Origin of the sequence: Dongia rigui (assembly GCF_034044635.1) — a bacterium.
Classification (GTDB): domain Bacteria; phylum Pseudomonadota; class Alphaproteobacteria; order Dongiales; family Dongiaceae; genus Dongia; species Dongia rigui.
In genome coordinates this window covers 1-461,373 of the sequence record NZ_JAXCLX010000003.1, presented here as the reverse complement: position 1 = coordinate 461,373, position 461,373 = coordinate 1, and the positions used below count along the sequence as shown (strand labels likewise).

Here is a 461,373-nt window from a genome sequence, read left to right as displayed (position 1 = left end):
GCGCAACTACACCTTCACCGATGCCAGCCTGCGCAACACCGAAGTGATCCAGGCCATGGGCATGTTGCCCGCTTTCCTGCGCCGCTGGAGCGACAGCCGCTACGAAATGCTGCGCCAGCAGACGCGCGCGAGTGAGCTTGGTGCCTATCTCCAGGGCATGATCCGTTTTTTCCGTCTGGGCCTGCAAAGCGCCATTATCGGTCTTGGCGCTTGGATGACGATCAATGGCGAAGTTACCGCCGGTGTCATCTACGCGGCAGCCATTTTGCTGGCCCGCACCTTGTCACCGATCGAGCAATTGGTCGGCGGCTGGCGCTCCTTCGTCGGCGCCCGAGCTGCCGCGCGACGCATCGACGAATTCCTCACCCTCCCGCCGCCTGCCGACGCGATCCAGTTGCCGACCCCGCAAGGGCTGCTGTCGGTCGAAGGCGTCACCTATTTCGCGCCGGGTGTCGTCAAGCCCATCCTGCATGGCGTCAGCTTCACCCTGCGGCCGGGCGAACGCCTCGCGGTGATCGGCCCGAGCGGTGCCGGCAAATCCACCTTGGCACGGCTGATCGTCGGCGTGTGGCAGGCGCGTCAAGGCACGGTCCGCCTCGACAGCGCCGATGTCTATAGCTGGGACCGGGCCGATTTCGGGCGCCATGTCGGCTACCTGCCGCAGGAAGTCGAACTGTTCGAGGGCAGCATCAAGGACAATATCGGCCGCTTCGGCGATGCGACACCAGAGCAGATCATCGCCGCCGCGATGCGGGCCGGCGTCCACGACATGATCCTGCGCATGCCGGATGGCTATGAGACGGAAGTGGGTTCCGGCGGTGCCGTGCTTTCCGGCGGCACCCGGCAGCGCATCGGCCTTGCGCGTGCCTTGCTCGGCAACCCGCGCCTGCTGGTGCTGGATGAGCCGAACTCCAATCTCGATTCGGACGGCGAGCGTGCCCTGATGGCGGTCCTCAACGACGCACCGGCGCAAGGGATGACGAGCATCGTCATTTCCCACCGCGCTGGGGTTCTGGCGGCCGTCGATACCATCCTGTTCCTGCGCGACGGTGTCGTGGAGAAGCTGGCGCCGCGTGCCGAATTCCTGGCACCGCAGCCAGCCAGCCCGATGCGCATCGCCAGCACCAATCCGGGAGCGGCGTGATGAGCAGTGAGGCTTTGGCACCGGCCGATAAGACGCCGTGGCGCAAGCCCGTGGGGCAGCCTTTGCCGACCAGCCCCTGGCCGGTCATCGCAGTCGGCCTCGTCTTCCTGGGTCTCTTCTTCGGCGGACTTGGTGGATGGGCGGCCCTTGCGCCGCTTGCCAGTGCCGTCAACGCCTATGGCACATTGCAGGCCTCGGGGCAGAACAAGGTCGTGCAGCATCTTGATGGTGGCATCATCAAGGAATTGCTGGTCAAGAATGGCGACACCGTCACCAATGGCCAGGTGCTCATCCGTCTCGACCAGACCCAGGCACAGGCCAGCGTCAATCTCATTCGGTCGCAATATCTGTCGCTGTTGGCGATCCGCGCGCGGCTGGTGGCCGAGCGTGACGGCGCCGACAAGATCGCCTTCCCGACGGAATTGACAGCGGCTGCCGCCGATCCCGGCGTCAAGGAAGTCATGGATGGGCAGGCCAGCGTGTTTGCCGAGCGACGCAACATGCTGGAAGGCCAGGTCTCACTGCTCGAAAAGCGCGTCAAGCAGCTGCAGCAGCAGAAGAACGGCGCCAAGGTCCAGCAGAACGCCCAGGCCGAGCAGCTGGCCTTGATCCAGGACGAGCTCAAAAGCGCGCGCATCCTCTATGAAAAGGGCTATGTGCCGAAGACGCGCATCCTGCTGCTCGAACGCCAGGCGGCGGCCTTGAGCGGCGAGGGCGGCGAATACAGCAGCAGCGGCGCCGGCATCGAGCAGGCGATCGGCGAGGCGGAACTGCAGATGCTTCAGCTGCGCAAGGAGCGCCTGTCCGAAGTTTCGCAGAATCTAAGCGACGTCCAGGACAAGCTCAACGCCATGGAAGAGCGCTTGAACGCCGCCCAGGATGTGCTGACACGCACTGTCATCACCGCCCCTACCGCCGGCATCGTGCTGGGCATGAACGCCAACACCGTGGGCGGCGTCATCGATCGCGGCGTGCCGATCATGGAGATCGTGCCAAGCGATGAAAAGCTGGTGATCAAGGCGGCGGTACGGCCGGAGGATATCGCCGACGTGCAGATCGGTATGCCGACCGAGGTGCGCCTTACCGCCTATGACCAGCGCAAGACCGGCATCCTCCACGGCAGGATCGATGCCGTTTCGGCTGACCGCATCGTCACCCAGAGCGATCCGATCGGGCATTTCGAGATCAAGGTTGCGATCACCGACGACCTTGCCACCATCCCGGATATCGACGTCGTGCCCGGTATGCCGGCGATGGTGCTCATTCCCACCAAACAACGCACGGTGCTGGAATATGTGGTGGGGCCGCTGACCGATTACTTCTCTGCCGGCATGCGCGAGAAATAGCCGCTCCTCAAGGATCGCCCTTCAGGAGCGGCCATAGGTATCGTCATAACGGACGATGTCGTCTTCCTCGAGATAGGATCCGGTCTGGACCTCGATGACATTGAGTTCCATCTTGCCTGGATTCTCCAGGCGATGCTTGGTGCCGGCCGGGATGTAGATCGACTCATTTTCCTGCACGAGTCTCTTGTCCTCGCCATGGGTCACCAGCGCGGTGCCGTTGACGACGACCCAATGCTCGGCCCGGTGCAGATGCATCTGCAATGAAATGCGGGCCCCGGGGGCGATCGTGAGGCGCTTGACCTGGAACCGCTCGCCGCGATGCAGCGACTGGAAGAACCCCCAGGGCCGACTGACGCGGGTGGGCTCGATCGCCTCGCGACGGTGTAGCGTCTTTAGCCGCTCGGTGATCTTGCGCACCGACTGCGCGTGCTCGATGCCGGCGACCAGGACCGCATCATCGGTCGCGACGACGATTGTATCGGTGAGGCCAACCGCTGCCACCAGCTTGTCGGCGCCGTTGATGTAGCAGCGCGTGACATTTTCGGCCAGAACATCGCCAAGCAGGACATTGGCCGCCGCATCCTTGGGCAGGATGTTCCAGATCTCCGACCACGAGCCGATATCCGACCATCCCGCATCGAGCGGAACGACGGCCGCGGCACCGGTCTTCTCCATGACGGCATAGTCGATCGAGATATCGGGCGAGGCGGCAAAGGCCTTGGCGCCGATGCGAATGAAATCGTGGTCGGTTGCCTGCGTATCGCAAGCGGCCTGCGCCGCATCGTGTACCTCGGGCGCCAGCCGCTTCAGTTCGGCGAGGTAGAAGGACGCCTTGAAGACGAAGATGCCGCAGTTCCAATAATAGCCGCCCTTGTCGAGATAGCCTTGGGCGACGTCGCGCGACGGCTTTTCCGTGAAGGATGCCACCCGGTAGCCATGGCCACCTTCGATCGCGGCGCCCTGCCGGATATAGCCGAAGCCCGTCTCCGGCCGCGTGGGCGTCGCGCCGAACGTGACCAGGAGGTTCTGGCGCGCGAGCGTCACGGCCCGCTCCACCGCGATGAGGAAGGCCGACCCGTCGGCGATCATGTGATCGGACGGCATGACGAGAAGCGTCGCCTCGGCGTTCTCCCGCGCGGCCTGAAACGCCGCGACGGCGATCGCCGCGGCGGTGTTGCGCCCCACGGGCTCCAGGACGATGCTGGCTGCACAATCGGCAAGGCGCAGCTGTTCCGCGACGGCAAAGCGCAGCGCTTCATTGGTGAGGATGATGGGGCGGCCAAAGGCCGCGTTGCTGCCGATCCGTCGGATGGTGCTCTGCAACAAACTGTGCTCGCCCATCAAGGGGCTGAGCTGCTTGGGAAAGGTCTCTCGCGACAGCGGCCACAGCCGCATGCCGCTGCCGCCAGCCAGAACAACCGGCCGGACCTCACGCGACGCTTCAGGAGCCAAACCCATCCGTCGACCACTCCAGAGAGAATCAGGCACCCAGACTATCCGAATCCGGGTCGGATTTTACGATAAATCGGCGCCGCGGCCGACCCCTTCAGGGGACCGCGATCGGCAGGGCCTGATCGACGAGCGTCGCACCGTCGCGCAGCAGGCGGATCACCCCCTGATAGGACCCCGACGGCCAACCGCCCAGTGGCTTCTTCTTGCCGACGAAGGAGAAGAATTGTGCCTTGGACTTGGGTGCCACCTCGTCGATGGCGGCAATGACGGTGCCGTCCGGCCCGATGAGCTGCTGGACCAGCCGGTCATTGGCACGCAGGCCAAAGAGGTCGACCCAGAAAACCAGGGCGTCGCTCTCGGCGCCCGGGGCAACCTGCCCATAGGCGCCGTGGCGCGCGGCCTCCGGATCCGGCTTGGCCGTCGCGAGGCCGAGGCTGAGCACGCCGCCCGCCTGGTACGAGAGGGCCGGTTGCCATAGCGCCCGCTTCGCGACATCGCAGCCGGCGCCCATCTCCTCATCCGTGAAGGGGTCGACCGGCTTGTCGCCATGGCGGATCTCGAAATGGAGATGCGGAAATTCCGTGTTGCCGGAAAGCCCGACCTGTCCCAGCTTGTCGCCAGCGGCGATCTTCTGCCCGGGCGTCACCGCGATGCTGCCCTTCTTCATATGGGCATATTGCGTGACCCAGCCGTCCCCATGGTCGACGATCACCGAATTCCCGGCCATCCGATCCTTGATGGCCGCCACGCCGATCTCCCTTACATTGACGTCATCCATGCCGTCGCGCAGACGCAACACCGTGCCCGCTGCCGCCGCCAGCACATCGACGCCTTCCGCCATGGCGACATAGTCTTTGAGGCGGATATCGGTACCCTTGTGGCCGTCATAGGTCAGCCCACCGCAGGTGAAATCGGCCGCACCGGGCCCGGCATCCGTATCGACATAGTTCTGCACGAAGCAATCCGTCCCGAGCGTGCAGGCGAGCGGCAGCGAAAACACAGGGTCGGCAAAAGCCGGCCGTACCGCCGCCATCACCAGGATGGCGGCAGCCAGGGTAGACGGTCTCAAAAAGGTCATGGGCGTCTCGCGTCGTCAGAACGAGAAATTATCACCGTCGGACAGCGTATGCAGGCCGACCAGCTTGATCACCGCATCATTGGTACCGAGTGTTGCCGCCGCCGATTTGTCGACGAGGACATAGGTGTTGCCCTGATACTGGAAGGTGACGACGGTCGAAAGAGTGTGTCCGTCTCCCGCCGCCGCCAGGTTGAGCGCATCCTTCAGCGTGGCCGGGTTGGCAAGGTCGATATAGCCGCTGATATCCAGCGAATGTGTCGGTGTGCCATTGGTAAGGGCAGAGATGTCGATGACATCTCCATTGGTTGCGCCATCGTTGAAATGGTTGATTGCCAGTGCGTGGGCGAGGATCGTGCTGTCGTTGGTGATGGTCGTGACCTTGTACGCGCTGGCGAAAGCGATGGTGTCGGTTTCGCCGTTGGCGGTGAGCTCGACCGTGACACCGCCTTGGCCTGCACCGACCGTGAACAGGGTGCCGCTGCTGGGCGTCGAGGTTTCGATCGTCTCGATGCTGCTGAGTGTCGTGCTGCTGAGGTCGATGGTGTTGCCATCGACGATCAGCGTGTCGTCGCCGTTGCTGCCGATGACCGAGCCACCGGCGGCGAGGTCGGACTGGTCGACCGTGAAGGTGGTGTCGGTAGAAACGCTCGATCTGAGGATCTCGATGCTGGTGAGCGTTGTGCTGGTCAGGTCGACGCTGGCGCTCTGGGTGGTCAGCGTATCGCTGCCACTGGTATGGCCAACCACGCTGCCGCCGGACAGCAGGTCGCCGGCATCGACCGTGAAGGTCGTCCCCAAAGAACTGTCGGTCTGCAGCACCTCGATACTGGTGAGGGTCGTGCTGCTGAGATTGAGGTTGTTGCCATGGATGACCAGCGTATCGGTGCCGCTGGTATGGCCGGCAACCGTGCCACCCGAAAGAAGATCGCCGGCATCGACCGTGAAGGTGGTGCCAGACGAACTGCCGGCCTTCAATATCTCGATGCTGCTGAGCGCGGTGCTGGTGAGATTGAGGGCCGCCCCGGATATGGTCAGTGTATCGTTGCCACTGGTATGGCCAACGACGCTGCCGCCGGTCGCCAAGTCGCCCTGGTCCACGGTGAAGGTCGTGCCGGCGGCACTGCCGGCCTTCAGGATCTCGATGCTGGTGAGCGCGGTGCTGGTCAGGGTAAGCGCTGCCCCCGTGACCAGCAGCGTGTCATTGTTGCTGCTGCCCATGACGGCACCGCCGGTCCCGCTGGTGGCGAGATCAGCTTGATCGACCGTGAAGGTCGTCGCCGCCGACTTGCCGGCCCTCAGCGTCTCGATGCTGCTGAGGGTCGTGGCACTGAGATCGAGGCTGGTCCCGGCGATGATCAGAATATCGGCGCCGCTGCTATGCCCGGAAACCGTGCCCCCGGACGCGAGATCCGCCTGGTCGAGCGTGAACGTAGTCCCGCTCGACAACCCAGCGGATAGCCGTTCGATATCGACCAGGGCCGTGCTGCTGAGATCGAGCGTGACCCCGTTGGCAATCACCTCATCGACGCCGCTGCTGCCCTGTACCGTGCCACTGGCCACCAGATCGGCCTGGTCCAGGGTGAAGACCGTGGCGACACCCGTTGCCGCTTTCAGCGTCTCGACGCCATCGATCGTCGTGCTGGAGAGATCGAAGACGGTGCCGTTGACGATCAAGGTGTCGCTGCCATTGCTGCCTTTCACCGTGACACCGCCGGCGTCGGCAAGGTCCAGGGTGAAGGTGGTGGCTGTGGACAACCCGGCCTTCACGATGTCGATGCTGGAAAGCGTCGTGCTGCTGAGATCGAGGCTGGCGCCGTTGACGGCTAGGGTGTCGCTGCCGCTGCTATGTCCGGCGACGGTTCCACCGGATTTGAGATCGGCCTGATCGACGGTGAAGGTTGTCCCGGTCAAGAGGCTGGCGGCCAGGATTTCGATGCTGCTGAGGGTGGTGCTGCCCAGGTTGAGGCTGTTGCCGACTGACAGCAAGGTGTCGTTGCCGGAACTGCCGACAACCGAGCCGCCGGCCAGCAGATCGGCCTGGTTGACCGTGAAGGTCGTGGGCTGGTTGTTGCCCGCCGCCAGAATCTCGACGCTGGTCAGCGTGGTGTTGGACAGATCAAGGCTGGTGCCATGGGCCGCCAGCTGATCGGCACCGCTGCTGCCGACGACCGTGCCGCCGGCCGCCAGATCGGCCTGGTCGACAATGAAGGTCGTGGCGGTGGCTAGACCTGCCTTCAGGATCTCGATGCTGGACAGTATGGTGCCGGTAAGATCCAGGCTGGCAGCGTTTGCGACCAGCGTGTCGGTCGCGCTGGTATGACCCTCGATACTGCCGCTGGCGGCGAGGTCGGTTTGATCGACGGTGAAGGTCGTGCCGGTGGATTTCCCTGCGCGCAACACCTCGACGGAGCTCAGCGTCGTGCTGGCAAGGTTGAGGATGGTGCCATTGATCACCAGCACATCGCTGCCACTGCTATGGCCAGCGACGGTGCCGTTTGCCGCGAGATCCGCCTGATCGACCGTGAAAGTCGTGCCGCTCGAACTGCCGGCCTTCAGAGTCTCCACGCTGGTCAGCACGGTATTGGTCAGGTTGAGGGCAGCACCCGCGGCGGTCAGGACATCGCTGCCGCTGCTATGACCGACGACACTGCCACCCGACGCCAGATCGCCTGCATCGACGGTAAAGGTTGTGCCAGCGCCACTCGCCGCCTTCAGGATCTCGATGCTGCTGAGTGTGGTACTGGCGAGGTTGAGCGATGCGCCATTGATCGTCAACGTGTCATTGCCGCTGCTGCCGAAAACGGAGCCACCCGCCAGCAGATCGGCTTGATCGACCGTGAAGGTCGTGGCGACCGCCTTCCCGGCCTTCAGCCACTCGATGCTGGTCAAACTCGAGCTGGTGAGGTCGATGGCAGTGCTATTCACCGTCAGGGTGTCGGTCCCGCTGCTGTGACCCGCGACCGTGCCACCCGAGACCAGATCCGCTTGATCCACCTTGAACGTCGTGCCTGTCGACAGGCTGCTGGCGATGATCTCGACGCTGCTCAGCGTCGTGCTGGTGAGGTCCAGGGCATTCGCGGCAGCGGCCACGGTGTCATCATTGCCGGTACCAATGATTGTCCCGTTCGACGCCAGATCGGCCTGGTCGACGGTGAAAATGGTGGCGTTGGTGCCGGTACTGCCGGCCTTCAGGATCTCGACGCTGGTGAGCGCGGTGCTCGACAGATCGAAATCGCTGCTGTTGCTGATGAGCGTGTCGCTGCCGGTCGAGCCGACAATGCCGGCAAACGCGGTGGGATCGTCGACGGTTAAAGTGGTGGCTGCCGCAAGGCCGGCACGCAGTGTTTCGATACCGCTGATGGCAATGCCGCCAAGATCGATGGCCGCATTCGTCACCGCCAGGCTGTCCGCCGCCCCGGTGCTGCCCGTGATCGATCCGAAGCCGGCCAGATCATTGACGTCGAGGATGAATTTCGTACCCGCATTGTGTGTACTGCTCAGTTTCTCAATGCTGGAGAGCGTCGTGCTGGTCAGATCCAGGTTACTGCCCGCTGCCGCCAGGATGTCGTCGCCGGAGCTGCCATTGAGGGCGCCGCCCGCGGCGAGGTCGCCCTGGTCGAGGGTAAAGGTCGTCGCCAGCGAATTCCCCGCCTGCAGGGTCTCAATGCTGTTCAATGCCGTGCTGGACAGGTTGAGGATGGTGCCGGTACCGATCAAGGTGTCGGTGCCGGTGCTGCCAATGACCGAGCCGCCGCTTGCGAGGTCGGCCTGGTCGACCGTGAAGGTCGTGGCGATGTTGAGGCCGGCCTTCAAGGTCTCGACGCCGGTCACGGCTTTGCCGCTGAGATCGATCACCGAACTCAGCACGACCAATGCGTCGCCGGTCCCGGTACTGCCGGTGATGGTACCAAGACTGCCCAGATCCGTGACGTCCAGGGTAAAGGTGGTACCTGTCGAATGGACGCTCGACAGGATCTCGACGCTGGATAAGGTGGTGCTGGTCAGATTGAGAGCCGTACCGTTTGCCGCCAGCGTGTCGTTCCCGCTGCTGCCGATGACGGTGCCGTTGGCCGCGAGGTCCGCCTGGTCGACAGTGAAGGTCGTGGCGGCGTTTGTCCCCGCCTGCAGCCGCTCGATGCTGGTCAGCGTCGTGCTGCTGAGGTTGAGAGACGCGCCGGCAATTTGCAGCGTGTCGATGCTGCTGCTGCCGATAACCGACCCACCGGCGGCAAGGTCGGCCTGGTTGACCGTGAACAGCGTGCTGTTGCTGGTCGCAGCGACGAGTTTTTCGATACTGGTGAGAGCCGTGCTGGCGAGGTTGAACGCCGTTCCGGCAATCGACAGCGTATCCGTGCCGGTATTGCCGATGACCGAGCCGCCACTGGCAAGATCGGCGGCATCGACTTTGAAGGTCGTGGCGCTGGCCGTGGCGGCACCCAGCTTTTCGATACTGGTCAGCGTCCTGCTGGTCAGATCAAACAAGGCGCTGGCCATCTGCAGCGTGTCATTGCCGCTGCTGCCGGAAATGGCCAAGGCATTGAGCTGGGCCTGATTGACGGTCAGCACCGTGTCGCTGATGGTCCCGGCCGTCAACTGCTCGATGCTGGTCAGCGTCGTGCTGCTGAGATTGAGCGTCGTGCCGCCGGCAAGTATGACGTCCGTGGCGCTGCTGTGGCCGATGATCGAACCGCCGGCAGCCAGGTCGTTCTGATTGAGCGTGAATGTCGTTGCATTGGTGGTGGCCGCCGTCAGTTTCTCGATGCTGGTGAGCGCCGTGCTGCTGAGGTCGAAATCCGTGCCGAGGATGATCAGGCTATCGGCACCGGAACTGCCGATCACCGACCCGCCAGTCGCCAGGTCGGCGCCCTGCAGCGTGAAGGTCGTGGCGGCCGCAAGGCCCGCTTTCAAAATCTCGATGCTGGTCAGTGTGGTGCTGGTGAGGTCGATAGCGGTGCTTTTGACGACCAGGGTGTCATTGGCGCTGCTGTGGCCGGCGACCGTGCCGCCAGCCGCCAGGTCATTGGCATTGACGGTGAATGTCGTTCCCAGCGACGTTCCGGCTGCCAGTATCTCGATGCTGTTAAGCGTGGTGCTGCTGATATCGAGCGCGCTGCCCGCGGCCCGCAGCGTGTCGTCATCGCTGGTGCCGCTGACCGTGCCGCCGCTCGCGAGATCCGCCTGATTGACGGTGAAAATGGTGGCGTCCGTGGCGCCGGCCAACAGTTTTTCGATGCTGGAAAGGCTGGTGCTGCTGACGTCGAAGGCGTTGCCGACAATGGTCAGGCTGTCGATGCCGCCGCCGCCGATGACCGATCCGCCGGCGAGGAGGTCGCCGGCATCCACCTCGATGCTTGTTGCCACGGCGAGGCCGGCCTTCAGGATCTCGATGCTGCTGAGCGTCGTGCTGCTGAGGTCGAACAGGGTCGAATTGATGATCAGCGAATCACTGTTGGTGTTGCCGACAACCGATCCGCCGGCCGCGAGGTCGAGGAGGTTGATCGTGAAGGTCGTGGCCTTGGTCGTGCCGGCTTTCAGAATTTCGACGCTGTCGAGGCTCGTGCTGGTCAGATTGAAGCTGGTGCCGGTTACCGTCAGCGTGTCGTCTTGGGCCGTCCCATGCACGGTGCCGCCGTTGGCGAGATCGAGCTGGTCGAGGGTGAAGGTGGTGGCGTCGGTCAAGCCCGCCGTCAGATGCTCGATGCTGGCAATCGTCGTGCTACTGAGATCGAAGGCGGTATCCTCTAGGATCAGCGTGTCGGATCCGCTGCTGCCGCTGATCGACCGGATCAGGGCAAAGTCGGCCGGATCGAGTGTAAAGGTCGTTGCCGTCGCCAAACCGGCCTTCAGTGCCTCGATGCTGGTCAGGGTGACGCTGCTGAGGTCGGCATTGCCGTTGACGACCAAGGTGTCGGTGCCACTGCTGCCGGTAATGCTGGCGAGGCCCGCCAGGTCGCTGCTGTCGATGGTGAAAGTGGTGGCCGTCGATTTCCCCGCGATCAGCCCCTCAATGTCATCCAAGGTCGTGCTGATGAGGTTGAGGCTGGTGCCGTTGATGGTGATCGTATCGCCGGTCGTGCTGCTGCCGATGACCGTGCCGCCACTGGCGAGATCGGCCTGGTCGAGGGTGAAGGCCGTGGCGCTGCTCGATCCGGCCTGCAGGATCTCGATGCTCGTCAATGTGGTGCTGGTCAGATTGAACGTCGTCCCGACGATCGCCAGCGTGTCGTGGCCGCTGCTGCCGATCACGGACCCGCCTGCCAACAGGTCGGTCGGCGCCGTCGTATTGACGGTGAAGGTCGTTGCGCTGCTCGTGCCGGCCTTGAGGATCTCGATGCTGACCAGCGTGGTCGACGTCAAATCGGCATCTGTCTGGGTGAAGCGCAAGGTGTCCTGGCCGGTCAGGCCGTCGATGGCCGTGTCGCCCGTGACGAAGGTCAACGTGTCGTTGTTGTTGGTACCGGTCTGCGTGGTCATCGACTTCCCCCAAAATGGCTCGGCAATGCCAGCGACGCGGTTCGCCCTTGGCCTTACACGCAAAAATACATAAAGGGAAAAGTATACTAATTCGCTAACGTGGGGCCATCGTTATCCGGGGAATCTGCCAGCAATTACCCCGGCTTAGCCTCTACCCCCTCCAGATCGCGGAGAGCGATCCGGAAGGGGCAGGGTTTGTGGGACCGGCGTTACGGGACGATGACGTAATCCGGATTGGCGACGGCAAAGACGGCGTCGCGGTCAGCCATGGGCGGGTAGATCCATTTGGTGTTGATCTCGCGCTTGATCGCCTTGCCCTCGTCGCGGGTGAATTTCACCTGGCGATCCCAGCCTTCGCTGAAAATGGCACCCCAGGGACCAAGGTCCAGGCAGGTGACATATTTGGGCTGGCTATAGGGGTGGAGCTTCAGGCCCACCAGCTCGGCCGCCGCATTGTGGCCCGCCACCCGGCCAAGGCTGAGGGCATGCTGGCACGACATCGCCGCATTGTTGCCAAGGTTGTCGGTCGCCGCCAGGGCAACATCGCCGGTGACGAAGATGTCCTTCGCCTTCTTGGCATGAAGATAGGGATCGGCGTCCACCCGGCCGAAGCGGTCGTGATCGCCGGGGATCTGCGCCGCCAGCTTGTTGGCGCGGGCGCCGGCGGTCCACACCACCGTATGGGTCGCGATCACCTCGCCGGTGCCCAGTGTCACGCTATCGCCCGTAATGGCGGCGACGCCGGTCCCGGTGATGATCTCGATCCCTTCTTGGGCCAAGGCTTCTTCGATGAAGGGGCGGGGACCCGGGCCAAGGTCGGGGCCGATCTCCGGCGCCTGCTCGACGACGACGACGCGGAACTCAACCTCCGCACCGAAGATCTCGCGCAGGCGCTGCGGCATTTCCGCCACCGTCTCGATGCCGGTGAAGCCACCGCCGGCAACGACGACGGTATTGCGCGCAGGCGATGGCGGGCGACCAGGCAGCGCTTTGAGATGCTGGTCAAGAACCTTGGCCGTCGCCAATTGATCGACATTGAAGACATGTTCGCGCAGGCCCGGCACGGGCGGCTGGAACAGCCTGCTGCCGGCGGCCAGAATGAATTTGTCGTAAGCGAACTTCTTGCGCTCGCCATTCGGCAGCTGCACTTCGACCTGGTGCCAATCGGAATGGATGTTCTCCACGGTGCCAGCCACATGCTTGACACCGACGGCGGCGAACAGCTTGCCCACATCCGGGTCCATGTTTTCGATCACCGCTTCGTAAAGGCGGGGACGGATGTGAAGGCTGGGTTCCGGCGAGATCACGGTGATCTCGATCGATTCTGCCTTGCCGGCAAGCGCCACGGCGCGGGCGGCGGACAGGGCGGACCAGGTGCCGGCAAAACCCGAACCGGCGATGATGATGTGCTTGGTCATGTGCGTTTCTCCTCACTGCAAGCCGGGCGCAGTTCGTCGTTCTCGCTTGCAGGTCGCGCAAGCGAGCTTTCCCGGCGGCCGGCAAAGACCGAGAAAGGGGATCGGTTAGATGTTCAGGGAATGGTGGGGACGATTAGCCGGGCGGGCCGGGATTCTTCGGCGTGCGGCCCGGTTTGCGGCCCTTCACACGATCGTCGATCCAGTTGCCGACATCGGTCCCGAAACTCTCCGGCGCCTTGCGCATGAAAGCGGTGCCGACATCGGCGAGTGATTTTTTGGCCAGTGCGTCGCGCATCGCCTTTTCGGCCTGCAGCATCACGCCATGCACGCCGCAGACACCCTCGCAGGCCCAATTGGGTGCTTCACCGTCGAACACGGCGCAGCGCGTGCGGATATTCTGGCATTCGAACAGCGGCTTTTCGCCCTCGATCGCATCGACGACATCGAGAAAGGTAATCTCCGCCGCCGGCTTGGCGAGGCGATAGCCACCGCGCACACCTTCGCTCGCCACCACGATGCCGGCCTTTTCCAGCTTGGGGAAGATCTTGGCGAGGAAGCTCGGCGAGACGCCCTGCAACTCGGCCAAGTCCCGGCTGCTCAAGGCGACCCCGGCCGAACCGGACAGCCAAAGCAGGCAGTGGATGCCGTATTCAACGCTGCTGGTGATGTGTGCCATGGGTCAACTCGCTGCCTGTTCGATAACGCAGACTATAGTCATCCGCGTTTATCCTGGCAAGCAAAAAACGACGACAAAGGAAGTCCGCGTTATTGTCTTTGGCGGCGACAGGCCGGTGATCGAATATTATTTAATTATATCAGACTGTTATTGGCAGTGACACGCCGGATTCGTCAAAGACATAGAGGTCTTCGGCCTCCGCCGTGAGCCGCAGTTGCGCCCCGCGCTTGACCGCCAGCCCGCCCGGCAGCTTGGCAACCAGTGGCGGCGCGCCGGCACCGATATCGATATAGGCCAGCTGCACTTCACCCAATTGCTCGATGTAATCGAGCCGACCTTCCACCAAGGTGCGGTCATCACCCTCGCCGGCAATCCGCAAATCTTCCGGGCGCACGCCCAATCTAACGCTGGCTCCGGCGGCGGTATCGACCGGCAGCGGCAGTTCGACGGTCGCGCCATCGATCAGCCGAATGGCGGACCGGCCGCCATCGCGTTCGATCGTGCCGGGCAGGATGTTCATGGCGGGCGAGCCGATGAATTGCGCGACGAAGAGATTGGCCGGTTTTTTATAAAGCTCCATCGGCGTCCCGACCTGCTCGATGCGACCGTCCTTCAGCACGACGATGCGGTCTGCCAGCGTCATTGCCTCGACCTGGTCATGGGTCACATAGATCATCGTCGTGTTGGGCAGCGTGTCTTTGAGCTTGGCAATCTCGATGCGGGTTGCAACGCGCAAGGCGGCATCGAGATTGGAGAGCGGCTCGTCGAACAGGAAGACGCGCGGGTTGCGCACGATGGCGCGGCCGATCGCAACGCGCTGCCGCTGGCCGCCGGACAGCGCCTTGGGGACCCGGTCAAGATATTTGGTCAGCTGCAAAATCTCGGCGGCCTGCCGCACGCGGCGATCGATCTCGGCCTTGCTCTCGCCGGCGATCTTCATGCCGAAGGCCATGTTCTCATAGACCGTCATATGCGGGTAAAGCGCATATGACTGGAAGACCATGGCGATGCCGCGCTGCGACGGCGGCACATCGTTGACGATCTCACCGGCGATGCCGATCTCACCACCGCTCGGTTCCTCCAGCCCGGCGATGAGGCGCAGCAAGGTGGATTTGCCGCAGCCAGACGGGCCGACAAAGACGACGAACTCGCCCGATTTGATGTCGAGATCGACACCATGCAGGATGGTGAGGTTGCCGAAGGATTTCCGGACCTGCCGCAGGGAAAGATCAGCCATGACGGCTCCTTGTGCTCATGACTCATCGGTCCTCTTCTGGCGGCTGCCCGGCGTGAAACTTGCCAGCAGATTGGTCAAAGGGCCTGCGCTTTCATTGCGGATCTCGGCATCGTTCTTGCGGCGGATCGCCGCCCGCACCAGCCGCGCGCCAAGATAGCGGATCGGTTCCGGCGGCAAGGTGCTGCGGCGCGCAAGGCCGACCAGGCCGCTCTCGCTCCAGCGGTCGTGTTTTTCGAGGACGAGGCTGGCGAGAATACGGCCGCCGATCGGAGTCTGCGCGATGCCGGTACCATTGAATCCCAGCCCAAAGAAGATGTTCGGATGACTTTCGAGATGATCGAAGACCGGGACATGTTCCGGCACGCAATCGATCGGCCCTGACCAGTCATATTCAACCGCGACATCGCGCAAGGCCGGGTAGACCCGCTGCATTTCGCGCCGGTTGTCGCGGCCCCGGGCAGGACTGCGGTTGAAACTGGCCCCGAAATCGTCGCGGAAGGCGATCTCGCCGCTGCCGCGGCCGAAGATCACGCGGCCCTGCGGCGTGCGCTGGTAATAAAGCACCTGCTGCTGTGAATCGCAGATGGAGAGGCCGTCTCGCCAGCCCAACTCGTTGAGCCGATCGGGAATCGCGGCCGTGGCGATCACCTGGCTCGCCACCACATACATGCGGCGGCGCAATTCGGGGATGGCCGCAAGCCAGGCATTGGCCGCCAGCACGATCTTTTCCGCCTGGATCGACCCTTGCGCGCTGCGAACCGTGCAAATGCCACCCGGCACGATATCGAGGACCGGGCTCTGCTCGCAAATGACGATGCCGCGCGCCAGGGCAAGGCGGCGCAGGCCCATGGCAAGCTTGGCTGGATGAACCGTGCCGGCATGGCGCTCGACGATGCCGGCATAGGACGCGGCAGAGCCGGTGCGGCGCAGGATGTCTGCTCCCGACAGCGGTTCGAAGCGATCCGCACCGACCGCCTCGCACATGGCAAAGGCCTTGTTCCAAGCCCCTTCCTGCGCCTTGGAACTCGCCGTCCACATCCAGCCGTCGAGGCGCAGCTCCATGTCGACGACACCGTCCCGCTGCAGCTGATCGAGTTCGACGATCGCGTCGACCGTCTCGGCGCAGAGCTGCCGGCCTTCAGCCTTTCCCACCACGGCGCTGATCTGGTCGATCTCCGCAAACCAGGAATGCACCTGCCCGCCATTGCGGCCCGAAGCGCCGGACCCGCAGAAATCCGCTTCCAGGATGGTGATGCGCATCTCCGGGGCCTGTTCGCGCAGGCGCAAGGCGGTCCACAGTCCGGTGAAGCCGCCGCCCACGATGACGACGTCGGCGCGCTGGGCGCCTTGCAGCGGCGGCGTGACGGCGCCGGCCCCGACGTCCTGCAGCCAGAATGAACGATCCTTCTCCCGGGCGATAACCGGTTGGCGGAGGGTGAGGGTCATCGTCAGCGCGCCTCTGCCGGTGCGATATAGCTGGCATATTTCGCGAGCAGCCAGTCCGGGATCTTGCGTGGCTGCTGCGGAAAGCCACCGAGATGCGTGCAGGTCTCGCTGGCGGCACTGGCGGCTTTCCGCAAGGCCTCCGGCGGCGCCAACCCTTCGCCCCGCGTTGCCGACAGAAACGTGGCGATGAAGCTGTCGCCGGCACCGCAGGTATCGAAGACGCGGACCGGATCGGCCGCGGCGTGGTAGCGCGCCTTGCCGTCATCCATATAGGCGCCACGGCTGCCGCAGGTGACGACGACCTGGCTGCCGCCCGCCGCCTTGATGGTGTCAAAGATCGGCGCGACGGATGCCCGCACATCGTCCGGGCCGGAGGCAAAGACCAGCGGCACACCCTTAAGCGGCAATGCCAGATGGGCGGTCGAGACATCAAGGCTGAACGGCGCCCGGTCCGCCACCAGGCGGCGAACGAGATCCGGATTTGCATTGGTGCCGAGATGCACCCAATCCGCCGTGCAGATGATGCGGTAATGTGCCTCGCTCGGCATGAAATTCTCGCCGACGCCGAAGGATTCCAGCAGGAACTGGCGGTCGCCCGCCTCCTCGCGCAACAGCGTCACGGCCGTGTCGCCGGGCTTGAAGTCGACGTCGCTGGGGGCGAGGCCGATTTTCTCGATCTCCTCCAGCAGGGCCTCGCCCTCGGCATCATTGCCGACGGCACCGAAATAGCGTGACTGCCAGCCGTTCCGGCACCATTGCGCGGCGACGTTCAAGGCATTGCCGCCCACCGTCATCAGGCCCTTGGTGAGGAAGACATCGAGACAGTTGTCGCCCACCGCGACGAAGTTGAGAGACGACGGATTGGTCACGGGTCGATCCTTGTCATTTGCCCATGCCGTCGGAAAGGCCGCGGATGAAATAGCGCTGGGCGGCAAAGAACACGATGACGATCGGCAGTGCCGAAATGGTCATCGCGGCGAAGACCACGGCATAATTGGTGCCATGCTTGGACATGATCGACATCAGGCCGATGGGCAGCGTCTGCACGCCGGCACTGTTGGCAAAGATCATGGCAAAGAGATACTCGTTCCAGGCAAAGAGCACATGCAGGATGACGCAGGAAACGATGATCGGCCGGCAAAGCGGCAGGGTGATGCGCCAGAAGATCTGCCCCTCGCTGGCGCCGTCCATGGTAGCCGCTTCGTCGAGATCGCGCGACAGGCCCAGCATGTAAGCGCGGATGAGGAAGGTGCTGAACGGCACGCGGAACGCGGTATAGAGAATGATGAGTGCCCAATAGGTGTTATAGAGGCCCAGGCCCTGCATCATCTTGACCAGTGGGATGAGCGCCACAGTCGGGCTCAGCATCAACCCGCCCAGCACGAAGCCAACCACGATGGGCTTGCCCGGCATCTTCGTTCGCGTCAGGCCATAGGCCGCCCAGGCGCTGATCAGCACGGTCGAGATGCCGGAGGCGACGGTAACGAGGAGGCTGATCGTCACGAAGTCGCGCACGCCGCGGTTCCAGGCCTGCACATAATTGTCCCACGACCAGCTGACCGGCAGCGCAAAGGGATCGCCGAAAATCTGCGCGTTGTTCTTGAAGCCGTTCAATGCCATCCACAGCAGCGGATAGAGGACGACGACGCCGAGGCTCACCAGCAGCGCATAGAGAAACGCCTTGGCGACGATGTTCCAGGCACCCGCTCGGTTGCGGGGGCGGCGCTGAACAAGTGTCGTCATAGCTGCACCCGCCGCCGGCGCGTATAGATGAGCTGTGCCACACCCGTCACCATGGTGACGGCGAAGATCACGGCGGCGATGGCCGCGCCATAGCCGAAATTGTTTTCCGTGAAGCCCTGCTGGAACAGCCAGGTGCCAAGGACCTGGCTGCTGTTGTTGGGGCCGCCAGCCGTCATCACCATCACTTCGTTGAAGACCTGGAACGCGCCCGTGACGGTGATGATGATCATCAGGCCCGTCATCTCGCGGGTCATGGGAAAGGTGACGTTCCAGAGGCGCCGGGCGGCACCGGCGCCATCCATGATCGCCGCGTCATAGAGCTCGCGCGGAATCTTCTGGATGGCGATGGCAAAGAGAAGGGTCGAATAGCCAAAGCCCTGCCACTGGCTCATGGCGATGATGGCATAGATGGCCCAGTGTTCGTCACCCAGCCACGGCCTGGCGAAAGCCGCAAGGCCGATGGATTTCAACACTGCGTCAATGAGGCCGATATCGGGCTGGTAGAGGAAATAGAACAGCAGGCCAGCCACCGTGATCGAGATGGCCGAGGGCACGAAATAGACCGCGCGCCAGAACCGGCGCCAGCGCTCGGAAGCGAGGCCTTCGATCAGCGCCGCCAGCAGGAAGGCGCCGAAGACCTGGAAGATGACCGAGATGATGGCGTAGAGGCAGTTGTTCCACAGCGACGACCAGACGATCGGATCGTCGAGCAGCCGCCGATAATTGCCGAGGCCCACATAGGTCACCTCGCCGGTGAAGATGTCCTCATCCGTGGTGCTGACGATGAAATTGTCGACGATGGGAAAATAGACGAACCAGCCGACCAATATGGTGGCGATGGCGGCCCAGCGGAACGAGAGGATGCCCCGCAGGCGGAACGATAAGCGTCCGCCTGGGGTACGGTCCTTGGTACTTTCCGCTGGGCCGGCCATCATCAGCTCACTTGGCGTCGGCCGCAGCCGCGTCCTTCACCTTGGCCATGACCTCTTCCGGCGTCATCGAGCCGCCGACCAGGGCTTGAAGGTTGGAAAGCCAGGCCGCCGCCACACGCGGCGAGTTGGCGGTATCCAGCCAGGGCATCAGATAGGACGCCGATTTGAGCGCGGCCAGGCCATTCACCACCGACGGGCTCATGGTCGCTTCCGACGCACCGCCCACCGTGGCGCTCGGCTGGCCATAGGGCGGGGCCGACAGGATCTGGCCATGTTCCGCCGAGGTTGCGAACTTCATGAAGTCGATGGCGAGCGGGATGTTCTTCGAGGCCGCGCTGATCATGTAGCCTTCCGGGGCGCCTTCGACGGCTTTGGCGTCACCCTTGGCGCCTTCCGGCACCGGCAGCACGAAGAAGCCGAACTCTTCCGGCTTCAGCGTCGTTTCTTTCGACGCCGCCTGATCGAACTCGATGATCTCCTGGTAGTACATCGCCGACTTGCCGTTGCTCAGCTGCTGCAAGGCCGACGCATAGGACGTGCCGTTGACTGAGGCACCATCGGTGCAGCGATCGATCAACGCCTTGAACTGCTGCAGCGAGGCGACATAGCCCGGATCGTCATAGGTCGCCTGCTTCGGGTCGAAATCCTTTTCCAGCGTGGCACGCGGGACGTTGAAGGCCAGCAGCTGGCCGGCATAATGCACGGCGGGCCAGGCTTCCTTGTTGCCGAAGGAGATCGGTGTCACACCTTTCGCCTTGATCTTGTCGCAACCGGCGAGTAGCGCTTCGAAGCTCGCCGGCGCCTCGACGCCGGCCTCGGCGAAGATCTTCTTGTTGTAGCCCATGAACTTGGCATCGAGATAAAGCGGGATGCCGAAATACTTGCCGTTATATTGAAAGGCTTGGACCGCCGCCGGCACCAGCGTCTTGCCCCAGTCGGTGTCCGGACCGATCACGGGGGTGAGATCCACGGCGCGGTTGCCACGGACGAAATTGCCACCCCAACTGCCAGTCCAGGAGAAATAGATGTCGGGGAGGGAGTTCGAGGCGACCAGGGTCTTGGTCTTGCCCTTGACGCTGTCATCGCTCTCCTGGATGAGCTCGATCTTCACATCCGGATGCAGCTTCTGATAGTCCGCCGCCAGATTGACGAAATAGGGCGACAATTGCTCAAGGCCGAATTTGGTGAGGATCTGCAGCGTGCCGCTGTACTCCACCTGGGCATTGGGATCGGCGGCAATCGTTTCGGCGCGGGCACCAGCCGCGGTTAGAGTCAGTGCCGATGCAGCCGCGAGCGAGACGGCCATCGCATGGGTGAGACGTTTCATAAGCAACTCCCTCCTTCTGTTTGTTTAATATTCGACGCGTTTGTAGTAGCGGCGTGTGGTCAGCGGGTGATTGCGCAGGACTTCGAGATGCGCGCTGAGGCGCTCGAGCAGGGTGGCGAGCAGGACCGGCGAGATGAGGGCGCGCACCTGCGGCGAAATGCCGGGCAGGGCAACGCTCGCCGCATCCAGCACGCGAACGCGGTCGGAATAGCGCCGGGCGAAATTCTCGACCCGGTCGCCCAAGGGTCGTGTCGCATCCTCGCCCTTGAAGATGAAGACGCTGACGCCAGGCTCGACCAGTTCCAGCGTGCCGTGGAAGAAGTCGGCGGCATGCACGGGGCGCGTGCGGATCCACTGCATCTCCTCGAGGATGCACATGCCGTAGTAATAGGCCTCGGGCCAGACCGAACCGGCGCCGGTGAAGATGTGATAGGTCTCGTCCTTGATGGCGGCGGCCAGCTCGGCAGCGGGCTTCTCGAACGCCGCCTTGGCATCGACGAGCAGGCCCGGCAGGCGCTGCAACTGCGCCACCGTACCATCGAAATCGGCGTATTCGCCGCGCTCGGCCAGCAGGGCAAGGACAATCAGCAAGGTCTGCAGGTAAAAGGATTCCGAGGACGTGTCGTCCTCGGCGAAATTGGTGAAGTTGTAATCGGCGTCGCGGCCGAGCGGCGTGTCCTTATGGCCGGTGAGCGAAATCGTCTTCACCCCGCGTGCCTTCAGGAAGCCCAGCAATTGCACGCTTTCCTTCGTCGTGCCGGAGAGCGACGGCAGGATCACGATGGCGTTTTCATCGAGACCGGCCGGCGGGTCGATCACCACCTGGGCCGGAAACTGCGCGCTGACAGGGAAGGTCGAATGGCGCTGCGCCAGTTCGATCGCTGGCAGGGTCAGCAATTGGACACCGCCGGTGCCCATGAAGAACATCCGCTCGGCGCCTTCCGACAGCAGCTTCTTCATCAGCGCGCGAACGTCGCCGGCGATGGCAACCGCGCCGCTCTGGATTTTTACGAAGCGGTCCTTGTCGAAATTAAGCATGCGATCCTTCCTCATCCTTCATCACGCGCCAAAGCCTGCGGTCCCGCATGTCCCGCCAGCTGCGCCTCGATTCCTGCTCATATATGAGATCGATCTCATATAAAGTGTGAGATCGATCTCAGAAGCCAAGGTTACGCAAGGTTGCCAGGCCTTGGCAAGCCGATTCCAAAAAGATTTTCGTTAACGCTTTTTCGGCTTCGCGACCGAACCGCGGACGATCAGGCGGGTGGGAAAGCGAACTTCGCGCGCTGCGCCCTTCTTGCCGTCGAGGCGTTCCAGCAGCAGCCGCGCCGCCAACGGGCCGATTTCCGAAATCGGCTGCGCCACCACGGTGATCTGTGGATCGGTGAAGGTCGCCAGGTTGAAATCGTCGAAGCCCACCAGCGACACGTCGTTCGGAATGGATAGTCCCATGGAGCGCAGCGCCAGCAGCGCGCCTTGCGTCATCAGGCTGTCGACCGTGAAGAGGGCGGTCGGGCGGTTTGGCTGGTTGAAGAGGCGGATGGTCGCCTCGATCGCCTGCTCGACAGTGGAGCGCGAAACGCTGATCAGCGTTTCGTCCAGCGCGATGCCATGCGCTTGCAGCGAATTCTGATAACCGAACAGGCGTTCCTGCGCCGTGAAGATGCGGGAATCGTCACGCAGCAGACCGATGCGCCGATGACCGTTGGCGACCAGATAGTCGATCGCCTCGTGGGCGCCACCTTCATTGTCGACCACGACGCTGTCGCAGCGCACGTTCTTGGCGACGCGGTCGATGAGGACCGTGGGAATCTCACGCGCTAGGCTGACGATATGCCGGTTGTCGGTGGCCGAGGTCGGCGCCAGGATCAAGCCGCGGATGCTCAGCGAACGCAGGCTCTCCAGCAACTCCTTTTCCTGTGCCACATCCTCCTCGCTGCTGGCGATGAGCAGGTTGTGCTTTTCCTTGCGCAACTCGGTCTCGAGGTCATGCGCGATGCGGGCAAAGAACGGGTTCTGTATGTCGCCCGGCACATAGCCGATCAGCGGCAATTGTCCGCTGCGCAGGGCCTGGGCCACGCGGTTGGCGCGATAGCCCAGCGATTCGGCCACCTCCTGCACGCGCTGCGCGGTCTCGTCGCCGACATAGCCATAGCTGTTGAGAGCGCGCGCGGCGGTGGCGCGGGAGACGTTCGCGGCGGCGGCGACGTCTTTGAGCGTGACGCCCTTCCTGGTCAAGGTTGCTGCCTGTCTGTCACCTGGGCGTCCTCATTATTACGCCATTGGGATCGTTCATCCGCTCTTTCCCTGCCTTGTGCCATATATCGCCGCCTTTTCAAACCGCTAAGACCCCAAGACCGGATGCCAACGCCACCGGCTGCGTCTCATGCCAGCAAATTGCGCGCTGGACCCGCGCCGATCCAGCTCACAGGAGGGGCGAGATTTTCTCGTTTGACCGTCGTCACGATTGGTCTTTGCTGAAGGCTAATCAAGACGTGGGTGCAAAGGAGCAGCGGGTCATGAACATCGTTACACCAAGGGAGAAGGAGGTGCCCGCCATCGATCCGCCCGCAAAAGACCCCCCGGCCTGGCAACTGGCCGAGATCGTCCATGCCCTGCGGCAATCGCGTGAGGTCTCGAACAAAATCCGTTACCGCGGCCATGTGCGCGAATTGCCGTCGCGCGCGGCGTTGCGTGACATCCTCGACGGTCTTGCCGCGGCCCTGTTCCCGACGCATTACGGCGACCACATCCTCACCGACGAAAGCATCGACTTCTTTGTCGGCAGCACGCTGGGCAATGCGTTGAGCTCCTTGAACGAACAGGTGCGCCGTGGTTTGCGCTTCAACAAGGAAGACGCCGGGCGCGACGCCGACGAGCTTGCGGCCCGCGCCGCAGCCATCACGCGCCGCTTTGCAGGCGATCTGCCGCGTATTCGCGCCAAGCTGGTGAGCGATCTCCACGCTGCCTATCAGGGTGACCCCGCCGCCAGTTCCATCTCCGAGATTCTTCTCTGCTATCCCGGTATTTCGGCCATCATTCACTATCGCCTCGCGCATGCGCTTCACCAGCTGGGTGTGCCGCTCATTGCCCGGTTGATCTCCGGCATCGCCCATTCCGAGACCGGGATCGACATTCATCCAGGCGCCGAGATCGGCCCCGGCTTCTTCATCGATCACGGCACCGGCGTCGTCATCGGCGAGACGGCGGTGCTGGGCGAGAACGTTCGCCTCTATCAGGCCGTGACCTTGGGCGCGAAGAAGTTCGAGACCGGCGAGGATGGCTCGCTGGTGAAGGGCACAGCGCGCCACCCGATCATCGAGGACAATGTCGTCATCTATGCCGGCGCCACCATCCTGGGGCGCGTGACCATTGGGCGCGGTGCCGTCATCGGCGGCAATGTCTGGCTGACGGAGGATGTGGCACCGGGCAGCGTCGTCACCCAGGCGCGCATGCGGCAAACGCGGTCCGACGAAGCTGCGATCGTGCGGGGGTGATGGCCCGCTGCGGGAAACGTCGCGTGCCATCGACACCGAACCTGCATCCCTCGGGGTTATGTTCCCATAATGTTCTTGACAAGCGACTAGGAATTTGATACTAGTTGAGATGTGCACACGAATTCTCCCCGGTGCCCATCCGGGACCGCTCGGTTGTCGATCGGCGCAAGCCTTGCCACGGCGCAGGCCGTACATATCGGCTCCCCTTTATTGTGGGGGCGGCCCCGGCCGGTGGCTTCAAACCGGCCTCCCGGATCGGACGGATGAGCGATCCCCCGAGCGCCATGGGGTGACAAGGGCGTCCATCAGGGCCACGGTGGAAACGAGGGCCCCCGCCGGATCCGATGCGGTGACCGGATTCCCCTTCCGGATTGCAGGCAGCAATCCGCGTCACGGCCGACACGCACGGCCGGCTCACCTGTCCGAGCGGCGCCGCATGGGGATCTGAAGAGAGAAGCGTTAGTGAAGCCCCCTCTCCCTAACCCTCCCCCACGTTGGGGGGAGGGAACTCTAGCCAGCTTGAACGCGATCAGCGCAGCGAACACGGCGGAACTCCCTCCCCCCTACGTGGGGGAGGGTAGGGGAGAGGGGGTAAGTGACGGCTCTATCCGGCTACACAATCCCCGCCGACTGCCGCGCCGTGGCCGGCCGTTCGTTCTGCTTGTGGCGCCGGTACCCCGACCAGCGATAGAGGCCGACCGGGTCAATGGCGCCGCCCTTCCTGTGCCGCGCCATGGCAAGGATCGGCGCCACATCGGTGTTGAAGGCCGCCTTCAAGGTCTCCAGCGCCATCAACGCGTCGTTCTCCGCCTGCGCCTGCTCCAGGCGCGCGCGGTCGATCAGCATCGCCTGGGCATAGCGGCGCTGCAATTCGATGGCGCTCGACATCAGGCTCTCGATCGGGTCGGTGACGTTGTGCGACTGATCGAGCATATAGGCCGGCGCCACATCGAAGGCGCCGCGATCGGCCGCATCGACCAGTTCGTTGAAGATGAGGAACAGCTGGAACGGGTTGACCGAACCGCTGTCGAGATCGTCATCGCCATATTTGCTGTCGTTGAAATGAAAGCCGCCCAGCTTGCCGAACTGGATGAGCCGCGCGACGATCATCTCGATATTGGTGTTGGGCGCATGATGGCCGAGATCGACCAGACAGCGCGCCTTCGGCCCCAATTGCGTGGCAGCGAGGTAATTGGTGCCCCAATCGGCGATCACCGTCGAATAGAAGGCCGGCTCATAGAGCTTGTGCTCGATATACATGTGCCAATCGGCGGGGAGGGCGGCATAGATCGCCTTAGCGCTCTCGAGATATCGTTCCAGCGCGCGGGTGAAATGCTGCTGCCCCGCAAAGTTGGAGCCGTCGCCGATCCAGACGGTGAGCGCCTTCGAGCCCAGCGCCTTGCCGAGTTCGATGCACTCGATGTTGTGTTCGACCGCCTGCGCGCGGGTTGCCGCATCGGTGTGGCTGAGGCTGCCATATTTGTAGGAGAGCTTCTGCCCGGCGGCGTCCTGGAAGGTGTTGGAATTGACGGCATCGAAGCCGAGGCCCAGTTCCTCGGCAAACTGCCGCGTCGCCTTGATGTCGCTGGGCTTGTCCCAGGGAAAATGCAGCGACACGGTCGGCGTCGCCCGCGTCAGCTTGTTGATGACGGCGCAGTCTTCGAGCTTGTCGAAGATGTGGCGCGGTTCGCCGACACCTGGATAGCGGGCAAAGCGTGTGCCGCCGGTGCCCACACCCCAGCTCGGCAGCGCGACGCCGAAGGCAGCCACGGCGCTGGTGATCGTCTCGATATCGCTGCCGTTGCGCGAAAGACGCCGGCGCAAGGCATCATAGTCTTCCTGCAACGCCGGCAGCGCTTTGGCATTCTGGGTCGCGATATCGGCTTCCTGGATGCGATAGGTCTCGGTCATGGGATATCTCCCTAATCTTCAGCGCGTGAACGCCACGGCGTTGCCGGCGTCCACATTGAGGATGTTGCCGGTCGATTTCGGCGCGTCGGTGCAGAAGAAGCGGACGGCCGCCGCGATATCCTCGGGATAGACCGAAAGTTTCAGCAAGCTACGCTGGCGGTAATGTTCTTCCAGCTGGTCGGTCTCGATCTTATAGGCCTCGGCGCGCTCCTGCAGCCAATTGCCGCTCCAGATGTTGGAGCCGCGCAGGACCGCATCCGGATTGACGACATTGACCCTTATGCCAAGCGGTGCGCCTTCCAAGGCTAGGCACCGCGCCAGATGCACTTCCGCGGCCTTCGCCGTGCAATAGGCCGAGGCGTTGACCGAGGCGGCCATCGCATTCTTCGAGGCGATGAACACCATGCTGCCGCCGGCATTCTGCGCCTTCATCAGGCGGAAGGCTTCGCGGCTCACCAGGAAATAGCCGGTCGCCAGTACCGAGATGTTCTTGTTCCAGAGTTCAAGGCTCGTCTCCTCGATGGGCGAGGCCGAGGCGATGCCGGCATTGGAGACCAGAATGTCGATGCCGCCGAATTGCCGCGCCGTCGCCGCGAAGGCGCCGATGACGGCGTTCTCCGACGTCACATCCAGCGTCGTGCCCCAGACCCGGTCCTTGCCATGCTTGCCGCCCAGTTCGGTGACAGTCTGCTCAAGGCGCCCGGCATCGATATCAGCGAGCGCCACGCAGGCACCTTCGGCCAGCAGCGCCTCGGCCGTGGCGCGCCCGATGCCGCCGGCACCGCCGGTGATGAAGGCGATCTGCCCAGCGAGGGCCTTGGCCTTGGGCATGCGCTGCAGCTTTGCTTCCTCCAGCAGCCAGTATTCGATGTCGAAGGCTTCCTGCTCATCAAGGCCGACATAGGTGTCGACTGCGCTTGCACCGCGCATGACGTTGATGGCGTTCACATAGAACTCGCCGGCGATGCGCGCGGTGGCCTTGTCGGCGGCAAACGTCACCATGCCGATGCCGGGGATGAGGTAGACGATCGGATTGGCATCGCGCTGTGCCGGACTGTTGGCGCGCTTGCAGCGGTCGTAATAGGCGCCATATTCCGCCCGGTACGCTTGCAGTGCTTTGTCCAGGCTGGCAATCGTCTTTTCGATATTGCCGTCGAAATCGAGCACCAACGGCCGGATCTTGGTGCGCAGGAAATGATCCGGGCAAGAGGTACCCAGTTCGGCCAGGGCTTTGAGATCCTTGGCGCAGACGAATTCCAGCACCGCGGGCGAATCGTTGAAATGGCCGACCTTGGGCTTGCCGCTGGCGATGCGGCCGCGAATGGCCGGCATCAATTGCGCGGCAATCTCGCGCCGCTTGGCGGGGTCGAGCGCCGACATCGCAGCGCCGCCGAAGACCGCGGCTTGCGCCGTCCGCTCCTTCAGCCACGCATCGGCGATGCGGATCACGCGCAGCGTGTTGTCGTAACAGGCCTTCGACGTATCGCCCCAGGTGAAAAGCCCATGGCCCGCCAGCACGATGCCCTTGAGCTGCGGATTCTTGGTCGCCATCTCACCCAGCTTCAAGCCGAGGTCGAAGCCCGGACGCTGCCAGGGCAGCCAGCCGATCTCCGGCCCGAAGACCTCCGCCGTCAGCTCTTTGCTGCGCGATGCCGCAGCGATGGCGATCACCGCATCGGGGTGCATGTGGTCGACATGTGTGTAAGGGATGAAGGCATGGAGCGGCGTGTCGATGCTGGCTGCCCGCGGATTCATGTCGAAGGTGCAATGCGGCAGATAGCCCACCATCTCGTCTTCCGCCGCAAGCCCGCGATAGAGCCGCTTCAGGCCTTCGAGCTTCTCAAGATAGAGCGTCGAAAAGCCGTCGAGCTTCATCGAGCCGAGATCGCCGCCCGATCCCTTGACCCACAGCACGGTGACGCTCTCACCCGTCAGCGGATCCTTGGCCGCGACCTTGGCCGAGGTGTTGCCGCCGCCGTAATTGGTGATGCGGAGATCGGCGCCGAGCAGATTGGAGCGGTAGAGCAGCAGCTCCGGTTCGCTCATCGACTTGGCCTTGGCCTCGTCCCAGAGCGAGGGGATGACATCGTCAGAAGTCGGCGTCTTTGAGGTCACGGGCGGGCTCCGTTCCGAAATCGTCAAAATCGCTCATCCTGTGCCAATGAGCGCGCAACCAGGGTTGAAATAGGCCGCAAACTGCCCAGTCGTCAAATGAATCTCTCATTTTGCGTCGCAATATCGGTATTTTGCGATGCAAAATGATTAATGCATGAGCGAATTTGATTATTTCCGTTTGACGCGGCCGGCGGAATCCAGCTATTGCCAATGACCAGTGCGACAGAGGCGGCGGAAGATGATCCAGAAGCAGCGCCATCACCTGATCTGCGAGATCGTGGCAAGCGACGGCTTTGCCTCGGTGCCGGATCTGATGGCGCGCCTCGATGCCTCCCGCGCCACCATCGCCCGCGATATCCAGGACCTCGCCATGGCCGGCCGCCTCAGGCGCGTACGCGGCGGTGCCGAGGCGATGCACGGTGCCCCCGCCTTGGCGGAACCGAAATTCGATGCCAACCAGCTGCGCCACCGCCAAACCAAGCGCGCCATCGCGCGGGCGGCGGCCGAGCTGTGCCATGCCGGCGATTCCATCATCATCGACGGCGGCACCACGACCTATGCGATGACCGAATTCTTGGGTGGGCGCGATCTGCAGGTGCTCACCAATTCGTTCCCGATCGCCGAATATCTCATCAAGCGCGGCCAGGCCCGCGTCATCCTGCCGGGCGGCGAGATCTTCCGCGAGCAGGGCTTGATCCTCAGCCCCTTCGAAGACGATGCGATCGAGCGCTTCGTCGCCTCAAAAGTCTTTCTGGGTGCCCGCGCCATCACGCAGCACGGCCTGATGCAGACCGATCCCTTGCTTATTCGCGCCGAGCAGAAGCTCATTCGCCAGGCGGAGAAGGTCATCGTCCTGGTCGACAGCAGCAAGTTCCGCAACCGCGGCAGCCTCATTCTCTGCCCGCTGGAGCGCATCAATACCTTGATTACCGACGACGGTATCGAATCCGGCACGCGAAAGATGCTGGAAGATGCCGGTATTGAGGTCATCGTCACACATGCCCTGAAGGCCGCCTCGGTCGCCTGACCGAAGCGTCTCCATCCTGCTGTGACCCTGGCCTGAATTCGACAGGGGAGGCCACCATGAAGACTTTTCAAGACGTCGCCCGTCAAAGGGCGAGCGCGGATTTCGATCGAGACGCCGGCCGACATTGCAGGCGCTGAAGGTCAGCGCCGCCATGGCCATCGTCGTCTTTGACATCGGCAAGACCAACATCAAGCTGTCGCTGGTCGAGAACGGCGAGATACGGCAGACCGTATCGACGCCTGACCGCGCCGTTCAAGGCGCACCCTATCCGCATATCGATGTCGAGGGCATCTGGTCGTTCCTGCTGCGCGGCCTGCGCGATCTGACCCAGGTGGCGGCGATCAGCGATATCGTCGTCGTGGCCCATGGCGCCGCCGGGGCGCTGGTGGACGCAGCCGGTGATCTCGCCTTGCCGGTGCTCGATTACGAGATGCCGATCGAGGGAACGGCCTATGATGAATTGGCGGCGCCTTTCAGCGAGACCTTCTCGCCGCCGATGGCGGGCGGGCTCAATCTGGGGCGCCAGATCCACTGGCAGGCCACCCATTTCCCGGCCGAGTTCGCGCGTGTTCGCTACATCCTCCCTTATGCGCAGTATTGGAGCTATCGCCTCAGCGGCGTTGCCAGCAGCGAGGTGACGTCGCTCGGCTGTCATACCGGCCTGTGGCAGCCGGCCGCGGGCGATTTCAGCAGCTTCGTCGATCGCATGGGCTGGCGGCATCTCTTTGCATCCTTGCGCAAGGCCGAAGACGTGCTGGGACCGGTCCTGCCGGAGATTTGCGCGCTGACGGGATTGCCGGCCGATTGCCGTGTCCGCGTCGGCATCCATGACAGCAGCGCCTCGTTCCTGCGCCATCGCCTGTCGCGACCGGCACCCTTTGCCGTCGCGTCGACGGGGACCTGGGTCGTGTGCATGGCGGCGGGCGCTTCTGTCGACGGCCTGCCGGCGGAAAGCTGCCTTGCCAATGTCGACGTGCTGGGCCAGCCGGTGCCGGTCTGCACTTTCATGGGCGGTCGGGAATATGCCGGCCTCACGAATGGCGCCGCCAGCTTGCAGCCGGCAGCGCAGGATGCAGCAAGCGTCATCGCCGCGGGCGACATGCTGGTGCCGCCGGTCGGCCAATTCGGCGGACCGTTCGGCGGCAAGGAGCGCGGCCCGGACGTGCCGCCCCGCAACCCGGCGGAGAATGCCGCGCGCGCCAGTCTCTATCTCGCTCTCATGACAGATTACTGTCTCGATCTCATCAAGGCGAAAGGTCCCGTCGTGATCGAGGGCAGCCTGGTCGGCAACGCGCTCTATCTCGGCGCGCTCGCCACCTTGCGCGCACCCGCCGATCTGCTGGTGTCGGAAGATGCCACCGGCACGATCAGCGGTGCGGCACAGCTCGCCGGGCAGAAACTGGCGCCCTTGAGCCGCCGGGTGGCTGCGCTCGACCTGCCGCTGGGGCAATATCGTCAAAAATGGCGGGAGGCCTTGCCGGCATGACCGCCATCATCGAACTCAGCCATGTCTCGAAATCCTTTGGCAATCTGAAGGTGCTCAAAGATGTCAGCTTCGATGTGCAGCCGGGTGAGGTCCATGCCTTGCTGGGCGAGAACGGCGCCGGCAAATCGACGCTGATCAAGATCATATCCGGCGTCCTCCATCCTGATGAAGGTGAGCTGCGCATTGCCGGCGAAACGGCACGCCTCACATCGCCGCGTGACGCGCGGGCGCGTGGCATCGCCACCGTCTATCAGGAATTGCTGCTTTTTCCCGAACTGAGTGTGGCCGAGAACATCTATCTGGGCCATGCGCCGCGCACGCGCTGGGGCGCCATCGACTGGCCAGAGATGCGGGCCGGCGCGCGCCGCTTGCTCGATTCCCTCGACAGCCACGACCTCCATGTCGACACCAAGGTTGGACTTCTGTCGGTTGCCAACCGGCAGCGGGTCGAGATCGCCAAGGCGCTGTCGCAGGAAGCGCGCCTCCTGATCATGGACGAACCGACGGCAGCCTTGGCCGATGCCGATGCCAGGAAGCTGCTCGTCATCGTGCGCCGCCTGCGCGAGCGCGGTGTCGGCATCATCTATGTCAGCCACCGCATGCAGGAAATCTTTGCGCTCGCCGACCGGGTCACGGTCCTGCGCGACGGTGCCTTCATCGCCACCAAGCCGATCGGCGAGGTGACGGAAAGCGCGTTGGTCTCGATGATGGTGGGGCGTTCGATCGACCAGCTGTTCCCGAAGGTCGACACCCAGCCCGGGGCGACGGTGCTGGAGCTGCGACATGTCAGCCACCGCGATGTCGTGCGCAATGTCAGCCTGACCTTGCGGGCAGGCGAAATCTTAGGCATTGCCGGGCTGATCGGTTCGGGCCGCACGGAAACGGCGCTCACCATCTTTGGCATCACGCCGGCGACGTCGGGCGAGATCCTGATGGACGGCAAACCGGTCACAATCGAGAGCCCAGCCGCCGCCCGTGCGCTGGGCATTGCCTATGTGCCGGAGGATCGCGGGTTGCAGGGATTGGTGAAGCCGCAGACCATCCGCGAGAATGTGTCGCTGGCAATCATCGACCGGCTGGCGAAATTTCTGCTCATTGATCGGCGCCGTGAAGGGCAGCTGGCGCGGGAATCGATTACGCGCTTCGGCGTCCGCGCGCGCGGGCCGGAACAGGCCGTGCGGCAATTGTCCGGCGGCAACCAGCAGAAAGTGGTGCTGGCGAAATGGATCGCCACAAAGCCGCGCGTGCTGATCATGGATGAACCGACGCGCGGCATCGATGTCGGCGCCAAGGCGGAAATCCATGCCCTGATGAGCAGGCTGGCCGGGGAAGGCCTGGCGGTGCTGATGATATCGAGCGAACTCCCGGAGGTGCTGGGCATGAGCGACCGGGTGCTGGTGATGCGGGGTGGCGAAATCGTTGCCGCCTTCGACCGCGCCGATGCGACGCCCGATGCGGTGGGTGCTGCCATGACAGCTGCCGGCCAGTCTGCCTTGGTGGGTGCGGCATGAGCATTGAAGCCGTGCCATCCCGCCCGTCATGGGCGCGCCGCCTGGGCGGCTTAATCGAAGCCAATGGCCAGGAAGCGATCATCCTTGCCGCCATCATTCTGCTCTTCATCGTGGTGGGTGCCGTCAACCCGCGTTACTTGGGCAGTTCCAACCTCACCAGCATCTTTTCCGGCAACGCCTATATCGCCGTTGCCGCCATCGGCATGTCGCTGGTCATCATCTCCGGCAATATCGACGTCTCGGTCGGCTCGTTGATTGGTGTTTTGGCGACGATTGCCGGGACGCTCGCGGTCAACGGCTATCCGATCATTGTCTGCTGGCTGGGGCCGCTGGTGGTCGGTGTCGCGGTCAATGCCTTCGTCGGCATCCTCGTCGCCTATGTCCGCATCCCCTCCATCGTGGTGACGCTGGGCATGCTGTCGGTCTTGAAAGGCGGCCTGATCAGCGTGACGGCCGGTGCCTGGATCAACAATCTGCCGCCGGCATTCATGCTGGCCCAGTTCCGCGTGCTCGGCATTCCGTCGCCGGTCTATTTCATGGTGGTGCTGACCGTCCTTGCCGCCCTGTGGATGCGCTACAGCGCCTTCGGCCGCACCATCTATGCCATCGGGGGCAATCCGGATGCGGCGCGGGTGACCGGCATTCGGATCGAACGGGCGACGGTCAGCGTCTTCATGATCCACGGCTTTTTTGCCGGCATCGCCGCGGTGCTGTTCGCCACGCAATTGCAGGTCATCCAGTCGACCGTGCCGCCCAATCTGGAACTGACCGTCATCACGGCCGCCGTCGTGGGCGGTGTCAGCATTCTGGGCGGCACGGGCACTGTCATCGGCGCGACATTGGCTGCCATCCTTTTTGCCGCGATTGGCTCCGCGCTCATCTTCACCAGCGTCTCAGCCTATTGGCTGCGCGCGGTGCAGGGCCTCCTCATTCTGGCGACGGTGCTGGCCGACATGGCCCGGCGCAACCGGCTGCGCTGAGGGGGAACGCCATGACCATCCGCTCCTTCCTGCGCCATGAGATGATCCTGCTGCTGTTGCTGGTCGTGGCGCTGATCGTCCTTGCCCAGCAATCCGACCGGTTCTTCACCACCGACAATCTCCTCAACCAGGCGCGCCTGATGGCGGAGGTGGGGCTCCTTGCCTTGCCGATGACCTTCGTCATCGTGACGGGCGGCATCGATCTGTCGGTGGGGTCGATCTTCGGCCTCGCCGCCATCCTGCTCGGTGTTTTCTGGCAAGGGCTGGGTTTGCCGCTGCCGCTCGCCATGGTGCTGGCGGTGGTGGTGGGCGGTGTTGCGGGGCTTGGCAACGGGCTCATCATAACGCGGTTCAATGTGCCGCCGCTGATTGCGACGCTGGCGACACTGGCGCTCTATCGGGGGCTTGCCGAGGGCATCAGCCAGGCGCGCTCGGTGCGCGGCTATCCCGACTGGTTCTTTGTGCTGGGGCAGGGCGAGGTCATGGGCCTGCCGACACAGCTGTGGTTCTTGCTGGCAATCGCCCTTCTGGCGGCTGTCTTGCTCGGGCTTACCACGTTTGGCCGCACGACCTATGCGATCGGCGCCAATGAGGTGGCGGCACGCTTCTCCGGCCTCAATGTCGCCCGCACCAAGCTCCTGATCTATACCGGCTCGGGCCTCATTGCGGGATTGGCCGCCGTCATCTTCGTCTCACGCGTCTCGACGACGCGCTCCGACATGGGAACGGGGCTGGAGCTTGATGTCATTACCGCCGTGGTGCTGGGGGGCACGTCGATTTTCGGCGGCAAGGGCACCATCATCGGCACCATCCTGGGCCTCATCCTGATGCAGGCATTGAAGAACGGCCTCGCCTTGGGCGGGGTCAAGGGGGATGGCACCATTGTCGTGATCGGCGTCGTGCTGATCGCGGCCATTCTGTTGGGAAATCTACTGAGCCGAAACGGCGACGGCTGAGACCGGGAGGAAAAGGCATGGTTCTCGCCGTCGAGAAAACCGCCATGCCAAGACAAGGAGAAGCCAACATGTACAAGACCATGATACTGGCGTTGGGACTCGCCGTGGGGAGCGGTGGCGTGGCGATGGCGCAATCGGCCTGGACCGGCGGCGACGATCTGCCGACCAGTCCCTTGGCGTGCGATGGGGCGGCGGCTGCCGCCGCCTCGGTGCCCTATGACGGCGGTCAGCCGACCGGTGCGCCGGACCTTAAGGGCAAGAAGATCACCGTCGTCGATGTGCCGAAATTGATCGGCATCGGCTATTTCAACGCGACCTCGAAGGGGATCGCGGATGCGGCGGCCGAACTGGGTACGGTCGATGCCAAGACAGATGGCCCGACCAAGGCCAATATCGACGAACAGATCACCTTCCTCGACAACTCCATCACCAGCGGCGTCAATGGCATCCTCTTTGCCGCCAATGACCCGGTGGCGATCGCGCCGGTGTTGAAGAAGGCGCTCTCCAAGGGCATCCATGTCGTGGGCTATGACGCCAATTCGACGCCGGATGCCCGCGAATGGTTCGTCAACCAGGCGCAGTTCAATGGCATCGCCAAGTCGATGATCGACAACATGGCCAAGGAAGCGGGCGAGGAAGCGGCCTTTGCCATCGTCACCTCGACCTTCACCACGCCGAACCAGGCGCGCTGGATCGCCGAGATGGCCGCCTATCAGGCCAAATGCCACCCGAAGATGAAATGGCTGGAGACGGTCGAGGCGCAGGAAGACAACGTCCTTTCCTTCAACCAGGCGACGACGCTCATTAACAAATATGGCGATGAGCTCAAGGGCATCTTCGGCATGACCAGTGTCGCGACCCCGGCCTCGGCCGAAGCCGTCAGCCAAGGCGGCAAATGCGGCAGCATCGCGGTGGTGGGTCTTGCCACACCCAATGCGATGAAGCCCTATGTCGAGAAGGATTGCGTGAAATCGGTCGTGTTGTGGAACCCGGTCGATCTCGGCTATGCCGCCATGTATGTGCTGCGCGCCGCGATCGATGGCGATTTGAAGCCCGGTGCCACCTCGGTCAAGGCCGGCAAGCTCGGCGAGCTGCAGGTCATCAACGGCAGCGAGGTGCTGCTCGGCCAGCCCTATACCTTCACCAAGGAAAACATCAACAACTTCGACTTCTAAGTTTACCTCAGCCCTGCCCTCGGGCCCGGGATCGGCGACGATCCCGGGCCTTCTTTTATCCGTCGATCGACGATAGTCTCGGGCCTTCCATGGGCGGGGGTGCAACATGACGTCTTCCGAAACGCTTTGGCTGGAGATCGACCGGTTTCTGGCGACCCTCGATCCCGCACATGCGGGTGTCGCCAGTGTGCGGGCACGCATGAGGGAGATGACCGACATCCGCAGCCGCTCGCTGCTGCGACCCGCCAACGCGCCGCTTTGCGGCTATCTTGAGGAAGCGTTGGCGGCGATCGAGACAGAGCGTGCCATCCCGCTGCAGCAGGCGCTCCGCCATGCCCCGCTCCATTGGGAGAGCTACCGGGGCTATGTCGCCGACACGATCGGCCCGCATTTTCCCAAACGCCATGCCTATGCGAGTCTCATGGTGGGCGCCGATCCGGATTGGGCGTGCGATTTCGATCTGGGTTTATTCCTCATCACGCCGGGGACGCTCTACCGCGATCATCATCATCTGGCACCGGAACTCTATGTGCCGCTGACCGGCCCCAGCAAATGGCGCTTCGGTGCCGGCAAGGATTGGGCCGAAAAGCCGGCCGGGGCCATTGTCTGGAATCCACCCAACCAGGTCCATGCGACCCTGGTCGGAACCGTGCCGTTCTTGTGCCTCTATGCCTGGACCGAGGCGGTGCATGTGCCGGCCAAGGTCGACTTTTCAGAAGATTGGAACGCGCTGGAGGCAGTGGGCTGACATTTGGCGCGCCAGGCCGCGCTGGTCGAAGTGGGTCGCCTGTGCAGACGGAGATCGCGGCAGTTGCCGGGCGGCACGCGGGGCGCTATGTGAAGGCAGCGGACGATCCGGCGCTGCGCGACCCTTTCCAGCCCGCGATCGGCCGCCGCATCCATCCGTCGTCCTTTAAGACACCGTCCCGCCAAGTAAGAAGGTCTCGACTTCATGCATATTCTCATCATCGGTGCCGCTGGCATGGTCGGCCGCAAATTGACCGATCGATTGGTTGCCAGCGGCATCGGCGGCAAGGCGGTTGAAACGCTGACGCTGGTCGATGTGGTGCCGCCAACGGCACCCGCGGGTTTCAAGGGCAGCGCCCACACGCTGACCGCCGACCTGTCGCAGCCGGGTCAATCGGAAAAGCTGGTCGGCGCCCGCCCGGACATCATCTTTCATCTGGCGGCCATTGTCTCGGGCGAGGCGGAAGCCGATTTCGACAAAGGCTATCGCATCAATCTTGACGGCACGCGGTTTCTCTTCGAGGCGATCCGGCAGGAAGGCCTACGGTCACCCTACAAGCCCCGCCTCGTCTTCACCTCGTCGATCGCGGTCTTCGGCGCCCCCTTCGCCGACAAGATCGAGGATACCTTCCTCAGCGCACCGCTCACCTCCTATGGCACGCAGAAGGCGATCGGCGAGCTGTTGCTCTCCGATTATTCGCGCAAAGGATTCTTCGACGGCATCGGCATTCGCCTGCCCACCATCTGCATCCGGCCGGGGAAGCCGAACAAGGCGGCCTCCGGTTTCTTCTCCAACATCCTGCGCGAGCCGCTCGCTGGCGCGGAGGCGGTGCTGCCGGTCGATGAAAGTGTGCGCCATTGGCATGCGAGCCCACGCGCGGCGGTGGGATTCCTGCTGCATGCGGCGACCCTGGACCTGGAGAAGGTCGGGCCTCGCCGCAATCTGAGCCTCCCCGGTCTCTCGGCGACGGTCGGCGAGCAGATCGAGGCGTTGCGCCGCGTCGCCGGCGAGAAGGCGGTGAAGCTCATCCGCCGCGAGCCGGATGCGATCATCCAGAAGATCGTCGCCGGCTGGCCCAGCGATTTCAACCCCGCCCGCGCCGTGGCGCTTGGCTTCCGCGCCGAAAGCTCGTTTGATGATATCATCCGCGTCCATATCGAGGATGAACTCGGCGGCAAAATCGGCTGACATCCAGACCTAAAGAGGATCGTTATGACCATCAAGACGGCAATCGTCACCGGCGCCGGCACAGGTGTCGGCAAGGCCATCGTCAAGGCGCTGCTCGGGCAAGGCTTCAAGGTCGCCATGGTCGGCCGCCGGCAGGAGGTGCTCGACGCTGCTGCCAAGGAACTGGATGCGACCGGTAGCGATACCCTGGTCCTGCCGGCAGATATCGGCGATCCGGCAGCGGTTGCCGGCGTGTTCGATCAGGTCAAAGCGCGCTGGGGGCGGCTCGATCTCCTGGTCAACAATGCCGGCATCGGCGCCCCCGCGATCCCGCTCGAGGAATTGTCGGCCGAGCAATGGCTGGGGGTGGTGGCGGCCAATCTCAACGGTGCCTTTTTCTGCACGCAGCAGGCCTTCAAGATCATGAAGGCGCAATCGCCGCGCGGTGGCCGCATCATCAACAATGGCTCGATCTCGGCCACCACGCCGCGCCCGCATTCCGCACCTTACACGGCGACCAAGCATGCCATCACGGGGCTGACCAAATCGACGGCGCTCGACGGGCGGCCGTTTGATATCGCCTGCGGCCAGATCGACATCGGCAATGCGGCGACCGAGATGACGCGCAAGATGGCAACCGGCGTGCTGCAGGCCAATGGCTCGACGGCGGTAGAAGCCACGATGGACGCCAAGCATGTCGGCGATGCCGTTGCCTATATGGCAAGCCTGCCGCTCGATGCCAATGTCCTTACCATGACCGTGATGGCGACGCAGATGCCCTTCGTCGGGCGCGGCTAGAGCTTCTCACGCCAGGCAAGGCCGGCGAGCGTTCCAGCCGCCGGCCGGTATTCGCAGCCGACAAAACCGGTATAGCCCAGGGCATCGAGTTCCTGGAGCACGCGGATGTCGTCAAGCTCGCCGCTGCCGGGTTCGGCCCGCGCCGGGACGCTGGCGATCTGGACGTGAGCGATGAGTGGCAGCAGGGTCTTCAGCCCCGTCAGCACATCGCCCCGAATGATCTGGCGGTGATAGATGTCGAATTGCAGCTTGAGGTTGGGCAAGCCCAGTTCAGTGATCAGATCCACGGCCAAGTCGAAATCGTTCATGAAATAGCCGGGCATGTCGCGCCCGTTGATGGGCTCGATGAGGATCTCGATGCCAGCGGGTCCCGCCTGGTCGCAGGCAAAGCGCAGGGCGTCGGCATAGGCGGCGCGGGCGGCCTTGTCATCGCTGGCGCCGTGGCCGCTCATCACGTGGAGGCGCTTGACGCCGGTTGCCGCAGCATAGCGGAGGGCGGTGGCGACACCGGTCCGGAATTCATCGCGGCGGGCAGGCTGTGTGGCCAGCCCCCGCTCGCCCGCCGCCCAATCCCCCGGCGGCAGGTTGAACAGTGCCTGGGTGAGATCGTTGTCTTGCAAAGCCGCACCCATGGCCTCGGCCGGATGTTCATAGGGGAAAAGATACTCGACTGCCGTGAAGCCAGCTTCCTTCGCCGCCTTGAAGCGTTCCAGGAAGGGCCATTCGTGGAACATCATGGAGAGATTGGCGGCAAGGCGCGGCATGAAGAATAGGCCTCTGACGTAAACAAAAGTCGCGTGTTGTCCACACTATAGCGATGCCCCCAGCCGATGCGCAGAGCAAAAAATCTGCCCCGCCGACGATGTTCCGTGGTGCGCGATAATCACCCTATCGCAGGCGGGAAATCCGACGCTAAGATCGGGTCATGCTGATCGAAACCAAATTGCGGCCGCCGGAATTGAAGCGCGATCTCGTGGCACGGGCGCGACTGCTGCGGCAGCTCGATGGTGCGCTGGCGGCGCGGCTCGTCGTGCTGTCGGCGCCGCCGGGTTTCGGCAAGAGCACCTTGCTGGGGCAATGGATCGCCAGCCTGAAGGCGCGGGACGCCGCCGTCGGCTGGCTGGCGCTCGACCGTGACGATGACGAGATCGGCCGGTTCCTGAGTTATCTGGTGGCGGCGTTGCAGCGGGCCGATCCGCAGGTCGCGCCCCATGTGCCGGCGCTGTTGCAATCGAGCCCGGTGCTGCCGGTCGATTCCGTGCTGACCTCGATCGTCAACGATCTCAGCCACCGCACGCAGCCGCTGTTCCTGATCCTGGATGATTGCCAGTTTCTGTCTTCGCCGGAGATCTGCCGCTTCCTCGACGCGCTGCTGGCCTATGCGCCGGCCAGCCTGCATCTGGTCGTCGCCACGCGGGGGCCCTTGCCCTTTGGCCTGGCGCATATGCGGGTGCGGGGTCAGCTGATCAATCTCGACGACATGCAATTGCGCTTCTCGCTGGAGGAAACGGAAAGCCTGTTTCAGGCGGCGGAACTGCGTGACCTTCCCTTAAGCGACGTGGTGACGCTGCAGCACCGGACCGAAGGCTGGGTCGCCGGGCTGCAGCTGGCGTCGCTCTCATTGGAAGAGCCGGCGGGCCGGGCTGCCTTCATCCGCAATTTTTCCGGCAGCCATCGTGATGTCGCCGAGTTCCTGACCCAGGATGTGCTGGCGCGCCAATCGCCGGACCTCCGGGACTTCCTCATCAAGACCTCGATCTTGAGCCGGATCTCGGCACCGCTGGCCGACGCCGTGCTGGGGCGCGATGACAGTGCCGCCATGCTGCAGGCGATCGAGGCGGCCAATCTCTTTCTCATTCCTCTCGACCGGGAGCGACACTGGTTCCGCTATCATCATCTCTTTGCCGAATTCCTGCAGGCGCAATTGCAGGAGGTGGGGCGGGGCGAGATCGCCAAGCTCCATGGCCGGGCGGCCGACTGGCTTTCCGCCAACGGTCTGACATCGGAGGCCGTGGCCCACGCGCTGGCAGCGGGCGATGCCGACCGGGCGGCGGCGCTGGTCGAGGATTGCGCGATGCCGCTCATCATGGCGAGCCATCTCAACACCGTGCGTGCCTGGCTCGGGCAGTTGCCGCCGGACCTCATCGCGCGTCGGCCGCGCTTGCAATTGGCCGAGGTCTGGATCCAGTTCCATATGAGCCGCCCGCAGGAAGCGGCACGCACGCTGAAATCGGCCAAGCAATCGATCGTCGCGGCGCAGGCTGCCGGCAAGCTCGACCGTGAGACGCAGGCGGCGCTGCAGGCAGAACTGTGCACGCTCACCGTCGGTGTCGTCTCCGCCGCCGACCGATCGCGGACGGCGGCACGCCTCGCCGACAGCTGGGCAGATGCCATCCCCGAGAACAGGCCCTTCTTCAAGGGGACACTCGGCAACATCAACGCCTTCTGCCATTTCTCGCTGGGCGATCTCGATGGCGCGCGCATCTTGAGCCTCAAGGCGCGCGACAGTCATGGTGCCGCGCAATCGGTCTTCGGTGTCGTTTATTCGGACCTCATCCTGGGTCTGGTCGAGAAGGCCGCCGGAAACCTCACCGGTGCTGCGCAGTTTTTCGCGCGCGCCATCGCCGCGGCCCGGCGCGAGCTTGGTGCCGGCTCCTATGCCGAAGCGATGGTGGCGATCTTCGAGGTCGAGCTGCTCTATGAATGGTGCGATCTCGCCGGGGCCGAGCGCCTGTTGCATACGCACCGCCAGATCATCGAGGAATGCGGCCTGGTTGTGCATGAAATGGCGTGCAAGCTGCATCTTGCCCGCATCGCCGCGGCCCGTGGTCGGCATGACGAGGCGATGGCGGTGCTGGAACGGGCCGAGCGGCTCGGTATCGAGAAGCGCTATCACCGCCTGACCGCCAGCGCTCTCAATGACCGCGTGCGCCTGCTGCTGCAGCGGGGCGACGTGCAGGCGGCACGCTTCGCCTTGCCGGCGCGGGGTGTCGGTGGGGAGGGGAAGAAGAATGCGGGCCTCGCTGCGCTGACGCCGGCGACGGAACCGGAATTCATGGCGCAGGCACGTGTGTTGATTGCCTCGGCCAAGCCCGAGGCGGCGCTGAAGCTGCTCGACCGGGTGGCGGACAATGTGCGGCGTGACGGTCGCTTGCGGCGCCTCTCCCAGGTGCGCGCGCTGGCGGCGATCGCGTCCTATCAGGCCGGCGACGCACTGTCGGCGCTGGCGGCGGCGGTCGATGCGGTTTCCATTTGCGCGCCGCAAAAGGCGCTGCGGACGCTGGTCGATGAAGGTCAGGCCCTGCGCGAGGTGATCGACTTTTCAAGGAAACGCATGCCGAGTTGGTCGGGGGATACGCCGACGGGTCAGTTTCTCGACCGGCTGATGGACGAATTCGGCAAGCCCGAGCGCGGCCCAACCCAGTCAGCGCATTTGCGCAAAGGCGATCCGGGCTTCAGCCCACGCGAGATCGATGTGGTGCAGCTGCTGGGCATCGGCCACAGCAACCGCGACATGGCCCAGGCGCTCGGCATGGCGCCGGACACGGTTAAATGGCACCTCAAAAACATCTTCGGTAAGCTGGGGGTGGCCAACCGGACCCAGGCGGTGCTGCGCCTGCAGGACATCGGCCTGACATTGCCGCAGCAACCCGGTCCCTGAAGCCACCACCCGTTCGGGTGGGTGCAAAATCCCCCACCTTACCCGTCCGGGGCGGGACAAGAAGCCGATCATCCGCCACAAATATGTCAACGAGCCCGTCGAACCGTAAGGCAGGGCCGGCGTAATGAGGCATTTGGGGGCAGATCAATGGCGACGGGTTTCGTCTTCCACGAACTTTACATGTGGCACAACACCTGGAACTACGCCCAGGTGTTCCAGCCGAGCCTGCATGTGCAGCCCGGTGAACATGCCGAGAACCCGGAGACCAAGCGGCGCCTGCGCAACCTCCTCGAAGTGAGCGGCCTGCTCGATCATCTGACGCCGATCAGGGCGCGCTATGCGACCGAGGATGAGATCGCGCGTTTCCATACGCGTGCCTATATCGAGCGTATCAAGAAATTGAGTGCCGAGAATGGCGGCGAGGCGAGTCCTTTGACCCCCTTCGGCAAGGGCAGCTTCGAGATCGCGCAGCTTTCCGCCGGTGGCACGATGGCGGCACTCGATGCCATCCTCGATGGCACGGTGAAGAATGCCTATGTGCTGTGCCGCCCGCCGGGACATCACGCCGAAGCCGATGTCGGCATGGGTTTCTGCCTGTTCGGCAATGTCGCCATCGCCATCATGCATGCCCAGGCAACGCGTGGCCTCGGTCGTGTCGCCACCGTCGATTGGGACGTGCATCACGGCAACGGCACGCAGGCGGCGTTTTATAACAGCAAGGATGTGCTGACCATTTCGCTGCACCAGGACGGCCTCTATCCGCCCAATTCGGGCCATGTGACCGAACGCGGGACTGGGGCTGGCCTCAACTACAATCTCAACATCCCGCTGCCGCCGGGCTGCGGCAATGGCGCCTATCTTGCTGCCTTCGAGCATGTCGTGCTGCCGGCGCTGCGCCGCTACAAGCCCGAGATGATCGTGGTGCCGTCGGGCTTCGATGCCTCGGGCGTCGATCCGCTGGGCCGCATGATGGTGAGCGCCGAAGGCTATCGCCAGATGACCCGCCTGCTGATGCAGGCCGCCGACGAATTGTGCGGTGGCCGTTTGCTGATGTCGCATGAGGGCGGTTATTCGCCGATGTATGTGCCTTATTGCGGCCTCGCCGTGATGGAGGAACTGACCGGTATCAAGACGCCGATCCGGGATCCCTGGGCCGAGCCGATGGCCACCTGGGGGCAGCAGGATCTGCAGCCGCATCAGTGGACAGCGATCCAGGCAGCGGCCACTCTGGTGGGCGATATTCACTGAAGAAACAGGTCTGCGCCGGGGAAGCCGCGCCGGCAGCGACCGATCAAGCACAAGGCGGCTGTTTAGGGAGAGCTCCGGATATGTCTGAAGAGATTAAGAAGCCCAATGTCATCCCCAGCCGTCGCAATTTCCTGAAAGGTGCTGCGGCACTGGGCACCGGTGCCGCCGTGCTGGCCGGCATCAATGACGGCGCCCGCGCCGATGGCGATCCCATTCCGGTCGGGCAGGCAGCACCCTTGACCGATTTCGCCGCCGCCGATGGCGTCGAATTCAAGAACGGCCTGACGCTTGCCTGCGAAGAAATCAACGCGCTGGGCGGAATCCTCGGCCGTCCGCTGGAGCCCTATTTTGAAGACACCAAGCAGATGGGCGACCCGACCAATGTGCAGGCGGCACAGCGTCTCATCGACCGGCATTCGGTTCACGCGCTGATCAACGGCTACAATATCGGCTCGGGTGCGGCCATCCAGGACCCGGTTGCCGATGCCGGCATCATCTATGTCCATTACGACACGACGATCGGCCACAACAACCTGATCAAGTCGAACCCCGATCGCTATTTCGGGTCGTTTCAGGGCGATCCGGCGGAATATTGGTACGGCCCGGGCTTCTTGAAATTCCTGCAGCAGCTGGAGGAGAACGGCCAGTTCAAGCGCTCGAACAACAAGATGGCGGTGATCCTGTCGGCCGGCGTCTATGCCGCCAACATCGCCAATGCGATCAAGGAAAAGGGTGCCGAGTATGGCTGGGAGATCAGCCTGTTCGAGACCGTGAACGTGCCGATCTCGGAATGGGGTCCGACGCTCGCCAAGATCCGCCAGGATCCCCCGGCCGTCATCGCGGTGACGCACTTCCTGCCGGCCGATCTCGCGCAGTTCATGGTGCAGTTCGTGCCCAACCCGACGCAGAGCCTTGTCTACATGCAATACGGCCCGTCGATCCCGGCCTTCCGCGACATCGCCAAGGAGGCCTCGGTGGGCGTCCTCTATGCAACGGTCGTCGGTGCCTTGCAGGACGAAATCGGTTCCGCTTTCGAAAAGCGCTACAAGGCGAAGTTCGGCGAGAATGCCGGCCATAATTCCGGCGCGCAGCCTTATGACGGCGCCTATGTCTGGGCGACCGCGGCGGCTCTTGCCGGCGGCACGGGCGAGCCGGGGAATGAAGAGCAGAACCGCAAGGTGGCGGCGCGCATGCGCAGCCTGATCTATCGTGGTGTTACCGGCACCACGCGCTTCATGGCGGATGAGCAGGCGGCCTATAGCTATCCGACCCAGGTCAATGATTCCTCCCTTGGCATGCCGCATCAGTTCCTGCAGATTCAGGACCAGACCAAGAGCGGTGGGCTGATTGCACCGGCGCCCTATGGCACGCAAGGCTTCAAGCTGCCGCCTTGGATCAAGGCTTGATCCGGGCAGAACCGCTGAGGGATTGATTGAATGGGGACGGCCGCCACGGAACCTTTGCTTGTCTGCCGCGAGGTGACCAAGCAATTCGGCGCGCTGACGGCCGTCAACAAGATGAGCTTCACGCTGATGCCGGGCGAGGTGCTCGGCATCGGCGGGCCCAACGGCGCCGGCAAGACAACCCTGTTTGAGGCCATTTCGGGCCTCAACCCGGCAACGTCCGGTGAAATCATCTTTCAGGGGCGCAACATCACCGGCCTGCCGCCGGAAGCCCTGTGCCATGCCGGCATCGCGCGCACCTTCCAGCTCAATGCCGGTTTCGACAGCCTCACTGTGCGCGGCAATGTCGAGATCGCGGCCTATTTCGGCCGCCAGAACCGCTTGATCCCCGGCCTGCGCATCGGCCGCGATGTGGCGCGGCATGTGGACGAGGCGCTGGCTGCCGTCGGTCTCACCGGAAAAGACGACGAGATTGTCGGTCGCCTGCCGGTACTCGACCGCAAGCTGCTGATGCTGGCGGGTGCCTTGGCCAGCAACCCAACCTTGCTGCTGATGGATGAGCCGGTGGGTGGCCTCAACCCAAAGGAAATCGATCATGTGATGGCGGTGGTGCGCAAGATCGCCGCGCGCGGCATCACCATCATCCTCATCGAACACGTGATGCGCTTTCTGGTGCAGCTTTCCAGCCGTGTCCTCATCATGCATCACGGCGAGAAGATCTATGAAGGCAAGCCGCAGGGCCTCATCGAGGACCGCAACGTCGTCGACGTCTATCTCGGCGAGGGTGCCTCGCAGCGGCTTGGCAATCTGATGAAAGAGCAGGCCTCGGCATGAGCGTGCTCCTCAGCCTTGAGAATGTCACGACCGGTTATGGCGCGCAGAACGTCCTCCATGGCGTGTCGCTGGAGATAGCCGAGGGTGGCCTGACCGCCATCATCGGGCCCAATGGCCACGGCAAGACGACATTGCTGCGGGCGATATCGGGGCTGATGCCGCTGCGCTCGGGGAGCATTTCGCTCGGCGGAAGATCGCTGGCGGGCTTGCGGCCGGATGAGATCGTGGCAGCCGGCATCGTGCATGTGCCGCAGGGTGACATGCTGTTCCCCGAGATGACGGTCATCGAGAATCTGCTGATGGGTGCCTATCTGCCGGCAGCAGCGGCGGAAGCGCCGCGGCGCCTGGAGCGGGTCTTTGCCCTGTTGCCCAAGCTTAAGGACCGTCGCGGCCAGATCGCCAGCACGCTTTCCGGCGGTGAGCGGCGCATGGTGGGGATCGGGCGCGGGCTGATGGCCGGCGGGCGGCTGCTCATGCTCGACGAGCCGTCGCTGGGTCTCGCCCCCATCGTGATCGATCAGATCTATGAGGTGGTCGCCGAACTTGCGGGGGCCGGGCAGAGCATTCTGGTGGTCGAGGAGAACGCAGCGCGTGTGGCCGACAAGGCGGCACTCATCGCGCTTCTCGACAATGGCGAACTGGTCTGGTCGGGTGCGGGTGCTGAACTGATGGCGCGTCCCGAAATCCTCGAAACCTATCTCGGAGCCTGAAGCCGCCCATGGATGTCGTCGTTCAGATCCTCGCCTCCGGCCTCACCATGGGGGCGATGTATGCCATATCGACCATTGGTCTCGCACTGGTCTATGGCTCGCTCAATATGCTCAATATGTCCCACGGCGCGCTGTTGGCGCTGGGTGGCTATGTCTGTTATTTCGCGATGAGCCATCTGGGATTGCATCCGGTCTTGGGGCTCGCCGCCGCCATGCTGGTCTGCGGCCTCGTCGGGCTTGGCATCTATTACGCCGCAGCCGCGCCGATGCTGAAATCGGCCGGTTTCGAGACGCGCATCTTCATCGCCACCATCGGCATCGGTGCCATCATCGAAAACGTCATCCTGCGCCTCTTTGGGCCGCAGCCGACGCCGCAGCCGCTCAATCTCTCCGGTGCCGTCGTCATCGGCACCGTGCATATTCCAAATCAGAACCTGCTGATCCTCGGTGTCGCGCTGCTCCTCATGGCGGCCCTTGCCTATCTCCTCCAGAAGACGCGGCTTGGCCGGGCCATTCGCGCCACGGCGCAGAATCGCGAGGCGGCGCAGTTGATGGGGGTGCGTGTCGGCATCGTCTATGCGCAGGTCCTGGCGCTGTCGGGGGCGCTTGCGGCCATCTCCGGCGTGATGGTGAGCTCGCTCTCCAGCCTGCTCCCCAATATGGGCGGCGACCCGATGTTGAAGGCCTTCATCATCTGCGTCGTGGCGGGTCTCGGCAATGTCTATGGCGCCGTCGCTGCCGCCATCGTGCTTGGTATCCTCGAGGCACTCGCTGCCTATGTCTTGGGTGTCCGCTACAGCTTTGCCATCCTGTTGCTGCTGGTAATCGCGGTCCTGATCTGGCGGCCCTCTGGCCTGTTCGGTCGCCGCCAGGTGGTGCGCCTGTGATGAATATGCGCCGCGACTTCATCATCGGCCTGGTGCTGATTGCGCTCTGTGCGACCCTGCCGCTGTTCATCGGCATGCGCTATTTCATCACCCAGGCGACGCTGTTCTTCATCTGGGGCATCGTCGTCCTGCAGTGGAACCTGGTGCTGGGTGTGGGCGGCATCTTCTCGCTGGCGCAGATGGCCCTCTTTGCGGTGGGCGCCTATGCGACCGCGATGTTCGGCTATTACTTCGAGATGCCGATGATCCTTGCCATGCCCTTGGCCGCCTTGCTCACCGTGGTGGTGAGCACGCTGGTGGGTCTTGCTTGTCTGCGCCTCAAGGGCCCCTATGTCGCCTTGCTGACTTTGGCGGTGGCGCAGGTGCTCTATCTCCTCATCGTCAACGACACCGAATGCTTCACCAATCCGCCCTCGGGCTGCATGCCGCTGTTCGGCGGCGTGCGCGGCTTCACGCGGTTTGGCGATCTCGGCTTTCGCGACCTGTTCGGGTCGAAATGGTACATCGCCGATTATTACCTGGGGTTGGGCCTGCTGGCGCTGGCAGCGGCCTTCTCGGTTGCCATCATTCGGGGGCCCATGGGATTGGCGTTCCAGGCCCTGCGCGACAATCCGGGCTGCGCCATGGCGCGCGGTGTCAGCCGCTTCAAATACCAGCTTTGGGTCTTCGCCCTTTCCGCCTTCTTCACGGGGCTTGCCGGTTCGTTCTATGCGGTCCACTTCGCGGCTGTCGGTCCCACCGCCTTCTCGTTCTCGACCCTCCTGTTCCTCCTCTCCATGATCGTGGTCGGCGGCATGGGGACCATGTGGGGGCCGCTCTTGGGCGCCTTGCTCTTGATGAGCGCCGACGAGGCGATGCGCGAATTCGGCGATTGGCGCGATATCGGCTTAGGGCTGCTGCTGGCCGGCTTCGTCATCCTGTTGCCCAAGGGCGTGCTGGGCAGCCTGCAGGCGCTGGTGCAGCGCTTCCGCGCGAAGGCCTAGCCCCGGCTCAGCATGCGCTGGCGAAACACGGGTGCCGTCGTCGTCTGCTGCCGGTCGGAACTGGGGCTCAAGCCGAAATAGCGCCGATAGGTGCGCGAGAAACTCTCCAATGAGCCGAAGCCGCAGGTGACGGCAATCTCGGTCACCGGCAGTTCCGTCTGCTGCAGCAGCTTGTGCGCCTTGGCCAGGCGATAGGAGAGATACTGCCGGGCGATACTGACACCCAGATGCCGCTGGAAATGCCGCTGCAGCTGGCGTTGCGACAGATCGATCCGATCGGCGATCTCGCGGCAGGAAAGCGGCTCTTCCAGCGTCTCCTGCATGATCTTCAGGGCCGCTTCGACCTTCTGGTTGGCGGCGGCATGTGAATCCTGCGCCGGCTCGTTCTGCCCTTCGCTGGGCGGGCGCAGGCGCGGCATCAGGAAGTGCTGCGCGACCTCGGCCGCAAGGTCGGCGTCGACCATCTCGCCGATCCAGCGCAGCGTCATGTCGAGTGTGGCGGTAGCACCGGCACAGGTCATGCGATCCCGCGTGATGGTATAGAGCTGTCGGCTGGCCTCGACATGGGGATAGCGTTCGCTGAATCCGTCGAGATTGTCCCAATGCACGGCCGCCGGCTGATTGTCGAGCAGGCGGGCCGCCGCCAGAATCTCGCTCCCCGTCTCGATGGCGCCGATGGTGGCGCCGAAGCGCGCCATCTTGCGCAGCCAGTTGAGGAGGCGCTGATCGCCGGCATGAATCTTGGCGTCGAAGCTGGCGATGACGATGACGGTCTGGTAGCTACCGGCCTCACCCAGGGCACCATCGACGGGGAGATGCTGGCCATTGCTGGCCCGCACCGACAGGCCGTCGAGCGACAGCGTCGACCAGCGGAAGAGCTGCCTCTGCGCCAGCCAATTGGCGACGAAGAGCGGTTCGATCGCGAGTGCCAGACCCATATGCGAGAATTCCGGCAGCACGACGAATGCGATGTGGTGTGGGCTGGTGTTCAAGGCTTAAGCTCCGTGGGGCGGGCTCATTCCATCCGAACAGGCAATCTGGAGCCAGCACATAATGGACGAAGAATGTCCAAAAAAGTCAATTTGATGGCGCGACGCTTTGCGTCCCCACAAGTGATTTCTGGAATAATATTTATATATCAGTAACTTGAGGATTAACCATACTCGCAACAAAGCGACAGTCGCGCGACCGTTTCCATCGGATGGGCGGGCCACAAGATTTGCACCATCAGGCATCACGATTTGACGCCCAGGAGTTCTCCATGCCGAGCCAAGTGATGCCGTGGGATCACAGCGACCCGACCACGGGCCATTCCATGCCCGCCGCTTACTTCTACGACGCGCAGGTGTTCGAGGATGAGAAGCAGAACATCTTCATGAAGTGCTGGCATGTCGTCGGCCATGTGAACGAGTTCAAGGGGCCGGGCTCCTACATCGTGCAGGAGATCTTCGAGCAGAGCGTGCTCGTCATGTCGCATACGGACGGCCAGATCCGCGCCTTCCACAATGCCTGCCGGCATCGCGGCAATCGCTTGCTGACCGAGCGCCGCGGCAGGATTCCGGCGGTCTTGCGCTGCGGCTATCATTCCTGGTGCTATGGCCCGGACGGCGCGCTGCGCTCGGCGCCGCGCACCGAATGCCTCAAGGATTTCGACAAGGCGCTTTACGGGCTAAAACCCGTGCGGCTCGAGATCTTTGCCGGCTTCGTCTATGTGACGCTGGACGACAACGCCAAGTCGGTGGCCGAGATGGCGCCGGGGGCGGAAGGAGAGATGCGCCGCTTCCTGCCCGATCTCGACAACGTGCGCCTGGTCGAGGAAGTGGACGTCGTCGTCCACGCGAACTGGAAGGTGATCCAGGAGAACTCGATCGAGGGTTATCACTTCGATCTTTCCGGCCCGGTGCATAAGCATCTCGCCTCGCTGATCGATTTCAGCCAGTACCGCCTCACGCCCCATGGCGAATGGTGGACCTATATGGCGCCGCCCAATGGCGGTGCCAACAAGGCCTATGGCCTGCCGATCGAGGGGGCGACCTGGCAGACCGATTGGTTCTTCAATATCGGCCTGTGGCCGAACACGACGTTCTATTGCTTCCCCTTCACCGACATGATCGGCACCTTCGTGATGATCCCGCTGGAGCCGGAGAAGTCGCTGCTGCGTTTCGGTTATTACGCACCGATCGGGCGCGAGACGCCGGCACTCACCAAAGCAGCGATCGCCTGGATGAATGAGGAATTGGGGCCTGAGGATATCGCGCTTAATGTCAGCAACCAGAAGGGCCTGCATTCGCAAGGCTATATCCAGGGGCGCTATATCATCGACACCGAGCACCCCAATCAGAGCGAGCATCTGGTGCATCATTTCCACAAGCTGTGCTACCAGGCCATCCGCAGCTGATGTCCGGCTCATTCGATTACGTCATCATCGGCGCGGGGTCGGCCGGCTGCGTGCTGGCCAACCGCCTGACCGAGGACGCCGCCTGCACGGTGCTGCTGCTGGAAGCAGGGCCGAAGGACAATCACTGGGCGATCCACATGCCCTCCGGCATGGGGCAGCTGCTGTCCTCGACCCGTTTCAACTGGTCCTATGCCGCCGAGCCCGAGCCCTATCTCGATAACCGGCGCCTGACGCATCCGCGCGGCCGTGTCCTCGGTGGCTCGTCTTCGATCAACGGCATGGTTTATATCCGCGGCCATGCGCGCGACTATGACTATTGGTCGCAATCGGGGGCGCGCGGTTGGAGCTATGCGGAACTGCTGCCCTATTTCAAGCGGGCGGAAAGCCATCAGACGGGTGGCGACGCCTATCACGGTGGCGACGGGCCGCTGCATGTGGCGCGGCCGGATCTCGCGCGCGCGCCGTTGACCCAGGCCTTCATCGATGCGGCCGTTGAGGCCGGCTATCCGGCGACCGAGGATGTCAACGGCTGCCAGCAGGAAGGCTTCGGCATCATCGACCGCACGACCCGCGACGGCCGCCGCTGGTCGGCGGCGAAGGGCTATTTGCGACCCGCATTGACCCGCCCCAATCTCACCGTCATTACCGGCGCGCTGGTGCAGAAAATCAATCTGGTGGGCAACCGTGCGCGCAGTATTTCTTACGCGGTCGGGCGTGAGGTCCAGACGGCGGAAGCGACGCGCGAAATCATCCTGTCGGGTGGTGCCATCAACTCGCCGCAGCTGTTGCAGCTGTCTGGCATCGGCGACCCGGAGCATCTTGACGCCATCGGCGTCAAGGCGCTGCATGCCCTGCCCGGTGTGGGTGGCAATCTCAATGATCACCCGGATATCGTCATCCAGCATCGCTGCAAGCAGAAGGCGACCATCTATCCGGTCACCAAGGGCATCCGGAAATATGTGACCGGCCTGCAATGGTTCATGAACGGGACCGGTGCCGCCTCGACCAACCATTTCGAGGCCGGCGGCTTCATCCGCAGCCGCGCTGGGATCGAGCATCCGGACCTGCAGCTGACCTTCATGCCGCTGGCGGTCATTCCGGGCACGGTCGATTCGGTGCCCGATCATGCCTTCCAGGTGCATATCGACCTGATGCGGCCGAAGAGCCTCGGCTATGTGAAGGCGCGCTCAAGCGATCCGAAGGCGCCGCCCGCCATCCTTTTCAACTATCTCAAGGACCCCGCCGACCGTGCCGATCTGCGGGCTTCCGTGAAGCTCACGCGGGAGATTCTGGCGCAGAAGGCCATGGCGCCTTTTGCGGGCGATGAATTGTTTCCCGGCATTGATGTCACATCAGATGACGCGATCGATGCCTGGGTCAGGCGCGCGATCGAGACCTGCTATCACCCGGTCGGCACCTGCAAGATGGGTGCGGCTACCGAGACGCTGGCCGTCGTCGACGATCAGCTGCGGGTGCATGGGATCGAAGCCTTGCGCGTGGTCGATGCCTCGATCATGCCGCGCATCGTCAGCGGCAACACCAACGCGCCCACCATCATGATTGCCGAGAAAGCCAGTGACATGATTCGGGGGCGAACGCCCCTGCCGGCCAGCGATGCGCCGGTCTGGATTCATCCGGATTGGGAAAGGGCACAGCGGTAAGAAAAACCCCTCACCCCAACCCCTCTCCCCAAAGGGGCGAGGGGCTTGGAGATCGCGCTCGGTCGAAACTCCCTCGCCCCACGAAGTGGGGAGAGGGTCGGGGTGAGGGGACTTATCCCTTGCCAGACCGCCCAATCACGCTGCCGAGTACCTCATCGATGCGGTCGCGGGCGCGTTCGCATTCCTTGCGTGTACCGGCGATGAACAGGCGGCCGCTGGCGCCGATCATCTGCACGTCGACGAGGGTGATGCCGGGGGCCACCTTCTCCGCCTCATTGGCGGCGACCGAGGCGAAGAGGGCCGGCTCCAGCTCATAGACCAGTAGGCATTTGCCCGGCAGCAGCATTGATGCTTCGCGCGTGCGGTTGAGGATGATGGCGTGCTGGTCCGACACATTGTCGATGATGTCGGCGTAGAGTGTCCGCGGTTTCAGCTGGTCCTCGGCCTTCTGGCCGATGCCTTTGAGGATCGCGTTGCCGGCGAAGTTCAACTGATCGAGATCGGCGGCGTGCAGTTCCAGGATGCCGTATTGCCGCTCGGTATAAAGCAGGCCCGGTTCCATGTCGGGCGCAGTCTTCAGTGCCAGGTCGCAGATGCGATGGATCGCAAGCGCCGGGGCCACCTCGATGATGAGGGAATGTTCCCCCTGCATCGGCGGGTAGCCACGCGCCCGGGTGGGCGTCGACATATAGGCCGCAAACTGGCGGGCAAGATCCTTCACCAGCAGATAGACGCGAAGTTCGGTCATGGGTGCATGTCAGTCCGAGAATGGCTTCTTCCAGTGGATGCCCGGGTCAAGCGCGGGCATGACGAGAAAGTTTGTAGGTCAATAGACACCGTCATCCCCGGGCTTGACCCGGGGATCCACCATTGCCGACATCTCGCCCTTACTTCCCGCTGGCGGTCGAGAAATGCTTGCCAAGATCGGGATGCGGGCGCGGGATGACGTGGACCGAGACCAGTGTGCCGACGCTGCTGGCAGCTTCGGCACCGGCTTCGGTCGCGGCCTTCACGGCACCGACATCGCCATTGATGATGACGGCGACCAGGCCATCACCCACTTCCTCACGGCCGACCACCGTCACATTGGCGGCCTTTACCATGGCATCGGCCGCGGCCAGGGCCGCGACGAAACCCTTGGTCTCGATCATTCCGATAGCGTTCGACATGGTTCTCTCCTTGCTTCAGATCAGATGGTTGTTATTTGGATTTCGATTTCGTCGTCTCGTCGAGCGAGCCGATGATGAGGGCGTCGATGGGAATCTTGCCGCCGCCCAGCCAGGAGGCGGCGGTGGAGCCGGTGACGATGAGGACGTCCTCGCCCTCGCCGCAACCCAGCACGTCAAAGGCAATCATGCGACCGCCCCCATGGCTCTCCACTTCCAGGAAGGCCCCTGACGGAATGTGCTCGATCTTCTTGGTGGCCCAGTAACGGCCCACGACCCGACCGCGAATCATTGTCCGATCCTTTCGACGCTGATGTTGCGCGCCTTGGCCTTGTCGCGGGCCAAGGGGGTGATGCTGACGCCGGGTGCCAGGATGAGGCGCGAGACGCCCTTGGCGAGCTTGGCGATGACGGTTTCGGTGACGACGCCCTTGTCGACGCGGTGGCTTTGCCCGGTGGCGGCTGCCGGCGACAATGCGGCAGACGGAGTCGTGCCGGCGAGATGGAAGGGATGACGACCTGCTTCGATGGCGGCGCGAATTTGTGGGTCAGCGGCGAGGCGCAGGACATCCTTGGCGAAAGCCGCGAGATCGGCATCGCTGGTGATGCGTACGGCGTGAGGTGCGGCAGCGGGCGATTTCCCGGTCTTCACCGCCTTCACTTCCTCGGCGATGACATCACGGATGAGAGCGCGGATGAGGTCCTTGTCCATGATACTCATCCTTCCAGCGCGGCCAGGGCCGCTTCGGCGCCCATGCGCACATTGGATTCCTCGCCGGAGAGGTAGACGCGGCCGGTGGCACCGAACATGCGATAATCGATTACCTTGATGTCGGCGGTCTTCTCCGCCTCGTTGGTCGCCAGGATGGCGTAGGACGCGGGCTGCATTTCCAGCACGAAGAGCGATTCGCCGGGCAGGATCATGGACCCGGATTTGTTGCGGTTGATCAGGAAGGCATGGCCGTTATCAATCCGGGTCACGATCTTGGAGGCGAGGATCTGCGGCTTCATCGCCTGCTCCCGCCTGGCATCAAGCTCGTCCAGCACGGCATCGGCTGCTGATTTCACCGCGGCGGTCGAGCGCGAGTGAAATTCGAGATAGCCGAATTGCCGCTCGACCACGAGCATGCCGCCGCTGACCTCGGCATGTTTCAAGGCGATGTCGGTCAGAGCTTCAATATCGAGGCCGGGGGCCACTTCGATGATCTGGGCCGCCATCTGCGTGCGCGGCAGGCGGCCACGCATGCCGCTCGCCATATAGCAGAGCGTCTGCGGCTGCAGCTGGTCGATGAAGATGAAGGAACGTAAATCGGCCATGGGTTCAGTTCTTCCTCATGACCGCAACGCGCCACGGAGCTCTTCGAGCACCATGCGGCGGATTTCTTCACGCATGATGTCGATCTCGCTGGTCGTGCCGGCGCTGCTGGACGGCAAGGGCAGGGGATCCTGCGCCGCGTCGGCGCCTTCCTGCAGGCGACCGAGGGAGATTGGCGATTCCAGCCCCAAGGCCAGGGCTGGGCCGCTGGCATTGGCATCGAGGCCGCTGAAATCGCCAAAGGCTTCCTTCGCGTCGTCGTTATAGGCGATGCGCGTCCAGTTCACGAGGTGCTGCGGGCCGACATTCTCGCCGATGGAGGAGGAGCCGAAGAAACCGGTGCCGATGGTGAAGGCAGGCGCCAGATGCGTGCCGTAACCGGCGGCACCCAGGCTGCAGGGCGCGTTCACGGCCACGCGCAGCGCCTTCACAGCGGCACCGTATTTCAGGATCGTCGCGGAATTCTTGCTGTGGATCGCCGCCGAATGACCAGCGCCAGAAAGACGGATGAGCGCGCGGGCCTGGGTGACGCCGGCATCGGCATGCGGGACACGCAAGAAGCCCAGCACGGGGCAGAGCTTTTCCTTGGAGAGTGGCTCGTCGATCCCGACCCGGTCGATCTCAACGAGAATGATCTGGGTATTTGACGGCACGCGGATATTGGCCATGCCGGCGATCTCGGCGGCCGATTTGCCCAGAACCGCGATGTTGAACGTTCCCATGCCGAACAGAAGCTCGCGCAAGGCCGAGACTTCTTCCGGTTTTGCCACATAGGCGCCGGCTGATTTCAATGCCTGCAGCAGCCGGTCGGCGATGCTCTCGACCGCGAGCACAACGCTTTCATTGGTGCAGAGGATCGAATTGTCGAAGCTCTTGGAAGTGACAATGCGCTTGGCGGCCTCATTAAGGTCGGCGCTGTCGTCGACCAAAGCGGGCGCGTTACCAGGCCCCACGCCAACCGCAGGGTTGCCGGAGCTATAGGCCGCGCGCACCATCGGCGTACCGCCGGTCGCGAGAATGACGCCGACGCGCGGGCTTTTCATCACATAGTCGATCAGCGGCAGGTTCGGCTGTTCGATGATCTGGATGATACCGGTCGGTGCACCAGCTTTCTCCGCTGCTTCCGCCATCAGTTTGGCGGCGCGGATAGAGCAGTTCTTCGCCATCGGATGCGGCGAGATGATGATGGCGTTGCGGGTGAAAAGCGCCATCAACACCTTGTAATAGACGCTGCAGACTGGGTTTGTGGAGGGGGTGAGGGCAAAGACGATGCCGGCCGGGCGCGGCAGCTCTACCATCTTCAGCTCGGCCTTGATGCGGGCGGAGCAGTAGTCGTCCTTGGAATAGAGGTCGAACAGGCCGCGCGAAGTCAGCTCGTTCTTGATCTTCTTATGCGCAGCGACGCCGAAGCCGGTTTCCTGGACGGCCGCCTCGGCCAGTTCGCCGGCATGGGCATAGGCGACATCAGCCGCCGCCCGCGCGATCTTCTCGACGCGCGCCCGGTCGAAACGGGTAAAAGCCGCCGCGGCCCATTCCGCCATCTGCAGCATCATATCGGCGGTGCCGGTGGCGCGTTTCTCGCCGGCAAGGATTTCTTCGACGATGGCCGTCATCTTACGTCAACTCCTTCACGCCGCACGCGTGCTGCGCTTGCCGGAACCCATGCATTCGGCATAAGCCAAGCCCACCGCCCGCTCGACGCGCTCCAGCACCTCGGCGCAGAGATCGGCCGTCATCAGCACGCCTGGCTTGAACTGCAGCACCCGGGGGTCGAGGGTCGAGAAGATCGCCCAGACGCCGTTCTCGTAGAGATGCTTCATCACCGGCTTGGCGCCTTCGGGGAAATCGAATTCCAGGCCCATCACCAGCCCGCATTGGCGGATGCCGACGAAGAAGCTGGGATAAAGCCGCATGATCTCGTGAAGGCCGTTGCGGAAAGTCTCGGCGATGTAATTCACCATCGGCTTCATCATCGGCCGCTCGAGGATCTCCAGCGTCTTCATGGCGACCAGGCAGCCGAGTTCGGCGCCACCCATGGTCGACATATGGGCAAAGCCGTCCTGTTTCAGCCAGCCGGCATAGGGTTCGCGCACGACCACGCAGGCGATCGGGTACATGCCGCCGGAGATGCCCTTGCCGGTCACCATGATGTCCGGCTGGATGCCATAGCGCTGGTAGCCCCACATCTCGCCGCAGCGCATCAGACCGGTCTGCACCTCGTCGGCAACATAGAGGGCACCATAGCGCTCGCACAGCTTCTTCACCTCGGCGAGATAGCCGGGAAGGGGCATGGGGAAGCCGTAAGTGGCCGGAATCGTCTCCATGATCAGGCAGGCGACGTCCTTGCCCTTCAAGGCATCTTCCATCGCATTGAGATCATTGAACGGCACATGGACGAAATCGTCGGGCTGGTCCGACAGAAAGATCTTCTTGAAGCGATCGGCACCGGCGGCGACAGCAAGGCCAGTGTGGCCATGATAGGCATTGACGATGGAGACGATCTTGCGCCGCTGCGTCGCATGGCGCGCGGTCTTCAAGGCGATGTCGATCGCCTCGGCGCCACCCGAGGCATACATGGTGTAGTGCATGTCGCCGCCGCAGATGCGCGCCAGGCGTTCAGCCAACGCCGTGCGGCCCATATTCGGGAAATGGTGATTGCCCATATCGAAGCGCTGCATGCCGCGGTTCAGCACTTCAATGAGTTCGGGATGGCGATGGCCGATATTGTAGGTGCCGCCGTTGAGATGCAGGTCGATGAGGCGACGCCCGTCCATGTCCCACAGCAGATAACCTTCGCGCCGGTCGATGACGAGATCGACGCCCATATCCTGCCAGGCCTGGGTCTTGCCGGGATTCCAGAACTGCTTGGATTTCGCGATGAACTCGCGCTTTTCCGGGCTTTGCGTGTGGTCGACCATGTTCAACTCCTGACCCGATCGGGTTCAGCTGTATTGGCTCAAATAGCGTTCGGCGAGGTCGCAGGTACCTGTGCTGTAGCCAGGGCCTTCCGTGCGGGCGAGGTCGGTTTCGGCGTGGCTGCCCATCCAGGCGAACAGCGTCATGCGCCGCAGCAGGATGAAGGTCCACATCTCGTGGTCGTCTTCCTTCGGAAGCTCCCGCTGGCGGCGATAGCCTTCCTTCCAGGCTTCCATCAGTTCCGGCACATCGGCGCGGTCTTCAAAGAAACTCACCGCCGTGGCGCCGTCATAGAGGAACCAGCCCAGGCCGCAATCGTCGAAGTCGATGACGCGCACATCGCCGTTGTGGACCAGCAGATTGGCGAGGCGGAAATCGGCGTGGATGAGGCCGTAGCGGTTGCGCGCGTGGCCGAAGGCCTTCAGGCGCCTTTCCATCAGGTCGACCGCGCGCTGCAGTAGCTTGGCCCGCTCCGGCGTGCAATCCGGTCCCGCCTGCCAGGCGCCCCAATTGGCGGTCTTGCCAAGCGAATGCTCGAAATCCCAGGACAGGCGTTCGAAATAAGGCGGCCGCGTCCAAGTTTCGCTGTGATTGTGGCAGCGTGCGGTTACTTCCCCCAATTGGCGGAAAGGCGGGATGAGGTTGTCCTGTGGCGGCTCGATGCCGTCGATGAATTCGAAAAGGACGCAGTTGCGCGGTGAGCTCAAGGCCGGATGCGTCACGGTCTGGATGTCGGCACCGTCCTTGCCCGGAATGGCCTGCGGTGTCTTCACCTGCGCTTCGGCCTGCAAGGCACGCATCCAGGCCAATTCGCTGCGGATGCCGTCGGTGCTGTGATAGCCGTCGCGGTGCACGCGCAGGATGACGGGCCGCGCGGCCCCTTTCGGCAGCACGCGATAGGTCCAGTTTTCGGAATGGTTGATGAGCTGCAAATCGGCGCCGTCCAGCCCCCAAAGCGGCAGGGCCGCGGCCGCCAATTCGTCGATCGCGCGCAACATTTGTTCCGTCGTGAGCATACCGCTCATGCTTCGTCCTAGCTCCCAGGGCGTGGATAGGCGCTCTTATTCCCCCTTCGTTAACCTGAAGGGGGCCGTGCCGTTGAAAGCGGCCGACGCTTTTCCATCCATGTTCAGGCTAGAACGGGCCGGTCACGGTCGCTTGACCCGTGATGGCGTGATCTTGACAGCTGATCAGCTTTGCCCGCTTGAAGCGAGCTCCGGCCCCGTGCCATCATCGCGCCTTATCTGCAGTCTGGTTCGTGAACTTTGGCTGGGGACGATGATGACGACCGCCACGACCACCCACAGAAATGACGCGCCTGTCGTGCTGGCGGCGGCGGCGACGGGCGTGGTGGATTTCATCTCGGCCCGTGGCGGCGATGTCGATTCCATTTTCGGCAATTCGGGTATCGCCCCAGATATGGCGGGTGCCCCGACCTTGAAGCTGAAGCTTGCCGCCTATTGCCGCCTGTTCGAGCAGGCGGCGCGCCAAATCGCCGGCGACAAGACCAGCCCGGGGAATTTCGGCCTCCATTTCGGCCAGCAGTTCCAGCCGCGCGATCTCGGCATGTGGGGCTATGCAGCGATCTCCTCACCAAATCTGGGATCGGCTCTCGATAATCTGGTGCGGCTGTTTCATTTCCACCAGGAATCCTCGGCGATGCAGCTGGTGAAGGGTGCCGATGGACTGATGCGTCTCGAATACCAGATCTATTCCTCGGAAATCGTCGAGCGGCGCCAGGATGCGGAACTGTCGCTCGGCATGTTCACCAATGTGATCCGTGATTGCTGCGGGTCGAAATGGGCGCCGGTCGAGGTGCATTTCGAGCATCCGCGGCCCGAATTCTGGAAAGAACACGAAGCGGCCTTCGATGCGCCGGTCTATTTCAGCCAGCCGACCAATGCCCTGCTGTTCCGCCCCGAACTGCTGCAGCGCTCGATGCCTGGGCGTGACCTGCAACTCCTCACCATGATGCAGACATGCCTCGAATCCTTAGGCTCGCACCGCCCCGGCGATGACGGGCTGGTGGACCGCGTGAAGACGGCGATCCGCGTCAGCCTGCCCGGCGGCTATCCCAGCCTCGATCAGATTGCCATGTCCTTGCGCGTGCCGGCGGCGGCGATTCAACGCGAATTATCAGTCGCGGGCCTGACCTATAAGGACGCGGTCGAAACCACGCGGCAATCCTTGGCACGCATGTATCTCGACCAGCGGCAATTGCCGCTGACCGAGATCGCGTTGCTGCTGGGCTATTCCGAGCTATCGGCCTTTACCCGCGCCTTCACCCGCTGGACCAGCGTGAGCCCCCGCGCCTATCGCAAGCTCGCGCACTGAATTTCCCGAACATGCCGTCATCCCCGGGCGAGGACCCGGGGATCCACTGATGCCTTGGATAGACTGGATGCCCGGGTCAAGCCCGGGCATGACGGTAGAGATGCATCACATCTGCGACAGCGCGTCCTGGCTTTCGGGCAGGATCTGGCCGCCATCGACGATGATGGTCTGCCCGGTGATATAGCCTGCCTCGCGCGAGGCGAAGAAGAGGGCGGCATGGCCGATGTCCTCGACCTCGCCCAGCTTGCCGAGCGGCACGGCCGCCGCCATGCCCTTCATATAGCCATCGCCGAGCTCGATGAGGCCCTCGGTCTTGATATTGCCGGGCAGCACCGCATTGACCGTGATGCCGTATTTCGCCAGTTCCATGCAGGCGGTGCGCATGAAGCCCAATTGGCCGGCCTTGGTGGCGCCGTAATGGGTCCAGCCGGGGAAGCCGGTGACCGGCCCGGTGATGGAGGAGGTGATGACAATGCGGCCCTCGCCGGATTTCTTCAAATATGGGATGCAGGCCTTGACCGACAGGAAGGTGCCTTTGAGGTTCGTTGCCATCACCTCGTCCCAGGTCTCGGGCGACATATCTTCCATCTTCACCTGCGGGAAGACGCCGGCATTGGCGCAGAGCACATCGACGGTGCCGTAACGCTCGACCGCGGTCTTTGCCATCTTTTCCATGTCGCCGAGCTTGGTGACATCCGCCGAAAAGCCGCTTGCAGTCCCGCCCGCCTGCTCGAATTCCTTGGCCGTCGCTTCGGCCTGTTTAAGATCGCGCCCGACCACCAGGACTTTCGCGCCATGCTGCGCGAAGACCCGCGCGATGCCTTTGCCGATGCCCTTGCTGGCGCCGGTGACGATGACGGATTTCCCCTTGATCGATTGCCCCAACATGGCGCGTTGCCTCCGCTATTTTCCTTGGATGATCAGTTTTCCGACGGTGCGCTGGCGCGGCGCCGGCGCAAGACGAGGATCAGGGCGTAGCCGATGAGGAGCAGGGCGGCTGCTCCCACCGTCGACACCGTGCCGAGGACCGGCACGCCCGGCGTGTAGCCGGCGACCATCTTGGCATAAAGATATTCCGGGATCGTCGTGTCGGCGCCGGTCGTATAGAGCGACAGCGGGAAATTGCCCCAGCTAAGCAGGAAGGCGAAGAGGGCGCCGGAGAAAATGCCAGGGAAGAGAACGGGCAAGGTCACTTCCTTGAACACCTGCCAGCGTGTGGCGCCAAGATCGAAGGCGGCCTCTTCCAAGGCCGGGTCGAAGGAATAGACCTGGATCGAAATGACCAATGTGCAGACCGGAATGATCCAAACGAGATGCGCAAAGACCGCCGTCTGCCAGGACATGGTGAGCCCCAGCGCGTTGAACCACAGCAGCAAGGCAAGGCCCAGAACCGATTGCGGGAAGAAGATCGGCAGCAGCACGATCTTTTGATAGATCGAGCGCCCCTTCCAGTCATAGCGCGCAAAGGCGAGCGCGCCGAAGAGGGCGATGGTCACGGCGATGACTGTGACACAGAGCGCAATGGTGATCGACGTCTTGAAAAGCTGGTGGATTTCCAGCGAGGAGAATGTCTTCTGCCACCAATCGAGGCCCCATTTGGTGATGGGGAAGATGAAATAGCGGCTGGACGTCAGCGAGGCCAGGAGCAGGCACAGGCCCGGCAGATACATGAAGACGACGATGGCGGCCGTCCAGGCCCAGATGAGCGAGGTGCGCCAGCGCGGTGTCAAGCCGTCCATCGCTTACCTCCGCCCCAGAATGGCGTCGAGGTCGAAGCGACGCAGGACGAAGAGGACGAGCGTCCCCACCACCAGCATCAGCAGCACGGCCAACGCCGCCCCCAGCGGCCAGTTCTGGGCATAGGTGAAGGCGATCTCGATATCATGGCTGATCGGGATGATCTGCTGACCGCCCAATACCTTCGCCTCGGCAATGGCCCCCACGGCCAGCACGAAGGAGAGCAGGAAGCCGATCATGATTCCTGGCATGGAGAGCGGCAATTCGACTTCCTTGAACACCTGCCAGCGCGTGGCGCCGAGATCGAAAGCTGCATCGCGTGTCTGGTCCGGCACCATGGAGACGCCGAGCGTCATTGGGAACAGCATGAAGGGGAGATAAACATAGACCATGCCGAAAACGATGATGCCGCTGGTGAAGAGCCAGCTGTCGGGTTCGATGCCGAACCAGGCCTTGAGCGTGCCGAGCAAGACACCGTTCTTGATGAAGAACAACACCCAGCCATAGAGGCGGACGTTTTCGGAAACGAAGAGCGGAATGGTGAAGAGCAGTGTCACCAGCGTCGAATACTTGCCAAAGATGCGTGCCAGGCCGTAGGCGATCGGATAGCAGATGACGGCGAGGATCAGCACCGTGACGGCGGCAAGGCCCAGCGACCACAGGAAGGAGAGGTAGCTGGTCGAATTGAAGATCTCGATATAATTGTCGAGACTCCAGCTTTGCCACAATTCGAAGGTGCGGGCCGGAATGAAGCTGAAGCCGATGACGGCCAGCAGCGGCGCCGCAAAACCAACCAGCAGGAAGAGGATGAGCGGTACCGCATGCCTGGTCCCGGGAGCGAAGATTTTGGCAAGAGTGGTCATGGCGCTGCCAATCAATCCGTCACCAGGATGCTGTCCTTGGCATCCCAGCCGATGAGGACCTGATCGTCGAGGCTACCGCCGAAGGCCTGCTGGCGCAATTTCTCGACGATGAAGACATGTTCGCCGACGCGCACCTGGTATTGGATGCGCGAACCCAGCACATATTCATTGTAGACGCGACCTTCCAAGCAATTCTGCGCCTCGCTGCGGCTGCTGAGGAAACGGAGAGATTCGGGACGCACCACCAGATGCCCCTCCTTGAATCCTGCCGGCACCGGCTGTGTCACGAGATCGACGCCGAATTCTGCGGCATGAACGGTGTTGGCGCCCGTCGCCTGCACCCCGATGACGTTCACGTCGCCGATGAATTCGGACACGAACTTGGTTTCCGGCGCCGAATAGATCTGCTGCGGCGAACCGACCTGCACCAGCTGGCCGCTGCGCATGACGCCGATGCGGTCGCTCATCACCATCGCCTCTTCCAGGCTGTGGGTGATGTAGATGAAAGTCTTGCCGGTCTCGCGGTGGATGTCTTTGAGTTCCTTCTCGAGCGTTTTCCGGAGCTTGTAATCGATCGCCGACAAGGGCTCGTCGAAGAAGAGAATGTCGGGGTCATAGGCCAGGGCGCGGGCCAGGGCCACGCGCTGCCGCTCGCCGCCGGAGCATTTGGTCACACTCTTGTCGTAGTAGTTCTCAGGGAGACGCAGCTGCGCCATCAGCTGCAGGGCGCGTGCCTTCCGCTTCTCTGGCTCCACGCCCTTGATCTTCTGCGAGAACTCGATGTTTTGGCCGACGGTGCGATGCGGGAACAGGGCCAGCGACTGGAACACCATGCAGGTTGGCCGCTTGTTGGCGGGCAGATCGTTGATGCGGCTCCCGCGCAGCAGGATGTCGCCGCTGGTGGCCCCTTCCATCCCCGTCAGCATGCGCAGCAGGGTCGTCTTGCCGCTGCCGGACGGGCCGACGATGGTGAAGAATTCGCCTTCCGAGATATCGAGGCTGATGCCTTTGACGGCGGTGAAGTTGCCGAACGTCTTGGTGAGGTCACGCAATTGGAGAATGGGCGATCGGCCGTTCATGGTCCCTTGGTATCCGGATCGTATGGCAATGGATGGTCTATAAGACAGGATCGCCCGGCGCGCATGAATGCCGGGCGATCCTTGTCCTGATGTGGACGCGCCTGGATCAGCCGCCGGAAGCTTCGCGCTTCGCGGCGGTCATGATGTCGAGGAGCTTGTCGTAATCCGGCACGATGTCATATTCAACCGACCGCGCCATCTCTTCCTCGAGGCTGTCATACTGGATCGCATCCAGCTCTTCCTTGGTGAAGAGGCTGAAGCATTCCGGATTGCCCATCTGGGCCACCGGGTTGAAGGTGCCCTCGGCGAAGGCCACCGTGTGGGCAACCTTGGGATCCTGCACATATTCGAGGAACTGCACGGCGAGCGGCGAGACATCCGGATTGTTGACCACCGAGGTGATTTCGATCCAGGAAATGCCGCCCTTGCCGCCGGCCATCGGGCCCTTGTTCGGGGTGATGGCGCGGATATTGGCGTTGCCATCGGCGCGCGCCGGCGAGGCGGAATAGGTGCCGCCGGTCATGTGGAAGTCGATCTCGCCCGAAACCAGTGCCTGGTTCATGGTGGCGATGTCGCCCACCACCTTGGCGCCCTTGAAGACGCGCTTGGCGGTTTCGGTGAATTTCGCGATCTCTTCCGGCGTGTGCTCGCGGAAGGGATCGAAACCGGCGATGCAGCAGATGTTGAAGACGTTCCAATCGTCGGATTCCAGGACGCCGTATTTCTTGTCATTCTTGGCGTCGTTCCAGAGATCCCAACCCTGATCCTCGGCCGTGGCGCGGCTGACCTTGTCGGTGTTGACGACGAAGCTATAGGGGCCGTAACGCTGCGCCATGCCGATCAGCTGCTCGCCGCTGTCATCCATCGCCCATTTGTAGGGCGGCTTGAAGTCCGGCGCCATCTTCGCGAAATAGGGCTCCATCTTGGCGCGGTCGAGCGGCTGGATGAGCTTTTCCGGGAACATGATCTTGCGCGCCCAGGGATTGTTGACGTTGATCAGATCCCAGACATTGGTTTCACCAGCGCGCAGGCGGTTGATCATGGTGGGGTCGTTGGTGAGCGATTCCGCCTTTACCGTGGCGCCGCTCGACTCACGGAACGGATCCAGGACCTGGGCCGAGTTGTAGCCTTCCCAGCACAGAATATTGAGTTCCTTGGAGCGATCGGCAAAAGCCTGGCGCAGGCCCAGCGTACCGGTCGTGGCGAAAGCCGCGGCCATCAGGGCCGAATTCTGCATGAAATTGCGACGTGATTGCTTAAAGCTGCTCATCTGTCCCTCTCCGTTGGTCCGGATGCTTTTGCCCGGTACCGCTTCCCTGTTGACCAAGCTGCATCGCTCTAGCCGAGCGGATGCACGACGCACCTTCGTTGCTTGCTTGCCGCAAGTCGTTCTGAAAATCGGTCACGTTAAGGACGATAGGGTGCCCCCACCACCCGGTCTTGACATTTAGGCTGTTAATCTTGACAGGCCCGGTGCCCACTAAAGTGGCAGTCCAGCTTGTGTTGTCGCCTATGTTAACGCCAACCAATTCCGCGTGAGCGTATTGCAGGTGCTCACATAGTCCGGAAAATGTAGCGCGAACTGTTGGTCGAGATCGGTCAGCAGTCTTGGCTCATCGCGCGCAAAGTCGGTCCCGAAGACGCGCAGCCAGTCGCGGATGATGTCGATCGTCACCTCGATGTGGAATTGCACGCCATAGGTCTTGGCCCCGATGCGGAACGCCTGAATGGGGCAGGCACCGCCGGTCACCAGCGGCACCGCGCCCGGCGTGTTGCGGGTGGCCTCGTAATGGTTCTCGAATGTCGTGATCGACGGCGTCACGTCGCGAAACAGCGGATCAGCCTGGCCCTCGGGTGTCAGATCGAGTTGGTAGAAACCGGATTCGAGCTTTCCCATGCGATAGATCTCGCCGCCAAAGGCATGGGCGATGATCTGGGCACCCAGGCAAACACCCAGCACCGGGCGGTCCGCCGCGTGAAAGGCGCGGATCAGGGCCATGGTCTCGGTCAGGAACGGAAAGGCATGTTCGTCCTTGGCGCTCATCGGGCCGCCCATGACGATGAGTCCGGCATAATCGCCGGGGCTGCTGGGCAAGCCGGGATATTGCATCGGCGCATGGCTGGCGAACTTCGCCACCGGGAAGACGGCGTCGTAGTGGACGCCCTGCGCGATCAGCGCCTGGCCGAGAATGCCCGGCGGGGCCACCAGCTCCGGCACGATGATGAGGATGCGCTTCATGACAGCTTCAGCATGGCTTTGAGTTCATCGGCCCGCATCACATGGCAATAGATCATGTTGATGATGGCCAGTTCCTGTTCGTGCAGCGCATCGGTGCCGGCGGCGCAGCAATCTTCCACGACGACGACCTGGAAGCTTTCGTCGGCCAGGCTGCGCACGGTCGATGCGACGCATTGATCGGTGAAGATACCGGCGCAGATGACATTCTTGATGCCGAGATTATGGAGGATGAGGCGCAGATTGGTGCCGGTGAGCGCACTGTCCGTCGTCTTGGTGACCGTGATTTCGTCACCTTTGGCGGCGAGCTGTGGCACGATCTGCGAGGCGTGCTCGTCCTTGGGCAGCAGCAGATTGTTCCAGCCCGGCATTTTCTGGCTCAAGGACCGATCGCGGCCATCCTTGGTTTGGCAGGCGATGCGGGCGAAGAGGCATTCGATGCCGTTCCGCCGCGCCCAGGCGAGGAGATCGGCCGTGCGCGGAATGACGATCTTGTTCATCCGGTCATGAAAGGGTGTCCAGGCGTCATAAGCGGCTTGGCCTGCGGCATCGAGTGTTGTGCGGTCGGGCCGCGCCAGATAGGTATTCTGCACGTCGATCACCAGCAGCGCCGTCTCGGAGGGCGCGAAGGCAAGGTCGTCGGGTTCCGGCGCCCCTTGGTAATAGAAGGAACGGTTACGTGTCTTCCAACTCATCGATTTAGAACCTGAAGGTGAATAGGCCGCGCTTTTCATAAACCTCCGCCGCTTCTTCGACGAAGGAAGCCATCTTTGTGGCAGCATAGGTCTCGCGCAAGATCTTTGCTGCCTCTAGGAGATCGGCCTTGCTCTTGGCCCGGCCGGGACGCAGCAGTTCGTAGACCTTGAGCAGGTAATCCTGCGGCACGGCGATCAGTTCGGCGGCGCGTTCGAAATTGCGACCCAATGTCGGCCGCCCGGCAAGCGTTGCGACACGCGCCTGGTCCTGCAACGCCTGGGGCGTGATGCGCAGATCCTCCAGCGTCACCTCGCCAGCCATCACGGCATCCAGTGTCAGGTCGGCGAGGGCCTTGCCGCGCGCGGTTTTGACTAGGCCCGGGCGGTTTTCGGCCAGCGGGTAGTCGGCGACGGTATCGATGCGGGCCATTACGCGGTCTCCAGGAAATCGATCTTGATGTCCTCGGGCTTGGCCCCGTCTTGGGTAAGCGAGGTCTCGATGGCATAGATGAGGGCCACTTGCGCGTGGAAGCGGGCACCCATGGCCTCGCCATTATTGGTCACGACGACGGGTTCCGGCATTTCACCGGCGGCATAGGTGGCGGCATTTTCCCCCAGGCGCCGATAGTGATCGAGGCTGGTGATCGGCGCATTGGAGAAGAGTTCCAGATTGTGGTGCGGCAGGCGGTCGGCCTGGTGAATGACGGCCGTGCCCTTGGCCTGGATGCCGATCCCGATGCCGGAACCGGCGAGGCGCGCGGCACTCAATCCCAGGAAGGAGGTATCAGCCGTGTGCCGCATACGGACAATGCGGGGAATGCCGCCCTTCTCGGCAATGCCCTCGCTCAGTGCCTTGAGGACCGCAGAAAGGGGATGGCCAGCCAAGGTGCGGAACAGCTTCAGGCCGAAAGCGGGGCTGACGCCAATGACGATCTCGTTCTTCGGGCCGGTCGATTTGGCCTCGCCCAGCGCATGATAGCGAATGCGCCTTGTTTCCGGCCCGGCATAGGTCGCCTCGGTGCGCAGCACTTCCTCGCGCGTCAGCACGTCGCGAATGGCGGCGAGTTCGGCACGGCGCTGTTCGTTGAGGCGGTAGCCGGAACCCGGCCCGACATAATCATTGGGGTCATTGACGGCGCTGATGACATGGCCTTGCCGCACCACCGCGGCTGTCTGCAAATAGTCGCCGGAGACGCGCAGGCGCACGACGTTGAGAAGGTTCTGCGCCTCGTCCTTGAAGCCGCGCTTGGCCAGGGCCTTGATCACGTCGAGCACATTGATGCCGCGCGCCTTGATCGCCTCGCTGATGAGGGCCACGTCGCGGGGCAGATAGCTGTCGGTGTCGTTGGAGCCGGAGGCGATGACGACGCTGCGTTTCATGGCGTCGGTCGGCTGCCCGAGACCCAGTTCTTCGAGCACCGCACCCAAAGCATCCGTTGCCCGGCGGCGCAGTTCCAGGGCGCGGCTCTCATTCACTGAGGTCAGGCCGCCATCGGCTTCGAAATCACGCTGCAGGACCAGGAAATCCTCCATCTCCTCGCCATTGAAGGATGAGGGGTTGAAGGAATTGTCGTAAGCGAGGATCGAGCCCATGCCGGAACAGATGAAATCCGACCCGGCGATGAGGTAGGGCAGGATCTTGGCACCAACGCGGATCTCGGATTCCGAATGCCGCGCGTCGTTGCCAGTGGCGCATTCGAGATCGAGCCAGGCGGCGATCAGGTTCTCCGCCAGCAATTCACGCACGCCGCCCGGCATGGTGGAGGCCAGCGGTGCCCCATCGATGCCGCCATTCTGCGTTCCCTGGACACCCATCGCCCGCTGCAGGCACAGGCACCGCGCCTCGAGATAAAGCAGCGATTTCGATTCATGAAAGCCCATCAGCAATTCCGACGCAGCGCCCGATGTGCAGCGCATCTTGATGCCACGGCTGGCATAGGCGGCGGCCAGGAACGCCTTCGACCAGGGCGTGTCGTCGCCATCGGTGAAGGCTTTCTCGGTTCCATAGACCGAGACCGTCTCGGCATAGGAGGTGAAGCCCGCCATGCCGATCTGCAGTTCCTCGGCCTCTTCGCTGGAACATTGAAAAAGGGTCCCCCAGCGGCCGACCGCGGCACCGACCGCGCAGGCCAAGGCATTGGACCAGGCATTGCGGGCAACGCGCATGGTCGTTTCGACCTCGTCGAAGCCGAACGCCACGGCGGTCGCCGCATCGGCCGCAAGCTGCAGCGGATCGTCCTTGGCATTGGTGACATGGCCCTGATTGCCAGGTGTCTTCCTCGTGCGCATCTTGGAAAAGGCGAAGGCCAGTTCCATCGATGAGAGTTGCGCCACAACTTCGGCGAGTTTGGCGGGTGTCAGGCCATGGGCGAGGCGGGTGAGGTCCGTGCGCGGCACGCTGATATCCACCAGCATGCGGGCGATCTGCTGGGACGGCACCGCCATGGCGGTTTCTGCGAGATCGAGATCCAGATGGTGCCGCGCGATATAGGTGTCGATCATATCGAATTCGGCGGCGGGAACCCCGTCCATCACCGCGACCTTGCCTTGCGCGACCGCAAGGCCCGGTTTGGGGTCCTTGGCGCCGTTGAAGGCGGCAAAGCCATTGGCCGGGTCCTCGACGGCGAAGCGATCCAACCGCAAGGGCCGTTCGTCCCAGTCGCTGAAACGGCGCCAGCGATTGGCGCCTGGCTGCGATGGCTCGTTCATCATCGTCTCCCGATCGGCTCCCCAGATGAAATCCTGGGCAGAACTTGGCGAATTTGCCTGCAGATTAATCAGGTCACGCCGGCAGGGCTTGACCGAAAGAGGGATGTGTTTGACAGCGACGGCTTGTTGCCTTGCAGCATGGTCGGCGGCATGCCATCATTCCTGACCCATTCCGATGATCTTCCAAGGCCATGGCGGACGGTGTCGCATGATCCATCCAAGCGGTCGACCCATTTCCCAAAATGACACGGCGCCGGTCGTCCTGTCGGCGGCGGCGTCCGGCCTCGTCGATTTCATTGATGCGCAGGGCGGTGACGTCGATTCAATCTTCGGGAATTGCGGCTTGGCGCCTGAGATGACCGTCGCTCCCGCCTTGCAACTGCGCCTCGCCGCCTATTGCGCGCTGTTCGAGGAAGCGGCGCGCCAGACTCGCCACGACAATTTCGGCCTCTGGTTCGGCCAGCAGTTCAGCCCGCGCGATCTTGGCATGTGGGGTTATGCCTCGCTGTCGTCGCCCACCTTGGGCAGCGCATTGGAGAATCTGGTCGGACTCTTCCGCTATCAGCAAAGCTCCTCGATCATGGCGTTGAAGCGGGACGAGGCCGGCCGCATGCGGCTTGAATATCAGATCCTGTCGCCCTCCATCATTGCGCGCCGCCAGGATGCGGAATTGTCGCTGGGCCAGTTCACCAACATCATCCGCGAATGCTGCGGGCGGCATTGGGCGCCGGACGAGATCCAGTTCGAGCATCCGCGGCCGGCCGATTGGCGCCAGCACGAGATGGCGTTCGGGGCACCGGTCTTTTTCGGCTGTGCCACCAACGCCATCGTCTTTGACGCAGCCCTGCTCAAGCGGCCGATGCCGGGGCGCGATCCAAAGCTCTTGGCCATGATGCAATCCTGCCTCCAGTCGCTGGGTTCGCGCGAACGGCCGGAAAGCCTGGTGGACCGCGTCCGCGGTGCGGTTCGCCTGCGCTTGGCCGACGGGGCGCCTACCTTGGAGCAGGTCGCGCATGCCTTGCGGTTGTCCCCCAACGCCGTCCAGCGTGCCTTGAACGATGCCGGTCTGGGGTTCCGGGAGGCCGTTGAAGCGACGCGGTTCGATCTTTCCCGGCATTATCTGCAGCAGAGCCAATTGCCGCTGAGCGAGATTGCGCTGCTCCTTGGTTATTCCGAGCTTTCCGCCTTTACCCGCGCCTTCACGCGCTGGGCCGGTGTCAGCCCGCGCAACTATCGTCAGACAATATCGCGCCACTGATCCAATCGCTATTGGGCCTTACCAGCCGTCCTTCCGCTCGCTATGTTGCGCGGAGTTTGGCGGTCGTTCTTCGGCCTTAATTGTTTGACGATTGGAACAGATTTCATGGCGACTTGCGGCGAGCTCCTCGTGCATCTCCTCGCGGCCTATGGTGTCGACATGGTGTTCGGCATCCCCGGCGTGCACACGGTCGAGCTCTATCGCGGGCTGCCGCAGACCAGGATCCGGCATATCACGCCGCGGCATGAACAGGGTGCCGGCTTCATGGCCGACGGCTATGCGCGGGTCAGCGGCAAGCCCGGTGTCTGCTTCATCGTCACCGGCCCGGGCATGACCAATATCCTCACCGCCATGGGCCAGGCCTATGCCGATTCCGTGCCCATGCTGGTGATCTCCGCCGTCAACCGGACGGAACAGCTCGGCATGGGCGATGGCCGCCTCCATGAACTGCCATCGCAGCGTAATGTCGTGGCGGGCGTCGCGGCCTTCAGCCACACGCTTCTGACGCCGGATCAACTGCCACAGGTGCTGGCGCGCGCCTTCGCACTCTTCGCCGGCGCCCGGCCGCGCCCGGTCCATATCGAGATCCCGATCGACGTCATCGCCATGGAAGCCGATCCGAAGATTGTTGAAAAGCGCGTGTTGCCCAAGCGCCCGGCACCGCAACCGGCCGATATCGATCTGGCGGCCGCGTGGCTGCGCAATGCCAAGGCGCCCCTGGTGATCCTCGGCGGTGGTGCGGCCGACGCAGCGCCGGCGATCCGGCGCCTAGTGGCGCATCTCGATGCACCGGTGGTCAACACAGTCAATGCCAAGGGCATCCTGCCGCCGGGCCACCCGTTGCGGATCGGCGAGAACATGGCTTTCCCGACCGTCCACCGGGCCATCGCCGAGGCCGACGTCGTGCTGGCCATCGGTACCGAATTCGGCGAGACGGAGATGTATCCGGACCCGCAGCCCCTGAAGTTCCGCGACAAGCTGATCCGCATCGATATCGATCCCGAGCAATTGGTGCGTGGTGTCAGCGCCCATCTACCAATCCTCGCCGATGCGGGCCAGACGGTCGCGGCCCTCAATGCGGCGCTGGGCGTGCCGGAGAAGAAGGCTGCCTCGACAGAGAGTGCCGGTGCCAAGCGTGCGGCCGGCGTGCGCGCGGCGACGCCCACGCATTGGTGGCCCGCGATCAGCCTGCACCAGCGCATCGCCAAAGTGGTGCTCGACGCCTTGCCAGACGCCATCATTGCCGGCGATTCAACCGAGCCGGTCTATGCGCTCAATCAATGCTATGAGGCGCCGGCGCCGCGCTCCTATTTCAATTCCAGCACCGGCTACGGCACGCTGGGCTATGGCCTGCCGGCCGGCATCGGCGCGAAACTGGCGAAGCCCGATCGCCCGGTCGTCGTGCTGATCGGCGACGGCGGCCTGCAATTCACCATCGCGGAACTGGCCTCGGCGGTCGAAGCCGAGATCCCGCTCGCCATCCTGCTGTGGAACAATGACGGCTATGGCGAAATCAAAACATACATGGTCGACCGGCAGATCCACCCGATCGGCGTCGACATCTTCACGCCCGATTTCATGACCATCGGCAAGGGCTTCGGCTGCGAGACAGTGCGACCCGACAGCGTCGCCGATTTGACCGCCGCCCTGCAGCAGGCGGCCCAGGGCAAGCGCCCCACCATCATCGAGATGCGCGCCGATGCGCCTTATATCGAGGCGCTGCGCAAATCTTGATTGCGGGTCATCCCCGGGCTCGACCCGGGGATTCACTGATCACCTGGATTGACTGGCTGCCCGGGTCAAGTCGGGGCATGACGACCTAATTCAGCGTCACCCGCAGCGATGTCGGCGCACGGAATTCCCAGCCGCGGAAGACCGGCATCTGTTCCGGCACCAGATCGATGCGCGTCGTCTGCTCCAGCAAGACGCGGAGTGCCGTGATCACCTGGTCGCGGGCGAACCAGCGGCCGGAGCAGAAATGCTGGCCGAAGCCGAACGCGGCATGCGGCCCTTGGCGACGATGGATGTTGAAGCTGTCGGGATCGCTGAAACGAGTCTCGTCACGGCTGGCGGAAGAGACGAGCGCGCCGACCATGGCGCCGGCTGGGATGGTCACGCCGCCAAGTTCGGTAGCCCTTGTGGTCTGGCGGGTCTGCGTGCCGATGGGTGCCACCCAACGCAGCCCTTCGTCGACGGCCAAAGGCAGCAATCCACCGATGTCTTCCCGCAGGTCGCGCATCTGTTCGGGATGGGTGAGCAGGCCGACCAGCACGGACCCAGCGCCATGCCCAGGCTCTTGCATGCCACCCAGCAGTGTCACCTTGACTGTCGGCAGCAGGAAGTCGCGCGGGCGCGTTTTGCCCGCCGGCATGCCGTCATGGAGCATGTGGGAAAGGGCCGAATCATCCGGGTCACGCTCCAGCCGGGCGAAGATCGCTTCGGCCTTCTCGCTGATCTCGGCACTGACTGCATCGCCGATGGCCTGGCGGGCGGGGTCGTTCTCAAAATTGATGGCGCCCTGGGCAAGGCCATAGAACCAGCGCCGCAGGGTGGCCATGTCGATGTCGTGAAAGCCGAAGGAACGGGCGAGGGACAGCGTCGATATCGGCTCGAAATATTCCGCCATCAGATCGCCGCCGCCGCGCTTCAACAGCGGGCTGAGATATTCTCCTGCGATCGGCCTTACCAGCCCGTCGATATAGGCGGCGACGGGCTTGGGCTTGTATTTGGGGTCGATGCCGGCCCGGAGTTCCTTATGCACCGGCCCATCGGTGGTGAGGATCGTCGGCTTGCCGAAAGTGCGCTCGACCGGCGAGGCGGACACTTTCGCTGTGAACAGCGCCGGCGTCTTGGCAACGAATTCAACATCGGCCCAGCGCGTCACCATCCACAGATTGACGGCCGGCACGAAGCAGACCGGCGCCTCGCGCCGGAGATGGGCATAGAAGGGATAGGGGTCGGCTTCCAGTTCCTCGACGCTGATCCGGTCGGCCAGGGACATGGGGCGCTCCGATCAAGATCCGGAAAAGAAAAGGGGCGGAGGGGCTGTTTGCCGCTCCGCCCTGTCGAGGGGTCGCTATTGGCCGGCGCCGAGTTTGGCGTACCGGGATGCGTTGGATTGCTTCATCTGGAAAGCGACCAGCGCGCCGACCACGCCGGCGATCGGCACCAGGATCGGCAGGCCGATCGCCAGGGCCGGCGAAGCGCCGGTCAGCACGTCGAAATGCGTCACCACCTGATAGGCGATGATGGCGAGCAGCACGCCGGCCACCAGCGGGGCGATCAGGGTTTTCAGCGCATTGGGGGCCAATTGGCTGTTGCGCCGGAAGAACACCACCACCGCGAAGGAGACGATGGCCATCAAGGCGATGACGCTCAAGGTTGCGAGGTTGGTGAGCCAGGCAAACAGGCCCAGCACCGGATCCTGCGCCGTGACGATGAAGATGGCGAGGACGACCACACCCAGCACCGTCTGCAGCACGGAGCCGATATGCGGGCTCTTATGCTCGTCATGGGTCCGCCCCAGGCCCGCCGGCAACAGGCCTTCGCGCCCGAGCACGTAGAAGTAACGGGCAGCCGCATTGTGGAAGGCGAGGAGGGCCGCAAACACACTGGAAATCAGCAGCAGGCTGATGATGGTGGTAAGCCAACTGCCGACATATTGATCGGAGAGAACGAAGATGAAGGTGGTGGGATCGGCCAAGCCGCCCAGGGTTTCCATCAGCTTCGAGGCACCGGTGCCGATCACCATGCACCAGGTCGAGAAGGCGTAGAAGATGCCGATGACGAGGACCGAGAGATAGGTCGCCCGCGGCACGGTCTTTTCCGGATCGCGCGCTTCCTCGGCATAGATCGTGGTGGCTTCGAAGCCCATGAAGGCCGCAAAGCAGAGCAGCATGCCGATGATGGGCTCGCCGGTCGAGAAAGCGGTCGGGGTGAAGCTCACCGTGCTGACACCTTCCGGCCCGCCATTGCCGAGAATGGCAAGGTCGAGCACGACGACGATGATGTATTCGGCGCAGACCAGAACGGCGAGGACCTTGGCGGAGAGATCGATCTTCAGATAACCGAAGATGCCAACCAGCACCCAGGACGCGAGCGACCAGACCCACCAGGGAAGGTCGATCGACCCGCCGCTCAAGGCGGCAACGGTGCCGGCCGCCACGGCCCCGATAAGGCCGTAGAGGCCGATCTGCATGGCGTTATAGGCAAGGACCGCGATATAGGCCGCAGCACCCCCCATGACACCGCCGAGACCACGCGTGGTGAAGGCGTAAAAGGACCCGGCATTGGAAATATGCCGCGCCATGGTGGTGTAGCCCACCGAGAAGACGAGCAGGATTGCCATCACCAGCAGCACGGCCAAGGGCACGCCGACGCCGTTGCCGAGCAGCATGGCGATCGGATAGCCGCCCGCGACGGCCGTCAGCGGTGCCGCGGCCGAGACGACGAAGAACGTGACTGCCGCGACGCCGAGGGCGTCCCGCTGCAGTTTATTGGTGGTATTGGATTCGGTCATGCTTCCCCTCCTGATGACGCCGGCCGACCGAGATCTCTCAGCCAACCCAGACTCCCTTGCGACTTTCGGGTCGTTGCCCGTGGGCCGAACTCAACCGTTTCCGCACAACTTGTGTCATGCGCGACGGCTTTTATTTTTCATTCGATGTCGAACGATAACGCGAATGAAAATCCGTGGCAAGGGAGCAAGAGGCAAAATCGCCGCGCGTCGATTGGGCGCTTAAAGTGCGCACCCAGACGGTGCTATAACGTGGCGCCGACGCATTCCAAACCTGACCGATTGATCGGAGTTGCTGCTTGACCAAAGACCGACGACTGCCAGCCCGTGCTGCTGCATCCGCGAAGGGAGCCGCCGATCCTCAATCAAAATCGCCTGTTGCCTCTGCTGCGCCGCGCAAAGCCCAGGCCAAGCGCCAGGCGAAGCCCTTGGCAGAAGTCTTGGGCGAGAAGCGGGTTGCGGGCCTCCGGGTCAATCTCGAATCGATGGCGCTGGTCTCCAACATCCACCGCGCCTCCGGCTTCATCCGCGATCATTTCGAACGGGCGATCCTGAAAGATGCCGATTTACATTGGTCAGCCTTCGTGACGCTGTGGTGCCTGTGGATCTATGGCGAGCTGGAAACGCGGCGACTCGCGGCCGAAGCGGGTGTCGCCAAAAGCACGCTCTCCTCGATCCTCAACATGCTGGAGGCGCGGAAACTAGTGCGCCGGCGCACCAACGAATTGGAGCGCCGCCTTGTCATCGTCAATCTGACGGCCAGCGGTGCCGAGGTGATCAGCGGTCTCTTTCCGAAATTCAATGCGGAGGAAACGCGCATCGTCGAACGTCTATCGCCGAAGCAGATCCAGGCTGCAACCGAAGCCATTCGCCTGATCCTTGCCACCATCATCGAGCTCGACGGGATCGCCGAAGAAGAATAAGCGACGATCGGTCGCGGCCCGCGCTTGACTCGGCGAGAACGCTTCGCATAATTATTCGACGTCGAACGATTTATGCAGGGAGCCACCGGAATGAGGTCGCTGGTCGAGGGTGTCGAAATCGATGGCCGCCACTGGATCGGCGGTGCTCGCGTCGGCAGCGCCGAGAGCTTCAAGAGCATATCACCGATCGACGAGCAGCCGATTGCCGACGTTTCGGCCGGTGGCGAGGCGGAAGTCGATGCGGCGGTGAACGCTGCCCATAAGGCGTTCCAGACCTGGCGCCGTACCAGCCCGGCCGAACGCGCGGCCTATCTTCATAAGATCGCCGATCTGGTCGAGGCCAGGGTCGAGCAGCTGGCGGTGGTCGAAACCCGCGACAACGGCTCGCTTCTGCGGTCGCATCGGCGCGGGGTCATGCCGCGCGTTGCCATGAATTTCCGCTTCTTTGCCGATTGGCTGCTGCAGCTAGACCATCCGGATTTCGATGTGCGCGGCCACCGCAACCATATCTCTTATGACCCGAGCGGTGTGGCCGGCATCATCACGCCCTGGAATGCCCCTTTGATGCTGGGCACCTGGCGCATCGCGCCGGCCTTGGCCGCGGGCTGCACCGTCGTCTACAAGCCGCCGGAATGGGCCCCGCTCACCGCCTCGCTGTTGGCGGACATCACGGCGGAGGCGGGCCTGCCGGCAGGTGTCTTCAACGTCGTGCAGGGCCTGGGGCGCAATGCCGGCGCCGCGCTGACGCGCCACCCGAAAATCCGGCGGCTGAGCTTTACCGGTTCGGTGCCGACGGCGCGAACGATCGCGGCCGCAGCTGCTCCCAATCTGGTGCCGCTCTCCTTCGAGCTTGGCGGCAAATCACCCTTCATCGTCTTTGCCGATTCCGATTTCGACCTCGCGGTCAGTACGGCGATCGGGCAATACGACAATGCGGGCCAGGTGTGTCTGGCCGGCAGCCGCATCCTGGTCGAAGAAAGCATCCGCGCGAAATTTCAGGAGGCGTTCCTGGAAAAGGCCAAGAACATCAAGCAAGGCGATCCGCGTGACGAGATATTCGATATCGGCCCGCAGATCAGCCGCCCGCATTTCGAGCGCGTCGCCGGCTTCGTCGAGCGCGCCAAGGCATCGGGCCTCAAGCCGCTCATTGGCGGTGGGCCAAACACGGATCTTGGCGGCCTCTATTTCCGCCCCACGCTCTTTGCCGACCCCGCGCATGATGCGGAGATCCTGCGCGAGGAAGTGTTCGGTCCGGTCCTCTGTCTGCAATCCTTCAAGGATGAGGCGCAGGCGATCGCCATGGCCAATGACACCGAATACGGCCTCGCCGCCGTCGTCATGACCGGCGATGAAAAACGCGCCGAGCGGGTGACGCGCGAGGTGAATGCCGGTCTGGTCTGGAACAACTGCTTCTTCGTGCGCGATCTCAGGCAGGCTTTCGGCGGCAACGGCAAATCGGGCATCGGTCGCGAGGGTGGGACGTGGTCGTTCGACTTCTATTGCGACGTCAAAAACGCGGTCTTTGCGCCGCATGGCTGGAGGAAGTGATGGGCGAAGTCGTCGGCTGCGGGCTTATTGCCCATGTGCCCACCATCATGCTGCCGGAAAAGATCCGGCACGAACTCAACGAGGGCAAGGATTTCAGCCTGGTCGAAGGCCTGCATCGCCTGAAGCGCGAGGTCCTGGCGAAGCTCGACTATGACGTGGTCGTCGTGCTGGATTCGCATTGGTTCACGACGGTCGAATTCGTGATCACCAGTGCGGCACGCCGCACCGGCAAATATACGTCGGATGAACTGCCACGCGGCATGAGCCAGGTGCCTTACGATCTGCCGGGCGATCCAGCCTTTGCCGAACTGGTGGCGAGCAAGGCCGCGAAGCACGGCACCTGGATCACGCCGATTGCCGATCCGTGCCTGCCGATCCAATATGCCACGGTCAATGTTGCCCATTACCTGCAGAAGGGTAACGAGGCCTGGCTCTCCATGAGCTGCGCCCAGACCGGCGAGACCGATGACTTCCTGCGCGTCGGCCGGGCGCTGGGCGAGGCGATCGCGGAGAGCGGCAAAAAGGTTTTGCTGCTCGCCTCCGGCGCCATGAGCCACAAATTCTGGCCGCTGCAGAAACTGCGTGCCCATGAGGCGGCTGGTGTTCAGCATATCTTCAGCCCGGAACATGCGGCGGCGGACCTTGCCCGCATCGATTGGTTCAAGGCCGGTGATCACGCACAGGTGCTCAAGACAATGCCGGAATTCCTGAAGTTCAAGCCGGAAGCCAATTTCGGCCATTATGTGATGATGGCGGCGGCAGTGGGCGAAACCGATTTTGCCGCCCCCGGGCGTCTCTTCAGCGACTATGAAAATTCGATCGGCACCGGCCAGGTGCATATCTGGTTCGACCGCCCGAGCGGTGGTTGGACGCGTAAGAACAAGGCCGCCGAGTAAGCGCGGGCGACAGGGGAGAGAAAGATGACCGAATATCGCCGCATCCTGCTGGGTGGTGCCGTGGTCGAGACCGAGCGCCAGGGCGACGAACTGGTGGCGCGCGATGGTCGCCGGGTCGCCATCAAGGACGCAATTCATTTGCCGCCCGTGCAGCCCGGCAAGATCATCGCCGTGCATCTCAACCATGTGAGCCGCGTGCACGAGTTTCAGATCAAGCTGTCGGCGACACCGACTTACTTTCAGAAGCCCACCTCGTCGCTCAATTCGCATTGGGGTGAGATCGTCCGGCCGAAGAACTGCAAATGGCTGAACTATGAGGGCGAGGTTGCCATCGTCATCGGCAAGCGCGCCCGCAACATCAGCCAAGCCGAGGCCGGCGCCTATATCGCCGGCTACACGGTCGCTAATGATTTCGGTCTGCATGACTTCCGCGACACCGACGCTGGATCGATGCTGCGCGTGAAAGGCAGCGACACGCTCTGTCCGCTGGGGCCGGGTTTCGTCACAGGGTGGGATTTCCGCAACAAGTATCTGCGGACCTATGTGAACGGCGTCTTGAAACAGGACGGCAACACGTCGGAGATGACGTGGGATATGAACTACCTTGTGGCCGATATCGCCCGCAATATCACACTGGAGCCGGGCGACGTGCTGCTCTCCGGGACGCCGGCCAATTCGCGCCCCGTGGTGCCCGGCGATCTGGTCGAGGTCGAGGTCGAAGGTCTGGGGCGTCTATCCAACCGCGTCGTCGAAGGCCCGGCCGAGATCCGTACCGAGCTTGGCGCGCAACCGACCGAATCCGAAGAAGTGCTCTCGACAGCACTTGGCGGCGATTGGGAATTCCGCGGCATTCGCGCGCCGAAGAAACCCGGCGCCTGAGGAAAGGGGAAGCAAGGTCATGACCCAGCAAAAAGGCTTCTTCTATCCGCGCTCAGCGACCGGCAGTTCCAGCCTGCTGCCGTCGCCACCTTGGTATTACGCCGGCGATCTCTTGACCGTCGAATACCGCACGGACCCGAAGCTCATCGCTGATATCCTGCCGGCACCGCTGACGCTGGCGGCCGAAGATCCCGGTGCCGTCGCCCTCATCTGGGCCGATTGGCAGTCCTGCGGCGGCAGCCACGAGGAAATGCTCGATCCGGTGCGTGCCCAATATAAGGAAGCCTTCGCCGTCGTCCGCTGCAGTTTCGAAGGCCGCACCTACTCGCGCTGCATCTATATCTGGGTCGACAAGGATTTCGCGATGCTGCGTGGCATCCATCAGGGCTATCCGAAGAAATTCGGCTCGGTCCACATGACGCGCCCGCATCCCTTCGCCCCGGCACCCCAGGTGGCGGCCGGCGGCAAGTTCGGCGCGACCCTGGCGGCCGCCGACCGGCGCCTCGCCGAAGCGGTCATCACCTTGAAGGGCCCCTCTGAGAAGAACGGCTTCGTCAACGGTCATCCGATGGCGCATCACCGCTGGCTGCCCGCCATCGACGGCAAGGGCGATGCGCATGCCGAACTGATCGAATCCTCCGGCGCAAAATTCGAAGGCGGCCAGCCTTTTGCTGCCTCGGTCGATCATTTTGCACTCTTTGACTCACCCACCGAGGAATTGTCGCATCTGAAGCCCAAGGAGATCATCGGCGGCTATTACCGCCAGATCGGCGTGGTGTGGAACGGCGGCAAGTCGCTGGTGCCGGAAATCAAATGACGCCCGAGGAATTCCGCAAGCTGGGTCATCAATTGATCGACTGGGTCGCGGATTACCGGGCCCGGGCGGGCGAACAGCCGATCACGACCCACATTCAGCCGGGTGCCATCAAGGCGGCGTTCCCGGCCGAGCCACCGCAGCAGGCGGAATCGATCGACAATCTGTTGGGCGATGTCGAGCGGCTGATCATGCCCGGCATCACGCATTGGCAGCATCCGCGCTTCTTTGCGTACTTTCCGTCCAACAGCCTGCTCTCCAGCGTGCTGGCGGATTACCTTGCGACCGGCCTTGGTGTGCTGGGCCTCTCTTGGGCGTCGAGCCCGGCCTTGACCGAGGTCGAGGAAGTGGCGACCGATTGGATGCGCCGCATGCTGGGCCTCTCGGATGCCTGGTCCGGTGTCATTCAGGACACGGCGTCGAGCTCCACGCTGGTGGCGCTGCTCTCGGCCCGCGAACGCAGCACGAATTATGGCGCCAATGCGGGCGGCCTGCAGGCGCAAGAGCGGCCGCTGGTGGTTTACGGGTCCGCGCAAAGCCATTCCTCGGTCGACAAGGCGGCGCTTCTTGCCGGATTCGGGCGCGATAACATCCGCCATGTGTCGACCGATGCGGCCTTCGCCATGCATCCGGCGGCCTTGCGTGCGGCGATCGAGGCCGATCTCGCCGCCGGCCGCAAGCCTTGCGCCATTGTGGCGACCGTTGGCACCACGGCAACCACCGCGATCGATCCGGTCAAGGAGATCGCAGCGATCGCGCAGGAATTCGGCTTGTGGCTGCATATCGATGCGGCCATGGCCGGTTCCGCCATGATCCTGCCGGAATGCCGCTGGATGTGGGCGGGTGTCGAGGCGGCGGATTCGATCGTCACCAACCCGCATAAATGGCTGGGTGTCGCCTTCGACTGCTCGCTCTTTTACGTGCGCGATCCGCAGCATCTGGTGCGGGTCATGTCGACCAATCCGTCCTACCTGCGCAGCAGTGCCGATGCCGAGGTGAAGAATTACCGCGATTGGGGCCTGCCCTTGGGCCGGAAGTTCCGCGCCCTCAAGCTCTGGGTCCTCATTCGCGAGCAAGGCGTTGATGGCTTGCAGGCGCGCCTCCGCCGCGATCTGGCGCAGGCGCAATGGCTTAAAGGCGAGATCGAGGCGACGCCCGGCTGGCGCGTTCTCGCCCCCGTACCGCTGCAGACGATCTGCGTGCGCCACGAGCCAGCGGGCTTGAGCGGCGCGGCACTTGATCGCCATACCCTCGATTGGTCCGAAAAAGTCAATCGATCGGGTGAGGCTTATGTCACCCCAGCGCAATTGGATGGACGCTGGATGGTTCGCCTGTCGCTGGGGGCACATCTGACCGAACAACAGGATGTCGAGGCCCTGTGGCGCACAATGCGCAACTGTGCCGAGACCTGAAGAACAAGAAGCCAATTGGGAGTCTAGCGTTCATGACGAGTTTCAAGCCAGTCGATGACGGCCATGCCGATCTCTCCAGTCACGATGCCTTCCTGCACGGCGCGCCGCACAACACGTTCGCGCGCCTGCGCCGCGACGATCCGATGTCCTGGAGCGAAATGCAGGGCGGCAAGGGGTTCTGGTCCATCACCCGCCATGCCGACATCATGGATCTCAACAAGAATTTCGAGTTGTTGAGCTCGGCCCAAGGCATCCGCATGGAAGACCAGACCTATGAGGAATATCTGGCCCGCCGCACCTTCCAGGAAACCGACCCGCCCGAACATTCGCGCACGCGCGTGCTGGTGGCCAAGGCGTTCTCGAAGCCTGTCGTGGCTCAGTTCGATCAGCAGATCAGGGCCATCTGCGACAGTATTCTCGATGACGTGCTGGCGCGGGGTTCCTTCGACGCCACCAAGGATATCGCGCGGCAATTGCCGATGCGCATGCTGGGCCAGATCTTAGGAACACCGGATGAGGATCTCGATTGGCTGGTGGAGAAGGGCGATCAGCTCATCGCCAATACCGACCCGGAATTCACCAGCCTGGTTCTCGACAAGGTCGACACCGACGCCTATCGCCTGATGCCGTTCCGCTCACCGGCCGGTGCGGAGCTTTATGAATATGCCAAGAAGCTGATGCGCGATAAGCAGGCCAAGGGCGACACGACCGGCGTGCTCCATCTCATCCTGCAGCCGGATGCCCATGGCAATGTCATCAGCGAGACGGAGTTCCGCAATTTCTTCTGCCTGCTGGTCGCAGCCGGCAACGACACGACACGCTATTCCATCGCCGCCTCGCTCTATGCTCTGTGCCACCGCCCCCAGTTGATGGAACAATTGAAGGCCGGCGACAGCAATGTCTGGGAGACGGCGCCCGACGAGTTCATCCGCTGGGCGTCACCTACCATGCATTTCCGCCGCACGGCGACGCGGGATTTCGAGCTGCATGGCAAGCAGGTCAAGGCCGGCGACAAGGTGATCATGTGGTTCATCTCGGCCAATCGCGACGACGAGGTCTTCAACAACCCCTTCGAACTCGATCTGTTGCGGACACCCAACCGTCACGTCGCCTTCGGCCAGGGCGGGCCCCATGTCTGCCTCGGCATGTGGCTGGCACGGCTGGAAGTGCGGATTCTGCTGCAGGAATTGGTGAAGCGCGTAAAGTCGATCGAACAGACGGGCGCCCATGAATTCCTGCGCTCGAACTTCATCGGCGGCATCAAGCGCCTGCCGGTTACCATCAAGGCTCATTAAGAACCATTGTAAGCAAGCATCAATCCAAGTCTGGGAGACTTCATCATGGCTGGCGGCGAAAGGCTGCGACTTCTTTTCTGCGATCATCTCAACCTGGCGCGCGGCAAATATCTGCCGGCCGCCAAGATGGTCGACAGTTCGTCACGCTTCTGCATCGGCGTCTATGCGGTGAGCTATGCCAAGGACCTCATCCCGGCGCCGGGTTCCAAGATGCTGGAAGGCCTGCCGGATTATGACGCGGTCTACAAGGCGGCCGATATCCGCGCGGGCTGGGAACCGAACACCAAGGTCGTCATTGCCGATCAGTATGACGGCCAGGGCAACCCGCTGCCACTCTGTGGTCGCGGTGCCTTGAAGCGCGCGATCGCCGATTGGAACAAGCTCGGTTTCAGCCCCAAGGTCGGCATCGAACTTGAAGCCTATGCCTTCGTGCGCAATCCGGAAGGCAAATGGGTTCCCTATGACACGCCGGGTGCCTTCGTCTATTCGACCGGTCCCTTCACCGATCCGCTGCGTTTTACCGATGCGATCTGGGAGAAGGCGACCGCTGCCGGCTTCCGTATCGACTGCTTCACCTCGGAATATGATTCGCCGCAATTCGAATTCACCCTCACCTATGACGAGGCGCTGAAGGCCGTCGATGACATCTTCCTGTTCCGTCTGCTGGCGCGTGAAGTGGCGCTGGAACATGGCGTGCTGTTAACCTTCATGCCCAAGCCGATCCTCAATCTGGCCGGGAACGGCCTGCATGTGAATTTCAGCTTCGCCGACAAGGCCGGCAAGAATGCCGTGGGCGATGCGACGGTCCCGGAACAAATGCCGGCGCTGACGCGCGGTTGCATCGCGGGCCTCATGCATCATCATGCCGCCATGGCCGGATTGATCGCCCCGACGGTGAACTCCTATGACCGCCTGAAACCCGCGAGCCTTTCCGGGTTCTGGCGCAATTGGGGCGTCGACCATCGCGGCGTCACCACGCGCCTCTCGGCCGAAGGTGGTGCCAAATCCCGCATCGAACACCGCATGGCCGATGGTGCCGCCAATCCCTATACGACCGTTGCCACCATCCTGCAGGCGGCCCGCCTGGGCTTTGTGGGGAACTATGACCTGGCGCCGGCCGAAACGGCGGACTGCCTGGAAACCCATGACGCCAAGGACGGGGTTGCGGAAAATCTCGGCGGCGCTCTTGACGCGCTGGAGGCGGACAAGGCACTAGTCGCGGCGGTGGGCGAAGGGCTGGTCGAGAACCATGTCTTCGTGAAACGTCATGAGATCGAGCGCGTGGCGGGGCTCGATGCCGAAGCCTTGCGCGACTATTATATCAACTTCATCTAGGCAGCGAGTGGGGAAGGCTACATGCCCAAAGTCACCTGGATCCTGGCGGATGGGCGCGAAATCAGTGCCCAGGTCGCCATCGGTCACAATCTGATGGAGGCGGCGGTCGCCAACAACGTGCCGAATGTCATCGGCGAGTGCGGCGGCTGCCTGTCCTGTGCCACCTGCCATGTCTATGTCGAACCGGACTGGGTCGCCAAGACCGGCAAGCCCGGCGAGATGGAGGACGACATGCTGGAGATCACCACGGCCGAGCGGAAGGCGACGAGCCGCCTTTCCTGCCAGATCGTGGCGACCGAGGAACTGGACGGCATCGTGCTCCGCGTCCCGCAGATCTAGAAGGGACGCCATTTCCATGCGTGAACCGATCGTCATCGTCGGCGCGGGGCAGGCGAGTGCGTCTTGCGCTGCCAAGCTCCGCTCGCTCGGTTATGACGGTCCGCTCGTCATCATCGGCGCGGAGAAGGCCGCCCCCTACCAGCGGCCTCCGCTTTCCAAGAAATACGTCTCTGGGGAATTGGCGCTGGAGCGGCTCTTCGTGCGCCCGCTCAGCTGGTACGAAGAAGAAAAGATCGATCTGCGTCTGGAGACGCGCGTTGCGGCCCTGCATCCGGCGGCGCATGAGGTGGAACTTGCCGACGGGTCGCGCCTCAAATACCGCGATCTGGTGCTGACCACTGGATCGCGTCCGCGCCGGCTGCCGGCCGCGATCGGCGGTGACCTTGCCGGTGTCTTCACTGTCCGCGATCTGGCCGATGCCGATGCGATTGCGCCGACGCTCAAAGCCGGCGCCAAGTTGCTGGTCATCGGCGGCGGCTATATCGGGCTTGAGGCAGCGGCGGTGGCGGCGCAAAAGGGGCTGCAGGTCACGGTCATCGAGATGGCGGACCGCATCCTGCAGCGCGTGGCTGCGGCACCGACCTCCGATTTTTTCCGTGCGCTGCACCAATCCCACGGCGTCACCATCCGCGAGAAGACCGGGCTTGCCAAGCTGGTGGGCGCGGATGGACGCGTGACTGGCGCCGAGCTTGCCGATGGCAGCCTGCTGCCGGTGGATGTGGCGATCGTCGGTATCGGCATTCTGCCCAACGACGACCTGGCGAAAGAGGCCGGCATCGCGGTGGATGGCGGCATTCTGGTCGACGGGCAGGGCCGCACCAGCGATGCGCATGTCTTCGCCGCTGGCGACTGTGCCAATTTCCTCTGGCGCGGCGAGCGCACGCGGCTCGAATCTGTGCAGAACGCCATCGATCAGGCTGAGCATGTGGCGGCCGTTCTCCTGGGCGAGACCAAGGATTACGATCCGAAGCCCTGGTTCTGGTCGGACCAATACGACATCAAGCTGCAGATTGCCGGTCTCAACCGCGGCTATGACAGCACGGTCCTGCGTCCGGGCAAGCGTCCCGGCACCCAGTCGATCTGGTACTTCAAAGGTGGCCGGCTTGTCGCCATCGATGCCATGAACGACGCCCTGGCCTATGCCCTGGGAAAGAAGGCGCTGGAGGCCGGCATGACCGCCGACCCGCCAGTCCTCGCCGATCCCCAGTCGGATTTGAAGACCATCTTCGGGTAAGGTGATTCTCTGAATTCTTCCCTCCCCCCTTGAGGGGGAGGGCCAGGGAGGGGGGTATCTCTCCGCTGCACGGTGGCGAACCCGGTCGCGCCATTACTCCCCCGCCCGCGCGTACCGCGCGACCTCCCCCTCAAGGGGGGAGGTAAGGATATATGGGCTCTCACCCACACTTTACTCGCCACCGCAGATGCCACATTGTCGCCGCCGACGTAACGAGGTGATTGGGGATTATGGCAGAGCAGTCAGCGCATCCGCAGGGCGGCGGCATTTCAATCGAAGCGTTTTCGGCAGGATTACTCGCGTCCTTCGTCGGCTTTGCGTCGTCTTTCGCCGTCATTATTCAAGGCCTGACAGCTGTCGGCGCCAGCCAGGTCGAAGCGGCATCGGGTCTGATGGCCCTCTCCATCGCCATGGGCCTGTGCGGCATCATCCTTTCCCTGAAGAAGCGCCAGCCCATCAGCATCGCCTGGTCGACGCCGGGTGCTGCCTTGCTCGCCGCCACCGCGGCTCCGGCCGGCGGATTCGCCAGCGCCGTCGGCGCCTTCCTCATATCAAGCCTGCTGATCGTCATTGCCGGCCTGTGGAAGCCATTGGGGCGGGCGGTGGCCGCCATTCCGGCGCCGCTCGCCAATGCGATGCTGGCAGGTGTCCTCCTCGGCCTGTGCCTGGCACCCGTAAAGGCCGTGGCGGCGGCACCGGCTTATGGTCTTGCCATCATCGTCACCTGGGCGTTGGTCGCCAAATGGAAGCGGCTCCTTGCCGTGCCGGCAGCGGTCATCGTGACCGTCGGCATCATTGCGGCGACCGTCGATGTCAGTCATCTCGATATGAATGCGCTGTGGCCGCAGCCGGTCCTCGTCGCGCCGCAATTCGATCTCTCTGCCATGATCGGCATCGCCCTGCCGCTCTTCATCGTCACCATGGCGTCGCAAAATATTCCCGGCATCGCCGTCCTTAACGTCAACGGTTATCGGCCGGATCCAGGGCCGCTGTTCAGCGTCACGGGGTTGTTCAGCCTGCTGTCGGCGCCGTTCGGCGGGCACGCGGTCAATCTTGCCGCCATCACGGCCGCCCTCTGCGCCGGTCCCGATGCGCATCCGGACCAAGCCCGCCGCTACTGGGCGGCGGTCATTTCCGGCATCTTCTATGTGCTCTTTGGCCTCTGTGCCGGTGCTGCCACGGCCTTCATCAGCGCCGCGCCGCCGATCCTCATCCAGGCCGTGGCTGGGCTCGCCTTGCTGGGCGCCTTCGGGTCATCGTTGCTGGGGGCGGTCACGGACGCCAAGGACCGCGAAGCCGCCATCATCACCTTCATCGTGACGGCCTCGGGCCTCACCTTCTTTGGCATCAGCGGTGCTTTCTGGGGACTGTTGGCCGGTGGTGCCATCTATGCGCTGACACGCTGGGGCCGGCCGCATCGCAACTGAAGCCCCGGTTGGCTGAGGTCCCTTCAAAGACACGCCCGCCACTCGGTCAGGTGAGGACTTTCAAGCCCGTCGGCGTTGCGATTTCCGCGCGGTAGCGTGGGAGCGGACCTGGCATGACTATCGGCGGGTGATCGATCGCCAGAGAGAGATAGAGTGCCTGGATGGACGCCGGGTCCGGATGTTCGAGCGTGAGCGACCGCAAGCGCGCGCCCAGGTCCGGAATCTGTGCCATCGACGTGGGATCGCCGCGGTGATCGATGAGGGAGGGGGCGGCACCATCCAGGGGCAGTGAACCATCCGCCGGGATGGCGAAGTCGAAACTTGGGCTGCCGGTCGGCAGCGCAACCTTGTCACCGAAGATCGCAGCGTGGGTCGAAAGGGTCGAGACGATGTCACCCGTGTTCGCGACCCAACCACGCAGGCGCCGGCCGGAATCCCAGTCAGATCTGACCTTTTCCTGATTGTCGAGGCCGAACCAACGCGGCCGGCCGGGCTCAGCGCCGTCCGGGTCCAGGGCCACGATCTCGAGATAGACATTGCCGCCCAGCTGAAGCCGGTGATTGTGGGTGCCCATGTAATCGTGGCGCGTGCCGAACGGGACCTCGATCCACAGGCATTCCTGGACATGCCGTACACCTTCGCGCAACGTCGGGGCGATGACGGTCAGGTGGTCAAGCTTCAGCAAATCCGGAAAACTCCTCTGCCGCCTTAATGCTTACGCGCCTGGACCAGATTGGCGATGATCGTGACCTCGCCCAGGGCCTTGCAGGCCTCCACGCGGTGCAGGCCGCCGACCAGTACATAGCGATCCTTGTCCTGGCGAACCAGGATCGGTTCCTGCTGTCCTTGGTCGGCGATGCTGAGCGCCAACGCCTCAACCTTGGCCGCATCGATCGGCGCCCGCAGGGCGGTTGGAACATAGATGTCGGCAATCTTGACTTTGACGGCTCTCATTCCTGCATCGCTCCTCAATGTGATCTGGGTCAAGTGTGACGCTGCACCATATCGCCAAGTGCTACTGGAAACAAAACGCCATAAACGCGCCCCGCAGTCCGGATGGGAAAGCCGGCGGCGCGTTTTTCGGTGCATATCTTTTCGCGCCGCAGACATATCCGGACATATATCGGGCGCGCTTGAGCGCCGCTTGTGCCGCCGCTGCCGCGCGCCGATTCCAATGAATGCAATCCGTTAGTGACGACTATATTTTTTTGTTTCTGTGGCGCCTGGAAATGCCTGCTAACACGTTGAAATATTGATGGCATGTTTCCTGCGACATGTGCGGGTGGATGTCGGAAGGTGGTGGCGATGGACGCATCGTCACGCCCATGCCGGCATCCATAACCCGAAAGGAGGAGTCACTCCATGATCTCAACCAGCTATGGCGCAGCGGGGTCAAGTACGGCCGCGCTGAGCCAGATGCGCCAACAGCTCTTTGCCAAGTTGGACACCGACGAAAGCGGTGGCATCGACAAGGCGGAGTTCCTGAAGGGTGCCGGGGCCAGCGAAAGCTCAACCGACGCCTCGAAGGAAACGCTGGCAACGCAGCTTTTCGACAGCTTCGACAGCGACAGTGACGGCAAGCTCACGCAAGACGAACTGGAAACTGGTTTCCAGAAGTTGAGCGACGGGATGCGGGCCACGCTGATCCAGCAGCAGGAGGCCTCGCGCCCCCAGCCGCCTTCGCCCGAAGACATGTTTGCCAAGCTCGACAGCAACAGTGACGGCGGCGTCGATGAAGCCGAATTCATCGCCGGCGCCCCACAGGATGGTCGCGGCCCCAGCGAATCCGAGTTGAAGGAGATGTTCGCATCGTTTGATTCCAATGCGGACGGCTCGCTTACCTCGGACGAGTTGGAGACGGGCTTCAAGAGCCACCGGCCGGACGGTCCGCCGCCCAGTGGTGGTCCGGGCGGTGGTCCGGGTGGACCTGGCGGGGCCGGTGGCCCGCCGCCAGCCTCTGCGTCCGATGATGACGATGACGACGAAACCGACGCATTGCTGGCGATGCTGCAAAAGAGCACCGACAGCAGCTCGTCCGGCAACGTCAACAAGGAGGATCTCGCCAGTATCCTGGAGAGCTTCTTGAAGCTGCAACAGGGTCAAGTCAGCCAGAGCTATTCGGCAACGGCCTGACCGTCCCCTGGGGATTGCCGGCGGGTCTTGCCGGTGATCGGGGTCCAGCCCTGACCGGTCGGCTGGGCCCCATTTCCCATCTCGTGCTCCCCCAGTTGTCTTGATTGGGTAATTTCCCGCCATCGGCGACAATCCGCGTCATGACAGCCAGCGTTTGCCATGTCAGGATCGGCGCCGATTTTTGACAATATTCATAGGTCCCCGACGAATGCTCGCCATGACGGCAAACCCGACGCCACAGTCCGCTCACCTGCCGCATCTCCTCATCGTCGACGACGACCGCGATCACCGGCTGCTGCTGGGGCGTCTCTTCGGCGAGCACGGCTTCCGCGTCTCGCTAGCGCCGGACGGCGGCACGATGTTGAAGATGCTGGAAACGGCGGCACCCGATCTGGTCATCCTGGATCTGATGCTGCCGGATGAAGACGGGCTGTCGCTGTGCCGCCGTATCCGGGCCGATTCCGATCTCCCCATCATCATGCTGAGCGCCCTCGGCCGCGGTCCGCACAAGCTGGCCGGCTTCGACATGGGCGCCGACGATTATATCGCCAAGCCCTTCGAATCAGCCGAGCTGGTGGCGCGCACCAAGGCGGTGCTGCGCCGGGCACGCCGCAATGGCGAGGCGGTCGCTGTTGCCACGCCACGTAAGGGTACCAAGCGCGTCTATCGTTTTGACGGTTGGCGGGTCGATGCTGCCAAGCGCGAGGTGCTGTCGCCCGAAAACGTACTCATTACCCTCACCTCCGGCGAGATCGATCTGCTGCTGGCCTTTGTGGAACACGCCCAGACCGTGCTGACCCGCGATCACCTGGTGGAACTGACGCGCAACCGTGGCAGTGACGGCAGCGACCGCAGCGTCGACATCCTGGTCAGCCGTATTCGCCGCAAGATCGAGCGCAACCCAAGGGCGCCGCGCTTCATCAAGACGGTCCGCAGCGGCGGCTACCTGTTTGCGCCGCAAGTGACCCTGGAATAGCGCCATGTCCTGGGCGCACAAGGTGGCCCGATCGAGGCGCCATCTGTGGCCGGATCGGATCGCGACGCGGATTGCCGTCGTCATGGTGGCAGCGATGCTGCTGACCCAGGTCTTCGGCTATCTCATCTTCCTCGGTGAGCGGAACGGCTGGTGGCCCCAATCCAGCCTTGACCCTGTCGTCGAGAGACTGCACGGGCCCATCGAGGCTGCCTTCAAGATGCCCTTCGAGGAACGGGCAGCATTTCTGGCGCACATCTCGGCCGCTCAACTGACGGCGTATCGATCCTTCACGCCCATCGCGCCGATCCGCAGCTTGCCGCCCTTCGACCGGCTGCAGGATCACTTCCTGCGTCGCCTGCCTGGTCTCGTCGATCAGGTGCTGGTCGAAGCGCAGTTGCCGGGTCCGGGACCCGAACGGGGACCCGGACCGGTCTCAGGGTTGATGCCAGGTCCGCCATTGATCGGATTTTCACCGCCGATGCAGGAGCCGGTCACCTTGTGGCTGCGGCTTGCCGATCAGACCTGGCTCAGCGCCAGGATGCCGCTCGGCGAGTTGCTGCCGCCACCGCCTTTCTATCGATGGACGCCCTGGCTGCTTGGTATTTCCACGATCATCCTGATTTCGCTCGTGGCGGCGCGCGGCATCTCCCGTTCGCTCCGACGCCTTGCAGGGGCAGCCGAGCATCTGGGCATCAACATGGCGGCAAAGCCTCTGGCCGAGCGGGGGCCGCATGAGGTCCGTGCCGTGACGCGTTCCTTCAACGAGATGCAGGCGCGGTTGCAGCGTTTCGTCGAAGACCGCACGCGCATGTTGGCAGCCATCTCCCACGATCTGCGGACACCCCTCTCTCGCCTGCGCCTGCGCGCCGAAAACCTGCCTGAAGGTGCCGAACGCGGCAAGATCGTCGCCGATCTCGACCTGATGGACCGGATGATCGCCGCCACCCTGACCTTTGCCCGCGATGATGTGGCCGGCGAGAAGCGCGTCAAGCTCGACCTGGCCTCGCTGCTCCAGGCCGTCTGCGACGAAACGGTCGATGCCGGCGGTCGGGCGAGCTACCGGGGGCCGGCCTACCTTGCCATCGAAGCCGCACCCCTCTCCTTGATGCGGGCGATCACCAATGTGATTGAGAACGCCGTCAAATATGGCGGTGTTGCCGATGCCAGCCTGGTGGAGACGCCTGCGGGCATCGAAATTCAGGTGTGCGATGCTGGCCCCGGGATCCCGGCCAGCGAACTGGAGCATGTGTTTGAACCCTTCTATCGGCTCGATCCCGCGCGCTCGCCCACGGACGCTGTCGGCAGCATGGGCGGCAGCGGTTTGGGTCTGGCCATCGCCCGCCATGTCTTTCGCGCCCATGGCGGCGATGTCGAGTTGGAGAACGCGCCGGCGGGCGGCCTCATCGCCCGGATGATCCTGCCCCGCGCCATGGGCTAGGCACTGCTGCGCCGCGGCAGAGGAATCCGTTTCGCCGCTGCCGGTTTCATGCTTTGCTACACTTCATGGAGCTTGATTCACCTCTGCAGCCGCGCCTGCGTCTGATGGATAGCTGGCCGCTGGCCGGCTGGGCGATTTTCTATCTTCTTGTTGTCGCCTCCTGGCTGGCCGTTGCCGGCGGCGGGCGGCTCGACCTTGCCGCACTCCTGGCGCGCTGCCTGGCGCCGGCGGCCGACAGCACCTGGCTGTCGCTTGTGGCCATGTGGTCGCTGATGTCGCTCGCCATGATGCTGCCGACCTCATTGCCGACCCTCGCGCGCCTTTACATTCTGGTGCAGCAGGGGGCGCAGCAGCACTTGCGCTTCTCGGCCTTTCTTCTGGGCTATATCGCCGTCTGGCTGGGTTTTGCCGTGGCGGCGGGTTCGCTGCAACTCGTGCTCGCGCGCATCATTCCGTTACCGCTCGAACCGTGGCTCGCCGGTGGCTTGCTGCTGGGGGCGGGGGTCTATCAATTCAGCCGGCTGAAGCAGGCCTGCCTCACGCGTTGTCGCCACCCCATGACCTTCTTCATGGCGCATTGGCGGCATGGCGTCGATGGGGCCGTGGCGATGGGCTTGCGCCACGGGCGCGATTGCCTGGGTTGCTGCTGGGCGTTGATGTCGCTGGCGTTGATCGGCGGCACGATGAGTCTCGCCTGGATGGCACTTGGGCTGGGCTTGATGATCTTAGAAAAACTCGCTGGCACCGGTCGCTTCGTGACCGCACCTTTGGGGCTGATCTTGATCGCCGGGGCCTTCTATCAATGGGGTTTGGTCCTCTTCGCCGCCTGATGGGCGAAGTGGGGATTCTGGGAGTGAAAAAATGGAAAAATGGGCTCTGCGCGGCGAACTAATTCTCAATTGTTCCTGTACCGTGTTCTGTCCCTGCGTCATCTCGCTGGGAAAACATCCGCCGACCGAAGGCAACTGCCAGGGTTGGGCCGGCATCCGTATCGATACCGGCTATAGCGGCGACACCAATCTTTCCGGCCTCAATGTGGCGTTGCTACTCGATATCCCCGGACAGATGGCGCGCGGCAATTGGACGGCCGCGGCCTTCATCGACGACCGCGCCTCGGATGAAGCGTTCGGCAAGCTCGTCAACATCTTCAGCGGCAAGGCGCGCGGTACGACCGGGCTGTTCTCGGTCCTGGTCGGCAATTTCCTGGGTGCTGAAAAGGCGCCGGTCAGCTTCGAGCGCGACGGCGAGAAGCGCCGCTTGGTCGTGCCCAAGAAGATCATCGGCGAGGTCGAGCCGGTCGAGGGCAACCGCGAAGGCGGTGTCGTGGTGAAGAACAGCGGCTATTGGATCGCGCCCGACATCATCGTCGCCAAGGCCAATCAGGGAAGGGTCCGCGCCTTCGGCCGCGTCTGGGACTTCGACGGACGCAGCGCCGAAATCTGCGAGATCAACTGGCGCGGTCCTTGAGGCCAAGGCAGGGCGGGGAGATTCATGGACGAAGTCTTTCTAAAAGCGAATGCGGCCAATTTCGTGCCGCTGTCGCCTCTATCCCATCTGGCGCGGGCAGCAGACCTGTGGCCGGACCGCGCTGCCGTCATCTATGGTGACCGGCGCTATACCTGGGCCGATCTGCGCAGTCGCTCCCGTCGCCTTGCCTCCGCCTTGGCGGCCCATGGCGTCGCGCGTGATGTCGTCGTCGCCGTGATGGCCGCAAACACGCCGGAGATTTTCGAAGCCCATTTCGGCGTGCCTCTGTCCGGCGGCATCCTCAACACCATCAATACCCGGCTCGATCCCGATACCATCGCCTATATCCTCGATCATGGCGGTGCCAAGGTCCTCATCACCGACACGGAATTTGCGCCGGTGATGCGCGCGGCGTTGCAGCGCATGACGGGCGAGAAGCCACTCGTCATCGATATCGTCGATCCCACGGCCCGCGCTGGCGGCAAGCCGGAAGATAGGCTGGGCACGCGCACATACGACGAATTCCTCGCGGCCGGCGATCCGGATTATCCGTGGGCGTTGCCGGCGGATGAATGGCAGACGCTCTCCTTGAATTATACGTCAGGCACCAGTGGCCGGCCCAAGGGCGTGCTCTATCACCACCGTGGCGCCTATCTGATGAGTCTTGGCACCGTGGCCGGCTGGAACGTCCCTGCGCACCCCACTTATCTCTACACCGTGCCCCTCTTCCATTGTAACGGTTGGGGCCATGCCTGGATGCTGGCCATTGTCGGTGGCACGGCGGTGACGTGCCGCTATGTCGGCGCGAAAGCGATCTTCGATCTCATTGCGCAACACGGCATCACGCATCTTGGCGGTGCTCCAGTGGTGCTCGGGCTTCTGGTCAACGCGCCGGCCGACGAACGCCGGCCATTGCCGCACAAGGTCCAGGTCATGACCGCCGGCGCCCCGCCGCCATCGGCGGTGCTGGCCAAGATGGCGGAACTTGGCTTCGAGGTGATGCAGGTCTACGGCCTTACCGAGACCTATGGCCATGTGGTGCATTGCGCCTGGCAGCCGGAATGGGACGCGCTGCCCTTTGCCGAGCAGGCGGAGATGAAAGCCCGCCAGGGTGTCCGCTTTCCGATCACGGAAGCGATCGAACTGCGTGATGCGGAAACCGGTGCCGTTCCCCCAGCCGATGGCGCCGCGATGGGCGAGGTCGTCATTCGCGGCAACACGGTCATGAAGGGCTATCACAAGGATCCCGCGGCCACGGAAAAGGCCTTCAAGGGTGGCTATTTTCATTCCGGGGATATCGCCGTGCGGTACCCCAATGGCTATGTCGAGGTGAAGGACCGGCTGAAGGACGTCATCATCTCGGGCGGCGAGAACGTCTCCTCGATCGAAATCGAAAGCCGCCTCTATAAGCATGCAGCGGTCGCCAATGCGGCCGTGGTAGCCAAGCCGGACCCCAAATGGGGCGAGGTGCCTTGTGCCTTCGTCGAGTTGAAATCAGGAGCAAGCGTGACCGAGGCGGAACTCATCGCCTTCTGCCGCGAATCCCTGGCGGGCTTCAAGACACCGAAAAAGGTGGTCTTCGGCGAGCTGCCGAAGACCTCGACAGGCAAGATCCAGAAATTCATCCTGCGCGAACAGGCGAAGGGGTTGTGAAAGAGGCCCCCTCTCCCTAACCCTCCCCCACGTTGGGGGGAGGGAACTCTAGCCAGTTTGAACGCGGGCAGCGTAGCGAACTCGGCGCAACTCCCTCCCCCCAACGTGGGGGAGGGTAGGGGAGAGGGGGTAAGCGATGAATCTTCCCGATCAGACTGAAATGCCCCAAACAAAAATGCCCGGGACAAAGCCCGGGCATCTCCGAGCGGTGTGTGATGTGGCGCCGCCTTACTCGGCGTAGTCCGGCTGCTTCACGTCCAAAATCGCGCGGATTTCGGTGAGATGGGCGTCCATCATGTTGGAGGGATATTCCTCCCACTGGCGCGCGGTCTTTTCAGCGACTTCCGCGCTGGCAATGTTGAGTTCGCGACCCGTGGAATAGGCGGTGAGCAAGGTCTCCGCCGCGCGCTCGAAGTAATAGAGCGAGTCGAAGGCTTCGGCGACACTGTCACCGGCGGTGAGCACGCCGTGATTGCCCATCACCATGACCTTGTTCTTGCCAAGGCAGGTCGACAGCCGCTCGGCTTCGTCGCCCAGCCCCATGCCGTCGAAGCCCATGTCATAGGAGATGCGGTTGTAGAAGCGCATCGTGTTCTGGTCGATCGGCGGCATGCTGGGGTCTTTGAGGCAGGCCAGCGCCAGGGCATATTTCGAATGCACATGCAAGACACAGCGCGCCTGCGGCGCGTTGCGGTGAATGGCGCCATGGATCGCCCAGGCGGTGGGGTCCGGCGCATTGGGCTGGTCCATCGTCGTGGGGTCATTGGCATCCAGCAGCAGCAGGTCGCTCGCCTTGATGCGCGAGAAATGCTTGCCGCAGGGATTGACCAGGAATTGGCTGCCGTCATCCGACACGGCCAGGCTGAAATGGTTGGCGACGCCCTCATGCATGTTGAGTTCCGCCGTCCAGCGGAAGGCGGCGGCCAGCTGGCAGCGCTCCTCGTAATGCGAGTTGTCGAGCCGGGCTTTCGTCGGAATTCGCGCAACCGAGGTCATCATCTGCTCCGTCTAATGGCTAGGGGCTTAGAATCCAATTGTCAGACGTTACTATGGCGCAAGGACGGGTAACCGGTCAATTTTGGTCATATTCGTGACCGATATCGACCTATGCGCTTTTGGCAACTCTGTGAAAGCTTTGTCGGCGCTAGAGTTCAATGCAGCGAAACAGTCTTCATGGGGAAAGACATGTCGGCGGATATGGTGGCGGCGCCCGTTTTCAAGGACGCCCGGAAGCGGGCCTATCTCAACCCGGAAGGGGCTGACCGGCCGCTCAAATCGCCTCTGCCGAAATCGACCCTGGTCAAGGCGCGCGGCTATCGCAAGCAGCGCCTGGTCGAGCAGGTGGTGAAAGCCGATTGCGCGGCGATCCTGCTCTATGACCCGATCAACATCCGCTACGCCCTCGACCTTTCGAACATGCAACTCTGGGCGACGCACAACCCGTTCCACTACGTCATGCTCTTTGCCGACGGTCATGCCATCGAATTCGCCTATCGCGGCGCCGAGCATCTGGCCGACGGCTTTGAGACGGTGAACGAAGTCCGACCGGGCAATGCCTGGTTCTATATGTACACCGCCGACCGGCTGCAGGAGCGGGTCGAGGCCTGGGCCGACGAACTGGTGTCGATCCTTAAGGAGCGCAACGGCGGCAACATGCGGCCCAATGGTCTCAGGCTGGCCATCGACAAGCTGGACCCGCCCGGCGTCGATGCGCTTCGGAAGCGCGGCGTCACCGTGGTCGAAGGCCAGGCCCTCACCGAGATCGCACGCTCGGTCAAGAGTGCCGAGGAACTGGAGCTGATGCGCTGGACCGTCCGCGTCTGCGAGGCGGGCATGGCGCGGCTCTATGACCACTCGCTGCCCGGCAAGACCGAGCAGGAAATCTGGGCCGAGCTTCATTACGAAAACATCCGCTCCGGCGGCGAATGGCTGGAGACGCGGCTGCTCACCATCGGGCGGCGGACCAATCCCTGGTTCCAGGAATGCTCGGACCATGTGGCGGAACTGGGTGACATGCTGGGCTTCGATACCGACATGATCGGTCCCTATGGCTATTGCGCCGATCTCTCCCGCTCCTGGACCATTGGCCATACCAGGATGACGCCGCATCAGCGCGACCTCTATCTGGCGGCCCGGGAGCAGATCGAGCATAACCTCGGATTGCTGAAGGCCGGCCTCAGCTTCGACGATTTCAACGCGCAGTCCTGGCGAATCCCCGACAAATATGTGGCCTGCCGTTATTCGGTGGCACTGCATGGGGTTGGCTTGGCGGACGAATATCCCTCCATCCCGCTCCATCCTGATTGGAAGGCGTCCTATCGCGGTCACTTTGAGGAGAACATGACCGTCTGCGTCGAGAGCCTGATCGGCGAAGAGGGCAAAGGCGAATGCGTCAAGCTCGAGACGCAGGTTGTCATTACCCAGAACGGGGCGCAGCGCCTCGACAGCTTCCCCTGGGAAGACGACTGACGATTTTCTGCGCCAATCGGTCGCGGACCGCCCGTCAACCCCGCTGGCAATCGCTGTCCGCCCTGGGTATCTTCGCCCCATGAGCGTTTGGGGAAAGATCATCGGCGGGGCCGCCGGCTTTTTTGCACTGGGCGGACCTTTGGGCGCCCTGCTGGGGGCGCTTGCCGGCCATGCCATCGACAAGCAATTGGAAGAAGAAGCGCTGCCCGCAGCCCATGACGATCGCCGCGCCACGCGTGAAATTGCTTTCACCATCGCCGTCATCGCGCTGGGCGCCAAGATGGCCAAGGCCGATGGGACGGTATCGCGCTCCGAGGTGGCGGCCTTTAAGCAGGTCTTCAAGGTGCCGACGGACGAGCTCAACAACGTCGCCCGCGTCTTCGACCAAGCCAAGCGCGACGTTGCCGGGTTCGATGCCTATGCCCGGCAGCTCGCCAACATGTTCGACGAGCGGCACCCCGTGCTGGAGGAGCTGATCGACGGCCTCTTTCACATCGCCCGGGCCGATGGCGAGGTGCATGACAGCGAGATCGCCTATATCCGTGAAGTGGCCCGCATCTTCGGCTTCACCGATGCCGATTTCGCCCGCATGCGCGAGGTCAATGTCGGGCCGGATCACGCCGATCCCTATACGGTGCTCGGCGTCCGGCGCGAGCAGAGCGACGACGAAATCAAGGCATCCTGGCGCCGCCTGATGCGGGAGAACCACCCGGACAAGCTGGTGGCGCAAGGGCTCCCTGCCGAGTTTGTGGCGCTCGCCAATGAGAAGGTGGCGACCCTCAACGCCGCCTATGACAGGATTGCCAAGGAGCGCGGCATCAAGTAGGTCACCCGGCAGGTTCATTTGACGAGATTGCCTGCAGCTCATGCCGCCCGCCCCACCGCTCATCGCCCTTCGCGACGCTGCCGTTACTTTCGGCGGCAAGCCGCTCTTTTCCGGTATCACGCTCACCTTGGGTAAAGGCGAACGCGTGGCGCTGGTCGGTGCCAACGGGTCGGGAAAATCCACCATTCTCAAGGCCTTGGCAGGCTCAATCGAGCTCGATGGCGGGGTCCGTTTCCTCCAGCCCGGCACCCGCATCGGCTATCTGATGCAAAGCCCCGATCTCGGCGGGCGCGGCACGGTCGCCGATTTCGTGGCGAAAGCCGTGCCGGGGATGGAGACCGACGATTACCGCATCCAGCGCGTGCTCGATCACCTCGACCTCGCCCCTGAGCGCGACACGGCGACCCTTTCTGGTGGCGAAGGCCGGCGTGCGGCGCTTGCCCATGCCCTGGTGGCGGAGCCGGAAATCCTGCTGCTCGACGAGCCGACCAACCATCTCGATCTCCCCACCATCGAATGGCTGGAGCAGGAGTTGGCCCAGTTCCAGGGCGGCATCCTCATGATCAGCCACGACCGCACCTTCCTCAATGCGTTGTCGAAACGCGTCCTATGGCTCGACCGCGGCCGCATGTTCGAGATGGACGGCAATTTTGCTGCCTTCGAAGACTGGTCTGCCGGCATCATGTCGCAGGAGGCGGCCGAGGCGCGGCGGCTGGAGAAGAAGATCGAGCAGGAAGAATACTGGATGGCGCGCGGTGTCACGGCGCGCCGCTCGCGCAATGAAGGCCGCCGCCGTGGCCTCCTCGCCTTGCGCAAGCAGCGTGCCGAGCAGTTGCGCGCGATCGGTCGGGCGAAACTGGAGCTCGGCGAAGCGGTGCAGGGCGGCCACTTGGTCGTCGAAGCCGAGAAGATCACCAAGAACTTCACGCGCCCCGATGGCAGCACGCGCGTCATCGCCAAGGATTTCTCGACCCGCATTCAGCGCGGTGACCGCATCGGCATCATCGGCCCCAATGGCGCCGGCAAGACGACGCTGATCAAGATGCTGACCGGCGACCTCGCCCCCGACAGCGGCAAGATCAAGCTCGGCACCAATGTGACGCCGCTCTATCTCGACCAGAAGCGCGAGAGCTTCGATCTCGACAAGACCTTGTGGCAGACCCTGGCCTCGGGCGGCGGCGATTCCATCGTGGCGCAAGGCCGTTCGCGCCATGTCGTGGCCTATTTGCGCGATTTCCTCTTTGACGAGAAGCAGGCGACCATGCCGGTCCGGGCACTTTCCGGCGGCGAGCGCGCCCGGCTGCTGCTCGCCAAGCTCTTCGCTCAGCCCGCCAATCTCATCATCCTCGACGAGCCCACCAACGATCTCGACATGGACACGCTCGATCTGTTGCAGGATGTCCTGGGCGATTTCGACGGCACGGTCATTGTGGTGAGCCACGACCGCGATTTCCTCGACCGTCTGGCGACCTCGATCATTGCCGTCGAAGGCGATGGCGTGGTCGAAGAATATCCCGGCGGCTATTCCGATTATCTCGACCAGCGGAAAGTGGCCGAGCGCCACGCTATCGAGGTGAAGCCGAAGGTCGCAGCCAAGCCGGTGGCGGCCCCCACGGCCGAACGCTGGTCATCCAAGGATCAGCGAGCTCTCGACCAGATCGCCGACCGCATGACGACGCTGGAAGCCGAGATCAAGACGATCGAGACCGCCCTGGCCGACCCCAATCTCTATGCCCGCGACCCGGGCAAGTTCGAGAAAGCCTCGACCTTGCTGGCGGCCAAGAAGGCCGATCTCGAAACGGCCGAGCTCAAATGGCTGGAACTCGAAGAGCGGCGCACCAGCCTCGAAGGATAAATTCATGGCGGAGTATATCGACACCTATTACCGCCGCTCTCTGGTCGACGATATCCGTCACGCGCCTTTGGCGCGCGATATCGAGGTTGATGTCTGCGTCATCGGCGGTGGCCTTGCCGGCCTCACCGCAGCGCTCGAATGCGCGCGCGGCGGGCGCAAGGTGGCACTCCTCGAGCGCAACCGCATCGCCTGGGGCGCGTCGGGCAGGAACGGTGGCTTCGTCACGGCCGGCTATGCGACGGGCATCGAGAACATCGAACGGCGCGTCAGCCGGGCGGATGCGGAAACGCTCTACCGGATGTCGATCGAAGGCGTCGAGATCGTCCGCAGCAATATCGAAGGTCTCCGCATCGCCGGCGCTGATGTGGCGCCCGGCATCCTCCGCGTCCTCCGGCACGATGGGGCGGACGGCCTCAAGGCCTATCGCGATGAGATGAACACCCGCTTCGGCGAGCATCTCGAATTCCGCGACCGCGCCGCCGTGCAGGCGGATCTCAGCAGCCCCTCTTACCATCAGGGTCTCTACGATCCCGATGGCTTTCACTTTCATCCGCTCAATTATGCGCGCGCCATCGGCGCCGAGATTGTGCGGCTAGGCGGTGCCATCCATGAAGAGACGCCGGCACTTGCCCTGGCGCCGCAGGGTGCCGGTCATGTTGTGACGACACCTATGGCCAAGGTCACGGCGCAGCATGTTGTGTTGGCCGGTGGCGGCTATACCGACGGCATCGAGAAGCGGCTGACGCGTTCGTTCCTTCCCATCGCCACCTATGTGCTGCTCACGGAACGGCTCGGTGACCTGCTGCCGCAGACGATCCGCACCAAGGCGGCGATCGGCGATGACCGGCGCGCCGGCGATTACTACCGTGTCGTGGATGGCGACCGCATCCTATGGGGCGGGCGCATCACGACGCGCACGGCCGATCCCCAGGGCCTTGCGGGCCTGTTGCGCAGGGAAATGGTCGGCACCTATCCGCAGCTCAAGGACGTCAAGGTCGAGCTCGCCTGGTCCGGCCTCATGTCCTATGCCCGGCATCTGATGCCCCAGATCGGTAAGTTGGGCGAGGGGTTGTGGCACTGCACGGCCTTCGGGGGGCATGGCATGAACACGACGGCCATCGGCGGCAAGGTCATCGCGGAAGCGATCACGGGGGCGAGCGACCGCTACCGGCTCTTTGCACCCTTCGGCCTCGATTGGAATGGCGGACCGTTCGGGCGGGTCGCGGTGCAGCTCACCTATTGGTCCCTCCAGGCCCAGGATGCCTGGCGCGAGCGGGGCAACCGTCGCTGAGCGAAGCTCGGCGACAGAGTTATTGCGACTAATTCTTAGTTGCGATATAGCTCTGGCCAGGGCGGCGCATTTTTGCGCTGTCTGGGGATGTACCGGAAGGGCCATGCGCGTCGAGGATCTCAACGCCCTATTTCGCAGTTATGCCAGGGACTTAACCCGATTCCTCCAGCGCCGGGTCGCAAGTCCCGACTTGGCGGCGGATATCGCCCAGGAAGCGTTCTTGAAGGTCATGCAGGCGAGACCCCGGGGCCCGATTGCCGACCCGCGCGCCTACCTTTTCCGCACGGCCGCCAATCTGGCCGTCAACCAGCACCGGCATCAGCGCGTGCTGACGATGGCAGCCGATCCCGAGGCCGAATTGGCCCTCGTGGCCGACCGGGCGCCGTTGCAGGACAGAGTCTTTGACGGCCGGGCGCAATTGACGGCGCTTGTCCAGGCCATTGCCGACCTGCCGCCGCGCCAGCGCGAAGCCTTCCGTCTCTATGCCTTGGAACATCTGACCCCGCTGGAAATCGCCGGACGTCTCGGTATCACCCGCAACATGGTCGAGCGCCATCTGCGCCTGGCGATCGCGACGTGCCTGGAACGGATGCCGGATCTGCGTCAGGAAGGTCCGCCCTGAACTTTCGCGGTACGAAACTTTCGGGCGACACTTTGTCGAGGGTCACATCCCCGAACCCGACCCTCGCGTGTCTTTAGAATAGAAGCTGCCGAAGGTATCGGCAGACGAGCATTGAGGATTGCCGGTGCGAGCACGAGCCAGCACGCAAGACATGAAGGCACTGAACGCGGAGGCGGCCGATTGGCTGCTGCGCATGCAGGCGCCCGATTTCTCCGCCGAGGATCGCCGGAATCTCGACGCCTGGCTGGCTGGCGACGAGCGGCGTGCCGCGGCCCTGGCGCAGGTACAGGCCATTCTGCAGCTGGCGCCGCGGGCATTCGCCGCGCTGGAAGCCCCTCCGGCGATATCAGCGAAGATACCCCGGCAACGCGCCTGGCTACCCTTGGGGGCCGCCGTTGCGGCGTCATTGGCGCTCTTTCTGCTGTTCGATGGGCCGATGCGGCTGCGGGCCGATCTGCGCGCCGGGACCGAAGCGCTGCCGGTCGTGACATTGGCCGACGGTTCATTGCTGCAGCTCAACGCCGGTTCTGCGGTCGCCTTCTCCTTCGGCGAGAAGCAGCGCGTGGTGCATTTGCTGCGGGGCGAAGCCTATTTCACGGTCACCAAGGACCCCGCCAGACCCTTCATCGTCGAAGCAGCAGGTGGTGCTGCAACGGCCCTGGGCACCGAATTCGACGTCAGGCTCAGCGAGCCTGCCGAAGGGGCAGGTCGTGCGGCGGAAGTCAAAGTGCTGGTCCACGCCGTGCGCGTCGAAACGGCAAGCGGTGCCAAGGTCATTCTGCAGGCCGGCGAAAGCCTGCGATACGACAATACCGGCGCCATTGGCGAGACCCGCCGCATCGACATTAATGGCCCGGACTGGCGGTCCGGCAAGATCGTGATCGAGGATGAAAGCCTTACCTCGGTGGTCGAGCGGCTGCAGCGCCATACCAATACCCGCATCGTCATCCTGGGTGACGATCTGAAGGCGCGCCGCATCGGCGGCACGTTCGATACCCGTGATCCCGTTGCCGCCATCGAATTGCTGTGCCGCAGTCTGGGCATCGAATATTCCGGCATCGGGTCGCTGCTCGTCGTCCTGCACGGCTGAGCCCAACCCAAACTATTTTCAGAAAACACGTCCTCAAAAGCGCCCGCTCAGTGTCTTCGATATCGGGGACGATATCTGGACTGCCGCATCGGCATTCAGGTCCCGTTGGAATTTGGGGGATGGAATGCCGAGAAAGAACCTGCGTGCACTGCTGCTGTCGTCTTGCCTGCTGATTGGCACGGTCGCTGATATGGCATGGGCGCAAAGCACGCCGCCCGTTCTGTCGCAGCCCCACGCAATCGACATCGCGCCGCAGGCACTGGCATCGGCGCTCAACCAACTCGCGGCGCAGACCGGCCTGCAGATTGTCTTCGACGCGGCCAAGATCAGCGGCATCAACAGCGCCGGCGCCAATGGGATGTTGACCACCGAGGCGGCCTTGCAGGCGGTCCTAGCGGGCACCGGCTTCAACTACCGCATATCCGGTACCAATGCCGTGACCCTCGATCTCGTTTCGGGTGACAGCACTGACCTGGCGCCGCTCAGTGTCACGGATACAGCCGAAACCGAAACGGCGTGGGGGCCGGTCGACGGCTATGTCGCCACACAAAGTGCCACCGGTACCAAGACGGACACGCCGCTCATCGAAACACCGCAATCGATCTCGGTCGTCACGCGCGACGAGATGGAGGCGCGCAATGTGACCGATATGTCGCAAGCGCTTGCCTATACGTCTGGCCTCATCAGCGGTGGCCATGGCACGTCCGGTGCCATCGGTGGCGACACCGTGGCGATTCGTGGGTTTGGCGGCGACGGTACGACGGGCCCCTCCAGCAACGAATATATCGACGGCCTCAAACTGGCCGGCACCGGTTATGTCTCATCGGCCTTCGACCCCTATTTCTTCGAACGCGTCGAAGTGCTGAAAGGGCCGGCCTCGGTGCTTTACGGCCAATCGACGCCTGGCGGCATCTTCAACATGGTGAGCAAGCGCCCGACCGAGGATTTCCAGGGCGAGATCGGCTTCCAGGCCGGCAACAATGACCTCTTCCAGGGCATCTTCGATATCAGCGGCGCCATGGACGAGGACAAGGAGTTCCTCTATCGCCTGACGGCGACGGGATGGGACAACGATACCGAGGTCGATTTCTCCGATCGCCGGCGCTATGCCGTGGCGCCGGCGCTGACGTGGCGGCCCAACGAAGATACCAGCATTACCTTGCTGGCGCGCATGCAGAAGGACGATTTTGACTCGTCGCCGCTCAACTGGTTGCCGACGCGGGGGACGGTGCTCGGCAATCCCTATGGCGATATCTCAAGCAGTCTTTACACCGGCGACACGAATTACCAGGAATGGGACCGTGATTCCTACGCCATCGGCTATCTGGCCGAGCATGCCTTCGACGATACGTTCACCGTTCGCCAGAATTTTCGCTACAACTACAACCGACTCGACTTCAAGGGTGTCTACCTACAGAACCTGCGCGCCGATCAGATCAACGCCAGCCGCTACGCCTTCGGCATGATCGAGCACTCCAACGATTGGACACTTGATAACCAGCTCGAAGCCAAATTCGATACCGGCCCGGTGGAGCATACCTTTCTGCTGGGTGTCGATGGCCAGATACTCGACAATGACACCAAGCGCGAACTCGGTCTCTGGACCGATCTCGATGTCTTCGATCCCGATAACGACAATTTTGCCAACACGGTGGCGCCGTTTCGCAGCCAAGCGCAGCTCAGCAAACAGCTGGGCCTCTACGCCCAGGAACAGTTCAAATGGGATGATCTCATTCTGACATTCGGTGGGCGTCAGGATTGGACGTCGGGCGAATTGACCAACCGCATGACGGACGAAACGACGAAGCAGACCGATGACGCCTTCACCTGGCGCGCCGGCGTGCTCTACGCCTTCGAGAGCGGCTTCTCGCCCTATTTCAGCTATTCGGAATCCTTCGAGCCTGAGATCGGCACCGACGAGGACGGCAAACCGTTCAAGCCCACGACCGGCCAGCAGTTCGAAGTCGGCATCAAGTATCAGCCGCCCGGCTATGACAGCTTCATCACGCTTTCGGCCTTCGACATCAAGCGGCAGAATGTGGTGACCGCGGATCCCGTCAACCCGAGCCTATCGACCCAGACCGGCGAGATCGGGTCACGCGGCATCGAACTGGAAGCCAAGGCGAGCCTTGCCGACGGCCTCGATGCCACCTTCGCCTATACCTATCTCGACACCGAAATCCTCAAGAGCGGCGATACGGCAACCGGCATCGACGGCGACGACCACAATGTCGAGGGCAAGCAGAAGGCTGCCATTCCCACGCATGCGGGTTCGGTCTGGGTCAATTACACGTTCCAGGAAGGTGATTTTGCCGGCCTCGGCCTTGGGGCCGGTGCGCGCTATGTCGGCGAGACCTATGGCGATGATGCCAACAGCTACAAGGTTCCCGATTACCTGCTGTTCGACGCGGCCGTGCGCTACGATTTCGGCGAACTCAGCCCGTCGCTCGATGGCTGGATCGCGCAGCTCAATGCCAGCAACATCGCCGACAACAAATACGTGGCTTCCTGCATCGGCATCGATCGCTGCTTTTATGGCGCCGGCCGCACCATCATCGGCACGGTGAAATACACCTGGTGAGGATGCGGCTGGATATCGCGGCGCGCATATTGGCGGCGGTTATGGGCGGCTATGCCCTGGCTGCGGCCATCGTCATCGGTCTGCCTGCGGTGCTGCCTTTGCCGAGGGCCGAGGCTGTTGCCGTCGCCATGATGCTCAGCTTCGCGTTCTGTTGCGGTGCGATCCTCTGGGCCTTTGCGGTTCGTTCCGCCTGGCGTGCCTGGGCCGGCATCCTGCTGCCGACGATGCTGTTTGCCGCGCTGGCACTCGCATCATGAAGGCCGGCTTCCGCGCCACGATGGCCTGGATCCACAACTGGGCCGGCCTCATCTTCGGCTGGCTGCTCTTTGCGATCTTTCTCACCGGCACGGTCAGCTATTTCCGGCAGGAGATATCGCTTTGGATGCGGCCGGAATTGCCGGCGCCGAGCCATGTCCCCAGTGATGTGGCGACCAGCCTGGCCGAGCGGCGTCTGCAGGCAATAGGCCCCAACGCAGATCGCTGGATGATTGAACTGCCGGATGCCCGCGACCCGGCGACACATCTCTATCTCTGGCAGGCGACGCCACCGACCTTTCAGCGCGAAATGCTGAATCCCGCCACAGGCGAGCCCTGGCATCCACGCGATACCTATGGCGGTGACTTCCTCTACTACTTTCATTTCGACCTGCAGATGCCAGGGATCTGGGGGCGTCTGCTGGTCGGCATTGCCACCATGGCCATGCTGGTGGCCATCGTCAGCGGCGTCATCACGCATCGCCGCATCTTTGCCGATTTCTTCACCTTCCGCCCCTGGGCGCAGCCGCAGCGCGCCTGGCTCGACGGCCACAACGCGCTGGGCGTGTTGGCGCTGCCCTATCACCTGATGATCACCTATTCGGGTCTCGTCATCTTCATGTTTCTCTATCTGCCATGGGGAATCGAGCGTCACTATGGCGGCGACATGCGTGCCTTCGAGACGGCGCTGCTCGGTGACCCGGCGCCGGTGACAGACGCCAGGCCCGCATCGCTTCTGCCGCTCGGGCCAATCGCCACCCGGGTCGAGGAGATGTGGATGGCGGGCGATTATCGCCCCCGCGTCGGCCGCATTGAGATCACCCATCCCGGCCGCGCCGATGCGCGCATCGTCATGATCGCCAGCGACACCCATCATGTTTCTCATGCACGGAGCCGCGTGGTGATCGACGGCGTCAGCGGCGACATTCTGCACGACGATCGAGATCTCAATGCGGCCGCCGGCACCTTTTACGCCCTCTATGGGCTCCATATCGCACGCTTTGCCGATCCGACCTTGCGCTGGCTTTTCTTTCTCTCCGGCATGGTTGGGACCGGCATGGTTGCGACCGGCCTCATCCTGTGGACGCGTAAGCGCGCGGCACGCGGTGGCAAGGGCCTGCGGCTTGTCGAGGGTCTCAACATTGCAACGATGGTCGGCTTGCCGCTCGCGATCGGCGCCTTCTTCGCCGCCAACCAGATGCTGCCGATCGCGTGGGAAAATCGTGCCGATGGTGAGGCGCTGGTCTTCTTTGCCGCCTGGGCTGTGGCACTCGCCCACGCCTTTCTGCGCCCCGTAGGGCCTGCCTGGCGCGAACAGTTCGGCCTTGCTGCCCTTCTCTATCTGGCCTTGCCGCTCCTGCAGGCGATCCGCACATCCCACGGGCTCGTCAACGCGATTGCTGGGGGCGACTGGGCACGCGCCGGCGTCGATTTTGCCCTGCTGGCGAGTGCTATCTTCCTCGCGCTTCTCGCGCACAAGGTGGGCCGCAAATGAGCCTGCTCGCCGCCACATCGGCTGCTGTGGGCTTCATGGCCGTTGCGTTGGCGATGCAGCGGCATGCGGGGCTTATCCCGGCGCTGACGTTACCCTGGCGCCGACGGATGCGCGCCATCGGCGGCATTCTCCTCGCCCTGTCGCTGGGACTTTGCCTGATGGTCTGGCCGGTCAAGATGGCCTGGGTCGCCTGGTTGGGGTTGCTGACGACCGGCGCCCTGGCGGCCGTGCTGCTGATCACCTGGCGCAGCGGCGCAAAAAAAACGCCCGCGCCGGTAAGGGCGCGGGCGTTCCGAGGCGCGAGATTTCGGCGTTAGATCGCGGCCGTCATCATGATCTCGACCTTCCACTTCGGGTCGGCCAGCTTGGCTTCGACGGTGGCGCGGGCCGGGGCTTCGCCCTTCACGACCCATTCCTTCCAGGCCTTGTTCATGTCCTGGAACGTCGAGATATCCGACAGCCAGATATTGGTCTTGATGATCTTGGTCTTGTCGGTGCCGGCCTGCTTCAGCAGGGCGTCGATCTGGGCAAGGATGTTCTTGGTCTGCTCATAGACGGAGGCCGAAACCGGCTCTTCCGCCACCTGGCCGGCCAGGTAGACGATGTTGTTATGAATGACGGCATCGCTGATGACCGACGGATCGCCCAGACGCTTCAAAGACATGATGACCCCTAAGGTATTGTAAAGTTGATGGAATTCCGGCCAGCGCTGAATTTTTCCCAAAGCAGGCGGGTGCGGCCGGGCGGCGCATTATGACGGTGGAGACCGATCTCTTAAAGGGGGATCGCAGATTAGCGGCGGCTGGTTCATTCCACCGTTGCAATCCGCCCCTTCAGCGGTTAAAAGGCCCCCGCACAGCCCAAGACGTCCCCATCGTCTAGGGGCCTAGGACATCACCCTTTCACGGTGAAGACACGGGTTCGAATCCCGTTGGGGACGCCAACCTTCCAGAACAATCAGTCAGTTACAGCCTCCCCGGCCCCCTGGGCGCGGGTTGAGCAAGCCCTTGAGAAAAAGGGCCCCGAAGGGCCCCTTAAAGCTGTCGTTTCGCGGGCGGTCCATCTCTCTCCGTGTGGCGCCTGCCTTATTGCACGGCCTCACTGGTCCCGCAGACGGCCACCGATCGTGGCCGCATAGGCCGCACAGAACGCGCCGATCAACAGCGTCACGAAGGTCCACAGCGCGGCTCCGGCAACGGCCTTGCGGGCGTCGTCAGCGATCTGCTTGGCCTTCGTCTTGCCATCCTCGACGGCTTTCTGGGACTGGGCGATCACATCGTCGACCCGCTTTGCCGCTTCGGCCTGCGGCAGACCGGTCTCATTCGTCACCAGCTGGGCGAGATACGCCTTATCGCCGGCCGCGACATCGCCATTGGCCAAGCTCACCGTGAGGATGCGCACAATCTCGCCACGAGACTGCGTCACATCACCCGCTGGCGCTGCCGGAGTCATGGGAGTCATTGCCGGTGCGGGCAGCTGGGTAGTCGTCGCCGTCGATGCGGAATCGGCCGGGCTGCTCGCCGGGCGCAGCAACATATCGCTGAAATACGCCATCAGGGCGGACGACCCAGATGCATTGTCAGCCGAATTCTCCATCCCCGGCGAGGCAGCGGCCGCAGCCCCCGCGGTGGCACCGGCGGCGCCGACACCAGCGGCGGCGACCGACGCGGTGCCCTTGGCGAAAACACCAGCCACCGACGTCATCACGCAGACGCTGACCAGAATGGCGACGGCCCAACTGATGAAGCCATGAGCGGTGTCACGGAAGAATACCTCGTCGCCATGGACGTCAGCCCATTTCGTTCTCAGCCGTCCAGCGAGGTAGCCGCCGACACCGAATGAGACAACATGGACCACGACCGACCAGGCGATGACGCCGACACCGAGCGTGACGGGCGACGCGCCCTCTCCTTGCCAGGGCGAGACGGCCAACAGGCCGAGACCAGCCCCGAGGCTGACAAGAATCATCGACATCGCTGCGGCAGCGGCCGCGCCGGCCAGAATGGCCGACCATGATACGGCCGAGAATGCGGATTCTACCGAGCCCACAGCTCTGGCAACGGGACGATCTGGATATTGGTAGGTGTCGGTCGTCATGGGGTTCTCCTCCGATGGGTGGCCGGCTGCGCTGGCGCGTGTGCATGGCGCCGAACCAAACCAAAGGATGGCAGAAGGTTGCATCGCAGCTCGCGAAGACCGCGTCGCGGAGACGAGCGCGCATGGGATCAATCACATCGTCCGAGTTTCTGTTCTGCAATCGTGGAAGCTACGGATTTCACGCAAAGAAACCCGAACCGTGGAACGACGAAGCCATGGTCGACTTGACATCGCACGCGGCCATATGGCCGAGACCAGAAATCGGAGATACCTATGAAGAAAATTCTCGTTCCGGCTACCTGCGTGTTCCTATCGCTGAGCGGCGTTGCCTTGGCGCAGGACAATACGACAACGACGCCCAAGGATTGCGCAAACGTCACGCCATCTGAATGCTCGACCAACCCGAACGCACCGACCGATACCGACCCGGATATCAACACGAACACCGGCGGCACCGGTAACAGCGATGCCGTTCCGGGTGATCAACCGACGGGCGCTTCACCGGTGAACCCGGATACCAATCCGAGCGGCGACGGGTCTAGCGGCAACTCATCTGGCGGTTCCAGCAGCAACTCGTCCGGCGGCAACTCGTCCGGCGGAGCGAGCGGCGGCTCGTCCGGCGGCAGTTCGGGTGGTGGGTCTGGCAACTAAACAGGTCTGGCGGTCGACCGAGCGTGACGACGGCATCGGGAAACCGATGCCGTCGTTGGCTTGAGGACGTCCACGTGAGATCGGAAATCGCATGGCAATGATCCGTCATCTTAAACATTGTCATTGCATTTGGGCCGCTGGATGCCCATGTATCGACAGTTGAGATTCGGCCGAACGACTTGGGCCCCGCCGCAGATAGCGCGCTGACTGACGATCTTCCTCCAAAATCTCGATCTACTGGTCGCGACAATGCGGCGTAACAAGCTATGTCTAAAAGGAAATATCTCTATGAGTATCGGAACCGTGAAGTGGTTTAACGGCCAAAAAGGCTACGGCTTCATCCAGCCGGAGGACGGCACGCAGGACGTTTTCGTTCATGCCAGTGCCGTCGAACGTGCCGGCATGGGCGCTCTCAACGAAGGCCAGAAGGTCTCTTACGAGGTCGTCGCTGATCGCAAGACGGGTAAGTCTTCCGCCGAAGACCTCAAAGCGGTCTAAGCATCCCATCGTCCTGTTGCTCTGACCACGGATGTACTGGCAGAGCGATAGGCTTGGAAACCTCGTGCGCTCGATCAATCGGGCCACGGGGTTACGCCCATTTACCAGCTCTTTGAGGAGATGACGTCATGATCATGAGCCGCCATCGTCTTCCGCCGGCCAACAGTACCGCGGCAGATTCAGCACCCATCGTGAAGAGGACGCCCCCAGATCGGGCAAAGCAGCTGGTGCAAAAGGCCAATCGCGATCGCGATGCGGCGCTTGCCAGAGAAGAATATGAAGCCGATCGGCGAGCGGTACTGGTGAATATTGAACGGCTGCGGGCGCTCCGCTTGGCAAGGGATTCGGATATCGATATCAATAAGGCAAAGAAGGTCACGAAAAAGGGTGCCTAGATGTTGAAGCCTGCGCATGATGGCGGTCATCACGACATCATGTATCCATCGGTCGTTCCGTTCGTGCTGATGCATCTTGCTTGCCTTGCGGCGATCTGGTCTGGCGTGACATGGACCGCGCTCTCGCTCTGCGCGCTCCTCTACCTCCTGCGCATGTTTGGCATTGTGGCCGGGTATCATCGTTACTTCTCGCACCGGGCGTTCGCGAGCGGCAGACTCTTCCAGTTCGCGCTGGCATGGCTGGCCCAGAGCAGCGCGCAGAAGAGCGTCTTGTGGTGGGCCGCAAAGCACCGCCATCATCACCTTCACTCCGATACCCCGAACGACGTCCATTCACCGCGCCACAGCGGCTTTCTTTACAGCCACATCGGCTGGATCTTTGAGCGCAAACATGACCAGGTCGATCTCAGCAAAGTAAGCGATCTCGCCCACTGGCCCGAGCTGCGCTGGCTGCACAAATATGAACTCGCGCCGGCGGCCGTGCTGGCTGTGTTCTGCTTTCTTGTCGCCGGCTGGTCCGGCCTGATCGTCGGATTTGTGTGGAGTACGGTCCTCCTCTATCACGCGACCTTCTGCATCAATTCGCTGGCGCATGTCTGCGGCAGGCAGCGTTACGTCACGGGGGACGATTCCCGCAACAATTGGCTTCTCGCGATCCTGACGCTGGGCGAAGGCTGGCATAACAACCACCACGCTTACCAAAGCAGCGCGCGCCAGGGCTTCCGGTGGTGGGAGATCGACATCGCCTATTATGCCCTTATCCCGCTCGCCCGATTGCGCATCATTTGGGATGTGAAGTCGCCGCCGCAGCAAGTTCTGCGCAACGAGCAGCGTTTGGGCACCCGCGTCATCAATCGCGCCGCCGAACAGCTCGCAGCTCGCTTCAATCCGGAACCTATCGCTCAGGCTATCTTGGCCGTGCTGCAGGGCCCTGCCTTGGCCAGCTTGCAGGATACCCTGACGCGAAGCCAAGCGCGCAGCAGCGACATTCTGGCGAGCCTGCAGCTGCCGCACATACCCAGCCGCGACAAGTTCCTTGCCGAAGCAAAGGCAATGTTCGCACGTACCGTCTCGTTGGATGAGATCGTGGACCGCGCCAACGAGCTGCTGCTCGCATCGGTCAGCGCGCATCTGGCGCCGGTCGCGGTGATGGACCGGCGACCCTAACCGTCACCCGAACCCGTTCAGCTGACCCTCAGAAGCACTTCGTGGGTAGCGCCATCGTCGATCAGGGGCACGCGCACGGGCCCACTTGGCAGATCTCGGCCATCCAAGGAGGCAGTAATGGCAGGGTCGCCTTTCTCAATGTGTCGTGAGACGACGATATTATAGGTGGTCGACTTGTATCTGAAAATCGCCTCGAAGCCCGGCCAGCCTTTGGGCATGCAAGGTGCGATCAACAGCTGCGTATTGCGCTGTTTGATCCCAAGGATGCCTTCGATCCCGGCGCGATAGAGCCAGCCGGCCGATCCCGTGTACCAGGTCCATCCGCCGCGCCCGCTATGGGGCGCGACCGAATAGACGTCAGCCGGAACAGCATAAGGCTCGACCTTGTAGCGTGCGCAGGCGGCTTCGTCTTTTGCGTGATTGATCGGGTTGAGCAGGTTGAAGAGGTCTGCCGCCTTGTCGCCATCGCCGAGCTTTGCCAGGGCCAAGACGGTCCATGTAGCGGCGTGGGTATATTGGCCGCCATTTTCCCGCAATCCCGGCGGATAGCCTTTGATGTAGCCGGGATCCGGCATCGATTGATCGAAGGGTGGCGTGAACAGCAAGGCCAGTTTGTCGTCACGTCTGATGAGGCGTTGGTCGAGGGACATCATCGCCCGCGCCGCACGTTCCGGCGCGGCGGCGCCTGAAAGAACCGCCCAGGACTGCGCGATGGAATCGATCTGACATTCCGCACTGGACGCAGAACCGAGGGCGCTGCCATCGTCGAAATAGCCCCGCCTGTACCAATTGCCGTCCCAACCCTCGGCTTCAAGGGCGGCTTGCAAGGCCGTGGCGTGCGAACGCCAGGTCCCGGCGCGCGCCAGATCGTTCACCGTGACGGCGAGATCGGCAAAAGCAAGAAGCGTCGTGTAGAGGAACCAACCGAGCCAGACGCTTTCGCCGCGCCCCTCCTGGCCGACCCGGTTCAAGCCATCGTTCCAGTCTCCAGTACCGATCAGGGGCAACCCGTGTGCCCCAACCTCAAGACTGCGATCGAGGCCGAGCGCGCAATGCTCGTAAAGCGATGCTTTGTCGTCCGAGGTCATTGGTTGGAAGAAGGAATCATGTTCGCCTGGCCCCAGAGCGGGTCCGTCGAGGAACGGCAAGACTTCCTCGAGAACGCCGCGGTCGCCCGTCGTCTCGACATAGTGTCCGACGGCATAAGCGAGCCAGACCCGGTCATCCGATATGCGGGTGCGCACGCCCTGGCCGTGGGGCGGTAGCCACCAATGCTGCAAATCGCCTTCCCGGAACTGGCGGCCCGCGGCTCGTAGCAGATGGGCGCGCGTGAGATCCGGCCGGGTGACGGCGAGTGCCATGCCGTCCTGCAACTGATCGCGAAAGCCGAAGGCACCGCTTGCCTGATAGAAACCGGATCGCGCCCAGATCCGGCAGGCCAGTGTCTGGTACAACATCCAGCCATTGAGCATGATGTCCATTGCGCGGTCGGGTGTTTTGACTTCAATCTGGCCAAGCACATCGTCCCAGTGACTTGAGACCGCGCCCAAGACCGCATCGAGATCGGCCGTGCGGTAGCGCATGATCAAGGCACGGGCGGCAATTTCATCACCGGCTTCGCCCAGGAAAAGGACGATCTCGTGGGCGGCGCCGGGCGCCAGCTCAATCTCCGTCTTCAGCACGCCGCAGGGATCGTAACCAGCGCCGACATTGCCCGACAGGACCAGTCCGCTTGTCATTGCGGCCGGACTCTGCAGCGTGCCATTGCGGCCGATGAATTCGCGCCTGTCGCCGGTCCATTCTGTCTGGCGGCCAGCGAAATCGACGAAAGCAACGCCCGACTGGAAGGCCGCATTCCAGGCATTCTGCGCCAAGATCGCCCCCGTTTCAGCATCTCGCGTCGTGACCGCATAGGGTGCCGTCACACCTCGCGCCGCACCAAGTACCCATTCCACATAGCTTGTGACCGACAGATGGCGCGTGCGATCGGTCAGGTTCTTCAGGGTGAGCCGCGAGATCTTGACCGGGTCCTGGAGCGGCACAAATTGTACCAGATGGGTGGCGATGCCATGCGCCGTATGCTCGAAGCAGCTGTGTCCGCGCGCATGCCGCGTGACATAGGGCGCAGCACTCCGGCGAATGGGCAGCGCTGTTGGTCCCCAAAGGTCGTCGTTCTCCTCGTCCTTGATGTAGAGGATTTCGCCGGGCGGATCGCTCACTGGATCGTTGGACCAAGGCGTCAGCTGATGTTCGCGGCTGTTGATAGACCAGGTGCTGCCACTTCCCTCGGCGGAGACATTGAAACCAAAGCCGGGATTGGCGATGACGTTGATCCAGGGTGCCGGCGTCGATCTGTCGGCCGGCAGGACCACTGTGTATTCGCGCCCGCCATCAGAGAAACCGCCCAGGCCATTGAAGAATTCAAGCGTGGACGTATCGAGCGTATTTCCCGGCTGATCGTCCGCAGGATAAACAGGACCGGGAGTCTTCTTCGGGATGGCCATCTGAGGAGCGATCTTCATCCGGCCGAGTTGAACCGACAATGTGCCACGCCCGGCAACCAGGAGAATTCGCGCGACAGCGGCTAGAATCCCTCGCATCTCGACCGATATGATGTCGGCGCGGAGCGAAAACACGGTCCCGCGTCCCGGTACCTCGCCAGGTGTCGGGCGGGATTGGCTGGCTCTGACGGCGGCGTCGATCGCCAGTTGGAGGTCTTGCGTGTAGGAGGTCGCCCGTTCGTTGACAATGACGAGGTCGACGGAAATCTGCTTCATGCGCCAGTATTCATGGGCACGCAGTGCCTGCTGAACGACCGAGATGTCTTCGATATCATCGATGCGGAGCAAGACGATCGGCAAATCGCCGGAGATCCCTTGCGGCCAGAGATTGGCCTGGGGCCCGCGCCCACGGCGTATCGTCTCTTCCGCCGGCCGCATGGAATTGTTCGCATAGAGAAGATGGCTGGCGAGCTGCTGGAACGTATTTGCCTCTTCGGGGTCGATGCTGAGGTGCCGCAACTGAACTTGCGCCTGTGTCCAGGAAAGAGTGGCCGCGCGCTGGAAGGCGCTGGCATCCTGATGGCGATCGATAAGATCGAGCAGCTTTTGACGGGATGACGCGACGATTGTCCAATATGCCACGCGAACAGTGGCCCGGCCATCAATCAGCAGGCGCCGTCGCATCGCGAAGATGGGATCGAGCACCGTGCCCACTGTCCCCGTCAAACGACCTTTGGCAATGGAGATCGGAGACCGGAGATCGCGGCCGCGTCCGATGAACGCCATCCGATCCGTCTCGATCCGAAGTTCACCGATGCTTTCGCCCTCCACGACCATGATCTGAGCTGCCCAGATCTCCGGCTCCGAAGGTGCCCGCTGGCGCCTGGTGGCGATCAAAGCGCCCAGATGCGCAAGATACTCGGTCTGCACGAACATCTTCGAGAAGGCAGGGTGCGCCATATCCGCGCCTTGCGGCGCCAGGACCAGCTCAAGATAGGAAGTGACCTCGATTTCGCGCGGCTGTCCACCGGCATTCGTGATCGACAGGCGGCGCACTTCCGCATCGTCTTCACCAGAGACGACAATCTCCAGGGTCGTCGTAAGAGTACCATCGCGACGTTGAATTTCGGCGCGGTCTTCCGAAAAGGCGACTCGGTACCGGTCAGCAGCGACCCCGGTTGGCTGATAGCCAGCCGACCAATACTTGTCGGTGTGCATGTCGCGCAGGAAAATGTAACTACCCCAATCGTCGCGCGTCGCATCCTCGCGCCAACGGGTCACAGTGAGATCCTTCCAGCGACTGTAGCCGGAGCCGGCCGACGTCAGCATTACCGCATAGCGACCATTGGAGAGGAGATGGGTGTCCGGGATCTGACCATGCGGCGAGGTGAAGCGGCGGATCTTCGCTGGGGCGAAATCGAGGCCTTTGCCCAGCGTGGTGATCTCCTCCACCTTGGGGCGCTCCAGGGCGACGTCCCGCGGCGTGCGTTCCTGCAGCAGCAATTCGGAAGCCTGGATGATCGGCTCGGCATGGAAGCGCGCCCGCATGGCGCCGTCGAAAAGTGCATTGCCGATGGCAACGATGCTCATGCCCTGGTGATGGGACATGAAGGCACGGACGATCGCCACATCCTCGCCGACGGGCAGGCGCTTGCGGGTAAAGTCGAGGGCTTCATAGAAGCCGAACCGGCCCGATCCACCAAGACTATCGAGGCGCGAGAAATTCCGGAGTGCCGCCGCCGGATCGACCATCAACGCCAGGGCCGTCGCATAGGGGGCTATGACGGCGTCTTCCCCAAGCCCGCGTTTCAGCGCGAGGCTCGGAACCCCGAACGGTGAATACTGATAGGTGAATTCGAGATCGCGCACATTGTAGGCCGATTCCGAGATCCCCCAGGGGAGTCCCAGTTGCTGGCCGTAGCGGATCTGGCGACGAACGGTCAGCCGGTTGGTGCGCTCCAACAGGGAGCCCGCCGGTGCCCGCATGACAAGCGACGGCATCAAGTATTCGAACATCGAGCCGGACCAGGAGATCAAGGCCGCTCCCGAACCGATCGGCGTCACGGTCCGGCCCAGGCGGAACCAGTGGCTGGTCGGGACATCCCCCTTGGCGATGGAGAACAGGCTGGACAGACGGGCTTCCGACGCCAGAAGGTCATAGCAGCTGGGGTCCAGTTTCCCTTCCCCGACCAGATAGCCGATCGACAGCAGTTCCCGTTCCACATCCAGGAGGAACGAGAAATCCATCGCAAATGCCATCCGTCTCGCCACCTCTTCAATGGTCGCCAGTCGGTCGGCGATGACATCTGTGTCCTCGGCTGACAATGTCAGGTCATGGAGATGCGCGCGCGCCGAACGCTGCAAGGAGTCGATCCAGTACAACGTCTCGGCATTTGCGCCGGCCGCTGCCATGCTGTTCCGCGCCGCGCTCGCAATCGGCAGCAGCTCGGTCAGGAGTGCCAGGCAGTTGTCCGGCTCAGACTCCCCGCGCCGAATGTGACGCGCCAGAGCTTCCAAGGGGGTGCCCGGCAGCGACGCCGGATTGAACTGGGCATGGACCAGGCGCAGATCATCAGACAGGCCGCGAAACACGGTTCTTGGATCCTGGTGGGGACTTTCTCGCCAAGCACGGCAGGCATTGGCAAGTGCGATCAAATGACCGGCCAGATTGCCGCTGTCGACGGTCGATATGTATTTGGGGTCAAGCGGCCTGAGATCGCCCGTGTCATACCAATTGAATAGATGCCCGCGGAACTTCTCGAGCGATTCCATCGTGTCGAGAGTGGCCGACAATCTTTCGACCGTCTCGCTCAACCCGGCCCAACCGAAATCGCGGGCACATACAGCGGAAAGAAGGTAGAGGCCGAGATTGGTGGGCGACGTCCGATGAGCCAGAACGGGCTGCGGTGTCTCCTGGAAATTGTCCGGCGGCAACATATGGTCTTCTGGCGTCACGAAGGTCTCGAAATAGCGCCAGGTGCGGCGGGCGATGCCGCGCAGTGTCTGGGTATCTGATTCCGAGATGAGCAGGCGCCCCGCATCGCGGGGCGACCGACTGATCCAGTCGGCAACAGCCGGCGACAATGCCCAGATGAAAATGATCGGGGCAGCGATCGGCCAGGCGCGCGAGGCAGACAGCAGGACGACGATGGCGGCGCCAGCAATCAGCAACCAGCTACCGCCCATCTGTCGGGCGAAGCCGCGGGTATCCAGGTGTTGCCCGACCTTCGCCTGCGCTGCCGTCATCCATTCCAGCAAATTCCGCCGGCTAAAATAGACACGATACAGCGTCCGGACGATTGCATCAGTCATCAACCAAGCCTGGTGCGGAAGAAAGATGACGTGACTGGTGATCTGGAAGAGGTTCAGCCGCAGATCACTGCCGAGTGCTCGCAGATGACTGAGCGGTGTTACGTTGAAGCGATGCGGAATGATGGCCCCGAACCAAGGGGCAAGAGACGGTACCGCCATCGCGGTGAGGAGAAAGGCCGACCAGATTGCCGCTGCGGGCAGTGGCATGACCCATCCAGCGATCAGTGCGGCAAGGATAGCAGGTGCAGTGAGCGAGCGCCGCAGGTTGTCAGCCATCTTCCAGAAGCCCATTGCCGGCAACGCATGGCGGCCATTTCCTGCGCCACGGCGAATATGCTCCAGCAGCCACGGCAACAACTGCCAGTCACCGCGAACCCATCGATGCAGCCGGGCGGCGGCGACATCGTAGCGGGCCGGGAATTCCTCGACGACCTCGATATCCGAGGCGAGGCCAGCGCGCGCGAAGACGCCCTCGAAGAGGTCATGGCTGAGCACTGTGTTCTCGGAAATGCGATCCTTGAGCGCCGCATCGACGGCATCAAGATCGTAGATACCTTTTCCGGTAAACGAGCCTTCGCCGAACAGATCCTGGTAGAGGTCCGAGGTCGCTGCAGCGTAGGGATCGATGCCACCCGGGCCGGAGATGATGCGCTGAAACAGAGACCCTTCCTGGCCCATGGGGAGAGACGGTGTCACGCGCGGCTGCAAGATGCCATAACCTTGCGTGACGCGGCCGCTCGCGTCGTCGAAGATCGGGTGATTGAGCGGGTGGGCCATTTTGCCGATAAGCCGCCGCACCGACTCGCGCGGCAGCCTGGTATCGGAATCCAGCGTGATGATGTAGCGGACGTTGGAAGGAATGGCGGCGCTCGCGCTGGCAGTGTCCATAAAACTGGTATCTGTCGCCTGGCGCAGCAGCCGGTTCAATTCATGGAGCTTGCCGCGTTTGCGCTCCCACCCCATCCACTGGCTCTGCACGTCGTTCCAGATGCGGCGCCGATGCAGAAGCAGAAATCGATCGCACTGCGGATCGGGATGGCGCGCATTGAGGCGTGCTATACCGTCGACGGCTGCTTGAAGAAGCGTCGCGTCGTCGTCGGTGTGCTCCGTTGCGGCATCCTTCCAGTCGGAGAGCAAGGCGAAATGGAGCGCACCCGTCGGGCTGGTCAGATAGTGGATTTCGAGGCGTTCGACATATTCGGCGATAGCAGCCTTGCTGGTGAGCAGTATGGGGATAACGACCATCGTACGCAGATGGTCGGGAACACCATCGGTCAACTCCATACCGGGCAGAATGACTGGCGCAAAGCCCCTGGTGACATCGCGATTGATCAGCGCGGTGGCAAGATCGAGTGCCGGAATGAACCCGAGGCAGGTGAGCAGGGCCATCATCCCCAAGCCAACGCCATACTGTTCGAGAACAATAATGGGCAGGGTGAGCAATAGTGAGGCAAGGATGAGTGTGCTGCAGACATAGCCGCCAATGCCGCGACCGATCAGAAAGCGGCGTAGCCTTAGCCGGAGGGGAGCGCGGAATCCAATACCGGCTTCCAGTTCATTTCGACCCTCGGCAATCAAATAGAATCCGGGTTCTCTCGTCCGTTGCACTGATGTGCCGACTGTCTTGGTGGTTTGGCGTGGGGATCTGGTCGAATAGGTGAGGGCGCGGTTGGCAATCTCGTCTTCGGACATCCCTGAGCCGCGCGACAGCTCTTCAATCGCACTCCGGTAGAGGTTGCGTGTCGGGAAATCCATCTCGCGAAACTGGCTGTCCTGGCCAAGAATGGCGTCGACCCGGCTGACACTTTCCACCAGCTCCGCCCAATTCATGCCCGAGACCAGCCGCATGCTTGTGATGATGTTGCGGACGGTCAGATTGGACGCCCCTTGGCGCTTTTGCTCGTCGCGCACAATGGCTTCGGACGACGTATTCCATCGGGCGAGGTGGGCTTCAAGCCAGTCCAGGGCGGGTGTTACGTTGGGATCCTGGTCGCGCAAGCGCTGGATGAGCTGAACGGCGAGGGCTGGCGGCAGCATCTCGCTGTCCAGCGGTCCGAGGACAACCGATACGGGCTCGGGCGCCTTCTCCTTGCTGCCCAGCAGCCGGTCGGCAAGCGCGTCCGCTTCCTGGCGCCCGGCACGGGCCGCCAGAATGCGGACGGCTGAGCGGCGCAGGTTTTCGACAAGAACGATGCGCAGTGTGATGGCGATGGCCCAAATTTCGCCGATCGTCAGGGGTTGAATGCGCTGATAGGCATGGACGAAACGTTGCAATGCAACGGGATCGAAATGACTGTCGGTATGGGCGACAAAGGCCCAAGCGAGCCCAAATACCCGGGGGTAACCAGCGAAGGGACCCTCGGCCAGCTTTGGCAGCAAACGATAATAGCCGTTGGGAAGGTCCGTTTGGACCTCTCGCACCTGCGCCGCCACGACATGGTAGTTATCGACAAGCCACTCGGCGGCCGGGGTGATGAAGCGACCTTCATCAAGTGCCTTTGCGATCGTTTGATGGGCTTCCAGCAAGGTGGCCGCGTTGGCCTTCAGCCGACGAACAAGGGACGGAACGCGGTGTGCTCGAGCCGAGACGGTCTGGGCCGCGGCCAGCGTCTCGGCATGCTGTTCGAGGCGATCAACGCTGAAGAGCTCCTCGCGGATCGGGACATCACTATCCCATGGCGAGTAGCTGCTCACTGTGCGGAACGACGTGAGAAATGATGCGATCAAAAAAAATCCCTATAGCGAGATGCTGGCAAAAAGGGGCGGGTGGCCGCAGCTTCGGTTGTCCGGTCGGACGGTGCATGAATTGCTGTCGCAGAAGGAGACAGCAGTGTCGCCATCGACACGAAAAAAGCCCGCGAACGACTGTCTTGTCGTTGCAAGTGATGCAGTCCGTCTGAACCGCTGGATCTCGGCTATCCAACCGACCATCTGGCCAAGGCGGAATCCGGCGCGAAAGGAGACGTCGAGATCAGCTCTCCTCATATGGTCACATATCAGGCAGGAGCGGGAAACTATCTCGGATCGCCGATTTCGATGCAGGGAACGTCAAGACAGTTCACGGGAACATTGCCTCTCGCCTGCTAACGGTGCTTGATGGCGATCGGTCGCGTGGATCAGTGGGCATCCATCGCGTCATCGCGCAGGTGACGAGCAAATTCGGATGATTCTCCAGCCGCCGAAATGTCCGACTTTCGCCAAGGATTGGCAATGACCGGTGGCGCTTTTCGTGGTGATGGCGATGTGGGGCAACCTTCCTGGGAAATTATCGTTGGGTCGACGCGCCTGATCCAACTGCAGGACATGCAAAGAAAACGAAATGAAACTCAGCTTCCCCAATGTCAGTCGCAGTTATGATGCGCGACGCAAATGGATCCGCTTCTGGGCCTATGACAATGCGCTGGAGGTACCGTTTTTCCTCGCAGCCGATGCCTTGACCAAGTTGGTTCCCGGCGCCAGCGATGACGAAGTCAGCTTGCTGACTGTTTTCGATCAGCATCGGGATCGGATTTTTCGTGCCGCGGAGCGCGTCTATTCGCGCAACAGCAAAGGCTCCTATTTTCTCAAAGCCACCGACATGGCTTGACGTCGCCCAAAGTTGGTCGAATTTGAATGTCAGACATCGACGAAGATATGTGTGAGCGAGGTTCGGGCGTTTTTTTAAGATACATCTTTTGCTAGATATAACATCACCGCAGCTGCACGCGCTACGCGGCAGCCAAACCGGCCCATTTGACGATATTCTTGAGAGCCGGACTGCCAGGGGGGGCGGTGCAGCTGGCAACAAGGTGGGGCCAAGCGCTCCCGGCGGTCGATCTAAAGTCGTTAGCGTGGGTATGAGGGTATGTCGGACAGCTTGGTGTCTCAGATATCGACGGCGCTGGTCAGCGAAACATCGTTTGAGGGTCTGGTACGTCAGTTGCTCACCCTGCTCGAATTGGCGACCGACCTTGAATCCGCCTACCTCACCAGGATTGATCTCGACGCCAATAACCAGAGCGTCCTCTTTGCCCACAACAGCAAGCGCATGAAGATACCCGAAGGGCTTTCCGTGCCCTGGGGCGACACGCTGTGCAAGCGCGCGCTGGATGAGGGACGGGTCTATACCGAGGACGTGCCGCGCCGCTGGGGCGATTCCGATTCCGCGCGCGCTCTTGGCATCGTAACATATGTCAGCACGCCGGTCCGGCTGGACGATGGCTCGCTCTACGGCACGCTGTGTGCTGCCAGCACCGAGCAGAAGCCATTGACGCAGCGCGGCGAGGAAGTCCTGCGCCTCTTTGGCAAGCTCATCTCCCAGCACATCGAGAAGGAAAAGCTGGTCCAGGACCTGCAACAGGCCAATGAGGCGTTGCGGACCCATTCTTATGTCGACCCGCTGACCAAGCTGCCCAATCGCCGCGCGGTGATGGAAAATCTGCCGCGCCAGTTCGCGTTGGCGCGACGAAATCGCCAGTTCGTGATCGTCGCCTTCATCGACCTGGATGGCTTCAAGCAGATCAATGATCAATTCGGCCACAGTGCGGGCGACGCTTTTCTGACCGAGGTCGGTCATCGCCTGCAGGCCGGCATCCGGGCGGGTGATCTCTTGGGCCGGTGGGGCGGGGACGAGTTTATCGTTTCTGGACTCTGCCTCGGTGAGTCGGCTGAGGTTGTTGCCGCGATGCGGGAGCGGTTGCACAACGCGCTGCAACGTCGCTACCGACTACCGCGGGTCGCGCTGGACTATCTTGGTGCCAGTGTCGGCATCATCGTTGTCGATGCGGGAGCCTCCACACCCGAACAGGCGCTTCAGGATGCCGACGCAGCCATGTATCTTGACAAGAAGGAGCGCAAGGCCGGCAAGGCGCTGCCCTTTCATATTGCCCCATCGCAGCCGTCGCCGGTTTCCGGAAACTAGCGCGCCGCGTCAGTGCCGCTGCCGGGGTCGATGCGATATCCGACACCCGGCACCGTCAGAATGAGAACGGGTCGCTGCGGGTCGGCTTCGATCTTCTGGCGCAACTGCCGCACATAGACGCGCAGATATTCAATGTATTCGCCATGGCCCGGCCCCCAGACATGGGTCAGCGCCTGCTGATGCGTGATCACCTTGCCGGCATGCTCAGCCAGATAGACGAGCAGGTCGAACTCGCGGCGCGACAGTTTGACCGGCTGGCCGCCGCGCTTCACGTCGCGCGCCAGCACGTCGATGCTAATGTCGCCCACCTGCAGATGGGCCGATTGCCCCTGCTGTTGCAACCGGTGGCGCAGCGCCGCCCGAACCCGGGCCATGAACTCCTCGATGCCGAAGGGCTTGGTCACATAATCGTCGGCACCGTCGTCCAAAGCCGCGACCTTGCCCGCCTCGTCATCGCGCACCGACAGCACCACGATCGGCACCGGCGATCGCTGGCGGATGGCGCGGATCAGTTCGTGGCCGTCCATGTCGGGCAAGCCCAGGTCGACGACGACAAGGGCAAGGCGACTGTTATCCAATGCGGCAAGCCCTTCCTTGCCGGTGCCCGCTTCGACAACATGGAAGTCATGCGCCACCAGGCTGCTTTTGAGGAAACGCCGGATCGCCGGCTCGTCATCAATGATGAGAATTTCTTGCGGGCCGCTCACGACTGCACCTGAAGGCTGAGAGGAAGGCTGAGGGTGAAGATGGCGCCGCTACGATCCGTGCGGTTGCCGGCGGTGATGCTGCCGCCCATCGCCTCGGCAAAGCCACGGCAGATGGCAAGGCCGAGGCCGGTGCCGGCACGGCGGCGGTCGACGCCGCTCACGCGGAAGAAGCGGTCGAAGATGCGCTTGAGATCGCCGGCCGGAATACCCGGACCTTCATCGCGCACCACTACGTCGATCGATTGCGCCTGCCGCTTGATATCCAGCGTGATCTCGCTCCCCGGCGGCGCATATTTGGCGGCGTTATCGAGAAGGTTGACGAGAATCTGACCCGTCAGCGTCGCGTCGAGTGTCAGCAATGGCAAGTCTTCAGGTATATCGGTCCGGATCCGGTGTTGCGCCAAGATCGGTTTTGCCTGGTTAAGCGCCGTATCCGCTACTTCCGCGATGTCGGTCGGCTGGGCGACCGGCGCCAGTGCTCCGGCCTCCAGGCGCGTCATGTCGAGGATATTGCCGATGAAACGGTTGAGCCGCTCGGCCTCCTCCTGGGCCGTGCGCAGCAATTCCTCCCGCGTCGCGTCGGGGAATTTCTGCCACAGCGACCGAAGGCTCGAGACCGAGCCGATGATCGAAGCGAGCGGTGTGCGGAAATCATGCGAGATGGAGGTGAGGAGGGCGGTCCGGAGCTGCTCCGTCTCGCTCACCACCCGCGCCTTGTCGATATCCTGCATCAGGCTGATGCGCTCGATGGCGACGGCCGCCTGGTCGCACAGCGCATCGAGCAGCCGCTTCTGATCCGGCGTGAACATCGGGCCCGGCTCCTCGCGGTCGAGGCCCATGACGCCGATCTTGCCGCGCTCGGTGGCAAGCGGCAGAAAGAGGCGCCGCGCGCCCGGCAATGTCTCGGCCCCACGGCCGGCCGGCTTGCCGTGATCCCAGGCCCAGCGCGCGGCGGCAAGATCCGCCGCGTTGAGTTCGTCATCGGGCGGATAGCCGATCCGGACCGTGATCTCGCCGGTCTCCTCCGGCAGCAGCAGGATGACGTGGACCCGCAGCATCAGGGCGATCTGGTGAGCGACCGCCCAGAGGAGATCGTCCATCTCGCCGATTGCCGCGACCTTGCGGCTGAAATTGTAGAGGGCCGCGGTCGAGGCCGCGCGCTGGCGCGAGGCGCGGGCCTCGGCGCGCACCTTGGCGGTGAGATTGCTGGTGAGGATCGCCACCATCAGGAAGAAGAACAGCGCAATGACATTGGAAGGATCCGCCACCGTGAAGGTGTGGATCGGATCGAGGAAGAAATAGTTGTAGGCGAGCGTGCTCAGGATCGAGGCGAAGAGCGATGGCAGCAGCCCGTATTGCACGGCAGAGAACAGCACGGCCGCCAGGAACATCATCGAAATGTTCGGCAGGTCGATGAAATGGTCGATGCCAAGGCTGGCCAGGAGCGCCAGCCCCACGGTGATGGCGCTGCCGACATAGGGTGTCACGCTGAAGGGCGTTCCTGCGGCCGCGGTGTCGCCGGCGACAGCATCTTCCTTGACCGGCTGCCCGGCGACGACATGGATGCCGATATTGCCCGATTGCCGCACCAGATCGCGTGCCACCGAGCCATGCAGGAACTCGAACCAACGCGAACGATATGACTTGCCGATGATGATCTGGGTGATGTTGTTGGCCCGTGCATAGCCGATGAGGTCGCCGGCGATTGCGCTACCCGGCAAGGTCACGGCATCGCCGCCCAGCCGCTCTGCAAGCCGCAAGGCTTCGTCAACCCGGTCGCGTTCCTTTTCCGACAGGTGATGATAGCGCGTCGTCTCGACATGGATCGCCGCCCAGCGCGCCTGCAGCCGGTCCGCCGCGCGCTTGGCATAGCGCACCAGGCCGAACGACGCCGGATGCTCATTGATACAGACCAGCAGCCGCTCGCCCGCGGCCCAGGGCCCGGCGATGGCATGGGCCTGCATGTAATTCAGCATCTGGTCGTCGACCCGCTGCGCCGTGCGGCGCAAGGCCAGTTCGCGCAAGGCGGTCAGATTGCCTTCGGCGAAATAATGCTGCAGGGCGCGGTCGGCGGCATCGCCCAGATAGACCTTGCCTTCCTTCAACCGCTGGATCAGATCCTTGGGCGTGAGGTCGATGAGCTCGACCTCATCGGCGCGGTCGACGATGCGGTCGGGCAGCGTCTCACGCACGCGCACATGGGTGATCTGCGCCACCACGTCGTTGAGGCTTTCAAGGTGCTGGATGTTGAGCGTCGAATAGACGTCAATCCCTTGTGCCAGAAGCTCCTCGACATCCTGATAGCGCTTGGTGTGCCGGCTGCCCTCGGCATTGGTGTGCGCCAGTTCGTCGACCAGAACCAATTGGGGCCGCCTTGCCAGGATGGCATCGATATCCATTTCCGGCAGCGCGCGGCCGCGATAGGCGACAGACCGGCGCGGGATCAGCTCCAAACCATCGACCAGGGCCTCGGTTTCAACCCGTCCATGGGTCTCGACCACACCGATGACGACGTCGGCGCCTTCGTCCCGGCGCTTGCGTCCCGAGAGCAGCATTTCATAGGTCTTGCCGACGCCAGGGGCCGCCCCAAGGAAGATCTTGAGACGGCCCTGGTGCTCGCTCCTGGCCGATTGCAGCAAGGCATCGGCCGAGGGCCTGTTCAACGGATCGGGTGCCGAGGCCATCGGAAGATCAAATCCATCATTGGGCGGCCGCCTCATCGAGTGCCAGATTGAGCGTTAGCACATTGACGCGCGGCTCGCCAAGAAAACCAAAGGTTCGTCCCGTGATATGGGCATCGACCAGCGTCTTGACCACGTCTTCCGAAAGGCCCCGCGCCTGGGCAACGCGGGCCACCTGGAAATAGGCGCTAGCCGGGGTGATATCGGGATCGAGCCCACTGCCCGAAGCGGTGACGAGGTCGACCGGCACCGGCGTGCCATCCTGCGCCTCGGCCTTGGCCGCTGCACCAACTCGCTCGATCAACGCCTTGGAGGTCGGGCCGAGATTCGAGCCGGAGGAGGCCGCGGCATCATAGCCGTCAGCACCCGCGGCCGAGGGGCGGCTGTGGAAGTATGTAGCACCCGCGAATTTCTGGCCGATCAGGCTGGAGCCGATCACTTGCTCGTTGCGGATGATGAGGCTGCCACGGGCCTTGTCCGGAAAGGCGAGGCTGGCCATGCCGGTGACGGCCAGCGGATAGGCAAGGCCAGTGATGAGGGTGAGGAAGACCAGCATTAGCAAGGCCGGCCGCAATTGGGTCAACATAAGAACCTCCGTCAGATGATATGGAGCGTGGTCAGGGCCAGATCGATGGCTTTGATGCCGATGAACGGCACCACCAATCCCCCCAACCCATAGATGGCAAGATTGCTGGCCAGCAGCGACCCGGCGCTTTTGGCCTGATAACGCACGCCCTTCAGTGACAGCGGAATGAGCGCCACGATGATCAGTGCGTTGAAGATCGTCGCCGACAGGATGGCGCTTTCCGGCGTGGCGAGCCCCATCACGTTCAAGATCCCGAGTTGCGGATAGAAGGCCGCGAACATCGCCGGGATGATGGCGAAATACTTCGCCACATCGTTGGCGATCGAGAAGGTGGTCAAGGCACCGCGCGTCATCAACAGCTGCTTGCCGATCATGACGATCTCGATGAGCTTGGTGGGGTTGCTGTCGAGATCGACCATGTTGCCGGCCTCGCGTGCGGCCTGGGTGCCGGTCTGCATCGCCACACCGACATCCGCTTGGGCAAGTGCCGGCGCGTCATTGGTGCCGTCGCCGCACATGGCGACCAGCTTGCCCTTGGCCTGCTCATCGCGGATGAGCTTCAGTTTAGTTTCCGGCGTCGCCTGCGCGAGGAAATCGTCGACACCGGCTTCGGCCGCGATGGCCGCTGCCGTCAGCGGATTGTCGCCGGTGATCATCACCGTGCGGATACCCATGCGGCGCAGTTCCTGGAAGCGCTCGCGGATGCCACCCTTCACCACGTCCTTCAGGTGAATGACGCCGAGGACGCGATCGCCATCGGCGACAGCCAGCGGCGTGCCGCCCGATTTGGCGATCCGCTCGCTGATCTCGGTCAGTTCCGGGGTGACGGCGCCGGCACCCTTTTGCGCCTTGACGAAGTCGATGACGGCATCGACAGCACCCTTGCGAATGCGGTGGCCGTCGACATCGACGCCGCTCATGCGCGTCTGTGCCGTGAAGGGCACGAAGGTTGCGTGCATAGGTGCCATCTCGCGCCCGCGCAGGCCATACTTCTCCTTGGCCAGCACGACGATGGAGCGGCCTTCCGGCGTCTCGTCGCTGAAGGAGGACAATTGCGCCGCATTGGCCAGTTCCTCGGGCGTCACGCCCGAGACCGGCAGGAACTCGGCGGCAAGGCGGTTGCCGAGCGTGATCGTGCCGGTCTTGTCGAGCAGCAGCGTATCGACGTCGCCCGCGGCTTCGACCGCGCGGCCGGACATCGAGAGCACGTTGAACTTCACCAGCCGGTCCATGCCGGCAATGCCGATCGCCGAGAGGAGGGCGCCGATCGTGGTGGGGATCAGCGTCACAAAGAGTGCGATGAGGACGATCACCGACACCGTGCCGCCGGCATATTTGGCAAAGCTCGGGATAGAGGCGACGGCAAAGAGGAAGATCAGTGTCATGCCAGCGAGCAGGATATTGAGCGCCACCTCATTGGGCGTCTTCTGTCGCTTCGCCCCCTCGACCAGACCGATCATGCGGTCGAGGAAGGTCGACCCCTGCGCCGCTGTGATCCTCACCTTGATCTCGTCGGAGAGAACACGCGTGCCGCCGGTCACCGCCGAGCGGTCGCCGCCGCTTTCGCGGATGACGGGGGCCGATTCACCGGTGATCGCCGATTCATCGACTGAGGCGATGCCTTCGATCACCTCGCCATCGCCGGGGATAAGGTCGCCGGTCTCGACCAGCACCACATCGCCGGGCTGCAGCGACAGGGCGGAGACGATGTCATAGCCCTGGGTCTTGGCGCCGAGCTTCTTGGCCGTCGCATTGATGCGCGACTTCCGGAGCGCATCGGCCTGCGCCTTGCCGCGGCCTTCCGCCACCGCCTCGGCGAAATTGGCAAAAAGCACGGTGATCCACAGCCAGGCGACGATCTGCCCGGCAAAGGACGTGCCGGTGCCGGTGACGAGGTCGCGGATGAAGAGGATGGTGGCGATGACCGCCACCAACTCGACCGCCAGCATCACCGGGTTGGTATAAAGCTGGCGCGGGTCCAGCTTGCGGAAGGCTGCTTTTGCGGCATCTCCCAAAATCCGGCCGTCGAGCAAAGTTGCTTTACGCGATGAGGTCGTCATTTCTTTTCTTCCTTAGAACAACTGGCCGGATTGCATCATCAGATGCTCGACCACCGGACCCAACGCCAGGGCCGGGAAATAGGTGAGGCCGCCCACGATCAACACCACGCCCACCAGCAGCACGATGAAGAGCAGGCCGTGGGTGGGGAAGGTGCCGGCGCTGGCCGCCGCCGATTTCTTGGCAGCGAGCGATCCGGCAATCGCCAAGGTCGGCAGGATCACGAAGAAGCGGCCGATGAACATGGCGATGGCGCCGGTCACGTTGTAGAAGGGCGTGTTGCCGGTGAAGCCGCCAAAGGCGCTGCCGTTATTGGCGGCACTCGAGGTATAGAGGTAGAAGATCTCCGAGAAGCCGTGCGGGCCGCCGTCCTGGACGCTCTTCAGCGCTTCCGGCAGGACGGTGGCGATCGCCGAGAAGCCCAGCACCACCAGCGGAATGCAGAGGATGGCAAGCACGGTCATCTTCACCTCGCGCGCCTCGATCTTCTTCCCCACATATTCCGGCGTGCGGCCGACCATCAACCCGGCGATGAACACCGCCATGATGCAGAAGAGCAGCATGCCATAGAGGCCGGCACCGACGCCGCCGATGATGACTTCGCCCAGCAGCATGTTGACCATCGGGATCATCCCGCCCAGCGCCGTGAAGCTGTCATGCATCGCATTGACCGCACCGCAGGACGCTGCCGTCGTGATGACGGCGAACAGGGATGAGTTGGCGATGCCGAAGCGCACCTCCTTCCCCTCCATATTGCCGCCGCTCTGCAGCAAGCCAGCGGATTGGTCGATGTTGAAGGCGGCAAGGGCCGGGTTGCCGGCGGCTTCGGCCCAATAACAGATGCCGACACCCAGCAGGAACAGGACACCCATCGCGGTGAAGATCGCCCAGCCCTGGCGCTGGTCCCCCGCCATGCGGCCAAAGACATTGGTGAGGCCGGCGCCGATCGCAAAGATCGCCACCATCTGCACGAAGTTGGAGAGCGCGGTCGGGTTCTCGTAAGGATGCGCCGCATTGGCGTTGAAGAAGCCACCGCCATTGGTGCCCAGCATCTTGATGGCGACCTGGCTTGCGACCGGACCTTGCGCGATCGTCTGCTGCGCACCTTCCAAAGTGGTGGCCTGCACATAGGCGTCGAAATTCTGCGGCATGCCCTGGGTCACCAGGAACAAGGCGATGACGACGGAGAGCGGCAGCAGGATGTAGAGCGTCGCCCGGGTCATATCGACCCAGAAATTGCCGATTCCGCTGGCCGAGCGCCGCGTGAAGCCGCGAATGAGGGCGACGGCCAGCGCAATGCCGGTGGCCGCCGACAGAAAGTTCTGCACGGTCAGGCCGGCCATCTGCGTCAGATAGCTCATCGTCGCCTCGCCGGCATAGTTCTGCCAGTTGGTGTTGGTGACGAAGGAAATCGCCGTATTGAGGCTGAGATCGGCGGGGACCGCCGCCATCCCTTGCGGGTTGAGCGGCAGCAGGTGCTGAAGGCGCATCAATGCATAGAGGAGGACGAAGCCGGCGCCATTGAACAACAACATGGCGATGGCATAGACCGACCAGTGCTGATCCTCGCGCGGATTGACACCGCAAAGGCGATAGAGGCCGCGCTCGACGGGGCGCAGCACGGGGGAAAGGAAAGTGGTTTCGCCGGCAAAGAGCCGGGTCATGAAAGCGCCGAGAGGTTTCGTCAGCGCAATGATGACGACGCAGAACAGCGCGATCTGCAAGAGACCGTTGGCAGTCATTTTATCACCGATTTCAGAGTTTCTCGGGTCAAAGCTTCTCTGGCCAGATGACCGCGAAGGTCATGTAGCCTAGGAGAGCAAGGACGGCGGCACCGCCCAGCAGATAGTCGAAGATCATGGCGGGGGCCTCTTCAGATATGGGCGCAGGCGCGCGCATAGAAGCCGGCGGCAAGGAACAGCCCCGCCGCCACTGCCGTATAGAAAAGGTCAATCATGGGTCATCCCATCCGTTATGAGGCTGCCACTGGAATAAGGCCGGCAGCCGTAAAAATTCGAGACGGGATTGGGGATCGCCCCATAAAGGGAGCATAAAAAATCGGCCGGAGTCGGCCGATTAGTGCGGGATAGCGGGATTCGTGGGAGTCGGCCGCCCGGCCGCCTTGGCCCGCTCCAACTGCTCGATCATCAGGGAGAGGCGATCCCCTTCGATAATGAGGGGCAATAGGCGGTCAGTCATTTCCGGCTGGCCGGCATAAAGGTCAATGCGGGCCTGCACGATCTGCCATGTGGTCCGCAGACGCTCGATCTCGGCCGCAATCGCCGCGCGGCGCGCTTTAGCGATCTTCCCGGACTCACCTTGGGTCCCATCCATCGCCCGGTACTCCCATCGACCCGATCAAATGAAACAATCGGAAGCGAGGCAGAGTTCCCGCAACGGGCTCTTTTTGGCGTTTCCTGGGTTTTAGAGTTTCGGAGTTTGACGGGGGCGTTCTTATCTTGTCATGCCCGCGAAAGCGGGCATCCATGGTTCGTGCGGCCGCATGGATGGATTCCCGCTTTCGCGGGAATGACAAAAACGATTCCAAGTCACCTTTGAACGCATCAGAGATCGACCCAGCTGCCGCTCTTGGCGGAGGCGACGATGCCGTGCAGGACTTTTTCAATGGTGAGGGCTTCGGGGATGCTGGGATGCAGCTTGTGCTTGCCGGCAATTCCGTCCAGCAGATGCGCCACCTCGATGATCTTCAAATCGTTGAAGCCGATCCCGTGGCCCTTGGCCGGCGTGAACTTGCCATAAAACGGGTGTTCCGGCCCGATCGGGATGCGGCGATAGCCATTGGCGGCCGGGTCGTCGCTGCGCTTGGTATAAAGCTGCAACTCATTCATGCGCTCATGGTCGAGCAGGATCGAGCCTTCGCTGCCGAAAATCTCGAAGGCCAGATGCGCCTTGCGCCCCCAATGCGACCGGCTGGTGATGAGCGTGCCCATGGCGCCGTTCCTGAACTGCACCAGCGCATGGGCCGTGTCTTCGTTCTCGACCTTGCGCAATTCGCCTGTGACCGGCGCCGCCGAGCCGTCGCGCTTCTCGGTACCGTCGCCTGCCGCCGGCACTGGCCGCTTCTCGATGAAGGTCTTCTGATCTGCCACGACGCGCGCAATTGGCCCCACCAGGTCGACGGCGACACTGACCAGATGCGAGGCGAGATCGCCCAGCGCCCCGAATCCCGCGGCATCCAGGCGGCAGCGCCAGGAGAAGGGCGTCGCCGCATCCGCCATATAGTCTTCGTCGCAAATGCCGTGGAAATAGGTGACATGACCGATGGCGCCCTCGGCGATCAGCTTCTGCGCATAGGCGATGGCGGGCGAGCGGAGATAGTTGTAGCCGACCAGGCTCTGGCCCGCGGATGCCGCCGCTGCCGCGGCCATGGCTTCGGCGGATTTGAGATCGGCCGACAGGGGTTTTTCGCAATAGACATGCTTGCCGGCCTTCGCCGCCGCGATGGCGATATCGGCATGCAGCGCATTGGGCGTTGTGATGGCGACCAGCTCGACTTCGGGGTCAGACACCAGCTCCTGCCAGGAGCCATAGGATCTGGCAAAACCGAAACGCGCGGCGGTGGCCTTGGCAGCCGCCGCATTGATGTCGGCGATCGCCACCAGCCGTGCCCCAATTTCGGTGCCGAAGATCAGCGGCGCCGATTGGAACGCCATGGCATGGGCCTGGCCCATGAATCCGGTGCCGACGATGCCGATGCCGATCGCGCGAGACATGAAGTGATCCTCAAAATTTTCAAGAAAAAACCGGCGAGCCAAACCCGCCCGCCGGTCATGACAAGTCCGAGATGGCCCTTTAGCGGATGCCCTGCTTGGAAAGATCCAGCACCTTGGCGGCATCGGCCTTGGTCACGAAGGCCGGGCCGGTGCGCACGGCATCGGTCGGGAAGGTGCCGTACATCGCCTTGGTGGTCAGGAACACGACCGGCAGATAGCCCATCATGTATTGCTGATTGTCGATGCCGAACATCATCTCGCCCTTGTCGATGGCGGTCAGGACATCCGGCGACAGGTCGAAGGTGCCGACCTTCATATTCGACAGCGTGCCGAGGTCACGCAGGCGGTTGAGGATCGGCGAGGCGACGGTTGGCCCGAGGGTCAGGAGACCCGTCGTCTCCGGATGCGACGACAGATACGCCTCGACGCGGCCGGCAGATTCCGTGGGATCCATCGTTGCCGCGACAACTTCGACCTTGCCGCCGCTTTCCGCCAAGCCATCGGTGTAGCCCTGGCAGCGCTTATCCAAGCTGACATTGCCGACTTCGTGGTTGACGCAGATGCCGCCCTTGACGCCGGCAGCGCCCATCATCTCGCCGGCCTTCTTGCCGTTGTCATATTCGGAACCGCCGCCGACCCAGAGGTCGAGGCCCCATTCCTTGATCTGCTCTTCGCCGCTATCGACGACGATGACCGGAATGCCGGCATCCTTGGCACTGGTAATCGATTTCTTCAGTGCCGCGGCATCGGGGATGGAAACGACCAGGCCATCGGGCTTCGAGGCCACGGCGGCGTCAATCATCTGCGCCATCTGCACCACGTCCCAGACCTCCGGGGCGTGATATTCAACCTGCGCACCCATGGCCTTGGCGGCCGCCTGCATGCCGTTCTTCACCACCGACCAGTAGACGTCGTTGGCCTGGCCATGCGTGACGAAGACGATGCGGACGTCCTTGGCTTCCTTGGCCTGGGCGAGTGCATCGCCGGCCCACAGCAAGGATGCGGCCATCGATGCTGCCGTGATGACGGATTTCAATCCAAACCTTTTCATTTCAGCCTCCCTATTCTTTCTCTCTGCGTTGATTGGTGTCGTTACGCTGTTTGGTCTCCTTGAACATAATCTTGGTGCCAGGCTTAGTGCCGGGTCGCGGCCTGCTTCCGCTTCTCCGCGCGCAAGGCATCGCGGAAAGCCCGCATGCCCAGCAGCGCGCAATCGGCCAGAAGCGGCCCGGTGAAGTTGTTGTCCTGGAACAGGGCGAATTCCTCGGTGCGGATATGCGCCGAGCCCGGCTCGATCACCTCGATCTCGCCCGGGGCGTTGAAATGGAGGGCGAGGAAATTGAGCCCCGGCTTCATCCGCGCCATCAACTCGGCATAGGCCGCTTGCGCCGTGTCCTGGCGCACCCAGGGTGTTTCCAGGACCTGGTCCGCCAGAGCGATCCCCGCTGCCTCGACCTTGGCGACCGCGCGGCCAAGCGGCGCCGTGTCACTGAGGTCGCCCAGATTGTGGCGCGGGTCATAATCGGCATAGGAGCGCGTCAGCAGCACCGGCAGCTGATAGTCCAGCGCCACCTTGGCGTAGGTCTCGACGAATTCCGGGCACAGCAAGGCACCCATATGGCTGTCGATATGGGTGACATCGATGCCTGCCGCCAGCGCCGTATCGATCTGGGCGCGAAGCTCCGCCTCCACCGCCTCCGGCGCTGCGCGGCGGCGCAATTCGCCGACCGTCTTCCAGCAATAGCCATCCGCATCGGCAAGGCCTGCAGCCCGGGTCGCCTTGGTCAGGGGCCGCCAGCGATAGAACGATTTTTCCGCGTTGAGCGTCAGGTGCACGCCGATATCGAGTTCTGGGTGCTTGGCCTGCATGTCGGCCATTTCCAGAAACCAGGGGCAGGGCACCATCACCGAACCCGAGGTGCAGACGCCGCGCTGCGACAGGTCCAGGAACGCCGCATTGGCGCCATGGCACATGCCAAGATCGTCCTCATGCACGACGACTTGTTTCACTGCTGCTTGTTGTGCAGGCATGGTCGATACGGTCTCCCTCCGCAGCGCAACCAACTCCCAGTTTTCGCCGTGGGTCTTTTGCCGCACTTGCGAAAACTTATTCTGTTGGCTGGACGATACAGAAATTTTGTTCCATTATCAACAGAGCTTTTAAGTATTCATTCTGGCGTCGATCCAGGCCCTTGATTTCACGCCTTGGCCACGGCACTAAGCCGGCGGGATCGGCAGGAGAGATGATTGGAACGCACCTACGAATCGCTGAAGCAGGAGATTGCCGAGCGGCATGACCAATTGCCCAAGCGCCTGCTGCAAATTGCGGAATTCACCATGGAGCAGCCGGATTTCGTGGCGCTCGAGACCGTGGCCAATATCGCCGACAAGGCGAAGGTGCAGCCTTCGAGCCTCATTCGCTTTGCCAAGCTCTTTGGCTTCGATGGCTTTTCCGACATGCAGCAGGTGTTCCGCTCGCGGCTCATCGACCGGGTGGTGAGCTATGGCGAGCGTATCCGCGCCGCTGAAAGCGATGATGTCGGCAATGCGGCATCGAACGGCGTCCTCGCTCAATTGATCAGCGCCGACAGCGCCTCGCTCGACCGTCTGGGCCGCGACGTGCCGGCAGCCGATCTCGAACGTGTCGCCGACATGCTGGCCGGCGCCCGTATCATCGGTGTCACGGCGCAGCGCCGGTCCTTCCCGGTCGCTGCCTATCTCTCTTATGCGCTGTCGCATCTCGGCCAGCGCGCCGTCCTGCTCGACAGCATCGGCGGCATGAGCGGCGAACAGGCGCGGCTCCTCTCCGGCGACGACGCGCTCATCGCCATCAGCTTCACGCCTTATGCCGCCGAAACGCTCTCCGTCGTCGGCCAAGCGAAGGCGCAAGGCGCCAAGATCATCGCCATCACCGATAAGGGCCTGAGCCCCCTGGTCTCGCTGGCCGACATCCGCTTCGAGGTGGAGGAGGCCCAGATCAAGGGCATCCGCTCGCTCACCGCCACGACCTGCCTCGCGGTGGCCCTGGTGCTGGCCCTCGGCCACCGCCTCGAAGCTGCCGCCCTCAAGCGGCAGCCAGCTTCCCGATCGAAGCGATAAGCGTCATATCGGTCTTCGCGTGCGCAATGCCGGTCTTCACCGGTGCGCCGCTCGTCACGGCCATGTGAAAGCCTTCCAGTTCGGCAATATAGGGCTCGGCAAAGCCGTCGCGCACTTCCGTCGTCTCATAACGCTGCCCATTGGAGCGCTGCACGATGAGGCGCGTCGGCTGGTGGTTGAGATAGGGTGCCGGGAACACCAGCTCGACGATGCGGTCGTCGAAATGCAGCGCCACCCGCTCGCGATATTCGGCGAGATGCGGCACGTTGATATGCACCATCTGCCACAGTGCCTGGTCGCCGCCCACCCGCATGGTGGCGCTGGCGCCCTCGGCCCCGGCAAAGACATGCGCGGCGCTGGCTTCGACCTGCTTGATCCCCAGATGCTCCAGGAAGCCATGCACCAGATTGACGTCATGCACCAGGCTTGAACAAAAGGCGCCGGTATAGCCGCGGAAGACGGCGCCGCTGATGGATTTGCCGAGCGCCGCCGTCACCTGCTTCTGCGTCTCGGCGCGACCTTCGGCGATCATCTCCGGCGTCACGTCATCGCTGGCACGGTAGAAATGATGCCCCATCTGGTAGCTGGCATCCGGCTCGGTCTTCTCGACCGAGATGTAGCGCAGCTTCGCGCCAAGACCCTCGATGAGGCCGAGGGCTGCCGCATAGCTTTGGTCGAAACGCTTCATATAGGCGACCTGCACGACCTTGCCCGCGGCTTTCTGCGCCGCGATCAACCTGTCGGCATCCTTGGGGTCGTAGCAGAGCGGCTTTTCCGCCAGCACATGCAGCCCGGCCGTCAGTGCCTTCTCGACGGCGCTCACATGGGCGAAATCGGGGGCGGCGATGAGGACGGCGTCAAGCTTGCGCTGCAACAGGGCGTCGAAACTGGGATCGGTCGCAACACCGAATCGGCTCTCCATGAAGCCGCGCGCCTTGGCCGACGGATCGGCAACCGCCACCAATTCGAACTTCTCCCGCAGATGCACCAGATTCGGCACATGCTCCACCTGGGCCACCATGCCGGCACCGAACACGCCAATACGCAAACGAGTCATCGCGATAGATCCTCTCCCAGCACTTTTGCGCAAAACGCGGCGCACGATTTTTGTTGAAATTTAGAAATTTTGTTCCATCATGGCCAGTAAATAGAAATGACTGCCGCAAATCAAGCGCCGCAATGAACGGTGCAGGTCTCATGAAACCAAGCGGCGGACAGGGGAGCAAGAGACGATGAGCCAGCAGGATCTTCCGGCAGCCCAGGCCGTACCCATCGAAGCCGGGGCGGCGCAACGGCCGGCGGTGCGCGACGAACGGGTGTTGAAGCAATCGCGCTGGCGTCAGTTGATGACCCGCCCCGAGATGGGCGCCATCGCTGGCACCATCCTGGTCTTCATCTTTTTCCTCGCCGTCGCTGGCGATTCCGGCATGTTCAGCGCCAAGGGCATGGTGAACTTCTTCGAAGTCTCCGCCCAGCTCGGCATCCTCGCCGCCATCGCTGCCCTCCTCATGATCGGTGGCGAATTCGACCTCTCCGTCGGCTCGATGATCGCCTTTTCCAGCATGGTCATCGCCATTCCGTCCATGGTCTGGGGCTGGCCGCTCTGGGCCTGTATCCTGCTGGCTTTCGCCCTGTCGGCCCTGGTCGGCTTCATCAACGGGCTCATCGTCGTGCGCACGGGCCTGCCGTCCTTCATCGTGACCCTGGCCGGTCTCTTCGTGCTGCGCGGCCTCACCCTGGCGCTCACCCGCGGCATCACCAACCGCACCCAGGTTTCCGGCGTCAACGAATTGGTGGCGACCGACCCCATCGGCCATTACTTCTCCGGGGTCGTCTTCGAAGACTTCTTCGTCTGGATGGGCAAGATGGGCTGGATCGCGACCCGGCCGGACGGTCTGCCGCTGGCGCAAGGCCTGCCGATCTCGGTCGTCTGGTGGATCGGCCTGACCGCGGTTGCCACCTGGATCCTTCTGCGCACGCGCTTTGGCAATTGGATCTTCGCCACCGGCGGCGATCCCGTGGCGGCGCGCAATGTCGGCGTGCCGGTGGCCCGCGTCAAAATCCTGCTCTTCATGGCGATGGCGATGACGGCAACACTCTTTGCCGCGATCCAGGTGCTCGATTCCGGTTCCGCCGACACGCTCCGTGGCACCCAGAAGGAGTTCGAGGCGATCATTGCCGTGGTGGTCGGCGGCACCTTGCTCACCGGCGGCTACGGCTCGGCGGTCGGTGCTTCCTTCGGCGCACTCATCTTCGGCACGGTGCAGATGGGCATCTTCTATACCGGCGTCGACACCGACTGGTTCAAGGTCTTCCTCGGCGTCATGGTGCTGGTGGCGGTGCTCTTCAACAACTACGTCCGCAAACGCGTGACGGGATCGCGGTGAGGTGACATATGACTGACTCGAACCCCGTCCTCGCCCTCGACAACGTCAGCAAGTTCTTCGGCACGGTCATCGCCTTGCGCGGCGTGTCGATTGCGGCCAGGGCCGGCGAAGTGCTGTGCCTCCTCGGCGATAACGGCGCCGGAAAATCGACGCTGATCAAGACGCTGTCGGGCGTGCACAAGCCCACGGAAGGCAAGATCCTCATCGACGGTCAGCCGGTCGTCCTCGAATCGCCGCGCGATGCGCTCGATCGTGGTATCGCCACGGTGTTTCAGGACCTCGCCACCGTGCCGCTGATGAGCATCGCCCGCAATTTTTTCATGGGCCGCGAGCCGACGACGGGCAAGGGGCCCTTCCGCCGCCTCGACTGGGATTTCATGTGCGAGACGACGCGGAAGGAAATGAAGGATCTCGGCATCGATGTGCGCGACCCGACACAAGCCGTCGGCACGCTCTCGGGTGGCGAACGGCAGTGCCTCGCCATCGCCCGCGCCGTGCATTTCGGCGCCCGCGTCCTCATCCTCGACGAGCCGACCTCGGCGCTTGGCGTGCATCAGGCCTCGGTGGTCCTGCGCATCATCGTCCGCGCCCGCGCCCGCGGCCTTGCCGTCATCTTCATCACCCACAATGTCCATCACGCCTATCCCGTGGCGGACGAATTCACCATCCTCAACCGCGGGCGTTCGATCGGCACATTCCGCAAGGCCGACGTCACGCGAGATGCGGTCCTCGAAATGATGGCCGGCGGCAAGGAACTGGTCGATCTTGAAGCGGAACTGAAGGCCGCGAGTGCGGCATGAAGTTCCCGCCGAAATCCGACCGCAAGCTCGACGTCATCAGCATCGGCCGCTCCTCGGTCGACCTCTACGGCCAGCAGGCCGGTGGGCGGCTCGAGGACATGGCGTCCTTTGCCAAATATATCGGCGGCTGCCCCACCAATATCGCGGTGGGTGCGGCGCGCCTGGGCTTGGCTTCCGCCGTCATCACGCGGGTGGGCGACGAGCATATGGGCCGCTTCATCCGCGAACAGCTCACCGCCGAAGGGGTGGATACACGCGGGGTCGCCACCGATCCCACGCGGTTGACCGCCCTCGTCATTCTCGGCATCCGCGACAAGGAACATTTCCCGCTCATTTTCTACCGCGAGAACTGCGCCGACATGGCCCTGGAGGCCGAGCATATCGACCCCGCCTTCATCAACGAGGCGCGGGCGGTGCTGGTGACCGGGACCCATCTCTCGAAGCCCAATCTCGCTGCCGCCAGCAAGCGCGCGATGCAGATCGCGCGCGCCAACAAAGCCGTGACGATCCTCGACATCGACTATCGCCCGGTCCTCTGGGGCATCGGCGGCCATGGCACGGGCGAGATCCGCTTCGTCGACAATAGGGCCGTCACCACGCATCTCCAATCCATCCTGCCCGACTGCGATATCGTGGTCGGCACGGAAGAAGAGGTGCATATCGCCGGCGGCTCGACCGATACCTTGACGGCACTCCGGAACATCCGCGCCAAGACACCGGCCCTCATCGTCATGAAGCGCGGGCCGCTGGGTTGCGTCGCCTATCCCGACGCAATCCCGGCCCAGATCGAGGGCGCCCTGGTCGATACCGGCTTCCCGGTCGAGGTCTATAATGTGCTGGGCGCCGGCGACGGTTTCATGAGCGGCCTGCTGCGCGGGCTGCTCGGTGGCGAGACATTGGAAAACGCGATGCGTATGGCCAATGCCTGCGGTGCGCTGGTCGTCTCGCGCCATGGCTGCGCCCCGGCCAGCCCCACCTGGCGGGAACTGAAACATTTCCTGGAACAAGGCAGCAAGGAACATGCGCTGCGCAAGGATGCGGCCTTGAACGATCTCCATTGGGCGACGACGCGCCGGCATCTCTCGCCGGAAATCTGCGCGCTCGCCTTCGATCACCGCGTGCAGCTGGAGCGCCTGGCCAAACAGGTCGGCGCCGCCCAGGCCCGCATTCCGGTGTTGAAGCGCCTCATTTATGACGCCGCCGACAAGGCCTTCGGTGCCGATCCGGCTTTCGGCATCATCCTCGACGACCGCTTCGGCGGCGATGTGCTGGCCCATGCCACCGGGCGGGGCCATTGGATCGCGCGGCCCGTCGAGCTTCCCGAGCACATTCCGCTGGTCTTCGAAGGTGGCCGCGATATCGGCGGGACTTTACGCGAATGGCCGGTCGAACACACGGTGAAATGCCTCGTCTATCAAAAACCCGCCGACGGGCCGGAGATCACGGCACCGCAGGAGGACCGCCTGCTGGCCCTTTTCGCTGCCTGCCGGCAAAGCGGCCATGAATTGCTGTTGGAGATCATCCCCGACAAGACCAATCCGGGCGATGGGCAGACCGTCGCCGCCATGATCCGCCGCTATTATGAATTGGGCCTCAAGCCGGATTGGTGGAAGCTCGCGGCACCCGACGACCAGGCCGGTTGGAACGCCATCAGCGACATCGTCCGCGCCCGCGATCCCGATTGCCGCGGCGTGCTGCTGCTGGGGCTCGATGCGCCGGAACCCGATCTGGTGCGGACCCTCACCGCCGCCGCGACCCAGCCGATCTGCAAGGGCTTCGCCATCGGCCGCTCGGTCTTTTCGCAGCCGGCGGAAGCCTGGCTGCAGGACCGCCTCTCGGATTCGGAATTCGTCACCGAGGTTGCGTCGCGCTATCGTCGCCTGATCGATGTCTGGCGCGGCGCCCGCAGCGGGCATAGCGCGGTCGCCTAAAGGAAAGAATGTCATGAAGACCATCCGACTGACCATGGCCCAGGCCCTGCTGCGCTATTTCCGTGCGCAGGAGATCGAGATCGACGGCGTCAGACAGCCGATCCTCGCCGGCATGTTCGCGATCTTCGGCCACGGCAATGTGGCGGGCCTCGGTGAAGCCTTGGCCGATGTCGCCGACGACTTCCCGACCTACCGCGCCCAGAACGAACAGGCCATGGCGCATGCCGCCGTGGCATTTGCCAAGGCGCATCACCGCCGCCGCATCTTAGGGTGCACCACCTCCGTCGGGCCTGGCGCCACCAATATGATCACGGCCGCCGCCGTGGCGCATGTCAACCGCCTGCCGCTGCTGCTGCTGCCCGGCGACATCTTCGCCAACCGGCGTCCCGACCCCGTGCTGCAGCAGATCGAAAGCTTCCAGGACGCGACCCTTTCCGCCAATGACTGCTTCAAGCCGGTGTCGCGGCTCTGGGACCGCATCACGCGCCCCGACCAGATCCTCGCTAGTTTGCCGCAGGCGATGCGGGTTTTGACCGATCCCGTCGAGTGCGGTCCGGTGACGCTCTGCCTGCCGCAGGACGTGCAGACCGAGGCCTTCGACTATCCGGAAAGCTTCTTCGAGAAGCGCCTCCATCACTGGCGCCGCCCGGCGCCGGATGCCACGGAACTCAACCGTGCGGTCGCTGCCCTGCGCGCTGCCAAGGCGCCGCTCATCATCGCCGGCGGCGGCGTCAAATACAGCGAGGCTGGTGCGGCGCTGGCGCAACTCGCAGAAAGCCACGGCATCCCGGTCACCGAAACCCAGGCGGGGAAGGGGACACTCCCCTGGAACCATCCGCTGCAGATGGGCGGCATCGGCGTCACGGGCACAACGGCCGCGAACGACCTTGCCCGCAATGCCGATTGCATCCTCGCCATCGGCACGCGCCTCCAGGACTTCACCACGGGCTCGCATTATCTTTGGGCGACCGGCACCCAGCTCATCCAGCTCAACACGGCAAGCTTCGATGCGGTGAAGCAGAATGCCTTGCCGCTGGTGGCCGATGCGCGGGCCGGCATTCAGTCGCTGCAAACGGCGCTCGCCGGCTGGAAGGTGCCTGCCGCCTGGACCGCGAAGGCGACAGAGGGGGCGAAGGCCTGGAACGCCGCCGTCGACGCCCGCACCTCGCCCAAGGCCAGTGCCGCCAACGCACTCCCTTCCGATGCCCAGGTACTGGGCGCCGTCAACCGCTCGGCGGCACCTGAGGATATCATGATCAATGCCGCCGGCGGCATGCCGGGCGAGTTGCACAAGCTGTGGCGCGCGCATCGGCCCGAGGGCTATCACCTCGAATACGGCTATTCCTGCATGGGTTATGAGATCGCCGGCGGCCTCGGCATCAAGCTGGCGCATCCCGACCGCCGCGTCATCGTCTTCGTCGGCGACGGCTCCTATCTGATGATGAATTCCGAGATCGTCTCCTCGGTCATGATGGGCGCCAAGCTCGATATCGTTATCACCGACAACAGCGGCTTCGGCTGCATCAACCGCCTGCAGCAGGCCTGCGGCGGCAGGCCGTTCAACAATCTCTTTGAAGATGTGAAGCGCGTGCGCGACGTGAAGATCGACTTCGCGGCGCATGCCCGCGCCATGGGCGCCATCGCCGAAAAGGTCACCAGCATCGCCGACCTCGAAGCGGCCTTGGAGCGCGCCAAGAAGAACGACCGCACCAGCGTCATCGTCATCGATACCGACCCCTTGGATTCGACGCCGGATGGCGGTGCCTGGTGGGATGTGCCGGTGCCGGAAGTCTCGACCCGCGGCCAGGTGGACGCGGCCCGCGCCCAATATGAAAAGGCCCTGACGGGTCAAAAGTGAAACAGCAACGTAACGGAAGCAACAGATCATGACCGTCACTCTCGGCATCAACCCCATCGGCTGGACCAATGATTGCATGGGCTGGCTCGGCGACCTCATTCCCTTGAACACGCTGCTCTCCGAGGCGCGGGAAGCCGGCTTCAGCGGCGTCGAATTGGGGCGCAAATACCCCAAGCAGCCAAAGAAACTGAAGGCGCTCCTCGACAGGCATGATCTGAAGCTTGTCTCCGGCTGGTACTCCGCGCGGCTCCTCGCCCGCGACACCAAGGAAGAAATCGCCGCGATGCAGGACCACCTCGCCCTCATGAAGGGCTGCGGCGCCAAGGTCATGGTCTTTGCCGAAACCACCAACGACATCGTGCTCAATGTCGGCGCCGGCTTCTCGCAGCGCCCGAAAGTATCGAGTGCTGCCGATTGGAAGAAGCTTGGCATCCGCATGACCGAGGTGGCCGATTACATGCTGGGGCACGGCGTGCAGATGGCGGTTCATCACCACATGGGCACACCCATCGAAAGCCAGCAGGATGTCGACCGGCTGATGGAGAACACCGGCTATGAAGTGGGCCTGCTGCTCGATACGGGCCACATGACCGTGGCGGGCGGCGATCCCGTCGCCGTCGCCAAGAAGCATGCCAGCCGCATCAAGCATGTCCACTGCAAGGACGTGCGCCGCTATGCCCTCGAAGCCTGCCGCCGCCGCGATACCTCCTTCTCGGAAGCGGTGCTGTGCGGTCTTTTCACCGCGCCCGGTGATGGCATTGTCGATTACGGCAAGATCCTGGGCATCCTCGCCAAGGCCAAATACAAGGGCTGGCTGGTGCAGGAAGCCGAGCAGGATCCCCGTCTTTTCAACCCGAAGATCTATGCCGAGCTCGGCAACGCCCATTTGCGCGCCACGGCGAAGGCTGCCAAGCTGAAAGTCGTTGGCTGAAGGATAGAGGTCCGATCATGGCCCAGCGGGATTTACTCGTGAAGTCGAAAGCCCCTGATGCGCAGGGGCGGGTGCATCACATCACGCCGCAAAGTGCGGGCTGGGGCCATGTCGGCTTCGATCTTTATCACTTGAAGAGCGGGCAGAAGATCGACGTCGCGGCCGATGCGCGTGAACACTGCCTCGTCCTCGTCGCCGGTCGCGCCGATGTCGCGGCGGGCAATGAGACCTTCCGCAACATCGGCGAGCGCAACTCGCCTTTTGAAGGGAAGGCGCCTTACTCCGTCTATGCCCCGGCCGGCATCCCTTGCCATGTGACGGCACTCAGTGATGTCGAACTGGCGGTGTGTTCCGCACCCGGCGGCAAGGGCAGTTCGCCCATACGCCTCATCGCACCCAAGGACGTGGCCTATGAGGAACGCGGCAAGGGCAGCAATGTCCGCCATGTCTACAACATCCTGCCCGAGACCGCGCCGGCCGATGGCCTGCTGGTGGTCGAGGTGGTGACGCCGGGCGGCAATTGGTCTTCCTATCCGCCGCACAAGCACGACACCTCGGCGGCACCCGTCGAAACGAAGTTGGAAGAGACCTATTACCACCGCCTCAACCCCTCACAGGGTTTTGCTTTCCAGCGCGTCTATACTGATGACCGCTCGATCGACCAGACCATGGCGGTCGAGAATGGCGATGTGGTGATGGTGCCAGAAGGCTATCACCCGGTCGGCGCTCCCCACGGCTACGACCTCTATTACCTCAACGTGATGGCGGGGCCGGAGCGCCGCTGGTGCTTCAAGAACGATCCCCAGCACGAATGGATCGTGAAGAAGTAAGACTTCTCCACCTGTCTTGAACTGCGCGCCCGCTCGGCCTACCGTGCGCCCCTTGTTCCATTTGGCAAGCGGGCCATGGCGGCGTTCGACCTCATCATCTTCGATTGCGACGGCGTTCTCATCGACAGCGAAGTGCTGGCCTGCAGCGCCGTCCACCATCAGTTGCGCCAACACGGCATCTCTCTCGATCTGGCCGAGGTGATGCAGCGCTTCCTGGGCCGCAGCCTGGCTGAGGTGGCGCGCCATTACGAAGCGGCCCTCGGCCGGGCCATGCCGGAAATCTTCGTCACAGACTTGCGGCGCGATATCGAGACCGCCTTTTCAAGCGGCCTCGAAGCCATGCCGCATATCGAAAAACTCCTGCAAGCGCTTGAAATACCGCATTGCCTCGCCTCGTCGAGCGATTTGGCGCGGATCAAATTCTCCTTGAACTTGGTCGGCCTTTCCCCCTACTTCGAAAGCCGCATCTTCACGGCCGGCATGGTTGCCCATGCCAAACCGGCGCCGGATCTCTTCCTGCTGGCGGCCGCGACGATGCAGCGCGAACCTCGCCGATGTTTAGTGATCGAGGACAGCGCCAGCGGCGTCACGGCGGGGAAGGCGGCGGGAATGAGTGTCTGGGGGTTTGTCGGCGGCAGCCATTACAAGGATCGTGACGGCGCCGGCCATCTGCTGGCGGCGGGCGCCGACCGTGTTTTCACGCATATGAGCGAAATCGAACAGGCGCTCCAATTCGCCCAAGGTGCCGGCCATGGCCAATGACGGCGAAAGCTCGCGCCTCGACGATGCCGCCCGCGCCGGCTGGCTCTATTACATCGCTGGCCACACCCAGGACGAGATCGCCAAGAAGCTCAAGGTGTCGCGCGCCACGGCACAGCGCCTGGTCTCGCTCTGCCTGTCCGAGCGGTTGATCACCTTCCGCCTCGAACATCCCATCGCCGCTTGTATGGAACTCGCCAAGCGCTTGAAGGATCGCTACGGGCTGAAATATTGCGAAGTGGCGCCGACCGATCTCGCCAATCCGCTGAATGTGGCGGGCCTTGCCGAACGGGCCGCCGCCTTGCTGGAACAGACGCTGCGCTCGGAAAAGCCCGTCATCATCGCCATCGGTACCGGCCGCGTCATGCGTGCTGCGGTCGAGCAATTGGCGCCGATGGACTGCCCCAACCATCAGGTCGTCTCGCTGGTCGGCAACATTTCGCCCGACGGTTCGGCAAGCTTCTTCGATCCCCTGGCGCGCCTTGCCGATCTCACCAAGGCGCGGCATTACCCGATGCCTCTCCCCGTCTTCGTCTCCTCCGAGGCCGAGCGGTCGCAATTGCTGCAGATCGCGGCGGTGACCCGCGTGCGCGCCATTGCCGAGAATGCCGATCTGCGCCTGGTTGGCATCGGCCAGATCGACCAGGGCGCCCAGGTTCATGTCGACGGCTTCATCACGCGCGACGAACTCCTCGAACTCATGCGCCTCGGCGCGGTGGGCGAGGTAACCGCCTGGGCCTTCGATGCCGAGGGCCGCGTCATCGATGCCGGCACCAACAAGCGCGTGACCTCCGTGCCCCACCGGGTCCCGGCCGAATCCCTCACCGTCGGCGCCGCCCTCGGCCAAGCCAAAGTCACCGCCATGCGCGCGGCCCTCAAAGGCGGCATCCTCAACGGCCTCATCACCGACGAAGCCACAGCAAAAGCGCTGCTCGGCTAAGCAACCTCCGGAACAACACGCCGATGGATCCCCGCTTTCGCGGGGGTGACAAAGAGGCAACGGCCCAACCACCCCATCTGTCATCCCCGCGAAAGCGGGGATCCATGGATGTGCCGGACTGCGGCCCCTTCAAGAAGTTCCCAATTTGTTCTTGACAAGCGACTAGGAATTTGATACTAGTTGAGATGTGCACACGAATTCTCCCCGGTGCCCATCCGGGACCGCTCGGTTGTCGATCGGCGCAAGCCTTGCCACGGCGCAGGCCGTACATATCGGCTCCCCTTTATTGTGGGGGCGGCCCCGGCCGGTGGCTTCAAACCGGCCTCCCGGATCGGACGGATGAGCGATCCCCCGAGCGCCATGGGGTGACAAGGGCGTCCTTGCGGATGGTCGAGGAAACACCCATCCCCGCCGGATCCGATGCGGTGACCGGATTCCCCTTCGGCGCAGCAGGAAGCTCCGCCCGTCACGGCCGACACGCACGGCCGGCTCACCTGTCCGAGCGGTACCGAGTGGGAATCTGAAGAGAAACGACGAAGAGATCGAGAGAAGCCGTCGCAACCGCCTCGCTCCAAAGCCCTCCCACCTTCAGGGGGAGGCCCGTCGGCGAATGCCGACATACGTCGGCGGGGGTGGGGGCCGACTGAAAAATCTCACCTGCTCATCGCCAATCCCTCGGCGCCGGCCGCCGAGTGCGCCCCTTGCTGCGACGCAGCGTCGAATTGGCATTGACACAGGCACGTCCTGGTGTGAGCGTATGCTCAATATCGGAGCATATGCTCACGATAGGCTCTGGGAGGATGACAATGAACAGACTGCTAGCCGGCCTCATTGGGGCCGCATCGATCTTTGCTACCAGCACCGCTTTTGCCGAAACGACCCTGACCATCGCCACCGTCAACAACGGCGATATGATTCGCATGCAGGGTCTCACCGAGGAATTCACCAAGGCCAATCCCGACATCGCAGTGAAGTGGGTGACCCTGGAAGAGAACGTGCTCAGGCAGAAGGTGACGACCGACATCGCCACCAAGGGCGGCCAGTTCGACGTGCTCACCATCGGCACCTATGAAGTGCCGATCTGGGCCGGCAAGGAATGGCTGGTGCCGCTCGACAATCTCGGCGCCGATTACGATGTCGACGATCTGTTGCCGAAAATCCGCGCCGCCCTTTCAAGCGGCGGCAAGCTCTACGCCGCACCCTTCTACGGCGAGAGCTCCATGGTCATGTACCGCACCGACCTGATGGAGAAGGCCGGCCTCAAAATGCCGGAAGCGCCCACCTGGGACTTCATCGTCGACGCCGCCAAGAAGATGACCGACAAGTCGACCGAGACCTACGGCATTTGCCTGCGCGGCAAGGCCGGCTGGGGCGAGAACATGGCGTTCCTCACTGCCATGTCGAACTCCTTCGGTGCCCGCTGGTTCGACGAGAAGTGGCATCCGCAGTTCGACAGCGCGGAATGGAAAGACACGCTCACGACCTATGTGAACCTCATGAAGGATGCCGGCCCTCCGGGCGCCAGCTCCAACGGCTTCAATGAAAACCTCGCTTTGTTCAACGCGGGTAAGTGCGGCATGTGGATCGATGCCACCGTCGCTGCGTCCTTCGTGACCAACCCGAAGGATTCGAAGGTCGCGGACAAGGTCGGCTTCGCGCTGGCGCCGAACAAGGGCCTCGGCAAGAACGCCAACTGGCTCTGGGCCTGGAGCCTCGCGATCCCCGCTGGCTCGCAGAAGGTCGAAGCCGCCGAGAAGTTCATCGCCTGGGCGACCTCGAAGAAGTACACGGAACTCGTGGCCTCGAAAGAAGGCTGGGCCAACGTGCCGCCGGGCACCCGTACCTCGCTCTACAACAACCCGGAATATTTGAAGGCAGCCCCCTTCGCCAAGCCGACGATCGACTCGATCAACTCGGCTGACCCGGACCATCCGACGGTGAAGCCGGTGCCCTATGTCGGCGTGCAATACGCCGCCATCCCTGAATTCCAGGGCCTCGGCACCACGGTCGGTCAACACTTCTCGGCAGCGCTTGCCGGCACCACCAGCGTCGACGACGCCCTGGCCGCCGCCCAGACCGCGGTCGAGCGTGAAATGACCCGCGCCGGCTACATTAAGTAAGCGAAGTGTTGCGAGCGGCGGTCTCCGCCGCTCGCATACCCTTATCGTCATGGTCGGCGAAGGCCGACCATCCATGAGTTTCTATCCAACACCTCGGTTGCTGCCGATAAAGTCGTGGATGGTCGGCCTTCGCCGACCATGACGAAGCAAAAGAGTCGGGGAGGGCGTCATGGCCACACAACAAACCAGAACCATCGGCCGTCTGCTCATCTCGCCTGCGGTCGCCTTGCTGCTGTTCTGGATGATCGTCCCGCTGGCGATGACGATCTATTTCTCGACCCTCAACTACAATCTCTTGAACCCCGGCATGGAGACCTTTGTCGGGCTCGAGAACTTCACCTATTTCGTGACCGACCCCGCCTTCATGGCTTCGGTGCGCAACACGCTCGTTCTGGTGGGTTCGGTCCTTGCCATCACCATTGTCCTTGGCGTCCTTATCGCCCTGCTGCTCGATCAGGAGATGTTCGGCCAAGGCATCGTGCGCCTGATGGTGATCGCCCCCTTCTTCGTCATGCCGACGGTGAGTGCCCTGGTTTGGAAGAACCTGTTGATGCACCCGGTCTCCGGCCTCTTTGCCTGGATCGCGCAGATTCTCGGCGCGACACCGGTCGACTGGTTCACCGACATGCCGCTCTTCTCGATCATCTTGATCGTGTCCTGGCAGTGGCTGCCCTTCGCCGCCCTCATTCTTCTCACCGCGCTGCAATCGCTGGATGAGGAGCAAAAGGAAGCGGCCGTGATGGATGGCGCCGGCCCGTTCTCGATCTTCTTCTACATCACGCTGCCGCATCTCGCGCGACCGATCACCGTCGTGATCCTCATCGAGACCATCTTCCTGCTCACCGTTTTTGCCGAGATTTTCGTCACCACCGGCGGCGGCCCGGGTACGCAGACCACGAACCTCGCCTTCCTCATCTATTCGAAGGCGCTGCTGCAATACGATGTCGGCGGCGCCTCCGCCGGCGGCCTCATCGCCGTGGTGATCGCCAATATCGTCGCCTTCTTCCTGGTCCGCATCGTCGGCCGCAATCTGGAGGCGTGAGCGATGGCACAGCGCGTCACCACCGGTCGCAAGGTCTTCAACACCGCCGCCGCGTTCTTCGTCGGCTTCCTGATCTTCTTCCCCATCCTGTGGATGGTGCTGGCGAGCTTCAAGACGGAGCTCGAAGCCTTCGCCATGCCGCCGAGCTTCCTGTTCTTCGACTGGACGACCGAGAATTACGCCGTTGTGCAGGAGCGCAGCGATTATCTCCATCACGCGATGAATTCGGTCATCATCGCCGGCGGCTCGACCCTCATCGCCATGGCTATCGCCATTCCCGCGGCCTGGGCGATGGCGTTTGCGCCGAGCCACCGCACCAAAGATATTCTGCTGTGGATGCTCTCCACCAAGATGATGCCATCGGTCGGCGTCTTGGTGCCGATCTATCTCATCTTCCGCGATTTCGGCCTGCTCGATTCCCGCGCCGGGCTGGTCTTCGTCCTGTGTCTCGGCAATCTGCCCATCGTGGTGTGGATGCTGTTCACCTATTTCAAGGAAATCCCCAAGGACATCCTGGAAGCCGCGCGCATGGACGGCGCCACGACGCTCAAGGAACTTGTGTATGTGCTCACACCGATGGCGATCCCGGGCCTGGCCTCGACGCTTCTCCTCAATGTGATCCTGGCGTGGAACGAGGCGTTCTGGACCTTGAACCTCACCACCTCGGAAGCGGCACCGCTCACCACCTTCATCGCCTCCTATTCGAGTCCCGAAGGTTTGTTCTGGGCGAAGCTCTCGGCGGCCTCGACGCTCGCCATCGCGCCCATCCTGGTGCTGGGCTGGTTCAGCCAGAAGCAATTGGTCCGCGGCCTCACCTTCGGCGCGGTGAAATGAAAATGATGATCTGGGAAATGAAAAAAGTGATCGGGGGACATTGATATGGGCAGCATCACCCTGCAGGGCGTGCGCAAATCCTTCGGCGCCCATGACATCATCAAAGGCGCCGATCTCGAGATCAAGGACGGCTCCTTCGTCGTCTTCGTCGGCCCCTCTGGCTGCGGCAAGACGACCTTGCTGCGCATGATCGCGGGGCTCGAGGATGTGACGGGTGGTGCCATCATGATCGACGGCACCAATGTCGTCGATGTGCCGCCCGCCAAGCGCGGCCTCTCGATGGTGTTCCAATCCTACGCGCTCTATCCGCATATGTCGGTGCGCGGCAACATCGCCTTCGGCCTCAAGATGGCGGGGCTTCCGAAGGCCGAGATCGACAAGAAAGTCGAGGATGCGGCCGCGATCCTCAATCTTACCAACTACCTGGAGAGGAAGCCGCGCGAGCTTTCCGGCGGCCAGCGCCAGCGCGTCGCCATCGGCCGCGCCATCGTGCGCGAGCCCAAGGCCTTCTTGTTCGACGAGCCGCTCTCCAATCTCGACGCCGCCTTGCGCGTGCAGATGCGCCTGGAGCTGACGCGCCTGCAGCGCCAGCTCGGCACCACGGCGATCTATGTGACCCATGACCAGGTCGAAGCCATGACCATGGCCGACCAGATCGTGGTCTTGAGTGCCGGCAAGATCGAGCAATCCGGTTCGCCGCTCGACCTCTATGAACGCCCCAACAATCTCTTCGTCGCCGGCTTCATCGGCTCGCCAAAGATGAACTTCATCACGGGCCGCCTCGCCGAGGAGAAGGGTGCCAAGACCATCGGCGTGCGCCCCGAACATCTCGGCGTCAACAAGCAGGGCCAAGGTTGGGTCGGCTCGGTGGCGGTGGCCGAGCATCTCGGTGCCGACACGTTCCTCTATGTCGATGTGCCGGAAATCGGCACCCTCACCGCCCGTTGCTCCGGCGAGATGGCGGTCAAAGTCGGCGACAGCGTCGGCCTGGTGCCAGATGAGACGCGCCTTCATCGATTCGACAGTGACGGGAAGGCGATCCGCTGATGAAGCTGGCTGGCAAAGTCGCGGTGGTAACGGGTGGCGCGCGCGGTATCGGCGCTGCCATTGTCGAGGCCTATGTGGCCGAAGGGGCAACCGTCGCCATTGCCGATCTCGCGCAACATGACGGTGAGGCGCTGGCCAAGAAGCTGGGGCCCAAGGCCTTTTTTGTGACGCTCGACGTCACCAAGCAGGCCTCCATCGACGACATGGTAAAGGCTGTGGTCACACGTGCCGGTGGCATCGACATCCTGGTCAACAACGCCGCCGTCTTCGATCTGGCGCCCATTGTCGAGGTCAGCGAGAAAAGCTGGGACTTCCTCTTCGACGTCAATGTGAAGGGCCTCTTTTTCACGCTGCAGGCGGTGGCAAAGCAAATGATCGCGCAAGGGCGCGGCGGCAAGATCGTCAACATGGCCAGCCAAGCGGGGCGGCGCGGCGAGGCGCTGGTCTCCGTCTATTGCGCGACCAAGGCGGCCGTCATCAGCCTCACGCAATCGGCGGGGCTCGATCTCATCAAATACAAGATCAACGTCAATGGCATCGCGCCGGGTGTGGTCGACACGCCCATGTGGGGCGAGGTCGACGCGCTGTTTGCAAAGTATGAAAAAAGACCCCTGGGAGAAAAGAAGCGGCTTGTCGGGGAAGCCGTGCCGTTCGGTCGCATGGGAACGCCGCAGGACCATACCGGTGCCGCCGTGTTCCTCGCCTCGGCCGATGCGGATTACGTCGTCGCCCAGACACTCAATGTCGATGGCGGCAATTGGATGAGCTGAAAGCGCGTGACCCGCGCGGCTCTTATAGGAACAGAGAGAAGCCAAGATGTATCTCAACAAATTCAAGCTCGACAATCGCGTGGCTCTGGTGACCGGCGGTGGCCGTGCGATCGGCCTTGCCTGTGTCGAAGCGCTGGCCGAAGCCGGCGCCAAGGTCGTCATCGCCGACAATGACATGAAGGTCGCCGCCGAAGGCCAGGCGGAGATGAAGAAGAAGGGCTACGACGTCGACGTCGCTGAGATGGACGTGACCAAGACGGCGCAGGTGAATGAGGCCGCCGACAACGTCGTGAAGCGCTATGGCAAGATCGACATCCTGGTCAACAATGCCGGCATCGCGCGCAGCGAGACGCCGGCGGAGACGGTGACAGACGAGCATTGGCTCAACGTCATCGACGTCAATCTCAATGGCACCTTCTGGTGCTGCCGCGCCTTCGGCAATCACATGCTGAAAGCCAAGTCCGGGTCGATCATCAATATCGGCTCGATGTCCGGCTTCATCGTCAACAAGCCGCAGGAACAGGCCTTCTACAATGCCTCGAAGGCCGGCGTGCATCACCTGACCAAGTCACTGGCCGCCGAATGGGGCACCCGCGGCGTCCGCGTCAACGCCGTGGCGCCGACCTATATCAACACGCCCTTGAATGCCTTCGTGAAGTCGAAGCCCGCCATGTATGACGCCTGGATCGGCGGCACGCCGATGGCGCGCCTCGGCGAAGTGGAAGAGATCGCCTCGGTGGTCTTGTTCCTCGCCGGCGACGCCGCCAGCCTCATGACCGGCAGCGTCGTTGTTGTCGATGGTGGCTATACCTGTTGGTAAGGGCGCGGATCCAACCCCTCACCCCGACCCTCTCCCCGCTATCGCGGGGCGAGGGAGTTACGGCCGAGCGGTTCCTCTGAGCCCCTCGCCCCGCTTGCGAGGAGAGGGGTTGGGGTGAGGGGGCTTCTTACTCCGCCGGCTGGTGTGTCACCGTTGCCGCCGGCTTCCGCCCCTCGCCGATCTTCCTGATCAGCGAATAGAAGACCGGTGTCAGCAGCAGGCCGAAGAAGGTGACGCCGAGCATGCCGGAGAAGACGGCCACACCCATGGCGTGGCGCATCTCGGCACCGGCGCCGGTCGAGGTCACCAAGGGAACCACGCCCATGATGAATGCGATCGACGTCATCAGGATCGGGCGCAGACGCAGCTTGCAGGCTTCGAGCACCGCGGCGATGCGGTCCATGCCTTCCTCCTGCTTGTCCTTCGCGAACTCGACGATGAGGATGGCGTTCTTACATGCCAGACCGACAAGGACGATGAGGCCGATCTGGGTGAAGATGTTGTTATCGCCACCCGTCCACATGACACCGGCGATCGCCGAGACCAACGTCATCGGCACGATCAGGATCACCGCCAGCGGCAGGCCCCAGCTTTCGTACTGCGCCGCCAGCACCAGGAAGGCGAGGAGCACGCAGAGCGGGAAGACGAAGAGGGCGGTATTGCCAGCGAGGATCTGCTGGTAGGTCAGTTCCGTCCACTCATAGGTCATGCCATTGGGCAGTTCCTGCGCCAGCAGCTTTTCCATGGCCGCCTGTGCCTGGCCCGAGGAATAGCCTGGTGCGGCACCACCATTTATCTCGGCCGTGATGAAGCCGTTATAGTGGCTGACGCGATCGGGGCCGGCGGCGTCCTTGACCTTCACGAAGGTCGAGAGCGGCACCATCTCGCCCTGGTCGTTCCTGACCTTCAACTGGCCGATCTGTTCCGGCTCCAGGCGGTATTGCTGGTCGGCCTGGACATTGACCTGGAAGGTGCGGCCGAAGCGGTTGAAGTCGTTCACATAAAGCGAGCCGAGATAGGCCTGCATGGTGTCGAAGATATCGCTGATCGCGACACCATGGGTCTTGGCCTTCTCGCGATCGATGTCCGCGTCGATCTGCGGCACATTGATCTGGTAGGAGGAGAAGAGGCCGGCAAGCTCGGGCACCGTTTGCGCCTTGGCGAGGATGTTCTGGGTCTCCTTGAACAGCTCCTCGTAACCCAGCTGCGCGCGGTCTTCGATCTGGACGCGGAAACCGCCGATGGTTCCCAGGCCTTGCACCGGGGGCGGCGGGAAGATGGCGATGAACGCATCCTGGATCGAGGCGAACTGGCCGTTGAGGGCCCCGGCGATGGCGCCGGCCGATTGTGACGGGTCGCGCCGTTCGTCGAAGGGCTTCAACGAGACGAAGACGATGCCGCTGTTGGGGCTGTTGGTGAAGCCGTTGATCGAGAGGCCCGGGAAGGCCACGGTGTCGAGTACGCCCGGATATTTGAGGGCCATGTCCGACATCTTCTTGATCACGTCCTCGGTGCGGTCGAGGCTCGCCGCATCGGGCAGCTGCGCGAAAGCCACCAGATACTGCTTGTCCTGCTGCGGCACGAAGCCGGTCGGCGTGTTGGCAAAGCCGGTCCAGCCCAGGGCCACGAGGCCCACATAGACGAAGAGGGCGATGGCGGAGCCGCGCAGCACGCGGCGCACCGTGCCGACATAACCGAAGCTCATCTTCTCAAAGGCTTTGTTGAAGGGACGGAACAGCCAGCGCCCGAAGAGGAAGTCGAGAAAGCGCGAGAAACCGTCCTTCTTCTCGCCATGGCCTTTCAGCAGATAGGCCGCGAGCGCCGGGGAGAGGGTCAGCGAATTGAAGGCCGAGATGACCGTCGAGATGGCGATGGTCAGCGCGAACTGGCGGAAGAACTGGCCGGTGAGGCCGGAAATGAACGCGGTCGGAATGAAGACCGCGCACAACACCAGGGCGGTCGCAACAATCGGCCCGGTCACTTCCTTCATCGCCCGCTTGGTCGCATCGACGGGTTTTAGCCCCAGCTCAATATTGCGCTCGACGTTTTCGACGACGACGATGGCGTCATCGACGACGATGCCGATGGCCAGCACCAGGCCAAAAAGCGACAGGGCATTGAGTGAGAAGCCGAAGAAATGCATCACCGCGAAGGTGCCAATGAGGGAGACCGGCACGGCCGCCAGCGGAATGATCGAGGCGCGCCAGGTCTGCAGGAACAGCACGACGACGAGGACGACGAGGGCAATCGCTTCAAGGAGGGTGTGGACGACCGCCTCGATCGACCCGCGCACGAAGATGGTGGGGTCATAGACGATCGAATAGTCGACACCTTCCGGGAATTTCTGCTTCAGCTCGGCCATCTTGGCGCGGACAGAATCGGAGAGGGCGATCGCGTTCGAGCCCGGCCGCTGGAAGACCGGAATGGCGATGGCCGGCTTGTTATTGAGCAGCGAGCGCAGGGCATATTGGTTGGAGCCGAGTTCGACGCGGGCGATATCGCGCAACCGCGTGATTTCGCCATTCTCGCCGACATGAATGACGATGTTCTGGAATTCCTCCTCGGTAACGAGGCGGCCCTGCGTGTTGATCGAGAGCTGGAAAGAATTGTCGCCGGGCGAGGGCGGCGCGCCCAAGGAACCGGCTGCCACCTGGCGGTTCTGCTCGCGGATCGCCCGCACGACGTCTGTGGCGGTGAGGCCGCGGCTCGCCACCTTGGTGGGATCCAGCCAGACGCGCAGCGAATACTCGCCGAGACCAAAGAGCTGCACGTCGCCGACACCGTCAAGACGGCTGAGCTCGTCCTTCACATTGAGGAGCGCATAGTTCGACAGATAGAGCATGTCATAGCGGTTATCCGGTGACAGCAGATGGACCACCATGGTGAGATCGGGGGTGGCCTTGTCGACGGTGATGCCGATGCGCTGCACTTCTTCGGGCAATTTGGGCAGGGTGCGCGTGACGCGGTTCTGCACCTGGACCTGGGCGTTGTCGAGATCGGTGCCGAGCGCCAGGGTAACCGTCAGGGTCATCTTACCGTCGGCGGTCGATTGCGAGGACATGTAGAGCATGTTCTCGACACCGTTGATCGCCTGTTCCAAGGGGGCGGCGACGGTCTCGCCGATGACCTTCGGGTTGGCGCCGGGGAAGGTGGCGCGCACGACGACGGTCGGCGGCACGACTTCGGGATATTCGCTGATCGGCAGCTGGAACAGCGAGATGGCGCCGCCGATCAGGATGATCAGCGACAGCACCGCGGCAAAGATCGGCCGCTGGATGAAGAATTGCGAGAAGTTCATGAAAAGCGGTCCTTAGTTCGCGGCGGGCGCCGGCTCGGCGGGCTTTTCAGCGACCTGCGTGGTGCCGGCGGCGGTGGTGAGCTGGCCCAGGGTCTTCTCGTCGGCCATCGGCACGGTCTCGGCATTCACAGCCGAACCGGGACGGGCGCGCTGCAGGCCGTTGACGACGATCTTCTCGCCGGCCTTCAGCCCAGAGCGGACGATGCGCAGGCCGTCGAGCTTGGGGCCAAGCTCGATGCTGCGATAGGCGACCTTGTTGTCGGGCCCCAGCACCAGCACGAATTTCTTGCCGAGATCGGTGCCGATGGCGGAATCGCTGATGAGGCTTGCCATGTAATTGGCCGACCCCACCAGTTTCAGGCGCACATAGAGGCCGGGTGTGAAGACGCCGTCCTTGTTGTCGAAGACGGCGCGGCCGCGCATGGTGCCGGTCTTGGGGTTCACTTGGTTGTCGAGGAAGTCCATATGGCCCTGATGCGGATGGCCTTCCTCATTGCTCAAGGCCATCTGCACCGGCGCCGCTTGCCCGATGGCACCGGCGCGGGTGAGGTCCTCGTATTTCAGGTAGATGCTCTCGTCGATGTCGAAATAGGCATAGACCTTGTCGATCGAGACGACGCTGGTGAGGCGGCTTTGATCGGCCTGCACCAAATTGCCGACGGTCATGTCGGCGCGGCTGACGCGGCCATCGATCGGCGAGCGGATCTCGGTGAAGCCGAGGTTGAGGCGCGCGATGTCGAGCTGGGCTTGCGTCGCACCGACGATGGCGCGGGCTTCAGCCGCCGTGCTGTTGCGGGCATCGGCTTCTTCGGTGCCGATGATCTTCCCCGCACGCAGGGCCTCGCCACGCTTGGCTTCGCTCTGGGCGCGGTCGAGGCTGGCCTTGGCCTGCGCCACTTGCGCCTCGAGGCGCTTCACTTCGGCAGCGAAGGGACGGGGATCGATCTGCACGAGAAGGTCGCCCTTCTTCACCAGGGCACCCTCTTCGAAGGCGATCTTGTCGATATAGCCGGAGACGCGGGCGCGAATGACGACCGATTCCGGTGCCTCCAGGCGGCCGGTCACCTCGTCCCATTCATTCACTGGGTGCTGGATGACCTCGGCGACGCTGACTTGCGGCAGAGGGCGGTCCTGCACGGCGGCTTGTGGTTTCTCGCACGCATTGAGGGCGAGAAGGGCCAAAAGACCAACGGCGATATACCCAGACTTTGGTGGGAAATGCATGACCTGCTCCGACGGATGGATTCCAATATCGGGGCAATGTGCGGTCATGTTGCCGCAGGTGCGAATAGAACGGGGTGAAGGTGATTATCGACAGGAGTGATGGGATAAGGGAAACCGAGCCTTAGCGTGATGATTCCTCATCGCCCACAAACATGGTGATGCGCGAGCGCAGCCATTTCTCTGCCGGATCATTGTCTTGCGCCCCGCGCCAGGCCATCGAGAGCGAGCCCGGCGGCAGTTCGACCGGATGGTCCTCGATGCGCAATCCACCACTGGCGGCCAAAATTTGGGCCGTGTAATCCGGAACGGTGGTGAGGATATCGGTGCCGGCCAGCAGGGTGCCAAGCCCGTTGAATTGCGGGACGGCCAGCACCACTTGGCGCGAGCGGCCGACCTTGGCGAGCTCGTTATCCACATAACCGTTGAGGTCACCGGCAAAGGAGACGATGGCGTGGGGCCGCGCGCAATATTCATCCAACGTTAACTTGCCTGGCTTGGTATCGGCGCGCAGAAGCTTCGCGCGGATGCGCCGCACGGTCTTCTTTTTGGCATTGGCCGGAAGCTCGTCGAGAAAGCTCACCGCCACCGAGATTTCCCCCGATGAGAGCATGCCCGGCGCCAGCAGGTAATTGACGCGCCGGATCACCAGGATGACACCTGGCGCCTCGGCCCGGATGCGGCGCAGAAGCGGCGGCAGCAGGCTGAACTCGACATCGTCGGAAAGGCCGATGCGAAAGACGTTGGTGGCGGTCGCCGGGTCGAATTCCTGCGAGGCGCTGAGGGCCGTGGAGATCGAATCCAGGGCCGGCGACAACATCGCGAAGATCTCGGTTGCGCGCGCGGTCGGTTCCATGGAACGGCCGGTGCGGACGAAGAGTTCGTCATTGAAAAGGGTTCGCAACCGCACCAGCGCGGCGCTGATGGCGGGCTGGCCCAGGAACAATTTCTCGGCCGTTTTGGTGACGCTGCGCTCATGCATCAGCGTCTCGAAAACCACCAGCAGGTTGAAATCGACGCGCCGGAGATCGTTGCGGTTCATGGAATGTCCAGCATTTGCACTGCAAAATAATGACCGGATCGCGTCGACCTGCCAATATTCTTATCAGAATCGGGCATGTGCACTATCGACCGGGGTGAATGGTTATGGCTCTTTGTCGCGATTAGATATGAACTGCATCATAGTGGCATCCCGGATCCTGCGGTGGGGAACCGGACATGGGTGCCGATAAAGGGTTGAAGGTTTGAGCATGTCCCGAATGATCCGCTTCCACCAATTTGGGGAAGCAGACGTCCTGCAACTGGAAGAGGTGCCGACCCCCAAGCCGGGCGCTGGCGAGATCCTCATCAGGGCGGAGGCGATCGGCGTCAGTTGGGATGACATCCTGTGGCGTCAGAATTTGGGTGCGGAACAGACCCAGCTGCCGGCGGGAATCGGGTCGGAAGTGGCAGGCGTGGTCGCGGAGCGGGGCGAGGGGGTAACCGACCTCGAGATAGGCGAGAAGGTCGCGACCTTCAAGGCGCATACGCCCAACAAGTACCCGGCCTATGGCGATTTCGTCCTGATGCCGCGCGAAGCGGTGACCGTCTATCCGGCCAGCAACACCTTTACCGCCGCGGAAGCTTCCGTTCATTACACGCCGCTGCTCTCGGCCTATTTTGCCCTGGCGCATGTGGGTGGGCTGCAATCGGGGCAGAACGTGCTCGTGACCGAAGCCGGGCGCTGCATCGGCGGCGCCATGGTGCAGATGGCCAAGGCCTTGGGCGCCCATGTGGTGGCCGCCACCAAGAGTGCCGAACCGCATGACATTCTGTTGAAGCTCGGCGCGGACAAGGTGGTCCTCACCGACGAACAAGACCTGTCGCTGGCCGTCGGCAGCTTCACCCATACCAAGGGCGTCGAGGTCGTGGTCGATGGCTGCGGCGGCAACCAGATGGCGCTCTTGGGTGATGTCGCGGCACCTTGCGGCAAGCTGATCCTCTATGGCCTCGACGGCGGCAACGGTGCGGCCTTTCCGGCCTGGGCGGCGTTCCGCAAGCATCTGCAGTTTCATCGTTTCTCGCTGCTCGATTACACAGGCCATGCCGAGCTCGGCATCAAGCCGAACTGGCCCGCGGTCAACGCGGCCCTCAAAGAGATCAACGAAATGACCGCGCGCGGGCTATTGTGGCCGATCATCGACCGCAAATTCGCCTTCACCGATTTCGTTGCGGCACATCGGCATGTGGAAGCCTTCCCCTTTAAAGGCCGTGTGATCTTGGAGATATAGGCAATCGCGGGCGAAATTCCTCGCCCGATCCTCTGCGATTCTTTCCCGATCCTCTCAAATAATGCCGCTTAAAGAGGTTCTCATGGCTTTCTCGATTTACCGCGCCTCGATCCCCGTTCTCATCCGGGGCTTCGAGAATCTCACCGATATCCTCAAAAAGGGCGAGGCCTTCGCCGCCGAGAAGGGCTTGGCACCGGGTGACCTGCTCGAGGCCCGGCTCTATGAGGACATGCACAATCTGATCAAGCAGGTGCAGCTTGCCTCCGATAGTGCCAAGGGATGCGGCGCAAGGCTTGCCGGCATCGAGAATCCGAGCTTCCCGGATGAGGAGAGCAATTTCGCCGAGCTTCATGCACGCATCGGCAAGACGGTGGATTTCCTGAAGACGATCTCCGAGCGCCAGCTCGACGGCGCCGAGGCGAAGACCATCACGATGAAGGTGCGCGGGCGCGAGCTGAATTTCACGGGCGCGGATTACCTGCTGAACTTCGCGCTGCCCAATTTTTACTTTCACGTGACCACGGCCTACGACATCCTGCGGCACAAAGGCGTTCCCTTAAGCAAGCTGGATTATCTCGGCAAGCTCTGAAGAAGCGTGTCGTTGAAATCCGTCATCCCCGGGCGAAGACCCGGGGATCCACGGCTCAGCGGCGAGAGTGGATGCCCGGGTCAAGCCCGGGCATGACGGTGATGGAAGACGCGCCCCACTTATCCGCACACTGATTGTGGAAATGCTGCATTGCATTGACGAAAGTGCGCGGAGCTTGAGATGATGACCTCACCAGATATCTGAGTGGGGGCCGGGATGACTGATCCGACAAGCACATCTGAGCCTGCGGCCATATCTGCGCCCCACACGCCGCCGCGTCACAGTCCGCGTTGGATCATCGGCATTCTCTGCCTCGGCGCTGTCGTCTTCGGCGGCGGCTATTACTTCTTCCAGCATTACCAAGGCAGCATGACGCCGGCAGCAGCTGCGGCACCCGCAGCGCCGCCGCCGGTGACGGTCGCCAAGCCCTTGGTCAAGGAAATCACCGAATGGGACGAGTTCACCGGCCAGTTCGCGGCGGTGGATTCCGTCGAGATCCGGGCGCGCGTCAGCGGCTATCTGGAATCGATCCATTTCACCGATGGGCAGATGGTGAAGGAGGGGGACCTCCTTTTCGTCGTCGATCCACGACCCTTTGAAATCACGCTGACCTCGGCGCAAGCGGCACTCAATTCGGCGCAGGCGCGTTTCGACCTCGCCAAGCAGCAGCTGGCGCGCGCGGACAAGCTGAAGAAGAGCGATTTCGTGTCGCAGAGCACCTTCGACGAGCGGCAGCAGGAAATGCTCTCGGCGGCCGCCGATGCCGAAGTCGCCAAGGCCGCGATCGCCTCCGCCAAGCTCAATCTCAGCTTCACGCGCGTGCTGGCGCCGATGTCGGGGCGCATCGGCAATCACCAGGTGAGTGTGGGCAATCTTATCACCGGTGGCGATGGCGGCGATGCCATGGCCCTTGCCACGATCGTCTCGCTCGATCCGATCCATCTCAATTTCGACGTCAGCGAGCAGGACTTCCTCGCCTATCAGCGCGCGGCTGCGTCCGGGCGGTTGACCTCGGCGCGCGACCAGAAGCTGAAAGTCTCGGCGCATCTCACCGACGAAAAGGATTGGCCGCTGCAGGGGACCATGGATTTCGTCAACAACGAGGTCGACCGCACCACCGGCACCATTCGAGCCCGCGCCGTCTTCCCCAACGAAAAGCTGCTGATCACCCCGGGCCAGTTCGGCCGCGTGCGCATTCCGGGGTCCGACCCCTATGATGCGGTCCTCATCCCCGACAGTGCGATCCTGTCCGACCAGTCGCAAAAGATCGTCATGACGGTGGCGGGAGATGGGACGGTAGCGCCACGTGTGATTCGTCCGGGGCCGCTCATCGACGGCTTGCGCGTCGTGCGCGAAGGGCTGACCGGCGATGACCAGATCGTTATCGATGGACTGCTGCGGGCGCGCCCCGGTGCCAAGGTGGCGCCGACGGTCGGCAAGATCGACGCCAAGCCAGAAAACTAAGGAGCGCTCAGCCCCATGCGCTTCTCGCATTTTTTCATCGAGCGCCCGATCTTTGCGACGGTCCTCTCGGTCTTCGTGACGCTGGTCGGCGCCGCCGCTTACGTGACACTGCCGGTGGCGCAATACCCTGAAATCGCGCCACCGACGATCGAGGTGCGCGCGAGCTATCCCGGCGCCTCGGCCGAAGTGGTCAGCAACACGGTGGCGACGCCGCTGGAGCAGGAGATCAACGGCGTCGAGAACATGCTGTACCTGACCAGCCAAGCGACCGGCGACGGCAATCTGGTGGTGACGGCGACCTTCAAGCTGGGCACCAATCTCGACATCGCCCAGGTCTTGGTGCAGAACCGTGTCTCGGCCGCCGAGCCACGCCTGCCGGAAGAAGTGCGGCGCATCGGCGTCACGGTCAGGAAGAACTCGCCCGATCTGATGATGGTGATCCACCTCACCTCGCCGGATCAATCGCGCAACCAGCTCTATATGTCGAATTACGCGACCCTGCAGATCAAAGACGTGCTGGCGCGCCTCGATGGTGTCGGCGACGTGCGCATCTTTGGCGCCCGCGACTATTCGATGCGCGTGTGGCTCGACCCGGAGAAGATCGCGGCGCGCAATCTCACCGCGACCGAGGTCGTGACAGCACTCCAGGCGCAGAACGTGCAGGTCGCTGCCGGTGCCTTGAACGCGCCGCCCGTGCCGACGACCGGCGCCTTCCAGCTCAACATCGAGACCCTGGGCCGCCTCTCGGATCCGCGCCAATTCGGCAATATCGTGGTCAAATCCGAGCCCAACGGCGCCATTACGCGTATTCGCGATGTCGGCCGCGTTGAGATCGGCGCCCAGGATTACAGCACCAACTCCTACCTCGACGACCGGCAGGCGGTGGCGCTGCTGATCTTCCAGCGACCCGGCTCCAACGCGCTGGCGACGGCCGACACCGTGCTGAAGACGATGACCGAGCTCTCGAAGAGCTTCCCCACGGGCCTCAAGCACAGCATCGTCTACAACCCCACCGAATTCATCGCCGAATCGGTGCATGAGGTGATCAAGACGATCTACGAGGCCGTGATCCTGGTCGTCTTCGTCGTCATCCTGTTCCTGCAGAGCTGGCGTGCCTCGCTCATTCCCATTCTTGCCATTCCGGTGTCGCTGATCGGCACCTTCACGGTGCTGGCGGGCCTTGGCTACTCGCTCAACAACCTGTCTTTGTTCGGGCTGGTGCTGGCGGTCGGCATCGTGGTCGATGACGCCATCGTCGTGGTTGAAAACGTCGAGCGCAATCTGCGCCTCGGGCTCAGTCCGCGCGAGGCCACCAAGCGCACCATGGACGAGGTGGGCGGCGCGCTCGTCGCCATCGCGTTGGTGCTCTGCGCGGTCTTCATCCCGGCAGCCTTCATTACCGGCATATCCGGCCAGTTCTTCCGCCAGTTTGCCGTCACCATCGCAGCGGCGACCGTGATCTCGTGCTTCGTGTCGTTGACGCTGTCGCCGGCGCTCTGCGCTGTGCTCTTCAAGCCGCATGATCACAACCCGCCACGCGGCAACATCCTCACGCGCGGCATCCGCGGCTTTTTCGGCGGCTTCAACACGGTCTTCGATCGCTTGTCCGGCGGCTATGGCTCGCTGACAAGGCGATTGGTGCGGCTTTCGGTGCTGATGCTGGTCATTTATGCGGGCCTCATCGCGCTCACCGGCTGGCAGTTCAACCGCGCGCCCACGGGCTTCATCCCGCAGCAGGATCAGGGGTATCTCATCACCGTGCTGCAATTGCCGCCGGGATCGTCATTGGAGCGCACCGACGCCATCGTGCGGCAGGCGGCGAAGATCATTCAAGGCACCGAGGGTGTCGCGCATGCCGTGCAGTTTGCCGGTTTCGACGGCGCCACATTCACCAATGCGCCCAATGCCGGCGCCATCTTCGTGCCCATGCTGCCCTTTGCCGAACGCGCGGCGATGGGCCTCAGCGCCAATGTCATGTTGCAGAGGCTGCAGAAGAACTTGAGCGCCGTGCAGGGCGCCTTCATCATCGTCATTGCCCCGCCGCCAGTGCGCGGTATCGGCAATGCCGGCGGCTTCAAGATGATGGTGCAGGACCGGCGCGGCCGTGGCCTCGCCACCCTGGAGGAGGCTGTGCACGACATCATCGGCACCGCCAACCAGACGCCGGGCTTGATGGGCGTCTTCTCGCTGTTCAACACCAAGACGCCCAAGATCTATGCCGATATCGACCGCGCCAAGGCGGAGATGCTGGGCGTCTCGGCGGACCAGGTGTTCAAGACCCTGGAGGTTTATGTCGGTTCCAGCTTCGTCAACGAGTTCAATTATCTGGGTCGCACCTACCGTGTCACGGCGCAGGCCGATGGCGCTTTTCGCCAGAGCCTGCATGACATTGCGAATTTGAAGACGCGCAACATGGCGGGCGACATGGTGCCCTTGGGCGCCGTGGCAAGCTTCAACGACATGACCGGCCCCTACCGCGTGCCGCGCTACAACCTCTATCAGGCTGTGGAAATCCAGGGCAGCACGCAGCCGGGCTATTCGGCGGGCTATGGTCTTGAGGAGATGGAGAAGATCGCCACCGCCACCTTGCCGGACGGTTTCGGCTTCGAGTGGACCGAGCTTGCCTATCAGCAGAAGCTCGCCGGCAACACGGGTCTCCTCGTCTTCGGCGCCGCCGTGGTCTTCGTCTTCCTGGTGTTGGCGGCGCAGTATGAAAGCTGGTCCCTGCCGCTCTCGGTCGTGCTGATCGTGCCGATGTGCCTGCTGGCCGCCGTTTCCGGGCTCCTTTTCCGCAGCATCGAGGTCAACATCCTGGCCCAGGTCGGCTTCGTGGTGCTGATCGGCCTCGCCGCCAAGAACGCCATTCTCATCGTCGAGTTTGCCAAGCAGGCGGAAGACGAGGGCATGGACCGGTTCGCCGCAGCAACACAGGCGGCGCAATCGCGCCTGCGGCCGATCCTGATGACGTCCTTCGCCTTCATCCTGGGTGTGCTGCCGCTGGTGGTGGCGCAAGGTGCCGGTGCCGAAATGCGCCAGTCACTGGGGACGGCCGTCTTCTATGGCATGATCGGGGTCACCTGCTTCGGCCTCATCTTCACCCCGGCCTTCTATGTGGTGGTGCGGAAGTTCGCCAGGAAGGGTGCGCCGCCCTTGGCCGAAGCCCCGCATGCGGAATGAGCTGCGGCATCGCAACACGTTGATGTGAATTGCTTTAAAGGGCAGCTTAGGCCCCTTTGTCAGGAAACGGACGGCGCTCTCGGGAACTTTCGGGGGCAGCGCCCGTTCTTGACACTCGATCATTCCAGCCCGGCATTCCAATCGGGCCTTCCAGTCGGGACACCATGCCGCATCATATCCGTGCGCTTCGCCGCCTTACGCCGCTTCTGTTATGCCTCCTCGCGGCGCCCGCTTTTGCCGACGACGACGGCCGCATCACGCTGACGGAAGAGAACGATTCGATCTATTTCGACGACGATCAGGCCTATACGCAGGGTTTCGAATTCGTCTATCTCGGCCCCGATGTGGCGGCCGACAGCGGCTGGGCGGCGCCCTTCAACGGGCTTACCGGCATCGGTCTCTTTGGCAACGGCAGCGAAGTCTCCAGGCGCTATCAGGTGATCTTCGGGCAGAGCATCTTCACGCCGGAAGATACCAGCCTCGAGGATCCCGAGCAGGACGACCGGCCCTATGCCGGCTGGACCTATGGGGGCTTGAGTTTCATCCAGGACACGGACCGGCGGCGGCTCGATCACCTGGAATTGCTGGCTGGCATCGTTGGGCCGGCGGCGCAGGGTCGGCCGGCACAGAATGACTGGCATCAGTTCATCGGCGTCGACACCGCCGAAGGCTGGGACCACCAGCTGCATAACGAGCCCGGCATCATGCTGACCTATGAACGGAAATACCGCTTCATCCAGCCCCTCATCGGCGGTTTCGCGGTCGATGCCATTCCGGAAGCAGGCGTGACGCTCGGCAATGTCATGACCTATGGCGAGGTCGGCACGCTGCTGCGCTTCGGGCGCAATCTCGAGGCCGATTACGGCCCCAACCGCATCCGCCCGTCGCTCAGCGGCACCAGCTATTTCAACGCCGATTACCTGGAAGATCCGTTCGGCTTCTACTTCTATGTCGGCGCGCAAGGGCGTGCGGTGGCGCAGAACATCTTCCTCGACGGCAATACGTTCCGCGACAGCCGCGATGTGGACAAGGAAATCTTCGTCGGTGATCTCACCGGCGGCGTGGCGCTCTTCTGGTCGAATTCCGTGAAGCTCGATGCCGGCTTCACCTATCGCACGCAGGAATTCGAAGGCCAGGACGAGAACGCAAAATTCGCCAACATCAACCTAACGGTAGGGTTTTGACCGACGAGACCCATTTGGCAATCCGTGCCGTCAGCGACTTCCAACCTGGCGCAGTGCCATTGCGGCGTTTCGTCTTGATATCCGGGTTGGCGGATTTCGAGTAGTTGTGCAGATATGCCGCATCGATAGGCAAAGTATATTCTTTGGCGATCGCGTCCAAGGCAAGAAGATCCGCCTCAATCTCCGATTGAGCGACCTTAACGCCCTGGCCAGCAGCTTCATAATAGCGATCGAAGATCGGTAGAATTCTTTGCCAGAAGGCTATCGGCGCAATCTTCACCTGCGTATCGCCGCTCTCCGGCTTTACGGCAGATGAGGCGTGCCCGCGCCACCAGTTCATGGACGCCTTGGGGTCCTCAGGCTGATAAGCGCCGATTGAATCCCACCAGACGTAAGCATCCTTCGGTGGCTCGATTTCCAGGAAGCGCCAGACGGCATCAACGATTTGCTGATTTCGATTGAGGAAATCGGAGAACCGGACATGCAGCACTTTCTCGACCTGGAAGCTTTCGATGAAATGCCTGGTGTACTGAACAGCCAGTGGGACGATGTTGTGGTCGCATTTGTATTCGGCGCGGATGCTGTCTTTCGCCAGCCATTCCGGCAAGTGCCGCACGCTGAAGATGACGTTGGCGCTGCCGACCCGGCGCGAGAAGCCATTCTCAATGCCGACGAATTTGTCACCGAACATCCGGCGCGCATGCCCGCGCGCACTCAGATGGGCGTGGGCGCGCCGGTAGTTCTCCAGCGGATCGACATTGTCGCTTTTGAAGAACGGCGTCAGATCGGCGTGGGCGCGCAGCAGCTTTCGCCCCCAACGCGATATCTCCTTGCCGTTCAGCTCGACCTCGCACATGACGAGGGCGTCCGGATGACTGTTCAGGAGGCCGCACAATGCCGTGCTGGCAGTCTTTGGTCCACCGATAATGAAGACCAACCGGGCGTCGAGGGGCTTCGTCGATGTGGGCAATTCTGGCACTTTTGTAACCTCGTTAGACTTCCGGATTGAGCGACAGCGACCGCAATGTGCCGCTCAGTAGCCCCACATATGCTGAAGCGAGACGGCGCCGGCATTCGACACCGTTAGAATTTGGCAATTGATGTCCGCCTCATATGACGTTGCCAGGATTGCGCCGACTCCAGTGGCGCCCAAGAAGCCCTCTATGTCCGGCCACAGGGCATCCAACCAGATGGTGCGCGAGGTGAAACTGGGGACCGGGACCTCGGCCTCGCGCGATTGGCCCAACAGATTGAAGACGGTGATCTTGAGCATGGCCGTGCCATGATAGGCCGTCCGGCCGCTGGCATGGACGGCGACGACGCTGGTCCGGAAGCCGCCACTGCTGCGTGCCCTTGCGACCAGATTCGTCCGGCCGATGACCGAACCCATCGGCCCGGCGAAATGAGCGGCACTGGATACCGACAAACCCACATTGCGCCAGCTCGTCTGCCCTTCCGTGACGTCCCAATCCCCGGACCCGCGATGTTTGACGACATGCTCAAACTGCGTCTTGAAGCCTTTGCGGCGGATGCCGATGCGCTCAAAATCCGGCGTCAGCATCACCAGCGAGACTCGCGCGTCATCGGCGACATGCGGCAGTTCATCGGTAAAGACCGCTTCGTCGCGGTCCTTGTGATAGGCGTGCTGAGCGATCGGTCGGCCCTGCGCGTCGAATGTGTGCAGGATGAAATCGCGATAGGGCGGATTGGCGCTGCTGCAATTGAAACCAAAAGAAATCAGATCGTTGTTGCGGGCCACCGGCAAGGCATAGGGTTCGATGAAATAGCCGGCGCCGATCAGCTGGCCTATCTCTTGGCGTTCTGCCTGATCCATCGGAATCACAGGCAAGGGCGATACCGGAACACTCGCATGATGATTGCCGGAAATCGTTCCGCGCCCGCCCGGACCATTGGCATGGCCAAGTGCGAACCAGTTGGATCCGCCATAGCCGGCATAGTTCCAGCCGACATAATGCTTGTCGACCAGACTGCCGCTATCAACAACGGCCTGATCGATCCGATAATCCTTGTGCCGTGTCGTCGTGCTTGTTTGTTCGTCTATGGTCGTCAGCAACGCTGAATCGACCATATCCCGTTCATAGTTCGGAATGGTCAAAACCACGTCGCTGTTCCGGAGGTCGTCGGTTGCCAAGCGAAACTCAAACTTGTGCGTCGCTGGCCGATTGAACTCGTGCAGGCCATGCAGGGTGGTGAGAGAGTCGCCCCAAAATACATCACCGCATACCCGCAGCCGGTTATGCCGGCCTCGCGTGAGGGCAGGGGCATGCACGAATGTCAGGAAAGAGGCGGCTTCGGTTCGGTCAGGAAAGAAATCGGACAGACGAAGGGTCAGGCTCTGGTTCGGGCCGAGAATGCGGTAGAGGCGCTTCTGATCCCGCCCGCAGCAGATCTCGATCCGAAACTGCAGCGGGTCCTTGATGCCGAAGAAGTGCTCAAAGTGATTGAAGAGCAGGATCTGGGCATCGGAGGCCTGCGCCGGGACAGGAAAAGTCCCGCCACAAAACTCCCAATCATTCGCCACCCAATGAACCGGGCGGTTGGGATCGGCGGCAAACATGCGGGCGACGGCGATGCGATAATTCGCTGCAACCTCGGTGCCGCCGCAAATGACCGCTTCAAAGCTGCCGAGCGCGACGTCGCCTGGGTTGGCTGCACCGGCCACGACATCGCGGATATTGCACGATGCCCAGCTCAAGGCGCATTGAGGGGCTGCCAGGGCGACATCGTCGTGGAATTCCTTGGAGCCGACAACCAGGACCTTCTTGTGGCCGTCCGCAATCAGTCGCTTCACAACGCTGTCGAGGGTTTGCGAGACCCGCGTCTGAAGTGCGTGGTCGTTCTGGCGCTGCCGTTTTTTATCGGCCTTGCCCTCAGCCGGGCTGCCTCGCTTCACCCATTTCGACAGCATTTCTATGATCATCTGACTGGCCCATCTGCTCGAATTCGCCGCGCTGCATGGTTGATCCCTCTTGGAGCAGGCGCCTAATGCATCATATGATGAACAGATAGACAATTTAGGTTGGCTCGGAAACAAAAAAAGTGTGAAAAAGTCATATGTAGAGGGAATTTATTGGAACTTTAGCGGTCGTATTTGGCGTGCGTTTTTCGAGATGCATAGGTTGCCAAGCATGGCCTTTAAAAGTTGTATAAATTTGTGTCTGCGTATCTCAATGATAGCTATATTTGGAGTAGTGATGGCGCGAACGATAATAGCTGTCGCGTCATCCCGACCGGTTGCTTGACCAAAGGCGGGGGCATCAGTTGAACGGGAATGTCGTTGCCATGATCTTTGCGCGTGGCGGGTCAAAGGGGGTGCCGCGCAAGAATGTTAGGCCCCTGGCCGGCCGGCCGCTTATTGCACACGCAATTGATGCGGCGCGGCATGTGCCGGCGATCGGCCGGGTGGTCGTCTCGACGGATGATGCCGAAATCGCCGCGGCTGCCCGCGCCGCCGGTGCCGAGGTGCCGTTCATGCGCCCGGCGGAACTGGCAACGGATGGTGCCGCGGAATGGCTGGCCTGGCGACATGCCATCACGGCGCTGCGCGATGCCGGCGGCAAGATCGATCTTTTCGTCTCGGTCCCGGCCGTTTGCCCCTTGCGCACAAACGCCGATATCGAAGCCTGCATCGCGCGCTATGAACAGGGTGATGCCGATCTGGTGATGACGGCCATCGAAGCCAAGGCCAATCCTTATTATACACTGGTTGAATTGGACGCCGCCGGGGCACCACATCTGGTGAAGCAGCCACCGGCGAGCTTGAGCGGCCGCCAGCAGGCGCCCAAGGTCTTGCAGCTGGTGGCCGGCTGTTACGTGGCGAGCCCGGATTTCATCCTGGCGCAGCCGGGAATCTGGGCCGGGCGTTTGCGCCTGGTGGAGATTGCCGCAGAGCATGGCGTCGATATCGATACCGAGATCGACTTTGCGCTCGCTGACCTACTTCTCACCCGTCGCGGGCAGATCTAGGAAGCTCTTGTAAACCAGGCTCTGCCAGTCCGGCAGGTTCTTCAGCACATCGACGATCCGTTCCGAGGCCTTGCCATCGCCATAGGGGCTGATGGTGCCCTTTGGGCTTAGGCCGAGCGCGCGCTTGATCGCGGCCGCAATCGCATCGCGCTGCGGCGGGCAATCGATGACCGAACTGGCGCGCAGCCGCCCGTCCTGACGGCGGCCGATATTGACGGCCGGCACATCCCAGCTCGGCGCTTCGTAGAGACCGCTCGACGAGTTGCCGACCATCGCCGCGGTGAGGCGCAGCAGGCTTTGGAAGCGCGTCGGCCCCAGCGAGGGATGGCAGTGGGCGAGCGGGCGGCTGCTGGCGAAGGCCACCAGCAACTCGTTGATCCGGGCCCCCTCGGCATCGGCATTGGCGAAGGTGAAGACGAGGCCGATATCGGCCGGCAACCCGCCCAGGGCCGCCAGCAATTCGCCCACCTGGTCGAGGCTCGGCACCGGGTCCAGCGTTGCCGGGTGAAAGGTCACCAGCAGAAAGCGTTCCGGCAGGACGTGGCCAAGGTTCGCCTCGAGTTCGGCGCGCGGCAGGAGCTCGGCGCGCTTGATGAAATCGATACCTGTCGAGCCGACGTTGAAGATGCGTTCCGGCATCTCGCCCAATTGCCGCAGCCTTTGTGCCGCATCCTGATTGGTCGGGAAATGCAGGCTCGCCATCTTGGCAATCGCGTGGCGAAACCCGTCATCGAGGGCGCCGTTGGAGACGTCGCCGCCGCACAAATGGGCGATGGGAATGCGCAGCACGAAAGCGGCCTGCGCCGCAGCGAAAGTCTCGAAGCGGTCGCCCAGCACCAGCAGCAGATCGGGCTTCAGCCGGCTCAGTGTTTCAGTGAAGCCGATGATTCCGCGCCCGATGGCACGGGCCGTCTCCTCGGGACTGTCCTCGGGTCCTTGTGTCGGCACCCGAGCCGCGATCTCGAAGCCGTCCGCAGCGAACTGGTCGACGGTGTTGCCGAAGGCCGGCAGCAGATGCATGCCCGTTACCGCGACCTCGAGACGGAAGCTCGGCTCCGCGCGGAGCAGCCGCAGCGGCCAGACCAGCAGGCTGTAATCGGAGCGGCTGCCGGAAACCGCCAGGATATGCCGCTGTGCCGCCATCCGTCGCCTCAGGCCAGCAATTGCGGCGCGCTCGGCAGATTCACCAGACGCGGTTGCAAATTCTCGGCGGCCTCGAGCGGCATGCGCGGCGCCGATTGATACATTGGCAGATGGTGGCTGAGGCGCCAGGCGGCGCGGCACATGAACCCGGCCGCATGCGTTGCCTTCAGCAGCGCGTCGCGCTCGGCGAGATCGCAATCCTCGAGCACCGCCGCCACGAGCCAGAAATTGCTCTGGGCATAGGCTGGTTCCTTGAGGATGGAGACGCGGTTGAGATCGGCAAAGGCCTGTCCATAGCGGTGTTGCAACGCGCGCTTGGCGGCAAGACGCTGTGGCAATGCCTCCAGCATCGCGCAGCCCAAGGCCGCGTTGATGTTGGGCATGCGGTAGTTCCAGCCCACCTCGTCATGGATGAACTCGAACGGGTGGGCCGTCTTGGCGGTCGAGGTGAGGTGGCGGAGGCGCCGACCCACTTCGGGATCGCGGGCCAGGATGGCACCACCGCCGCCGGTGGTGACGATCTTGTTGCCGTTGAAGCTGAGGCAAGCGATCGGCGCCAGCGACCCGCAGGGCCGTCCCTTATAGCTGCTGCCGATGGCCTCGGCCGCGTCCTCGATCACCGGGATGCGCCAGCGCGCCGCGATTTCCAGCAGCGGGTCCATGTCGACCGGATGGCCGAAGCAATGCATCGGCAGGAGTGCGGCAAGCCGCCGTCCGGTCAGGCGATTTCGGGGACCGCGGTCGGTCATCTCGGCGATGTCGCCCAGATAATCGCCGAGCTTGGCCGCATCGACGCCCAAAGACGTGGCCTCGCTGTCAACGAAATGGGGCGTGGCGCCGAGATGCGCGATCGCGTTGTTGGTGGCGACAAAGGTCAGGGTGGGCGAGAGCACTTCGTCCCCGGCCTCGACGCCGGCAACCCGCAAGGCCATCTCGATGGCAACCGTGCCGCTGGAAACGGCCGCGCAGGAACCGGCGCCGGTGAGGTCGGTCAGCATGGTTTCGAAACGCGAGACGAAGGCGCCGTTATAGGAGACCCAGCCGGTATCCAGGCATTCCTTCACATAGGCCCATTCATTGCCGGCAAAATGCGGGTCGTGCAGCTGCACCGGCCCCGTCACCTGCGGCAAGACGGTGCGCAGGGCGCCGACGAACGCCTCGTTGAGCGAGGGGGCCACCCCGTCAGAGCTGGTAGCGGGTCGGGTCATAGCGTTCGAGATTCTTCGGATTGGTGAACCAGGTGATGGTTTCTTCCATGCCGCGGCCGAAGCCTTCAAGGCCGGCATAAGCGGGGCGCCAGGCGGTGATGCGCTGGGCCTTGTCGGTGGCGGCCCAGAGGCGTTCGACCTCGCTGTTGACGGGGCGCAGCCGATCATCGTCGACATTGATGGTGATCTCGCGGCCCATCAGCTTGGCAATCAGATTGGCTGCATCGCCGACCGAGATTTCGAAGCCGGAACCGATATTGGTGACTTCGCCGATCGTGGCCTTGGAGTCCGCCACGGCGATAAAGCCGGCCACCGTGTCGCGCACATAGCAGAAATCGCGCGTCGCGGTGAGGTTGCCAAGGCGGATCGAATTCTGGCCCGCGGCAATCTGGGTGATGATGGTCGGCAGCACGGCGCGCGTCGACTGGCGCGGCCCGAAGGTATTGAAGGGGCGGATGACCGACACCGGCATGTCGAAGCTGCGCTGGAACGACAGGGCCAGCTGGTCGGCGCCGACCTTGGTCGCCGCGTAAGGCGATTGGGCGTTGAGCGGGTGCGCCTCGTCGATCGGCACGTATTGCGCGGTGCCATAGACCTCGCTGGTCGAGGTGTGGACGAAGGTCGAAACACCCTCGTCCCGCGCCGCCATCAGCAAATTGAGGGTGCCGGTGATGTTGGTGTCGACATAGGAATCCGGCGCCACATAGGAATAGGGAATGGCGATCAGGGCAGCCAAATGGAAGATCCGGTCGCTGCCCTTGACGGCGGCCCGGGCGGATCCGGGGTCCCGGATGTCGCCAGCATGAACCTCGATTTCCGCCAGGATTTCCTTGGGCAGGGCGTCGAGATGACCGCGCGTGCCGAAGGAATTATAGAGCGTGAAGGCGCGGACCTTATGGCCGGCGCGCACCAGGGCTTCGGTCAGATGCGAGCCGATGAAGCCATCCGCACCGGTAACAAGAACTCGGGCCTGGCCCATTTTCCCTCTTAAAACGCAATGACTAGTGGCAGAATTCGCGGCGGAGTATAAGCATGGCCAAGAAATCAGAACAAGCAGCATCAAGGCTGCGCCCCCGGGAGTAACAGATTGACCGCGAAGGATGAATTGAAACGGGTGCTGGTCATCTGCGAGGCCGGCGTTAACCACAATGGCTCGCTCGAGCGCGCCTTGGGGCTGGTTGATGCTGCGGTCGAAGCCGGTGCCGATGTGGTGAAGTTTCAGACCTTCAAGGCCGAGCAGATTGTGACGGTCGCGGCGCCCAAGGCCGCCTATCAGGACCGCAATGCGCCGGAGTACCGCTCGCAGCTCGAGATGCTGAAGGCGCTGGAACTCGATGCCGACGCGCATCGCGCTCTTCTGCAGCATTGCCAGCGCCGGGGCATCCAGTTCCTGTCCACCCCGTTCGATTCACAATCTGTACAGTTATTGGCGGGCGAACTCGGCCTGACTTTGTTGAAGGTTTCGTCCGGGGACCTGACCAATGCTCCCCTGCTGCTGCAGATGGCGCAGTCGGGGGCCCGCTTGATTCTCTCGACGGGCATGGCCACGATGGAGGAAATCGAGGAGGCGCTGGGTGTGGTCGCCTTCGGCTATCTGGGCGGCCCATCGCCGAGCCGTACCGCCTTCCGGGCGGCCTGGGCGAGCGGCGCTGGGAAGGCGATTGTGCGCGAGCGGGTGAGCATCCTCCATTGCACCAGCGATTACCCAGCCCAGCTTGGCGACGTGAATCTGCGCGCCATGGATACGTTGCGCGACCAATTCGGCCTCCGGACGGGCTATTCGGACCACACGCAGGGCATTGTCATCTCTCTGGCGGCAGCAGCGCGCGGGGCAGAGATCATCGAGAAACATCTGACCCTCGACCGGAACCTGCCGGGGCCGGATCACCGGGCGTCACTGGAGCCTGGGGAGTTCGCCGAGATGGTGGCCGGCATTCGGGCTATCGAGACGGCATTGGGGACAGCCGAGAAGCGACCCACCGCCGCGGAACTCTCGACGCGCAAGGTCGCCCGCAAGACGATTGTCGCTGCCAAGGCAATCGAACGTGGCGAGGTTTTCACCGTCGAGAATCTGACGACGAAGCGGGCCGGCGCCGGCAAGCTGCCGGCAGAACTTTGGGATCTGGTCGGGCATCCGGCACAGCGCGCCTACGCCGCTGACGAGTTGATCGACGCATGATGCAGCCAGCTGCCAAGAAGCCGGTCGTCGTCTTGGGGGGGGGCGGCCATGCCCGTGTCGTACTCGACGTCCTGCGGGCGATGGGGTACAGGATCCAAGGCGTTATCGACCCCAAGGAGTTGGCGCCATTGCCGGGCGATGTGCGCTGGCTCGGCGCCGATCTTGGCTGCGTGCGGCCGGTGGACTGCGATCTGGCCCTGGGTGTCGGGTCGGTCGGCGTCGGCCCGCGCAATCTGCGGCCGCGCCTGTTCGCCGACGGGAAGGCCGCCGGCTTCCAATTCGTCGTCCTGCGTCACCCCACCGCGATCGTGGCGCCCGATGTCGAGATCGCCGAAGGCGCACAGATCATGGCCGGTGCCGTCATCCAGCCCGGCACCGTGCTCGGCCGCAACGTCATCGTGAATACCTCGGCCTCGATCGACCACGATTGCCGCATCGGCGATCACGTGCATGTGGCGCCCGGCGTCGTGCTGTCCGGCGGGGTCTGCATCGGCGAGGGTGCGCATCTCGGGACAGGTGCCGTGGTCATTCAAGGAATCACGATCGGTGCCGGCGCGATGATCGGCGCCGGCGCAGTCGTTACGGAATCGGTACCGACGGGTGCCAGACTGAAATCGGCTCGCTGAGCTAGATGCGCGCGGAACAAGAAGGGACGTTCAGGTGAAGAATTGGCGACAGGGATTGCTCCTTGAGGGAAGTTCAATTCGTGACGCGATGTCGGTTCTGGACCGGTCGGCACTGCAGATCGTGCTGGTTGTTGACAAAGATGAACGGCTGCTGGGAACGGTGACGGATGGTGACATCCGGCGCGGTCTGCTGCGCGATCTCAATCAGGCGACCAGAATCGTGGAAGTGATGAACCGGACACCGATCACGGCGCCGGAAGGCCTGCCACGCCAGGAGCTGATTGAAATTCTGCGGCGGCACGACCTGCACCACATTCCGATCGTGGCCGCCAACGGGCGCGTCGTGGGCCTGGAAGCCGATACCGAGCTTTATGAAGGTGCCGAGCGCGACAATTGGGTGGTGTTGATGGCGGGTGGCCTGGGACAGCGGCTGCGGCCCTTGACTGACGATATCCCCAAGCCGCTGCTGGCGGTGGGCGACCGGCCGCTGCTCGAAATCATCATCGACCGTTTCGTAAGGCAGGGCTTTCGCCGCTTCTTCGTCTCGGTCAACTACCGGGCCGACATGGTGAAAGAGCATTTCGGCGACGGCACCCGTTTCGGCTGCGACATCCGCTATCTCGAGGAGCGCGAGCCGCTGGGAACGGCCGGTGCCATAGGGCTGTTGCCGGAAATGCCGACCGCGCCTTTTATCGTCATGAACGGCGATCTGTTGACCACGCTGGATTTCGAGCGGCTGCTCGAGTTTCACACCAAGCATGGGGCCGATGTTACGCTGGCAGTGCGGCGCTACAGCCATCAGATACCTTACGGCGTTGCGGAAATTCTGCACAACCGCGTCACCAGCATTGTCGAGAAGCCAATCAAGGAATGCTACATTTCCGGCGGCATCTATGTCCTTTCGCCCAGTGTTCTTTCCAAATTACAGCCGGTGCGGCAAATCGATATGCCGGATCTGATGCGCGACGTCATCGCCGGACGCGGCCAAGTGTCCGCTTTTCCGGTGACTGAATATTGGATCGATATTGGTCGGATCGAGGATCTCGAGCGGGCACGGCGAGAGTTCGATATTACCTACTAGCCGATCTAGCGGCGATGGGTGCGCGCGATCGCCTCTCGGACAACCTCGGTCACGAGATGCGATGACGATGTGTTCGCTTCGAAATGCGAGAAGGCGGCAAAGCGCCCAAGACGCGCAGCCTGATCTCCACGCGGATCGGTGCGCCCGGCGATGATGTCGCGGATGACCGTTTTCAGTTGTTCCGGATCGGTGACAAAGCTCGCCACCGCCTGATCTTCCTGACGCGCCGGATGCAGCGTCGTATCGTTGACGCCACGCACGGAATCGCCCCAAAATGGAATGACTATCGCCGTGTCGCAGAGCAGTCCTTCCAGCACGGCCGAGGAGTTGTAGCCGATGATCCCCTTCGATCTGCTGATCAGATCGGGTAGGTCAATTTCGGCAACCACTTTGACGCGGCTGCCCTGAAGGCCCGGAAACTGGCGAAAATGATTCTGGACCTCATTGGGCTTCTTCGCTTTCAGGACGAACTGCACCAACTCGGCGCTTTCGGCGGCAAGAGCGATGAAGCACTCTAGCACCTGTGCGAAATTCTTCGGCGCCAGATAGAGCGGATCGGCATAGGAGAAGAGCGTAATGGTGTCCTTCTCGACGGATTGCCGGCCGCCGGTATCGCGCCAGGCATCAAAGCGGGGCCAGCCGGTTGTCGTGATGGTGCCGTGATGGAAAGCGCCGGTTTGATAGAGCGCTTCCCGGGTCGGATCAGACGCCACGGCCACAGCGGCGCCGCGATAGCGGAACTTGGCGAGCAAGTACTGCTTCTTCACCAACTCCGCTTCGCTTGGCCAAAGGTAGTTTTCGCGGCAGAGCGCGACGAAGGGAATGCCTAGTTCTTCGCACGCCAGCTTCAGCGCTTCGTCCTGCCAGTAATCCATATTGCCGGCGAGGATCGCATGGATCGGTCGAATCGCATGCGCAGCCCGCAGGAAGGCAAGGCCGAAGCGCTTCAAATGCGGGCGAACCCAGCGAATGTCTTCCTCCACGTAGTTGTATATATAGGTCTGCCGCCGCCATTGCGGCGGTACCCAATCTTCCTGCGGTCGCCGGACGCTTTGCACGCTGATGTGCGGAAAGTTCACCTCGCCGTGCCGGCGCATCTCCGCCACGTCCTTGCGCAGCATCGCCCGGTCGAGGCAGAGCACGTTCGGCCGGCCCTCGACCGGATCATTCCACGAAATCTTGCGGGCCAGCGCCGCGCCGGCCCGGTCAATCCCACCGCTTAGGCTGTCGAAAGCCGCACGCGCACGGTAACCCCAGTCGATGACAGTCGGCTGAATGACCTTGTCGAAACCGCGATCGAGATAGGACGCCGGATATTCCTCGGTCTCAACGCTCGAATCTTGCTCAGGCTGAGATGAATGAGACATAACCATTTACGTCTTTAAGAAATTGGTGAAAACGCTGATACCGGCGGGACCGCTCTTCTCCGGATGGAATTGCAGTCCGAGCAGGTTATCCTTGGCGACGGCAGCGACTACATCACCGTCGCCCAGCCGATAGGTTGCCAGCCTGTCAGCCTGATCGATGGGTGCCGCTGCATAGGAATGGAGGAAGTAGAACCACGCACCGTCCATGGCTGCAAGTCCTGCCGCCATTTTGGCGGTATTTGCGGGGCTCAACTGCAATTTGCGCCAGCCGATGACCGGCAGCTTGGCCGATTCACTGTGCAGGACCCCGAGATCAATCCGGTTGACGCTGCCCTTCACGAGACCAAGCCCCAGATGGCAGCCGAATTCGTTGCCGACCTCGAACATGATCTGCATGCCGACGCAAATGCCCATGAACGGGCGCTGGGTTCGGGCAAAGCCGTGGATCGGCTCCAACAACGAGCGGCGATTGATCTCGTCCATGCAATGACCGAAAGCGCCGACGCCCGGTAGTAGTAGGCGGTCTGCCGTCTCGATCTCCTTCGGGTCGGCTGAAGTGACCGCCTCGGCGCCCGCAGCCGCAACGGCGCGGGCAACGCTGACAAGGTTGCCGACGCCGTAATCGACAATGACGACCTTTCCCGTCATGACACGAGCACTTCCCGAACTTCGAAGGAATTGTGCCGCAGCAGGTGCCGCCGCACATCCTGGAGAGACAGCCAGCGGTAATGCAGCGCCGAGGCGATGGCAACCGCATCGACCTCGCCCTCGACGAAGCAATGCTCGACTTGGTCGACCGTCTTGATGCCGCCGGATGCGATAACAGGCACGGTGCTGATTGCCGCCACCGCACGCGTCAGATCAATGGCCACGCCGGCACCGGTACCATCCTGATCGATCGAGGTGAGCAGGATCTCGCCTGCGCCGCGCTCGATCGCTTCCTTCGCCCAGGCGACGACCTCTCTGCCGCTGCGCTCGCGACCGCTGTCGGTCAGGGCTTCCCATTTTCCACCCGGCTGGCGTTTCGCTTCGATCGACAGCACGATGCATTGCGAGCCGAACTGCTTTGACGCCTCATCGATGAGGTCGGGCCGCGCGAGCGCCGCCGTGTTGATGCCCACCTTGTCGGCACCGGCGCGCAGCGCCGCCTCGACATCGCCCGGCGAACGGATGCCGCCTATGAGGGTGATGGGCACAAAGACGTCGCGCGTCACATCCCTGATGACGTCGAGCAGAGAGTTCCGGCCATAAAGGGAAGCGACGACATCGTTCAAGACGATTTCGTCGGCGCCAGCGCTGTAGTAACTACGCGCCATCTGGTGGGGCTCGCCGATCCGACGCAGACCCTCGAGATGAACGCCCTTCACAACATAGTCGTTCTTGATGTCGAGGCGTGCGATGATGCGCGCGTTCTTCATATCACACCGATCGCCGTAGCGCAGATCACTTCCAAATGGGGCTCTTCAGCTCCCAGTCGTTGCCGACCTTCTTCCAAACATGCTCTGAGCGCCACGATTCCACGATTTCCCAGAACTGGTCTTCCGACATCTGGCAATAATCCAGGAATTCCTTGAAATGCTTCTTGGGGAATTCGCCGTCGTAGCGCTTGATCAGCGCGATGCCTTCTTCGCGCGTGATTTTCTGATCGCGGATCTCGTGGGCGCTGTCAGATGTGGCGCGGCCAATACCGAATTTGATGAAGCCCATCCAGTAGTGGAAGCCATCGAGCCGGTCATCCAAGCTCGCATATTTTGAATAGGTGCCTTCGCTGTGTTCAGGATTGGGCAGGAACCCGGTGTGTTCGCGGGCGTAATAGTAGTTTTCCTGCGGGTCCCAACACTTGTAGTAGCCGAGGAAATGGATCTCAGTCTTGTTTTCCATGACGCGCGCATAAGGCGGCGCTTCATAGAGATGGAGATCGCGCTCGGTCAGTCCGTAGGCCTTCCAGGTGTCCGGATTGAGCCCGGAGAAATAGAAGACGTCGTGGTCGACGATTTCGCGCGTTGGTTGATAGGCGTATTTCATATTGCCTCCGTACTCGACCTCGCCGTTCTCACCATACATTATGAGCTGGATACCGTGATGGACGGCCGTGCGGAGCGGGAAATTGGTCTGCCCGTAGATAAAGGCCTGGAACGGATCACCGAGATGTTCGAAGCCCAGGCGGACCAGTTTCCGGTTTACCTGCGGGTTCGGGCGGCCGAGGATATGATCGAAGCCGGCAGCCAGGAAGTTCCGCAGATTGGTTTCGCCGATTTCCGTGTAGATGTTGGGCGCCCATTTGACGGTCAGCGGGTTCATATTGTATTTGTATTTCAACTGATGGGCGACGAAGCTGCCGTCCTTGCCGCCGCTTACCGGCACGACCACGTCATAGGATCCATCGCGGCGCCGGAAGCGATTGCACAGATCCATCAATTCGCGATCGCGCTCTGCCCAATCGACCTTGGTCCTCTTATATTCCGCATAATTACAGGCGCTGCAGACTCCATCCTCGTCAAATGTGATCCGAGGGCGCTGATTAGAGATCGTACAATTCTTGCAGTAGCGAATTTCGGCGGGCAATTTGTATCGCGCAATCGTGTCGTGTTTTTTCACCGCAAGTATCCCCAGAATCCTGTTCTTAGCCAACCCGATGACTATGGCACCCTAACCACAGAGGCGGAAGAATCTCAAGTTTTCTTGCCAATTGATAACTGGTTCCTGGTCCATCCCAGCAGCCCAGGCTGGGAGCCCAAATAACGTGAACCTTGCGGCAATCGAAGCTTGAGCCGGGAGTGCAAAGCCACTACAAGGCTAATTTGTCATTGCTTGCGCTGGCCGTTGCGGGGAATAAATGCAGCGATTCTTAACTCTTGCTGGGCTTCTGAATGGTAGCCGGCTGCAGTGTATCGACGTTGGGGCGCGTGGGGGCATGCAGTCGCACTGGCTCCCGTTCTCCTCGTTAATAGAATTGGACGCATTTGAGCCTGATCCCGCCGCTTGCGAGCGGCAACGGAAGTTAGCTCCGACCAATGAGCATTGGCACCCCTATGCGATTGGTCATAAGGATGGTCCAGGTACTCTTTACGTAGTGCGCAAAGAATCTTCCTCTTCGCTTTATCCACCTAACAAGCCCGTTATGGATGCGTTCGCACCGAAAGGCTCGGGTGACTTGGTGCGCGAGGTTCCTGTAAACCTTTTACGGCTTTCAACGGTGATCGAGGCTCAGAAGCGACCGTCTCCCGAGCTCATAAAGCTGGACGTGCAGGGCGCCGAGCTTGATGTGCTGCGTGGGCTTGATCAGCAACATTGGCAATCGGTCTTGGGCCTTCAGGTCGAGGTCGAGTTCGTCGAGGAGTATTTGGGCCAGTGCCTATTCTGGGATGTCGATTTGGAGATCCGCAACAAGGGCTTTGTACTCTTCGACTTGCTGCCGGTCCGACTGCACCGAGTAAACGAAGGCAGGGAATACTACTATCTAAGGAAATATTTGGGCATGGGACGGAATAGAAATGATGTGTCTCGCCGTTTAATTGCCGGCGATGCGCTCTATTTGCGATCGCCGGAATCGATGATATCTGCCGACCGGAATATTGCTGCCAAGTATCTTCTGATCCTGCTCATTTATCGATGCTTTGATGAGGCTCTCTGGTTCGTGGAAAAGTTCGCAGCGGCCGGGAAGATCGATAATCAGGAACTCGTCGGCCTTATTGGACTTATACGTGCGCTAGCACCTAAGCCAGATATTCTGCAGCGTAGCGACTGGTTGGGGCGGCAGGCAAGAAAGTGGCGTAAGCGACTTAAACTCGGCTCAGCCAGAAAGCAGGATTTCTGGCTGAGCCGCAGCTGGGATTTTTGACTTACGATTCCTGAGTGATTCACGTGTCATTAAAGCCAAGTATCAAGCCGGGCCGAAAGCCGACAGAAGCGAGTAGAAAGAAAGTGTACGAGCGTTACTTTGTCAAGCTGAGGAAATTCGCTACGAGGAGATATGCGACATTTGATCGATGGCTCTTGCGTAGAATTTATCGGGCTCGCGATCGTCACTTCCCTCCGCTGACGATCATCTCACTTCCGAAATCGGGTAGCGTCTACCTGCAGACGGCGTTGCGGCGGACCCTTCGAATCCCGATGATCAAGTTCGACGCGGGAGGTACCTTCGATACTTCATTGCGCTACTTTCCTCTACGGCAGTTCGCCAAGGGCAATGCCTTGACCCGCGTCCACATGCTGGCACGCCCGCATTTGGTCCAGGCGCTTCGACATAGCGGCATTCTTAAGATCATGGTGCTGATCCGCGATCCCCGGGACGCCATAATTTCATGGTCGAAGCATGTCGACAGAAATCTGACCAGCCGCGGAATCACTGGCGCTATTATCGACGTGGAGATGGAACTGCCTGACGATTTTGCGGATTGGACCAGCCATGACCGGCTGCGCTGGCAGATCAAGAACACGCTGCCACGCTTCTGCGAATGGATACAAGGCTGGGTTGATTTGTCAGCGGACAGTGACGTGCAGATCGAATTCTTCGATTTTGCAGATATGGCCGGGCAGGAGGGTGCGTTCGTCGAGCGGGTACTGCGATACTTCGGGATCGATTATGATCCGGCTTGGGTCATCGTACCCGACGCCAAACCTGGTCGGCATAACATCACGAGCCTGCAGAGGTCCCATCTCGATCCAGATCTTCAGGCGCTTGCTGACTCGATTATCCCGACCAAACTGCTGCAGCGCTTCAACTGGGACAAGAGATAAGTTTCTCCGAGATCTGACAATCCGAATGGCCCTGAAATGAGCCTACCGTATTTAGATCGAGCGGGGCGATCCAATAGTTGGCAACTGCCGCTGTTCATACTACCGTGTCGGATAGTCCCCGACTTACTTAGATCGCAAACCTTCGGAACGCGGCTCGGGCAACTTGCTATTTAATTCCCTGGAATTCATCGCCATCTTCCTGCCAGTCTCCTTGCTGGTGTTTCATCTGACTGGACGATATGCCGGGCAGGCTGCTGCAATTTCGACACTCTCGATCGCGTCCGTTCTATTTTACGCGTATTGGAGTCCGATCTACATCCTGCTGATAGTAGCGGAGATCACATTCAGTTTTTGCATCGGGCGTTACCTATCAGATGCGGCAGTCAGTTCCGCCACTAAACGGAAGGTGCTCATCTTCAGCATCGCGTTGCTGCTAGTGACGTTAGGCTACTTCAAGTATACCAATCTGCTGCTGAGCGGAATCAACTCTTTGATGGGAATCCATTTCCCGATTCTCGTCATCATTCTGCCTCTCGGCATTTCATTTCATACTTTCCAGCAGATTGCCTATCTAGTTGACGCGTCGAAGGGGCGCGCACCGATCTATCACTTCAATCAATTCGCCCTCTTCGTCGTTTTCTTCCCGCAGCTCATCGCCGGCCCGATTGTTCATCATCACGAGCTTATTCCGCAATTCTCAAGGCCGGCGTGGACACGGCTCAATCCGCAGAACGTCCTGGTCGGTTTCTCCTATTTCGCGCTAGGCCTGTTCAAGAAGACGATGATAGCCGACTGTTTGGCGCAGATCGCTAGTCCGGTGTTCGACAACGCCGCCGGCGGTGCCGCGATTCCGGCGTTGCGGGTCTGGGTCGCGATGCTGGCTTACACGCTGCAGATCTATTTCGACTTTTCTGCCTATTCGGATATGGCGGTGGGCCTTGCGCGAATGTTCAACCTGCGCCTGCCGATCAATTTCTTCTCGCCCTACAAGGCGAAGAACATCTCGCAGTTCTGGCGGCGCTGGCATATTTCGCTGTCGCGTTTTCTGCGCGATTATCTCTATGTGCCACTGGGCGGGTCCCGTAAAGGGGCAAGCCGGGCTGCAGCCAATCTGATGATCACGATGCTGTTGGGTGGGTTGTGGCACGGCGCGGGGTTGCAGTTCGTGATCTGGGGCGGCCTGCACGGTCTCTTTCTGGCGGTCCATCGTACGGTGTCGCCGGCTATTCCGGCTGCGCTCAAAAACAACAAGATTTACGGTATCGGCGCCACGATGCTAACGTTCTTCTGCGTGAGCTTTGCTTGGGTGTTTTTCCGTGCGGATGATCTGCAGACGGCACTGTCGATGTTTGCGGCGATGATCCCGACCGATGAAGCCAGCCGCAGCTTGAGCACCAAGTTCATCAAGCATGCGCCGTTTGACGGCTGGCCTGTTCTGCTGGGGGCATTGCTGCTGGCATTGTTCGCGCCGAACCTGCCGCAGATCTTCCGCCGTCAAAGCCCTGCCTTGCTGACTGGCGTGCTGGACAAGGCGGTCTTCGCGCAGATCCGCCGCGCGCCGGCGCGTTTTCTGGTCTGGCGGCCGGGCCTGGTCGGCGGGCTGATCATCGGTATCTGTTTTGCCATCGGCTTCCTGGCGATATTTGCTTGGCAGTCCGAGTTCCTTTACTTCCAGTTCTAATGTCGAGAGAGAATGGCGTTGGCTATCCTGGTTGCCGAAGGGCGAGACAATCGCAAGGCCGATCTCCGGCGTGCGAGGCGGTGGACTTGGGGCGCGATTGCGGTGGCGACGATTTCGCTGCTGTCGCCGGTCGCCGCGCTCAATTACATCGTCGATAACCACAACTTGCTCAAAGATCAGTCGGAATCGAGCGAACTGCTCGACTATGTTTCGAACTTGCGCAAGGCGCCGTTCGGCGTGCCCTACACATTCAACGATCGTTCCGTGAAGCTGTTGGTGGCGAGCCAGTCGCAGGCAAAGTGTCTGGTGATCGGCGCCAGCCATGTGATGTCACTGCGCCGAACCAACAACCCGTTACTGGGAGAAGAATGCCCCTCGCTCGATAACGCCGGTGTCACTGGTGCCAGCTTCGAGGATGTCATCACCTTCCTCGGTATCGGTTTGAAGAATCCCAATATCGATAAAGTGATCGTTGGCATCAGTCTGTGGACGTTGAAGCGCAATACACGTCTGAACTGGATGCGCAATACGCGCGAAATGCTCGATGCGCGCCAGGCTTTCGGGCTTTCGACGATACCCTATGACGACATGGTGTTGGCGGGATCGGAAAGCTGGATCGAGCAGCTTTTCAGCCTCAAATACCTGCGCATCAACTACAAATTTATCAAGCGTGCCTGGGCGGGCAAGACATCCCTTACCTATGATTCCCGGTCGCTCGCCGAAGCGGAGTTGAAGGATGTGATGGCGCTGCGTTCCGACGCCAGCATCAGCTACCCGCAAGAATGGCGGCCGACGCCGAAAAATGAAGACCTGGATACGACCGACCAGTGGATCGCGCCACCCTTCGTCGACAGCGAGGTGCTGCAGGAATTGACGACCGCGCTGGAAGTGCTGCGGAAGGCCGGCAAGAAGGTCGTCCTCTTCGAGGGGCCGTATCACCCCTATGTCGTCGACAAATGCCCCAAGGAGAATATCTGCCAGGCAATCCCCGTGGTGACCGCTGCTGTGCGCTCGATGGCGGCCAAGCTGAACGCTCCAATCATCGGTGGGTATCTGCCTCAGGCCTTCGAGCTCAGCAGTGACGACTTCATCGATTTTCAGCACACGCGCGGCGACAGCTCGGCCAAGATCGGACTTCAGCAGATATCGCAATAGCCTGCGTGGCCGTCATCGCGGCCGCTTCACGCTGCCTCTGAGTTCCAGCTTGAATCCGACATCGATCTGGCTGGCTGGCGGCCGTTCGCCGGATTCGATGATGTTGCGCACGATCTCGGCTGCCATCTTGCCCATTTCGTAGCGTGGGGTGGCGACGCTGGCGAGGGGTGGTTCGGCGCTGGCGGCGAATTCGAGGTTGTTGAAGCCGATGATCGACATCTGGTCCGGCACCTTGATGCCGCGGCGCTGGCATTCGAACAGGACGCCGAGGGCGAGGAGATCGTCGCAGCAGAAGACGGCATCGGGCTGGCGGCCCCCCTGGATCAACTCGGCCAGCAGCTTGCCGCCGGCCATCACCGTGGTCTGGTCCGGTGTCGTGGCGCGCCATTTCTTATCGTCGAGGCCAGCTTCGCGCATGGCCCGGGAATAGCCGTCGAGGCGGGCCCGGGCGCGGGAATCGAGGCGCGAGGCGATGACGCCGACATGGGTGTGGCCGAGATCGATCAGCGCCTTGGTCGCTTCATAGGCGCCCTGTTCCTGATCGAGGCCGAGATTGATGTCGATCGGCTTCTCGGCGAGCTGGAAGGTCTGCACCACCGGCACGCCGGAACTTTCCAGCAGGCGGCGGGAATGCGCCGACTGGTCGACGCCGACGATGATGATGGCTTCCGGATGCTGGCCGAGCATCGTGGCGATGGCCTTTTCTTCCTCGGCTTCCGAATAGCGCGTCGAGAGGATGAGGACCTGGTAGCCCGCTGGCAGCAGATTGTCGTGGAGCGCGTTGATGTAATCGGCAAAGACGCCGTTGGTGAGCGACGAGACGATGACGCCGATCGTGTGCGTGCGATTGGAGGCGAGGCGGCTTGCTGCCACATCGGGCACGTAAGCGAGTTCACGCACCGCCGATTGGATGCGGTCATGGAGCTTGGCCGAGACCATGTCCGGGCGCCGAAGGGCGCGTGACACCGTCACGGCACTGACGCCGGCCAGGCTGGCGACATCGGCCAGCGTGCTGCGCTTTCTGCGCATCGATACCTCCCCTGAGACGGTGCTGTGTGCCGCGCGGCTTCTTCGTCCGGTTGGCGCCGTCTTCTGCCGCGGCAACCTGCCTTAAGCCCAATTATTAGGCAATCGGCGCAATTGACAGCGCTGTCATTTCCTATTATCCATAGAACCCCGGCGTGGACCAGGAAAATCGGGCGACGTGATCGCCCCCATCCACGCGGGTTTGGGAATTCAATCAAGAATGACCTTTTGGGAGGTTCAAATGTTCGCGCCGAAATTTCGGCGGTCCCGTCTTCAGCATGCGCTGAAGCTGCTGGCCGCTACCGCTCTCACCACATCCATCGCCACCGCTTCGATCGCCCAGGAAGTCGTATCCGGCCCTGGCGCCGAGCCTGAGTGCTTTGCCCCCTGGGCGAAGGACACCAAGTACTTCCAGTTCAAGAAGAAGGAAGGGCCGTACCGCATCGCGCTGGCGAACGGCTTCATCGGCAATACCTGGCGTATTCAGATGATCAAGACCGCCAAGGCCTATGCCGAGCAGCCGGACGTGAAGGCGAAGCTGAAGGAATTCAAGGTCGTCTCGACCGGCGAAGACCTGGCAGCGCAGCTCGCGGCGGTCGATAATTTCATTGCTTCCGGCTATGACGCCATCGTCGTCAACGCGCAGAACCCGGCGGCGTTCACGCCGGTCATCAAGCGCGCCAAGAAGGCCGGCGTCGTGCTGGTCGCCTTCGACAACACGCTCGACACCGACCAGGCGATCAACGTCAACGTCGACCAGAAGGGCCTTGGCGAATATTGGGCCAACTGGCTGGTGAAGAACATTCCGGAAGGCGGCAAGGTACTGGAAGTCCGCGGTGTCGAAGGTACCTCGGTCGACCGCGATCGCCATGACGGCATCCAGGAAGTCCTGAAAGCCTCGGGCAAGCCGTTCGAAACGGTGGAAGTCGTCGGCAAATGGGATGACGGCACCGCGCAGAAGGTGACGGCCGATGCCATCGCCGTGCACAAGAAGTTCGTCGGCGTGACGGTGCAGGGCGGTTCGACCGGCACCGTGCGCGCGCTGATGGATGCCGGTCACCCCTTCGTGCCGGTCGGCGGCGAAACGGAGAACGGCTTCCGCAAACTCTGCGCGGAGCATGCGGGCGATGGCCTGAAATGCGCCTCCGGCGGCACGGGTCCGGCCCAGGTGGCGGTTGCCATCAAGACCGCGATCGCAGCGCTTGAGGGCGAGATCATTCCGCAATCGGTGCGTCTGCCGCTCGCCACGGCCGAGGATCCGAACTTCAAGGACGGCGAGAACTTCTACAAAGCCGAATCCGACAATTTCTTCGTCGGCAATTCGTTCCCGACCTGCGGCATCAACTTCTCGGCGCAGGAAATCATGGGTCAGTCGGAAGCGGATCAGTAACCGGCTGCGTTCGAATGTTCGACCGCTATCCGGCATCGGCCGGATAGCGGTCGCTTTATCTCGGCGCAGATCATTTCTGGACAAACTATTTCTGGGCAAGACGCATGAGTGACGGCATTCCGCTGTTCGAGATGCGCAACATCGCCAAATCCTATGGCGGTGTGCGGGCGCTTGAAGATGCGCAGCTCAAGGTCGAGACCGGGCGCATTCACGCCGTGCTGGGCGAGAATGGTGCGGGCAAGTCGACGCTCATCAAGATCATGTCCGGCGTGGTGCAGCCGGATCACGGCATCATGCGCCTCGATGGCACCGAGATGCATTTTACCAGCCCCAAGGCCGCCAATGCCGCCGGCATCGTCTGCATTTTCCAGGAATTGTCGCTCATTCCCGATCTGTCGGTTGCGGACAACATTGCCATCAGCGGTGCGCCCAAGCGCTTTGGCCTCATAGACCGCAAGGCGCAGCGGCAATTTGCCGAAGAGGCGCTGGCGCGTGCCGGGGCCGAAGACATTCACCCATTGGCGTTGGTCAAGGACCTGCCGCTGTCACGCCGGCAGATGGTGGAGATCGCCAAGGCCCTGGGCCGCAAGCCCCGCATCCTCATTCTCGACGAGGCGACCTCGGCCCTGACGGCCGGGGATGTCGCCAAGGTCTTCACGGTGCTGAAGCGGCTCCGCAGCGAGGGCCTGGCGCTGCTTTACATCTCGCACCGCATGCAGGAAATCGACGAGCTCGCCGATGATTGCTCGGTCTTTCGCAATGGGCGGCATGTGGCGAGCTATCTCCAGGGATCGAAGTCGCGCAACGAGGTCATCGAGATGATGATCGGGCGCGAATACAGCCATGTCTTTCCGCCCAAGCCCACGGACGAAAAGGCCGGCGCACCGGCGCTGGAAGTCGCGGGCCTGAACTGGGACCAGCGCCTCAACAACATTTCCTTCCAGGCGCGGCCGGGCGAGATCGTGGGCCTTGGCGGCCTGGACGGGCAGGGGCAGCGCGAATTGCTGCTGGCACTTTTTGGCGTGTTGCGGGGTGTCACCGGGGATATCGCGGTGGGCGGCGTCGTCCAGCGTTTCAGCAATCCCCGCGCTGCCAAGGATGGCGCCACGGCCATGGCGCTGATCCCGGAAGACCGCAAGACCGAAGGCTTGATGCTGCCGATGTCGGTGAAGGACAACCTCACCTTGCCAGCGCTCGATTCGCTGGCCAAGGCCGGGATCATCGACCGGCAGAGGGAAGCGCAAGAAGTCGACCGTATGGTCAAACTGCTCGCCATCAAGGCGGCCAATCTCGATATCCCAGTGGGGGCGCTGTCGGGCGGCAACCAGCAGAAGGTGGTGATCGCCAAATGGCTGATGATCGGCCCGAAGATCGTCCTGCTCAACGATCCGACGCGTGGCATCGATGTCGGCACCAAGCAGGAAATCTATCAGCTGCTGAGGAAGCTTGCCGACGAGGGCGCCACGATCCTGTTCTATTCGACCGATTACGACGAGCTGATCGGCTGCTGCGACCGGGTGCTGGTGATGTATGATGGCAGCATCGTGCGCGAGCTCAAAGGAGCTGAGATCACCGAGCATGCCCTGGTGAGCAGCGCTTTCAGCATCGACGAGACGGCTCAACAAGGAGGGCGGCAAGTTGGGTGATTTCCGCTATTGGCTGGCCGAGCACAAAGGCACGTTACTGGCCTTTGCCGTCTTCGTCATCATGTTCGGCGTCTATACCGGCAACCATAGCGCTGGCTTCAGTTCCATGGTGGTGATGACCGCCGCCAATAAGGGCGTGCTACTTGCCCTCGTTGCCATGGCGCAGACATTGGTGGTGCTGACCGCCGGCATCGATCTTTCGGTGGGCATGATCTTCGTTCTCGCCAATTGCCTCGCCTCGCAGATGGTGGTGGGCGATGCGGGCGAGACGACACTCGGCGTCATCTGCGTGCTGGGGGCCGGCGTCCTGTGCGGTGCCCTCAACGGCGCCATCGTCATTTACGGCCGGCTGCAACCGATCGTCACCACGCTGGCGACGGGCGCCATGTTCTATGGCGTCGCATTGTGGCTGCGGCCCGTGCCCGGCGGCGACGTCAATTCGGACCTCGCCGATGCCTTGACCGACCAGGTCTATGGAGTGCCGACCGCTTTGCTGGTGCTGCTCGGCATCGTGCTGGTCATCTGGGTGCCGCTGCGCCGCTCTGAAGTGGGCCGTGCCATCTATGCCATCGGATCGTCCGAGCCGGCGGCCTATATGTCGGGTGTTTCCATCGACAAGGCGCGCTTCACCGCCTATGCGGTTTCCGGCCTGCTCTCGGCCTGCGGCGGCCTGATGCTGACCTTCATCACCTATTCCGGCGAAGCGTCGTCATCGATCGGCGGCTCCTATACCCTCAACTCGATCGCCGCCGTGGTGATCGGTGGCGTCTCGCTCTTTGGCGGGGCGGGGAGTGCCGTTGGCGCCATCTTCGGCGCCTTCGTGCTGCGCACGATCGGCGATCTCCTCTTCGTCTTCGATTTCGATCCCTTGTGGCAGCCTTTGTTCCAGGGCGTCATCCTGCTGGGTGCCGTGACCCTGGGCTCGCTCCGGCTGCTGCGTCTTAAAAACCGCCTCGATCTCTTCGGCTGAGATGTCATGACCCGTACCTTGCCCGATTTCGTGACGCGTCTCGACAAGCCGGTCTTGGCGGCTTTCGGCTGCATCATCCTGCTGCTGCTGCTGGGCAGCCTCTATTCCTCAAGCTTCCTGTCGCCGGAATACCTGCTGCAGCAATTGCAGGTGGCGTCCTTCCTGGGTCTCATCGCCACCGGCATGATGCTGGTCATCCTGCTGGGCCAGATCGATCTTTCCGTGCCATGGGTCGTGACGGTGGGCGGCATGATGTCGACCGCGGCTGCCGGCTGGGGGCCGATGGGGGCGACACTTGCGATCCCGTTCGGCATCTTGTGCGGCATGGGCATGGGGCTGGTGAGCGGCATCGGCATCGCCTATCTGCGCGTGCCTTCCATGATCTTCACGCTGGGCGTCAATGCGGTGGCGCAAGGGTTGATGGTGCTGTGGACCGGCGGCTTTGCGCCCCAGGACCATGCAACCGACGCGATGCATTTCATCGCCACCGGCCGCACCATCTTCAGCATTCCCAATGCGCTGTTCATCTGGGGCATCGTTGCGGCGGCGGCGATCTTCGTCCTGACCCGCACCACCTTCGGCCGCGCCATCTATGCCATCGGCAACCGCGAGCGGGCGGCCTATCTGTCCGGCCTGCCGACGCAGCGTGTGATGATGCTGGCCTTCATGACCTCGGGCGGGTTGTCGGCCGCGGCCGGCGTGCTGCTGGCCGGCTATTCGACGAAAGCCTATCAGGGCATGGGCGATCCCTATCTGCTGCCGGCGGTTGCCGCCGTGGTTCTGGGCGGCACCAACATCCTGGGCGGGCGCGGCTCCTATATCGGTACCATCGCCGGCGTCATCCTCATCACGCTGCTGCAATCCATGCTGTCGGTGATGAAGATCGACGAAGCCGGCCGCCAGCTCATCTATGGCGGTGTCATCATCGCCATGCTGCTGGTCTATGGGCGGCAGAAGAAGGCGGGGTAAAGAACCCTCTGAAATTGTCGTCATGCCCGGGCTCGACCCGGGCATCCACGCTCTCAAGGCAGTCAGTGGATCCCCGGGTCTTCGCCCGGGGATGACGCGCTTACTTTTGAAGCACTGAAAGTATCTCTCCCACAATTTCCTCCGGCGCCCTGGCGATATCGACGACGATGGCGTCGGCGGGTGCTTCCAAGGTCGCGAACTGGCTGGGGAGGAGGGTGGGCGGCATGTAATGGCCCTTCCGGCCGGACAATCTGGCGCCGACGAGGTCGGCGCTACCCTGCAGGAAGACGACCCGGCCCTGTCGCTGACCGGGCGGCAGCAACCTCGCGCGGTAGCTGGCTTTGAGGGCCGAGCAGGCGAGGACGACGGACCGGTTTTCTATGACCGAACGGTCAAGGGCGGCGCCGATCGCGTCCAGCCAGGGCCAGCGATCGGCATCCTCGAGCGGCGTGCCGCTCTTCATTTTGGCGATGTTGGCCGGGGAGTGGAACGTGTCCGCCTCCAGGAAGTCGGCACCGAGTGCTGCGGCCAGGGCGGCGCCGATCGTACTCTTGCCGCACCCGCTCACGCCCATCACCAGAACGATCATTCCGCCGCCTTGTCTTGGTCCCTGGCACCAACCCCGTGCATTTTTTGAGCTTAGCCAAAGCAGACACCCGGCACCAGCAGCTTAGTGCGGCAGAATAAGGATTTCTGCGGCATTCCCCTGTCGTCCCAAGGGGGCTTTGCTAAAGGGCATTCAACTCCAGGGGTATTGTGCAAAGGTACTCGGGCGGAGTAGATCGGATGTGCCATCCAAGCCAAAGGAAGCCAGGAATGAGATACGAGCGTCCTACAACCCTCAAGGCGGCGGCGCAGTTGCTCGCCAAGGAAAAAGGCCAGGCCTTTATCCTCGCCGGCGGCACCGACCTGCTGGTGCGCCTCCGGACCGGTTTCATCGACCCAGATCTGGTGGTCGACATCAAGGGCGTCACCGGCGCCAAGGAAATCAAAAAGTCAGCGAGCGGTTTCAAGATCGGCGCGGCCGTGTCCGGTGCCGAACTGGGCGAACACGCGGCTTTGAAGAAGGCCTGGCCGGGCGTGGTCGAGGCGGCCAATCTCATCGGTTCGAAGCAGGTCCAGGGCCGCTGCACCGTTTCCGGCAATCTGTGCAATGCCTCGCCGGCCGCTGATTCGGTTCCGGCGCTGGTGGCTGCCGGTGCCAAGGCGGTGATCGTCGGCCCCAAGGGCAAGCGGACCGTGGCGGTCGAAGACGTCCCGGTGGCGCCTGGCCGTACGTCGCTCAAGAAGGGCGAGATCATCGAGAGCATCACCCTGCCGGCGCGTCCGGCGAAATCGGGCGACGCCTATTTGCGCTTCATCCCGCGGACGGAAATGGACATCGCCGTGGTCGGCTGCGCCGTCAGCGTGACGCTCGATGGCAAGGGCGTCGTCACCAAGGCGCGCGTGGCGCTGGGTGCGGTGGCACCGACCGTGAAGCTGGTACCGGCGGCCGCCAAGGCGCTCATCGGCACGAAGATGGACAAGGCGGCGCTCGATGCGCTGGCCGAAGCCTGTTCTGCCGCCTGCAGCCCGATCGACGACAAGCGCGGCACGCGCGAATTCCGCATCAAAGTTGCCGGCGTGCTTGCACGTCGCGCCGCCCTCATCGCGCGCAAGCGCGCTGGCGGCAAGTAAGGGGAAGATAAATGTCCGGCATTACAGTCAATACCAAGATCAACGGCGACCCCGTTGAGTTCATCTGCGAAGCGGATGAAACCTTGCTCGACGTCTTGCGCAACCGACTTGGCCTCACCGGTGCCAAGGAAGGCTGCAGCACGGGCGATTGCGGTGCCTGTTCGGTGACCGTCGACGGCCGCCTCACCTGCTCGTGCCTCGTCCTGGGTGCAGAAGCGGAAGGTCGCAATATCGGCACCATCGAAGGCATGGCGCAGGGCGAAGAACTGCACCCGCTGCAGACGAAGTTCCTGGAACACGCTGCCCTGCAATGCGGCATCTGTACGCCGGGCTTCCTCATCGCCGCGAAATCGCTGCTCGACAAGAATCCGGATCCGACCGAAAGCGAAATCCGCTTCGGCCTCGCCGGCAATCTGTGCCGCTGCACGGGCTACGACAAGATCGTCCGCGCGGTGCAGGATGCCGCCAAGGACATGCGGTCCGGGAAATCAGCCAAATCCAAATCCAAAGTCACAGCGAAGAAGAGGGCCTGAACCATGCCGCTCGATAACGCACCCGAATCCAAGCGCAAATTCAACGTCGTCGGCACGCGTCCCTTGCGTCCCGACGGCATCGACAAGGTGACGGGGCGCGCCAAATTCGGCGCCGATGCCTCGGCCCCGGGCCAGCTGGTCGGCCGCATCCTGCGCTCGCCCCACGCCCATGCGATCATCAAGAAGATCGACACGTCGAAGGCGGAAAAACTTGCCGGCGTGAAAGCCGTCATCACCCGCGACGACTTCCCCGACCATACCGGCGGCAGCGGCGGCCTCTACGACACGCTGTGCAACGTCATGGCGCGCGAAAAGGCGTTCTATGAAGGCCATGCCGTGGCGGCCGTCGCTGCCACCTCGGCCTCGATCGCCCGCCAGGCCTTGAAGCTGATCAAGGTCGATTACGAAGTGCTGCCCCATGTGACCGACGTCGACGAGGCGATGAAGCCGAATGCGCCGTTGCTGCACAAGGACATGTTCACCGACGGCGTCGATCCGAAGCCGAAGAAGCCCTCCAACGTCGCCCGCCGCTTCGAATTCGGCCATGGCGATGTCGAGGAAGGCTTCAAAAAGGCCGACATCATCGTCGAGCGCAGCTTCAAGACCGAAGCGGCCCACCAGGGCTATATCGAGCCGCATGCTGCCTTGGCCAGCATGGGCCCGGATGGCAGTGCCGAATTGTGGTGCTGCACGCAGGGCCACTACATGGTGCGTGACGTCTGCTCGCAGCTCCTTGGTATCGATATCGCGCGCCTCCGCGTGACGCAGTCGGAAATCGGCGGCGGCTTCGGCGGCAAGACCACCGTCTTCATCGAACCCGTCGCTCTGGCGCTGGCAAGGAAGGCCAACCGGCCCGTGAAGGTCGTCATGACCCGCGAAGAAGTCTTCAAGGCCAGCGGCCCCACGGCTTCGACCTCGATCGATATCAAGATCGGTGTCACCAAGGACGGCATCATCACGGCGGCCGACGGCACCTTCCGCTATCAGGGTGGCCCGTTCCAGGGTTGCTCGCCGGCGGAGTTCGGCGCCATGAGCGCCTTTGCGCAGTTCCACCTCGATAACGTCCGCGCCATCGGCTACGACGTGGTGGCGAACCGCCCGAAGACCATCTCCTATCGTGCGCCGGGCGCGCCAATGGCGAACTTCGCCGTCGAAAGCGTCATCGAGGAGCTGGCCCACAAGCTCGGCATGGCGCCCATCGATTTCCGCATCAAGAATGCGGCGCGCGAGGGGACCAAGTCGTCCTACGGCCCGACCTATGGCCCGATCGGCCTGGGTGCGACGCTGGAAGCGGCGAAGAACCATCCGCATTTCAAGGCGCCGCTCGGCCCCAACCAGGGTCGCGGCATGGCGGCTGGTTTCTGGTTCAATTTCGGCGGCCAGTCCTGCGTCACCCTCAACATCCCGGTCGACGGTTCGATCACCGTCTCGGTGGGGTCGCCCGACATCGGCGGCTCACGCGCGGCGATGTGCATGATGGTGGCTGAGGAACTGGGCATCGGTTACGACCAGGTCCGCGCCATCATCGCCGACACCTCGTCGCTGGGTTACAACGACGTCACCGACGGCAGCCGCACGACCTTTGCGACCGGCATGGCCTGCATTCTGGCCGCCCGCGATGCCATCAAGAAGCTCTGCGCCCGCGCCGCGGCGACCTGGGGTATTCCTGAGGATGCGGTCACCTGGGAGAAGGGCTATGCCAAGCCCGCCGGCGCCAATGCCGGCAACTTCCCGCCGCTCTCGCTGAAGGAAATTGCCGCGGCTTCGCCCGGCACCGGCGGCCCGATCGCCGGCCATCACGAGTATTCGGCCGATGGCGCCGGTGTCAGCTTCGCCACGCATATCTGCGATGTCGAGGTCGATCCGGAAACCGGCCGGTCGCAGATCGTGCGCTACACGGTCATCCAGGATGCCGGCAAGGCGGTGCACCCGTCCTATGTCGAAGGGCAGTTCCAGGGTGGTGCGGTGCAGGGCATCGGCTGGGCGCTCAACGAGGAGTACATCTATGGCAAGGATGGCCGCCTGCAGAATGCGGGCTTCCTCGATTATCGCATCCCGGTCTGCTCGGATCTGCCGATGATCGACACGCAGATCCTGGAAATCCCCAATCCCGGCCACCCCTATGGTGTCCGTGGCGTGGGCGAAACCTCGATCGTGCCGCCGCTTGCCGCCATCGCCAATGCCGTGGCTGCAGCGACCGGTGTGCGCTTCACGCAGATCCCGCTCTCGCCGCCGCGCGTCCTCAAGGGTATCGAGGACGCCAAGGCGAAAGGTGCCAAGAAGGCTGCCTGAGGAAGAAGCATGGCCCGCGTCGTCCTCTGGGGTTCGTTGAAGCCGCATACCGGCGGCAAGCTGGAGGTCGATATCGAGGCGAGGAATGTTGGTGAATTGCTGGCCCGGCTAGGCGAGACCTATCCGGGCCTGCAAAGCCAGATCAAGCGGGGCGTTTCCGTCTCGATCGACGGCCTCATCTATCGCGAGGGATGGCTGGAACCCTTGAAGCCTGACAGCGAAGTCTTTTTGCTGCCGCGTATGACGGGTGGATAGGCACCGACAATCAAACACTTAGTCGGAAGAGAGCAACGCGCGCCGGAACCTTCGGCGCGCGTTTTCGTTTGGCCTTCAAGTCGTTTTTAATGAAGGAGAGCGGAGATGCCGACGAAGAATCCGAACGAGACGACGCCCGAGCCGACCCCGCGTGAGGTGCCCGGCGAAAAGCACGAGCAGGGTCATACCATTGGCGATCCCGGCCGTCAGCAGCAGCAGGGCAATCCGACCGAGCCGCCGCGCCAGCAAGGTGGCCAGCCGAATGAGGGCGAGGGCAATCGCACGGCGGCGCGCCATTACAATGACGCAGCCCAGCAAGCGGCACAAAACCCAGCCCGCACCGAACGGCAGGCTCAGGAAGCAAAGCGCGCCATCGACAGCCCGGAAGGCGACGCGCTGGAACGCGCCGAAGAAATCGGCAAGAAACCAGCCCGGCATTGAAATTGTCCGCAAATTTGGCCGGAACCAAAGGCTGAAAGCCGGGTTTCATCCTCGTGGTCGCCATTTAACCGGAGCGACCCCACGATTGCCGCAGTGGCCCTTCCCCCAAACGGTCACTGTTTGCCCGCCATGTGATCCGATGGCTGGGCGCTCTCGACCCCGGCAATCGTCCTTCCGGTTACGTGGCAACCCCGGGTTCCGCCGGGTCGCCTGCTGATTGCTGCTGCTCCCTGTTGCAGATGTCAGTGGTGCGACCCGCGGGCCCACCCGGCTGATCGGGGATCCGCCTTTCGAAATCGAGAAATCTGCCAGCGGTCGTCGCAACGATGTCGCTGCGCTGAATGTTGTTCGTTCGTCAATTGATCTTGGGCAGGAAGGAAAAACAGCATGCTCTATTGGGCCGTGGTCTTTCTCGTGGTCGCCATCATTGCCGGCATCTTCGGCTTCGGCGGCATTTCGCAGGCGGCAACTGGAATCGCGAAGATCCTGTTTCTGATCTTCATCGTGCTGTTTCTGGTCTCGCTCGTCGCCGGCTACGTCTAACCGCAGAAAGGAAATCGCATCATGAAGGAAGGAAATGTCGCTATGGCAGATCGCAGCCTGGAAAAGGAATTCGATGTCCTCAAGAACGATCTGGGCACGTTGAAGGAAGACGTCTCGACCATCGCCAAGCTGCTCGCCAAGAAAGGCCAGACGCAGCTCAACGAAGCGGTCGATAACGGCAAGGCCCGCGTTCAGGCCGGCGTCGACGTGCTGGAAGAACAAGTCACCGCGCGCCCGCTGACCAGCCTGCTGGTGGCGTTCGGCGTCGGCATCTTGCTCGGCAAGATGACCCAGCGTTAACCGCAGCACATTAAGATATTGGGGGCCGAGGCATGTTTGGATCCATCAATCGACTCATGGATGGAATGGCCGACCGCGTCATAAGGCGGGTCGTTCTGTTGTTCCTGGCCGGCTGCCTCGGCCTCGCAGCTATTGGGGTCGCTTCGGCATCGCTCTATTACTGGCTCATCCTTTGGATGACGGTTCCGGCAGCGCTCCTCATCGTCGCTCTGGTGCTGCTTATCAGCGCTCTCCTCCTCGCGCGCTTCAGTGCGACCAAGGAGCCCGCCAACGTGCCTGCGAGCGCAGCGCCGGCCGCAGCGCTCGGCCCCAATCTCATGGCGATGGCAAGCGACATCGCCGGGCAAGCGGTGAAGGCAGATCCGCTGGGCGCCATGCTGGGCGCCGGGGCCGCCGGCTTTATCCTGGAAACGCGCCCCGAGCTTGATCACGCCTTGATCCAGCAGGTTCTGCGGCAGGTCCTCGCCCGGACCTGAGCGAGGATTGCCCCGCGGCCTCCCCGCAAACGCCCAAAAACGGTGGCCGATTCCACACAGTGTGGAACTAGTCGCGGCAACGGCTCGTTAGCAATTCCGTGTCACATTTCGTCAGACTTATTCGGGACCCGGAACGAAGGATTTTGCGTCGATCATGAAGGACAGTCGCAAGGGGATGGGGTTGCATGCCAGCGGGACGATCGCCGCCAATGATGCTTCAACCGTTTCCGACGGGACTGTTGGGTCCGATGAACAAATCCTGACCTCTCCGGCATTTGACCGCTGGCTCGAGCGCCAGATGCAGACCTTGTTCGCGGCCTGTGAAGAGCCGGCCGACCCGAAGCTGGTGGAGCTTATCCGCCAGGCATTTCCCCCGGGTCGAGGTAAAGTCACCGAATAATCGCAGATCAGCATCTTATTCCTGGGACGAAAGTCGGAGGTCACAGCTTCTCCTCCGTCTTGTCGCTCGGCATGTCACCCCTAACAGCCCATCTTTTCCCCAGGCCAAATGCCCAAAGACGGGCATGAGCCGAGGCGCCGCCCCGCTTCCTGGGGCCTGCCGACGTCACGTTTTTTAGAAACGACGTTTGGACGCAAGACTGAATCGACCGAAAGGACAACCGATGGCCGATACTTTCCAAAACCAACTCGTCGCATTGCTGCCGGCCATGAAGGCTTTCGCGGTTATGCTTACCCGCAACCGCCAATCGGCAGACGATCTGGTGAACGACACGGTGCTGCGCGCCTTGCGCAAGCAGGACCTCTATACCATGGGCACGAATTTGAAGGCCTGGCTGTTCACCATCATGCGCAACATCCACGTCAACAATATCAGGGCAGGCCAACGGAGCCGCCTGGTCGAGGTCGACGACGACCTGCTGCCGAACCTCGCCAGTGTGGCACCAGCGCAGGAGCATGTCCTGGTGCTGAAGGAACTCTTCCGCGCCATGGACGGCCTCAATGCCGACCAGCGCGAGGTGCTGCTGCTGGTGGTGGGCCAGGACCTATCCTATGAGGAGACGGCCAGGATCTGCGGTTGCCCGATCGGCACCGTGCGTTCGCGCCTTGCCCGCGCGCGGCGCGAGTTGGAGCGGATGCTGGCCGGTGACGTGGCGATGCCCGTGCCGGACGATGGTGCTGCTCGCACAGTGAAGCGTGGCCAACGGCCGGCGGCAGAGCCGATGCGGCTTGCCAGCTGATACCCAACATTCTGGTCTCCGGGCGGAGCGGCGGTGCCACCAGGCGCCGCCGTTTCCTTTTGCAGCATTGCTATTATCGAAGGGATCGGCACAATCGCCCCATTCTTCAGTCTCCTCCCAAAGGAATCGCCGATGTCCGCCGAACCGCAATGCGTCGTCAAAACCCCGGCTGCGCTGGGTGAATCGGTGCTGTGGCACCCCGTTGACAAGAAGATCTATTGGCTCGACCTGAAGGGACCGGACGTCCACATCTATGACCCCGCCACACAGGCCGCCGAGGTGTGGCATCTCGACCTCGACGTGCCGATGGGGACCATGGTGCGGGCGAAGGAGGGCTTCATACTCACCGGCCGCGAGGGTGCCTACAAGGTCGACGTCAAGGCGCGCAAGCTCACCAAATGGCTCGACCCGAACGACCGGCCGTCGCTCACCATGTTCAATGACGGCAAGGTCGACCGCCAGGGGCGCCTGTGGCTCTGCACCTCGGACACCAAGGAGACCGAGCCCATCGGCGGCATCTACCGCGTGACGGCCGATGGCGAGACCCAGGTGCAGGATCGCGGCTTTGCCTGCGGCAATGGGCCGGGCTTCAGCCCGGATGGCAAGATTTTCTATTTCTCGGACACGATGGTGCGCAAGGTCTATGCCTATGACCTCGACACCCAGACCGGCGCCCTTGCCAACCAGCGGCTCTTCACCGAGTTCTCGGAAGAGCAGGGCATGCCGGACGGCATGACGGTCGACGCTGAGGGCGGCATCTGGATCTGCCATTGGGAGGGTTGGCGCGTGACGCGCTTCCTGCCCAGCGGCAAGATCGACCGCGAGATCCGCCTACCCTGTCCGCTGGTGACCTCCTGCGCCTTCGCCGGCGACGCGTTGGATACGCTCTACATCACCACCGCGACCGTCGGGCTCGACGCGGCGACGCTGCAGAAGGCACCCTTGGCCGGCAGTCTGTTTGCCGTCAAAACCGGCCATACGGGCCTCCTGGAACCGGTTTTCGGTTAAAATCTGCGGCCCGGCGTCGGGTTGACAGAGTGAGGGGGGTGCTGTTAACCCCCACCCTTGTGATCCGGAGATGGGTAAAGGCGCCGCCATGGCGTGGTCGATGTCCCATAACTCGCTGATCTTGTTAAGTTTTGCCAGGCCACGCCAGGCGCAGCCATTGGGATAACAGACCATGTTTGAGACGGCGCTCCCCGACCTGAACGGGAAATCGATCCTCGTCACCGGGGGCACGGGATCTTTCGGCAAGGCGTTCATCCGCCGCATCCTCCAGGATTGGAAGCCCAAGCGCCTGATCGTGTTCTCGCGCGATGAGCTGAAGCAATGGGAAATGCAGCAGGAGCTCTCGACCGAGACGTATCCGGCGATGCGCTATTTCATCGGCGACGTGCGCGATGCGCAGCGCCTGGAGATGGCGACCCGGGACGTCGATTACATCATCCATGCTGCGGCGCTGAAGCAGGTGCCGGCCGCCGAGTACAACCCGTTTGAATGCATCCACACCAACGTCATCGGCGCCGAGAACGTGGTGCAGGCGGCGATCAAGAACAGGGTGAAGCGCGTCGTTGCACTTTCCACCGACAAGGCCGCCAACCCGGTCAATCTTTATGGCGCGTCGAAGCTTGCCTCCGACAAGATCTTCATCGCCGCCAATGCGCTCTCGGGCGGCCATGACCCGATCTTCGCCGTCGTGCGCTATGGCAATGTCATCGGTTCGCGCGGGTCCGTGGTGCCGGTCTTTCAGGACATGGTGAAAAAGGGCGCCAAGACCATCCCCATCACCGATGACCGCATGACGCGCTTCTGGATCACGCTCGACCAGGGCGTTGCCTTCGTGCTGTCCAGCATGCAGATCATGCGCGGCGGCGAGATTTTCGTGCCGAAGATCCCGTCGATGAAGGTCACCGACCTCGCCAATTGCCTTGCCCCTGGCATCCCGCACAGCATCGTCGGCATCCGCCCGGGCGAAAAGCTGCACGAAGTGATGATCACCGAGGATGACAGCCGCTCGACGGTCGAACTGGAAGACCGTTATGTCATCGAGCCCGTCTTCACCTTCTGGAGCCGCCGTTCCTTCGCCCAGGACGGTGCCGCCAAAGTGGCGGAAGGCTTCCGCTTCGCCAGCGACATCAACACCGCATGGCTGGATGGCGCTGCCCTGAAGAAGATGCTGTGACAGCTGCTGAAACTGCTTGACCATCGCCGCGCAGCTGGTGTCGCCCGCGGCGCCAATACCAGCGGGGGATGGAATGACACAGCGCGTTAAACTCGGCCGATCTGACCTCAGCGTTTCCCGCCTTTGCTTCGGCGGCAATATCTTCGGCTGGACGGTCGACGAGGCAACCTCCTTCCGGCTGCTCGACGGTTTTGTCGACGCCGGCTTCAATTTCATCGACACCGCCGATGTCTATTCCAAGTGGCATGACGGCAATAAGGGCGGCGAATCCGAGGCCATCATCGGGGCATGGGCGAAGAGCCGCGGCAACCGTGACAAGATCGTCATTGCCACCAAGGTCGGTTCCGACATGGGCGGCGACGAGAAGGGCCTTTCCAAGGCCTATATCCTGCGCGCGGTCGATCGGTCGTTGAAGCGTCTTCAGACCGACTATATCGACCTCTACCAATCGCATTGGGACGATTTGAGCGTGCCGGTCGAGGAGGCCCTCTCGGCCTATGCCGAGCTTATCAAGGCGGGCAAGGTCAGGGTCGTGGGCTGTTCCAATTTCAATCCGGAACGCCTCAAGGCCGCACTCGAAGCGCATCGGCGTGACGGCCTGCCGCGCTATGAAAGCCTGCAGCCGGAATACAATCTCTGTGAACGCGCCGTGTTCGAGTCCGAGCTGGCCGGCATTTGCAGCGCAAACCAGATCGGTGTGATCAGCTATTTCTCGTTGGCCGGCGGCTTCCTCACCGGCAAGTACCGGTCGAAAGCCGATCTCGGCAAGAGTGCGCGCGGCAGCGACGTCGAGAAGTATCTCGACGCACGCGGCCAGCGCATCCTCGCGGCCCTCGACGACGTGGCGGCCCAGTACAAGGCGACGCCGGCGCGGGTGGCCATTGCCTGGCTGCTGGCGCAACCCGTGGTGACGGCGCCGATCGCCAGCGCCACCTCCGCCGCGCAACTGGCCGAACTCACTGCTGCGGCGCAACTGACCCTTGATGCCACGGCGGTACAACGCCTCAATACCGCTAGTGCCCCCCTTTAAATCGGCATCGGAATGGGAGCAAGTGGTGGCGGATCCGTGCAATCCCCGATTGACGGGGAGGGCGCCTGTCAACATTCTGGCAGTCTCTTCATGGGCAGGAATAGCGATGACGGATTGGGTTGATACCTGTCACCCGGACATTCGCGAGATGCTGGATTACTGGCAGCGCAAATGCGGTCGCCGCGCCATGCCGTCCCGCAGCGATATCGAGCCCAGCGAGTTGCGACATTTCCTGCCGCACATCACCCTGGTCGATGTGGTGAGCGACGAACGCCGCTTTGTCTATCGGCTGGTCGGCACGGCCGAGGTCGAATTGCGCGGCTACGATCCGACCGGCAAGGCAGTGGCCGACGCCTATTTCGCGACCAGCGCCGATGAGGCCCTGAAGCATTACGAAGCTGCCAGACGCACGCGCGCGCCGCATTACGTCGCCGATCCCTTCCAGGCGGTCGACCGGTTCGTCGGCGAGGAGGACCTTTTCCTGCCGCTGTCGAATGATGGTGAAACAGTCAATATGGTGCTGGTGTTCTCGATCAGCCGAGATCTCTTTCAGCCAGATGCCGAACCACGCTGATGAGTGACTGGACCCGGACCTGTCATCCCGATATCCGCCTGTTTCTCGATTACTGGCAGGGCAAATGCGGCGCGCGCGCGATGCCGGCACGTGGCGATATCGACCCGGCCGAGATCAGCCGCTACCTGCCCTATATCACGTTAGTTGATGTGGTGCCCGATGAGCGGCGCTTCGTCTATCGCCTGGTCGGCACGATGGAAGTGGAACTGCGCGGCGCCGACCCGACCGGGCAATCGATCCCCGAGGCCTTTTTCGGCCGCTCGGCCGAATCGGTGATGCTGAAATATGAAACCGTGTGCAGGACGCGGGCGCCGTTCTACGAGATCGACGATTTCCAGGTCACGGACCGCTATGTGAACGAAGAAAACCTCTTCGTGCCGCTCTCGGATGACGGCCGGACGGTCAACAAGATCATGGTCTTCTCGATCAACCGCGATCTTTACACCGCCGCAGACGACACGCCGGCCGATGGCTAAGCCGCCGAAGAGCGGGTATCGGCAAAGCTCGCGAGCACGTCCGCAAGCAGGTTGAATTCCAGGGTGCGCGGTGTGGTCGGCCGCCACACCAGCGCGATCTCGCGGGCTGGGGCGTCGGCGGAAAGCGGCTTGGATACCAGCCCGGTGCCGCCCAGAAGGCCGGAATCGATCGCCATCTTGGGCAGCAAGGTGACGCCCAGCCGGTTTGCCACCATCTGCACCAGGGTCGGCAGGCTGGTGGCGCGGAAATCGTCACGGTGGCGCGAGGGTTCCAGGCGGCAGGCCGCCAGCGCATGCTCGCGCAGGCAGTGACCTTCGTCGAGCAACAGCAGCTTCTCCTCAGGGATATCATTGAGGGCGATGGCGCCGCCCTTGGCCAGCGGGTCGTCGGGGCGGCAGGCAAGCTCGAAGGGATCGTGGCCGAGAGACCGCATCTCCAACTCGTCGGTCTGGAAGGGGAGTGCAATCAGCGCCACGTCGATGTCGCCATCGTTCAGCGCCTCAAGGAGACGCGCCGTGAGATCCTCGCGCAAATAGAGCCGCAGATTGGGATAGCTCTGGCGCAAGGGCGGCAGGACGCGCGGCAGCAGATAGGGGCCGATGGTCGGAATGACCCCCAGGCGCAGCGCGCCGGAGAGCGGATCCTTCGAGGCATAAGCGAGGTCGGCGATATCTTCGGCTTCGCGCAGCACCACGCGGGAACGGGCGACGATCGCTTCGCCGAGCGGCGTGAGCATGACGCGCCGCTTGGAGCGCTCGACCAGTTTGACGTCGAGCAGGTTCTCAAGCTCCTGGAGGCCCGCAGACAGCGTCGATTGGGTGGCGAAGCAGGCCTCGGCGGCCCGGCCGAAATGCTTATGTTCGGCCAGTGCCACGAGATAACGCAACTGGCGCAGGGTCGGGAGTGGTCTCATTGATCGATCCTATCGATTACTCTTTTGAGAGTAACAAACTGGATCGATCAAGCAAGCAACCTATTCTTCTTTCAGGGATCCGCCGCGGGCCGTCGACCAGCCTTCGGGATCGTCGAGGAAGGCGCGGATCTTGGCCGTCTCGCTGGCATCGAGCCGCCCGGTGTCGCGGGCGGCTTCCAGCACATCCCACCAGGTGGCGAGGCCGTGCAGCTTCACCCCCAGATCACCCAATGTCGTCAGGGATTGCGGGAAGATGCCGTAATGGAAGACCACCAGGGCATGGGCGACCTGACATTCCGCCTGGCGGATGGCGTTGATGAAATTGACCTTCGATCCACCATCGGTCGCCAGATCCTCGACCAGCAGCGCGCGGGCGCCTGGCTTCATATCGCCCTCGATCTGGGCGCCACGGCCGAACCCCTTGGGCTTCTTGCGAATATAGGCCATCGGCAGGCCCAGCTTGTCGGCCAGCCAAGCGGCGTAGGGGATGCCGGCGGTTTCGCCGCCAGCGACGGCGTCGAGGCTTTCAAAGCCGATCTCGCGCCCGACCAGATCGGCGGCAAGCTCGGTGACCTTCGCGCGCGCCCGCGGGAAGGCGATGATCTTGCGGCAGTCGATGTAAACCGGGCTCTTGCGGCCCGAGGTCAGCGTAAAGGGCTCGTCCGGCCGGAAATGGACGGCGGCGATCTCCAGGAGAATCCGCGCCACGATCGGGCCGGAAATGTTCGTCGTTTGCGCCATGGTCCTTAAGCCCCCAGCAATGGATCGGTTGCCGCCGTTTTAGAGAGCGGGCGGCGCTGCCGCAACTGCCAAGGTTCTAGCGCGGACGATTGCCCGAGCGGGGGCGATTCGGATTGCCGCCGGGGCCGCCCTTGGGTCCCCGTCGGCTGTCCTTTCTGCCTTTGCCGCCATTCCCATTCCTCAGCGGCTTGTCCTGGGGGGCAAGGGCCGGGCGCGGGCCCTGCATCTGGTAGATCTGGACCCCTTCGCCGAGATGGCTGTTATTGGCCTGCCGGATCGCCGCCGCCGCCTCGTCATAAAGGAAGGGCAGGTAGGCAAAGCGCTGGCCGCGGATGATGGGCAGCGCCTCATGGAGGAGCGAGCAGGAAAAGACCACGGCGCCGCCGGTCGGTGCCCGGTAAGTGGCGCGGCCGAATTCCGGGAACATCAGATCGCCACCGACATAATCCTCGGCGTTGAGATTGACGGTCACGGCGAAGCGACGATGGGCGGTGCCCTTGGTGGTGTTGTCCCGGTGCGCCCGGAAATAGCCGCCGCTCTGGTCGTAGCAGGCGACGATGTGCCGCTCCATCCGCGTCACGTCGAAGGCGAAGGCGCGCTTGATCTCGGGCAGCAGGCGGCGGCGGAAGCGCTCCTGCACCGTCTCGATCAAGGCGCGGTCGGTTATGGTCCAGTCGCTGCGCCGCTTGTGGCGGTGGTCGTGCTGCTGCACGGTCTTGCCGTCGCGCTCGACCATGAAGCCGGATTCCGCCGGGTTGCCGCCCCGATATCCCTCGATCAGGCGCTGGCATAAATCGCGCTCCAGGACATGGGGCACGACCAGGACCGGTGCCTGCATCTGGCTGGGGCGCGGGCTGCCCAGCTTGGGCAGGCGCTTTAGGACCTGCACCACGGAATCGGCCTGCAGGCGCCCGTCATTGGTGGCGAAGATGCCGACCACGTGCAGATTGGGATCGAGCAGATAGGTCACCGGCTGCAGAGCCGTGATCGGCGTATCCGCGCCCGCAAAATAATAGCGCTGTGCGACCTTGCGCTCGGCATCCCAGAAGATGTCGAAGCCGGGACGGGTTTGCGTGAGATCGGCGCGCGCGCGATCGGCCGGATCGACCGAGACGCCAAAGCAATAGAAATCGGGATCGGCGAATATCTCGGCTGCGGCAAAGAAGCTCTCGATCAAGCTCTTGCCGACCGGATGGGCGGTCGAGCCGAAGAAGGTCAGCACGACATAGCGCCCCGCCGCCGTCGAGAAATCGAAACTGGGATTGACGTTGCTGGCGCATTGAAACCAGGGCGCCGGATCGCCGACGAGAAGGCGCGGATCGACGGTGCGGGCTGGGCCAGGCTGGCTGAGGGTGAGGGTGGGCTTGCTGGTGGTCATGGCGTCGATCTGCATTGTTGCTGCATGCGCCGCAACTCCTCCCGCGGCGTCGGCGCCAACATGCTGGAATCGCCCCTTTTGGGCAAGTCGCGTCACGCGAATGTTAACCATAGCCCCCTTGCTCTGGTTGCAGGGCTGACGGGGCGAAAGCGCTCGACTAGGCTCGGGCTTGCGCAGAATCGATGACGCACGGCCAAGGATGGGGCACGCATGATGACGACGACCGAACTGATCCATGTTTCCTGCGACAATGCGGTCGCCACCTTGACCCTCAACCGGCCGGAAAAGCGCAATGCGCTCAACGCCGATCTGTGGCGTGGGCTGGCTGCGGAACTGCACAGGCTGTCGGCGCGGGCGGATCTGCGCTGCCTCGTCCTGCGGGGCGCGGGTGGGCATTTTGCGGCCGGTGCCGACATGGCGGAGTTTGCCCAATTGCGGGCGACGCCGGCAGGCGCGCGGGCCTATGGCGAGATCATGCTGGCGGCACTTTGGGCCTTGCGCGATTTCCCCGTGCCGACCATCGCCCGGGTCGAGGGCAATTGCATGGGCGGCGGATTGGAGGTTGCCGCGATGTGCGACCTCAGGGTCGCGGCCGAGGATGCCAAGTTCGGCATCCCGATCCAGAAGGTCGGCATCACCATGCCCTATCCCGAGCTTGCGGCGCTGGTCGATCTGCTGGGCCGGCCGACGATGTTGGAACTTTTGCTGACCGGTGAGGTTTTTGACAGCGCCTGGGCACAGCAGAAAGGTCTTGTTACGCGCGTGGTCCCCGTATCCGAGTTGGAAGATGCCGTGGCTGCCCTCGCCGCCCGCATCGCGGCTGGTGCCCCCATCAGCCACCGCAATCACAAAAAATTCACCCGGCGCTGTCTCGAGCCGCAGCCACTGACGGACGCCGAGATCGCGCAAGGCTACGCCGCTGTCGACAGCGCCGACTACCGGGAGGGGATCGCTGCTTTCCTGGGCAAAAGGCCGCCACAATTTGTCGGCAACTGATTGGATCGACCGTCTGAGGCAGGTGAGCGGCAGATACTTATCGGAATGTTAGACAGCCGTCAGAAAAGAGCGTTAAGATCATTGTGGGATGAGGTGAGGGGCCGGCATGGCCCCCAATGGACGGGAGAGGCTCATGGCAGCGAAATGGGCGGCACGAAACGGTCGACCCCGCGGCGTCACAACCGATAAGACTTTCCGCGATGGCGTGCAGATGACGTTCCAGGAATTCTGGCGTCTCTATCTCGATGTCCACCGGCACCCGCTCACGCGTGGCATGCATTATTCGGCGACGACGGTCGGCATCATCGCGACGCTGCTGGCGATCTATCATCAGCAGCCGCTGTTCTGTGCCGCCGGTATCGTCTTTGCCGTGGTGATGGCGGTGACGTCGCATTGGTGGGTCGAGCACAACCAGCCCTTGATCAAGGTCAACGCCTTTTATGGGGCGCTCGCCGATCTCAGGATGTGCTGGCTGGCCATCACCGGTGGTATCGGCGCCGAGTATGCGCGCCTGGGTCTCGGCGCTGCGGCACCGCGCCGGCAGAGCCAACCCGCGGAATAAGCCCGGCTCTCACCACTTCTCGAGAAAGCGGTAGACCGCGTCACCGCGCGCCAGCACCTGCCCGGCCGGGTTTTTCACTTCGGCCGTTGCAAAGGCCACGGTCTTGCCGCCGCCGGTGCGATGGCCATCGACGATCACCGTTTCGCCGACCTTGCCCTGACCCATGAACTGCACGTTCATAGAGACGGTGACGGCCCGCAAGACCCGCTCCGGCCCCGCCGCGAAGGCCACGGCAAAGCCGGTGGCACTGTCCAGCAAGGTTGCCATGACACCGCCATGCGGCACTTCCATGCGGTTGAGGTGGCGGGGCTCGAGATGCAATTGCAGGCGGGCGAAATCCTTGGCCTTGTCGATCAATTCATAGCCGATCAATTCGGCATAGCCGCTATAGGGTCTTTCCATCACCGATCCGTCACAAAACGTTGCTAGAAGCCGCCCGCGAGTTGGGTAGGCGGATAGATTTCACGCCACACTGCCCGTTTGTGCCGCAAGGGTAAAGTGCTGGGGGCAAAGCGCCCCTTGCGCCGCGCGGCTTTTCCCGCGACAGTGCGGGCAAGCGGCGGTTTTCCGCGGTTTTTCATGGGGTGCCCCGGTCGGATGGGACCGTGGCGACAAGACGGGTTGGAACGGATGATTGATCTCTATTCCTGGGCGACGCCCAACGGGCACAAGGCCCATATCATGCTGGAGGAGACGGGTCTCCCCTACCGCCTGCACAAGGTGGATATCGGCAAGGGCGAGCAGTTCCGGCCCGAGTTCCTGGCCATCAACCCCAACAACAAGATTCCGGCGATCGTCGACCAGGACGGCCCCGGCGGCAAGCCGATCACGCTGTTTGAATCCGGCGCCATCCTCATCTATCTGGCCGAGAAGACCGGCAAGTTCCTGCCGGCCGACAAGCGCCGCCGCTATGACGTGCTGCAATGGCTGATGTTCCAGATGGGCTCGATCGGACCGATGTATGGCCAGGCCTGGCATTTCCGATCCGTGGCACCAGAGCGCATTCCCTACGCGGTCGATCGCTACACCAATGAAGTGACGCGCCTCCTGCGCGTGATGGAACAGCGTTTCAAGGAAAGCCCCTATCTCGGCGACAAGGAATTCTCGATCGCCGATATCGCCGCCTGGCCCTGGGTGAAAGGCAGCGAGAAATACGGGCAGGACATGCGCGACTTCCCGAACGTGACGCGCTGGATCGCCACCATCGCCGAACGTCCGGCGGTACAGCGCGGCTTGAACGCCCTGCTGAAAGCGGCGTGAGGGAGAGGACGCATGACCACAGCAATCGACCTCTATACCTGGCCCACGCCCAATGGGCACAAGATCCATATCGCGCTGGAGGAAATGGGCCTTCCCTACAACATCCACGCGGTTGACATCGGTGCCGGCGACCAGTTCCAGCCGGCCTTTCTGAAGATCAGCCCCAACAACAAGATTCCGGCCATGGTCGATCCCGATGGTCCCGATGGCCAGCCGATCGCCCTCATGGAATCCGGGGCGATGCTGATCTATCTCGCCGAGAAGACGGGCCAGCTTCTCTCCAGCGATCCCTATCAGCGTGCGATCACGCTGCAATGGCTGATGTTCCAGATGGGTGGCGTCGGGCCGATGCTGGGTCAGACCCACCACTTCCGCGCCTATGCGCCGGAGCAGTACCCTTACGCCATCAAGCGCTACACCGACGAGACCACGCGGCTCTACCAGGTGCTCGACAAGCGCCTGGGCGAGGTCGCCTATCTTGCCGGCGATTACAGCATCGCCGATATCGCGACCTGGCCGTGGCTGCGCTATTGGGACCGGCAGGGGCAGGACATGAACGCCCATCCCAACCTTAAGCGCTGGTTCGAGGCCATCGGCGAGCGCCCGGCGGTCGAGAAGGGATTGCAGGTCCTTGTCGAACGGAGCCGGAAGCAGCCTTTCACCCCCCAGGAACGGGACATCCTGTTCGGCGCCAAGCAGCTCGATCGGCGCTCGTAGCCCTCATTTAAGATATTGATCAGGAATATCTTTCCGGCAATTTGGGTGGGCGGGCGACGATAGTTTGACATTCCCTTGGCGCCCCTTTAGTAAAGGCCCCGCATACGTCGTGAGACCGCGCCACTCGTTAGTTTGCCGAGCGCGGAGGGGTGGCCGAGTGGCTGAAGGCGACGGTTTGCTAAACCGTTATAGGGTGTTAAGCCCTATCGTGGGTTCGAATCCCATCCCCTCCGCCATTTTCCTTTGTTCAGTCGGCTGGTGTGCCGGAATGTGACGGCGCTGATGAGAGCGCCTGTCGCAATTAGGTTCCGGCGACGGCCCAGTCTGCGGCTCCATCCCCTTCTTCCGCGTCGGATAGCTTGCGGGTGGACGAGCGCATCAAGGTCTCTTTGGCCGATGCCAGATGGGCGCGGCAGGCGAGTTCGACGATGGCTGGGTTGCGGCTGAGCAGCGCGTCGATATAGGTGAGGTGTTCCTTGATCGCCACCTCGTTGCGCTGTCTTTCATCCTGTTTGTTCCATTGGTAGTGATAATGGAAGATCAGGGTGATGATGTCGAAGAAGTCGTCGATGAAGCGGTTCGGTGCGGCCGCATTGACCAGCCGGTGGAAGCGGCTGTCGAGATCCGAAAAATCGTGATAGCGCCCGTCGATCTCCGTCAGCAGCTGGACATGCTGTTGGCGCAGCGTTTCAAGCCGTTGCCAGAGCGGTGAGGCGGGCGGCAAGGCCGCGAAGGCAAGCGCTGAACGCAGCTCGAAAATCTCGCGGATCTCGAACAGCTCGAGTGCAAAATTCGCCGTGAAGCCCTTGAACACCCAGCCCGCATTGGGCCGCTTTTCAATCAGGCCGAAACGCTGGAACCGGTTGAGGAACTCGCGGATGCCGGTGGTCGCCAAGCCGAAGCGGCGGGCCAGTTCAAGTTCGTTGATGCTGGTGCCCGGGCGCGTGTTGTCGCGCAGCATCCATTCCATGAAATGCGTCTCGACCTGTTCCGACGTCGTCACGGTCTCGGCCTCGGCAAAGCGCGGGATGGCCGCCAGCGATTGCCGGCGATCACCATCCGGCGCGAATCCCATTTCCTTCATCGCGGCGAGGATCTTGCGGACGGTCGTGCGGCTCACCCGGAGCTGACCGCTCAGCTGATTTTCCGACGGGAAGGCCGCGGTCGGCGGCAGAGTCGCAAGCAGGGAGAGGGCATCGTTGAAGGCCCGTTTGAAGACCGCATCACTTTTCATTTCTGACGCCTTTCTTTGCGTGCGTTGTATTTTAGTACATAAAAAACAATTTGACCAACGTTTGTCGGATAGTTTTTATCAATAAAAAACAGGCCTGGGAGCGCAGCGTGGTGGATGCCGTGGAAAATCGGCCGGTCAAGGCGGGGATGGGTGTGGATGTCGGCGGGCATCAGGGCCTGTCCTGGATTTCATGGGGCCTGCGCCTGCTGGGGATTGGCCCCTTGCTGATCCTGCTGGCGCTGGTCGGCGTCATTGCCACGCTGACGCCCGATTTCCTCAAGCCCGGCAACATCGCCAACATCGTTTCGCAGACCGCGGTCATTGCCATTGTTGCCATCGGCCAGCATCTGGTGATCCTCACACGCGGCATCGACCTGTCGGTCGGGGCCAATTTGGCACTGGCAACCGTGATGGGCGGCCTGCTTTATCGTGAGGTCGATTCCGCTTTCCTGGTCATGCTGGCGATGGTGGCAACCGGTGGCCTGGTCGGCGCCATCAATGGCATCGCCTATATCTTCGGGCGCCTGCCGCACCCCTTCATCATAACCCTCGCGATGCTCAGCATCTGCCGCGGCCTGGCGCTGGAACTCGCGGTCGGCCACACCACGATGCGCGGCATGCCGGAAGCGATCGCCAGCGTCGGCGGTGCATCCTCCTTCGGCATTCCCAATGCGTTCTTCATCGTCATTGGTGTGGCGCTGCTGGTCTTCGTCATGGCCAAGGCGATGGTCTGGGGGCGTTGGACCTATGCCGTGGGTGGCCAGCCGGAGGCTGCACGCCGCATGGGCATACCGGTCAAGGGCGTGCTGATCTCAACCTATGTCATCTCGGGCCTCTGCGCCGGGATCGGCGCGGTGGTCCTTGCCGGCCGAACCGAAGCCGCCTCGCCGCTCTATGGCAACCTGCTTGAACTCGACACGATCGCCGCGGTGATCATCGGCGGTGCCAGTTTCCTCGGCGGGCGCGGGCATCTCGGCCACGCGCTGGTGGGGGCCGTGATGATCGGCGTCATCCGCAACGCGCTCAATCTGCTGGGTGTCGATGTCTTCTTCCAGATGATCGCCATCGGCCTCATCATTGTCATCGCGGTCGAGGCAGACGTGCTGCGCAACCACCTGGAAGCGCGCGCAAGGGTCGTGCAAGCGGCGAGGGCATCATGAGTGCCACCGCACAGAGCCCGGTGCTCGCCATCAAGGGCGCCGAGAAACGGTTTGGCGCGGTGCATGCCTTGAAAGGGGTTAGCCTCGAAGCCTATCGCGGCGAAGTGCTGGCATTGCTCGGCGACAATGGCGCTGGCAAGTCGACCTTGGTGAAATGCATCAGCGGCGTCCACGCGCTCGACGCCGGAGAGATCCTGCTCGATGGCGAGCAGGTCGCACTTTCCTCGCCGGCAGCGGCGAGGCGCGCCGGCATCGAGACCGTCTATCAGGACCTGGCACTGTTCGACAACCTGACGCCGGCGCAGAATTTCTATTGCGGCCGGGAAATCGCCTTTCCGTCCTGGCTGCCCGCGGGCTTGCGATTCCTCAGTAGTCGTCAGATGGACCGCGAGGCGGCCGCCGTGCTCGACCGCCTCAAGGTCAAGCTGCCGAAACTCGATGCGCCGGTCGCACTCATGTCCGGTGGCCAGCGACAGGCCGTTGCCGTCGCCCGGGCCTCGGTGTTCGCCCGCAAGCTGGTGATCCTCGATGAGCCGACGGCAGCGCTGGGTTTGCGTGAATCGCGCAAAGTGCTCGATCTCGTGGCGCAGCTCCGCGCCGAGGGCAATGCCGTCATCCTGATCACGCACAACATGGAACATGTCATCGAACTGGCCGACCGGGCTGTCGTGCTGCGCCAAGGTCACAAGGTGGGCGAGCTGAAGCCGGCCCGTGAGAACCAGCAGCAACTGGTTGCCCTGATTGTCGGGGCCGAGGGCTAGGCGCTGGGGCGATGGAAATTCGTCATCCGCAAGAGGTGACGAAGCGATGGGCGGATTCACCCCGAACCCGTCCGTATGGGAGGAGGAAGATCATGAGACTAAGATTGCTGTTGGGGGCGCTGGCACTTGCGATCGCAAGCGCCGGTCCGGCCCTGGCCGATGACCCGGTCAAGCTCGGCTTCATCACCAAGTTCCCGGTGCCATTCTTTGCCACGATGGAAGATGCCGCCAAGGCCTATGCCAAGGCCCATCCGGGGGTCGAGATCATCTATGGCCAGGGAACTGCTGCCACGGACATCGAAGGGCAGATCGCGCTCATCGAATCCATGGTGACCAAGGGTGTCCAGGGTATTGCCCTGACGCCGGTTGATCCGACAGTCGCCCCGGCGCTCGACAAGGCCGTCGCCGCCGGCGTGAAAATCGTGCTGATGGACAACAACATACCCGACTGGAACAACCGCACCGCGCTGGCTACCACCAACAACTACAATGCCGGCAAGATCGCGGGCGAATACCTGAAGACCGTGCTGAAGGACGGCGACACGCTGGGCATCCTCGAAGGTGTCCCCGGCGTTCCGTCGCTCGATGATCGCGTCAACGGCATGCTCGATGGCTTGAAGGGTGTCGACGTCAAGATCGTCGGCCGGGGGGCAACCAACTGCACCGAGGAACTCGGGCTCAGCGTCGCTGAAGATCTGCTCACCAAGAATCCGGATATCAAGTCGATCTTCGCGGCTTGTGGCCCGCCCGCCGCGGGGGCCGCACAGGCGATCAAGAAGGCCGGCATTGCCAATGACAAGATCGTTCTTGCTGGCTTCGATTTCTGCTGCGGCGAGGCGGAAGCGCTGCAGGCCGGGATCGAGGATGCAACCGTCGCTCAGTTTCCGGCAAAGATGGCGGAACTCGGCGTCGATGCCCTGGTCCGGTCCATCCGCGGCGAGAAGGTCGAATCCCTGATCGACTCAGGCGCCGCTTTGGTGACCAAGGATAATATGTCCAATTTCTGATAGGCTGGGCGAGGGTCGGCAGCCAGCCGACCCTCGTTCTCTCAAGGTGAAGCGACGTGATCAAGAATGAGTATTTAGATGCCAGAGATGCCGAGCGTTGAAGCGCTGGTCTGTGCCGAGCCGGGCCGGTTGGCGCTTGTCCGGCGGCCGGTGCCGACAGTCATGCCGGGCGAAGCATTGGTCCGTCCCAGGCGGATCGGTGTTTGCGGCACGGATTATCACATCTATCAGGGCAAGCATCCCTATCTGCAGTATCCGCGCATCATGGGGCATGAGATGGCGGTCGAGGTCGTGGAGCCGCCGTCGGGAAGTGCCTTGCGCGTTGGCGACATCTGCGTCGTCAACCCCTATGTCTCCTGCGGCGTCTGTATCGCCTGCCGGGCGGCACGCCCGAACTGCTGCGTCAATATCTCCGTCCTCGGCGTTCACCGCGATGGCGGCATGACGGGATTGGTGTCGATCCCGGAGCGGAACCTGATCCCGGCCGGCGGGCTGTCTTTGGATGCCTGCGCATCGACCGAGTTCCTGGCCATCGGGGCCCATGCGGTGCGGCGGGGGGCGATCGCCGCCGGCGACAATGTCCTGGTGATTGGCGCTGGCCCCATCGGGCTCGGCGCGGTTCTCTTTGCCGGACTGGCTGGTGCCAATGCATTCGTTCACGACCGCGACACGGCGCGCGCGGCGGCGGCGGCGGCAATGTCTGGTGCCACCGCCATCGCCGACCCGAAGCTTGAAATGGCGGGGCATACGGGGGGCTATGGCTTCGATGTGGTGATGGACGCAACCGGCAACCGCGCCTCGATGGAGGCCGGCTTCGATTTCGTCGCCCATGGCGGCCGGTATGTCCTCATCAGCCTGGTCAACGAGACGATATCGTTCGCCGATCCCGACTTTCATCGCAAGGAGATGACTCTGTTCGCCAGCCGCAATGCCACCAATGACGACTTCCGCCGGGTGATGCAAGCGATCGGCACGGGCGTTATCAAGGTCGACCAATTGGTGACGCATCGCACCAGCCTGGCCGGCGCGGCCCAGTCGATCCCCCTCTGGGCCATGCAGAAATCGGGTCTCATCAAGGCGCTGGTTGAAATTGACGGCTGAAGGAAACGTGCGGCGGCTGTCGGCCTCCGGCGCCGGCATTGGGCTGCCCTATGACCGAAGGGCGGTGACGCCCGGCATCGTTCATCTGGGTGTGGGCGCATTCCAACGCGCCCATCTTGCCGTCTATACCGACGACACACTGAAAATGGATCCGTCCTGGGGCATCGTCGGCGCATCGCTGCGGCGACCGGACACGCGTGCGGCGCTGCAACCACAAGACTTTCTCTACACCGTGGCGATCCGTGATGGCGATGCATCGCAGATGCGCATCGTTGGTGCGCTGCTTGATGTCTTGGACGCGACGACGCAGCGGGACGCGCTGCTGGCGGCGATGGTCGATCCGCGGATCCGGATCATCACCCTGACCGTGACGGAGAAGGGCTATTGCCACGATCCGGCGACCGGTTGGCTCGATCCGGATCACCCGGACATTCGGCACGACCTCGCCAACCCCGCGGCGCCGATCAGCGTTCCCGGCCTGCTGGTGCGGGCGCTGGAACTGCGCCGCGCGCGTGGGGCTGCGCCGATTGCGATCCTTTGTTGCGACAACCTGCCGGCCAATGGCGAAACCACGGCGCGGGTCGTGACCGGCTTTGCCGCCCTGCGCGACAGTGATCTTGCCCGCTATATCGCCGTTGCGATCGCCTTTCCGTCGACCATGGTGGACCGGATCGTCCCGGCCACCACCGATTTGGATCGTCTGGAGGTATCGCGGCAGACGGGCTTTGACGACGCCTGGCCGGTCGTGACCGAGCCCTTCAGCCAGTGGGTGATCGAGGATCGATTTCCGGCCGGGCGACCGGCGTGGGAAAGCGCCGGCGCGCAGATGGTTGCGGATGTGCGGCCGTTCGAACTGATGAAGCTGCGGATGCTCAACGGCAGCCATTCGATCCTGGCCTATCTCGGCTATCTCAGTGGCCATGCCCATGTTGCCGAGGCAGTTGCCAATCCGCAGTTGCGTCAACTGATCCACGGCTTCATGACCGAGGAGGTGATGCCGACGCTGCCGCCGTGCCTCGGTGATCTGGCGGCCTATCGCGATTTGCTGCTGCAGCGCTTTGGCAACAGCGCATTGAAGCATCGCACCTGGCAAATCGCCATGGATGGGAGCCAGAAGCTGCCGCAACGCCTGCTGAGCACGATCCGCGCGCGGCTGGCGGCCGGGCTATCCGCCCAACGCGCCATTCTGGGCGTCGCTGCCTGGCTGCGCTATGCGACCGGCCTGGACGAAAACGGCAACGTCATCGATGTGCGCGATCCCCTGGCGGCGCGCCTCAAAACGGCGCTGTCTGCAAGTGCGGCGTCAGATGCCCTCGACCGCGTTCTGGCCATGCACGACGTGTTCGGAACCGACCTGCCGAACCACGCTGGCTTTCGCGCCGAAATCGAACGCCAGTACATCTCATTGCTGCAAGAGGGCGCGCTGGCGACGGTAAGACGGCTGCTGGAGCGTTGCGCCTAAACCAGAAGCGGCCCCAGCGCCTTTGACGCCGCGATTCTGCCGACCGCGTCGCCGCGGATCAGGGATCGGCTGATGGGCCTTTGAATGCCCGCGGACGTATCCGCCAAATTGACCATAAATCAGTATGTTACGCCGCGCTCTCCGTCGCTCGATCGGCGGCCGCCCTGTGTCCCTATGCGCGCCATCCCTGCCGCCATGTGCCGAAAAATAGGGAGGACTCCCGATTTGCCCTGGGCGCCGCGCACATAGTTTCCGTGCCGGGTCACAAAGGGTCGGCCTGTTCCATCGCCGGAGGCCAAGCTTGATCCGCGGGCCATGCGGCGAGGACCAGGATGCCCCCTGCAATCAACCAGCAAGAGAGAGAGAGAGAGAGACGACATCATGTCCCATGACACACATTCGGGTAAATGCTTCTGCGGTTCGGTGGAGATCGAGGTGACGGGCCAGCCCGCCGCGATGGGCTTTTGCCATTGCACCTCGTGCCGCGAATGGTCGGCTTCGCCGGTCAATGCCTTCACGTTGTGGCAGCCGGCTTCCGTCAAGGTCACCAAGGGTGACAAGAACCTCGCCAGCTATAACAAGACGCCCGGCAGCACGCGGAAATTCTGCACCAAATGCGGCGGCCATGTGCTGACCGACCACCCGGGCCTCGGTCTCGTCGATGTGTTCGCGGCCATGCTGCCGGACCTCGATTTCAAGCCCGGCGTCCATGTGAATTACGGCGAGACCGTGCTGCGCATCAAGGACGGCCTGCCGAAGCTGAAGGATTTCCCCAAGGAATTCGGTGGTTCCGGCGACGTCGTCGCCGAATAAAACACGGTGCAGCGGGAGAGCGGAAAAATGGATCGGAAATACACCGATATCACCAAGACCATCGGCCGGACACCGGTCGTGAAGCTCTCCCGCCTGGCGCCGGCAGGCGTCGACATTTTTGCCAAGATCGAAGCCTTCAACCCCATGGGCTCGGTCAAGGACCGGTTCGCCTTGGCGGCAGTAGAAGATGCCGAGCGGCGCGGCCTGCTGAAGCCTGGCCAGACGGTGGTCGAGGCGACCAGCGGCAATACCGGCATCAGCCTGGCGATGGTCTGCGCCCAGCGCGGCTATCCCTTTGTCGCCGTGATGGCGGAGAACTTCAGCATTGAGCGGCGCAAGCTGATGCGCTTCCTGGGGGCCAAGGTTGTGCTGACGCCGGCTGCCGAACGCGGCAGTGGCATGCTCGCCAAGGCCCAGGAACTGGCAAAGACCCATGGCTGGTTCCTCACCCGACAATTCGACAACGAAGCCAATGCCGAAATGCATGCGCGGACCACCGCCCAGGAGATCCTGGCGGATTTCGATGGCGAGCGTCTCGATTTCTGGATCACAGGGTATGGCACCGGCGGCACGCTGAAAGGTGTGGCGCGCATCCTGCGCCAGGCGCGGCCGGAGACGAAAATCGTGGTCGCCGAGCCGGACAATTCGCCGTTGCTCGGCAGCGGCATCCGCTCGAAGCGGCACAGCGACGGCGCCGAAGCCGGGGCGCATCCCGCCTTCCGGCCGCATCTCATGCAAGGCTGGACGCCGGATTTCATCAGCCGCCTGGTTGAGGACTCAGTCGATCTGGGCTTGATTGACGAGATCGTGGGGGTTGCCGGCAATGATGCCCTGGCGGCGGCGCGGGACTTGGCCGGCAAGGAGGGTATCCTCGCCGGTATCACTGCCGGCGCGACACTGGCCGCAGCCAGAGCGCTGGCCGAGCGCGCGCCAAAGGGCAGCCGCATTCTGTGCATGCTGCCCGATACCGGCGAGCGCTATCTCAGCACGCCGCTCTTTGCCGATGTGCCGGTCGAGATGACGGCGGAAGAATTGTCGATCTCACGCTCAACGCCCTTGGCGCGATTTGATGGCACCCATTCATCGCCGAAAGTGCCCACGGCATCGCCAGAGGTTCTGCCAGTTTCGCCGGAAGCTGCGGCCTTCGTGGCCGAGGTGACCAGCGACCCGGAGAATGCCGTCGTCATGTTTGCCCTTGAATGGTGCGAGTTCTGCTGGTCCGTGAGGAAGATGTTCGCCCATCATCAGATTCCCTTTCGTTCCGTCGATCTCGATTCGGTCGCGTATCAGAAGGACGATTGGGGCGGCAAAATTCGCGTAGCGCTGTCAGCCACAACCCATCAACGAACGATCCCGCAGATCTTCATCGCCGGCCGGCATATCGGTGGTTGCACCGACCTGTTCGACGCCTGGAAGGCAGGAACGGTGCAGCGAGAACTGGCGGATGCCGGCATCACATGCGGTGGCGACGGTGCTTCGGACCCCTATAGCTTCCTGCCGGGCTGGCTGCACAAACGCGGGTAAAAGCAACACCACCGTCGCGATCCCCCTTTCGCCCCCATCTGGCGGCTATTAAGAATAGCAGCGGTTACACGGGGCCGGCTGTCGCCCCTGTTTCGCCGGGGGAGCCAAGATGAACATGCCAGCACGTGCCCTGCCGCGCAGTCTTTGGGCGGCGACGGCTTGCCCAGCGCCGGCCTATTCGCAGGCCAAGCCGCAGCTGACGGCCGATGTGGCTGTGGTCGGTGGTGGCTATACCGGCCTCAGCACCGCCCTGCATCTCGCGCGCAAAGGTCGGAAAGCGGTGGTGCTGGAGGCGGCGGAACCCGGCTGGGGCGCCTCGGGCCGCAATGGTGGCCAGGTGATTGCCGGCATGAAGGCGACCATCGGCGACCTCGCTCCCTTGTTCGGCGAGGACAGCGCGCGCCGCATGGTCGTCAACATGGGCAGCTCGGCGGAGCTCGTCTTCTCGCTGATCGATCGATATGGCATGAACTGCCATGCCATACGCGGTGGCTGGCTGCAGGCGGCGCATGGCGAAAAGCCTTACAAGGAAACGATCGTGCCGCGCTTCGAGCAGTGGCGCGCTCTGGGTGTCGACGCGCAGCTCCTCGACGCACATCAGACGGCGGCGGCGCTGGGCGTCGATTCAGCGCCCTATCATGCCGCTTGGCGCGACCCGCGCGGCGGCGTATTGCAGCCATTGAGTTACGCGCGGGAACTAGCGCGCGCCGCCCTGCAGGAGGGTGCCGACATCCTGCCGCGCACGCCGGTAACCGCCCTGCGGCGCGACGGAAATGCCTGGCAGGTGACGGCCCACGGCACCGAGATTCGGGCCGGTCAGGTGGTCATCGCGACCAACGCCTATACCGACGGTCTCTGGCCCGGCCTGGCCCGCGCTGCGATTCCGGTGACCAGCTTCCAGATGGCGACTTACCCGCTGGACGCGCGGTTCGACCCTATTCTGCCGGTCGGCATGGGGGTCACGGATTCACGTCGCTTGCTGCTCTATTTCCGGCGCGACCATCAGCGCCGTTTGGTCATGGGTGGCCGCTCGCCGGTCGAAGACAATCCGCGCTTTGCTGATGCGGCTCCCCTGCAGCGTGCGATCCAGGGCCTCTTTCCAGAACTCGGCCTGCCGAAGCCTGAATTCGTCTGGAGCGGGAAGGTCGCCATCACCAAGGACCGCTTGCCGCACATCCATCATCCGGCACCTGGGCTTCATGTGTTCATGGGCTGCAACGGCCGCGGCGTCGGACTCTGCACCATGATGGGCCAGCTGCTGGCAGATCTGGCCGACGGCCGGTCGGCCGGCGATGTGCCGTTTCCCATCACCGTCCCGGATACCTTCGCCCTGCATGGCCTGAGGCGCCTTGGCATTTACGCGCTTAGCCAATATTACCGCCTGCTCGATCAGCTCGAAGCCAGTGGCCGCCTGCGCTGATCACGGACTTTTATGAACGGCCGACATTCTGGGGAAGAGACGATGTTCAAGAATGACCTTCTGGCGGGGCACCGCATCTTGATAACCGGTGGTGGCACCGGGATCGGCCGGTCGATCGGACACCACTTTCTCACCCTCGGCGCCGAGATCGTCATCTGCGGCCGGCGTGAGGCGGTTCTTGAGCAGACGGCAACGGAACTTGCCGCCGCGACGGGCGGAAAGGTGCAGTACAAGCCATGTGACATTCGCGATGCGGCGCAGGTCGAAGGCTTGTGCGATTGGATCTGGGCCGAGGCACCGCTCACCGGGCTGGTCAACAATGCCGCCGGCAACTTCATCGCGCAAAGCGAAACACTCAGTCCCCGGGCGGTTGATGCCGTCCTTAACATCGTCCTGCACGGTTCGGCCTATATGACGCTGAACTGCGGCAAGCGGTGGCTGGACGCCGGCCAGCGCGGCAACGTGCTCTCCATCATCACGACTTACGCCTGGACCGGTTCCGCCTTCGTGGTCCCCTCCGCCATGGCCAAGGCCGGCGTGCTCGCGATGACAAGATCGCTGGCGGTGGAGTGGGGTGGGCGGGGGATCCGCCTCAACGCGATCGCCCCGGGGCCGTTTCCGACAGCCGGTGCCTGGGAAAGGCTGGTGCCTAAGCCAGAACTGGCTGCGATCTTCGAATCGCAGAATCCGCAGAAGCGGGTTGGACGGCACGATGAACTCGCCAATCTGGCTGCCTTCCTGATGTCGGATGCCGTGGGCTTCATCAATGGTGAGGTCGTGACGATCGATGGCGGCGAATGGCTGCAGGGTGCCGGACAGTTCAATTTCGTGGGCGAGCACATGTCGCCGGCGGATTGGCAGGCGTTGCGCAGCAAGAAATAACCTTGCCGCGGCGGCTTATCGCGCGGCAAAGCCGGCGCGGTTGCGCCGGATGATGGTTGAGAAATCCGCGGCACCATCCGCCGTTCGCGCGACCGCGTTGATCGCGGCCTGCGCCTTCAAGGCGTCAAAGGGCAGATCCCCGGCGATCCGGCCATGCACATAGGCATACTCGTCGGCTTTGCCGTTGAGCAGCAGGCGCCAGTTCCAGTCGGCCGTGCCGGCAGCGCCGATGCCGGCGGTATGAATGCGGATCCCGGTCGTGCAATTGCTGGTGAGGGCATTGTACCAGACCGGCTGCCGGGCCATGGCGTTGACGGTCTGCAGGTAGCTGGTCAATACAGCGCGGGCCGCCTCCGGCGTTGCGGTGGTGTGATAGAGGTAGACCGTCTCGCCCACCCGATAATTCGTGCGCAGGCGAATGAGATCGCGCTCATCCGCCAGCACATAGATCAGTTCATACTGCCGGAAGAAGCCAAGCAGGGCCGAATAGTCTTCCCCCACCTCCTTGCGCGTTTCGACCGAGATCGCCAGATGCCCGCCGGCACCGAAATCAAAGCTGAGGATGGGGTGCGCAATCCAGGGTGATCCCCAATAGGTGATAAAGAGATCGATGCCCTGCAATTGCCGCAGATCATAGCGGCGCGTTTCCCAATGCGGCGTGTAATCCGTTTCCGTCCGGTATTCGGCATTGCGCAAGTTGTGGATGGTGATGATATCGCCCGCGATATCGGCGGTGGCGAGCTGCGCCACATCCGCCTGCCAGACCCGATCATTCGACGGCGACAGGCCAATCCACCAGGCAAGCACAAGCAGCAGCGGCAGAACGGCCGTCGCTGCCTTCACCCAGCCACTGCGGGCCCGCCAGACAATCCCCCCGAGCGTCAATGCAAGGAGGCAACTGGCGCCGATCCGCAACGGCGGGTTCGGCATGTCGACCGCCAAGGCCGCGAACGACCAGCAAGCGCCGGCGACGATGGCGATCCAAAGAAATATCAGGCCAAGAAGCTTCATGGCATCGACATGCCGAGCCCGGTGGCGAGGGTCTTACAGAGCGCCTGTTGCAACACCGTGGGATTTGTCTCCTGTCACAAACGTCATGGAACAGCTTGGCAATGGTCCGCTCATCATAGACCTCGGAAAAGCGCGCGCAGGGAAAGATTGCAGGCGGAAAAAGTACGGGCCCCCTGCAGACCCGGCCCCGGAAATGTCGCGGTGCAACAGCGGCAAGCGGATTGCCGACCTATTCAGACCGCTTGGCCTGAACAATACCCCTGCCGGCACCGACATGCACTGATCCGACGTCACGCACCGGATAGCCGTCACGGCAGATAGAGGTATTGTCGTTTCCGGGGAGTTCCTGCCATGATCGCCGCGGACGCATCAACAACCCGAAGCATGACTGGCCGGATTCTCTTGAGGGTCGAGGCACAGCGCGCCTTCGCGGCTGGGATCGATGACATGGCAGGGAGGCAGTGCATCATCATGTTGAAGCCCGCATTCATAACGGCCTGCCTCCTCGTTGCGACACAGCCACTTCTGGCGGTCGCGGCCCGGGCCGACGACGCGCCGGCAGCCCCCCAGGCGCTGACAGTGGGTACGATTGCCGCCGCCAAGCAGGCCGTCGCCAAGTCGCAAAGCTTCGTCGGTCGTGTCGAGGCGGTAGAAAGGGTCGAGGTGGTGGCGCGCGTATCCGGCTATCTGGACCAGATCCATTTCACCGAAGGTGGCATGGTCAAGGCCGGCGATCCGCTCTACACGCTTGAAAAGAGCCTCTACGAAGCAGCCGTGCAGCAAGCGCAGGCCAGCGTCGAAAGCGCCAAGGCGGGCGTGCTGCTGGCCAAGCAGCAGAAAGGCCGCACGCAGGAGCTGCTGTCGAAGGACGTCGCCAGCAAGATGACGATGGATCAACGCGTCGCCGAACAGCAGCAGGCCCAGGCCGATCAGGCGATGAGCGAAGCGGCGGTCCGCACGGCCCAGATCAACCTCTCTTATACCGAGATCACCTCGCCGATCGCCGGCAAGATCGGCCGCACGGCGGTCACCAGGGGAAATGTCGTCGGTCCCAATAGCGGCGTGCTGACGACCATCGTCAGCCAGGACCCCATGTATGTCACCTTCCCCGTCAGCCAGCGCGATTTCCTGCGGGCGGGCATGGGGAGCACAGGGACCGGCACGAACGGCCTGCTGGTCAAGATCAGCTTTTCCGACGGGACGGTCTATGCCGATACGGGCAAGATCAATTTCGTTGACGTCACGACCGACAAGACGACCGACACGATCACGGTGCGCGCCACCTTCCCCAACCCAGCAGGTACGCTGGTCGATGGCCAGTTCGTCAATGTCGTGCTGGAAAGTGCCAAGCCGGAGGAAGTCGTTGTGGTGCCGCAATCGGCGTTGCTCGCTGATCAACAGGGCACGTATGTATTCGTGGTCGAAGACAACAAGGCCGTCGTCAAGCGAATCAAGCCGGGCGGCGAGCATGGCCCCAACATCGTCGTCAGCGAAGGCTTGACTGGTGGCGAATGGGTGATCGTTGAAGGCCTGCAATTCGTCCGGCCCGACATGCCGGTGCAGGCGGCGCCAATCTCTGCCGCCAATCCGAGCTGACGCCCATGCTGTCCGCTGTCTTCGTCGACCGACCGCGCCTTGCCATCGTCATTGCCATCGTTACGGTCATTGCCGGTGTCCTCTCGCTCTTTGTCATCCCCGTCGCGCAATATCCCGACATCGTGCCGCCGCAGGTCTCGGTCACCACCAGTTATCCTGGTGCCGCCGCAGCCATCGTCGATGCAACCGTCGCACAGCCGATCGAGGCGCAGGCGGTCGGCGTCGACAAGATGATGTATATGAAGAGCATCAGCGGCAATGACGGCAGCTATTCGCTGACCGCGTCGTTCGAGCTCGGTACCGATCCAGACATCAACACGGTGAACCTCAACAACCGCGTCCAGGTGGCACTTTCCAAGCTGCCACAGGAAGTGCAACGCCAGGGTGTCACGGTAAAGAAGAAATCATCGGCACTGCTGGGTGTCATCGCGGTCTATTCGCCCAAGGGCACCCATGATCCGCTGTTCATCTCGAATTACGTCACCATCAATCTCCTCGATACGATCAAGAGCACGCCCGGCGTCGGTGATGCCGCGCTGTGGGGGCCGCAGGACTATGCCATGCGCGCCTGGCTGCGCACCGATCGCCTCACCGGCCTCGGCCTTACCGCTGGCGATGTGATCTCCGCCATCCAGGCGCAGAACGTGCAGGCGGCGGTCGGCCGCATCGGCGCGCAGCCGATCTCGAATGAGCAGCAGTTCCAGCTCAACATCCAGACGACCGGTCGCCTGACCTCGCCTGAGCAGTTCGAGAAGATTGTCATCCGTACCAATTCGGACGGCTCGGTCCTGCGCCTCGGTGACATCGCCCGGCTGGAACTGGGCGCTGCCAATCTCGACCGCGAGACGCGCTTCAACGGCGCCGCCGCCTCGGTGATCGCGATCTACCAGGCACCCGGCGCCAATGCCATCACGACTCTGCAAGGGGTCGAGGCGAAGCTCGACGAGCTGCAGAAGAATTTCCCGGACGACCTCACCTGGAAGGTGACATACGATCCGACCACTTTCGTGAAGGCCACGGTTCACGAAGTTCAGAAGACGCTGATTGAGGCCTTCATCCTCGTCGTCATCGTCGTGTTCCTGTTCTTAGGCTCCGTGCGCGCGACACTCATTCCGCTGCTCGCCGTGCCGGTCAGTCTCATTGGCACGTTCATTTTTCTGTTGGCGATCGGCTATTCCGCCAATTCCGTCTCCCTGCTGGCGATCGTGCTCGCCATCGGCATTGTCGTCGATGATGCCATCGTGGTCGTCGAGAATGTCGAGCGCGTGATGGCTGAACATCCGGAACTGTCGCCGGCCGAGGCGACCAAGAAGGCGATGGCCGAGATCACCGCGCCGATCGTCGCCATCACCCTCGTGCTGCTGTCGGTCTTCGTGCCCGTGGCCTTCATTCCCGGCATCTCCGGCGAATTGTTTCGCCAGTTTGCGATTACGGTCGCCGTCGGCATGTTGCTCTCGGCGATCAATGCCCTGACACTGTCGCCGGCCTTGTGCGGCGTCCTCCTGCGCCACCATAAGGGGCACAAGCGCGGCGTCATGGCCAAGATCATGGGAGGAATCGATTGGGTCCGCGACCGCTACGGCGATGTGGTCGCCAGACTTCTGCGCCTCTCCATCATCGGTCTGGTGCTGTCGATTGCCGCCGGTGCGGGGACAGCCGCCCTGTTCAAGGTGACGCCGACCGGGTTCCTGCCCGAGGACGACCAGGGCGCCTTCTTCGTGGTGGTGCAGTTGCCCGAAGGTGCCTCTCTGCAGCGAACCCAGAACGTCATCGCCGAGGCCGAGAAGCTGCTGAAAACGGAAGAAGCCGTCGCCGATTACACTTCGGTCGTCGGCCTCAATTTCATCGACAATTATTCCCAGGCGAATGCCGCTTTTATCGTCGTCACCCTCAAATCCTTCGAGGAGCGCAAGGACCGCGCGCTGGTGGCTGATGCGGTCATCAAACGGCTGGGGCCGAAATTCCGCCAGATCCGGGGTGGCGTCGTTGTACCGCTGGCGCCACCGCCGATCATCGGCCTCGGCACCGGCGGCGGCTTTACCTATGTGCTCAAGGATCTGAGCGGCGGCGATCCCAAGGTTCTGGCGCAAGTCCTCCGCGGCCTTGTCGTCGCCGCCAATCAGGAGAAGCAGCTGAGCGGTGTCTTCACCACCTTCTCGGCGACCAGTCCGTCCGTCTTCCTCGATATCGACCGCGACAAGGTCCAGGTCCTTGGGGTCGCCCTCAACGACGTCTTTCAGGCGTTGCAGGCCTATCTCGGCGGCTATTACGTCAACGACGTCAATCTCTTTGGTCGCACGTGGCAGGTGCAGATCCAGGCCGAAGCCCTCGACCGCTCGCGGGTCGACGACATCTATCGCATCAATGTGCGCAACAAGGACGGCAAGATGGTGCCGCTGCGCAGCCTGCTCGAGGTGCGCGTGGTGACCGGCCCGCCGGGCATCATCCGCTACAACAATACCCGCGCCGTGACGATTCAAGGCGCGCCGGCACCCGGCATTTCCTCGGGCCAGGCACTCAACGTCATGGAGGACGTCGCCGCCAAGACCTTGCCGGCAGGCTTTGCCGGCGAATGGACCGACACCGCCTTCCAGGAGAAGCGGGCCGAAGGCAAGACCGCCTTCATCATGGGCATGGCCGTGCTCTTTGCTTACCTCTTTCTGGTGGCTCTCTATGAAAGCTGGAGCATCCCGGTTCCCGTCCTGCTCTCGGTCACGATCGGCGTCCTCGGTGCGGTGGGTTCCGTGCTGCTGGCGGGGCTCGTCTTCGACCTCTACGCCCAGATCGGCCTCGTCGTGCTGATTGGCCTCGCGGCCAAGAACGGCATTCTCATTGTCGAGTTCGCCAAGGAATTGCGCGCCAAGGGCTATCCCCTGCTCCAAGCCGCAGCCGAGGGTGCCAGGCTTCGCTTCCGCCCGGTGATGATGACGTCCTTCGCCTTCATCCTCGGTCTCTATCCCCTGGTGGTGGCGACGGGTGCCTCCGAACTGGCGCGGCGCGATGTCGGCACGCCGGTCTTCGGCGGCATGATCGCCGCATCCTTCATCGGCATCTTCGTCATCCCGCTGCTCTACGTCACCTTCCAGGCGATACGCGAGCGCCTGCGGCCATCGACCAAACCGGCCGGGGAGCTCGCGCCGCCGCGGCAAAACCTGACGCCAGCGCCGAGCGATGGCGGTGCCACGCCGTGATCAATGATTGATCGCCGCCTGCAGGCCGCGCTGGGCCGTGCTGTCCGCCGCGCGGTGGAACGCCTATTCCTTGACGGCGCCGGTCATCGACGAGACGTAATGCTCGACGAAGAATGAATAGAGGATCACGACCGGCAGCGAGCCGATAAGGGCGCCCGCCATCAGCGAGCCCCATTCATAGACGTCGGAGCGGACAAGCTCGGTCAGCACGCCGACGGGCACGGTCTTCATCTCCGACGACTGGATGAAGGTCAGCGCATAGATGAACTCGTTCCAGGACAGGGTGAAGGCAAAGATGCCGGCGGAAATGAGACCGGGCACGGCCAGCGGCAAGACGATCCGGGTCAGGATCTGCCAGCGCGTGGCGCCATCGATCAGCGCGCATTCCTCCAACTCATAGGGGATGGAGCGGAAATAGCCCATCAGCAGCCAGGTGCAGAAGGGAATGAGGAAGGTCGGGTAGGTCAGGATCAGGGCGAACCGCGTGTCGTAGAGGCCAAGATTGAAGACCATCACCGCCAGCGGAATGAAAAGGATCGACGGCGGCACCAGATAGGCCATGAAAATGGCAAGGCCGACCTGCTTGGCGCCCTGAAAGCGCAGACGCTCGATCGCATAGGCCGCGAAGACGGACGCGACGAGCGACAGCAGCGTGGCTGTCACCGATACCAGGATCGTGTTCCAGAGCCAGCCGGGATAGGACGTCTCGAACAGCAGGTATTTGATGTGGTCAAGCGTCGGCTCGACCACCCAGAACGGGCTGTAATTCTTGTAATCGGTCAGTTCCTGGTTGGGCTTCACCGCCGTGATCGCCATCCAGTAGAACGGAAACAGCAGCACGAAAACAAAGACGGCGAGCGGCACATAGATGGTGACGATGCGGCGCGGCAGGCGTGACAGATAATTCATGCCGCCGTCATCGCCGGATTTCACCTCACCCATCTGCGCGAATGCCTTGCTGCCGGCCATCAGTTGTCTCCTCCCTGCTGCCAGCGCCGGCGTTGCAGGCCGAAATAGCTGAACAGGATCGCGGCCAGCAGGAAGGGGATCATGGCAACGGCAATTGCCGCACCCTCGCCCAGATTGCCGCCCGAAATGCCGCGCTGGAAGCTCAAGGTCGCCATCAGATGCGTGGCGTTGACCGGTCCGCCGCGCGTCAGCACATAGATCAGCTGGAAATCGGTGAAGGTGAAGAGGACCGAGAACGTCATCACGATGGCGATGATCGGCGTCAGCAAGGGGAAGGTGACAAAGCGGAAGCGTTGCCACGATCCCGCACCGTCGAGTGTCGCCGCTTCGTAAAGCGAGGGCGGGATGGTCTGCAGGCCGGCCAGCAAGGTGATCGCGACGAAGGGAATGCCGCGCCAGACATTGGCGGCAATGACCGACGCCCGCGCATTGTTGGGATCGCCCAGGAAATTGATCGGCGTGTCGATGATGCCAATTTGCATCAGCACCCAGGAGACGATCGAGAACTGCGCATCATAGATCCACCAGAAGGCGATGGCCGAGAGGACCGTCGGCACGACCCAGGGCAGCAGCACGATGGCGCGGAAAAATGCCTTGAACGGCAGATGTTCGTTGAGCAGCAAGGCAAGCCATAGCCCCAGACCGAATTTCAAGGCCGAGGCCACGGTCGTATAGAGTACGGTATTATAGACCGACAGCCAGAAGACGCTGTCGTCGAGCAGATAGGCGTAATTCTCCAGGCCGATGAAGATGCCGGGCCGGCCGATCTTCTCATCCGTGAATCCCAGCCAGATGCCGAGCCCCAGCGGATAGGTCAGGAAAAGGAGCAGCAATACCGCTGCCGGCAGCATGAAGAGAATGCCAAGTCCCATCCGGCTCTGTTCGAGCCGGGCGAGAAGGGAGCGGGATGCGGGAGCGCTGCTTGCCATGAACCTGCCGGAAAAAGAGCGGCCGGCGGCGACGTGCCGCCGGCCGTTGCGACGCGTCAGACGCGGTAGTAACGGTTGATGCGCTTTTCGGCCTTTTCGATGGCATCCTTCGGCGATGCCGCACCGGTAACAGCTTCGGCGAACATATCGACCAGGACGTAATCGGCCATGACCGCGGCCGAGGCATAGCCGAGCGGCCCGGCATAGCCATTGGGGCGCAACGTCTCCGACGCCTTGGCGTAAGGCGCGTTGTTGGGATCCGCCTTCCACACCGGATTCTCTGCATAGGACTTCAAGGTCTGGCAGCAATAGCCGGCCGACTTCTCGATCCACTGGTTCATCTGCTCGGCCTCGAACATGAAGCGCAGATACTCGCGCGCCGCGTTCGGGTATTTGGTGTATTTGAAGATGACCGTGCTGGTGACCTGGTAAAGCTCGATCGACTTGCCCACGGGGCCAATCGGCAGGTTGGTCGTGCGGATGTCGGCCGCGAGCTCGGCCTGCGCCGGATCGTTCTTGGGCGTGTAATAGGCTGAGATGCCGTTGGCGATGATGGACAGCTCGCCGGCCAGGAAGGCGCGGTTGTTGTTGACGTCGAGCCAGCCCTCGGTGCCGGGGATGAAGGTCTTGTAGAGCGCCTGGGCGTATTCGATCGCCTTCATCGTCTCCGGGCTGTTGATGGTGCAGTTGCCGTCCTTGTCGACCATCTGCCCGCCATGACTCCACAGCAGCCAATGGGCATAGTTGTTGCCGTCGCCCACACCATGGCCATGGGTGAAGCCGACCGGATGGCCGCTCTTCTGCATCGCCTTGCAGAGCTCCAGGAAATCGTCGGTCTTGGTCGGGAACTGCGACCAGCCCGCGGCCTTCACCCAGCTTTCGCGGTAGACGATGGCGTTGCCGATGGTGGCCGTCGGAATGCCAATGAACTGGTTTCCCTTGCTGGCATAGTCTTTCGGCCCGTCATACCAGCCGCCATATTTACCGCCGAGATAGTTGGCAAGATCCGTCACGTCGAGCAGCTTGTCCGGATATTGGTGCGGATCGTCGAACCAGACCATCATCAGGTCGGGCCCGGAGCCGACATTGGCGGCGACCGCCGCTTTGGGGCGGATGTCTTCCCAGCTTTCCTTGTCGACGCGGACTTCAACGCCGGTCGCCTCGGTGAACTTCTTGGTGTTGGCCAGCCACTGTTCCTCATCGCCCTTCACGAAGGGCGACCAGCGCAGCAGGCGCAGCTTGGCGCCTTCTTCAGGCGTATATTTAAGGTCTTCCGCAAATGCCGGACGACCACCCAGCAGGCTCGGCGCCATGCTGGCGGCGCCCAGGCCGGCCGTCGTTTTCAAAAGATCGCGTCTGGTGAAACTCATGGTCTCTTCCTCCGTCTGGTTCGCTTCTTGTGAAACGCTTCTGGCAGTTCTCCCGCGTTCTCAGAGACGCTGTCCGGTGGCTCCGTCAAAGAGATGAATGAGGCCCGGCAGCGGTTTGAGCCCGATCTTCTCGCCGGGCTTGAAGGCATGGCGCTCGCGGAAGACGGCGACGATCTCTTCGCCGCCGGCAAGACGCGCATTGATCTGAATTTCCGATCCCGTCGGCTCGACGACCACGACCTCCGCCGTAAAACCGCCAGCGTCCAGCGTCAGATGCTCGGGGCGCACGCCAAGAACGACATCCCGCCCCTGATGGCGCGAAACATCGGCATCCAATGCCACGCGCAAGCTGTCGGAACCGACCAGGGCGCTGCCGTCGATGCGGCCGGGAATGAAGTTCATGGCCGGCGAGCCGATGAAACCGGCGACGAACTGGTTCTGCGGCCGATCATAGAGTTCCAACGGCTGGCCGATCTGCTCGACCTTGCCGTCATGCATCACGACGATCTTGTCGGCCATGGTCATGGCCTCGATCTGGTCATGGGTGACATAGACGGTCGTGGTCTTAAGACGCTGGTGCAGTTCCTTCACCTCGGCGCGCATGGCAACGCGCAGCTTGGCATCGAGGTTCGAAAGCGGCTCGTCGAAGAGGAACACCTGCGGATCGCGCACGATGGCGCGGCCCATGGCGACGCGCTGGCGCTGCCCGCCGGAAAGCTGGCGCGGATATCTGTCGAGATAGGGTGTAAGCCCCAGGATGCCGGCCGCTTTCTGGACGCGCTCGGCGATCTCGGCTTGCGGCGCTTTCTTGAGCTTCAGCGAAAAGCCCATATTGTCCGCCACCGTCATATGCGGATAGAGCGCATAGTTCTGAAAGACCATGGCAATGTCGCGTTCTTTGGGCGGCACGTCGTTGACGACGCGCCCACCGATGGCGATCTCGCCCGCGGTGACGCTTTCAAGCCCTGCGATCATGCGCAGCAAGGTGGATTTGCCGCAACCCGACGGACCGACGAGAATGACGAATTCGCCATCCGCGATATCAAGGGAAACGCCGTGGAGAATCTGCGCAGGGCCGAAAGCCTTGCGCACGTCGCGGATGTCGACGGCCGCCATTAAACCTCCCGGATCAGCGCTTTTATCGTTTTGTAAAAATGTAAGCGCTTTCAGGGAAGGCTAACGGTGGGCCCAAGGGCTCACAAGGGCAAACCGCCCGACTGCGGCTCATACTTTAGTCGGGGGGCCGGTCCTCAGACTTACGCGATGGGCACGTAAAGAAACTGCCGCGCCAGCCAGCAGCCGACACGTATGCCGGTGAGGCGTTTTCCCTCGCGCTGCACGGCAAGCGTCCAGTCGCCCGGTGGAAAATGATCGACGCCGCGCGGGCAGGGCATGGCCCAGAGATCGGCACCGATCGGCTGCAGCAATTCCATGCGGCCGTCGCCCAGCACACCGGAACAGGCGCCATAGAGCGCGCCGCCGGCATCTGCAATGGTCAGCAGCGCATCGAGATCGGGGCAATGATAGGTGCCGGCAATATCGGCCTTCGGCACGCCATTGGCTGGCACCAGGCGCGAGCTCTGATTGTCTTCAGGGATATCGAACCACAAGCCGCCGGAGTCGGGGCGCAAGCGCATGGTGCCGCCTTCTTCGATGGCGCTGCCATCGGGCTGCAGCACCAGGTCGACGGGGCCATTGAGATATTGGACGGTCACGGTGCGGCCCTTCCCGCCAACACGCACTGAAAGGCCAGTCTCCGGCTCGATATAGGTGCCGAACCAGGCGGGGGCGGGTAGCTCGCCTGTGATGGCCGGCTCTTTGATATCGAGGACGGCCGCCACTAATTCCTTGGCGGCGTCGCCCGGGCTCGCATTGTGGTTGAACATCACGACGACCGACAGCCGCTCCGCCGCCATGTGCAGCCGCTGGCTGCGCCAGCCGCGCAACGCCCCGCCGTGACGCGTGACGTGGCGGCCAAACATCGTCTCGCGCGCCAGACCGAAACCATAGGCGGCGGGTGTGCCGTCGCTGAAATGAACGGGCGCCGAGATGCGGCGATAGAGGCCGTTCGCATCATCACGTGTCGCGTCAATGAACACTTCCCAGGCGATCATGTCGTCGAGCGTCGCGCCGATCGAGGCGTCACCGCCGGCCCAGAACATGCCATTGGCCGCCGGTCGGAACCCGCCCTCAACCGTGCCTTCATACCCTTCGGCGCCATCGGGCATCGAGCGGGTATCGGCGGCGATAAAGGCCGTCTTCATGCCGACCGGGTCGAAGATGCGCTCGCGCACCAATTCGGCATAGGGCCGGCCGGTGCGCGCCTCCAGAATATCGGAGAGAATGCGGAAATTCTGGTTGGCGTAGGAATAGCGCGTGCCCGGCGTGAACTGCAGCGACCGGGTATTGCCGATGAGGCGCGCCGCCTCGCGATTGCCGAAGGGCGTCTCGGCCAGCGCCCCGTGCAGCATCGCCACCGCCCAATAATCCTGCAGGCCCGATTGATTGTGCAGGAGGTGGAGCGCCTTGGGCGCGCGGGCGCCCAACTGCGGCAGCCTTGCGCGCACATCGGCATCAAGCGCGCCCACATTCGGAAAAGCGTCGACGATCAGGCCGCAGGTGAAATGCTTGGTGATCGAGCAGATGCGAAAGAGCGTCTGCGGCGTGAAGGGGATGCGCCGCTCGGCATTGGCAAAGCCCCAGGCATGGCGCAGGATCGGCTTGCCGTCCTTGACGACGGCGACCGCCCCGCCAGGGCCGGCATAGGTTTGCGGAAGGGTCTTCAGCACCTGATCAAGGCGTGCCGCAACGGACATGATGTTTTCCCGGGGATCGTTGATGAATTCGCCGACCCGAAGCTATAGCGAACCCGTCAATGGCGGTAAAGCCGCCCCCCAGGCAGATATCAGGTGGCCGACCCGGCGCTGCAAATCGGGAAATCCATGCCGGCATGGGCGGGTTCCAGGCAGCAGGCATGGGCGGCCAGGAGCCCCAAGGCCGCCACGGCAATCAGCGATGCCGTCGTTTCCGTCTTGCTGAACAGATTCTTGAACCAGCCCTTCTTCTCGCCCTCTTCGGCCGGTGCCGCGTCGTCGGCCGCCGCTGCCTCCGGCGCGGGTGCGGCTGGCGCCAGGGCAGCGGCAAAGCTGGTGAAGAAATCGCCGGCAAGCTTCTGGGCCGTGGAATCGATGAGGCGGCTGCCGAGCTGCGCCAGCTTGCCGCCGATCTGCGCATCGGCTGTGTAATGGAGGACCGTGGCGTCCTCGCCATCACTCTCCAGCTTGATCACGGCGCCGCCCTTGGCAAAGCCCGCAACACCGCCCGAGCCTTCGCCGGTGATGCGGTAGCCGTTCGGCGCATCGATCTCGCTCAACGTCACCTTGCCGCCGAAGCTCGCCTTCACCGGCCCCACCTTCAGCGTCACCTTGGCCGTCATTTCGTTGGGGGCGCTCATCTCCAGCGACTCGCAACCGGGAATGCAGGCCATCAGCACCGCCGGGTCGTTGAGCGCCGCCCAGACTTTGTCGCGCGGGGCGGGGATGCGTTGGCTGTCGGTCATCTGCATGATGCTGTCCTTACTTCGGGTGATCGGCGGGTGCGGGTCTGCGCCGCTGGGAAATGATCTCGGCAAGAATGGAAAGGGCGATCTCATCGGCGGTGATGGCGCCGATGTCGAGGCCGGCCGGCCCTTTGATCCGCGCCAGCCGATCCGTCTCAACGCCCTCGGCGACGAGGGTCTCGGTGATGGCCGCCAGCTTGCGCCGGCTGCCGACAAAGCTCACCCAAGGAATATCGCTCAAGACCGCGGCTTTCAATGCCGCTTCGTCATCGCGCCCCTGCGTCGAGACCACGATCCAACGCTGCGCTGCGTTGCTGGCCGGCACCGTGAAATCATCGCGGCGCTGATCGGCTTCGGCAAAGCGATGTTGCTCCTCCGGCGCTGCGCAGACGGTGAGGTGAAAGCCAAAACGCGGCGCCATCTCGGCCAGCGCAATGGCCACGGGGCTCGCCCCCATGACGACGAGGTCGGGGCGCGGCAGCATCGGTTCGACGAACACATCCATGCTCCCTTGGCTGGGGCAGGCATTCTTGGCAAAGCGGATGCCGTCGCGCTCCTCGCCCGGCCGCACGCCCTGTTCCGCCAGCAGATCGCGCGGCTGGATCGAGACCAGGCGCGGCTGCCCGTCGGCAAGCGCTTCGCGCGCCGCCTTCAACACCGCCGCCCGGGCGCAGCCGCCACCGATCCAGCCATCGGAAATGGCGCCATCGGCGCGGATGACGGCCTTGGCGCCGGCCTTGGCAGCGGTGACGGAGACTGTCCGCACCACGGTCGCCAGGACAAAGGCCTCGCCCTTGGCCTTGAGGCTGGCGACCAGTTCGATGATTTCCGTGTGTGCCGGCATCATCATCTCCCGTGTCACAGACGAATGAGATAGGGTTCGAGGGCGGCGAGGCTTGCCAGATTATGCGCCGGCGCGAACAGGTCGATATAAGGGAGGGCGGCGGCCATCCCGCGCGCGGTCGGTGCGTAACCCTCCCAGCCGATCAGTGGATTGAGCCAGACGATGCGCCGGCAGCGGCGGCGCAGGCGCTGCATTTCCGCCCCCAGCAGTTCCGGCGGGCTGGTGTCGTAGCCATCGGAAAAGATGACGACGCAGGTCCGCGAATGTAGCACGCGGGCGGCGTGCCAGCGATTGAACGTCGCCAAGGCGTCGCCGGCCCGCGTTCCTCCCCCCACACCCTCGGCCATCAGTCCCAATCTGTCCAAGGCGCGCATCGTGTCCTTCTCGCGCAAGGCGTCGGAGACGTGAACCAGGCGCGTGTGGAACAGAAACGCCTCGGCCTCACGGAAATGATCGAGGAGGCCATGGACGAAGCGCAGGAAGATGCCGGTATAAAGGCTCATCGAGCCGGAGGCGTCGACCAGCAGCACCAGACGCAGCGGCCGCTTCTTCGGCAGACGGTGAACGAGATCGAGCGGTGTCCCGCCGCTCCCCAGGCTCGCATGGATCGTGCGGCGCAGATCGATGCGGGTGCCTTTGCGGGCATTGCGCGTTCGCCGCGTCAGGTTTGCGCGCATGCGCCGCGACAAGCGCTCGGCCAAGGCATGCGCCTTGGCCAATTCGTCCGGATCGGCGATCTTGCGGAAATCCGTTCGCGCCAGCGTCTCAAAACGGCTGGCGCCTTCGCGCCTGCCTTGCGGCGCTGCGTTGTCCGCATCGTTTCCCGGCCCGCGCGCAACATCGGTCGCCAGATCCTGCCCGCCGGATGACGCGGTGGCAGGGCCGAGCAGGCGCTGCGTACTCTGCGTCGCCAGCGCCGCCTGGTTGCTGGTCGCAACGCGGGTCTTGACGCGGCGGCCCAGCCAATAGGCATCGAACAGAGCGTCGAAGCCTTCCCAATCGGAGCGGCGCCCGCATAGCAGCGCCTTCAAGGCGGACCGTGCCGCAGCCGGACGATCAACGCCTTCGGCCGCGATCACGCGCAGCGCGTCGGCGCTTTCGGCAAGGCCGATCTTATAGCCGTTGTCGCGCAAGGTGCGTGCGAAACCAGCGACGCGCCGGCGCAGGGCGACACCCAGATCGGGTATGGCGGCGGCGCTCATCAGGCGACCTTGCCGATCAGCCGGTCGGTCACTTCCGGCGACATCCGGGCGCGGTCTTCGCGGGTCTTCAGCACGCAGGCCAGGGTTTCATAGACCGCCTTGCGGTCCTCCTCCAGGCGGCTGATGCCCAATCCCACCAGTGCCGCGGCCCAGTCGAGCGTCTCGGCGATGCCCGGTACCTTGGTCAGTTCCTGCCGGCGGATCTCCTGCATCAGGCGGGCGATCTGCAGGGCGAGCGTCGTGTCGATACCTGGCTGGCGGGCGAGCAGGATGCGCGCCTCCCGGTCCACATCCGGAAAGTCGAGCGCGTGATAGAGACAGCGCCGCCGCAAGGCGTCGGAAAGCTCGCGCGTGTCATTGGAAGTCAAGACCACGCGTGGGATCGTGGTCGCCGTCACGGTGCCAAGCTCGGGGATCGACACCTGGAAATCCGACAGGACTTCCAGAAGGAAGGCCTCGAACTCCTCATCGGCCCGGTCGATCTCGTCGATGAGCAGGACCGGCGCCACCGGCTGCCGGATCGCTTTCAGCAGCGGCCGTTCGAGGAGATAGCTTTCCGAAAAAACCTGCGCCTCGACGGCATCGGCATCCTGGCCCTCGCGCGCCTTGATCGCCAGCAGCTGGCGCTGATAGTTCCATTCATAGAGCGTGTCGTTGCGGTCCAGCCCCTCATGGCATTGCAGGCGAATGAGCGGAGAGCCATTGAGCGTGGCAAGCGCCTTGGCGATTTCGGTCTTGCCGACACCGGCCGGCCCTTCGACCAGCAGGGGCCGCTTCAGCATGTCCATGAGGACGAGCGCCATCGCCAGCTCGCCATCGGCGATATAGCCGATGGCGGCGAGGCGATCCGCGATGTCCTGCTTGCGATCCATATCTCGAGCAATCAGGCGCCGAGCTTGCGACCCGTTTCCCAGATGCGCCACGCGTCATGCGGCATCTGGATATGCGTGCTGCCTAAGAACTGGAACGCATCGTTGACGGCATTCGAGAAGCAGGGAACACCACCCACATTCGGGCTTTCGCCGACACCCTTGGCACCAATCGGGTGATGCGGCGACGGGGTGACGGTGAAATCGGTCTCCCATTTCGGCGTCTCGACAGCGGTCGGCAGGAAGAAATCCATGAAGGACGCGCCGACCACATTGCCCATGGCGTCGTATTTGATCTCCTGCCCCATGGCGATGGCAAAGGCTTCGGTCAGCCCACCATGCACCTGGCCTTCGATGATCATCGGGTTGATGCGCGTGCCGCAATCGTCCAGGGCATAGAAGCGCCGGATACTGGCGACACCGGTATCGACATCGATATCCATGACGCAGAAATAGGCGCCGAAGGGATAGGTCATGTTGGGCGGATCGTAGTAATTGACCGCTTCCAACCCCGGCTCCAGGCCGGGCGGTGGTGAGTTATAAGACGCCCAGGCGATTTCCTTCATCGACTTCGACCGTTCCGGATTGCCCTTCACGCGGAAGCCGTCGACATCCCATTCGAGATCGTATTCCGACACCTCAAGGAGATGTGCGGCGATCATCTGCGCCTTATTCTTGATCTTGCGCGCCGCCATGGCGATGGCGGCACCGGCAACCGGCGTCGAGCGCGAGCCATAGGTGCCGAGACCATAGGGCGCCGTGTCGGTATTGCCTTCCTCGATCATGATGTCGTCGGCAGGGATGCCAAGTTCGGTGGCGATGATCTGCGCCCAGGTCGTCTCATGTCCCTGGCCCTGGCTCTTCGAGCCCATGCGGGCGATGATCGACCCCGTGGGATGGATGCGGATCTCGGCTGAGTCGAACATGGCGACGCCTAAGATGTCGCAATTCTTCGACGGGCCGGCGCCGACGATTTCGGTGAAGAAGGTGACGCCGATCCCCATGATCTCGCGCGTTTCGCCGCGCTTGAAGGCCGCTTGCTTGGCCTTCTGCTCGGCGCGGAGTTCACGATAGCCGATCGCATCCATGGCCTTCTGCATGGCCAGATGATAATCGCCGCTGTCATATTCCCAGCCCAAAGCCGATTGGTAGGGGAACTGCTCGCGCCGCACGAAGTTTTTGAGGCGCAGATCGGCCGGGTCCATGCCCAGTTTCTGCGCCAGGATGTCCATGGCGCGCTCGATGCAATAAGCGGCTTCCGTGACACGGAACGAACAGCGATAGGCGACACCACCCGGCGCCTTGTTGGTATAGACGCCGTCGACGGAGAGATGCGCCACCGGAAAATCATAGGAACCGGTGACGATGTTCATGAAGCCTGCCGGCCATTTCGACGGATCGGCGCAGGAATCGAAGGCGCCGTGATCGGCCAGCACATGCACCCGCAGGCCGGTGACCTTGCCGTCCTTGGTGGCGGCGATCTCGGTCGTCATGTGATAGTCGCGCGCAAAAGAGGTGGTCGACAGATTCTCGATCCTGTCCTCGACCCATTTCACCGGTTGGCCGGTCACAATCGACGCGACGATGGCGCAGATATAGCCGGCATAGGCGCCGACCTTGTTGCCGAAGCCGCCGCCGATATCGGGGGCGATGACGTGGATCTTGTGTTCCGGAATCTTCGAGAGCAGCGACGCCACCGTGCGGATGACATGCGGCGCCTGGAAGGTGCCGTAGACGGTCAGCTCACCCTTGATCTTGTCGAAGGAGGCGAGGCACTGGCAGGTTTCCAGGGGCGAGGGATGCGTGCGGTGATAGGAGATCATCTCCTTGATCGTCACCTCGGCCTTTTGAAATGCCACATCGGTCGCTTCCTTGTCGCCGACGGTCCATTCGAAGATGTGGTTGTGATGCTTGCGCGGACCATGGGCGCCCGTTGTCTTCCCCTCAAGGTCCGGTCGCAGCACCGGCGCATCCGGGGCCATTGACTTGAACGGGTCGACGATGACGGGGAGCTCTTCATACTCCACATCGATCAGCTGGATGGCGTCATCGGTGATGTAGCGGTTTTCGGCGATGACGAAAGCGATTTCCTGATTCTGGAACGAGACACGGCCATCGGCCAGCACCGCCTGAACGTCACCGGCCAGCGTCGGCATCCAATGCAGACCCAGCGGCTTCAGCTCTTCCGCCGTGATGACGGCGATGACGCCGGGCAGCGCCTTGGCGCGGCTCGCATCGATCTTCTTGATCTTGGCATGGGCGTATTGCGAACGCACGAAATCGCCATGCAGCATGCCGGGCATCTTGATGTCGTCGACATAATTGCCCTTGCCCTGCGTGAAGCGGATGTCTTCGACGCGCTTGCGTTTACAGCCGATGCCTTCGAGCTTGGCTTCGCGCTGCTCTTTGGTGGGGGTCATGTCGTTCATTCCGCGGCCTCCTGATAGGTGCGCCCATTGAGCTTGGCGGCGGCGTATTGAATGGCTTTGACGATGTTCTGATAGCCGGTGCAGCGGCAAAGATTGCCAGCAATGCCGTGGCGAATCTCACTTTCCGATGGGTCCGGATTCTCGGCCAGCAGACCCTTGGCCCGCATCAGCATGCCGGGCGTACAGAAGCCGCATTGCAGGCCATGCATCTGGCGAAAACCTTCCTGCAGCGCATGCAGGGTACCGTCGGCATTGGCAAGGCTCTCCACCGTGTTGACCGTGGTGCCGCTCGCCTGCACCGCAAAAACGGTGCAGGATTTGACCGAGAGGCCGTCGAGTTCCACCGTGCAGGCGCCGCAATGGCTTGTTTCGCAGCCGATATGGGCGCCGGTCAGGTTCATTTCCTCGCGCAGGAAGTGAATGAGCAGCATGCGCGGGTCGACGAAGCGCTGCACCTTCTTGCCATTGACGGTGAGGTTCACCGGCACCTGATCGATTGTCGTCTCACTCATGGTCAAACTCCCTTGGCGCGGGCGAAGGCTTTGGCGAGGGCCCGGGCGGTCATGACGCCCGCCATCTCGCGGCGATACTCGGCCGTGCCGCGCCCGTCGGTCGCTGGATCGGTGATGGCCTTAGCAGCCTCGGCAGCGCGTTTCACGCTCGCGGCATCAAGCGCCGTGCCGATGACGAGCTTGGCGGCATCGGCGGCAAAGAGCGGGGTGGATGCCACATTGGTGAGCGTGATGGCGGCACTCGCCACCTTGCCGCCGCTGACCGTGAGGATCACGGCGGCAGCGGCCGTCGCGTAATCGCCGATCTTGCGCTTCAGCTTCTCATAGGCATAGCCGTGGCCGGCCGGCGGCGCAGGGATGCGCACCGCGATCAGGATCTCGTCCTGCTGCAATGCGGTAAAATAGGCGCCTTCATAGAAGTCACGCGCCGGGATCCGGCGTTCGCCACCGCTCCCTTGCACGACATAGGTGGCGCCCAATGCCTGCATCACCGCCGGCATGTCATTGCCGGGATCGCCATTGGCGACATTGCCGCCCAGCGTCCCTTTATAGCGAATCTGCGGATCGGCGATCTGCAGCGCTGTCTCGCGGATGATCGGCAACTTCGCGGCCAGCAGATCGGATTTGATGAGTTCCGCCTGGGTGGTGGTGGCCCCGATGACGATCTCGCCTCCCTCTTCACGAATACCTTTGAGGTCGGCGATGCCGGCAAGGTCGATGAGATGCTCCGGCGCTGCCATGCGCAGTTTCATCATGGGGATCAGGCTGTGTCCGCCGGCCAAGGGCCGGGCCTCATCGCCATGGGCTTTGAGCACGGCCAGCGCCTCAGACAGGTTTGCCGGCCGGTGATAGGTAAAGGGTCCCGGGATCAAGGTTGTCTCCTCCGTGGAACGGCTGCCGATTGGGTAGCAACTCTTCTTGTTGTTCCAACGATAGAAACCCCGCCTCGGCCGCCTCAACGCGGCGTGCACAAACGGGCCGTTCCGTGCACGAACGGCAGGCTCTCTGAATGAACTGCGTCAGAAAAACTGACTTAGGCCGCGGTTTCGCGCCCATCCAGGCGCTGCTTCAGCCAGGAGCGGCGCGATCGGCTGACCGGCGCCTGATAGGGAATCTTCGCCATCATCGCGACGATGTCGGAATCGGCCGTCTTTTTAATTGCAGCGATCCGATCGAGATTGACGATGTGGCTGCGATGCACGCGGGCGAAGACCGTGGGATCGAGCTGTGCCTCGACCTCGGAAATCGGCAGGGGGCAGAACCAGGAGAGCTCGCCGTCGAAGAGGCTGGTGTAATGCGCCTGCGCCTGGACTGCGACCAGCCGGGCGATGTCGAGCTGCAGCCGCCGGCCGTCTTTTTCCACAGGAAGGGTTTTGTGTTGCGGTGCGGGATGACTCTCGGCGGCTGGCTCCTGGGCAAGCTCCGTCACCACGGCAACCGGCCCCGTCACCGCGACCTCGGCACGGCTGGGAACGAGGGTCAGCAGAAAGAGGCCGGATACGACGAAAGCCACCACCGATACCACGATGGCGAGCAGCCCCGGCGACAAAGCCGGCATGTCGGCCGGCGACATGGCGTCGTGAATCTGCAGCCGCAATCCGGCCATGGCGGTGTAATGCATCGCGGAAATGGCCAGCGCCATCAGCACGGCTGACAAGAGGACCGAGCGCTTGGCGCCGGGGCCGAAGCCGAACCACAGCGCGGTACCGGAAGCGCCGATGCCAATCACGACCGATGCCGCCACGAAAAACGGGTCATGGGTCATATGCGCGCTGGTATGGAGCGCATACATGCCGAGATAATGCATGGTGACGATGCCGCCGCCCATGAAGAGCGAGGCGAGGGCCGCGTGCATGCGGCTCGGCGACAGCGTGCCGACCGCGAATACCGCGAACCCCACCACCAGCACACAGACCAGGAACGAGATCAGGGTCGGCAGCACCAGGAAATCGATGGCGACCGGCAATTCAAGCGCCAGCATGCCAACGAAATGCATGGTCCAGATGCCGAGTGCCAAGGTGAGGGCCGACCCGGTGATGAGGGCGCGCTGCGAGCGCGCCCGCGCGTTACCGATCTGGCGCGCCAGATGAAGCCCGACATAGCTTCCCTGGAACGCCACCAGCAGTGATAGTGCGACAAGCCATGGCGCGTGTGCTGGAACCACCGGTACCTTCCTCCGTTCGGCCGGTTTCCCCAGGCGATCATGCGCCGAAGCACTGGCGCATCAGGGCGATGGGAATGCACCCTAGTCTGGGCGTCTTCACCGGCAGGCGGCCAGTCTAACGTAGCGCCGGATGCCTCACAATCAGAACGGCAACGTCTTGGCGTGGCAGGATTTTCCGAGCACGGAGGCGGCTCTCAATCGGTTGCGGCCAGGGCGGGTTTGCTCCCTTCGGACCAGCCGCCGCCCAACACTTTATATAAGGTGATGAGGTTGGCGGCCTTGTCGAGCCGGGTCGCGATCAGATTCTGCTCGGCCGTATACATCGAGCGCTGCGAATCCAGCACGTCGAGATAGCTCGAGACACCCTTTTTGTAGCGTTCGCTCGACAGGTTGTAGCTGGCCTCGGTCGAGTGGACGAGCGATTGCTGGGCATCCAGCTGCGCATCGATCGTGCCGCGCTGCGCCAGGGCATCCGCCACTTCGCGAAAGGCGGTCTGGATCGTCTTCTCATAGGTCGCGACCTCGATCTTCTTGTCCGTCTTGGCGGCATCGAGATTGGCCTGGTTGGCGCCCATGTCGAAGATCGGCAGAATGATGTCGGGGGCAAAGCCCCAGCCGCCGGTCCCGGCCTTGAACAGCGTCGACATGGCATCGCTCACACTGCCCGAACTCGCCGTCAGCGTGATCTTGGGGAAGAAGGCGGCGCGCGCGGCACCGATATTCGCATTGGCAGCCTTCAAATCGTGTTCGGCCGCGACCACATCCGGCCGGCGCAGCAGCACGTCGGAGGGCAGACCGCCTGGAATGTCGGTCATCGCCGTCACGGGACTGATGCCGCCGTCTGGCAAGGCATCCGCCGGCACCGCGGCACCCAGCAGCAAGGTGAGCGCGTTCAAATCCTGGGCCACCGCCGTCGTATACTGGGCGATGTCGAGCCGCGCCGTGTCGACGCTGGTCTCGGCCTGGTGGACGTCGAGCTCCGAGGCAATGCCGCTTTCGAACGTTCGCTTGGTGAGGTCGAGTGAGTTCTGCTGGCTGGCCAACGTGTCCTCGGCCAGCTTCAACTGCTCCTGATCGGCCTGTAACGTCAGATAGGCAGTCGCCACCTCGGCGATGAGGCTGATCTGGGCTGCGTGCATCGTCTCGACGGTCGAGAAATACTGTTCCAACGCCTGTTCGTTGAGGCTGCGGATGCGGCCGAAAAGATCCAACTCATAGGCGCTGATGGTCACCTGTGCGGCATAGGACTTGGTCGTTGTGGCAACGCCGGTCGCGGAATTGCGGCGTCCGGTACGGGTGATGTCGGCATTGGCATTGGCATTCACGGTCGGCAGCAAATCTGCCACCGACACGCGGTACTCGGCCTGCGCCTTCTCGATGTTGAGCGTCGCGATGCGCAGGTCGCGGTTGTTGCGCAGCGCCAGTTCGATCACCTGGCGCAGTTTGTCGTCGACGAAGTAGTCCTGCCAGGCAATGTCGGCCAAGGCCCGCTGGCTGCTGGTCGATGCCGGAAGATAAGCGGGGCCTGTCGGCCAGGTGTTCGCCACCGGGGCTGCTGGCTGATCGTAGTCAGGGATCAGCGAGCAGCCGCCGAGCAAAGCGGCGATGACGGCAAGGGATGCAAGGTGTTTCATGTCAGTGGACTCCGTCGCTCGCCGCTTCGGCGTTTGCTAAGCGCTGTTGCGCTGGCTTGCCTTTGAAGACACGGCGAATGATCACGAAGAAGAGGGGGATGAAGAAAATGCCAAGGACGGTCGCCGACAACGTACCGCCGACGACACCGATGCCGATGGCGTTCTGGCTGCCGGAGCCGGCGCCATTGCTGACCGCCAGCGGAAAGACGCCGAGGATGAAAGCCAGCGACGTCATCAGGATCGGCCGCAGACGCAAGCGCACGGCCTCCAATGTCGCCGCCACCAGTTCCTTGCCGCCGTCATGCAGTTCCTTGGCGAATTCGACGATGAGGATCGCGTTCTTCGCCGAGAGGCCAATGGTCGTCAGCAGGCCGACCTGGAAATAGATGTCGTTGGACAGGCCGGCAAGCTTGGCCGCCGCCAGGGCGCCGAAGACGCCGAGCGGCACCACCAGCATTACGGCCGCCGGAATCGACCAGCTCTCGTAGAGAGCGGCGAGACACAGGAAGACCACCAGCAGTGAAATCGCATAGAGTGCCGGCGCCTGCGACCCGGTCAGCTTTTCCTGATAGGAGAGACCGGTCCATTCGTAGCCGATGCCGACGGGCAGTTTCTCGGCCACGCGTTCGGCCGCCGCCATGGCCTCGCCCGACGAATAGCCGGGGGCCGCCTGTCCCTGGATTTCCAGCGAGGACATGCCGTTATACCGTTCAAGGCGTGGCGAGCCATATGTCCAATGTGCCGTGGCAAAGGCCGAGAAGGGCACCATCTCGTCTGTGCTGTTGCGCACATACCACTTGGCGACATCTTCAGGTGCCATGCGGAAAGGGGCATCGGCCTGCACATAGACCTTCTTGACGCGGCCGCGATCAAGGAAGTCGTCGACATAGCTGCCGCCCCAAGCCGTGCTGATCGCGTCGTTGATATCGGCCGACGAAACGCCCAAGGCACCGGCCTTGGCAAGATCGACATCAAGGCGGAATTCCGGCGTGTCGTCTTGGCCATTGGGCCGGACGGCTGCCAACGCGGGTTCCTGGGCTGCCAGGCCCAGGAACTGATTGCGCGCGGCGATGAGGGCGTCGTGCCCCAAACCGCCACGGTCCTGCAATTGCAGATCGAAGCCGGTGGCATTGCCCAGTTCCTGCACGGCCGGCGGGGCGAAGACGAAGACCTTGCCGTCGCGGATCTGTGCGAAGGCCGCCATGGCCCGGCCGATGATCGCCGGGGCTTTCAGCGCTACGCTGCTGCGTTCGTCCCAGTCTTTGAGGCTGATGAAGACGGTGCCGGTGTTCTGGCCGCTGCCGCCGAAGCCGAAGCCGGCAACGGCGAAGACCGAATTGACGCTGTCCTTCTCCGCCTTCAGGAAGTGTTCTTCCACCTGCTTCAGCACCGCCAGGGTCCGTTCCTGCGTGGCGCCCGCCGGCAATTGCACCTGGGCAAAGAGGATGCCTTGGTCTTCCTCGGGCAGGAACGATGTCGGCAGGGTTACGAACAGTGCCGCCATCGCCGCGCCGATCGCCAGATAGATGACCAGGAAGCGCTTGCCCCGGTTCAAGATTCCCCCGACCGCCCCCTGATAGCCATGGGTACCGGCCTCGAAGGCGCGGTTGAACCAGCCGAACGGTCCGCCCCGCTCTGTCGGCGTGGTGTGGGTTGCCGGCTTCAACAATGTGGCACACAGCGCCGGCGTCAGGATCATCGCCGTCATGACCGACAAGGCCATGGCCGCCACGATGGTGACCGAGAACTGCCGGTAAATGACACCCGTCGAACCGCCGAAGAAGGCCATCGGCACGAAGACGGCGGAGAGCACCAGCGCGATGCCAATAAGAGCGCCCGTGATCTGGCTCATGGACTTGCGCGTGGCTTCGCGCGGCGGCAATCCTTCCTCTGCCATCACGCGCTCGACATTCTCAACGACGACAATAGCGTCGTCGACCAGCAGGCCGATCGCCAGCACCATGGCGAACATGGTGAGCGTGTTGATCGAATAGCCGAAGACGGCGAGGATCCCGAACGTGCCGAGCAGCACCACCGGGACCGTGATGGTGGGGATCAAAGTCGCGCGGAAATTCTGCAGGAAGACAAACATCACGACGAAGACCAGGGCGATGGCTTCGAGCAAGGTCTTCACCACTTCCTCGATCGAGACCGTGACGAAGGGTGTCGTGTCATAAGGATAGACCGTCGACATGCCGGCCGGGAAGAAGGCGGAAAGCTCGGCAATCCGCGCCTTCACGGCACTGGCCGTCTCCAGCGCATTGGCGCCGGTCGCCAGCTTGATGGCAAGGCCGGTGGCCGCGCGTCCGTTAAAGCGCGAGACGACGTCATAGCTTTCGGAACCAAGCTCAACCCGCGCCACATCGCCGATCCGCACCGTGGAACCGTCGGTATTGGTGCGGAGCAGGATGTTGCGAAACTGTTCCGGCGTCTGCAGGCGCGACTGCGCCGTGATGGTGGCGTTGAGCTGCTGTCCCTTCACATAGGGCGTACCACCGATCTGGCCGGCCGCAACTTGCGCGTTCTGCGCCTCGATGGCGGTGCTGACATCATCCGGCGTCAGTTTGAAACTGTTGAGCTTGTCCGGATCAAGCCAGATGCGCATGGCATATTGCGCGCCAAACAACTGCACGTCGCCCACACCATCGACGCGGGCGATCTGGTCCTGCAGATTGGCCGCGGCATAGTCGGACAGGTCGGCCTGGGTCAGCTCATCGCTGCTGGAAACCAGGCCGATCACCATCAGGAAGTTATTGGCGGCCTTGGCCACCGTGATGCCCTGCTGCTGCACCGCGCTGGGCAGCAGCGACGTCGCCAACTGCAGCTTATTTTGCACCTGCACCTGGGCGATATCGGCATCCGTGCCGGCGGCGAAAGTCAGGCGGATATTGGCGCTGCCATCGGACCCGCTGGTCGAGGACATATAGATGAGGTTGTCGATCCCCTTCATCTTCTGCTCGATCACCTGGGTGACCGTGTCCTCCAGCGTCTGTGCCGAAGCACCGGGATAGCTGGCGCTGATCGAGACCGAGGGCAGGGCGATCTGCGGGTATTGCATCACCGGCAGTTTCAGGATGGCCAATCCGCCACCCAGCATGATGACGATGGCGATGACCCAGGCAAAGATCGGCCGGTCGATAAAGAAACGAGCCATGATGTCGCTCCCTTACTGTGCCACGGGCGATGCGGCGGCGGCATCGATGGCCTTGACCGCGATACCCGGCTTGATGTTCTGAAAACCATCGATGATGAGGCGGTCACCGGCCTGCAAGCCGCTGCCGACCAGCCATTGGTCGCCGATCGTGCGCTCGGTCTTCACCGCGCGCTGCTCGACCTTCTCGCCGTTGCCGACGACATAGGCATAAGGCTCACCCTTGGCATCGCGCATCACCGCCTGTTGCGGTGCCAGGATCGCCTGGTCGTTGCTGCCCTCGTCCAGGATGGCGCGCACATACATGCCGGGCAGCAGGTCATGCTGCGGATTGGGGAAGATGGCGCGCAGCGTGATGCTGCCGGTGCTCTGGTCGACCGTGACATCCGAGAATTGCAGAGTGCCCTTCTCGGCATAGGTGCTGCCGTCTTCCAGCAGCAGCGTCACATCCGCCTGGTTGTCGCCGCTATGCGTGATCCGGCCCTCGGCCAGATCGCGCTTCAGGCGCAGATATTCGGCGCTGGTCTGCGTCACATCGACATAGATCTGGTCGAGATCCTGGATGGTGGCGAGCGCCGTGGTCTGGCTGGCGGTCACCAAGGCACCTTCGGTGACGCTCGATTTGCCGATACGGCCGGAAATTGGTGCTGTGATCTTGGTATAGGCCAGGTTGATCTCCGCCGTCTTCACGGCGGCGGCGTTGAGCGCGATATCCGCCTGCGCTGCCTTCAGCGAGGCGACGGCGTCGTCGTAATCCTGCTTGGCGACGGCGTTGATGCCGACCAGTTCGTCATAGCGCTTGGCCTTCGACTGCAGCGAGACGACGTTCGCCTTGGCCTTAGCGAGCGAGGCGCGGGCGCTGTCGAGCGAGGCCTGATAGGTGGCGGGGTCGATCTGGTAAAGCACGTCGCCTTGCGCGACATCGCCGCCCTCGGTGAAGAGGCGTTTCTCGATGATGCCGCCGACCTGGGGCCGCACTTCCGAAACCAGGAAGGCGGAGGTCCGGCCGGACAATTCGACCTGCACCGCCACATTCTGCGGTGCCAGGGTTTGCACGCCGACGGCGGGTGGCGGCACCTCGGTGGGCACGTTGGCGCTCGGTTGGTCACAGGCCGCAAGCACGAGCGCCATCCCCATCGAAAGCATTAAAGCATTGAAATTCATAATTCTTTCTCTCCAGTGTCACAGGCCTTGCAAGGCCAGACATCTATCGACATAATTTAGAATGAGCGTTCGAACTAGAAAATATAGAATGATTGCTCTAATTTCCAGCTACTTTTTTGCATGGCGCTCTGCAACAGTGCGGCGCGTCGCGCTGGGAATCGGCCCGATTGGGGGGAGTTCATGAGCAAAGACAAGGAGATGCCGCGCCCGGCGCGGGAGGAACGCAACGCTGCACGGCGCCAGCAGGTGCTGGAAGCGGCACAGGATTGTTTTCTCCGCCGCGGCTTTCACGGCGCCAGCATGGCCGAGATATCGGCGGCGGCCGGGATGAGCGTCGGCCACATCTATCACTACTTCCAGAACAAGGATGCGATCATCGCCGCCATCATCGAGCAGGGCGTGCAGCACATCGCCGACGACTTCGCCGAGATCGGCCGGGGATCCGACATCATCGCCGGGATGATCGAGCATGCCGGCGCGGTTGTGCGGCGCCAGTTGGATGGCAAAGGCCCCTCGCTCTCGGCCGAGATTTTCGCCGAGGCCTCGCGCAATGCCACCGTGCGCAAGGTGTTGGAGGAGGCTGACAAGAAAGTGCACGGCATCGTCCGCGACACGATCGCAAAAAGCGGGCATATGCCGGCCGATGCGGCGACCCTTGATGCGCGGATGGAATTGATCGGCGCGATCTTCGATGGGCTCGAGATGCGGATGATCCGAAACCCGAATCTGCCCCGGGACGCCGTGCTCGCCGAACTGCCGCGCCTGATGCGCTATTTGCTGCTGGGCCGCGCCGATGAGGATGCTAAAGTCTGATCCGCGAACTCGCAAAAGGATTGGATCGTGGCAAAGCAGGACGGGCAAATTCGCATCGGCATCGGTGGCTGGACCTTCGAACCCTGGCGTGGGCCCTTTTATCCGGCAGGCTTGGCGCAGAAGCGCGAGTTGGAATATGCCAGCGGCAAGCTGACTTCGATCGAAATCAACGGCACCTATTACGGTTCGCAAAAGCCGGAGAGCTTTGCCAAATGGCATGACGAGACGCCGGACGATTTTGTTTTCGCGCTCAAGGGTCCGCGCTTTGCCACCAATCGCCGCGTGCTGGCCGAGGCCGGTTCGTCGATCGAGAAGTTCCTCTCCAGCGGCATCACCCGTCTCAAGAACAAGCTTGGGCCCATCAACTGGCAGTTCATGGGGACGAAGAAGTTCGATCCCGCCGATTTCGAAGGCTTCCTTAAACTGCTCCCCGACAGCCATGACGGCATCAAGCTGCGCCACGCCATCGAAGTGCGCCATGACAGCTTCAAGGTGCCGGAATTCATCGACCTTGCCCGCAGCTACAAGGTCGCCGTGATCACCGCGGCCGATGGCGATTATCCGCAGATTGCCGATCTCACCGCACCCTTCGCGTACCTACGCATCATGGGGACGACGGAGGGCGAGAAGCTGGGCTATGCCAAGAAGGCACTCGATCTCTGGGCGGCGCGTGCCAAGGCGCTGGTCAAGGGCGAGGTGCCGGACGGACTGGAAACGGCCAGCAACAAGCCCGGGCGCAAAGGTCCGGGCGATGTCTTTCTCTATGTCATCAGCGGCCACAAGGTCCTGAACCCCGCCGCCGCAATGGCCTTGATCGAGCGACTGCAAAAATAGCGCCCGTTCCGACCGGAAAAATTCCGGAATAGACCCTCCCGATCGCCCCCAAACGCCAAAAATTCTGGCGAAACCTCCGCGTCTGCGCTTTTCCGGCAAATAGCCACTTCCAGCCGCTGCGAATTTGAACCTAATGCCTCCCGCCAACGCCCAATCGGCAATCGGGGACATCGCCGCGGGGCGTCAAGCTACCCACCAACGCGACCTTCGATGACCAAGCCGCTTCCGGCCCATCCGGGAGATCGGTGACATGTGCTCAGGAGACGGACGATGGCGATCGATGCATTGAAGGATCTCGACCGGGTTGCTCACGGCGCTGCAGCCGGCAACGTGATCACGGGCGCGGGTACGCTCAGCGCCAATGCTGGCAAGGACAGCCCTGGCGTCGCCCCCAATCTGATCACCAAGATTCAATATGAAGCAACGATGGCCAGCGTCGTGGCGGGGGGCGTCGACATCAACGGCTTGTTCGGAACCCTGCATATCAACCCAGATGGCAGCTACACCTATGCGCGCTATGAAGCCGACATCTACAATGCGGGTGCTCCTGATATCGGCGATGTCGATACCTTTACCTATACCTTGACCGACAAGAACGGGGCCAACGACACTGCGACACTCACGATCGAGCTGTTTCCGGTCACGACAACCACCCCCGACAAGGCCGGCGTCCATCTCGGCACGGCATATGACGATTTCATCACCGCGGGCGGCGATTTTGGACTGGATGCCAACGCCAGCGGCTTCACCGTTGTCGATGGCGGTGACGGTCAGGACAAAATCGTCGGTCAACAGTTTTCCGGCAACCACCTGATTGGCGGCGCAGGCAATGATTGGCTCATTGGCGGTGACAAGGACGACATGCTGGACGGTGGCGTCGGCGCGGACAAGATCGAGGGAGGCGCTGGCGTCGATACCGTGACATATGCCGCCTCCAAGATCGGCGTCACTGTCGATCTCTCGGACTCAGCCAACAATTCGGGCGGCGCGGCCGGTGATATCCTGGATGACATCGAAAACGTGGTCGGCAGCGCTTTCAACGATCTCATCCTCGGCAACAATACCAAGAACAACTTGGACGGTGGCGCCGGCAACGACACGCTGTCCGGCGAAGATGGTAACGATCAGCTCTACGGCGGTCTGGGCAACGATACGCTGGACGGCGGTATTGGCGCTGACCAGATGTGGGGTGGTGCCGGCGCCGACGTCTTCATGGGTGGTGCGGATACCGATACCGTCTCCTATTCGGATTCGAAGGCCGGCATCGTTCTCAACCTCGCCGATACCAGCAAAAGCACCGGTGACGCCAAGGATGACAGCTACGTGCAGGTCGAGAAATTCGTCGCATCGAGCTTCAGCGACGTCATCACAGCCAGCAATTTCGGTAGCAACGTGGCTGGCGGCGGCGGCAACGACACGATCACTGGTGGGTCCGCCAAGGATGTGATTGCCGGCGACGATGGCGACGACCAGATTGATGGCGGCGCCGGCAACGATGCGATCGATGGCGGTGACGGCAACGACGTCATCAAGGGCGGTGCCGGCAATGACACGCTTGAAGGCGGCCTGGGCAGAAACGAACTGGAGGGTGGCGCTGGCGCCGACCAATTGATCGGTGGCGGCACGACCGAACTCGATTTCGCCAGCTATCGAAATGCCCTGGCTGCGGTATCGGCTTGGCTGGGTGCCCCGGTCCTCAATTCTGGCGAAGCTGACGGCGACATCTATACCGACATCGAAGGTCTGATCGGCTCCAAATTCGACGACTCGCTCATGGGCGGCAATCTCGATGATGTGATCTATGGCGGCGCCGGCAACGACCAAAGCTCCGGCGGCGGCGGTGCCGACCTGATCTATGGCGAAGCCGGCGACGACCAGCTCTCGGGTAGCGCCGGTATCGACAAGCTCTATGGCGGTCTTGGCAACGACAAGCTCTATGGCGGCACCGAGGCCGACGTTCTCGATGGCGGCGCCGGCGCCGATCTGCTGGACGGCGAAGCCGGTGACGATCTGGCCAGCTACGAAAGTGCAACGGCAGGTGTCACCATCAATCTTCTCAATGCAGCACTCAGCACGGGTGACGCCAAGGGCGATACCTATATCGAGATCGAGAAGATTGTCGGTTCCAATTTCGCCGACAAGTTCACCGGTGACGACGGCGCCAACGTCTTCTTTGGCCAGGGTGGCATCGACAATTTCGCCGGTGGCAAGGGCGAGGATGCCGCCGGTGGCGGCGAGGGTAACGATATTCTGTCGGGCGGTGACGACAACGATACGCTGGATGGGGAAGCCGGCGACGATCAGCTCTCTGGCGATGCCGGCAATGATATCCTCTATGGCGGTAGCGGCAAGGACAAGCTGCTGGGTGGAGTCGGCAATGACGACCTCAACGGCGACGCTGATGATGACAATCTCGAAGGTGGCGATGGCGACGATGTGCTGAAGGGCGGAACCGGCAACGACAAGCTCTATGGCGGCGTTGGCAGCGATACGCTGGTAGGTGGCGCGGATGATGATTTGCTGGAGGGCGGGGCCGACAATGACGAACTGCTGGGCAGCGGCGGCAACGACAAGCTGCTGGGGGGGCTTGGTAACGACACGCTCTACGGCGACGGCAATGACGACACGCTGGATGGCGGCGACGGGGTGGATGAACTGAATGGCGGCAGCGGCAATGATGCGCTCCTTGGCGGTATCGGCGACGACACGCTGAACGGGGGTTCGGAAGACGACCAGCTCGATGGCGGCGCTGGCAAGGACGCATTGGACGGCGGGACCGGCAATGACAAGCTGCTGGGTGGCGTTGATGACGACACATTGGTCGGCAATACGGGCGACGACTATCTGGATGGCGGCGACGGTGTCGACACCCTGTCCGGCAATGATGGTGACGATGTTCTGCTCGGCGGGAAGGGCGACGATACCCTGAACGGCGGCAACAACGATGATCTGCTCGAAGGCGGTATTGGCGCGGATACCTTCATTGGCGGCGGTGGTTTCGACACCGTTACCTACCGCAACGCCACGGCAGCCGTGATCGCTGATCTGATGATCGCGGCCAACAACACGGGCGAGGCTCAAGGCGACAGCTACACCACGGTCGAAGCTCTGGCGGGCAGTAAATTCGCCGATACGCTCACCGGCAATGCCAATGCCAACACTCTTTCCGGCGGCGCCGCAAATGACATTCTGTCCGGTGGCGCCGGCATTGATACGCTGATCGGCGGTGCGGGGGCCGACAAACTCGATGGTGGCGCGGATGTCGACAGTGCCAGCTATATAGATGCGCTGGCCGCGGTGACGGTAAATCTGGGCGATCTCAGCAAGAATCTGGGTGATGCCAAGGGCGATACCTATACGCTGATCGAATGGATCGCCGGCAGCAATTTCAACGACACGCTGATCGGCGACACGGCGGACAATACGCTCAGCGGCGGCTCGGGCAATGACGCCGTTTCCGGCGGACTGGGCGATGATGACCTCTATGGCGAAATCGGTGACGACACGCTGGAGGGTGGCGCGGGCAAGGATGCCCTGTATGGCGGCGACGGCAATGACATTCTGATCGGTGGCGCTGACGCCGACGCCTTGTTCGGTGGCGATGGATATGCCGATATCGCCAGCTATGGCAACCTCCTGGTGGGAATCACCATTGATCTTGCCAATGCCGCGAACAGCACAGGTGACGCCAAGGGCGATACCTATGACGGCATCGAACTCATCGAGGGCACCCAGGGCGACGACATCATCACCAACGGGGATGTCTCGGGTGTGGGCGGCTTGCGCGGTGGCAAGGGCAACGACGTCATCACCGGTGGTGCCAGCAATGACTACATCTTTGGTGGCGACGGCAACGACACGATCGTCGGTGGCGACGGCAGCAATCAATTCTACGGTGGTGCCGGCAATGACACGATGACCGGCGGCAAGGATGACGACGTCTTCTATGCCGATGCCGGTGCCGACAAGATCAACGGCGGCAACGGCACGTCCGACCGCGTATCATTTCAGCTATCGACGGTCGGCGTGACGATGGACCTCGCCAATGCCGCTGCCAACACCGGCTTTGCCCTTGGCGATACCTACAGCGCGATTGAGACCTTTGAAGGATCGTTGCTGGCCGACAAATTCTATGGTTCCACCGGCGCCGATCAGTTCTATGGAGGCTTGGGGGCCGATATCCTGGACGGGCGCGAAGGCAACGACCAGCTCTTGGGCGAGGCCGGTGCGGACACGCTGACCGGCGGTCTCGGCAACGATATGATGTGGGGTGGCGATGACGGCGACGCGCTGGATGGCGGCGCCGGCAATGACAAGCTTTACGGCGAGGGCGGAAATGACAAGCTCGATGGCGGGGAGGGCAATGACCAACTCTTCGGCGGCGCCGGCAACGATACGCTGCTGGGCGGCCTGGGCATCGACACCCTCACCGGCGGTGCCGATAACGACTCGCTGACCGGCGGTGCCGGCGATGATGTGCTGAGCGGGGAAGACGGCAACGACACGTTGCTCGGCGGATTGAACGACGACACGCTTTCTGGGGGCATCGGCAATGACTCGCTGAAGGGCGAGGACGGCAACGACATTCTCGAAGGCGAGGCCGGCAACGATACCCTCGATGGCGGGATCGGCAATGACGAACTCTATGGTGGCGACAACAACGACACGCTGACCGGCGGCGATGGCAATGACCATCTGGAAGGTGGGGCCCATAGCGACAGCCTGACCGGCGGCCTCGGCAACGACGTCCTGCTGGGTGGCGACGGCAACGACGTCCTCGTCGGTAGCGATGGCAACGATCATCTGGAAGCTGGACTGGGTGTCGACAAATTGACCGGCGGCGCCGGGGCCGACGAATTCGTCCTCCGGATGTACGAAATGGATAACGACACCATTGCCGATTTCAAAGCCGGGGAGGACAAGCTGGTCTTTGCCGACATCTTCGACGGCGCCGGCGATGGACTGCAGGACCTGCTGGCCGCGGACATTCACGCGATCAGCGCCGGCGCGAGCCTGACGATCTATCAGGGTGACAATGTCGTTGCCACCCTGACCGGCTGGACCGGACCGCAGATCACCTCGACGCAGGATTTCGTCTGGGCCATGGGTGGCGATCTGGTCATCGAATACAGTTAGAGAGGTTTGTCGCCGGACCCCTTGCGCCAGAGATCGATGCCGCCATCCGTGGCGAGGGCGTCGATCTCCTTGAGGTCGCCGGCACTGAAGCTGAGATTCTTAAGGGCACCCAGCGAGTCTTCCAGCTGCGCCACATTGCGGGCGCCGATGAGGGCCGAGGTGATGCGCGGGTCTTTGAGCACCCAGGCGATCGCCATTTGCGCCAGGCTCTGCCCGCGCTTCTCGGCAATCGCATTGAGGCCGCGGATGCGCTTGAGATTCTCCTCATTGAGGAAACCCTGCTGCAACGACCCGTTGAGCGCCGCCCGCGAATCCGCGGGCACGCCTTTGAGATATTTGTTGGTCAGCATGCCCTGTGCCAGCGGCGAGAAGGCGATACAGCCCATGCCCAGTTCCTGAAGCGTCGCCAGCAACCCGTCCTCGACCCAGCGGTTGAGCAGCGAATAGCTTGGCTGATGGATGAGGCAGGGTGTCCCCAGATCCTTCAATATCGCCTGCGCCTTCCTGGTCGCCTCGGGCGAGTAGGAGGAGATCCCGACATAGAGCGCCTTGCCGGAACGGACGGCGTGGTCGAGCGCCAGCATCGTCTCCTCGAGCGGCGTTTCAGGATCAAGCCGGTGCGAATAGAAGATGTCGACGTAATCGAGGCCCATGCGCTTCAGGCTCTGATCGAGGCTGCCCAGCACATATTTGCGCGAGCCCCATTCGCCATAAGGTCCAGGCCACATCAGATAGCCGGCCTTGGTCGAGACGACGATCTCGTCGCGATAGGGGCTGAAGTCATCGGCGAATATCCTGCCGAAATTCTCCTCCGCCGAACCCGGCGGCGGCCCGTAATTGTTGGCAAGATCGAAATGGGTGACACCGAGATCGAAGGCGCGGCGCAAGACGGCGCGCTGTGTTTCCAGGGCATCGACACCGCCAAAATTCTGCCACAGCCCCAGCGAGATCGCCGGCAGCTTCAGCCCGCTCTTGCCCGTGCGGCGATAGAGTGTGGGCTCGTAGCGGTTTTCGGCGGCAACATAGGGCATCGGGAATCCTCACGTGACAGAAACGCATGTTGAAGGCGCCATCATAGAAAGGCGCCCGCGATAGCTCAATCGTTCTGGGGGCGATCAGGCGGCGATGTTGACCGGAAGGTCGATCAGCACCCGGAAGGAGTTCGAGGATGCTTCGTAATGCAGCGATCCGTCATGGGCCTCGACGATCGCCTTGGCGATGGGCATTTCGAGGCCCAGACCGTGGGCGACGCGGCTGAGGCCCAGTTCCCCCTGCACGAAGGGATCGAGGGCCGGCGTGGTCGCTGCGGCATCGTTACTGGCCGGGACCAGCTGATCGACCAGGGCATGATCCCGGTGGCCGATCGTGATATGCGCGCGGCCGCCGCGATGGCTGACGGCGATCTCAATTGGCTTCTCGCCCGAGAGTTTCTTGCGCCCATGCAGGATGGTGTTGAACAGTGCCTGCCGCAGCCAAGCCTCGTCGGCACAGATCATCACATCCTGCGCGGGCAGGGTGGTGGTCAGTTCCTGCCGCACACCGGATTTCGCGTCGTGATTGATCTGCCGCTTGATGCTGGTGACGCTGTCAGCCACCAGCAGGCGCAGGTCGAACTCGGCTGGCGATAAGGCAAGCTTCCCGGCCGAGATCTTCGACATGTCGATGGTCTGGTTGACCAAGGTGAGGAGATGCTTGCCCGCTTCCAGGACTTCATCCGTCCATGCCGTGAGTTCGTGGTCGTGAGTCTTGCCGGCGCGCGATCTCATCAGTTCCGAAAAACCGATCACCGCATTGAGCGGCGTGCGCAGTTCATGTGTCACGACGGCGAGGAACGTGTCTTTGACACGGCTCGCCTGATCGACGCGCAATCGGGCTTCGCGCTCGCGCTCGCGGGATGCTTCGATCTGCTTGATGTTGCGCAGCAGAAGGCCGATGAGCGCGATGCCGGAGAGGATGGCGACCGCCATGACGCCGGCGGCTTTCAATTGTGCCTCGACCAGTTCTTCCTTCTGCCGGTCGGGATTGCTGTGCAGCATGACGTCCTGCACCCAGGAGCGGATGGGTGAGTCGAGCAGCGCCAGCTGGTTGAAGGCCGCCTTGCGCGTGTCTTCATCCTTGGTCGCCATGGCCTGCTTCACCGACGAATCCTGTGCCGTCAGCGCGTCGAGATCGGCGATCAGCTTGTCGTAGCTGGCGTCGCTCGCCAATTCGGTCGGATCGGTTTCCTGCTTCAGCACGCGGATGCGAGTCTGGAAAACCGAGAAGCGCGTCTCGAGGAAACTCGCTGGCACAGATTGCGTGAGGCCGGCATAGCCGTTGAAGGCGTGCTTGAATTGCAGGTATTCGATTTCAAGCTGGGCTGCGGCCCATGCCACATTCTTCAAGCTGCGATGGGCATCAAGGGCGCTGCTGACCAGGATTTGCACGCTGAGGCCGATCGCCAGCAGGAAGCTGCCGACGACCATTACGACGAGCCAATACCTGCGCGCTGTACTCATGCGACGTGGTGATGTCCGTTGTCGACGCAGCCTGCCGATGCGACTACCCCATCGTGATAGGGCTGCGTAATCCCCTTAACGAACTATTAACCTTAAAAGCCGAGTCGCGTCAAAGCCTTCTAGGCGCCTGACCAAAAAGGGAAAATTCGGAGGAATCGCTCGACCGCGAATGGATTCCAAGAGCTAAATGGGATAATTATCCTTGTCGCAAAGACGTTTAAGAGCCGCTTAGAAACCGAGTTCGGTCAAAGCCGGGTGATCATCCGGCCGGCGGCCGAGTGGCCAATGAAAGCGGCGGTCGCTTTCCTTGATCGGGCCGTCGTTGATGCTGGCGATGCGCCGCTGCATCAGGCCATGGGCGTCGAACTCCCAGTTCTCGTTGCCATAGGAGCGGAACCATTGGCCGCTATCGTCATGCCATTCATAGGCAAAGCGGACGGCAATGCGGTTGCCGTGGAAGGCCCAAAGTTCCTTGATCAGGCGATAGTCGAGCTCGCGCTGCCATTTGCGGGTCAGGAAAGCTTCGATCTCGGCCCGGCCGCGGATGAATTCGGCACGGTTGCGCCACTGGCTGTCCGGCGTGTAGGCGAGCGCCACACGCGCGGGATCGCGGCTGTTCCAAGCATCTTCGGCAAGCCGCGCCTTTTGTGCAGCGGTTTCCTCCGTGAAGGGCGGCAGCGGGGGACGATCCATCTTCCTCTCCTTGAACAGCGAAGGCAGCATTATAAGCGGGTGTCGGTGAAATGGCGAACGCGATAGGTTGATCCGCGCCGCAATCTTCAGTCAAATGCGCGCGGACAAAAAATTGTGGGGATCGACGTGCCAAGCAATCCGGTGATCAAGTTCAACCTCGACGGTAACAATGGTGAAGGTCTGGCCGTGTGGCCGGCCATTCCGGCGGACGAACTCACTGCCGGCAATCCGGTGCAGCGCGGCGTCGAATTTTTCAATGACCCGAAAATCGGCCTCAGTGCCGGTCTTTGGGATTGTACGGCCTTCACGACCAAGATGGCTCCCTATCCGGTCAACGAGTTCATGATCGTCCTCGAAGGCAGCGTCACCATGGTCGAACCGGGCGGCCTCGAGACCACGATCGGTGCCGGCGAGGCTTTCGCCATCCCCAAGGGCACGGTCTGCCAATGGCGGCAGTCCGGTTATATGAAGAAGTACTACGTGATCTTCGACGACGCCTCGGGCGCGGATCCCGCCAAGGCCAGTGCGCAGAAGATCCTGAAGATCGATATCAATGCGGCGCGTGAGCCCAGCCCCTCGCCGGCACCCGAATTGCTGCTCAGCCCCAATCCGACGCAGACCGGGCGCAACTGGATCGAGGACGCGACCGGCCAATGGACCATGGGTGTCTGGGATTCGACGCCCTATCGCCGCAAGGCCATTCCGTTTCCGCGCCACGAGCTGATGCATCTGCTGGAAGGCTCAGTGACATTGTCGACGCCCGACGGCTGGCACGAGACCTATCGTGCCGGCGACACCTTCTTTGTACCGATGGGCGCCAATGTCGAATGGCACAACACCGAATATGTGAAGAAGTACTATTGCATCATGATCCCGAAGGGGTGAGGGGCATCGCCCCTCACGCGACCTCGGCGAAGGCAGTTTCCAGCACCTGCATCAGGAAATCGGCGTTGGTGTCGGTGAAGATCATGCCGGGGCGCATCTTGATGACGTTGTCATGGGGGCCGTCGGTGCCGAGCAGCACGCCGAGCTGGCGGCATTTTTCGACGATGCGGCCGGCATAATCGGTGGCCGGCACCTTGGTCATGCGGTCCTCGACCAGTTCGATGCCCAGCATGAGGCCCTGGCCGCGCACGTCGCCGATGCGGTCGTGGCGGTCCATCAGCTTTGACATGCGCGCGATCAGGCTTTGCCCCAGACGAGTCGCGTTGGCGAGGAGGCGATCGCGTTCCAGAATCTCCAGCACCTTCAAGCCCACGGCACATGACACGGGATTGCCGCCGAAGGTGTTGAAATATTCCATGCCGTTGAAGAAGGCGTCGGCGATCTCGCGCGTCGTCACCATCGCCGCCATGGGGTGGCCGTTGCCGATGGGCTTGCCCATGGTGACGATGTCCGGCACGGCATCATGGGAATCGAAGGCCCACATATGCGAGCCCACACGGCCGAAGCCGATCTGCACTTCGTCGGCGATGATGACCGCACCGGCTTTGCGCGCCGCGGCGTAGGCTGCCTTGAGATAGCCTTGCGGCAGCACGATCTGCCCGGCGGAGCTTGGCAGGGATTCGGCGATGAAGGCCGCGGGCTTATGGCCGGCTTGCGCCAACTGGTCGATGGCCGTGGTGACACTGGCGGCATAGCGCGCGGCGATCTCCGCCTTGGGCCAATCGGCCGGCGCCCGGTAGGCGTCGGGCAGCATCGCTTCGCCGGTCGTTGCCGGCCGGCCCTTGCCGCCCTTGCGTTTATACTTGTAGGGGCTGATCTCGATCAGCGACGACAGATGGCCATGATAGGCCCAGTCGAGCGCCACCGTCCCTTGCGCCTGCGTATAGTTGCGCGCGAGACGCAAGGCGAGGTCGTTCGCCTCCGATCCGCTGCACACGAAACCGGCGACGGTGAGGTTCTTTGGCAAGGTCGCGGTGAGCTTTTCGGCATAGGCGATGATGTTGTCGTGGAGGTAGCGGGTATTGGTGTTGAGGAGCGCCGCCTGACGCGCCAGCACCTCGACGATCTCAGGGTTGGCATGGCCCAATTGCGCCACGTTGTTGTAGCAATCGAGATAGGCGCGGCCGCGATCGTCGATGAGATGGACGCCCTCACCCCGCACAATCTTCATCGGCGTCTTGTAGGAGATGGAGAGGTTGCGAACCAGCTTCTCCTTGCGGACTTTGAGAAGATCGTCCGCTGCGCGGCCGGCCTTGGTGAAGGTTTCAGCGGGGAGATCGGCAAACGCTGCGGGGCTGGGGAAGAGCTCGGCCCAGACCTTGGCATAGCCCGGTTCGCCGGCACCGATCACATCGGCGGCCTTCTCTGGGCGATAGGCGATGAGCTGCAGATGCACATGCGGCTGCCAGCCGCCATTCTCGGTGTTCGGTCCCATCTGGCCCACGACAGCGCCGGCCTTCATCTCGTCGCCGATTTTCACCGCCTTGGCGCTCTCCGCACTCAAATGCCCCCACAGGCTGCAGAAGGTGATGCCGGGCGCCGGAGTGTGTTCCAGCAGGATGGCATGGCCGTAATCGAGCGGCAGGTCGGAGACATAGATATCGACGACCTTGCCCGGCAGCGGCGTACGCACATTGGCGCCGGCGTCGAGGAAGAGATCGAGGCCGAGATGGAGCGAGCGACGCTGGCCCGTGCTCAAGGTCGAGGCGAAGGCGTCCGCCGTATAGACCGGGCGGTCCTCGCCCCACGGTCCGACGCCGAGATCTATGCCGTCCTTGGCCATGATCTCGGCCCAGAGCTTCTCGGCTTCCAGCGGGCGGCGCGCCGCTGAGGCGATGGCGATCTGATGCGTCTTGTCGCCGAAGGGCACCAGGCCCTTGCGCATCGTCGCCGGTGCCTGGTCAAGGACCGGGGCAAAGCTGCGGCGATTATCCTGCAGCCAGGCGATGACAGCCTTAGCACCGGCCACGGCTTCGAAACCGCAAGCCTGGCGCAGCAGGCCGGTGGCGATGATCGGGTCCATGGCGCGCAGGCGCTTCAGCAGGTTCCAGGCCGGCGCCTCGCTGATCGAGAGATAGGCGTTGTCCTTCGAGCGGTCCTTGCGTGAGGCCGACATGGTGACGCTGATGACCAGCCGCGCGGCGATGAGATCGAAGAGCAGATCGATTTCTTCCGCTTGCAGCGGGTTGGCGCGGTGGAAGGCCGCTGCCATCGTGCCGGCATCATCGATCGGCGCATCGCGGTCCATGATGGCATAGGCGGCGGCGACGGCGAGCTCGTTGATGAGCGGCGAATGAATGGCATCGCCATAATCGATGATGCCGGCGATCTGCTCACCCGTCGCGCTGTCCACCAGCACGTTATAGTCATTGGCATCGCCGTGGATGACCTGGGCGCGGCAGCGCTTGAGGCGCGGCGCCACATGCGCGTCGAACCGGTCGAGGAAGTATTCGACGATGTCGCGCTGTTCGGGTTCATCGATATAAGCAAGACGCGCGCGGGATTTTCCGGCCTGGGCCACGTCCCAATCGAAATCGCGCGCGGCACCCGGATGGCCGAAGCCTTGCAGCGCCTTGGTGAGGCGACCCAGTGTTTCGCCGAAGCTGGCAAAAAGCGCCGTGGATTTGTGGCCTTTGGCGAAGGGTTTGCCCGGCAGCCAGCCGACGACGCGCACGAAATGCGGCGTGCCTTCAGCGCTGGTGCAGCGCCCGAGGATCTCGCCATTGAGGGTGGGTTTCAGGTGCGGCAAGGGCAAGGCGGGATCAAGCTCGGCGACGTGACGCAGGAGTGCTGCCTGGAAATCGAGCGCCTGCACATCCTCTGCCTGATTGGCGATCTTCACCACCCAGCTCTGGCCATTCGCTTCCGTGAGGCGGAAGTTCTGATCGCGCTCGCTGTCGAGCGGCGCGAAGCTGCCGTTCAAGCCATAAAGACTGTCGACGATTGCCTCGACCTTATCGACGGGGAAGGCGGGCGGCAGGGAGGTGAGAACGGACATGGCTACTTTCGTTTTGCTTTGGCGTTTGGCTTAACGGCTATTCTTTACCAGCCGGCATAGGCGGCGATCGCCGCATCCGGTACGCGGTCTTGGGTGACGTCGTCAATGGCCTGGTCGAGAATGGCAAGCCCCGCTGCCGCCTCGGCCTCCGTCAGGGTCAAAGGCGGGGTCAGTTCCAGCACGTTCGATTTCATGCCGACATAGAAGACGAGCAGGCCGAGCTCGAAGCAGCGGTAGACGATCTTCTGGCAGGCCTTCCCCGCCGGTTCCTTGGTCGTGCGGTTGGCCACCAGCTCGACACCGATGGCGAGGCCGCGGCCGCGAATATCGCCGATGAGGGGATGTTTCTCGGCCAGCTTCTTCAGGCCGTCCATGATCTGTTTGCCGCGTGCGGCCGTGTTGCCGGCGAGCTTCTCGCGCTCGATCGTTTCCAGAACTGCGAGGCCCGCGGAACAGCTGACCGGATTGCCGCAGAGGGTCTGCATCGCAAAGGCGGTGGTACGGTCAAGGATGCTGGCGGGTCCGACGACGGCCGAGAGCGGCAGACCGCCGCCGAGGCCCTTGCCGAAGCTGATGAGGTCCGGTGTGATGCCATCGGCGTCAAACGCATGCATCATGCCGGTGCGGGCGAGGCCCACCTTCACCTCGTCGCAGACCAGCAGAATGCCGTGGCGCTGGGCGCGTTCGGCGATGGCAGCGATAAAGCCGGGCGGCGGGACGAGCAGGCCGCCATCGGCCTGGATGGCCTCGAAGATGATCGCCGCCGTGTCATGCGGCGGGCAGACGGTCGCCAGCAGATAATCGAGCTGCGCCAGCGCCACCTCGCCAACATGGCCGGGGAAATGCGGCCGGTAGATGTTGGGGTATGGCAGCAGGAACAACCCCGGCCGCGGCGCCGCATGCGATTGTGCAGTGTGGCCGGAGACCGACATCGAAAGCGCCGTGCCGCCGTGATAGGCGCCGATGAAGGCGATGACGCGCTTCTTGCCGGTCGCGGCTTCGACAGCGCGAATGATGGTCTCGTTGGCATCCGATCCGGAATGGCCGAACCAGACGCGGCGATCCTCGCCCCCCGGCGTGAGGGAGAGGAGTTTCTCGGCCAGCGCCACGCCGGGTTCATGCGTCGTCGAGAGGATACTGGCACTGGGCATGTGCCGTACCGTGCGCGTCACCGCCTCGACGATGGCCGGATGGCCATGACCGAGGCTCGCCGCACCCCAAGAGGCGGAGAAGTCGATGAGGCGCCGGCCATCCTCGGTGATGAGGGTGTTGCCCTCGCCCGATTGAATGGCGAAGGGTCCGAAGCGCAGCTTCTCGATGCCGGCAACCGACGCGGCATCGCGGGCGATGAGGCCTTGATTAGTAATAGCCGGCATAAAGATCACATTGCGCCTGGGGCTCGAGCTTGGCGACGCGTTCCATTTCCGCGGTCTTCAATGCCTGATAACCCTGGCGCAATGGCGCCGGGAGCCAGCCGGAAACCACCTGGTCGGCATCGAGCTCGGCCAAGGCTGCGGAAAGCGAATCCGGCAGGCGACGCACGTTGAGCGCCTTGAGTTCGGCGTCCGACAGATCGGCCGGATCGCCCTCGACCAGCGGCGGTGCCGACATCTTGGCGCGCAGGCCCTCGAGCCCGGCGCGGAGCAGGGCGCCCAGCACCATATAGGGGCTGGCGGTAGCATCGCTGGCGCGGAATTCGAGATGGACCTGGCGGGAGATATCGTTGCCGGGCGTGTCGTCGACCGGGCAGATGCGCACACTCGCCTCGCGGTTGCGGAAGCCATAGCTGTTATAGCCGGCACTCCAGCGATGCGGTGTCAGGCGCAGATAGGAAATGACACTGGGCGCGGTGAGGGCGCAGAGCGCCGGCATGTGTTTGAGCACACCGGCGATGAAGCTCGCGACTTGCGCAGAGATGCCGCCGGGCTGGTTCGCGTCATGGGTCACCGGCTTGCCGTCGAGGGTCTCCAGGCTGAAATGCACATGAACGCCGCTGCCGACGGAGGTGGGGTCGATGATCGGCGCGAAACAGGCGCGTTGGCCGAACTGGCGGGCGATGTCGCGGGTGATCTCGCGCAGGATCACGGCGCGGTCTGCGACGGCAAGGCCGCGCGATGGCTTCATCGTCACTTCGAATTGCTTGGGGCCGTATTCGCGCAGGATCATTTCCGGCTCGACACCGGCGCGGGTCAAGGCGGCGATGACGGTGCCCAGGAATTCCTGCTGGCTGCGGAAATCCTGCAAGGTGAAGGCGGCGTCGCCGATCTCGTTATCGCCGAGCAGGAAGAACTCGTGCTCGAACGAACCTTTGACGGTGAGGCCGAATTCGCGCTCGAGTTCACCCAGCGCCTTCTTGGCAAAGCCGCGGGGACAGCCGCCCCAAGGCGAGCCATCCGTCTCGACGATGTCGCAGAGGAAGGCTTTGAGGTCGGGTTCGCCGTCGAGGCCGGTCATGTCGAAGCCCACGGCATCCTTGTCCGGCTGCAGCCTGAGATCGCCCAAGGGCCCGAATGGATTGGCACCGATGACGCCGAAGGGGGTGAGGGCGAGGTTGGCCGGGACCCAGCCCACGCCGGCGCGCATCCGCGCTTTTAGATCGGCAGCCGGAAAGGCGCGGCCGCGGCTGATGCCGGTCAGATCATTGGTGAGGAAGATGGCAAGGTCGGATGGATGGCTCACCGCGACGGTCTCCGCTGTTGTGGTTTCTTCTGCCGATTATTCTTCTGGGGCGCTTTTTCGCCCGCCGTATTCTCGGCGCTGCCGATCACCTTATCAATGCCCGCCCCCTGTTCCAGGCGCAGCATGCGCTCGCGGGCGGTGGGGCCGAGCCGGGCAAGCGTGCCGGCCAGCATCGCCTCGACCACCGCCATGGCGGCAAGCGATGAATCGAAGGGCGAGGGGACGTCGACCTCGACCGGCAGCACCCATTGCGCCACCTCGGCGATGGGGGAGAGCCAGGGGTCGGTCACCAGGATGATGCGGGCGCCTTCACGCGCTGCCTGCTGGCAGAAGTCGATGCTCTGGCGTTCATAGCGGCGGAAGTCGAAGGCGACGATGACGCTGGAGCGGCCCATATCCGCCGCCTGGTGGTAGACCGGCACGGAACCGGCCGCGATCTCGTGGACGCTGGGGCGCAACTGGTGCAGGTGGAAGACGAGGTGCTTTGCCAGCACATGGCTGGAGCGGCCGCCCAGCGCGTGGATGCGCTTGCTGGTGTCGGCCAGGGTGGCGATGGCATCTTCCAGCACGTCGTTGTCGAGCAGCCGCTGGGTGCGCTGCAGGGCGGCGGTGATGTCGTTGATGAAGCCGCCGAAGAAGCCGCTTTTGGCCGTCGGCACACGCGGCGCGCTGTCCATCAGCGACAAGGGGGATTGCATCTTCTCCTGCACTTCCGCGCGCACCGCGCGCTGGAAATGCGAGTAGCCGTCGAAACCGAGCTTGGCGGTGAGGCGCAGGATCGTCGGCGCGGAAGCGTCCGAGAGCGCTGTCAGTTCGGCGATGGTGCCAAGGGCTGCAATGGGATAGGCGGCGAGCAGGGCACGCGCCGCGCGCTTTTCGCCGGGCGTCAATTGCGGCAGCAGGGCGCGGATGCGCTGTTCGATCGTGATGGGATGTGCTGGTTGTTTTTTCAGTTTCCGCCTCCCGGAACGCGTCGTAGTGAATACTACAGAAACGGCAATTGACAGCAAGAATGAAAATCCTACTATACAGGCCAAGCGGCCGGCACAGGCTGCATGGGATGGCTTTCACAGGTTTGGATCGGGAGACGGGCGATCACACCACTCGTTGATCTTGCAGCGCTCAATCGCACGCGGCCGGCCTTTGCCGGCGCGCTGGTGCTGATCGTGCCGGTGGCGCTGCTGGCGCTGGTGGCCGGCAATCTGCTGGGCTCGGCCGAGCAGCGCATCGCCATCATCTTCCTCATCAATCTCATCGCGGTGGTGGCGAACGGGCTCTATTCCGGCAATTCCGGCATCATGAGCTTCGGTCATCTGGGTTTCATGGGCGTTGGCGCCTATCTCTCGGCCATTCTCACCATGACGCCTGAGAAAAAGGCGATGACCCTGCCCAACCTGCCGGACTTCCTGGCGCAGGCGCATATGGGCCTCAATGAGGCCTGCCTCGTCACCCTTGTCGTCATCGGGATTTTTGCGCTGGTTGTCGGCACGCCGATCTCGCGCCTTACCGGATCGGCCGCCTCGATCGCGACGCTGGCCTTCCTGGTCATCGTTCACAGCATCCTCAATGGCGCCACCGATTTCACCCGCGGCAGCCAGACCTTCTTCGGTGTCGACCGGCTGGTGACCTTGCCCTCGCTGCTGTTCTGGGTGGCGCTCACCATTCTGGCGGCGCGCATCTTCCGCGACCTGCCGGCGGGTCTCGAAATCCGCGCGGCACGCGAAGACGAGCTGGCGGCGCAGGCTATGGGCGTCAACATCGCCCGGCGTCGCCTCATCGCCTGGGTCATCTCGGCGATGATGATGGGTGTGGCCGGCGCCATGATCGGCCATTTCCTCGGCGCCTTCAGCCCGAAGAAGTTCTTCTTCGTCGATACCTTTGCCATCCTTGCCATGCTGATCATCGGCGGCATCGGGTCAGTGACCGGGGCCGTCGTCGGCACGGGCGTCGTGACCGTGGTGATGGAACTGGCCAGGCGCCTGGAAGAAAGCCCGATCCTGCCCTCGCTGGGCCTGCCGCAGGTGTTCGGTCTCACGCAATTGGCGCTGGGGCTTGGCATTCTGTTCGTCATGTATAAGCGCCCCGGCGGCATGCTGGGTCTCGCGGAAGTCGACGATTGGTTCAAGCATCGCTTCACCAGGGCGGCCGCGAAGATCACCAGCTTCGTCAGCGAAAAGCGCGACGGCGCGCTGGTGGTCGAGAACGTCTCGAAGAATTTCTCCGGCCTCAAGGCGCTCGATACCGTGTCGCTCGAATTGCGGCCGGGTGAGATCGTGGGGCTCATCGGCCCCAACGGGTCCGGCAAGACCACCATGCTCAATGCCATTTCCGGCGCGGTGCCGCCGAGCAGCGGGTCGGTCACGCTGGATGGTGTGGCGGTCGCGGGAAAGCCGGCCTTCCGCATCGCGCGGCTGGGTCTGGGGCGGTCCTTCCAGAACATCCGCCTGTTCAAGGAAATGACCGTGCTTGAGAATGTCGAGGTCGCGGTTTCGGCCAGCGGCAGAGGTGGCGATATCCGTGCCGAGGCGATGGCAGCGCTAGAGGAACTGAGTGTCGCGCATCTCGCCGAACGCCGCGCTGGGGCCCTGGCCTATGGCGAGCAGCGCCGCGTCGAGATCGCCCGGGCACTTGCCCTGAAGCCGCGTTATCTGATGCTGGATGAGCCAGCGGCAGGCATGAATTCCGCCGAGACCCAGGCGCTGATGACCTTGCTCCGGCAGATTCGCGACAAATACGGTCTCGGCCTGCTGCTGGTCGAGCATCATCTGGAATTGGTCATGCGTCTGTGCGACCGCATCGTCGTCCTCAACAAGGGGCAGATGATCGCCGCCGGCACACCGGCCGACGTGCAGAACGACCCCATCGTCATCGAGGCCTATATCGGCCGCGCCCATTCCGCCCACCCATCTGCATGGGAGAGGAGCGTGTCATGAAGCGAGTTCCCACCCATATCCTAGCGGCAGGCCTTGCCGGTCTTGTCGGTCTCACCACCGTGCCGGCGCTTGCCGACGATCTGGTCGTCGGTGCCGCGATCAGCCTCACCGGCGGTCTCGCCTATGCCGACGTGCCGGCGCAAAAGGGCATGCAGCTGGCGATCGACGAGATCAATGCCGCCGGCGGCATCGGCGGCAAGTACAAGATCGAGCTGAGGCTGAAGGATTCGCGCTCCGACCCGGCGCAGACCTCCGTCGCGGCACAGGAGCTGATCGATGACGGCGCTTCGGTCCTTGTGACACCCTGCGATGCCGACCCTTCCATCGGTGCCGGCCAGATGGCGCAAGCGGCGGGTGTCGCCGCCTTCTCGACCTGCGCCTCGTCGCCCAGCCTGCCGCTGGCGGTGGGCGATCACATGTTCACCAATTTCCCCGGCGACAACGTCCAGACCACCGTCTCGGCGAAATACGCGATCGATAGCGGTTACAAGAATGCCTATCTGCTGATGTCGCCGGACACCTCCTATACGATGCTGCCGAACTACTTCAAGACGGTGTTCGAGAAGCTGGGCGGCAAGGTGGTGGGGGAAGACAATTACTCCATGGGCCAGCAGGATTTCAGCGCCCAGGTCACCAAGATCAAATCGCTGTCGCCGGCCGCCGACGTCATCATGACCGGCGCCTATGAGCCGGACTTCCCGGCCTTCATCAAGCAGCTGCGCGCGGCCGGCATCACGGCGCCGGTGATCGGTTCGGACGGCATCGATTCGCCGACGACCTTTGCGCTGGGTGACGTCGCCGAAGGTGTGGTGTTCTCGACCGCCGGCTTTGCGGCGCCGGGCAGCCCGCTCGAAGCCTTCAACAACAAGTACAAGGCGGCGACGGGGTCTGATCCCGACACCATCTATATCGCCATCGGCTATGACCTCATCAAAGTGCTGGAAGCCGCCGTGCTGAAGGCGGATTCGGTCGAGCGTGAAAAAGTCTGGGCGGCGGTGCGCGAGTTGGAGAATGTCCAGGGTGCCACATCGACCATCACCTATAAGGGCACCGACGGCGTGCCGCTGCGCCAGGTGGCGCTGGTGAAGGTCGTCAAAGGCAACCGCGAACTGGTGCTGCAGGAGGCGCCGGATCCGGCCCTCGTCCCGGCGCCCAAGCTCTAAGACGCAGCGACACGCCCATGCCCCTGTTGGAAGTCGAGAGTCTCGCCGTCAGTTACGGACCGATCAAAGCGGTCCGCAATGTCGGCCTGACCGTCGAGAGCGGCGAGATCGTCACCGTGCTGGGTGCCAATGGCGCCGGCAAGTCGACGAGCCTGCAGGCCATTGTCGGCCTGCTGCCGGTCCAGCAGGGGCGGGTGCGTTTCGATGGACATGACATCACCGGCGAAAGCACCGAGCGCATCGTGCGCCGGGGCCTGACGCTGACGCCGGAAGGACGGCGCATCTTCGCGCCGCTCACGGTCGAGGAGAACCTGCGCATCGGTGCGGCGACGCAAGGGAAGGGTGGCGATATGGCAGCCCTCTGGGACCAGATGATGGAGCTCTTTCCCATCCTCGCCACCCGCCGCAAGCAATTGGCCGGGACGCTCTCGGGCGGCGAGCAACAGCAGCTCGCCATCGCCCGCTCGCTGATGTCGAGACCCAAGCTCCTGTTGCTCGACGAGCCGTCGCTGGGCCTTGCCCCCATCGTCGTCGAGCTCATCTTCGACCTCATCAAGCGCCTGCGCGGGCTCGGCATCACCATCCTGGTGGTCGAGCAGAACGTCCACCAGGCCCTCGACATCGCCGATCGCGGTTATGTGGTGAGAGGCGGGTCGGTCGTTCTCTCCGGGACGGCAGCGGAGCTGAAGACCTCGCCCGACGTACAAAAAGCCTATATGGGGCATGGGTGAGATGGGAATGGGCTGAAATGGAAATCCTCATTCAGCAATGCGTCAATGCACTGAGCCTCGGCGGCACCTATGCGCTGCTGGCGCTGGGCCTTGCTGTCGTCTTCAGCGTGCTCGGCATGATCAATTTCGCCCATGGCGAGATCCTGACCATTGCCGGCTACACGGTCTATTTTGCCATCATCGGCAATGTGCCGCCGATCCTCATCATACCGCTGGCTTTGATCGTCGCCATGGCGACCGCCGCGTTGATGGAGCGCATCGCCTTTCGCCCCTTGCGCGGCGCCAATGGCACAACCTTGCTCATCACCAGCTTTGCCGTTTCCGGCATCCTGCAGATGCTGTTCCAGAATCTGATCTCGACCCGGCCGCGTCCGGTGCCGATCCCGGCATCGCTCACGGGGGCTTTCAACATCGGCCCGTTCCATGTCGGCGTCATTCAGAGTCTCTCCATCTTCGCGACCTTCGCGATGGTGGGGCTGCTCACTCTCTTTCTGAAGCGGACGATGCTCGGCATCGCCATCCGGGCGGCCGCCGTCGATTTTCCGACGACGCGCCTCATGGGTCTGCGCGCCAACCGCGTCATCCTGGCGGCCTTTGCCATTTCCGGCCTGCTCGCGGGCGTTTCTGGCCTGCTGTGGGTCGCCCAGCGTGGCTCGGTCGATCCCTTGATGGGTTTCCTGCCCGTCCTTAAGGCCTTCATCGCTGCGATCCTGGGTGGCATCGGCAATCTGACCGGCGCTGTCATCGGCGGGTTCTTCCTAGGGGCCATCGAGATCGGCCTCCAGGCCGTGCTGCCGGAATCGGTGCAGCCCTTCCGCGACGCCATTGCCTTGAGCCTGGTGGTCTTGGTACTGCTCTACCGCCCGCAAGGGCTGTTTGGTGCCGCGCATAGCGTGCGGCCGTAAAGCCAGTTTCCAGACATCATGAATACCACCGCCCTGCCACCTTTGCTGAATGCCGACGAACCGCCGGCCGTGGAGATCGTCAATGGCGACAGCGATGCCCTGTTCGTCTTCGTCTGCGATCACGCCAGTCACCGCATCCCGCGGCGCCTCGGGGATCTCGGCCTTGCCGAGGAGGTGCGGCGGACGCATATCGGCTGGGATATCGGTGCCGCCGATCTCGCGCGGCGCCTTGCCGCCGCCTTTCAGGCGCCACTGTTCCTGAGCGGCTATTCGCGGCTGGTGATCGATTGCAACCGGCCTTTGACCAGCGACGGATCGATCCCCGCGAGCAGCGCCGGCATCGAGATCGCCGCCAATCGCCATCTCACCACGGCCGAAAAGCGCCAGCGCCAGGACGTGCTGTTTCATCCCTATCAACAAGCGATCGGGGCGCATCTCGACCGACGAGCAGCGCGCGGCGTACCGACGGCGCTTTTCGCCATTCACAGCTTCACCCCCGATTATCCCGGCGAGACGCGACCCTGGCATGTGGATTTCGGATATCAGCGCGACCGGCGCTTGGCCGGGCTGCTCATCGACGGCTTGCAGGAACCGGGTATCATCGTCGGCGACAATCTCCCTTATGCGGTCGAGGATGAGAGCGACTATGCCATCCCCGTGCATGGCGAGCAGCGCGGCCTGCCGCATGTGCTGGTGGAGATCCGCCAGGACACACTGGGCGATGCCGCGGGGATTGCCCGCTGGGGCGACCGATTGACGGAACTTTTTCACCGCTTGCGCCCGGCGATTCTCGCTCTGGCCCAAACTGATGCGAAGGATAACAGATGACCGACCGTCCAGAAATCCTCGGCCCAGCCTATCGCCAGCGCGCCATCGTGCCGGGCAAGACCGCGCTCATCAGCGTCGACATGCAGAATGCCGATTGTGCCGCCGTGAAACGCCACGCCAACACACCAGAGAGCGCCAAGTATCGCTACTTCTATGATCGGCTCGACACGCTCGCCATTCCCAACCAGCAGCGCCTGCATGCCGCGACGCGGAAACTGGGGATCGAGAATATCTATGTGACGATCGAAAGCCTCACCAAGGATGGCCGCGACCGCGGCATCGACCACAAGGCGTCGTTCATCAACAATCCGCGCGGCAGCTGGGAAGCGCAGGTGATCGACGAGGTGAAGCCCGCCGATGACGACATCATCGTGCGCAAGACGGCGTCGGGGCCGTGGGGTACCACCAATCTCGATTACATCCTACGCAATATGGGTTTCGAATATCTGATCGTGTTCGGCGTCCTCTCCGACCAATGCGTCGAGAACACGGTGCGCGGCGGCGGCGATCTCGGCTATCTGGTGACGCTGGTCCCCGATGCCTGCGCTACCTATACGCCGGAACGCCAGACCTTCTCTGAAGCCGCCATCAAGGGCTATTGCCGCCAGCGCTCGACCGATGAGCTGCTCAAGGAATTGGCTGGGCTTTAAATATTGCTGTCATCCCCGCGAAAGCGGGGATCCATCGAACGTGCAGAAACCCGATGCAGACGACCCATGGATCCCCGCTTTCGCGGGGATGACAATCAAGAATGCGCGTGCCGATCGAAAGATGCTAGGCCTTTCAAGCACTCCGCAATTCGCGCAGCATTTCCTTCATGGCGGCGACGCGGCTGCGATGGGTGGGGTCGCGGCGCATGGCGACGGCGGTCGAGAGCACGTCGATGACGGTGAGCGCCGCGATGCGGGAAATGGTCGGCGTGTAGACGTCGGTATTGTCCAATGTCTCGATGAGGATCGAGACATCGCAATGCGCCATCAACGGCGCCGTATTGCCGATGAGGCCAATGACCTTGGTGCCGTTCCCCCGCGCGATATCGGCGATGTCGAACAGCGATTTGGTCGAGCCGGTATTGGAGATGATAACGGCGACGTCCTCGGGCCCCAAAAGGCTCGCCGTCATGATTTGTTGATGGGCGTCCATCTGGGCGCCGCAGGGGACGCCGAAGAGCGGGAATTTCTGTGCGGCATCCTGTGCCACGATGCCGGAAGCGCCGAAGCCGAAGAACTCGATACGACGTGCGCCAGCGAGGACATCAACCGCGCGGGCCAACAAGGCCTTGTCGATGCGGTTGCGCGCCCAATCGAGGCTGGTGATGGTGTAATCGAAGATCTTGTCGAAGACCGTCTCTGGCCCATCGCCGTCTTCGAGCGCCGAATGCGTGGCGGGTGTGCCCAGCGCCAGCGATTGTGCGAGGCGCAGCTTGAAATCCTGGAAACCGCCGCAGCCGATGGCGGCGCAGAAGCGGATGACGGTTGGCTGGCTGACATCGGCGAGGATCGCGGTCTCGGCCACCGTCGCGGTGAGATAGCGCCGGGGATCGACGAGGATCGCATCGGCGACCTTGCGGTCCGATTTGCGCAGGGCGTCGCGCGTCACGCGCACGATTTCCAGGATGTTCTGATGGCTGGTTTCGACCGACATGGCTCTTATCCCCAGCGATAGACGGTTTGGAGTGCGGCGCGCAGCAGGCGCGGACCCGCGACCTGCGACGCGGCGCGGTCGATCTCGGCAGGATCCACCGTGTTGAAGTCAAACATGCCGAAATGATGTGCCACCAGCGCCTTGGCGCCGATGGCCTTCGCGATGTCGATGGCTTCGGCCAGCGCCAGGTTGCCGGGCACGCCATTGGCAAGCAGCTCTGCCGAGCGACCATTGACCGGCAGCAAGGCGATGTCGGGTTGGAGTGCCGCCACTTCCGCGACCATGCCGTCATAGGGAATGGTATCGCCCGAATGCCACAGGCGCACGCCACCGATCTCGATGACATAGCCGAGGAACTTGTAATGACCGGCGGCGTCACGCTCCAGCGTCTCATGCGCCGAGCGTGTCGCGGTCACGGAAACGCCGGGCAAGGGTTCGATGCGGTCGCCGGCATCCAGCAGCAACAGCCGATCCCGGCCGATGCCAGATCGCTTGAGGGCTTCTTCCTCTGCCGCGCGGGGTGCCACCAGCTTGACCGCCGGCCGGCTGCCGAGAAGCGGCTGCAGGGTTTGCGGGTCCATGTGATCGGTGTGTTGATGGGTGCTCAACACCAGATCGACATCGCCCAGGCCATCGGTCGTGACGGGTGCCGACATCATGCGCTGATGCGGATAGAGGCGGCCGCGATATTTCTCGGCCAAGGAATCCGAGAGATAGGGGTCGATCACCAGCCGATAGCCCCCAGCATCGATGACGAAACCTGCCTGTCCCAGCCAATAGAGCGACAGGCCCTTTGCCGCCGGCTGAGCGAGCCGTGCTTGCAGCGATTCCGTGAAGGGCAGGGCGGTGAGTTCAGCCGACATATTCAACCAACGTGGGCCTTGGCCATGGGCCGGAGGGCTGCCAGCAGATGGTCGATGGCGACGGAGGTGGCGCGCTCGACGCTTTCATCTGTGAAGCCGCCGATATGGCTGGTGGCAATGACGCGCGGATGGCGTGCCAGCGTCAGATCCTTGGGCGGCTCCTCGTCGAAGACGTCGGTCGCATAGCTTTCGATGGCGCCGCTGTTTAGGCCGGCGAGTATGGCGCCTTCATCCACCAGTGCCGCGCGCGCTGTGTTGACGATGAGGACGCCCGGCCGCAGGGTCGCGATGGTCGCGGCATCGAGGATCGGCTTGCCGGTCTTCTGCAAGGGGCAGTGGAAGGTAATGATATCGGCTTCGCGAAGCGCCGTGCCGAGATCCATCCAGGTGAAACGATCCGCACCGATGCGCAGATCCGGCTGCGCGGGGTCGTAAGCGAGGACCCGCGCGCCAAGCGCCGAGAGCATGCGCACCACCTCGCCGCCGATGGCGCCGCAGCCGATCACCGCGACATGGCGGCCGCGCAGCTCGCGGCCGCGCCGGCGCGGCCAGCCGCCTTGCTTGATGCCGGCATCGGCCGCCGGCACGTGGCGCAGCGCACTGAAGATGAGCGCCACGGCGAGTTCGGCCACACCGCCGGCATTGGCGCCGCCAGCGGTTGCCACCGCGATGTTCCTTTTGCGCAGATCGTCCAATGGCAGATTGTCGATGCCGGTGCCGTTGCGGCTGATGATCCGGAGATCGCGCGCCGCCGCGATCACCTGCGGCGAAACCGGTTCGATGCCGGCCAGCCAGCCGACGCAGCCGGGCAGGAGCGAGATGAGCTCGGCTTCGCTCGGCAAGGCATTGGGCGTCGAGGTGATGATTTCAAAACCGACATCGCGCAGCCGGTCGATCTGCGGATGCGGGCCGGAGGTGAGGGAACGCGGCGTGATGAGAATGCGGTTCATGACGTCAGGCCTTTGCAGCGTCGGCGGCGATGCGGGAGAGGGCATCGAAGCCGGGACCGCGCGTGGGAATGTCGATGTGGAAGACTTCGGCAATGACCTGGGTCCAGCCATGGATGAAATAGGTCCACCCGTTCTCGATATTGAGATGCCTTTCCGCCTGCTGACGCTTGGCTTGATCGAGGAAGACCAGGTCGCCGCGATAGTTGAGTTCCCATACGATGGCGCGTTCGGGGAAGCGCGCGGCATCGGTGAGCGGCGAGCCCGGCGCATCCTTGCCGAGGCCGGTCGCGTTAATGACGAGCGCGCGAGGCTTCAGCTTTGCGAGAATCGCATCGTTGCCGTGGGCGTCGGCGACCTTCACATAGTCGACCGGCACATCGAGCGCGAAGGTCTTGTGAATCGCCTGGATCTCATCAAGGCGGCCCTGGTCGCGGTCGGCCACGACAATGCGGCTCGGCCGATTGGCACCGCGCGATTTCTGCGCCAGATGCCAGGTATGGGCGATGGTGGAGCCGCCGGCGCCGATCGAGAACATCTCGGCACCGGTCTTGGCGAAGTGATCCTGCGGCAGGAAGTTGTCGAGGGTGAGGCCGGCCGAGATCGGGTCCTTGGCATGGCAGACGAGCTTGCCGTCCTGCTTCGAGAGGCAGGAGGTTTCGTGCATCAAGCCGGCATAGCTGTCGATGTCGTCGAAGAGGTCCTTGGCGGCGGCGTATAGATCGATCTTATGCGTGGTGACCAGGGCGCCCAGCGACAGCGGATCGCGTTTGATGAAGGCGACGGCTTCCCGATAAGAGACAGGGTCGGCATGGACCGGGAAGTCCATACCCTTGATGACGGCGCGTTCGAGCCCCAGATGCGCCGCCCATTTCGGGAAGACCGGCATGATGGAGCTTTTGGCTGTGGTGACGCCGATAAAATAGAGCGTCGGCTGCGTTGCCGGCTGATAGATCATGATGTCATCACCGCGGCGATGGCAGCGCTGCTGCGCGGCTGGTAATCCTTGTTCTCGGCCAACTGCCAGCCATTGGGCCCACCGCGCAGCACACGGTGACGCATGCCGCTCGATTTTTCGATGATGCCGTAATCCTGGCCGGAATCGGCGGGATAGGAGAAGACCATGACGAAATCGGTGGTCCCGGTATTGACCGAGCGGTGAATCCAATAGGGCGGCACGTAGCAGATGGTCTGTGCCTGCATCTCCACCACGCGTGTTTCGCCGTCGGGCGATTCCATCAGCATCAGCCCTTGGCCTGCCTGCCCGTAATAGATCTCCGGCCGGTCAGCGACGGCATGGATGTGTCCGCGCGTCAGGTAGAACTCCTCGCCGATGAGGCCCGGTGACATGCGGGTGATGCCGAAGATGAGATCGCCGCTCTTGGCGCTCGGGCGGAAATCGGCGACGTCGTAGACGACCGGGTTGTTGCTCATCGAAAGCGCTGCCTGGAAGGCGGCATCGTCGGCGTAAAGGCCGACCAGATCGGCGAGGCGCTTCTGGTAGCGCCCGGTGGCGCCCGACATGGTGCCGGCAGCCACATCGACCTGGCAGGCGGCGGGTTCGAACAGTGTCATCGCAATCCTCCAAATATGTAGTAATGCTACCGGTTAGGCGGGGGAGTCGCAAGGAGGATGGTATTTATATGCTGCAATGCACTATTTTCGGGGGTTTTCCCAGATTGACGCCAGAATTATGGTAATTATGCTACTGAAAACGCCGCGCAAGTCAGGAACAGGCCTTGGCCCAGGATCTCTATCTCGCCATTGATATCGGCACCGGCAGCGCCCGCGCGGCCCTGGTCGATTTTTCCGGCCGCATCCAGGCGATCGCCGCGCAGGAATACGACCAAATCGTTCCGCAATATGGCTGGTCCGAGCAGCGGCCGCTGGATTGGTGGGCGGGCGTCGTCTCCTCGATCCGGCAGCTGCTGGCGAAGGATCCGGGAACTGCGGCCCGCATCGCCGCCATCTGCGCCTGCGGGCAGATGCATGGCACGGTGCTGCTGGACGCGAACGGCGAACTCACCCGCGATGCCGTGCCGCTCTGGAACGACAAGCGCACGGCAGCGCTGGTCAAAGCGTTCGAGGCCACATACCAGCCGGCCGATTACCTCGCCCAATCCGCCAACCCGGCGACACCGGCCTGGCCCGGTTTCAAACTGCAGTGGCTGCGTGATGAAGACGCCGCCGCCTATGACGCGGCGCGCGCCGTGGTGATGCCGAAGGACTACGTCAACTTTCGCTTGACCGGCGAGATCGCCATGGACCGGACGGAGGCCGCTTGCTCGTTCCTGATGGACCCGGCGAGCGGTGCCTGGTCGCCGCATATGTGCGATATGCTTGGCCTCGATATCCGCAAGCTGGTCGCCATCCGCCAGCCCACGGACATCTTGGGCGCGGTCAGCAAGGCGGCGGCGGCGGAAACGGGCCTGCCCGTCGGCGTGCCGGTCATGATCGGCGGCGGCGATTTCCCGGTGGCGCTGCTGGGTTCGGGTGTCAGCCGCGCCGGGCTATGTTCGGATGTCACCGGTACCTCGGCCATCATCACCGTCGTCGCGGAGAAGCCGCTGCTCGATCCGGAGATTTCCAATATCGGCACGGTCGAGGGCGGCTGGGGCGGCTTTGTGCTCCTGGAATCGGGGGGTGATTCCATGCGCTGGGCGAGGCGGGCCTTCCATGAGAAGGCGCTCTCCTATGAGGAGATCGTGGCGAAGGCCGAAACGGCACCGCCCGGGTCCGAGCGCCTCTTCTTCCTGCCCTATCTCACCGGCGAACGCTTTGGCGCGCACCGCAATTCCCGCGCCCAGTTCTTCGGCATCACGGCGGAGCATGGGATGGGTCACCTCCACCGCGCGGTGATGGAGGGGGTGGCCTTTGCCGTCACCCGCCAGATGCGGATCATGGAACAGGCTTCGGGGCGCAAGCTGGAGCGCGTCATCGCCTCAGGGGGCGGCGCCAAGACGCCGCTGTGGCTCAAGATCAAGGCCAGCGCCTACAACATCCCGATCCTGGTGCCGGAGGAAGCGGAATGCGGTGTCGTCGGCTGCGCGGCCATCGCCGCCGCGGCGACCGGGCGCTTTGCCAAGGCGGAGGACGCGGCCGAGGCCTTCGTCCATTACAAGGGCGAGACCCTTCCCGATCCTGCATGGGCGGATATCTATCAGCGCATGCAGCCGGTCTTTAATCGGCTGTATCAGCACTCCCAGGCTCTTTATGATGATCTCGACGCCCTGAAAGCTTGAGGATCATCATGCGCAATGACCTGCACATCCGTCCCGTGACGCCGCATCTGGGCGCCGAGGTCAGCGGGGTCAATCTCAAGGACGCGCCCGACGCGATGCTGGGCGAGGTGCAGGCGGCCTTCGCCGCGCATGGCGTGCTGTTTTTTCCCGAACAGAATTTGACGCCCGACGAATTGCTGGCGGTCACCAGCCGTTTCGGCACGGTCCTGCGCGTTCCCTATGTGAAGGGGATGGACAGCCACCCCGACATCATCGCCGTCCTCAAGGAGGCGGATGAAAAGCGCATCTCGACCTTCGGCGGCACCTGGCACACCGACTTCTCCTTCCTCCCCCAGCCGCCGGACGCCACCCTGCTGCAAGCGGCCGAATTGCCGCCGGTCGGCGGTGACACGATCTGGGCCAACCAGTATCTGGCCTATGAGACGCTCTCTCCCGGCCTGCAGCGGATGCTGGACCCGTTGCTGGCGGTCCATACCGGCTGGCCGCACGGCACGATGGGGCCGGGGCCGGATGCGGCGGTCAGCCGCTCGATCAAGATGGTGCGAAACGACGCTAGCGCGGACAGGGAGGTGCTGCATCCGGTTGTCCGCGTCCATCCGGTGACGGGCCGCAAGGCGCTCTTCGTCAATCCGGTCTACACCCAGCGCTTTGCCGATATGACGGCGGCGGAATCGAAGCCGCTGCTCGACTTCCTCCACGCCCATGCGACCCGGCCGGAGTTCCAGGTCCGCCTCAAATGGCAGGATGGGATGCTGGTGATGTGGGACAACCGCTCCACCCTGCACCTTGCCATCAACGATTATGACGGCCAGCGCCGGCTGCTTTACCGGACGACCCTCGCAGGGGCCGCGCCGACGGGTGCCGCCTCGGGGCGCTAGATCTTGGCGCAGGCCCAGGCGTAGCCGCAGGCGGCAACGAACAGGCTGACGGCGATGGCGGTATAGAAAATGTCGATCATGGCGTCTTGCGTCTGGCTGAAATCATGATATTTCCAGCATCGCGAGAGCGGCATAAAGATTCGAGATGAGTTTTGCCGGGCTGTCATAAAAAGCGCGTCTGGCGGCGCGGAGCGTGACGACCAGCACGCTCACGGCAATTTTACCGTTTCTTTATCCTCAGGGCTTAAATTCCCTCTCGCATTTTTGCGGCGATGATACCAAGTTCCGGCGTGTGACTTCTTCGGGCCTGCCATTTTTGGCGGGCCTTCTGTTCCTTGCGAGGTAACACAGTGCAGAAGAACAAGCGTTTGGCACCGGCCACTGCCGGCACCGAACCACCTGTTGAGTCCCAGAATGCCGCTTCCCAGAATGTCGTGCAGATCAGCTCGTTTCGGGCCCGGGCCGGCCGCAAGGCCGGGTACAAGACCCTGCCGCTCGTCTGCCGCCATTTCGTGGTCGGGCGCGAAGATTGGGACCGGGGCGAGCTGGCCTTCGTGCGCAGCAGCGACGAAGTGACGCGCTGGACCCTGACGCCGGAAGGCGCCCTGAAGCTCTTCGACATGCCGCAGGGCGAGGTCCTGATCCCCGCCAATGACGTGTCGGCGGGGCTCGACCATGGCCTCAAGCTCGCCGCCAGCAACATGGTGACGGAGATTGCCGCGGCCGATCTGCGCGCGGCCTTGAGCCCGGTCGCGCCGTGTTCAGTCATCCAGGCGGCTCGGCCTCAGTTCATCGCGTCCCGGTAACGCTCGATGAGCGCCGGCATGTCCTGCCGGCGCTGTTTGGCGATGGAGCGCCACAGGCATTGTGCCGCGTCAGGGTGGCTGTCGTGCCAGGCGCGGCTCAGCACCAGATAATAGGGCTTGGTGGATATCGGCGGTTCCAGCCGCTTCACCTGTGCCGCGAGATGGTGGTGCGCCACATAGGCATCGCCGATCGTCGTGTGGGTGGCGACGGCATCGATCCGCCCGCCCAGCAGCTTGTTGAAGTTGTTGGCGGTGTCCTTGGCGGGTTCGACCGGCAGCCCCTCCTTCTTGAGGTCCTCGACGATCGACCAACCGAAATTGGCGCCGATCGGCTTGGTGAGGCCGCCGACGTCGATCCCGTCCCAGGTGATCCCGCTGTCGGCCCGCACATAGAAGGCGTAAGAGAGGCTGGCGATCTGGAAGTCGGGATCGGCGGCGTCGCCCTTCATCGGATAGGCTGCGATGGCCAAACGCTCATGGTTGAAAGACAGCATGACCACGCCGTCGATGGTGTTCTCACCCGCCAAGGCGAGAAGGCGCCCGCCGGGATAGCGGGCTAAGGTCGCGGCGATTTGGCAGCTCCTGGCTGCGGCTTCGGCCATCTCCACCGCGATGCCGGGCTTTTCCGGAATGGTGGCGCCGTCACCCACCAGGAAGATTGCCGATTCCTTGTCCGAATAGCCGAGGCGCAAGGCGAGTTCGTCGGCTCGCGCGCCGCAGATGCCGAGCAGGCACAGCGTGGCAGCGCCCAGAAATGAGAATCGTTTGCGTCCGCTCATCATGCGAGGCGATCCCGCTGCATTGGTTCTGCCTCAGGAAGCTTGCCCCATCGCTGTGACACTCACAAGCGCTCAGGCCGCCGCACGCCAAATGGTGGGGAACCAGTCTTCGCGCAGCTTCTGCCCGTCTTGCTGGTTGATGCCGGGATAAGGCGGCGAGGTGCGGCCCGGGCGCTGGATGAAGACGGCGTCGTCGCCCAGGAAGCGGCAGGAAAAGGCGCGCCGCCGCGCCGCACCCGTGTTGCCGTTGGCGCCATGCACCGTGCGGTAGTTGAAAAGAATCGCATCGCCCGGCGAAAGATCGGGCTCGAGGATGCGGTAGTCGCCATTCTCGACCTCGGGCAGGTCCATGAACTGCTCCTGGTCGGCATAGAAATCCTCGCCTCCCGCCCAGCGCTTCGGGCGCAGCAGCTTGGGCCAGAGATGCGAGCCGAGGACGAGGCGCAAGGTGTTGGCGCTTGAGACCGGATCGAGCGGTATCCAATAGCTGGCGGTCTGCATGCCATCGACGCAGTAATAGGGCATGTCCTGGTGCCAGGGCGTTTTCTTCGCCGTGCCCGGTTCCTTCACCAGCACATGGTCGTGGAAGATCTGCGACGTGCGGCTCGCCATCAGCCGGCCGGCGATTTCAGCGGCCGGCGAACGGCGGACGAAATCGGCAAATTCCGGGATCCGCTCCCAATTGCAGTAATCGTCGAAGAAGCGGCCGCCACCTTCGCCGGGGCGGACATTCTCGGCGCCATAGGGGCCGGGTTCCGCCATGTTGTGCTCGACGCCGGCACGCAACGGTTCCACCCAATCGGTGAAGGCGCCGCGCAGCACGATCGCCCCGTCGGCGGCATAGGTGGCGATGTCGGCGGCGGTGATCTTCATGATGGGCGATCCTCAATCCTTCGATGGCTCTTTCTTGCCACAACCCAGGCATCATGAGAAATAGATGATGCTGATAGATAGGTATAAGAAAAATATGATACCATTCACTTTCCGCCAGGTGGATTACTTCGTCGCCATCGCCGAACACGGCAATGTCAGTGCCGCGGCGCGGGCACGCCATGTGGCGCAGCCGGCGATGTCGATGGCCATCGCGCAGCTGGAAGGGCTGCTGGGTGAAAAGCTGTTCCATCGCCGCGCCGGGCACGGCTTGACGCTCACCCCGGCCGGCCGCCAGTTCCTCGATCAGGCGCGGGGTCTCCTGGCGCTGGCGGGCCAGATGGCCCATGCCGCGACCCATCCCGCCGGGCCGATCAAGGGGCGCCTTGCCATCGCCTGCTTCAAGGACCTTGCCCCCTATACATTGCCGCGGTTGCTCGCCGGTTTTCGCCAGGCGCATCCCGAGGCGGTGGTCGACCTCTATGAGGGCGATTTTACCGGCGTGCGCGAAGCGCTGCTCTCCGGCCGCAGCGAATTGGCCCTCACTTACGAACTGGGCATCGATGCCGATATCCGCCGTCAGGTGCTCCTCGAACTGCCGCCTTACGCTCTGCTACCTGCAGGCCATGTGCTGGCCAAGAAGCGCCAGGTGTCACTGAAGGCGCTGGCCAAGGAGCCGCTGATCCTCGAGGACATGGCGCAGTCGCGCGAGTATTTCATGTCGCTGTTCTGGGCCCATGGCCTGCACCCCACGGTCAGCCAATACACCCAGACCTTCGAGATGCAGCGTGGGCTGGTGGCGCATGGGGCGGGCATCGCCCTCTCCTGTACCCGGCCCTGGGGCGACCGCTCCTATGATGGTGTCCCCATCGCCTGCCGGCCGATCACCGAAAAACTGGCCCCGCAGCGAGTCGTGATTGCCGATCTGGGGCAGGGGCGACAATCGCCGCTCGCCGCGGCGTTCCTCACTTTCGCCCGCCCCAAGTAGCCAGGGGCATCGCCCGTTGCCGAAAGCTCATCGGCCGACTTCTTGTCCGGCGGCACATACCTGTATATACAGGTATAGGTAAGATGGATGTGGATGAGGACGATGGGCAAAATCGAGCGCGACGCGGCGGCACTCAGCTATCGGCAATTGGTGGCCGTGGCGAAGGCGCAAGCGGAATTGGTCATCGGACCGGCGGCCATGACCCAGTTGCAAAACGGCCGCGCCATCGTCGAGAAGATCATCGCCAGTGGCGAGCGCGCCTATGGCATCAGCACGGGTCTGGGTGCCTTGAGCGAGATCATCCTCACCGGCGCGCAACAGACCGAGCTCTCGCGCAACACGCTGATGAGCCATGCCTGCGGCATCGGCGCGCCGCTCTCCGACGTCGCCACGCGCGCCATCATGACCTCGCTGGTCAACGATCTGTGTCACGGCAAGTCGGGCGTCAGCCCCGCCGTGGTGACGCAGCTGGTCAGCCTGCTCAATCACAAGATCACGCCGGTCGTCCCGTCGCAAGGATCGGTCGGCTACATCGTCCATGGTGCCCATATCGGCCTCGCGCTCATCGGCATGGGTGACGTGATGGTAGGCGGGCGGCGCATGCCGGCTGCGCAAGCGCTGGCGGCCGCCAGCCTGGCGCCCATCACGCTCGGCGCCAAGGATGGCCTGTGTCTCGTCAACGGCACGCGTTGCCTCACCGGCTTGGCGTGCCTCGCCTTGGCCGAGGCAGAGCCGATCGCCGATTGGGCGGATGTCACCGGCGCGCTCAGTTTCGAGGCACTCAAGGGCCAGATCGCCGCCTATGACGAGACGATGCTGGCCTTGAAGCCGCATCCCGGCCTCATTCATGTCGGCAAGCGATTGCGCGCCCTGTTGGCGGACAGCGAGATGGTCGCCAAGCATCAAGGCTTCCGCACGCAGGATGCACTCTCCATTCGCTCCATCCCGCAGATCCACGGGGCGACGCGTGACCAGATCGACCATGTGCGCCGGCAGATCGAAACGGAACTTGGTTCGGCCACCGACAACCCGCTGGTCATCGGCACGCCGGAGAAGTACCGGGTCATTTCCAACGCCCACCCGCATGGACAGAGTTTGGGCATGGCGATGGATTTGTTGGGGCTGGCCGTTGCCGAACTGGGATCGGTCGCCGAGCGGCGCCTCGACCGCCTCATCAACCCGGCGGTCAGCACCTTGCCGGCCTTCCTCGTGGCCGAAGGAGGCGTCAATTCCGGCATGATGATCGCGCAATATGCGGCAGCGTCGCTGGCGGCCGAGAACAAGCTGCTGGCCCAGCCGATGGTGAGCGACAACTACATCACCTCCGCGCAGCAGGAGGACCATTTGAGCCTCGGTACGCCCTCGGCGCTCAAATGCCTGCAGATCGTCGACAACACGCGGCATATCCTCGCCATCGAATTTCTGCTGGCGGCCCAGGCGATGGAGTTCTATCCGGGCCTCAAGCGCGGGCGCGGAACCGAAGCTGCCTATGCGGCCCTGCGCCGCGAGATCGCTCCCTATAACCAGGATCGCTTCCTGTCGCCGGACATCGCCCTGGTGGCGCAGCGCATGGCGGAAGCCGATTGGGCACAGGCCATCGCCGCTGCCTTGCCAGCGGGTCTTTAAGAATATTCGCGCAGGATTTCCGACTGCCGAGCGTGCTATAGAGGCATTGCTCGCAAGTGGCGACAGCTAGCCAGTCGAGGATCCCGCGCGGTCTTCCAGTAATTCTGTCCTGCGATCAATGAGTTGGGCTGAGGCTCAATCACGATCCATGACGCTGGAAGACCATGACCATCGCCCCAGATTCCCGTACCCATCGCCAGGCCGCCGCGACGCCGCTGCGGGCCGATCCGACGCCAGCCCTCGGGCATAAGCGCAAGCCTGCGGCCAAGCGGCGTCGGCCTGCCCGCTGGCCGTGGTTTCTGGGCGTCCTGCTTCTTGCCGTTGGCGGCGGCGGCGCCGCTTGGCAGTTGACCCGGAGCGAGGCCAGCACCGCCAGCCAATATGTGCTGGCCGATGTCGAAATCGGCAATATCGAGGACACGGTTTCGGCGGTGGGTGAGATCCAGCCGCGCGACTATGTCGATGTCGGCGCCCAGGTCTCCGGCCAGATCATTGCCCTCAATGTCGCCGTCGGTGACCGGGTGGAGAAGGGCGCGTTGCTGGCCGAACTCGACGCCTCGGTCTTGAAATCGCAGGTCGCCGCCAATCAGGCGCAATTGCTCAATTTGCGCGCCCAGCTCGAAGAAAAGACGGCGCAGCTGCAGCTCACCAACGAACAATACAAGCGCGAAGCCGGCCTGATGGCGCAGGACGCCACCAGCCAGGACGCGCTCGATACCGCAGCCGCCAATCTGCGCTCGGCCAAGGCACAGATCGCCTCGATCAAGGCGCAGATCCAACAGACGCAATCGGAGCTCGAGGGCGACGAAGCCAATCTTGGCTATACCCGCATCTATGCGCCGATGTCGGGAACCGTGGTGACGCTGGACGCGCGCCTCGGCCAGACGCTCAATGCCAATCAATCGGCACCGATCCTGATGCGCATCGCCGATCTCAACACCATGACGGTCGAGGCGCAGGTGTCCGAGGCCGATATTTCGCGCCTGGCGCTTGGCATGACCGCGACCTTCACGACGCTCGGCCAGTCGGAGCGGCGCTGGAGCGGCGAATTGCGACAGATCCTCCCCACCCCGGAAGAAGTGAATGGCGTCATCCTCTATGACGCGCTGTTCGACGTTGCCAATCCCGACGGCAAGCTGATGACGCAGATGAGTGCCCAGGTTACCTTCATGGTGGCTGAAGCCAAGAATGTGGTGACGGTGCCGAGTGCTGCCTTGCGCCCTGCCACAGACAAGTCCGCGCCTACGGGCAGCTATCAGGTGCTGCTGGCGCAAGCCGATGGCAGCTTCACGCCACGCAACATCGTCATCGGCGTCAAGAACCGCAACGTCGCTGAGGTGACGGAGGGCCTGCAGGCCGGCGACCAGGTTGTGGTCGGCGAACGCAGCGCCAATGCGCTGGCGGGCGGCAATAATCGGGGTGGCTTCCGGGGCTTCCCATGAACCACGTCCTCTCCCGCGATGGCGTGGCCGAAATATCCAACGCGCGCCAGCCGCTCATCGACCTCCAGGAAGTGCGCAAGACCTACATCACCGGCGGCGGCTACGCGGTCGAGGTGCTGCATGGCGTTTCGCTCGCCATTCACCAGGGCGAATTCGTCGCCATCATGGGTGCCTCGGGTTCCGGCAAATCGACGCTGATGAACATCCTCGGCTGCCTCGATACCTCGACCTCCGGTCACTATTTCTTCGGCGGGCAGGACACGGCGGAGCTGGACCGCGACCAGCTCGCCGAATTGCGTCGCGACGCCTTCGGCTTCGTGTTCCAAAGCTACAACCTCATCGCCACGGCGACGGCGCTGGAGAATGTCGAGATCCCCGGCATCTATGCCGGCATGAGCCTCAAGGACCGGCACGACCGTGCCCATATGCTGCTCGCCGGTCTCGGGCTCGAGGACCGGCTGGATCATCGCCCCAGCCAGCTCTCGGGCGGGCAGCAGCAGCGCGTCTCTATCGCGCGTGCGCTGATGAATGGCGGGCGCATCATCCTCGCTGACGAGCCGACGGGCGCCCTCGACAGCCGCAGCGGTGCCGAGGTCATGGCGCTGCTGCGTCAGCTGGCCGATGCCGGCCACACCATCATACTGGTTACACACGATTCCAACGTTGCGGCCCATGCCGACCGGCTGATCGAGATCGCCGACGGCCTCATCTCATCCGATAGCGGTACGCGCCTGCGCGGTGCTGCAAGTCTGCCGGCGGAAGACTTTGCCTTGCCGGACGGGGGGCGCATCGGCGTCGTCGGCGATGCCTATGAATCGGCCAAGATGGCGCTCCGTGCCTTGCGCCGCAATCTCTTCCGCACCATCCTCACCTTGCTCGGCATCGTCATCGGCGTCGGCTCGGTCGTCGCCATGCTGGCGGTGGGCGAGGGGGCGACCAAGGATGTCATGGCGCGTATCAACGCGATGGGCAGCAACCAGTTGGTCATCCGCCCCGGCATGCCCAATCAACGCGGCCCATCGGCCACCGGTGTCACCTCGCTGGTGGCCGAGGATGCGATTGCCATCGAGACCCTGGCCCATGTCCGCGCCGCCGTCCCGGAAAAGAGCGCCAGCTTCACCTTGCGCTATGGCAACAGCGATTACTCGACCCAGATCACCGGCACGACGGATGGTCTGCCGGTGTTGCGCGACTGGGGCGTCGCCAAGGGTGCCTTCTTCTCCGATGCCGATACGCAGGCCTTGGCGGCGGTCGTCGTCCTGGGGCAGACGGTCGTGCAGAATCTCTTCCCGGTCGGCGTCGATCCCGTCGGCAAGGTCGTTCTCATCGGCAGCATTCCCTTTGAGGTGATCGGAGTCATGGCGCCCAAGGGGGCTGCCTCCTTCGGCCAGGATATGGATGACAACGTGTTCGTGCCGCTGAGCACGGCCAATCTGCGCCTGTTCGGTACCAACAATCTGCGCTCCATCACCGTTTCCGTCACGGACGAGACCTTAATGAACGATGTGCAGGCCAAGATCACGGCGCTGCTCATCGACCGGCACCGCTTGGAGGATTTCCAGATCCGCAACATGGCGGCGATCATCGAGGCGGCCTCGCAAACGGCCGGCACCATGACCGTGCTGCTCGGATCGATCGCCGCCATCTCGCTGCTGGTCGGCGGTATCGGTGTCATGAACATCATGCTTGTCTCGGTGACGGAACGGACGCGCGAGATCGGCATCCGCATGGCGGCGGGTGCCCGGACGCGCAACATCCTGCAGCAATTCCTGGTCGAAGCGGTGATCGTCTCGGCGCTGGGTGGCCTCATCGGTGTGGCGATCGGCATCGCCTCGGCCCTCATCATCGGCGCCTTTGGTACCTCGATCCAGTTCTCAGTCCCCACCATCATCTTGGCTTTTACCTGTGCGGCGGCGGTGGGACTCATCTTCGGCCTGGCGCCGGCCGTGAAGGCCGCGCGCATGAACCCAGTGACCGCGCTCGCCAGCGAATGAACTTGGTGTGAATGAGTAGCAACATGCGTGATGCCCCGATTCTCCTCTTCCTGCTGGCATTGCTCTCGGGCTGCGACCTGCTCGCCGACCCGACGCAGCCGGATATCGAGACGCCCGCGGCATGGGCCGAGCCCATTCCCGCCAACGCCCATGCCAATGTCTGGCCGGCCGCCGATTGGTGGCACGGCTTCGGCAGTGCTGAGCTTGATGGGCTGATCGTCGCTGCCAAAGCCGACAACCTCGATATCGGCATGGCGGCCGCGCGCGTCGAGCAGGCCGAGGCGCAGATGCGCTCGACCAGTTCCAGCCTTTGGCCGCAGCTCAGCCTCGGCTTCGATGCTTCGCGTAACGGGCCGCTCGACGAGGATGCTGCCGCCAAGGACAGCCGCTCAAGCAGCGATCTATCGGGCGGGTCCGGCAGCGGCAGCAGCAACGGGTCCAGTTCTTCGATGGACCGCAATTCCTTCGGCCTGTCGCTCTCGGCCTCCTATGAAGTCGATTTCTGGGGTCGCAACCGCTCGGCGCGCAATGCAGCGCTTGAGGCTCTGCGCGCCAGCGTGTTCGACCAGCAGACCGTGGCCCTCACCGCCACCACGTCGGTTGCCACCACCTATCTGCAAATCCTCTCCTTGCGCGACCGCATTGCCATTGCCGACAACAACCTCGCCAACGCGCGCGACGTGCTGAATGTGGTGCGTGCCAAGGCAACGCTTGGGGCGGTGTCGCCGGCGGATCTCGCACAGCAGACCGGCGTCGTTGCGGCACAGGAGGCGGCGCTGGCACCGCTGGAGCAGCAGGAGCGCGAGAACATCTATGCGCTGGCCATTCTATTGGGGCGCAATCCAGAGGATCTCGCCATCAAGGCGCGTTCGCTGGATACGCTCGCCGTGCCCCCTGTGGCGACCGGCCTGCCCTCCGAACTGCTGACCCGCCGCCCGGACATCGCCAAGGCGGAGGCGGATCTCGCCGGTGCCGATGCCAATGTCGTGGCAGCACGGGCAGCCATGCTGCCGACGGTCAATCTCTCCGGCGCGCTCAGCCTTGAGACGGCGGTGCTCTCCACCCTCTTCGGGCCGGCGGGGGCTGCCTATAGCGTGGCCGGCAGCGTCATGCAGACGATCTTCGACGGCGGCAAGCTCGCGGCTGATGCCGATGTCGCCGAGGCGCAGCGCAAGGAACTGGTGCTGAGCTATCGCAGCGTCATCATCACCGCCTTCTCGGAAGTGGAGAACGCCTTGGTCGCGATCCGCGCGCTCGATAAGCAATACGCGCTGCAGAAGATCCAGGTGGAGCAGGCCGACAAGGCCTTCCGCATCGTCAGTGCCCGCTACAAGGGCGGCAGCGACGACCTCATCACCCTGCTCGACGCCCAGCGCACGCTGTTTGATGCCGAGGACGCGCTGGGACAGCTGCGCCTGCAGCAGCTGCAGGCAATCGTCACCCTCTATAAGGCGTTGGGCGGCGGCTGGCAGCAGCCGCAAGCGGTAGCCTCATAACCATCCCAGTGTGATGGGAAAGAAAACAAATTGCGACTAACTTGCATTCGCGTTAGCTTCCGGGCCGGTTCAGTGCTTTTTCCCGGACATCTCACCGCCCATGATCGATCTCGACGCGCTCTTTCGCAATTGCGCCAGGGACTTGACGCAGTTCCTGCGGCGCCGGGTGGCGAGTCCGGAGGTGGCGGCCGATCTGGCGCAGGAGGCGTTTTTCCGCCTGCTGCGCAGCGATCAGGGGCCGGGGACGCCGGCCGATACGGCCCGCGATGCGCGCGCCTATCTGTTCAGCATCGCCGCCAATCTGGCGATCGATCATCGCCGCCAGGCGCAGCGTCAGCGGACGGACCCAGTCGAACTTGCGGCGATGGTGGCCTTTCCCGACCCAGGGCCTTCGGCCGAACGAACGAGCCTCTCGCGGGAGGAATTGCGCGTCCTGGCGGCAGCGGTGGCTGGCCTGCCGCCAAGAGGTCGCGAGATCTTCCTGATGCACAAGTTCGAGGATCTGAGCTACGCGGAGATCGCGGCGCGGCTTGGCATCGCGAAGAACACGGTGATCGTGCATATGGTGCGTTCGCTGGCGCATTGCCGCCGCGCCCTTGCCACGCATCGCGCCGAAAACGATTGAACCGCCCTGCCGGCGACAATCGGACACAAAAAATATCCGCGGCAGAGGTAATAGGTTTGCTGCCTCATTCGTCTATTGAGGGTAGGGCATACCATTGGGAGCTGACATGGCACGCGCCGACCTGAACGGCAGGGCAGATCGCGGGAGAACGGTGACGGACGAAGCCGCCGCCTGGTTCGTCCGCCTGCGCGATGCTGGTGTGCCGGATGCAGATCGCCGTGCCTTTGCCGCCTGGCTGCAGCAATCGCCAGCCCATGCCCAAGCGTTTGAGGACATGGCGCAGTTGTGGTCGGGGCTTGATGCCCTGCCGCGAGCCGCGTTCGATCCACCCTTCATCGCGGCGAATGGTGTCGCATTCTCGCGCCGGCAGTGGCTGGGCGGTGCTGCGATCGCTGCTGGTGTTGCGGCACTGGGCGCATGGACCGTGACACCCTCCAGCGACATCACGGCGGCTTTCCGGACGCCTAAATCTCTGGCTCTGGCGCCAGGTGCTGCCGTCGATCTCGATAGTCTGTCGACCGTCGCCCTGGTCGCTGGCGAGCCCAATCCCACCATGCGCTTGCGCCATGGTCAGCTTTTTGCCGACATCGCGAGGCCAGTTGGCCGGGGCGTGAAGCTCATCGTACCTTTTGGCACGGTCCAGGCTGAAAATGCCGCGTTCAACCTCAAGATCGAACGCCGGAGGGCCTTGCTTTCGGTACGCTCAGGTCGCGTCACCGTTCAGCGGCAGAAGGGTGGAGATATCGCGCTGGGCGCGCTCAGCGAACTGCCCTTCAGCACTGAGGTGATCGACCCGGTGCGCCAGATACCGGCATCACGCGTGGCGCCTTGGCGGGATGGCCGGTTGGTCTTTGATCGCACCCTGCTGGTGGACGCGCTCGACGACATCAACCGATATCGCCCCGGGCGCGTGTGGGTCGGTGATCCGCGGCTGGCTGAGAGGCCGGTGACGGGCCATTTCGACATTACGGAGGCGAATGCGGCGCTCACCGCCCTTATGGCCGCTTTCTCATTGAAATCGCTCAATTTTGGTACGTCCCTGCAAATCCTCTTTGCAGCCTGAGCGGCGCCGCTTCGGCGGGCCGGCGAAAAATTCACGCCCCCTGTAATGGTTCCATCCATCGCCGTCGTCCTATGGAACGGGATGCAAATGCGAATGACTTGCATTTGTGAGTTTCTGCCGGTAACACCGGCACATGATGGGGCGGACAGACAATGCGAGACGGTGGGGCAGCGGGGCGCGGCACAGCGCGCGGCCGCGGGGGCAAGTTCAACTTCAATGTGGCGCTGATCCTGGGCGGGACCGTGCTGGCGGGGGGCGTCGCCGAGGCGCAGGCGGATGACACCGCGTCCGGCACCAATTGGCAGCGCCGTCTCAATCAGATTTCGGCCGGCGACGATCTGCGCATGGACACCTTCGTGACCCAGGTGGCGCAGGCCGGCGCCACGACCGCGTTCAACATTCCGGCGCAGCCGCTGGGCCAGGCGCTCATCGCCTTTTCGGAAAAGACCGGCATTGCCGTCATCGTTGATTCGGCGCTGCTGGAAGGGATTTCATCGGCACCGGTCGTCGGCACGATGTCGGCGGACGATGCGCTCAAGGCCCTGCTGGTCAACACCGGTATTGCCTATCGCCCGACGGCTGAGAATGCCGTGACGCTGCAGAAGGTTGCCGCCGCCGGTCAGGAAGGGGCAGGCGAGGATTTGGCACCGCTCAGCGTCGAGGACACGGCGGAGGCCGAACCCCTCAGCGACGGCTACAAGCCGGAGCGCGCTGGGACGACCAAGAATACCCAGCCATTGCTCGACACGCCCAAGACCGTCGTCGTCGTCACCGAAAAGCAGATGGAAGACCGCGGCATCACCGACATGAAGCAGGCGCTGCGCACGGTCCCCGGCGTCACCATGAACCAGGGCGAGGGTGGCACCCGCGGCACCAATTTCCGCATTCGCGGCTTCGATGGCAACCGCAGCGACAACTATGTCGACGGCGTGCGCGATGCCACGGTCGGCAGCTTCAAGGACACGTTCAATTACGAGCAGATCGAGGTCAACAAGGGTCCGAGCACGGCGGTGGGCGGCCGCGGATCGGCGTCGGGCTCGATCAATTCGGTCACCAAGACGCCGAAGGCCGAGAATTTCTACAACGCCGACGGCACGTTGGGCACCGACAACACCAAGCGTGTCACTGTCGACGTCAACCAGACGCTGCCGGAGGACTATGTCGGCGTCGAGGGTGCTGCCTTCCGCCTCAACGGCATGTGGCACGATTCCGATGTCGCCGAACGTGACGTAACGACCAGCAATCGCTGGGGCATTGCGCCCTCACTCGCGGTTGGCCTTGGCGAGCCGTTCACGGCGACGCTCACTTATCTGCATGCTGAGTCAGACAATATCCCCGATTACGGCCTGCCGACGTTCCACAACGAGGTGCTGGATCACATCGATCGCACCAATTTCTATCACCAGAAGAATGTCGCGCAGGAAAACAGCAATGTCGACAGTGTCGGCCTGAAGCTGGAATACGAAGCGAATGACTGGCTGAAGCTGACCAACCAGACGCGCGCGCAATGGAGCGATGTCTTCAGCATCGCCGGCCATGTCCGTGCCGAGCAGAACGCCACGCAATACTACCCGCTCGTCAATGTGAACCACAGCGCGCGTACCTATTACGACGAGTATTATAACAACCAGACCACCGCCGATCTCGATTTTTCGACCGGCCCGTTCGATCACGAAATGCTGCTGGGTTTCGACATCAGCCGCGAGAGGCGCGAGATCCAAAGCTATCGTTTGCGGTTCCTGACCGAAAACGGCACCTGGGTGGATGCCGTCCCCAATGTCGATATCTTCGATCCTGATAATGACTTAATCGAAGATTACGCTATGTCGCCGACGACGCGGACGTTTTACACGGGCGACACCAAGGCGGTTTATGGCTACGACACGATCAGCTTCCTCGACGACATGTTCGAGGTCAATGGCGGCCTGCGCTACGAATGGCTTAACGCGCAGACGGTACGCCAAGTCGGCAGCGACCCCCGCAACAAGGATGAATATCTAAGCTGGCAGGCGGGTCTCGTCTTCAAGCCGGTCGAAAACGGCAGCATTTATTTCGGCTATGGCAGTTCGTTCACGCCGCAGGACGCCGATTTGGCCGTCTCCACCACGATCCCGTCGGAGCAGGCGAAGGCACTGGAATCGACAACCATGGAAGTCGGCACGAAGTGGGATCTGCTCGATGACAAGCTTTCCGTGACGGCGGCAATTTTCCAGACCGAGAAGGACGGCCAGTTGGTCGACCAGAACAATAACGCGGCCGATCCCGACTATGTCGTTACGGGCAAGCAGCGGGTGCGCGGCATCGAGCTTGGCGTCAATGGCGAGATTGCCGAAGGCTGGAATGTCGCTGCCGGCTACACCTACATGAAGGGCAAGATCCTGAAGGAAGCCAGCACCAATGACGCCGCCGTCTTCCGCAACATGCCGGAACACGCGCTGTCGCTCTTTACCAGCTATGACCTGCCCTGGTGGAACCGCGATGTGACCGTCGGTGCCGGTGCCACCTATATGGGCACGCGGAAGTATCTGTTCGGCCTCGCCGACGAGAAGAATATCGACAGCTATTGGGTCTTCGATCTGATGGGGCAGTACCGCCTCACTGAGAACATCGAGTTCCAGTTCAATCTCTACAACGTGACCAATGAATTCTACGTGGATCAGGTGGGCGGCGGTTTCGTGACACCAGGTCCAGGACGCGCAGCGCTCTTCACGACCAGCTTGAAGTTCTGAACGTCCAAAAATCTTTGCAGGATAGCAACGCCCCGGCCGTGAAAATCGCGGCCGGGGCTTCGCCACAACATAGGGACAAAGAAGATGCTGCTACGGATTCCGCAGGTGCTGACCAAGGAACAGGTCAGCCATTGCCGCGAGAGGCTGGCATCGGCCGATTGGATCGATGGCCGGGTCACCGCGGGGCTTGGATCCGCCAAGGTGAAGAAGAACACGCAGCTTCCGGAAGACAGCGCGGTCGCGGTCGAGCTTGGCGATCTGATCCTCACCGCACTCGAAAGCAATGCGATCTTTGTGTCGGCGGCCTTGCCCTCGCGCGTCTTCCCGCCGCTCTTTAATCGCTATGAGGTCGGCGATGGGTTCGGTGCCCATGTCGACAACGCTATCCGCCAGGGGCTGGATGCCGAGGCACGCATCCGCACGGATCTCTCCTGCACCTTGTTCTTGAGCGCCCCTGACGAATATGACGGCGGCGAGCTCACCGTCGACGACACCTATGGTTCGCACAGCGTGAAGCTGCCGGCCGGTGACATGGTGCTTTACCCCTCGACCAGCCTTCATGCGGTGACGCCGGTCACCCGCGGCGCGCGCATTGCCTCCTTCTTCTGGCTGCAAAGCATGGTCCGCGATGACGGGCAGCGCACATTGCTGTTCGATTTTGACCGTTCGATCCAGGCCTTGAATGCCGATCACGCCGGCCATGCCGCGATCGTGCCTTTGACCGGCATCTATCACAACCTTCTCCGCCGCTGGGCGGAGCTCTGAACGACGAGGCTATCTCCATGAAGCGCATGACCTTCCGCCAGCTGCTGCAGGAAATTCATCTTTGGCTGGCTCTCATCCTGTTCGTGCCCCTCGTCATCCTGGGTCTGACTGGATCGATCCTCGTTTATCATGATGACTTTCCGTCCTGGTTCGGCAGCGATGAGACGCGCTATACGCTGGTCAGCGGCACGCCGCGGCCGGTGGGGGCGATTGTTGCCGCGGCGCAATCAGCCATGGGGGAGGGCGTGAAGCCTGCCGCCATTACGTTGCCGGCGGTCCCGGGAGAACCTGCCCTGGTGCGCTTCGCGCGGGCGCAGGGGCAGGCCTCGGGCCAGGGGCAGTCCTCGGGGCAGGGCCAAGCAACCGGACAGGCGCAAGCACCGGCACAAGGTGGCGGCGCGCCGCAAGGTGGACCGGGCGGCATGATGGGCGGCGGCCAGGTCCGCATCGATCCCGTCTCACTTGCCGTCCTCGACGTGCAGAAGGGCATGAACCGTCAGGGCGGATTTTTCGGCGTGATGCATCAGCTGCACGGATCGTTGATGATTCCCGGCGCCGGCCGCGACATCGTCGGCTGGCTGGGTGTCGTGATGCTGTTCTTAGGCGTGAGCGGCCTCATCATCTGGTGGCCGCGGCCTGGGCAATGGCGCCAGCAGCTCACCATCAAGCGCAATGCCACGACCCTGCGGCTCAACCGCGATCTTCACAACACGTTCGGCTTCTGGGGCCTTGCGGTCTTCGTCATTGTCAGCTTCACGGGGCTCTATATCGTCTATCCGCAGCCGATCAATGCGGTGGTCGGCCTCGTGACGCCGGTGCGGGATCTGCGCCCCAATGCCGTGACGGTGCAGCCGCAAGAAGGGGTGACGCCGATCGACATTGCGACGGCCGTGGGTCTTGGCGATGCGGCAGTGGCGCACGAGCAGAAGCTGCAGGGTGCCTTCATGCCGCAGCGCCCAGACCAGCCCTATCGCCTGAGCTATGCATTGCCGGGCGAGAGCTCGACCTTCTTCAACACGACCGTCTTCGTCGACCCCTGGAAGGCCCAAGTCATCGAGGTACGTGATCCGCGCGAGATGAGTGCGGGCGACACTTTCGCCCTTTACCAGCGGCCGCTGCATTATGGCTTCGGCTGGGGCCCGATCTGGCAGTTCCTGGTCTTCCTGTCCGGCCTGTTGCCGCTGCTGTTCTCGATCACCGGTCTCACCATGTGGTGGATGAAGCGGCGCCGGCGCCAGAACGCCGCCCTCGCGCGTCAAATGGCCGAATGAACGGCGTCAAATGCTATTGCAATTCATTTGCATTCCTATCATAACCAAAACAGCAAAGCACGGTCGCCCGGGTGGCTTGACTCCTAACCTATTCAGAAAAGAGCAAAAAATGCGCCGTTTTGACAAAGGCGGATCGATTTCGGGATTTGTCGGTGGGTGGCTGAGCCGGGCCCTTCTGCTCAGTCTCTTGATCGCGCCGGTTTCTGCCCTGGCTCAGGAGAGCCCGGCCAATCCACCAGCGGCCGCGTCACCCGCAGCGCTGGCCCCTGCTGAACCGGTCGCGTCCGGCGCGGTGACGGCGACCTCAGGCGTGGTCGACCCGGCGGCGGCGGCATCCGCGGTCACGGATCCCACTGCGCCGATCGTCCTTGGCCCCGATGGGCTGCCGATCGATGCCGCGGCACCGGCCATCCTGCCGCACGATCTGTCCCCCTGGGGCATGTTCATGCAGGCCGACTGGATCGTGAAATCCGTGATGATCGGCCTTGCCATCGCCTCCGTCGTGACCTGGACGGTGTGGCTGGTCACCAGTCTTGAACTGATGGCCGCCAAGCGCGAGGCGCGCCGCGTACGCGCGTTGCTGGCGGCGGCACCCAATCTCCATGACGCGCTGGCCAACGCGCCGCAGAAGGCGGGTCCGGTGCGGGATCTCATCGCCGCTGCGGCGCATGAGGTGGATTTGTCGAATGGCCTGCCCGCCGACGGCATCAAGGAACGCGTGGCCTCGCGCCTGGAGCGGATCGAAGCCGCCGCTGCCCGGCACGCCACGCGTGGCACCGGCATTCTGGCGACGATCGGCTCGACGGCACCCTTTGTCGGCCTGTTCGGCACGGTCTGGGGCATCATGAATGCCTTCATCGGCATCTCGAAGACGCAGACCACGAACCTTGCCGTCGTGGCGCCGGGCATTGCCGAGGCGCTGCTCGCCACCGCCATCGGACTTGTTGCCGCCATTCCGGCCGTCGTCATCTATAACAAATTCGCGCGCGGCATTTCCGGCTACAAGGCGCTGCTCGCTGATATCTCGGCGGAACTCCTGCGCCTTATCAGCCGCGATCTCGACCGCCGCCAACGGCCCGGCACCTATCGCGACGCGGCGGAATAGCGGGGACGACAGCGATGGCGGTTCGGCTCAATCACGGCGGCGATGACGAGCTCGATGTCAATCACGACATCAATGTGACGCCGTTTATCGACGTCATCCTGGTGCTGCTGATCATCTTCATGGTGGCGGCGCCCTTGTCGACGGTTGATGTTCCGGTCGATCTGCCGGCCTCGACCGCGACGCCCGCACCGCGGCCGGACAAGCCGGTCTTCCTCACCATCGACGAGCAACTAGGCTTGAGCCTTGGCAACAACAAGGTGCCGCGCGATACGTTCGGCCCGGCGCTGGAGACGCTGACCAAGGGGGACAAGGAGACCCGCATCTTCCTTCGTGCCGATGAGGAAGTGCCTTACGGCGAAATCATGATCGTCATGAACATGCTGCGCGAGGTGGGTTATCTGAAGATCGCGCTGGTCGGCACGGAAACTGCGCCGGTCCCGGCGCAGCCGGTGCCAACGCCCTGAGAGATCATGAGCGTCGCTTTCGAAAGCTCCCTCGATCGCCGTGGCTGGCTCGCCGGCCGCTGGACCAGTGCCGCGATGCTTGTGCTTGGCCTGCATGTCGGCGGCGGAACGGCTGGCTATCTCTATTGGGAAAGCGGCCCCACTGAAATGCTGGCGCCGCCGATGACGGCCATCGCCTTCGAATTGGCGCCGGTGCCCGTGGCGCCGCCTCCACCGCCCAAAGCAGTCGAGGAACCCGATATTGAGCCGGTGATGGATCCGCCGCCGCCGATTTCGGAACTGGACCTGATGCCGCCGGCACCGCCTGAGGTGAAGGTCGCGGTCGCGGTGCCGGAGAAGCCGAAGCCGGTGAAGAAAAAGAAGAAGAAAGAGGCACCGGAGAAGATCAAAAAGCCGCCGGTGAAGCCGGTGGAAACACCGGCGCCGGCGAAGGATTTCAAGACCGCCAGCGACGAGCCATCGACGACCAAGGTCGAATCGCCGCCGCAGCCCAACACGCTGGCGGCTGCCGTCCCCGCCGGTCCCTCGCCGGATGAAATCGCACGCGTTGGTGTCGCGACCCAGCAATGGGAGATCGCCTTCTACAAGCATATCAAGAAGTATCAGCGCTATCCGAAATCGGCCAAGCGCAAGAAGGAAACCGGGTCGCCCATGGTGCGCTTTGTCTTCGATCGCGACGGCAACGTGCTGGAGGCGCAGATCGTGCGCAGCTCGGGCTATGAATCCTTGGATGAAGATGCGATCGCCACCTTCAAGCGCGCCTCGCCCTTGCCGCCCCTGCCGCCTGAAATTGTGGGCGATCAGCTGGCGCGCAACATCCCCATCAATTACAGCCTGAAATAGGCGACAAGGCGATGTCGCGATAGCGCGCGCTGTTCGGTGGTCCGGCGGCGAGGCGGGCCGTCGGGTTCGGCATATTCCGCCAAAGCGCGGAGAAGATCGTAAAGCCGATGGGATCGGTGGGCGAGGTGCCGTCGCGGCAGATCGGTTGCGTCGTCAGGGCCATCTTTACGTTGGCCGTGGCCAGGGCGCTTTCCATGGCGGCCAGCCGGTCGCCGGAGGAGCGCGAGGCGCGCTCGGGTGTGTCCTTGCAATGATTGGTGTGGCAGTACCAATCCGGCCCGCTCTCAACGCGGCGCACGCCATCGGCATCGCAGGCAAGGCCCAGCCAACCCGTGGGATCTGCCACAAGGTAATGCAGTCCCGAGGCATGCGTGACATGATTCATGAAGGCTTCACCGCCTGCGAGATCGGGCTGGTCGAGGAAGCCGCGGATGGCGCACAAGGCCGGCAGGCCATCGGCGCGATGCGGCAGTTGCAAGAGCGTGTTGCAGCAGATGGAGAGACCCTGCGCATTGATCCCCGTCATGCCAATGGTGCCGGCCAGCGTGGCCGCCACGGCGTGACCGTCCGGCCCCCCATAGCGCAGGATGACCTGCAGCCCGTCCATCCAACCCGTGATGTCGAGGTTCTGGCCTGACCAGACCACCCCCGCCGCGTCGCGATAGGCAAAGCTGGTGCAGGCCTCGGCCTGTCTTTCCGCGAAGAACCACCATTGCTCGTCGGTGAGATTGAGCGCCAAGACGTCGTCGAGCGCCTGGCCGGCTCCTTCGGCGATCCCCTGCAGCTCTTCCCAGAGATGCGGGGTCCAGCGCCGGATGGCGGCCGGAAAATGCGTGCCACCCAGCATCCGGTCGCGCGCCTCGCGGTGGGGCAGGGCGGTCTGCTTTTCCGTCTCGCGGCGCCACAGATCGATATGGCGGGCGATGAGGTCACGGGCCGCCTCGCCATGCTGCCGCCCGCGCTGCCTCGCGTCGCCGCGGAGGTCGAGGATGGGGCAATCGCCGATCATCGCCGCACCGATTGCAGCTTGCGGGCACGGCGTTGCATATCGGCGGTCAGCGCCAGGACAAGCGCCGAGATGACGATGAGCACCACCGCCGCGGCGGCAATGGCCGGACTGATCGATTCACGCACACCGCTGAAGATCTGACGCGGCAAGGTGCGTTGATCGGCGGTGGTGAGGAAGCTGGCGATCACCACCTCGTCAAAGGAGATGAGGAAGGCGACCAGCGCGCCGGTGCAGATGCCGGGCGCCACCAACGGCACCAGGATGCGGCGGAAGGCGAGGAGCGGGCCAGCACCCAGCGACGCCCCGGCGCGCATCAAGCCGCGATCGAAGCTTTTCAAGTTCGCCATCACCGTGGTCACCACCACGGGTGCGGCGAGGCCCGCATGCGCCAGGATGAGCGAGAGGCGGGAGCCCACCAGCCCCATCGTGGCGTAAAAGCTGAAGCAGGCGACGCCCATGATGACGATGGGCAGGATCAGCGGCACCGAGATCAGCGCCAGGATCAGCTTCTGACCTGGAAACCGCCCCCAGGTGAGACCGATGGCTGCCAGTGTGCCGAGGAGTGTTGCCAGCAAGGTCGAGGCGCCGCCAACGATGAGCGAGTTGAGGAACGCCCCCGTCCAGCGCGGATCGGTAAAGACCGTCTCGTACCAGCGTGTCGACCAGCCCGGCACGGGCAATGTCAGCAGGGTCCCGCTGGTGAGCGAGATCGGCACCATGATGGCGATCGGCGCCAGGATGAAGAGGAGGACAAGCGCCGTATGAACGCCGGCAAGCTGAGCGCGCAGGCGTGGCCAGAAACGCATCTAGACCCTCCGCCGGCTCAAGTTCTGGAACGCCGCCCAGCCCAGCAGGGCGATGACCAGGACCAGCAGCAATTGCAGGGCGAGTGCTGCGGCGAGCCCCCAGTTGAGCGTCTTGTTGGTGTAGAGCGCCACATAGGAACTCAGCATCTGGTCCTGCGGCCCGCCGATCAAGGCCGGCGTGATGTAGTAGCCGAGCGCAAAGACGAAGACGATGCCGGCGCCGGTGACGATGCCGGGGGCGATGAGCGGCAATTGCACGCGCCAATAGCTTTGCCACCAATTGGCGCCGAGCGACGTGGCCGCCCGCACCAATTCCTTGGGCAGCTTCACCACCACCGCCAGAATGGAAAGGATCATCAACGGCAGCAGCACCTGGACCATGGCGATATAGAGGCTGCCCCGCGTATAGACGAGATGCAGCGGCTGCTCGATGAGATGCAGGAATTGGAGGGTCGTGTTCACCGGCCCCTCGCCTTGGAGGATGATGATCCAGGAGACCGTGCGCACCAGCAGCGAGGTCCACAGGGGGAAGAGCACCAGCGCCAGCAGGATACCGGCATAAGGCGGGCGGGCTGCCGCCAACACATGAGCGACGGGCAAGGCGACGAGCGCGCAGATCAGCGTCACATTGATGCTGATGACGATGGTGCGCCAGATCGCCGCCAGAAAGATCGCCCGGTCAGGCGTGACGGCGGCGATGGCGCCCTTCGCATCGCGCTCGAGATCGAGCGATTGCAGCAGGTAGAAGTCGGTCACCTTGGAGCCCGCCGCCTTGAAGATAGACCACAGCCGCGTGTCGTTGAGGGCCGGGAATTTCGTGAGCAACTCGGCCTTCTCGGCGCCGGCGGTCAGCTTGGCGGCGAGCGGGCCGCTGCGGATGATGAAAGTGCGGCTGCCGGGGAATTGCTGGTTGAGACCCTGCGCCAGCTGCCCCAGCGTGTCCCTCGCGGCCGCCGCGCGGATATCGGCGGCGAAGGCTGCAAAGGCCGCCTGATCAGGCGTGCCGTCGGCCGGCTGCCAGGCGGCGAGGGCCGCGGCGGTCAGGGGCATGTTGTCGGCGATCGCCGAATTGTCGACCGACCGGGCGAGGAAATGCCCGACGGGCACGATGACGGTGACGATGATGAAGCCGAGCAGCGGCAGCACCAGCAGAAACAAGCGCAGATTGGCGCTGGCGAAAACCCCCGAAAGAAACGGGCGCCGGAACCCCGGCGCCCGGTGATGGTCGGTTGGCATCGCCGCCGCGTTATTGGGCGAGCCAGGCCTGGAAGCGCTGCTCCAGGGCTTCCTTGTTCTCGGCCCAGAACTCGGTGTCGTAGACGGCGCCATGGGCGAGGTTCTTCTCCGAGGTGGGCAGGCGGTCGAGCTGTTCTGGTGTCAGATATTCAGACACCTTTTTGTGGCCGACGCCATAGGCGTAGAGTTTCGGGAAGCCCGCCTGGTTTTCCGGCTTGGCGAAGAAGTCGAGGAACTTCTCGGCCGCGGCCTGGTGCGGGGCACCCTTCACCACGGCCCACATGTCGGTGCCGTAGAAATAGCCGGCATTCCAGGCGATGACGAAATTGGTCTTGTTCTTCTCGTTCTCCGAGGTGACGCGGGCGTTGTAGAGATCGGTCATCACCACTTCGCCGGCCGACAGATTCTGCAGCGCCTTGGTCGAGCTGGTCCACCACACGACATGCGGCTTGATCTTGTCGAGCATGGCGAAGGCCTTGTCGACGCCGCCGGGCTTACGAAGCTCGGTATAGACGTCGGCCGGGGCGACGCCCGCCGCCATCATCGCGTTTTCCAGCGTATATTGCGCCCCGCCCAGCATGCCGCGCTTGCCCGGGAATTTCTCCACGTCCCAGAAATCGGCCCAGCTTTGCGGGCCGTCCTTGATCTTGTTGCCGTCATAAACCATGACGGTCGCCCAGGTGTCGGAGGCGAGGCCGCATTCATGGATCGTGCCCGGCAGGTAATCGTCCTTCTGCGCATAGATCGCCGCCGGCAGCTTCTCGAAGAGCCCCTCGGCGCAGCCGATCTCGAGCTGCGGTGCTTCGACGCTGACGAAATCATAGACGATGGCGTTGCTCTCGACCTGGGCGCGGAGCTTGGCGAGTTCTCCTTCCCATTCGTCGAGCACGACCTTGATGCCGCTTTCCTTGGTGAAGGGCTGGAACACGCCCTGGTCATACGCCTCGTTCCAGCTGCCGCCCCAGCCAACGGCGGTGAAACTTTCCTCCGCGGCGGCAGGACCCGTCATGCTCGCCGTCGCGGCAGCCAATGCCAAGGCAGCCCACATCCTTTTTGATGTCATCCGAAGCCTCCTTCTGCTTTTCCTGTTTCGAGGTGATTTTTGCTTATTGATTTGATCAAATGTTATGGAGATGATGTGGCGCTGTCAACCGCATCGCCGCCTGATCTGGGGAGATGGCCCGCAAGAGGGCAGCGGATCTGATCGCCAGTCCTTGAAAAGTTTGATCAAATAGGTGAAGGCCCATGTCCGATATCGCCGCCGCGACCACTGCTGGTACCAATCTGGCGCTCGATTCCGCCATCGCCGAGACGCGCCAGCGTTTCACCCGCGCCAATCCGGCGAGTGCCGCCCGGCATGAAGGGGCCAAGAAAGCGCTGCCCGGCGGCAACACGCGCGCTGTGCTCTATTACGATCCCTTTCCCTTGACCGTGACGGGAGGCGAGAGCAACCGGCTCACGGATCTCGACGGCCACACCTATGTCGATTTCGTCAGCGAATACACGGCGGGCCTCTATGGCCATCGCAACGACAAGATCGCGGCGGCGATCAAGGCGGTAGCGGATTCCGGCTGGGTGCTCGGTGCCCCCAACGCCTATGAGGCGAAGCTCGGCGCCGCCATCGTCGACCGGTTTCCGGCCATCGAGCGCGTGCGCTTCTGCAATTCAGGGACCGAGGCCAATCTGATGGCGCTTTCGACCGCGCGGGCGGTCACGGGCCGGAAATCGATCATGGTCTTCGACGGCGGCTATCACGGCGGCATCCTGACCTTTGCCCATGGCGGTTCGCCGCTCAATGCACCGTTTCCCTTCATCACCGCGCAGTACAATGACATTGCCGGCACGAAGGCGCTGATCCGGCAGCACGGAGCTGATCTTGCCGCGGTGATTCTGGAAGGCATGATGGGCGGTGGCGGCTGCATCGAGGCGAAGCCCGATTTCCTCACCATGCTCCGGGCGGAAACGCAGAAGGTGGGGGCACTCCTGATCCTCGACGAGGTCATGACCTCGCGCCTCTCCTATCGCGGGTATCACGGCAAGGTCGGGTTGAAGCCCGATCTCATCAGCCTTGGGAAATATATCGGCGGTGGCTGCAGCTTCGGCGCCTTTGGCGGCCGCGCGGATATCCTCGACCGGTTCGACCCGGCCGCTCCCAATGCCTTCGGCCATGGCGGCACCTTCAATAACAACATCTTCAGCATGGCGGCGGGCTTCACCGGCTTTACCGAGGTCTTGACCGAATCGGCCCTGGGGCAGATGAACGCGCTGGGCGATCATCTCAGGGCAACGATGAACGAGCAATTGCAGCGCCGGAATGTGGCCGGCACGGTGACGGGTGTGGGATCGCTGATGAACCTGCATTTCGTCGATCGCGAAATCGCCTCGCCGCACGACGTCGAAGCAGCCGACCACCGTTTCCTGCAACTGTGGCAGCTGGAGATGCTGCTGCGCGGGCAATATGTGACGCCCCGTGGTATGATTGCCCTCTCGCTGCCTTTCACCCGCGCCGATATCGATGCCTTCACCACGATTTTTGATGACTTCCTGTTGGACTACCGCTCCATCCTGCCGCAGCGGCACTGACGGGCGCGATATTCCCTGATCATGACGCGTTCCCCCAGCAAGAAGCCGAAGGCGAAGACAGCCAAGCCCGGGCCGAGGTCCCGCGCGAAGGCCGCAGCGGCAACGCCGATGGCGGTGCTGGGCGATGTGCCCCATGGCTCGACTCATGAAGACGTCTATGCGCGTTTGAAGCGCGCCATCATGTCCGGCCATTATCTGCCTGGCGAGCGGCTGGTGGTGGCGAAGCTCGAAAAGGTCTTCGGCACCAGCGCCATGCCGATCCGCGAGGCGCTGCGGCGCCTGGTGACGGAGCAGGCGCTGGTCAACACGCCCAATCGCGGCGTCGAGGTGCCGCAGATGAGTGCCGGTCGGTTGATGGATCTGCGGCGCGTGCGCTGCGAGATCGAAGGCAAGGCGACCGATTGGGCGGCCCTCACCATCAGCAAGGCGGAGCTCGCACAGCTCAAGAAGATTCAGGCGGAACTGAACCGGCTGGCGGCGGCGGAACAGACCGAAGGCTATCTCGATCTCAACCTCGCCTTCCACTTCACCATCTACAAAGCCGCGCGCTCGCCGCTGCTCATTCCGATCATCGAAAGCCTGTGGATGCAGGTGGGGCCATGCCTCAATTCGATGCGCGGCACGGCGACCCTCGGCCTCGGCATGGATCATCACGAGGCGATGATCGCGTATCTCGAAAAGGGCGATGGTGCCCGCGCCGCCGACGCGCTACAGAAAGATATCTCGGAAGCTGCCGACATCATCTTGCGGCTGCTACCGCAGTAACCAAAAATAGCAGATAAGGATCAGGGGCATGGCAAACGCTGAAATCGCGAAGAAACCGAAGGGCCGCAAGGTCATCATCACTTGCGCCGTCACCGGCTCGGTCCATACGCCCACCATGACGCCCTACCTGCCGATCACGCCCGACGAAATCGCCACGGAATCAATTGCCGCTGCCGAAGCCGGCGCGTCGGTCATCCATCTCCATGCGCGCGACCCAAAGGACGGCCGGCCGACGCCCAACCCGGACGTCTTCATGCAGTTCCTGCCGCGTATCAAGCAAAACACGGACGCCGTCATCAACATCACCACCGGCGGCTCGCTCGGCATGTCGATGGACGACCGGCTGGCGGCGCCGTTGCGCGCCAAGCCAGAGCTTTGCTCGCTCAATATGGGGTCGATGAATTTCGGCATCTTTCATGCCGGCGACAAGATCACCGATTGGAAATACGACTGGGAAAAGCCCTATGTCGAAAAGACACGGGACAACATCGTCAGCAACACCTTTACCCAGATCGAACGAGTGATCCGCGAGCTTGGCCATGGCTGCGGCACGCGGTTCGAATGCGAATGCTACGACATCGGCCATCTATATACGCTGGCGCATTTCCTCGACCGCAAGCTGCTGGAGCCGCCGCTCTTCGTGCAGACCATCTTCGGCGTGCTGGGTGGCATCGGCCCGCACCCGGAAGACCTCGCGCATATGCGCCGCACCGCCGACCGCCTGTTCGGCGCGGATTACCAATGGTCGATCCTCGCCGCGGGCCGGCATCAGATGAGCCTTGCGACGATGGGCGCCACCATGGGCGCCAATGTGCGCGTGGGGCTGGAGGACAGCATCTATCTGGGGCCGGGCCAGCTCGCCAAAAGCAACGCCGAGCAGGTGACCAAGATCCGCGCGATCCTTGAAAACCTCTCGCTCGAAATCGCCACCCCGGCCGAGGCGCGGGCCATGCTGAAGCTCAAAGGCGGCGACCAGGTGGCGTTCTAGGAACTGGGGTGGCTTATGGTGCAAATGCTGTGAATTTTCGTCATCTCTGCTGTTGAATAACGGGCAATTGCGGCACCCGCCGGCCGTTGCTAGCTTGGGCCTGCCCAGCAACGAGCCGGACCCTGGAATGCCGCCGGATCATCCACCGATGAAGAAGATGGCGCTGACGCCCGATCTGGTCGCGCGCTGCGAGCGTTTCGTGCCGGAACCCGGCCCCCGCGAGGACATCGTCTATTTCACGCCCGAGGAGTTCGCGGCTGAGGCAGCGCGGTTGGTGGCAGAGGCCGGTGACGGCCCGTTCTGGATTTTCGCCTATGGCTCGCTCATCTGGAATCCGGGCTTTGAGGTGGCGGAGTATCGCCGCGGTACCGCCCATGGCTGGCACCGGCGCTTCTCGATGGAAATGACGCGCTGGCGCGGCACGCCGGAACAGCCGGGGCTGATGCTGGCCCTCGAGCATGGCGGTTCCTGCGAAGGCCTGTTGTTGAAGCTGCCGGAGGCCGAGAAGGTACCGGAACTCGCCAAGGCTCTGGCGCGCGAAACCGACGGCGCCGCCGACTTCGCTTACTTGCGCTGGCTCAACGTCCGCACGGCCGATGGCCCCTGCCGCGCGCTCACCTTCTGGGCGCATCCCAAGGGTTTTCATCTGCCCGAACATCCCAGCGTCGACGCGACCGCCCAGATGCTGGCCCGCGCCTGTGGCCATGTCGGCTCCTGCGCCGCCTATCTCTACAACACCGTCTCGAAGCTCGCCGAACACGGCATCTACGACAAGAATTTGTGGCGCCTGCAGGAACTGGTGGCACGCGAGATTGTGGGGGGCGCGGTAGATCGAGACTGAGATCGGCCAGCCCCCCACCCACCCCTCCCCCCTGAAGGTGGGAGGGCTTTCTTGCAGAGGTGGCAGCAACACCTCGCTCTCATCTCCTCCCACCTTTAGGGGGGAGGCCGGGAGGGGGCGCCAAGTGACGGCTCTACATTGTCACCCAACTCGACATTCGCTAAGACTCATGCCGCACCCGTCGGAGCCGCCGCATGACCGCCCTCAATCCCCAGCCCTTTCCCTTTGTCTCCGTCAGCGGCACGCCATACGAGCGCGGCGTGCAGTACGGAAAGGCGGTGCCGGACCGGGTGAGGCGTAGCATCGGCCTCTATGCCGGCACGCTTGACGAACTCGGTTTCACGCCGCCGGAGAAGGCGCGACTCATCGGGCAGTTCGCCAAGGAGATCGCGGTTTTCGGCAAGCATTATCTGGAGGAGATGCGGGGCATCGCCGATGGTGCGGGGGTGCCGCTCGACGACATCGTGCTCATCAACGCGCGGACCGAGATCGTGGCCCAGGCGCGACGCGAAAAGAACAAGCCGGAGGCGGAGGATGACGCCGTTGATGGCTGCACCGGCGCCATCATCCTGCCAGAGCGCAGTGCGACGGGTAAATTGATCCACGGCATGAATTGGGACTGGCGTGCCGAATGCGCCGAGACCGCCATCGTCCTGCGCGTCAGCCGCGAGGACGGGCCGGATTTCATGACCTTTGTCGAAGCCGGCGGCCTGGCGCGCTGCGGCGTCAACGAGGCCGGCATCGCCATCACCGCGAATTACCTGGAATCGGAACGTGACTATAAGCAATCAGGCGTCCCGCTGGTGCTCATCCGCCGCAAGGTGCTGGAGCAGAAGCATTACGCCATGGCTTTGCGCGCGGTCGCTGCCACACCCAAGGCCTGCTCCAACAACATGATGGTCAGCACGGTCGAAGGCTGGGGCATCGATTTCGAATGTGCGCCGGATGAAGTGTTTCCACTCTATCCACAAGACGGCCTCATCGTGCATGCCAATCACTGGGTCAGCCCGGTTGCGCTCTCGAAACTGAAGGATGTCGGCCTGCTGGGCGACAGCTTCTATCGCGACAAGCGTGTCCTGCAGCGTCTTGGACCGGGCAAGATCTCACCGGAGGATCTGAAGGCCGCCTTCTTCGACGATTTCGCAAGTCCCTTTGCCGTCTGCCGCCCCGTTCTGCCCAATTCCGCAGGCGATCTATCGGCCACTGTCGCCATGATCATCATCGACAGCACATCGGGCACAATCGATGTGGCGCCGCTGCCGGCGCATTGCCGCGATTTTACCCGCTACAGCCTTAAAGACGCGCCGGTCGCTTTGGCCCGCGCGGCGGAGTAGCGCTCATGCCGAAAGCGGCAACCGGCAATGTCCATCCGTCAGGCCCGCGCCTGCGCGTCGTCATCGAGCCCGATGTCGCGATCGGTCCCGGCAAGGCCGATCTCCTGGAAGCCATTCGCGATACCGGTTCCATCTCCGCCGCCGGCCGCAAGCTCGGCATGAGCTATCGGCGTGCCTGGCTGCTCGTTGACGAACTCAACCAGCATCTCGCCGCCCCGGTGGTCGCGGCCCAGACAGGTGGCGCCAAGGGCGGCGGTGCGGCACTGACGGCCACGGGGCAGGAAGTACTCGATCGGTATCGCAGCATGGAAATGGCCTGCCGCGAAGCGATTGCCGGCGACGTCCAGGCCCTGCGCAACCTCATCCGGCGCAATCAGCGGCAGAAGTGACGCGCAGTCTTTTGGGCTGGGAAAAATTGCCGTTGAGCCGCGGCGGTGGCTTTTGCGTCCTGTCAGACCCGACTTTAATCCAGAGTCCCGTGAAGACTTTATTCATCCATTCAGTGTAGCTTTCAGCGATCCAGTATGGCCCTCTTGTCACGCGGGAAAACGCTTCGGGCGGTTTCCGGACCCGGCGGATGGGGAAACATGTTAATGCGCGTCTCGAAGGCACTCAATGTTCGCGAGGTTGGCGACGGACCGGATGTGCTGGTCCTGGCGCATGGGTTCGGCTGGAACCAGGATGTCTGGCGGCGTTACATCGATGTCTTTCGTTCCCAGTTCAAAGTCGTTACCTACGACCTCGCCTGCGCGCCCAGTGCTGATCGCGCCTTCTTCGATATGTTGCGGCATCGCGAGATCGACGGCTATATCGAGGACCTTGAGCAAATTCTCCTCGAGATCGACTGCCACCGCTGCCATTTCGTCGGTCATTCGGTCAGCGGCATGATCGGGTTGCTGGCGTCGCTGCGCCATCCCGAGCGTTTCGCCAAGGTGATCACCATCGGCGCGTCGGCGTGCTACCTGAAGGACCAGGATTACCATGGAGGCTTCGATCAGGAAGGCATCCTCAACATGTTCGACGCGATTACGACAGACTATCGCGCCTGGGCCGAAAGCTATGCACCCGGTGCCGTCGACCAACCACGCGAACATGAGGTGACCAGTGATTTTCTGGCAAGTCTCATCGCCATGCGGCCCGACGTCACCCTGGCGACGGCGCAAATGATTCTGGGTGCGGATTATCGCAACGCCATGGTCCGCGTCTCGGTTCCGACGGTGATCCTGCAGACCAAGCTGGACCCTGCCGTGCCATTGGCGGCGGCGATGTTCCTGCGTGACCACATCCGCGGCGCCCAGCTGCAGATCCTGGATGCCGTCGGCCACATGCCGCATTTGACCTCGTTCGAACTGGTACGCGATGCGCTTTGCCAGCACCTCCATCCGGAGGCGGCCGGGGCCGGCGCCACTGGCTGAAACTGGAAACTGATTGCCGCTTCTGGGTGCCCCGGCCGTGCTGGCCGTGCTAAGGTTCGCCCATGATTGACGGCTTGCAAATCCATGCTCTTACCGGCCCTGCGCTTGATCCGCTGCGCTGGGCGGCGGCCCTGCGTCCGGCTGGTGGGCTGGTGTTTTTCGATAGCGCCTTGGCCCATGAGACGCTCGGCCGCTATTCCTTCATCATGGCCGATCCGTTCCACCGGCTGACGGCGGATGGCGCGCGTGTGACGCTCGACAGGGCCCCCGTATCCGGTGATCCATTTACAGTGCTTGCCGATCTGATGGGGCGGTATCCGCAGTCGCGGGTGCCAGACCTGCCACCCTTCCAAGGCGGCGTCGCCGGCAGCTTCGGCTATGGCCTGCGCCATCATGTCGAGCGCGTGCCGCGGCATCACCGCGATGACCAAGACATTCCAGACCTGCTGCTCGGCGCCTATGACCTCGTGGTAGCGATCGATCATGTCGCCGGGACGGGCTGGCTGATATCGAGCGGCCTGCCTGCCAGTGGCGACGGGCGCCGACAACGCGCCGAGGCGCGTATCGCCTGGGCGCTGGACCTGTTTGCGCGTGCCGGCGAGGCGCCGCAAAGTTCGCAATGGGCGATTGCGGCGCGGCCCGAACTCACCGGCACCGATTACAAGGCAATGGTCGCGAAGACCATCGATTACATCGAAGCCGGTGACATCTATCAGGCCAATATCACCCAGCGATTTCGCGCGCGCCTCCATGCCGGCATCGACCGGCTCGATCTCTACCGGGCGCTGCGGCGTCGCAATCCGGCAACCTTTGCTGCCTTCGTTGAATTCGACGATGTGGCAATCCTGTCATCCTCGCCTGAACGCTTCCTCTCGCTGCGCGCTGGCCAGGTCGAGACGCGGCCCATCAAAGGCACGCGGGCCCGGGGACGCAATGCGCGGGAAGACGCAGCGCTCGCTGCCGAATTGCTGGCGAGCGAAAAGGACCGCGCCGAGAATCTGATGATCGTCGATCTCTTGCGCAACGATATCAGCCGCGTCTGTCGCATGGGCTCGGTCAAGGTGCCGGTGCTGTGGGGCCTCGAGAGTTATGCGACCGTCCATCACCTGGTTTCGGTCGTTACGGGGGAAATGCTGCCGGACAAGTCGGCGGTCGATCTGCTGCGCGCAACCTTCCCCGGCGGGTCGGTCACCGGTGCGCCGAAGATCCGTGCCATGGAAATCATCGCCGAATTGGAGCCGACCGCGCGCGGGCCCTATTGCGGTGCCATCGGCTATCTCGGTTTCGATGGCAGTCTCGATTCCAACATCGTCATCCGCACCTATTGCATCAAAGGCGACGATCTCTCCTTCCAAGTGGGCGGCGGCATTGTCGCCGACAGCGATCCGGCGCTGGAGTTCGAAGAAAGCCTGACCAAGGCCAAGGCGCTGATCGAGACGCTCGCCTCGGGCGGGGGCCAGGTGCGCAGCGATGTCGGCGGGTCGGCGGCATGATCTGGCTGAATGGCCAATTGCTGGCGCCCGAGGTGGCGCGGATCGACCCCCGCGATCGCGGCTTTACCTTAGGGGACGGGCTGTTCGAGACCTTGGCGGCGCGTGACGGTCATCCGATTGATCTGGCGTCACATTTGGAACGGCTAGCGCGTGGATCGACGGTCCTGGAACTGCCGCTGCCGGTCGAGGCGACGGAGGTTGCGACCGCAATCGGCCAGGTGCTCGAGGCCAATGGGCTGACCTCTGGCCCGGCAGCCTTGCGGCTGACTTTGTCGCGCGGCGTCGGCTCGCGCGGGCTGCTGCTGCCGCTCGATCCAAAGCCCAATCTGGTGATCACGGCCAGTGCTTTCCCAAAGGTGCCAGCGCATCTCGACGCTGTGACGGTGCCGATCAGGCGCAATGAGGGATCGCCCTTGAGTCGGATCAAATCTTTGAACTATCTGGATAATGTCCTGGCGCAGCAACAGGCGCAGGCCGCCGGTGCCCAGGAAGCCCTGATGCTCAACAATCGGGGCCACATCGCGGGCTTTGCCCGGGGCAATATCTTTGCGCTGATCGATGCGACATGGGTGACGCCACCGCTGGCCGATGGGGTGCTGGACGGCATTACCCGGGCAAAGATCCTGCAGAACGCCCAGAAAAGCGGCGCCAAGGTCGAAGAACGGAGCCTGGAGCGCGCCGAAACCGACCGTATCGGGGCACTTTTCATCACCAATTCCTTGTTGGGTGCCGTTCCGATCGGGCGTCTGGACGGCCAGGAGATGCGCCTCGACAGCGTTCTGATCGAGCAGATCGCCGCCCTAATGATCGATTAGCGCGCCGAGGAGCGTGAGTTCAATCGATCCAGTCGATTAGTTCCATTGGTATTCCCGTGTTGCGGAATGCCCCGACCTGCCTCATATTCTGCATATGAGAATTATTCGCAAGTACGGAGGCGATATCATGAAGCGGGATCTGGTCAAGACGGCAACCTTCGCGGCGCTCCATTTCAGCATCGGCTTCGGTGTCGCCTATCTCATTTCCGGTTCCCTGCCGGTGGCGCTTGGCGTCGCCCTTATCGAACCGGCCGTCAACACCGTCGCGTTCTTCTTTCACGAGCGCGCCTGGCAACACAGCGAGAAGGCAGATGCTGCCAAAAACATGGCTGCGCCGCGCATCGAGGACCACCATTCCTTTCGCAACCTGCGTTCACTGGCGCTTGCCGGCTGAGATCGACTAGCATCCGCCCCATTCTTTGGGGGGGGCGGATGAAGATGAGCGATGTGATCGACGACTTGCGTGCCGCGCTGGGGAACGGCGCCGTCTTGACCGGCGACGATATCGGATCGAAGCACCGCTCAGACATGAGCATGACCGGGCGGTCGCTGCCCAAGGCGCTGATCCGCCCGCGCGACCCGGCGCAAGTCGCGACGGCGCTTAGGATCTGCCACGCACATCGCCAGGCTGTCGTGCCGCAAGGCGGCCTCACCGGGCTTGCCGGCGGCGCCAATGCCGGACCCGGCGACATCGCTTTGTCGCTCGATCTCCTAAGCGGTGTCGAGGAGCTGGACCGCGAGGCGGCAACACTGACCGTGCTGGCCGGCACACCGCTGGAACGCGCGCAGATGGCCGCGGCCGATGCCGGTTTCCTGCTGCCGCTGGATCTGGGCAGCCGCGGCACGGCGCAGGTCGGCGGCAATCTCGCGACCAATGCCGGCGGCAACCGGGTCATTCGCTATGGCATGGCGCGGGCGCAAGTGCTGGGTCTTGAAGTGGTGCTCGCCGACGGCACGATCCTCAGCAGTCTCAACAAGATGCTCAAGAACAATGCGGGTTTCGATCTCAAGCAGTTGTTCATCGGCAGTGAAGGCACGCTGGGCATCATCACGCGCGTTGTCTTCCGGCTGAAACCGCTGCCGCGCGTCACCAGCACGGCCTTCTGCGCCCTGGAAAGTTTCCAGGCGGTACTGGCCCTGCTGCAGAAGGCGGAACGGGAACTCGGCGGGCCATCGGCCTTCGAAGTGATGTGGCCCGATTTCTATCGCTTCGTCACCGAACACAAGATGACCAATGCCCGGCCCTTCGCGGAAGAGCATCCCTTCAATGTGCTGATAGAGCATCAAGGTCTCGACACGGAGAATGACCCAGCGCGCTTTCAAGGCTTCCTGGAGGCGGCGCTCGAAGAGGGCCTGCTGCTGGACGCGATGGTGGCGCAGAACGAAAAGGAGGCGCAGGCCTTCTGGCGGGTGCGCGAGGGCTATGCGTTGGACACGTTGCCGGCCATCGTCAATTTCGACGTGAGCCTCGCCATCGGTCGTATCGGCGCTTTCGTCGATGAATGTCGCAGTAACCTTAGCAAACGCTGGCCCGGGGGGCGGTTCTTCTTCTATGGCCATATCGGCGACAGCAATTTGCATATCACCACCTGCGTCGATTACCGCGACGGCGAAGACATGCATGACGTCGATGAGATCGTCTATCGGACGGTGCGGGACTTTGCCGGCTCCGTCTCGGCCGAGCATGGCATCGGCACGTTGAAGCGCGACTATCTCGGCTATTCGCGCACAGCCGAAGAGATCGCGGTCATGCGCCGGATCAAGACAGCGCTCGATCCCCAGGGCATTCTCAATCCCGGGAAGGTGATCTGATATCCGTTTGGATGAAAGGCCACGCCCACCGGGCCGAGTGACGGGGCCGCAATCTCGCGGCAATTCAGGGCCAATCGAGGCGCGCGGCCGCACGGTCGCGTGCTGTGCGACGCATGTTGCGTCAAGCGAACGGCCCGCTCACATCACGGCAAACTATCCTATCGGTTGCAGTATTCGGATAATATTCCGCTATTCCTTTTGCGTTTGATTAATGAAATTATGGCGTTACTGGAGAAGAGAAACTTAGGTGTGTTTCGTCGTTAAGAATTGCAATCCCTTCAATCCTTACGCTTAGGCGGAAATTCGGGAGGCGCAATGATGGCGGGCTCAACAGTTCGTCCCACGGGAATCGAATGCCCCTACGATGAAAGTGAATTGATCGTCAGCAAGACCGACCTCAAAGGACGGATTACTTACGCCAACGATGTCTTCCTGCGCCTCGCGAAATTTCCGCGCTCGCAAGTCATCGGCGCACCGCACAGCCTCATCCGGCATCCCGACATGCCGCGCTGCGTCTTCAAGATGCTGTGGGACACCATCCAGACAAAAAAAGAGCTGTTCGCCTACATCGTCAACATGGCGCGGGATGGCGATCATTATTGGGTCTTTGCGCATGTGACGCCGACCTTCGACGCCAATCGCAATATCCTCGGCTTCCATTCCAACCGCCGAAAACCCGACAAGGCGCAACTGGAAAAAATCATTCCGATGTATGCCGAGCTGCTTGCCGAAGAAAACCGCCATGACAGCCGCAAGGACGGGATGCTGCGCGGCCATGACATGCTCATGAACATGTTGAAGGGGAAGGGGCTCGACTATGACGAATTTGTCTTCTCTCTCTAAGGTAACCGGCGCCGTTATCGGCCTGGTTGCCGCCGTCGTACTCGGCTCGGTCCTGCATCTGATCGCGGATGCACAATTCGGCAAATGGATCACAGCCGGTGAGGCTGTTCTTGTCCTGGTGCTGGCCGTCCTCGCGTTGCGGTGGCTGCGCCAGGCGCAAACCGGCATCAAGGACGCTCTCCGTGTCAGCCACAGTGCCTTCCACGGCAATCTCGAAGCGCGCATCCTGGCGCCGCGCGACGGCGGTGACCTTGGCGCGTTGCAGGCCGACATCGACAATATGCTCGATATCGTCGATGCGTTCGTCCGCGAGTCAGCCGCCTCGATGGAGTATGCCAGCCAGGGCAAGACCTTTCGCAAGGTGCTGACCCGGGGCCTGCCCGGCGCATTCAAGAATGGTGCCGAAACCATCAATGCCGGCACGGCATCGATGGATCAGCGCGTCCGCGATCTGGCAACGGTGGCACAGAATTTCGGCACCAAAATGGACGGCGTGGTTCGGGTGCTGAGCGGTGCAGCCAGCGCTCTTGGATCCGATGCCGAAACCTTGGCGAGCGCCGCTGAAGAAACGAGCCGCCAGTCGACGGCCGTCGCCGCCGGCTCCGAAGAGGCGTCGGTCAATGTGCAGACCGTCGCCAGTGCGGCCGAGGAACTCTCGTCCTCGATTTCCGAGATCGGCCGGCAGGTGACGCAATCCATGTCCATCACCACCCAGGGCGTCGATGAAGCGCAAAGGACGAACAATCAGATTCAGATGCTGGCCGATGCGGCACAGCGGATCGGCGCCGTGGTGCAACTGATCAACGATATCGCCAACCAGACCAATCTGCTGGCCTTGAACGCCACCATCGAGGCGGCCCGCGCCGGCGAAGCCGGCAAGGGTTTTGCCGTGGTCGCTTCCGAGGTCAAGAACCTGGCGACCCAGACCGCCAAGGCCACCGACGAAATCAGTTCCAATATTGCCGAGATGCAGCGTGCGACCAATGAATCGGTCGCGGCTGTGCAGCATATCGGCAAGACCATCGGTGAGATGAGCGACATATCGACCGGGATCGCCTCGGCGATGGAGGAGCAGGGCGCAGCGACGCAGGAAATCGCGCGCAATGTTCAGCAGGCGTCGGCCGGCACGGCAGAGGTTTCAGCAAACATCGTCGGTATCACCGAAGCCGCGCGTGATACGGGGCGGGCCGCCGAGCGCGTCAAGGACATGTCCGGTCAGATCAACAGCCAGGTCGAGGTCTTACAGACCGAAGTGGCTGCCTTTCTGAAATCCATCAACGGGTAATGGGCTGGGGCATCGGCGGACGCTTGAGTGCCACGCGGAATTTCGGCAGCAGGCGGCCCTGATACCCGGTGGGTTCCGCGCCGGTGCGCAGGGCGCCCATCGACGCATAGAAGGCGGCGGCCTGGGGATCGGCATCGATGACAAGGTGGTGCGCGCCGAGCGATGCGGCAAGGTCGAGTGCCTTGGCGTAGAGCGCGCGGCCCAGCCCTCTGCGCATAAAATCCGGATCGATGAAGAGAAGGGTGAGGTCGGCGACGGTCTCATCGAGCGGGTCGACCTGCACCACGCCACAGGGCCGGTCGCCGCTATCGGTGGTCACCCAGACACGGCCAGCCAGTATCGCGGCTGGGTCGACGCGGATCTGGTCACGCACGCTTGCCATGAAGCCGGCGTCATAACCCCAATGTGCCTTGGAGCGGAAACAGATGTCGTCGAGCGCCGCGCACTCGTCGCAGCGGGCGGGGCGCAGGATGGCTCCGTGCGTCAAATCATCTCCAGCGGCACGGCTTTCTTCGGCGCCGGGAAGGCGGCGTCGATCTCGGCCAGATCCTGGGGCGTCAGCACGATGTCACCGGCAGCGGCATTTTCCTTGAGGCGCGCGATGGTGCGGCTTTTCGGCACGGCGAAGGAAAGCGGATGGCGCGTGGCCCAGGCGAGCATGATCTGGGCCACCGTCGCATCGTGGCGCCTGGCGATGGGTTCCAGTTGTCTGAAGCCATCGACCTCGCCCTGCGCCAGCGGGCAATAGGCCATCAGGGCGACCTTGGCCTTGGCCATGATGGGGACCAGGTCGTGTTCGGGACCACGCACGCCGACATTATAGAGAATCTGGTTGGCGACGGCGTCGCTGCCGCCGGGAAGGCCAAGCCATTCCTTCATGTCGCTGCTGTCGAGATTGCTGATGCCGAAAGCGCGGATCTTGCCGGTCTTCTTCAATTCCTGGAATGCAGCAAGGGTATCGGCGAGAGGATATGACCCGCGCCAATGCAGGAGGTAGAGGTCCAAGTAATCGGTGCCGAGCCGCTTCAGGCTCTGTTCGCAGGCCTTGATGGTGCCGGCGCGGCTTGCATTGCTGGGTAGGACCTTGCTGACCAGATAAACGTCCTTGCGGCGGCCCGCTATCGCGTCGCCGGTCACTTCTTCCGCACCGCCATTCCCGTACATTTCAGCGGTATCGATGAGGGTGAGGCCGAGATCGATGCCGGCCTGAAGGGCTGCGACCTCCGACTTGCGCTCGGCGGCACGCTCGCCCATGCGCCAGGTGCCCTGGCCGATGACTGGAATTTCCGTGCCGTCATTAAGGACTAATCGCCGCATGGTCCGTTTCCTCGTCTTTTCCGTATTTTTGCAGACGTCTGCCGCTTACTCTAGCGCGGCTTCCCACTCACAGCTATCATCCGGTCATGCCAAACATATTCCTCATCCTGCTCGTCATTTTCCTCGTCCTTACCTTGGGCACGCTGCTGGTCGGCGTCTTTGCCATGGGCCGGGGTGGCGATTTCAACAAGCGCAACTCGAACAAGCTGATGCGCCTGCGCGTCGTGTTCCAGATCGGTGCGGTGGCGAGCTTCGTTCTCTATATGCTGACTCGTAACGGCTGACACGGGTATGGTTCAGCTCACGCGGATCTACACCAAGAGCGGCGACAAGGGCTCGACCTCGCTCGGCTCCGGCAAGCGCGTGAAGAAGCACGATTTGCGGGTCGCGGCCTATGGCACGGTGGACGAAGCCAATGCCGCGATCGGGGTCGCGCGGCTGCATGTGTCAGGCGATTTGGACGCCATGTTGAATCGCATCCAGAACGACCTCTTCGATCTCGGCGCCGATCTCTGCCAGCCGGAAGATCCCAAGGACTATCCAGCGCTGCGTGTGATCGAGGCACAGGTCGAGCGGCTGGAGCAGGAGATCGACCGCTTAAACGCCGAATTACAGCCTTTGAAAAGCTTCGTGCTCTCGGGCGGCACACCTGCCGCCGCCCATCTCCACCTCGCCCGCACCATCGCCCGTCGTGCCGAGCGCGACATCACGGCGCTGATGGAACATGAGGAGATCAACCCGGCGGCGCTGCGTTACATCAACCGGTTGTCCGACCTCCTTTTCGTCATGGCGCGCTATGCCAATGACAAGGGCCAGGCCGACGTGCTGTGGGTCCCGGGCAAGAACCGGTAGGTTGCAAGCCCCCAGTGACTCGATGCCGCTTTGCCCAAAAACGCCGCACCATCTGCCCAGGGAAGCTGCACGCAGCTTCTCGAACTCGGCTCATGGAAGGGTTAATGCAGCTCATCGGTGGTGGCGTGAAGTCATTGAATTTGCGCGATTAAGCGCAAGGCTGCCGTTTCCGGGCGAGTTGCCTCGCCTCGTTGACACAAAGATGCCATGCCCCTATTTTGCGCATGCGAAATTTCTGCCGCGGGGCCGTGAAAAACGGTGCCGGCAGGCAGGGGGTGTCGCTGCCTGAGCGTCGGGTCATATCAAGAACCGAAAGCGAGGGGCATCGACCGTTGTAACCACAGTCTCATCCGGGTCCTTGAAGATGAAAGTCCTCGTCGCTGTTAAGCGGGTGATCGACGCCAATGTGAAGGTCCGCGTCAAGGCGGACGGCACGGGTGTCGAAACCCAGAACGTCAAGATGTCCATGAATCCCTTCTGCGAAATCGCGACCGAGGAGGCCGTGCGTCTCAAGGAAGCCGGCAAGGTGACGGAAATCGTCGCCGTGTCGTTGGGCAACGCGCAATGCGCGGAGACGATCCGCACGGCCCTTGCCATGGGCGCCGATCGCGGCGTGCATGTGCAGACCGATGTCGAGTTGCAGCCCCTCGCGGTCGCCAAGCTGTTGAAAGCCGTGGTCGACAAGGAACAGCCGGGTCTCGTGATCCTCGGCAAGCAGGCGATCGACGACGATGCCAACCAGACCGGTCAGATGCTCTCTGCCCTGCTCGGCTGGCCGCAGGCGACGTTTGCCTCGAAGCTGGTCTTGAACGACAACAGCACCGCCACGGTGACGCGCGAAGTCGATGGCGGTCTCGAGACCGTCGAGGTCAAGACGCCCTTCGTCATGACCACCGATCTGCGTTTGAACGAGCCGCGTTATGCCTCGCTCCCCAACATCATGAAGGCGAAGAAGAAGCCGATTGATGCCCTGACCCCCGAACAGCTGGGTGTCGACCCAAGCCCCCGCCTCAAGACCCTGAAAGTGACCGAGCCGCCCAAGCGCTCGGCCGGTATCAAGGTGAAGTCGGTCGCCGAACTGGTCGACAAGCTGAAGAACGAAGCGAAAGTCATCTAAGGGGTCACAACCATGAGCATTCTCGTCCTTGCCGAGCATGACAACGCGTCGCTGAAATCGGCGACCTTGCATGCCGTCACCGCCGCCCAGAAGATCGGCGGCGACATTCATATCCTGGTGGCCGGTGCCGGTGCCCAGGGTGCTGCCGACGCGGCCGCCAAGGTTCCCGGCGTTGCCAAGGTGCTGTTGGCTGACGACGCCATCTACGGCCATGCCCTGGCCGAGAATGTCGCCAAGCTGATCGTCGCCCTCGCGCCGTCCTACAGCCACATCCTCTCGGCTGCGACGGTCAACGGGAAGAACATCCTGCCGCGCGCATCAGCTTTGCTCGACGTGCAGCAGATCTCGGAAATCTCCGAGGTCAACGGCCCGGACACCTTCACGCGCCCGACCTATGCCGGCAACGCGCTGACCACGGTGCAGTCTTCGGACAAGATCAAGGTCATCACGGTGCGTGCGACGGCCTTCGATGCCGCGGCGGAAACCGGTGGTTCGGCGGCGATCGAGAAGGTCGCCTCGGCCGGTGACGCGGGCCTCTCCAAGTTCCTCGGCCAGGAAGTGCAGAAGACGGAACGCCCCGAACTCACCTCGGCGCGCATCGTCGTCTCGGGTGGCCGCGGCATGCAGTCGGGCGACAACTTCAAGATGCTGGAAGAAGTGGCCGACAAGCTGGGTGCCGCCGTTGGCGCGTCGCGCGCCGCCGTCGATGCCGGCTTCGTGCCCAATGATTACCAGGTCGGCCAGACCGGCAAGATCGTGGCGCCGGAGCTCTATCTCGCCGTCGGCATCTCGGGTGCCATTCAGCATCTCGCCGGCATGAAGGACAGCAAGGTCATCGTCGCCATCAACAAGGACGAAGATGCGCCGATCTTCCAGGTCGCCGATTACGGCCTGGTCGCCGACCTGTTCCAGGCGGTGCCGGAACTGGCGAAAGAACTCGGCAAGTAACTGCCAAGAAATAACCGGACAAGCGGCCCGCTGAACGAAACAGCGGGCCGCAATGTTCCGGGAGACAGAAAAGAAGAGGTCAAAACGTGACGATCGAAACCATCGGCATCATCGGTGCGGGCCAAATGGGCAACGGCATTGCCCATGTGAGTTCGCTGGCCAAGCTCGACGTCATTCTGATCGACAACAACCCGGCGCAGCTGACCAAGGCGCTGGAAACGATCCGCGCCAACATGAACCGCCAGGTCAAGCGCGGCCTGATTACCCAGGCCGATGAAGACAGCGCCATCAAACGGATCAAGACATCAAACAGCCTCGCCGATCTGAAGCCCGCCGATATTGTCGTTGAAGCGGCGACGGAAAAGGAAGAGGTCAAGAAAGAGATCATGCGTGCCGTGTGCCCGCACTTGAAGGCCGAGGCGCTGCTGGCCAGCAACACCTCGTCGATCTCGATCACGCGTCTTGCCGCCGCCACCGACCGGCCGCAGAAGTTCATCGGCATGCACTTCATGAACCCGGTGCCGCTGATGAAGCTGGTCGAGCTCATCCGGGGGCTCGCGACCGATGACGATACCTTCTCCCAGGTGCGCGACCTTGCCGAAAAGCTCGGCAAGACGACGGCGACCTCGGAAGACTTCCCGGCCTTCATCGTCAACCGCATCCTGCTGCCGATGATCAACGAGGCGGTCTATACGCTTTATGAAGGTGTGGGCAATGTCGACGCCATCGATACTGCGATGCGCCTCGGCGCCAACCATCCGATGGGCCCGCTGGAGCTTGCCGACTTCATCGGCCTCGACGTGTGCCTCGCCGTCATGCAGGTCCTCTATGAGGGCCTCGCCGACAGCAAGTACCGTCCGTGCCCGCTGCTGGTGAAGTATGTGGAAGCCGGCTGGTACGGCAAGAAGGCTGGCCGCGGCTTCTACGATTACAGCGGCGAGACGCCGGTTCCGACGCGCTGAGGCGCCGGCAGCGCGCGATGTGGCGTGCCGGAACGCTGCTGTTTGTCGCGGCGGCGCTCGCGGCTTGCCAGACCCATGGCTTGCACCCGACCTATTACGCCGGTCAACTGGAACTGGCCCTCCGCAATGGCAATGAACTCGATCGACCGTATTTCGTCGATGAGGCGGATTGGCCGGCGACGCTCGATTGCATGATATCCGCCATCGTCGCCGAGATCCCGCTCTCCGATCAGTCGGTGCTCGTGCAAGGCCTCAATGGCGGATATTACCAGGGCCATAACGACGATCTCTATGTGAAGTATTTCTGGTCCTCACCGGCCCATGGCGAGATCATGTGGCCGGACACACCCGATGCACCACCATCGTCCGATGGTCGACTGCGTTTCCGCAGCGGGGATCTGGTGCCCGAACTCGACTTCGACCTGCGTCGACACATGCGCAGGAATTTCGAAGGCTTATGCCCGGGGCTTGCCGACAAATATCCAGCGATCCTAAGCTTGCCGCCGATGGAAGAGGTCTGAGCAGCGATCTTACCCGGCCGGTTTGGCGTCGAGGTATTTTCTGAGTTCGGCCTTCACCTTGACTGACGACCAATCGGTGGCGCCGATATAGACCGAGACGACCTTGCCGTCGCGGTCGAGCACATAGGTGGTGGGCAGGGCCGCGCCTTTGAGTTCCTGGAACAGGTCGCTCATGCGGTCGGTATAGAGCTTCAGATTCTTGACGCCCGTGCGGCGAAAGAACGGGGCCGCCTTCTTGATGCCGTCGCGGTCGAGGCTGACCGCCACGACCTTGAGGCCCGCTTCCGCCAGATCGGCCTGGAGGGCGTCGAGGGTGGGCATTTCGGCGACGCAGGGGGCGCACCAGCTGGCCCAGAAATTGAGGACAACCACCTGGCCCTTGAAATCGGCCAGGGTGACCTTGTCCCCCAAAGCATTCTGGAAGTCCTCATTGGGCGTTGGCAGGGGCGGATCGAACGGGCTAAAGTCGCCGGGCTTTGCGGCGGTACCGTCGGCCAGGGACGGTGTCAGGGGTGCCGCCGCCAGCAAAAATGCCATCAGGGAGCCCCAAAAGGCGGTCTTTTTCAGTACCATGAGTGCCAAGAAACAATCCTCGCCAGTAACCAATTCTGCGGCCGATTCCGCCAACGCCATGTGGGGCGGCCGCTTTGCCGCCGGCCCGGCGGCGATCATGCAGCAGATTAATGCCTCCATCGGCGTCGACAAGCGCCTTTATGCCGAGGACATCCAGGGATCGCTGGCCCATGCCGCCATGCTGGCCAAACAGGGCATCGTCACCGAGACCGACGCCGCGGCGATCGCCAAGGGCCTCAATCAGGTGAAGGCCGAGATCGAGGCCGGCCATTTTGAATTCAAGGTGGCGCTTGAAGACATTCACATGAATGTCGAGCAGCGCCTCAAGGAATTGATCGGCGAGCCGGCCGGGCGCCTGCACACCGCGCGCTCGCGTAATGACCAGGTGGCGACCGATTTCAAGCTGTGGGTCCGCCGCGCCTGTGACGAGGTGGCGGCCGAGACGCGCAATCTGGTTGCAGCCCTCATCGACCGGGCGGAGGAAGAAGCGGCGACCGTGATGCCGGGCTACACCCATCTGCAGCCAGCGCAGCCCGTGACTTTCGGCCATCACCTGCTGGCCTATGTCGAGATGCTGGGGCGCGACCTCGGGCGCCTGGCCGATGCCAGGAAGCGCCTCAATGAGAGCCCGCTTGGCGCCGCAGCGCTCGCTGGTACGACATTCCCGATCGACCGGCAGATGACGGCGAAGGCCTTGGGCTTCGATCGTCCGACCGCAAACTCGCTCGATTCCGTCTCCGACCGCGATTTCGCACTGGAATACCTGTCGGCACTCTCGATCCTTGCCGTGCATCTTTCGCGCCTCGCCGAAGAGATCGTCATCTGGATGAGCGAAGGCTTCCGCTTCGTGACCCTCTCCGATGCCTTCACCACCGGCTCCTCCATCATGCCGCAGAAGAAGAATCCGGATGCGGCGGAGTTGGTGCGCGCCAAGGCCGGCGAGGTCATCGGCCTCACCGTGCAGCTGCTCATCATCCTCAAAGGCCTGCCGCTCACCTATGGCAAGGACATGCAGGACGACAAGGCGCCGACTTTTGCGGCGACCGACACGGTCCTGCTGTCGCTGGCGGCGATGGCGGGCATGATCCGCGACCTGACGCCCAACCGCGCCCGCATGCGCGAGGCGTGCGAGCGCGGCTTCCTCACCGCCACAGATCTTGCCGATTGGCTGGTGAAGCATCTGGGGTTGCCGTTCCGCGACGCGCATCATGTCACCGGGACCTTGGTCAAGATGGCGGAAGACAAGGGCAAGGGCCTCAGCGATTTGAGCCTTGCCGAGATGCAGTCGGTCGAACCGCGGATCGGCGACAGCGTCTATCCGGTTCTGAAAGTGGAAAACTCGGTGGCTGGTCGCAAGAGCGAAGGCGGGACGGCGCCGGACAATGTGCGGGCAGCTGCCAAGGCGGCGAGGGAGCGTTTGCTATGAGGATGTCGAAACTGTCCGTGGCGATGCTCGCCGCTCTCCTGACGGCGACTGCCGGCTTGAGTGCCTGCGGGCGCAACGGCGTGCCGGAATTGCCCAAGGAAGTCCACAAGGACAGATACCCGGACCAGTACCCGCAGACGCCAAAACCACAGACGGGCATTTTCAGCGGGTGAATTTACATTTCCTGCCAGCGTCATCCCCGGGCGAAGATCCGGGGACCCACTGCTGCAGGAGAGAGTGGATGCCCGGGTCAACCGCGGGCATGACGCATACTAGGGTGATCTAACTTCCATGAGCCATTTCCACTATGAGAACGGCGAGTTCTACGCCGAGGGCGTGCCTGTGAGCCGGATTGCGGCTGAGGTTGGCACGCCCTTCTATTGCTATTCGACGGCGAAGCTCACCGATAACTTCACCAATTTTGACGCGGCGCTGGGCGGGCTCAATGCCAAGCTTTATTTCTCGTGCAAGGCCAACTCGAACCAGGCCGTGATCCGGACATTGGCGCAACTCGGCGCCGGCGCCGACGTCGTCTCGGTGGGCGAGATGTACCGCGCGCTGAAGGCCGGCATTCCGGCGGGCGAGATCGTCTTTGCGGGTGTGGGCAAGACGCGCACCGAAATGGCCGAGGCGCTGAAGGCCGGCATCTACCAGTTCAATGTCGAATCTCCAGGTGAATTGCGGGCGCTCAATGAAGTGGCCCTCAGCCTTGGCAAGCGCGCACCCGTCGCCTTGCGCATCAATCCGGATGTCGACGCCAAGACCCATGCCAAGATCTCGACCGGCAAGTCGGAGAACAAGTTCGGTATCGATATCGACCATGCCCCGGCGATTTATGCCGAAGCCGCATCCCTGCCGGGCATTGATGTGAAGGGCCTTGCCTGCCATATCGGCTCGCAGCTCACCGACATCGCCCCCTATCGCCACGCGTTCCAGAAGATGTCGGATCTGGTGAAGGCGCTGCGCGGCAAGGGGCACAGTGTCGAGCGCGTCGATCTCGGTGGCGGCATCGGCATCACCTATCGCGACGAACAGACCATCAGCTTCTCCGACTACACCAATGCGGTGGCGGAGAATTTCGGCAATATGGGGCTGAAGCTGGAGGCCGAGCCTGGCCGCGCCATCGTCGGCAATGCCGGTATCCTGGTCGCGCGCGTGATCAATGTGAAGGAAGGTGTCAGCCGCAATTTCGTCATCGTCGATGCGGCGATGAACGACCTCATCCGCCCGACCCTTTACGACGCCTATCACCAGATCCAGCCGGTGCGCCAGCCGGCGGATGATGCGCCGGTCACGAAGGTCGATGTGGTGGGGCCGATTTGTGAAACCGGCGACCAGTTTGCGGAACAGCGGCCGCTGCCGCCGCTGGTGGCCGACGACCTGGTGGTGTTCCGCGAGGCGGGCGCCTATGGCGCGGTCATGTCCTCGACCTACAACACCCGGCCGCTGCTGCCGGAAGTGCTGGTGAAAGGCGATAAGTTTGAGGTGGTTAGGCCCCGTCAAACTTATGACGCAATCATCGGTCAAGACAGGCTGCCCGCCTGGCTGTAAACTGGGGGGAAGCCCGGTCCCCAGTTGTGACGGGGCCACTCTGAGGAGGATTGATGGCGCGACGCCCGGTTCTCGGCGATGAAAAGGCACCGACCGCCCCCCGGGAGCCGAGCAGCCTGCCGGCGCGGGTTCGGACGATGGCGGCCATCGCCTGGGCGATCCTCCTTGCCGAGCGCCTCTGGGCCGCGCTGGCGCCGGCCGTCTCCGTTGTTTTGCTGGCCCTGGCCCTTGCCTGGCTGGGCCTGCCGCGTGACCTTGGCGTCTGGATTCATGTCGTGCTGCTCATCGTGGCGGCCGCCGGGTTTCTCTATGCCCTTTGGTGGGGCTTTCGTCGTTTTCGCCTGCCGGCTTGGCAGCAGGCGCTGCGCCGCCTTGAGCGCGACAGCGATCTGACGCATCGCCCGCTCACCCATATCGACGACACCCAGGTCAGCAATCTGATCGATCCGGCGGCGGCCAGCCTGTGGGCCAGGCACCGGGCCCGCCTCTTGGCCTCGATCGGCCGGCTCGACCTCAAATGGCCCGATAGCGGCCTTGTCGCGCGCGACCGCTATGCGCTGCGGCAACTGGCGCTGCTGCTGGCGGTTGCCGCCTTCTTCAGTGCCGATGAAGCCTGGTTGCGGCGCCTGGACCAGGCATTGCTGCCGAATTTCTCCGGCATCGAGGACAGCGACCAGATCACGGTCGAAGCCTGGATCACGCCGCCCGACTATACCGGCCTGCCGCCGATCAGCCTCAGCCTGGCGCAGAAGGATGCTGCAGCCGAGACACTGAAGGTGCCGAAGGGCTCGCGGCTGCTGGTGCAGGCGCAAGGCCTGCCAACCAGCGGCATGGGCGGACCCGCGACGCTCGTCGCCAATGACGAGAAGCTCACCTTCGATGTGCTTGATGCCAGCACCCAGCGTTCGGAGGCGACGCTTTCTGCTGGCCGCATGATCGGGGTGCAATCGGGCCTGGCGACCGTGGTCGAGTGGCCGGTCGAGATCATTGCCGACATGGCGCCCAAGGCTGCGTTCGGCGGCAATCCCGGCATCACCGATCGCGGCGTGCTGCGCCTTGGCTACAGCGCCAGCGACGATTACGGCGTCACGGATCTTCGTCTGGTCATGAGCCGGGGAACCGAGGATTTCGAATTCAAGCTGCCGCTGGGCCAGGCAACTCTCGGCCCCGATGGCCAGCGCGTGGCACAAGGTGGCAGCTTCCAGGATTTCACCGCCCATCGTTGGGCCGGGCTTGATGTGGAGTTGCGCCTGGTGGCGCGCGATGCGATGGGGCAGATCGGCGCCTCGGCACCGCTCGCCCTGACCTTGCCGGAACGGAAATTCTATCACCCGGTGGCGCGCGCGATCATCGAGCTCAGGAAGCGGCTGGCAAGCGACTGGCAGTTCCACAATTCGATCTCGCGCGAACTCGATATCCTGAAGTCGCAGCCCGAGACTTACGAGGACCGCATCGTGGCCTTCATGGGCATGGATTTTGCGGCGCGCCGATTGCGGGCCGCGGAATTCGCGCCTTCTGACACGCCGCCGGTCCTGCAGCTGATGTGGGACATCGCCGTCGATCTTGAGGACGGCGGCACGTCTTTGGCCTTGAGCGAATTCCGGCGCCTGCAGCAGGCCCTCCAGGACGCGCTCGATCGCGGCGCCTCGGACGAGGAGATCGAGCGGCTGATGAACCAGCTGCAGGAAGCTATGAACCACTACATGCAGGATTTGCAGCAGCAGCTTCAGCGCGCCATGGAGAGTGGCCAGCAGATGCGGCAATTGTCGCCCAATGGGCTGAAGCTCTCGCAGCAGGATCTCAACCAGATGCTCAACGACGCGCGCAACATGGCGCGGTCGGGCGCCAAGGATTCCGCCAAGCAGATGCTCGATCAGCTGCAGAAGCTGATGGAGAACCTGCAGGCCGGCGTGCCCTCGACCATGAGTGCGGAGGGGCGCGCGCAGCAGGAGCTCAATAGCGAGCTCGGCCGCCTGATGCAGCGCCAGCAGAAACTGCTCGAAGACAGCTACAACGCCCAGCGCGGGCAACAGCCCGGCGAGCAGGGCATGGGCGAAGGCGAAATGGGGCAGGGTGAGAACCAGGGCGAAGGCATGCCGGGCGATGGCGGCAACGGCCAGGCGCCGGGCTCCGGCGCCATGGGGCAGGAGCAGCTGCGACGCGACCTTGGCAATCTGATGCAGCAATACAGCAACATGCTGGGCGACCTGCCGGGCGGTCTCGGCAAGGCCGAGCAATATATGCGCGGCGCCGTCGACAGCCTGCAGAACCAGGACTTCCCGAGTGCCGCCGAGAACCAGAACAACGCGCTCAATCAACTGCAGCAAGGCTTGCAGGCGGCGCAGGAGATGATGCAGCGGCAGGCCGGCCAGATGCCGGGCCGCGGCACACGGCCCAAGATGGACCCGCTGGGCCGCCCGGCAGATGATGACGGCCCCGGCGGCAACCCGATCGACAGTTCCGGCATGGATCTCGGCATCGCCAAGGAACCGGCCCAGAAGGCGCGCGAGATCTTCGAAGAACTACGCCAGCGCCGCAACGACCCCAGCCGCCCCAAACCGGAACGCGACTATCTCGATCGGCTGCTGAAGCAGTTCTGAGCGGCGCGCTACTTCTCGCCGCCGCGCCGTCCTCGCGCCATGTCGCGGCTTTCCTTGCGCAGCGGCCGCCCGACCGGGCAGACCTCCTGAACGAATCCGGTGAGCGTGTTGACCAGGTTGTCGCTGACCAGGCTGTAGTGGATGAACTGCCCCTTCCGCTCGGATCGGATCAGGCCGGCGTTCTCGAGGATGCTGAGATGTTTCGAGACGGAGGGCTTGGAGATGTCGAAACGCTCTGCGATTTCGCCAGCCGTAAGGTCCGTCGCCGAAAGATAGGCCAGGACCTTGCGCCGAACCTGGGAGGACAGCGCCTCAAATACCTTGTCCATACTCATGCCTGGATCCGCTTTATTTAGATAGTTGACTAACTAACAAACCGTCGCTAGGTTGATATTTAGCAAATTGACTAATTAACGAATTATGTAGCATGCCGCGATGGAGGATGCAATGATGGTCGTTACCTATGCTGTTTATGTCTTTGTCAGTCTGGCGATCACCTTCTGGGTCGGCCGCGCCTTGAACCGCAACGGCCGTGTCTTCCTGGTGGAGAATTTCGAAGGTCGCGAGGCGCTTGCCGATTCGATCAACCACTTGCTCTTGATCGGGTTCTACCTCGTCAACATCGGCTTCGTGTCGCTGGCGTTGCGCTATGGCGCCAAGCCGATCGACATCGTCGGGGCGGTTGAGTTTTTGAGCACGAAGATCGGTCTGGTCGTGGTTGTGCTGGGCGGCATGCATTTCTTCAATATGAATATGCTCGTCAAGTTTCGCCATTCGCGGCTTTTTCATGCCGTGGCCGGGAAGGCTCCGCATCTGCAGCCGCAGGTCTGAGAATGTCGTTGAACGCCCTGCAGCTTTGCCTTGGTGCTGATTTCGCGCACTTGCTGCCGGTGGTACAGCAAGCGCATTTGGGTCCAATCGAACTGCGGGGCCATGTTTCGGTCACCCGGGGGCGAGGGTTAGGCGCGCTCCTCGCTTCCGTCCTCAACATGCCGGCTGCAAATCCCCAGTGCTTCCTGATCGTTTCGGGTGATCACTTGAGTGACAGGATGATCTGGCGGCGGTCATTCGACGGCAAGAAGCTGGAAAGCAATTTCCTGCTCGACGGGGGGCATCTGATCGAAATGATGGGCCGACTGAAGCTGCGGCTAAAGCCCCGGGTAAATGCGGGCCGGCTGCACTACGAACTGCGCAGCGCATATTTTGGCCGCATCCCTCTGCCAAGATGCCTGATGCCCACGCTCGTCGCCTGGGAGGGTGAGGCTGAGGGGTTTTATGAATTCGAGGTCGAGATCAGGCTGCCGCTGATCGGCCGCCTGGTGCGCTATGCGGGAAAACTAACGCTGGTCTCTGCATAGAAGCTCAGTTAGCCCGCTGGCCGGAGAGGGCGGCGTCCACGGCGTTGCAGATCTGCTGCAGGCTGAACGGCTTGGTGATGATGTCGGCGACCGGGCCCTGCTGGTTGCGCACGCCATCGGCGCGTTCGCGGGCATCGGCAAAGCCGGTCATCATGAGGACGGTCATGCGCGGGTTGATGCGGGCGGCGGTTTCGGCCAAAGCGAGGCCGTCGAGGCCCGGCATCACGATATCGGTCAGCATCAGGTCGTAGGTCTGGGCCTTCAAGGCGTTGATCGCCGCCTCGCCATCGCCGACCGCCGTCACTTCATGGCCACGATGGGTAAGGGCCCGGGTGACAAAAGCACGAACCGACTCATCGTCTTCAGCCAACAGGATTGCGGACACAGTGTTTTCAGCCCTTCTAATTCTGTACGAGGCAGCGCGTGCAGACATGACCGTCATCAACTCACCAATTCTCTTTCGGGCCGCGAAGCTGCGGCGCATCGCCCAGGGCTGACGTCGGCATCGGCACCAAGGCTCGGCCTAATCCGTCGCGTCAGAACGATGGTGACCGGTTTCGGTTCCCATCAGACGACCCACGCACAGCCGAGCCGCAGAAAAAGATCACGATCGGCCCGACGATTCAAATGTAAGCCTAAGGTAAGCCTAAGCCGAAACCGTTAATTTTTGGTGAGACTGCCTCGGCGCTGAACACCATATCGACAGCAGATCATGGCGGATTTATGGCATTTATTCAGATAGATAGGCAATAGGGAGCAGCGCACGCAGATGTGAAGGGGCGGGCGTTTCGCCGCAGGTCGGGATCGCTTACTCGGCGACGAATTCGATTCGCAGCGTCTTGGTGCCCTTGGGCAGGGAATCCATGAAAGTGCGGAATGTAATCGTCTCGCCCGGCTCGATGGTTTCCTGTTCCAGGCGGAAGGGATAGGCGTCGCCCACCTGCTTGCGGTCCGCATCCCGGGCCTTGATGACGAAAACCGGCAGCTTCACGGGGTATTCCGACTTGTTGAAGACGTCGGCCTGGACCGAATAAACGGTTTTCCCGTCTTCATTGCGCCGGTTGAACACCAGATTGGCGGTTTCGAGATCCTCGGCCGGGCTGCTGGTCGAGATACCCATCAGGCTGTAGACCATGTCGAGCGCGGGGATGGCGCGGGCAATCTCGGCCCGGAAAATGAACACGGCGCCGAGGCCGATCGCCATGCCGGCCAGTACGAGATAGGCCGGCCGCAACCGGAAACGGCGCTTTGGCATCATCGGCCGCAGCTTGGGCGGCACGGTGATGGGGCCGGTCGGGCGCTGGGGCGAGCGCGGGCGGGGTGGGGCCGCGGGAATCTCGATACCCGGCGTTTCGCCGCCGGGAGCGGTGTTTTCGGGCGCCGAGCCAGGGGCCGGTGCGGCATCTGCCGCCACCTCGGCGCTCAGGGCGATCTCGGCCGGCGTTCCTTCGGGGTTTTCCAACTTGGGCGGCAGCTGCTTCCACTTATGGCCGCATTTGGCACAGCGCACGCTTCGGCCGCCCTCACCAAGGAGTGCCGCGTCCAACGAGAACCTGGTAGCGCAAGCCGGGCAGGAAACAATCACTGATTCGTCCGCTCGATCGATATCCCCTGAAACGTTTATAGGTCGCGGGCGCGCGGGGGACAAGTCCGGCCCGACCGGTAAGGGCGACAAGGCGCTGAAAAATCATCTTTCTTTGCCCGAGTCGCAAGGGTGTCATCAGCTTTACGAGGGTGAAGCCGCTATGCCATCTTAACCCCGCCCAGGCGGCATGGCGCGCGGGGCACAAATTGCTAGGGTGCCCTGTCGGCAAAGGCCGGCAGCGGATTGCCGGACAGCTGGGATGTAGGCACGTGGTTTTATTCGATCAGGTCTCGGTGCAGTACGACACCGGGCCGCAGGTCCTCAAGGATATCAGCTTTACCCTGGCGCCCGGCTCGTTCCATTTCCTGGTCGGGCGCTCGGGCGCCGGCAAATCTTCGCTGTTGAAGCTGATGTATCTGGGCCTGCGCCCCAGCTCTGGCCTGGTCAATCTCTTTGGCCGCGACGTGGCGACGCTGAGCCGGGCTGATTTTCCGGCGATCCGCCGGCGCGTCGGCGTGGTGTTCCAGGACTTCCGCCTGATCGAGCATCTGTCGGCGCTCGACAACGTGGCTTTGCCGCTGCGCGTCGCCGGCGTGCGCGAGGCCGATATCCGCCGCCATTGCAGCGAGTTGTTGAGCTGGGTGGGGTTGGCCGACCAGCTCAATGCCCTGCCGGCCACCTTGTCGGGCGGCCAACAGCAGCGTGTCGCCATCGCCCGGGCCGTCATCGCCCGGCCCAATCTGCTGCTGGCCGATGAACCGACCGGGAATGTCGATGACGTGATCGGCCTCCGGCTCATGTATCTCTTCGAGGAGCTCAACAAGCTGGGAACCACGGTCGTCGTCGCCACCCATAACGACGCGCTGGTCAGCCGCTTCACGCATCGCCAGCTGCGCCTGGAGCAGAGCAGTGTCCGCGTCTTCGATCCGGCGGGTGCGGGGCCTGGGCAGGCTGCGCCCGGCATGGGAGCCGCCTGATGTTGGGTCTGCGCACCGACCTGCCGCTCGACCGCGATGCCGCAGCCAGGTTCCTGCCCTGGATCCTCGGCTTCATGGTCTATCTGGCAGCGCTCGCCGTCGGCAGCGCACTTGTGGTCGACCGGCTGTCGGCGCATTGGCAAAGCGGGCTTACTGGCAACCTCACCGTCGAAGTACCGTTCACCGACGATGTCAGTGTCACGCAGCGGTCGGAGATTCTCGACAAGGTCATCGACCTTTTGAGTGCCACGCCGGGTGTTGCCGGCACGACCTTGCTCGACGACCGCGAGATTGCCCGGCTGTTGGAGCCCTGGCTGGGGCCGGAAGCAAGCGAGCTCGACATTCCGCTGCCCGCCATGATCGCCGTGACCTTGCGCGAAGATGCGGCACTCGACCAGGGGCAATTGCAGCGCGACCTCACTGCCATCCAGTCCGGCGCCAAGGTCGACGCGCATGACGATTGGATCGCCGACGCACTTCAGTTCCTGCGCGGGCTGAAGCTGCTGGCAGCGTTGCTGACCGGACTCGTTCTCACGGCGACGGCGCTCACCATTGTGTTCGTGACGCGGACGGGCCTCTCGATCCACCGCAATGTCATCGAGGTGGTGCATCTCATCGGCGCACCCGACGCCTATATCGCCGGACAGTTCCAGGCGCAGTCGCTGCGCCTCGGTCTGCTGGGGGGGATCGTCGGGACGCTGCTGGCCGCCGGCACCATCGTCGGCGCCGATCGATTGTTGCAATCGGCGGGGTCTTTTGCGGGCGCCAATGAAACCGGGACGGTCGATCTGTCCCTCGATTTGCAACTGCTGCCCTGGCAGTGGGGGATCGTGGCGCTGCTGCCCGTGGCGACGGCCCTCATCGCCATGATCACGGCCCGATGGACCGTCCTGCGCTCGCTGGCGCGCTTCATCTGAACCTGCTAGATAGGGCGCGCCATGGGGGTGAACCGCATCAATTTCCGCGATCCGCAAGCACAGCGTGAAGGGCTGGGGCGCAGGCTCGTGCATGCTCTATTGCTGGCAGTCTTTCTGTGGCTGATCGGCTTCATGGGCTTTATCGGCTTCATCCCGCGCGAGGTGCGCGACGGCACCACCAAGACGGATGCGATCGTGGTTCTGACCGGCGGCGGCGACCGCCTGGCCGAAGGCTTCCGCCTGCTCGATGCCGGCTTGAGCCCACGCATGTTGATCACCGGCGTGGCGCAGGGCGTCACACTGGCCCAGGTCATCGACGGCATGAGCAGCGACAAGAGCATGCTGCCCTCGCCCGAGAATCTCGCTTGCTGTGTGACACTGGGCTACGAAGCCGGCAACACGGTCGGCAATGCGGTCGAAACGGCGACCTGGGTGCGTGACAACAAGATCAATTCGGTGCGCCTCGTCACGGCCAACTACCACATGAAGCGCAGCCAGCTGGAATTCCATCGCGCACTGCCCGGCATCACCATCATCCCGCACCCGGTCTTTCCGAAGGAAGTGCAGGACAATTGGTGGTTCGTGAAGCCGCGCATCCTGGTTCTGCTGGGTGGCGAATACCATAAATTTGTCGGCGCCTGGGGGCGGGGACTGTTGCAGGACGGCGTGACCTGGCTCGGCGGCGATCACTTGCAGCCGGATTGGTGGCCGGATTGGGCGAAGTTCGATTGGCCGGATATGCATCTGCCCAACCTGCACCTGCCTGATTGGAAATGGCCCGATTGGCTGCCGCGGCCCTGGTCGACCAATCCATGACGGCTCTGCGCGCCCTCGTCTTCAATATCCTTTACCTGCTGTGGTCGGTGGCGATGCACATCATCTGCCTGCCGCTCCTGGCAGCACCGGCGCCGGCCATTCTCGCGGCAGCGCGCTGCTGGATCGCCGGATCGCTGTGGCTGCTCAAGGTCTGCGTTGGCCTTAACGCGCGTGAGGTCGGCGCGGAGAACCTGCCTGACCAGCCCGTCCTCTTTGCCGTCAAGCACCAGTCGGCCTGGGAAACGCTTTATCTGTCGAAGCGCCTTAACAATCCGGCCTTTGTGCTGAAGAAGGAATTGCTGTTGATCCCCGTCTTCGGCTGGTTCCTTGCACGCAGCGGGATGATTGCCATCGACCGCAGCGGCAAGGCGGCAGCTTTGAAGAAAATGGTGGCCGATGCCAAGGCGACCTTTGCGCAGGGCCGCCCGGTTGTGATCTTTCCCGAAGGGACGCGGGTGGCGCCGGGCGCGAGCAAACCCTACCAGCCGGGCATCGCCGCCCTCTATGCGCAGCTCGGCGTCCCGGTGGTGCCCGTGGCGCTCAATTCCGGCGTGTTCTGGGGCAGGAAGGCCGTGCTGAAGAAGCCCGGCACGATCACCATCGAATACCTGCCGCCGATCCCGCCGGGCCTCGACCGCAAGACCTTCATGCGCGAGTTGGAGGCACAGATCGAAGGGGCGTCGAAACGGCTGGCCGAAGGCTAAGCCTTCCGCATCACCAGCCGCGACCAGGTGACGTCGCCGCGCCTCAGCGCATCACGCGTGCCGTCGCGGCGGAAGAGTTCCGTAAGACCGAACGGCGCGGCAAGGGCCAGGGTCTCGTCGACGCCGATGTCGAACATGCGCCGGCCGGGTGGCACCGGGCCGTGGCGCAGCGACAGGGAAAGACAGCCGCCGGGCGCCACCAGACCGGCGACATGCGGCATGGCGATGCCGCGCTCGACCTCATCAAGATGCATCCAGACGGCTGTCAGCATGACGATGGGGAAGCGCTCGCCGCGCGCCCGGACATGCACCAGGTCCGGCAGGCTGTCATCCAGCCATGTGATGCGGGGGTCGGGGTGCAGGCGCTGTCCATGGGCGCGCATTTCTGCCGTGGGCTCGACGGCCAACACGTCATGGCCGAGAGCCACAAAGCCTGCCGCGTCGCGTCCAGTGCCGGCACCGATGTCGAGTACTCTCCCCGAAACCGGCAGAACCTTCAGCACGCCGCGATGGGTTTCCTCGAAGCTGAAGCTTTCATAACGAACGGCAAGCTCGTCCGCCTCGGCGGCATAACCGGCGGTACCCGGTACCGCGTTCATCGCTGGTCCAGCTTGAATTCGATGCGGCGGTTCTTGTTGTAGGCTTCGTCGGTATCGGCCGGGTCGAGCGGGCGGAACTCGGCATAGCCGGCGATGACCATGCGGTCGGCGGGCAAGCCGCGGCTGATGAGGTATTTGGCGACGGCGCCGGCGCGTGCCGTTGAGAGCTCCCAGTTCGAGGGGAACTGCGCCGTGGCGATCGGGCGCTTGTCGGTATGGCCGTCGATGCGTAAGACCCAGTCGAGATCCTTGGGGATGTCCATGGAGAGCAGGATCAGCGTGGTGGCGAGGTCATCAAGCTGCGACTTGCCGGCATCGCCCAGCACGGCCGAGCCGCTGTCGAACAGAACTTCCGACTGGAAGACGAAACGATCGCCCACGATGCGAATATCTTCGCGCTTGCCCAAGACCTCGCGCAGCCGGCCGAAGAATTCGGAGCGGTAGCGCGCCAGCTCCTCGACCTTGGAAGCCAAAGCCGCATTGAGCCGGTTGCCGAGGTCGACGATCTGGACTTCCTGGTCCTTGGCTTTCTGTTCGGAGGCATCGAGCGCCTGGGTGATGCGCGAGAGTTCTTCGCGCAGCGCCAGCATCTGCTTGTTCAGCAGTTCGACCTGCAGCTGGGCCTCGTCGGTGATCTTCTTCTTCTCGGCATCGTTGCCGAGGATCTTCTGCTGCAGATCGTCCTTGAGGCTTTCCAGCGCCGCGATATCGGAAAGGAGCGCCGTGATGCGCTGGCGGTCGGCATCAATTGTCTCGTAGGCATCCTTGAGTTTCTTCGCTTGGTCCTCGTTGACCGCGGCCTGCCGGTTGGCGGCGTCGCGCTCGCCGATGACGACGTTCAACTGGTTCTTCAATTCGTCGCGTTCGGCGGTCGAACTGGAGAGTTCGATCGACATCTGTGAGAGCTGGCTCTTCAGATCCTCGGCGTTCTTCTTCTCCATCGCCAGCATGTTGGCGATCTCGGAGATCTGCGCATTCAGCTTGGCCAGCGCATCATCCTTGCCGGAAAGGGCGAGGCTGAGGAACATCTGCGAGGTGACGAACACCATCAGCACGAAGACGATGACCATCAGCAGAGTCGACAGCACATCGACATAGCCCGGCCAGGCCTCCATGGGTCGATGGCGGCGGCGTCCGGCCCCGGCCACGGATCAGCGCTCCGTGCCGGCGGCGACGGCGATGGTGCGGGCCAGCAGCTTGATCTCGGCGCGGAGTTCCTGAACCGATTGGTTGCGGCCTTGCGCCAGTTCCTCGGAGAGACGCGTCAGATGCGCGTCGAGATTGCGCAGATGATTGCGGCTGTTGGCATCGATGCCGAAGCCGCCGGCAGCGGCGAGTTCGGCCAGGCGTGCCGTCACCTGCTGCTGGCTGCGCATCTGGTCATTGAGCACCGCCAATTGGTCGGCCAGCTGCTTGAAGCCGCCGGCAGACGTGCCGCGGCCCTCTTCACTGCGCTGCAGGACGCGCTGCAATTCGCTGATGCTTTCGGCATTCTGCTCCAGCAGCGCCTGGATGTAAGCCGGGATCGGCTGGTCGCCGACTTCGGCAAAACCGCCGACGCCGCCGGAGGAGAGGCGGGCATGGCCGGACAGCCAATCTTCAAGCTCGTTGAAGAAGCGGTTCTGGGCCTGGCCGGCCTGCAATTCCAGGAAGCCGATGATGAGTGAACCGGTGAGGCCAAAGAGCGACGACGAGAAGGCGATGCCCATGCCCGCCAATGGCTTGGCAAGGCTCTGCTTCAAGGTGTCGAACATCACGGTCGGGTCCTGCCCGCCGCCCACCTGCAGATTGGTGATCGCATCGGCCACCCCCTTCACCGTGCCAAGCAGGCCCCAGAAGGTCCCGAGAAGCCCAAGGAAGATGAGAAGCGAGGTGATGTATCGGCTGATCTCGCGATTGTCGTCGAGGCGCGACTGCACGCCATCAAGCACCGAACGCAGCGAACTGGCGTTGATATTGAGCCGCCCGGTCTTGTCCTTGAGCATCGCCGCCAAGGGGGCAAGGAGTCGCGGCTGGGAATAGCTCTGGGCAAAGCCGCCGGTGCGGAAGTCCTCGATCCAGGCGATGTCGGCATAAAGCCGCACCACCTGCCAGATCGTGAACAGGATGCCGAGCATCAACACCGCCATGATCCCGGTGTTGAGGATCGGGTTATGCGAATAAGCGACGGAGATCGGATCCCACAGCAAGACCGTGATGCCGATCGCGGCCATGAGCGCGATCAACATCCACAGCAATTGCCAGATCGGGCGGCTCATAGCGGCCCCCTTCTTATCAATGTTGGCAGTGACGTAACGGCCCCGCCCACGCGCCCTTAGCCGGCGCTGGGAACGATGTCGACACGGTCGGCCGGGCCGCCTTCGGATTTGGTGCCCAGGGCACGGACGTCGATGCGGTTCGAGCGCACGCCCTTGCCGATGAGGTATTTGCGCACTTCGAGGCCGCGGGCCAGCGCCTTGCGGCGGGCCTGGCTCTCGGCATCCGGCGTGCCGCTGCTATAGGCGAGCACCTGGACCTTCATGTTGGTGTCAGCGGCCATCTTATCCGCCAGGGCATCAAGGTCGGCGGTGGCGCCTTGCGGCAGGTCATCCCTGCCGGCATCAAAGACGATGCGGGCGCCGCCGGCCGGGGCACCGGTGCCGGCGTTGGTGTCGGCCGGTGCTTCGGCGCTGGCGACCTGCTCGGCAGGCGCATCGGCGCTGGACGTCGCTTCCGAAGTCGCTTCGGCGGAACTGGTCGCCGCCGCATCGCTGGTGGCTTCGCTGGCAGCCGGTGCTGCTGCAGCGACCGCAGAAGCCGGTGCGCTTGCAACCGGCGAGGGTACGCTGGCGGGCACGGCTTCCGGCTCGGCTGGCGGAGTCGGTGCCGGAACGGGCTCGGCTGCCGCCACAGGCGTCGGCTCAGGCGTCGACTCAGGCGCCGGAGCGGCATCGGAGGTGGCTGACGGTGCCGGAGTCGCCGGCGCCGTTGCTGGGGTCGATTCCAACACGGCCTCGGCCGCCGCAACCTGGGCTGCTGCTCCCTGCTCGGTCGCCGTCGGTGTCGCTGTCGGTACCGCCGACGCCTTCTTCTTGCGCTTCTTCTTGGTCGGTTGGGCGTCCGTCATCTTCTGGGCGCCCGGCACATTCAGATAGCTCTGCGGCAGACCATTTGACGCCGGAGTGCTGATCGGCAGGCCGGCGCGAAGGCCCGGCGCAAAGGCCGGATTGGCGTAGGGGGCCACGAAGGGCGTGACTGTCGGCACCGAGGCATAGCCGTAGACCGGCTGCGTACCATAAACCGGTGCTGCTTGGCCGTAAGCGGGCTGGCCATAGGGCGTAAAGACTGATTTCGGCGCGGCGGTAACGCGCGCGCTGGGGGCGGCGTAGCCGTAGGGCTGGAAGCCACCCGGCACCGCCGGACTGGCGGGGGCACCGTAAGGGGTGAGGGCGCCATAATTAACGCTGACCGGGGCGGAAGCCGCCTGCGGCAGGTAATAGGCTTGCTGCGCATGAGCGGCGGGGCTGAGGTACAGGCACCCGGCGGCAGCCATGCCGGCCAGAACAAGCCTGGTGAGGAGGGTATTGGAAACAAACTTCCCGGGAAGACCCGTGCCGCAGTTCGACGCTTTAGCCCGCTTGCTCATTTCCGCCTGCCGCTCTCAAAAAAGGATGCAATTTGGCGAGGACTATAACCGATCCGATTTTGTCCCTACAACCGGCACTTTGCACAAGCGGGATAAGTATTTAGCGGGCAAAACACGCCTGGACCCGGCTGCAGTCGGGCCGGCGGGCCCGACTTCAGTGGCCGACGAGGTTCTGAATCGGGGCGTGGAGCGTGTTGTTGGTGGCAAGGATCTCGCCCAAAGCGAGGTCCACCGGCTTGCCCTTGAGGTCGCTGACATAGCCGCCAGCTTCCTTGACCAGCAGCAGGCCGGCCGCGATATCCCAGGGGGAGAGGAATTCCTCCCAGAAGCCTTCATAGCGGCCGCAGGCGACATAAGCGAGGTCGAGGGCGGCGGCACCGAAGCGGCGGATACCAGCCGTCTCGCGCATCGCCTTTTCGATCTGGCGCTGGAAGCGGTCGATATGGCCATGGCCGCGGAAGGGGATGCCGGTCGAGAGAAGACTTTCGTTGAGATTCTTGCGGCCCGAGACGCGGATGCGGCGGTCGTTGAGGAAAGCGCCAGCGCCTTTTTCGGCGTAAAAGAGTTCGTCCTTGATCGGGTCGAAGATGACGCCGGCCGTGATCTCGCCCTTCACCTCAAGCGCGATCGAGATGCAGAAATGCGGAATGCCGTGCAGGAAGTTCGAGGTGCCGTCGAGCGGGTCGACGATCCAGCGTGTATCCGGGTCAGTTCCGGCCTCCACGCCGCTTTCCTCCATGAGGAAGCCGAAATTGGGACGCCCCTTCTTCAGTTCTTCCTTGATCAGCTTTTCCGCCTTGTGATCGGCAGTGCTGACGAAATCCGCCGGGCCCTTCTGCGATACCTGCAGCTGTTCGACCTCGCCGAAATCGCGACGCAGCGAACGGGCGGCCTTGTCGGCCGCCTTGCACATGACATTGATGAGGGCTGAGCGGATGGCCATGTTTCAGATCAGTCCTTTGCCCGTTCCATGTATTCGTTGTCGGCGGTGCGGACGACGATCTTTGTGCCCGAGCCGACATGCGGCGGAACCATGACGCGGACACCGTTCTCGAGCACGGCCGGCTTGTAGGACGAGGAGGCCGTCTGACCCTTCACAACGGCATCGGCCTCGACGATGAGGCAGACGACGGTTTCGGGGAGGGTCACGGAGATGGGCGAGCCTTCATAGCTTTCGACCGTCACCACCATGCCTTCGGTGAGATACACCGCCGGCTCGCCGATCATGTCGCTGTTCAGCGTCAGCTGCTCGAAGGTGTTGCTGTCCATGAAGGTGTAGTCGTCGCCGGCTGAGAAGAGGAACTGGTACTCATGCTCGTCGAGGCGGACGCGGTCGACGATATCGGCCGAGCGGAAGCGCTCGTTGAGCTTGGTACCGTCGCGGATGTCCTTCAACTCGACCTGCAGGAAGGCGCCGCCCTTGCCCGGTTTCACGTGCTGGGTCTTCACGGCGCGCCAGAGGCGGCCCTGGTGTTCGATGATGTTGCCCGGGCGAATGGCATTGCCGTTGATCTTCATGGCGTCAACCTGATCAGTCTTTAAAGGTTTGTCTGGAAAGCGGCCGGGTTCTAGCAGGAAGCCTCCCGATAGTAAACCGGCCGTCGGCCATGGCCCTATCTAGCTGATCGGTATGGAGTTTATGCCTTGCCGAGATTCTGCAGGCGCTCGATGCGCTCGTCGATCGATGGATGAGTGGCCAGGAAAGCATTGGTTTTGCTGGCAAATTCCTTGACCGGATTGACGATGAAGACGTGCTGGATGGCCCGGTTGCCGATCTCGGATCCCGAGGCGTGACCGGCGAGGGCACGCAGCGCCCCCATGAGACCGAGCGGGTTGCGGGTCAGCTGCACCGCGGTCGCATCGGCCAGGAACTCCCGCTGGCGCGACACGGCGAACCGCACCATCTGCGCGGCGATGGGGGCAAGGATCGCAAAGACGATCAGGATCGCCAGGATGACGAGTGCCGCCCCGCCGCCCTTCTTGCCGCTGCGGGACGAGCCGCGGCCGCTGACGCGGAGTGACCGCAGCGCCATGTCGGAAACCAGCGCGATGAGGCCGACCATGATGCCGACGGCCGCCATATAGCGCGTATCCAGATTGAGAATATGCCCCATCTCATGGGCGATGACGCCCTGCAGCTGATCGCGCGGTAGGGTCTTGAGCAGCCCGCGGGTCACGCCGATCACGGCGGCATCGGTGCGCATGCCGGTGGCAAAGGCGTTGAGAGCGTCGCTCTCGATCACCATCACCCTTGGCTTTGGCAGGCCGGCGGCGATGGACATTTCCTCGACGACGTTATGCAGCATCGGTTCCTGATCGGCCGTGACTTCCTTGGCGCCAGCCATCACGGTGACGACGCGGTCGCCGGCAAACAAGGTGACGCCGCTCGAGACGATCCCGATGCCGGCCAGGACGGCTGCGCCGAGAACGCCGAGCGGACTGACCGTGACGAATGTTTCGAAACCCGCATCGCCGCTCCAGGCTTCCAGCGCCCAGCCGATCAGATAGCCGAGGATGCCGCCCAGCAGGATGAGGCCGACGATCAATAGCCAGGTATTGCGCCGGTTTTCAGACTGTGCCGCCAGAAAATCCGTACCGTGAATGCGCGAACCGGTGTCTTCTGGGACCGTCGGAGGGGCGGCGAGATCGCTCATCGGCTGAAGACTTTTTTAGCGCAGGTTCACTTTCGGCGCGGCTTCGACCGCAGCGCGCTCGGCTTCGGCGACGCGCCACAAAGCAGCTTGGCCGAAGTCATAGCGCCCCGCGATCAGATTGCCGGGGAAGCTCAGCACCGCCGTATTATAGTTGGTCGCAGAATCATTATAGAACTGGCGGGCAAAACCGATCTTGTTCTCGGTCGAGGTCAGCTCTTCCATCAGCTGCTGCACGGTCTGATTGGCTTTGAGATCGGGGTAATTCTCAGAGAGGGCGAAGAACTTGCCGACCGAGGCAGAGAGCGCACTTTCGGCGGCGACCGTTTCAGACGTCGGCAGGCCGGCCCCGGCATTGGCCTTCACGGCGCTGTTCCGTGCCTCGATTACCTGGCGCAGCGTTTCCTGCTCATAGCCCATGTAGTCCTTGGCGGCCTCGACCAGATTGGGGATGAGATCGTAGCGCCGCTTCAACTGCACGTCGATCTGGCTCCAGCCATTGGCGACCTGCGCCTTCAGCCCGACGAGCCGGTTATAGGTCAAGATCCCCCAGACCACGACGATGACGACGACAGCCAACAGCACCCATAAAACGGTCATGAAGGTTCCCCGGATTTCTGGCAGGCATGAACGGAAAGTCGTGGGCATCGTGCCGGAAGGCCGGGTGGCGGGCAATGTGAGAGCGCAGCCTTTGTAAGCCAGATCACAAGCATCTTTTAAGATTAATTCTTATTCCGGCTCGATTAATGCGAAACAGCCGATTCGAGCGGCACGGATTGCGGCCGTGAACCGGGCCGGCAGCCAGTTCCATTGTGGCGCTCGGCCGCGCAAATCCACCATATCTTGTTGGTTTTGGGGAAAAATCTCGCAATCGTTCTCTTTTCGATCTAATTCCTTTACAAGCGGAACAAAGAATGTACATATAGCTTCATTCGGCGCCGAATTGTCACTGCTGCGGTGCTGTGATCTAAGGTGGGAGAGACGCTTATGTCGCAGAACGTCGTGCGGATTACGGACAGGGACGGCAAAGATAATATGGATAAGAACAAGGCATTGGATGCGGCGCTGTCGCAGATTGAGCGCGCCTTCGGCAAGGGCTCGATCATGCGTCTGGGCTCCAGCGAGCAGGCGGTTGAAACCGAAGTTGTTTCAACGGGTTCGCTGGGTCTTGATATCGCGCTGGGCATCGGCGGCCTGCCGCGCGGCCGCATCGTCGAGATTTACGGCCCGGAAAGCTCGGGCAAGACGACCCTGGCTCTCCAAGTCTGCGCCGAGGCCCAGAAAGCCGGTGGTACCTGCGCCTATGTCGATGCCGAACACGCGCTTGACCCCTCTTATGCCACCAAGCTTGGCGTCAATGTCGGCGACCTCTTGGTGTCGCAGCCGGATGCCGGCGAACAGGCGCTGGAAATTGCCGATACGCTGGTGCGCTCCGGCGCCATCGACATCCTGGTGATCGATTCCGTGGCAGCCCTGGTGCCGCGCGCCGAACTCGAAGGCGAAATGGGCGACAGCCATGTCGGCCTCCATGCCCGCCTGATGAGCCAGGCGCTGCGCAAGCTGACCGGTTCGATCAGCCGCTCGAAGACCATGGTCATCTTCATCAACCAGATCCGCATGAAGATCGGCGTCATGTTCGGCAACCCGGAAACGACGACCGGCGGCAACGCGCTGAAGTTCTATGCCTCGGTCCGTCTCGACATCCGCCGCATCGGTGCGATCAAGGACAAGGAAACCGTGGTCGGCAACCAGACCAAGGTGAAGGTGGTCAAGAACAAGCTGGCGCCGCCGTTCCGGGTGGTCGAATTCGACATCATGTATGGCGAAGGCATTTCCAAGATGGGCGAGCTCATCGATCTCGGCGTCGCCGCCGGGGTGGTGGAGAAGTCCGGTGCCTGGTTCTCCTATAGCGGCCAGCGCATCGGCCAGGGTCGCGAGAACGCCAAGTCGTTCCTGCGCGAAAATGGCGCCATGGCCAAGGAAATCGAACAGAAGATCCGCGCCAATGCGGGCCTGGTCGCCGGCGCCATGATGGATGCCAGTGGCGAAAAGGAAGTGTCAGAGGATTAAACAATCGCCGTCGGTCTCGGCCGGCGGCTCTGGTCTCTCTCCGGCAAACGCGCCGATCCGGGCCTTGCGCCCTGGGCCGGCGCGTTTCGTCGTTTTGGCACGGGCGTTTTGGCACAGGCGTTTTGGCACAGGCGTTTTGACCCGGCGCTTTGGCAGGGGCACGCGCGCCACGGGGTTCTCAAGAAAATCCGTGTCATGCTAGCCTTCGCTGATGCCGCTCCGTTCGATTCCTGGTCAGCCCACGCCGATCCCTGCCATCCTGCTGGCTGGTGGCCGCGCATCACGCCTGGGCGGTGGCGATAAGTGTCTGCGCCTGTTGGGAGGCCGACCCCTCCTCGACCACGTCATTCAGAACCTCCGTCCCCAAGTCCGCGAAATGGTGGTCAACGCCAACGGCGATCCCACCCGCTTTGCCAAGTTCGGCCTGGAGGTCGTGCCGGATGAGATTGCGGGGCAGCCGGGTCCGCTCGCTGGGATTCTGGCCGGCCTGGACTGGGCGGCCAGCCAGCGGCCGGGTTCCGAATACGTCCTCAGCGTGTCGACCGATTGTCCCTTTTTGCCGGCGGATCTGGTAGCGCGGCTGGGAGAGGCCGCCCAAGCCGGTGCCCATATCGCTATTGCCGCCAGCAACGGTCGCAGGCATCCGGTGATCGGCCTGTGGCGGGTCGCCTTGCGCAAGGATCTGCGCCTCGCGTTGGGGCTCGAGAATCTGCGCAAGGTCGAAGCCTTCTGTGATCGCCATCGCACCAGTGCGGTAAATTTCCCGGGCGTCGTGAACCTCCCGGGCGGCGCCGTCGACCCTTTCTTCAATGCCAACACACCCGAAGATCTGGCGCTGGCCGAAGGCCTCCTCAAAACGCCGGGCCGCGGGTGAATGCGTCATCGTCCCAGCCGTCACCCTCTCAGGGAAAAAAACATCGTGACCCGAACCCTTGCCGTCCCGGCTTATCGTCCGCATCAGCTTCTTGCCGCTACGGCACTGGCCCTCATGGCTCTCGCCTGGCCGCATCTGGCCTGGGCCGAGGATCTATCGCCGGATGAAAAGAAGTTGGTTTGCGCCGACCGGCCGACCTGCCAGGTGACGCAGGTGACGCCCGCTGGAAAGGGCGCCAAGGGCGAGAGGCTGCGCATCGCCGACCTGGTCTTCGGACTTGCCGACCTCCCCAATTATTTCCCGGAGGAAGGATGCCGCTCCACCGAGGAAGCGCTCGAGAACATGGACAAGGTCGATGGCGGGCGCGAGATCTGGCTGCTGGCCGATGGTGCCCCGCCGGTCAAACTGCTGCCGCTCTGCAATGACGGCTATGGTTCGGCGCAGACGGGCTATGACGAAATCGAGGTCGGCGACAACCGCCTCACCCACACGCAATCGGGTGGCTCGGCCTGGCGCTGGGATACGGCAACGACCTTCCAATTGTCGCCGCTCGCACTGATCGGCGAGAGCGACTGCTCTTATCACAATGCCGCACCTGAGACAGGCGAACTGACGGTGGTCGACCGCCGCAAGCTGGAAGCGCGCGCGTTTGCGCCGGCACCGCGCAAGGATTGGTCGGACGCCGAAATCGGCTGTCCAGTGGCAACGACCGATTTCGCCAAGCCACTCGATCCGCAGCCGGAGCCGGGTGTCGTCGCCGCTTACGCTGTGCCGATGCCCTTCGATGTTGACCCGTCACCCCTGCCGGCGGGAACGACCCTTGGCACCTGCGGCCTGTCGGTGAAGAGCGATGGCAGCAAGGGCTTCCTGGTCTATGGCAAGCCGGCCGCCGCCGGCGATGCCGCCGAAATGCGCGTCATCGCCGAGACCGGCAAATCGCTCCTCATTCAGGTCTATGATCCATTGGCGGCACAAGCTGTGGCCGGTGCCTCCTGGATCAGCCGCCCGCATGTCGAGATCTGGACTGCGGCCGAAGGCGAGCAGCCGGAAGGCGACACGGAGCAGGGGCCGGTGAAGCAGTATTTCCAGCTCGGCATCGGCCTCGATGGCAGCGTCAATGTCGGCGCCAGGAAACCGGCCGCCCTGCCCAAGGTGACAAGCTGGCCGGGCAAGGATGAAGCCGGTCGCGACGTGACCGTGCTGCGGGTCACCTGGGACGACGAGGCGGCGCTGATCTATGGCGTGGGCGTTGTCTATTCGCAGGCCGAAGGCGGCAAGCAGGCCCGCCTTGCTGCCACCGCGCCGATCAAGAAAAACAAACCGCTGTTTCTTCCTGGCATCTGGCACAACAGCCAGGATGAATCCGGGGCACCCGGCGGCATGTGCGAATTCTCAGGCGAAAGCCACCAGCTCGATCTTTGAGCCTGCGGCGCCGTGTTGGAGGCCCTGGCTTGGCGCGCCGTAGGTCGTCGATCCTGTTAAAATCCTATTAATTGGGAATTAAGTATCTCACCGCATGCTCTCCGTTAGCTAACAACGGGGAGAGATCATGTCTGAGCTGTCAAAGGCAGCCCGGCCGGGAAAGTCTGGCCATATGGGTCTGCGTGCACGCGTCATGCTGTCCGGCATTGCGGTGCTGCTGGTGGGTATTCTAGGTGCCGGTGGCGTTGCGGCTTGGATGGCCTATGACCAAGCCAAGAGCGACGCAGCTGCGAATCTGAAGGCGATCGCGACCGGCACGGGCCGACAGGTGACCGGCTTCATCCAATCCGCCGTTGACGTCGCGGAAACCGAGGCAAGGTTGATGGAGGGTGCCAAGGCAGGCCAGATGCCGCGCAGCTTCATTAAATCGCTGGCCGTTTCGGTCATTCGCGCGCATCCGGAATTTGTGGGTACCACTGTCGCCTTCGAACCTAACGGTTATGATGACGATGCGCCGTTTGCCGGCAAGAAGCCGGCGACGGATGCCGACGGCAATTACGTTCCAGTCTATGTCGACAGCATGAGTGGTGACGCGCCTGAGCAGGATGAAACCGGGCGTTTCGTTCCTTATTACTATAACACCTCCGATAAGGGGGTTGCGATCGTTCCGCTCATTATGACGATCGAGGCGGGGATCCAGGGTTGGTATATCGACCCTCTGCAGGCCAAGCGAACGATGCTGACGCCGCCCTATATCTATCCGGTCGAGAACGTCGACGTGCTGATGTCAACTATCAGCGTACCGATGATGCATGAGGGCAAGGCTTTCGGCATTGCAACGATCGATATGCCGCTCACCAAAGTTACCGAGACACTGGCGGCAATCAAACCGATGGGCGACGGTCAAGTCCTGTTGCTGAGCCATGACGGGGTATGGGCGGCCAATCCCGATCCGGAGCGCATCGGGCAGCCGATCGGCAAGACCAAAGATGGTGATTTTGCCGGCGAGGTCGATCTGAAACCGATGTATGAGTCCTACGTTGCCGGCAAATTGACCGAACCGGTGATGCAAATGGATGCCAGCGGTGAGCATTTCGTGGTTTTTGCTCCGATCAGCTTCCGTGGACCGGCTGAGGTTTGGACGCTCGTGCTGCAAGTGCCGGTGGCAACTGTCCTCAAAGATGCCAATGAACTCATCTACACGCTGATCGTCATTGTTGCTGTGGCACTGATTCTCGGTGCCCTGATGTTCGCCTGGCTCGGGAACCGCATTGCCAAGCCTATCGTCGCGCTGGCCAAAGTCACTTCAGATGTCTCACACGGTAATTTCGCGGCGATCGTGACAGGCGTCGAGCGCGGTGACGAGCTCGGTGAGCTGGCGCGATCGGTCGAGGTTCTGAAACAGGGGCAGCAGGAGAAGCTGCGCCTCGAAGAAGAGCAGAAGCTTGCAGCCGAACGGGCCGAGGTCGAGAAGCGCACCGCGATGAAGGCATTGGCGGACGGTTTCGAACGCTCGGTGAAAGGCGTCGTTGATAGCGTCACGACTTCCGCTCAGCAATTGCAAAAGCACGCCCAGTCGATGTCCAAGGTCGCAGAAGGCGCAACGAGCAAGATCGGCGAGGCTTCTGGCGCCACAGACAATGCCTCGGGCAGTGTCGATGCGGTGGCAGCGGCGGCCGAGCAGCTCTCGGCCTCGATCAGCGAGATCAGCCGCCAGGTTGCAAGTTCGTCGGACGTGGCGCGAACGGCCGTTGGCGAGATCGGACGGGCCAACGACACGATGAAGAACCTGGTCGTCGTCTCGGAGCGGATCGGCGAAGTGGTGAAGCTCATCACTGCCATTGCCGAGCAAACCAACCTCTTGGCGCTCAACGCCACGATCGAGGCGGCGCGGGCAGGCGAAGCCGGCAAGGGCTTTGCCGTCGTCGCCAATGAGGTGAAGGCCCTGGCCAGCCAGACGACCAAGGCGACGGAAGGTATTTCGGTCGAAATCCAGGCGATCCAGAGTTCGACTGACAACGTGGCAAAGGCCATGGCGAGCGTCACCAGCACGATCGAGCGTATCGATGAGATTTCAAGCTCGATCGCCGCGGCGGTCGAGGAACAATCGGCAGCGACGCGGGAGATCTCGTCGAACGCCCAACAGGCGTCCAGCGGCACGCAATCCGTGCGGCAGAATATCGACGGTGTCGAAAGTGCCGTGCGCTCGGCTAGCGATACCGCTGCAGGGGTCCTCAATGCCGCCGAGATGATGGCGGAACAGGCGAAATCTCTCAACCGCGAGGTCGAGAGTTTCATCGCCGAAGTTCGCGCCAGCTAAGAAACCGCTCGACCGGTCCGGGTCACCTATCCTAGCCTCCTGCACAATCGTTCAGAAACGTGCAGGAGGCAGGTATGGGGGCGGAACGCATTGCCGTGATCGGCAACGGCATCATCGGACATGGCGTGGCACAGGTCTTTGCCGCCGCTGGTCATCCGGTCCAGATGATCGGCCGCAACCAGGCAAGCCTCGATACAGCGCTTGGCAAGATAAAGGCCAGTCTCGCCGAGTTCGTCGCCAATGATCTGATGACAAGCATGGAAGCGACGGCCGCGATCGGGCGCATCGCCACCGGCACGACGTTGGACGCCACCCGCGATGCCGCCATGGTGATCGAGGCGGTCACCGAGGACTTGCCGCTGAAACTGAAGATCTTCGGCGAGCTCGATGCGCTGTGCCGGCCAGAGACGATCCTTGCTTCCTCCAGCGGTCAGCCGGCCAGCGCACTGATCGCCAATGTCAAACGCCCTGCGCGCGTGATCGCCACGCATTTCTGGTATCCGCCGCAGCTCATTCCTCTGGTTGAAATCTGCGGCGGTCCTTACTGCGCCCCGGATGTTGTCGCGCGCACGGTGGCGCTGGTGCGCGGTACCGGCAAGGAACCGGTCGTCATCGAGAAGGAGGTCAAAGGCTTCATCGGCAACCGCCTGCAATTTGCACTGCTGCGCGAAGCCTGGGCGCTCTGGGCCGATGGCATCGCCTCGGCGGAAGCAATCGATGCCGTGGTAAAGGCATCGTTCGGTCGCCGCATCGACATCACCGGTCCGATTGAATCGGCCGATATCGGCGGTTTGGCCACGATGGTGAGCTTCGGCAACTCGCTTATCCCGGATCTGTCGACGGCGCCCCAGGCGCCGGAGAAAGTCGACGCATTGCTGAAGACTGACGGCATGCCGGGAATCTATGACTGGCAGAAGCGAGACGCCGCCGCCTTGCGGGCCAAGCGCATGACGGAGCTCTTCCGCTGGCTGAAGGCCGACCGGGCGGCCAAAGACGCAAAATGAGCAACGCCATGAAGACCGATCCTTATTGGTGGGAAGCGGCACCGCGGCCGGCGTTGACGGCAACGGATCTGCCGAGAGATATCGATGTGGCCATTGTCGGCTCCGGCTATACCGGGCTGATTGCGGCACTCAAACTGGCGGAGGCCGGCCGCTCCGTGGCGGTCTTCGACAGCAACGCCATCGGCTCCGGCGCCTCCAGCCGTAATTCCGGTTTCGTCGGTCGTACCCTCAAATATTCCTTCGGCGATCTGGTGAAGGCCAAGGGCCTCGACCACGCGATCGCGACCTATCAGGAGATGCAGGCAGCCTTTCAGGCCGTCGCCGACACGGTGGCCGAATATGCCATCGACTGCGCCTTCAAGGTGCATGGTCGCTTGGTCCTGGCGGAGACCGCGCGCCAGTTCGAAGATATCAAGCGCGAATATGAACTGCGCCATCGGCATCTCGGTTCGCCTTTCGATATCCTTGGCCGCGATGCCTTGCCAAGGGAGATCGGCAGCCCGCGCTATGTCGGTGGTGTCGTTCTGCCGGATCTGGCGTCGATCCATCCGGGCCTTTATCACGCCGGATTGCTGCGTGCGGTGGTCCCGCGCGGCATTCAGTTGCATCCCTTTACCCGGGTGAGCGGCATTGGTCGGGACAGCGCGGGCTTCAAAATCGCCACGGATCGGGGTCATCTGCAGGCACGGGACGTGATCCTGGCGACCAATGGCTATACCGACGGCCTGCTGCCTTGGCTGCAGCGTCGGCTTATTCCCTTCGATGCCTGGCAGATGGCAACCGAGGAATTGCCGCAAGGGTTGATCGATCAGCTGCTGCCCCATGACCGGACCTATATCGACAGCTTCATGAATGTCGATGCGATCCGGCGGGCGCCAGATGGCAATCGCATCCTCTATACCGGCAAGACCGGCACCCGCAGCGATCAAGCAACCATGGCAAAGCGCCTGATGCGGGAATTGCAGGCGACGTTCCCCGACCTCAAAGGCGTTGGCGTCTCGCATAGCTGGACCGGGCGCTGTGCTGCCACGTTCGATCTGCTGCCGCATCTGGGGACCCATGAAGGTATTCACTTTGCCGTCGGCTATTGCTTTGCCGGGCTGCCGATGGGCTCGCATTTCGGGCGATTGCTGGCACAGCGGATCCTGGCGCCGGGTTCGGTCAAATCGGTCTTTGCCGACCGGCCGTTCAAGACGGTGCCGTTCTACCAGGGCAACAACTGGTTCGTGCCCTGGATGATGCGGTATTACGATTTGAAGGAAGGGAAGCGGCACGCCGCCTGAAGATCAGCCGATGATGCCGCTGGCCCCGGGCCGTGTCGCTGGATTGCCGAGCCATTCGGTGCGCTGGCGTAAGTAACGGCACAGTTCGAGCGGGTCGCGGGTCGCTGCGATCTCGGAATAAGGGATGACGTCGCCGATGGTGACGCGAAAGGCGCCGCCGATCTTGTTCGACACTTCGTGCAGCAGGAAGGCAAGGCGCGCGGTCATACTGATATGGCTGGCGATCTGGAAGAGGCGGCTGTTCTGGCCGTGGAAGAACATCGGCACGACGGTTGCCTGCGACGCGTGAATGAGGCGCGCGGTAAAGGGCTTCCAGTCGAGGTCGACGGCCTGGCGCGCGAACGGCGTCGGCGTCGTGGCGACACCGCCGGCCGGAAACACGATCAGGCAGCCGCCACCGGCTAGATGCTGTCGCGCGATCGACCGCGTCTTCAATGTGGTTGCCTGTGCTTCGGGGCCAGGATCGAAATCGATGGGCAGGATATAGCGCTGGATATCGGCATCAGGCGGATAGAGCCTGGAATTGGTCAGAACCTTGAAGTCGTCGCGCACGCGATTGGCAAGATGGCCGATCAAGAGGCCGTCGATCAGGCCGAACGGATGATTGGCGATGATGACCAGCGGACCCGTGGTCGGCAATTGCGCCAGACGACCGGCGTCGTAATCGAGCTGCAACTGCAGGAGGCGCATGGCGGCCTCCCAGAAATCGGTCGACCCGTCCATCTCCGCCTGGTAAAGATCGTAAAGACGCTTCAGGCGCAGCTGGCCGCTGAGGATCTCGATCGCCCGGATCGACAAGCGCGCCAGGCGCGAATCATAGGCACTGGAATAGGTGAGGGAGAGGCTGCTCATCCGGCGATCTATAGCGGCAGCAGGTTGCCGCCATGTCGCAATCGGGTGAAATTGGCGTGACACTCATTCGGGCCAGAGCACACTTTCCTATTCGCGTGCAGTGCTGAGGACCGAGAACGGCGTCAACGCGCCGCGAACACCAATGGCCAAGGCGGCCACGCGGTGGGCGAAGGCGGCGGCGTCGGCAGGTTCACGGCCCTGCAGTCGTGCAGCAAGGTAGCCGCCATTGAAAGCATCGCCGGCGCCGGACGTGTCGACGGCCTTGACGCCTGGCCGGGCCGGACTCTCGGCGACGCGGCCGTCGTGGCAGAGCAAAGCCGCTTGCCCGCCATTCTTGACCACACATTCGCGCACGCCGAGATCCGTGATCCGTCGCCCGGTCGCGGCAGGGTCCACATCGTCGAACAGGCTGCGCTCGTCATCGAAGGTCGGCAGCACGATATCGGCCACGTGCTCGGCTTCGGTGATGGCCGCTGCCGCAATTGCGCGGTCCGGCCACAGGCGCGGGCGGTAGTTGGGATCGAAGGCGATGAGGCTGCCTTGCGCGCGGGCAACGGTCACAGCCGCCAGCAGAGCGCGGCGCGACGTGGGCGTCAGGATCGCCAGCGTGATCCCTGAGAAATAGATGAGCTTGCGGTCCTTGAGGCTGCCGGCCAATGCCGCGCTATCGTCGGCGAGCCGGCGTGCCACGGAATCGCCGCGCCAATAGGTAAAGCTGCGTTCCGCCCCGTCCAGGGTGATGGCGTAGAGTCCGGGCCGGCCGCCGGCGATATGGGGGCTGTTGGCCGTGCCGACGTGATGCTGGGCAAAGAAGGCGAGTTGCCGGCGCGAGAACTCGTCATCGCCGAAGGCCGAGACGTAATCGGTGGTGACGTTGCTCGGCAGCAGGCCACGCAAGGTCCACAGCGTATTGAATGTGTCGCCGGCAAAGCCCATCTGCCAGCCATCCCGGCCGTCAGGCGCAAACTCGACCATGCACTCGCCGATGGCGGCAATTTTCATCACGTGTCCCCAGGGCAAGCCGACGCGCCTTGCCTCTCTCAGGCTTCGAAAGCGTAATATTACGCATACGATATTACGCTATTTAGGTATTTGTCAATTGTCGAACACAGATGGAACCTTTCGGGACCATCGGCACGATATCGCCTAGTGGAGCGGAATCTGCGTTAATACAAGCACTTGATGGCAGACTCTTAAGACATTAGTGTCGTTCCCGGCTTGTGCTGGTTTGTACTCTTTCGAGTCGCATCCGAGTCGCGCCCGAGTCGGCCTTTGATGTAGCTTGCATTTTTGCCCAGACGGGCCAGGGTTTCGAGAATGAATCAGGATCGCGTCGAGTCGCTCGCCCAGTTTCACCCTTTCACGCGGCTGAACAAGCTGCTGGAAGGGACCCAGCCCGGGGGTGGCAATACGCCTTTGCTGTTATCGCTCGGCGAGCCGCAATTCCAGCCCCCGGCCTTCGCCACCGACGCCATCGCCAACGCAAAAGAACTGTGGAGCAAGTATCCCCCGACGATCGGCAATGTGGAGTTCCGGGCGGCCGCCAAGGCCTGGCTGGTGCGGCGCTATGGGATCGAGCCCGGCTTCATCGACGCCGATCGCATGATCGTGCCGGTTTCCGGGACGCGCGAGGCGTTGTTCCACATCGCCCTCTCCGCCGTGGCGGCGGGCCTGCCGAAGGGCAAGGCGAAGGTACTGATGGCCAACCCCTTCTACCACACCTATGCCGGTGCGGCGGTCGTGGCCGGCGGCGAACCGGCCTTCCTGCCGGCCGGCCCGGAAACTGCGTTCCTGCCCGATCCCGAGGCCGTGCCCGTGTCGCTGCTCCAGGAAGCGGCGATGGTCTATCTGTGTTCGCCCGCCAATCCGCAAGGGTCGGTTGCCGATGCCGCCTTCTGGCGCCGCTGGATCGAGCTTGCGCGCCGTCATGACTTCGTGATCGCGGCCGATGAATGCTATGCCGAGATCTATACCGGCGCGCCGCCGGCCGGTGCCATCGAGGCGGCGCAAGCCAGCGGCTCATGCGACAATGTGCTGGTCTTTCATTCGCTCTCCAAGCGCTCCAGCGCGCCGGGCATGCGATCAGGTTTCGTGGCCGGCGATGCCAGATTTATTTCGCGCCAGGCGCAACTCATCAATTATGGCGGTGTTGCGGTGCCGCTGCCGATCCTCGCCGCTTCGACCTTGCTGTGGTCCGATGAAGCCCATGTGACTGAAAACCGCCAGCGCTACCAGGCCAGCTTCGATCTGGCGCAGAAGGCTCTGGGGCCGATCTTCGGCAATGTGAAGCCGGGTGGCGGGTTTTTCCTGTGGCTCGACGTGGGCGATGGCGAGAAGGCGGCGGTGGAATTGTGGCGGCAGGCGGCGATCAAGGTGCTGCCGGGCGGCTACATGGCGCGGGTCGATGCCAATGGACGTAATCCCGGTGCGCCGTTCATCCGCGTCGCGCTGGTCTATGAGCCGCAGCAATTGGCGGGGGCGCTGGAGCGGATGGCGGGTGTTCTGGGCAGCTTCATGGCTGCCGGAGCTGAGATGAAGATGTCGAGCGGGGGACAGTAACTATGGCGACAAATGGCGCACGCGGCGGCGGCATGACGATGCCATCGGGCTTGGGCTTCGGCGGCCCCGGCGGCTTCACCAGCTTCGTGCAGCGGCGGTTGCTGGAAGGCCTCGGCATCGTGCTGATGCTGGCGGGCTTTGCCTATCTGCTGGCGCTGTTGACGGCCAATGGCACGGATCCGTCCTTCAACCGCGCCACTGACGCGTCGGTGGCCAATGTGCTGGGCGGCCCGGGCGCGGTCTTCTCGGATTTCGTCCTGCAAGGGCTGGGCCTCGCGGCACTGGTGCCACCGGCCGCCCTGCTGGCTTGGGGTGTGGCGCTGCTGCGCGATCATTTCATCGGCCGCATGTGGTTGAAGCTGCTGCTGCTGCCTGTCACCAGTCTTCTGCTCGCCACCGCATTTGCCGCCCTGCCGGGAACCGGTGAATGGCCATGGATTGCCGGCCTCGGTGGGCTTGCCGGCCATATGATCCTGGTGGGCTCTGGTGGGACAAGCGGCCTTGGTGGCTTTGTCGCGCAATTTGCCGGCGGGGTCGACTTTGCCTTGATCAGCCGCTTGCTTGCGATGGCGTGCCTCGCCGCTGGCCTCGTCGCCCTCTATCACAGCCTGGGAATCGGGCTCGGCGGTTATGTGCGTTTCGGGCGCGGCGTTGCGCGTATGGGGCGCAACATGGGCGAAGTGATCGATCGCGGACGTTCCGGCATTGGCGGTGGTGGCTTCAAGCTGCGGCTGCCGACATTCGGGCGTCGTGCCGACAGTGAGGCACCGCGGGACAATGCGCGGCGCGAGCCACGTTTCGGCAATGACGGCAACGAGCGCGGCCGTGTGGCGATCGAGATCCCCAGCCGCGTGGCGGAAGCGGAAGAACGTGGCCGTGGCGAGCGACTGGTCGTGACGCCAACCGCGAAAGCCAAGGAAAAGGCCAAGCCGACCAAAAGCAAGGATTCGCGCCAAGCGAAACTAGTGCTGGAGGAAAGCGCCTTCGAACTGCCGCCGGTCGATATTCTTTCGCGGCCCACAGCAAATCTCGCCGTGCAGCGCATCAACGAGGAGAGCCTCGAGAAGAACGCACGCCTGCTCGAAACCGTACTCGACGATTTCGGCGTCAAGGGCGAGATCGTCAAGGTGCGCCCCGGTCCCGTGGTGACGCTCTACGAACTCGAACCGGCGCCGGGCACCAAGACCAGCCGCGTTGTAAGTCTTGCCGATGACGTCGCGCGTTCGATGAGCGCCGTCTCGGTCCGCATCGCCGTCGTCCCCGGCCGCAGTGTCATCGGCATCGAGTTGCCGAACCGCGAGCGCGAGGTCGTCGCTTTCCGCGAACTGATCGAGGATGAAAGCTACCAGGGCAGCCAGAGCCGCCTGGCATTGGTGCTCGGCAAGGATATCGGCGGCGCGCCCATCGTGGTCGATCTCGCGCGCATGCCGCATCTCCTCATTGCCGGCACCACGGGTTCAGGCAAGTCGGTCGCCATCAACACCATGATCCTGTCGCTGCTCTATCGCCTGACGCCGGAGCAGTGCAAGTTCATCATGATCGACCCGAAGATGCTGGAACTCTCCGTCTATGACGGTATCCCGCATCTGCTGTCACCCGTGGTGACGGAACCAAAGAAGGCGATCGTGGCCCTGAAATGGGTCGTGCGCGAAATGGAGAACCGCTACCGCGCCATGTCGCGCCTGGGTGTGCGCAACATCGACGGCTTCAACCAGCGCCTCGAGCAGGCACGTGCGGCGGGCGAAACACTGACCCGTCGCGTGCAGACCGGCTTCGACCCCGAGAGCGGCCAGCCGATCTATGAGGAAGAGCCGTTCGATCTCACCGCCCTGCCTTTCATCGTCGTCGTCGTCGACGAAATGGCCGACCTGATGCTGGTCGCCGGCAAGGAGATCGAGGCGGCGATCCAGCGTCTGGCGCAGATGGCGCGTGCCGCCGGCATTCACATCATCATGGCGACACAAAGGCCGTCGGTCGATGTCATCACCGGCACCATCAAGGCCAATTTTCCGACACGTATCAGCTTCCACGTCACCACCAAGATCGACAGCCGAACAATTCTTGGTGAGATGGGGGCTGAGCAGCTGTTGGGCCAGGGCGACATGCTCTATATGGCCAATGGCGGTCGCATCACCCGCGTCCATGGCCCGTTCGTTTCGGACCGTGAAGTGGAATCGATCGTGCGCTTCCTCAAGGAACAGGGCGAACCAGCCTATATTGAGGAAGTCACGCAGGATGACGAAGAGGGCGAGGGTCTTGACAATATCGATGGTGAACCCGGCGGCGGTTCAGGCGACGAACTCTATGACCGCGCCGTGGCCATCGTCACGCGTGAGAAAAAGGCATCGGTCAGCTTCGTCCAGCGCCATCTTCAGATCGGCTACAACCGTGCCGCCCGAATCGTCGAGCGGATGGAAAAGGAAGGCGTCGTTTCCCAGGCCAATCATGTCGGCAAGCGCGAGGTCCTGGCGCGCGGCATGGACGATTGAGGCCGTTACCATTGAACGAAAGGTTTCCCATCGTGACTGATTTCACCTTTTCGCGGCGTCAGTTGCTGACAGCGGCGGGTGCCATGGCGTTGCTCGGCGCGCTGGGGCCATTGGCTCGGCCGGCTTTTGCGCGCGCCGTGCCGGCCAATCTGACGCCGCAGGACGAGGCGGATCTGAAACGGATCCAGGACTACCTCAACGGCATCACGACGATGCGGGCGAAGTTTCAGCAATATTCCGAGAAGGGCGGCATCGCCTTCGGCACGATCTCTCTGAAGCGTCCGGGTTTCATTCGCATTGAATACGAGCCGCCGTCACCGATGCTGATCGTCTCGGACAGCGTGTCGCTGCATTACTATGACCCGGAACTCGATCAGATCAACCGCGTGCCGGTATCATCCTCGCCGCTATGGTTCCTGCTGCGTGATGACGTCGAGCTGGGCGGCGATGTGACTGTGACGGCGTTCAAGCGCTCGCCGGCCGCCTTCGAGTTGACCATCCGTCAGACCAATGACGCCGATGAAGGCAAGGTCATTCTGGAGCTGGGCGACAAGCCCATGGAACTGCGCCAATGGACGGTGGTCGATCAGAAGAACGAGCAGGTGCGTGTCGGCCTGTTCGAAGCGCAGTTCGGCATGGACCTTGACCAGCAGCTCTTCCGCGTGCCGAAGAAGAAATAGGCCGCGCGTACTGGGGTGGTCGCGGGGCCTCAGGATCCGAGGCTGAACTCCGGCGCCCTCCTCAGGCCCGCATCCTCAGGCCTGCATCCTCAGGCCTGTGTCGACGCGACAAACTGGTGGCTGAGCGCCTTGATCTCTTCCCACTTCTTTTCCTGCACCATCTTGCGCGGTGCCGGCATGGATGATCCGACCGCGGCGACATGGGCGAGGGCCAGGTAGTCCCGAGCGTTGTCCGGCGAGACACCACCTGTGGGGCAGAAATGATTGTCCGGGAAGACATCGCCCCACGCCTTCAGCGTCGCCGGGCCGCCCAGGGTCGCGGCGGGGAAGAACTTGAAGGCATCGAGGCCGAGCGCACGGCCGCGCATCACCTCGCCCGGCGTCGCGGCACCGGGCAGATAGGGCAGGCCCAGATCGAGTGCCAGCTTGACGAGGTCTTCCGAGAAGCCGGGGCTGACCGCGAAATCGGCGCCGGCGGCATGGGCGCGCTTCAAGTCATCGGCGGAGAGGACCGTACCAACGCCGACCGACAGGCCATCAACAGCCCCGCGCAGGCGCTTGATCGCCTCGAGGCCGGCTGCGGTGCGCAAGGTGATCTCCATGCTGGAGAGACCGCCGGTGCGCAACGCCTGGGCGAGGGGCAGCGCGTCTTCAATCGCATCGATCACGATGACGGGAATGGCGCGAGCCTGGCGGATGATCTTGGCGATCGGGGACATGGTGGCAGTCATTGGTCACCTTGATTGAGAGTTGCAGCGGCGCCGAGCAGCGCCAGGGTGTTGTCGAGAATGACATAGATCGGCATGTCGGCCAGCAACGACGATAAGCGTCCCTTATTCGTGAAGCGCTCCTCGAAGGGGCTGTCGAGCAGGATGGGCAGGAGGCGGGGCACGATACCGCCGCCGATATAGACGCCACCCGTCGAGCCCAGGATGAGGGCGAGGTCGCCGGCGGCCGAACCCAGGATCGCGCAGAAGCGCCGCAAAGCATCGCGCGCGATGCGCTCGCCCTGTTCGAGGCCGCGCGCCGTGATCTCGGCCGGACTCGGCCGTTCGGCGGCTTTGCCGGCCTGCACACTGAGGAATTCGTAGATGTTGACGAGACCTTCGCCAGAGAGGAGTCGCTCGCATGAGACGCGGCCGAAACGCGCTTGCAGGTAGCGCAGCATTTCGATCTCGAGATCGTCCTGGGGGGCAAAGCCGACATGGCCGCCTTCGCCGGCGAGGGCCACCCAGCCGCCATGCTGGTCGCAGACCAAACCCGAAACGCCGAAGCCGGTCCCTGGGCCAAGCACGGCGCGCGGTGCCTTGGGCTCGGACGTTCCGCGTCGCACATTGTGCAGTCCCTCGGGGCGCACATGCGGCACACCTAAGGCCAGGGCCTCGAAGTCATTGATGGTGGAGAGACGCGACCAGCCGAAATGCCGGGCGGTCTCGTTGCGCGAAAAGTGCCATGTAGAGTTGGTGAACTCGATCTCGTCTTCACGGGCCGGGCAGGCAACGGCGAAACAAGCGAGTTCCGGCTTCGCATTGGCCCAGTCGAGATAGGCGGTGATGGCGTTGCCGATATTGGGGTAGTCGGCCGCCGACAATGTCTTCATGCGATCAAGGCCGATACCCGGGCGAGACAGGGCAAAGCGCGCGTTGGTCCCGCCAATATCGGCAACCAGGGCGAGGGATGCGCTCATACGATCCCTTCCCAGCCGAAGCTGGCCGCGCCATGTTCAGCGCCGCCGACCAAGGCGCGGAAGCCGGCAAAGAGCTCGCGCCCACAGCCCGCTTCATGGGCGCTGGTATCCGGAACGTCGCTCTTGCGGGTTGCAAGGTCCGGCGCCTTGACGTTGAGCTCGCCCGTCTCCGTGTCGAGGCGGATGATGTCGCCGTCGCGGATGCGGGCGATTGGCCCGTCGGCAACGGCCTCGGGCGAGAGATGGATCGCCGCCGGCACCTTGCCGGATGCGCCCGACATACGGCCGTCGGTCACGAGTGCGACTTTGTAGCCGAGATCCAGCAACACGCCCAAGGCCGGGGTCAGTTGATGGAGTTCCGGCATGCCGTTGGCGCGGGGGCCCTGGCCCTTCACGACGACCACCACGTCCTTGTGCAGCAGGCCATCCTTGAAGGCCTTCTGCACAGCATGCTGGCTGGTGAAGACCATGGCGGGCGCCTCGATGACACGGTGCGTCGGTTTCACGGCCGAGACCTTGATGATCGACTGCCCGAGATTGCCGCCGAGAACGCGAATGCCGCCATCCGGCGCGAAGGGGTTGCTGGCCGGGCGCAGCACATCGAGGTCGAGCGACTGGGCCGGTGCGTCGCGCCAGCGCAGCTGATCGCCATCGAGATAGGGTTCCTGCGCATAGGCCTCGAGACCATCGCCGACCAATGTCTTGACGTCGCGATGCAGGAGGCCGGCGCCGAGCAATTCGCGCACGAGGAAGCCGAAGCCGCCGGCGGCCTGGAAGTGATTCACGTCCGCCTGGCCATTGGGATAGATGCGGCACAGCAACGGCGTCACACCGGAGATGTCGGCGAAATCCTGCCATTCCAGCTTGATGCCGGCGGCCGCGGCGACGGCGATCAGGTGAATGGTGTGATTGGTGGATCCGCCCGTCGCCACCAGGCCAACGATGGCATTCACCAGGGCCTTCTCATCGACCATCTCGCCGATCGGCCGGTAGTCATTGCCAAGAGCTGTGGCGCCCGCGACGCGCTTTGCGGCGGCGGCAGTGAGCGCCGCGCGCAAGGGCGTGCCGGGGTTGACGAAGGCGGCGCCCGGCATGTGCAGGCCCATCACTTCCATCAGCATCTGGTTGCTGTTGGCCGTGCCATAAAAAGTGCAGGTGCCGGGCGCGTGGTAGGACGCGGCCTCGGCCTCCAGCAACTCCTTCCTGCCGACTTTCCCTTCGGCATAAAGCTGGCGGATGCGCGACTTCTCGGCATTGGGCAGGCCGGACGGCATCGGGCCGGCAGGGACGAAGACGGTTGGCAGATGGCCAAAGCTCAAGGCGCCGATCAGCAGCCCCGGAACGATCTTGTCGCATACACCCAGCATGAGGGCAGCATCGAACATGTCATGCGACAGCGACACGGCGGTTGCCATGGCGATGACGTCGCGGCTGAACAGCGACAATTCCATGCCCGTCTGGCCCTGGGTGACGCCATCGCACATTGCCGGAACGCCACCGGCGAATTGCGCCGTGGCATGGCCGGCAACTGCCGCCTTGATCTGTTCCGGATAATCCTTGAGCGGCTGGTGGGCTGACAGCATGTCGTTATAGGCCGAGACGATGCCGAGATTGGGCAACGTCGTCCCTATGAGGGCTTCTTTCTCAGAGGCCGAGCAGGCGGCAAAGCCGTGGGCGAGGTTGCCGCAGGAAAGATGCCCGCGCTTGACGCCCTTGGCGCGTGCCTCGGCGATACGGCCCAGATACTTCTCGCGGCTCGCTTTGCTGCGGGCGCGGATGCGGGTGGTGACGGTTTCGATGGTGGGATGCATGGTGTGCCTCATGCGCCTGTGAAGATGTCGACCGGCGTGCGGGTCTGTCGCAACAGGGCCGCGATCGGGTAGGTATCAGCGTTGATATCGGCCATCGCCCGGTCCAGCACAATCCGTTTTTCGGCACCCGTCACTGCCAGCAGCACATGGCTGCAATCGACGAGCGCCGAAAGGGTCAGGCCGATGCGCGGATGTCCCTTGGCCGGCTCGGGCAAGACCATGATATCGGCCTTGTTATTGAGGTCGAGCGCTGCCGGTGTTTGCTGGCGGCCCGGGAAAAGCGAGGCAAAATGCCCGTCTTCGCCCATGCCGAGAAAGACACTGGAAAAGGGGCGGGGCAGCTTGGCCAAGGCGGCGGCAACAGCATCGACAGCCTCGGCCGGTGTCGCGGTCTGTCGATAGAGCCCGAGGACCCCGGCAGCGGATGCCTCGCCCTGCAACAGATGCCGGCGGATCAGCCCTTCATTGCTGTCGGGATGCTCGATGCCGACCCAGCGTTCATCGCAGGGCACCACCGTCACTTTGTCCCAGGCAAAGGGTGTAGCAGCCAAATGCTCGAAGACTGCGACTGGCGTCGTGCCGCCAGGGACGATCAAAATGGCGCTGCCATGAGCACTCACGGCCGCCTGCAGGTCCTTGACGATCTGGGCCGCAACGGCCGCAACCAAGGCGCCGCGGTCGGCATATTCGGCCGTCCGAACGGTCACTAAATATCGTCCTCGTGCCAGGTGCGGCCATCCCGTTCAATGAGCGCGATGGCGGCACTCGGTCCCCAGGAGCCAGCCGCATAGGGCTTGGGCGCCAGGGCCGTGTCGGACCAGCCTTGCTGAATGCCGTCGATCCAGCGCCAGGCGGCTTCCAATTCATCGAGGCGCATGAACAAGGCCGGCCGGCCGCGGATGACATCGAGCAGCAGGCGCTCATAGGCATCGGGCGAGCGTCCGCCGAAGGTCTCGGCAAAGGAGAGATCGAGCGCCGTCTGGCGCAGCTTCAACTCGCCGGGACCGCGTCCCTTGTTGAGCATGATGAGGCGGATGCCTTCATCGGGCTGCAGCCGCATCACCAGCTTGTTGGGATGGATCGTACCGGCCGATTCCGGATAGGGCGAATGCGGCGGCGTCTTGAACTGCACCACGATTTCGGAGGATCGCGACGGCAGGCGCTTGCCGGTGCGGATGTAGAAGGGTACGCCCGCCCAGCGCCAGTTCTCGATGGCGACTTTGATCGCCACAAAAGTCTCGGTATTGCTGTGGGCCTCGGAATCGGTTTCCTCGAGATAGCCCGAAACCGTCTTGCCAGTGATGTTGCCGGCCTTGTATTGCCCCCGCACGGTTGCATGGGCGACGTCGGCGGCATGGATCGGCTGCAGGGCGCGCAGAACCTTCAGCTTCTCGTCACGGATCATGTCCGCATCCAGCGTCGAGGGCGGCTCCATCGCGGTCAAGCAGATCAGCTGCAGCAGATGGTTCTGCACCATGTCGCGCAGCGCGCCGGATTCATTATAGTATTTCCAGCGACCGCCGACCCCGACGGTCTCCGCGACCGAAATCTGCACATGGTCGATATAGGTGCGGTTCCACAGCGGTTCGAACAGGGCATTGGCAAAGCGCAGCACCATCAGGTTCTGCACCGTCTCCTTGCCGAGATAGTGATCGATGCGATAGGTCTGCGGCTCGGTAAAGGCCTTGGCGACAGCGGCGTTGATCTCATGTGCCGAGGCGAGGTCCTTGCCCAGCGGCTTCTCAAGGACGAGGCGCGAGGCCGGGGTCACGAGATTGAGCGCCTTCAGATTGGCGGCAATGGGACCGAAAATATCCGGTGCGGTCGCCAGATAGAAGGCGCGCACCACCTCCTCGCGCCCTTTGAGCAGCGTGGCGAGGCTCTCATAGCTTTTGATGTCCGTGGCATCGAGGCCAAGATAGGTAAGGCGCGTCGCGAAACTGGCCCAGGATTGCTCGTCAAACTGCCCGTCCTTGGTGCCGTCGCCGGAATGGGTGATGCAATCGTCATGCATCATCTTGACGAAATCTTCGTTCGCCATCGCCCCCCGGGAGACGCAGATGATGCGGCCGTCATCGGGCAGGCGCTGTTCGCGGGCGAGATGGTAAAGCGCCGGAATCAGTTTGCGGCGGGCAAGGTCGCCGCGCCCGCCAAAAACGATCATGTCGAATGGCTGAGAAATCAGGGTGTTACGCTGCATTTGGGGTCCCTACGGGGGCGGATCGAATGAATGATTGCGCTGGCATCGGCCACAGTTTGCCCCGACTGGCCGCCGGGTGCCAACCCTTGATCAGCGGCAATCGCCTGATTCTGCTCGATTCTGCCCAAACGTATTATTTCAGCAGCGGCTTCCCGCCGAACTAATTCAGCCGCGCCTCCGTCGCCGGGTCAAAGAGGCTGCTGCGGCTGAGATCGAAGGCAAAGCGCAAGGTGCCACCGGTCCCGGCAATGTCCTGCGGGCGGACCCGCGCCACGGCGCTGGCGCCACCCATGGTGAAATAAGCGAGCGTGTCGGCGCCGGTCGGCTCGACGACATCGATCTCCGCCTCGATCTCGGCGCTGGCACTCGCACGTTCGTGGCTGCCGGCAATGGAGATGGCTTCGGGGCGGACGCCGAGGACGATATCGCGGCCGACCCAACCCTGGATGTCGGATGTCGGCTGCGCCAGCGGCAGGAAACGCGGGCCTTCGTTGCCATGCGCCCTGACGGCCGCGGTGACGCCCAGGCGCCCATCCTGCTGGGCAATTTGCCCGCGCAGGAAGTTCATCGCCGGCGCCCCGATGAAGCCCGCCACATACATGTTCGCCGGCCGGTCATAGATTTCGGCGGGGGTCGCGAATTGCTGGACCAGGCCATCCTTCATGATGGCGATGCGGCTTGCCAGGGTCATCGCCTCGATCTGGTCATGGGTCACGTAAACGATCGTCGTGCCGAGGCGCTGGTGCAGCTTCTTGATTTCGGTGCGCATTTCCACGCGCAACTTGGCATCGAGATTGGAGAGCGGTTCGTCGAATAGGAAGACCTTCGGCTCACGCACCAGGGCACGGCCGATGGCGACGCGCTGGCGCTGGCCGCCGGAAAGCTCGCCGGGCTTGCGCGCCAGCAGATGCTCGATCTGCAGCAGCTTGGCGACCTTGGCCACTGCCGCCTCGCGCGCCGGGCGCTCGACGCCCCGCATCTCAAGCCCGAACGCCATGTTTTTGGCCACATTCATATTGGGATAGAGGGCATAGGACTGAAACACCATGGCGATGTCTCGGTCCTTGGGGTGAACGTTGTTGATGACCCGGTCGCCGACGCGGATTTCGCCGGAGCTGACATCCGTCAGGCCGGCAATAATGTTGAGGAGGGTGGACTTGCCGCAACCGGACGGCCCCAGCAGGACCAGAAACTCGCCATCGCCGAGCTCGATATCGATACCCTTCAGGATATCGACCTGAGCATAACTTTTACGGACTTCGCGAATACTGAGCTGCGCCATCTGTTCTTTCTCCGTCACGATCACCTGGAACCGGGTGGATTGTATCATTCCTCATGACTTCTCACCCGACAGTCCCTTTCGGAGCAACCAATACACCATCGAGGCATTTATGGAGGCAGACGCCCTTAAATCAAAAGATGGAGTTAATCCGATGACGAATTTTTCCACGGCCCGACCCAATGTCCAGAACGTCCAGGATGGCGTCCAGCGCGCCGTTCACGATGCCGGCGATGTTCTGCGCGACAAGGCCGCCCAGGCCAGTGAAGCCCTGAAAGAGGGCACCGAACGGGTTCAGGCCGAAGCTGGTGCTATGGCCCGCAAGGCCGGTGAACGGGTGTCGGAACGACCGCTCACGACGCTTGCAGCCACGCTCGCGGTGGGTGCCATTGCCGGCTACCTGATCGGGCGCCGATAGGTATGTCTCAGGAACCAGAGATCATCTGGTTCATTTAAACGATAAGCGTCGCAGCACCGTGGGCTGCGACGCTTTCCCCGTCACATAAGAAGGAGTCGGACCGATGAGTGCTCAAGCACTGCAGGCGAAAGCGCATGTCGAAAACGTGAAGACCGGCATCCAGAACGCCGACCGCAAAGCCGTCGCCGACGGTGTGGCGCGCGCCTTGGCTGATACCTATGCGCTCTATGTGAAGACGCAAGGGTTTCACTGGAATGTCGTCGGCGCCCATTTCTATGGCCTGCACAAATTGACCGAGGCCCAATACGAAGAATTGGGCGGGGCGATTGACGGGATAGCCGAACGCATTCGCGCATTGGGCTATCCGGCACCGGCCAGTTTCGGGCAATTTGCCAAGTTGACACAGATCGAAGATGCGGATGGTACCCAGGCGGGCGAGATCATGATCAAGGCGCTGGTGGCCGATCATGAAGCCGTGGCTCGCTCCTTCCGCGAAACCATTGATCTGGCCGATGGTGCTGGCGATGCAGCGACCGCCGACCTGCTGACCAGCAGATTGCATGAGCATGAAAAGGCCGTGTGGATGCTGCGTGCATTGCTCGATTGAGCGGAACCGAATCAAACAGCGCGTGTTTCTTACACGTGTTCCATTTCTTACTGGAAGGAGAGACCCATGAACCAGGATCAGATCGCCGGCAATTGGAAGCAGCTCAAGGGCAAAGTGAAGGAACAGTGGGGCAAACTCACTGACGACGACATCACCAAGCTCGAAGGCCACCAGGACCAGTTGGTGGGCAAGATTCAAGAGCGCTACGGCATTGCCCGCGAAGAAGCGCAGAAGCAGATCGATACCTTCCGCGCCAGCAACAAGGATCTGTGGCCGAACTAAACCAACCGGTCATTGATAGGCGAGACGGCCCGCGCCACCCAGGCGCGGGCCGTTGTCATTTGGGGAACTTCGGGCAGACCTGACGACTTGGTCTTCTGTCTTTCTCCGCAAGGAGGCGCATGTGCGAAGGGCGTTGAAGATCCTCGGTATTGTTTGCGGCAGCACGATTGGTGTTCTGCTGGGGGCAGTTGCTGCGGGATACGCGCTGCTGCAATCGGACTTCCTGCGCCACGAGGCACAGAGCCGGGTGGGTGCGGCGATCGGACGCGAGACGACAATCGGCGGTACGCAGATCGATTGGGGCTGGACGACCCATGTGCGCCTCAGCGATGTCAGGATCGCCAATGCGTCATGGTCGAAACAGCCCTACATGCTGGAAGCGCGGATGATCGATTTCCAGCTGCGTCTTGCGCCCCTTTTGACCGGCGCATTCGAGTTTCCCGAGATTACCCTGGATCGACCCAAGATTGTGCTGGAGCGCGCCAAGGATGGCCGCGGCAACTGGAGTTTCGGCGAAAGCCCTGGCCTTGCGACAGCGGCAGAGATCGCGGCGCCGGATGAGCGCGACGAGGCGCCGATCATTGACAAGTTCGTCGTCACCAGGGGCAAGCTGACCTATCTCGATCACCAGAAGGATCTGGCGCTGAACGGCGATTTGCGGCTCGGCGCCGGCGAGGCGGAGGCGCGGGACCGGACCGAATTCCAGGCCGACGGCACCTTGGAAGGCAAGCCCATCAAAGTCGCCTTTACCGGCGGCTCCGTCGCGTTGCTGCAGGACACGTCGAAACCCTATCCACTCAAGCTCGTCATCGATTACGGCCAGACCGCCATCGACATCGACGGCCATGTCGACGACCCATTCCAACTCGCCGGTGTTGACTTGCAGATGAAACTGAAAGGGCCTGACCTCTCTGAAATCTTCCCTATCCTTGGCGTACCTGCACCATCCACGCCGCCATACAGTCTTAAGGGGCATCTCACGCACAAAGGCGATGCCTGGCAGCTGCAGAACATGACCGGTATCGTCGGTGACAGCGACCTCAGCGGCGACGTGAAGATCGACTATGGCCCCAAGCGCCCCATGCTCACGGCGGATTTGACGTCAAAGGTGCTCGATTTTGATGACCTCGGTCCGCTCATCGGCATCCCTCCGGCCACGGAAGGAAACGAATCGGCCTCGGCCCAGCAGGAGAAAATCGCCAAGCAACTTGAAGCCCAGGGCGAGCTGTTCCCCGATCTCCAACTCAAGACCGAGAAGCTGCGGGTCATGGACATGGACGTAACGCTCAAGGCCAAGAAGGTCATTGCCGAGAACTACCTGCCGGTGCAATCCCTAGATGGTCATGTCAGCATCGACAACGGGCGCGCGGTGCTGGATCCCTTCAAGATGGGCTTGGCCAACGGCGTCGTGCAAGGATCGATGATCCTGGATGCAAAGGCCGATCGCCCGCGGGTCGAAGCCGATCTAGCGCTGTCCAATCTCGATCTCAAGACGTTCTTCAAGGGCTCGCCTTATGTCGATACGACCGACGGCAAGATCCATGCCCGGGTAAAGTTGAAGGGCAACGGAAAGTCCCTGGCGGATGTCATGGGCACGGGCGAGGGCGATATCCGGCTGGGCATGAAAGGCGGTGCCATCAGTTGGCTGCTGGTGGAACTCGCTGGCCTCGATATCGGCCAGGCCCTCATCCTCTATGTGACGGACGACGAACGCGTCCCCATCCGCTGCGGCGCCGGTCGCATCGCGCTCGATAAAGGCGTGGCAACCCTCGATCGGTTCATCGTCGACACGACGGATTCGGTGCTCTACTTTCGCGGCGACGCCAATTTGAAGTCGCAGGCCATCAACATCGAAATCGAAGCCGATGCCAAGGATTTCAGCCTGCTCGACATCGACGCCCCGATCGAATTGCGGGGAAAGATCCGCAAGCCGGAAATCTCCATCGGCAAGGGCGTGCCCATTCCGCTGATCGAGCCCGGCGACGCGGTGGATGTCTCCTGCAGCAGCCTGCTCAGTTCGGTCACGGGCGACGCCCAGGATTGAGCGGCGGCGATATGGATCCATCCATCGTCTCTGCTGCAGCCAGGTCAGATACCGTTCACATGCGACTCGTGGGGGCGGCTGCGGTGGCGTGGTTGCAATCCTGCCGCCCGTCATTCAGAACAGGCGAACGGTCTCAATGCGGAGGAGTTGCAGCATGGAGCGGTTCACCGGCGGTTGCCTGTGCGGCAAGGTGCGGTTTGCGGCGTCGGGGCGCCCTTACCGAGTGGGACTTTGTCACTGTCTGGATTGTCGCAAGCACCATGGTGCGCTCTTCCACGCTTCCGCGATCTTTCCTGACAGCGCGGTTACGGTTGCTGGCGAAACACGCGATTATGCGGGGCGGTTTTTCTGCCCCCATTGCGGATCGTCCGTCTTCGCGCGCAGTGGCGACGAAATCGAGGTGAATCTGGGGTCCCTGGATGCGCCCGATCAATTGAGGCCGACCTACGAACTCTGGACCGTGCGCCGCGAAGCCTGGTTGCCCCCGTTTCCGCTCACGCGCCATTATGAGCGCGATCGCGCTGACAACGGCCGCCACGAGCCATAGAATTCGACTGCGAGATAATAATGAGGTTTTTCAGCGGGGTAATGGTGGGTGCGACAGGGATTGAACCTGTGACCCCTACCGTGTGAAGGTAGTGCTCTCCCGCTGAGCTACGCACCCGCCGTGGCCGTAACGCGGCCGGTCAGGATCCGATCCGCTGGCGTCTGGGCGCGTTGTTTAGCCTTCGCCTCAACCTGTGTCAATTCAAACCGCCGCATCGACTAGGACTCCGGTCACGGTGACGTGAGGCGGGGGCGCTGCCCTTGACAGAAGGGTGCAAGCAGCCGAGTTGATGATGACCGCCCGCCCTGATCCTTAAGGTGATTCAATGCGTTACTTTTCGATGCCGCTCCTGGCCGGCCTTGCCGCGCTGGGCCTCGCCATGGCCGGCCTTGCGGTCCTCAACGCACCCGCCCGGGCGGCGCGGCCGGTCACACTGACCTATGCCGGCTACATGGCCGGGCTGCCGGTCTTCTCCCTGACCACCACGGTGTCGCTGCCGGCCGGGACCGTCCCCGGCAATGGCGGCTACAGCATTGCCGCCGATGGGCAGACCGCCGGCAATTTCCGCATGCTCTACCCCTATCAGGCGAGCGTGAAGGCGAATGGGGCGCTTGCCGGCCAGAAGGCTGCGCCGCAACGGTTCCAATCCGTCTCCCAGGTCATGGGGCGGCAGGAAGCGGTGACGCTCACCTATGGCAGCGGTGGCAAGGTTGGCATCAACGCGCAGCCGCTCACCCGCCAGGCGCAAGAGGCAGCGGCGCAGGGCTTTGCCAACGGCACCATGGATCCAGCGAGCGCTGTCGTCGGCCTGGTGGCGCATTTTGCCAAGACCCATCAATGCGAGGGAACCTACAAGCTGTTCGACGGCGTCCGCCGCTACGACCTCACCCTCGCGCAGGGCGGCTTTGTCGACCTCGCTCCGTTGCAACAATCCTATTACGACGGATCGGCGACGGAATGCCGGGCGGAGCCGCAACTGTTGCAGGGCTTCTCCAACGTCGCCCAGCAATCGCAATTCTATCCGCAATCGGCGCGCCTTTGGCTGGCGCCGGCGGTGGAGGGGTTGCCCGCCATCCCCGTGCGGATCGAGGCGCAGAATGCGCTGGGTGTGATGGTGCTGGACCTGGTCAGCGTTCAGCCTTGATCGATCTTGCCCAGCAATGCCGGCAAATCGGCAAAGCGCGCAATCTCGTGATAGGCGCCCTGTTCAGCGCGGTCGGCGGGCCGGCCATAGCCTGACGGGATGATCACGCCAGGGACGCCGCCGGCCTTGGCGGTGGCTAGGTCGGTGTGGCTGTCGCCGATCATCACGGCGGTTTCTGCAGCACATGCAGGATCGCCGCCGGACTGCGCGATGGCCGCCAGCAGCGGCTCCTTGGCCGGTTTGCGTTCCTTAAGCGTGTCCCCGCCGATCACGGCCTGAAAGAGGACCGAGAGCCCGAAGTGATCGAGCACCACGCGCGTGGCGACGCTCGGCTTGTTGGTGCAGAGCGATAAATGCCGCCCCTCGCGCCGGAAGGTTTCCAGAATCTCGCGAACCCCGGGATAAAGCACCGTCCGGTTGGTCGAGGCGGCTTCATAGATCGTCTTGAAGCGCGGCATCAGTTCCGCCGCTTCGTGGGGCAGGCCCGAGGCGTTCAAGGCGCGGGCGAGCAGGACGGGAGCGCCATCGCCGATCATGGTCTTGATGTCGCCGAGCGGCAGGGCGGGCCTGCCCAGTTCCCCCAGCAATGCATTGACCGCGTCGGCGATATCGGGCGCCGAATCGATCAACGTGCCATCGAGGTCGAACACCAGGAATTGCCGCCACGCCATAATTCCGCCCTTTTCACCCGTATTTTTGGACCACAAGTCAGGCCGATGCCCGGCATCGAACTGCGGGGATTGGATTGCGGGGGGTGGATATGGCATTTTCCCCCGCATCGCAAGTGGGGGGCCGCCGCCCGGACCAGGTTGTCCCGGCACCGGCCGGTATCAGGATCGAGTTGTTCTCATGACCGCCAAATCGCCATCGACCGCCGCCATCATCCTTGCCGCTGGCAAGGGTACGCGCATGAAATCGGCCTTGCCCAAGGTCATGCACCGGATCGCCGGGCGGACGATGGTGGGCCATGTCCTCGACAATCTGGCGCCGCTCGGCGCGTCGCCGCAGGTGGTGGTGGTGGCGCCGGGCATGACGCAGGTGGTGGCCGAAGTCTCGCCCCTGCCGACGGCGATCCAGCACGACCAGTTGGGCACAGGCCACGCCGTCGGCTGCGCGCGTGAAGCCCTGCCCAGCTTCGATGGCACCGTCCTGGTGCTCTATGGCGACAGCCCGTTCATCGCGACCGCGACGCTCAAGGCGCTGGTCGCGCGCCGCGCGGGTACCGACAATCCGGCGGTCGTCGTGCTCGGCATGCGGCCGCGGGACCCGGCCAAATATGGCCGCCTCATCCTCGACCAGGCCGGCATGCTTGAGCGCATCGTCGAATGGAAGGACGCAAGCGAAGATGAGCGCACCGTCACCTTGTGCAATTCAGGTGTCATGGCGATCGACGGCAAGGTGCTGTGGTCGCTCGTCGACCGCGTTGAAAACAAGAATGCCAAGGGCGAATACTACCTGACTGACATCGTCGAACTGGCGCGCCGCGACGGCCGCGCCTGTGCCGTGGTCGAAGCGCCCGAAGCGGAGCTGATGGGCGTCAACAGTCGCGCCGAATTGGCAATTGCGGAAGGCCTGTTCCAGGATATCCGCCGCGCCCATGCCATGGACGAAGGCGCCACCTTGATCGATCCCAAATCCGTCTTCTTCGCCGCCGATACCAAACTTGGCCGCGACGTCATCATCGGCCCCAACGTCGTCTTCGGTGCCGGCGTCGAGGTCGCGGACGATGTCGAGATCCGCGCCTTTTCGCATATCGAAGGTGCCAGGATCGCCAGCGGCGCCATCATCGGCCCCTTTGCCAGATTGCGCCCCGGTACCGAGATCGGTGAACAGGCCCATGTCGGCAATTTCGTCGAGATCAAGAATAGCGTGCTGGGGGAAGGTGCGAAGGCCAATCACCTAAGCTATCTTGGCGATGCCGATATCGGCGCCAAGGCCAATATCGGCGCCGGGACCATCACCTGCAATTACGATGGCTATGTGAAGGCGCGCACAATCATCGGTGCCGACGCCTTCATCGGTTCGAATTCCGCATTGGTGGCGCCGGTCAGGGTCGGTGATGGCGCCATCGTCGGCGCCGGCAGCGTCATCACGCGCGATGTCGATGCCGATGCCATTGCTGTCTCGCGCGCGGAACAAGTTTCGCGCAGCGGCCGCGCCCGCGACTACCGGGCGCAGCGGCAGAAGCTCAAACAGGACAAGGCGGCGCGCAAGTAAGGCGCCGGAATATCAGGCAGGAGTTAAAAGTTCATGTGCGGTATCGTCGGTATCATCGGCAAGGCCGAAGTTGCACCCTTGCTGTTCGACGGACTGAAGCGCCTCGAATATCGCGGCTATGACTCAGCGGGCATCGCAACATTGGTCGATGGCCACATTGAGCGTCGTCGTGCCGAAGGCAAGCTCGGGAATCTTGGCGCGGTGCTGGAGAAGCAGCCGCTTGAAGGCACCATCGGCATCGGTCACACGCGCTGGGCGACGCATGGCCGCCCGTCGGAAAACAACGCCCATCCGCATGCGACCGACAAGGTCGCCATCGTGCACAACGGGATCATCGAGAACTTCCAGGAACTGCGCGAAGAACTCAGTGCGCTCGGCAAGAAGTTCACCACGGATACGGATACCGAGACCGTGGCCCATCTGCTGACGCATTATCTCGAGCATGGCCATTCCCCGGAACAGGCGATGGAACGTGCCATGGGCCGTCTGCACGGCGCCTTTTCATTGGCCATCCTCTTCGCCGACCGGCCCGACATCATCGTCGGCGCCCGCCGCGGTTCGCCCCTGGCCGTGGGCTATGGCGATGGCGAGATGTTCCTAGGCTCCGATGCGATGGCGCTGGCGCCCTTCACCAACCGCATCTGCTATCTTGAGGAGGATGATTGGGCGGTTCTCTCGATGGATGGCGCCGTCATCTATAACGACGGCCGTCGCGTCAACCGCGAGGTGAAGCAGACGGCGCTCTCAGGTGCGCTGATCGGGAAGGGTAACTATCGCCATTTCATGATGAAGGAAATCGCCGAGCAACCGACGGTGATCGGCGACACGCTGCAGGCCTTCATGAATCCGCTGGAGCGTCGTATCCAGCTCCCCAATCTGCCGATCGACCTTGCCAAGATCAGCCGGCTCACGATCGTGGCCTGCGGCACGGCGCATCTGGCTGGCTTCGTCGCCAAATACTGGCTGGAAAGCATCGCCCGGCTGCCGGTCGATCTCGATGTTGCGTCTGAATTTCGCTATCGGCAGGCGCCGATGGATCCCAACGGGGCCATGTTGGTCATCTCGCAATCCGGCGAGACGGCAGATACGCTGGCGGCGCTTCGCTATGCCAAGTCGCTCGGCCAGAAAGTGATCTCTGTGCTCAACGTGCCGGAAAGCACGATTGGCCGGGAAAGCGATCTGGTCCTGCATACCTTGGCCGGACCGGAAATCGGTGTCGCCTCGACCAAAGCCTTCTCAACCCAGCTGGTCGTCCTCGCCTGCCTTGCGCTGGCGACGGCGCGGGCGCGTGGTGCCATTGATGCGGCACGCGAAGCGGCCTTGTCGGCCGCACTGACCGAGGTCCCGGCACGGGTGGCCGAAATCCTCAATCATGATGCGCATTTGAAGGAAATCGCCCTCAAGGTCGCGGAAGCCCGCGACGTGCTGTTCCTGGGGCGCGGCACCTCCTACCCGATCGCGCTGGAAGGCGCGCTGAAGCTGAAGGAAATTTCCTATATCCATGCCGAGGGCTATGCCGCCGGCGAGATGAAGCATGGTCCGATTGCGCTGATCGACGAGAATGTGCCCGTCATCGTCGTGGCGCCGACGGATGAACTCTTCGACAAGACATTCTCGAACCTGCAGGAGGTCATGGCGCGCGGTGGGCGGGTCGTGTTCCTGTCCGATGCCGATGGTGTGCGCAAGCTGGGCAATCAGGCGATGGCGGTGGTGGAACTGCCCAAGGTCGACCCATTCGTGGCGCCGATCCTCTATACCATCCCCGTGCAGCTCCTCGCCTATCACGCAGCGATCGCCAAGGGCACGGATGTCGATCAGCCGCGCAATCTTGCCAAGAGTGTCACCGTTGAATAGCCGGTTGGTTGGCTAGGTCTCAGCGCGTATTTTCGGACAGCACCCGCTCCGGCGGGAAGATCATGATGACGCGCGTACCGGCACCCGGCGCGCTGGTGATTTCAAGCCGACCGCCATGCATGTGCATCAGGCGCCGGCTGATAGCGAGGCCCAGCCCCACGCCGCCATAGCGGCGCGACAGGCTCGATTCCCCTTGCGCAAATGGCTTGCCGAGCTGCGGCAGCAGCTTGGGGTCGATGCCCTTGCCGGTGTCCGAGACGGCGACGAGGAGGCCGGCATCGGCATCGCTGGTGGCCGTGATCGTAACGCGGCCATGGCGCGGCGTGAATTTCAACGCATTCGACAGCAGATTGCCGAGAACCTGTTTGAAGGCGCGTTCCTCGCCGACCAGGTCCGGCAAGCGACCGGTCTCGTCGACCGACAGGGCAATGCCGTCGCGCTGTGCCTGGGCCGTGAAATGGCGCGCGGTGTCATGGATGGCCGCTTTGACGTCGAACGGGAATTCCTGCAGATAGCGGTCACCGCTTTCGATGCGCGACATTTCCAGAAGGTCGCCGATGATTTCCAGCAGATGCCTGCCGCTGCTGCGGATGGCATCGATGCTTTCGGCATAGGCGGCCGGGATCGGCCCCATGATCTGCTGCGCCAGCACGTCGGAAAAGCCGATGACGGCGTTGAGCGGTGTGCGCAACTCGTGGCTCATATTGGCCAGGAACTCGGTCTTGGCCCGGTCGGCCATCTCGGCGCGGATGCGCGCCTGGTTGAGAGCCTGCTCGCGGGCCTTGAGATCGGTGATGTCGAGGATGATGCCTTCGAGGCGAACGAGCTTGCCGTCGCTGTCCAACTGGGCCTCGCCTTGTTGCCGCACCACCTTGATGCTGCCATCGGCCAGCACGACACGATGCTCGATCTGGAAAGGTGCTGGATTGGCGACGGTTCGCTCCATGTCCTCAATCAGGCGCTGGCGATCCTCCGGATGGACGTAGCTCAGCATGAGATCGACGGAGAAGGGCGTTCTGCCGGGCTCCAGGCCGAAGATACGATAGACTTCGTCGGAACAGGTGACCTCGCCGGTGGCGATGACGCGCGCCCAATTGCCGACATGCGAGATGCGCTGGGCGTTGGCGAGGCTTTGATGGGCGCGGCGCAGGCCGGCCTCGGCATTCTTGCGTTCGCTGATGTCCTGGATGACGCCGAAGGCGCCGACGACGCGGCCTTGGTCGTCCTTGATGTTCTCTGCCAGCGAACGCAGCCAGATCTCGCTGCCATCCGGCCGCCGCAGGCGGTAATCGAGATCATAGCTCTGGCGGCGGCCATCACGCAGTTCCGCAAGCGCCCGCATCAGGCGCAACCGGTCATCGGGATGCGGAAAGCGATGCTCAAAGCTGCCGTCGAGCATTGCCGCTTCGGCGCTGGCGCTGTCGATCCCGCTAATGGTCGCTGCTTCCTTTGACCAGATGGCGCTCTTGATGATGCCACTGTCGTCCTGCGGCTCGATCAGCCAGGACCAATAGCCAAGGCGCGCCAGATGGTGCGCCGCTTCAAGCTGGTATTCCTTGTCGCGCAGGGCCAGCTCGCCGCGCCGCATGTCGGTGATATCAAGTATAAGCCCGGTCGCATGCAGCGCATTGCCTGCGGCATCGCGCTCACGCACGGCAACCGAGCGCAGGATGCGTTCGCCGCGGGTGGGGTGCAGATAGGTGTATTCCAGCGTGTACTGGTCGACATTGCCGCTGCGGAAACGCAGCATCGTGGCGACGACCCGCGCGCGGTCGTTCTCGTGCACATAGCGGCGGCAGAATTGCTCGGTGTCGATGGCGCGCATTTCCGCTTCGCTGATGCCGCTCACCGCCTGCGCTTCGGCCGAATAGCGATAGCGGCTGGCTGGAAGATTGGGCGATTGCAGCGGAAAGCCGGATTCGTCCCAGAACCAATAGCCGATCCCGGCGAGCCTATGGGCGGCAATCAGGATGGCTTGCACCTGGAGTGCCGCCAGTTCGGCGCGGCGCAGCTCGGTCAGATCCTGGACGATGCCGGTAAGCTCGGTGATATCGCCATTGCCATCGCGCAGCTTCTCGGAGATCACGCGAATATGGCGATAGTCGCCATTGGCGCGGCGGATGCGGTAATCCTGCGACAGCTGATCGCCCGGGCCCTTCAGGAAATCGTGATAGACCTGCATCGCGGCATCGCGATCCTCGGGGTGAATGAGGGCGGCGTAGGCGGCATCTTCGCCGTCATTGAGCGTCTCGAGGGTGACTTCAAAAATGTCGGCCGCCTCGGCGCTGTAAATGTAGCGTCCGACTGAATCGTCCACGATGCCGGGGCCGATGTCGCGCTCGGGCAGCCAGGTCCAGTGGGCCAGCCGGGCGATGCGATGGGCGCGCTGCAGGGCACTGGCCGCGCGTTCCGAACGGGATTCGGAATGGCGCAGGTCGGTGATGTCGAGGCCAGCCGCGACGATCGCCTTCAACTGGCCGCCCCGGTCGCGGATATCGGAACACGTCCATCGCAGCAGGCGCCGCTCGCCGCCCTTCGTGATCCAGTGGTTCTGATTGCTGCGCGGGAACGCTTCGCCACTGTTCACGTCGATGGCGCGGGCGACCGAGGCGCGTTCTTCCGCCGGCACGAATTGGCGCCACAACTGCGGATTGGCAAGCTCGGTCATCGAATAGCCGGAAAGATCGGCGCAGGCCTTGTTGTAGCGGATGAGGCGGCCGCGCGGGTCCGTGATGACCAGAAGCGCGGGTGCCTGGTCGATCACCGCGTCGGCAAGGATCTGGGGTGCGACTTCAGCGGCAAGCCCATGGGAACGGCGCTGGTGCAGGAAGGCTGCAACCGTCCCGGCCACAGCCACGGCGGCGACACTGACCAGGTTCGCCGTGGTCAATTCGCCCCGCCATTGCAGCCAGCCGAGGCCGGCCAGCGTGGTACTGGCCAGCAGCAGCAACCCAGCTGCCCCGGCGCGTCCGGACCCCTGCGCCCCCCCGAGCGCCGGTTCCGTCAAATGCTCTGTCGTGGCAACGCCGCGCCCCCTTGCAAGAACTTGCAATCGATCTGGTTAAGTGAGGGGCGTGGCCCGGCAGCCCCCGGTCCACACCCCCCTTATAGCCCGTGACTCATCCACGGGCTGTAATACCCGCTCCGACACATTACCTAAATCCTAACACGAAAAGTATCATCTTAACTTTCTGTTAACCAACATAAACATTCAGCAACCGCACACTATTTGAGAACAGTTTGTGGATTTTGTGGAATTGCATGCGCTGTCACGCGTCCCAAAGACGCGCAAATGCTCAAGAATCGGTCGCCGCGGGGCGCCGACTGATTATCGAGATATATTGTATATCAGTAGCTTATCGGTCTAGACGCCGAGGCAGGGACTGACGCCGTTCAGCTGCAGGTGGGCATCATTGCCGGGCGCGGTCTTGGTCGAGGAGGAGGCGAGATAGGGAGCCTTGTCGGCCCCGAAGGCCACGAACTGGATCCCGCCATTGGGCCGCAGGAACATGACGAAGCAATTGGGCGCCCCGTCCCGATAGTTGGGATAGGCGTAGCAGACCTCGCCCTGGTCGACCCACCATTTGCCGGGATAGGTGCAGCCCTTCTCGAAATAGGCCGTCCGCCCGTCCGCCAGATGATACTCGATCCAATCCTCGCCATCGTAATAGCGGCCATAGATGGTGAGTTCGCTGAGCTTCTTCTTGATCTCCGCGGCGTCGGTCACGGCGACGGCATCGGGCGCCAAGTCACCGGGCGCCAAGTCACCGGGCACCTCAGGCGCCGGCTGCTCCAGATCATTCGGCGTTTCCGCAAAAGCCGGGGCTAAGGGTAAGAGGGCAGCCGCCAGCATCTGCGCCAGCGCGGCAATATAGGACAACTGTCGCAAGGCAGGTGCGAGGCGCATGGTCACGTCGTTTCTCCCCGGCGGTGTAAAGGGCGGCGTAGGTCTAGGCTCTGGGGCCCAAAGGCGACCTGATTTTGGCACAGATCGGGCAGGAGTGCATATCCTGTCGAATTGCATGCGTTGACATCGCTATTATTCCGAATACTATGCGGAAATTATGAGCTTTCGTCGGAATGATCGCTGTGCTGGACGAGATCGACCGAAATATCGTCGCGATGATGCAGGTGGATGCGACCCTCGCCTATGCCGATCTCGGCGAGCGCGTGGGGCTGTCGGCCTCTACGATCAACGACCGCCTGAAGCGCCTGCGCGCCAAGGGGGTCATCCGCCGCGTCAGTGCGGAAATCGACCCGCATGCGCTGGGGCTGGACCTCATGGTCATCGTCCTGGTCGAGGTGACCGGGCGGGCCGAGGAACTGGCCTTCATCACCGCGATGCAGGCGGTCCCAGCCGTCATGGAATGCCACCATGTCGCCGGCGAGTTCTCCTATCTCCTGAAGGTTCGCGTTGCCTCGACCGCAGCCTATGAGCATTTTCTCGATCGGCATCTGAAGACCCTGGCCGGCATCCGCCGCACGCAGAGCCTCATTGCGCTATCCAGCGCCAAGGACAGCCGTGTCTTGCCGAGCCAGGCGCCGGCCGAGATGGGCTGACCTCATGGAACTGCTGACCTGGCATATCCCGCTCATCGTGAAGGGCATCATCATCGGCTTTGCCGTGGCGGCACCCGTCGGGCCGATCGGGATGCTGTGCATTCGCCTCACCCTCGAAAAGGACCGCGCTGCGGGCTTTTGCGGCGGGTTGGGTGCTGCCGTGGCGGATACGATCTTCGCGGCCGTCGGCGCCTTGGCGCTCATTGGCGCGTTCGGGCTTACCTCGGGTGCCCGTTCGATCGAGGCCTATCGCAGCTGGCTTGAACTGGGCGGCGGTCTGTTCCTGGTGGCCTTCGGTGTGCATCTGGGGTTGAAGCGACCGGTCATCGCCGCCAGCGATGAAGAAGTGCCGCAGACCCTGCTCGCCGATTTCCTGCGCACCACCGTGCTGACGCTGGCCAACCCGTCGACCATCCTCTCCTTCATCGGCATCTTCGCCGGCGCCTCGGTCCTGTCGCGGCTCAATCTCGCCGATGTCCCGGAACTGATCCTGGGGGTCTTCCTCGGGTCGGCCGGCTGGTGGCTGACCCTTGCCGTCGGTGTCGGTTTCATCCGGCATATGATTTCGGAAGCCGTCTTCATCTGGCTCAACCGCATCGCCGGCGGCCTGCTCGTTGCCTTCGGCTTCGTCACCCTCATTCACCTGGCCGTCGGCTATTTTTCCGGCGGCCAATGAGGCTACCGGACGCCCGTGCCGGGATGGTTGCCCCGGCTGGGGTCGGATGCTAGTTTCCGGCCCGATTTAGCCGTTTTTTCCGCAAAGATTGGACTGATCCCACGCCATGTCATTGGACAGCAAGACCGTCGCCCATATCGCCACTCTGGCCCGCATCCGGGTGCCCGAGGCCGATCTTCCCGGCCTCGCCAGCGAGCTTTCCGGCATCATGACCTGGATCGAGCAATTGAACGAAGTGAACACCAAGGGCGTCGAGCCCATGTCGGGTGTGGCGGCGCGCGACCTGCCGCGCCGGGCCGACGTGGTCAATGACGGCGGCGACCCGAACAAGGTGCTGGCCAACGCGCCGGAGCCGGCCCATGGCTTCTTCACTGTCCCCAAAGTGGTCGAGTGAGGAGCAAGCCCATGACCGATTTGACGCATCTTACCGTCGCTGACGCTCTTGATGGTCTTGCCGCCAAGAAATTCTCGGCGCGCGAACTTACCGACGCGCATCTCAAGAAGATGGCGGCGCTGAAGAAGCTCAACGCCTACATCACCGAGACGCCGGACAAGGCACTGGCGCAGGCCGATGCCTCCGACAAGCGTCGTGCCGCCGGCGGCAAGATCGGCGCGCTCGACGGCATTCCGCTCGGCATCAAGGATCTGTTCTGCACCGAAGGGGTCCAGACGACGGCCGGCTCGCACATTCTCGAAGGCTTCAAGCCGACCTATGAATCGACGGTGACGAAGAACCTCTTCGATGCCGGCGCTGTCATGCTGGGCAAGCTCAATCTCGACGAATTCGCGATGGGCTCCAGCAACAAGACCTCCTATTACGGCAATGTCATCAACCCGTGGAAGCGCCAGGGTGACAGCACGGATCTGGTGCCTGGCGGCTCGTCGGGTGGGTCCTCGGCCGCTGTTGCGGCACGCATCGCCATGGCCGCCACCGGCACCGATACCGGTGGCTCGATCCGTCAGCCAGCAGCCCTCACCGGCACCGTCGGCATCAAGCCGACCTATGGTCGTTGCTCGCGCTGGGGCATCGTCGCGTTTGCCTCCTCGCTCGATCAGGCGGGGCCGATCGCGCGTTCGGTCGAAGACTGCGCCATCATGCTGGGCGCCATGGCCGGGCATGACCCGAAGGATTCAACCTCGGTCGAAATGGCCGTACCGGATTTTCGCAAGGGCCTCACCGGCAACATCAAGGGCCTGCGCGTCGGCATCCCCAAGGAATATCGCGTCGACGGCATGTCGCAGGAGATCAGCGATCTCTGGGCCAAGGGTGCCGAATGGCTGAAGGAGCAGGGCGCCGAGATCAAGGAGATCTCGCTGCCGCACACCAAATACGCGTTGCCGACCTATTACATCATCGCCCCCGCAGAAGCCTCGTCTAACCTCGCCCGCTATGACGGCGTTCGTTTCGGCCTGCGCGTGCCGGGCAACAGCCTTGACGAGATGTACGAGCTGACCCGCGCTGCCGGCTTCGGCAAGGAAGTGAAGCGCCGCATCCTCATCGGCACCTATGTGCTCTCCGCCGGCTATTACGACGCCTATTATCTGCAGGCGCAGAAGGTGCGTGCGCTGATCCTCAAGGACTTCACCGACGCCTTCAAGGATGTCGACGTGATTCTGACACCGTCGACCCCCTCGGCGGCCTTTGGCTTCAACGAGAATGAGGGCGACCCGGTGCAGATGTATCTGCAGGACGTCTTCACCGTGACCGTGAACCTCGCTGGGTTGCCCGGTATCTCGGTGCCGGCCGGCCTCGACAGCAAAGGCCTGCCCTTGGGCCTGCAGATGATCGGCCGTGCCTTTGACGAGGAGACCCTGCTGCGTTCGGCGCAGGTCCTCGAACGCGCCGCCCATTTCACCGCTCTGCCGGCGGGAGTGTAAGACGATGACGGATACGATGATCAACGAGAAGAACCTGATCGAAGGCCGCACCGGCAAATGGGAGGTGGTACTCGGCCTCGAAGTCCATGCCCAGGTGACGTCGCATTCGAAACTGTTCTCAGGGGCTGCCACCGATTTCGGTGCCGAGCCCAACACCCAGGTCAGCCTGGTCGATGCCGGCTTCCCCGGCATGCTGCCGGTGATCAACCAGATCTGCGTCGAGCAGGCGGTGAAGACCGGCCTTGGCCTCAAGGCACAGATCAACCTGACCTCGGTTTTCGACCGCAAGAACTATTTCTATGCCGATCTGCCGAATGGCTATCAGATCAGCCAGTTCCTGCAGCCGATCGTCGGCAAGGGCACCATCGTGCTCGATCTGGCTGAAGGCGAGCATCGCGAAGTCGGCATCACGCGCCTGCATCTTGAGCAGGATGCGGGCAAGAGCCTCCATGACCAGCATCCCTCGAAGACCTATGTCGATCTCAATCGCGCCGGTGTCGCGTTGATGGAGATCGTCTCGGAACCCGACATGCGTTCATCGGAGGAAGCCGCAGCCTATTTGAAGAAGCTGCGCTCGATCCTGCGATATCTGGGCACCTGCGACGGCAACATGGACGAAGGCTCCATGCGCTGCGACGTCAACGTCTCGGTGCGCAAGGTCGGCGGTCCCTTGGGCACGCGTTGCGAGATCAAGAACGTGAACTCGATCCGCTATGTCGCTGCCGCCATCGAACACGAAGCGCGCCGCCAGATCGAGGTGATCGAGGAAGGTGGCAGCATCCGCCAGGAAACGCGCCTGTGGGATCCGGGCAAAGGCATGACACGTGCCATGCGCTCGAAGGAGCAGGCGCATGATTACCGTTACTTCCCGGACCCCGATTTGCTGCCGTTGAAGCTGGACGCCGCCTGGGTGGAAAGCCTCAAGGCCGGCTTGCCGGAACTGCCGGACGCCAAGCGTGCGCGCTTCGTGAAGGATCTGGGCCTATCCGATTACGATGCTGGCGTGCTGGTGTCGGAAAAGGAATCCGCCGATTTCTACGAACTGGCGGCAAAGGGCCATGACCCCAAGCTCACTGCCAACTGGTTGACCTCTGAATTGTTCGGCCGCCTCAACGCGGTCGGCAAGTCGATCACGGAAAGCCCGGTCTCCGCCAAGGCGCTGGGTGAACTCGTCGGCCTCATCGAAGACAACACGATCTCGGGCCGCATCGCCAAGGACGTCTTTACCGAGATGTTCGAAACCGGCAAATCCGCTGCCGCCATCGTCGACGAAAAGGGCCTGCGCCAGGTACTCGATACCGGCGCCATCGACGCCGAGATCGACAAGATCATGGCTGCCAATGCCGACAAGGTCGCCGAATACCGCGGCGGCAAGGACAAGCTGTTCGGCTTCTTCGTCGGTCAGGTCATGCGTGCCATGGGCGGCAAGGCCAACCCGGCGATGCTCAATGAAAGGCTGAAATCCAAGCTGGCTGGGTAGTTTCTGCCCGGCAATTTTTGCCCACCTCTAGGTAAATCCTGCCTATTTTGGGCCTCAACCCCCTGTGCGATACTTCTCCTAAGAAGTACGCGCAGTGCGGGTGTGGCCGATGGGCGTCAGTAGCGGCATCTTCAATATCATCCAGCGCGGGCAACTCCGTCTGACCGCGACGGAGGCGATGCGCGCCACCGCCACCCAGGGCAACAAGCAACCGTCCGAGGGCAGCACCAATCCGCTGACCTGGTCGCTCAAAAAGAACGAAAGCGCCGTTGCGGCCTATTGGCGGCTGGCGCCGGATTCGGCTGCCAGGAACGCGCCGCGCCAGGATGTCGTCAAGCGTCTCGAAAAAATGGCGGATGACGACAACAAGGACATCGCCGCAGAGAAGATGCGCCAGGCCAAATCCAAGCTGGAGGGCCTGCGCCGGCAATTGCAGATGCTGGCGGCAACCGGTGACGTGAAACAGTTGCGACGTATCGCCGCCGAAGCGGCGAGCCTGGCGCGTGAGATCGGCGCAGCCGCCCGCAGCATGGCCCAGGGAGTCGGCGCCGGGAGTGCCTCGAGCGATGCGGCGCCTGCGCAGGCGACGGCAAGTGCCGCCAATGCCGCCGTGCAAGCCGCTTCGAGCGAGGGGAATACGGAAAGTGCGCCGCCTGCTGCCGGCACGGCATCGTCGGTTACCGGCGCCGTCGCGGACGGGAGCGACCGCGAGCAATCCTTCAAGGCGCTGCACGCCCTCACCAGCGAGGCGCGCAGTGCCGTGGTCCAGGCGAAGGGGATCATTGCCCAGGCGGCGCAGATGGCCCGCTCTCGCCGCAAGAGCGCCGATGGGGATGAGGATCGCTACTTCCGTCAATTGCAGGAAGTGGCGGATGACGCTCTGGCGGAAATCGATGCCGGCCAACGCGAAGCCCTCAATATGCTGCTCAATCCCCAGAGCGATGGCGCATTGGGCGAGCTGACAACGGCCATTTCCAGCTCGACGCTCACCATCTCATTGTCGGTTGAGGCGATGGTGACGACGGACACCCATATCGAAATCGTCACCTAGGGTCGGTCGCCCAGGATCCGTCGGGTGCGGCCGTTCGCCCCACAGCGCCGATCATGCGGCGTTTGCACTTTCTTCACCAACTCGCCCATAATCTCCGGCGATGGAGATTTGGCGCAATTTCTGGCCTGAACTCAAGGCGTTGCTCGCTGAGCCGGTGCGTTACTTCACCGACCCTGGCGAGCGCGTCTTCGTGCTCTATCTGGCCACCGCCTTGGCCTGTGCCATCGTGGTCTACGTGGTGGCGCGCTGGCGCGACCCGGCGCGCACGCCCGACCGGATTCTGGCCTATCTATTTCCGCGTCGCGTCTTCCTTCACCCGTCGGCGAAGGCCGACTATGCCTTCTTCATCGTCGACCGGATTCTGTCTTTCCTCTTCATTCCGTTCTTCGTCATCCTGGTGCCGATGGTCGGCGGCCCGGTCTATCGTCTGCTGGTAGCCTTATTCGGTGAACCGGCCCAGCCGCTCCTCGCACCCGGCATGGCGACCAATCTGCTGGTGACGCTTCTATCCGTGCTGGCGGTCGACTTCGCCTTGTGGTGGATTCATTACCTGCATCATCGCATCCCGGTCCTGTGGGAGTTCCACAAGGTGCACCATTCCGCCGAGGTGATGACGCCGCTCACCGCCTATCGCATGCATCCGGTCGAGATCATCCTCAATCTCAACCTCACCGGTATCGTCAGTGGCGTCATGATCGCGCTCTTCCAGTACTTCACGTCGCATTCCGCCGTCATCTACACCGTGGTCGGCGTCGACATCATCACCTTCCTGTTCCTGCTGTTCGGATTCAATCTGCGCCACTCGCATATTCCGATGGCCTACCCGCGCAGCCTCAGTCACATCCTTGTCAGCCCGTGGATGCACCAGGTGCACCATTCCTGCGAGAAGCGGCATATCGACAAGAATATGGGCTTCATCTTCGCCATCTGGGACTGGGCCTTCGGCACGCTCTACGTGCCAAGGCGGGGCGAGACGTTTGCGCTAGGTCTCGACAGCGGCGAAGCCCCGAAATTCCATTCCGTCCTCGCCATGTATTGGCGGCCGTTCCGAAACATCATCAGCCGCCTCGGTCACGAGGACGCGGCGGATTCATCGCCGAAATCGCCATGACCTTTGCCCGCAACGCGGTGCTTCTGCTGCTGCTCTCGGCCGCCCTGCCGGCCAGTGCCCAATCCGCGGCACCGGTCGAACTTGAACAATTGACCAGCCCAGAGGTGGCGGCCCTGCAACAGCATGGCTGGGACACCATCATCATCCCGACCGGCGGCACGGAACAGAATGGCCCGCAGCTGACGCTCGGCAAGCACAATATCATCATGCGTTACACCGCAGGTGAGATCGCCAAGCGCCTCGGCCATACCCTGGTGGCGCCGATCCTTGCCTATGTGCCCGAAGGCAATATCGATCCGCCGGAAGGGCATATGCAGTCACCCGGCACAATCAGCCTGCCGGAACCGGTCTTTGCCGCGGTGGTGGAAGCGGCCGCCCGGTCATTCATCGCGACCGGCTTCAAGACGGTGCTGCTGATCGGCGATTCCGGCCCCAACCAGGCCCCGCAGGAAGCCGTGGCGGCCAAGCTCGGGGCGGAATTCGCCACAGCCGGCATCCATGTCATTGCGGTGACGGATTACTATGCGGCCAACGGCCAGGTCGATTGGCTCCGCGCTGCTGGCCAAACCGAGGCCGATATCGGCGTCCATGCCGGCATCCGGGAGACGTCCGAGCTGCTGGCAATCGACCCCAGCGCCGTGCGCCGGGAGCTTCTGACGGCCGCAACCACCTGGCCCGAAATGGCCGGCCGTCCCGATCATGCCAAGGCGGAATGGGGGCGGCGCCTGCTGGACCTGAAGATCGAGGCGGCCCTCCGCCAGATCCGGCGCCTGCGTGGCCAATCTGAATGACCGGCAGGGCTGAATGACCGGCAGGGCCGGAATAACGCGCCGGCCCTGATCGTAATGTTGTGTTAACTAATTTCTGGCGTAAAATAGGGAAGTTACGGGAATCCTTGAGCCTTTGGCTGGGGAAGGGGACAGACCATGCCGTGGATTTCGCCTTTAAGAGTGATGGGACTGGGTGCCTTGCTGGGAGCCGGCCTGCTGACCGGTTGTGGCGGGCGCATGGCCAATCCGACGCCGGAAGTCTCAATCTACGACCGTTACTTGACCTGCGATCAGATCCAGGCCGAAGTCGAACAGAATTACGAGGCGCAATCCGCCTTGGCGCGCGAACACGCCTGGGCCGACGAAAAGAACGACATGATCATGGGCCTGTCGCTGGCTTTCCCGCCGGGCTGGTTCGCCGTCGATCGGACCGTCGAGGAAGATTACCCGAACGCCCCGCAGGATATCGACGGCCTCGCTTTGGGCGATCGCAATCGGCACATCATCGCGCTGGCCAAGGACAAGGGCTGCTGGCCCAACCCGCAGGTCTGGAGCCCCGCATCATGACTCGCCTCCTTCTCACGGCGTCCCTGCTGTCGCTGGCGCTGCTTGGCGCCTGTGGCGGCGAGGTGCCCAAGCTCACCCAGGTGGTCCGGCCGACCGACAACCAGATGAGCTGCATGGATCTGCTGCGGGAAACCGAACAAAACAATCTTGAAATCGCGCGGCTTGTGGACCGGGACGACCAGGTGCATCGGCGCAATATCCATTACACCGTCGTTGACGGCGTCATGTTTCCACCTGCCATGCTGACATTGGATCTGCGCGACCAGGCGGCCAAGGAACGAAGCACCGTTGTGGCGCGCAACAAGCGCCTCGTCGAATTGGCCGATATGAAGGGCTGCTGACCCCTCCCTCAGGTCAGCATGAACTGGCGCAGCCTGGCGACAATCTGATCGGGAATTTCCTCGGGGATGAAATGCCCCGATTGCACCCGTTCCGCCGTCACCTTCTTCGCCCAGCGCTGCCACTGCTTCAGCGGATCCCGCTTTTCGTCAATGAACGTGCCTGAATAGAAGGCAAGCGTCGGGCATTCGATCATGCGACCGGCCTTGAGGTCTGCCAAGTCATGGTTGTCGTCGATCGTGGCCCCGGCGCGGTAATCGGCACAGGTCGCGGCAATGACCTCCGGCCGGCGGAAGCAACGCTTGTACTCGGTCATGATGTCATCGGGGAAGGCCGCCATGTCGCCCGCCCAGTGACGGATGATCCATTCCAGCCAGTAATCCGGATCCGCGCCGATCAAACGTTCGGGCAACCCGTTCGGTTGGGCGAGGAACCCCCAGTGAAAGGTGCCGAGCGAAAAATTCTTGTCGGCCTGCTCCCAATAGGTGGCGGTCGGCACGATATCGAGTGGCACCAGGCGGTGGATGCGGTCCGGGTAGTCCAGCGCCAGGCGATAGGCGACGCGGGCGCCGCGGTCATGGCCGATCACCGAGAATTTCTCGAAGCCCAGCATCTTCATGATCTCGACCACTTCGGCCGCCATCTGCCGCTTCGAATAATTGCTGGAATCCGGCAAAGGGGCGGGGGCGGCGCTGTCGCCATAGCCTTTGAGGTCGAGGCAAATCACTGACATCGAGCGCGCCAGCTGCGGGGCAAGATGGCGCCAGATGATGTGGGTCTGCGGATAGCCGTGCAGCAGCACCACGGGGCTGCCTTCGCCGCCCTTGATGACCTTGAAACTGAGGTCGTTGAGCTGAACCTGCCAGCGGCTGAAGCCGTCGAACATGCTGCCATTCCCCAAGTTTTGCGCGTGGAATTGACCTTAAGCGGGCTGATTTCGGCCCACTTTCTTCTGCCACGGAAGGGATTAGACTGTGCCCCGCGATTCCCGGTCAACCCCTCCCAGGATTGCTGTCACAGATCGGCTTTCCAGGGTCATTTCAAGGTTTTATCCGCTTTATCATGACGATGCTCATCGACGCTCCCGGCACTGAACCCAGCCCCTTGCGCCAGCGCCTGCGCAGCCATTACCGGGCCGATGAAAGTGCCATTGTCGAAATGCTCCTCGGCCAGGCGGATCTGCCGGCCGACATGCAGGACCGCATCGCCGCCCGCGCCCGCAAACTGGTCGAGGAAGTGCGGCGCAACCGCGTTGGCCAAGGCGGCATCGACGCTTTCATGCATGCCTATGAACTCTCCTCGAAGGAAGGCGTCGTGCTGATGTGCCTCGCCGAGGCCTTGCTGCGCATTCCGGATAGCGAGACGGCCAACCAGCTCATCCGCGACAAGCTGAAGGAAGCCGATTTCGGCCAGCATCTGGGTGAATCGGACTCCATGTTCGTCAATGCCTCGACCTGGGCCTTGATGCTGACCGGCCGCATCATGCAGCTCGACCAGAAGAGCAGCGATTTGAAGGGCGTGCTGAAGCGCCTTGTTTCCCGCAGTGGCGAGCCGGTCATCCGCCAGGCCGTGACGCAGGCGATGAAAATCCTCGGCCGTCAATTCGTCATGGGCCGCAATATCGAGGAAGCGGCCGGCCGCGCCGAGGCGGCCGAGAAGCGCGGCTATCGCTACTCCTATGACATGCTGGGTGAAGCCGCCCGCACGATGAAAGATGCCGAGCGCTATTTCGCCTCCTATCAAGACGCGATCGCCGCCATCGGCAAGGCCTCGAAGGGGAAGGGCGTCATTGCTGGTCCCGGCATCTCGATCAAGCTGTCGGCGCTGCACCCGCGCTACGAGTTCGCCCAGGAAGACCGCGTGATGAAGGAGCTTGTGCCGCAGGTGATTGCGCTGGCGCAGGCCTCGAAGAAAGCCGGCATCGGCTGCACCATCGATGCCGAGGAAGCCGAACGCCTTGATATCTCGCTCGATATCATCGATGCGGTCGCTGCCGATCCATCGCTGAAGGATTGGGACGGGCTGGGCCTCGCCATCCAGGCCTATCAGAAGCGCTGCCTGCCGCTCATCGACTGGCTGGCCGATTGCGCGCGCCGCAATCGCCGCCGCCTGATGGTGCGCCTGGTGAAGGGCGCCTATTGGGACAGCGAGGTGAAATGGAGCCAGGAGCGGGGCCTCCCCGATTACCCGGTCTTCACGCGCAAGGTCTCGACCGACGTTTCCTATCTCGCCTGCGCGCGGCGGATGCTCTCCGATGGGCAGGCCTTCTACCCGATGTTCGCGACCCACAATGCACATACGCTGGCGGCCATCATCGAGATGGCGGGCGGCGAGGCGGCGGCGCGCGAGAAGTTGGAATTCCAGCGCCTCCATGGCATGGGCGAGCCGCTCTATGACCAGGTGACGCCGGTGGAAGCGATGGGCATCCCGTGCCGCGTCTACGCCCCGGTCGGCAGCCATGAGGATCTGCTGGCCTATCTGGTGCGACGGCTGTTGGAGAACGGTGCCAATACGTCTTTCGTCAATCGCATCGTCGATGAAAAGGCACCGCTCGATGCCATCGTCGCCGATCCGATCGCCCAGGTGCGCAAGCTGAAATCGAAGCGCCATCCCGGCATCCCGCAACCGGCCGATCTCTATGGTGCTGAGCGGAAGAACTCGGCCGGTGTCGATCTGACCGACGCCGAATTGATGCAGAAGCTGGCGCAGGAGATCACGGCGGCGGCCTCAGTAGCAGCGACGTCCGGGCCGATCATCGGTGGTGTCGAGAAGGTGGGGAAAGCGGAGGATATCCGCAATCCTGCCAAGACATCCGAGGTCGTTGGCAAGGTCGTCCAGGCGAGCCAAGCCGATGTCGATGACGCCATCTCGCGCGCCAGCCGCGCCTTTGCCGATTGGTCGGCGACACCCGCTGCCACCCGCGCCGCCTGCCTCGACAAGGCGGCCGATCTCATGGAATCGCGCCGGGCCGAATTGCTGGCGCTCTGCATCCGCGAAGCCGGCAAGACCATCGGCGATGCCATCGCCGAACTGCGCGAGGCAGTCGATTTCTGCCGCTATTACGCTGCCCGCGCCCGCGCCGATTTCGGCGCCCCTCTGATGCTCCCGGGGCCCACCGGCGAGCGTAATCAGTTGATGCTGCAGGGACGTGGCGTCTTTGCCTGCATCTCGCCCTGGAACTTCCCACTGGCGATCTTCATGGGGCAGGTGAGTGCGGCGCTCGTTGCCGGCAATTGCGTCATCGCCAAGCCCGCCGAGCAGACGCCGCTCATCGCGGCGGCGGCGGTGAAGATCCTGCATCAGGCGGGCGTCCCTGGCGACGTGCTGCATCTCCTCCCCGGTGATGGCCCCAATGTCGGGGCGCCCTTGACGCGCGATCCGCGCATTGCCGGCGTTGCTTTCACGGGGTCGACCGACACGGCGCGCCTCATCAACCGCACGCTGGCGGCCAAGGACGGCCCGATCGTCCCGCTCATCGCCGAAACCGGCGGGCAGAATGCGATGATCGTCGATTCATCGGCGCTGCCTGAGCAAGTCGTGCGCGATGTCCTCATCTCATCCTTCCAGAGTGCCGGCCAGCGTTGCTCGGCCTTGCGCGTCCTGTTCGTGCAGCAGGACATTGGGCATAAGCTTGAAGAAATGCTGTCCGGTGCGATGGCAGAACTCCGCGTCGGTGATCCGTCGCGCCTCAAGACCGATATCGGCCCGGTGATCGATGCCGAGGCGAAGTCGGTGCTCGAAGCCCATGTCCAGCGCATGGATCGCGAAGGCAAGCTCATCTATCGCACCAAGCTCAACGGTGCCGCTGGTGAGGGGCATTTCTTCGCCCCCGCCGCCTATCGCATCGACGGCCTCAACCGCCTGCAGCGCGAAGTGTTCGGCCCGGTCCTGCATGTCATCCATTACGCGGCTGACAAGCTCGACGACGTTCTGAATTCGATCAATGCCACCGGCTATGGCCTGACGCTGGGCATCCACAGCCGCATCGACGGCAAGGTGAAGTACATCGCCGAGCGCCTGCGTGTCGGCAACGCTTACGTCAACCGCAACATGATCGGTGCCGTGGTCGGCGTGCAGCCCTTCGGTGGCGAAGGCCTCTCCGGCACAGGTCCCAAGGCCGGCGGCCCGCATTACCTGCACCGCTTCGCCACGGAACGGACTCTCACCATCGACACCACGGCCGCCGGCGGCAATGCCAGCCTGCTCAGCCTGGACGAAGAGGGCTGAGCAAAAGGCACCTTCTCATGTCATGCCCGCGAAAGCGGGCATCCATGGAGCGGACGGCTGGATAGATGGACCCCCGCTTTCGCGGGGGTGACAACGATCGGACTTTAAAACACCACCTGCGTGATGCTGGCCAATTCCGCCATCGGGATGTGGCAGGCGATGCGGTGGCCGCTCTCTGAGACCTGCTCGGGCGGTGGTGTGTCGTCGCAGATGCTCCCCACCTTGCGCGGGCAACGCGTGGCAAAGGGGCAACCCTTGGGCCGGTTCTGCGGGCTCGGCACATTGCCCTCAAGGATGATGCGCCGCTGCTTCACATCCGGGTCCGCAATCGGCACCGCCGACATCAGCGCTTCCGTATAGGGGTGATAAGGCGGGGCGAAGACATCGGCCACAGAGCCGTATTCCATCACCTTGCCCAGATACATCACCGCCACATGATCGGCGAGATAGCGCACGACCGACAGATCGTGGCTGATGAAGAGCAGTGTAGAGCCGCGCTTCTTCTGGATGTCGACCAGCAGATTGATGATGGCGGCCTGCACCGAGACGTCGAGCGCCGAGACCGGTTCGTCGGCCAGGATCAATTCCGGCTCGCCCGCGAGTGCCCGGGCGATGGCGACACGCTGCTTCTGGCCGCCTGAAAGCTGGCGCGATTTGCGGTTGGCGAATTCCAGCGGCAGATTGACCGTGGTCAGCAATTCGTTGACCTGGGCGCGGGCTGCCTTGCCGCTGATCTGCTTGAGCTTGGAAATCGCCCGTTCCATCACATAGCCGATGGTGTGGCTGGGATTGAGCGTGCTCTCGGGGTTCTGGAACACCATCTGAATGGAGCGCTTGGTGTCGCCATCGCGGTTTTCGACCGCCGTGTTGCCGATATCCTTGCCGGCCAGCACCACCTTGCCGCCGCTCGCCAATTCGATGCCGGTTAGCACCTTGGCCAACGTCGATTTGCCGCAGCCGGATTCGCCGACGATGGCGAGGGTCTCGGACCGCTCCGCCGCCACAGTGATGCCGTCGACGGCATGCACGTCATAGCCGGTGCCGCCGAACATGCCGATCGACTGGTGATAGGTCTTCTTGAGGCCGTCGAGCGTCAGGACGTGGCCGTTCTTCTCAGCCGCATTGCCGTTGGCAGGCGTCGCGCCGGTCCCCGGCCGCTCGTGCTTGGGCAATTCGTCCATGCGCACGCATTTCACGCGGTGCTCGCCGCTGGTGCCATAGGTACCGGTGGGAATCGGCGCAACGCTGCAGCGTTCCGGAATGGCTGCCGGGCAGCGCGGCGCGAAGATGCAGCCCTTGGGCCGGTTGAGGATCGGCGGCACCTGGCCGGGAATGGCGGAAAGTGGCCGCGTGCGCTTGTCGGCGTTGAGCGTGGGGATGCAGTTCAGCAAGCCCCGCGTATAGGGGTGTCGCGGATCGCGGAACACCTCGCCGATCGGGCCTTCCTCGACCAGCTCGCCGGCATACATGACGCCGATGCGGTCGCAGATCCGCACCACGGTACCCAGGTTGTGGCTGATGAAGACGATGGCGCTGTTATGTTTCTTCCGGAGCTGCGCCACGAGATCCAGCACGGCGGCTTCGACCGTCACGTCGAGGCCGGTCGTCGGCTCATCCATGACCAGCAGCGAGGGTTCAGCCATCAAGGCCATGGCGATGACCACGCGCTGCTGCTGCCCGCCGGACAATTGGTGGGGATAGCGCGTCATGATGTGCTCGGGGTCGGGTAGGTTGACCTCCTTCAACATCTGTACGGCGCGCTTATAAGCCTCGGCCTCGTTGACGTTGGAATGGATGAGCGGCACTTCCATCAGCTGCTTGCCGATGGTGATCACCGGATTGAGGCTGCTCATCGGGTCCTGATAGACCATCGCCATGCGGCCACCGCGGATGCTGCGCAGCTCGGCATCCGACATCTTGGTCATGTCGCGGCCTTCGAACAGGATCTCGCCACCGGTGATGCGGCCGGCACCACCCAGATATTTCATGATGGCGAAGGCCACCGTCGACTTACCGCAGCCGGATTCGCCGACGAGGCCGAGCGCCTCACCTTCGTAAAGCGTCAGGCTGATATTGGGCACGACCTTCAATTCGCCGGCTCGGACGAAATACGAGATCGAGACGTTGCGCAATTCCAGGATCGGCTTCTTGGCCTGACCTTCTTGCGGGCGGTCCAATGTGGCGGCGGCGCTGCTGCTCATCTGGCGATCCCTTATTTATCAATCGCGAATGCTGATCTCGCGCATGCCATCAGCCAGCAGGCTGAAGCCCACGACAAGCGACGTGATGGCGCCGGCAGGAAACAGCGACATGTGCGGATAGATCGACATCATCGCATAGGTGTCCTTGACCATGCCGCCCCAGTCCGGATCGGGCGGCGGCAGGCCGAGGCCGAGGAAGCCGAGAACGCCGATGGCGATCGTGGTATAGCCCATGCGCAGGCAGGCATCGACAATGAGCGGCCCGCGCGCATTGGGCAGAATCTCGACCAGCATGATGTAGAGGGCGGATTCGCCGCGCATCTTGGCGGCCGCCACATATTCACGCTCGCGCAGTTCCAGCGTCATGCCGCGCACGATGCGGGTGATCTGCGGTGCCGAGATGAAGATGACCGCCAGCACGATGTTGATGCCGCTGGGGCCGAGCTTCATGATGACGATGATGTAGAGCACGATCGCCGGGAAGGAGAGGACGATATCTGAGATGCGGTTGACCAGCTGATCGACCCAGCCGCGGTAATAGCCGGCGATGAGCCCCATGAGGCAACCGACGATATAGGCTGCCAGCACCGCGACGGGCGCCACGGCCAGCACCGTGCGCGACCCCCAGATGATGCGCGACAGGATATCCCGCCCCTGATTGTCCGTGCCCAGCCAGTTCACGGCACTGGGCGTCGGGTCGATGAGGGCGTCCATGTTGCTGGTATTGGGGTCGAACGGGGAGAGCAGCGGGGCGAAGATCGCCACCACGATCCAGAAGACCACCAGGAACACGCCGATCATGCCGATCGGCGATTCCTTCAGAAGGCGCACCCGGTTCCAGGTCAGCGCGATGATACCGTCGTTAGCCATGCCTGCCCATACCTTTCAGAGAATGGCCGTTACGAGAAGCGGATGCGTGGGTTGAGCATCATGTAACCGAGATCGCCGGCGATCTGGGTAAAGACCGAGATCATGACGGCAAAGAGCGCACCGGCCTCGACCACGGCGACGTCCTGTGCCAGGGCCGCCTCCAGCAGCATGCGGCCGAAGCCCGGATAGGCGAACACCGCCTCGACCACGACGACGCCGGTGACAAGGTAGTTGAGCTGCAGCAGGATGACCGTGAAGGGCGCGATCATGGCGTTGCGCAAGGCATGCTTCATGATCACGGTGCGGAAGCGCATGCCCTTGAGGATCGCGGTGCGGATATAGGGCCGCGTCATCACCTCGACCATCGACGCGCGCACCATGCGCACGACATAGCCAAGGTCATAGAGCACCATCACCGCAACCGGCAGGACCAATTGCTGCCAGATCGACCAGCCCGCTCCGGTATCAAGTGGCGATGTACCGGGCAGCCAGCCCAGCCAGATGACGAAGATACTGGCAAGGAAAACGCCGGAGGCAAATTCGGGTACGGATGTGGTGACGATACTCGCCACCGAGATACTTCGGTCCAGGAACGAGCCTTCTCGCATGCCGGCGCTGATGCCAAGGATGATCGAGAGCGGCACGATGATGGCGAAGGCGACACCGGCCAGCAGCAACGTGTTCTTCAGCCGGTCGCCGATGATGTTGTTGACGTCCGTCTTGTAGAGCGTGGAATAGCCGAGATTGCCGGTCAGCGTCTTGCCGAGCCACTCGCCATAACGCACCACCACGGGACGATTAAGCCCCATTTCCTCGGTCAGACGGTCAACCTGATCCTGGGTTGCGAATGGACCCAGCACCTTGCGCGCCACTTGGCCTGGGGTGAATTCGAACGCTGCGAAGACCAGCGCCGAAACCACAAGCATCGTGAAGGCAAGCAAAGCTATTCGCTTGGACAGAAATGCCAGCATTGTCCCCCTCAGCCATCCCTGGAGCCCTTTCCGGTCATTTGCCGGACCCCGGTACAAGCCGGGTGTCAGTGGCTCAACTGACTAACTAGAGCATAAAAGCACGCCCTTGCCAGCCATCATTATCGAATATCACCATAACCGATGGATGTATTGGGAATGCTCGGAAAGCGGCCAAATTTTTCAATTTGCGCCACAATCTCGTTCATAAAGGTACTGTGCGACCGCTAAATCCTCATGCCCGCCGCCGCCCGATTTGAACCAGGTGATCTCCTGGTCGTCCTGCCGGCCGGGCCGTTCCCCGCGATTGAGCTGGAACATGTCGATGAGGGCGTCTTCACTGGTCAGGCCTGCCGCCAGCGGCGCGCAGATGTCGCCCGCGACGCCCACGGTGGTCAGGCGCGCGTCTATGTAATGCCGCGGAGCCCTTCGAAAGGCTGCATCATCCGCCTCACGCATCTCGGGAAGATAGCCGCCGACGAGATCGAGATGGCAGCCAGGCTTCAGCCAGGTGCCCTCTATAAGGGGAGCTGTGGCGCGGGTGGCGGTGGAGATGATATCGGCCTGGGCCGCGGCGACGGCAAGCTCGGTGACGACCTCGACCGGCAGACCAGCCGCCCGCAAGGGGGCCAGATCGAGGGTTTCGGGGCGGCGGTTCCACCACAGCACGCGCTTGATCGGCCGCATGGCGCAGTGCGCCGCGATGAGATGAGGTGCCAAGGCACCGCCCCCGCAGACCAGCAGGGTGTGCGAATCCTTGCGGCTCAACAGATCGGATGCCATGGCGGAATTGGCGGCGGTCTTGACCAGCGTCAATGCTGCACCGTCCAGCGTCGCGATCGCAGCGCCTTTGCGGCCCTCGAACAAGGCATAAATACCTTGGACAGCCGGATGGCCCTGTTGCGGGTTGTCGGGAAACACGCTCACCAACTTGATGCCGAAATACCGATCGAAGCTCCAGGCCGGCAGCAGCAACCAATCGTTCTGGCCCTGCGGCCGCGTCGGCTGGCTAAGCAGCATCCGGTCGATGAGATCGACGCCGCGCTTGTTCATGTCTTTGAGCGCGGAAACGAGCCCCGGATAATCCGAGAGGCCGTGGATACGTTCAGCGTCGAGATGCAGCATGGAGAGCCCCGGAATGCTGGCGGTCGATCGGGCAGATCACGCAGCGTCCTTCATGCCGAGCAGCCATTGAATGCCGGCCAAATGCTGCTGATCATGGCTGCACAGGAAATGGACGAGGCCACGGACGGTGACCGGCCCATATCCCTCGAAAGTCCCGCGCCGCGCAAGGTCCGGTGGCGTCAGCCGGTCCAGGATGACCATGGTGCGCTCGCGCGCGGCCTCGAAGGCGTCGAGTGCCGTCGCCAAATCAGTCCGGTCATACTGCCGTGCCTCGACCAATGCATAGCCATCGATCGATTCCAGGACCGGGTTGTTCTCGTTGAGCAGGCGCTGGAAGCGCTGTGTGTAGCCGTCCGCCTCGATGTCGCGCATGTGGCAGATCTGCTGGCGGATGGTGAGGCTTTCGCTGGGGATGCCCTCCCACGAGGCTGGCTGCCAATCGAGCGCTGGCGCTGGAATGCCGGACAGCAAATCGCGCAAGGCGCTGGGAAAGCTGCGCAGGGTGTTGAGATTGTGCGGCAGCAGATCCATGGCGCCCTAGCCGATAAAGGGCGACTGCGCCGGCAGTTCGCCGCCTGCTTCTTTGACGGCCTTGGCGTAGGCGCGGGGATTTTTATATGGCCCCGTCTTCACGATGTCGCGTTCGGTCGCCGGGCGCACCTCATGGGTGCGCGGCATGATCTTGATGAAACCGCCATCGCGGGCGATGAGAACGATCGGTTGATTGTTGCGGGTGGCAACGCGGCGGTGGTTGGCGGAATGGTCCTTCATCGCCTGCAATTCGCCGGTGTCGCGCTCGAACACGTATTCATAGGCGGCGATGAATTCCTTGATGAAGTCCCGCTCCACCACCTGCATGTTCGACATCAGCCAGCAGCGGTCGGCGAAGATCCAATAGGTGCCGAGGCCCAGCAGTTCACCCTTGCGGTCGAAATAGGGATAAAAGGGGAAGGCACGGCAGGCCAATGTCCGGTTGTCCCGCTCGCAAAAGCGCGCGCCCTTGCATTCGACGGCGACGCAATCCTTGTGCAGGCCAGAGACGATGTTGCGCGCCGTGGCGTCATGCGGCTTGAAACGAGTCCACAGGTCGGTGCGGCTTTTGAGCAGCGCGAATTCCGGCTTGTCGACCACCGGGATGGCGTGGGTAGTGTCGCAGCAGACCGGCTGTCCGTTGTTGAGGGGCGCACAGAAGCGGCCGCAGTCGAAGCGCGATACATTCGCCTGAAAGCGATCATAAATCGCCTTGAAATCCGTCGGTCGCATATTCTGGGTCATGCCGTCATTGCCTCAAATGCGAATCGCGCCGTGTGCGCTTTGGCTGATTTATGCTTTGCCGCCGACTCGAAATCCAGTTAAGAATGAGCCAGTTAGCAAGGTTTCGAGCGGCCGCCTATCGGATTGGCCGCAAGCGAGGAAAGCGCATCCATTATGACGCGTTTCTGGGTGATCGGTGGCGATTATGCCGACACGAATTTCGACCGTATCCAGGGTGGTGGCAAGGAAGAGCGCATCGGCCCTTTCACCACCTATGAGGAAGCCAAGGCCGCGTGGCAGAAGCGGGCCTGGGAAACCGTCGACCACGCCAATGCCCGCTACCGGATCGAGGAAGAGGGCGGCGAGATCTGCTACTGGGTCGTGGGCGGCCCCTATTGCGATACCACGTTTACTGAGCCAGCACCCGGTGGCGGCGAGCAGTGGTTCGGTCCCTTCGATACCTTCGACGATGCCAAGACGGCTTGGTCGCGTCATGCCTGGTCGACGGTCGACGATGCCATGTGCCGCTACCGCATCGAGAAGCTGGTGAAGGGCCAACATCCCGGCGGCCAACAGTCCAAAGCCGGCAAGAGCTGACAAGCATCAGATCATGGCCAATCCGGGTGAATTCTGGGTCGAAGCGATCGGCATCGTTGCCGCCTGCCTCACGACATTGAGCTTCCTGCCGCAGGCGCTGCGCATTTGGCGCTTGGGCTCGGCGCGGGACGTTTCTCTCACCATGTATCTGATGATGTTCGCCGGCCAGATCATGTGGCTGACCTATGGCGTGGTGATCGGTTCGGCCTCGCTCATCTTCTCGAACGTCAGCGCGTTGGTGCTGGTCGGTTCCGTGCTGCTCCTGAAGCTGCGCGACACGGCCGTCGGCGTCAGATAGGCGCGCGGGCGGCCAGACGCTGGATCACGGCCGGCCGCGGCTGGCTCGCTTCCCCGTTGAAATAGCCCAGTACCGTCAGTCCGCTCGTTTCCGCAAAGGCCAGCAATTCGCCGGGCCGCAGCAGGAAGGCCGGGTTGCTCGGACTGCCGAAGCGTTCATTGCCCAGGGCGAAGGTTTCATAGATCAGCAAACCGCCCGGCTCCAGCGCAGCGGCAAGCTGCGGCAGCAGCGGCCGATGCAGATAGTTTGTCACCACGATTCCGGCAAATGTCTGTCCCGCGAAGGGCCAGGGTGTCCCGTCCTCCAGATCCGCCGACCGAATTTCGACACCCCGTGGCAGGTTCCGCGCCTGCAACGCCGTGACATCGCGGTCGACGGCGACGACCGGATGCCCGCGGGCACTCAGGTAATGGGTATGTCTTCCGCCACCGGCCGCAAGATCGAGGATGGTGCCGCCGAGGACCAGGGCGGGCGCCCATTGGGCGACCCAAGGCGCGGGTGGGGAATTCAGGGTTGTGTCTGTCACATCACACGCATTTGTCAAAGACATGCCATGAAAGGTCCGGGGTGCTGGCATTTTTGCGCCTCGTCCCTATATTCTTAACCTATCTCAGCGATCCTGGAAGGGTCGTAACTGGCGCGGGATTTGCGAGCTTTTCAGATCATGATCGTCTTTCAACTCAATTGTGGCACGGGCCACACCTTCGATATCTGGTTCCGGGATGGCACGACAGCCGACCGGCAGCTGGCGCGCAAGCTGGTCGAATGCCCGGAATGCGGTGACCGCAAAGTCACGAAGGCCCTGATGGCGCCCCGTATTTCCGCCAAGGGCGACAAGAAAATCCCGGCGCAGAACATGGCGGTTCTCGCTAAGACCATGCGCGACCAGCTCACCGAGGTGCGTCGCCAGGTCGAGGCCAATTGCGACTATGTCGGCGACAAATTTGCCGAGGAAGCGCGCAAGATCCATTACGGCGAATCCGATGCCCGAGGGATATTTGGTGAAGCCAGCGAAGAGCAGCACAAGGAATTGTCGGAAGAGGGCATCGAGGTCGCCCGTATTCCGTGGCTGCCCAGGGATGACGCCTAAGATCGGCGCCCCTCAATCCGCCGCACTAATCCAATCGACGATATGATCTTCCGGCTCGCCGGCATTGGTTTCCGAAATCGCCTTGCGGCGCACGGATATCCCGGCTTGGTGGACCGTGCGCGGGTCGCCTGAAACCAGCGGATGCCACCAGGCGAGATCCTCGCCGCGCTGCACCAGCTTGTAGGCGCAGGTTTCCGGCAGCCAATCGATGCGCCCGATATTGCGCGGACCCAGCTGAACGCAGTCCGGCACGATGCTCTTGCGGTTCTTATAGTCCTTGCACTGGCAGCTCCTGAGGTCGAGCTGCTTGCAGGCGATGTTGGTGAAGAGCACCTGGTTGGTGTCGGCGTCGCGGAGCTTCACGAGGCAGCATTTGCCGCAGCCGTCGCACAGACTCTCCCATTGTGCCGGCGTCATCTTGGAGAATGGCGTCGTCTTCCAGAAAGGCTCCTTTGTCGGAGCCTTTTTCACGCCACCTTGTTCCCTCGGATGAAGGCGCCGACCGCCGGGCTGATGCGTTCGCGCCAGGACCGGCCGCTGAAGAGGCCGTAATGCCCGACCTTGGGCTCGGTCACCTCGAGGCGCAGCTTGTCCGGAATGCTGGAGCAGAGGATCTGTGCCGCATGGCATTGGCCGACACCCGTGATGTCGTCGCGGCCACCTTCGACCGTCATCAGGCCGACATTGCGGATGGCCTTCGGGTTTACCAGCTGCCCGCGATGCTTGAGGCGGCCCTTCATCAGCGCATGTTCCTGGAACACGATGCTGACGGTATCGAGGTAGAACTGCGCGTCGAGATCCATGACGGCAAGATATTCCTCATAGAAGCGCCGATGCGCACGGGCGAACTGGTCGTCACCCTTGGCATGGGCCCAGAGGAAATCGATATGTGCCTTCAAATGCCGGTCTGGGTTCAGCGACATGAACCCGGTAAGCTGCAACAGGCCCGGATAGACGCGGCGGCCATTGCCGGGATGCATCGGCGGCACGTTATGGATCGCGGCCGTCTCGAAACTCGACAGCGGATGCGATTGGGCAAGACGCGTCACCTCCGTGGTGCCGACACGGGTATCGACCGGACCGCCCATGATGATGAGGTTCTTCGGCGTCAGCGGATCCTTGGCTTCGGCCATCATCGAGACGGCGACAATCGAGGCCGGCGCCGGCTGGCAGATCGCCAGCACATTCACATCCGGGCCGATATGCCGGATGCAGCGCTGCAGCACATCCACATAGTCTTCGAATCCGAACCGCCCGTCGCTCAATGGTACTTCGCGCGCATCCTGCCAGTCGGTGACATAGACGTCGTGGCTGGTGAGCAGGCTTTCGATCGTGTCGCGCACCAATGTGGCGAAATGGCCGGAAAGAGGCGCCACCAGCAGGATCTTGGGATCCTTGCGCGGCTTGGCAAGAACGCGTTCGAACTGCACCAGGCGGCAGAAGGGCTCGCCGTGAATGAGCTTCTCGCGTACCGGCACCGCTTCGCCATCGACCGTCACCGTGGTGATGCCGAATTCCGGCCGCCCATGGCGCCGGGTCGCGCGCCCGATGATCTCGCAGGCCGCGGCACCCGCGCGCAGCAGCGTGGTCTCGGAAAGCGGGTTGTGGGGATGTGCCAGCAGATCGCGCCAAGTATCGGCGGCAAGCCGGAACGGTGTCAGGGCCAGATATTGGGCCTCGATGGCATGATAAAGCATGTTAAGTCTTTACGCTGCGGTGCGGCATTAGGCAACCCTAACCCGGGATGATGTCTTAATTCTTAAGAAGCACGCCAGCTTCAACCGGCCAAGTTAACCATAATTTCGCGTCCTTGGCGTAAATATCCGGACTCGTCGCCGACCGTCGGTTTTGCAGTGAAACCGAAATCGGAGCGGCACCTTCCCGCCAATCTGCCAGCAACAGGCTGCGGTCGCCCAGATAAGAACCGGCCAGGGCCCGCCCTGAAACGACATTATCGGACCCCTGTGGCGGCGTCGCCACAGCATCGATCTTTTCGGGGCGGACCGCGACAATCGCCGCCTGGCCGGGGGCCAAGCCATTTGTTGCCGGTACGCGCACATGCTGGCCGGGGGCGATCTCGATCGCGGCGACGCCGCCGCTGATGCTGGCGATGCGGCCTTCGAAGAAGTTCATGTTGCCGATGAAGCCCGCGACCTCGCGGCAGTTCGGATGCTCGTAAAGGGATGCGGCTGTGTCGATCTGCAGAACCTTGCCGCGCGCCATGACGGCGATGCGGTCGGAGAGCGACAGCGCTTCTTCCTGGTCATGCGTCACGAAAATGAAAGTGATGCCGAGAGATTTCTGCAACTGCCGCAATTCGATCTGCATCTCCTCGCGCAGCTTCTTGTCGAGCGCACCCAAGGGTTCGTCGAGCAGCAGCACCTTTGGCTCGCAGACGATCGCGCGTGCCAGGGCCACGCGCTGCCGTTGACCGCCCGACAGCTGGTTGGCGCGGCGATTGCCGAGGCCGGTGAGGCGCACCATCCCCAGCGCCTGGCCCACTTTCTTGGCGATGCTGGCCTTGTCGAGCCCGCGATTGACCAGGCCATAGGCGATGTTCTCGGCGATATCGAGATGCGGAAAGATCGCATAGGACTGGAACACCATGTTGGTCGGGCGCTGGTTGGGCGGCCGGATGCCCATGGCCTCTCCGTCGATGAGGATGTCGCCCTCGGTCTGCCGCTCGAAACCGCCAATCATGCGCAGCAACGTTGTCTTGCCGCAGCCCGATGGCCCCAGCAGCGAGAAGAACTCGCCCGGCGCGATGTCGAAGGTCGCCGCGTCGACCGCCGCAAAGGTGCCGAACCTCTTGCTGACCGATTTCAGGGAAATCATGGGCGCTGCCATAGGAACCTCAGATCACGGATGAGTCGCTGCCGGAAACACCGCGGCGGCGCAGCCATTCGGCAAACACCACAAGCACGATCGAAACCATCAGAATGAGTGAGCCCAGCGCCAGTACGTCGGGAATTTTCGACGGGAAGCGCAGGCTGCTGAAAATGAAAATGGGCAAGGTCGATTCACTGCCGGCGAGGAAGAAGGCCAGCAGGTATTCATCAAAAGACGTAATGAAGCAAAGCAGCAGGCTGGAGACGATGCCCGGCATCACCAGCGGCAAGGTCACGCGCCGGAAGCTTCGCCACGCCGAATCGCCAAGGTCGCGTGACGCCTCCTCAAGGCTGCGGTCGAAACCTTCCATGCGGGCGATGAGCACCAGCATCGAGAGCGGCACCGTGATCAGCACATGCGACAGACCCACCGTCCACAGCGACAGATCGAGATCGAGCGCCCGACGCAAAATGACCAGCGTCGAAACACCGATGACCATGTATGGGATGACGAGCGGCAGCATGATCAGTGCATAGATCGAACGCCGGAATGGGATGTGGTAGCGCGTCATGGCACGGGCCGCCAGCAGGCCGAAAAAGGTACTGACGACCGAGACGCCGACACCGACCTTGACGCTGGCCCAAAGGGCTGCCTGCAGCGAGGAATTGGCCATCAGGTTCTGATACCATTTCAAGGTGAAGCCCTTGAACGGCAAGGTCACATAGATGTTGTCGTTGAACGAGAACAGCGGCAGCAGCAGCACCGGCACATAGAGAAAGGCCAGGTACAGCACCGCGAAGAGCGACAGCAGGTTGAAATGCTTGCGGATCATTTCCATGGGCTAGATGTTCGTTGCTTTGAGGCGCTTGCGCCCGATAAGCCCTAAGAACGCGCAGACCGCCAAGGTGATCGCCAGCATCATCAGGCAAGAAAGTGCCGCGCCTAGTGGGGCGTTGTTGGCCTTGCCGAACTGGGTGACGATCGAATTGCCGATCATGATGCCGGACGTGCCACCGACCAGCGTCGGCGTGATGTAATCACCGACCGTCGGAATAAAGACGAGCAAAGTGGCCGAAATCGTCCCCGGCAGCGACAGCGGGAAGGTGATGCGCCAGAAGCGTTTCCACTTCGAATCGCCCAGATCCTGAGCCGCTTCGAGATAAGAGCGGTCGATCTTTTCGAGGCTCACATAGATCGGCAGCACAGCATAAGCGGCCCAGGCATGCGCCAGTGTGATGGTGACGGCGGTGGGGTTATAGAGCAGGAACTCCAGCGGCTTCTCGATGAGGCCCACGGATTTGAGGCCTGAATTGATGACGCCGTTGAAGCCAAGAATGACCTTCCAGGCAAAGATGCGCAGCAGATAGCTGGTCCAGAACGGCACGGTCAGCAGGATGATCCAGATCAGTTTGGATTTCTCGATGCGGAAGGCCATGAAATAGGCCATCGGATAAGCGAGCAGCACCACGGCGGTGGTCGCGATCAGCGACATCCACAGCGATTTGACAATGAGGATGCGATAGAGCGCACCTTCCGGCGTGAAGAGGATTCTGTAGTTGTCGAGATTCCAGTTCGCGTTGATGTCGAAACCGGTCTGTGTCCAGAAGCTGACGATGACGATGCCCGCCAGCGGCACCACCATCAGGCCGACGACGATGAGCAGGGTGGGCAGGATCAGCCACAAACCATCCAGCCATTCCGGCCGGATTGATTTGTGTTCCGAGGTGAGTGACGAGCTTTGCACGGTCATGATCAGGGAGCCGGTCAGGCGAGGGGACCGGCGGCCATGGCCACCAATCCCCTCGGCCACGACACCATCGCTACATCAAGCGCCGGCCTTCACTTCTTCAAAGATCTTCTGAACTCGTTCGACTTCCATCGTCGGCTGCTGGAAGATGCCCTTGGCGAAGAATTCCGAGGGGTCCTTCGGCAGGCCGCGCTCAGCCAGAATCTTGTCATCGACCAGTTCGAAGGTCTTGGCGTTGGAATGGCCGTAACCTTGCGCCTCAATCAGCCATTTGCCGGCTTCCGGCGCGATCATGGCATCGATCAGGTCATAGGCTTTGTCGATGTGCGGCGCATCCTTGGTCAGCACCAGGCCGCAGCAATAGCTCATGATGCCTTCCTTGGGGTTGGCGAACTTGATGTTGACGCCTTGGCCCGACAGCGTGACGACCGAGCTGTTCCAGCCCGTCGCGGCAACGAGTTCGCCGGAGGCAAGGGCCTGTTCGACGGCCGAATTGCTGTCCCAATAAAAGCGCATCAGCGGCTTCTGCTTGACCAGCAATTCCTTGGCCTTGGCCAATTCATCGTCGGTCAGATTGAACGGGTCCTTGGCCCCGACCACGATACCGGCAATGGCCACGGCTTCGGTGGCGTCGGCCGACATGGAGAGCTGGCCCGTATATCGCTCGTCCCACAGCATGGTCCAGGATTCTTCCTTCACATCGAAGAGATCCGGTCGATAGAGGATCGAGGTATTGCCCCAGTCGACAGGAATGAAGAACTGCTCGCCCTTGTCACCCTGCGCGTAGGGCAGCTTGGTTAGGCCGGGGAAGAGGTTGGCGAAATTGCTGAGGCGGCTGGTGTCAATCGGCTGCAGCACGTCGGCATCCCGCCAGCGTTTGAGGTCGAGGTTGCAAGGATGCACGATGTCGACCTTGAAGCCGCTCCTGACCTTCGTCAGCGCTTCCTCGACATCGCCGAAAACCGGGCCTTCCGGCTCGGCATTGTGCTTGGCGGTATAGCCAGGGTGGAAGCCTGGGTCGTTATAGCCTTCCCAGGTAAAATAGATGACTTCGCCATCGGCCGCGTTGGCGCGGCCGACCGGCAGCATGGTCATGGTCAGGCCCGCGGCGGTCAGCATCTGCAAAATGTCGCGACGCGACATGCGGCCGGATTTCATCGCTTTCAGAAAATCTTGGGTCTCCATCACGCAATCCCTCCTGTCCCGGTTCATTTTTGGTGCCGGTCTTTTGCCGGCATCTTATTATTCCTGTGTACAGCTGATCTTGCCACCCGCTTTCCCGCGCCGCAACCGTGCTTCTTTGCCTGTACGACCGGTCAGATTTCGCGCAAAGGAGGTGTGGTAGCGCGCGAGCAAAGCTGAAAATATGACCGAGCAGGCTTCGGGGTGACCGCAGTCACTTGGGCGGCCGGTTGGCACGACCCAAATGGGGTCGGTCGGGGGCAGGCTTAATCAGAGGCAGTGATCATGACGACCCAATGGGTCAGGCGACGACGAACGGCTGTTGCGGTCCTTCTGGCCCTGCTGGCAAGCGGCGGCGTGGCCGTGGCGCAGGACCGCACGGTGGCTATCGTCGAGGATACCAGCGGGCATGTCGTCGGCGTCGAGCCGCTCGATTTGCTGCGCGCGGGCCGCGAGATCGTGCTCAACGCCGATTCCGGCCTCATCGTCTCCTATCTCAATTCCTGCCAGCGCGAGAATATCCGCGGCGGCAAGGTCGTGATCGGCGAGGTCCAGTCCGATGTGAAGGGTGGCGAGGTCTCCCGCCGGCGCGTCCCCTGCGACGCAGCGGCCCTCAATCTCACGCCGGAGCAGGCCAATCAGAGCGCCACGCTGGTGTTCCGCGATCCGCTCAAGGAGAAGGGCATCGATTTCCTATTGAAAACCCGGCAGCCGATTGTCATTGCGCCGGACGTTACGGAAGTGACGCTGGAGCAGCTCGAAACGACGCATTCAAGTCGCACGATCAAGGTGACGAAAGGTGTGGCCGATCTGACCGCGGATCGGGGCCTGCTCGACCAGGGCGGGCTTTACCGGCTGACCGCGGGTGCGAAGATCATCACCTTCCGTGTCGGCAAGGAAGCGACCGACAACCCGATGCCGATCCTGCAGCGGGCGATCCGCATCTGACCGTCAATGGCATGGGGTGCCGTCACCCTTTGCCAACCCGTCGAGGATCGGGCAATCGGGCCGGTCGTCGCCATGGCAGTTATGGGCGAGGTGCTTCAGGGCCGCCGCCATCTCCTGCATTTCCTTGATCTTGGCTTCCAGGCTCTCGACATGGGTGAGGGCCAGCTTCTTCACCTGCCCGCTGGAACGCTGGCGGTTACGCCAAAGGGCCAGCAGTTCGCGGATCGTCTCCAGCGGAAAACCCAGCGACCGGGCACGGTGAATGAAGCGCAGATTGTGCACGTCCTGGGCGCCATAAAGCCGGTAATTACCGTTGCTGCGCTGGGCCTCCGGCAGCAGGCCGATGCTTTCATAATGACGGATCATCTTGGCCGACACGCCGCTCGCCTTCGCGGCAGCGCCGATGTTGAGGTTCTCGCTCATCGAAATCTCCAGCGATTGAGAGTGAGGGCATTGGTGATGACCGCGACCGATGACAGCGCCATGGCGCCACCGGCGATGATCGGGCTGAGATAGCCGAAGGCCGCCAGGGGAATGCCCAGCAGATTGAAGATGAAGGCCCAGGCGAGGTTCTCCTTGATCTTGCGCGTGGTCGCACGCGCCAGGGCGATCGCCTGCGGGACCAGGGCCGGATCGCCGCGCATCAGCGCAATGCCCGCCGTTTCGATGGCGACGTCTGTGCCGGTTGCCATGGCGAGGCCAAGATCGGCGGCGGCGAGGGCTGGCGCATCGTTGACGCCGTCACCCACCATCGCGACCTTGGCGCCGTCCCGCTGCAGATCGCCGACCGCATGGGTCTTGTCGTCCGGCAGCAATTCGGCGCGCACGTCATCAAGGCCGAGCGCCGCGGCGATCTTGGCGGCAGCACCCCTGTTGTCGCCGGTCAGCATCAGCGAGCGCACACCCAGATCATGCAGCATGGCAATCGCCGCCTTGGCGCTCGCCTTCACCTGGTCGGCAAAGGCAAAAACCGCAATGAGGCGCCGCGCCGGGGCTGTTTCCGCAAGATAGGAAACGCTGGCACCCTCCGCCGCGAATTGCGCTGCGGCCTCTGCCAGCGCCGCTATGTCGACACCAGCTTCGCGCAGCATCTTGGCCGTGCCGAGGATGTATTGACGGCCGTCGATTTCTGCCGCAACCCCGCGTCCGGCAATGACATGGGCCCCGCGCGCCGCCGGGATGGGGCGGTCGCCGGAAGCTGTCCGCAAGGCATCGGCCAGGGCGTGGGTGCTGCCGGCCTGCAAGGCCGTCGCCAGCAGCAGTGCCGATGTTTCGTCGTTCGCGCCGGTCGTTTTGATGCCAGCAACACGCGGCTTGCCTTCGGTGAGCGTACCTGTCTTGTCGAAGGCCACCAGCGTGATGTCGCCGGCCGTTTCAAGGGCGGCGGCGTCACGGATCAGGATGCCGTGCCTGGCGCCGGCCCCGACGCCGACCATGATGGCGGCGGGTGTCGCAAGGCCCAGCGCGCAGGGGCAGGCGATGACCAGCACAGCGACCGCATTGATCAGCGCCGTCTCGATGCCGGCACCCGCCAGCAGCCAGCCAGCCACCGTGATCGCGGCGATCACCAGCACCACGGGGACGAAGATGGCGGAGACGCGGTCAGCGAGGCGCTGGATCGGCGCCTTGGCACCTTGCGCCGCCGTCACCATGCGGATGATGCGTGCCAGTGTCGTTTCGGCGCCGACGGCTGCCACGGCAATCTCCAGGGCGCCCATGCCATTGACCGCGCCGCCGATGACCCGGTCGCCGACAGCGACGGCCCGTGGCCGGCTTTCACCGGTGATGAGGGATTCGTCGATCTCGCTTTCGCCGCTGATAATCCTGCCATCGGCCGGGATCCGCTCGCCCGCCCGCACCAACGCGATATCGCCGATCGTCACCTGCTGCAGCGGGATATCGATCTCCTTATCCGCACGCCGCACGCGCGCTTGCGCCGGCCACAGGGCATTAAGGGCGGTCAAAGCCGACAGGGTCCGTTTCTTGGCGCGCTTCTCCAGCCATTTCCCCAGCCGCACCAGCACGATGATGACGGCGGCGGATTCGAAATAGAGATGGTGCAGATTGCCCTGCGCCATCATGAAGAGGCTGAGGCCGAAGGCGGCGCTGGTGCCGATCGAAACCAGCAGATCCATATTGCCGCTGAACCCGCGCAAGGCCCGCCAGGCGCCGAGATAGAAGGGCAGGCCGAGGCCGAACTGCACTGGCAGGGCCAGGGTCAACTGCACCCAGGGATCCAGCATCCACATGCCGCCGGTGACAAGCTCCACCAGCATCGGCAGCAGCAGCGGCAGGGTCAGGGCGGCACCGCCCAGGATCAGCCAACCTTCATGATCGACTGTCACCGCCGCCTTGTCGTCGCGAATGCCATAGCCGGCCTTCTCGACAGCCTGCTGGATGGCGGCCCTGGTGACCGCATCGCTGCCGGCCACCACCGCCTCCTCGCTCGCCAGGTTGACATCGGCCGTGGCAACGCCGGGCAGGCGCCGCAGCACCTTTTCGATCCGGCTGGCGCAGGCGGCACAGGTCATGCCGCTGACTTTCAAGCGATATTCGGTGGCGCTGGCGGTCATGTCGCTACTCCTTGGGGCTTCGCGCCTCCCCCATATGGTCCTTCCAATCATGGGAAGGTCAAGCGACGATACAAATTGTAGCGGGGTGGGGCGATTTGCTAGGGTGCCGCAACCGCGTAAGGCACAGCTAAACCATGACAGAACAGAGAAAATCCGGCCTCAATCCAGCCGCCAGGACCCTTCTGCGCCGGATCGACGCACGCAGAGCCAAAATCGGCATCATCGGCCTGGGCTATGTCGGCCTCCCCTTGGCCTGCCTCTTTGCCGAAAAAGGCTTTGCCGTCACCGGCTTCGATGTCGATGTCATGAAGACCGACAAGCTCAATATGGGGCGCTCCTACATCCGGCACATTCCGGGCAAGCGCATCGCCCCGCTGGTGAAAGCGGGCGGCTTGCGGGCCAGTGCCGATTTCCGCGGCCTCAAGGCCATGGATTGCATCATCATCTGCGTCCCCACCCCGCTCTCGAAGCAGCGCGAGCCTGATCTTTCGTTTGTCGCCAACACCGCCACGGAGATCGGCAAGCATTTGAAGGCCGGTCAATTGGTGGTCCTTGAATCCAGCACCTATCCGGGCACCACGGACGAAGTCGTGCGCCCGGCGCTGGAGACAAAGAAGCTCAAAAGCGGGCGTGATTTCTTCCTCGCCTATTCGCCGGAACGCGAAGATCCCGGCAACGAGACTTATGGCACCGCAGCCATACCCAAAGTCGTCGGCGGCGACGGTCCGGCAGCCCTCGAACTTGCCTTGGCACTCTATGATGCGGCAGTGGTGAAGACCGTGCCGGCCTCGAGCCCCGCGACGGCGGAAGCCGTCAAGCTCACCGAGAACATCTTCCGCTCAGTGAACATTGCGCTGGTGAATGAGCTCAAGGTCATCTTCGACGCCATGGGCATCGACGTCTGGGAAGTGATCGACGCGGCCAAAACCAAACCCTTCGGCTTCATGCCCTTCTATCCAGGCCCCGGCCTCGGCGGGCATTGCATCCCGATCGATCCCTTCTATCTCACCTGGAAGGCGCGGGAATTCGGCATCACCACCCGCTTCATCGAACTCGCCGGCGAGATCAATACCCTGATGCCGCGCTATGTGGTCGATCGGTTGGTCGGTGCCCTGAGCGAACGTGCCGGAAAGGCCTTGAAAGGCGCCCGCATCCTGGTGATCGGCTTGGCTTACAAGAAGAATGTCGACGACATGCGCGAAAGCCCGGCGCTGACATTGATCGAGATGCTGGAAGCGCAGGGGGCGAAGGTCGATTATCACGACCCCATCATCGCGGCCATCAAGCCCTCGCGCGAGCATCCGCATCTTGCCGGCCGCCGCTCGATTGCCTTGTCTGACACCAACCTCAAACGCGCCGACGTCGTCCTCATCGTCACCGATCACGACGCCATCGATTTCAAGCGCGTCGGCAAGGCCGCAAAACTCATCGTCGATACCCGCAACACCATGGCGCGCGCCGGCTGGCGTGGCCGCAATGTCATCAAGGCCTGAGATAGTCCATGACCATTCTTGTAACCGGCGTTGCCGGTTTTATCGGTTACCACACGGCTGAAGTCCTGCTGGCGCGTGGCGAACGCGTGCTGGGCCTCGACAACATGAACGCCTATTACGACACCAAGCTGAAGCAGGCGCGTCTGCACCGGTTGGAACGGCATCCCAACTTCCGTTATGTCTTTGCCGATCTCGGCCGCGCCCCGGCGCTCAATGCGGCCGTGGCGCATCATATCAAGGATCTCATCGGCATCGTGCATCTGGCTGCCCAAGCCGGCGTGCGCCATTCCATCGAGCACCCGACCGATTACGTGCATGCCAATCTCTCCGGCCATCTCAATGTGCTGGAGGTCGCCCGCCACGCGCCGCAGCTAAAACATATGGTCTATGCCAGTTCTAGCTCGGTCTATGGCAACAACACCAAGGTCCCCTTCGCGGAAACCGATCCGGTCGAGCGGCCCGCCTCGCTTTATGCCGCCACCAAGCGATCGGACGAGCTGATGAGCGCATCCTACGCCCATCTCTACAAGCTGCCGCTGACGGGCCTGCGCTTCTTCACCGTCTTTGGTCCCTGGGGTCGGCCGGACATGGCCTATTACCGCTTCACCCAGGCGATCCTGGCGGGCAAGAAAATCGAAGTGTTCGGCGACGGTAGCGTCGAGCGCGACTTCACCTATATCGACGACATCGTGTCCGGCGTGATCGCGGCCCTCGACCGGCCGCCGGCAAGGACCGAGGAATTGCCGCACCGCCTCTATAATCTCGGCACCGATCGGCCGGTGAAGCTCAACCACCTCATCGACCTGGTAGAACAGGCTTGCGGGAAAAAAGCCGAGCGCGACGTGCAGCCGCCGGCCGCCGGCGATGTGAAAGCCACATGGGCCGATCTCACCCGCAGCCGCGCCGATCTCGGCTACGACCCGAAGACCAGCCTCGCTGAAGGGCTGGAGAAATTCGTCGCCTGGTATCGCGATTACGCCAAGGTTTGAGAGAGTCTTCAGTCGCTCACCCCCCACCCCGACCCTCCCCCTCAAGGGGGGAGGGAGATGAGAACGAGTGGTCGCACCAACCTCGCTCTAGTCCTCTCCCCCCTTGAGGGGGAGAGTTAGAGAGGGGGGCATCTCTCAGCCCTTCTTCGGCAGCGGCAGGCTGACCACCCAGCAATAACCGTCGGGGTCGAGGATGTAGGCCTCGCGCATGCCGTGCGGCTTGTCCGCCGGTTCCATGAGGACGACGTCCTCGCGTTTCTTGGCGCGGGCCACAGCCGCATCCGGGTCAAGGTGATAGAGTCGCAATTCGGCCCCGGCACCGCGCGGGCCGTTTTCCGGCAGCAGGCCCAGAAGCGGGTTGCTGTGATAGGTGCCGTCGGCATGCAGCATCCATTCCGCCAGGATTTGGCCATTCACGCGGTGGCGCAGGACCGCAAAGTCCTTATCGGCCGTAACGGTTTCCGCCTGAAGAATGTCGCGGGCGAAATCGACTGCGCGCAGCACGTCGCGCACCAGCAGGTTGACGCCGAAACCCTTGAGAGAACGGCCATAATCCTCGGCACTGGGGAATTCACCTTGGCTTGAACTCATGATCGGCTGGCCCGCGCTGGTTGTGAAGTTGGCGCCATTCAGCCATTGCGCCGCGCGCCGGGCAAGCCCGAGCTTGTGGCGGTACAATCGGGCGATATTTGGGTGCTAGACTGCACCCATGCCGATTCGCCTTTTGCCTCCCAATCTCGTCAACCAGATCGCCGCTGGCGAGGTCATCGAACGACCCGCCTCCGTGGTGAAGGAACTGGTCGAGAATGCCGTCGATGCGGGTGCCAGCCGCGTCGTCGTCGAGCTGCGCGAAGGCGGCAAGAGCTTCATCAGCGTCACCGACGACGGCCATGGCATGGACCGCGCGGCCCTTGATCTCGCTATCCAGCGGCATGCCACCTCGAAACTGCCCGATGACGACCTGGTCCATATCGGGTTCTTCGGTTTTCGGGGCGAGGCCTTGCCCTCGATCGGCGCCGTTGGCCGCCTTTCCATCACCAGCCGCGCGCGGGGCAGCGACCAGGCCTGGGTCGTCCGTGTCGAGGGTGGCGAGAAGACCGGACCGGAGCCCGCGGCCTTGAGTGGCGGTACGCGGGTGGAACTCCGCGATCTTTTCTTCGCGGTGCCGGCGCGCCTCAAATTCCTGAAAACAGCGCGCTCGGAACAGAATGCGGTGGTCGAAATTCTGGAACGCCTCGCCATGGCCCATCCCGAGGTTGCCTTTGCGGTGAGCGATGACGGCCGCAACGTGCTGCGGCTCGATGCGGCGCAGGCGGATCTCATGGACAAGCCCGACGCCGCCCGGCTGAAGCGCCTCGGCGATGTCATGGGCCGCGACTTTGCCGACAATGCCGTGGCACTCGATGTCGAGCGGGACGGACACCGCCTCACCGGCTTTGCCGGTTTGCCGACGCTCAACCGCGCCACGGCGTCCTCGCAATATCTCTTCGTCAATGGCCGCCCGGTCCGTGATCGCCTGCTCCAGGGTGCCATCCGCGGCGCCTATCAGGATTTTCTGGCGCGCGATCGTCATCCGCTGGTGGCGCTGTTCCTCGATTGCCCGCCGGAACTGGTCGACGTCAACGTGCATCCGGCCAAGGCCGAAGTGCGCTTCCAGGACGCAGCCTTGGTGCGCGGCCTCATTGTCGGCGCCATCCGGCGTGCGCTCGATGCCGCCGGGCACCGCGCCTCGACCACCGTTGCCAATGCGACACTCGCGGCCTTCGATGCGCTGCCTGGAGTCGCTTCACCGATGCAAACGCCTTATCAGGCAATGCATGCGGGCAATGGCCAGATCAATCGCTTCAACGCCGGTGTCGTGGCGCAAGCCATGGCAGCCTTTGCCCCCCTGTCGCCGGAGGCGACGTTTGGCACACTGTCGCCGGAGATGGCGCGGCCGAGTGGCGCCGCGCCGGCGCCGCAGCCGGAAACGCCGCCACAGAATTACCCGTTGGGCATCGCCCGGGCCCAGATATTCGGCACCTATATCGTGGCGCAGACGCAGGACGGCATGGTCATCGTCGACCAGCATGCCGCACATGAACGCCTCGTCCTGGAACGCATGAAGGCGGCGCTCGCCGATGGCGGCGTCAAGCGCCAGGCGCTGCTCATTCCGGAAATCGTCGAACTGCCGGTGAAACTCGCAACCGCCATCCTCGGCCGTGCCGGCGAGCTGGAAGAACTGGGTCTTGCCATCGAACCCTTCGGCCACGACGCCGTCGCGGTGCGCGAAGTGCCGGCGCTCCTTGGCCAGAGCGATGTCAAAGGCCTGGTGCGGGATCTGGCCGAAGAAATCTTCGAACTGGGTGCAGCCTTCTCCTTGAAGGAAAAGCTTGAGGATATCTGCGGCACCATGGCTTGCCACGGCTCGGTCCGTGCCGGGCGGCAATTGCTGCCGGCCGAGATGGACGCGCTCTTGCGCCAGATGGAAGCGACACCCCATTCCGGCCAATGCAATCATGGCCGGCCCACGTATGTGGAACTGAAGCTCAGCGACATCGAACGCCTCTTCGGCCGTCGCTGACGAACCGGCAAAATCATGCGCCCAAAGCTGCCGCGAACGATCTGGATGCTGGGCCTGACCAGCCTGCTGATGGATGGCTCCAGCGAGATCGTGCATGCCGTGCTGCCGCTGCTGCTGGTGAACGGGCTGGGGGCCAGCGTCTTCCTGGTCGGCATCATCGATGGCCTCGCCGAAGCGACCGCGTCGGTGACCAAGATCTTTTCCGGCGCCCTCAGCGATCATTGGCAAAGCCGCAAATGGATCGCCGCCTTCGGCTATGGGCTCTCTGCCTGCTCGAAGGCGCTGTTTCCGATCGCCGCGACGCCGCTCGCAGTCTTCTTCGGCCGCTTTGCCGACCGCCTCGGCAAGGGCATTCGCGGCGCGCCGCGCGATGCGCTGGTGGCCGATTGGGTGGCGCCGGAACATCGTGGCTATGCCTATGGCGTGCGCCAGGCGATGGACAATATGGGTGCCGTCATCGGCCCCTTGCTCGCCATCCTGCTGCTGCAGCTTTATGCCGGCGATGTGACACCGGTTTTGTGGTGGGCGGTGGTGCCGGCGGTTCTGTCCGTGTCGGTCATGATGATCGGCGTCCAGGAAGCGCAAAGCGATGCTCCCCGCGTCGCGCGGCCGTTCCCGCTCAAGGCCAGCGAATTGCGCCAGCTGGGGCGGCCGTTCTGGCTGGCGATGGGTTTCCTGTTCATCCTGCTGCTGCCGCGCTTCTCCGAAGCCTTTCAGATATTGCGGGCCCAGGATGTAGGCGTACCCGCCGCCTGGGCGCCGATGGCGCTGGTGGTGATGAATTTGGTCTCTGTGCCACTGACACCCTTGGCCGGCAGCTGGTCCGACCGCGTCGGGCGCAACAAGGTGATCGGTCTTGGCTTCCTGCTGCTCATCGCCTCGCATGTCGCAATGGCGCTTGCCACCGGGCCGATGCTGGTCTGGATCGGTGCCGGCATCTGGGGCGTGCACCTTGCATTGACCCAAGGCATCTTCTCGGCGCTGGTGGCCGATCACGCCCCGGCGCATTTGCGCGGCACGGCTTTTGGCGTCTTCAACCTCGCCGCCGGCATCGCCATCTTCGTCGGCTCGGCGGCGATGGGCTTTGCCTGGGACCAGCTCGGTGCCGGCACGGCTTTTGCCTTGGCTGCCGCCGTCAACGCGCTCGGCCTCGTTCTCTTCCTGCTGTCGCGCAGAGCCTGAGGCGCCCCCCTCACACCAACCCCTCCCCCCAGAGGGGCGAGGGGCTTGTCGCAAACTCGGTCAGAACTCCCTCGCCCCGCGATAGCGGGGAGAGGGTCGGGGTGAGGGGTTTAGCTCGATTTTCGCAACATGACGATGTGCGCTTTGCCATAGCGACGTTCGTCGACGGCCACGAAACCGGCGGGTGGGGCAAAGCGATCGCGCTCCGCCATCTCGGCAACGACCAGCGCATTGCCGGCAATCCAGCCACGCGCGTCGAGTGCCGTGAGTGCCGGGATGATGAGATCCTGCCCATAAGGCGGATCGAGAAAGACCAGATCGGCCGGGCTGAAGCGCGGATGACGATGCGCCTCTGGCGGGCGCGTGGCATCGCCGAGGATGATGACGGTACGTTCGCTCTCATGGCAGGCGACCGCATTGCGCTTGATGCAATCGGCGGCAAGGCGGTCCTGTTCGAAGGCCGCCAGCGATTGCGCACCACGCGACAGCGCCTCAAGTCCCAAGGCGCCGGATCCCGCAAAAACATCGAGCACCCGCGCATCCGCGATCGCATCATGGCCATGGGCCAGGATGTTGAAGATCGCCTGCCGGGCGCGGTCGGAGGTTGGGCGGACGTCCTTCCCCTCTGGCACCGCCAGCTTGGTGCCGCGGTGACTACCTGAATCGACGCGCATGGCCCGATGCCGGCTTGCCGCGCGGCTTGTCCCCGCGCGGTTTGTCGCCCTGCTTGTCTCGCGGCTTGTCCGGGCCGCGTTGGTCATTGCGCCCGCGCGGCTTGGCGTTGCTGCGGGTCCCGGCATGACGCATGGGTGCATTCTCACGCGCCGGAATCTTGCTGCCTGACGGGGCATTGTCACGGGGTGGCTGCTCGTACCTGGCTGCGGCCTTGGCTTTCCGCGGCGGCCGCGCGTCAGCGCCATCTTCCGCGTCACGGGGTTTGTGCTTGAAGCCATGATGGCTGCCCGGCTGCGCCTTCTTGGCCTTGTTCTTGGCCCAGCCGGCCTTGAAGCCGGGCTTTTGCGGGCGGTCACCGGATTCATCGCGCGACTTCTGCGCCCGGGGTTCCTTCGGCTTGAATTCGGCCTGCCGGCGTTGCGGGCGCTCGCCATCCGTCCGCACATCCTGCCGTGGTCTCTCCGACCAGCGTGGCCGGTCGCCGGATTCTGTGCGTGGTTTCTGCTCGCGACGTTCCTTCGGCTTCAGCTCAATGCGGTGCCGCTGCGGGCGCTCGCCTGTCGCCGCTTCTTCCTGTCGCGGCCGCTCCGACCAGCGCGGCAGGTCCGCACGCTGCAGGCGGCGCGGGCGCGGTGCTTCTTCTTCGACCTGCTGGGGACGCGGGGCGCGGCGTTCCGATCTCTCGGCCGGCTTGCCGCGTTCCTCGCGCGGTGCATCGCGCAGCTTCTCGCGGGTCTTCTTGTCGGGGCCGCGGTTGAAGACCGGGCGCGATGGCGCCACTTCCACTTCCGCCGCTTTTTCCGCCCGCCAGTCATTGCCAAAGCGCAGCTGCGTCTGCAGCAGCTTGCCCTTCACTTCCTGCACCTGGCCGGGCTCCATCTCGCCCAGCACGAAGGGGCCATAGCCGACACGGATCAGGCGGCTGACCGGCCAGCCGAAATGCTGGCAGATGCGGCGGATTTCGCGATTCTTGCCCTCGGTCAGGGCCATGGTCAGCCAGGCATTGGCGCCCTGCTGGCGCTCAAACGCGGCTTCGATCGAGCCATAGCGCACGCCGTCGATCTCGATGCCGTCCTTGAGGCCCTCGAGCAGTTTGGGATCGAAGCGGCCATTGACGCGCACGCGGTAGCGCCGGATCCACGCCGTCGTCGGCAGCTCCAGCTTGCGCGCCAACTCACCATCATTGGTGAGGAGCAGCAGGCCTTCGGAATTGAGATCGAGCCGGCCTACCGAAATCACGCGCGGCATCTCCGCCGGCAGATTGTCGAAAACCGTCGCGCGGCCCTCCGGGTCGTAGGAGGTCGTCATCAGCCCCTTGGGCTTGTAATAGAGCCAGACGCGGGTCAGCTGCTTCTCCGGCAGCGGCTGGCCGTCGACCAGCACGGTATCCTTCTTGCCGACATTGATCGCAGCCGATGTCAGCACCTTGCCATTGAGGGTGACGCGGCCATTGGCAATCCACGCCTCCGCATCGCGCCGCGAACAGAGGCCGGCGCGGGCCATCACCTTGGCGATACGCTCGCCGGCCTGGCCGGTCTTCGGCAGCTCACTCTTTCTCGTCTTTTCCATCGTGCTCACGCGGCCTTCGTGGCGGCGACGAAGGCGGTAAGGATCTTGCCATCGCCCGAGGTCACGTTGAGTTCCGGGTGCCATTGCACGCCGAGGCAGAATTTATAGCGCGGGTCCTCGATCCCCTCGATGACGCCGTCGGGTGCCGTCGCATTGACGACAACGCCGGCACCGACCGATTTCACCGCCTGGTGGTGGGCGGAGTTCACCGGCAGTTCGGCAGCACCAACGATCCGCTGCAGCAGCGAGCCTTCCGTCAGCGTCACCTTGTGGCCGGCTTCGGTGCGCGGGTTGGGCTGCTCGTGCAGCAGTGAATCCGTCACCTCATCCTCGATATGCTGGATGAGGGTGCCGCCGAGAATGACATTGATCAGCTGCTCGCCACCGCAGATGCCGAGCACGGGCTTGTTGCGCTTCAGCATAGCCTTGACGATGCCGAACTCGAAATGGGTGCGGCCTTCCTTGGTCGTCACCGTCGCATGCTTGGTATTGTCGCCATAGAGCGCCGGGTTGACGTCGAAGCCGCCACCGGTGACGACAAGACCTGCGATTGTGTCGGCGTAAGCGTCGATCATCGCCGCTTCATGCGGCAGGCAGATCGGCATGCCACCGGCGCTGGTGACGGCCTGGGTATAGGTGGCGCGCAGGGAATAATGCGGCGCCTTGGACAGGCCGCGCGGGGCATCGACGTCGAGGGTAAGGCCGATGAGGGGTGTCGTCATGGGTAATGAGGCTCCGGAAAATGGCTGCGGCGCCTCGCGGCGCGGCTGATTGGGGCAAGCTATTCCACAGCCTCCCCAGGGACACAAGACCCGTCCCGGCATGGCTGCCCCGCTTGACCCACGCAAAAGGGCCGGGGAGACTGGCGCAATGACTGAAATCCACCCCCATCCGCCCGTCAATTTCATGGATCTGGCCTTTCGCCAGGCCGAAGCCGCCTATGAGAAGGGCGAGGTGCCGATCGGCGCCGTCCTGGTCGACCCGGCAAGCGGCGAGGTCCTGGCGGCTGACCATAACCGGGTCGAGGAACGCCACGACCCGACGGCCCATGCCGAAATGCTGGTGATCCAGGCGGTTGCCACCAGCCGGCGCGAGAAGCGCCTGCCTTTTGCCGATCTCTATGTCACGCTGGAGCCTTGCCCGATGTGTGCGACCGCCATTTCCTTCGCGCGTCTCCGGCGCGTGATCTACGGCGCCCCCGACCCCAAGGGTGGCGGCATCGACAGCGGGCCAAGGCTCTACACCCTCCCCACCTGCCACCACCGCCCGCAGGTCATCGGCGGCAGCGGCGAAGACCGCAGCGCCGAATTGCTCAGGAGCTTCTTCAAGGCGCGGCGGTAACCCCACCTTCATCGTCATGGTACGCGAAGGCGTACCATCCACGAGTTTGGTGGCAACTGACGTACGGAAGTGGTGGATGGTCGGCCTCCGCCGACCATGACGCGTAAATCTACCGTCTTAAATCGGCAGCGAATCCTTGATCCGGTAATAGAAGATCGACGGCGCCAGGAACCACGGATTGCCTTCATAGAGCGGCCGGGTCTGGAACGGCACGTTATCAAGCGGGCCCTTGCCTTCCGCCTTGCCCAGCACCTGCTGGCCGATCTTTGCCCCGAAATAGGTGGCGAGCGAAATGCCGGAGCCGCAATAGCCCATGGCGTACCAGAGGCCGTCCTGCTTACCGATATGCGGCAACGTGTCGAAGGTATAGGCGACGTAGCCCATCCAGCTATGCGTCACCTTGACCGTGCTGGTCTCCGGGAAAATCAGCGACATCCAGTTGTGAAGGCGCGGTGCACTGACCTTGGGGTCGTTCTCCTTATAGGCGACGCGGCCGCCGAAGATGATGCGCCGCTTGTCCGGCGACAGGCGGTAATAGAACACCAGCTTGCGCGTGTCGGAAATCATGCGATTGGTCGGCAGCAGGCGGGCTGTGACATCCAGCGGCAGCTCCTCGGTCGCGATGATATAGGACCCGATCGGAATGACGCGGCGGCGATGCCAGGGGGTGAGCGGCCCGGTATAGCCATTTGTGGCGACGATCACGTCGCGCGCCGCGACCTGGCCCAAAGACGTTGTCACCCTGAAGCCAGCGGATGTCTTTTCAAGGCCGGTCACCGGGCAATGGGCGACGACCTGGGCGCCGGCAGTTTCCGCCAGACGCAGCAGTTCCAGGTGATACTTCCCCGGATGCAGCGAGGCGTGTTTCGTGTGCACGGCGCCGCCATGATAGAACGGGCTGTCGATCTCCTTGGCCTGCTCGGCCTTAGGCACCATGTAATAGGGGCTGGAGAGATCCTTGGGTGCTGCGGCGAGGGCCTTGCCCAGCGCATCGTATTGTTTCGGATTGTGTGCGGCGTGGAAGCGGCCGCAGACCTCCCAATCGCAATCGAGCTTTTCGGTCGCCATCAGATCGGTGATGTAGTCGAGGGCGTTCAGCCCCTCGCGCCGAATGCCGCGGGCGAGGTCGGCGTTATGCTTGCCGGAAAGCTCGCCGAAGCTCGGCTTGATGCTGGTCGAGACCTGCCCGCCATTGCGGCTGGAACAGCCGAAGCCCGCGGCTTCCGCATCGAGTACCAGTGTCGAGCGTCCGCCCTTGGCTGTCTCGCGCGCGGCCATCAGGCCGGTATAGCCAGACCCGATGACGAGGACGTCAATTTTGGCCGGCAGGCTGGCGGCGCGCCGCTCGGGCCGTGGGGCATCTTCCCACCAATAGGCCTCGTTCTTGTAGCCGGCGGCAAAAATGGACTCGGACATGTGATCTCTGTTCCCCCAAAAGCGCACCCCTCGCAGGGGCAAATTGCCACGCCTGCGGAGCAAATTGATAGACCGGATCGCGCGCCGTTTCCAGGCCGCGACATTTGTGCAGCCCAGCGGAATCTGCAATGGTGGCGTGAAGGAATGACAAGAGCGTCACCATGACCGAACGGCGGCCAAAGCGCCTGGCGATCCCGGATCTCGACCAGATCGCCCTCGACTATCTCGCGCGCTTTGCCACCAGTGCCAAGCGGGTCGAGGACATGCTGACGCGGCGCATCCGCAGATCGGCGCATTTCCATGGCGACGATCCGGCGCCACTCCTTGCCGCGATCCCGGTCGTCATCGCCAAACTGCAGCGAAACCGTTTCCTGGATGATGCGGCCTTTGCCGGGATGAAGGCCGCGAGCCTGACGCGCCGCGGCACATCGAAAAGACAGATCGGCGCCAAGCTCGCGCAACTGGGTGTGGCTGCCGAGACGCGCGGTGCGGCGATCGATGGGCTAAGGGAAGAGTTCGGCAATGTCGACGAGGCAGCGGCCATCGCCTATGCCAAGCGCCGGCGCCTGGGGCGCTACCGGGCGCGGCACATCGCCGGCGAGCAGCGGCTGGAACAGGCCAAGCGCGATCTTGCCGCCATGGCGCGCGCCGGCTTCAGTTACGACCTCGCCAAGCGCGTGCTCGGCAGCGGCATCGACATCGATACGGAGTTCGAAGATTGAATTCGGCGTTAGCTAACGCGCCGATTTGCCCGTTTGCTGGGGCGATCGGCTCATGTAAGGTCCGACGCGGGAATATGCCCGACAATGATCAAGTTTGAGGAGTATTGTCCTCAAGATGCGTCCGTTCTGGTCCGTTCGCAAGGCGCTGCTGATTGCGCTGCCTCTGCTGGTTGGCTTTGCTGCCGTTGTGGTCAGCATCGGTGGTGTCTTCATTGCACAGCGAGCGGCCGTTGCTGCGGCCCAGGTGCTGATGAAGAGCGCCAACGACCACATTACGTCCCGCACATTGGGCTTCCTGACCGAGGCGGAGCGCACTGCCGATGCGACGGCGCGCCTCATCACCGATCAGAGCCTCGTCTCCCAGGACCGCAACACCCTGATGCGCTACATGTGGCAACAGCTGATGGCGCGCCCAACCCTGTCCGGCATGTATGTCGGCTATGATGACGGCAGCTTCAACTATGTGATGCGCGTCAACACGGTCGCCGGCGACCAGTTCATGTTCAAATCGATCGATGTCCAGCGTCGCGCGCGCGACGTCACCGTCACCTGGCGCGATGTCTATTACGAGGTGATCACGCCGGAGGAAGGCATGATCGATGGCTTCGACCCGCGCCTGCGCCCCTGGTACGCCTCCGCGACGCGTGACCTCAATGGCGGCTGGACCGAACCCTATGTGTTCTGGGCGTCTCGCCAACCCGGCATCAGCGTCGCCCGGAAGGCGAAGTGTGTGAGTGGCGCCTGCGTCGTGGGCGTCGACATCACGCTGGCGGGTCTGTCGCAATTTTTCGGGCAATTGGAGAGCGAGATCGGCGGCCGCGCCTTTCTGCTGACCGATGAAGGCCGCGTGATCGCGGCATCCGAGCTGACCGGCGGCGAGGTGGGACGCAGCCTGATGCGCAATCGGGTCCATGCCTTGCCGGCCATTGCCGATATCGGCTCGACCCTGCTGCTCGCAGTGTGGAAGGCCGCCATGTCGCCGGCTGGCTCGCATCCGATCGGCTTCCGCGCCCTCGAATACGACAAGACCGCCTATCTTGCCGAAATCGCGCCGATCGACTTCCACGGTCTCTCCTGGCTGGTCGGTGTTGCCGTGCCGCGGGCGGGGCCGCTCGGCTGGCTGACGGAGGCACAGGATTCGATCATCTGGCTCGTCATCGGCATTTCCGCGGTGACGGTGCTCTCGGCCATGGCCCTGTCGCAGCCGATCGTCGCGGGCCTGCGCCGCCTGGAGCGCAACGCGTTGAAGGTGCAGGCCGGCGAATTTCGCGCCCTCGCGATCCCCGTCGGCGGCTTCAAGGAAATCCGCCAGACCGAAGAAACCCTGCTCGACATGGCTCACAACCTCGAATCGCAAATGCAGGCAACGCAGCTGGCGCTTGATGAGGCGATCCGCGCAGGGCAGATCAAATCCGAATTTCTCGCCCATATGAGCCATGAATTGCGCACTCCGCTCAACGGCATCATCGGCTTTTCCGAACTGCTCGAGATGAATGTCGGGGCCAAACTCAGCGAGCGCGAGCGCTCTTACGTGGCCGATATCGTCGGGCTCGGCCGGCATTTGCAGCACCTCATCGAACAGGTCCTGGAATTCGCACGGTTGGAAGGCGAGAGCCATGCCAGCATGGCGGAGCCGGTTTGCCTCGCCGATATCGCCGACAGCATCAAGCGCCTCTTGGAGCGGCAATGGTCGGAAAAGCGCATTGCCTGGCACAGCGATGTCCCCCGGGACATACGGGTGCGGGTCGACGAGACGCCCTTGCGCCAGATTCTCACCAATCTGCTGACCAATGCCGTGAAGTATACCCGCCCCGGTGGCGAGATCGTCCTGGCGGCGGGTTTGCTTGACGGAGGTGCCGTGCGCCTCGTCATCAAGGATACCGGCGTCGGCATGAATGCAGACGACCTGCGCAATGCCTTCGTTCCGTTTTCCCGCTCGCTGCGCAATCCCTATGTCGCCGCCAATAGCGGCGTCGGTCTTGGCCTCCCCATCACCAAGATGCTGTGCGAGCGCTTCGGTATCGCGCTGGTGCTGCAGAGCGTACCGGATGTCGGCACCATCGCCGAGATCGTTCTGCCGGGAGATGTTGCCGCCGATCAGCCGGTTGACGCCGCCGGCGCCATTGAGCCGGTGCAGCGACTGGCCGAATAAGTCGACGGCCCTCTCAGGTCAGTGCATGACGCCGTAAAGCGCCGCGGCCTTGTCCCTGGATGAGCTGGATCTGGTTCGAGGCATCCATCCAGCACCTGGCAGATATCTCCGCTTTGCCATCGCGGCAGGCGGCGAACTTGAAGCTGTGGTCTGCCCGCAGGAATGCAGCAAATACGGGCCTTTCTCTCCAGAGTCGGGCGGACGTTCCTTGTCGCCTGTTGGTGCCACTGTCATCATCGCAGCTTGACGCGGCTATTGCTCACGGACGTTGCTGCGAAGAGCATGGCGCGCGGCGCGCGCGTTTTGCGCCCTTGCCGGCGATCCCGCCTTCGTAATCTCGCGCAAAAGCCCCGCCTCCGCACACGGGGCGACGATCTAGGCGTCGCGGACGCATAGAAATCAGAATCTGGAAGTCGGGTGAAGTCATGGCGCATCGTGAAAACAGGCGCGTTGGCACGGTGCCCAGCGCCGGACCGTTTGCCGGGCACGGCATCGAAGTCGAAGAGAAAGTCCGCGCGATTTTGACGGCTGCCAAGCGGCCCCGGGATGAAAAAGCGGCGTCGAGCTATGAGCGCTATCTGCGCGTCAAGAACGGGATCAGCGACGAGGCCCTGCTGGCTGCCGGGCTGAAGCCTGGAAGTGAACTATCTTATCAGGATTTCCTGCTTGCATTCGATCGCGGTTCCTCGGGCCATGCTGCAACGCCCCCCAATGTTGGCGCTGCACCCGACATCAGAGCCGATCCGCCGATGCCGCCGCGCGCGCCAAAGCCATCCACGACCGGTGTTCCCAAGATTGGGGGAGGAAAGCCGTCGCCCTTTTCTTATGCGGTGTCTTCGCCAATGGCCGCTGTGCGAGATGCGCCTTTGCAACCCGCAGCACCAGCGCGATTGTCGACAGGCGCGTTGCTGGCCGCGAGCAGTATGGTCGTCTGTGTCGCCTGTGCCTTGGTGATTACTCTTTCCAATTCAACCTCCGGCGGCGCCGGAACCGTTGCGGCAGCGAACCTAGCGGCTTTCCAGGACGGCGCGATCGGCCCAGCGGTGGCCGTGCCGGAACTGCCACCCATGCCAAAACCAAGGGTGCTGCCGGCAATGGCGCCGACGTCGATAGCGCCGTCGGACGAGCCTGGCGCCGCCCCCCAGACACCGCTCCAGCCTCTAACCGCTCCGGGCGAGCTCGCAACACTCCTTGCCGGCCCGGCGCCCGATACGGCTGCGCCAGCTCCATTCGCCGTCGCCGTGACGCCTGCGGACGACATACTATCTTTGTTGAAATCGACCCCCGATGATTTGCTGCGACCGCTGCCTCTACCGTCCTTCTCTGTGGAGAGCGTTGCTGTCGATGCCAGCACGAAGCCGCCTAAAAAGGGCGTGCAGAAGACGTTTGCAAAACCGGCAGCGTCGCCGCCCCAGCTGGTTTTCAAGAAGGCAGAACCGAAACCGTGGGCAGCCCCGTTTGTCACTGCCGCGCCGACGCCAAGACCCTTGGCATTGGATCCGGCCATATCCGATCGGGGCCAGCCGCAACCGCTTGCCGGCGTTGTTCGGTCAGCGCCTCCTGCGGGCCAGCCGCTGATACTTGTTCCGGAGGATATCACTGCTGAGGTACCAACCGATGATATCGGCGACATGCCGACGTCGTCGGGGACGAGCGAACCTGCATCCGGCAATGAAGATGGGCCGGCTGGGCGTGGACGCGATCGCGACGATAGCGGCGTAGATCAAGCGGGAGCAGCTGGCGGCGGTGATCCCGGCGCAGGCACTGACGCTGGTTCCGGCAGCGGCGGCGATGGCGGGACTGGCAGCGGCGGCGATGGCGGGACTGACAGCGGCGGTGACGGCGGAACTGGCAACGGCGGCGATGGCGGAACTGGTAGTGGCGGTGACGGCGGATCTGGCGGCGGTGGCGATGGCGGTGCTGACGGCGGCGGAACTCAGTAAACAGCGCGCGGCGCCAGCTTTCAGTCTGCGCAGAAGACCAAATATGGTTAATGCAATCTGACTTTACTGTACCGTCTGGACGGTATAGTTTCCGGCGCTGGATATACTGAACCGGCCAGTGCAGCCCAAAGCCAGCTACCTGAAAAATGAGTACCCGCGAACAGATCATTGACGCCGCTCTGAGCGTCGTGCGTACCCAAGGCGTTGCCGCGCTGACATTGGACGAAGCCGCGCGCCTTGCTGGCATCAGCAAGGGCGGCGTGCTCTACCACTTCAAAAGCAAGGAAGCGCTGATCCAAGGCATGGTCGCGCGGCTTGCGGGCCAGTGCGAAACCCTCCAACAGGCGCATTACGACAGGCTCAGCCCCGGCCCCAATCGCTGGGCGCGGGCCCTGGTCGAGACCTCATTCGATCCAGCTGGACCCAGCACGGATCCCGCGGGCTGTGCGTTGCTGGCCGCCGTCGCCACCAACCCTGGTCTGATGGAGCCGCTGGAAGACACAATCGACACGGCTTTTCGCCGCCTCACCGCCGATTCCGAAGATCCCAGCATGGCGCTCCTTGTTGCGCTGGCGATGGACGGGTTGTGGCTCCATCGCCTGGTGAACTCGCCGGTGATGGACGAGACCCAGCGTCTTTCCATTCGCGAGAAGGCCATGGAGCTGCTGGGCGAAGGCCGCGTTGCTGCCGCGCCTGCGGTACTTGCCAAATCCGCACGATAAGCATTCGACGACAAGAAACAGACGACAAGACGTTCAGGAGACCGACATGACCGCCCCGACCCGAACCAAGATGGTGTTGCGCAGCATCTTCAGCTGGAAGATGCTGTTCATGCTGATCGGCAGCGCAGTCATTTTCGGCGGCGTCTTCTTCAAGATCTTCTCGGGCTTCGCCGCCATGGAAGCCGCCATGGCCAACATGCCGGTCCCGGTCGTCAATGTGACGGCACAGCCGGCCGAAAGCGCCGAATGGGGCGTCGAGGTCTCGGCCATCGGCGTGCTCGAGGCCAATCGCGGTGTTGATGTCACCACCTCGGTCAGCGGCCTCGTGCAGCAGATCAAGTTCGAATCCGGCGAGACGGTGGCCCAGGGCCAGGTGCTGGTGCAGCTCGATGCCGATGTCGAACGTGCCAACCTCGCCAGCGCCCAGGCCTCGCTGAAGCTCGCCAAGGCCGATCTCGAGCGCGGCCAGTCACTGCGCTCGACCGACAACATTTCGAAGGCGACGCTGGAACAGCGCCAGTCGCAATATGAAGTGGCCTCGGCCGAAGTGGCGGCCCTCTCGGCGCAGATCGAGAAGAAGGTGATCACCGCGCCGTTCAACGGCGTGCTCGGTATCCGCAAGGTCAATGTCGGGCAGTATCTCGATCCCGGCAATGCGATCGTGAACGTCCAGGATCTCAGCAAGATGCTGGTGAATTTCAGCGTCTCGCAGAAGGAACTCTCCGACCTCAAGGTCGGCCAGGCCGTGCGGATGACGACCGACGCCTATCCGATCACCACGTTCGAGGGCAAGGTCACCGCCATCGAGCCGCTGGTCAACCAGCAGACCGGCATGGTCGAGGTTCAGGGGACCTTCGACAATGCCGACGGGCTGCTGCGTCCTGGCATGTTCGCCAAACTCGCCGTGCAGCTGCCGGCACGCATGAATGTCGTCGTCGTGCCGCAGACGGCCATCAGCTACAGCCTTTATGGCGACTTCATCTATGTCGCCAAGGAAGGCAAGTCGGAGCAGGGCGAGGCGATCACCACCGTCGAACGGCGCATCGTCAAGACCGGCGAACGCCGCAATGGCCAGATCATCGTCGAAGAGGATCTGAAGGTCGGCGAAATGGTCGTGACCTCGGGCCAGATCAAGCTCGACAGCGGCACACGCGTGGCGATTGCCAAGGAGAAAACCCTGGCGCTGCCCGACCAGGTCCCGGTGGAGTAAGGCTTAGACCGTCATGTTCGATATTTTCATCAAGCGGCCGGTCCTGGCGACCGTCATCAGTCTCCTGATCCTGCTCCTCGGCCTGCAGTCGATCCTGTCCCTGCAGATCCGCCAGTACCCGGAAATGTTCAACACCACCATCACGGTGACGACGACCTTCCCGGGTGCCGACGCCGATCTGATGCAGGGCTTCATCACCGATCCGATCCAGAAGGCGGTGGCAACGGCGGACGGCATCGACTATCTCACCTCGAAATCCTATGCCGGCACCAGCGTGGTGACGGTCAACGTGCGCCTCAACGAAGACCCTGACGCCGCCATGACGGCGGTGACTGCCAAGGTCAACCAGACGCGCTCACTGCTGCCGCGCGGCATCAATGATCCGGTCATCGTGAAGTCGACCGGCGACCAGTTCGCCACCATGTATCTGGCCTTTTCCAGCAAGGTCATGAATCCGGGCCAGATCACCGATTACGTGACGCGCGTCATCCAGCCCAAGCTCTCGACCGTGCCGGGTGTGGCGGATCCGGAACTGTTCGGCGGCCAGAAATTCGCCATGCGCATCTGGCTCAACCCGACCAAGATGGCGCAGTACAGCGTCTCGGCGACCGAAGTACAGGCGGCGATCGAATCCAACAACTATCTGGCGGCCGCCGGCAATGCGAAGGGCTATTTTGACGTCGTCGGCACGACGGCCCGCACTGATCTCAGGAGCGAGCAGGAATTCCGCGACATGGTGATCCGCAATCGCGGAACCCAGCTGGTGCGCATGTCCGATGTCGCGACGGTCGAACTGGGGCCGGAAAGCTCCGATAGCTCGGTCTATGTGAACGGTGAAAAGGCGGTGTTCATCGGCATCAAGACGACGCCGGATGCCAACCCGCTCACCGTCGTCACCGATGTACGCGCCATGCTGCCGACGCTGGAGGCCAATTTGCCGTCCTCCATGAACCTGCAGATCGCCTATGATTCGACGATCTTCATCCGCGCCTCGATCGAGGAAGTGATGAAGACGATCGGCGAAGCGGCGCTCATCGTCATGGTCGTGATCTTCATGTTCATGGGCTCGATGCGCTCGGTCATCATCCCGCTCGTCACCATGCCCTTGTCGCTGATCGGCGTCTGCCTGTTCCTGCTGATCCTCGGCTTTTCGATCAATCTGCTGACATTGCTCGCCATGGTGCTGGCGATCGGCCTTGTGGTCGATGATGCCATCGTCGTCGTCGAAAACGTCCACCGACATATCGATGAAGGGTTAAGTCCCTTCCAGGCGGCGCTGGTCGGTACCCGTGAAATTGCCCTCCCGGTCATCTCGATGACCGTGACGCTGGTCGCGGTCTATGCGCCAATCGCCTTCATGACGGGCCTTACTGGCGCGCTCTTCAAGGAATTTGCGCTGACGCTCGCCGGCGCCGTCGTCGTCTCCGGTGTCGTGGCGCTGACATTGTCGCCGATGATGTGCTCGAAGTTCCTGAAGCACGATACGGACAAGAAAGGCCTGGCGCACCGCATCGACAAAACCTTCGATGGCCTGCGCAACTTCTATCTCAAACTGCTCAGCGCCAGTTTGCGTGACCGGGCCGCGACCGTTGTCTTCGGCATCATCGCGTTGATTGCCATGGGTGGCCTCGGCTTCATCACCATGATGAGCAAGGAATTGGCGCCCAGCGAAGACCAGGGTGCCGCCTTCATCATCTACAACGGCCCGACCGACGCCAATATCGACTACATGGATCGCTATGGCGATGCCATGAAGCAGGGCGTCCAGAGCATTCCGGAGCTCAACGGCTTCTTCACCATCAACGGCACCGACGGCACCAATAACGGTTTCGGTGTTGCCGTCATGAAAACCTGGTCGGAGCGTGAGCGCACCCAGGGGCCGATCATCGGAGATTTGACCGCCTCGCTGTCGCAGATTTCCGGGCTCAACACCGCCGTTGTGCCGGTGCCGCCGATCCCCGGCGTCGATCCGATTCCCATCCAGTTCGTCATCAATACGACGGCGGACTACCGCACCTTGAACGACGTCGTTGCCCGTTTCATGGCCGAACTCACGAAGCGTGGCATGGTGATCTTCTTCTCCGATATCGATCTCAAATTCGAAAAGCCGCAGACGATCATCGAGATCGACCGTGACAAGGCGGCAGCCTATGGCGTCACCATGGGCGAGATCGCCCGGACGCTCGCTACCATGACCGGCGGCAATTACGTGAACCTGATCAACCTCTATAACAAGAGCTATCAGGTCATTCCGCAGGTCGCCCGTGTCGATCGCCTGGATCCCGAGAAGCTCGGCGATTTCTATGTGAAGGCGTCGGGCGGCGAACCCATTCCGCTGGGCAGCCTCATTAGCCTGCGCCAGGAAGTGCAGCCGATCTCACTCAATCAGTTCAACCAGCAGAACTCGGCCACGATCCAGATGGCGGCGATGGGGACGCTGGGTGCCTCGCTCGCCACCATGCAGCAAGTGGCTGCCGACGTTCTGCCCGAAGGCTTTACCATCGATTATGCCGGCCAGTCGCGCCAGTATATCCAGGAGGGAAATGCCTTCTTCATCACCATCGCCTTCGCCATCATCATCATCTATCTGGTGCTGGCGGCGCAGTTCGAAAGCCTGCGCGATCCGCTGGTGATCATGATCTCCGTGCCGCTCTCCATCTGCGGTGCGTTGATCCCGATGGCCCTCGGCTTCTCGACCATGAACATCTACAGCCAGGTCGGTCTCGTGACGCTGGTGGGTCTCATCACCAAGCACGGCATCCTCATCTGCGAAGTGGCGAAGGAGCAGCAGGAGAAGTTCGGTCTTTCCAAACTGGAAGCCGTCGAAATGGCGGCTGGGCTGCGACTGCGCCCCGTCCTCATGACGACGGCCGCCATGGTGGCCGGCCTCATCCCGCTGATGTTTGCCAGCGGTGCGGGTGCCGCCAGCCGCATGTCGATCGCCATCGTGATCATCGCCGGCATGAGTGTGGGTACGTTGTTCACGCTCTTCGTGCTGCCGGTCTTCTACACCTTCCTCGCTTCCAATCATGCCAAGCAGAAGCCGGGTGAGGCGGATGTGCACCGCACGCCGCATGACGGTCCCAGCTTTCCGGCAACGATCGAGGGCTGACGCCGGATCAACCTAAGTTAACGGCCGCGGCAGAGCTTGCCGCGGCCGTTTTCGTTTCTATATTGTGCATTCAGCCGCTAGCAGATCGGCCGGAAGATCGAGTGACCCATTGCGCAGGATGTTTGTCACATTGCTGACCGTTAGTCTCCTGGCCGGGTTGTTCCTGGCCGGGGCGATGCCGGTCATGGCGGCGCCGATGGTCCATGAAGGCGGTGTTAGCGCCGCGCCCATGGTGGATTGCGCGCATCATGACCGCCAATCCAAGCCCTTCGAGCACAAGCATGCCGGCCATGCCGATTTGTCCTGCTGTCTCAACGGCCATTGCCCGATGCTCACCCAAGGCCTGATGCCGGCCGAGGCGATTGGGCAACCCTCCAACCAGGGAAGCCGGCTGCGCCCAGTCCTGGTTTCGCTCCATCGTGGCATCATGGAGAGCCCGACTCGGAGGCCGCCTCGACGCCTTCTCTGATCCGATCTCACGCGGCGCGGACACCTTGTCCCGCGCCTTGCAACACGCTCGATTCAGGGAATTGAACCATGTCCACGCTTTTCTCACGCCGCGCCTTGATGGCGGGCGGTACAGCATTGGCCGCATGCGGCACACTGCCGCGTTTCGCCTTGTCGGCGGAACCTTTCAAACTGGCGATCACCCGCCGCACACTGGTGGTCAACGGCAAAGCCGCCAGCGTCTTTGGCATCCAGCAACCCGACGGCACCGCCGGGCTCACCCTCGACCCCGGCCAGCGCTTCCGGGTCGACCTCGCCAATGAGGCGGGCGAGGATGCCGTCATTCATTGGCACGGCATGACCCCGCCTTATCTGCAGGACGGTGTTGCCGACCAGGACCGGCCGCTGATCGCAGTGGGGAAAACAGCCAGCTATGATTTCGCCCCGCGCACCGGCACCCACTGGATGCATTCCCATCACGGCTTGCAGGAACAGCGTCTGATGGCGGCACCCCTCATCGTGCATTCGGCCGACGATCTCAAGGCCGACATGCAGGAGGTCGTCGTGTTGCTGCACGATTTTACCTTCAAGGATCCCGCCGAACTTCTGGCGGGGCTTGGCGCCAGCGCCATGTCCCATGCCGGTCACGACATGTCCAATATGGGCAACATGGACATGAGCAATATGGACATGGGCAATATGGATATGAGCGGCATGGATATGGGCGCCATGAGTGGTGGCGCCATGGCGATGGACCTCAACGACGTCGACTACGATGCTTATCTCGCCAATGACCGCACGCTTGCCGATCCGCTCGTCATCCGCACCGAGCGCAAGGGCCGCGTGCGGTTGCGGCTGATCAATGGCGCAACATCCACGGCCTTTCATATCGATCTCGGTTCATTGACCGGCAGCGTCATCGCGGTCGATGGCAATGCCGTCCAACCGGTCAGCGCCCGGCGCTTCCCCATGGCGATGGGCCAGCGCCTCGACATTCTCGTCGATCTCCCCGAATCCGGCGGCGCCTTCCCGATCCTTGCCGTGCGGGAAGGGGGCAGAGAGCGCACCGGCGTCATCTTGGCAACGCCGGGTGCCACGGTGGCCAAAGTGGCGGAGCAGGGCACAACACCGGCCGACGCCGTCACGGTCGATTTCGAAACCCGACTGGCCGCCGTCACACCCTTGGCCGCAAAGCCCGTTGCCCGCACCTTGCGCGCAACGCTCACCGGCGGCATGTCACCTTACGTGTGGTCGATCAATGGCGAGACCTTCGGACAGCATCATCCGTTCGAGGTGGGGCTGGGCGAGCGCGTCGTTATCGACATGGTCAATGACAGCATGATGGCGCATCCCATGCATCTCCACGGCCATCATTTCCAGGTGGTCGGCATCAACGGCCGCAGCTTTTCGGGCGCCATGCGCGACACGGTGCTGGTCCCCATCGGCGGCAAGGTCAGCATCGCCTTCGATGCCGACAACGCTGGCCGCTGGCCGTTCCACTGCCACAACCTCCTGCACATGGCGACCGGCATGATGACGGAAGTCGTCTATGCCTGAAGGATGGGCGGCCCCGTTGCGGCGGGTCCGCCTATTTTTTCGCCATGCCGGTGATGAGGAGGCTCGCCGTCGCCTCGTTGCAGGCAAAGGGGATGTCGTAAAGGATGCTGAGGCGGATGAGCGCTTTGACATCGACGTCATGGGGCAGGGCGGTCATCGGATCGATGAAGAAGATCAACGCCGCGACCTTTTTCTCGGCAATGAGTGCCCCGATCTGCTGGTCGCCGCCCAGCGGGCCGCTTTTCAATCGCTTGATCTTCAGGCTGGGGCAGGCGGCGCCGATGATCCCGCCGGTCGTGCCGGTCGCAAAGAGGCGATAGCGCGCCAGCAGCCTTTCATGCGCCACGGCCCAATCGCGCATACGGGATTTCATCTGGTCATGCGCCACAAGGGCCAGGGTGGCATCGCCCGTCTTATTCGCAACCATTTGAAATTCCTTATTTTTACGGCAAGCTCTTGAGAAAAACTTGCGCCCCTGGCAAGAAAGGCTTGTTTGTCTACTAAATCAGTAGAGATTTATTGTCCTGTCCCAACAGAGGGCCGCGAAAGTCTGCCCCGCTGGACCGGAATTGAAAAGAACGGAGAGGTGGTTTCATGAGCAACCGCATCGTCGCCGACCTGATCAAGGTCGAACCCCTCGGTCCCGTCATCGGCGCGCGCGTCGAGGGCATCGATCTCGCCCGGACGATCGATGCGGCGAGCCGTGCCAAGCTTGGCGACGCCCTCATCGCCCACAAGGTCCTGTTCTTCGAAAACCAGATCATCACGCCGCAGCAGCAGCGCAATTTCGCCGCAGCCTTCGGCAAGCTGCATATCCATCCCATCTATCCGCAGGTCGCCGACACGCCGGAAATCATCATCATCGATACCAGCACGCAGAACCTGCCCGACAACGACAATTGGCACACGGACGTGACCTTCATCGAGACGCCACCCTTGGGCGCCGTGCTCTATGCCAAGGAATTGCCGCCGAGCGGTGGTGATACGCTCTGGGTCAATAACGAGGCGGCCTTCAACGCGCTGTCGCCGGCTTTCCGCGCCTTTCTCGAGCGCCTGACCGCGACCCATGATTTTGCCAAATCCTTCCCGGCCGAGCGCTATGCGCGCACGCCAGCCGAGGAGAAGCAATGGCTGGCGGCCAAGGCCAAGAACCGGCCGGTGAAGCACCCCGTCATCCGCACCCATCCCGTGAGCGGCGCCAAGGGCCTATTCGTCAACGAGGGCTTCACCACCCATATCAACGAACTCTCGGCCAGCGAAAGCCGCGCTGTGCTTGATCTGCTCTTCAAGCATATCGGCAAGCCCGATTTCCAGGTGCGCCATCGCTGGAAGACCAATGACGTCGCGATGTGGGACAACCGCTCGACGCAGCATTACGCGGTGGCCGATTATCTGCCGCACCGGCGCGTGATGCACCGCGCCACCATCCTTGGCGATCGGCCGTTCTGATCCGTCATGCCATTCTGATCCCATCATGACCGCCATCGGTGACCAGAGCGGTCGCCGCATCGCCATCATCGGTGCCGGGTTCAGCGGTTCTTTGCTGGCCCTCCACCTGTTGCGGCGATGTCGGCCCGAGGACCGCATTTACCTTGTCGAGCGCAACCAGAATTTCGGTCGCGGCCTCGCCTATGCGACCGGCAATCCCAACCATCTGCTGAACGTCCGCGCCGGCAATATGAGTGCTTTCCCGGACGAGCCCGATCATTTCGTCCGCTGGCTGCAGAATCTGCCGGCCGACCAAAGGGCCGAGATCGGCGACCCCAATGTGGCGAACTTGGGCGCATCGACCTTCGTGCCGCGCCGGGTCTACGGGAATTACATTCAGGAACTGCTGGGCGACAAGATCTGGCGCGAGGGGCAGAGCCATAACCTCTTCCTCCTCACCGACGAAGCGGTGGCGCTGCACCGTGACAGTGACGGCCTCTCGCTGGAACTCGCCGTCGGGCGGCGTTACCCCATCGACCATGCGGTCCTTGCGGTCGGCAATTTCCCGCCCACGGCTTCGACGCCCGGCTATTTCGGCGACCCTTGGAATCCGGCCTGTCTCGACGGGCTCGCCCCCGATGCCCCGGTCCTGATTCTGGGCACCGGGCTCACCTTCATCGACACGGTCCTGTCGCTGCTCGACCGCGGCCACACGGGCAAGATCTATGCGCTTTCGCGCCGTGGCCTGCTGCCGCGCGTCCATGCCGCCGTCCCCGCGCCCTGGAAATACGAAGCGCCGCCCTCGGGCCGCAATCTCGTCAAACTGCTGCGGCAGGTTCGGACCATTGCGCGCATTGCCGAGAAGACCGGGGCCGGGAGGCGTGCCGCGATCGACGGATTGCGGCCGCATACGCAGCGCCTGTGGCAGGAAATGTCGCTCCCCGAGCGCGCGCGTTTCCTGCGTCACTTACGCCCCTGGTGGGACGTGCATCGCCACCGTGCCGCCCCCCAGGTCATGGCGCGGATCGAAGCAGCCATCGCCGCTGGCCAGATCGAGATCATCAAGGGCCGCATCGGTGAGACCACGCGCCTCGACGAAACGAGCGTGGTTCACGTCAACCTGCGCGGCGACAGCGGTCGGCGCGAGCTGGTCGTAGACCGCGTCATCGACTGCTCCGGCCCGCGCTCCGATGCCACCAGGCTCGACCAGAAGCTCATCCAGCAGCTGCTGGCATCCGGCCAGGTCCGGCCCGATCCCTTGCGCCTCGGGCTCGACGTCGATCCAGCCGGCAATGTGATCGACAGGCAAGGCCATGTAACCCCCGATCTCCACGCCATCGGCCCCATCACCAAAGGCACCTTCTGGGAGATCATCGCCGTCCCCGATCTCCGCATCGCCTGCGCGGCACTGGCGGAGCGTCTGCTGTAGCGGCTGCCCGAACCCTCTCGTCATGGTCGGCGAAGGCCGACCATCCACGACTTTGCCTATCGCCGAAGAAAGAAACTCATGGATGGTCGGCCTGCGCCGACCATGACGGATTGAGATCGCAGTTAGACAAACAAAAACGGGGCCATTTCTGGCCCCGTTTCCATGTCGTCTATTTCAGCCGATGATCAATTGGTCGGCTGATAGATCTGGTCGAAGGTCCCGCCGTCGCCGAAATGCTCCGGCTGCGCCTTCTTCCAGCCACCGAACGTGTCGTCGATGGTGATGAGGTTGACCTTGGGGAAGTCCTTCTCATGCGCGGCGGCCACCTTGGGGTCGGTCGGGCGATAGAAGTTCTTCGCAGCGATCTCCTGGCCTTCCGGCGTGTAGAGATAGTTGAGATAGGCTTCCGCCACTTTGCGCGTGCCGTGCTTGTCGACGACCGTGTCGACCACCGCGACCGGCGGCTCGGCGAGGATGCTGACGCTGGGGACGACGATGTCGAACTGATCCGGGCCCAGTTCCTTCACCGCCAGGAACGCTTCGTTCTCCCAGGCCAGCAACACGTCGCCGATGCCGCGCTGGACGAAGGTGGTGGTGGAGCCGCGGGCGCCGCTGTCGAGCACCGGCACATGCTTATAGAGATCCTTGACGAAGGCCTTGGCCGTATCGGCCGAACCGCCCGGCTGCTTCAGCGCCCAGCCCCAGGCCGCCAGATAATTCCAGCGCGCACCGCCCGAGGTCTTCGGATTGGGCGTGATCACCTCGACGCCTTCCTTGGTCAGATCGCCCCAATCCTTGATGCCCTTGGGGTTGCCCTTACGCACCAGGAACACGATGGTCGAGGTATAGGGCGACGAGTTGTGCGGCAGGCGGGCCTGCCAATCGGCGGGGAGGAGCTTGGCCTTGGCGGCGATCTCGTCGATGTCGTAGGCAAGCGCCAGGGTGACGACATCGGCTTCGAGCCCGTCGATCACGGCGCGGGCCTGCTTGCCCGACCCGCCATGCGAGGCTTCGATGGAGAGGTCTTCGCCCGTCTCCTTCTTCCAATGCGCGGCGAAGGCCGTGTTGAATTCCTTATAAAGCTCGCGCGTCGGGTCATAGGACACGTTGAGCAGCTTGGTTTCCGCCTGGGCCAGGCCCGGCAGGGCACTGGCAAGGAGTGTCGCCAGCACCGCGGCGACCGACAAAGAACGTCTCGAAATCAACATCTTGAGCCTCCTGAAGCGCGACTTGGCCCGCGCTGGTTTCTGTCCCCCAGACGGGTGTCTGGTTGCCGGAAATACTAAATCTCTATCGACATAGTAGACAAACGAGCTTCGCTTGAAAAGGCCACAAGTTTTTCTTAAGGCTGCCGCGTTTGGCCGACAGGATGAAAATCGGGCCTGTTATGCTAAACACCTCATAAATCTGGCGATTCTACTTCTCTCTCCGAAAGCACCCGCGCCCCCATGTTTTCCTTGCGCTCCTTCGCCACCGTTGGCGGCATGACCCTGTTGAGCCGAATCTTGGGCTTCGTGCGCGAGGTGATGATCGCCCAGCTCTTTGGCACCGGCCCCATCGCCGATGCCTTTATCGTCGCCATGCGCCTGCCCAATCTGTTGCGCCAGGTCTTTGCGGAAGGGGCCTTCTCGGCGGCCTTCGTCCCGGTCTTCACCCGGCATCTCACCGAGCGCGGCATGTCCGGCGCCCGCATCTTTGCCGAACAGGTGATGGCGCTGCTGCTGGTGGCGCTGCTCATCGTGCTGGTGGCGGCGGAGCTTGCCATGCCCTGGCTCATCCACATCTTCGCCCCTGGCTTCGATGCCGACCCGATGAAGTTCCAGGCGGCGGTGCTCTTCACCAGCATCACCTTTCCCTACATCGTCTTCATGTCGCTCTGTGCCTTGCAGGGCGGCATGCTCAACGGCCTCCACAAATTCGCCGAGAATGCGGTGGCACCGGTCATCCTCAACGCGATCCTCATCGCCACCATGTGGTTCATCAAGGGCGATGCGCTCTTCGTCGGCGAAGCGCTGGCCTGGTCGGTCACGCTATCCGGCCTCGTGCAGTTCCTGTGGCTCGCCAATGCCTGCAGGCGCGCCGGGCTCGCGCTAAGACTGCCGCTACCGCGCCTCACACCCGATGCCGTGCAGCTTTTCAAGCTGATGATCCCCGGTCTCTTCGGCGCCAGCGTGGTGCAGATCAACCTCGCCGTTTCCACCATCCTCGCCTCGCTGCATGCGGGATCGGTCTCCTTCATCTATTACGCCGACCGGCTCTATCAGCTGCCCTTGGCGCTCATCGGCTCGGCGATCGGTGTCGTTCTGCTGCCGGCATTGACGCGGGCCTTACGTAGCGGCGATCCGCAGGCCGCCATGCACATGCAGAACCGCGCCCTGGAACTGGGCCTCGTCCTGTCGCTGCCCTCGATGGTGGGCCTCATCGTCGCGGCACTTCCCATCGTCACCACGGTCTACCATCGCGGCGCCTTCACCTATGACGATGCCGAAGCGGTCTCGATCGCCCTCATGATCATGTCGGCGGGGCTTCCGGCCTATGTCGCCAACAAGGCGCTCACCGCTGCCTTCCTGGCGCGCGAGGATACGACGACACCGTTCCGCCAGGCGGCGATCTCGGTTGCCGTCAACATCGCCATCAGCTTCTCGCTCACCTTGCCCTTCGGCTATATCGGCGTCGCCATCGGCGCCATGGTGTCGGCCTGGGTCAATGCCATCCTCCTTGGCACCATTCTTTATCGCCGCGGCTTCCTGGTCCTCGATGCGCGCTCGAAGCGCACCTTGCCGCGTCTTCTCCTCGCCTGCATCGCCCTCGGCGGTGCCACCTGGGGTGCCGTCTACGTCATCTGGCCGGGGCAACAGGCGGGGACCGAATTGCAGGCGCTCTCCCTCATTGGCATCATTGCCGTGGGTGCGGTGGCCTTTGCGGCACTTGCGTTGCTGTTCCGCGTCGTCGGCATTGCCGAACTGCGCAATCTGCGGCGCCGGCGCTGAAAGCGCCAATCTGCAGTACCGGCGCTGAAGGCGCTTATCTGCCGTACCAGCGTTAAAGGCAATTGGCAGGGCGGCACGCCACCGACTAAGCTGCCGGCCTCGCGATCACTTGACGACCGGACCCGCCCATGTTCACGCCGACGCCCCGTCAGAACGATATCCTTGGCCTTGCCCGCCTCAATGGGCGGGTGAATGTCGAGGAACTGGCTGCCAAATTCGACGTGACACCGCAGACCATCCGCAAGGACTTGAACGATCTGTGCGATCAGCGGCTGCTGACGCGCACCCATGGCGGGGCCATCCTGGCGTCTGGTGTCGAGAACGTCGCCTATGAGGCGCGCCGGCATTTGGCCGATACCGAGAAGCGGCGCATCGGCGAACACGCCGCCTCGCTCATCTCCAACGGTTCCTCGCTTTTCATCAATATCGGCACCACCACGGAAGAAGTGGCGCGGGCCTTGCGCGGCCATGAAGGGCTGCTGGTCATCACCAACAACATCCATGTGGCCGGCATCCTGCTGCCCTCGCAGCGCATCGACGTCATCGTGGCGGGTGGCATGCTGCGCCGGGCCGATGGCGGCATCGTCGGCGAGCAGGCGGTCGATTTCATGTCTCAGTTCAAGGTCGATTACGCCGTCATCGGCGTCTCGGCCATCGACGATGACGGCTCGCTGCTCGATTTCGACTACCGCGAGGTGCGCGTAGCGCAGGCGATCATCGCCAATGCGCGCAATGTCATCCTGGTTGCTGATTCGATGAAGTTCGAGCGCACCGCGCCCGTTCGCATCGGCCATTTGTCCGAGATCAACATGTTCGTCACCGACCGTGCGCCGCCGGAAAAGATCGTCGAGATCTGCCGCCACAGCGGCACCACCGTGGCTGTGGCGCCCGGCGCTCCTGCCGAAGAAAGCGAAACGGCCTAACGGCTTAGCGCTCTTTCGCATTTGCGAAATGCGCAACTCGGCCGGTTCATTTCGTGCGTTTCGACAGCGAATTTGTGCTGAATCGAACGCCAATCACGCCGATATTTTCTCTTGTCTTTCGTTTGGTTTCGTTTAACGATTGCCAGCGAAAGTAACGAAACTGGTCATGTGTGACGACGCCGCCCGGCTTCGGTCGGGTGAGCCAAAGCCCTGTACCGCCTATGGCGCCAGCGGGGGTCGGCCGTGATCAGCAGCGGAGGAATGCCCGATCATGGCCAATACGGCCGACATCTACGACATCGCCGTCATCGGTGGCGGCATCAACGGTTGCGGGATTGCGCGCGATGCGGTCGGCCGCGGTCTCAAGGTCCTGCTGACTGAGCAGAACGACCTGGCCAGCGGCACGTCATCCGCCTCGACCAAGCTCATCCATGGCGGCCTGCGCTATCTCGAGCATTACGAATTCCGCCTGGTGCGCGAAGCGCTGATCGAGCGCGAAGTGCTCTTGAATGCGGCACCGCATATCATCTGGCCGCTGCGCTTCATCCTGCCGCATCACAAGGGCCTCCGGCCCCGCTGGCTCATCCGCATCGGTCTCTTTCTTTACGACAATCTCGGCGGTCGCAAGATCCTGCCCGGCACGCGCTCCATCGATCTGCGCCACGACGCGGCGGGGGCACCCTTGAAGCCCGGTTTCACGCACGCTTTTGAGTATTCCGATTGCTGGGTCGAGGACGCGCGCCTCGTCGCGTTGAATGCCCGTGACGCTGCCGAGCGCGGCGCCGACATCCATGTGCGCACCCGCTGCACATCGGCCCGCCGCGAGGGCGATCTGTGGCGCCTGAGACTGGAAGGTCCCGACGGTCAGGTTATCGATGCCAAGGCGCGGGCGCTCGTTAACGCCGCCGGCCCCTGGGTCTCGAGCTTCCTCGGCGGTGCTGTCGGCATGAATGCGCCTGACAAGATCCGCACCGTGAAGGGCAGCCATATCGTCGTTGAAAAGCTCTTCGACCATGACCGCGCCTATATCTTCCAGAACGCCGACGGTCGCATCTGCTTTGCCATCCCCTATGAGCAGGACTTCACGCTGATCGGCACCACCGATGCCGACTATCAGGGCGAGCCGGGCAAGGTCGCCATTTCGGATGCCGAGACCGATTACCTGATTGCGGCCGCCAACGAATATTTCCAGGCGGCCATCACGCGCGCCAATATCCGCTGGACCTATGCCGGCATCCGCCCGCTTTACGACGACGGCGCCAGCAAGGCGCAGGACGCGACGCGCGACTATGTGCTGCGGCTCGACCAGAAATCGGGCGAGGCACCTTTGCTCTCCGTCTTCGGCGGCAAGATCACCACCTATCGCCGTTTGGCCGAAGCGGCGCTGGAAAAGCTGCAGCCCTTCTTCGCCGGCATGAAGGCGCCCTGGACGGCGCAATCGACGCTTCCGGGCGGCGATTTCCCCGTCAATGCCTTTGCCGCACAGGCGGGTGCGTTGCAGCAGAAATACCCATTCCTAGAGCTTAAACAGGCGCGCCGGCTGATCCGTGCCTATGGCACGCGTGCCGAGCGCATTCTCAACAACGCCAAAAGCGCTGCCGATCTCGGCCGCCGTTTCGGTCCCAGCTTGACCGAGGCGGAGGTTAATTATCTCATGGACCAGGAATGGGCCAGAAGCGCCGAAGACATCGTCTGGCGCCGCTCCAAATTGGGCCTGCATATGGCAGCGACGGATATCGACGCGCTGCAGACCTATATCGCCGGTCGCCTTCACGCGACCGCGCCAACCGCATTAACGGGTAGGTGATCTTCGTGGCAGTTGAACTTGAAAATGTCGGCCTGACGGTGCGGGGTGCGGTGCACATCCACCCCACCTCGTTGCGCCTGGAGCGCGGCACCATCAACGTGTTGCTGGGGGCGACACTCTCCGGCAAGACGACCTTGATGCGCTTGCTGGCTGGCCTCGATCAACCCAGTGCCGGGCGCGTTTCCTATGACGGTCGCGACATGACCCGCGTGCCGGTCAGGAAGCGCAATGTCGCCATGGTCTATCAGCAGTTCATCAACTACCCGGCCTTGAGCGTCTACGAGAACATCGCCTCTCCCTTGCGCGTCCAGGGCGTGCCGAAGGCCGAGATCGAGGCCAAGGTGGCGCGCGCCGCCTCGCTTCTGCGCCTCGAGCCCTATCTGCAACGCACGCCCTTGGAACTTTCCGGCGGCCAGCAGCAGCGCACCGCGATTGCCCGCGCGCTGGTGAAAGGGGCCGATCTCGTCCTCCTCGACGAGCCGCTCGCCAATCTCGATTACAAGCTGCGCGAGGAACTCCGCGCCGAATTGCCGCGCATTTTCAGCGAGAGCGGCGCGGTCTTCGTCTATGCAACGACCGAACCTTCGGAAGCGCTGCTCCTTGGCGGCAACACGGCAACCCTGCATGAGGGCCGCGTCACGCAATACGGCCGCACCGTCGACGTCTATCGCCAGCCGCATGATCGCATCACTGCTGAGGTCTTCTCCGACCCGCCGATGAATTTCGTCGATCTCGAACTCGACGGTTCGCACGCGCATCTCCCCAACGGGCAGCACGTCCCGCAGGTCGGTACGCTGCAGGGCCTGGCTGCCGGCAGTTATGTGGTTGGTTTCCGTCCGAACCATGTCGCCGTCAACAACCGCCCCGGCCTGGTGCCGCTCGCCGCCAAGACGGCGGTCAGCGAAATCACCGGCTCGGAAAGCTTCATCCATGTCGATGTCGGCGGCTTCCGCTGGATCGCGCTGGAGGCCGGCGTCTACGAGCTCAACCCCGGCACCGACCTCACCATCTATCTCGACCCCGCGCGCTTCTTCGTCTTCGACGGCAATGGCCGTCTGGTGCGTGCTCCGCAATCGGAAGGGGGCCGGTAAGCGCCATGGCCAAGATCGAACTCAAGAACCTCGCCCATTCCTACAAGCCCAATCCGACCCAGCCGTCGGATTATGCGCTGAAACCCATGAACATGACCTGGGAGCAGGGCGGTGCCTATGCGCTCCTCGGCCCCTCGGGCTGCGGCAAGACCACGCTTCTCAACATCGTCTCCGGCCTGGTGAAGCCAAGCCAGGGGCAAATCTTCTTCGACGGCAAGGATGTGACGGCGCTGCCGACCGAGCAGCTCAACATCGCCCAGGTGTTCCAGTTTCCGGTCATCTACGACACCATGACCGTCTATCAGAATCTCGCCTTCCCCCTCAAAAACCGCCATGTCCCGGCCGCCGCCATCGATGCGCGCGTGAAGGAAGTGGCCAAGATGCTGGATCTCGAGCGCGATCTAACGCGCAAGGCGCGCGGCCTCACCGCCGACATGAAGCAGAAAATCTCGCTGGGCCGCGGCCTGGTGCGCGCCGATGTCGGCGCCATCCTGTTCGACGAGCCGCTCACCGTCATCGATCCGCATATGAAATGGCAGCTCAGGGCGCAGTTGAAGCGGGTGCATGAGCAATCCAACGTCACCATGGTCTATGTGACGCATGACCAGACCGAAGCCCTCACCATCGCCGACAAGGTCATCGTCATGTATGACGGCGAGGTCGTGCAGATCGGCACGCCGCAGGAACTGTTCGAGCGGCCCGCCCATACCTTCGTCGGCTATTTCATCGGCTCCCCCGGCATGAACGTCATTGCGGCCGAGGTTGCCGGCGATGTCGCCCGCATCGGCCCACACCAGATCGCTTTGGGCCGGCCCGTCACCGCACCCGCCGGTGCGAAGAAGATCGAGCTTGGCATCCGTCCGGAATTCATCACGCTCAACGGCACGGCCGACGGCATTCCCGTGAAGGTGAAGCGGGTCGAGGATACCGGCCGCTTCCAGATCGCCCGTGTCGAGCTCGAAGGCATGCCGCTTGCCGTCATCATGCCGGAAGATGCGCGCATCGATGGCGATGTGGCGCGCCTCAGCGTCGATCAGAAACATCTCCATGTCTATGCCGACGGGCATCTGGTGGAAGGGTAAGGGACCATGGACAAGCCAATCGATAATCGCGCCTGGTTCCTGGCTCTGCCGGTGGTGCTCATCGTCGCCTTCAACGCGATCGTGCCGCTGATGACGGTCGTCAACTATTCGGTCCAGGATACCTTCGGCAATAACGAGTTCTTCTGGAACGGCCTCGGCTGGTTCCAGGAACTGCTCGACCCCTCGACCGATCTCGGCGGCCGTTTCTTCGACTCGCTCGGCCGCAATGCGCTGTTCTCGGCGATCATCCTTGCCGTCGAAGTGCCGCTGGGTGTGCTTGTGGGCCTCTGCATGCCCAAAAAGGGTGCGGGCGTAGCCTTCACCCTGGTCGTCATGGCACTGCCGCTGCTGGTGCCCTGGAACGTGGTCGGCACCATCTGGCAGATCTTCGCGCGTGAGGACATCGGCTTGCTGGGCTGGATCGTCAATCACCTCGGCATCGACTACAATTACACGCTGGGGCCACTCTCTGCCTGGATCACCATCGTCGTCATGGACGTCTGGCACTGGACCTCGCTCATCGCACTCCTCTCTTATGCGGGCCTGCGCTCGATCCCCGACGCCTATTACCAGGCCGCCAAGATCGACGGCGCCTCGCGCTTTGCGGTCTTCATGACCATCGAACTGCCGAAGCTCCGCCGCGTGCTCCTCATCGGCGTGCTGCTCCGCTTCATGGACAGCTTCATGATCTATACCGAGCCCTTCGTCGTCACCGGCGGCGGCCCGGGCAATTCCACCACCATCCTCTCGATCGATCTGGTGAAGCTCGCCTTGGGTCAGTTCGACCTCGGCTCCGCCGCTGCCATGTCGATCGTCTACAACCTCATCATCCTCGCTGCCTGCTGGCTGTTCTACACAGTCATGACGAATGTCGATGCAGACCGCGAAGCAACGCCCAAGGAGGCGTGAGGCCATGAAAAGCCGCCACCTCATCCTCGCTCTCTATCTCATCTTCCTGATGCTGCCGATCTACTGGCTCATCAATATGAGCTTCAAGACGACGACCGAGATCACGACGTCGATGACCTTGTTCCCGACCGCGCCGACCTTGCAGAACTACCACGAGATTTTCACTAATCCGGCGTGGTTCGACGGCTTCGTCTTCTCGCTCACCTATGTCGCGATCAACACCGTGATCTCGATCCTGGTGGCGCTGCCGGCAGCCTATGCCTTCTCGCGCTACCGCTTCATGGGCGACAAGCATCTCTTCTTCTGGCTGCTCACCAACCGCATGGCGCCCCCGGCCGTCTTCGCGCTGCCCTTCTTCAATCTCTATTCGGCAGTGGGCCTCTTCGACACGCCCTGGGCCGTGGCGTTGGCACATTGCATCTTCAATGTGCCGCTGGCGGTGTGGATCTTGGAAGGCTTCATGTCCGGCGTCCCGCGTGAGATCGACGAGACGGCCTATCTCGACGGCTATTCCTTCCCGCGCTTCTTCGTGAAGATCTTCGTGCCGCTGATTGCCTCCGGCATCGGCGTCGCCGCCTTCTTCTGCTTCATGTTCTCGTGGGTCGAGCTCTTGCTGGCCCGCACCCTCACCAACAACCAGGCGATCTCCTCGATCATGACCCGCACGGTCTCCGCGTCCGGTGTCGATTGGGGGCTGTTGTCGGCGGCCGGCGTGCTGACACTCATCCCCGGCGCGCTCGTCATCTGGTTCGTCCGCAACTACATCGCCAAGGGCTTTGCCCTGGGCCGCGTCTAAGAGGAGGGCCACATCCCATGGAAACAGCTTGGATGGCCTGGACCTGGCAAACGGGTCTCTTCTTCGCCTTGCTCGCCAGTGTGCTCACCGTCATGACGCTGCTGGCGATCTTCAAGCCGGAAACCGAGCGCGTGGGTGTGTTGCGCATTCCCACGACGCGCGGCGACCGGCTGTTCATTTCGCTGCTTTGCGCGGCCTTCATTCACATCTTCTGGATCTACCTCATGGGCAACAATCCGCTGACCACGCTGCCCATCGGCGAGGAAGGGTTCGAGGTGACGAGTGTATGGATCGCCACACTGATTTCCCTGGGGCTGGCCGGCGGCATCTTCCGCTGGGTCTGACGTCTTAAAGGGGACAAGAAGACCAATCCGGGTGGGCGTGCATCTCGGGTGGGTCGTGAAGTCAATCGCACGCAAGGAGGAACTGGCATGAAAATCCGTTCAGGGGTGTCGGCAGCGGTCCTGCTGCTGGTCCTCGGTCCGGTCCACGCGATGGCTGATGAAGCCGCCGCGAAGAAGTGGATCGATTCCGAGTTCCAGCCTTCGACCCTGTCCAAAGAAGATCAGTTGAAGGAAATGCAGTGGTTCATTAAAGCCGCTGAACCCTTCAAGGGCATGGAGATCAACGTCGTCTCCGAAACCATCACGACTCACGCCTATGAGTCAGAGACCTTGGCCAAGGCCTTCACTGAAATCACCGGGATCAAGCTGAAGCACGATCTCATCCAGGAAGGCGATGTCGTTGAAAAGATCCAGACGCAGATGCAGTCTGGCAAGAACATCTACGACGCCTGGGTCAACGATTCCGATCTCATCGGCACGCATTACCGCTACAAGCAGGCGATTCCGCTGACCGACTGGATGGCGGGCGAGGGCAAGGATGTCACCAGCCCGACACTCGACCTCAAGGACTTCATCGGCCTGTCCTTCACGACCGCGCCCGATGGCAAGGTCTACCAGCTGCCCGACCAGCAGTTCGCGAACCTCTATTGGTTCCGCTATGACTGGTTCACCAACCCGGACATCAAGGCGAAGTTCAAGGCCAAATACGGCTACGAGCTCGGCGTGCCGGTCAACTGGTCGGCCTATGAAGACATCGCCGAATTCTTCACCAACGACATCAAGGAAATCGACGGCGTCAAAGTCTATGGCCACATGGACTACGGCAAGAAAGATCCGTCGCTCGGCTGGCGTTTCACCGACGCCTGGCTGTCGATGGCGGGCTCCGGCGACAAGGGCATTCCGAACGGTCTGCCGGTCGACGAATGGGGTATCCGCGTCGAAGACTGCCATCCGGCGGGCTCGACGGTCGAACGTGGTGGCGACACCAACGGTCCGGCCGCCGTCTACTCGATCGAGAAGTATGTTGACTGGCTGAAGAAGTACGCTCCCGCCAATGCCGCTGGCATGACCTTCTCTGAATCGGGCCCGGTCCCGGCGCAGGGTGCCATTGCCCAGCAGATGTTCTGGTATACCGCCTTCACCGCCGACATGGTGAAGCCGGGTCTGCCGGTCATGAATGCCGACGGCACGCCGAAATGGCGCATGGCCCCGTCACCGCACGGTGCCTATTGGCAGGAAGGCATGAAGCTCGGTTATCAGGACGCCGGTTCGTGGACCCTGCTGAAGTCGACCCCGGTCGATCGCCGCAAGGCTGCCTGGCTCTATGCCCAGTTCGTCACGTCGAAGACGGTCAGCTTGAAGAAGAGCCATGTCGGCCTGACCTTCATCCGCGAGAGCGACATCTGGGACAAGAGCTTTACGGAACGTGCACCGCAGCTTGGCGGTCTGGTCGAATTCTACCGCTCGCCGGCCCGCGTGCAGTGGAGCCCGACCGGCACCAACATTCCTGACTATCCGAAGCTGGCTCAGCTCTGGTGGCAGAACATTGGTGACGCCTCGTCTGGCGCCAAGACCGCGCAGGCGGCCATGGACAGCCTCGCCGCCGCTCAGGACAAGGTCCTCGAGCGTCTCGAGAAGTCCGGCGTGCAGAAGGAATGCGGCCCGAAGATGAACCCGAAGAAGTCGGCCCAGGAATGGTTCGACGCCCCGGGTGCGCCGTACCCGAAACTCGCCAACGAGAAGCCCAAAGGCGAGACCATCGACTACGACACCCTGATCAAGAGCTGGCCGGCGACCCCGCCCAAGCAGTAAATCAGTTAGCGTCATAGGAACAGCTTGCTGCTCCAAACTGAAGGCCGGGCCCAAAAGCCCGGCCTTTTTCTTGGGCGCCACCCCGTCCGTGCGAACACAATCCTGCCTTACGCAACTGACTATGCGTTGCAATTGCAGAAAAATCGAGCTTTTAGAACGGGTTAGATGCGGGTAATGTGGCTGACGAATCCAACCGAACCCAGGTTCCATAAAGTGAGGCGGCCATGAAGGGCGACAAAAAAGTCATCCAGATGCTCAACAAGATTCTGAAGAACGAGCTGACCGCCATCAATCAATACTTCCTGCATGCCCGCATGCTGAAGAACTGGGGCATGAAGAAGCTCGGCGAGCACGAGTATCACGAATCGATCGACGAGATGAAACACGCCGACAAGCTGATCGAGCGCATCCTGTTCCTCGAAGGCCTGCCCAATCTGCAGGATCTCGGCAAGCTGATGATCGGCGAGAACGTGCAGGAAATCCTCACCTGCGACCTGAAGCTCGAAATGCAGGGCCATCCGGAACTCAAGACCGGCATTCGCCTCTGCGAAGAGATCGGCGATTTCGTCAGCCGCGAGCTGCTGGTCGACATTCTGGAATCAGAGGAAGAGCATATCGACTTCCTCGAGACGCAGCTCGACATCCTCGGCAAGATGGGCCTGCAGAACTACATTCAGTCGCAATACGAAGCGGGTGAGGGCGGCGGCTCCTGAGCCGGTTCCCGGCCTCTTACATCCCCATTGGTTTCGTCATGCCCGGGCTTGACCCGGGCATCCACTCTCTCCAGGCAATCAGTGGATCCCCGGGTCAAGCCCGGGCATGACGTCTTGTGAGATTTGAGTAGCGGCTTTATTCCGCAGCGAGCGGCAGCACGTCGTCGTTCGCCGCCGCGCGGCCGCACGACTTCAACGCGCCGTCGATGACGTCCTGCGCCGTAGGCAGGCACATCCCGCAGCAGGGGCCGCTGCCTAGCGCCTCATAGACTTTGACAGGGCAGGACAGGCCGCCGGAACGGGCGGTCTGTTCGATTTCGCTTTCGCGATAGCCGTTACAAATACAGACGTACATCGGTACTCGGGCCTGCCTTGGGGCATTGGGTCAACGAACCCATATTTGTTCATCTTGCGAATGATTGTCAATAACACGTCTGCGTGACATCCGTCTCACCGCCCGAATTTCTCTGCAAATGAGAATAATTATCACTTGCGGGCATCCTGGTGATTTGATATCCCTGTCGTTGTTGCGAACCATTCGCAACTAGCGGCGAGCCGGCCGCCAGCCAAAAGGCCGGTCGCCCACAGACAGCCCTAGGGAGTGGAATATGGACAGAGACGGTATCGACTTTCATCGCCCCACCACCCATTCGGCACCTTCGGTCGAGGTCGAGGTGCGCAGCCTGCGGAATCATCTTCTGCCGCGCAGTTCACAGCGCCCGGCGACGCCGGCGCGCCAGCCCGTTCAGACCGTGAACCTGCAGTCGATCCTCAAGGGCGCCCGCGAGGCGATCATCGATTTCGAAGGCTCTGCCTATCGTTTGCGCATCACCCGCAACCATCGCCTGATCCTGACGAAATAACCCCGTCTTTTGCCAGGCCGCCTGCGAAAAGTTCGCAGGCGGCCTGGATATCGCGGCTTCCCGATCTATATCCCCCTGACTGCCTCCCGCACGGGCAGAAATCGCAACAGCAGGGGAGATTTCCATGACCGGGCATCAAGAGGGCGGCCACCGTCCCAACCAGCGCGTCATCGATCTTTTCGACCGCTTTACCCATGGCGGCATGGATCGTCGACAGTTCCTGGAAAAGCTCACCGTGCTGGCCGGCAGTTCAGCGGCGGCGATGGCGCTGCTCCCCGTCCTTGAAAACAATTACGCCAAGGCGGACCTGCTCCCCGAAGGCGATCCCCGCATCAAGACCGAGACCATCGACGTCAAGGGCACCAAGGTCTATCTGGCAAGCCCCACCGGCGGCGCGAAATGGCCGGCGGTCCTCGTCATCCACGAAAACCGTGGCCTCAACCCGCACATCAAGGACGTGACGCGCCGGCTCGCCGCCGAAGGCTTCCTCGCCGGCGGTGCCGATTTCCTGAGCCAAGCCGGCGGCACGCCGGCCGACGCGGACAAGGCCCGCGAGATGATCGGCGCCCTCGACAAACCGGCGACCGAAGCGGCGGCACGCGATGTGGTGGCCGCCTTGCGCGCACGGCCCGACAGCAACGGCAAGGTCGGTGCCATCGGCTTTTGCTGGGGCGGCGGTCTGGTCAATCGATTGGCCGTCACCGATCCAACGCTTGATGCCGGTGTGGCTTATTACGGCATGCAGCCCGACCCCAAGGACGTGCCCCAGATCAAGGCGCCGTTGCTGCTCCACTATGCCGGCATCGATGACCGCATCAATGCCGGCATCCCGGCCTACGAAGCAGCACTCAAAGCCGCTGGCACGAATTTCGAGCTGCACACCTATGAAGGCGTCAACCATGCCTTCAACAACGACACCAACGCCGCGCGCTATGACAAGAAAGCCGCCGATCTCGCCTGGTCGCGAACCGTCGCCTTCCTGCATAAATCCCTCGGTTGAGACAGTACCTCACTCGGCGCGCACAGGTAGCGCTTGTATGATTATTGGTTCGTTAATGCCTATCGGTTTAGCTAGATGGTCGGGTATTCCATCCGATCATCGCCGAACCGGGGTAGGACATGCAGCGCGCGCTGCCATTGCTGATTTGCGTGGCCCTTGTGAGCTTTCTGTTCCTGGGCGAGGCGCGCCTGGCGCAGGCCGAGGAACGCCGTGTCGTCCTCGCCTGCAATGATTTCCCGCCGCTCAAAATCGAACACCCCGGCACCGACGGCCTGAAGGGCACCGATGTCGATGCCATCGCCGACATCGCACGCCGCGCCGGGCTGCAGATCGAACAGCGCTTCATGCCCTGGAAGCGCGGCTATGCCGAAGCCGCCGACGGCACCATCGACGGCTTGTGCAGCTGCTCCTATCGCGAAGACCGCGCCGCCCTGTTCCATTTCTCTGACGCCATCGGCCAAACCTCGGTCGGTGTGTTCCGTCGCCCGGGCAGCACGCCCGAAGCCATTGCCTCGCTAGCCGATCTCACCAGCGCGCCTGTCGGCAAGATCGGCGTCGTCAAGGGCTACAATCTCGAGGCCGAACTCGACGACGCCAAGGTGCCGCATGTGACGGTGAGCGGCGATGAGCAGGCCTATGAGATGCTGGCCAATGGCCGCATCGATCATCTCTATTCCTTCCGTGCGCCGATCGACTTCATCGCCCGCCAGAACGGCGGCAAGAATGCGCCCTACCAGGAATTGCGCAGCTCGCCTTACTTCATCTGCCTCAGCAAAAAACGGCCGGATACGGCGGCGATGCTGCCCAAGATCAACGCCGCCATTGCCGCGATGCATGCCGACGGTACCTTCGACGCCATCCAGCGCCGCTACGGCCAGGCCCCGATCAACTGACATGACCGCGCCCGTGGCAACTGCCGTGATTGGCGGCGGGTTGATCGGTGCTGCCTGGGCGGCATTGTTCGCGCATCACGGCCATGCGGCTGCCATCTTCGAGCCGGACCCACCGCGCCGCGCGGATCTCGCCGCGCGGGTCCGGTCGTTGCGCCGGCAATTGCAGGATCTGACCCCGGACCAGGGCGGTGCGCTCGTCATCTGCGGCGACATCGCGGCAGCGCTCGCGCACGCCGATATCATCGTCGAATCGGCACCCGAACGCCTCGATCTCAAAGTCGCGCTGCTGGCTGAAATCGATGCGCTGGCGAAGCCGGGTGCCATCATCGCCACCAGCACATCCTCACTGCTGCTCAGCGACATGACGCGCGATTGCAAACTGAAGGGTCGCTTCATCGTCGCGCATCCCTTCAACCCGCCGCATCTCATGCCGCTGGTGGAACTCTTCGGCCACGATGCGGCCATCCTCGAGCGCGCCGATGCATTCTTCCGGGCGCTGGGCAAGGTCACGATCCGCCTGAAGAAGGAAGTGCCGGGTCATATCGCCAACCGCCTCGGTGCCGCCCTTTGGCAGGAAGCCGTGCATCTCGTGGCAAGCGGTGTCGCGGATGTGGCCGATATCGACACGGCCCTCATCCACGGTCCAGCCATGCGCTGGGCGGTGCAGGGAACGCATCTCACTTACCATTTGGGCGGCGGGCCGGGCGGCATCCGCCATTACCTCGACCATCTCGGCCCCAGCCAGGAGCGGCGCTGGGCCAGCCTCGGCAAAGTTCAGCTCACATCTGATGTGAAGAAAATGCTCATTGATGGTATCGAACGCGAAGCAAACGGCCGTTCGGTCGCCGATCTCGAGGCCGAACGCGACCGTTTCCTCATCGACCTCCTCAAACTGCGCGATCATCTCTAGTTTCAGTTTGCGTTGCGCGTCCATTTTTCTTTCGTCATGCCCGGGCCCAGCGTTGATCCTACTGGCCGGGCATCCACTCCCTCCAGGCAAGCAGTGGATCCCCGGGTCCCCGCCGACGCATGTCGGCATGCGCCGACAGGGCCCGGGGATGACGGAAGAGTGGGCTAGACGCCGCGGCTTTCCTGCGTCGATAATACCGACCTCACCCAAGGACGGCACGCAAGATGACCAGCAGCTACGATCCCAAGAAGATCACCGAGATCCACGAACATCTCCACAGCGAATTGCCGAGCGATCCCGCCTTGCGGGTCAAGGCGCTGGAAAGCCTGCTGGTCGAGAAGGGCATGGTCGACAGTGCCGCCATCGATGCCTGGATCGATCTTTACGCCGAGGAGATCGGCCCCAAGCGCGGCGCCCGTGTCGTCGCCAAATCCTGGACCGATCCCGCCTTCAAGGCGCGGTTGCTCGCCGACGGTACGGCGGCGATTTCCGAGTTCGGCTATCAGGGCCATGCCACCGGCCATGTCGTCGCCGTCGAGAATACGCCGGTGGTGCACAACCTCGTCGTCTGTACCTTGTGCTCCTGCTATCCCTTCGCGCTCCTGGGCATGTCGCCGGGCTGGTACAAGTCGCAGGAATACCGCGCCCGCGCCGTGCGTGATCCGCGCGGCGTGCTCAAGGAATTCGGCGTCAGCGTTGGTGACGAGGTCGAGGTGCGGGTCTGGGATTCAACGGCGGAACTGCGCTATCTCGTTCTGCCGCAACGCCCCGCTGGGACCGACAACCTCAATGAAGATCAGCTGGCCGCATTGGTCACGCGCAACTCCATGATCGGCACCGATCGCGTGCTGAAGGTAGCGAGGTAATCATGGCCCGCGTGCACGATATGGGTGGTCTGCCCGGCCAGGGGCGCATCGTCATGGACCCCGACGACCATCCCTTCCATGCCGATTGGGAAGCCCGCATGTGGGGCATCAACGAGGCGCTGGAGGGGCCGGCAAGCTGGTCCCTCGATTGGTGGCGCTATGTGCGCGAACTGATCCAGGCCGACGACTATCTGACCCGGCCCTATTTCGATCAGTGGATGCAGGTCTATGCGGCGATGATGGTCGATTCCGGCCTGGCAACGCCCGCTGAAATCGCGCGCGGCACCGGCGGCCGGAAGCCCGACCTCCGCAAACCGATGGGGCCGGGCGATGTCGCGAAGGTCTCCGCCATCACCCGCGACTTCCGTCGCCCCGCCGACCAGAAGCCCGCCTTCACATCCGGCAACAAGGTGCGCACCAAGACCTTCCCCGAAGGTTTCCACACGCGCCTCCCCGGCTATCTGATGAACCGGACCGGCATCATCCACGCCCATCGCGGCAATCATTTGCTGCCGGACGAAGGTGCCAAGGGTCGTCATGTGGCGCAGCATCTCTATACCGTCACCTTCTCCGGCGCCGATCTCTGGCCCGGTGAAGGCCGCGATAAAGATCGCTTCAACGCCGATTTGTGGGAGAGCTATCTTGAGCGCGCCTGATATGCTGAGTGCCATCGCCAAGCCCGGTCCGCTCATCGGCCGCGACGGGGAACCTCTCTTCTCCGAACCCTGGCAGGCGCAGATCGTGGCAATGGCAACCGCCATGGTCGAGAAGGGCCGCTTCAGCCTCAACGACTGGTCGGCCACCTTGGGTACCGAAATCCGTCAGTCTTTGGCAGCAGGCAAGCCCGATGACACGGCGACCTATTATAAATGCGTGTTGGCAACCTTCGAAACCCTGGTGAAGCAGGCGGAACTCGCCAGCGCCGCCGAACTCAAGGCGCGCAAGCTGGCCTGGATCGAGGCTTATGAAAACACACCGCATGGCCAGCCAGTGACTCTGGATGGCGCGCAACATCCGCATGAGCACGGCAGCACCCTCGGCAACGCGACGGTGGGCTGGGGCGGCATGGCCGACAGCGGTGGCTGTGGCGGCAATGGCGGCGGCAGCTGCTAGCTGCGCTTCGCCTTCTGCACCATCGCTTCCAATGCGTTCAGAAATCGTGATCGATCGGCCGCACTGAAGCCCGGTCCACCACCCTTGATCTCGCCCATGTCGCGCAGCTGGCTGGATAGCTCGCGCATGGCCAGCGCCGTGCCGATGCTGTTTTCGGTGAAGGGCTTCCCCGTCATGCCCAGCACCTGGGCGCCCGCCTTGATGCAGCGATCGGCCAATTGAATATCCGCCGTGATCACAATGTCCCCGGGCTGGACGCGCTCGACGATCCAGTCATCGGCGGCATCGAACTTGTCGCTCACCACCACATTGCGGATGAGTGGGTTGCCGCTGGGGCGAAAGCCGCTATTGCTGACGACATGTGTCACCATCCCGTGCCGTTCGGCGACGCGGTTGATTTCCGCCTTCACCGGGCAGGCATCGGCATCGACGAAGATTTCGCTTGGGCGGGATGTTTCGTTTGTCATGACTCTTCACCTAGCGCGTAGCGCCCTGTTTTCAAAGGCTTTTGTATCGCTGCCGCGAGCCATGCGCGTTTTGCCGCGCCGCCCGCCGATAACAATCATGGCACTTTTGTCCGCAAACCTGTATCAAGCGCGCTTAACCGATAGGCGCGCCGCCGAACGGGTCAGACATCCGCTAAATCGATCATGCCAACCAAAGGGGCGTAAGGATCGTCGGGTGGGCCGGTTGAGAAGGTGCCCCGTCATGTTTGAACCGGCACCTCAACCAACCTTGCGCGCTTCACGCCAGGCTGGCGCCCTTATTTTTCCAGATCGGACCATCATGCCATTCCCCACGACCCATCCGGCGCTCGAACGAGCCTTGACCGCGCGCGCCTATAACGAACCCACCGCCGTCCAATCCGCGGTGCTGGCGGAAGATGCCGCCGGCCGCGACCTGCTCGTCTCGGCCCAGACCGGCTCGGGCAAGACCGTCGCCTTTGGCCTCGCCATGGCGGCGACGCTTCTGGGCGATGCCGAGCGCTTCGAGCGCGCGGCCGAGCCCTTGGCCCTCATCATCGCGCCGACGCGCGAACTGGCGATGCAGGTGCATGCCGAGCTTTCCTGGCTTTATGCCGAAGCCGGCGCCCGCGTCATCTCCTGCGTCGGTGGCATGGACGCCCGTGCCGAACAGCGCCAGCTCAACATGGGTGCCCATATCGTCGTCGGCACGCCGGGTCGCCTGCGCGACCATCTCGAGCGCGGCCGCCTCGACATCTCAGCCTTGCGCGCCGTCGTGCTGGATGAGGCGGATGAGATGCTCGATCTCGGCTTCCGCGAGGATCTCGAATTCATTCTCGACGCGACGCCGAAATCGCGCCGCACGCTGCTCTTTTCGGCCACCATCGCCAACGAGATCGCGACGCTGGCGCGCACCTATCAGGAAAACGCGCTGCGCATCGACACCCAGGTGCGCAACCAGGCCCATGGCGATATCGAATACCGTGCCGTCCGCGTGGCGCCGACCGATGTCGACCACGCCATCGTCAACCTACTGCGCTTTTATGAAGCGCGTGCCGCCATCATCTTCTGCCACACGCGCGAGGCCGTGCGCCATCTCCATGCCAGCCTCAGTGAACGCGGCTTCTTGGCCGTGGCGCTCTCGGGTGAGCTCAGCCAGGCCGAGCGCACCCATGCGCTGCAGGCCCTGCGTGACGGCCGCGCCCGTGTCTGTGTCGCAACCGACGTCGCCGCGCGTGGCCTCGATCTCCCCGATCTCAGCCTCGTCATCCATGCCGACCTGCCGCGTGAGAAGGCAACGCTGCTGCACCGTTCGGGCCGTACCGGCCGCGCCGGCCGCAAGGGCATCTGCGCGCTGATGGTGCCGTTCCCGCGCCGCCGCCAGTTGGAGCGCCTGCTGGCGCTGGCCAACATCAAGGCCATCTGGCAGGACCCGCCCAAGGCCGAGGAAATCCGCGCCCGCGACCAGGAACGCATGCTGGACGAGGCTTTCCTCAAGGAAGAGACGACGCCGGAAGATCAGACGCTCGCCAAGACCCTGCTGGAAAGCCGTTCGGCCGAGGATATCGCCGCAGCGCTCATCCGCCTCTACCGCGTGCGTTTGCCGGCGCCGGAAGATCTCTTCGACGCGCCCGACTTCACCGACCGCCGCTTCGAGCGTGGCGATCGTGAAGGGCGCGAGCCGTTCGAGCGTCCGGAACGCGCGCCGCGCGAGATCGGCCCCGTTTCCTGGTTCCGCCTCGATGTCGGCCGCGAGAACAACGCCGATCCGAAATGGCTCATTCCCCTGATCTGCCGCCGTGGCCACATCACCAAGCGCGAGATCGGCTTCATCAAGATCTTCGACCGCGAGACGAAGTTCGAGATCATTGCCGAGGTGGCCGAGCGCTTCCAGGCCGCCATTGCCAAGTCATCCGGCAATGAAGAAAACCGCATCGAACCGACGACGCCGTTCGAGAAGGGCGACAGCGCCAATGCCGGCCGCCTGGAGCGCCCGCGCAGGTCGTTCAAGCCCGAGCGCAGCGATTCCTTCCGTGGTGAGCGCAGTGAAGGCTTCCGCGGTGAACGCAGCGAACGACCGCGTGGCGAGCGTTCCTTCGGTGACCGCCCGCGCTCGGATCGTCCCCGTGAAGATCGTCCCCGCGAAGACCGGCCCCGCGAAGACCGTCCGCGCGAGTTCCGTCCCCGCGATGATCGCCCGCGTGACGACCGCCCCCGCGAGTTCCGGCCGCGTGAAGACGGGGCCAAGCGTCCGTTCGCTGCCAAGCGCAACGAGGGCTATGCCCGCCCGCCGCGCGACGAGCGCAAGCCTTTCGGCAATGAAGGTGGCGACACCTATCTTGGCAAGCGCTCCAACAACCCGAAATTCGCCAATGCCGTGCCGGTCGAATCCGGCGAGCGTGCCGCCTTCGACAAGAAGCCTTTCGACAAGGGCCGTCCTGACAAGAAGCCGTTCGAAAAGACCCGCTTCGAAGGCCCGCGTCCCGACCGGCCGAAATTCGAAGCCGGCAAGGGCAAGAAGCCGCACCGCAAGGGCCAGCGCCGCCCGGCCTGATCCCACCGAGGTCACGCCAACGCTGCAACTGCGGCTTGCGTGACCTCCTCTGCCAATACAATTCCAGCGATTGGAACGCAGCGAAACCGTGGCGAACCTGACACAGGTTCGCCACGATATCGCGTGGGCGCCGAGGATTTCATACATCGGCAGTGTGGCCGCTAACGGTTTTTTAAGTCCCGCAAACCGACAACATAAGACGAAAATCCGAACTCGGGGGTTCCCATGCTCGATCGTCTGTCGGTCAATGTCATTTTGAAATCCGTCGTCGTGCTGCTGGCCAGCATCGTGACGCTGCTGCTGGCGCTTGATGCCTGGCAATCCTGGCAGCGGGTCGGTGCCGCCGCGCACATCTCGAAGGTGGCGGAGGCCGCGACCTACGGTTTCCGGGCGATGCATAATCTGCGCACCGACCGTTCGACCACGCTCCGCGGCCTCGACGGCGAGGGGCCGATCACGCCCGCGGCTCTCGCCTCGCTCGACAAATATCGCGGCGCCGAGATGCCGGCATTGGATGCAGCACTCGCCTTGCTGCCCGATCTCGACTATCCGGATAAGGACAAGCTGTTGCCGCAGCTTCAGGCCGCGGCTGAGGAAATCCGCAAGCTGCAGCCGCTCTCGCTCGAGGCCGCAAAGAAGCCCAAGGCCGAGCGCCCGGCCGATCTCTCCGCCCAGTATAAAAAGGTCGCAACCGACCTCATCACCACGCTCGATGCCACCTCGCAAAGCCTCACGGCTTCAGTCAAGCATCAGGACGCATTCATCGACCAGATGCTCTCCATGCGCCAATTGGCCTGGATGGTGCGCAATATCGGCGGCGATGCCTCGCTGATGGTCTCCAACGCCATGGGCGCCGGCAAGGCCGACGCCGCACTGGTTGCCAAATACAACAGTTCGGTCGCGGGTTCGGAAGCTGCCTGGAGCGCGCTTGAAGCGCAGACCTATGGCATCACCCTGCCGGCGGTTCTCACCGACGCCATCGCCACGGCGAAGGAGAAGTATTTCGACAAGTCGTATATGGAGACGCGTGCCGGCCTCATCGACCAAATGGCCAAGGGCGAGGCGCCGTCGATGAATGTTGACGCTTGGACCGAGGTCACGGTTGGCCGTCTTGCCTCTCTGGTGACGCTCGCCGAGGGTGCGCTGGAAGCCGCCAAGCAGCATGCGGCGGAGAATCATTCGAAGGCCACTCAGGCGTTGGCGCTTCAGCTTGGGCTGCTCATCGGCGCCTTGGTGCTCGCCATCGGCGCTGGCCTCGTCATCGGCCGCCATATCGTGCGACCCCTTCACATCATCCGCGACGCGATGCTGCAGGTGGCAGCCGGCGATCTCACCGGCGAAGCGGCGTTCCCGCATCGTCAGGATGAAATCGGCGCACTCGCGGGGGCGCTCGGTACCTTCAAACAGAACGCTGTCGACAAGGCCCGGGCCGAAGCCGAACAGCGAGAGCTCCATGCCAAGACCGAGGCTCGCCAGAAATCGGTCGAGGCAAGCATTCGTGGCTTCGAGCGTGATGTGAAGGCGGCGCTCGATGCCTTGAGCCAATCCTCGCGCCAGATGCTCGATACCTCCCACAGCATGTCGCAGGCCGCCGAGCGCAGCAACGCCCAGGTCAAGGTCGTTGCCTCGGCCTCGAGCGAAGCCTCGTCCAATGTCGAAACCGTGGCGGCCGCATCGGAAGAACTCAGCGCCTCGATCAACGAGATCAGCCGCCAGGTCTCGACCGCTGCCGAAATCGCCGGCCGCGCCGTCGCCGAAACCAAGGAAACGGACCGCACGGTGCAGAGTCTCGTCGATATCGCCGCGAAGATCGGCGAGGTGGTGGGCCTCATCAACGACATCGCCGGGCAGACGAACCTCTTGGCCTTGAATGCCACCATCGAAGCAGCCCGCGCGGGTGAAGCCGGCAAGGGCTTCGCCGTCGTTGCGTCCGAAGTCAAAAGCCTCGCCAACCAGACCGCCAAGGCGACCGACGACATCTCGGCCCAGATCGCCGCGGTCCAGGGTGTGACGCGCGAAGCGGTCGATGCCATCAAGCGCATCGGCGGCACGATTGCCGAGGTGAACTCGATCGCCAGCTCCATCGCCTCCTCGGTGACGCAGCAGGGTGCGGCGACCCAGGAAATCACGCGCAACACCCATGAAGCGGCCCAACGTACCCGCGACGTTTCGGAAAACATCGCCGGCGTCACCAACGAGGCAGACGCCACCGGTGCCGCCGCCCAAGGTGTCCGCACCGCCGCCGAAAGCCTCGGCGCCCAGGCGGAAAAGCTGCGCAGCCAGGTCGACGCGTTCCTCACCGAGATCCGGGTGGCATAGCCGCCGTCGCGGCCTCAGCCGATCCGCAACGCGTGACGGATCACTGATGACTCTCAGTCAAGATCGACCTGCTCTGCAGCTTGCGGGGACAGGTCGATCTTCCAACGCGCATGTTGCGCATTTGATTAATAGTATTTTTGTCTTGAATGGCCACGGAGGGCGCGATAGTTGTCAGTGACGACAATTTTTGCGGGCTCTTGCTGTAGTGGAGCAGGTATCAGTCGCATTTCGCCGAGCGGTCGAGGCCTGGAAGGATGCCAGCCTTGGGTCTGATGATGCGGTTGCCGCGTTCATTGCTCGCGCGGTGCAATTTGTCGACAACAGTACCAATGTTTACCTGACATCCTTCGATGACGAAGATCCGGAACATTTCGGTTTCCGGTTTCTGGTGAACAATTTTGATATTCGCGTCGGCAGTGAGCCCGGAGATTTTCTCGGCAATCATCCCGATCGGGTGCATGTGAGCCGAGACCTCGCGCCGCAATACCATCACGTGGCCCAATCCGGAGAGATGCGGGTTGATTCCATTCGCGATGTGATCTGGAATCATTACGCACACTATGACCGTGTGATTCTTCCCGTGGACATTGATCCGCGCACCAAACGCCCGCGCCATGCCATTGCACTGTCCAAGCCGCGCTTCATCATAGCGCCGACTGAGGGCGATGTTAGAAATCTCAGCGGTCGCGAGGCGGAGATTCTCAACTTTGTCGCAAACGGCCTCACCACCAAGGAGATCGCGCGTGAGATCGGCTCATCACCGCGAACGGTGGAAACCCATCTGGTTTCGATCAAGAAGAAGATGAACGCCCGCAACATAGCGCATGCTGTGGCGTTGCATGTCTTGCGCGCGTCTTTCTAGATCAGTCCGGCTCGCCCGCAAACGCGCGCGACGCGGACATATAGAACAGGTAGCGGATATCAGGCTTGAGCGGCCATTCTTTCTCCGCGACATGATCGAACTCATGCATTTCGCAGCCTTGCTTTGCCATCGTCCGGCCAAGCTCCACGGCTCGTTGTATGTCTTCGGCGCGCGTTCTGAAGGGGGGCGACTTTAGTCGGGACATGGCATCAGCAGCGGTTGAGGGAACCGCATCAACCTGCGCAATTGTCCTTGCCTGCGGCAGTCCGTAGAAACACGGAGCCGGAAGGGCTGCCTATCGCAGAACCATTTGGATGCCGGCGTTTTGGGAAGTGTTCAGGGAAGGCCAGAGATCCATCGGCGCGGCAGCACCAGCGGCCTTATCCCGTCTCGGGATCGATCTCTAACTATTTGAAAAGACTGGCGCACCCGATACGATTCGAACGTACGACCTTTGCCTTCGGAGGGCAACGCTCTATCCAGCTGAGCTACGGGTGCATGCCGTCTTGGCGGCTTGCGCGGAACATAGCTGTGGGAGGCGATTGGCGCAAGGTGCTAGAATGGCCGCTATGCTGTTGAAATCGCCCAAATCACCGCCACCGGATGCGGAAACACTGGGGTTGCAGGCCCTGGCGTTTCTCGTTGCCGATGACGATCGCCGCAACCGCTTCCTGGCCCTGACCGGGATCCAGGGCGATCAGTTGCGTGCGATTGCCACGACGCAACACGGCCTTGGCGCGGTGCTCGATTATCTTTTGGGGTTCGAACCCCTGCTGCTGGAATTCGCGACCGAGATCGGGGTGGAGGCTGCCATCATCGCCACCCAGCGCCGCAAGCTGCCCAGCTAGCTAGCGCGCGAGTTCCGTGCCCGATGGCAATGGCGCCTCGGGATGGCGGATCCAGGCGGCGATATCGTCATAAAGCAGCTGTGCCCCGAGATCGCGCAGCATCATGTGATGCGCCTTCGGATAGAACGCGATGCGGCCCTGGGCCGGCTGCAGCTTGGGCAATTGCCCGATGAATCCGGAAACCGAACTGGTGGTGAGGATATCCTCGCGCCCGCCGAACATGATCAGCCAGCGCGGGTTCCTGGTGAGCTTGGCGCCGGCATCATAGGCCTCGGTCATCAGCTCGACGAGGCCGAAGGCGGTGTCGACACGTGTTGCCTTGATGATGTTGGGGTCGTACCACATCTGGCGCAGCATGTAGTGATTGTTCGAGGCCTCGCGATAGACGCCGTTGGGCTGCACGGTGATGCGCGGCATCACCTGCATGGCCAAGTCGAAGATCCACCGGTTGATGGCAGGCTGCGTCTGCCAACCCCAGATCGCGGGTGCGGCGAGGATGATGCCGTCGACCGGCATCTCCGCATGACGCGCGACAGCGGCGAGGATCACGGCAGCACCCATGCTTTCACCGAGCAGATAGACCGGCTTGTCCGGATGCGCGGCCTTGGCGAGCCTGGTGGCTTCGCTGAGATCCTTCACCATCTGATCGGTGCTGGACCACAGGCCCCGCTGCGGCGATCCGCCGAACCCGCGCTGGTCGAAGGCGTAGAGGATGAAGCCGCGCCGCGCCATGGCCTTCCCCGGTGCATCGAAGGCGCGCTTATAATCGTTGAAGCCATGGAGGCCGATGATCGAGGCTTCGATCGGCCTGTCCCAAGGCGTCCAGGTGGTCATCGGCAGATCGGCGCCGTCGGCGGTGTGGAAGGCCTTGGCGGTGAAACGCGGCTGGTCGACCGGCGCCCCGATCTCCTGCCAATGCGGCGTGCAGGCCGCGAGCAGGACCAGCAAACCCAGGCAGGCGAGGCGTTGGATCATGAATTGGCGGGCTGGCGGCGCGTCAGTTCGAGGAAGATGTCCTCGAGATCGGATTCGAGCGTCGAGAGATCGACGATCTCGAGCTCGGCGCGGCGGATGGCATCGAGGATGGCGCCAACCTTGGCCTGGCTGGGGCGATAATGCAGCTTCAGGCGCCGCGGGCCCAGCATTTGCGGATGGAACTCGGCCAAACTGGCCGGGGCGGTGGCGAGATCGGATGCCAGTGTGATCACCACTTCCTTGCTGTCGAGGCGCCCCAAAAGCTGGGCCGTCGGCTCGCAGGCGATGACCTTGCCGTGATTGATGATGGCGATGTTGTCACAAAGCTCCTCGGCTTCCTCGAGGTAATGCGTGGTGAGGAGCACGGTAACGCCGGCCTTGTTGAGTTCGCGCACATAGGCCCAGAGCTGCTGCCGGAGTTCCACATCGACACCGGCGGTGGGCTCGTCGAGCACCAGAACCGGCGGGTTGTGCACCATGGCCTTGGCCACCATCAGGCGGCGGCGCATGCCGCCCGAAAGGGTGCGGGCATAGGATTGCGCCTTGTCGGCCAGCGAGAGTGCCTCCAAGAGTTCCATGCTGCGCCGCTCGGCCTTGGGCACGCCATACATGCCGGCCTGCAAATCGAGCAAATCCTTCGGCGTGAAGAAGGGGTCGATGTTGAGCTCCTGCGGCACGACGCCGATCGCCGCCGCGGCATGGCGGGGATCCTTGTCGAGGTCGATGTCCCAGATCTTTACGGTCCCTTCCGTCTTGCGGACCAGCTGCGCCAGAATGTTGATGAGGGTCGACTTCCCGGCACCATTGGGGCCGAGCAGGCCGAAGATGCCGCCCCGGGGAATGGCGAGATCGACATGATCCAGCGCCAGCTTGGGCGTGCGGTTCGCCTTGTTGCCGGCATAGATCTTGACCAGGCCTTTGACGGATACGGCGAGGTCGGGAAGGGCGGCAGCGGCTTGGGAGACCATGGGGACTTCGCGGGATTGATTCAACCTTCCGGCCTGCCTATCATTGCAGCACGTGAAGCGTCAATCCAAAGCCGAGTAACCCTATGAAATCTAATGAAACCCAAATCGTCACCGAAACCCGCGTCGCCTGCGATGGCGGTGGCGACCCCTCTGGGCATCCGCGGGTCTATCTCAATCTCGGCAAGGAGGGGTCGGTCGAGTGCCCCTATTGCGGCAAGACCTTCATCCTCAAAGAGGGTGCCGGCGCCGGCGCGCACTGAGCGCGCCTGATGACCGCAGCAGCGTCCAAGAAGCCGGACCACGTCTATCTCGTCGACGGGTCGGGCTACATCTTCCGTGCCTTCCACGCCCTGCCGCCGCTGTCGCGCAGCGACGGGACGCCGACCAATGCGGTGCTGGGCTTCTGCAACATGCTGCTGAAGCTGGTCGAGGATTCGGACGCCGAATACATCGCGGTCATCTTTGATGCGGGCAGGAAGACCTTCCGCAACGATATCTATGCCGATTACAAGGCGCACCGGCCGGAGGCGCCGCCGGAACTCATTCCGCAATTCGCCCTCATCCGCGAGGCGACGCGCGCCTTCAACGTGTCGGCGATCGAAATGCCGGGTTACGAGGCGGACGACCTCATCGCCACTTACGCCACACAGGCGGCGGCGCGGGGCAATGAGGTTACCATCGTTTCGTCCGACAAGGATCTGATGCAGCTGGTCGGCGATCGCATCGCCCTCTTCGATCCGATGAAGAACCGCAAGATCGGCGAGGCGGAGGTGCTGGAGAAGTTCGGCGTGAAGCCGGACAAGGTCGTCGATGTGCAATCGCTGGCGGGCGATTCCTCTGACAACGTCCCGGGGGTGCCTGGCATCGGCATCAAGACGGCCGCCGAACTCATCAACACCTATGGCGATCTCGATACGCTGCTCGCCAAAGCCGGCGAGATCAAGCAGCCCAAGCGGCGCGAGAATCTGGTCAACAATGCCGAGCTGGCGCGGATCAGCCGCGATCTGGTGACCTTGAAGCGCGACGTGCCGGTCGAGCATGGCCTCGACGAATTCGTGAAACGCGAGATCGACGGCGCGGTGATGGAGTTCGTCACCAAGAACGAATTCCGCTCGCTGGCCGCCAAGCTCAATGCGCGCCTTGGCGAGGCATCGATCAAGGCCACCCGGGCGGCGGGTGGCTTCACGGCGCCGGTGGCCACGCCCAGTGCCGCGCCGGCAGCCACGCCCAGTGCCGCGACGGCACCGGCCGTGAAAATCGGCGAAGGTTACGAACTGGTGCAGAACGAGGCGGCGCTGCTGCGCTGGATCGAGGCTGCCAATAAGAGCGGCGCGCTTGCCTTCGACATCGAGACCACCTCGCTCAATGTGAACGAGGCCAAGCTGGTCGGCATGTCGCTTGCCACCCAGGCCGGCAAGGCCTGCTATGTGCCGGTCGGCCATATCGGCACCACCGGCGATCTGCTGGGCGGTGGGGCGGAAGCACCGAAGCAGATTCCGCTGGCGCGCGCCATCGAATTGCTCAAACCGCTCCTTGAAGATGCGGCGGTGCTGAAGATCGGTCACAACATCAAATACGATATGGCGGTGATGGCGCGTTACGGCGTCACCATCGCACCGATCGATGATTCCATGCTCATTTCCTATGTGCTGGAAGGTGGCGCGCATGGGCACGGGATGGATGAGCTTTCCGAGCTCCATCTTGGCCATGCGACGATCAAGTTCGGCGACGTCGCCGGCACGGGCAAGCAGCAGGTGACGTTCGATCACGTCTCGCTCGACAAGGCGCTGGCCTATGCGGCGGAGGATGCCGATGTGACCTGGCGCCTCCATGAAACGCTGAAACCCCGCCTCATCGCCGAGCGGCTGATGACCATCTATGAGACCATCGAGCGGCCGCTCATTCCGGTGGTGGCGCAGATGGAGCGCGACGGCGTCAAGATCGACGCCAAGGAATTGCAGCGCCTCAGCCAGGATTTCGCGAGCCGCATGGGCGAGATCGAGCGCGAGATCCACCGCATTGCCGGGACCGAATTCAATGTCGGTTCGCCCAAGCAATTGGGCGAGATCCTGTTCGACCAGTTGAAGCTGCCGGGCGGCAAGAAGGGCAAGACGGGTGCCTATGCCACCGGCGCCGATGTGCTGGAGGAACTGACCGTCACCTCGGGCCATCCGCTGCCGCAGAAGGTGTTGGATTGGCGCCAGCTCTCGAAGCTCAAAAGCACCTATGCCGATGCGCTGCCGCTGGCGATCAACCCGGAAACGGGCCGCGTGCATACGTCCTTTGCGCTGGCCGCCACCTCGACCGGGCGCCTCGCCTCGACCGATCCCAATCTGCAGAACATTCCCATTCGCACGGAAGAGGGGCGGAAGATCCGCCGCGCTTTCGTGGCGGAGCCGGGTCACATCCTGCTCTCGGTCGATTACAGCCAGATCGAATTGCGCCTGGCTGCCGAGATGGCGGAGATCGAACCCTTGAAGCAGGCCTTCCGCGACGGCGCCGACATCCACGCCATGACGGCGTCCCAAGTCTTCGGCGTGCCGATCGAGGGCATGGACCCGATGGTGCGGCGCCAGGCGAAGGCGATCAATTTCGGCATCATCTATGGCATCTCGGCCTTCGGCCTGTCGCAACAGCTGGGCATCGGCCAAGGCGAGGCGAAGGCCTATATCGAGGCCTATTTCAAACGCTATCCCGGCATCCGCGACTATATGGACCGGATGAAGAAGATCGCGCGCGAGAAGGGCTATGTGGAGACGCTGTTCGGCCGGCGGTGCTATGTGCCGGGGATCAACGACAAGAACCCGGCAAGGCGTTCCTTCATGGAGCGTGCGGCGATCAACGCGCCGCTGCAGGGGACGGCTGCCGACATCATCAAGCGCGCCATGATCCGCATGCCGGCGGCATTCGCGGCGGCCGGACTCAAGGGCCGCATGCTGCTGCAGGTGCATGACGAACTCCTCTTCGAAGTGCCGGTGGCCGAGAAGGACGAGGCGTCCCGCGTCGCCCGCGCCATCATGGAAGGCGCGCATCTGCCGGCACGGCAGATCTCGGTCCCGCTCATCGCCGATGCGGGAACGGGGATGAACTGGGCCGAGGCACATTGATCGTCGCCGTCGATATCGCGATCCTCATTTCGGCGGCGCTTTCCGCCTGGTTCTGGTGGAAGGCGAGCGGCAGAAAGCTGCGGCGCATCTCATATAAGGAAGTGCTCGATGCGCGGGATATCAACCGCATCATCGTCACGATCAATCGCGGCCAGATTCTGAATGCAAGGGCGGCACTGGCAACCGCGATCTCGGCGGGGCTGGTGGCGGTGCGGTTCTTCATCACACTCCTGGAGCCGTATTTTTAGCGGGCGATCCATCACGTGGCCCCCCACCCTAACTCTCCCCCTAAAGGGAGAGGGGATTGAAGCGAGGTGTTGGTGCGAACGCGGTGAGAAAGCCCTCTCCCTTTAGGGGGAGGGTTGGGTGGGGGGCGGTTTCAGTCTCGCTCTCTCCCATCCATCCGCTCATCTCATCGCTCATTTGTCATCGCTCATCTGTCATCGCTCGGGCAGCTATGGTCGGCGTTTCATCC

Annotated in this window: 407 protein-coding genes and 4 tRNA genes (1 of these 411 only partly in view); 247 read left to right on the top strand and 164 right to left on the bottom strand. The window is 62.9% G+C overall.

Going from position 1 to position 461,373, the window contains the following annotated elements; genetic code table 11:
- Together SMD31_RS17765 and SMD31_RS17760 are read left to right on the top strand one after the other, a co-directional pair.
- Positions 1-1,144: the 3' portion of a type I secretion system permease/ATPase gene (locus tag SMD31_RS17765; protein ID WP_320502267.1), read on the top strand. It extends 548 nt beyond the left edge of the window; only the last 1,144 of its 1,692 coding nucleotides appear in the window; its start codon lies beyond the left edge, outside the window; its stop codon occupies positions 1,142-1,144.
- Positions 1,144-2,490 carry an HlyD family type I secretion periplasmic adaptor subunit gene (locus tag SMD31_RS17760; RefSeq protein WP_320502266.1) on the top strand — a complete coding sequence of 449 codons (1,347 nt, stop codon included), beginning with the start codon at positions 1,144-1,146 and terminating at the stop codon, positions 2,488-2,490. The genes SMD31_RS17765 and SMD31_RS17760 overlap by 1 nt, the downstream gene beginning before the upstream one ends.
- Before the next feature lie 21 nt (positions 2,491-2,511).
- On the opposite strand, the gene SMD31_RS17755 is transcribed toward SMD31_RS17760, so the two are convergent.
- From SMD31_RS17755 to SMD31_RS17695, 13 genes are all read right to left on the bottom strand, one after another.
- Positions 2,512-3,948, bottom strand: a complete 1,437-nt coding sequence (locus SMD31_RS17755) for a mannose-1-phosphate guanylyltransferase/mannose-6-phosphate isomerase (RefSeq protein ID WP_320502265.1) — start codon at positions 3,946-3,948, stop codon at positions 2,512-2,514.
- A gap of 88 nt (positions 3,949-4,036) precedes the next feature.
- The gene (locus tag SMD31_RS17750; RefSeq protein ID WP_320502264.1) at positions 4,037-5,020 is read right to left on the bottom strand and encodes a M23 family metallopeptidase; all 984 of its coding nucleotides are present in this window, start codon (positions 5,018-5,020) and stop codon (positions 4,037-4,039) included.
- A gap of 15 nt (positions 5,021-5,035) precedes the next feature.
- Positions 5,036-11,494 (bottom strand): hypothetical protein, encoded by a 6,459-nt coding sequence (locus SMD31_RS17745; RefSeq protein ID WP_320502263.1) that lies wholly within the window; start codon positions 11,492-11,494, stop codon positions 5,036-5,038.
- A 209-nt stretch (positions 11,495-11,703) separates the two neighbouring features.
- Entirely contained in the window at positions 11,704-12,912 is a 1,209-nt protein-coding gene (locus tag SMD31_RS17740) for an NAD(P)/FAD-dependent oxidoreductase (RefSeq protein ID WP_320502262.1), read from the bottom strand.
- A 133-nt stretch (positions 12,913-13,045) separates the two neighbouring features.
- Entirely contained in the window at positions 13,046-13,588 is a 543-nt protein-coding gene (locus tag SMD31_RS17735; protein WP_320502261.1) for an RrF2 family transcriptional regulator, read from the bottom strand.
- A 139-nt stretch (positions 13,589-13,727) separates the two neighbouring features.
- On the bottom strand, positions 13,728-14,825 hold the full coding sequence (locus tag SMD31_RS17730) for an ABC transporter ATP-binding protein (RefSeq protein ID WP_320502260.1): 1,098 nt from the start codon (positions 14,823-14,825) through the stop codon (positions 13,728-13,730).
- A gap of 15 nt (positions 14,826-14,840) precedes the next feature.
- Entirely contained in the window at positions 14,841-16,271 is a 1,431-nt protein-coding gene (locus SMD31_RS17725; protein WP_320502259.1) for an NAD(P)/FAD-dependent oxidoreductase, read from the bottom strand.
- 2 nt (positions 16,272-16,273) lie between these two features.
- Positions 16,274-17,140, bottom strand: coding sequence for a PfkB family carbohydrate kinase (locus SMD31_RS17720; protein ID WP_320502258.1), 867 nt, complete (start codon positions 17,138-17,140; stop codon positions 16,274-16,276).
- A 13-nt stretch (positions 17,141-17,153) separates the two neighbouring features.
- Positions 17,154-18,014, bottom strand: coding sequence for a carbohydrate ABC transporter permease (locus SMD31_RS17715; protein ID WP_320502257.1), 861 nt, complete (start codon positions 18,012-18,014; stop codon positions 17,154-17,156).
- Positions 18,011-18,949 (bottom strand): carbohydrate ABC transporter permease, encoded by a 939-nt coding sequence (locus SMD31_RS17710; protein ID WP_320502256.1) that lies wholly within the window; start codon positions 18,947-18,949, stop codon positions 18,011-18,013. Before SMD31_RS17710 ends, SMD31_RS17715 begins: the two co-directional genes overlap by 4 nt.
- 4 nt (positions 18,950-18,953) lie before the next feature.
- The gene (locus tag SMD31_RS17705; protein ID WP_320502255.1) at positions 18,954-20,273 is read right to left on the bottom strand and encodes an ABC transporter substrate-binding protein; all 1,320 of its coding nucleotides are present in this window, start codon (positions 20,271-20,273) and stop codon (positions 18,954-18,956) included.
- A 24-nt stretch (positions 20,274-20,297) separates the two neighbouring features.
- The gene (locus tag SMD31_RS17700) at positions 20,298-21,311 is read right to left on the bottom strand and encodes an SIS domain-containing protein (RefSeq protein ID WP_320502254.1); all 1,014 of its coding nucleotides are present in this window, start codon (positions 21,309-21,311) and stop codon (positions 20,298-20,300) included.
- A 180-nt stretch (positions 21,312-21,491) separates the two neighbouring features.
- Positions 21,492-22,511 carry a LacI family DNA-binding transcriptional regulator gene (locus SMD31_RS17695; RefSeq protein ID WP_320502253.1) on the bottom strand — a complete coding sequence of 340 codons (1,020 nt, stop codon included), beginning with the start codon at positions 22,509-22,511 and terminating at the stop codon, positions 21,492-21,494.
- A gap of 281 nt (positions 22,512-22,792) precedes the next feature.
- On the opposite strand from SMD31_RS17695, the gene epsC reads away from it, so the two are divergent.
- A complete protein-coding gene (gene epsC, locus SMD31_RS17690; protein WP_320502252.1) occupies positions 22,793-23,770 on the top strand; it encodes a serine O-acetyltransferase EpsC in 978 nt (325 codons plus the stop codon).
- A gap of 612 nt (positions 23,771-24,382) precedes the next feature.
- Here the strand turns inward: epsC and rhaI are convergent.
- On the bottom strand, positions 24,383-25,681 hold the full coding sequence (gene rhaI / locus SMD31_RS17685) for an L-rhamnose catabolism isomerase (protein ID WP_320502251.1): 1,299 nt from the start codon (positions 25,679-25,681) through the stop codon (positions 24,383-24,385).
- Between the two features lie 18 nt (positions 25,682-25,699).
- A complete protein-coding gene (locus SMD31_RS17680) occupies positions 25,700-27,796 on the bottom strand; it encodes a bifunctional rhamnulose-1-phosphate aldolase/short-chain dehydrogenase (protein WP_320502250.1) in 2,097 nt (698 codons plus the stop codon).
- Between the two features lie 238 nt (positions 27,797-28,034).
- Between SMD31_RS17680 and SMD31_RS17675 the strand changes: the two genes are divergently transcribed.
- The 9 genes from SMD31_RS17675 to SMD31_RS17635 all read left to right on the top strand — a co-directional run bounded on the left by SMD31_RS17675 (position 28,035) and on the right by SMD31_RS17635 (position 37,644).
- A complete protein-coding gene (locus SMD31_RS17675; RefSeq protein WP_320502249.1) occupies positions 28,035-28,823 on the top strand; it encodes a DeoR/GlpR family DNA-binding transcription regulator in 789 nt (262 codons plus the stop codon).
- Positions 28,824-28,974: 151 nt separating this feature from the next.
- Complete coding sequence (locus tag SMD31_RS17670; RefSeq protein WP_320502248.1) at positions 28,975-30,309, top strand: FGGY-family carbohydrate kinase; 1,335 nt, start codon at positions 28,975-28,977, stop codon at positions 30,307-30,309.
- On the top strand, positions 30,306-31,820 hold the full coding sequence (locus SMD31_RS17665) for a sugar ABC transporter ATP-binding protein (protein WP_320502247.1): 1,515 nt from the start codon (positions 30,306-30,308) through the stop codon (positions 31,818-31,820). Before SMD31_RS17670 ends, SMD31_RS17665 begins: the two co-directional genes overlap by 4 nt.
- Entirely contained in the window at positions 31,817-32,800 is a 984-nt protein-coding gene (locus SMD31_RS17660) for an ABC transporter permease (protein ID WP_320502246.1), read from the top strand. Before SMD31_RS17665 ends, SMD31_RS17660 begins: the two co-directional genes overlap by 4 nt.
- A gap of 11 nt (positions 32,801-32,811) precedes the next feature.
- Positions 32,812-33,756 carry an ABC transporter permease gene (locus SMD31_RS17655; protein WP_320502245.1) on the top strand — a complete coding sequence of 315 codons (945 nt, stop codon included), beginning with the start codon at positions 32,812-32,814 and terminating at the stop codon, positions 33,754-33,756.
- Between the two features lie 17 nt (positions 33,757-33,773).
- The gene (locus SMD31_RS17650; RefSeq protein ID WP_320502244.1) at positions 33,774-34,931 is read left to right on the top strand and encodes an autoinducer 2 ABC transporter substrate-binding protein; all 1,158 of its coding nucleotides are present in this window, start codon (positions 33,774-33,776) and stop codon (positions 34,929-34,931) included.
- 106 nt (positions 34,932-35,037) lie between these two features.
- Positions 35,038-35,679 carry a dimethylsulfonioproprionate lyase family protein gene (locus tag SMD31_RS17645; protein WP_320502243.1) on the top strand — a complete coding sequence of 214 codons (642 nt, stop codon included), beginning with the start codon at positions 35,038-35,040 and terminating at the stop codon, positions 35,677-35,679.
- A gap of 204 nt (positions 35,680-35,883) precedes the next feature.
- Positions 35,884-36,867, top strand: a complete 984-nt coding sequence (denD, locus tag SMD31_RS17640) for a D-erythronate dehydrogenase (RefSeq protein ID WP_320502242.1) — start codon at positions 35,884-35,886, stop codon at positions 36,865-36,867.
- A 24-nt stretch (positions 36,868-36,891) separates the two neighbouring features.
- Positions 36,892-37,644 carry an SDR family oxidoreductase gene (locus SMD31_RS17635; protein WP_320502241.1) on the top strand — a complete coding sequence of 251 codons (753 nt, stop codon included), beginning with the start codon at positions 36,892-36,894 and terminating at the stop codon, positions 37,642-37,644.
- Here the strand turns inward: SMD31_RS17635 and otnI are convergent.
- Positions 37,641-38,408, bottom strand: coding sequence for a 2-oxo-tetronate isomerase (gene otnI, locus SMD31_RS17630; protein WP_320502240.1), 768 nt, complete (start codon positions 38,406-38,408; stop codon positions 37,641-37,643). The genes SMD31_RS17635 and otnI overlap by 4 nt on opposite strands.
- Positions 38,409-38,569: 161 nt before the next feature.
- Between otnI and SMD31_RS17625 the strand changes: the two genes are divergently transcribed.
- The 7 genes from SMD31_RS17625 to SMD31_RS17595 all read left to right on the top strand — a co-directional run bounded on the left by SMD31_RS17625 (position 38,570) and on the right by SMD31_RS17595 (position 47,370).
- Positions 38,570-41,305 carry a LuxR C-terminal-related transcriptional regulator gene (locus SMD31_RS17625; RefSeq protein ID WP_320502239.1) on the top strand — a complete coding sequence of 912 codons (2,736 nt, stop codon included), beginning with the start codon at positions 38,570-38,572 and terminating at the stop codon, positions 41,303-41,305.
- 147 nt (positions 41,306-41,452) lie between these two features.
- The gene (locus SMD31_RS17620) at positions 41,453-42,553 is read left to right on the top strand and encodes a class II histone deacetylase (protein WP_320502238.1); all 1,101 of its coding nucleotides are present in this window, start codon (positions 41,453-41,455) and stop codon (positions 42,551-42,553) included.
- An 80-nt stretch (positions 42,554-42,633) separates the two neighbouring features.
- Entirely contained in the window at positions 42,634-43,959 is a 1,326-nt protein-coding gene (locus SMD31_RS17615; RefSeq protein WP_320502237.1) for an ABC transporter substrate-binding protein, read from the top strand.
- Positions 43,960-43,989: 30 nt separating this feature from the next.
- Positions 43,990-44,790, top strand: coding sequence for an ABC transporter ATP-binding protein (locus SMD31_RS17610; protein ID WP_320502236.1), 801 nt, complete (start codon positions 43,990-43,992; stop codon positions 44,788-44,790).
- Positions 44,787-45,500, top strand: a complete 714-nt coding sequence (locus tag SMD31_RS17605) for an ABC transporter ATP-binding protein (RefSeq protein WP_320502235.1) — start codon at positions 44,787-44,789, stop codon at positions 45,498-45,500. Before SMD31_RS17610 ends, SMD31_RS17605 begins: the two co-directional genes overlap by 4 nt.
- An 8-nt stretch (positions 45,501-45,508) precedes the next feature.
- Complete coding sequence (locus SMD31_RS17600) at positions 45,509-46,387, top strand: branched-chain amino acid ABC transporter permease (protein WP_320502234.1); 879 nt, start codon at positions 45,509-45,511, stop codon at positions 46,385-46,387.
- A complete protein-coding gene (locus SMD31_RS17595) occupies positions 46,387-47,370 on the top strand; it encodes a branched-chain amino acid ABC transporter permease (protein WP_320502233.1) in 984 nt (327 codons plus the stop codon). The genes SMD31_RS17600 and SMD31_RS17595 overlap by 1 nt, the downstream gene beginning before the upstream one ends.
- On the opposite strand, the gene SMD31_RS17590 is transcribed toward SMD31_RS17595, so the two are convergent.
- Positions 47,367-48,362 (bottom strand): GlxA family transcriptional regulator, encoded by a 996-nt coding sequence (locus SMD31_RS17590; RefSeq protein WP_320502232.1) that lies wholly within the window; start codon positions 48,360-48,362, stop codon positions 47,367-47,369. The genes SMD31_RS17595 and SMD31_RS17590 overlap by 4 nt on opposite strands.
- Before the next feature lie 269 nt (positions 48,363-48,631).
- Between SMD31_RS17590 and SMD31_RS17585 the strand changes: the two genes are divergently transcribed.
- The gene (locus SMD31_RS17585) at positions 48,632-49,768 is read left to right on the top strand and encodes an aromatic ring-hydroxylating oxygenase subunit alpha (protein WP_320502231.1); all 1,137 of its coding nucleotides are present in this window, start codon (positions 48,632-48,634) and stop codon (positions 49,766-49,768) included.
- A complete protein-coding gene (locus SMD31_RS17580; RefSeq protein ID WP_320502230.1) occupies positions 49,768-51,429 on the top strand; it encodes a choline dehydrogenase in 1,662 nt (553 codons plus the stop codon). Before SMD31_RS17585 ends, SMD31_RS17580 begins: the two co-directional genes overlap by 1 nt.
- Before the next feature lie 112 nt (positions 51,430-51,541).
- Here the strand turns inward: SMD31_RS17580 and SMD31_RS17575 are convergent, their stop codons facing one another.
- The 8 genes from SMD31_RS17575 to SMD31_RS17540 all read right to left on the bottom strand — a co-directional run bounded on the left by SMD31_RS17575 (position 51,542) and on the right by SMD31_RS17540 (position 57,850).
- Positions 51,542-52,177: a hypothetical protein gene (locus SMD31_RS17575; protein WP_320502229.1), complete on the bottom strand. Its 636-nt coding sequence runs from the start codon at positions 52,175-52,177 to the stop codon at positions 51,542-51,544.
- A gap of 139 nt (positions 52,178-52,316) precedes the next feature.
- A complete protein-coding gene (locus tag SMD31_RS17570) occupies positions 52,317-52,598 on the bottom strand; it encodes a BMC domain-containing protein (protein ID WP_320502228.1) in 282 nt (93 codons plus the stop codon).
- A 31-nt stretch (positions 52,599-52,629) separates the two neighbouring features.
- Positions 52,630-52,887, bottom strand: a complete 258-nt coding sequence (locus SMD31_RS17565; RefSeq protein ID WP_320502227.1) for a EutN/CcmL family microcompartment protein — start codon at positions 52,885-52,887, stop codon at positions 52,630-52,632.
- Positions 52,884-53,306 carry a hypothetical protein gene (locus tag SMD31_RS17560; RefSeq protein WP_320502226.1) on the bottom strand — a complete coding sequence of 141 codons (423 nt, stop codon included), beginning with the start codon at positions 53,304-53,306 and terminating at the stop codon, positions 52,884-52,886. The genes SMD31_RS17565 and SMD31_RS17560 overlap by 4 nt, the downstream gene beginning before the upstream one ends.
- Positions 53,307-53,311: 5 nt before the next feature.
- Entirely contained in the window at positions 53,312-53,911 is a 600-nt protein-coding gene (locus SMD31_RS17555) for a BMC domain-containing protein (protein WP_320502225.1), read from the bottom strand.
- A gap of 15 nt (positions 53,912-53,926) precedes the next feature.
- Positions 53,927-55,522 (bottom strand): aldehyde dehydrogenase family protein, encoded by a 1,596-nt coding sequence (locus SMD31_RS17550; protein ID WP_320502224.1) that lies wholly within the window; start codon positions 55,520-55,522, stop codon positions 53,927-53,929.
- A gap of 15 nt (positions 55,523-55,537) precedes the next feature.
- Positions 55,538-56,827, bottom strand: a complete 1,290-nt coding sequence (locus SMD31_RS17545) for a class-III pyridoxal-phosphate-dependent aminotransferase (protein ID WP_320502223.1) — start codon at positions 56,825-56,827, stop codon at positions 55,538-55,540.
- Positions 56,828-56,851: 24 nt separating this feature from the next.
- Positions 56,852-57,850, bottom strand: a complete 999-nt coding sequence (locus SMD31_RS17540) for a phosphotransferase enzyme family protein (RefSeq protein WP_320502222.1) — start codon at positions 57,848-57,850, stop codon at positions 56,852-56,854.
- 253 nt (positions 57,851-58,103) lie between these two features.
- Between SMD31_RS17540 and qhpR (SMD31_RS17535) the strand changes: the two genes are divergently transcribed.
- Positions 58,104-59,159, top strand: coding sequence for an AraC-like transcriptional regulator QhpR (gene qhpR / locus SMD31_RS17535; protein ID WP_320502221.1), 1,056 nt, complete (start codon positions 58,104-58,106; stop codon positions 59,157-59,159).
- Between the two features lie 105 nt (positions 59,160-59,264).
- Here the strand turns inward: qhpR (SMD31_RS17535) and fabG are convergent, their stop codons facing one another.
- From fabG to SMD31_RS17490, 9 genes are all read right to left on the bottom strand, one after another.
- Positions 59,265-60,047, bottom strand: a complete 783-nt coding sequence (fabG, locus tag SMD31_RS17530; RefSeq protein WP_320502220.1) for a 3-oxoacyl-ACP reductase FabG — start codon at positions 60,045-60,047, stop codon at positions 59,265-59,267.
- 32 nt (positions 60,048-60,079) lie between these two features.
- Positions 60,080-60,898, bottom strand: coding sequence for an ABC transporter permease (locus SMD31_RS17525; protein WP_320502219.1), 819 nt, complete (start codon positions 60,896-60,898; stop codon positions 60,080-60,082).
- Positions 60,899-60,901: 3 nt separating this feature from the next.
- Positions 60,902-61,759: an ABC transporter permease gene (locus SMD31_RS17520; RefSeq protein WP_320502218.1), complete on the bottom strand. Its 858-nt coding sequence runs from the start codon at positions 61,757-61,759 to the stop codon at positions 60,902-60,904.
- A gap of 11 nt (positions 61,760-61,770) precedes the next feature.
- Positions 61,771-62,838 carry an ABC transporter ATP-binding protein gene (locus SMD31_RS17515; RefSeq protein ID WP_320502217.1) on the bottom strand — a complete coding sequence of 356 codons (1,068 nt, stop codon included), beginning with the start codon at positions 62,836-62,838 and terminating at the stop codon, positions 61,771-61,773.
- Positions 62,839-62,944: 106 nt separating this feature from the next.
- Positions 62,945-64,108, bottom strand: coding sequence for an ABC transporter substrate-binding protein (locus tag SMD31_RS17510; protein WP_320502216.1), 1,164 nt, complete (start codon positions 64,106-64,108; stop codon positions 62,945-62,947).
- 240 nt (positions 64,109-64,348) lie between these two features.
- Positions 64,349-65,077, bottom strand: a complete 729-nt coding sequence (locus SMD31_RS17505; RefSeq protein WP_320502215.1) for a type 1 glutamine amidotransferase — start codon at positions 65,075-65,077, stop codon at positions 64,349-64,351.
- Complete coding sequence (locus SMD31_RS17500) at positions 65,074-65,769, bottom strand: cysteine hydrolase family protein (protein ID WP_320502214.1); 696 nt, start codon at positions 65,767-65,769, stop codon at positions 65,074-65,076. The genes SMD31_RS17505 and SMD31_RS17500 overlap by 4 nt, the downstream gene beginning before the upstream one ends.
- Before the next feature lie 4 nt (positions 65,770-65,773).
- A complete protein-coding gene (locus SMD31_RS17495; protein ID WP_320502213.1) occupies positions 65,774-66,199 on the bottom strand; it encodes a diol dehydratase small subunit in 426 nt (141 codons plus the stop codon).
- Positions 66,199-68,481: a propanediol/glycerol family dehydratase large subunit gene (locus SMD31_RS17490; protein WP_320502212.1), complete on the bottom strand. Its 2,283-nt coding sequence runs from the start codon at positions 68,479-68,481 to the stop codon at positions 66,199-66,201. The genes SMD31_RS17495 and SMD31_RS17490 overlap by 1 nt, the downstream gene beginning before the upstream one ends.
- Before the next feature lie 205 nt (positions 68,482-68,686).
- Here SMD31_RS17490 and qhpR (SMD31_RS17485) point away from each other — a divergent pair, with 205 nt between their 5' ends.
- The gene (gene qhpR / locus SMD31_RS17485; protein WP_320502211.1) at positions 68,687-69,736 is read left to right on the top strand and encodes an AraC-like transcriptional regulator QhpR; all 1,050 of its coding nucleotides are present in this window, start codon (positions 68,687-68,689) and stop codon (positions 69,734-69,736) included.
- 105 nt (positions 69,737-69,841) lie between these two features.
- On the top strand, positions 69,842-71,470 hold the full coding sequence (locus SMD31_RS17480; protein WP_320502210.1) for a 5-guanidino-2-oxopentanoate decarboxylase: 1,629 nt from the start codon (positions 69,842-69,844) through the stop codon (positions 71,468-71,470).
- An 85-nt stretch (positions 71,471-71,555) separates the two neighbouring features.
- Here the strand turns inward: SMD31_RS17480 and SMD31_RS17475 are convergent, their stop codons facing one another.
- Positions 71,556-72,737, bottom strand: coding sequence for a cytochrome P450 (locus tag SMD31_RS17475; RefSeq protein ID WP_320502209.1), 1,182 nt, complete (start codon positions 72,735-72,737; stop codon positions 71,556-71,558).
- A 75-nt stretch (positions 72,738-72,812) separates the two neighbouring features.
- Entirely contained in the window at positions 72,813-74,255 is a 1,443-nt protein-coding gene (locus SMD31_RS17470) for an APC family permease (protein ID WP_320502208.1), read from the bottom strand.
- Between the two features lie 425 nt (positions 74,256-74,680).
- On the opposite strand from SMD31_RS17470, the gene SMD31_RS17465 reads away from it, so the two are divergent.
- The 11 genes from SMD31_RS17465 (at position 74,681) to SMD31_RS17415 (ending at position 86,354) form a co-directional block, all read left to right on the top strand.
- Positions 74,681-75,175 carry a MarR family winged helix-turn-helix transcriptional regulator gene (locus tag SMD31_RS17465; RefSeq protein WP_320502207.1) on the top strand — a complete coding sequence of 165 codons (495 nt, stop codon included), beginning with the start codon at positions 74,681-74,683 and terminating at the stop codon, positions 75,173-75,175.
- A gap of 90 nt (positions 75,176-75,265) precedes the next feature.
- Positions 75,266-76,723 carry an aldehyde dehydrogenase gene (locus SMD31_RS17460; RefSeq protein WP_320502206.1) on the top strand — a complete coding sequence of 486 codons (1,458 nt, stop codon included), beginning with the start codon at positions 75,266-75,268 and terminating at the stop codon, positions 76,721-76,723.
- Entirely contained in the window at positions 76,723-77,619 is an 897-nt protein-coding gene (locus tag SMD31_RS17455; RefSeq protein WP_320502205.1) for a DODA-type extradiol aromatic ring-opening family dioxygenase, read from the top strand. Before SMD31_RS17460 ends, SMD31_RS17455 begins: the two co-directional genes overlap by 1 nt.
- Positions 77,620-77,643: 24 nt before the next feature.
- The gene (locus tag SMD31_RS17450; protein ID WP_320502204.1) at positions 77,644-78,498 is read left to right on the top strand and encodes a fumarylacetoacetate hydrolase family protein; all 855 of its coding nucleotides are present in this window, start codon (positions 77,644-77,646) and stop codon (positions 78,496-78,498) included.
- A gap of 19 nt (positions 78,499-78,517) precedes the next feature.
- Positions 78,518-79,315 carry an acetoacetate decarboxylase family protein gene (locus tag SMD31_RS17445; protein WP_320502203.1) on the top strand — a complete coding sequence of 266 codons (798 nt, stop codon included), beginning with the start codon at positions 78,518-78,520 and terminating at the stop codon, positions 79,313-79,315.
- Positions 79,312-80,724, top strand: a complete 1,413-nt coding sequence (locus SMD31_RS17440; RefSeq protein ID WP_320502202.1) for a pyridoxal phosphate-dependent decarboxylase family protein — start codon at positions 79,312-79,314, stop codon at positions 80,722-80,724. Before SMD31_RS17445 ends, SMD31_RS17440 begins: the two co-directional genes overlap by 4 nt.
- A 32-nt stretch (positions 80,725-80,756) precedes the next feature.
- Entirely contained in the window at positions 80,757-82,019 is a 1,263-nt protein-coding gene (locus SMD31_RS17435) for a cytochrome P450 (RefSeq protein WP_320502201.1), read from the top strand.
- Positions 82,020-82,064: 45 nt separating this feature from the next.
- Positions 82,065-83,354 carry a glutamine synthetase family protein gene (locus SMD31_RS17430; RefSeq protein WP_320502200.1) on the top strand — a complete coding sequence of 430 codons (1,290 nt, stop codon included), beginning with the start codon at positions 82,065-82,067 and terminating at the stop codon, positions 83,352-83,354.
- 21 nt (positions 83,355-83,375) lie between these two features.
- On the top strand, positions 83,376-83,693 hold the full coding sequence (locus SMD31_RS17425; RefSeq protein WP_320502199.1) for a 2Fe-2S iron-sulfur cluster-binding protein: 318 nt from the start codon (positions 83,376-83,378) through the stop codon (positions 83,691-83,693).
- 16 nt (positions 83,694-83,709) lie between these two features.
- Entirely contained in the window at positions 83,710-84,927 is a 1,218-nt protein-coding gene (locus SMD31_RS17420; RefSeq protein ID WP_320502198.1) for an NAD(P)/FAD-dependent oxidoreductase, read from the top strand.
- Positions 84,928-85,157: 230 nt separating this feature from the next.
- Entirely contained in the window at positions 85,158-86,354 is a 1,197-nt protein-coding gene (locus SMD31_RS17415; RefSeq protein WP_320502197.1) for a benzoate/H(+) symporter BenE family transporter, read from the top strand.
- 46 nt (positions 86,355-86,400) lie between these two features.
- Here the strand turns inward: SMD31_RS17415 and SMD31_RS17410 are convergent, their stop codons facing one another.
- Entirely contained in the window at positions 86,401-87,039 is a 639-nt protein-coding gene (locus SMD31_RS17410; RefSeq protein ID WP_320502196.1) for a VOC family protein, read from the bottom strand.
- Between the two features lie 23 nt (positions 87,040-87,062).
- A complete protein-coding gene (locus tag SMD31_RS17405) occupies positions 87,063-87,308 on the bottom strand; it encodes a ParB N-terminal domain-containing protein (protein WP_320502195.1) in 246 nt (81 codons plus the stop codon).
- A 408-nt stretch (positions 87,309-87,716) separates the two neighbouring features.
- On the opposite strand from SMD31_RS17405, the gene SMD31_RS17400 reads away from it, so the two are divergent.
- From SMD31_RS17400 to SMD31_RS17375, 6 genes are all read left to right on the top strand, one after another.
- On the top strand, positions 87,717-88,487 hold the full coding sequence (locus tag SMD31_RS17400; protein ID WP_320502194.1) for an EF-hand domain-containing protein: 771 nt from the start codon (positions 87,717-87,719) through the stop codon (positions 88,485-88,487).
- Between the two features lie 217 nt (positions 88,488-88,704).
- The gene (locus SMD31_RS17395) at positions 88,705-89,463 is read left to right on the top strand and encodes a response regulator transcription factor (RefSeq protein ID WP_320502193.1); all 759 of its coding nucleotides are present in this window, start codon (positions 88,705-88,707) and stop codon (positions 89,461-89,463) included.
- A gap of 4 nt (positions 89,464-89,467) precedes the next feature.
- Complete coding sequence (locus SMD31_RS17390) at positions 89,468-90,901, top strand: ATP-binding protein (RefSeq protein ID WP_320502192.1); 1,434 nt, start codon at positions 89,468-89,470, stop codon at positions 90,899-90,901.
- A gap of 65 nt (positions 90,902-90,966) precedes the next feature.
- Positions 90,967-91,731, top strand: a complete 765-nt coding sequence (locus SMD31_RS17385; protein WP_320502191.1) for a DUF2182 domain-containing protein — start codon at positions 90,967-90,969, stop codon at positions 91,729-91,731.
- 31 nt (positions 91,732-91,762) lie between these two features.
- Positions 91,763-92,368 carry a DUF1326 domain-containing protein gene (locus SMD31_RS17380; protein ID WP_320502190.1) on the top strand — a complete coding sequence of 202 codons (606 nt, stop codon included), beginning with the start codon at positions 91,763-91,765 and terminating at the stop codon, positions 92,366-92,368.
- A gap of 24 nt (positions 92,369-92,392) precedes the next feature.
- On the top strand, positions 92,393-94,021 hold the full coding sequence (locus SMD31_RS17375) for an AMP-binding protein (RefSeq protein WP_320502189.1): 1,629 nt from the start codon (positions 92,393-92,395) through the stop codon (positions 94,019-94,021).
- 228 nt (positions 94,022-94,249) lie between these two features.
- Here the strand turns inward: SMD31_RS17375 and SMD31_RS17370 are convergent, their stop codons facing one another.
- The gene (locus SMD31_RS17370) at positions 94,250-95,020 is read right to left on the bottom strand and encodes a class II aldolase and adducin N-terminal domain-containing protein (RefSeq protein ID WP_320502188.1); all 771 of its coding nucleotides are present in this window, start codon (positions 95,018-95,020) and stop codon (positions 94,250-94,252) included.
- A 186-nt stretch (positions 95,021-95,206) separates the two neighbouring features.
- Between SMD31_RS17370 and SMD31_RS17365 the strand changes: the two genes are divergently transcribed.
- The 10 genes from SMD31_RS17365 to SMD31_RS17320 all read left to right on the top strand — a co-directional run bounded on the left by SMD31_RS17365 (position 95,207) and on the right by SMD31_RS17320 (position 106,822).
- Positions 95,207-96,490 carry a M24 family metallopeptidase gene (locus tag SMD31_RS17365; protein ID WP_320502187.1) on the top strand — a complete coding sequence of 428 codons (1,284 nt, stop codon included), beginning with the start codon at positions 95,207-95,209 and terminating at the stop codon, positions 96,488-96,490.
- Positions 96,491-96,569: 79 nt separating this feature from the next.
- Positions 96,570-97,316: a TerB family tellurite resistance protein gene (locus SMD31_RS17360; RefSeq protein WP_320502186.1), complete on the top strand. Its 747-nt coding sequence runs from the start codon at positions 96,570-96,572 to the stop codon at positions 97,314-97,316.
- 40 nt (positions 97,317-97,356) lie between these two features.
- Positions 97,357-99,171 (top strand): ABC-F family ATP-binding cassette domain-containing protein, encoded by a 1,815-nt coding sequence (locus SMD31_RS17355; RefSeq protein WP_320502185.1) that lies wholly within the window; start codon positions 97,357-97,359, stop codon positions 99,169-99,171.
- Positions 99,172-99,175: 4 nt separating this feature from the next.
- Entirely contained in the window at positions 99,176-100,462 is a 1,287-nt protein-coding gene (locus SMD31_RS17350; protein ID WP_320502184.1) for an NAD(P)/FAD-dependent oxidoreductase, read from the top strand.
- A complete protein-coding gene (locus tag SMD31_RS17345) occupies positions 100,371-101,084 on the top strand; it encodes an RNA polymerase sigma factor (protein ID WP_320502183.1) in 714 nt (237 codons plus the stop codon). The genes SMD31_RS17350 and SMD31_RS17345 overlap by 92 nt, the downstream gene beginning before the upstream one ends.
- A 151-nt stretch (positions 101,085-101,235) precedes the next feature.
- Positions 101,236-102,174: a FecR family protein gene (locus SMD31_RS17340; RefSeq protein ID WP_320502182.1), complete on the top strand. Its 939-nt coding sequence runs from the start codon at positions 101,236-101,238 to the stop codon at positions 102,172-102,174.
- Positions 102,175-102,298: 124 nt separating this feature from the next.
- Positions 102,299-104,755, top strand: a complete 2,457-nt coding sequence (locus SMD31_RS17335; RefSeq protein WP_320502181.1) for a TonB-dependent siderophore receptor — start codon at positions 102,299-102,301, stop codon at positions 104,753-104,755.
- Between the two features lie 2 nt (positions 104,756-104,757).
- On the top strand, positions 104,758-105,012 hold the full coding sequence (locus SMD31_RS17330) for a DUF3649 domain-containing protein (protein WP_320502482.1): 255 nt from the start codon (positions 104,758-104,760) through the stop codon (positions 105,010-105,012).
- Positions 105,009-106,505 (top strand): PepSY-associated TM helix domain-containing protein, encoded by a 1,497-nt coding sequence (locus SMD31_RS17325; RefSeq protein WP_320502180.1) that lies wholly within the window; start codon positions 105,009-105,011, stop codon positions 106,503-106,505. The genes SMD31_RS17330 and SMD31_RS17325 overlap by 4 nt, the downstream gene beginning before the upstream one ends.
- Entirely contained in the window at positions 106,502-106,822 is a 321-nt protein-coding gene (locus SMD31_RS17320; RefSeq protein ID WP_320502179.1) for a DUF3325 family protein, read from the top strand. The genes SMD31_RS17325 and SMD31_RS17320 overlap by 4 nt, the downstream gene beginning before the upstream one ends.
- Here the strand turns inward: SMD31_RS17320 and SMD31_RS17315 are convergent.
- The gene (locus tag SMD31_RS17315) at positions 106,819-107,169 is read right to left on the bottom strand and encodes a RidA family protein (protein WP_320502178.1); all 351 of its coding nucleotides are present in this window, start codon (positions 107,167-107,169) and stop codon (positions 106,819-106,821) included. The genes SMD31_RS17320 and SMD31_RS17315 overlap by 4 nt on opposite strands.
- A gap of 203 nt (positions 107,170-107,372) precedes the next feature.
- Between SMD31_RS17315 and SMD31_RS17310 the strand changes: the two genes are divergently transcribed.
- Positions 107,373-107,448, top strand: a tRNA-Glu gene (locus SMD31_RS17310).
- Positions 107,449-107,603: 155 nt separating this feature from the next.
- Here the strand turns inward: SMD31_RS17310 and SMD31_RS17305 are convergent.
- Positions 107,604-108,602 carry a hypothetical protein gene (locus tag SMD31_RS17305; RefSeq protein ID WP_320502177.1) on the bottom strand — a complete coding sequence of 333 codons (999 nt, stop codon included), beginning with the start codon at positions 108,600-108,602 and terminating at the stop codon, positions 107,604-107,606.
- A gap of 273 nt (positions 108,603-108,875) precedes the next feature.
- Between SMD31_RS17305 and SMD31_RS17300 the strand changes: the two genes are divergently transcribed.
- The 4 genes from SMD31_RS17300 to SMD31_RS17285 all read left to right on the top strand — a co-directional run bounded on the left by SMD31_RS17300 (position 108,876) and on the right by SMD31_RS17285 (position 111,313).
- Entirely contained in the window at positions 108,876-109,253 is a 378-nt protein-coding gene (locus SMD31_RS17300; protein WP_320502176.1) for a hypothetical protein, read from the top strand.
- 288 nt (positions 109,254-109,541) lie between these two features.
- Positions 109,542-109,751 (top strand): cold-shock protein, encoded by a 210-nt coding sequence (locus tag SMD31_RS17295; protein WP_320502175.1) that lies wholly within the window; start codon positions 109,542-109,544, stop codon positions 109,749-109,751.
- Positions 109,752-109,879: 128 nt separating this feature from the next.
- On the top strand, positions 109,880-110,146 hold the full coding sequence (locus SMD31_RS17290) for a hypothetical protein (RefSeq protein ID WP_320502174.1): 267 nt from the start codon (positions 109,880-109,882) through the stop codon (positions 110,144-110,146).
- Positions 110,147-111,313: an acyl-CoA desaturase gene (locus SMD31_RS17285; protein WP_320502173.1), complete on the top strand. Its 1,167-nt coding sequence runs from the start codon at positions 110,147-110,149 to the stop codon at positions 111,311-111,313.
- Positions 111,314-111,330: 17 nt separating this feature from the next.
- Here the strand turns inward: SMD31_RS17285 and SMD31_RS17280 are convergent, their stop codons facing one another.
- Complete coding sequence (locus tag SMD31_RS17280) at positions 111,331-119,853, bottom strand: GH36-type glycosyl hydrolase domain-containing protein (RefSeq protein WP_320502172.1); 8,523 nt, start codon at positions 119,851-119,853, stop codon at positions 111,331-111,333.
- A gap of 592 nt (positions 119,854-120,445) precedes the next feature.
- Here SMD31_RS17280 and SMD31_RS17275 point away from each other — a divergent pair.
- Both SMD31_RS17275 and SMD31_RS17270 read left to right on the top strand, forming a co-directional pair.
- Positions 120,446-120,712 (top strand): DUF1488 family protein, encoded by a 267-nt coding sequence (locus SMD31_RS17275; protein WP_320502171.1) that lies wholly within the window; start codon positions 120,446-120,448, stop codon positions 120,710-120,712.
- Between the two features lie 258 nt (positions 120,713-120,970).
- The gene (locus SMD31_RS17270; RefSeq protein ID WP_320502170.1) at positions 120,971-122,026 is read left to right on the top strand and encodes a sensor domain-containing diguanylate cyclase; all 1,056 of its coding nucleotides are present in this window, start codon (positions 120,971-120,973) and stop codon (positions 122,024-122,026) included.
- Here the strand turns inward: SMD31_RS17270 and SMD31_RS17265 are convergent.
- The 10 genes from SMD31_RS17265 to SMD31_RS17220 form a co-directional block, all read right to left on the bottom strand.
- A complete protein-coding gene (locus SMD31_RS17265; RefSeq protein WP_320502169.1) occupies positions 122,023-122,733 on the bottom strand; it encodes a response regulator transcription factor in 711 nt (236 codons plus the stop codon). The genes SMD31_RS17270 and SMD31_RS17265 overlap by 4 nt on opposite strands.
- The gene (locus SMD31_RS17260; RefSeq protein ID WP_320502168.1) at positions 122,730-125,417 is read right to left on the bottom strand and encodes a sensor histidine kinase KdpD; all 2,688 of its coding nucleotides are present in this window, start codon (positions 125,415-125,417) and stop codon (positions 122,730-122,732) included. Before SMD31_RS17260 ends, SMD31_RS17265 begins: the two co-directional genes overlap by 4 nt.
- Before the next feature lie 16 nt (positions 125,418-125,433).
- A complete protein-coding gene (gene kdpC / locus SMD31_RS17255) occupies positions 125,434-126,000 on the bottom strand; it encodes a potassium-transporting ATPase subunit KdpC (protein ID WP_320502167.1) in 567 nt (188 codons plus the stop codon).
- 11 nt (positions 126,001-126,011) lie between these two features.
- Positions 126,012-128,060 carry a potassium-transporting ATPase subunit KdpB gene (gene kdpB / locus SMD31_RS17250; protein ID WP_320502166.1) on the bottom strand — a complete coding sequence of 683 codons (2,049 nt, stop codon included), beginning with the start codon at positions 128,058-128,060 and terminating at the stop codon, positions 126,012-126,014.
- 12 nt (positions 128,061-128,072) lie between these two features.
- A complete protein-coding gene (gene kdpA / locus SMD31_RS17245) occupies positions 128,073-129,800 on the bottom strand; it encodes a potassium-transporting ATPase subunit KdpA (protein WP_320502165.1) in 1,728 nt (575 codons plus the stop codon).
- 28 nt (positions 129,801-129,828) lie between these two features.
- Entirely contained in the window at positions 129,829-129,918 is a 90-nt protein-coding gene (locus SMD31_RS17240; RefSeq protein ID WP_320502164.1) for a potassium-transporting ATPase subunit F, read from the bottom strand.
- A 216-nt stretch (positions 129,919-130,134) separates the two neighbouring features.
- Positions 130,135-130,392 carry a hypothetical protein gene (locus SMD31_RS17235; protein ID WP_320502163.1) on the bottom strand — a complete coding sequence of 86 codons (258 nt, stop codon included), beginning with the start codon at positions 130,390-130,392 and terminating at the stop codon, positions 130,135-130,137.
- Positions 130,393-130,622: 230 nt separating this feature from the next.
- Positions 130,623-131,792 carry a Gfo/Idh/MocA family protein gene (locus SMD31_RS17230; RefSeq protein ID WP_320502162.1) on the bottom strand — a complete coding sequence of 390 codons (1,170 nt, stop codon included), beginning with the start codon at positions 131,790-131,792 and terminating at the stop codon, positions 130,623-130,625.
- A gap of 79 nt (positions 131,793-131,871) precedes the next feature.
- A complete protein-coding gene (locus tag SMD31_RS17225; RefSeq protein WP_320502161.1) occupies positions 131,872-132,843 on the bottom strand; it encodes a rhizopine catabolism ABC transporter substrate-binding protein in 972 nt (323 codons plus the stop codon).
- 83 nt (positions 132,844-132,926) lie between these two features.
- The gene (locus SMD31_RS17220) at positions 132,927-133,823 is read right to left on the bottom strand and encodes a polysaccharide deacetylase family protein (protein WP_320502160.1); all 897 of its coding nucleotides are present in this window, start codon (positions 133,821-133,823) and stop codon (positions 132,927-132,929) included.
- A gap of 216 nt (positions 133,824-134,039) precedes the next feature.
- Here SMD31_RS17220 and SMD31_RS17215 point away from each other — a divergent pair, with 216 nt between their 5' ends.
- Positions 134,040-134,891, top strand: a complete 852-nt coding sequence (locus SMD31_RS17215; RefSeq protein WP_320502159.1) for a MurR/RpiR family transcriptional regulator — start codon at positions 134,040-134,042, stop codon at positions 134,889-134,891.
- On the opposite strand, the gene SMD31_RS17210 is transcribed toward SMD31_RS17215, so the two are convergent.
- Positions 134,857-135,948: a Gfo/Idh/MocA family protein gene (locus SMD31_RS17210; protein ID WP_320502158.1), complete on the bottom strand. Its 1,092-nt coding sequence runs from the start codon at positions 135,946-135,948 to the stop codon at positions 134,857-134,859. The two genes, SMD31_RS17215 and SMD31_RS17210, sit on opposite strands and share 35 nt — an antisense overlap.
- Positions 135,949-136,123: 175 nt before the next feature.
- Between SMD31_RS17210 and SMD31_RS17205 the strand changes: the two genes are divergently transcribed.
- From SMD31_RS17205 to SMD31_RS17140, 14 genes are all read left to right on the top strand, one after another.
- A complete protein-coding gene (locus SMD31_RS17205; protein WP_320502157.1) occupies positions 136,124-137,278 on the top strand; it encodes an ABC transporter permease in 1,155 nt (384 codons plus the stop codon).
- Positions 137,279-137,286: 8 nt separating this feature from the next.
- Positions 137,287-138,078, top strand: coding sequence for an ATP-binding cassette domain-containing protein (locus tag SMD31_RS17200; protein ID WP_320502156.1), 792 nt, complete (start codon positions 137,287-137,289; stop codon positions 138,076-138,078).
- Entirely contained in the window at positions 138,075-140,009 is a 1,935-nt protein-coding gene (locus SMD31_RS17195; RefSeq protein ID WP_320502155.1) for a bifunctional 5-dehydro-2-deoxygluconokinase/5-dehydro-2-deoxyphosphogluconate aldolase, read from the top strand. The genes SMD31_RS17200 and SMD31_RS17195 overlap by 4 nt, the downstream gene beginning before the upstream one ends.
- 13 nt (positions 140,010-140,022) lie before the next feature.
- Positions 140,023-141,867, top strand: a complete 1,845-nt coding sequence (iolD, locus tag SMD31_RS17190) for a 3D-(3,5/4)-trihydroxycyclohexane-1,2-dione acylhydrolase (decyclizing) (protein ID WP_320502154.1) — start codon at positions 140,023-140,025, stop codon at positions 141,865-141,867.
- Between the two features lie 28 nt (positions 141,868-141,895).
- On the top strand, positions 141,896-142,798 hold the full coding sequence (iolE, locus tag SMD31_RS17185; RefSeq protein WP_320502153.1) for a myo-inosose-2 dehydratase: 903 nt from the start codon (positions 141,896-141,898) through the stop codon (positions 142,796-142,798).
- A gap of 38 nt (positions 142,799-142,836) precedes the next feature.
- Positions 142,837-143,628 carry a 5-deoxy-glucuronate isomerase gene (iolB, locus tag SMD31_RS17180; protein ID WP_320502152.1) on the top strand — a complete coding sequence of 264 codons (792 nt, stop codon included), beginning with the start codon at positions 142,837-142,839 and terminating at the stop codon, positions 143,626-143,628.
- Between the two features lie 75 nt (positions 143,629-143,703).
- Positions 143,704-144,390, top strand: coding sequence for an HAD family hydrolase (locus SMD31_RS17175; RefSeq protein ID WP_320502151.1), 687 nt, complete (start codon positions 143,704-143,706; stop codon positions 144,388-144,390).
- Positions 144,380-145,327, top strand: coding sequence for a sugar-binding transcriptional regulator (locus tag SMD31_RS17170; RefSeq protein WP_320502150.1), 948 nt, complete (start codon positions 144,380-144,382; stop codon positions 145,325-145,327). Before SMD31_RS17175 ends, SMD31_RS17170 begins: the two co-directional genes overlap by 11 nt.
- Positions 145,328-146,133: 806 nt before the next feature.
- Positions 146,134-147,447, top strand: a complete 1,314-nt coding sequence (locus SMD31_RS17165) for an ABC transporter substrate-binding protein (RefSeq protein WP_320502149.1) — start codon at positions 146,134-146,136, stop codon at positions 147,445-147,447.
- A gap of 169 nt (positions 147,448-147,616) precedes the next feature.
- Positions 147,617-148,489 (top strand): carbohydrate ABC transporter permease, encoded by an 873-nt coding sequence (locus tag SMD31_RS17160; RefSeq protein ID WP_320502148.1) that lies wholly within the window; start codon positions 147,617-147,619, stop codon positions 148,487-148,489.
- Positions 148,490-148,492: 3 nt separating this feature from the next.
- Positions 148,493-149,323 (top strand): carbohydrate ABC transporter permease, encoded by an 831-nt coding sequence (locus tag SMD31_RS17155; protein ID WP_320502147.1) that lies wholly within the window; start codon positions 148,493-148,495, stop codon positions 149,321-149,323.
- A gap of 45 nt (positions 149,324-149,368) precedes the next feature.
- The gene (locus tag SMD31_RS17150) at positions 149,369-150,370 is read left to right on the top strand and encodes an ABC transporter ATP-binding protein (RefSeq protein WP_320502146.1); all 1,002 of its coding nucleotides are present in this window, start codon (positions 149,369-149,371) and stop codon (positions 150,368-150,370) included.
- A complete protein-coding gene (locus SMD31_RS17145; protein ID WP_320502145.1) occupies positions 150,370-151,140 on the top strand; it encodes an L-iditol 2-dehydrogenase in 771 nt (256 codons plus the stop codon). Before SMD31_RS17150 ends, SMD31_RS17145 begins: the two co-directional genes overlap by 1 nt.
- Before the next feature lie 46 nt (positions 151,141-151,186).
- A complete protein-coding gene (locus SMD31_RS17140; protein ID WP_320502144.1) occupies positions 151,187-151,960 on the top strand; it encodes an SDR family NAD(P)-dependent oxidoreductase in 774 nt (257 codons plus the stop codon).
- 127 nt (positions 151,961-152,087) lie between these two features.
- Here the strand turns inward: SMD31_RS17140 and SMD31_RS17135 are convergent, their stop codons facing one another.
- The 3 genes from SMD31_RS17135 to SMD31_RS17125 all read right to left on the bottom strand — a co-directional run bounded on the left by SMD31_RS17135 (position 152,088) and on the right by SMD31_RS17125 (position 157,521).
- Positions 152,088-155,258: an efflux RND transporter permease subunit gene (locus tag SMD31_RS17135; protein ID WP_320502143.1), complete on the bottom strand. Its 3,171-nt coding sequence runs from the start codon at positions 155,256-155,258 to the stop codon at positions 152,088-152,090.
- A 12-nt stretch (positions 155,259-155,270) separates the two neighbouring features.
- Entirely contained in the window at positions 155,271-156,482 is a 1,212-nt protein-coding gene (locus SMD31_RS17130) for an efflux RND transporter periplasmic adaptor subunit (RefSeq protein WP_320502142.1), read from the bottom strand.
- Positions 156,483-156,603: 121 nt separating this feature from the next.
- Positions 156,604-157,521, bottom strand: coding sequence for a LysR family transcriptional regulator (locus tag SMD31_RS17125; RefSeq protein ID WP_320502141.1), 918 nt, complete (start codon positions 157,519-157,521; stop codon positions 156,604-156,606).
- Between the two features lie 208 nt (positions 157,522-157,729).
- Here SMD31_RS17125 and SMD31_RS17120 point away from each other — a divergent pair, with 208 nt between their 5' ends.
- The 5 genes from SMD31_RS17120 to SMD31_RS17100 all read left to right on the top strand — a co-directional run bounded on the left by SMD31_RS17120 (position 157,730) and on the right by SMD31_RS17100 (position 165,163).
- Positions 157,730-158,749, top strand: coding sequence for a zinc-dependent alcohol dehydrogenase family protein (locus SMD31_RS17120; RefSeq protein ID WP_320502140.1), 1,020 nt, complete (start codon positions 157,730-157,732; stop codon positions 158,747-158,749).
- A gap of 82 nt (positions 158,750-158,831) precedes the next feature.
- On the top strand, positions 158,832-159,338 hold the full coding sequence (locus SMD31_RS17115) for a DUF1993 domain-containing protein (RefSeq protein WP_320502139.1): 507 nt from the start codon (positions 158,832-158,834) through the stop codon (positions 159,336-159,338).
- A 216-nt stretch (positions 159,339-159,554) separates the two neighbouring features.
- Positions 159,555-160,802, top strand: a complete 1,248-nt coding sequence (locus tag SMD31_RS17110; RefSeq protein ID WP_320502138.1) for an efflux RND transporter periplasmic adaptor subunit — start codon at positions 159,555-159,557, stop codon at positions 160,800-160,802.
- Positions 160,803-160,817: 15 nt separating this feature from the next.
- Positions 160,818-163,979, top strand: a complete 3,162-nt coding sequence (locus SMD31_RS17105; RefSeq protein WP_320502137.1) for an efflux RND transporter permease subunit — start codon at positions 160,818-160,820, stop codon at positions 163,977-163,979.
- Between the two features lie 164 nt (positions 163,980-164,143).
- Positions 164,144-165,163, top strand: a complete 1,020-nt coding sequence (locus tag SMD31_RS17100; protein WP_320502136.1) for a lipid A deacylase LpxR family protein — start codon at positions 164,144-164,146, stop codon at positions 165,161-165,163.
- On the opposite strand, the gene SMD31_RS17095 is transcribed toward SMD31_RS17100, so the two are convergent.
- Both SMD31_RS17095 and SMD31_RS17090 read right to left on the bottom strand, forming a co-directional pair.
- On the bottom strand, positions 165,141-166,019 hold the full coding sequence (locus tag SMD31_RS17095; RefSeq protein WP_320502135.1) for a hypothetical protein: 879 nt from the start codon (positions 166,017-166,019) through the stop codon (positions 165,141-165,143). The genes SMD31_RS17100 and SMD31_RS17095 overlap by 23 nt on opposite strands.
- Positions 166,020-166,196: 177 nt before the next feature.
- Positions 166,197-168,218, bottom strand: a complete 2,022-nt coding sequence (locus SMD31_RS17090) for a hypothetical protein (protein ID WP_320502134.1) — start codon at positions 168,216-168,218, stop codon at positions 166,197-166,199.
- Between the two features lie 248 nt (positions 168,219-168,466).
- Between SMD31_RS17090 and SMD31_RS17085 the strand changes: the two genes are divergently transcribed.
- Positions 168,467-169,150 carry an acylneuraminate cytidylyltransferase family protein gene (locus SMD31_RS17085; RefSeq protein ID WP_320502133.1) on the top strand — a complete coding sequence of 228 codons (684 nt, stop codon included), beginning with the start codon at positions 168,467-168,469 and terminating at the stop codon, positions 169,148-169,150.
- Here SMD31_RS17085 and neuC read toward each other — a convergent pair.
- Genes neuC through SMD31_RS17070 form a run of 3 tightly spaced genes read right to left on the bottom strand, consistent with a single transcriptional unit; the run spans position 169,121 to position 172,480 of the window.
- The gene (gene neuC / locus SMD31_RS17080; RefSeq protein ID WP_320502132.1) at positions 169,121-170,293 is read right to left on the bottom strand and encodes a UDP-N-acetylglucosamine 2-epimerase; all 1,173 of its coding nucleotides are present in this window, start codon (positions 170,291-170,293) and stop codon (positions 169,121-169,123) included. The genes SMD31_RS17085 and neuC overlap by 30 nt on opposite strands.
- An 8-nt stretch (positions 170,294-170,301) precedes the next feature.
- Positions 170,302-171,501: a LegC family aminotransferase gene (locus tag SMD31_RS17075; protein WP_320502131.1), complete on the bottom strand. Its 1,200-nt coding sequence runs from the start codon at positions 171,499-171,501 to the stop codon at positions 170,302-170,304.
- The gene (locus tag SMD31_RS17070; RefSeq protein ID WP_320502130.1) at positions 171,476-172,480 is read right to left on the bottom strand and encodes an NAD-dependent 4,6-dehydratase LegB; all 1,005 of its coding nucleotides are present in this window, start codon (positions 172,478-172,480) and stop codon (positions 171,476-171,478) included. Before SMD31_RS17070 ends, SMD31_RS17075 begins: the two co-directional genes overlap by 26 nt.
- Positions 172,481-172,588: 108 nt before the next feature.
- Here SMD31_RS17070 and neuB point away from each other — a divergent pair, with 108 nt between their 5' ends.
- The 3 genes from neuB to SMD31_RS17055 are packed head-to-tail and all read left to right on the top strand — an operon-like array spanning position 172,589 to position 175,387.
- Entirely contained in the window at positions 172,589-173,680 is a 1,092-nt protein-coding gene (neuB, locus tag SMD31_RS17065) for an N-acetylneuraminate synthase (protein ID WP_320502129.1), read from the top strand.
- Positions 173,677-174,306: an acetyltransferase gene (locus tag SMD31_RS17060; protein ID WP_320502128.1), complete on the top strand. Its 630-nt coding sequence runs from the start codon at positions 173,677-173,679 to the stop codon at positions 174,304-174,306. Before neuB ends, SMD31_RS17060 begins: the two co-directional genes overlap by 4 nt.
- A 34-nt stretch (positions 174,307-174,340) precedes the next feature.
- Positions 174,341-175,387, top strand: coding sequence for a nucleotidyltransferase family protein (locus tag SMD31_RS17055; RefSeq protein WP_320502127.1), 1,047 nt, complete (start codon positions 174,341-174,343; stop codon positions 175,385-175,387).
- A 5-nt stretch (positions 175,388-175,392) separates the two neighbouring features.
- Here SMD31_RS17055 and SMD31_RS17050 read toward each other — a convergent pair whose 3' ends face one another.
- From SMD31_RS17050 to SMD31_RS17035, 4 genes are read right to left on the bottom strand one after another with little or no spacing between them, the layout of a single operon-like run.
- Positions 175,393-176,754 carry a hypothetical protein gene (locus SMD31_RS17050; protein WP_320502126.1) on the bottom strand — a complete coding sequence of 454 codons (1,362 nt, stop codon included), beginning with the start codon at positions 176,752-176,754 and terminating at the stop codon, positions 175,393-175,395.
- A 6-nt stretch (positions 176,755-176,760) separates the two neighbouring features.
- A complete protein-coding gene (hisH, locus tag SMD31_RS17045) occupies positions 176,761-177,402 on the bottom strand; it encodes an imidazole glycerol phosphate synthase subunit HisH (RefSeq protein WP_320502125.1) in 642 nt (213 codons plus the stop codon).
- Positions 177,399-178,172: an imidazole glycerol phosphate synthase subunit HisF gene (gene hisF / locus SMD31_RS17040; protein ID WP_320502124.1), complete on the bottom strand. Its 774-nt coding sequence runs from the start codon at positions 178,170-178,172 to the stop codon at positions 177,399-177,401. The genes hisH and hisF overlap by 4 nt, the downstream gene beginning before the upstream one ends.
- Positions 178,173-178,197: 25 nt before the next feature.
- Positions 178,198-179,352, bottom strand: coding sequence for an N-acetyl sugar amidotransferase (locus SMD31_RS17035; RefSeq protein WP_320502123.1), 1,155 nt, complete (start codon positions 179,350-179,352; stop codon positions 178,198-178,200).
- Positions 179,353-179,590: 238 nt separating this feature from the next.
- Here SMD31_RS17035 and SMD31_RS17030 point away from each other — a divergent pair, with 238 nt between their 5' ends.
- The 4 genes from SMD31_RS17030 to SMD31_RS17015 all read left to right on the top strand — a co-directional run bounded on the left by SMD31_RS17030 (position 179,591) and on the right by SMD31_RS17015 (position 184,330).
- Positions 179,591-180,595, top strand: a complete 1,005-nt coding sequence (locus tag SMD31_RS17030; protein ID WP_320502122.1) for an FkbM family methyltransferase — start codon at positions 179,591-179,593, stop codon at positions 180,593-180,595.
- A gap of 14 nt (positions 180,596-180,609) precedes the next feature.
- Positions 180,610-181,494: a sulfotransferase domain-containing protein gene (locus SMD31_RS17025; RefSeq protein WP_320502121.1), complete on the top strand. Its 885-nt coding sequence runs from the start codon at positions 180,610-180,612 to the stop codon at positions 181,492-181,494.
- A gap of 163 nt (positions 181,495-181,657) precedes the next feature.
- Positions 181,658-183,175 (top strand): MBOAT family O-acyltransferase, encoded by a 1,518-nt coding sequence (locus tag SMD31_RS17020; RefSeq protein WP_320502120.1) that lies wholly within the window; start codon positions 181,658-181,660, stop codon positions 183,173-183,175.
- Positions 183,176-183,187: 12 nt separating this feature from the next.
- The gene (locus SMD31_RS17015; RefSeq protein WP_320502119.1) at positions 183,188-184,330 is read left to right on the top strand and encodes a hypothetical protein; all 1,143 of its coding nucleotides are present in this window, start codon (positions 183,188-183,190) and stop codon (positions 184,328-184,330) included.
- A gap of 12 nt (positions 184,331-184,342) precedes the next feature.
- Here SMD31_RS17015 and SMD31_RS17010 read toward each other — a convergent pair whose 3' ends face one another.
- The gene (locus SMD31_RS17010) at positions 184,343-185,359 is read right to left on the bottom strand and encodes a LacI family DNA-binding transcriptional regulator (protein WP_320502118.1); all 1,017 of its coding nucleotides are present in this window, start codon (positions 185,357-185,359) and stop codon (positions 184,343-184,345) included.
- 238 nt (positions 185,360-185,597) lie between these two features.
- On the opposite strand from SMD31_RS17010, the gene SMD31_RS17005 reads away from it, so the two are divergent.
- The 4 genes from SMD31_RS17005 to SMD31_RS16990 all read left to right on the top strand — a co-directional run bounded on the left by SMD31_RS17005 (position 185,598) and on the right by SMD31_RS16990 (position 190,331).
- Positions 185,598-186,746 (top strand): sugar ABC transporter substrate-binding protein, encoded by a 1,149-nt coding sequence (locus tag SMD31_RS17005; RefSeq protein WP_320502117.1) that lies wholly within the window; start codon positions 185,598-185,600, stop codon positions 186,744-186,746.
- A 104-nt stretch (positions 186,747-186,850) separates the two neighbouring features.
- The gene (locus tag SMD31_RS17000; RefSeq protein WP_320502116.1) at positions 186,851-188,392 is read left to right on the top strand and encodes a sugar ABC transporter ATP-binding protein; all 1,542 of its coding nucleotides are present in this window, start codon (positions 186,851-186,853) and stop codon (positions 188,390-188,392) included.
- Positions 188,385-189,362, top strand: a complete 978-nt coding sequence (locus tag SMD31_RS16995) for an ABC transporter permease (RefSeq protein ID WP_320502115.1) — start codon at positions 188,385-188,387, stop codon at positions 189,360-189,362. The genes SMD31_RS17000 and SMD31_RS16995 overlap by 8 nt, the downstream gene beginning before the upstream one ends.
- Before the next feature lie 6 nt (positions 189,363-189,368).
- Complete coding sequence (locus SMD31_RS16990) at positions 189,369-190,331, top strand: ABC transporter permease (RefSeq protein WP_320502114.1); 963 nt, start codon at positions 189,369-189,371, stop codon at positions 190,329-190,331.
- A gap of 100 nt (positions 190,332-190,431) precedes the next feature.
- On the opposite strand, the gene SMD31_RS16985 is transcribed toward SMD31_RS16990, so the two are convergent.
- The gene (locus tag SMD31_RS16985; RefSeq protein WP_320502113.1) at positions 190,432-190,920 is read right to left on the bottom strand and encodes a gluconokinase; all 489 of its coding nucleotides are present in this window, start codon (positions 190,918-190,920) and stop codon (positions 190,432-190,434) included.
- Positions 190,921-191,147: 227 nt separating this feature from the next.
- Between SMD31_RS16985 and SMD31_RS16980 the strand changes: the two genes are divergently transcribed.
- From SMD31_RS16980 to SMD31_RS16910, 15 genes are all read left to right on the top strand, one after another.
- Positions 191,148-192,008 carry an FAD binding domain-containing protein gene (locus SMD31_RS16980; protein ID WP_320502112.1) on the top strand — a complete coding sequence of 287 codons (861 nt, stop codon included), beginning with the start codon at positions 191,148-191,150 and terminating at the stop codon, positions 192,006-192,008.
- 11 nt (positions 192,009-192,019) lie between these two features.
- Positions 192,020-192,541, top strand: a complete 522-nt coding sequence (locus SMD31_RS16975; RefSeq protein WP_320502111.1) for a (2Fe-2S)-binding protein — start codon at positions 192,020-192,022, stop codon at positions 192,539-192,541.
- A gap of 3 nt (positions 192,542-192,544) precedes the next feature.
- Positions 192,545-194,833: a xanthine dehydrogenase family protein molybdopterin-binding subunit gene (locus tag SMD31_RS16970; RefSeq protein WP_320502110.1), complete on the top strand. Its 2,289-nt coding sequence runs from the start codon at positions 192,545-192,547 to the stop codon at positions 194,831-194,833.
- Between the two features lie 9 nt (positions 194,834-194,842).
- Positions 194,843-195,088 carry a MoaD/ThiS family protein gene (locus SMD31_RS16965; RefSeq protein ID WP_320502109.1) on the top strand — a complete coding sequence of 82 codons (246 nt, stop codon included), beginning with the start codon at positions 194,843-194,845 and terminating at the stop codon, positions 195,086-195,088.
- 105 nt (positions 195,089-195,193) lie between these two features.
- Positions 195,194-195,529 carry a hypothetical protein gene (locus SMD31_RS16960; RefSeq protein WP_320502108.1) on the top strand — a complete coding sequence of 112 codons (336 nt, stop codon included), beginning with the start codon at positions 195,194-195,196 and terminating at the stop codon, positions 195,527-195,529.
- A 387-nt stretch (positions 195,530-195,916) separates the two neighbouring features.
- Positions 195,917-196,072 (top strand): DUF1328 domain-containing protein, encoded by a 156-nt coding sequence (locus SMD31_RS16955; RefSeq protein ID WP_320502107.1) that lies wholly within the window; start codon positions 195,917-195,919, stop codon positions 196,070-196,072.
- 42 nt (positions 196,073-196,114) lie between these two features.
- Complete coding sequence (locus tag SMD31_RS16950) at positions 196,115-196,372, top strand: hypothetical protein (RefSeq protein ID WP_320502106.1); 258 nt, start codon at positions 196,115-196,117, stop codon at positions 196,370-196,372.
- Between the two features lie 65 nt (positions 196,373-196,437).
- On the top strand, positions 196,438-196,848 hold the full coding sequence (locus SMD31_RS16945; protein WP_320502105.1) for a hypothetical protein: 411 nt from the start codon (positions 196,438-196,440) through the stop codon (positions 196,846-196,848).
- A 154-nt stretch (positions 196,849-197,002) separates the two neighbouring features.
- Positions 197,003-197,248, top strand: a complete 246-nt coding sequence (locus SMD31_RS16940; protein ID WP_320502104.1) for a hypothetical protein — start codon at positions 197,003-197,005, stop codon at positions 197,246-197,248.
- A gap of 223 nt (positions 197,249-197,471) precedes the next feature.
- Complete coding sequence (locus SMD31_RS16935; RefSeq protein ID WP_320502103.1) at positions 197,472-198,047, top strand: sigma-70 family RNA polymerase sigma factor; 576 nt, start codon at positions 197,472-197,474, stop codon at positions 198,045-198,047.
- Between the two features lie 132 nt (positions 198,048-198,179).
- Complete coding sequence (locus SMD31_RS16930) at positions 198,180-199,055, top strand: SMP-30/gluconolactonase/LRE family protein (RefSeq protein ID WP_320502102.1); 876 nt, start codon at positions 198,180-198,182, stop codon at positions 199,053-199,055.
- A 172-nt stretch (positions 199,056-199,227) separates the two neighbouring features.
- Entirely contained in the window at positions 199,228-200,229 is a 1,002-nt protein-coding gene (gene pseB / locus SMD31_RS16925; protein ID WP_320502101.1) for a UDP-N-acetylglucosamine 4,6-dehydratase (inverting), read from the top strand.
- Between the two features lie 73 nt (positions 200,230-200,302).
- The gene (locus SMD31_RS16920; RefSeq protein ID WP_320502100.1) at positions 200,303-201,259 is read left to right on the top strand and encodes an aldo/keto reductase; all 957 of its coding nucleotides are present in this window, start codon (positions 200,303-200,305) and stop codon (positions 201,257-201,259) included.
- A gap of 106 nt (positions 201,260-201,365) precedes the next feature.
- On the top strand, positions 201,366-201,833 hold the full coding sequence (locus SMD31_RS16915) for a PAS domain-containing protein (protein ID WP_320502099.1): 468 nt from the start codon (positions 201,366-201,368) through the stop codon (positions 201,831-201,833).
- Positions 201,833-202,309, top strand: a complete 477-nt coding sequence (locus tag SMD31_RS16910) for a PAS domain-containing protein (RefSeq protein WP_320502098.1) — start codon at positions 201,833-201,835, stop codon at positions 202,307-202,309. The genes SMD31_RS16915 and SMD31_RS16910 overlap by 1 nt, the downstream gene beginning before the upstream one ends.
- Here the strand turns inward: SMD31_RS16910 and SMD31_RS16905 are convergent.
- The 3 genes from SMD31_RS16905 to SMD31_RS16895 form a co-directional block, all read right to left on the bottom strand.
- Positions 202,306-203,223, bottom strand: a complete 918-nt coding sequence (locus SMD31_RS16905; RefSeq protein ID WP_320502097.1) for a hydrogen peroxide-inducible genes activator — start codon at positions 203,221-203,223, stop codon at positions 202,306-202,308. The two genes, SMD31_RS16910 and SMD31_RS16905, sit on opposite strands and share 4 nt — an antisense overlap.
- Positions 203,224-203,283: 60 nt before the next feature.
- A complete protein-coding gene (locus tag SMD31_RS16900; RefSeq protein WP_320502096.1) occupies positions 203,284-203,964 on the bottom strand; it encodes an orotate phosphoribosyltransferase in 681 nt (226 codons plus the stop codon).
- A gap of 76 nt (positions 203,965-204,040) precedes the next feature.
- Positions 204,041-205,342, bottom strand: a complete 1,302-nt coding sequence (locus SMD31_RS16895; RefSeq protein WP_320502095.1) for a redoxin domain-containing protein — start codon at positions 205,340-205,342, stop codon at positions 204,041-204,043.
- Positions 205,343-205,552: 210 nt separating this feature from the next.
- Between SMD31_RS16895 and SMD31_RS16890 the strand changes: the two genes are divergently transcribed.
- The gene (locus SMD31_RS16890; RefSeq protein ID WP_320502094.1) at positions 205,553-206,338 is read left to right on the top strand and encodes an enoyl-CoA hydratase/isomerase family protein; all 786 of its coding nucleotides are present in this window, start codon (positions 205,553-205,555) and stop codon (positions 206,336-206,338) included.
- A 133-nt stretch (positions 206,339-206,471) separates the two neighbouring features.
- Positions 206,472-206,900, top strand: a complete 429-nt coding sequence (locus SMD31_RS16885) for a DUF962 domain-containing protein (protein WP_320502093.1) — start codon at positions 206,472-206,474, stop codon at positions 206,898-206,900.
- 9 nt (positions 206,901-206,909) lie between these two features.
- Here SMD31_RS16885 and SMD31_RS16880 read toward each other — a convergent pair whose 3' ends face one another.
- Complete coding sequence (locus tag SMD31_RS16880; RefSeq protein WP_320502092.1) at positions 206,910-207,302, bottom strand: PaaI family thioesterase; 393 nt, start codon at positions 207,300-207,302, stop codon at positions 206,910-206,912.
- 228 nt (positions 207,303-207,530) lie between these two features.
- Between SMD31_RS16880 and SMD31_RS16875 the strand changes: the two genes are divergently transcribed.
- From SMD31_RS16875 to SMD31_RS16865, 3 genes are all read left to right on the top strand, one after another.
- Entirely contained in the window at positions 207,531-208,160 is a 630-nt protein-coding gene (locus tag SMD31_RS16875) for a glutathione S-transferase N-terminal domain-containing protein (protein WP_320502091.1), read from the top strand.
- Positions 208,161-208,172: 12 nt separating this feature from the next.
- A complete protein-coding gene (locus tag SMD31_RS16870) occupies positions 208,173-208,877 on the top strand; it encodes a glutathione S-transferase N-terminal domain-containing protein (protein WP_320502090.1) in 705 nt (234 codons plus the stop codon).
- A gap of 143 nt (positions 208,878-209,020) precedes the next feature.
- Positions 209,021-209,113 (top strand) — tRNA-Ser (locus tag SMD31_RS16865).
- A 65-nt stretch (positions 209,114-209,178) separates the two neighbouring features.
- Here SMD31_RS16865 and SMD31_RS16860 read toward each other — a convergent pair.
- Entirely contained in the window at positions 209,179-210,111 is a 933-nt protein-coding gene (locus SMD31_RS16860; RefSeq protein ID WP_320502089.1) for a GntR family transcriptional regulator, read from the bottom strand.
- Positions 210,112-210,221: 110 nt separating this feature from the next.
- On the opposite strand from SMD31_RS16860, the gene SMD31_RS16855 reads away from it, so the two are divergent.
- From SMD31_RS16855 to SMD31_RS16815, 9 genes are all read left to right on the top strand, one after another.
- Positions 210,222-211,271, top strand: coding sequence for an ABC transporter permease (locus SMD31_RS16855; protein ID WP_320502088.1), 1,050 nt, complete (start codon positions 210,222-210,224; stop codon positions 211,269-211,271).
- Positions 211,268-212,032 (top strand): ATP-binding cassette domain-containing protein, encoded by a 765-nt coding sequence (locus SMD31_RS16850; RefSeq protein ID WP_320502087.1) that lies wholly within the window; start codon positions 211,268-211,270, stop codon positions 212,030-212,032. Before SMD31_RS16855 ends, SMD31_RS16850 begins: the two co-directional genes overlap by 4 nt.
- A 92-nt stretch (positions 212,033-212,124) precedes the next feature.
- Positions 212,125-213,039, top strand: a complete 915-nt coding sequence (locus SMD31_RS16845) for a sugar ABC transporter substrate-binding protein (RefSeq protein ID WP_320502086.1) — start codon at positions 212,125-212,127, stop codon at positions 213,037-213,039.
- Positions 213,040-213,117: 78 nt separating this feature from the next.
- Positions 213,118-214,140 carry a zinc-binding alcohol dehydrogenase family protein gene (locus tag SMD31_RS16840; protein WP_320502085.1) on the top strand — a complete coding sequence of 341 codons (1,023 nt, stop codon included), beginning with the start codon at positions 213,118-213,120 and terminating at the stop codon, positions 214,138-214,140.
- On the top strand, positions 214,130-215,602 hold the full coding sequence (locus tag SMD31_RS16835) for a mannitol dehydrogenase family protein (RefSeq protein ID WP_320502084.1): 1,473 nt from the start codon (positions 214,130-214,132) through the stop codon (positions 215,600-215,602). Before SMD31_RS16840 ends, SMD31_RS16835 begins: the two co-directional genes overlap by 11 nt.
- Positions 215,603-215,983: 381 nt before the next feature.
- Positions 215,984-216,415: a GFA family protein gene (locus SMD31_RS16830; protein WP_320502083.1), complete on the top strand. Its 432-nt coding sequence runs from the start codon at positions 215,984-215,986 to the stop codon at positions 216,413-216,415.
- A gap of 27 nt (positions 216,416-216,442) precedes the next feature.
- Positions 216,443-217,939 carry a cysteine synthase A gene (gene cysK, locus SMD31_RS16825; protein ID WP_320502082.1) on the top strand — a complete coding sequence of 499 codons (1,497 nt, stop codon included), beginning with the start codon at positions 216,443-216,445 and terminating at the stop codon, positions 217,937-217,939.
- A 109-nt stretch (positions 217,940-218,048) separates the two neighbouring features.
- A complete protein-coding gene (locus tag SMD31_RS16820) occupies positions 218,049-219,359 on the top strand; it encodes an NAD(P)/FAD-dependent oxidoreductase (RefSeq protein ID WP_320502081.1) in 1,311 nt (436 codons plus the stop codon).
- A 42-nt stretch (positions 219,360-219,401) separates the two neighbouring features.
- Positions 219,402-220,241: an SDR family oxidoreductase gene (locus tag SMD31_RS16815; RefSeq protein ID WP_320502080.1), complete on the top strand. Its 840-nt coding sequence runs from the start codon at positions 219,402-219,404 to the stop codon at positions 220,239-220,241.
- Between the two features lie 15 nt (positions 220,242-220,256).
- On the opposite strand, the gene SMD31_RS16810 is transcribed toward SMD31_RS16815, so the two are convergent.
- Positions 220,257-221,252, bottom strand: a complete 996-nt coding sequence (locus SMD31_RS16810) for an Lnb N-terminal periplasmic domain-containing protein (RefSeq protein WP_320502079.1) — start codon at positions 221,250-221,252, stop codon at positions 220,257-220,259.
- A gap of 471 nt (positions 221,253-221,723) precedes the next feature.
- Here SMD31_RS16810 and SMD31_RS16805 point away from each other — a divergent pair, with 471 nt between their 5' ends.
- Complete coding sequence (locus tag SMD31_RS16805) at positions 221,724-222,848, top strand: efflux RND transporter periplasmic adaptor subunit (RefSeq protein WP_320502078.1); 1,125 nt, start codon at positions 221,724-221,726, stop codon at positions 222,846-222,848.
- 5 nt (positions 222,849-222,853) lie between these two features.
- Positions 222,854-226,039, top strand: a complete 3,186-nt coding sequence (locus SMD31_RS16800) for an efflux RND transporter permease subunit (RefSeq protein WP_320502077.1) — start codon at positions 222,854-222,856, stop codon at positions 226,037-226,039.
- A 63-nt stretch (positions 226,040-226,102) separates the two neighbouring features.
- On the opposite strand, the gene SMD31_RS16795 is transcribed toward SMD31_RS16800, so the two are convergent.
- The 16 genes from SMD31_RS16795 to SMD31_RS16720 form a co-directional block, all read right to left on the bottom strand.
- Positions 226,103-227,008 carry a carbohydrate ABC transporter permease gene (locus SMD31_RS16795; protein ID WP_320502076.1) on the bottom strand — a complete coding sequence of 302 codons (906 nt, stop codon included), beginning with the start codon at positions 227,006-227,008 and terminating at the stop codon, positions 226,103-226,105.
- The gene (locus SMD31_RS16790) at positions 227,008-227,880 is read right to left on the bottom strand and encodes a carbohydrate ABC transporter permease (protein ID WP_320502075.1); all 873 of its coding nucleotides are present in this window, start codon (positions 227,878-227,880) and stop codon (positions 227,008-227,010) included. The genes SMD31_RS16795 and SMD31_RS16790 overlap by 1 nt, the downstream gene beginning before the upstream one ends.
- A 113-nt stretch (positions 227,881-227,993) precedes the next feature.
- A complete protein-coding gene (locus tag SMD31_RS16785; protein ID WP_320502074.1) occupies positions 227,994-229,307 on the bottom strand; it encodes an ABC transporter substrate-binding protein in 1,314 nt (437 codons plus the stop codon).
- A 60-nt stretch (positions 229,308-229,367) separates the two neighbouring features.
- The gene (locus tag SMD31_RS16780) at positions 229,368-230,423 is read right to left on the bottom strand and encodes an ABC transporter ATP-binding protein (RefSeq protein ID WP_320502073.1); all 1,056 of its coding nucleotides are present in this window, start codon (positions 230,421-230,423) and stop codon (positions 229,368-229,370) included.
- Between the two features lie 140 nt (positions 230,424-230,563).
- A complete protein-coding gene (locus tag SMD31_RS16775; RefSeq protein WP_320502072.1) occupies positions 230,564-232,123 on the bottom strand; it encodes a D-aminopeptidase in 1,560 nt (519 codons plus the stop codon).
- Between the two features lie 89 nt (positions 232,124-232,212).
- Complete coding sequence (locus SMD31_RS16770; RefSeq protein WP_320502071.1) at positions 232,213-232,872, bottom strand: SRPBCC family protein; 660 nt, start codon at positions 232,870-232,872, stop codon at positions 232,213-232,215.
- 10 nt (positions 232,873-232,882) lie between these two features.
- Positions 232,883-233,716 (bottom strand): XdhC family protein, encoded by an 834-nt coding sequence (locus SMD31_RS16765; RefSeq protein WP_320502070.1) that lies wholly within the window; start codon positions 233,714-233,716, stop codon positions 232,883-232,885.
- A gap of 8 nt (positions 233,717-233,724) precedes the next feature.
- Complete coding sequence (locus tag SMD31_RS16760) at positions 233,725-234,912, bottom strand: vWA domain-containing protein (RefSeq protein WP_320502069.1); 1,188 nt, start codon at positions 234,910-234,912, stop codon at positions 233,725-233,727.
- Complete coding sequence (locus tag SMD31_RS16755; RefSeq protein ID WP_320502068.1) at positions 234,912-235,784, bottom strand: AAA family ATPase; 873 nt, start codon at positions 235,782-235,784, stop codon at positions 234,912-234,914. Before SMD31_RS16755 ends, SMD31_RS16760 begins: the two co-directional genes overlap by 1 nt.
- Before the next feature lie 11 nt (positions 235,785-235,795).
- On the bottom strand, positions 235,796-238,210 hold the full coding sequence (locus SMD31_RS16750; RefSeq protein WP_320502067.1) for an aerobic carbon-monoxide dehydrogenase large subunit: 2,415 nt from the start codon (positions 238,208-238,210) through the stop codon (positions 235,796-235,798).
- Positions 238,207-238,722 (bottom strand): (2Fe-2S)-binding protein, encoded by a 516-nt coding sequence (locus SMD31_RS16745; protein ID WP_320502066.1) that lies wholly within the window; start codon positions 238,720-238,722, stop codon positions 238,207-238,209. The genes SMD31_RS16750 and SMD31_RS16745 overlap by 4 nt, the downstream gene beginning before the upstream one ends.
- Before the next feature lie 2 nt (positions 238,723-238,724).
- A complete protein-coding gene (locus SMD31_RS16740) occupies positions 238,725-239,594 on the bottom strand; it encodes an FAD binding domain-containing protein (protein ID WP_320502065.1) in 870 nt (289 codons plus the stop codon).
- A gap of 161 nt (positions 239,595-239,755) precedes the next feature.
- Positions 239,756-240,886 carry an MHYT domain-containing protein gene (locus SMD31_RS16735; RefSeq protein WP_320502064.1) on the bottom strand — a complete coding sequence of 377 codons (1,131 nt, stop codon included), beginning with the start codon at positions 240,884-240,886 and terminating at the stop codon, positions 239,756-239,758.
- A 194-nt stretch (positions 240,887-241,080) separates the two neighbouring features.
- Positions 241,081-242,520, bottom strand: a complete 1,440-nt coding sequence (gene adeC, locus SMD31_RS16730) for an AdeC/AdeK/OprM family multidrug efflux complex outer membrane factor (RefSeq protein ID WP_320502063.1) — start codon at positions 242,518-242,520, stop codon at positions 241,081-241,083.
- A 1-nt stretch (position 242,521) separates the two neighbouring features.
- Complete coding sequence (locus SMD31_RS16725) at positions 242,522-245,674, bottom strand: efflux RND transporter permease subunit (RefSeq protein WP_320502062.1); 3,153 nt, start codon at positions 245,672-245,674, stop codon at positions 242,522-242,524.
- A gap of 12 nt (positions 245,675-245,686) precedes the next feature.
- The gene (locus tag SMD31_RS16720; RefSeq protein WP_320502061.1) at positions 245,687-246,802 is read right to left on the bottom strand and encodes an efflux RND transporter periplasmic adaptor subunit; all 1,116 of its coding nucleotides are present in this window, start codon (positions 246,800-246,802) and stop codon (positions 245,687-245,689) included.
- Between the two features lie 213 nt (positions 246,803-247,015).
- On the opposite strand from SMD31_RS16720, the gene SMD31_RS16715 reads away from it, so the two are divergent.
- The 3 genes from SMD31_RS16715 (at position 247,016) to SMD31_RS16705 (ending at position 253,618) form a co-directional block, all read left to right on the top strand.
- Positions 247,016-247,648 (top strand): TetR/AcrR family transcriptional regulator, encoded by a 633-nt coding sequence (locus tag SMD31_RS16715; RefSeq protein WP_320502060.1) that lies wholly within the window; start codon positions 247,016-247,018, stop codon positions 247,646-247,648.
- A 27-nt stretch (positions 247,649-247,675) separates the two neighbouring features.
- The gene (locus SMD31_RS16710; RefSeq protein ID WP_320502059.1) at positions 247,676-248,482 is read left to right on the top strand and encodes a DUF72 domain-containing protein; all 807 of its coding nucleotides are present in this window, start codon (positions 247,676-247,678) and stop codon (positions 248,480-248,482) included.
- A gap of 270 nt (positions 248,483-248,752) precedes the next feature.
- Entirely contained in the window at positions 248,753-253,618 is a 4,866-nt protein-coding gene (locus SMD31_RS16705; RefSeq protein ID WP_320502058.1) for a hypothetical protein, read from the top strand.
- Here SMD31_RS16705 and mgrA read toward each other — a convergent pair.
- The 3 genes from mgrA to SMD31_RS16690 all read right to left on the bottom strand — a co-directional run bounded on the left by mgrA (position 253,615) and on the right by SMD31_RS16690 (position 256,809).
- Positions 253,615-254,649: an L-glyceraldehyde 3-phosphate reductase gene (mgrA, locus tag SMD31_RS16700; RefSeq protein WP_320502057.1), complete on the bottom strand. Its 1,035-nt coding sequence runs from the start codon at positions 254,647-254,649 to the stop codon at positions 253,615-253,617. The two genes, SMD31_RS16705 and mgrA, sit on opposite strands and share 4 nt — an antisense overlap.
- A gap of 84 nt (positions 254,650-254,733) precedes the next feature.
- Positions 254,734-256,116: a sensor histidine kinase gene (locus SMD31_RS16695; protein ID WP_320502056.1), complete on the bottom strand. Its 1,383-nt coding sequence runs from the start codon at positions 256,114-256,116 to the stop codon at positions 254,734-254,736.
- 228 nt (positions 256,117-256,344) lie between these two features.
- Positions 256,345-256,809, bottom strand: coding sequence for a nuclear transport factor 2 family protein (locus tag SMD31_RS16690; RefSeq protein WP_320502055.1), 465 nt, complete (start codon positions 256,807-256,809; stop codon positions 256,345-256,347).
- Between the two features lie 126 nt (positions 256,810-256,935).
- On the opposite strand from SMD31_RS16690, the gene SMD31_RS16685 reads away from it, so the two are divergent.
- Complete coding sequence (locus SMD31_RS16685) at positions 256,936-257,694, top strand: cupin domain-containing protein (protein WP_320502054.1); 759 nt, start codon at positions 256,936-256,938, stop codon at positions 257,692-257,694.
- A 13-nt stretch (positions 257,695-257,707) separates the two neighbouring features.
- Here SMD31_RS16685 and SMD31_RS16680 read toward each other — a convergent pair whose 3' ends face one another.
- From SMD31_RS16680 to SMD31_RS16665, 4 genes are read right to left on the bottom strand one after another with little or no spacing between them, the layout of a single operon-like run.
- A complete protein-coding gene (locus SMD31_RS16680; RefSeq protein ID WP_320502053.1) occupies positions 257,708-260,752 on the bottom strand; it encodes an aminotransferase class III-fold pyridoxal phosphate-dependent enzyme in 3,045 nt (1,014 codons plus the stop codon).
- A gap of 44 nt (positions 260,753-260,796) precedes the next feature.
- Positions 260,797-262,128: an aspartate aminotransferase family protein gene (locus SMD31_RS16675; RefSeq protein ID WP_320502052.1), complete on the bottom strand. Its 1,332-nt coding sequence runs from the start codon at positions 262,126-262,128 to the stop codon at positions 260,797-260,799.
- Positions 262,112-263,431, bottom strand: coding sequence for a glutamine synthetase family protein (locus SMD31_RS16670; RefSeq protein ID WP_320502051.1), 1,320 nt, complete (start codon positions 263,429-263,431; stop codon positions 262,112-262,114). Before SMD31_RS16670 ends, SMD31_RS16675 begins: the two co-directional genes overlap by 17 nt.
- Positions 263,428-264,441, bottom strand: a complete 1,014-nt coding sequence (locus tag SMD31_RS16665) for a MurR/RpiR family transcriptional regulator (protein ID WP_320502050.1) — start codon at positions 264,439-264,441, stop codon at positions 263,428-263,430. Before SMD31_RS16665 ends, SMD31_RS16670 begins: the two co-directional genes overlap by 4 nt.
- 45 nt (positions 264,442-264,486) lie before the next feature.
- Here SMD31_RS16665 and SMD31_RS16660 point away from each other — a divergent pair, with 45 nt between their 5' ends.
- Genes SMD31_RS16660 through SMD31_RS16635 form a run of 6 tightly spaced genes read left to right on the top strand, consistent with a single transcriptional unit; the run spans position 264,487 to position 270,641 of the window.
- Positions 264,487-266,364: a branched-chain amino acid ABC transporter ATP-binding protein/permease gene (locus SMD31_RS16660; RefSeq protein WP_320502049.1), complete on the top strand. Its 1,878-nt coding sequence runs from the start codon at positions 264,487-264,489 to the stop codon at positions 266,362-266,364.
- Positions 266,361-267,527 carry an ABC transporter substrate-binding protein gene (locus SMD31_RS16655; protein ID WP_320502048.1) on the top strand — a complete coding sequence of 389 codons (1,167 nt, stop codon included), beginning with the start codon at positions 266,361-266,363 and terminating at the stop codon, positions 267,525-267,527. The genes SMD31_RS16660 and SMD31_RS16655 overlap by 4 nt, the downstream gene beginning before the upstream one ends.
- Before the next feature lie 17 nt (positions 267,528-267,544).
- Complete coding sequence (locus SMD31_RS16650) at positions 267,545-268,258, top strand: ABC transporter ATP-binding protein (protein WP_320502047.1); 714 nt, start codon at positions 267,545-267,547, stop codon at positions 268,256-268,258.
- Positions 268,259-268,275: 17 nt separating this feature from the next.
- Positions 268,276-269,163 (top strand): branched-chain amino acid ABC transporter permease, encoded by an 888-nt coding sequence (locus tag SMD31_RS16645; protein WP_320502046.1) that lies wholly within the window; start codon positions 268,276-268,278, stop codon positions 269,161-269,163.
- An 18-nt stretch (positions 269,164-269,181) separates the two neighbouring features.
- Positions 269,182-269,991 (top strand): N-formylglutamate amidohydrolase, encoded by an 810-nt coding sequence (locus tag SMD31_RS16640; protein ID WP_320502045.1) that lies wholly within the window; start codon positions 269,182-269,184, stop codon positions 269,989-269,991.
- On the top strand, positions 269,988-270,641 hold the full coding sequence (locus SMD31_RS16635; protein WP_320502044.1) for an isochorismatase family cysteine hydrolase: 654 nt from the start codon (positions 269,988-269,990) through the stop codon (positions 270,639-270,641). The genes SMD31_RS16640 and SMD31_RS16635 overlap by 4 nt, the downstream gene beginning before the upstream one ends.
- 133 nt (positions 270,642-270,774) lie before the next feature.
- Here SMD31_RS16635 and SMD31_RS16630 read toward each other — a convergent pair whose 3' ends face one another.
- From SMD31_RS16630 to SMD31_RS16610, 5 genes are read right to left on the bottom strand one after another with little or no spacing between them, the layout of a single operon-like run.
- Positions 270,775-271,635 carry an SIS domain-containing protein gene (locus SMD31_RS16630; RefSeq protein ID WP_320502043.1) on the bottom strand — a complete coding sequence of 287 codons (861 nt, stop codon included), beginning with the start codon at positions 271,633-271,635 and terminating at the stop codon, positions 270,775-270,777.
- 5 nt (positions 271,636-271,640) lie between these two features.
- A complete protein-coding gene (locus tag SMD31_RS16625) occupies positions 271,641-272,498 on the bottom strand; it encodes an MBL fold metallo-hydrolase (protein WP_320502042.1) in 858 nt (285 codons plus the stop codon).
- Between the two features lie 2 nt (positions 272,499-272,500).
- Entirely contained in the window at positions 272,501-273,448 is a 948-nt protein-coding gene (locus tag SMD31_RS16620) for an NAD(P)-dependent oxidoreductase (RefSeq protein ID WP_320502041.1), read from the bottom strand.
- A gap of 4 nt (positions 273,449-273,452) precedes the next feature.
- Complete coding sequence (locus SMD31_RS16615; protein WP_320502040.1) at positions 273,453-274,403, bottom strand: shikimate dehydrogenase family protein; 951 nt, start codon at positions 274,401-274,403, stop codon at positions 273,453-273,455.
- The gene (locus SMD31_RS16610; RefSeq protein WP_320502039.1) at positions 274,400-275,020 is read right to left on the bottom strand and encodes a glucose-6-phosphate isomerase; all 621 of its coding nucleotides are present in this window, start codon (positions 275,018-275,020) and stop codon (positions 274,400-274,402) included. Before SMD31_RS16610 ends, SMD31_RS16615 begins: the two co-directional genes overlap by 4 nt.
- A 164-nt stretch (positions 275,021-275,184) precedes the next feature.
- On the opposite strand from SMD31_RS16610, the gene SMD31_RS16605 reads away from it, so the two are divergent.
- Positions 275,185-276,687, top strand: a complete 1,503-nt coding sequence (locus tag SMD31_RS16605) for a xylulokinase (protein WP_320502038.1) — start codon at positions 275,185-275,187, stop codon at positions 276,685-276,687.
- Positions 276,688-276,695: 8 nt separating this feature from the next.
- Positions 276,696-277,565, top strand: a complete 870-nt coding sequence (locus SMD31_RS16600; RefSeq protein WP_320502037.1) for a TauD/TfdA dioxygenase family protein — start codon at positions 276,696-276,698, stop codon at positions 277,563-277,565.
- Here SMD31_RS16600 and SMD31_RS16595 read toward each other — a convergent pair.
- Positions 277,562-277,699, bottom strand: coding sequence for a hypothetical protein (locus SMD31_RS16595; protein WP_320502036.1), 138 nt, complete (start codon positions 277,697-277,699; stop codon positions 277,562-277,564). The two genes, SMD31_RS16600 and SMD31_RS16595, sit on opposite strands and share 4 nt — an antisense overlap.
- A gap of 216 nt (positions 277,700-277,915) precedes the next feature.
- Here SMD31_RS16595 and SMD31_RS16590 point away from each other — a divergent pair, with 216 nt between their 5' ends.
- Positions 277,916-278,371: a hypothetical protein gene (locus SMD31_RS16590; protein ID WP_320502035.1), complete on the top strand. Its 456-nt coding sequence runs from the start codon at positions 277,916-277,918 to the stop codon at positions 278,369-278,371.
- Here SMD31_RS16590 and SMD31_RS16585 read toward each other — a convergent pair.
- Both SMD31_RS16585 and SMD31_RS16580 read right to left on the bottom strand, forming a co-directional pair.
- Positions 278,350-279,153, bottom strand: a complete 804-nt coding sequence (locus SMD31_RS16585) for a substrate-binding periplasmic protein (protein ID WP_320502034.1) — start codon at positions 279,151-279,153, stop codon at positions 278,350-278,352. The genes SMD31_RS16590 and SMD31_RS16585 overlap by 22 nt on opposite strands.
- A gap of 69 nt (positions 279,154-279,222) precedes the next feature.
- Complete coding sequence (locus SMD31_RS16580) at positions 279,223-280,023, bottom strand: phytanoyl-CoA dioxygenase family protein (protein ID WP_320502033.1); 801 nt, start codon at positions 280,021-280,023, stop codon at positions 279,223-279,225.
- A 94-nt stretch (positions 280,024-280,117) separates the two neighbouring features.
- On the opposite strand from SMD31_RS16580, the gene SMD31_RS16575 reads away from it, so the two are divergent.
- The 13 genes from SMD31_RS16575 (at position 280,118) to SMD31_RS16515 (ending at position 296,431) form a co-directional block, all read left to right on the top strand.
- Positions 280,118-281,008 (top strand): LysR family transcriptional regulator, encoded by an 891-nt coding sequence (locus SMD31_RS16575; protein ID WP_320502032.1) that lies wholly within the window; start codon positions 280,118-280,120, stop codon positions 281,006-281,008.
- Positions 281,009-281,110: 102 nt separating this feature from the next.
- Positions 281,111-282,634 (top strand): HAL/PAL/TAL family ammonia-lyase, encoded by a 1,524-nt coding sequence (locus SMD31_RS16570; protein WP_320502031.1) that lies wholly within the window; start codon positions 281,111-281,113, stop codon positions 282,632-282,634.
- A 164-nt stretch (positions 282,635-282,798) separates the two neighbouring features.
- The gene (locus SMD31_RS16565; protein WP_320502030.1) at positions 282,799-284,076 is read left to right on the top strand and encodes an efflux RND transporter periplasmic adaptor subunit; all 1,278 of its coding nucleotides are present in this window, start codon (positions 282,799-282,801) and stop codon (positions 284,074-284,076) included.
- Between the two features lie 32 nt (positions 284,077-284,108).
- The gene (locus SMD31_RS16560; RefSeq protein WP_407652151.1) at positions 284,109-286,070 is read left to right on the top strand and encodes a MacB family efflux pump subunit; all 1,962 of its coding nucleotides are present in this window, start codon (positions 284,109-284,111) and stop codon (positions 286,068-286,070) included.
- 23 nt (positions 286,071-286,093) lie between these two features.
- Positions 286,094-287,566 (top strand): efflux transporter outer membrane subunit, encoded by a 1,473-nt coding sequence (locus tag SMD31_RS16555; RefSeq protein ID WP_320502028.1) that lies wholly within the window; start codon positions 286,094-286,096, stop codon positions 287,564-287,566.
- 100 nt (positions 287,567-287,666) lie between these two features.
- Positions 287,667-288,191: an RNA polymerase sigma factor gene (locus tag SMD31_RS16550; RefSeq protein ID WP_320502027.1), complete on the top strand. Its 525-nt coding sequence runs from the start codon at positions 287,667-287,669 to the stop codon at positions 288,189-288,191.
- Between the two features lie 106 nt (positions 288,192-288,297).
- Positions 288,298-289,254 carry a FecR family protein gene (locus SMD31_RS16545; protein WP_320502026.1) on the top strand — a complete coding sequence of 319 codons (957 nt, stop codon included), beginning with the start codon at positions 288,298-288,300 and terminating at the stop codon, positions 289,252-289,254.
- A gap of 152 nt (positions 289,255-289,406) precedes the next feature.
- A complete protein-coding gene (locus tag SMD31_RS16540; protein ID WP_320502025.1) occupies positions 289,407-291,983 on the top strand; it encodes a TonB-dependent siderophore receptor in 2,577 nt (858 codons plus the stop codon).
- A gap of 84 nt (positions 291,984-292,067) precedes the next feature.
- On the top strand, positions 292,068-292,748 hold the full coding sequence (locus SMD31_RS16535; RefSeq protein ID WP_320502024.1) for a Fe2+-dependent dioxygenase: 681 nt from the start codon (positions 292,068-292,070) through the stop codon (positions 292,746-292,748).
- Between the two features lie 17 nt (positions 292,749-292,765).
- Positions 292,766-294,019 (top strand): PepSY-associated TM helix domain-containing protein, encoded by a 1,254-nt coding sequence (locus tag SMD31_RS16530; protein WP_320502023.1) that lies wholly within the window; start codon positions 292,766-292,768, stop codon positions 294,017-294,019.
- Positions 294,020-294,128: 109 nt separating this feature from the next.
- Complete coding sequence (exbB, locus tag SMD31_RS16525) at positions 294,129-295,124, top strand: tonB-system energizer ExbB (RefSeq protein ID WP_320502022.1); 996 nt, start codon at positions 294,129-294,131, stop codon at positions 295,122-295,124.
- A 14-nt stretch (positions 295,125-295,138) separates the two neighbouring features.
- Positions 295,139-295,588: a TonB system transport protein ExbD gene (gene exbD / locus SMD31_RS16520; protein WP_320502021.1), complete on the top strand. Its 450-nt coding sequence runs from the start codon at positions 295,139-295,141 to the stop codon at positions 295,586-295,588.
- Positions 295,589-295,594: 6 nt separating this feature from the next.
- Entirely contained in the window at positions 295,595-296,431 is an 837-nt protein-coding gene (locus SMD31_RS16515; protein ID WP_320502020.1) for an energy transducer TonB, read from the top strand.
- Here the strand turns inward: SMD31_RS16515 and SMD31_RS16510 are convergent.
- The 4 genes from SMD31_RS16510 to SMD31_RS16495 are packed head-to-tail and all read right to left on the bottom strand — an operon-like array spanning position 296,412 to position 300,545.
- Positions 296,412-297,440 (bottom strand): C45 family peptidase, encoded by a 1,029-nt coding sequence (locus SMD31_RS16510; protein ID WP_320502019.1) that lies wholly within the window; start codon positions 297,438-297,440, stop codon positions 296,412-296,414. The two genes, SMD31_RS16515 and SMD31_RS16510, sit on opposite strands and share 20 nt — an antisense overlap.
- Positions 297,437-298,246 carry an ABC transporter permease gene (locus SMD31_RS16505; protein WP_320502018.1) on the bottom strand — a complete coding sequence of 270 codons (810 nt, stop codon included), beginning with the start codon at positions 298,244-298,246 and terminating at the stop codon, positions 297,437-297,439. Before SMD31_RS16505 ends, SMD31_RS16510 begins: the two co-directional genes overlap by 4 nt.
- On the bottom strand, positions 298,247-299,482 hold the full coding sequence (locus SMD31_RS16500) for an ABC transporter permease (RefSeq protein WP_320502017.1): 1,236 nt from the start codon (positions 299,480-299,482) through the stop codon (positions 298,247-298,249).
- Between the two features lie 10 nt (positions 299,483-299,492).
- The gene (locus tag SMD31_RS16495; protein ID WP_320502016.1) at positions 299,493-300,545 is read right to left on the bottom strand and encodes an ABC transporter substrate-binding protein; all 1,053 of its coding nucleotides are present in this window, start codon (positions 300,543-300,545) and stop codon (positions 299,493-299,495) included.
- Positions 300,546-300,727: 182 nt separating this feature from the next.
- On the opposite strand from SMD31_RS16495, the gene SMD31_RS16490 reads away from it, so the two are divergent.
- The 13 genes from SMD31_RS16490 to SMD31_RS16430 all read left to right on the top strand — a co-directional run bounded on the left by SMD31_RS16490 (position 300,728) and on the right by SMD31_RS16430 (position 313,656).
- Positions 300,728-302,065 carry an aspartate aminotransferase family protein gene (locus SMD31_RS16490; RefSeq protein WP_320502015.1) on the top strand — a complete coding sequence of 446 codons (1,338 nt, stop codon included), beginning with the start codon at positions 300,728-300,730 and terminating at the stop codon, positions 302,063-302,065.
- A 21-nt stretch (positions 302,066-302,086) separates the two neighbouring features.
- Positions 302,087-302,830: a GntR family transcriptional regulator gene (locus SMD31_RS16485; protein ID WP_320502014.1), complete on the top strand. Its 744-nt coding sequence runs from the start codon at positions 302,087-302,089 to the stop codon at positions 302,828-302,830.
- Positions 302,831-302,858: 28 nt separating this feature from the next.
- Positions 302,859-303,818 (top strand): BKACE family enzyme, encoded by a 960-nt coding sequence (locus tag SMD31_RS16480; RefSeq protein ID WP_320502013.1) that lies wholly within the window; start codon positions 302,859-302,861, stop codon positions 303,816-303,818.
- 148 nt (positions 303,819-303,966) lie between these two features.
- Positions 303,967-304,659 carry a gamma-glutamylcyclotransferase gene (locus tag SMD31_RS16475; RefSeq protein WP_320502012.1) on the top strand — a complete coding sequence of 231 codons (693 nt, stop codon included), beginning with the start codon at positions 303,967-303,969 and terminating at the stop codon, positions 304,657-304,659.
- A gap of 194 nt (positions 304,660-304,853) precedes the next feature.
- Positions 304,854-305,993: a C45 family peptidase gene (locus SMD31_RS16470; protein WP_320502011.1), complete on the top strand. Its 1,140-nt coding sequence runs from the start codon at positions 304,854-304,856 to the stop codon at positions 305,991-305,993.
- A 5-nt stretch (positions 305,994-305,998) separates the two neighbouring features.
- Positions 305,999-306,382, top strand: a complete 384-nt coding sequence (locus tag SMD31_RS16465; protein WP_320502010.1) for a winged helix-turn-helix domain-containing protein — start codon at positions 305,999-306,001, stop codon at positions 306,380-306,382.
- A 204-nt stretch (positions 306,383-306,586) separates the two neighbouring features.
- Complete coding sequence (locus SMD31_RS16460) at positions 306,587-307,408, top strand: alpha/beta fold hydrolase (protein ID WP_320502009.1); 822 nt, start codon at positions 306,587-306,589, stop codon at positions 307,406-307,408.
- Positions 307,409-307,470: 62 nt separating this feature from the next.
- On the top strand, positions 307,471-308,901 hold the full coding sequence (pabB, locus tag SMD31_RS16455; RefSeq protein ID WP_320502008.1) for an aminodeoxychorismate synthase component I: 1,431 nt from the start codon (positions 307,471-307,473) through the stop codon (positions 308,899-308,901).
- On the top strand, positions 308,898-309,716 hold the full coding sequence (locus SMD31_RS16450; protein WP_320502007.1) for an aminotransferase class IV: 819 nt from the start codon (positions 308,898-308,900) through the stop codon (positions 309,714-309,716). Before pabB ends, SMD31_RS16450 begins: the two co-directional genes overlap by 4 nt.
- Before the next feature lie 127 nt (positions 309,717-309,843).
- Positions 309,844-310,110 carry a DUF2061 domain-containing protein gene (locus SMD31_RS16445; protein WP_320502006.1) on the top strand — a complete coding sequence of 89 codons (267 nt, stop codon included), beginning with the start codon at positions 309,844-309,846 and terminating at the stop codon, positions 310,108-310,110.
- Positions 310,111-310,148: 38 nt separating this feature from the next.
- Positions 310,149-311,528 (top strand): FAD-binding oxidoreductase, encoded by a 1,380-nt coding sequence (locus SMD31_RS16440; protein WP_320502005.1) that lies wholly within the window; start codon positions 310,149-310,151, stop codon positions 311,526-311,528.
- Between the two features lie 375 nt (positions 311,529-311,903).
- Entirely contained in the window at positions 311,904-312,371 is a 468-nt protein-coding gene (locus tag SMD31_RS16435) for a PAS domain-containing protein (protein ID WP_320502004.1), read from the top strand.
- On the top strand, positions 312,346-313,656 hold the full coding sequence (locus tag SMD31_RS16430) for a methyl-accepting chemotaxis protein (protein WP_320502003.1): 1,311 nt from the start codon (positions 312,346-312,348) through the stop codon (positions 313,654-313,656). Before SMD31_RS16435 ends, SMD31_RS16430 begins: the two co-directional genes overlap by 26 nt.
- Here the strand turns inward: SMD31_RS16430 and SMD31_RS16425 are convergent.
- Positions 313,646-314,143 carry a GNAT family N-acetyltransferase gene (locus SMD31_RS16425; protein ID WP_320502002.1) on the bottom strand — a complete coding sequence of 166 codons (498 nt, stop codon included), beginning with the start codon at positions 314,141-314,143 and terminating at the stop codon, positions 313,646-313,648. The two genes, SMD31_RS16430 and SMD31_RS16425, sit on opposite strands and share 11 nt — an antisense overlap.
- Positions 314,140-314,973, bottom strand: coding sequence for an aldo/keto reductase (locus SMD31_RS16420; protein ID WP_320502001.1), 834 nt, complete (start codon positions 314,971-314,973; stop codon positions 314,140-314,142). Before SMD31_RS16420 ends, SMD31_RS16425 begins: the two co-directional genes overlap by 4 nt.
- A gap of 86 nt (positions 314,974-315,059) precedes the next feature.
- On the opposite strand from SMD31_RS16420, the gene SMD31_RS16415 reads away from it, so the two are divergent.
- From SMD31_RS16415 to SMD31_RS16390, 6 genes are all read left to right on the top strand, one after another.
- Entirely contained in the window at positions 315,060-315,257 is a 198-nt protein-coding gene (locus SMD31_RS16415; protein ID WP_320502000.1) for a twin transmembrane helix small protein, read from the top strand.
- A gap of 7 nt (positions 315,258-315,264) precedes the next feature.
- On the top strand, positions 315,265-315,825 hold the full coding sequence (locus SMD31_RS16410; RefSeq protein ID WP_320501999.1) for a cob(I)yrinic acid a,c-diamide adenosyltransferase: 561 nt from the start codon (positions 315,265-315,267) through the stop codon (positions 315,823-315,825).
- A gap of 364 nt (positions 315,826-316,189) precedes the next feature.
- Complete coding sequence (locus tag SMD31_RS16405; protein WP_320501998.1) at positions 316,190-316,942, top strand: electron transfer flavoprotein subunit beta/FixA family protein; 753 nt, start codon at positions 316,190-316,192, stop codon at positions 316,940-316,942.
- A gap of 12 nt (positions 316,943-316,954) precedes the next feature.
- Positions 316,955-317,890 carry an FAD-binding protein gene (locus SMD31_RS16400; RefSeq protein ID WP_320501997.1) on the top strand — a complete coding sequence of 312 codons (936 nt, stop codon included), beginning with the start codon at positions 316,955-316,957 and terminating at the stop codon, positions 317,888-317,890.
- An 86-nt stretch (positions 317,891-317,976) separates the two neighbouring features.
- The gene (locus SMD31_RS16395; RefSeq protein WP_320501996.1) at positions 317,977-318,852 is read left to right on the top strand and encodes a 3-hydroxybutyryl-CoA dehydrogenase; all 876 of its coding nucleotides are present in this window, start codon (positions 317,977-317,979) and stop codon (positions 318,850-318,852) included.
- A 17-nt stretch (positions 318,853-318,869) separates the two neighbouring features.
- Positions 318,870-319,373 (top strand): hypothetical protein, encoded by a 504-nt coding sequence (locus SMD31_RS16390; protein ID WP_320501995.1) that lies wholly within the window; start codon positions 318,870-318,872, stop codon positions 319,371-319,373.
- Positions 319,374-319,382: 9 nt separating this feature from the next.
- On the opposite strand, the gene SMD31_RS16385 is transcribed toward SMD31_RS16390, so the two are convergent.
- Positions 319,383-319,910, bottom strand: a complete 528-nt coding sequence (locus tag SMD31_RS16385) for a TlpA disulfide reductase family protein (protein WP_320501994.1) — start codon at positions 319,908-319,910, stop codon at positions 319,383-319,385.
- A gap of 34 nt (positions 319,911-319,944) precedes the next feature.
- Here SMD31_RS16385 and argH point away from each other — a divergent pair, with 34 nt between their 5' ends.
- From argH to SMD31_RS16365, 4 genes are all read left to right on the top strand, one after another.
- Positions 319,945-321,372 (top strand): argininosuccinate lyase, encoded by a 1,428-nt coding sequence (argH, locus tag SMD31_RS16380; RefSeq protein WP_320501993.1) that lies wholly within the window; start codon positions 319,945-319,947, stop codon positions 321,370-321,372.
- Complete coding sequence (locus SMD31_RS16375) at positions 321,369-321,545, top strand: hypothetical protein (RefSeq protein WP_320501992.1); 177 nt, start codon at positions 321,369-321,371, stop codon at positions 321,543-321,545. The genes argH and SMD31_RS16375 overlap by 4 nt, the downstream gene beginning before the upstream one ends.
- A 118-nt stretch (positions 321,546-321,663) precedes the next feature.
- Positions 321,664-322,923 carry a diaminopimelate decarboxylase gene (gene lysA / locus SMD31_RS16370; protein ID WP_320501991.1) on the top strand — a complete coding sequence of 420 codons (1,260 nt, stop codon included), beginning with the start codon at positions 321,664-321,666 and terminating at the stop codon, positions 322,921-322,923.
- A gap of 53 nt (positions 322,924-322,976) precedes the next feature.
- A complete protein-coding gene (locus SMD31_RS16365; protein WP_320501990.1) occupies positions 322,977-325,523 on the top strand; it encodes a TIGR02302 family protein in 2,547 nt (848 codons plus the stop codon).
- Positions 325,524-325,531: 8 nt separating this feature from the next.
- On the opposite strand, the gene SMD31_RS16360 is transcribed toward SMD31_RS16365, so the two are convergent.
- Positions 325,532-325,858, bottom strand: a complete 327-nt coding sequence (locus SMD31_RS16360) for a metalloregulator ArsR/SmtB family transcription factor (protein ID WP_320501989.1) — start codon at positions 325,856-325,858, stop codon at positions 325,532-325,534.
- 112 nt (positions 325,859-325,970) lie between these two features.
- Between SMD31_RS16360 and SMD31_RS16355 the strand changes: the two genes are divergently transcribed.
- Both SMD31_RS16355 and SMD31_RS16350 read left to right on the top strand, forming a co-directional pair.
- Positions 325,971-326,354 carry a hypothetical protein gene (locus SMD31_RS16355; RefSeq protein WP_320501988.1) on the top strand — a complete coding sequence of 128 codons (384 nt, stop codon included), beginning with the start codon at positions 325,971-325,973 and terminating at the stop codon, positions 326,352-326,354.
- Positions 326,355-326,356: 2 nt separating this feature from the next.
- Positions 326,357-326,881, top strand: a complete 525-nt coding sequence (locus SMD31_RS16350) for a DUF4166 domain-containing protein (RefSeq protein WP_320501987.1) — start codon at positions 326,357-326,359, stop codon at positions 326,879-326,881.
- A 4-nt stretch (positions 326,882-326,885) separates the two neighbouring features.
- On the opposite strand, the gene SMD31_RS16345 is transcribed toward SMD31_RS16350, so the two are convergent.
- Both SMD31_RS16345 and SMD31_RS16340 read right to left on the bottom strand, forming a co-directional pair.
- Positions 326,886-327,266, bottom strand: a complete 381-nt coding sequence (locus SMD31_RS16345; protein ID WP_320501986.1) for a response regulator — start codon at positions 327,264-327,266, stop codon at positions 326,886-326,888.
- Positions 327,267-327,689: 423 nt separating this feature from the next.
- Positions 327,690-328,466 carry a zinc-ribbon domain-containing protein gene (locus SMD31_RS16340; protein WP_320501985.1) on the bottom strand — a complete coding sequence of 259 codons (777 nt, stop codon included), beginning with the start codon at positions 328,464-328,466 and terminating at the stop codon, positions 327,690-327,692.
- Between the two features lie 269 nt (positions 328,467-328,735).
- On the opposite strand from SMD31_RS16340, the gene ftsE reads away from it, so the two are divergent.
- The 4 genes from ftsE to SMD31_RS16320 are packed head-to-tail and all read left to right on the top strand — an operon-like array spanning position 328,736 to position 331,880.
- Positions 328,736-329,443 (top strand): cell division ATP-binding protein FtsE, encoded by a 708-nt coding sequence (gene ftsE / locus SMD31_RS16335; RefSeq protein ID WP_320501984.1) that lies wholly within the window; start codon positions 328,736-328,738, stop codon positions 329,441-329,443.
- Entirely contained in the window at positions 329,443-330,360 is a 918-nt protein-coding gene (locus SMD31_RS16330) for a cell division protein FtsX (protein ID WP_320501983.1), read from the top strand. Before ftsE ends, SMD31_RS16330 begins: the two co-directional genes overlap by 1 nt.
- A 21-nt stretch (positions 330,361-330,381) precedes the next feature.
- The gene (locus SMD31_RS16325; RefSeq protein ID WP_320501982.1) at positions 330,382-331,176 is read left to right on the top strand and encodes a YdcF family protein; all 795 of its coding nucleotides are present in this window, start codon (positions 330,382-330,384) and stop codon (positions 331,174-331,176) included.
- Positions 331,134-331,880: a lysophospholipid acyltransferase family protein gene (locus SMD31_RS16320; protein WP_320501981.1), complete on the top strand. Its 747-nt coding sequence runs from the start codon at positions 331,134-331,136 to the stop codon at positions 331,878-331,880. The genes SMD31_RS16325 and SMD31_RS16320 overlap by 43 nt, the downstream gene beginning before the upstream one ends.
- Here SMD31_RS16320 and SMD31_RS16315 read toward each other — a convergent pair.
- The 8 genes from SMD31_RS16315 to SMD31_RS16280 all read right to left on the bottom strand — a co-directional run bounded on the left by SMD31_RS16315 (position 331,877) and on the right by SMD31_RS16280 (position 339,355).
- A complete protein-coding gene (locus tag SMD31_RS16315; protein ID WP_320501980.1) occupies positions 331,877-332,479 on the bottom strand; it encodes a class I SAM-dependent methyltransferase in 603 nt (200 codons plus the stop codon). The two genes, SMD31_RS16320 and SMD31_RS16315, sit on opposite strands and share 4 nt — an antisense overlap.
- Positions 332,476-333,627 carry a peptidoglycan -binding protein gene (locus SMD31_RS16310; RefSeq protein ID WP_320501979.1) on the bottom strand — a complete coding sequence of 384 codons (1,152 nt, stop codon included), beginning with the start codon at positions 333,625-333,627 and terminating at the stop codon, positions 332,476-332,478. Before SMD31_RS16310 ends, SMD31_RS16315 begins: the two co-directional genes overlap by 4 nt.
- Positions 333,628-333,630: 3 nt before the next feature.
- A complete protein-coding gene (locus SMD31_RS16305; protein WP_320501978.1) occupies positions 333,631-334,737 on the bottom strand; it encodes a MotA/TolQ/ExbB proton channel family protein in 1,107 nt (368 codons plus the stop codon).
- Positions 334,738-334,793: 56 nt separating this feature from the next.
- The gene (locus tag SMD31_RS16300) at positions 334,794-336,104 is read right to left on the bottom strand and encodes an OmpA family protein (RefSeq protein WP_320501977.1); all 1,311 of its coding nucleotides are present in this window, start codon (positions 336,102-336,104) and stop codon (positions 334,794-334,796) included.
- Between the two features lie 154 nt (positions 336,105-336,258).
- Positions 336,259-337,047, bottom strand: a complete 789-nt coding sequence (locus tag SMD31_RS16295) for an inositol monophosphatase family protein (protein ID WP_320501976.1) — start codon at positions 337,045-337,047, stop codon at positions 336,259-336,261.
- 8 nt (positions 337,048-337,055) lie between these two features.
- A complete protein-coding gene (gene efp, locus SMD31_RS16290; protein ID WP_320501975.1) occupies positions 337,056-337,622 on the bottom strand; it encodes an elongation factor P in 567 nt (188 codons plus the stop codon).
- A 119-nt stretch (positions 337,623-337,741) separates the two neighbouring features.
- Positions 337,742-338,758, bottom strand: coding sequence for a M48 family metallopeptidase (locus tag SMD31_RS16285; protein ID WP_320501974.1), 1,017 nt, complete (start codon positions 338,756-338,758; stop codon positions 337,742-337,744).
- 15 nt (positions 338,759-338,773) lie between these two features.
- On the bottom strand, positions 338,774-339,355 hold the full coding sequence (locus tag SMD31_RS16280) for a LemA family protein (RefSeq protein WP_320501973.1): 582 nt from the start codon (positions 339,353-339,355) through the stop codon (positions 338,774-338,776).
- Between the two features lie 387 nt (positions 339,356-339,742).
- Between SMD31_RS16280 and recA the strand changes: the two genes are divergently transcribed.
- From recA to SMD31_RS16250, 6 genes are all read left to right on the top strand, one after another.
- Positions 339,743-340,825: a recombinase RecA gene (gene recA / locus SMD31_RS16275; protein WP_320501972.1), complete on the top strand. Its 1,083-nt coding sequence runs from the start codon at positions 339,743-339,745 to the stop codon at positions 340,823-340,825.
- A gap of 211 nt (positions 340,826-341,036) precedes the next feature.
- Positions 341,037-341,699: a molybdenum cofactor guanylyltransferase MobA gene (mobA, locus tag SMD31_RS16270; RefSeq protein WP_320501971.1), complete on the top strand. Its 663-nt coding sequence runs from the start codon at positions 341,037-341,039 to the stop codon at positions 341,697-341,699.
- Positions 341,700-341,744: 45 nt separating this feature from the next.
- Positions 341,745-343,121 carry a hypothetical protein gene (locus tag SMD31_RS16265; RefSeq protein WP_320501970.1) on the top strand — a complete coding sequence of 459 codons (1,377 nt, stop codon included), beginning with the start codon at positions 341,745-341,747 and terminating at the stop codon, positions 343,119-343,121.
- Between the two features lie 127 nt (positions 343,122-343,248).
- Entirely contained in the window at positions 343,249-345,441 is a 2,193-nt protein-coding gene (locus SMD31_RS16260; protein ID WP_320501969.1) for a methyl-accepting chemotaxis protein, read from the top strand.
- Between the two features lie 74 nt (positions 345,442-345,515).
- Positions 345,516-346,445, top strand: a complete 930-nt coding sequence (locus SMD31_RS16255; RefSeq protein ID WP_320501968.1) for a 3-hydroxyacyl-CoA dehydrogenase family protein — start codon at positions 345,516-345,518, stop codon at positions 346,443-346,445.
- An 8-nt stretch (positions 346,446-346,453) separates the two neighbouring features.
- Positions 346,454-347,728, top strand: a complete 1,275-nt coding sequence (locus tag SMD31_RS16250; RefSeq protein ID WP_320501967.1) for an NAD(P)/FAD-dependent oxidoreductase — start codon at positions 346,454-346,456, stop codon at positions 347,726-347,728.
- Positions 347,729-347,731: 3 nt separating this feature from the next.
- Here the strand turns inward: SMD31_RS16250 and SMD31_RS16245 are convergent, their stop codons facing one another.
- Positions 347,732-348,580, bottom strand: coding sequence for a lysophospholipid acyltransferase family protein (locus SMD31_RS16245; RefSeq protein WP_320501966.1), 849 nt, complete (start codon positions 348,578-348,580; stop codon positions 347,732-347,734).
- Positions 348,581-348,667: 87 nt separating this feature from the next.
- Entirely contained in the window at positions 348,668-349,582 is a 915-nt protein-coding gene (locus SMD31_RS16240; RefSeq protein WP_320501965.1) for a sugar kinase, read from the bottom strand.
- Between the two features lie 315 nt (positions 349,583-349,897).
- Between SMD31_RS16240 and SMD31_RS16235 the strand changes: the two genes are divergently transcribed.
- Genes SMD31_RS16235 through SMD31_RS16225 form a run of 3 tightly spaced genes read left to right on the top strand, consistent with a single transcriptional unit; the run spans position 349,898 to position 354,308 of the window.
- Positions 349,898-351,139 carry an aminotransferase class I/II-fold pyridoxal phosphate-dependent enzyme gene (locus SMD31_RS16235; protein ID WP_320501964.1) on the top strand — a complete coding sequence of 414 codons (1,242 nt, stop codon included), beginning with the start codon at positions 349,898-349,900 and terminating at the stop codon, positions 351,137-351,139.
- Positions 351,140-351,141: 2 nt separating this feature from the next.
- Positions 351,142-353,628, top strand: a complete 2,487-nt coding sequence (locus SMD31_RS16230) for a DNA translocase FtsK (RefSeq protein WP_320501963.1) — start codon at positions 351,142-351,144, stop codon at positions 353,626-353,628.
- Positions 353,629-353,660: 32 nt separating this feature from the next.
- The gene (locus SMD31_RS16225; RefSeq protein ID WP_320501962.1) at positions 353,661-354,308 is read left to right on the top strand and encodes a LolA family protein; all 648 of its coding nucleotides are present in this window, start codon (positions 353,661-353,663) and stop codon (positions 354,306-354,308) included.
- Between the two features lie 89 nt (positions 354,309-354,397).
- Here the strand turns inward: SMD31_RS16225 and eda are convergent, their stop codons facing one another.
- From eda to SMD31_RS16195, 6 genes are all read right to left on the bottom strand, one after another.
- Positions 354,398-355,027: a bifunctional 4-hydroxy-2-oxoglutarate aldolase/2-dehydro-3-deoxy-phosphogluconate aldolase gene (eda, locus tag SMD31_RS16220; RefSeq protein WP_320501961.1), complete on the bottom strand. Its 630-nt coding sequence runs from the start codon at positions 355,025-355,027 to the stop codon at positions 354,398-354,400.
- A gap of 8 nt (positions 355,028-355,035) precedes the next feature.
- Positions 355,036-355,995: a glucokinase gene (gene glk / locus SMD31_RS16215; RefSeq protein WP_320501960.1), complete on the bottom strand. Its 960-nt coding sequence runs from the start codon at positions 355,993-355,995 to the stop codon at positions 355,036-355,038.
- A complete protein-coding gene (gene edd / locus SMD31_RS16210) occupies positions 355,992-357,806 on the bottom strand; it encodes a phosphogluconate dehydratase (RefSeq protein ID WP_320501959.1) in 1,815 nt (604 codons plus the stop codon). Before edd ends, glk begins: the two co-directional genes overlap by 4 nt.
- 8 nt (positions 357,807-357,814) lie before the next feature.
- The gene (pgl, locus tag SMD31_RS16205; RefSeq protein ID WP_320501958.1) at positions 357,815-358,513 is read right to left on the bottom strand and encodes a 6-phosphogluconolactonase; all 699 of its coding nucleotides are present in this window, start codon (positions 358,511-358,513) and stop codon (positions 357,815-357,817) included.
- A complete protein-coding gene (zwf, locus tag SMD31_RS16200) occupies positions 358,513-360,006 on the bottom strand; it encodes a glucose-6-phosphate dehydrogenase (protein ID WP_320501957.1) in 1,494 nt (497 codons plus the stop codon). The genes pgl and zwf overlap by 1 nt, the downstream gene beginning before the upstream one ends.
- 160 nt (positions 360,007-360,166) lie before the next feature.
- Positions 360,167-361,288, bottom strand: a complete 1,122-nt coding sequence (locus SMD31_RS16195) for an ABC transporter ATP-binding protein (RefSeq protein ID WP_407652150.1) — start codon at positions 361,286-361,288, stop codon at positions 360,167-360,169.
- 151 nt (positions 361,289-361,439) lie between these two features.
- Between SMD31_RS16195 and SMD31_RS16190 the strand changes: the two genes are divergently transcribed.
- From SMD31_RS16190 to SMD31_RS16170, 5 genes are all read left to right on the top strand, one after another.
- Positions 361,440-361,703: a glycine zipper domain-containing protein gene (locus SMD31_RS16190; protein WP_320501955.1), complete on the top strand. Its 264-nt coding sequence runs from the start codon at positions 361,440-361,442 to the stop codon at positions 361,701-361,703.
- A 103-nt stretch (positions 361,704-361,806) separates the two neighbouring features.
- Entirely contained in the window at positions 361,807-362,310 is a 504-nt protein-coding gene (locus SMD31_RS16185; RefSeq protein ID WP_320501954.1) for a Dps family protein, read from the top strand.
- A 66-nt stretch (positions 362,311-362,376) separates the two neighbouring features.
- Positions 362,377-362,592: a CsbD family protein gene (locus SMD31_RS16180; RefSeq protein ID WP_320501953.1), complete on the top strand. Its 216-nt coding sequence runs from the start codon at positions 362,377-362,379 to the stop codon at positions 362,590-362,592.
- 121 nt (positions 362,593-362,713) lie between these two features.
- Positions 362,714-364,636, top strand: coding sequence for an AsmA family protein (locus SMD31_RS16175; protein WP_320501952.1), 1,923 nt, complete (start codon positions 362,714-362,716; stop codon positions 364,634-364,636).
- Positions 364,637-364,790: 154 nt separating this feature from the next.
- The gene (locus tag SMD31_RS16170) at positions 364,791-365,183 is read left to right on the top strand and encodes a GFA family protein (RefSeq protein WP_320501951.1); all 393 of its coding nucleotides are present in this window, start codon (positions 364,791-364,793) and stop codon (positions 365,181-365,183) included.
- A 42-nt stretch (positions 365,184-365,225) separates the two neighbouring features.
- Here SMD31_RS16170 and SMD31_RS16165 read toward each other — a convergent pair.
- Positions 365,226-365,300: transfer RNA gene (locus SMD31_RS16165), tRNA-Val, on the bottom strand.
- 208 nt (positions 365,301-365,508) lie between these two features.
- Between SMD31_RS16165 and SMD31_RS16160 the strand changes: the two genes are divergently transcribed.
- Entirely contained in the window at positions 365,509-366,327 is an 819-nt protein-coding gene (locus SMD31_RS16160; RefSeq protein WP_320501950.1) for a DUF3108 domain-containing protein, read from the top strand.
- Here the strand turns inward: SMD31_RS16160 and gph are convergent.
- Positions 366,318-366,998 carry a phosphoglycolate phosphatase gene (gene gph, locus SMD31_RS16155; protein WP_320501949.1) on the bottom strand — a complete coding sequence of 227 codons (681 nt, stop codon included), beginning with the start codon at positions 366,996-366,998 and terminating at the stop codon, positions 366,318-366,320. The genes SMD31_RS16160 and gph overlap by 10 nt on opposite strands.
- 178 nt (positions 366,999-367,176) lie before the next feature.
- On the opposite strand from gph, the gene glmU reads away from it, so the two are divergent.
- On the top strand, positions 367,177-368,544 hold the full coding sequence (glmU, locus tag SMD31_RS16150) for a bifunctional UDP-N-acetylglucosamine diphosphorylase/glucosamine-1-phosphate N-acetyltransferase GlmU (RefSeq protein ID WP_320501948.1): 1,368 nt from the start codon (positions 367,177-367,179) through the stop codon (positions 368,542-368,544).
- Between the two features lie 33 nt (positions 368,545-368,577).
- On the top strand, positions 368,578-370,398 hold the full coding sequence (gene glmS / locus SMD31_RS16145; protein ID WP_320501947.1) for a glutamine--fructose-6-phosphate transaminase (isomerizing): 1,821 nt from the start codon (positions 368,578-368,580) through the stop codon (positions 370,396-370,398).
- A 19-nt stretch (positions 370,399-370,417) separates the two neighbouring features.
- Here glmS and SMD31_RS16140 read toward each other — a convergent pair whose 3' ends face one another.
- A complete protein-coding gene (locus tag SMD31_RS16140; RefSeq protein ID WP_320501946.1) occupies positions 370,418-373,348 on the bottom strand; it encodes a PAS domain-containing protein in 2,931 nt (976 codons plus the stop codon).
- 414 nt (positions 373,349-373,762) lie between these two features.
- Positions 373,763-374,311 (bottom strand): hypothetical protein, encoded by a 549-nt coding sequence (locus SMD31_RS16135; RefSeq protein ID WP_320501945.1) that lies wholly within the window; start codon positions 374,309-374,311, stop codon positions 373,763-373,765.
- A gap of 167 nt (positions 374,312-374,478) precedes the next feature.
- Between SMD31_RS16135 and SMD31_RS16130 the strand changes: the two genes are divergently transcribed.
- The 10 genes from SMD31_RS16130 to SMD31_RS16085 all read left to right on the top strand — a co-directional run bounded on the left by SMD31_RS16130 (position 374,479) and on the right by SMD31_RS16085 (position 382,832).
- Positions 374,479-374,958 carry an Lrp/AsnC family transcriptional regulator gene (locus tag SMD31_RS16130; protein WP_320501944.1) on the top strand — a complete coding sequence of 160 codons (480 nt, stop codon included), beginning with the start codon at positions 374,479-374,481 and terminating at the stop codon, positions 374,956-374,958.
- Positions 374,959-374,962: 4 nt separating this feature from the next.
- Positions 374,963-375,634 carry a LysE family translocator gene (locus tag SMD31_RS16125; protein ID WP_320501943.1) on the top strand — a complete coding sequence of 224 codons (672 nt, stop codon included), beginning with the start codon at positions 374,963-374,965 and terminating at the stop codon, positions 375,632-375,634.
- 106 nt (positions 375,635-375,740) lie between these two features.
- Entirely contained in the window at positions 375,741-376,028 is a 288-nt protein-coding gene (gatC, locus tag SMD31_RS16120) for an Asp-tRNA(Asn)/Glu-tRNA(Gln) amidotransferase subunit GatC (protein ID WP_320501942.1), read from the top strand.
- Between the two features lie 11 nt (positions 376,029-376,039).
- Positions 376,040-377,512 carry an Asp-tRNA(Asn)/Glu-tRNA(Gln) amidotransferase subunit GatA gene (gatA, locus tag SMD31_RS16115; RefSeq protein ID WP_320501941.1) on the top strand — a complete coding sequence of 491 codons (1,473 nt, stop codon included), beginning with the start codon at positions 376,040-376,042 and terminating at the stop codon, positions 377,510-377,512.
- 4 nt (positions 377,513-377,516) lie between these two features.
- Positions 377,517-378,992, top strand: coding sequence for an Asp-tRNA(Asn)/Glu-tRNA(Gln) amidotransferase subunit GatB (gene gatB / locus SMD31_RS16110; RefSeq protein ID WP_320501940.1), 1,476 nt, complete (start codon positions 377,517-377,519; stop codon positions 378,990-378,992).
- A gap of 109 nt (positions 378,993-379,101) precedes the next feature.
- The gene (locus SMD31_RS16105) at positions 379,102-380,043 is read left to right on the top strand and encodes a hypothetical protein (protein ID WP_320501939.1); all 942 of its coding nucleotides are present in this window, start codon (positions 379,102-379,104) and stop codon (positions 380,041-380,043) included.
- A gap of 100 nt (positions 380,044-380,143) precedes the next feature.
- A complete protein-coding gene (locus tag SMD31_RS16100) occupies positions 380,144-381,154 on the top strand; it encodes a sterol desaturase family protein (protein ID WP_320501938.1) in 1,011 nt (336 codons plus the stop codon).
- Positions 381,151-381,945 (top strand): creatininase family protein, encoded by a 795-nt coding sequence (locus tag SMD31_RS16095; protein ID WP_320501937.1) that lies wholly within the window; start codon positions 381,151-381,153, stop codon positions 381,943-381,945. Before SMD31_RS16100 ends, SMD31_RS16095 begins: the two co-directional genes overlap by 4 nt.
- 135 nt (positions 381,946-382,080) lie before the next feature.
- Positions 382,081-382,491 carry a hypothetical protein gene (locus SMD31_RS16090; protein WP_320501936.1) on the top strand — a complete coding sequence of 137 codons (411 nt, stop codon included), beginning with the start codon at positions 382,081-382,083 and terminating at the stop codon, positions 382,489-382,491.
- Positions 382,488-382,832, top strand: coding sequence for a hypothetical protein (locus tag SMD31_RS16085; protein WP_320501935.1), 345 nt, complete (start codon positions 382,488-382,490; stop codon positions 382,830-382,832). Before SMD31_RS16090 ends, SMD31_RS16085 begins: the two co-directional genes overlap by 4 nt.
- Before the next feature lie 8 nt (positions 382,833-382,840).
- On the opposite strand, the gene SMD31_RS16080 is transcribed toward SMD31_RS16085, so the two are convergent.
- Positions 382,841-383,716 carry an alpha/beta fold hydrolase gene (locus SMD31_RS16080; protein ID WP_320501934.1) on the bottom strand — a complete coding sequence of 292 codons (876 nt, stop codon included), beginning with the start codon at positions 383,714-383,716 and terminating at the stop codon, positions 382,841-382,843.
- Between the two features lie 176 nt (positions 383,717-383,892).
- On the opposite strand from SMD31_RS16080, the gene putA reads away from it, so the two are divergent.
- A complete protein-coding gene (gene putA, locus SMD31_RS16075; protein ID WP_320501933.1) occupies positions 383,893-387,057 on the top strand; it encodes a bifunctional proline dehydrogenase/L-glutamate gamma-semialdehyde dehydrogenase PutA in 3,165 nt (1,054 codons plus the stop codon).
- Between the two features lie 104 nt (positions 387,058-387,161).
- On the opposite strand, the gene SMD31_RS16070 is transcribed toward putA, so the two are convergent.
- The 6 genes from SMD31_RS16070 to SMD31_RS16045 all read right to left on the bottom strand — a co-directional run bounded on the left by SMD31_RS16070 (position 387,162) and on the right by SMD31_RS16045 (position 393,496).
- A complete protein-coding gene (locus tag SMD31_RS16070) occupies positions 387,162-389,258 on the bottom strand; it encodes an ABC transporter ATP-binding protein (RefSeq protein WP_320501932.1) in 2,097 nt (698 codons plus the stop codon).
- Between the two features lie 18 nt (positions 389,259-389,276).
- The gene (locus SMD31_RS16065; protein WP_320501931.1) at positions 389,277-390,128 is read right to left on the bottom strand and encodes an ABC transporter permease; all 852 of its coding nucleotides are present in this window, start codon (positions 390,126-390,128) and stop codon (positions 389,277-389,279) included.
- Positions 390,129-390,157: 29 nt separating this feature from the next.
- Entirely contained in the window at positions 390,158-391,099 is a 942-nt protein-coding gene (locus tag SMD31_RS16060) for an ABC transporter permease (protein WP_320501930.1), read from the bottom strand.
- 180 nt (positions 391,100-391,279) lie between these two features.
- Complete coding sequence (locus SMD31_RS16055; RefSeq protein ID WP_320501929.1) at positions 391,280-392,221, bottom strand: ornithine cyclodeaminase family protein; 942 nt, start codon at positions 392,219-392,221, stop codon at positions 391,280-391,282.
- Between the two features lie 36 nt (positions 392,222-392,257).
- Positions 392,258-392,752, bottom strand: coding sequence for a DinB family protein (locus tag SMD31_RS16050; RefSeq protein WP_320501928.1), 495 nt, complete (start codon positions 392,750-392,752; stop codon positions 392,258-392,260).
- A gap of 6 nt (positions 392,753-392,758) precedes the next feature.
- Positions 392,759-393,496 (bottom strand): hypothetical protein, encoded by a 738-nt coding sequence (locus SMD31_RS16045; RefSeq protein ID WP_320501927.1) that lies wholly within the window; start codon positions 393,494-393,496, stop codon positions 392,759-392,761.
- A gap of 153 nt (positions 393,497-393,649) precedes the next feature.
- On the opposite strand from SMD31_RS16045, the gene SMD31_RS16040 reads away from it, so the two are divergent.
- Entirely contained in the window at positions 393,650-394,072 is a 423-nt protein-coding gene (locus tag SMD31_RS16040; protein WP_320501926.1) for a DUF4170 domain-containing protein, read from the top strand.
- Between the two features lie 13 nt (positions 394,073-394,085).
- Positions 394,086-394,370, top strand: coding sequence for a SemiSWEET family sugar transporter (locus SMD31_RS16035; RefSeq protein ID WP_320501925.1), 285 nt, complete (start codon positions 394,086-394,088; stop codon positions 394,368-394,370).
- On the opposite strand, the gene SMD31_RS16030 is transcribed toward SMD31_RS16035, so the two are convergent.
- Positions 394,363-394,896 carry a class I SAM-dependent methyltransferase gene (locus SMD31_RS16030; RefSeq protein ID WP_320501924.1) on the bottom strand — a complete coding sequence of 178 codons (534 nt, stop codon included), beginning with the start codon at positions 394,894-394,896 and terminating at the stop codon, positions 394,363-394,365. The two genes, SMD31_RS16035 and SMD31_RS16030, sit on opposite strands and share 8 nt — an antisense overlap.
- Positions 394,897-395,034: 138 nt before the next feature.
- On the opposite strand from SMD31_RS16030, the gene SMD31_RS16025 reads away from it, so the two are divergent.
- Complete coding sequence (locus SMD31_RS16025) at positions 395,035-395,460, top strand: DUF1178 family protein (protein WP_320501923.1); 426 nt, start codon at positions 395,035-395,037, stop codon at positions 395,458-395,460.
- A gap of 12 nt (positions 395,461-395,472) precedes the next feature.
- On the opposite strand, the gene SMD31_RS16020 is transcribed toward SMD31_RS16025, so the two are convergent.
- The 6 genes from SMD31_RS16020 to SMD31_RS15995 form a co-directional block, all read right to left on the bottom strand.
- Positions 395,473-395,931 (bottom strand): YcgN family cysteine cluster protein, encoded by a 459-nt coding sequence (locus SMD31_RS16020; protein ID WP_320501922.1) that lies wholly within the window; start codon positions 395,929-395,931, stop codon positions 395,473-395,475.
- Positions 395,928-397,157, bottom strand: coding sequence for a polyhydroxyalkanoate depolymerase (locus SMD31_RS16015; RefSeq protein WP_320501921.1), 1,230 nt, complete (start codon positions 397,155-397,157; stop codon positions 395,928-395,930). Before SMD31_RS16015 ends, SMD31_RS16020 begins: the two co-directional genes overlap by 4 nt.
- Before the next feature lie 55 nt (positions 397,158-397,212).
- On the bottom strand, positions 397,213-398,307 hold the full coding sequence (locus SMD31_RS16010) for an ABC transporter ATP-binding protein (RefSeq protein WP_320501920.1): 1,095 nt from the start codon (positions 398,305-398,307) through the stop codon (positions 397,213-397,215).
- A gap of 7 nt (positions 398,308-398,314) precedes the next feature.
- The gene (locus SMD31_RS16005) at positions 398,315-399,127 is read right to left on the bottom strand and encodes an ABC transporter permease (RefSeq protein ID WP_320501919.1); all 813 of its coding nucleotides are present in this window, start codon (positions 399,125-399,127) and stop codon (positions 398,315-398,317) included.
- Between the two features lie 3 nt (positions 399,128-399,130).
- Complete coding sequence (locus SMD31_RS16000) at positions 399,131-400,039, bottom strand: ABC transporter permease (RefSeq protein WP_320501918.1); 909 nt, start codon at positions 400,037-400,039, stop codon at positions 399,131-399,133.
- Positions 400,040-400,114: 75 nt separating this feature from the next.
- A complete protein-coding gene (locus SMD31_RS15995; protein ID WP_320501917.1) occupies positions 400,115-401,221 on the bottom strand; it encodes an ABC transporter substrate-binding protein in 1,107 nt (368 codons plus the stop codon).
- Between the two features lie 282 nt (positions 401,222-401,503).
- On the opposite strand from SMD31_RS15995, the gene SMD31_RS15990 reads away from it, so the two are divergent.
- Positions 401,504-402,166 carry a hypothetical protein gene (locus tag SMD31_RS15990; RefSeq protein WP_320501916.1) on the top strand — a complete coding sequence of 221 codons (663 nt, stop codon included), beginning with the start codon at positions 401,504-401,506 and terminating at the stop codon, positions 402,164-402,166.
- A gap of 3 nt (positions 402,167-402,169) precedes the next feature.
- Here the strand turns inward: SMD31_RS15990 and cueR are convergent, their stop codons facing one another.
- Positions 402,170-402,589, bottom strand: coding sequence for a Cu(I)-responsive transcriptional regulator (gene cueR, locus SMD31_RS15985; protein WP_320501915.1), 420 nt, complete (start codon positions 402,587-402,589; stop codon positions 402,170-402,172).
- On the bottom strand, positions 402,586-404,739 hold the full coding sequence (locus tag SMD31_RS15980; RefSeq protein WP_320501914.1) for a heavy metal translocating P-type ATPase: 2,154 nt from the start codon (positions 404,737-404,739) through the stop codon (positions 402,586-402,588). The genes cueR and SMD31_RS15980 overlap by 4 nt, the downstream gene beginning before the upstream one ends.
- Before the next feature lie 134 nt (positions 404,740-404,873).
- On the opposite strand from SMD31_RS15980, the gene SMD31_RS15975 reads away from it, so the two are divergent.
- Positions 404,874-406,232, top strand: a complete 1,359-nt coding sequence (locus SMD31_RS15975) for a nucleotide sugar dehydrogenase (RefSeq protein WP_320501913.1) — start codon at positions 404,874-404,876, stop codon at positions 406,230-406,232.
- 8 nt (positions 406,233-406,240) lie between these two features.
- Positions 406,241-407,221: an NAD-dependent epimerase/dehydratase family protein gene (locus SMD31_RS15970; RefSeq protein ID WP_320501912.1), complete on the top strand. Its 981-nt coding sequence runs from the start codon at positions 406,241-406,243 to the stop codon at positions 407,219-407,221.
- A gap of 135 nt (positions 407,222-407,356) precedes the next feature.
- Here the strand turns inward: SMD31_RS15970 and SMD31_RS15965 are convergent, their stop codons facing one another.
- Positions 407,357-407,812, bottom strand: a complete 456-nt coding sequence (locus SMD31_RS15965) for a VOC family protein (RefSeq protein ID WP_320501911.1) — start codon at positions 407,810-407,812, stop codon at positions 407,357-407,359.
- 118 nt (positions 407,813-407,930) lie between these two features.
- On the opposite strand from SMD31_RS15965, the gene mutL reads away from it, so the two are divergent.
- Positions 407,931-409,784: a DNA mismatch repair endonuclease MutL gene (mutL, locus tag SMD31_RS15960; protein ID WP_320501910.1), complete on the top strand. Its 1,854-nt coding sequence runs from the start codon at positions 407,931-407,933 to the stop codon at positions 409,782-409,784.
- A gap of 15 nt (positions 409,785-409,799) precedes the next feature.
- Positions 409,800-410,966: an MFS transporter gene (locus SMD31_RS15955; protein ID WP_320501909.1), complete on the top strand. Its 1,167-nt coding sequence runs from the start codon at positions 409,800-409,802 to the stop codon at positions 410,964-410,966.
- Positions 410,967-411,076: 110 nt separating this feature from the next.
- Here SMD31_RS15955 and rsmD read toward each other — a convergent pair whose 3' ends face one another.
- The 3 genes from rsmD to SMD31_RS15940 are packed head-to-tail and all read right to left on the bottom strand — an operon-like array spanning position 411,077 to position 413,932.
- Complete coding sequence (gene rsmD, locus SMD31_RS15950) at positions 411,077-411,640, bottom strand: 16S rRNA (guanine(966)-N(2))-methyltransferase RsmD (protein WP_320501908.1); 564 nt, start codon at positions 411,638-411,640, stop codon at positions 411,077-411,079.
- Positions 411,621-413,210, bottom strand: a complete 1,590-nt coding sequence (locus SMD31_RS15945; RefSeq protein ID WP_320502481.1) for a pseudouridine synthase — start codon at positions 413,208-413,210, stop codon at positions 411,621-411,623. The genes rsmD and SMD31_RS15945 overlap by 20 nt, the downstream gene beginning before the upstream one ends.
- 5 nt (positions 413,211-413,215) lie before the next feature.
- Positions 413,216-413,932, bottom strand: a complete 717-nt coding sequence (locus tag SMD31_RS15940) for a gamma-glutamyl-gamma-aminobutyrate hydrolase family protein (protein WP_320501907.1) — start codon at positions 413,930-413,932, stop codon at positions 413,216-413,218.
- A 148-nt stretch (positions 413,933-414,080) separates the two neighbouring features.
- Between SMD31_RS15940 and SMD31_RS15935 the strand changes: the two genes are divergently transcribed.
- Positions 414,081-414,551 carry a nucleoside deaminase gene (locus SMD31_RS15935; RefSeq protein WP_320501906.1) on the top strand — a complete coding sequence of 157 codons (471 nt, stop codon included), beginning with the start codon at positions 414,081-414,083 and terminating at the stop codon, positions 414,549-414,551.
- A 117-nt stretch (positions 414,552-414,668) separates the two neighbouring features.
- On the opposite strand, the gene SMD31_RS15930 is transcribed toward SMD31_RS15935, so the two are convergent.
- Positions 414,669-415,967, bottom strand: a complete 1,299-nt coding sequence (locus SMD31_RS15930) for an NAD(P)/FAD-dependent oxidoreductase (protein ID WP_320501905.1) — start codon at positions 415,965-415,967, stop codon at positions 414,669-414,671.
- Between the two features lie 161 nt (positions 415,968-416,128).
- Between SMD31_RS15930 and SMD31_RS15925 the strand changes: the two genes are divergently transcribed.
- Both SMD31_RS15925 and SMD31_RS15920 read left to right on the top strand, forming a co-directional pair.
- Positions 416,129-416,689: a regulatory protein RecX gene (locus tag SMD31_RS15925; protein WP_320501904.1), complete on the top strand. Its 561-nt coding sequence runs from the start codon at positions 416,129-416,131 to the stop codon at positions 416,687-416,689.
- Between the two features lie 115 nt (positions 416,690-416,804).
- The gene (locus SMD31_RS15920; RefSeq protein WP_320501903.1) at positions 416,805-418,841 is read left to right on the top strand and encodes a sensor histidine kinase; all 2,037 of its coding nucleotides are present in this window, start codon (positions 416,805-416,807) and stop codon (positions 418,839-418,841) included.
- A gap of 823 nt (positions 418,842-419,664) precedes the next feature.
- Here the strand turns inward: SMD31_RS15920 and SMD31_RS15915 are convergent.
- On the bottom strand, positions 419,665-420,348 hold the full coding sequence (locus SMD31_RS15915; protein WP_320501902.1) for a hypothetical protein: 684 nt from the start codon (positions 420,346-420,348) through the stop codon (positions 419,665-419,667).
- 239 nt (positions 420,349-420,587) lie between these two features.
- On the opposite strand from SMD31_RS15915, the gene SMD31_RS15910 reads away from it, so the two are divergent.
- From SMD31_RS15910 to SMD31_RS15885, 6 genes are all read left to right on the top strand, one after another.
- Positions 420,588-420,845 (top strand): hypothetical protein, encoded by a 258-nt coding sequence (locus SMD31_RS15910; RefSeq protein WP_320501901.1) that lies wholly within the window; start codon positions 420,588-420,590, stop codon positions 420,843-420,845.
- Between the two features lie 85 nt (positions 420,846-420,930).
- Positions 420,931-421,506 (top strand): TetR/AcrR family transcriptional regulator, encoded by a 576-nt coding sequence (locus tag SMD31_RS15905; protein WP_320501900.1) that lies wholly within the window; start codon positions 420,931-420,933, stop codon positions 421,504-421,506.
- Positions 421,507-421,552: 46 nt separating this feature from the next.
- Positions 421,553-422,716, top strand: a complete 1,164-nt coding sequence (locus SMD31_RS15900; protein ID WP_320501899.1) for an efflux RND transporter periplasmic adaptor subunit — start codon at positions 421,553-421,555, stop codon at positions 422,714-422,716.
- Between the two features lie 13 nt (positions 422,717-422,729).
- A complete protein-coding gene (locus SMD31_RS15895; protein WP_320501898.1) occupies positions 422,730-425,828 on the top strand; it encodes an efflux RND transporter permease subunit in 3,099 nt (1,032 codons plus the stop codon).
- 130 nt (positions 425,829-425,958) lie between these two features.
- Entirely contained in the window at positions 425,959-426,297 is a 339-nt protein-coding gene (locus SMD31_RS15890) for a hypothetical protein (RefSeq protein ID WP_320501897.1), read from the top strand.
- 68 nt (positions 426,298-426,365) lie between these two features.
- Complete coding sequence (locus SMD31_RS15885; protein ID WP_320501896.1) at positions 426,366-427,832, top strand: multicopper oxidase family protein; 1,467 nt, start codon at positions 426,366-426,368, stop codon at positions 427,830-427,832.
- A gap of 31 nt (positions 427,833-427,863) precedes the next feature.
- Here the strand turns inward: SMD31_RS15885 and SMD31_RS15880 are convergent, their stop codons facing one another.
- Positions 427,864-428,259 carry a methylglyoxal synthase gene (locus SMD31_RS15880; RefSeq protein ID WP_320501895.1) on the bottom strand — a complete coding sequence of 132 codons (396 nt, stop codon included), beginning with the start codon at positions 428,257-428,259 and terminating at the stop codon, positions 427,864-427,866.
- A 167-nt stretch (positions 428,260-428,426) separates the two neighbouring features.
- On the opposite strand from SMD31_RS15880, the gene tauD reads away from it, so the two are divergent.
- A complete protein-coding gene (tauD, locus tag SMD31_RS15875; protein WP_320501894.1) occupies positions 428,427-429,281 on the top strand; it encodes a taurine dioxygenase in 855 nt (284 codons plus the stop codon).
- A 25-nt stretch (positions 429,282-429,306) separates the two neighbouring features.
- Complete coding sequence (locus SMD31_RS15870) at positions 429,307-430,689, top strand: FAD/NAD(P)-binding protein (protein ID WP_320501893.1); 1,383 nt, start codon at positions 429,307-429,309, stop codon at positions 430,687-430,689.
- Positions 430,690-430,874: 185 nt separating this feature from the next.
- Here SMD31_RS15870 and SMD31_RS15865 read toward each other — a convergent pair whose 3' ends face one another.
- Entirely contained in the window at positions 430,875-431,897 is a 1,023-nt protein-coding gene (locus SMD31_RS15865; RefSeq protein WP_320501892.1) for a sulfate ABC transporter substrate-binding protein, read from the bottom strand.
- A gap of 240 nt (positions 431,898-432,137) precedes the next feature.
- On the opposite strand from SMD31_RS15865, the gene murJ reads away from it, so the two are divergent.
- The 10 genes from murJ to bfr all read left to right on the top strand — a co-directional run bounded on the left by murJ (position 432,138) and on the right by bfr (position 443,156).
- The gene (murJ, locus tag SMD31_RS15860) at positions 432,138-433,679 is read left to right on the top strand and encodes a murein biosynthesis integral membrane protein MurJ (RefSeq protein ID WP_320501891.1); all 1,542 of its coding nucleotides are present in this window, start codon (positions 432,138-432,140) and stop codon (positions 433,677-433,679) included.
- 128 nt (positions 433,680-433,807) lie between these two features.
- Positions 433,808-434,602 carry a DeoR/GlpR family DNA-binding transcription regulator gene (locus SMD31_RS15855; RefSeq protein WP_320501890.1) on the top strand — a complete coding sequence of 265 codons (795 nt, stop codon included), beginning with the start codon at positions 433,808-433,810 and terminating at the stop codon, positions 434,600-434,602.
- Between the two features lie 271 nt (positions 434,603-434,873).
- On the top strand, positions 434,874-436,409 hold the full coding sequence (glpD, locus tag SMD31_RS15850; RefSeq protein WP_320501889.1) for a glycerol-3-phosphate dehydrogenase: 1,536 nt from the start codon (positions 434,874-434,876) through the stop codon (positions 436,407-436,409).
- A gap of 5 nt (positions 436,410-436,414) precedes the next feature.
- Positions 436,415-437,500, top strand: a complete 1,086-nt coding sequence (locus tag SMD31_RS15845) for an ABC transporter ATP-binding protein (RefSeq protein WP_320501888.1) — start codon at positions 436,415-436,417, stop codon at positions 437,498-437,500.
- 5 nt (positions 437,501-437,505) lie between these two features.
- Positions 437,506-438,582 carry an ABC transporter ATP-binding protein gene (locus tag SMD31_RS15840; RefSeq protein WP_320501887.1) on the top strand — a complete coding sequence of 359 codons (1,077 nt, stop codon included), beginning with the start codon at positions 437,506-437,508 and terminating at the stop codon, positions 438,580-438,582.
- A 6-nt stretch (positions 438,583-438,588) separates the two neighbouring features.
- On the top strand, positions 438,589-439,491 hold the full coding sequence (locus SMD31_RS15835; protein ID WP_320501886.1) for a carbohydrate ABC transporter permease: 903 nt from the start codon (positions 438,589-438,591) through the stop codon (positions 439,489-439,491).
- A 4-nt stretch (positions 439,492-439,495) separates the two neighbouring features.
- Positions 439,496-440,287, top strand: a complete 792-nt coding sequence (locus SMD31_RS15830; protein WP_320501885.1) for a carbohydrate ABC transporter permease — start codon at positions 439,496-439,498, stop codon at positions 440,285-440,287.
- Between the two features lie 17 nt (positions 440,288-440,304).
- Positions 440,305-440,631 (top strand): DUF2160 domain-containing protein, encoded by a 327-nt coding sequence (locus SMD31_RS15825; protein WP_320501884.1) that lies wholly within the window; start codon positions 440,305-440,307, stop codon positions 440,629-440,631.
- Between the two features lie 87 nt (positions 440,632-440,718).
- Complete coding sequence (locus SMD31_RS15820; RefSeq protein ID WP_407652148.1) at positions 440,719-442,443, top strand: ABC transporter substrate-binding protein; 1,725 nt, start codon at positions 440,719-440,721, stop codon at positions 442,441-442,443.
- A 224-nt stretch (positions 442,444-442,667) separates the two neighbouring features.
- Positions 442,668-443,156 carry a bacterioferritin gene (gene bfr / locus SMD31_RS15815; RefSeq protein WP_320501883.1) on the top strand — a complete coding sequence of 163 codons (489 nt, stop codon included), beginning with the start codon at positions 442,668-442,670 and terminating at the stop codon, positions 443,154-443,156.
- 136 nt (positions 443,157-443,292) lie between these two features.
- On the opposite strand, the gene SMD31_RS15810 is transcribed toward bfr, so the two are convergent.
- Positions 443,293-443,511: a (2Fe-2S)-binding protein gene (locus tag SMD31_RS15810; protein WP_320501882.1), complete on the bottom strand. Its 219-nt coding sequence runs from the start codon at positions 443,509-443,511 to the stop codon at positions 443,293-443,295.
- A 253-nt stretch (positions 443,512-443,764) separates the two neighbouring features.
- On the opposite strand from SMD31_RS15810, the gene hemP reads away from it, so the two are divergent.
- The 7 genes from hemP (at position 443,765) to SMD31_RS15775 (ending at position 448,801) form a co-directional block, all read left to right on the top strand.
- Positions 443,765-444,019 (top strand): hemin uptake protein HemP, encoded by a 255-nt coding sequence (hemP, locus tag SMD31_RS15805; RefSeq protein WP_320501881.1) that lies wholly within the window; start codon positions 443,765-443,767, stop codon positions 444,017-444,019.
- A gap of 124 nt (positions 444,020-444,143) precedes the next feature.
- Complete coding sequence (locus SMD31_RS15800) at positions 444,144-445,019, top strand: dienelactone hydrolase family protein (RefSeq protein WP_320501880.1); 876 nt, start codon at positions 444,144-444,146, stop codon at positions 445,017-445,019.
- A 119-nt stretch (positions 445,020-445,138) separates the two neighbouring features.
- Positions 445,139-445,912 (top strand): substrate-binding periplasmic protein, encoded by a 774-nt coding sequence (locus SMD31_RS15795; protein ID WP_320501879.1) that lies wholly within the window; start codon positions 445,139-445,141, stop codon positions 445,910-445,912.
- A gap of 1 nt (position 445,913) precedes the next feature.
- Positions 445,914-446,822, top strand: a complete 909-nt coding sequence (locus SMD31_RS15790) for a 3-hydroxyacyl-CoA dehydrogenase NAD-binding domain-containing protein (protein ID WP_320501878.1) — start codon at positions 445,914-445,916, stop codon at positions 446,820-446,822.
- Positions 446,823-447,046: 224 nt separating this feature from the next.
- Positions 447,047-447,688 carry a nitrile hydratase subunit alpha gene (gene nthA, locus SMD31_RS15785; RefSeq protein ID WP_320501877.1) on the top strand — a complete coding sequence of 214 codons (642 nt, stop codon included), beginning with the start codon at positions 447,047-447,049 and terminating at the stop codon, positions 447,686-447,688.
- Positions 447,689-447,690: 2 nt separating this feature from the next.
- Entirely contained in the window at positions 447,691-448,344 is a 654-nt protein-coding gene (nthB, locus tag SMD31_RS15780) for a nitrile hydratase subunit beta (protein ID WP_320501876.1), read from the top strand.
- Complete coding sequence (locus SMD31_RS15775; protein ID WP_320501875.1) at positions 448,331-448,801, top strand: nitrile hydratase accessory protein; 471 nt, start codon at positions 448,331-448,333, stop codon at positions 448,799-448,801. Before nthB ends, SMD31_RS15775 begins: the two co-directional genes overlap by 14 nt.
- Here SMD31_RS15775 and SMD31_RS15770 read toward each other — a convergent pair.
- Complete coding sequence (locus tag SMD31_RS15770; protein WP_320501874.1) at positions 448,798-449,268, bottom strand: YaiI/YqxD family protein; 471 nt, start codon at positions 449,266-449,268, stop codon at positions 448,798-448,800. The two genes, SMD31_RS15775 and SMD31_RS15770, sit on opposite strands and share 4 nt — an antisense overlap.
- A gap of 319 nt (positions 449,269-449,587) precedes the next feature.
- Here SMD31_RS15770 and SMD31_RS15765 point away from each other — a divergent pair, with 319 nt between their 5' ends.
- The 3 genes from SMD31_RS15765 to SMD31_RS15755 all read left to right on the top strand — a co-directional run bounded on the left by SMD31_RS15765 (position 449,588) and on the right by SMD31_RS15755 (position 455,000).
- Positions 449,588-451,819, top strand: a complete 2,232-nt coding sequence (locus SMD31_RS15765; RefSeq protein ID WP_456077538.1) for a DEAD/DEAH box helicase — start codon at positions 449,588-449,590, stop codon at positions 451,817-451,819.
- Positions 451,820-452,044: 225 nt separating this feature from the next.
- Positions 452,045-454,138: a methyl-accepting chemotaxis protein gene (locus SMD31_RS15760; RefSeq protein WP_320501873.1), complete on the top strand. Its 2,094-nt coding sequence runs from the start codon at positions 452,045-452,047 to the stop codon at positions 454,136-454,138.
- 205 nt (positions 454,139-454,343) lie between these two features.
- Positions 454,344-455,000 carry a helix-turn-helix transcriptional regulator gene (locus SMD31_RS15755; protein ID WP_320501872.1) on the top strand — a complete coding sequence of 219 codons (657 nt, stop codon included), beginning with the start codon at positions 454,344-454,346 and terminating at the stop codon, positions 454,998-455,000.
- A 1-nt stretch (position 455,001) separates the two neighbouring features.
- Here SMD31_RS15755 and SMD31_RS15750 read toward each other — a convergent pair whose 3' ends face one another.
- Positions 455,002-455,130: a hypothetical protein gene (locus tag SMD31_RS15750; protein ID WP_320501871.1), complete on the bottom strand. Its 129-nt coding sequence runs from the start codon at positions 455,128-455,130 to the stop codon at positions 455,002-455,004.
- A gap of 291 nt (positions 455,131-455,421) precedes the next feature.
- A tRNA-Arg gene (locus SMD31_RS15745) sits at positions 455,422-455,498 on the bottom strand.
- Positions 455,499-455,560: 62 nt separating this feature from the next.
- On the opposite strand from SMD31_RS15745, the gene SMD31_RS15740 reads away from it, so the two are divergent.
- Entirely contained in the window at positions 455,561-455,848 is a 288-nt protein-coding gene (locus tag SMD31_RS15740; protein ID WP_320501870.1) for a DUF3572 domain-containing protein, read from the top strand.
- Here the strand turns inward: SMD31_RS15740 and SMD31_RS15735 are convergent, their stop codons facing one another.
- Both SMD31_RS15735 and SMD31_RS15730 read right to left on the bottom strand, forming a co-directional pair.
- Positions 455,849-456,823 carry an alpha/beta fold hydrolase gene (locus SMD31_RS15735; RefSeq protein WP_320501869.1) on the bottom strand — a complete coding sequence of 325 codons (975 nt, stop codon included), beginning with the start codon at positions 456,821-456,823 and terminating at the stop codon, positions 455,849-455,851. It abuts the gene before it with no gap.
- A complete protein-coding gene (locus SMD31_RS15730) occupies positions 456,820-457,791 on the bottom strand; it encodes an ABC transporter ATP-binding protein (RefSeq protein WP_320501868.1) in 972 nt (323 codons plus the stop codon). The genes SMD31_RS15735 and SMD31_RS15730 overlap by 4 nt, the downstream gene beginning before the upstream one ends.
- 83 nt (positions 457,792-457,874) lie before the next feature.
- On the opposite strand from SMD31_RS15730, the gene SMD31_RS15725 reads away from it, so the two are divergent.
- Genes SMD31_RS15725 through SMD31_RS15715 form a run of 3 tightly spaced genes read left to right on the top strand, consistent with a single transcriptional unit; the run spans position 457,875 to position 461,146 of the window.
- Positions 457,875-458,051 carry a zinc-finger domain-containing protein gene (locus SMD31_RS15725; RefSeq protein ID WP_320501867.1) on the top strand — a complete coding sequence of 59 codons (177 nt, stop codon included), beginning with the start codon at positions 457,875-457,877 and terminating at the stop codon, positions 458,049-458,051.
- Between the two features lie 9 nt (positions 458,052-458,060).
- A complete protein-coding gene (polA, locus tag SMD31_RS15720) occupies positions 458,061-460,898 on the top strand; it encodes a DNA polymerase I (protein ID WP_320501866.1) in 2,838 nt (945 codons plus the stop codon).
- The gene (locus SMD31_RS15715) at positions 460,895-461,146 is read left to right on the top strand and encodes a hypothetical protein (protein ID WP_320501865.1); all 252 of its coding nucleotides are present in this window, start codon (positions 460,895-460,897) and stop codon (positions 461,144-461,146) included. The genes polA and SMD31_RS15715 overlap by 4 nt, the downstream gene beginning before the upstream one ends.
- Positions 461,147-461,373: the final 227 nt, after the last annotated feature.

Bases quoted from the DNA above. Each gene is read 5' to 3' on its own strand.
- SMD31_RS17030 (WP_320502122.1), top strand. From the start codon at position 179,591: ATGCAGCGATTCTTAACTCTTGCTGGGCTTCTGAATGGTAGCCGGCTG.
- SMD31_RS16970 (WP_320502110.1), top strand. From the start codon at position 192,545: ATGCCGCTCGATAACGCACCCGAATCCAAGCGCAAATTCAACGTCGTC.
- SMD31_RS16920 (WP_320502100.1), top strand. From the start codon at position 200,303: ATGACACAGCGCGTTAAACTCGGCCGATCTGACCTCAGCGTTTCCCGC.
- SMD31_RS17375 (WP_320502189.1), top strand. From the start codon at position 92,393: ATGGACGAAGTCTTTCTAAAAGCGAATGCGGCCAATTTCGTGCCGCTG.
- SMD31_RS16765 (WP_320502070.1), bottom strand. From the start codon at position 233,716: ATGATGATGCCGGCACACACGGAAATCATCGAACTGGTCGCCAGCCTC.
- murJ (WP_320501891.1), top strand. From the start codon at position 432,138: ATGTTTTCCTTGCGCTCCTTCGCCACCGTTGGCGGCATGACCCTGTTG.
- SMD31_RS17205 (WP_320502157.1), top strand. From the start codon at position 136,124: ATGAGCCAGCAGGATCTTCCGGCAGCCCAGGCCGTACCCATCGAAGCC.
- SMD31_RS16830 (WP_320502083.1), top strand. From the start codon at position 215,984: ATGTCCCATGACACACATTCGGGTAAATGCTTCTGCGGTTCGGTGGAG.
- SMD31_RS16805 (WP_320502078.1), top strand. From the start codon at position 221,724: ATGTTGAAGCCCGCATTCATAACGGCCTGCCTCCTCGTTGCGACACAG.
- SMD31_RS17760 (WP_320502266.1), top strand. From the start codon at position 1,144: ATGAGCAGTGAGGCTTTGGCACCGGCCGATAAGACGCCGTGGCGCAAG.
- SMD31_RS17730 (WP_320502260.1), bottom strand. From the start codon at position 14,825: ATGGCTGATCTTTCCCTGCGGCAGGTCCGGAAATCCTTCGGCAACCTC.
- SMD31_RS17355 (WP_320502185.1), top strand. From the start codon at position 97,357: ATGCCGCCCGCCCCACCGCTCATCGCCCTTCGCGACGCTGCCGTTACT.
- SMD31_RS15995 (WP_320501917.1), bottom strand. From the start codon at position 401,221: ATGGAGACCCAAGATTTTCTGAAAGCGATGAAATCCGGCCGCATGTCG.
- SMD31_RS15865 (WP_320501892.1), bottom strand. From the start codon at position 431,897: ATGTTGATTTCGAGACGTTCTTTGTCGGTCGCCGCGGTGCTGGCGACA.
- SMD31_RS15880 (WP_320501895.1), bottom strand. From the start codon at position 428,259: ATGGTTGCGAATAAGACGGGCGATGCCACCCTGGCCCTTGTGGCGCAT.
- SMD31_RS17665 (WP_320502247.1), top strand. From the start codon at position 30,306: ATGACCGCCATCATCGAACTCAGCCATGTCTCGAAATCCTTTGGCAAT.
- SMD31_RS17740 (WP_320502262.1), bottom strand. From the start codon at position 12,912: ATGACCAAGCACATCATCATCGCCGGTTCGGGTTTTGCCGGCACCTGG.
- SMD31_RS17165 (WP_320502149.1), top strand. From the start codon at position 146,134: ATGAACAGACTGCTAGCCGGCCTCATTGGGGCCGCATCGATCTTTGCT.
- SMD31_RS16490 (WP_320502015.1), top strand. From the start codon at position 300,728: ATGTCCGATATCGCCGCCGCGACCACTGCTGGTACCAATCTGGCGCTC.
- SMD31_RS15955 (WP_320501909.1), top strand. From the start codon at position 409,800: ATGCGCCCAAAGCTGCCGCGAACGATCTGGATGCTGGGCCTGACCAGC.
- putA (WP_320501933.1), top strand. From the start codon at position 383,893: ATGACGATGCTCATCGACGCTCCCGGCACTGAACCCAGCCCCTTGCGC.
- SMD31_RS17440 (WP_320502202.1), top strand. From the start codon at position 79,312: ATGACGCCCGAGGAATTCCGCAAGCTGGGTCATCAATTGATCGACTGG.
- SMD31_RS16180 (WP_320501953.1), top strand. From the start codon at position 362,377: ATGAACCAGGATCAGATCGCCGGCAATTGGAAGCAGCTCAAGGGCAAA.
- SMD31_RS17260 (WP_320502168.1), bottom strand. From the start codon at position 125,417: ATGGCCTCGGCACCCGATCCGTTGAACAGGCCCTCGGCCGATGCCTTG.
- SMD31_RS15930 (WP_320501905.1), bottom strand. From the start codon at position 415,967: ATGTCCGAGTCCATTTTTGCCGCCGGCTACAAGAACGAGGCCTATTGG.
- SMD31_RS16100 (WP_320501938.1), top strand. From the start codon at position 380,144: ATGGAGATTTGGCGCAATTTCTGGCCTGAACTCAAGGCGTTGCTCGCT.
- gatA (WP_320501941.1), top strand. From the start codon at position 376,040: ATGACCGATTTGACGCATCTTACCGTCGCTGACGCTCTTGATGGTCTT.
- SMD31_RS15770 (WP_320501874.1), bottom strand. From the start codon at position 449,268: ATGACAAACGAAACATCCCGCCCAAGCGAAATCTTCGTCGATGCCGAT.
- SMD31_RS15830 (WP_320501885.1), top strand. From the start codon at position 439,496: ATGAAAAGCCGCCACCTCATCCTCGCTCTCTATCTCATCTTCCTGATG.
- iolE (WP_320502153.1), top strand. From the start codon at position 141,896: ATGACCGTCACTCTCGGCATCAACCCCATCGGCTGGACCAATGATTGC.
- SMD31_RS16745 (WP_320502066.1), bottom strand. From the start codon at position 238,722: ATGAGTGAGACGACAATCGATCAGGTGCCGGTGAACCTCACCGTCAAT.
- SMD31_RS17130 (WP_320502142.1), bottom strand. From the start codon at position 156,482: ATGCATTTCCCACCAAAGTCTGGGTATATCGCCGTTGGTCTTTTGGCC.
- SMD31_RS15800 (WP_320501880.1), top strand. From the start codon at position 444,144: ATGACCGGGCATCAAGAGGGCGGCCACCGTCCCAACCAGCGCGTCATC.
- SMD31_RS17460 (WP_320502206.1), top strand. From the start codon at position 75,266: ATGAGGTCGCTGGTCGAGGGTGTCGAAATCGATGGCCGCCACTGGATC.
- SMD31_RS16655 (WP_320502048.1), top strand. From the start codon at position 266,361: ATGAAGCGAGTTCCCACCCATATCCTAGCGGCAGGCCTTGCCGGTCTT.
- SMD31_RS15750 (WP_320501871.1), bottom strand. From the start codon at position 455,130: ATGGCAAAGCAAGGCTGCGAAATGCATGAGTTCGATCATGTCGCGGAG.
- SMD31_RS16820 (WP_320502081.1), top strand. From the start codon at position 218,049: ATGAACATGCCAGCACGTGCCCTGCCGCGCAGTCTTTGGGCGGCGACG.
- bfr (WP_320501883.1), top strand. From the start codon at position 442,668: ATGAAGGGCGACAAAAAAGTCATCCAGATGCTCAACAAGATTCTGAAG.
- SMD31_RS16500 (WP_320502017.1), bottom strand. From the start codon at position 299,482: ATGCCAACCGACCATCACCGGGCGCCGGGGTTCCGGCGCCCGTTTCTT.
- adeC (WP_320502063.1), bottom strand. From the start codon at position 242,520: ATGAAACACCTTGCATCCCTTGCCGTCATCGCCGCTTTGCTCGGCGGC.
- SMD31_RS17015 (WP_320502119.1), top strand. From the start codon at position 183,188: ATGGCGTTGGCTATCCTGGTTGCCGAAGGGCGAGACAATCGCAAGGCC.
- edd (WP_320501959.1), bottom strand. From the start codon at position 357,806: ATGCATCCCACCATCGAAACCGTCACCACCCGCATCCGCGCCCGCAGC.
- epsC (WP_320502252.1), top strand. From the start codon at position 22,793: ATGAACATCGTTACACCAAGGGAGAAGGAGGTGCCCGCCATCGATCCG.
- SMD31_RS16965 (WP_320502109.1), top strand. From the start codon at position 194,843: ATGGCCCGCGTCGTCCTCTGGGGTTCGTTGAAGCCGCATACCGGCGGC.
- SMD31_RS16905 (WP_320502097.1), bottom strand. From the start codon at position 203,223: ATGAGACCACTCCCGACCCTGCGCCAGTTGCGTTATCTCGTGGCACTG.
- SMD31_RS16375 (WP_320501992.1), top strand. From the start codon at position 321,369: ATGAGGATGTCGAAACTGTCCGTGGCGATGCTCGCCGCTCTCCTGACG.
- SMD31_RS16405 (WP_320501998.1), top strand. From the start codon at position 316,190: ATGAAAGTCCTCGTCGCTGTTAAGCGGGTGATCGACGCCAATGTGAAG.
- mgrA (WP_320502057.1), bottom strand. From the start codon at position 254,649: ATGCCCTATGTTGCCGCCGAAAACCGCTACGAGCCCACACTCTATCGC.
- SMD31_RS16885 (WP_320502093.1), top strand. From the start codon at position 206,472: ATGGCAGCGAAATGGGCGGCACGAAACGGTCGACCCCGCGGCGTCACA.
- SMD31_RS17005 (WP_320502117.1), top strand. From the start codon at position 185,598: ATGTTCGCGCCGAAATTTCGGCGGTCCCGTCTTCAGCATGCGCTGAAG.
- SMD31_RS16625 (WP_320502042.1), bottom strand. From the start codon at position 272,498: ATGTCGGCTGAACTCACCGCCCTGCCCTTCACGGAATCGCTGCAAGCA.
- SMD31_RS15980 (WP_320501914.1), bottom strand. From the start codon at position 404,739: ATGACCGCCAGCGCCACCGAATATCGCTTGAAAGTCAGCGGCATGACC.
- SMD31_RS17635 (WP_320502241.1), top strand. From the start codon at position 36,892: ATGACCATCAAGACGGCAATCGTCACCGGCGCCGGCACAGGTGTCGGC.
- SMD31_RS17395 (WP_320502193.1), top strand. From the start codon at position 88,705: ATGACGGCAAACCCGACGCCACAGTCCGCTCACCTGCCGCATCTCCTC.
- SMD31_RS17655 (WP_320502245.1), top strand. From the start codon at position 32,812: ATGACCATCCGCTCCTTCCTGCGCCATGAGATGATCCTGCTGCTGTTG.
- SMD31_RS16355 (WP_320501988.1), top strand. From the start codon at position 325,971: ATGATGGTCGTTACCTATGCTGTTTATGTCTTTGTCAGTCTGGCGATC.
- gph (WP_320501949.1), bottom strand. From the start codon at position 366,998: ATGGCGTGGCGGCAATTCCTGGTGTTCGACCTCGATGGCACGTTGATC.
- SMD31_RS16230 (WP_320501963.1), top strand. From the start codon at position 351,142: ATGGCGACAAATGGCGCACGCGGCGGCGGCATGACGATGCCATCGGGC.
- qhpR (WP_320502221.1), top strand. From the start codon at position 58,104: ATGATGACGACCGCCACGACCACCCACAGAAATGACGCGCCTGTCGTG.
- SMD31_RS15885 (WP_320501896.1), top strand. From the start codon at position 426,366: ATGTCCACGCTTTTCTCACGCCGCGCCTTGATGGCGGGCGGTACAGCA.
- SMD31_RS16465 (WP_320502010.1), top strand. From the start codon at position 305,999: ATGCCGAAAGCGGCAACCGGCAATGTCCATCCGTCAGGCCCGCGCCTG.
- hemP (WP_320501881.1), top strand. From the start codon at position 443,765: ATGGACAGAGACGGTATCGACTTTCATCGCCCCACCACCCATTCGGCA.
- SMD31_RS16990 (WP_320502114.1), top strand. From the start codon at position 189,369: ATGACCCGTACCTTGCCCGATTTCGTGACGCGTCTCGACAAGCCGGTC.
- rsmD (WP_320501908.1), bottom strand. From the start codon at position 411,640: ATGCGCGTCGATTCAGGTAGTCACCGCGGCACCAAGCTGGCGGTGCCA.
- SMD31_RS16325 (WP_320501982.1), top strand. From the start codon at position 330,382: ATGGGGGTGAACCGCATCAATTTCCGCGATCCGCAAGCACAGCGTGAA.
- SMD31_RS17370 (WP_320502188.1), bottom strand. From the start codon at position 95,020: ATGATGACCTCGGTTGCGCGAATTCCGACGAAAGCCCGGCTCGACAAC.
- SMD31_RS17060 (WP_320502128.1), top strand. From the start codon at position 173,677: ATGATGCAGCCAGCTGCCAAGAAGCCGGTCGTCGTCTTGGGGGGGGGC.
- pabB (WP_320502008.1), top strand. From the start codon at position 307,471: ATGATTGACGGCTTGCAAATCCATGCTCTTACCGGCCCTGCGCTTGAT.
- SMD31_RS16170 (WP_320501951.1), top strand. From the start codon at position 364,791: ATGGAGCGGTTCACCGGCGGTTGCCTGTGCGGCAAGGTGCGGTTTGCG.
- SMD31_RS17415 (WP_320502197.1), top strand. From the start codon at position 85,158: ATGGCAGAGCAGTCAGCGCATCCGCAGGGCGGCGGCATTTCAATCGAA.
- SMD31_RS15810 (WP_320501882.1), bottom strand. From the start codon at position 443,511: ATGTACGTCTGTATTTGTAACGGCTATCGCGAAAGCGAAATCGAACAG.
- eda (WP_320501961.1), bottom strand. From the start codon at position 355,027: ATGTCCCCGATCGCCAAGATCATCCGCCAGGCTCGCGCCATTCCCGTC.
- SMD31_RS16240 (WP_320501965.1), bottom strand. From the start codon at position 349,582: ATGAAAATTGCCGCCATCGGCGAGTGCATGGTCGAGTTTGCGCCTGAC.
- SMD31_RS17405 (WP_320502195.1), bottom strand. From the start codon at position 87,308: ATGAGAGCCGTCAAAGTCAAGATTGCCGACATCTATGTTCCAACCGCC.
- SMD31_RS17615 (WP_320502237.1), top strand. From the start codon at position 42,634: ATGTCTGAAGAGATTAAGAAGCCCAATGTCATCCCCAGCCGTCGCAAT.
- SMD31_RS16555 (WP_320502028.1), top strand. From the start codon at position 286,094: ATGCGTGATGCCCCGATTCTCCTCTTCCTGCTGGCATTGCTCTCGGGC.
- SMD31_RS16900 (WP_320502096.1), bottom strand. From the start codon at position 203,964: ATGGCGCAAACGACGAACATTTCCGGCCCGATCGTGGCGCGGATTCTC.
- SMD31_RS16690 (WP_320502055.1), bottom strand. From the start codon at position 256,809: ATGGATCGTCCCCCGCTGCCGCCCTTCACGGAGGAAACCGCTGCACAA.
- SMD31_RS16095 (WP_320501937.1), top strand. From the start codon at position 381,151: ATGACCTTTGCCCGCAACGCGGTGCTTCTGCTGCTGCTCTCGGCCGCC.
- SMD31_RS16940 (WP_320502104.1), top strand. From the start codon at position 197,003: ATGAAGGACAGTCGCAAGGGGATGGGGTTGCATGCCAGCGGGACGATC.
- gatC (WP_320501942.1), top strand. From the start codon at position 375,741: ATGTCATTGGACAGCAAGACCGTCGCCCATATCGCCACTCTGGCCCGC.
- SMD31_RS16580 (WP_320502033.1), bottom strand. From the start codon at position 280,023: ATGAAGATCACCGCCGCCGACATCGCCACCTATGCCGCCGACGGGGCG.
- SMD31_RS16720 (WP_320502061.1), bottom strand. From the start codon at position 246,802: ATGGCGCTCGTGCTTGCGGCCTGTGACCAACCGAGCGCCAACGTGCCC.
- SMD31_RS17075 (WP_320502131.1), bottom strand. From the start codon at position 171,501: ATGACCCGACCCGCTACCAGCTCTGACGGGGTGGCCCCCTCGCTCAAC.
- SMD31_RS17150 (WP_320502146.1), top strand. From the start codon at position 149,369: ATGGGCAGCATCACCCTGCAGGGCGTGCGCAAATCCTTCGGCGCCCAT.
- SMD31_RS17670 (WP_320502248.1), top strand. From the start codon at position 28,975: ATGGCCATCGTCGTCTTTGACATCGGCAAGACCAACATCAAGCTGTCG.
- SMD31_RS17330 (WP_320502482.1), top strand. From the start codon at position 104,758: ATGCGGCTGGATATCGCGGCGCGCATATTGGCGGCGGTTATGGGCGGC.
- SMD31_RS16125 (WP_320501943.1), top strand. From the start codon at position 374,963: ATGGAACTGCTGACCTGGCATATCCCGCTCATCGTGAAGGGCATCATC.
- SMD31_RS17650 (WP_320502244.1), top strand. From the start codon at position 33,774: ATGGTTCTCGCCGTCGAGAAAACCGCCATGCCAAGACAAGGAGAAGCC.
- SMD31_RS17390 (WP_320502192.1), top strand. From the start codon at position 89,468: ATGTCCTGGGCGCACAAGGTGGCCCGATCGAGGCGCCATCTGTGGCCG.
- mobA (WP_320501971.1), top strand. From the start codon at position 341,037: ATGCCGCTCCGTTCGATTCCTGGTCAGCCCACGCCGATCCCTGCCATC.
- SMD31_RS17135 (WP_320502143.1), bottom strand. From the start codon at position 155,258: ATGAACTTCTCGCAATTCTTCATCCAGCGGCCGATCTTTGCCGCGGTG.
- SMD31_RS16005 (WP_320501919.1), bottom strand. From the start codon at position 399,127: ATGGAAATGATCCGCAAGCATTTCAACCTGCTGTCGCTCTTCGCGGTG.
- SMD31_RS17420 (WP_320502198.1), top strand. From the start codon at position 83,710: ATGCGTGAACCGATCGTCATCGTCGGCGCGGGGCAGGCGAGTGCGTCT.
- argH (WP_320501993.1), top strand. From the start codon at position 319,945: ATGAGTGCCAAGAAACAATCCTCGCCAGTAACCAATTCTGCGGCCGAT.
- SMD31_RS15840 (WP_320501887.1), top strand. From the start codon at position 437,506: ATGGCCAAGATCGAACTCAAGAACCTCGCCCATTCCTACAAGCCCAAT.
- SMD31_RS17285 (WP_320502173.1), top strand. From the start codon at position 110,147: ATGTTGAAGCCTGCGCATGATGGCGGTCATCACGACATCATGTATCCA.
- SMD31_RS16635 (WP_320502044.1), top strand. From the start codon at position 269,988: ATGACCGACCGTCCAGAAATCCTCGGCCCAGCCTATCGCCAGCGCGCC.
- SMD31_RS15895 (WP_320501898.1), top strand. From the start codon at position 422,730: ATGTTCGATATTTTCATCAAGCGGCCGGTCCTGGCGACCGTCATCAGT.
- SMD31_RS17320 (WP_320502179.1), top strand. From the start codon at position 106,502: ATGAGCCTGCTCGCCGCCACATCGGCTGCTGTGGGCTTCATGGCCGTT.
- SMD31_RS17235 (WP_320502163.1), bottom strand. From the start codon at position 130,392: ATGGATGGGACCCAAGGTGAGTCCGGGAAGATCGCTAAAGCGCGCCGC.
- SMD31_RS16890 (WP_320502094.1), top strand. From the start codon at position 205,553: ATGATGACGACGACCGAACTGATCCATGTTTCCTGCGACAATGCGGTC.
- SMD31_RS17745 (WP_320502263.1), bottom strand. From the start codon at position 11,494: ATGACCACGCAGACCGGTACCAACAACAACGACACGTTGACCTTCGTC.
- SMD31_RS16810 (WP_320502079.1), bottom strand. From the start codon at position 221,252: ATGAAGCTTCTTGGCCTGATATTTCTTTGGATCGCCATCGTCGCCGGC.
- SMD31_RS17100 (WP_320502136.1), top strand. From the start codon at position 164,144: ATGCCGCATCATATCCGTGCGCTTCGCCGCCTTACGCCGCTTCTGTTA.
- SMD31_RS16790 (WP_320502075.1), bottom strand. From the start codon at position 227,880: ATGGGACTTGGCATTCTCTTCATGCTGCCGGCAGCGGTATTGCTGCTC.
- SMD31_RS17550 (WP_320502224.1), bottom strand. From the start codon at position 55,522: ATGACGGCCATCGTCGAAGAAATCCTTGCCGGCGAGAAACGCGCCACC.
- nthA (WP_320501877.1), top strand. From the start codon at position 447,047: ATGACCAGCAGCTACGATCCCAAGAAGATCACCGAGATCCACGAACAT.
- hisH (WP_320502125.1), bottom strand. From the start codon at position 177,402: ATGACGGGAAAGGTCGTCATTGTCGATTACGGCGTCGGCAACCTTGTC.
- SMD31_RS16880 (WP_320502092.1), bottom strand. From the start codon at position 207,302: ATGGAAAGACCCTATAGCGGCTATGCCGAATTGATCGGCTATGAATTG.
- denD (WP_320502242.1), top strand. From the start codon at position 35,884: ATGCATATTCTCATCATCGGTGCCGCTGGCATGGTCGGCCGCAAATTG.
- SMD31_RS15915 (WP_320501902.1), bottom strand. From the start codon at position 420,348: ATGGCCGGATCCAATGCCAAGGGTCTTGGCGTCGGCGCGGCAGTGACA.
- SMD31_RS17755 (WP_320502265.1), bottom strand. From the start codon at position 3,948: ATGGGTTTGGCTCCTGAAGCGTCGCGTGAGGTCCGGCCGGTTGTTCTG.
- SMD31_RS16130 (WP_320501944.1), top strand. From the start codon at position 374,479: ATGATCGCTGTGCTGGACGAGATCGACCGAAATATCGTCGCGATGATG.
- SMD31_RS16000 (WP_320501918.1), bottom strand. From the start codon at position 400,039: ATGACCGTGCAAAGCTCGTCACTCACCTCGGAACACAAATCAATCCGG.
- SMD31_RS16415 (WP_320502000.1), top strand. From the start codon at position 315,060: ATGCCAAACATATTCCTCATCCTGCTCGTCATTTTCCTCGTCCTTACC.
- SMD31_RS16860 (WP_320502089.1), bottom strand. From the start codon at position 210,111: ATGAAAAGTGATGCGGTCTTCAAACGGGCCTTCAACGATGCCCTCTCC.
- neuC (WP_320502132.1), bottom strand. From the start codon at position 170,293: ATGGCGGCACAGCGGCATATCCTGGCGGTTTCCGGCAGCCGCTCCGAT.
- SMD31_RS17380 (WP_320502190.1), top strand. From the start codon at position 91,763: ATGGAAAAATGGGCTCTGCGCGGCGAACTAATTCTCAATTGTTCCTGT.
- SMD31_RS16480 (WP_320502013.1), top strand. From the start codon at position 302,859: ATGGCAAACGCTGAAATCGCGAAGAAACCGAAGGGCCGCAAGGTCATC.
- SMD31_RS17195 (WP_320502155.1), top strand. From the start codon at position 138,075: ATGAAGTTCCCGCCGAAATCCGACCGCAAGCTCGACGTCATCAGCATC.
- SMD31_RS15790 (WP_320501878.1), top strand. From the start codon at position 445,914: ATGACCGCGCCCGTGGCAACTGCCGTGATTGGCGGCGGGTTGATCGGT.
- SMD31_RS16025 (WP_320501923.1), top strand. From the start codon at position 395,035: ATGATCGTCTTTCAACTCAATTGTGGCACGGGCCACACCTTCGATATC.
- SMD31_RS16760 (WP_320502069.1), bottom strand. From the start codon at position 234,912: ATGAGCGCCGCCGCCATACCCGATCTGGGTGTCGCCCTGCGCCGGCGC.
- SMD31_RS17125 (WP_320502141.1), bottom strand. From the start codon at position 157,521: ATGAACCGCAACGATCTCCGGCGCGTCGATTTCAACCTGCTGGTGGTT.
- SMD31_RS16550 (WP_320502027.1), top strand. From the start codon at position 287,667: ATGATCGATCTCGACGCGCTCTTTCGCAATTGCGCCAGGGACTTGACG.
- SMD31_RS15795 (WP_320501879.1), top strand. From the start codon at position 445,139: ATGCAGCGCGCGCTGCCATTGCTGATTTGCGTGGCCCTTGTGAGCTTT.
- efp (WP_320501975.1), bottom strand. From the start codon at position 337,622: ATGAAGATCAACGGCAATGCCATTCGCCCGGGCAACATCATCGAACAC.
- SMD31_RS15900 (WP_320501899.1), top strand. From the start codon at position 421,553: ATGACCGCCCCGACCCGAACCAAGATGGTGTTGCGCAGCATCTTCAGC.
- SMD31_RS15855 (WP_320501890.1), top strand. From the start codon at position 433,808: ATGTTCACGCCGACGCCCCGTCAGAACGATATCCTTGGCCTTGCCCGC.
- SMD31_RS17455 (WP_320502205.1), top strand. From the start codon at position 76,723: ATGGGCGAAGTCGTCGGCTGCGGGCTTATTGCCCATGTGCCCACCATC.
- SMD31_RS17290 (WP_320502174.1), top strand. From the start codon at position 109,880: ATGATCATGAGCCGCCATCGTCTTCCGCCGGCCAACAGTACCGCGGCA.
- SMD31_RS16475 (WP_320502012.1), top strand. From the start codon at position 303,967: ATGAAGAAGATGGCGCTGACGCCCGATCTGGTCGCGCGCTGCGAGCGT.
- SMD31_RS16545 (WP_320502026.1), top strand. From the start codon at position 288,298: ATGGCACGCGCCGACCTGAACGGCAGGGCAGATCGCGGGAGAACGGTG.
- SMD31_RS17575 (WP_320502229.1), bottom strand. From the start codon at position 52,177: ATGACCGAACTTCGCGTCTATCTGCTGGTGAAGGATCTTGCCCGCCAG.
- SMD31_RS16705 (WP_320502058.1), top strand. From the start codon at position 248,753: ATGGCGATCGATGCATTGAAGGATCTCGACCGGGTTGCTCACGGCGCT.
- SMD31_RS17010 (WP_320502118.1), bottom strand. From the start codon at position 185,359: ATGCGCAGAAAGCGCAGCACGCTGGCCGATGTCGCCAGCCTGGCCGGC.
- SMD31_RS16470 (WP_320502011.1), top strand. From the start codon at position 304,854: ATGACCGCCCTCAATCCCCAGCCCTTTCCCTTTGTCTCCGTCAGCGGC.
- SMD31_RS17145 (WP_320502145.1), top strand. From the start codon at position 150,370: ATGAAGCTGGCTGGCAAAGTCGCGGTGGTAACGGGTGGCGCGCGCGGT.
- otnI (WP_320502240.1), bottom strand. From the start codon at position 38,408: ATGCCGCGCCTTGCCGCCAATCTCTCCATGATGTTCCACGAATGGCCC.
- SMD31_RS15870 (WP_320501893.1), top strand. From the start codon at position 429,307: ATGACCGCCATCGGTGACCAGAGCGGTCGCCGCATCGCCATCATCGGT.
- SMD31_RS17210 (WP_320502158.1), bottom strand. From the start codon at position 135,948: ATGACTCGTTTGCGTATTGGCGTGTTCGGTGCCGGCATGGTGGCCCAG.
- SMD31_RS16535 (WP_320502024.1), top strand. From the start codon at position 292,068: ATGCTGCTACGGATTCCGCAGGTGCTGACCAAGGAACAGGTCAGCCAT.
- SMD31_RS17105 (WP_320502137.1), top strand. From the start codon at position 160,818: ATGCGCTTCTCGCATTTTTTCATCGAGCGCCCGATCTTTGCGACGGTC.
- SMD31_RS16945 (WP_320502105.1), top strand. From the start codon at position 196,438: ATGGCCGACCGCGTCATAAGGCGGGTCGTTCTGTTGTTCCTGGCCGGC.
- cueR (WP_320501915.1), bottom strand. From the start codon at position 402,589: ATGAGCGAGAACCTCAACATCGGCGCTGCCGCGAAGGCGAGCGGCGTG.
- SMD31_RS16190 (WP_320501955.1), top strand. From the start codon at position 361,440: ATGACGAATTTTTCCACGGCCCGACCCAATGTCCAGAACGTCCAGGAT.
- SMD31_RS16040 (WP_320501926.1), top strand. From the start codon at position 393,650: ATGACGCGTTTCTGGGTGATCGGTGGCGATTATGCCGACACGAATTTC.
- SMD31_RS15730 (WP_320501868.1), bottom strand. From the start codon at position 457,791: ATGGTCTCCCAAGCCGCTGCCGCCCTTCCCGACCTCGCCGTATCCGTC.
- SMD31_RS17565 (WP_320502227.1), bottom strand. From the start codon at position 52,887: ATGATTCGCGGTCGGGTCGTGGGCCGTTACTGGGCCACCAAGAAGATC.
- SMD31_RS17170 (WP_320502150.1), top strand. From the start codon at position 144,380: ATGGCCAATGACGGCGAAAGCTCGCGCCTCGACGATGCCGCCCGCGCC.
- kdpC (WP_320502167.1), bottom strand. From the start codon at position 126,000: ATGTTGACCCAATTGCGGCCGGCCTTGCTAATGCTGGTCTTCCTCACC.
- SMD31_RS17160 (WP_320502148.1), top strand. From the start codon at position 147,617: ATGGCCACACAACAAACCAGAACCATCGGCCGTCTGCTCATCTCGCCT.
- kdpA (WP_320502165.1), bottom strand. From the start codon at position 129,800: ATGACTGCCAACGGTCTCTTGCAGATCGCGCTGTTCTGCGTCGTCATC.
- SMD31_RS17625 (WP_320502239.1), top strand. From the start codon at position 38,570: ATGCTGATCGAAACCAAATTGCGGCCGCCGGAATTGAAGCGCGATCTC.
- exbD (WP_320502021.1), top strand. From the start codon at position 295,139: ATGGCGGTTCGGCTCAATCACGGCGGCGATGACGAGCTCGATGTCAAT.
- SMD31_RS15920 (WP_320501903.1), top strand. From the start codon at position 416,805: ATGCGTCCGTTCTGGTCCGTTCGCAAGGCGCTGCTGATTGCGCTGCCT.
- SMD31_RS16770 (WP_320502071.1), bottom strand. From the start codon at position 232,872: ATGCAGATGACCGACAGCCAACGCATCCCCGCCCCGCGCGACAAAGTC.
- SMD31_RS16235 (WP_320501964.1), top strand. From the start codon at position 349,898: ATGAATCAGGATCGCGTCGAGTCGCTCGCCCAGTTTCACCCTTTCACG.
- rhaI (WP_320502251.1), bottom strand. From the start codon at position 25,681: ATGACCGAGACCTATCGCATCCAGGAAGCCGATATCGCGACCCAGAAT.
- SMD31_RS16565 (WP_320502030.1), top strand. From the start codon at position 282,799: ATGACCATCGCCCCAGATTCCCGTACCCATCGCCAGGCCGCCGCGACG.
- SMD31_RS16055 (WP_320501929.1), bottom strand. From the start codon at position 392,221: ATGCTGCATCTCGACGCTGAACGTATCCACGGCCTCTCGGATTATCCG.
- SMD31_RS16680 (WP_320502053.1), bottom strand. From the start codon at position 260,752: ATGTCCGTTCTCACCTCCCTGCCGCCCGCCTTCCCCGTCGATAAGGTC.
- nthB (WP_320501876.1), top strand. From the start codon at position 447,691: ATGGCCCGCGTGCACGATATGGGTGGTCTGCCCGGCCAGGGGCGCATC.
- SMD31_RS16675 (WP_320502052.1), bottom strand. From the start codon at position 262,128: ATGCCGGCTATTACTAATCAAGGCCTCATCGCCCGCGATGCCGCGTCG.
- glk (WP_320501960.1), bottom strand. From the start codon at position 355,995: ATGAGCGCATCCCTCGCCCTGGTTGCCGATATTGGCGGGACCAACGCG.
- SMD31_RS16360 (WP_320501989.1), bottom strand. From the start codon at position 325,858: ATGAGTATGGACAAGGTATTTGAGGCGCTGTCCTCCCAGGTTCGGCGC.
- SMD31_RS17225 (WP_320502161.1), bottom strand. From the start codon at position 132,843: ATGAAAAGGTTTGGATTGAAATCCGTCATCACGGCAGCATCGATGGCC.
- SMD31_RS17095 (WP_320502135.1), bottom strand. From the start codon at position 166,019: ATGTGCGAGGTCGAGCTGAACGGCAAGGAGATATCGCGTTGGGGGCGA.
- SMD31_RS17620 (WP_320502238.1), top strand. From the start codon at position 41,453: ATGGCGACGGGTTTCGTCTTCCACGAACTTTACATGTGGCACAACACC.
- SMD31_RS17515 (WP_320502217.1), bottom strand. From the start codon at position 62,838: ATGAACGGCCGATCGCCCATTCTCCAATTGCGTGACCTCACCAAGACG.
- SMD31_RS16600 (WP_320502037.1), top strand. From the start codon at position 276,696: ATGCGCAATGACCTGCACATCCGTCCCGTGACGCCGCATCTGGGCGCC.
- SMD31_RS17510 (WP_320502216.1), bottom strand. From the start codon at position 64,108: ATGAGCAGCTTTAAGCAATCACGTCGCAATTTCATGCAGAATTCGGCC.
- SMD31_RS17470 (WP_320502208.1), bottom strand. From the start codon at position 74,255: ATGACCGAATCCAATACCACCAATAAACTGCAGCGGGACGCCCTCGGC.
- SMD31_RS17445 (WP_320502203.1), top strand. From the start codon at position 78,518: ATGACCCAGCAAAAAGGCTTCTTCTATCCGCGCTCAGCGACCGGCAGT.
- SMD31_RS15765 (WP_456077538.1), top strand. From the start codon at position 449,588: ATGCCATTCCCCACGACCCATCCGGCGCTCGAACGAGCCTTGACCGCG.
- SMD31_RS17580 (WP_320502230.1), top strand. From the start codon at position 49,768: ATGTCCGGCTCATTCGATTACGTCATCATCGGCGCGGGGTCGGCCGGC.
- SMD31_RS17115 (WP_320502139.1), top strand. From the start codon at position 158,832: ATGGCTTTCTCGATTTACCGCGCCTCGATCCCCGTTCTCATCCGGGGC.
- SMD31_RS15940 (WP_320501907.1), bottom strand. From the start codon at position 413,932: ATGACGACACCCCTCATCGGCCTTACCCTCGACGTCGATGCCCCGCGC.
- SMD31_RS16595 (WP_320502036.1), bottom strand. From the start codon at position 277,699: ATGCCGCTCTCGCGATGCTGGAAATATCATGATTTCAGCCAGACGCAA.
- SMD31_RS16050 (WP_320501928.1), bottom strand. From the start codon at position 392,752: ATGGATCTGCTGCCGCACAATCTCAACACCCTGCGCAGCTTTCCCAGC.
- SMD31_RS16575 (WP_320502032.1), top strand. From the start codon at position 280,118: ATGATACCATTCACTTTCCGCCAGGTGGATTACTTCGTCGCCATCGCC.
- SMD31_RS17480 (WP_320502210.1), top strand. From the start codon at position 69,842: ATGGCGACTTGCGGCGAGCTCCTCGTGCATCTCCTCGCGGCCTATGGT.
- SMD31_RS16870 (WP_320502090.1), top strand. From the start codon at position 208,173: ATGACCACAGCAATCGACCTCTATACCTGGCCCACGCCCAATGGGCAC.
- hisF (WP_320502124.1), bottom strand. From the start codon at position 178,172: ATGAAGAACGCGCGCATCATCGCACGCCTCGACATCAAGAACGACTAT.
- SMD31_RS16715 (WP_320502060.1), top strand. From the start codon at position 247,016: ATGAGCAAAGACAAGGAGATGCCGCGCCCGGCGCGGGAGGAACGCAAC.
- SMD31_RS17645 (WP_320502243.1), top strand. From the start codon at position 35,038: ATGACGTCTTCCGAAACGCTTTGGCTGGAGATCGACCGGTTTCTGGCG.
- glmS (WP_320501947.1), top strand. From the start codon at position 368,578: ATGTGCGGTATCGTCGGTATCATCGGCAAGGCCGAAGTTGCACCCTTG.
- SMD31_RS16160 (WP_320501950.1), top strand. From the start codon at position 365,509: ATGCGTTACTTTTCGATGCCGCTCCTGGCCGGCCTTGCCGCGCTGGGC.
- SMD31_RS15975 (WP_320501913.1), top strand. From the start codon at position 404,874: ATGACAGAACAGAGAAAATCCGGCCTCAATCCAGCCGCCAGGACCCTT.
- SMD31_RS16315 (WP_320501980.1), bottom strand. From the start codon at position 332,479: ATGAACGCGGTACCGGGTACCGCCGGTTATGCCGCCGAGGCGGACGAG.
- SMD31_RS17365 (WP_320502187.1), top strand. From the start codon at position 95,207: ATGTCGGCGGATATGGTGGCGGCGCCCGTTTTCAAGGACGCCCGGAAG.
- SMD31_RS17490 (WP_320502212.1), bottom strand. From the start codon at position 68,481: ATGATGAACGAGCCATCGCAGCCAGGCGCCAATCGCTGGCGCCGTTTC.
- SMD31_RS16935 (WP_320502103.1), top strand. From the start codon at position 197,472: ATGGCCGATACTTTCCAAAACCAACTCGTCGCATTGCTGCCGGCCATG.
- lysA (WP_320501991.1), top strand. From the start codon at position 321,664: ATGAGCCATTTCCACTATGAGAACGGCGAGTTCTACGCCGAGGGCGTG.
- recA (WP_320501972.1), top strand. From the start codon at position 339,743: ATGTCGCAGAACGTCGTGCGGATTACGGACAGGGACGGCAAAGATAAT.
- mutL (WP_320501910.1), top strand. From the start codon at position 407,931: ATGCCGATTCGCCTTTTGCCTCCCAATCTCGTCAACCAGATCGCCGCT.
- SMD31_RS16195 (WP_407652150.1), bottom strand. From the start codon at position 361,288: ATGGCGCAGCTCAGTATTCGCGAAGTCCGTAAAAGTTATGCTCAGGTC.
- SMD31_RS15945 (WP_320502481.1), bottom strand. From the start codon at position 413,210: ATGGAAAAGACGAGAAAGAGTGAGCTGCCGAAGACCGGCCAGGCCGGC.
- SMD31_RS16875 (WP_320502091.1), top strand. From the start codon at position 207,531: ATGATTGATCTCTATTCCTGGGCGACGCCCAACGGGCACAAGGCCCAT.
- SMD31_RS17525 (WP_320502219.1), bottom strand. From the start codon at position 60,898: ATGGACGGCTTGACACCGCGCTGGCGCACCTCGCTCATCTGGGCCTGG.
- SMD31_RS17735 (WP_320502261.1), bottom strand. From the start codon at position 13,588: ATGGCACACATCACCAGCAGCGTTGAATACGGCATCCACTGCCTGCTT.
- SMD31_RS17555 (WP_320502225.1), bottom strand. From the start codon at position 53,911: ATGGCCGATTTACGTTCCTTCATCTTCATCGACCAGCTGCAGCCGCAG.
- SMD31_RS16410 (WP_320501999.1), top strand. From the start codon at position 315,265: ATGGTTCAGCTCACGCGGATCTACACCAAGAGCGGCGACAAGGGCTCG.
- SMD31_RS17110 (WP_320502138.1), top strand. From the start codon at position 159,555: ATGACTGATCCGACAAGCACATCTGAGCCTGCGGCCATATCTGCGCCC.
- SMD31_RS17560 (WP_320502226.1), bottom strand. From the start codon at position 53,306: ATGGACAAGGACCTCATCCGCGCTCTCATCCGTGATGTCATCGCCGAG.
- SMD31_RS16955 (WP_320502107.1), top strand. From the start codon at position 195,917: ATGCTCTATTGGGCCGTGGTCTTTCTCGTGGTCGCCATCATTGCCGGC.
- SMD31_RS17595 (WP_320502233.1), top strand. From the start codon at position 46,387: ATGAATATGCGCCGCGACTTCATCATCGGCCTGGTGCTGATTGCGCTC.
- SMD31_RS16295 (WP_320501976.1), bottom strand. From the start codon at position 337,047: ATGGCCATCCGCTCAGCCCTCATCAATGTCATGTGCAAGGCGGCCGAC.
- SMD31_RS16985 (WP_320502113.1), bottom strand. From the start codon at position 190,920: ATGATCGTTCTGGTGATGGGCGTGAGCGGGTGCGGCAAGAGTACGATC.
- SMD31_RS17400 (WP_320502194.1), top strand. From the start codon at position 87,717: ATGATCTCAACCAGCTATGGCGCAGCGGGGTCAAGTACGGCCGCGCTG.
- SMD31_RS16485 (WP_320502014.1), top strand. From the start codon at position 302,087: ATGACGCGTTCCCCCAGCAAGAAGCCGAAGGCGAAGACAGCCAAGCCC.
- glmU (WP_320501948.1), top strand. From the start codon at position 367,177: ATGACCGCCAAATCGCCATCGACCGCCGCCATCATCCTTGCCGCTGGC.
- SMD31_RS15820 (WP_407652148.1), top strand. From the start codon at position 440,719: ATGAAAATCCGTTCAGGGGTGTCGGCAGCGGTCCTGCTGCTGGTCCTC.
- SMD31_RS16440 (WP_320502005.1), top strand. From the start codon at position 310,149: ATGAAGATGAGCGATGTGATCGACGACTTGCGTGCCGCGCTGGGGAAC.
- SMD31_RS16895 (WP_320502095.1), bottom strand. From the start codon at position 205,342: ATGACCACCAGCAAGCCCACCCTCACCCTCAGCCAGCCTGGCCCAGCC.
- SMD31_RS17475 (WP_320502209.1), bottom strand. From the start codon at position 72,737: ATGTCCCTGGCCGACCGGATCAGCGTCGAGGAACTGGAAGCCGACCCC.
- SMD31_RS16390 (WP_320501995.1), top strand. From the start codon at position 318,870: ATGTGGCGTGCCGGAACGCTGCTGTTTGTCGCGGCGGCGCTCGCGGCT.
- SMD31_RS16960 (WP_320502108.1), top strand. From the start codon at position 195,194: ATGCCGACGAAGAATCCGAACGAGACGACGCCCGAGCCGACCCCGCGT.
- SMD31_RS16185 (WP_320501954.1), top strand. From the start codon at position 361,807: ATGAGTGCTCAAGCACTGCAGGCGAAAGCGCATGTCGAAAACGTGAAG.
- SMD31_RS16305 (WP_320501978.1), bottom strand. From the start codon at position 334,737: ATGAGCCGCCCGATCTGGCAATTGCTGTGGATGTTGATCGCGCTCATG.
- SMD31_RS17270 (WP_320502170.1), top strand. From the start codon at position 120,971: ATGTCGGACAGCTTGGTGTCTCAGATATCGACGGCGCTGGTCAGCGAA.
- SMD31_RS16420 (WP_320502001.1), bottom strand. From the start codon at position 314,973: ATGCGGCGATTAGTCCTTAATGACGGCACGGAAATTCCAGTCATCGGC.
- SMD31_RS16260 (WP_320501969.1), top strand. From the start codon at position 343,249: ATGTCTGAGCTGTCAAAGGCAGCCCGGCCGGGAAAGTCTGGCCATATG.
- SMD31_RS17230 (WP_320502162.1), bottom strand. From the start codon at position 131,792: ATGTCTCGCGCGATCGGCATCGGCATCGTCGGCACCGGATTCATGGGC.
- SMD31_RS16045 (WP_320501927.1), bottom strand. From the start codon at position 393,496: ATGACCCAGAATATGCGACCGACGGATTTCAAGGCGATTTATGATCGC.
- SMD31_RS16845 (WP_320502086.1), top strand. From the start codon at position 212,125: ATGAGACTAAGATTGCTGTTGGGGGCGCTGGCACTTGCGATCGCAAGC.
- SMD31_RS17050 (WP_320502126.1), bottom strand. From the start codon at position 176,754: ATGTCTCATTCATCTCAGCCTGAGCAAGATTCGAGCGTTGAGACCGAG.
- SMD31_RS17240 (WP_320502164.1), bottom strand. From the start codon at position 129,918: ATGATCTTCGACTATCTGCTGGGCGGTGCCGCCGTCCTTGCTCTCCTA.
- SMD31_RS17140 (WP_320502144.1), top strand. From the start codon at position 151,187: ATGTATCTCAACAAATTCAAGCTCGACAATCGCGTGGCTCTGGTGACC.
- SMD31_RS16285 (WP_320501974.1), bottom strand. From the start codon at position 338,758: ATGAGCGATCTCGCCGCCCCTCCGACGGTCCCAGAAGACACCGGTTCG.
- SMD31_RS16610 (WP_320502039.1), bottom strand. From the start codon at position 275,020: ATGACACTGTTCGAACCCGCCGCCTGCCAGGTCGATGTGGCTGCCGGC.
- SMD31_RS16080 (WP_320501934.1), bottom strand. From the start codon at position 383,716: ATGTTCGACGGCTTCAGCCGCTGGCAGGTTCAGCTCAACGACCTCAGT.
- SMD31_RS16085 (WP_320501935.1), top strand. From the start codon at position 382,488: ATGACTCGCCTCCTTCTCACGGCGTCCCTGCTGTCGCTGGCGCTGCTT.
- SMD31_RS17435 (WP_320502201.1), top strand. From the start codon at position 80,757: ATGACGAGTTTCAAGCCAGTCGATGACGGCCATGCCGATCTCTCCAGT.
- SMD31_RS16585 (WP_320502034.1), bottom strand. From the start codon at position 279,153: ATGATGAGCGGACGCAAACGATTCTCATTTCTGGGCGCTGCCACGCTG.
- SMD31_RS17705 (WP_320502255.1), bottom strand. From the start codon at position 20,273: ATGAAACGTCTCACCCATGCGATGGCCGTCTCGCTCGCGGCTGCATCG.
- SMD31_RS17425 (WP_320502199.1), top strand. From the start codon at position 83,376: ATGCCCAAAGTCACCTGGATCCTGGCGGATGGGCGCGAAATCAGTGCC.
- tauD (WP_320501894.1), top strand. From the start codon at position 428,427: ATGAGCAACCGCATCGTCGCCGACCTGATCAAGGTCGAACCCCTCGGT.
- SMD31_RS16035 (WP_320501925.1), top strand. From the start codon at position 394,086: ATGGCCAATCCGGGTGAATTCTGGGTCGAAGCGATCGGCATCGTTGCC.
- SMD31_RS16630 (WP_320502043.1), bottom strand. From the start codon at position 271,635: ATGTCGGTCGAAACCAGCCATCAGAACATCCTGGAAATCGTGCGCGTG.
- SMD31_RS17710 (WP_320502256.1), bottom strand. From the start codon at position 18,949: ATGATGGCCGGCCCAGCGGAAAGTACCAAGGACCGTACCCCAGGCGGA.
- fabG (WP_320502220.1), bottom strand. From the start codon at position 60,047: ATGTTGGGGCAATCGATCAAGGGGAAATCCGTCATCGTCACCGGCGCC.
- SMD31_RS16460 (WP_320502009.1), top strand. From the start codon at position 306,587: ATGCGCGTCTCGAAGGCACTCAATGTTCGCGAGGTTGGCGACGGACCG.
- SMD31_RS17675 (WP_320502249.1), top strand. From the start codon at position 28,035: ATGATCCAGAAGCAGCGCCATCACCTGATCTGCGAGATCGTGGCAAGC.
- SMD31_RS17155 (WP_320502147.1), top strand. From the start codon at position 148,493: ATGGCACAGCGCGTCACCACCGGTCGCAAGGTCTTCAACACCGCCGCC.
- SMD31_RS17000 (WP_320502116.1), top strand. From the start codon at position 186,851: ATGAGTGACGGCATTCCGCTGTTCGAGATGCGCAACATCGCCAAATCC.
- SMD31_RS16725 (WP_320502062.1), bottom strand. From the start codon at position 245,674: ATGGCTCGTTTCTTTATCGACCGGCCGATCTTTGCCTGGGTCATCGCC.
- SMD31_RS16640 (WP_320502045.1), top strand. From the start codon at position 269,182: ATGAATACCACCGCCCTGCCACCTTTGCTGAATGCCGACGAACCGCCG.
- SMD31_RS17545 (WP_320502223.1), bottom strand. From the start codon at position 56,827: ATGGTCGACCACACGCAAAGCCCGGAAAAGCGCGAGTTCATCGCGAAA.
- SMD31_RS17660 (WP_320502246.1), top strand. From the start codon at position 31,817: ATGAGCATTGAAGCCGTGCCATCCCGCCCGTCATGGGCGCGCCGCCTG.
- SMD31_RS15760 (WP_320501873.1), top strand. From the start codon at position 452,045: ATGCTCGATCGTCTGTCGGTCAATGTCATTTTGAAATCCGTCGTCGTG.
- SMD31_RS16065 (WP_320501931.1), bottom strand. From the start codon at position 390,128: ATGGCTAACGACGGTATCATCGCGCTGACCTGGAACCGGGTGCGCCTT.
- glpD (WP_320501889.1), top strand. From the start codon at position 434,874: ATGGCCAATACGGCCGACATCTACGACATCGCCGTCATCGGTGGCGGC.
- SMD31_RS17585 (WP_320502231.1), top strand. From the start codon at position 48,632: ATGCCGAGCCAAGTGATGCCGTGGGATCACAGCGACCCGACCACGGGC.
- SMD31_RS17175 (WP_320502151.1), top strand. From the start codon at position 143,704: ATGGCGGCGTTCGACCTCATCATCTTCGATTGCGACGGCGTTCTCATC.
- SMD31_RS16915 (WP_320502099.1), top strand. From the start codon at position 201,366: ATGACGGATTGGGTTGATACCTGTCACCCGGACATTCGCGAGATGCTG.
- SMD31_RS16495 (WP_320502016.1), bottom strand. From the start codon at position 300,545: ATGACATCAAAAAGGATGTGGGCTGCCTTGGCATTGGCTGCCGCGACG.
- SMD31_RS15735 (WP_320501869.1), bottom strand. From the start codon at position 456,823: ATGATCCAACGCCTCGCCTGCCTGGGTTTGCTGGTCCTGCTCGCGGCC.
- iolD (WP_320502154.1), top strand. From the start codon at position 140,023: ATGAAGACCATCCGACTGACCATGGCCCAGGCCCTGCTGCGCTATTTC.
- SMD31_RS17275 (WP_320502171.1), top strand. From the start codon at position 120,446: ATGAAACTCAGCTTCCCCAATGTCAGTCGCAGTTATGATGCGCGACGC.
- SMD31_RS17200 (WP_320502156.1), top strand. From the start codon at position 137,287: ATGACTGACTCGAACCCCGTCCTCGCCCTCGACAACGTCAGCAAGTTC.
- SMD31_RS17715 (WP_320502257.1), bottom strand. From the start codon at position 18,014: ATGACGACACTTGTTCAGCGCCGCCCCCGCAACCGAGCGGGTGCCTGG.
- SMD31_RS15725 (WP_320501867.1), top strand. From the start codon at position 457,875: ATGAAATCTAATGAAACCCAAATCGTCACCGAAACCCGCGTCGCCTGC.
- SMD31_RS17700 (WP_320502254.1), bottom strand. From the start codon at position 21,311: ATGCTTAATTTCGACAAGGACCGCTTCGTAAAAATCCAGAGCGGCGCG.
- SMD31_RS16430 (WP_320502003.1), top strand. From the start codon at position 312,346: ATGACGAATTTGTCTTCTCTCTCTAAGGTAACCGGCGCCGTTATCGGC.
- SMD31_RS16785 (WP_320502074.1), bottom strand. From the start codon at position 229,307: ATGAGTTTCACCAGACGCGATCTTTTGAAAACGACGGCCGGCCTGGGC.
- SMD31_RS17220 (WP_320502160.1), bottom strand. From the start codon at position 133,823: ATGCCTGCACAACAAGCAGCAGTGAAACAAGTCGTCGTGCATGAGGAC.
- gatB (WP_320501940.1), top strand. From the start codon at position 377,517: ATGACGGATACGATGATCAACGAGAAGAACCTGATCGAAGGCCGCACC.
- SMD31_RS15905 (WP_320501900.1), top strand. From the start codon at position 420,931: ATGAGTACCCGCGAACAGATCATTGACGCCGCTCTGAGCGTCGTGCGT.
- exbB (WP_320502022.1), top strand. From the start codon at position 294,129: ATGCGCCGTTTTGACAAAGGCGGATCGATTTCGGGATTTGTCGGTGGG.
- SMD31_RS17345 (WP_320502183.1), top strand. From the start codon at position 100,371: ATGGCGGACCGTTCGGGCGGGTCGCGGTGCAGCTCACCTATTGGTCCC.
- SMD31_RS16975 (WP_320502111.1), top strand. From the start codon at position 192,020: ATGTCCGGCATTACAGTCAATACCAAGATCAACGGCGACCCCGTTGAG.
- SMD31_RS17300 (WP_320502176.1), top strand. From the start codon at position 108,876: ATGAAGAAAATTCTCGTTCCGGCTACCTGCGTGTTCCTATCGCTGAGC.
- SMD31_RS16350 (WP_320501987.1), top strand. From the start codon at position 326,357: ATGTCGTTGAACGCCCTGCAGCTTTGCCTTGGTGCTGATTTCGCGCAC.
- SMD31_RS16570 (WP_320502031.1), top strand. From the start codon at position 281,111: ATGGGCAAAATCGAGCGCGACGCGGCGGCACTCAGCTATCGGCAATTG.
- SMD31_RS17450 (WP_320502204.1), top strand. From the start codon at position 77,644: ATGACCGAATATCGCCGCATCCTGCTGGGTGGTGCCGTGGTCGAGACC.
- SMD31_RS16775 (WP_320502072.1), bottom strand. From the start codon at position 232,123: ATGTCCGTTGCGGCACGCCTTGATCAGGTGCTGAAGACCCTTCCGCAA.
- SMD31_RS16255 (WP_320501968.1), top strand. From the start codon at position 345,516: ATGGGGGCGGAACGCATTGCCGTGATCGGCAACGGCATCATCGGACAT.
- SMD31_RS16015 (WP_320501921.1), bottom strand. From the start codon at position 397,157: ATGCTTTATCATGCCATCGAGGCCCAATATCTGGCCCTGACACCGTTC.
- qhpR (WP_320502211.1), top strand. From the start codon at position 68,687: ATGATCCATCCAAGCGGTCGACCCATTTCCCAAAATGACACGGCGCCG.
- SMD31_RS15740 (WP_320501870.1), top strand. From the start codon at position 455,561: ATGGCCGCTATGCTGTTGAAATCGCCCAAATCACCGCCACCGGATGCG.
- SMD31_RS16930 (WP_320502102.1), top strand. From the start codon at position 198,180: ATGTCCGCCGAACCGCAATGCGTCGTCAAAACCCCGGCTGCGCTGGGT.
- SMD31_RS16400 (WP_320501997.1), top strand. From the start codon at position 316,955: ATGAGCATTCTCGTCCTTGCCGAGCATGACAACGCGTCGCTGAAATCG.
- SMD31_RS16300 (WP_320501977.1), bottom strand. From the start codon at position 336,104: ATGAGCAAGCGGGCTAAAGCGTCGAACTGCGGCACGGGTCTTCCCGGG.
- zwf (WP_320501957.1), bottom strand. From the start codon at position 360,006: ATGCAGCGTAACACCCTGATTTCTCAGCCATTCGACATGATCGTTTTT.
- SMD31_RS16750 (WP_320502067.1), bottom strand. From the start codon at position 238,210: ATGAACGACATGACCCCCACCAAAGAGCAGCGCGAAGCCAAGCTCGAA.
- SMD31_RS16090 (WP_320501936.1), top strand. From the start codon at position 382,081: ATGCCGTGGATTTCGCCTTTAAGAGTGATGGGACTGGGTGCCTTGCTG.
- SMD31_RS17340 (WP_320502182.1), top strand. From the start codon at position 101,236: ATGAAGGCACTGAACGCGGAGGCGGCCGATTGGCTGCTGCGCATGCAG.
- SMD31_RS16910 (WP_320502098.1), top strand. From the start codon at position 201,833: ATGAGTGACTGGACCCGGACCTGTCATCCCGATATCCGCCTGTTTCTC.
- SMD31_RS16320 (WP_320501981.1), top strand. From the start codon at position 331,134: ATGGCCCGATTGGCTGCCGCGGCCCTGGTCGACCAATCCATGACGGCT.
- SMD31_RS16755 (WP_320502068.1), bottom strand. From the start codon at position 235,784: ATGGATCGCAAGCAGGACATCGCGGATCGCCTCGCCGCCATCGGCTAT.
- SMD31_RS16510 (WP_320502019.1), bottom strand. From the start codon at position 297,440: ATGATCGGCGATTGCCCCATCCTCGACCTCCGCGGCGACGCGAGGCAG.
- SMD31_RS16645 (WP_320502046.1), top strand. From the start codon at position 268,276: ATGGAAATCCTCATTCAGCAATGCGTCAATGCACTGAGCCTCGGCGGC.
- SMD31_RS17600 (WP_320502234.1), top strand. From the start codon at position 45,509: ATGGATGTCGTCGTTCAGATCCTCGCCTCCGGCCTCACCATGGGGGCG.
- SMD31_RS17335 (WP_320502181.1), top strand. From the start codon at position 102,299: ATGCCGAGAAAGAACCTGCGTGCACTGCTGCTGTCGTCTTGCCTGCTG.
- cysK (WP_320502082.1), top strand. From the start codon at position 216,443: ATGGATCGGAAATACACCGATATCACCAAGACCATCGGCCGGACACCG.
- SMD31_RS16660 (WP_320502049.1), top strand. From the start codon at position 264,487: ATGGGATGGCTTTCACAGGTTTGGATCGGGAGACGGGCGATCACACCA.
- SMD31_RS16850 (WP_320502087.1), top strand. From the start codon at position 211,268: ATGAGTGCCACCGCACAGAGCCCGGTGCTCGCCATCAAGGGCGCCGAG.
- SMD31_RS15935 (WP_320501906.1), top strand. From the start codon at position 414,081: ATGACTGAAATCCACCCCCATCCGCCCGTCAATTTCATGGATCTGGCC.
- SMD31_RS16800 (WP_320502077.1), top strand. From the start codon at position 222,854: ATGCTGTCCGCTGTCTTCGTCGACCGACCGCGCCTTGCCATCGTCATT.
- SMD31_RS16060 (WP_320501930.1), bottom strand. From the start codon at position 391,099: ATGCTGGCATTTCTGTCCAAGCGAATAGCTTTGCTTGCCTTCACGATG.
- SMD31_RS16840 (WP_320502085.1), top strand. From the start codon at position 213,118: ATGCCAGAGATGCCGAGCGTTGAAGCGCTGGTCTGTGCCGAGCCGGGC.
- kdpB (WP_320502166.1), bottom strand. From the start codon at position 128,060: ATGACGACCTCATCGCGTAAAGCAACTTTGCTCGACGGCCGGATTTTG.
- SMD31_RS17495 (WP_320502213.1), bottom strand. From the start codon at position 66,199: ATGGCCCGCATCGATACCGTCGCCGACTACCCGCTGGCCGAAAACCGC.
- SMD31_RS17295 (WP_320502175.1), top strand. From the start codon at position 109,542: ATGAGTATCGGAACCGTGAAGTGGTTTAACGGCCAAAAAGGCTACGGC.
- polA (WP_320501866.1), top strand. From the start codon at position 458,061: ATGACCGCAGCAGCGTCCAAGAAGCCGGACCACGTCTATCTCGTCGAC.
- SMD31_RS16540 (WP_320502025.1), top strand. From the start codon at position 289,407: ATGCGAGACGGTGGGGCAGCGGGGCGCGGCACAGCGCGCGGCCGCGGG.
- SMD31_RS17305 (WP_320502177.1), bottom strand. From the start codon at position 108,602: ATGACGACCGACACCTACCAATATCCAGATCGTCCCGTTGCCAGAGCT.
- SMD31_RS16330 (WP_320501983.1), top strand. From the start codon at position 329,443: ATGTTGGGTCTGCGCACCGACCTGCCGCTCGACCGCGATGCCGCAGCC.
- SMD31_RS17725 (WP_320502259.1), bottom strand. From the start codon at position 16,271: ATGACCCTCACCCTCCGCCAACCGGTTATCGCCCGGGAGAAGGATCGT.
- pseB (WP_320502101.1), top strand. From the start codon at position 199,228: ATGTTTGAGACGGCGCTCCCCGACCTGAACGGGAAATCGATCCTCGTC.
- SMD31_RS17505 (WP_320502215.1), bottom strand. From the start codon at position 65,077: ATGAAGCGCATCCTCATCATCGTGCCGGAGCTGGTGGCCCCGCCGGGC.
- SMD31_RS15965 (WP_320501911.1), bottom strand. From the start codon at position 407,812: ATGAGTTCAAGCCAAGGTGAATTCCCCAGTGCCGAGGATTATGGCCGT.
- SMD31_RS17540 (WP_320502222.1), bottom strand. From the start codon at position 57,850: ATGAGCGGTATGCTCACGACGGAACAAATGTTGCGCGCGATCGACGAA.
- SMD31_RS16105 (WP_320501939.1), top strand. From the start codon at position 379,102: ATGGGCGTCAGTAGCGGCATCTTCAATATCATCCAGCGCGGGCAACTC.
- SMD31_RS15970 (WP_320501912.1), top strand. From the start codon at position 406,241: ATGACCATTCTTGTAACCGGCGTTGCCGGTTTTATCGGTTACCACACG.
- SMD31_RS17325 (WP_320502180.1), top strand. From the start codon at position 105,009: ATGAAGGCCGGCTTCCGCGCCACGATGGCCTGGATCCACAACTGGGCC.
- SMD31_RS16280 (WP_320501973.1), bottom strand. From the start codon at position 339,355: ATGACCGTTTTATGGGTGCTGTTGGCTGTCGTCGTCATCGTCGTGGTC.
- SMD31_RS17610 (WP_320502236.1), top strand. From the start codon at position 43,990: ATGGGGACGGCCGCCACGGAACCTTTGCTTGTCTGCCGCGAGGTGACC.
- SMD31_RS16010 (WP_320501920.1), bottom strand. From the start codon at position 398,307: ATGGCAGCGCCCATGATTTCCCTGAAATCGGTCAGCAAGAGGTTCGGC.
- SMD31_RS16650 (WP_320502047.1), top strand. From the start codon at position 267,545: ATGCCCCTGTTGGAAGTCGAGAGTCTCGCCGTCAGTTACGGACCGATC.
- SMD31_RS17520 (WP_320502218.1), bottom strand. From the start codon at position 61,759: ATGACCACTCTTGCCAAAATCTTCGCTCCCGGGACCAGGCATGCGGTA.
- SMD31_RS16620 (WP_320502041.1), bottom strand. From the start codon at position 273,448: ATGAACCGCATTCTCATCACGCCGCGTTCCCTCACCTCCGGCCCGCAT.
- SMD31_RS16445 (WP_320502006.1), top strand. From the start codon at position 309,844: ATGAAGCGGGATCTGGTCAAGACGGCAACCTTCGCGGCGCTCCATTTC.
- SMD31_RS15990 (WP_320501916.1), top strand. From the start codon at position 401,504: ATGACGACCCAATGGGTCAGGCGACGACGAACGGCTGTTGCGGTCCTT.
- SMD31_RS17085 (WP_320502133.1), top strand. From the start codon at position 168,467: ATGATCTTTGCGCGTGGCGGGTCAAAGGGGGTGCCGCGCAAGAATGTT.
- SMD31_RS17385 (WP_320502191.1), top strand. From the start codon at position 90,967: ATGGAGCTTGATTCACCTCTGCAGCCGCGCCTGCGTCTGATGGATAGC.
- SMD31_RS16250 (WP_320501967.1), top strand. From the start codon at position 346,454: ATGAAGACCGATCCTTATTGGTGGGAAGCGGCACCGCGGCCGGCGTTG.
- SMD31_RS17570 (WP_320502228.1), bottom strand. From the start codon at position 52,598: ATGTCGAACGCTATCGGAATGATCGAGACCAAGGGTTTCGTCGCGGCC.
- SMD31_RS16980 (WP_320502112.1), top strand. From the start codon at position 191,148: ATGAGATACGAGCGTCCTACAACCCTCAAGGCGGCGGCGCAGTTGCTC.
- SMD31_RS16530 (WP_320502023.1), top strand. From the start codon at position 292,766: ATGAAGCGCATGACCTTCCGCCAGCTGCTGCAGGAAATTCATCTTTGG.
- SMD31_RS16365 (WP_320501990.1), top strand. From the start codon at position 322,977: ATGGCGCGACGCCCGGTTCTCGGCGATGAAAAGGCACCGACCGCCCCC.
- SMD31_RS17350 (WP_320502184.1), top strand. From the start codon at position 99,176: ATGGCGGAGTATATCGACACCTATTACCGCCGCTCTCTGGTCGACGAT.
- SMD31_RS17430 (WP_320502200.1), top strand. From the start codon at position 82,065: ATGGCTGGCGGCGAAAGGCTGCGACTTCTTTTCTGCGATCATCTCAAC.
- SMD31_RS16950 (WP_320502106.1), top strand. From the start codon at position 196,115: ATGGCAGATCGCAGCCTGGAAAAGGAATTCGATGTCCTCAAGAACGAT.
- SMD31_RS17070 (WP_320502130.1), bottom strand. From the start codon at position 172,480: ATGGGCCAGGCCCGAGTTCTTGTTACCGGTGCGGATGGCTTCATCGGC.
- SMD31_RS17500 (WP_320502214.1), bottom strand. From the start codon at position 65,769: ATGAGTTGGAAGACACGTAACCGTTCCTTCTATTACCAAGGGGCGCCG.
- SMD31_RS17315 (WP_320502178.1), bottom strand. From the start codon at position 107,169: ATGTCTTTGAAGCGTCTGGGCGATCCGTCGGTCATCAGCGATGCCGTC.
- SMD31_RS17360 (WP_320502186.1), top strand. From the start codon at position 96,570: ATGAGCGTTTGGGGAAAGATCATCGGCGGGGCCGCCGGCTTTTTTGCA.
- SMD31_RS16245 (WP_320501966.1), bottom strand. From the start codon at position 348,580: ATGAGCAGCCTCTCCCTCACCTATTCCAGTGCCTATGATTCGCGCCTG.
- SMD31_RS16070 (WP_320501932.1), bottom strand. From the start codon at position 389,258: ATGAGCAGCAGCGCCGCCGCCACATTGGACCGCCCGCAAGAAGGTCAG.
- SMD31_RS15925 (WP_320501904.1), top strand. From the start codon at position 416,129: ATGACCGAACGGCGGCCAAAGCGCCTGGCGATCCCGGATCTCGACCAG.
- SMD31_RS16450 (WP_320502007.1), top strand. From the start codon at position 308,898: ATGATCTGGCTGAATGGCCAATTGCTGGCGCCCGAGGTGGCGCGGATC.
- SMD31_RS15835 (WP_320501886.1), top strand. From the start codon at position 438,589: ATGGACAAGCCAATCGATAATCGCGCCTGGTTCCTGGCTCTGCCGGTG.
- SMD31_RS15825 (WP_320501884.1), top strand. From the start codon at position 440,305: ATGGAAACAGCTTGGATGGCCTGGACCTGGCAAACGGGTCTCTTCTTC.
- SMD31_RS16695 (WP_320502056.1), bottom strand. From the start codon at position 256,116: ATGAGTACAGCGCGCAGGTATTGGCTCGTCGTAATGGTCGTCGGCAGC.
- SMD31_RS16385 (WP_320501994.1), bottom strand. From the start codon at position 319,910: ATGGCATTTTTGCTGGCGGCGGCACCCCTGACACCGTCCCTGGCCGAC.
- SMD31_RS17120 (WP_320502140.1), top strand. From the start codon at position 157,730: ATGTCCCGAATGATCCGCTTCCACCAATTTGGGGAAGCAGACGTCCTG.
- SMD31_RS16795 (WP_320502076.1), bottom strand. From the start codon at position 227,008: ATGGCCGGCAGCAAGGCATTCGCGCAGATGGGTGAGGTGAAATCCGGC.
- SMD31_RS17750 (WP_320502264.1), bottom strand. From the start codon at position 5,020: ATGACCTTTTTGAGACCGTCTACCCTGGCTGCCGCCATCCTGGTGATG.
- SMD31_RS16505 (WP_320502018.1), bottom strand. From the start codon at position 298,246: ATGCGTTTCTGGCCACGCCTGCGCGCTCAGCTTGCCGGCGTTCATACG.
- SMD31_RS16615 (WP_320502040.1), bottom strand. From the start codon at position 274,403: ATGATCTATCAGCCGGCAACGCAGCCGACGCTCTATTTTATCGGCGTC.
- SMD31_RS17605 (WP_320502235.1), top strand. From the start codon at position 44,787: ATGAGCGTGCTCCTCAGCCTTGAGAATGTCACGACCGGTTATGGCGCG.
- SMD31_RS16815 (WP_320502080.1), top strand. From the start codon at position 219,402: ATGTTCAAGAATGACCTTCTGGCGGGGCACCGCATCTTGATAACCGGT.
- SMD31_RS16780 (WP_320502073.1), bottom strand. From the start codon at position 230,423: ATGGCGGCCGTCGACATCCGCGACGTGCGCAAGGCTTTCGGCCCTGCG.
- SMD31_RS16515 (WP_320502020.1), top strand. From the start codon at position 295,595: ATGAGCGTCGCTTTCGAAAGCTCCCTCGATCGCCGTGGCTGGCTCGCC.